The organism is Mycobacterium sp. NTMscope_MAC_269 (assembly GCF_976985695.1).
The window spans coordinates 455,151-897,329 of sequence record NZ_OZ335668.1 but is presented as its reverse complement, the minus strand read 5'-3'; the positions used below and the strand labels follow the sequence as shown (position 1 = coordinate 897,329).

The 442,179-nt window shown below is 68.4% G+C and carries 449 protein-coding genes, 6 tRNA genes, 9 pseudogenes and 1 other annotated feature (2 of these 465 running past the window's edge); of the genes and pseudogenes, 197 read left to right on the top strand and 267 right to left on the bottom strand.

The window, feature by feature from the left end; all coding sequences use genetic code 11:
- Both ACZ50Z_RS04540 and ACZ50Z_RS04535 read left to right on the top strand, forming a co-directional pair.
- Positions 1–297, top strand: the 3' portion of a protein-coding gene (locus ACZ50Z_RS04540) for a hypothetical protein (RefSeq protein ID WP_464482457.1). The gene continues 282 nt to the left of window position 1, outside the view; 297 of the gene's 579 nt are visible here — the last part of the coding sequence; its start codon lies beyond the left edge, outside the window; it ends in the stop codon at positions 295–297.
- 93 nt (positions 298–390) lie between these two features.
- Positions 391–1,938, top strand: a complete 1,548-nt coding sequence (locus tag ACZ50Z_RS04535) for a long-chain-fatty-acid--CoA ligase (protein ID WP_464482456.1) — start codon at positions 391–393, stop codon at positions 1,936–1,938.
- A 5-nt stretch (positions 1,939–1,943) separates the two neighbouring features.
- On the opposite strand, the gene ACZ50Z_RS04530 is transcribed toward ACZ50Z_RS04535, so the two are convergent.
- The 4 genes from ACZ50Z_RS04530 to ACZ50Z_RS04515 form a co-directional block, all read right to left on the bottom strand.
- The gene (locus tag ACZ50Z_RS04530; protein WP_464482455.1) at positions 1,944–2,774 is read right to left on the bottom strand and encodes an enoyl-CoA hydratase/isomerase family protein; all 831 of its coding nucleotides are present in this window, start codon (positions 2,772–2,774) and stop codon (positions 1,944–1,946) included.
- A gap of 87 nt (positions 2,775–2,861) precedes the next feature.
- The gene (locus tag ACZ50Z_RS04525) at positions 2,862–3,158 is read right to left on the bottom strand and encodes a LapA family protein (RefSeq protein WP_464482454.1); all 297 of its coding nucleotides are present in this window, start codon (positions 3,156–3,158) and stop codon (positions 2,862–2,864) included.
- 135 nt (positions 3,159–3,293) lie between these two features.
- Positions 3,294–3,740, bottom strand: a complete 447-nt coding sequence (locus tag ACZ50Z_RS04520) for a hypothetical protein (RefSeq protein WP_464482453.1) — start codon at positions 3,738–3,740, stop codon at positions 3,294–3,296.
- Positions 3,741–3,967: 227 nt separating this feature from the next.
- A tRNA-Val gene (locus ACZ50Z_RS04515) sits at positions 3,968–4,039 on the bottom strand.
- A 182-nt stretch (positions 4,040–4,221) separates the two neighbouring features.
- On the opposite strand from ACZ50Z_RS04515, the gene ACZ50Z_RS04510 reads away from it, so the two are divergent.
- The 6 genes from ACZ50Z_RS04510 (at position 4,222) to ACZ50Z_RS04485 (ending at position 5,914) form a co-directional block, all read left to right on the top strand.
- Positions 4,222–4,294: transfer RNA gene (locus ACZ50Z_RS04510), tRNA-Gly, on the top strand.
- Between the two features lie 28 nt (positions 4,295–4,322).
- Positions 4,323–4,396: transfer RNA gene (locus ACZ50Z_RS04505), tRNA-Cys, on the top strand.
- A gap of 14 nt (positions 4,397–4,410) precedes the next feature.
- Positions 4,411–4,485 (top strand) — tRNA-Val (locus ACZ50Z_RS04500).
- 198 nt (positions 4,486–4,683) lie between these two features.
- Entirely contained in the window at positions 4,684–4,980 is a 297-nt protein-coding gene (locus tag ACZ50Z_RS04495) for a hypothetical protein (protein WP_464482452.1), read from the top strand.
- 171 nt (positions 4,981–5,151) lie between these two features.
- Positions 5,152–5,445, top strand: coding sequence for a hypothetical protein (locus ACZ50Z_RS04490; protein WP_464482451.1), 294 nt, complete (start codon positions 5,152–5,154; stop codon positions 5,443–5,445).
- Positions 5,417–5,914 carry a hypothetical protein gene (locus tag ACZ50Z_RS04485; RefSeq protein ID WP_464482450.1) on the top strand — a complete coding sequence of 166 codons (498 nt, stop codon included), beginning with the start codon at positions 5,417–5,419 and terminating at the stop codon, positions 5,912–5,914. Before ACZ50Z_RS04490 ends, ACZ50Z_RS04485 begins: the two co-directional genes overlap by 29 nt.
- A 224-nt stretch (positions 5,915–6,138) precedes the next feature.
- Here the strand turns inward: ACZ50Z_RS04485 and ACZ50Z_RS04480 are convergent, their stop codons facing one another.
- Entirely contained in the window at positions 6,139–6,696 is a 558-nt protein-coding gene (locus ACZ50Z_RS04480; RefSeq protein WP_464482449.1) for a hypothetical protein, read from the bottom strand.
- A 7-nt stretch (positions 6,697–6,703) separates the two neighbouring features.
- Positions 6,704–6,895, bottom strand: coding sequence for a YegP family protein (locus ACZ50Z_RS04475; RefSeq protein WP_464482448.1), 192 nt, complete (start codon positions 6,893–6,895; stop codon positions 6,704–6,706).
- 536 nt (positions 6,896–7,431) lie between these two features.
- Between ACZ50Z_RS04475 and ACZ50Z_RS04470 the strand changes: the two genes are divergently transcribed.
- The 5 genes from ACZ50Z_RS04470 (at position 7,432) to ACZ50Z_RS04450 (ending at position 11,659) form a co-directional block, all read left to right on the top strand.
- Positions 7,432–8,577 carry a hypothetical protein gene (locus ACZ50Z_RS04470; RefSeq protein ID WP_464482447.1) on the top strand — a complete coding sequence of 382 codons (1,146 nt, stop codon included), beginning with the start codon at positions 7,432–7,434 and terminating at the stop codon, positions 8,575–8,577.
- Between the two features lie 1,095 nt (positions 8,578–9,672).
- Entirely contained in the window at positions 9,673–9,966 is a 294-nt protein-coding gene (locus ACZ50Z_RS04465; RefSeq protein ID WP_464482446.1) for a hypothetical protein, read from the top strand.
- Positions 9,967–11,046: a hypothetical protein gene (locus ACZ50Z_RS04460; RefSeq protein WP_464482445.1), complete on the top strand. Its 1,080-nt coding sequence runs from the start codon at positions 9,967–9,969 to the stop codon at positions 11,044–11,046. It begins immediately after the preceding gene.
- Positions 11,013–11,483 carry a hypothetical protein gene (locus ACZ50Z_RS04455; RefSeq protein WP_464482444.1) on the top strand — a complete coding sequence of 157 codons (471 nt, stop codon included), beginning with the start codon at positions 11,013–11,015 and terminating at the stop codon, positions 11,481–11,483. The genes ACZ50Z_RS04460 and ACZ50Z_RS04455 overlap by 34 nt, the downstream gene beginning before the upstream one ends.
- A complete protein-coding gene (locus ACZ50Z_RS04450) occupies positions 11,480–11,659 on the top strand; it encodes a hypothetical protein (RefSeq protein WP_464482443.1) in 180 nt (59 codons plus the stop codon). Before ACZ50Z_RS04455 ends, ACZ50Z_RS04450 begins: the two co-directional genes overlap by 4 nt.
- 621 nt (positions 11,660–12,280) lie before the next feature.
- On the opposite strand, the gene ACZ50Z_RS04445 is transcribed toward ACZ50Z_RS04450, so the two are convergent.
- Together ACZ50Z_RS04445 and ACZ50Z_RS04440 are read right to left on the bottom strand one after the other, a co-directional pair.
- Positions 12,281–12,826: a hypothetical protein gene (locus ACZ50Z_RS04445; protein ID WP_464482442.1), complete on the bottom strand. Its 546-nt coding sequence runs from the start codon at positions 12,824–12,826 to the stop codon at positions 12,281–12,283.
- Between the two features lie 261 nt (positions 12,827–13,087).
- Positions 13,088–13,369 (bottom strand): hypothetical protein, encoded by a 282-nt coding sequence (locus ACZ50Z_RS04440; RefSeq protein ID WP_464482441.1) that lies wholly within the window; start codon positions 13,367–13,369, stop codon positions 13,088–13,090.
- Between the two features lie 206 nt (positions 13,370–13,575).
- Between ACZ50Z_RS04440 and ACZ50Z_RS04435 the strand changes: the two genes are divergently transcribed.
- The gene (locus ACZ50Z_RS04435) at positions 13,576–13,860 is read left to right on the top strand and encodes a hypothetical protein (RefSeq protein WP_464482440.1); all 285 of its coding nucleotides are present in this window, start codon (positions 13,576–13,578) and stop codon (positions 13,858–13,860) included.
- Positions 13,861–13,867: 7 nt separating this feature from the next.
- Here the strand turns inward: ACZ50Z_RS04435 and ACZ50Z_RS04430 are convergent, their stop codons facing one another.
- From ACZ50Z_RS04430 to ACZ50Z_RS04410, 5 genes are all read right to left on the bottom strand, one after another.
- The gene (locus tag ACZ50Z_RS04430) at positions 13,868–14,059 is read right to left on the bottom strand and encodes a hypothetical protein (protein WP_464482439.1); all 192 of its coding nucleotides are present in this window, start codon (positions 14,057–14,059) and stop codon (positions 13,868–13,870) included.
- Between the two features lie 187 nt (positions 14,060–14,246).
- Complete coding sequence (locus tag ACZ50Z_RS04425; protein ID WP_464482438.1) at positions 14,247–15,515, bottom strand: amidohydrolase family protein; 1,269 nt, start codon at positions 15,513–15,515, stop codon at positions 14,247–14,249.
- A gap of 13 nt (positions 15,516–15,528) precedes the next feature.
- Positions 15,529–16,743, bottom strand: coding sequence for an amidohydrolase family protein (locus tag ACZ50Z_RS04420; RefSeq protein WP_464482437.1), 1,215 nt, complete (start codon positions 16,741–16,743; stop codon positions 15,529–15,531).
- Between the two features lie 3 nt (positions 16,744–16,746).
- Positions 16,747–17,550, bottom strand: a complete 804-nt coding sequence (locus tag ACZ50Z_RS04415; protein ID WP_464482436.1) for an acetoacetate decarboxylase family protein — start codon at positions 17,548–17,550, stop codon at positions 16,747–16,749.
- Positions 17,547–18,485, bottom strand: coding sequence for an SDR family oxidoreductase (locus ACZ50Z_RS04410; protein ID WP_464486086.1), 939 nt, complete (start codon positions 18,483–18,485; stop codon positions 17,547–17,549). Before ACZ50Z_RS04410 ends, ACZ50Z_RS04415 begins: the two co-directional genes overlap by 4 nt.
- A gap of 65 nt (positions 18,486–18,550) precedes the next feature.
- Between ACZ50Z_RS04410 and ACZ50Z_RS04405 the strand changes: the two genes are divergently transcribed.
- Positions 18,551–19,438, top strand: a complete 888-nt coding sequence (locus tag ACZ50Z_RS04405; RefSeq protein ID WP_464482435.1) for an IclR family transcriptional regulator — start codon at positions 18,551–18,553, stop codon at positions 19,436–19,438.
- Here ACZ50Z_RS04405 and ACZ50Z_RS04400 read toward each other — a convergent pair.
- The gene (locus ACZ50Z_RS04400) at positions 19,435–20,721 is read right to left on the bottom strand and encodes an amidohydrolase family protein (RefSeq protein ID WP_464482434.1); all 1,287 of its coding nucleotides are present in this window, start codon (positions 20,719–20,721) and stop codon (positions 19,435–19,437) included. The two genes, ACZ50Z_RS04405 and ACZ50Z_RS04400, sit on opposite strands and share 4 nt — an antisense overlap.
- A gap of 103 nt (positions 20,722–20,824) precedes the next feature.
- Between ACZ50Z_RS04400 and ACZ50Z_RS04395 the strand changes: the two genes are divergently transcribed.
- From ACZ50Z_RS04395 to ACZ50Z_RS04385, 3 genes are all read left to right on the top strand, one after another.
- A complete protein-coding gene (locus ACZ50Z_RS04395) occupies positions 20,825–21,043 on the top strand; it encodes a hypothetical protein (protein ID WP_464482433.1) in 219 nt (72 codons plus the stop codon).
- Positions 21,044–21,123: 80 nt separating this feature from the next.
- Complete coding sequence (locus tag ACZ50Z_RS04390; protein ID WP_464482432.1) at positions 21,124–21,495, top strand: DUF4189 domain-containing protein; 372 nt, start codon at positions 21,124–21,126, stop codon at positions 21,493–21,495.
- Between the two features lie 107 nt (positions 21,496–21,602).
- The gene (locus ACZ50Z_RS04385; RefSeq protein WP_464482431.1) at positions 21,603–21,977 is read left to right on the top strand and encodes a DUF732 domain-containing protein; all 375 of its coding nucleotides are present in this window, start codon (positions 21,603–21,605) and stop codon (positions 21,975–21,977) included.
- A 24-nt stretch (positions 21,978–22,001) separates the two neighbouring features.
- Here ACZ50Z_RS04385 and ACZ50Z_RS04380 read toward each other — a convergent pair whose 3' ends face one another.
- Positions 22,002–22,598, bottom strand: a complete 597-nt coding sequence (locus ACZ50Z_RS04380; protein WP_464486085.1) for a TetR/AcrR family transcriptional regulator — start codon at positions 22,596–22,598, stop codon at positions 22,002–22,004.
- Positions 22,599–22,714: 116 nt separating this feature from the next.
- Between ACZ50Z_RS04380 and ACZ50Z_RS04375 the strand changes: the two genes are divergently transcribed.
- The 5 genes from ACZ50Z_RS04375 to ACZ50Z_RS04355 all read left to right on the top strand — a co-directional run bounded on the left by ACZ50Z_RS04375 (position 22,715) and on the right by ACZ50Z_RS04355 (position 26,441).
- Positions 22,715–23,545 (top strand): mycofactocin-coupled SDR family oxidoreductase, encoded by an 831-nt coding sequence (locus ACZ50Z_RS04375; RefSeq protein WP_464482430.1) that lies wholly within the window; start codon positions 22,715–22,717, stop codon positions 23,543–23,545.
- Positions 23,546–23,552: 7 nt separating this feature from the next.
- Entirely contained in the window at positions 23,553–24,374 is an 822-nt protein-coding gene (locus tag ACZ50Z_RS04370) for a mycofactocin-coupled SDR family oxidoreductase (RefSeq protein WP_464482429.1), read from the top strand.
- Between the two features lie 25 nt (positions 24,375–24,399).
- Positions 24,400–25,158 (top strand): carboxymuconolactone decarboxylase family protein, encoded by a 759-nt coding sequence (locus ACZ50Z_RS04365; protein WP_464486084.1) that lies wholly within the window; start codon positions 24,400–24,402, stop codon positions 25,156–25,158.
- A gap of 89 nt (positions 25,159–25,247) precedes the next feature.
- Positions 25,248–25,460, top strand: coding sequence for a hypothetical protein (locus ACZ50Z_RS04360; protein WP_464482428.1), 213 nt, complete (start codon positions 25,248–25,250; stop codon positions 25,458–25,460).
- A gap of 60 nt (positions 25,461–25,520) precedes the next feature.
- Entirely contained in the window at positions 25,521–26,441 is a 921-nt protein-coding gene (locus tag ACZ50Z_RS04355; protein ID WP_464482427.1) for a cation diffusion facilitator family transporter, read from the top strand.
- 18 nt (positions 26,442–26,459) lie between these two features.
- Here ACZ50Z_RS04355 and ACZ50Z_RS04350 read toward each other — a convergent pair whose 3' ends face one another.
- Together ACZ50Z_RS04350 and ACZ50Z_RS04345 are read right to left on the bottom strand one after the other, a co-directional pair.
- Positions 26,460–26,804 carry a DUF732 domain-containing protein gene (locus tag ACZ50Z_RS04350; RefSeq protein ID WP_464482426.1) on the bottom strand — a complete coding sequence of 115 codons (345 nt, stop codon included), beginning with the start codon at positions 26,802–26,804 and terminating at the stop codon, positions 26,460–26,462.
- 42 nt (positions 26,805–26,846) lie between these two features.
- A complete protein-coding gene (locus tag ACZ50Z_RS04345; protein WP_464482425.1) occupies positions 26,847–27,164 on the bottom strand; it encodes a DUF732 domain-containing protein in 318 nt (105 codons plus the stop codon).
- Between the two features lie 105 nt (positions 27,165–27,269).
- On the opposite strand from ACZ50Z_RS04345, the gene ACZ50Z_RS04340 reads away from it, so the two are divergent.
- The 3 genes from ACZ50Z_RS04340 (at position 27,270) to ACZ50Z_RS04330 (ending at position 29,155) form a co-directional block, all read left to right on the top strand.
- The gene (locus ACZ50Z_RS04340) at positions 27,270–28,040 is read left to right on the top strand and encodes a Clp protease N-terminal domain-containing protein (protein ID WP_464482424.1); all 771 of its coding nucleotides are present in this window, start codon (positions 27,270–27,272) and stop codon (positions 28,038–28,040) included.
- 93 nt (positions 28,041–28,133) lie between these two features.
- Positions 28,134–28,652 (top strand): DUF1942 domain-containing protein, encoded by a 519-nt coding sequence (locus ACZ50Z_RS04335; RefSeq protein WP_464486083.1) that lies wholly within the window; start codon positions 28,134–28,136, stop codon positions 28,650–28,652.
- A complete protein-coding gene (locus tag ACZ50Z_RS04330; RefSeq protein ID WP_464482423.1) occupies positions 28,640–29,155 on the top strand; it encodes a GNAT family N-acetyltransferase in 516 nt (171 codons plus the stop codon). The genes ACZ50Z_RS04335 and ACZ50Z_RS04330 overlap by 13 nt, the downstream gene beginning before the upstream one ends.
- Here ACZ50Z_RS04330 and zapE read toward each other — a convergent pair.
- A complete protein-coding gene (zapE, locus tag ACZ50Z_RS04325) occupies positions 29,133–30,266 on the bottom strand; it encodes a cell division protein ZapE (protein WP_464482422.1) in 1,134 nt (377 codons plus the stop codon). The two genes, ACZ50Z_RS04330 and zapE, sit on opposite strands and share 23 nt — an antisense overlap.
- Here zapE and ACZ50Z_RS04320 point away from each other — a divergent pair.
- The 5 genes from ACZ50Z_RS04320 (at position 30,265) to ACZ50Z_RS04300 (ending at position 35,362) form a co-directional block, all read left to right on the top strand.
- Positions 30,265–31,020, top strand: a complete 756-nt coding sequence (locus ACZ50Z_RS04320; RefSeq protein WP_464482421.1) for a pyrimidine reductase family protein — start codon at positions 30,265–30,267, stop codon at positions 31,018–31,020. The two genes, zapE and ACZ50Z_RS04320, sit on opposite strands and share 2 nt — an antisense overlap.
- Before the next feature lie 14 nt (positions 31,021–31,034).
- Positions 31,035–32,594: an alpha/beta hydrolase gene (locus tag ACZ50Z_RS04315; RefSeq protein ID WP_464482420.1), complete on the top strand. Its 1,560-nt coding sequence runs from the start codon at positions 31,035–31,037 to the stop codon at positions 32,592–32,594.
- Positions 32,595–32,622: 28 nt separating this feature from the next.
- Complete coding sequence (gene aftC / locus ACZ50Z_RS04310) at positions 32,623–33,924, top strand: arabinofuranan 3-O-arabinosyltransferase (RefSeq protein ID WP_464482419.1); 1,302 nt, start codon at positions 32,623–32,625, stop codon at positions 33,922–33,924.
- Between the two features lie 59 nt (positions 33,925–33,983).
- Positions 33,984–34,388, top strand: a complete 405-nt coding sequence (msrB, locus tag ACZ50Z_RS04305; RefSeq protein WP_464482418.1) for a peptide-methionine (R)-S-oxide reductase MsrB — start codon at positions 33,984–33,986, stop codon at positions 34,386–34,388.
- 125 nt (positions 34,389–34,513) lie between these two features.
- Entirely contained in the window at positions 34,514–35,362 is an 849-nt protein-coding gene (locus tag ACZ50Z_RS04300) for an endonuclease domain-containing protein (protein ID WP_464482417.1), read from the top strand.
- A gap of 75 nt (positions 35,363–35,437) precedes the next feature.
- Here the strand turns inward: ACZ50Z_RS04300 and ACZ50Z_RS04295 are convergent, their stop codons facing one another.
- The 4 genes from ACZ50Z_RS04295 to hemE are packed head-to-tail and all read right to left on the bottom strand — an operon-like array spanning position 35,438 to position 39,361.
- Entirely contained in the window at positions 35,438–36,187 is a 750-nt protein-coding gene (locus ACZ50Z_RS04295; RefSeq protein WP_464482416.1) for a class I SAM-dependent methyltransferase, read from the bottom strand.
- On the bottom strand, positions 36,184–36,879 hold the full coding sequence (gene hemQ / locus ACZ50Z_RS04290; RefSeq protein WP_464482415.1) for a hydrogen peroxide-dependent heme synthase: 696 nt from the start codon (positions 36,877–36,879) through the stop codon (positions 36,184–36,186). Before hemQ ends, ACZ50Z_RS04295 begins: the two co-directional genes overlap by 4 nt.
- A gap of 5 nt (positions 36,880–36,884) precedes the next feature.
- The gene (locus tag ACZ50Z_RS04285) at positions 36,885–38,315 is read right to left on the bottom strand and encodes a protoporphyrinogen oxidase (protein ID WP_464482414.1); all 1,431 of its coding nucleotides are present in this window, start codon (positions 38,313–38,315) and stop codon (positions 36,885–36,887) included.
- Positions 38,312–39,361 carry a uroporphyrinogen decarboxylase gene (gene hemE / locus ACZ50Z_RS04280; protein WP_464482413.1) on the bottom strand — a complete coding sequence of 350 codons (1,050 nt, stop codon included), beginning with the start codon at positions 39,359–39,361 and terminating at the stop codon, positions 38,312–38,314. The genes ACZ50Z_RS04285 and hemE overlap by 4 nt, the downstream gene beginning before the upstream one ends.
- 97 nt (positions 39,362–39,458) lie before the next feature.
- Here hemE and ACZ50Z_RS04275 point away from each other — a divergent pair, with 97 nt between their 5' ends.
- The 3 genes from ACZ50Z_RS04275 to ACZ50Z_RS04265 all read left to right on the top strand — a co-directional run bounded on the left by ACZ50Z_RS04275 (position 39,459) and on the right by ACZ50Z_RS04265 (position 42,316).
- Positions 39,459–40,280 carry an enoyl-CoA hydratase/isomerase family protein gene (locus ACZ50Z_RS04275; RefSeq protein WP_464482412.1) on the top strand — a complete coding sequence of 274 codons (822 nt, stop codon included), beginning with the start codon at positions 39,459–39,461 and terminating at the stop codon, positions 40,278–40,280.
- Between the two features lie 208 nt (positions 40,281–40,488).
- Entirely contained in the window at positions 40,489–41,025 is a 537-nt protein-coding gene (locus tag ACZ50Z_RS04270; protein ID WP_464486082.1) for a DUF3000 domain-containing protein, read from the top strand.
- A gap of 1 nt (position 41,026) precedes the next feature.
- Positions 41,027–42,316 (top strand): HRDC domain-containing protein, encoded by a 1,290-nt coding sequence (locus tag ACZ50Z_RS04265; protein ID WP_464482411.1) that lies wholly within the window; start codon positions 41,027–41,029, stop codon positions 42,314–42,316.
- On the opposite strand, the gene dxs is transcribed toward ACZ50Z_RS04265, so the two are convergent.
- Entirely contained in the window at positions 42,313–44,238 is a 1,926-nt protein-coding gene (gene dxs / locus ACZ50Z_RS04260) for a 1-deoxy-D-xylulose-5-phosphate synthase (protein ID WP_464482410.1), read from the bottom strand. The genes ACZ50Z_RS04265 and dxs overlap by 4 nt on opposite strands.
- Positions 44,239–44,442: 204 nt before the next feature.
- Between dxs and ACZ50Z_RS04255 the strand changes: the two genes are divergently transcribed.
- Together ACZ50Z_RS04255 and ACZ50Z_RS04250 are read left to right on the top strand one after the other, a co-directional pair.
- Positions 44,443–44,886 (top strand): CBS domain-containing protein, encoded by a 444-nt coding sequence (locus ACZ50Z_RS04255; protein ID WP_464482409.1) that lies wholly within the window; start codon positions 44,443–44,445, stop codon positions 44,884–44,886.
- 16 nt (positions 44,887–44,902) lie between these two features.
- Positions 44,903–46,192 (top strand): ArsB/NhaD family transporter, encoded by a 1,290-nt coding sequence (locus tag ACZ50Z_RS04250; protein WP_464482408.1) that lies wholly within the window; start codon positions 44,903–44,905, stop codon positions 46,190–46,192.
- Here the strand turns inward: ACZ50Z_RS04250 and ACZ50Z_RS04245 are convergent.
- Both ACZ50Z_RS04245 and ACZ50Z_RS04240 read right to left on the bottom strand, forming a co-directional pair.
- Positions 46,189–47,427: a class I SAM-dependent RNA methyltransferase gene (locus ACZ50Z_RS04245; protein WP_464482407.1), complete on the bottom strand. Its 1,239-nt coding sequence runs from the start codon at positions 47,425–47,427 to the stop codon at positions 46,189–46,191. The two genes, ACZ50Z_RS04250 and ACZ50Z_RS04245, sit on opposite strands and share 4 nt — an antisense overlap.
- A pseudogene (locus tag ACZ50Z_RS04240) lies at positions 47,424–49,432 on the bottom strand (APC family permease). The gene ACZ50Z_RS04245 and the pseudogene ACZ50Z_RS04240 overlap by 4 nt, the downstream one beginning before the upstream one ends.
- Positions 49,433–49,558: 126 nt before the next feature.
- Here ACZ50Z_RS04240 and ACZ50Z_RS04235 point away from each other — a divergent pair.
- Entirely contained in the window at positions 49,559–50,224 is a 666-nt protein-coding gene (locus tag ACZ50Z_RS04235; RefSeq protein ID WP_008258523.1) for a potassium channel family protein, read from the top strand.
- 36 nt (positions 50,225–50,260) lie between these two features.
- A complete protein-coding gene (locus ACZ50Z_RS04230; protein ID WP_008258524.1) occupies positions 50,261–50,917 on the top strand; it encodes a potassium channel family protein in 657 nt (218 codons plus the stop codon).
- A gap of 130 nt (positions 50,918–51,047) precedes the next feature.
- Here ACZ50Z_RS04230 and ACZ50Z_RS04225 read toward each other — a convergent pair whose 3' ends face one another.
- Both ACZ50Z_RS04225 and ACZ50Z_RS04220 read right to left on the bottom strand, forming a co-directional pair.
- Positions 51,048–51,719, bottom strand: coding sequence for a DUF3159 domain-containing protein (locus tag ACZ50Z_RS04225; RefSeq protein ID WP_464486081.1), 672 nt, complete (start codon positions 51,717–51,719; stop codon positions 51,048–51,050).
- Positions 51,720–51,733: 14 nt separating this feature from the next.
- Positions 51,734–52,102, bottom strand: coding sequence for an OB-fold nucleic acid binding domain-containing protein (locus tag ACZ50Z_RS04220; protein WP_464482406.1), 369 nt, complete (start codon positions 52,100–52,102; stop codon positions 51,734–51,736).
- A 136-nt stretch (positions 52,103–52,238) separates the two neighbouring features.
- Here ACZ50Z_RS04220 and ACZ50Z_RS04215 point away from each other — a divergent pair, with 136 nt between their 5' ends.
- Positions 52,239–52,940 carry an alpha/beta hydrolase gene (locus ACZ50Z_RS04215; protein WP_464482405.1) on the top strand — a complete coding sequence of 234 codons (702 nt, stop codon included), beginning with the start codon at positions 52,239–52,241 and terminating at the stop codon, positions 52,938–52,940.
- Positions 52,941–52,951: 11 nt separating this feature from the next.
- On the opposite strand, the gene ACZ50Z_RS04210 is transcribed toward ACZ50Z_RS04215, so the two are convergent.
- Both ACZ50Z_RS04210 and dut read right to left on the bottom strand, forming a co-directional pair.
- Positions 52,952–53,713 carry a DUF3710 domain-containing protein gene (locus ACZ50Z_RS04210; RefSeq protein ID WP_464482404.1) on the bottom strand — a complete coding sequence of 254 codons (762 nt, stop codon included), beginning with the start codon at positions 53,711–53,713 and terminating at the stop codon, positions 52,952–52,954.
- 18 nt (positions 53,714–53,731) lie between these two features.
- On the bottom strand, positions 53,732–54,196 hold the full coding sequence (gene dut / locus ACZ50Z_RS04205) for a dUTP diphosphatase (RefSeq protein WP_464482403.1): 465 nt from the start codon (positions 54,194–54,196) through the stop codon (positions 53,732–53,734).
- Positions 54,197–54,221: 25 nt separating this feature from the next.
- On the opposite strand from dut, the gene ACZ50Z_RS04200 reads away from it, so the two are divergent.
- Positions 54,222–54,707, top strand: a complete 486-nt coding sequence (locus tag ACZ50Z_RS04200; RefSeq protein ID WP_464482402.1) for a DUF3093 domain-containing protein — start codon at positions 54,222–54,224, stop codon at positions 54,705–54,707.
- Between the two features lie 9 nt (positions 54,708–54,716).
- Here ACZ50Z_RS04200 and ACZ50Z_RS04195 read toward each other — a convergent pair whose 3' ends face one another.
- Entirely contained in the window at positions 54,717–55,019 is a 303-nt protein-coding gene (locus tag ACZ50Z_RS04195) for a DUF4193 domain-containing protein (protein WP_163710094.1), read from the bottom strand.
- Positions 55,020–55,222: 203 nt separating this feature from the next.
- On the opposite strand from ACZ50Z_RS04195, the gene cei reads away from it, so the two are divergent.
- Positions 55,223–55,873, top strand: coding sequence for an envelope integrity protein Cei (gene cei / locus ACZ50Z_RS04190; protein ID WP_464482401.1), 651 nt, complete (start codon positions 55,223–55,225; stop codon positions 55,871–55,873).
- A 5-nt stretch (positions 55,874–55,878) separates the two neighbouring features.
- Here the strand turns inward: cei and ACZ50Z_RS04185 are convergent, their stop codons facing one another.
- Complete coding sequence (locus ACZ50Z_RS04185; protein WP_464482400.1) at positions 55,879–56,757, bottom strand: inositol monophosphatase family protein; 879 nt, start codon at positions 56,755–56,757, stop codon at positions 55,879–55,881.
- A 102-nt stretch (positions 56,758–56,859) separates the two neighbouring features.
- Between ACZ50Z_RS04185 and ppgK the strand changes: the two genes are divergently transcribed.
- From ppgK to ACZ50Z_RS04170, 3 genes are all read left to right on the top strand, one after another.
- On the top strand, positions 56,860–57,669 hold the full coding sequence (ppgK, locus tag ACZ50Z_RS04180) for a polyphosphate--glucose phosphotransferase (RefSeq protein WP_464482399.1): 810 nt from the start codon (positions 56,860–56,862) through the stop codon (positions 57,667–57,669).
- A gap of 177 nt (positions 57,670–57,846) precedes the next feature.
- Positions 57,847–59,355 carry an RNA polymerase sigma factor gene (locus ACZ50Z_RS04175; protein ID WP_464482398.1) on the top strand — a complete coding sequence of 503 codons (1,509 nt, stop codon included), beginning with the start codon at positions 57,847–57,849 and terminating at the stop codon, positions 59,353–59,355.
- A 132-nt stretch (positions 59,356–59,487) separates the two neighbouring features.
- Positions 59,488–59,904, top strand: coding sequence for a RidA family protein (locus tag ACZ50Z_RS04170; RefSeq protein ID WP_464482397.1), 417 nt, complete (start codon positions 59,488–59,490; stop codon positions 59,902–59,904).
- Here the strand turns inward: ACZ50Z_RS04170 and ACZ50Z_RS04165 are convergent.
- Positions 59,850–60,221, bottom strand: coding sequence for a DUF952 domain-containing protein (locus ACZ50Z_RS04165; RefSeq protein WP_464482396.1), 372 nt, complete (start codon positions 60,219–60,221; stop codon positions 59,850–59,852). The genes ACZ50Z_RS04170 and ACZ50Z_RS04165 overlap by 55 nt on opposite strands.
- A gap of 123 nt (positions 60,222–60,344) precedes the next feature.
- On the opposite strand from ACZ50Z_RS04165, the gene ACZ50Z_RS04160 reads away from it, so the two are divergent.
- Positions 60,345–60,530 carry a DUF7455 domain-containing protein gene (locus ACZ50Z_RS04160; RefSeq protein WP_008258551.1) on the top strand — a complete coding sequence of 62 codons (186 nt, stop codon included), beginning with the start codon at positions 60,345–60,347 and terminating at the stop codon, positions 60,528–60,530.
- A gap of 65 nt (positions 60,531–60,595) precedes the next feature.
- Complete coding sequence (locus ACZ50Z_RS04155; RefSeq protein WP_464482395.1) at positions 60,596–61,597, top strand: YihY/virulence factor BrkB family protein; 1,002 nt, start codon at positions 60,596–60,598, stop codon at positions 61,595–61,597.
- On the opposite strand, the gene ACZ50Z_RS04150 is transcribed toward ACZ50Z_RS04155, so the two are convergent.
- A complete protein-coding gene (locus ACZ50Z_RS04150; protein ID WP_464482394.1) occupies positions 61,598–61,837 on the bottom strand; it encodes a DUF3039 domain-containing protein in 240 nt (79 codons plus the stop codon).
- A gap of 70 nt (positions 61,838–61,907) precedes the next feature.
- Between ACZ50Z_RS04150 and ACZ50Z_RS04145 the strand changes: the two genes are divergently transcribed.
- The 3 genes from ACZ50Z_RS04145 to ACZ50Z_RS04135 all read left to right on the top strand — a co-directional run bounded on the left by ACZ50Z_RS04145 (position 61,908) and on the right by ACZ50Z_RS04135 (position 64,298).
- Complete coding sequence (locus ACZ50Z_RS04145; RefSeq protein WP_464482393.1) at positions 61,908–62,354, top strand: DUF3099 domain-containing protein; 447 nt, start codon at positions 61,908–61,910, stop codon at positions 62,352–62,354.
- Between the two features lie 134 nt (positions 62,355–62,488).
- Positions 62,489–63,478, top strand: a complete 990-nt coding sequence (gene sigB / locus ACZ50Z_RS04140) for a sigma-70 family RNA polymerase sigma factor SigB (protein ID WP_082991580.1) — start codon at positions 62,489–62,491, stop codon at positions 63,476–63,478.
- A gap of 130 nt (positions 63,479–63,608) precedes the next feature.
- Positions 63,609–64,298: a metal-dependent transcriptional regulator gene (locus tag ACZ50Z_RS04135; protein WP_464482392.1), complete on the top strand. Its 690-nt coding sequence runs from the start codon at positions 63,609–63,611 to the stop codon at positions 64,296–64,298.
- Positions 64,299–64,346: 48 nt separating this feature from the next.
- Here ACZ50Z_RS04135 and ACZ50Z_RS04130 read toward each other — a convergent pair whose 3' ends face one another.
- A complete protein-coding gene (locus ACZ50Z_RS04130; RefSeq protein WP_464482391.1) occupies positions 64,347–65,408 on the bottom strand; it encodes a DUF4192 domain-containing protein in 1,062 nt (353 codons plus the stop codon).
- Between the two features lie 113 nt (positions 65,409–65,521).
- On the opposite strand from ACZ50Z_RS04130, the gene sthA reads away from it, so the two are divergent.
- Positions 65,522–66,937, top strand: a complete 1,416-nt coding sequence (gene sthA, locus ACZ50Z_RS04125) for a Si-specific NAD(P)(+) transhydrogenase (protein ID WP_464482390.1) — start codon at positions 65,522–65,524, stop codon at positions 66,935–66,937.
- Here sthA and ACZ50Z_RS04120 read toward each other — a convergent pair whose 3' ends face one another.
- The gene (locus ACZ50Z_RS04120) at positions 66,938–67,774 is read right to left on the bottom strand and encodes a trypsin-like serine peptidase (RefSeq protein ID WP_464482389.1); all 837 of its coding nucleotides are present in this window, start codon (positions 67,772–67,774) and stop codon (positions 66,938–66,940) included.
- Positions 67,775–68,001: 227 nt separating this feature from the next.
- On the opposite strand from ACZ50Z_RS04120, the gene ACZ50Z_RS04115 reads away from it, so the two are divergent.
- Genes ACZ50Z_RS04115 through ACZ50Z_RS04105 form a run of 3 tightly spaced genes read left to right on the top strand, consistent with a single transcriptional unit; the run spans position 68,002 to position 70,798 of the window.
- Complete coding sequence (locus tag ACZ50Z_RS04115; RefSeq protein WP_464482388.1) at positions 68,002–68,973, top strand: proteasome assembly chaperone family protein; 972 nt, start codon at positions 68,002–68,004, stop codon at positions 68,971–68,973.
- A 59-nt stretch (positions 68,974–69,032) separates the two neighbouring features.
- Positions 69,033–70,064 carry an alpha/beta fold hydrolase gene (locus ACZ50Z_RS04110; protein ID WP_464482387.1) on the top strand — a complete coding sequence of 344 codons (1,032 nt, stop codon included), beginning with the start codon at positions 69,033–69,035 and terminating at the stop codon, positions 70,062–70,064.
- 47 nt (positions 70,065–70,111) lie between these two features.
- On the top strand, positions 70,112–70,798 hold the full coding sequence (locus ACZ50Z_RS04105; RefSeq protein WP_464482386.1) for a PhzF family phenazine biosynthesis protein: 687 nt from the start codon (positions 70,112–70,114) through the stop codon (positions 70,796–70,798).
- A gap of 24 nt (positions 70,799–70,822) precedes the next feature.
- On the opposite strand, the gene ACZ50Z_RS04100 is transcribed toward ACZ50Z_RS04105, so the two are convergent.
- The 3 genes from ACZ50Z_RS04100 to ACZ50Z_RS04090 all read right to left on the bottom strand — a co-directional run bounded on the left by ACZ50Z_RS04100 (position 70,823) and on the right by ACZ50Z_RS04090 (position 72,465).
- Positions 70,823–71,308, bottom strand: a complete 486-nt coding sequence (locus ACZ50Z_RS04100; RefSeq protein ID WP_464482385.1) for a peroxynitrite isomerase — start codon at positions 71,306–71,308, stop codon at positions 70,823–70,825.
- Positions 71,309–71,353: 45 nt separating this feature from the next.
- Entirely contained in the window at positions 71,354–71,818 is a 465-nt protein-coding gene (nrdR, locus tag ACZ50Z_RS04095) for a transcriptional regulator NrdR (RefSeq protein ID WP_008258565.1), read from the bottom strand.
- A gap of 152 nt (positions 71,819–71,970) precedes the next feature.
- Entirely contained in the window at positions 71,971–72,465 is a 495-nt protein-coding gene (locus tag ACZ50Z_RS04090; protein ID WP_464482384.1) for a LysM peptidoglycan-binding domain-containing protein, read from the bottom strand.
- A 293-nt stretch (positions 72,466–72,758) separates the two neighbouring features.
- On the opposite strand from ACZ50Z_RS04090, the gene lexA reads away from it, so the two are divergent.
- Positions 72,759–73,457: a transcriptional repressor LexA gene (gene lexA, locus ACZ50Z_RS04085; RefSeq protein ID WP_464482383.1), complete on the top strand. Its 699-nt coding sequence runs from the start codon at positions 72,759–72,761 to the stop codon at positions 73,455–73,457.
- Between the two features lie 9 nt (positions 73,458–73,466).
- Here the strand turns inward: lexA and ACZ50Z_RS04080 are convergent, their stop codons facing one another.
- The 7 genes from ACZ50Z_RS04080 to ACZ50Z_RS04050 all read right to left on the bottom strand — a co-directional run bounded on the left by ACZ50Z_RS04080 (position 73,467) and on the right by ACZ50Z_RS04050 (position 82,550).
- Entirely contained in the window at positions 73,467–75,692 is a 2,226-nt protein-coding gene (locus tag ACZ50Z_RS04080) for an LGFP repeat-containing protein (protein WP_464482382.1), read from the bottom strand.
- Positions 75,693–76,235: 543 nt separating this feature from the next.
- A complete protein-coding gene (locus ACZ50Z_RS04075; protein ID WP_464482381.1) occupies positions 76,236–77,396 on the bottom strand; it encodes an acyl-CoA dehydrogenase family protein in 1,161 nt (386 codons plus the stop codon).
- Between the two features lie 132 nt (positions 77,397–77,528).
- Complete coding sequence (gene hflX, locus ACZ50Z_RS04070; RefSeq protein ID WP_464482380.1) at positions 77,529–78,965, bottom strand: GTPase HflX; 1,437 nt, start codon at positions 78,963–78,965, stop codon at positions 77,529–77,531.
- A gap of 52 nt (positions 78,966–79,017) precedes the next feature.
- Positions 79,018–79,884 (bottom strand): diaminopimelate epimerase, encoded by an 867-nt coding sequence (gene dapF, locus ACZ50Z_RS04065; protein ID WP_464482379.1) that lies wholly within the window; start codon positions 79,882–79,884, stop codon positions 79,018–79,020.
- Positions 79,885–79,888: 4 nt separating this feature from the next.
- Positions 79,889–80,830, bottom strand: a complete 942-nt coding sequence (gene miaA, locus ACZ50Z_RS04060) for a tRNA (adenosine(37)-N6)-dimethylallyltransferase MiaA (protein WP_464482378.1) — start codon at positions 80,828–80,830, stop codon at positions 79,889–79,891.
- Positions 80,827–81,519, bottom strand: a complete 693-nt coding sequence (locus tag ACZ50Z_RS04055; RefSeq protein WP_464482377.1) for a class III extradiol ring-cleavage dioxygenase family protein — start codon at positions 81,517–81,519, stop codon at positions 80,827–80,829. Before ACZ50Z_RS04055 ends, miaA begins: the two co-directional genes overlap by 4 nt.
- Before the next feature lie 56 nt (positions 81,520–81,575).
- Positions 81,576–82,550: a DMT family transporter gene (locus ACZ50Z_RS04050; RefSeq protein WP_464482376.1), complete on the bottom strand. Its 975-nt coding sequence runs from the start codon at positions 82,548–82,550 to the stop codon at positions 81,576–81,578.
- 406 nt (positions 82,551–82,956) lie between these two features.
- Between ACZ50Z_RS04050 and ACZ50Z_RS04045 the strand changes: the two genes are divergently transcribed.
- Complete coding sequence (locus tag ACZ50Z_RS04045; protein WP_464482375.1) at positions 82,957–84,294, top strand: DUF349 domain-containing protein; 1,338 nt, start codon at positions 82,957–82,959, stop codon at positions 84,292–84,294.
- Here the strand turns inward: ACZ50Z_RS04045 and ACZ50Z_RS04040 are convergent.
- Genes ACZ50Z_RS04040 through recA form a run of 4 tightly spaced genes read right to left on the bottom strand, consistent with a single transcriptional unit; the run spans position 84,291 to position 88,022 of the window.
- Positions 84,291–84,905, bottom strand: coding sequence for an Rv2732c family membrane protein (locus ACZ50Z_RS04040; protein ID WP_464482374.1), 615 nt, complete (start codon positions 84,903–84,905; stop codon positions 84,291–84,293). The genes ACZ50Z_RS04045 and ACZ50Z_RS04040 overlap by 4 nt on opposite strands.
- Complete coding sequence (gene miaB / locus ACZ50Z_RS04035; protein WP_464486080.1) at positions 84,893–86,422, bottom strand: tRNA (N6-isopentenyl adenosine(37)-C2)-methylthiotransferase MiaB; 1,530 nt, start codon at positions 86,420–86,422, stop codon at positions 84,893–84,895. The genes ACZ50Z_RS04040 and miaB overlap by 13 nt, the downstream gene beginning before the upstream one ends.
- A 60-nt stretch (positions 86,423–86,482) precedes the next feature.
- Positions 86,483–87,004, bottom strand: coding sequence for a recombination regulator RecX (recX, locus tag ACZ50Z_RS04030; RefSeq protein ID WP_464482373.1), 522 nt, complete (start codon positions 87,002–87,004; stop codon positions 86,483–86,485).
- Positions 86,970–88,022 carry a recombinase RecA gene (gene recA / locus ACZ50Z_RS04025; protein ID WP_464482372.1) on the bottom strand — a complete coding sequence of 351 codons (1,053 nt, stop codon included), beginning with the start codon at positions 88,020–88,022 and terminating at the stop codon, positions 86,970–86,972. Before recA ends, recX begins: the two co-directional genes overlap by 35 nt.
- A gap of 254 nt (positions 88,023–88,276) precedes the next feature.
- Here recA and ACZ50Z_RS04020 point away from each other — a divergent pair, with 254 nt between their 5' ends.
- Both ACZ50Z_RS04020 and ACZ50Z_RS04015 read left to right on the top strand, forming a co-directional pair.
- Entirely contained in the window at positions 88,277–88,936 is a 660-nt protein-coding gene (locus ACZ50Z_RS04020) for a (2Fe-2S)-binding protein (protein WP_464482371.1), read from the top strand.
- A gap of 29 nt (positions 88,937–88,965) precedes the next feature.
- The gene (locus tag ACZ50Z_RS04015; protein WP_464486079.1) at positions 88,966–89,598 is read left to right on the top strand and encodes a flavodoxin family protein; all 633 of its coding nucleotides are present in this window, start codon (positions 88,966–88,968) and stop codon (positions 89,596–89,598) included.
- 10 nt (positions 89,599–89,608) lie between these two features.
- On the opposite strand, the gene ACZ50Z_RS04010 is transcribed toward ACZ50Z_RS04015, so the two are convergent.
- From ACZ50Z_RS04010 to ACZ50Z_RS04000, 3 genes are read right to left on the bottom strand one after another with little or no spacing between them, the layout of a single operon-like run.
- The gene (locus ACZ50Z_RS04010) at positions 89,609–89,803 is read right to left on the bottom strand and encodes a DUF3046 domain-containing protein (protein ID WP_425326323.1); all 195 of its coding nucleotides are present in this window, start codon (positions 89,801–89,803) and stop codon (positions 89,609–89,611) included.
- A 53-nt stretch (positions 89,804–89,856) separates the two neighbouring features.
- A complete protein-coding gene (locus ACZ50Z_RS04005) occupies positions 89,857–90,126 on the bottom strand; it encodes a hypothetical protein (protein WP_464482370.1) in 270 nt (89 codons plus the stop codon).
- A gap of 32 nt (positions 90,127–90,158) precedes the next feature.
- Positions 90,159–91,325: a glycosyltransferase gene (locus ACZ50Z_RS04000; protein ID WP_464482369.1), complete on the bottom strand. Its 1,167-nt coding sequence runs from the start codon at positions 91,323–91,325 to the stop codon at positions 90,159–90,161.
- Positions 91,326–91,377: 52 nt separating this feature from the next.
- Here ACZ50Z_RS04000 and ACZ50Z_RS03995 point away from each other — a divergent pair, with 52 nt between their 5' ends.
- On the top strand, positions 91,378–91,809 hold the full coding sequence (locus ACZ50Z_RS03995) for a limonene-1,2-epoxide hydrolase family protein (protein ID WP_464482368.1): 432 nt from the start codon (positions 91,378–91,380) through the stop codon (positions 91,807–91,809).
- 16 nt (positions 91,810–91,825) lie between these two features.
- A complete protein-coding gene (locus tag ACZ50Z_RS03990) occupies positions 91,826–92,224 on the top strand; it encodes a DUF5313 domain-containing protein (protein WP_464482367.1) in 399 nt (132 codons plus the stop codon).
- 83 nt (positions 92,225–92,307) lie between these two features.
- Here the strand turns inward: ACZ50Z_RS03990 and pspM are convergent, their stop codons facing one another.
- The 4 genes from pspM to pgsA all read right to left on the bottom strand — a co-directional run bounded on the left by pspM (position 92,308) and on the right by pgsA (position 95,132).
- Positions 92,308–93,117 carry a phage shock envelope stress response protein PspM gene (gene pspM, locus ACZ50Z_RS03985; protein WP_464482366.1) on the bottom strand — a complete coding sequence of 270 codons (810 nt, stop codon included), beginning with the start codon at positions 93,115–93,117 and terminating at the stop codon, positions 92,308–92,310.
- Positions 93,118–93,126: 9 nt separating this feature from the next.
- Positions 93,127–93,954 carry a phage shock protein PspA gene (pspA, locus tag ACZ50Z_RS03980; protein ID WP_464482365.1) on the bottom strand — a complete coding sequence of 276 codons (828 nt, stop codon included), beginning with the start codon at positions 93,952–93,954 and terminating at the stop codon, positions 93,127–93,129.
- Positions 93,955–94,087: 133 nt separating this feature from the next.
- Positions 94,088–94,426: a transcriptional regulator ClgR gene (clgR, locus tag ACZ50Z_RS03975; protein WP_464486078.1), complete on the bottom strand. Its 339-nt coding sequence runs from the start codon at positions 94,424–94,426 to the stop codon at positions 94,088–94,090.
- 115 nt (positions 94,427–94,541) lie between these two features.
- Complete coding sequence (gene pgsA / locus ACZ50Z_RS03970; RefSeq protein WP_464482364.1) at positions 94,542–95,132, bottom strand: CDP-diacylglycerol--glycerol-3-phosphate 3-phosphatidyltransferase; 591 nt, start codon at positions 95,130–95,132, stop codon at positions 94,542–94,544.
- Positions 95,133–95,170: 38 nt separating this feature from the next.
- On the opposite strand from pgsA, the gene ACZ50Z_RS03965 reads away from it, so the two are divergent.
- Positions 95,171–95,704, top strand: coding sequence for an amino-acid N-acetyltransferase (locus ACZ50Z_RS03965; protein ID WP_464482363.1), 534 nt, complete (start codon positions 95,171–95,173; stop codon positions 95,702–95,704).
- Here ACZ50Z_RS03965 and ACZ50Z_RS03960 read toward each other — a convergent pair.
- Positions 95,701–98,214, bottom strand: a complete 2,514-nt coding sequence (locus tag ACZ50Z_RS03960; RefSeq protein ID WP_464482362.1) for a DNA translocase FtsK — start codon at positions 98,212–98,214, stop codon at positions 95,701–95,703. The two genes, ACZ50Z_RS03965 and ACZ50Z_RS03960, sit on opposite strands and share 4 nt — an antisense overlap.
- Before the next feature lie 168 nt (positions 98,215–98,382).
- Between ACZ50Z_RS03960 and ACZ50Z_RS03955 the strand changes: the two genes are divergently transcribed.
- From ACZ50Z_RS03955 to ACZ50Z_RS03945, 3 genes are read left to right on the top strand one after another with little or no spacing between them, the layout of a single operon-like run.
- Positions 98,383–98,697 carry a putative quinol monooxygenase gene (locus ACZ50Z_RS03955; RefSeq protein ID WP_008258613.1) on the top strand — a complete coding sequence of 105 codons (315 nt, stop codon included), beginning with the start codon at positions 98,383–98,385 and terminating at the stop codon, positions 98,695–98,697.
- Positions 98,697–99,527, top strand: coding sequence for a mycofactocin-coupled SDR family oxidoreductase (locus tag ACZ50Z_RS03950; protein ID WP_464482361.1), 831 nt, complete (start codon positions 98,697–98,699; stop codon positions 99,525–99,527). The genes ACZ50Z_RS03955 and ACZ50Z_RS03950 overlap by 1 nt, the downstream gene beginning before the upstream one ends.
- A gap of 5 nt (positions 99,528–99,532) precedes the next feature.
- Positions 99,533–100,405: an SAM-dependent methyltransferase gene (locus ACZ50Z_RS03945; RefSeq protein WP_464482360.1), complete on the top strand. Its 873-nt coding sequence runs from the start codon at positions 99,533–99,535 to the stop codon at positions 100,403–100,405.
- Positions 100,406–100,520: 115 nt separating this feature from the next.
- Here ACZ50Z_RS03945 and ACZ50Z_RS03940 read toward each other — a convergent pair whose 3' ends face one another.
- The 9 genes from ACZ50Z_RS03940 to ACZ50Z_RS03900 form a co-directional block, all read right to left on the bottom strand.
- A complete protein-coding gene (locus ACZ50Z_RS03940; RefSeq protein WP_464482359.1) occupies positions 100,521–102,197 on the bottom strand; it encodes a ribonuclease J in 1,677 nt (558 codons plus the stop codon).
- Between the two features lie 19 nt (positions 102,198–102,216).
- On the bottom strand, positions 102,217–103,119 hold the full coding sequence (gene dapA, locus ACZ50Z_RS03935) for a 4-hydroxy-tetrahydrodipicolinate synthase (RefSeq protein ID WP_464482358.1): 903 nt from the start codon (positions 103,117–103,119) through the stop codon (positions 102,217–102,219).
- A gap of 218 nt (positions 103,120–103,337) precedes the next feature.
- On the bottom strand, positions 103,338–104,090 hold the full coding sequence (gene thyX, locus ACZ50Z_RS03930; protein WP_464482357.1) for an FAD-dependent thymidylate synthase: 753 nt from the start codon (positions 104,088–104,090) through the stop codon (positions 103,338–103,340).
- A gap of 10 nt (positions 104,091–104,100) precedes the next feature.
- Positions 104,101–105,222, bottom strand: coding sequence for a restriction endonuclease subunit S (locus ACZ50Z_RS03925; RefSeq protein WP_464482356.1), 1,122 nt, complete (start codon positions 105,220–105,222; stop codon positions 104,101–104,103).
- On the bottom strand, positions 105,219–106,592 hold the full coding sequence (locus ACZ50Z_RS03920; protein ID WP_464482355.1) for an N-6 DNA methylase: 1,374 nt from the start codon (positions 106,590–106,592) through the stop codon (positions 105,219–105,221). Before ACZ50Z_RS03920 ends, ACZ50Z_RS03925 begins: the two co-directional genes overlap by 4 nt.
- The gene (locus ACZ50Z_RS03915; RefSeq protein ID WP_464482354.1) at positions 106,592–107,800 is read right to left on the bottom strand and encodes a winged helix-turn-helix domain-containing protein; all 1,209 of its coding nucleotides are present in this window, start codon (positions 107,798–107,800) and stop codon (positions 106,592–106,594) included. Before ACZ50Z_RS03915 ends, ACZ50Z_RS03920 begins: the two co-directional genes overlap by 1 nt.
- A 52-nt stretch (positions 107,801–107,852) precedes the next feature.
- The gene (locus ACZ50Z_RS03910; RefSeq protein WP_464482353.1) at positions 107,853–108,587 is read right to left on the bottom strand and encodes a cell division protein DivIVA; all 735 of its coding nucleotides are present in this window, start codon (positions 108,585–108,587) and stop codon (positions 107,853–107,855) included.
- Positions 108,588–108,690: 103 nt separating this feature from the next.
- The gene (locus tag ACZ50Z_RS03905) at positions 108,691–109,194 is read right to left on the bottom strand and encodes a dihydrofolate reductase (RefSeq protein ID WP_464482352.1); all 504 of its coding nucleotides are present in this window, start codon (positions 109,192–109,194) and stop codon (positions 108,691–108,693) included.
- Positions 109,191–109,991, bottom strand: coding sequence for a thymidylate synthase (locus ACZ50Z_RS03900; protein WP_464482351.1), 801 nt, complete (start codon positions 109,989–109,991; stop codon positions 109,191–109,193). Before ACZ50Z_RS03900 ends, ACZ50Z_RS03905 begins: the two co-directional genes overlap by 4 nt.
- A gap of 210 nt (positions 109,992–110,201) precedes the next feature.
- Between ACZ50Z_RS03900 and ACZ50Z_RS03895 the strand changes: the two genes are divergently transcribed.
- A complete protein-coding gene (locus tag ACZ50Z_RS03895) occupies positions 110,202–110,951 on the top strand; it encodes a dienelactone hydrolase family protein (protein ID WP_464482350.1) in 750 nt (249 codons plus the stop codon).
- 16 nt (positions 110,952–110,967) lie between these two features.
- Here the strand turns inward: ACZ50Z_RS03895 and ACZ50Z_RS03890 are convergent, their stop codons facing one another.
- The 3 genes from ACZ50Z_RS03890 to ACZ50Z_RS03880 are packed head-to-tail and all read right to left on the bottom strand — an operon-like array spanning position 110,968 to position 114,043.
- Entirely contained in the window at positions 110,968–112,065 is a 1,098-nt protein-coding gene (locus tag ACZ50Z_RS03890) for an acyl-CoA dehydrogenase family protein (RefSeq protein WP_464486077.1), read from the bottom strand.
- A gap of 8 nt (positions 112,066–112,073) precedes the next feature.
- Positions 112,074–113,264 (bottom strand): acyl-CoA dehydrogenase family protein, encoded by a 1,191-nt coding sequence (locus ACZ50Z_RS03885; RefSeq protein ID WP_464482349.1) that lies wholly within the window; start codon positions 113,262–113,264, stop codon positions 112,074–112,076.
- On the bottom strand, positions 113,261–114,043 hold the full coding sequence (locus ACZ50Z_RS03880) for an SDR family oxidoreductase (RefSeq protein ID WP_464482348.1): 783 nt from the start codon (positions 114,041–114,043) through the stop codon (positions 113,261–113,263). The genes ACZ50Z_RS03885 and ACZ50Z_RS03880 overlap by 4 nt, the downstream gene beginning before the upstream one ends.
- 100 nt (positions 114,044–114,143) lie before the next feature.
- Between ACZ50Z_RS03880 and ACZ50Z_RS03875 the strand changes: the two genes are divergently transcribed.
- Positions 114,144–114,458, top strand: a complete 315-nt coding sequence (locus ACZ50Z_RS03875; RefSeq protein WP_014380630.1) for a hypothetical protein — start codon at positions 114,144–114,146, stop codon at positions 114,456–114,458.
- A gap of 13 nt (positions 114,459–114,471) precedes the next feature.
- Here the strand turns inward: ACZ50Z_RS03875 and ACZ50Z_RS03870 are convergent, their stop codons facing one another.
- Together ACZ50Z_RS03870 and ACZ50Z_RS03865 are read right to left on the bottom strand one after the other, a co-directional pair.
- Complete coding sequence (locus ACZ50Z_RS03870) at positions 114,472–117,708, bottom strand: acetyl-CoA carboxylase family protein (protein WP_464482347.1); 3,237 nt, start codon at positions 117,706–117,708, stop codon at positions 114,472–114,474.
- Entirely contained in the window at positions 117,705–119,237 is a 1,533-nt protein-coding gene (locus tag ACZ50Z_RS03865) for a class I adenylate-forming enzyme family protein (protein WP_464482346.1), read from the bottom strand. The genes ACZ50Z_RS03870 and ACZ50Z_RS03865 overlap by 4 nt, the downstream gene beginning before the upstream one ends.
- Positions 119,238–119,275: 38 nt before the next feature.
- On the opposite strand from ACZ50Z_RS03865, the gene ACZ50Z_RS03860 reads away from it, so the two are divergent.
- Positions 119,276–120,106: a thioesterase family protein gene (locus ACZ50Z_RS03860; protein WP_464482345.1), complete on the top strand. Its 831-nt coding sequence runs from the start codon at positions 119,276–119,278 to the stop codon at positions 120,104–120,106.
- 7 nt (positions 120,107–120,113) lie between these two features.
- Here the strand turns inward: ACZ50Z_RS03860 and ACZ50Z_RS03855 are convergent, their stop codons facing one another.
- The 3 genes from ACZ50Z_RS03855 to dapB are packed head-to-tail and all read right to left on the bottom strand — an operon-like array spanning position 120,114 to position 121,771.
- Positions 120,114–120,569: a flavodoxin family protein gene (locus ACZ50Z_RS03855; protein WP_464482344.1), complete on the bottom strand. Its 456-nt coding sequence runs from the start codon at positions 120,567–120,569 to the stop codon at positions 120,114–120,116.
- A gap of 12 nt (positions 120,570–120,581) precedes the next feature.
- A complete protein-coding gene (locus ACZ50Z_RS03850; RefSeq protein ID WP_464482343.1) occupies positions 120,582–121,037 on the bottom strand; it encodes a hypothetical protein in 456 nt (151 codons plus the stop codon).
- Positions 121,034–121,771, bottom strand: a complete 738-nt coding sequence (gene dapB, locus ACZ50Z_RS03845) for a 4-hydroxy-tetrahydrodipicolinate reductase (RefSeq protein ID WP_464482342.1) — start codon at positions 121,769–121,771, stop codon at positions 121,034–121,036. Before dapB ends, ACZ50Z_RS03850 begins: the two co-directional genes overlap by 4 nt.
- A gap of 104 nt (positions 121,772–121,875) precedes the next feature.
- On the opposite strand from dapB, the gene ACZ50Z_RS03840 reads away from it, so the two are divergent.
- Entirely contained in the window at positions 121,876–123,234 is a 1,359-nt protein-coding gene (locus ACZ50Z_RS03840; protein WP_464482341.1) for an HNH endonuclease signature motif containing protein, read from the top strand.
- Positions 123,235–123,240: 6 nt separating this feature from the next.
- Here ACZ50Z_RS03840 and ACZ50Z_RS03835 read toward each other — a convergent pair whose 3' ends face one another.
- Together ACZ50Z_RS03835 and ACZ50Z_RS03830 are read right to left on the bottom strand one after the other, a co-directional pair.
- Entirely contained in the window at positions 123,241–124,320 is a 1,080-nt protein-coding gene (locus ACZ50Z_RS03835) for an NAD(P)H-dependent amine dehydrogenase family protein (RefSeq protein WP_464482340.1), read from the bottom strand.
- Between the two features lie 6 nt (positions 124,321–124,326).
- Complete coding sequence (locus ACZ50Z_RS03830) at positions 124,327–125,352, bottom strand: Rieske 2Fe-2S domain-containing protein (protein ID WP_464482339.1); 1,026 nt, start codon at positions 125,350–125,352, stop codon at positions 124,327–124,329.
- A 195-nt stretch (positions 125,353–125,547) separates the two neighbouring features.
- Between ACZ50Z_RS03830 and ACZ50Z_RS03825 the strand changes: the two genes are divergently transcribed.
- Positions 125,548–126,123, top strand: a complete 576-nt coding sequence (locus ACZ50Z_RS03825; RefSeq protein ID WP_464486076.1) for a TetR/AcrR family transcriptional regulator — start codon at positions 125,548–125,550, stop codon at positions 126,121–126,123.
- A 9-nt stretch (positions 126,124–126,132) separates the two neighbouring features.
- Here the strand turns inward: ACZ50Z_RS03825 and ACZ50Z_RS03820 are convergent, their stop codons facing one another.
- The 5 genes from ACZ50Z_RS03820 to ACZ50Z_RS03800 form a co-directional block, all read right to left on the bottom strand.
- Complete coding sequence (locus tag ACZ50Z_RS03820) at positions 126,133–127,209, bottom strand: PDR/VanB family oxidoreductase (protein ID WP_464482338.1); 1,077 nt, start codon at positions 127,207–127,209, stop codon at positions 126,133–126,135.
- Positions 127,210–127,217: 8 nt separating this feature from the next.
- Positions 127,218–128,975: an SDR family oxidoreductase gene (locus ACZ50Z_RS03815; RefSeq protein ID WP_464482337.1), complete on the bottom strand. Its 1,758-nt coding sequence runs from the start codon at positions 128,973–128,975 to the stop codon at positions 127,218–127,220.
- A gap of 2 nt (positions 128,976–128,977) precedes the next feature.
- Positions 128,978–129,886 (bottom strand): metal-dependent hydrolase, encoded by a 909-nt coding sequence (locus tag ACZ50Z_RS03810; protein WP_464482336.1) that lies wholly within the window; start codon positions 129,884–129,886, stop codon positions 128,978–128,980.
- A gap of 103 nt (positions 129,887–129,989) precedes the next feature.
- Positions 129,990–131,453, bottom strand: a complete 1,464-nt coding sequence (locus ACZ50Z_RS03805; protein WP_464482335.1) for a flavin-containing monooxygenase — start codon at positions 131,451–131,453, stop codon at positions 129,990–129,992.
- A 24-nt stretch (positions 131,454–131,477) separates the two neighbouring features.
- Positions 131,478–131,939: an SRPBCC family protein gene (locus ACZ50Z_RS03800; RefSeq protein ID WP_464482334.1), complete on the bottom strand. Its 462-nt coding sequence runs from the start codon at positions 131,937–131,939 to the stop codon at positions 131,478–131,480.
- Between the two features lie 98 nt (positions 131,940–132,037).
- Between ACZ50Z_RS03800 and ald the strand changes: the two genes are divergently transcribed.
- Positions 132,038–133,153: an alanine dehydrogenase gene (ald, locus tag ACZ50Z_RS03795; protein WP_464482333.1), complete on the top strand. Its 1,116-nt coding sequence runs from the start codon at positions 132,038–132,040 to the stop codon at positions 133,151–133,153.
- Here the strand turns inward: ald and ACZ50Z_RS03790 are convergent.
- From ACZ50Z_RS03790 to ACZ50Z_RS03770, 5 genes are all read right to left on the bottom strand, one after another.
- Positions 133,150–134,175 (bottom strand): nitronate monooxygenase, encoded by a 1,026-nt coding sequence (locus tag ACZ50Z_RS03790; RefSeq protein WP_464482332.1) that lies wholly within the window; start codon positions 134,173–134,175, stop codon positions 133,150–133,152. The genes ald and ACZ50Z_RS03790 overlap by 4 nt on opposite strands.
- A 5-nt stretch (positions 134,176–134,180) precedes the next feature.
- Positions 134,181–135,548 carry a M16 family metallopeptidase gene (locus ACZ50Z_RS03785; protein WP_464482331.1) on the bottom strand — a complete coding sequence of 456 codons (1,368 nt, stop codon included), beginning with the start codon at positions 135,546–135,548 and terminating at the stop codon, positions 134,181–134,183.
- Positions 135,535–137,793, bottom strand: a complete 2,259-nt coding sequence (locus tag ACZ50Z_RS03780) for a polyribonucleotide nucleotidyltransferase (protein ID WP_464482330.1) — start codon at positions 137,791–137,793, stop codon at positions 135,535–135,537. The genes ACZ50Z_RS03785 and ACZ50Z_RS03780 overlap by 14 nt, the downstream gene beginning before the upstream one ends.
- Before the next feature lie 378 nt (positions 137,794–138,171).
- Positions 138,172–138,441, bottom strand: a complete 270-nt coding sequence (gene rpsO / locus ACZ50Z_RS03775; RefSeq protein WP_066950523.1) for a 30S ribosomal protein S15 — start codon at positions 138,439–138,441, stop codon at positions 138,172–138,174.
- A gap of 157 nt (positions 138,442–138,598) precedes the next feature.
- On the bottom strand, positions 138,599–139,573 hold the full coding sequence (locus ACZ50Z_RS03770) for a bifunctional riboflavin kinase/FAD synthetase (RefSeq protein ID WP_464482329.1): 975 nt from the start codon (positions 139,571–139,573) through the stop codon (positions 138,599–138,601).
- 114 nt (positions 139,574–139,687) lie between these two features.
- Between ACZ50Z_RS03770 and mntR the strand changes: the two genes are divergently transcribed.
- A complete protein-coding gene (mntR, locus tag ACZ50Z_RS03765; protein ID WP_464482328.1) occupies positions 139,688–140,380 on the top strand; it encodes a manganese-binding transcriptional regulator MntR in 693 nt (230 codons plus the stop codon).
- Positions 140,381–140,451: 71 nt separating this feature from the next.
- Here mntR and ACZ50Z_RS03760 read toward each other — a convergent pair whose 3' ends face one another.
- From ACZ50Z_RS03760 to ACZ50Z_RS03740, 5 genes are all read right to left on the bottom strand, one after another.
- The gene (locus ACZ50Z_RS03760) at positions 140,452–141,702 is read right to left on the bottom strand and encodes an acyl-CoA dehydrogenase family protein (RefSeq protein WP_464482327.1); all 1,251 of its coding nucleotides are present in this window, start codon (positions 141,700–141,702) and stop codon (positions 140,452–140,454) included.
- A gap of 7 nt (positions 141,703–141,709) precedes the next feature.
- A complete protein-coding gene (locus ACZ50Z_RS03755; RefSeq protein ID WP_464482326.1) occupies positions 141,710–142,900 on the bottom strand; it encodes a lipid-transfer protein in 1,191 nt (396 codons plus the stop codon).
- 170 nt (positions 142,901–143,070) lie between these two features.
- Positions 143,071–143,967 carry a tRNA pseudouridine(55) synthase TruB gene (gene truB, locus ACZ50Z_RS03750; RefSeq protein WP_464482325.1) on the bottom strand — a complete coding sequence of 299 codons (897 nt, stop codon included), beginning with the start codon at positions 143,965–143,967 and terminating at the stop codon, positions 143,071–143,073.
- Positions 143,964–144,647 (bottom strand): 4'-phosphopantetheinyl transferase PptT, encoded by a 684-nt coding sequence (gene pptT / locus ACZ50Z_RS03745; protein ID WP_464482324.1) that lies wholly within the window; start codon positions 144,645–144,647, stop codon positions 143,964–143,966. Before pptT ends, truB begins: the two co-directional genes overlap by 4 nt.
- Entirely contained in the window at positions 144,644–145,621 is a 978-nt protein-coding gene (locus tag ACZ50Z_RS03740; protein WP_464482323.1) for a metallophosphoesterase family protein, read from the bottom strand. Before ACZ50Z_RS03740 ends, pptT begins: the two co-directional genes overlap by 4 nt.
- Positions 145,622–145,768: 147 nt before the next feature.
- Between ACZ50Z_RS03740 and ACZ50Z_RS03735 the strand changes: the two genes are divergently transcribed.
- Together ACZ50Z_RS03735 and ACZ50Z_RS03730 are read left to right on the top strand one after the other, a co-directional pair.
- Positions 145,769–146,362: a DUF3558 domain-containing protein gene (locus ACZ50Z_RS03735; protein WP_464482322.1), complete on the top strand. Its 594-nt coding sequence runs from the start codon at positions 145,769–145,771 to the stop codon at positions 146,360–146,362.
- A gap of 1 nt (position 146,363) precedes the next feature.
- Positions 146,364–148,091, top strand: coding sequence for a CocE/NonD family hydrolase (locus ACZ50Z_RS03730; RefSeq protein WP_464482321.1), 1,728 nt, complete (start codon positions 146,364–146,366; stop codon positions 148,089–148,091).
- On the opposite strand, the gene ACZ50Z_RS03725 is transcribed toward ACZ50Z_RS03730, so the two are convergent.
- The gene (locus tag ACZ50Z_RS03725) at positions 148,050–148,610 is read right to left on the bottom strand and encodes a DUF1802 family protein (protein WP_464482320.1); all 561 of its coding nucleotides are present in this window, start codon (positions 148,608–148,610) and stop codon (positions 148,050–148,052) included. The genes ACZ50Z_RS03730 and ACZ50Z_RS03725 overlap by 42 nt on opposite strands.
- Positions 148,607–148,876, bottom strand: a complete 270-nt coding sequence (locus tag ACZ50Z_RS03720; RefSeq protein WP_464482319.1) for a DUF2277 family protein — start codon at positions 148,874–148,876, stop codon at positions 148,607–148,609. The genes ACZ50Z_RS03725 and ACZ50Z_RS03720 overlap by 4 nt, the downstream gene beginning before the upstream one ends.
- Positions 148,877–148,979: 103 nt before the next feature.
- Between ACZ50Z_RS03720 and ACZ50Z_RS03715 the strand changes: the two genes are divergently transcribed.
- The 4 genes from ACZ50Z_RS03715 (at position 148,980) to ACZ50Z_RS03700 (ending at position 152,335) form a co-directional block, all read left to right on the top strand.
- A complete protein-coding gene (locus tag ACZ50Z_RS03715) occupies positions 148,980–149,729 on the top strand; it encodes an enoyl-CoA hydratase (RefSeq protein WP_464482318.1) in 750 nt (249 codons plus the stop codon).
- Between the two features lie 49 nt (positions 149,730–149,778).
- The gene (locus ACZ50Z_RS03710) at positions 149,779–150,354 is read left to right on the top strand and encodes a hypothetical protein (RefSeq protein ID WP_464482317.1); all 576 of its coding nucleotides are present in this window, start codon (positions 149,779–149,781) and stop codon (positions 150,352–150,354) included.
- A 341-nt stretch (positions 150,355–150,695) separates the two neighbouring features.
- Positions 150,696–151,937 carry a PPE family protein gene (locus ACZ50Z_RS03705; RefSeq protein WP_464482316.1) on the top strand — a complete coding sequence of 414 codons (1,242 nt, stop codon included), beginning with the start codon at positions 150,696–150,698 and terminating at the stop codon, positions 151,935–151,937.
- A complete protein-coding gene (locus ACZ50Z_RS03700) occupies positions 151,934–152,335 on the top strand; it encodes a PPE family protein, SVP subgroup (RefSeq protein ID WP_464482315.1) in 402 nt (133 codons plus the stop codon). The genes ACZ50Z_RS03705 and ACZ50Z_RS03700 overlap by 4 nt, the downstream gene beginning before the upstream one ends.
- On the opposite strand, the gene ACZ50Z_RS03695 is transcribed toward ACZ50Z_RS03700, so the two are convergent.
- The 7 genes from ACZ50Z_RS03695 to rimP all read right to left on the bottom strand — a co-directional run bounded on the left by ACZ50Z_RS03695 (position 152,222) and on the right by rimP (position 160,042).
- The gene (locus ACZ50Z_RS03695; RefSeq protein WP_464482314.1) at positions 152,222–153,544 is read right to left on the bottom strand and encodes an MATE family efflux transporter; all 1,323 of its coding nucleotides are present in this window, start codon (positions 153,542–153,544) and stop codon (positions 152,222–152,224) included. The two genes, ACZ50Z_RS03700 and ACZ50Z_RS03695, sit on opposite strands and share 114 nt — an antisense overlap.
- Positions 153,541–154,542: a DHH family phosphoesterase gene (locus ACZ50Z_RS03690; protein WP_464482313.1), complete on the bottom strand. Its 1,002-nt coding sequence runs from the start codon at positions 154,540–154,542 to the stop codon at positions 153,541–153,543. The genes ACZ50Z_RS03695 and ACZ50Z_RS03690 overlap by 4 nt, the downstream gene beginning before the upstream one ends.
- Positions 154,517–155,005, bottom strand: a complete 489-nt coding sequence (gene rbfA, locus ACZ50Z_RS03685) for a 30S ribosome-binding factor RbfA (protein WP_009957591.1) — start codon at positions 155,003–155,005, stop codon at positions 154,517–154,519. The genes ACZ50Z_RS03690 and rbfA overlap by 26 nt, the downstream gene beginning before the upstream one ends.
- Positions 155,006–155,161: 156 nt before the next feature.
- Positions 155,162–157,927, bottom strand: a complete 2,766-nt coding sequence (gene infB / locus ACZ50Z_RS03680; protein ID WP_464482312.1) for a translation initiation factor IF-2 — start codon at positions 157,925–157,927, stop codon at positions 155,162–155,164.
- Positions 157,928–158,012: 85 nt separating this feature from the next.
- A complete protein-coding gene (locus tag ACZ50Z_RS03675) occupies positions 158,013–158,288 on the bottom strand; it encodes a YlxR family protein (protein WP_464482311.1) in 276 nt (91 codons plus the stop codon).
- 144 nt (positions 158,289–158,432) lie between these two features.
- Positions 158,433–159,488, bottom strand: coding sequence for a transcription termination factor NusA (gene nusA / locus ACZ50Z_RS03670; protein WP_464482310.1), 1,056 nt, complete (start codon positions 159,486–159,488; stop codon positions 158,433–158,435).
- Positions 159,488–160,042 (bottom strand): ribosome maturation factor RimP, encoded by a 555-nt coding sequence (rimP, locus tag ACZ50Z_RS03665; RefSeq protein ID WP_464482309.1) that lies wholly within the window; start codon positions 160,040–160,042, stop codon positions 159,488–159,490. Before rimP ends, nusA begins: the two co-directional genes overlap by 1 nt.
- Positions 160,043–160,249: 207 nt before the next feature.
- On the opposite strand from rimP, the gene ACZ50Z_RS03660 reads away from it, so the two are divergent.
- Together ACZ50Z_RS03660 and ACZ50Z_RS03655 are read left to right on the top strand one after the other, a co-directional pair.
- Entirely contained in the window at positions 160,250–160,777 is a 528-nt protein-coding gene (locus ACZ50Z_RS03660; protein ID WP_464482308.1) for a hypothetical protein, read from the top strand.
- The gene (locus tag ACZ50Z_RS03655) at positions 160,774–161,220 is read left to right on the top strand and encodes a ferritin-like domain-containing protein (protein ID WP_464482307.1); all 447 of its coding nucleotides are present in this window, start codon (positions 160,774–160,776) and stop codon (positions 161,218–161,220) included. Before ACZ50Z_RS03660 ends, ACZ50Z_RS03655 begins: the two co-directional genes overlap by 4 nt.
- On the opposite strand, the gene ACZ50Z_RS03650 is transcribed toward ACZ50Z_RS03655, so the two are convergent.
- The 8 genes and pseudogenes from ACZ50Z_RS03650 to mqo form a co-directional block, all read right to left on the bottom strand.
- The gene (locus ACZ50Z_RS03650; RefSeq protein WP_464482306.1) at positions 161,217–162,965 is read right to left on the bottom strand and encodes a proline--tRNA ligase; all 1,749 of its coding nucleotides are present in this window, start codon (positions 162,963–162,965) and stop codon (positions 161,217–161,219) included. The genes ACZ50Z_RS03655 and ACZ50Z_RS03650 overlap by 4 nt on opposite strands.
- A gap of 112 nt (positions 162,966–163,077) precedes the next feature.
- On the bottom strand, positions 163,078–164,685 hold the full coding sequence (locus tag ACZ50Z_RS03645; protein ID WP_464482305.1) for an MFS transporter: 1,608 nt from the start codon (positions 164,683–164,685) through the stop codon (positions 163,078–163,080).
- Between the two features lie 22 nt (positions 164,686–164,707).
- Positions 164,708–165,924 (bottom strand): annotated as a pseudogene (gene cobA / locus ACZ50Z_RS03640) (uroporphyrinogen-III C-methyltransferase).
- Positions 165,925–166,005: 81 nt separating this feature from the next.
- On the bottom strand, positions 166,006–167,394 hold the full coding sequence (locus ACZ50Z_RS03635; RefSeq protein WP_464482304.1) for a cobyrinate a,c-diamide synthase: 1,389 nt from the start codon (positions 167,392–167,394) through the stop codon (positions 166,006–166,008).
- Complete coding sequence (gene cobO / locus ACZ50Z_RS03630; RefSeq protein WP_464482303.1) at positions 167,391–168,005, bottom strand: cob(I)yrinic acid a,c-diamide adenosyltransferase; 615 nt, start codon at positions 168,003–168,005, stop codon at positions 167,391–167,393. The genes ACZ50Z_RS03635 and cobO overlap by 4 nt, the downstream gene beginning before the upstream one ends.
- Before the next feature lie 15 nt (positions 168,006–168,020).
- On the bottom strand, positions 168,021–169,868 hold the full coding sequence (locus ACZ50Z_RS03625; protein ID WP_464482302.1) for a magnesium chelatase subunit D family protein: 1,848 nt from the start codon (positions 169,866–169,868) through the stop codon (positions 168,021–168,023).
- Positions 169,865–170,335, bottom strand: a complete 471-nt coding sequence (locus tag ACZ50Z_RS03620) for a GNAT family N-acetyltransferase (protein ID WP_043955188.1) — start codon at positions 170,333–170,335, stop codon at positions 169,865–169,867. The genes ACZ50Z_RS03625 and ACZ50Z_RS03620 overlap by 4 nt, the downstream gene beginning before the upstream one ends.
- Positions 170,332–171,834 (bottom strand): malate dehydrogenase (quinone), encoded by a 1,503-nt coding sequence (gene mqo, locus ACZ50Z_RS03615; protein WP_464482301.1) that lies wholly within the window; start codon positions 171,832–171,834, stop codon positions 170,332–170,334. The genes ACZ50Z_RS03620 and mqo overlap by 4 nt, the downstream gene beginning before the upstream one ends.
- A gap of 112 nt (positions 171,835–171,946) precedes the next feature.
- Here mqo and ACZ50Z_RS03610 point away from each other — a divergent pair, with 112 nt between their 5' ends.
- Entirely contained in the window at positions 171,947–172,978 is a 1,032-nt protein-coding gene (locus ACZ50Z_RS03610) for an alpha/beta hydrolase (protein ID WP_464482300.1), read from the top strand.
- Between the two features lie 2 nt (positions 172,979–172,980).
- Positions 172,981–174,360, top strand: a complete 1,380-nt coding sequence (mtr, locus tag ACZ50Z_RS03605) for a mycothione reductase (protein ID WP_464482299.1) — start codon at positions 172,981–172,983, stop codon at positions 174,358–174,360.
- A gap of 2 nt (positions 174,361–174,362) precedes the next feature.
- Here mtr and ACZ50Z_RS03600 read toward each other — a convergent pair whose 3' ends face one another.
- A complete protein-coding gene (locus ACZ50Z_RS03600; RefSeq protein ID WP_464482298.1) occupies positions 174,363–174,854 on the bottom strand; it encodes a Fur family transcriptional regulator in 492 nt (163 codons plus the stop codon).
- Positions 174,855–175,067: 213 nt separating this feature from the next.
- On the opposite strand from ACZ50Z_RS03600, the gene nicT reads away from it, so the two are divergent.
- The 22 genes from nicT to ACZ50Z_RS03490 all read left to right on the top strand — a co-directional run bounded on the left by nicT (position 175,068) and on the right by ACZ50Z_RS03490 (position 194,928).
- Positions 175,068–176,174, top strand: a complete 1,107-nt coding sequence (gene nicT, locus ACZ50Z_RS03595) for a Nickel transporter NicT (RefSeq protein ID WP_464486075.1) — start codon at positions 175,068–175,070, stop codon at positions 176,172–176,174.
- Between the two features lie 98 nt (positions 176,175–176,272).
- On the top strand, positions 176,273–176,608 hold the full coding sequence (locus tag ACZ50Z_RS03590; RefSeq protein WP_014942605.1) for a hydrogenase maturation nickel metallochaperone HypA: 336 nt from the start codon (positions 176,273–176,275) through the stop codon (positions 176,606–176,608).
- A 46-nt stretch (positions 176,609–176,654) separates the two neighbouring features.
- Positions 176,655–177,422 (top strand): hydrogenase nickel incorporation protein HypB, encoded by a 768-nt coding sequence (hypB, locus tag ACZ50Z_RS03585; protein ID WP_464482297.1) that lies wholly within the window; start codon positions 176,655–176,657, stop codon positions 177,420–177,422.
- A 269-nt stretch (positions 177,423–177,691) separates the two neighbouring features.
- Positions 177,692–178,747 (top strand): NADH-quinone oxidoreductase subunit B family protein, encoded by a 1,056-nt coding sequence (locus ACZ50Z_RS03580; RefSeq protein WP_014942607.1) that lies wholly within the window; start codon positions 177,692–177,694, stop codon positions 178,745–178,747.
- 115 nt (positions 178,748–178,862) lie between these two features.
- Positions 178,863–180,662, top strand: a complete 1,800-nt coding sequence (locus ACZ50Z_RS03575) for a nickel-dependent hydrogenase large subunit (RefSeq protein ID WP_014942609.1) — start codon at positions 178,863–178,865, stop codon at positions 180,660–180,662.
- Between the two features lie 3 nt (positions 180,663–180,665).
- Positions 180,666–181,589 (top strand): NifU family protein, encoded by a 924-nt coding sequence (locus ACZ50Z_RS03570; protein WP_014942610.1) that lies wholly within the window; start codon positions 180,666–180,668, stop codon positions 181,587–181,589.
- On the top strand, positions 181,586–182,227 hold the full coding sequence (locus ACZ50Z_RS03565) for a DUF5947 family protein (protein ID WP_014942611.1): 642 nt from the start codon (positions 181,586–181,588) through the stop codon (positions 182,225–182,227). Before ACZ50Z_RS03570 ends, ACZ50Z_RS03565 begins: the two co-directional genes overlap by 4 nt.
- A complete protein-coding gene (locus ACZ50Z_RS03560; protein WP_464482296.1) occupies positions 182,224–182,868 on the top strand; it encodes a DUF6084 family protein in 645 nt (214 codons plus the stop codon). Before ACZ50Z_RS03565 ends, ACZ50Z_RS03560 begins: the two co-directional genes overlap by 4 nt.
- A complete protein-coding gene (locus ACZ50Z_RS03555) occupies positions 182,865–184,220 on the top strand; it encodes a hypothetical protein (RefSeq protein ID WP_464482295.1) in 1,356 nt (451 codons plus the stop codon). The genes ACZ50Z_RS03560 and ACZ50Z_RS03555 overlap by 4 nt, the downstream gene beginning before the upstream one ends.
- Positions 184,208–184,327 (top strand): DUF6893 family small protein, encoded by a 120-nt coding sequence (locus tag ACZ50Z_RS03550; protein WP_014942614.1) that lies wholly within the window; start codon positions 184,208–184,210, stop codon positions 184,325–184,327. Before ACZ50Z_RS03555 ends, ACZ50Z_RS03550 begins: the two co-directional genes overlap by 13 nt.
- 10 nt (positions 184,328–184,337) lie before the next feature.
- The gene (locus ACZ50Z_RS03545) at positions 184,338–184,835 is read left to right on the top strand and encodes a hydrogenase maturation protease (protein ID WP_014942615.1); all 498 of its coding nucleotides are present in this window, start codon (positions 184,338–184,340) and stop codon (positions 184,833–184,835) included.
- A 3-nt stretch (positions 184,836–184,838) separates the two neighbouring features.
- Positions 184,839–185,108, top strand: a complete 270-nt coding sequence (locus ACZ50Z_RS03540; RefSeq protein WP_464482294.1) for a HypC/HybG/HupF family hydrogenase formation chaperone — start codon at positions 184,839–184,841, stop codon at positions 185,106–185,108.
- 10 nt (positions 185,109–185,118) lie between these two features.
- Positions 185,119–187,482 carry a carbamoyltransferase HypF gene (hypF, locus tag ACZ50Z_RS03535; protein WP_464482293.1) on the top strand — a complete coding sequence of 788 codons (2,364 nt, stop codon included), beginning with the start codon at positions 185,119–185,121 and terminating at the stop codon, positions 187,480–187,482.
- Positions 187,479–188,216: a HypC/HybG/HupF family hydrogenase formation chaperone gene (locus tag ACZ50Z_RS03530; protein WP_464482292.1), complete on the top strand. Its 738-nt coding sequence runs from the start codon at positions 187,479–187,481 to the stop codon at positions 188,214–188,216. Before hypF ends, ACZ50Z_RS03530 begins: the two co-directional genes overlap by 4 nt.
- Positions 188,213–188,887, top strand: coding sequence for a D-sedoheptulose-7-phosphate isomerase (locus ACZ50Z_RS03525; protein ID WP_464482291.1), 675 nt, complete (start codon positions 188,213–188,215; stop codon positions 188,885–188,887). The genes ACZ50Z_RS03530 and ACZ50Z_RS03525 overlap by 4 nt, the downstream gene beginning before the upstream one ends.
- Positions 188,884–189,996, top strand: coding sequence for a hydrogenase expression/formation protein HypE (hypE, locus tag ACZ50Z_RS03520; protein ID WP_464482290.1), 1,113 nt, complete (start codon positions 188,884–188,886; stop codon positions 189,994–189,996). Before ACZ50Z_RS03525 ends, hypE begins: the two co-directional genes overlap by 4 nt.
- 12 nt (positions 189,997–190,008) lie before the next feature.
- Positions 190,009–190,281, top strand: coding sequence for a HypC/HybG/HupF family hydrogenase formation chaperone (locus tag ACZ50Z_RS03515; protein ID WP_014942621.1), 273 nt, complete (start codon positions 190,009–190,011; stop codon positions 190,279–190,281).
- Positions 190,282–190,293: 12 nt separating this feature from the next.
- Entirely contained in the window at positions 190,294–191,424 is a 1,131-nt protein-coding gene (gene hypD / locus ACZ50Z_RS03510; RefSeq protein ID WP_464482289.1) for a hydrogenase formation protein HypD, read from the top strand.
- Entirely contained in the window at positions 191,421–192,167 is a 747-nt protein-coding gene (locus ACZ50Z_RS03505) for a DUF6390 family protein (RefSeq protein ID WP_268968583.1), read from the top strand. Before hypD ends, ACZ50Z_RS03505 begins: the two co-directional genes overlap by 4 nt.
- Positions 192,168–192,188: 21 nt before the next feature.
- Positions 192,189–193,313, top strand: coding sequence for an alkaline phosphatase family protein (locus ACZ50Z_RS03500; RefSeq protein ID WP_464482288.1), 1,125 nt, complete (start codon positions 192,189–192,191; stop codon positions 193,311–193,313).
- An 88-nt stretch (positions 193,314–193,401) separates the two neighbouring features.
- Positions 193,402–193,863, top strand: coding sequence for a hypothetical protein (locus ACZ50Z_RS03495; protein WP_464482287.1), 462 nt, complete (start codon positions 193,402–193,404; stop codon positions 193,861–193,863).
- Positions 193,864–193,980: 117 nt separating this feature from the next.
- Positions 193,981–194,928 (top strand): PPE family protein, encoded by a 948-nt coding sequence (locus ACZ50Z_RS03490; protein WP_464482286.1) that lies wholly within the window; start codon positions 193,981–193,983, stop codon positions 194,926–194,928.
- On the opposite strand, the gene ACZ50Z_RS03485 is transcribed toward ACZ50Z_RS03490, so the two are convergent.
- The 13 genes and pseudogenes from ACZ50Z_RS03485 to dxr all read right to left on the bottom strand — a co-directional run bounded on the left by ACZ50Z_RS03485 (position 194,900) and on the right by dxr (position 209,659).
- Positions 194,900–195,679 (bottom strand): 3-oxoacyl-ACP reductase, encoded by a 780-nt coding sequence (locus ACZ50Z_RS03485; protein WP_464482285.1) that lies wholly within the window; start codon positions 195,677–195,679, stop codon positions 194,900–194,902. The genes ACZ50Z_RS03490 and ACZ50Z_RS03485 overlap by 29 nt on opposite strands.
- A gap of 3 nt (positions 195,680–195,682) precedes the next feature.
- Positions 195,683–197,047, bottom strand: a complete 1,365-nt coding sequence (locus ACZ50Z_RS03480) for an aldehyde dehydrogenase family protein (protein WP_464482284.1) — start codon at positions 197,045–197,047, stop codon at positions 195,683–195,685.
- 1 nt (position 197,048) lies between these two features.
- Positions 197,049–197,810 carry a gamma-glutamyl-gamma-aminobutyrate hydrolase family protein gene (locus ACZ50Z_RS03475; RefSeq protein ID WP_464486074.1) on the bottom strand — a complete coding sequence of 254 codons (762 nt, stop codon included), beginning with the start codon at positions 197,808–197,810 and terminating at the stop codon, positions 197,049–197,051.
- A pseudogene (locus tag ACZ50Z_RS03470) lies at positions 197,776–199,211 on the bottom strand (glutamine synthetase family protein). The gene ACZ50Z_RS03475 and the pseudogene ACZ50Z_RS03470 overlap by 35 nt, the downstream one beginning before the upstream one ends.
- Positions 199,212–199,231: 20 nt before the next feature.
- Complete coding sequence (locus ACZ50Z_RS03465) at positions 199,232–199,783, bottom strand: alpha/beta hydrolase (RefSeq protein ID WP_464486073.1); 552 nt, start codon at positions 199,781–199,783, stop codon at positions 199,232–199,234.
- 141 nt (positions 199,784–199,924) lie between these two features.
- Entirely contained in the window at positions 199,925–201,445 is a 1,521-nt protein-coding gene (locus ACZ50Z_RS03460) for a cobyric acid synthase (RefSeq protein WP_464482283.1), read from the bottom strand.
- A 79-nt stretch (positions 201,446–201,524) separates the two neighbouring features.
- The gene (map, locus tag ACZ50Z_RS03455) at positions 201,525–202,382 is read right to left on the bottom strand and encodes a type I methionyl aminopeptidase (protein WP_464482282.1); all 858 of its coding nucleotides are present in this window, start codon (positions 202,380–202,382) and stop codon (positions 201,525–201,527) included.
- A 31-nt stretch (positions 202,383–202,413) separates the two neighbouring features.
- Positions 202,414–202,998: a DUF1707 SHOCT-like domain-containing protein gene (locus ACZ50Z_RS03450; protein WP_464482281.1), complete on the bottom strand. Its 585-nt coding sequence runs from the start codon at positions 202,996–202,998 to the stop codon at positions 202,414–202,416.
- Between the two features lie 151 nt (positions 202,999–203,149).
- Complete coding sequence (locus tag ACZ50Z_RS03445) at positions 203,150–204,964, bottom strand: penicillin-binding transpeptidase domain-containing protein (protein WP_464482280.1); 1,815 nt, start codon at positions 204,962–204,964, stop codon at positions 203,150–203,152.
- 170 nt (positions 204,965–205,134) lie between these two features.
- Positions 205,135–205,989: a GNAT family N-acetyltransferase gene (locus ACZ50Z_RS03440; protein WP_464482279.1), complete on the bottom strand. Its 855-nt coding sequence runs from the start codon at positions 205,987–205,989 to the stop codon at positions 205,135–205,137.
- Between the two features lie 49 nt (positions 205,990–206,038).
- Positions 206,039–207,187, bottom strand: a complete 1,149-nt coding sequence (gene ispG / locus ACZ50Z_RS03435; RefSeq protein ID WP_464486072.1) for a flavodoxin-dependent (E)-4-hydroxy-3-methylbut-2-enyl-diphosphate synthase — start codon at positions 207,185–207,187, stop codon at positions 206,039–206,041.
- Positions 207,188–207,204: 17 nt separating this feature from the next.
- Positions 207,205–208,428 (bottom strand): M50 family metallopeptidase, encoded by a 1,224-nt coding sequence (locus ACZ50Z_RS03430; RefSeq protein WP_464482278.1) that lies wholly within the window; start codon positions 208,426–208,428, stop codon positions 207,205–207,207.
- A 19-nt stretch (positions 208,429–208,447) separates the two neighbouring features.
- Entirely contained in the window at positions 208,448–209,659 is a 1,212-nt protein-coding gene (gene dxr / locus ACZ50Z_RS03425; RefSeq protein WP_464482277.1) for a 1-deoxy-D-xylulose-5-phosphate reductoisomerase, read from the bottom strand.
- A 120-nt stretch (positions 209,660–209,779) separates the two neighbouring features.
- Here dxr and ACZ50Z_RS03420 point away from each other — a divergent pair, with 120 nt between their 5' ends.
- A complete protein-coding gene (locus ACZ50Z_RS03420; RefSeq protein ID WP_464482276.1) occupies positions 209,780–210,034 on the top strand; it encodes a DUF2631 domain-containing protein in 255 nt (84 codons plus the stop codon).
- Positions 210,035–210,132: 98 nt separating this feature from the next.
- Here ACZ50Z_RS03420 and rlmN read toward each other — a convergent pair whose 3' ends face one another.
- The 4 genes from rlmN to pyrH form a co-directional block, all read right to left on the bottom strand.
- Complete coding sequence (gene rlmN, locus ACZ50Z_RS03415) at positions 210,133–211,227, bottom strand: dual-specificity RNA methyltransferase RlmN (protein WP_464486071.1); 1,095 nt, start codon at positions 211,225–211,227, stop codon at positions 210,133–210,135.
- A 33-nt stretch (positions 211,228–211,260) separates the two neighbouring features.
- On the bottom strand, positions 211,261–212,205 hold the full coding sequence (locus ACZ50Z_RS03410) for a phosphatidate cytidylyltransferase (RefSeq protein WP_464482275.1): 945 nt from the start codon (positions 212,203–212,205) through the stop codon (positions 211,261–211,263).
- A gap of 32 nt (positions 212,206–212,237) precedes the next feature.
- Positions 212,238–212,795 carry a ribosome recycling factor gene (gene frr / locus ACZ50Z_RS03405; protein ID WP_225325563.1) on the bottom strand — a complete coding sequence of 186 codons (558 nt, stop codon included), beginning with the start codon at positions 212,793–212,795 and terminating at the stop codon, positions 212,238–212,240.
- A gap of 121 nt (positions 212,796–212,916) precedes the next feature.
- Positions 212,917–213,714 carry a UMP kinase gene (gene pyrH, locus ACZ50Z_RS03400; RefSeq protein ID WP_464482274.1) on the bottom strand — a complete coding sequence of 266 codons (798 nt, stop codon included), beginning with the start codon at positions 213,712–213,714 and terminating at the stop codon, positions 212,917–212,919.
- 326 nt (positions 213,715–214,040) lie between these two features.
- On the opposite strand from pyrH, the gene mbp1 reads away from it, so the two are divergent.
- Positions 214,041–214,280 carry a microaggregate-binding protein 1 gene (mbp1, locus tag ACZ50Z_RS03395; RefSeq protein ID WP_464482273.1) on the top strand — a complete coding sequence of 80 codons (240 nt, stop codon included), beginning with the start codon at positions 214,041–214,043 and terminating at the stop codon, positions 214,278–214,280.
- A gap of 205 nt (positions 214,281–214,485) precedes the next feature.
- The gene (locus ACZ50Z_RS03390; RefSeq protein ID WP_464486070.1) at positions 214,486–215,184 is read left to right on the top strand and encodes a winged helix-turn-helix domain-containing protein; all 699 of its coding nucleotides are present in this window, start codon (positions 214,486–214,488) and stop codon (positions 215,182–215,184) included.
- Positions 215,185–215,214: 30 nt separating this feature from the next.
- Here ACZ50Z_RS03390 and ACZ50Z_RS03385 read toward each other — a convergent pair whose 3' ends face one another.
- Positions 215,215–216,153 carry a lysophospholipid acyltransferase family protein gene (locus ACZ50Z_RS03385; protein ID WP_464482272.1) on the bottom strand — a complete coding sequence of 313 codons (939 nt, stop codon included), beginning with the start codon at positions 216,151–216,153 and terminating at the stop codon, positions 215,215–215,217.
- Positions 216,154–216,253: 100 nt separating this feature from the next.
- Positions 216,254–216,832 (bottom strand): MPT63 family protein, encoded by a 579-nt coding sequence (locus tag ACZ50Z_RS03380; RefSeq protein WP_464482271.1) that lies wholly within the window; start codon positions 216,830–216,832, stop codon positions 216,254–216,256.
- Between the two features lie 306 nt (positions 216,833–217,138).
- Here ACZ50Z_RS03380 and ACZ50Z_RS03375 point away from each other — a divergent pair, with 306 nt between their 5' ends.
- The 4 genes from ACZ50Z_RS03375 to ACZ50Z_RS03360 all read left to right on the top strand — a co-directional run bounded on the left by ACZ50Z_RS03375 (position 217,139) and on the right by ACZ50Z_RS03360 (position 219,729).
- Positions 217,139–217,315 carry a hypothetical protein gene (locus tag ACZ50Z_RS03375; protein WP_464482270.1) on the top strand — a complete coding sequence of 59 codons (177 nt, stop codon included), beginning with the start codon at positions 217,139–217,141 and terminating at the stop codon, positions 217,313–217,315.
- A gap of 80 nt (positions 217,316–217,395) precedes the next feature.
- Positions 217,396–218,235, top strand: a complete 840-nt coding sequence (locus ACZ50Z_RS03370) for an SDR family oxidoreductase (protein WP_464482269.1) — start codon at positions 217,396–217,398, stop codon at positions 218,233–218,235.
- Between the two features lie 80 nt (positions 218,236–218,315).
- On the top strand, positions 218,316–219,386 hold the full coding sequence (locus ACZ50Z_RS03365; protein WP_464482268.1) for a YncE family protein: 1,071 nt from the start codon (positions 218,316–218,318) through the stop codon (positions 219,384–219,386).
- Between the two features lie 10 nt (positions 219,387–219,396).
- Positions 219,397–219,729, top strand: coding sequence for a hypothetical protein (locus ACZ50Z_RS03360; RefSeq protein ID WP_464482267.1), 333 nt, complete (start codon positions 219,397–219,399; stop codon positions 219,727–219,729).
- Here the strand turns inward: ACZ50Z_RS03360 and ACZ50Z_RS03355 are convergent.
- From ACZ50Z_RS03355 to ACZ50Z_RS03335, 5 genes are all read right to left on the bottom strand, one after another.
- Positions 219,695–220,057, bottom strand: coding sequence for a hypothetical protein (locus tag ACZ50Z_RS03355; RefSeq protein WP_464482266.1), 363 nt, complete (start codon positions 220,055–220,057; stop codon positions 219,695–219,697). The genes ACZ50Z_RS03360 and ACZ50Z_RS03355 overlap by 35 nt on opposite strands.
- Positions 220,058–220,111: 54 nt before the next feature.
- Complete coding sequence (locus ACZ50Z_RS03350) at positions 220,112–221,602, bottom strand: molybdopterin-dependent oxidoreductase (protein WP_464482265.1); 1,491 nt, start codon at positions 221,600–221,602, stop codon at positions 220,112–220,114.
- A gap of 11 nt (positions 221,603–221,613) precedes the next feature.
- Positions 221,614–222,102, bottom strand: coding sequence for an oxidoreductase (locus ACZ50Z_RS03345; RefSeq protein ID WP_464482264.1), 489 nt, complete (start codon positions 222,100–222,102; stop codon positions 221,614–221,616).
- A gap of 61 nt (positions 222,103–222,163) precedes the next feature.
- A complete protein-coding gene (gene hadA, locus ACZ50Z_RS03340) occupies positions 222,164–222,643 on the bottom strand; it encodes a (3R)-hydroxyacyl-ACP dehydratase subunit HadA (protein WP_464482263.1) in 480 nt (159 codons plus the stop codon).
- 87 nt (positions 222,644–222,730) lie between these two features.
- Positions 222,731–223,144 carry a ChaB family protein gene (locus ACZ50Z_RS03335; protein WP_464482262.1) on the bottom strand — a complete coding sequence of 138 codons (414 nt, stop codon included), beginning with the start codon at positions 223,142–223,144 and terminating at the stop codon, positions 222,731–222,733.
- 133 nt (positions 223,145–223,277) lie between these two features.
- On the opposite strand from ACZ50Z_RS03335, the gene ACZ50Z_RS03330 reads away from it, so the two are divergent.
- Positions 223,278–223,703 (top strand): MarR family winged helix-turn-helix transcriptional regulator, encoded by a 426-nt coding sequence (locus ACZ50Z_RS03330; protein WP_464482261.1) that lies wholly within the window; start codon positions 223,278–223,280, stop codon positions 223,701–223,703.
- Here the strand turns inward: ACZ50Z_RS03330 and ACZ50Z_RS03325 are convergent, their stop codons facing one another.
- The 3 genes from ACZ50Z_RS03325 to rpsB are packed head-to-tail and all read right to left on the bottom strand — an operon-like array spanning position 223,704 to position 226,806.
- Positions 223,704–225,104: an amidase gene (locus tag ACZ50Z_RS03325; RefSeq protein WP_464482260.1), complete on the bottom strand. Its 1,401-nt coding sequence runs from the start codon at positions 225,102–225,104 to the stop codon at positions 223,704–223,706.
- A gap of 31 nt (positions 225,105–225,135) precedes the next feature.
- Positions 225,136–225,951 (bottom strand): translation elongation factor Ts, encoded by an 816-nt coding sequence (tsf, locus tag ACZ50Z_RS03320; RefSeq protein WP_464482259.1) that lies wholly within the window; start codon positions 225,949–225,951, stop codon positions 225,136–225,138.
- A gap of 12 nt (positions 225,952–225,963) precedes the next feature.
- Positions 225,964–226,806 (bottom strand): 30S ribosomal protein S2, encoded by an 843-nt coding sequence (gene rpsB, locus ACZ50Z_RS03315; protein WP_163710524.1) that lies wholly within the window; start codon positions 226,804–226,806, stop codon positions 225,964–225,966.
- Between the two features lie 329 nt (positions 226,807–227,135).
- Here rpsB and ACZ50Z_RS03310 point away from each other — a divergent pair.
- A pseudogene (locus ACZ50Z_RS03310) lies at positions 227,136–227,588 on the top strand (M23 family metallopeptidase); the annotation flags it as partial.
- 64 nt (positions 227,589–227,652) lie between these two features.
- Here ACZ50Z_RS03310 and ACZ50Z_RS03305 read toward each other — a convergent pair.
- From ACZ50Z_RS03305 to dprA, 4 genes are read right to left on the bottom strand one after another with little or no spacing between them, the layout of a single operon-like run.
- Complete coding sequence (locus ACZ50Z_RS03305) at positions 227,653–228,549, bottom strand: tyrosine recombinase XerC (RefSeq protein WP_464482258.1); 897 nt, start codon at positions 228,547–228,549, stop codon at positions 227,653–227,655.
- Positions 228,550–228,581: 32 nt separating this feature from the next.
- On the bottom strand, positions 228,582–229,742 hold the full coding sequence (locus ACZ50Z_RS03300; protein ID WP_464482257.1) for a lactate 2-monooxygenase: 1,161 nt from the start codon (positions 229,740–229,742) through the stop codon (positions 228,582–228,584).
- A gap of 25 nt (positions 229,743–229,767) precedes the next feature.
- The gene (locus ACZ50Z_RS03295) at positions 229,768–230,637 is read right to left on the bottom strand and encodes a siderophore-interacting protein (RefSeq protein WP_464482256.1); all 870 of its coding nucleotides are present in this window, start codon (positions 230,635–230,637) and stop codon (positions 229,768–229,770) included.
- Between the two features lie 33 nt (positions 230,638–230,670).
- Positions 230,671–231,846, bottom strand: coding sequence for a DNA-processing protein DprA (dprA, locus tag ACZ50Z_RS03290; RefSeq protein ID WP_464482255.1), 1,176 nt, complete (start codon positions 231,844–231,846; stop codon positions 230,671–230,673).
- A gap of 113 nt (positions 231,847–231,959) precedes the next feature.
- Between dprA and ACZ50Z_RS03285 the strand changes: the two genes are divergently transcribed.
- Complete coding sequence (locus ACZ50Z_RS03285; protein WP_464482254.1) at positions 231,960–232,235, top strand: DUF4190 domain-containing protein; 276 nt, start codon at positions 231,960–231,962, stop codon at positions 232,233–232,235.
- Positions 232,236–232,261: 26 nt separating this feature from the next.
- On the opposite strand, the gene ACZ50Z_RS03280 is transcribed toward ACZ50Z_RS03285, so the two are convergent.
- The 5 genes from ACZ50Z_RS03280 to ACZ50Z_RS03260 form a co-directional block, all read right to left on the bottom strand.
- Positions 232,262–233,773 (bottom strand): YifB family Mg chelatase-like AAA ATPase, encoded by a 1,512-nt coding sequence (locus tag ACZ50Z_RS03280; RefSeq protein ID WP_464482253.1) that lies wholly within the window; start codon positions 233,771–233,773, stop codon positions 232,262–232,264.
- On the bottom strand, positions 233,773–234,147 hold the full coding sequence (locus ACZ50Z_RS03275; protein WP_464482252.1) for a YraN family protein: 375 nt from the start codon (positions 234,145–234,147) through the stop codon (positions 233,773–233,775). The genes ACZ50Z_RS03280 and ACZ50Z_RS03275 overlap by 1 nt, the downstream gene beginning before the upstream one ends.
- Before the next feature lie 180 nt (positions 234,148–234,327).
- Positions 234,328–235,149, bottom strand: a complete 822-nt coding sequence (fdhD, locus tag ACZ50Z_RS03270) for a formate dehydrogenase accessory sulfurtransferase FdhD (RefSeq protein WP_464482251.1) — start codon at positions 235,147–235,149, stop codon at positions 234,328–234,330.
- Positions 235,149–237,485 carry an FdhF/YdeP family oxidoreductase gene (locus tag ACZ50Z_RS03265; protein ID WP_464482250.1) on the bottom strand — a complete coding sequence of 779 codons (2,337 nt, stop codon included), beginning with the start codon at positions 237,483–237,485 and terminating at the stop codon, positions 235,149–235,151. The genes fdhD and ACZ50Z_RS03265 overlap by 1 nt, the downstream gene beginning before the upstream one ends.
- 47 nt (positions 237,486–237,532) lie before the next feature.
- Entirely contained in the window at positions 237,533–238,522 is a 990-nt protein-coding gene (locus tag ACZ50Z_RS03260) for an NAD-dependent epimerase/dehydratase family protein (RefSeq protein WP_464482249.1), read from the bottom strand.
- Between the two features lie 185 nt (positions 238,523–238,707).
- Here ACZ50Z_RS03260 and ACZ50Z_RS03255 point away from each other — a divergent pair, with 185 nt between their 5' ends.
- Positions 238,708–239,478, top strand: coding sequence for a GAF and ANTAR domain-containing protein (locus tag ACZ50Z_RS03255; RefSeq protein ID WP_464482248.1), 771 nt, complete (start codon positions 238,708–238,710; stop codon positions 239,476–239,478).
- A 7-nt stretch (positions 239,479–239,485) separates the two neighbouring features.
- Here the strand turns inward: ACZ50Z_RS03255 and ACZ50Z_RS03250 are convergent, their stop codons facing one another.
- The 4 genes and pseudogenes from ACZ50Z_RS03250 to rplS all read right to left on the bottom strand — a co-directional run bounded on the left by ACZ50Z_RS03250 (position 239,486) and on the right by rplS (position 241,931).
- Positions 239,486–239,791 (bottom strand): DUF2469 domain-containing protein, encoded by a 306-nt coding sequence (locus ACZ50Z_RS03250; RefSeq protein ID WP_003875077.1) that lies wholly within the window; start codon positions 239,789–239,791, stop codon positions 239,486–239,488.
- Positions 239,792–239,825: 34 nt separating this feature from the next.
- A pseudogene (locus ACZ50Z_RS03245) lies at positions 239,826–240,579 on the bottom strand (ribonuclease HII).
- Positions 240,580–240,581: 2 nt separating this feature from the next.
- Positions 240,582–241,487: a signal peptidase I gene (gene lepB / locus ACZ50Z_RS03240; protein WP_464482247.1), complete on the bottom strand. Its 906-nt coding sequence runs from the start codon at positions 241,485–241,487 to the stop codon at positions 240,582–240,584.
- A gap of 102 nt (positions 241,488–241,589) precedes the next feature.
- A complete protein-coding gene (rplS, locus tag ACZ50Z_RS03235; protein WP_007775353.1) occupies positions 241,590–241,931 on the bottom strand; it encodes a 50S ribosomal protein L19 in 342 nt (113 codons plus the stop codon).
- A 349-nt stretch (positions 241,932–242,280) separates the two neighbouring features.
- Between rplS and ACZ50Z_RS03230 the strand changes: the two genes are divergently transcribed.
- The gene (locus ACZ50Z_RS03230) at positions 242,281–243,279 is read left to right on the top strand and encodes a hypothetical protein (RefSeq protein WP_464482246.1); all 999 of its coding nucleotides are present in this window, start codon (positions 242,281–242,283) and stop codon (positions 243,277–243,279) included.
- On the opposite strand, the gene trmD is transcribed toward ACZ50Z_RS03230, so the two are convergent.
- From trmD to ACZ50Z_RS03205, 5 genes are all read right to left on the bottom strand, one after another.
- Positions 243,276–243,983: a tRNA (guanosine(37)-N1)-methyltransferase TrmD gene (gene trmD / locus ACZ50Z_RS03225; RefSeq protein WP_464482245.1), complete on the bottom strand. Its 708-nt coding sequence runs from the start codon at positions 243,981–243,983 to the stop codon at positions 243,276–243,278. The genes ACZ50Z_RS03230 and trmD overlap by 4 nt on opposite strands.
- Before the next feature lie 12 nt (positions 243,984–243,995).
- A complete protein-coding gene (rimM, locus tag ACZ50Z_RS03220) occupies positions 243,996–244,523 on the bottom strand; it encodes a ribosome maturation factor RimM (protein WP_464482244.1) in 528 nt (175 codons plus the stop codon).
- Between the two features lie 24 nt (positions 244,524–244,547).
- Entirely contained in the window at positions 244,548–244,790 is a 243-nt protein-coding gene (locus ACZ50Z_RS03215; protein ID WP_003878715.1) for an RNA-binding protein, read from the bottom strand.
- 8 nt (positions 244,791–244,798) lie between these two features.
- Positions 244,799–245,308 carry a 30S ribosomal protein S16 gene (rpsP, locus tag ACZ50Z_RS03210; RefSeq protein WP_464482243.1) on the bottom strand — a complete coding sequence of 170 codons (510 nt, stop codon included), beginning with the start codon at positions 245,306–245,308 and terminating at the stop codon, positions 244,799–244,801.
- Positions 245,309–245,491: 183 nt separating this feature from the next.
- Positions 245,492–245,911, bottom strand: a complete 420-nt coding sequence (locus ACZ50Z_RS03205) for a nuclear transport factor 2 family protein (protein ID WP_464482242.1) — start codon at positions 245,909–245,911, stop codon at positions 245,492–245,494.
- Between the two features lie 59 nt (positions 245,912–245,970).
- Between ACZ50Z_RS03205 and ACZ50Z_RS03200 the strand changes: the two genes are divergently transcribed.
- On the top strand, positions 245,971–246,858 hold the full coding sequence (locus ACZ50Z_RS03200; protein ID WP_464482241.1) for a D-alanyl-D-alanine carboxypeptidase family protein: 888 nt from the start codon (positions 245,971–245,973) through the stop codon (positions 246,856–246,858).
- 16 nt (positions 246,859–246,874) lie between these two features.
- Here ACZ50Z_RS03200 and ACZ50Z_RS03195 read toward each other — a convergent pair whose 3' ends face one another.
- The 5 genes and pseudogenes from ACZ50Z_RS03195 to ffh all read right to left on the bottom strand — a co-directional run bounded on the left by ACZ50Z_RS03195 (position 246,875) and on the right by ffh (position 252,222).
- Positions 246,875–247,468: a TetR/AcrR family transcriptional regulator gene (locus ACZ50Z_RS03195; protein ID WP_464482240.1), complete on the bottom strand. Its 594-nt coding sequence runs from the start codon at positions 247,466–247,468 to the stop codon at positions 246,875–246,877.
- A gap of 1 nt (position 247,469) precedes the next feature.
- Positions 247,470–249,266, bottom strand: a complete 1,797-nt coding sequence (locus ACZ50Z_RS03190; protein ID WP_464482239.1) for an N-acyl-D-amino-acid deacylase family protein — start codon at positions 249,264–249,266, stop codon at positions 247,470–247,472.
- 141 nt (positions 249,267–249,407) lie between these two features.
- Positions 249,408–250,490: a metal-dependent hydrolase family protein gene (locus ACZ50Z_RS03185; protein WP_464482238.1), complete on the bottom strand. Its 1,083-nt coding sequence runs from the start codon at positions 250,488–250,490 to the stop codon at positions 249,408–249,410.
- A gap of 26 nt (positions 250,491–250,516) precedes the next feature.
- Positions 250,517–250,618: pseudogene (locus ACZ50Z_RS03180) on the bottom strand (hypothetical protein); the annotation flags it as partial.
- 47 nt (positions 250,619–250,665) lie between these two features.
- Positions 250,666–252,222, bottom strand: coding sequence for a signal recognition particle protein (gene ffh / locus ACZ50Z_RS03175; protein WP_464482237.1), 1,557 nt, complete (start codon positions 252,220–252,222; stop codon positions 250,666–250,668).
- Between the two features lie 139 nt (positions 252,223–252,361).
- On the opposite strand from ffh, the gene ACZ50Z_RS03170 reads away from it, so the two are divergent.
- From ACZ50Z_RS03170 to ACZ50Z_RS03155, 4 genes are all read left to right on the top strand, one after another.
- Complete coding sequence (locus tag ACZ50Z_RS03170; RefSeq protein ID WP_464482236.1) at positions 252,362–253,156, top strand: alpha/beta hydrolase; 795 nt, start codon at positions 252,362–252,364, stop codon at positions 253,154–253,156.
- Positions 253,157–253,257: 101 nt separating this feature from the next.
- Positions 253,258–255,021 carry a DEAD/DEAH box helicase gene (locus ACZ50Z_RS03165; RefSeq protein WP_464482235.1) on the top strand — a complete coding sequence of 588 codons (1,764 nt, stop codon included), beginning with the start codon at positions 253,258–253,260 and terminating at the stop codon, positions 255,019–255,021.
- An 82-nt stretch (positions 255,022–255,103) separates the two neighbouring features.
- A complete protein-coding gene (locus tag ACZ50Z_RS03160; protein ID WP_464482234.1) occupies positions 255,104–255,532 on the top strand; it encodes a DUF6188 family protein in 429 nt (142 codons plus the stop codon).
- Positions 255,533–255,610: 78 nt separating this feature from the next.
- A complete protein-coding gene (locus ACZ50Z_RS03155) occupies positions 255,611–255,979 on the top strand; it encodes a VOC family protein (protein ID WP_464482233.1) in 369 nt (122 codons plus the stop codon).
- 26 nt (positions 255,980–256,005) lie between these two features.
- On the opposite strand, the gene ACZ50Z_RS03150 is transcribed toward ACZ50Z_RS03155, so the two are convergent.
- The 7 genes from ACZ50Z_RS03150 to ACZ50Z_RS03120 all read right to left on the bottom strand — a co-directional run bounded on the left by ACZ50Z_RS03150 (position 256,006) and on the right by ACZ50Z_RS03120 (position 266,272).
- Positions 256,006–258,468 (bottom strand): [protein-PII] uridylyltransferase, encoded by a 2,463-nt coding sequence (locus tag ACZ50Z_RS03150; protein ID WP_464482232.1) that lies wholly within the window; start codon positions 258,466–258,468, stop codon positions 256,006–256,008.
- Positions 258,469–258,513: 45 nt separating this feature from the next.
- The gene (gene glnB / locus ACZ50Z_RS03145; protein ID WP_003878721.1) at positions 258,514–258,852 is read right to left on the bottom strand and encodes a nitrogen regulatory protein P-II; all 339 of its coding nucleotides are present in this window, start codon (positions 258,850–258,852) and stop codon (positions 258,514–258,516) included.
- Positions 258,849–260,270 (bottom strand): ammonium transporter, encoded by a 1,422-nt coding sequence (locus tag ACZ50Z_RS03140; protein ID WP_464486069.1) that lies wholly within the window; start codon positions 260,268–260,270, stop codon positions 258,849–258,851. The genes glnB and ACZ50Z_RS03140 overlap by 4 nt, the downstream gene beginning before the upstream one ends.
- 158 nt (positions 260,271–260,428) lie before the next feature.
- Positions 260,429–261,757: a signal recognition particle-docking protein FtsY gene (ftsY, locus tag ACZ50Z_RS03135; RefSeq protein WP_464482231.1), complete on the bottom strand. Its 1,329-nt coding sequence runs from the start codon at positions 261,755–261,757 to the stop codon at positions 260,429–260,431.
- A gap of 70 nt (positions 261,758–261,827) precedes the next feature.
- Positions 261,828–265,418, bottom strand: a complete 3,591-nt coding sequence (gene smc / locus ACZ50Z_RS03130; protein ID WP_464482230.1) for a chromosome segregation protein SMC — start codon at positions 265,416–265,418, stop codon at positions 261,828–261,830.
- 160 nt (positions 265,419–265,578) lie between these two features.
- Positions 265,579–265,872, bottom strand: a complete 294-nt coding sequence (locus ACZ50Z_RS03125; RefSeq protein WP_464482229.1) for an acylphosphatase — start codon at positions 265,870–265,872, stop codon at positions 265,579–265,581.
- Entirely contained in the window at positions 265,859–266,272 is a 414-nt protein-coding gene (locus ACZ50Z_RS03120; RefSeq protein WP_464482228.1) for an OsmC family protein, read from the bottom strand. Before ACZ50Z_RS03120 ends, ACZ50Z_RS03125 begins: the two co-directional genes overlap by 14 nt.
- 52 nt (positions 266,273–266,324) lie before the next feature.
- Between ACZ50Z_RS03120 and ACZ50Z_RS03115 the strand changes: the two genes are divergently transcribed.
- Complete coding sequence (locus ACZ50Z_RS03115; RefSeq protein WP_464482227.1) at positions 266,325–267,098, top strand: PIG-L deacetylase family protein; 774 nt, start codon at positions 266,325–266,327, stop codon at positions 267,096–267,098.
- A gap of 82 nt (positions 267,099–267,180) precedes the next feature.
- On the opposite strand, the gene mutM is transcribed toward ACZ50Z_RS03115, so the two are convergent.
- From mutM to ACZ50Z_RS03090, 5 genes are all read right to left on the bottom strand, one after another.
- Positions 267,181–268,029, bottom strand: coding sequence for a DNA-formamidopyrimidine glycosylase (gene mutM, locus ACZ50Z_RS03110; RefSeq protein ID WP_464482226.1), 849 nt, complete (start codon positions 268,027–268,029; stop codon positions 267,181–267,183).
- A 4-nt stretch (positions 268,030–268,033) separates the two neighbouring features.
- A complete protein-coding gene (gene rnc, locus ACZ50Z_RS03105) occupies positions 268,034–268,744 on the bottom strand; it encodes a ribonuclease III (protein ID WP_464482225.1) in 711 nt (236 codons plus the stop codon).
- Entirely contained in the window at positions 268,741–269,340 is a 600-nt protein-coding gene (locus ACZ50Z_RS03100; RefSeq protein WP_464482224.1) for a YceD family protein, read from the bottom strand. Before ACZ50Z_RS03100 ends, rnc begins: the two co-directional genes overlap by 4 nt.
- A gap of 69 nt (positions 269,341–269,409) precedes the next feature.
- On the bottom strand, positions 269,410–270,147 hold the full coding sequence (sepIVA, locus tag ACZ50Z_RS03095) for a cell division protein SepIVA (RefSeq protein ID WP_009956333.1): 738 nt from the start codon (positions 270,145–270,147) through the stop codon (positions 269,410–269,412).
- A 333-nt stretch (positions 270,148–270,480) separates the two neighbouring features.
- On the bottom strand, positions 270,481–271,545 hold the full coding sequence (locus ACZ50Z_RS03090) for a hypothetical protein (RefSeq protein ID WP_464482223.1): 1,065 nt from the start codon (positions 271,543–271,545) through the stop codon (positions 270,481–270,483).
- 102 nt (positions 271,546–271,647) lie between these two features.
- Between ACZ50Z_RS03090 and ACZ50Z_RS03085 the strand changes: the two genes are divergently transcribed.
- On the top strand, positions 271,648–272,814 hold the full coding sequence (locus tag ACZ50Z_RS03085; protein WP_464482222.1) for a permease: 1,167 nt from the start codon (positions 271,648–271,650) through the stop codon (positions 272,812–272,814).
- Positions 272,815–272,820: 6 nt separating this feature from the next.
- On the opposite strand, the gene ACZ50Z_RS03080 is transcribed toward ACZ50Z_RS03085, so the two are convergent.
- A complete protein-coding gene (locus ACZ50Z_RS03080; RefSeq protein WP_464482221.1) occupies positions 272,821–274,530 on the bottom strand; it encodes a thiamine pyrophosphate-requiring protein in 1,710 nt (569 codons plus the stop codon).
- A gap of 332 nt (positions 274,531–274,862) precedes the next feature.
- Between ACZ50Z_RS03080 and ACZ50Z_RS03075 the strand changes: the two genes are divergently transcribed.
- The 3 genes and pseudogenes from ACZ50Z_RS03075 to ACZ50Z_RS03065 all read left to right on the top strand — a co-directional run.
- On the top strand, positions 274,863–276,092 hold the full coding sequence (locus tag ACZ50Z_RS03075) for an HNH endonuclease signature motif containing protein (protein WP_464482220.1): 1,230 nt from the start codon (positions 274,863–274,865) through the stop codon (positions 276,090–276,092).
- 14 nt (positions 276,093–276,106) lie between these two features.
- Positions 276,107–277,347, top strand: a protein-coding gene (locus tag ACZ50Z_RS03070) for an IS3 family transposase (protein ID WP_464482219.1) whose coding sequence is annotated in 2 segments (ribosomal slippage) — positions 276,107–276,392 and positions 276,392–277,347 — 1,242 coding nt in all. Because the reading frame shifts where the segments join, the coding sequence is not laid out codon by codon here.
- Positions 276,382–276,498 (top strand) — a sequence feature (AL1L pseudoknot). (Overlaps the previous gene by 117 nt.)
- Positions 277,296–277,448 (top strand): annotated as a pseudogene (locus ACZ50Z_RS03065) (hypothetical protein); the annotation flags it as partial. The gene ACZ50Z_RS03070 and the pseudogene ACZ50Z_RS03065, both read left to right, overlap by 52 nt.
- A gap of 138 nt (positions 277,449–277,586) precedes the next feature.
- Here the strand turns inward: ACZ50Z_RS03065 and coaD are convergent.
- The 5 genes from coaD to ACZ50Z_RS03040 form a co-directional block, all read right to left on the bottom strand.
- Positions 277,587–278,069 carry a pantetheine-phosphate adenylyltransferase gene (gene coaD, locus ACZ50Z_RS03060; RefSeq protein WP_464482218.1) on the bottom strand — a complete coding sequence of 161 codons (483 nt, stop codon included), beginning with the start codon at positions 278,067–278,069 and terminating at the stop codon, positions 277,587–277,589.
- Positions 278,070–278,145: 76 nt separating this feature from the next.
- Positions 278,146–278,700 (bottom strand): 16S rRNA (guanine(966)-N(2))-methyltransferase RsmD, encoded by a 555-nt coding sequence (gene rsmD, locus ACZ50Z_RS03055; RefSeq protein ID WP_464482217.1) that lies wholly within the window; start codon positions 278,698–278,700, stop codon positions 278,146–278,148.
- A 10-nt stretch (positions 278,701–278,710) separates the two neighbouring features.
- The gene (locus tag ACZ50Z_RS03050) at positions 278,711–279,343 is read right to left on the bottom strand and encodes a vitamin K epoxide reductase family protein (protein ID WP_464482216.1); all 633 of its coding nucleotides are present in this window, start codon (positions 279,341–279,343) and stop codon (positions 278,711–278,713) included.
- Complete coding sequence (locus ACZ50Z_RS03045) at positions 279,340–280,107, bottom strand: DsbA family protein (RefSeq protein WP_464482215.1); 768 nt, start codon at positions 280,105–280,107, stop codon at positions 279,340–279,342. The genes ACZ50Z_RS03050 and ACZ50Z_RS03045 overlap by 4 nt, the downstream gene beginning before the upstream one ends.
- Before the next feature lie 95 nt (positions 280,108–280,202).
- The gene (locus tag ACZ50Z_RS03040; RefSeq protein ID WP_464482214.1) at positions 280,203–281,321 is read right to left on the bottom strand and encodes an alpha/beta hydrolase; all 1,119 of its coding nucleotides are present in this window, start codon (positions 281,319–281,321) and stop codon (positions 280,203–280,205) included.
- 149 nt (positions 281,322–281,470) lie between these two features.
- Here ACZ50Z_RS03040 and ACZ50Z_RS03035 point away from each other — a divergent pair.
- Positions 281,471–281,718, top strand: a pseudogene (locus ACZ50Z_RS03035) (aldo/keto reductase); the annotation flags it as partial.
- A gap of 5 nt (positions 281,719–281,723) precedes the next feature.
- Entirely contained in the window at positions 281,724–282,569 is an 846-nt protein-coding gene (locus ACZ50Z_RS03030) for an aldo/keto reductase (protein ID WP_464486068.1), read from the top strand.
- A gap of 6 nt (positions 282,570–282,575) precedes the next feature.
- On the opposite strand, the gene ACZ50Z_RS03025 is transcribed toward ACZ50Z_RS03030, so the two are convergent.
- From ACZ50Z_RS03025 to ACZ50Z_RS03015, 3 genes are read right to left on the bottom strand one after another with little or no spacing between them, the layout of a single operon-like run.
- A complete protein-coding gene (locus ACZ50Z_RS03025; RefSeq protein ID WP_464482213.1) occupies positions 282,576–283,289 on the bottom strand; it encodes an HNH endonuclease family protein in 714 nt (237 codons plus the stop codon).
- Positions 283,286–285,502, bottom strand: coding sequence for an ATP-dependent DNA helicase RecG (gene recG, locus ACZ50Z_RS03020; protein ID WP_464482212.1), 2,217 nt, complete (start codon positions 285,500–285,502; stop codon positions 283,286–283,288). The genes ACZ50Z_RS03025 and recG overlap by 4 nt, the downstream gene beginning before the upstream one ends.
- 2 nt (positions 285,503–285,504) lie before the next feature.
- Positions 285,505–287,154, bottom strand: a complete 1,650-nt coding sequence (locus ACZ50Z_RS03015; protein ID WP_464482211.1) for a DAK2 domain-containing protein — start codon at positions 287,152–287,154, stop codon at positions 285,505–285,507.
- A gap of 344 nt (positions 287,155–287,498) precedes the next feature.
- Between ACZ50Z_RS03015 and rpmB the strand changes: the two genes are divergently transcribed.
- Entirely contained in the window at positions 287,499–287,693 is a 195-nt protein-coding gene (rpmB, locus tag ACZ50Z_RS03010) for a 50S ribosomal protein L28 (protein WP_067168895.1), read from the top strand.
- 31 nt (positions 287,694–287,724) lie between these two features.
- Here the strand turns inward: rpmB and ACZ50Z_RS03005 are convergent, their stop codons facing one another.
- Genes ACZ50Z_RS03005 through ACZ50Z_RS02995 form a run of 3 tightly spaced genes read right to left on the bottom strand, consistent with a single transcriptional unit; the run spans position 287,725 to position 290,113 of the window.
- Positions 287,725–288,375 (bottom strand): nitroreductase, encoded by a 651-nt coding sequence (locus ACZ50Z_RS03005; RefSeq protein ID WP_464482210.1) that lies wholly within the window; start codon positions 288,373–288,375, stop codon positions 287,725–287,727.
- Positions 288,376–288,389: 14 nt separating this feature from the next.
- Entirely contained in the window at positions 288,390–289,211 is an 822-nt protein-coding gene (locus tag ACZ50Z_RS03000; protein WP_464482209.1) for a mycofactocin-coupled SDR family oxidoreductase, read from the bottom strand.
- 2 nt (positions 289,212–289,213) lie between these two features.
- Entirely contained in the window at positions 289,214–290,113 is a 900-nt protein-coding gene (locus tag ACZ50Z_RS02995; RefSeq protein ID WP_464482208.1) for an SDR family NAD(P)-dependent oxidoreductase, read from the bottom strand.
- 98 nt (positions 290,114–290,211) lie between these two features.
- On the opposite strand from ACZ50Z_RS02995, the gene ACZ50Z_RS02990 reads away from it, so the two are divergent.
- The 4 genes from ACZ50Z_RS02990 to ACZ50Z_RS02975 are packed head-to-tail and all read left to right on the top strand — an operon-like array spanning position 290,212 to position 293,910.
- A complete protein-coding gene (locus tag ACZ50Z_RS02990; protein ID WP_464482207.1) occupies positions 290,212–290,655 on the top strand; it encodes a nuclear transport factor 2 family protein in 444 nt (147 codons plus the stop codon).
- A 3-nt stretch (positions 290,656–290,658) separates the two neighbouring features.
- Entirely contained in the window at positions 290,659–291,840 is a 1,182-nt protein-coding gene (locus ACZ50Z_RS02985) for a sulfotransferase family protein (RefSeq protein WP_464482206.1), read from the top strand.
- Positions 291,833–293,077 carry a hypothetical protein gene (locus ACZ50Z_RS02980; protein ID WP_464482205.1) on the top strand — a complete coding sequence of 415 codons (1,245 nt, stop codon included), beginning with the start codon at positions 291,833–291,835 and terminating at the stop codon, positions 293,075–293,077. Before ACZ50Z_RS02985 ends, ACZ50Z_RS02980 begins: the two co-directional genes overlap by 8 nt.
- Before the next feature lie 2 nt (positions 293,078–293,079).
- Positions 293,080–293,910, top strand: a complete 831-nt coding sequence (locus ACZ50Z_RS02975; RefSeq protein ID WP_464482204.1) for an oxidoreductase — start codon at positions 293,080–293,082, stop codon at positions 293,908–293,910.
- 110 nt (positions 293,911–294,020) lie between these two features.
- On the opposite strand, the gene ACZ50Z_RS02970 is transcribed toward ACZ50Z_RS02975, so the two are convergent.
- From ACZ50Z_RS02970 to ACZ50Z_RS02960, 3 genes are read right to left on the bottom strand one after another with little or no spacing between them, the layout of a single operon-like run.
- Positions 294,021–294,950, bottom strand: a complete 930-nt coding sequence (locus tag ACZ50Z_RS02970; RefSeq protein ID WP_464482203.1) for an NADP-dependent oxidoreductase — start codon at positions 294,948–294,950, stop codon at positions 294,021–294,023.
- A 5-nt stretch (positions 294,951–294,955) separates the two neighbouring features.
- On the bottom strand, positions 294,956–295,639 hold the full coding sequence (locus tag ACZ50Z_RS02965; protein ID WP_464482202.1) for a uracil-DNA glycosylase: 684 nt from the start codon (positions 295,637–295,639) through the stop codon (positions 294,956–294,958).
- Positions 295,640–295,680: 41 nt separating this feature from the next.
- Entirely contained in the window at positions 295,681–296,628 is a 948-nt protein-coding gene (locus ACZ50Z_RS02960) for a thiamine-phosphate kinase (protein WP_464482201.1), read from the bottom strand.
- 65 nt (positions 296,629–296,693) lie between these two features.
- Here ACZ50Z_RS02960 and ACZ50Z_RS02955 point away from each other — a divergent pair, with 65 nt between their 5' ends.
- The gene (locus tag ACZ50Z_RS02955) at positions 296,694–297,278 is read left to right on the top strand and encodes a DUF3515 domain-containing protein (RefSeq protein WP_464482200.1); all 585 of its coding nucleotides are present in this window, start codon (positions 296,694–296,696) and stop codon (positions 297,276–297,278) included.
- A gap of 83 nt (positions 297,279–297,361) precedes the next feature.
- Here the strand turns inward: ACZ50Z_RS02955 and ACZ50Z_RS02950 are convergent, their stop codons facing one another.
- A complete protein-coding gene (locus ACZ50Z_RS02950) occupies positions 297,362–298,507 on the bottom strand; it encodes a D-alanine--D-alanine ligase family protein (protein ID WP_464482199.1) in 1,146 nt (381 codons plus the stop codon).
- 31 nt (positions 298,508–298,538) lie between these two features.
- On the bottom strand, positions 298,539–299,582 hold the full coding sequence (locus tag ACZ50Z_RS02945; RefSeq protein ID WP_464482198.1) for an NAD(P)H-dependent glycerol-3-phosphate dehydrogenase: 1,044 nt from the start codon (positions 299,580–299,582) through the stop codon (positions 298,539–298,541).
- A gap of 140 nt (positions 299,583–299,722) precedes the next feature.
- Here ACZ50Z_RS02945 and cofC point away from each other — a divergent pair, with 140 nt between their 5' ends.
- The 3 genes from cofC to mutT1 all read left to right on the top strand — a co-directional run bounded on the left by cofC (position 299,723) and on the right by mutT1 (position 303,706).
- The gene (gene cofC / locus ACZ50Z_RS02940; protein WP_464482197.1) at positions 299,723–300,394 is read left to right on the top strand and encodes a 2-phospho-L-lactate guanylyltransferase; all 672 of its coding nucleotides are present in this window, start codon (positions 299,723–299,725) and stop codon (positions 300,392–300,394) included.
- 81 nt (positions 300,395–300,475) lie between these two features.
- Positions 300,476–302,674, top strand: coding sequence for an RNA degradosome polyphosphate kinase (locus tag ACZ50Z_RS02935; RefSeq protein ID WP_464482196.1), 2,199 nt, complete (start codon positions 300,476–300,478; stop codon positions 302,672–302,674).
- 84 nt (positions 302,675–302,758) lie between these two features.
- Positions 302,759–303,706 (top strand): 8-oxo-(d)GTP phosphatase MutT1, encoded by a 948-nt coding sequence (gene mutT1 / locus ACZ50Z_RS02930; protein ID WP_464482195.1) that lies wholly within the window; start codon positions 302,759–302,761, stop codon positions 303,704–303,706.
- Positions 303,707–303,816: 110 nt separating this feature from the next.
- On the opposite strand, the gene ACZ50Z_RS02925 is transcribed toward mutT1, so the two are convergent.
- The 3 genes from ACZ50Z_RS02925 to leuC form a co-directional block, all read right to left on the bottom strand.
- Complete coding sequence (locus ACZ50Z_RS02925) at positions 303,817–304,467, bottom strand: HU family DNA-binding protein (protein ID WP_464482194.1); 651 nt, start codon at positions 304,465–304,467, stop codon at positions 303,817–303,819.
- A 210-nt stretch (positions 304,468–304,677) separates the two neighbouring features.
- Positions 304,678–305,274, bottom strand: a complete 597-nt coding sequence (gene leuD / locus ACZ50Z_RS02920) for a 3-isopropylmalate dehydratase small subunit (protein ID WP_464482193.1) — start codon at positions 305,272–305,274, stop codon at positions 304,678–304,680.
- Positions 305,275–305,300: 26 nt separating this feature from the next.
- The gene (gene leuC, locus ACZ50Z_RS02915) at positions 305,301–306,743 is read right to left on the bottom strand and encodes a 3-isopropylmalate dehydratase large subunit (protein WP_464482192.1); all 1,443 of its coding nucleotides are present in this window, start codon (positions 306,741–306,743) and stop codon (positions 305,301–305,303) included.
- An 85-nt stretch (positions 306,744–306,828) separates the two neighbouring features.
- On the opposite strand from leuC, the gene ACZ50Z_RS02910 reads away from it, so the two are divergent.
- Positions 306,829–307,530, top strand: a complete 702-nt coding sequence (locus ACZ50Z_RS02910) for an IclR family transcriptional regulator (protein WP_464482191.1) — start codon at positions 306,829–306,831, stop codon at positions 307,528–307,530.
- 51 nt (positions 307,531–307,581) lie between these two features.
- Positions 307,582–308,094, top strand: a complete 513-nt coding sequence (locus ACZ50Z_RS02905) for a pyridoxamine 5'-phosphate oxidase family protein (RefSeq protein ID WP_464482190.1) — start codon at positions 307,582–307,584, stop codon at positions 308,092–308,094.
- Positions 308,095–308,110: 16 nt separating this feature from the next.
- On the opposite strand, the gene ACZ50Z_RS02900 is transcribed toward ACZ50Z_RS02905, so the two are convergent.
- The 4 genes from ACZ50Z_RS02900 to ACZ50Z_RS02885 form a co-directional block, all read right to left on the bottom strand.
- Positions 308,111–308,183, bottom strand: a tRNA-Glu gene (locus ACZ50Z_RS02900).
- A gap of 73 nt (positions 308,184–308,256) precedes the next feature.
- Positions 308,257–308,328: transfer RNA gene (locus ACZ50Z_RS02895), tRNA-Gln, on the bottom strand.
- Between the two features lie 164 nt (positions 308,329–308,492).
- The gene (gltX, locus tag ACZ50Z_RS02890; protein ID WP_464482189.1) at positions 308,493–309,968 is read right to left on the bottom strand and encodes a glutamate--tRNA ligase; all 1,476 of its coding nucleotides are present in this window, start codon (positions 309,966–309,968) and stop codon (positions 308,493–308,495) included.
- Positions 309,965–310,771 carry a fumarylacetoacetate hydrolase family protein gene (locus ACZ50Z_RS02885; protein WP_464482188.1) on the bottom strand — a complete coding sequence of 269 codons (807 nt, stop codon included), beginning with the start codon at positions 310,769–310,771 and terminating at the stop codon, positions 309,965–309,967. Before ACZ50Z_RS02885 ends, gltX begins: the two co-directional genes overlap by 4 nt.
- A gap of 173 nt (positions 310,772–310,944) precedes the next feature.
- Here ACZ50Z_RS02885 and ACZ50Z_RS02880 point away from each other — a divergent pair, with 173 nt between their 5' ends.
- Positions 310,945–312,261, top strand: coding sequence for an MFS transporter (locus ACZ50Z_RS02880; RefSeq protein WP_464482187.1), 1,317 nt, complete (start codon positions 310,945–310,947; stop codon positions 312,259–312,261).
- Positions 312,262–312,330: 69 nt separating this feature from the next.
- Here the strand turns inward: ACZ50Z_RS02880 and ACZ50Z_RS02875 are convergent, their stop codons facing one another.
- The gene (locus tag ACZ50Z_RS02875) at positions 312,331–313,341 is read right to left on the bottom strand and encodes a 3-isopropylmalate dehydrogenase (protein ID WP_464482186.1); all 1,011 of its coding nucleotides are present in this window, start codon (positions 313,339–313,341) and stop codon (positions 312,331–312,333) included.
- A 40-nt stretch (positions 313,342–313,381) separates the two neighbouring features.
- Positions 313,382–314,968 carry a phosphoglycerate dehydrogenase gene (gene serA, locus ACZ50Z_RS02870; RefSeq protein WP_464482185.1) on the bottom strand — a complete coding sequence of 529 codons (1,587 nt, stop codon included), beginning with the start codon at positions 314,966–314,968 and terminating at the stop codon, positions 313,382–313,384.
- 29 nt (positions 314,969–314,997) lie between these two features.
- Between serA and ACZ50Z_RS02865 the strand changes: the two genes are divergently transcribed.
- Together ACZ50Z_RS02865 and wrbA are read left to right on the top strand one after the other, a co-directional pair.
- Positions 314,998–316,425, top strand: coding sequence for a phytoene desaturase family protein (locus ACZ50Z_RS02865; protein WP_464482184.1), 1,428 nt, complete (start codon positions 314,998–315,000; stop codon positions 316,423–316,425).
- Positions 316,422–317,021, top strand: coding sequence for an NAD(P)H:quinone oxidoreductase (gene wrbA / locus ACZ50Z_RS02860; protein ID WP_464482183.1), 600 nt, complete (start codon positions 316,422–316,424; stop codon positions 317,019–317,021). The genes ACZ50Z_RS02865 and wrbA overlap by 4 nt, the downstream gene beginning before the upstream one ends.
- 72 nt (positions 317,022–317,093) lie before the next feature.
- On the opposite strand, the gene ilvC is transcribed toward wrbA, so the two are convergent.
- The 3 genes from ilvC to ACZ50Z_RS02845 are packed head-to-tail and all read right to left on the bottom strand — an operon-like array spanning position 317,094 to position 320,437.
- Positions 317,094–318,095 (bottom strand): ketol-acid reductoisomerase, encoded by a 1,002-nt coding sequence (gene ilvC / locus ACZ50Z_RS02855; protein ID WP_464486067.1) that lies wholly within the window; start codon positions 318,093–318,095, stop codon positions 317,094–317,096.
- Positions 318,096–318,128: 33 nt separating this feature from the next.
- Positions 318,129–318,635 (bottom strand): acetolactate synthase small subunit, encoded by a 507-nt coding sequence (gene ilvN, locus ACZ50Z_RS02850; protein ID WP_008259035.1) that lies wholly within the window; start codon positions 318,633–318,635, stop codon positions 318,129–318,131.
- Positions 318,635–320,437, bottom strand: coding sequence for an acetolactate synthase large subunit (locus tag ACZ50Z_RS02845; protein WP_464486066.1), 1,803 nt, complete (start codon positions 320,435–320,437; stop codon positions 318,635–318,637). Before ACZ50Z_RS02845 ends, ilvN begins: the two co-directional genes overlap by 1 nt.
- 406 nt (positions 320,438–320,843) lie before the next feature.
- On the opposite strand from ACZ50Z_RS02845, the gene ACZ50Z_RS02840 reads away from it, so the two are divergent.
- Positions 320,844–321,200 (top strand): PH domain-containing protein, encoded by a 357-nt coding sequence (locus ACZ50Z_RS02840; protein ID WP_464486065.1) that lies wholly within the window; start codon positions 320,844–320,846, stop codon positions 321,198–321,200.
- A gap of 13 nt (positions 321,201–321,213) precedes the next feature.
- On the opposite strand, the gene ACZ50Z_RS02835 is transcribed toward ACZ50Z_RS02840, so the two are convergent.
- The gene (locus ACZ50Z_RS02835) at positions 321,214–322,074 is read right to left on the bottom strand and encodes a DoxX family protein (RefSeq protein WP_464482182.1); all 861 of its coding nucleotides are present in this window, start codon (positions 322,072–322,074) and stop codon (positions 321,214–321,216) included.
- Positions 322,075–322,328: 254 nt separating this feature from the next.
- Between ACZ50Z_RS02835 and ACZ50Z_RS02830 the strand changes: the two genes are divergently transcribed.
- On the top strand, positions 322,329–323,459 hold the full coding sequence (locus ACZ50Z_RS02830; RefSeq protein ID WP_464482181.1) for a PQQ-dependent sugar dehydrogenase: 1,131 nt from the start codon (positions 322,329–322,331) through the stop codon (positions 323,457–323,459).
- A gap of 5 nt (positions 323,460–323,464) precedes the next feature.
- On the opposite strand, the gene gatB is transcribed toward ACZ50Z_RS02830, so the two are convergent.
- From gatB to gatC, 5 genes are all read right to left on the bottom strand, one after another.
- Positions 323,465–324,976 (bottom strand): Asp-tRNA(Asn)/Glu-tRNA(Gln) amidotransferase subunit GatB, encoded by a 1,512-nt coding sequence (gatB, locus tag ACZ50Z_RS02825; protein ID WP_464482180.1) that lies wholly within the window; start codon positions 324,974–324,976, stop codon positions 323,465–323,467.
- A 177-nt stretch (positions 324,977–325,153) separates the two neighbouring features.
- Positions 325,154–326,074 (bottom strand): MinD/ParA family ATP-binding protein, encoded by a 921-nt coding sequence (locus ACZ50Z_RS02820; RefSeq protein ID WP_464482179.1) that lies wholly within the window; start codon positions 326,072–326,074, stop codon positions 325,154–325,156.
- Between the two features lie 250 nt (positions 326,075–326,324).
- Positions 326,325–327,356 (bottom strand): ATP-dependent 6-phosphofructokinase, encoded by a 1,032-nt coding sequence (locus ACZ50Z_RS02815; RefSeq protein WP_464482178.1) that lies wholly within the window; start codon positions 327,354–327,356, stop codon positions 326,325–326,327.
- Between the two features lie 95 nt (positions 327,357–327,451).
- A complete protein-coding gene (gatA, locus tag ACZ50Z_RS02810) occupies positions 327,452–328,933 on the bottom strand; it encodes an Asp-tRNA(Asn)/Glu-tRNA(Gln) amidotransferase subunit GatA (RefSeq protein WP_464482177.1) in 1,482 nt (493 codons plus the stop codon).
- Entirely contained in the window at positions 328,930–329,229 is a 300-nt protein-coding gene (gatC, locus tag ACZ50Z_RS02805) for an Asp-tRNA(Asn)/Glu-tRNA(Gln) amidotransferase subunit GatC (RefSeq protein ID WP_009952003.1), read from the bottom strand. Before gatC ends, gatA begins: the two co-directional genes overlap by 4 nt.
- Positions 329,230–329,341: 112 nt before the next feature.
- On the opposite strand from gatC, the gene ACZ50Z_RS02800 reads away from it, so the two are divergent.
- Complete coding sequence (locus ACZ50Z_RS02800) at positions 329,342–329,998, top strand: ACT domain-containing protein (protein WP_464482176.1); 657 nt, start codon at positions 329,342–329,344, stop codon at positions 329,996–329,998.
- On the opposite strand, the gene ACZ50Z_RS02795 is transcribed toward ACZ50Z_RS02800, so the two are convergent.
- The 6 genes from ACZ50Z_RS02795 to ACZ50Z_RS02770 all read right to left on the bottom strand — a co-directional run bounded on the left by ACZ50Z_RS02795 (position 329,995) and on the right by ACZ50Z_RS02770 (position 338,427).
- The gene (locus ACZ50Z_RS02795; RefSeq protein ID WP_464482175.1) at positions 329,995–332,904 is read right to left on the bottom strand and encodes an MMPL/RND family transporter; all 2,910 of its coding nucleotides are present in this window, start codon (positions 332,902–332,904) and stop codon (positions 329,995–329,997) included. The genes ACZ50Z_RS02800 and ACZ50Z_RS02795 overlap by 4 nt on opposite strands.
- Complete coding sequence (locus ACZ50Z_RS02790; RefSeq protein ID WP_464482174.1) at positions 332,901–333,332, bottom strand: MmpS family transport accessory protein; 432 nt, start codon at positions 333,330–333,332, stop codon at positions 332,901–332,903. The genes ACZ50Z_RS02795 and ACZ50Z_RS02790 overlap by 4 nt, the downstream gene beginning before the upstream one ends.
- A 186-nt stretch (positions 333,333–333,518) precedes the next feature.
- Positions 333,519–334,127, bottom strand: coding sequence for a TetR/AcrR family transcriptional regulator (locus ACZ50Z_RS02785; RefSeq protein ID WP_464486064.1), 609 nt, complete (start codon positions 334,125–334,127; stop codon positions 333,519–333,521).
- Between the two features lie 35 nt (positions 334,128–334,162).
- The gene (locus ACZ50Z_RS02780; RefSeq protein ID WP_464482173.1) at positions 334,163–335,269 is read right to left on the bottom strand and encodes a cystathionine gamma-lyase; all 1,107 of its coding nucleotides are present in this window, start codon (positions 335,267–335,269) and stop codon (positions 334,163–334,165) included.
- Positions 335,270–335,273: 4 nt separating this feature from the next.
- Complete coding sequence (gene ligA / locus ACZ50Z_RS02775; protein ID WP_464482172.1) at positions 335,274–337,364, bottom strand: NAD-dependent DNA ligase LigA; 2,091 nt, start codon at positions 337,362–337,364, stop codon at positions 335,274–335,276.
- A gap of 46 nt (positions 337,365–337,410) precedes the next feature.
- Entirely contained in the window at positions 337,411–338,427 is a 1,017-nt protein-coding gene (locus ACZ50Z_RS02770; RefSeq protein ID WP_464482171.1) for a uroporphyrinogen decarboxylase/cobalamine-independent methonine synthase family protein, read from the bottom strand.
- Positions 338,428–338,601: 174 nt separating this feature from the next.
- On the opposite strand from ACZ50Z_RS02770, the gene ACZ50Z_RS02765 reads away from it, so the two are divergent.
- Entirely contained in the window at positions 338,602–339,171 is a 570-nt protein-coding gene (locus ACZ50Z_RS02765; protein WP_464486063.1) for a sensor domain-containing protein, read from the top strand.
- On the opposite strand, the gene mnmA is transcribed toward ACZ50Z_RS02765, so the two are convergent.
- The 6 genes from mnmA to ACZ50Z_RS02735 form a co-directional block, all read right to left on the bottom strand.
- Positions 339,168–340,244, bottom strand: a complete 1,077-nt coding sequence (mnmA, locus tag ACZ50Z_RS02760) for a tRNA 2-thiouridine(34) synthase MnmA (RefSeq protein ID WP_464482170.1) — start codon at positions 340,242–340,244, stop codon at positions 339,168–339,170. The two genes, ACZ50Z_RS02765 and mnmA, sit on opposite strands and share 4 nt — an antisense overlap.
- Complete coding sequence (locus ACZ50Z_RS02755) at positions 340,245–341,423, bottom strand: cysteine desulfurase family protein (protein ID WP_464482169.1); 1,179 nt, start codon at positions 341,421–341,423, stop codon at positions 340,245–340,247.
- 33 nt (positions 341,424–341,456) lie between these two features.
- Positions 341,457–342,290: a lysophospholipid acyltransferase family protein gene (locus ACZ50Z_RS02750; RefSeq protein ID WP_464482168.1), complete on the bottom strand. Its 834-nt coding sequence runs from the start codon at positions 342,288–342,290 to the stop codon at positions 341,457–341,459.
- A complete protein-coding gene (locus ACZ50Z_RS02745) occupies positions 342,287–343,147 on the bottom strand; it encodes a GNAT family N-acetyltransferase (protein WP_464482167.1) in 861 nt (286 codons plus the stop codon). Before ACZ50Z_RS02745 ends, ACZ50Z_RS02750 begins: the two co-directional genes overlap by 4 nt.
- A gap of 279 nt (positions 343,148–343,426) precedes the next feature.
- Positions 343,427–344,383 (bottom strand): electron transfer flavoprotein subunit alpha/FixB family protein, encoded by a 957-nt coding sequence (locus tag ACZ50Z_RS02740; RefSeq protein ID WP_464482166.1) that lies wholly within the window; start codon positions 344,381–344,383, stop codon positions 343,427–343,429.
- A gap of 38 nt (positions 344,384–344,421) precedes the next feature.
- Positions 344,422–345,222: an electron transfer flavoprotein subunit beta/FixA family protein gene (locus ACZ50Z_RS02735; protein WP_464482165.1), complete on the bottom strand. Its 801-nt coding sequence runs from the start codon at positions 345,220–345,222 to the stop codon at positions 344,422–344,424.
- 229 nt (positions 345,223–345,451) lie between these two features.
- On the opposite strand from ACZ50Z_RS02735, the gene ACZ50Z_RS02730 reads away from it, so the two are divergent.
- From ACZ50Z_RS02730 to ACZ50Z_RS02715, 4 genes are read left to right on the top strand one after another with little or no spacing between them, the layout of a single operon-like run.
- Positions 345,452–346,276 (top strand): class I SAM-dependent methyltransferase, encoded by an 825-nt coding sequence (locus ACZ50Z_RS02730; protein WP_464482164.1) that lies wholly within the window; start codon positions 345,452–345,454, stop codon positions 346,274–346,276.
- Positions 346,273–347,862, top strand: coding sequence for a 1,4-alpha-glucan branching protein domain-containing protein (locus tag ACZ50Z_RS02725; protein WP_464482163.1), 1,590 nt, complete (start codon positions 346,273–346,275; stop codon positions 347,860–347,862). The genes ACZ50Z_RS02730 and ACZ50Z_RS02725 overlap by 4 nt, the downstream gene beginning before the upstream one ends.
- Positions 347,863–347,875: 13 nt before the next feature.
- Positions 347,876–349,120: a glycosyltransferase family 4 protein gene (locus ACZ50Z_RS02720; RefSeq protein ID WP_464486062.1), complete on the top strand. Its 1,245-nt coding sequence runs from the start codon at positions 347,876–347,878 to the stop codon at positions 349,118–349,120.
- A gap of 22 nt (positions 349,121–349,142) precedes the next feature.
- Positions 349,143–350,498, top strand: coding sequence for a TIGR01777 family oxidoreductase (locus ACZ50Z_RS02715; RefSeq protein ID WP_464482162.1), 1,356 nt, complete (start codon positions 349,143–349,145; stop codon positions 350,496–350,498).
- 6 nt (positions 350,499–350,504) lie between these two features.
- On the opposite strand, the gene ACZ50Z_RS02710 is transcribed toward ACZ50Z_RS02715, so the two are convergent.
- From ACZ50Z_RS02710 to ACZ50Z_RS02700, 3 genes are all read right to left on the bottom strand, one after another.
- A complete protein-coding gene (locus tag ACZ50Z_RS02710; protein WP_464482161.1) occupies positions 350,505–351,584 on the bottom strand; it encodes an NAD-dependent epimerase/dehydratase family protein in 1,080 nt (359 codons plus the stop codon).
- 25 nt (positions 351,585–351,609) lie between these two features.
- On the bottom strand, positions 351,610–352,293 hold the full coding sequence (locus ACZ50Z_RS02705; RefSeq protein ID WP_464482160.1) for a phosphodiesterase: 684 nt from the start codon (positions 352,291–352,293) through the stop codon (positions 351,610–351,612).
- A gap of 70 nt (positions 352,294–352,363) precedes the next feature.
- Positions 352,364–353,104, bottom strand: coding sequence for an Rv1815 family serine proteinase (locus ACZ50Z_RS02700; RefSeq protein ID WP_464482159.1), 741 nt, complete (start codon positions 353,102–353,104; stop codon positions 352,364–352,366).
- Between the two features lie 761 nt (positions 353,105–353,865).
- Here ACZ50Z_RS02700 and ACZ50Z_RS02695 point away from each other — a divergent pair.
- The 9 genes from ACZ50Z_RS02695 (at position 353,866) to ACZ50Z_RS02655 (ending at position 361,813) form a co-directional block, all read left to right on the top strand.
- Positions 353,866–354,990 carry a polyprenyl synthetase family protein gene (locus tag ACZ50Z_RS02695; protein WP_464482158.1) on the top strand — a complete coding sequence of 375 codons (1,125 nt, stop codon included), beginning with the start codon at positions 353,866–353,868 and terminating at the stop codon, positions 354,988–354,990.
- A gap of 28 nt (positions 354,991–355,018) precedes the next feature.
- The gene (gene crtI, locus ACZ50Z_RS02690) at positions 355,019–356,539 is read left to right on the top strand and encodes a phytoene desaturase family protein (protein WP_464482157.1); all 1,521 of its coding nucleotides are present in this window, start codon (positions 355,019–355,021) and stop codon (positions 356,537–356,539) included.
- Positions 356,536–357,489 (top strand): phytoene/squalene synthase family protein, encoded by a 954-nt coding sequence (locus tag ACZ50Z_RS02685; protein WP_464482156.1) that lies wholly within the window; start codon positions 356,536–356,538, stop codon positions 357,487–357,489. Before crtI ends, ACZ50Z_RS02685 begins: the two co-directional genes overlap by 4 nt.
- Positions 357,486–357,809: a lycopene cyclase domain-containing protein gene (locus ACZ50Z_RS02680; protein ID WP_464482155.1), complete on the top strand. Its 324-nt coding sequence runs from the start codon at positions 357,486–357,488 to the stop codon at positions 357,807–357,809. Before ACZ50Z_RS02685 ends, ACZ50Z_RS02680 begins: the two co-directional genes overlap by 4 nt.
- Positions 357,806–358,117 carry a lycopene cyclase domain-containing protein gene (locus tag ACZ50Z_RS02675; RefSeq protein WP_464482154.1) on the top strand — a complete coding sequence of 104 codons (312 nt, stop codon included), beginning with the start codon at positions 357,806–357,808 and terminating at the stop codon, positions 358,115–358,117. The genes ACZ50Z_RS02680 and ACZ50Z_RS02675 overlap by 4 nt, the downstream gene beginning before the upstream one ends.
- Positions 358,104–358,829, top strand: coding sequence for a class I SAM-dependent methyltransferase (locus ACZ50Z_RS02670; RefSeq protein ID WP_464482153.1), 726 nt, complete (start codon positions 358,104–358,106; stop codon positions 358,827–358,829). Before ACZ50Z_RS02675 ends, ACZ50Z_RS02670 begins: the two co-directional genes overlap by 14 nt.
- The gene (locus ACZ50Z_RS02665) at positions 358,826–360,361 is read left to right on the top strand and encodes a hydroxysqualene dehydroxylase (RefSeq protein ID WP_464482152.1); all 1,536 of its coding nucleotides are present in this window, start codon (positions 358,826–358,828) and stop codon (positions 360,359–360,361) included. The genes ACZ50Z_RS02670 and ACZ50Z_RS02665 overlap by 4 nt, the downstream gene beginning before the upstream one ends.
- Positions 360,358–361,362: a DUF5914 domain-containing protein gene (locus ACZ50Z_RS02660; protein WP_464482151.1), complete on the top strand. Its 1,005-nt coding sequence runs from the start codon at positions 360,358–360,360 to the stop codon at positions 361,360–361,362. Before ACZ50Z_RS02665 ends, ACZ50Z_RS02660 begins: the two co-directional genes overlap by 4 nt.
- Before the next feature lie 127 nt (positions 361,363–361,489).
- Positions 361,490–361,813 carry a DUF2784 domain-containing protein gene (locus ACZ50Z_RS02655; RefSeq protein WP_464482150.1) on the top strand — a complete coding sequence of 108 codons (324 nt, stop codon included), beginning with the start codon at positions 361,490–361,492 and terminating at the stop codon, positions 361,811–361,813.
- On the opposite strand, the gene ACZ50Z_RS02650 is transcribed toward ACZ50Z_RS02655, so the two are convergent.
- Positions 361,748–361,969, bottom strand: a complete 222-nt coding sequence (locus ACZ50Z_RS02650) for a hypothetical protein (protein ID WP_464482149.1) — start codon at positions 361,967–361,969, stop codon at positions 361,748–361,750. The two genes, ACZ50Z_RS02655 and ACZ50Z_RS02650, sit on opposite strands and share 66 nt — an antisense overlap.
- Positions 361,970–362,122: 153 nt before the next feature.
- On the opposite strand from ACZ50Z_RS02650, the gene ACZ50Z_RS02645 reads away from it, so the two are divergent.
- The 4 genes from ACZ50Z_RS02645 to ACZ50Z_RS02630 all read left to right on the top strand — a co-directional run bounded on the left by ACZ50Z_RS02645 (position 362,123) and on the right by ACZ50Z_RS02630 (position 363,822).
- On the top strand, positions 362,123–362,554 hold the full coding sequence (locus tag ACZ50Z_RS02645) for a hypothetical protein (RefSeq protein ID WP_464482148.1): 432 nt from the start codon (positions 362,123–362,125) through the stop codon (positions 362,552–362,554).
- Complete coding sequence (locus ACZ50Z_RS02640) at positions 362,551–362,766, top strand: hypervirulence associated TUDOR domain-containing protein (RefSeq protein ID WP_464482147.1); 216 nt, start codon at positions 362,551–362,553, stop codon at positions 362,764–362,766. Before ACZ50Z_RS02645 ends, ACZ50Z_RS02640 begins: the two co-directional genes overlap by 4 nt.
- A 21-nt stretch (positions 362,767–362,787) precedes the next feature.
- A complete protein-coding gene (locus ACZ50Z_RS02635) occupies positions 362,788–363,120 on the top strand; it encodes a DUF3140 domain-containing protein (protein ID WP_464482146.1) in 333 nt (110 codons plus the stop codon).
- Positions 363,121–363,255: 135 nt separating this feature from the next.
- Complete coding sequence (locus ACZ50Z_RS02630; RefSeq protein WP_464482145.1) at positions 363,256–363,822, top strand: MarR family winged helix-turn-helix transcriptional regulator; 567 nt, start codon at positions 363,256–363,258, stop codon at positions 363,820–363,822.
- Between the two features lie 15 nt (positions 363,823–363,837).
- Here ACZ50Z_RS02630 and ACZ50Z_RS02625 read toward each other — a convergent pair whose 3' ends face one another.
- Positions 363,838–365,088: a glycosyltransferase gene (locus ACZ50Z_RS02625; protein ID WP_464482144.1), complete on the bottom strand. Its 1,251-nt coding sequence runs from the start codon at positions 365,086–365,088 to the stop codon at positions 363,838–363,840.
- Between the two features lie 11 nt (positions 365,089–365,099).
- Entirely contained in the window at positions 365,100–366,146 is a 1,047-nt protein-coding gene (fni, locus tag ACZ50Z_RS02620) for a type 2 isopentenyl-diphosphate Delta-isomerase (protein ID WP_464482143.1), read from the bottom strand.
- 122 nt (positions 366,147–366,268) lie between these two features.
- On the opposite strand from fni, the gene ACZ50Z_RS02615 reads away from it, so the two are divergent.
- From ACZ50Z_RS02615 to ACZ50Z_RS02600, 4 genes are all read left to right on the top strand, one after another.
- Positions 366,269–368,377, top strand: coding sequence for an MMPL family transporter (locus ACZ50Z_RS02615; RefSeq protein ID WP_464482142.1), 2,109 nt, complete (start codon positions 366,269–366,271; stop codon positions 368,375–368,377).
- Positions 368,374–368,853: a TspO/MBR family protein gene (locus ACZ50Z_RS02610; protein WP_464482141.1), complete on the top strand. Its 480-nt coding sequence runs from the start codon at positions 368,374–368,376 to the stop codon at positions 368,851–368,853. Before ACZ50Z_RS02615 ends, ACZ50Z_RS02610 begins: the two co-directional genes overlap by 4 nt.
- A gap of 10 nt (positions 368,854–368,863) precedes the next feature.
- The gene (locus tag ACZ50Z_RS02605; protein WP_464482140.1) at positions 368,864–370,192 is read left to right on the top strand and encodes a cryptochrome/photolyase family protein; all 1,329 of its coding nucleotides are present in this window, start codon (positions 368,864–368,866) and stop codon (positions 370,190–370,192) included.
- A 106-nt stretch (positions 370,193–370,298) separates the two neighbouring features.
- The gene (locus ACZ50Z_RS02600; RefSeq protein ID WP_464486061.1) at positions 370,299–370,835 is read left to right on the top strand and encodes an anti-apoptotic protein; all 537 of its coding nucleotides are present in this window, start codon (positions 370,299–370,301) and stop codon (positions 370,833–370,835) included.
- On the opposite strand, the gene ACZ50Z_RS02595 is transcribed toward ACZ50Z_RS02600, so the two are convergent.
- Positions 370,832–371,569: an acyltransferase gene (locus tag ACZ50Z_RS02595; RefSeq protein WP_085290095.1), complete on the bottom strand. Its 738-nt coding sequence runs from the start codon at positions 371,567–371,569 to the stop codon at positions 370,832–370,834. The genes ACZ50Z_RS02600 and ACZ50Z_RS02595 overlap by 4 nt on opposite strands.
- Before the next feature lie 155 nt (positions 371,570–371,724).
- Between ACZ50Z_RS02595 and ACZ50Z_RS02590 the strand changes: the two genes are divergently transcribed.
- Together ACZ50Z_RS02590 and ACZ50Z_RS02585 are read left to right on the top strand one after the other, a co-directional pair.
- Positions 371,725–373,002 (top strand): outer membrane protein assembly factor BamB family protein, encoded by a 1,278-nt coding sequence (locus tag ACZ50Z_RS02590; protein WP_464486060.1) that lies wholly within the window; start codon positions 371,725–371,727, stop codon positions 373,000–373,002.
- Between the two features lie 18 nt (positions 373,003–373,020).
- Complete coding sequence (locus tag ACZ50Z_RS02585; RefSeq protein ID WP_464482139.1) at positions 373,021–373,410, top strand: DUF6264 family protein; 390 nt, start codon at positions 373,021–373,023, stop codon at positions 373,408–373,410.
- Positions 373,411–373,419: 9 nt separating this feature from the next.
- Here ACZ50Z_RS02585 and ACZ50Z_RS02580 read toward each other — a convergent pair whose 3' ends face one another.
- From ACZ50Z_RS02580 to ctaD, 8 genes are all read right to left on the bottom strand, one after another.
- Entirely contained in the window at positions 373,420–374,103 is a 684-nt protein-coding gene (locus tag ACZ50Z_RS02580; RefSeq protein WP_464482138.1) for an esterase, read from the bottom strand.
- Positions 374,104–374,177: 74 nt separating this feature from the next.
- On the bottom strand, positions 374,178–375,368 hold the full coding sequence (locus ACZ50Z_RS02575) for a THUMP-like domain-containing protein (protein WP_464486059.1): 1,191 nt from the start codon (positions 375,366–375,368) through the stop codon (positions 374,178–374,180).
- A gap of 16 nt (positions 375,369–375,384) precedes the next feature.
- Positions 375,385–376,356, bottom strand: a complete 972-nt coding sequence (locus tag ACZ50Z_RS02570; protein ID WP_464482137.1) for a class I SAM-dependent methyltransferase — start codon at positions 376,354–376,356, stop codon at positions 375,385–375,387.
- Between the two features lie 10 nt (positions 376,357–376,366).
- Positions 376,367–377,131: an enoyl-CoA hydratase gene (locus ACZ50Z_RS02565; protein ID WP_464482136.1), complete on the bottom strand. Its 765-nt coding sequence runs from the start codon at positions 377,129–377,131 to the stop codon at positions 376,367–376,369.
- Positions 377,128–377,958: an NUDIX hydrolase gene (locus ACZ50Z_RS02560; RefSeq protein ID WP_464482135.1), complete on the bottom strand. Its 831-nt coding sequence runs from the start codon at positions 377,956–377,958 to the stop codon at positions 377,128–377,130. The genes ACZ50Z_RS02565 and ACZ50Z_RS02560 overlap by 4 nt, the downstream gene beginning before the upstream one ends.
- Complete coding sequence (locus tag ACZ50Z_RS02555; RefSeq protein WP_464482134.1) at positions 377,955–378,797, bottom strand: ABC transporter ATP-binding protein; 843 nt, start codon at positions 378,795–378,797, stop codon at positions 377,955–377,957. Before ACZ50Z_RS02555 ends, ACZ50Z_RS02560 begins: the two co-directional genes overlap by 4 nt.
- Positions 378,798–378,925: 128 nt before the next feature.
- On the bottom strand, positions 378,926–380,164 hold the full coding sequence (gene serB, locus ACZ50Z_RS02550) for a phosphoserine phosphatase SerB (protein WP_464482133.1): 1,239 nt from the start codon (positions 380,162–380,164) through the stop codon (positions 378,926–378,928).
- 24 nt (positions 380,165–380,188) lie between these two features.
- Positions 380,189–381,934, bottom strand: coding sequence for an aa3-type cytochrome oxidase subunit I (ctaD, locus tag ACZ50Z_RS02545; protein ID WP_464482132.1), 1,746 nt, complete (start codon positions 381,932–381,934; stop codon positions 380,189–380,191).
- Positions 381,935–382,164: 230 nt separating this feature from the next.
- On the opposite strand from ctaD, the gene ACZ50Z_RS02540 reads away from it, so the two are divergent.
- Together ACZ50Z_RS02540 and ACZ50Z_RS02535 are read left to right on the top strand one after the other, a co-directional pair.
- Complete coding sequence (locus ACZ50Z_RS02540) at positions 382,165–383,283, top strand: iron-siderophore ABC transporter substrate-binding protein (RefSeq protein WP_464482131.1); 1,119 nt, start codon at positions 382,165–382,167, stop codon at positions 383,281–383,283.
- A gap of 119 nt (positions 383,284–383,402) precedes the next feature.
- Positions 383,403–384,443: an NAD(P)-dependent alcohol dehydrogenase gene (locus tag ACZ50Z_RS02535; protein WP_464482130.1), complete on the top strand. Its 1,041-nt coding sequence runs from the start codon at positions 383,403–383,405 to the stop codon at positions 384,441–384,443.
- 4 nt (positions 384,444–384,447) lie between these two features.
- Here ACZ50Z_RS02535 and ACZ50Z_RS02530 read toward each other — a convergent pair whose 3' ends face one another.
- Both ACZ50Z_RS02530 and nrdF read right to left on the bottom strand, forming a co-directional pair.
- Positions 384,448–384,789 carry a DUF3349 domain-containing protein gene (locus ACZ50Z_RS02530; RefSeq protein ID WP_464482129.1) on the bottom strand — a complete coding sequence of 114 codons (342 nt, stop codon included), beginning with the start codon at positions 384,787–384,789 and terminating at the stop codon, positions 384,448–384,450.
- A gap of 144 nt (positions 384,790–384,933) precedes the next feature.
- Positions 384,934–385,908 carry a class 1b ribonucleoside-diphosphate reductase subunit beta gene (gene nrdF / locus ACZ50Z_RS02525; RefSeq protein ID WP_464482128.1) on the bottom strand — a complete coding sequence of 325 codons (975 nt, stop codon included), beginning with the start codon at positions 385,906–385,908 and terminating at the stop codon, positions 384,934–384,936.
- A 176-nt stretch (positions 385,909–386,084) separates the two neighbouring features.
- On the opposite strand from nrdF, the gene ACZ50Z_RS02520 reads away from it, so the two are divergent.
- The 3 genes from ACZ50Z_RS02520 to ACZ50Z_RS02510 all read left to right on the top strand — a co-directional run bounded on the left by ACZ50Z_RS02520 (position 386,085) and on the right by ACZ50Z_RS02510 (position 388,112).
- Positions 386,085–387,074 carry a tocopherol cyclase family protein gene (locus tag ACZ50Z_RS02520; RefSeq protein ID WP_464482127.1) on the top strand — a complete coding sequence of 330 codons (990 nt, stop codon included), beginning with the start codon at positions 386,085–386,087 and terminating at the stop codon, positions 387,072–387,074.
- A 68-nt stretch (positions 387,075–387,142) separates the two neighbouring features.
- The gene (locus ACZ50Z_RS02515) at positions 387,143–387,589 is read left to right on the top strand and encodes an SRPBCC family protein (protein WP_464482126.1); all 447 of its coding nucleotides are present in this window, start codon (positions 387,143–387,145) and stop codon (positions 387,587–387,589) included.
- Positions 387,573–388,112, top strand: a complete 540-nt coding sequence (locus ACZ50Z_RS02510; RefSeq protein WP_464482125.1) for a TetR/AcrR family transcriptional regulator — start codon at positions 387,573–387,575, stop codon at positions 388,110–388,112. The genes ACZ50Z_RS02515 and ACZ50Z_RS02510 overlap by 17 nt, the downstream gene beginning before the upstream one ends.
- Before the next feature lie 9 nt (positions 388,113–388,121).
- Here the strand turns inward: ACZ50Z_RS02510 and ACZ50Z_RS02505 are convergent, their stop codons facing one another.
- The 4 genes from ACZ50Z_RS02505 to ACZ50Z_RS02490 all read right to left on the bottom strand — a co-directional run bounded on the left by ACZ50Z_RS02505 (position 388,122) and on the right by ACZ50Z_RS02490 (position 391,971).
- On the bottom strand, positions 388,122–388,580 hold the full coding sequence (locus ACZ50Z_RS02505) for a universal stress protein (protein ID WP_464482124.1): 459 nt from the start codon (positions 388,578–388,580) through the stop codon (positions 388,122–388,124).
- A gap of 52 nt (positions 388,581–388,632) precedes the next feature.
- Positions 388,633–390,186, bottom strand: coding sequence for a flavin-containing monooxygenase (locus ACZ50Z_RS02500; protein ID WP_464482123.1), 1,554 nt, complete (start codon positions 390,184–390,186; stop codon positions 388,633–388,635).
- Positions 390,187–390,341: 155 nt separating this feature from the next.
- Positions 390,342–391,079 carry a TetR/AcrR family transcriptional regulator gene (locus ACZ50Z_RS02495; RefSeq protein ID WP_464482122.1) on the bottom strand — a complete coding sequence of 246 codons (738 nt, stop codon included), beginning with the start codon at positions 391,077–391,079 and terminating at the stop codon, positions 390,342–390,344.
- 61 nt (positions 391,080–391,140) lie between these two features.
- A complete protein-coding gene (locus ACZ50Z_RS02490) occupies positions 391,141–391,971 on the bottom strand; it encodes a DUF6597 domain-containing transcriptional factor (protein ID WP_464482121.1) in 831 nt (276 codons plus the stop codon).
- Positions 391,972–391,998: 27 nt separating this feature from the next.
- On the opposite strand from ACZ50Z_RS02490, the gene ACZ50Z_RS02485 reads away from it, so the two are divergent.
- Complete coding sequence (locus ACZ50Z_RS02485) at positions 391,999–392,466, top strand: VOC family protein (protein ID WP_464482120.1); 468 nt, start codon at positions 391,999–392,001, stop codon at positions 392,464–392,466.
- A 26-nt stretch (positions 392,467–392,492) separates the two neighbouring features.
- On the opposite strand, the gene nrdE is transcribed toward ACZ50Z_RS02485, so the two are convergent.
- The 4 genes from nrdE to ACZ50Z_RS02465 form a co-directional block, all read right to left on the bottom strand.
- Positions 392,493–394,610, bottom strand: coding sequence for a class 1b ribonucleoside-diphosphate reductase subunit alpha (nrdE, locus tag ACZ50Z_RS02480; RefSeq protein WP_464486058.1), 2,118 nt, complete (start codon positions 394,608–394,610; stop codon positions 392,493–392,495).
- A gap of 17 nt (positions 394,611–394,627) precedes the next feature.
- Positions 394,628–395,074, bottom strand: a complete 447-nt coding sequence (gene nrdI / locus ACZ50Z_RS02475; protein ID WP_464482119.1) for a class Ib ribonucleoside-diphosphate reductase assembly flavoprotein NrdI — start codon at positions 395,072–395,074, stop codon at positions 394,628–394,630.
- Between the two features lie 28 nt (positions 395,075–395,102).
- Positions 395,103–395,342 carry a redoxin NrdH gene (locus ACZ50Z_RS02470; protein WP_064936759.1) on the bottom strand — a complete coding sequence of 80 codons (240 nt, stop codon included), beginning with the start codon at positions 395,340–395,342 and terminating at the stop codon, positions 395,103–395,105.
- A 528-nt stretch (positions 395,343–395,870) separates the two neighbouring features.
- The gene (locus ACZ50Z_RS02465; RefSeq protein WP_464482118.1) at positions 395,871–396,458 is read right to left on the bottom strand and encodes an NAD(P)H-dependent oxidoreductase; all 588 of its coding nucleotides are present in this window, start codon (positions 396,456–396,458) and stop codon (positions 395,871–395,873) included.
- Positions 396,459–396,517: 59 nt separating this feature from the next.
- On the opposite strand from ACZ50Z_RS02465, the gene ACZ50Z_RS02460 reads away from it, so the two are divergent.
- Both ACZ50Z_RS02460 and ACZ50Z_RS02455 read left to right on the top strand, forming a co-directional pair.
- Positions 396,518–397,114 carry a TetR/AcrR family transcriptional regulator gene (locus ACZ50Z_RS02460; RefSeq protein WP_464482117.1) on the top strand — a complete coding sequence of 199 codons (597 nt, stop codon included), beginning with the start codon at positions 396,518–396,520 and terminating at the stop codon, positions 397,112–397,114.
- Positions 397,115–397,122: 8 nt separating this feature from the next.
- Complete coding sequence (locus ACZ50Z_RS02455; protein ID WP_464486057.1) at positions 397,123–398,175, top strand: DNA polymerase IV; 1,053 nt, start codon at positions 397,123–397,125, stop codon at positions 398,173–398,175.
- Here the strand turns inward: ACZ50Z_RS02455 and ACZ50Z_RS02450 are convergent.
- Both ACZ50Z_RS02450 and ACZ50Z_RS02445 read right to left on the bottom strand, forming a co-directional pair.
- Positions 398,110–399,051 (bottom strand): SDR family oxidoreductase, encoded by a 942-nt coding sequence (locus ACZ50Z_RS02450; protein WP_464482116.1) that lies wholly within the window; start codon positions 399,049–399,051, stop codon positions 398,110–398,112. The genes ACZ50Z_RS02455 and ACZ50Z_RS02450 overlap by 66 nt on opposite strands.
- Before the next feature lie 37 nt (positions 399,052–399,088).
- The gene (locus ACZ50Z_RS02445) at positions 399,089–399,724 is read right to left on the bottom strand and encodes a TetR/AcrR family transcriptional regulator (RefSeq protein WP_464482115.1); all 636 of its coding nucleotides are present in this window, start codon (positions 399,722–399,724) and stop codon (positions 399,089–399,091) included.
- 114 nt (positions 399,725–399,838) lie between these two features.
- Here ACZ50Z_RS02445 and ACZ50Z_RS02440 point away from each other — a divergent pair, with 114 nt between their 5' ends.
- Positions 399,839–401,317 carry a cytochrome P450 gene (locus tag ACZ50Z_RS02440; RefSeq protein WP_464482114.1) on the top strand — a complete coding sequence of 493 codons (1,479 nt, stop codon included), beginning with the start codon at positions 399,839–399,841 and terminating at the stop codon, positions 401,315–401,317.
- Positions 401,318–401,438: 121 nt separating this feature from the next.
- Here ACZ50Z_RS02440 and ACZ50Z_RS02435 read toward each other — a convergent pair whose 3' ends face one another.
- On the bottom strand, positions 401,439–401,933 hold the full coding sequence (locus tag ACZ50Z_RS02435; RefSeq protein WP_464482113.1) for a homocitrate synthase: 495 nt from the start codon (positions 401,931–401,933) through the stop codon (positions 401,439–401,441).
- 296 nt (positions 401,934–402,229) lie between these two features.
- On the opposite strand from ACZ50Z_RS02435, the gene ACZ50Z_RS02430 reads away from it, so the two are divergent.
- Together ACZ50Z_RS02430 and ACZ50Z_RS02425 are read left to right on the top strand one after the other, a co-directional pair.
- Entirely contained in the window at positions 402,230–402,406 is a 177-nt protein-coding gene (locus ACZ50Z_RS02430) for a hypothetical protein (RefSeq protein WP_464482112.1), read from the top strand.
- Between the two features lie 395 nt (positions 402,407–402,801).
- Complete coding sequence (locus ACZ50Z_RS02425) at positions 402,802–402,996, top strand: hypothetical protein (RefSeq protein WP_464482111.1); 195 nt, start codon at positions 402,802–402,804, stop codon at positions 402,994–402,996.
- A 52-nt stretch (positions 402,997–403,048) separates the two neighbouring features.
- Here ACZ50Z_RS02425 and ACZ50Z_RS02420 read toward each other — a convergent pair whose 3' ends face one another.
- The 3 genes from ACZ50Z_RS02420 to ACZ50Z_RS02410 form a co-directional block, all read right to left on the bottom strand.
- On the bottom strand, positions 403,049–404,041 hold the full coding sequence (locus tag ACZ50Z_RS02420; protein ID WP_464482110.1) for an anti-sigma factor RsbA family regulatory protein: 993 nt from the start codon (positions 404,039–404,041) through the stop codon (positions 403,049–403,051).
- 130 nt (positions 404,042–404,171) lie between these two features.
- Positions 404,172–405,629: a FadR/GntR family transcriptional regulator gene (locus ACZ50Z_RS02415; protein ID WP_464482109.1), complete on the bottom strand. Its 1,458-nt coding sequence runs from the start codon at positions 405,627–405,629 to the stop codon at positions 404,172–404,174.
- Between the two features lie 22 nt (positions 405,630–405,651).
- Positions 405,652–406,845 carry a thiolase family protein gene (locus tag ACZ50Z_RS02410; RefSeq protein WP_464482108.1) on the bottom strand — a complete coding sequence of 398 codons (1,194 nt, stop codon included), beginning with the start codon at positions 406,843–406,845 and terminating at the stop codon, positions 405,652–405,654.
- Between the two features lie 62 nt (positions 406,846–406,907).
- Here ACZ50Z_RS02410 and ACZ50Z_RS02405 point away from each other — a divergent pair, with 62 nt between their 5' ends.
- Complete coding sequence (locus tag ACZ50Z_RS02405; RefSeq protein ID WP_464482107.1) at positions 406,908–407,243, top strand: Zn-ribbon domain-containing OB-fold protein; 336 nt, start codon at positions 406,908–406,910, stop codon at positions 407,241–407,243.
- Positions 407,244–407,265: 22 nt separating this feature from the next.
- On the opposite strand, the gene ACZ50Z_RS02400 is transcribed toward ACZ50Z_RS02405, so the two are convergent.
- Positions 407,266–409,443, bottom strand: coding sequence for an acyl-CoA dehydrogenase (locus ACZ50Z_RS02400; RefSeq protein ID WP_464482106.1), 2,178 nt, complete (start codon positions 409,441–409,443; stop codon positions 407,266–407,268).
- A gap of 134 nt (positions 409,444–409,577) precedes the next feature.
- Positions 409,578–410,345: an SDR family NAD(P)-dependent oxidoreductase gene (locus ACZ50Z_RS02395; RefSeq protein WP_464482105.1), complete on the bottom strand. Its 768-nt coding sequence runs from the start codon at positions 410,343–410,345 to the stop codon at positions 409,578–409,580.
- Between the two features lie 113 nt (positions 410,346–410,458).
- Between ACZ50Z_RS02395 and ACZ50Z_RS02390 the strand changes: the two genes are divergently transcribed.
- The 5 genes from ACZ50Z_RS02390 (at position 410,459) to ACZ50Z_RS02370 (ending at position 416,031) form a co-directional block, all read left to right on the top strand.
- Entirely contained in the window at positions 410,459–411,988 is a 1,530-nt protein-coding gene (locus ACZ50Z_RS02390; RefSeq protein WP_464482104.1) for an ATP-dependent DNA ligase, read from the top strand.
- A gap of 71 nt (positions 411,989–412,059) precedes the next feature.
- Complete coding sequence (locus ACZ50Z_RS02385) at positions 412,060–413,589, top strand: Hsp70 family protein (protein ID WP_464482103.1); 1,530 nt, start codon at positions 412,060–412,062, stop codon at positions 413,587–413,589.
- A 17-nt stretch (positions 413,590–413,606) separates the two neighbouring features.
- Positions 413,607–414,272 (top strand): nitroreductase family protein, encoded by a 666-nt coding sequence (locus ACZ50Z_RS02380; RefSeq protein WP_464486056.1) that lies wholly within the window; start codon positions 413,607–413,609, stop codon positions 414,270–414,272.
- A 29-nt stretch (positions 414,273–414,301) separates the two neighbouring features.
- Positions 414,302–415,180 carry a polyphosphate kinase 2 gene (gene ppk2, locus ACZ50Z_RS02375; RefSeq protein ID WP_464482102.1) on the top strand — a complete coding sequence of 293 codons (879 nt, stop codon included), beginning with the start codon at positions 414,302–414,304 and terminating at the stop codon, positions 415,178–415,180.
- A gap of 23 nt (positions 415,181–415,203) precedes the next feature.
- On the top strand, positions 415,204–416,031 hold the full coding sequence (locus ACZ50Z_RS02370; RefSeq protein ID WP_464482101.1) for an oxidoreductase: 828 nt from the start codon (positions 415,204–415,206) through the stop codon (positions 416,029–416,031).
- A gap of 3 nt (positions 416,032–416,034) precedes the next feature.
- Here the strand turns inward: ACZ50Z_RS02370 and ACZ50Z_RS02365 are convergent, their stop codons facing one another.
- Positions 416,035–416,991, bottom strand: a complete 957-nt coding sequence (locus tag ACZ50Z_RS02365) for an LLM class F420-dependent oxidoreductase (RefSeq protein WP_464482100.1) — start codon at positions 416,989–416,991, stop codon at positions 416,035–416,037.
- A 247-nt stretch (positions 416,992–417,238) separates the two neighbouring features.
- Here ACZ50Z_RS02365 and ACZ50Z_RS02360 point away from each other — a divergent pair, with 247 nt between their 5' ends.
- The 4 genes from ACZ50Z_RS02360 to ACZ50Z_RS02345 are packed head-to-tail and all read left to right on the top strand — an operon-like array spanning position 417,239 to position 421,664.
- Positions 417,239–418,447: an acetyl-CoA C-acetyltransferase gene (locus ACZ50Z_RS02360; protein WP_464486055.1), complete on the top strand. Its 1,209-nt coding sequence runs from the start codon at positions 417,239–417,241 to the stop codon at positions 418,445–418,447.
- Complete coding sequence (locus ACZ50Z_RS02355) at positions 418,444–419,226, top strand: enoyl-CoA hydratase/isomerase family protein (RefSeq protein ID WP_464482099.1); 783 nt, start codon at positions 418,444–418,446, stop codon at positions 419,224–419,226. Before ACZ50Z_RS02360 ends, ACZ50Z_RS02355 begins: the two co-directional genes overlap by 4 nt.
- Complete coding sequence (locus tag ACZ50Z_RS02350; RefSeq protein WP_464482098.1) at positions 419,223–420,368, top strand: CaiB/BaiF CoA transferase family protein; 1,146 nt, start codon at positions 419,223–419,225, stop codon at positions 420,366–420,368. The genes ACZ50Z_RS02355 and ACZ50Z_RS02350 overlap by 4 nt, the downstream gene beginning before the upstream one ends.
- Entirely contained in the window at positions 420,369–421,664 is a 1,296-nt protein-coding gene (locus ACZ50Z_RS02345) for an acyl-CoA dehydrogenase family protein (RefSeq protein ID WP_464482097.1), read from the top strand.
- Here ACZ50Z_RS02345 and ACZ50Z_RS02340 read toward each other — a convergent pair.
- Entirely contained in the window at positions 421,661–422,308 is a 648-nt protein-coding gene (locus ACZ50Z_RS02340) for an MspA family porin (protein ID WP_464486054.1), read from the bottom strand. The two genes, ACZ50Z_RS02345 and ACZ50Z_RS02340, sit on opposite strands and share 4 nt — an antisense overlap.
- Before the next feature lie 207 nt (positions 422,309–422,515).
- Here ACZ50Z_RS02340 and ACZ50Z_RS02335 point away from each other — a divergent pair, with 207 nt between their 5' ends.
- Positions 422,516–422,767 carry a hypothetical protein gene (locus ACZ50Z_RS02335; RefSeq protein ID WP_464482096.1) on the top strand — a complete coding sequence of 84 codons (252 nt, stop codon included), beginning with the start codon at positions 422,516–422,518 and terminating at the stop codon, positions 422,765–422,767.
- Positions 422,768–422,779: 12 nt separating this feature from the next.
- On the opposite strand, the gene ACZ50Z_RS02330 is transcribed toward ACZ50Z_RS02335, so the two are convergent.
- From ACZ50Z_RS02330 to ACZ50Z_RS02315, 4 genes are all read right to left on the bottom strand, one after another.
- Entirely contained in the window at positions 422,780–423,748 is a 969-nt protein-coding gene (locus ACZ50Z_RS02330; protein ID WP_464482095.1) for a phosphotransferase family protein, read from the bottom strand.
- Positions 423,745–424,551, bottom strand: coding sequence for an SDR family NAD(P)-dependent oxidoreductase (locus ACZ50Z_RS02325; protein ID WP_464482094.1), 807 nt, complete (start codon positions 424,549–424,551; stop codon positions 423,745–423,747). The genes ACZ50Z_RS02330 and ACZ50Z_RS02325 overlap by 4 nt, the downstream gene beginning before the upstream one ends.
- A 67-nt stretch (positions 424,552–424,618) precedes the next feature.
- A complete protein-coding gene (locus tag ACZ50Z_RS02320; RefSeq protein WP_464482093.1) occupies positions 424,619–425,059 on the bottom strand; it encodes a DoxX family protein in 441 nt (146 codons plus the stop codon).
- Entirely contained in the window at positions 425,056–426,063 is a 1,008-nt protein-coding gene (locus tag ACZ50Z_RS02315; protein WP_464482092.1) for an alpha/beta fold hydrolase, read from the bottom strand. The genes ACZ50Z_RS02320 and ACZ50Z_RS02315 overlap by 4 nt, the downstream gene beginning before the upstream one ends.
- Before the next feature lies 1 nt (position 426,064).
- Here ACZ50Z_RS02315 and ACZ50Z_RS02310 point away from each other — a divergent pair, with 1 nt between their 5' ends.
- The 8 genes and pseudogenes from ACZ50Z_RS02310 (at position 426,065) to ACZ50Z_RS02275 (ending at position 434,949) form a co-directional block, all read left to right on the top strand.
- The gene (locus ACZ50Z_RS02310) at positions 426,065–426,388 is read left to right on the top strand and encodes a DMT family transporter (protein ID WP_464486053.1); all 324 of its coding nucleotides are present in this window, start codon (positions 426,065–426,067) and stop codon (positions 426,386–426,388) included.
- 44 nt (positions 426,389–426,432) lie between these two features.
- A pseudogene (locus tag ACZ50Z_RS02305) lies at positions 426,433–427,080 on the top strand (hypothetical protein); the annotation flags it as partial.
- 26 nt (positions 427,081–427,106) lie between these two features.
- Entirely contained in the window at positions 427,107–427,292 is a 186-nt protein-coding gene (locus tag ACZ50Z_RS02300) for a hypothetical protein (protein ID WP_464482091.1), read from the top strand.
- Between the two features lie 42 nt (positions 427,293–427,334).
- The gene (locus ACZ50Z_RS02295) at positions 427,335–427,760 is read left to right on the top strand and encodes a hypothetical protein (RefSeq protein ID WP_464482090.1); all 426 of its coding nucleotides are present in this window, start codon (positions 427,335–427,337) and stop codon (positions 427,758–427,760) included.
- A gap of 173 nt (positions 427,761–427,933) precedes the next feature.
- A complete protein-coding gene (locus tag ACZ50Z_RS02290) occupies positions 427,934–428,377 on the top strand; it encodes an MmpS family transport accessory protein (protein ID WP_464482089.1) in 444 nt (147 codons plus the stop codon).
- Entirely contained in the window at positions 428,374–431,220 is a 2,847-nt protein-coding gene (locus tag ACZ50Z_RS02285; protein WP_464482088.1) for an MMPL/RND family transporter, read from the top strand. The genes ACZ50Z_RS02290 and ACZ50Z_RS02285 overlap by 4 nt, the downstream gene beginning before the upstream one ends.
- Positions 431,217–432,044 carry a mycofactocin-coupled SDR family oxidoreductase gene (locus ACZ50Z_RS02280; protein ID WP_464482087.1) on the top strand — a complete coding sequence of 276 codons (828 nt, stop codon included), beginning with the start codon at positions 431,217–431,219 and terminating at the stop codon, positions 432,042–432,044. Before ACZ50Z_RS02285 ends, ACZ50Z_RS02280 begins: the two co-directional genes overlap by 4 nt.
- Positions 432,045–432,102: 58 nt before the next feature.
- Positions 432,103–434,949, top strand: coding sequence for an ATP-binding cassette domain-containing protein (locus ACZ50Z_RS02275; RefSeq protein ID WP_464486052.1), 2,847 nt, complete (start codon positions 432,103–432,105; stop codon positions 434,947–434,949).
- Between the two features lie 15 nt (positions 434,950–434,964).
- Here ACZ50Z_RS02275 and ACZ50Z_RS02270 read toward each other — a convergent pair whose 3' ends face one another.
- The 10 genes from ACZ50Z_RS02270 to ACZ50Z_RS02225 all read right to left on the bottom strand — a co-directional run.
- Complete coding sequence (locus ACZ50Z_RS02270; RefSeq protein WP_464482086.1) at positions 434,965–435,516, bottom strand: carboxymuconolactone decarboxylase family protein; 552 nt, start codon at positions 435,514–435,516, stop codon at positions 434,965–434,967.
- Entirely contained in the window at positions 435,513–436,358 is an 846-nt protein-coding gene (locus ACZ50Z_RS02265) for a TauD/TfdA dioxygenase family protein (protein WP_464482085.1), read from the bottom strand. The genes ACZ50Z_RS02270 and ACZ50Z_RS02265 overlap by 4 nt, the downstream gene beginning before the upstream one ends.
- A gap of 26 nt (positions 436,359–436,384) precedes the next feature.
- Positions 436,385–436,723 (bottom strand): hypothetical protein, encoded by a 339-nt coding sequence (locus tag ACZ50Z_RS02260; protein ID WP_464482084.1) that lies wholly within the window; start codon positions 436,721–436,723, stop codon positions 436,385–436,387.
- Positions 436,720–437,982: an aromatic ring-hydroxylating oxygenase subunit alpha gene (locus ACZ50Z_RS02255; RefSeq protein WP_464482083.1), complete on the bottom strand. Its 1,263-nt coding sequence runs from the start codon at positions 437,980–437,982 to the stop codon at positions 436,720–436,722. The genes ACZ50Z_RS02260 and ACZ50Z_RS02255 overlap by 4 nt, the downstream gene beginning before the upstream one ends.
- A gap of 13 nt (positions 437,983–437,995) precedes the next feature.
- The gene (locus ACZ50Z_RS02250) at positions 437,996–438,739 is read right to left on the bottom strand and encodes an SDR family NAD(P)-dependent oxidoreductase (RefSeq protein WP_464482082.1); all 744 of its coding nucleotides are present in this window, start codon (positions 438,737–438,739) and stop codon (positions 437,996–437,998) included.
- A 17-nt stretch (positions 438,740–438,756) separates the two neighbouring features.
- A complete protein-coding gene (locus tag ACZ50Z_RS02245) occupies positions 438,757–439,776 on the bottom strand; it encodes a 2Fe-2S iron-sulfur cluster-binding protein (RefSeq protein ID WP_464486051.1) in 1,020 nt (339 codons plus the stop codon).
- A gap of 128 nt (positions 439,777–439,904) precedes the next feature.
- Positions 439,905–440,357 carry a MarR family winged helix-turn-helix transcriptional regulator gene (locus tag ACZ50Z_RS02240; protein WP_464482081.1) on the bottom strand — a complete coding sequence of 151 codons (453 nt, stop codon included), beginning with the start codon at positions 440,355–440,357 and terminating at the stop codon, positions 439,905–439,907.
- Positions 440,358–440,368: 11 nt separating this feature from the next.
- A complete protein-coding gene (locus ACZ50Z_RS02235) occupies positions 440,369–441,622 on the bottom strand; it encodes a metal-dependent hydrolase family protein (RefSeq protein WP_464482080.1) in 1,254 nt (417 codons plus the stop codon).
- Positions 441,619–441,945, bottom strand: coding sequence for a hypothetical protein (locus ACZ50Z_RS02230; protein ID WP_464486050.1), 327 nt, complete (start codon positions 441,943–441,945; stop codon positions 441,619–441,621). Before ACZ50Z_RS02230 ends, ACZ50Z_RS02235 begins: the two co-directional genes overlap by 4 nt.
- A gap of 5 nt (positions 441,946–441,950) precedes the next feature.
- Positions 441,951–442,179, bottom strand: partial view of an aromatic ring-hydroxylating oxygenase subunit alpha gene (locus tag ACZ50Z_RS02225; RefSeq protein WP_464482079.1) — the 3' portion only. Its footprint extends 1,040 nt past the window's final position; only the last 229 of its 1,269 coding nucleotides appear in the window; its start codon lies off the right edge, out of view; the stop codon is at positions 441,951–441,953.

The following is a 442,179-nucleotide window of genomic DNA, read 5'->3' as shown; positions in this document are numbered from 1 at the left end:
CTGCAGACCGACATCGACCAGTACACCCGCGGCGCATCGGCCATCCTGACCGGTGTGAACCGATTGACCGCGCCCGACGTCACGCCGCTGCAGGGGCCCAACTTTCACCAGGAAGCGTCGGTCAACTACACGGCCAGCGTGGTAAACGCGCAGGGCACGATTCCAGTGATCGGCACGTTCACCGAGCTGCTGAACACGTCGAACGGCCGCTCGGCCTTCATCGACTTCCGGCAGGGCAGCGGCGCCACCTCACAGGCCGCCGGCGACGGCGGAACGATGATCGCCTCCATGGAATGAGAACCTGACCGCTTACGCTCGCAGGGGTCGACGTCGCGTGCGAAGCGCCGACTCCGTATGACCGTCTGGAATACATCGAACGCGGAGGGGTTCATGCCACTTGCCGACACGGCGGAGACGCTCGCCGGGATCGTCGAACGACACGCGCGGCAGCGGCCCGAGGCGATCGCGATTCGCTACGGCGAACGCCAGTGGTCGTGGGCCGAGTGGAGCACGCGGATCCGTCGCACGGCGGGGGCGCTGCGCGCCGCAGGGATCGAGCGGGGCCAGTGCGTGGCGATCCTGGACAAGAACCATCCCGCCTGCCTCGAGGTGCTCATCGCCGGCGCCTCCATCGGCGTGGTCACCGCCGTCGTCAACTGGCGGGTGATCGGCGACGAACTCGTCCACGTCCTCGCCGACAGCGGGGCCCGCGTGCTGCTGGTCGGCGCCGAGCTGCGGGCCGCCGCCGAAGCCGCCGCCAAGCGCGTGCCCGGCCTGGAACGCATCGTCGAGGTCGGCGACGAGTACGAATCGTTGCTCGCCGCAGCATCACCGACGGAGGCCGACGCGGGCCTCGACCCGGACGAGACCGCGTTGGTGATCTACAGCTCGGGCACCACCGGACGGCCCAAAGGCGTGCTGCTCAGCCAGCGCGCGCTGGTCAATCACGCGGCGAACCTGGCGCCGGCGTTCCCGTTCGCCGACGGGGACGCGAACCTGGTCGCCATGCCGTTGTTCCACGTGGGCGGGATCGGCTACGCGCTGTTCGGCATCCGTTCGGGGGCACCGACTTTCCTGACCCGCGAGCCCGACGCCGCGACGCTGATCGGCGCGGTGCGCGCCGGAGCCACCCACGCGTTCTTCGTCCCGCCGGTGATCGCCCGGTTCCTGCACGCGGGTGAGGCGGCCACCGCCGCCATCGCCGGCCTGCGCTACATCGTCTACGGGGCGGCGCCGATGCCGCTGCCGTTGCTGCATCGGGCGCTGTCGACGTGGCCGGACACGAGGTTCGTGCAGGTGTACGGGCAGACCGAGCTGTGCGGCGCGGTCACGGCCCTGTCCGACGCCGACCACCGCGACTCGGCGCGACCCGAATTACAACTCTCGGCCGGAAAGGCTGTGCTGGGCTGTGAGATTCGTATCGTCGATCCCGAAACGCGCGCCCCGTTGCCGCCCGGGGAGCCCGGCGAGGTGTGGGTGCGCAGCAACCAGAACATGAGCGGCTACCTCAACCGCCCGGAGGCGACGGCCGAGACGATCACCGCCGACGATTGGGTGCGCACCGGGGACGTCGGCCGCCTGGACGCCGACGGCTACGTGTATATCGAAGACCGGCTCAAGGACATGATCATCACCGGGGGCGAGAACGTGTACGGGCCCGAGGTGGAAAGCGTGCTCATCGAGCATCCGGCCGTCGCCGATGCCGCGGTGATCGGTGTGCCCGATGACTTCTGGGGGGAATCGGTCAAGGCGATCGTGGTGGCCGACGGCGAGATCGATCCCGGCGGCATCATCGAATTCTGCCGGCAGCATCTGGCCGGTTTCAAATGTCCGCGCACCGTGGACTTCGTGACGGAGCTCCCCCGCAACGCGAGTGGCAAGATCCTTAAAACTCAGCTGCGGGAACCGTTTTGGCGGGACCGGGCCCGCGGAATATGAGCGGGCTACAGCCGTCCCTCGACGCGCAGTTCCGGGTGCACCCAATCGGGTGAGCGTCTTTCCTTGAACGAGCGGAAGCCTTCGATGGCCTCGGCGTCGGACAGGCTGGAGGTCATGCCGATGCGGTCATACAGGCCCAAATAGCTGTCGATGCTGGACTTGATGACGCCGCGGGCGCGCGGCGCGGTCCGACTGCATTGCGCGAGCACGTCTTTCGCCGTGTCCAGCAGGCCCTCGTGCGGCACCACCCGGGTGACCAGACCCCAGTCGAGAGCTTCGACCGCGGTCAGCACCCGACCGGTGAACATGAGGTCGCGGGTACGCACCGGCCCGATGACGCGGGTGAGCATCTGGCTGTAGTAGGTGTCGGCGTAGCCGCGGAACAACTCGGGCACCCGGAAGGTCGCCCGATCGCTCACCACCGACAGGTCGCTGCACAGCGCGATCTGGAATCCACCGCCCTGGCACAGGCCGTTGACCGCGGAGACGATGGGCTTGCCCGAGGTCCGCACCGCGTCGAACGGCGTCACGTCCATGCCCAGCGCGGAGCCGAAGGTGATCCAGTTGTCCTCGCCTCCCCCGCCGCCCATGTCGCCGCCGGGCGCGAAGACATCGCCGGTTCCGGTGAGCACCAGCCCGGCCAGGTCTGGGTCCTCGTTGAGACGCCCTACCGCGTAACGGATTCCGAAGTACATCGCGGGGCTCAGGGCGTTGCGCGCTTCGGGACGGTCGATGGTACATACCGCGATCGGTCCCTGCCGTTCGAAGCGCAGATAGGGTGTGCCCAGCCAGTCCCCCTCGGGAGGACGGGGCGCTGTCGGGGGATTCTGAGGCACGGGGCTCCTCTCGGGTCGGCGCCGCTACTGTAGCTCTTACAGTATCCGCGGGAGCGGGCGCCACCCCGATGCGGAGCTCCGAGGGCTTCAGGGCCGGCCGCGGCTCCCGGCGGTCGGGTGCTGGCGTTCGAGCCCGCGCAGACGGCGCGCTTCCCTCATCAGCCAGACCAGCCCCGCCGCGGCTGCCAGTAACGCCACTACGGCCGCGGCGATTCCGGCGCCAACCCGCTCATCGGCGAAGCACGCGAGGCAGATAGCCAACGCCACCACTGCGGCCCCGACGAGAAGCAATCCCGGGGCTTTGGCGGGTTTTTTCAGGGCTTGGCCAACCCGTGGACGGCTGGACCGTTGATGGTCGAGCGGATCTCGAGCTGTGTCTCCCATGGTCCCTTCCTCTGTTGCTGCGTAAGCCGTGATCTACAGCTGTACCCGGTTGCAACCGTGGGTAATAGTCGCGCAGCGGTTTGGATTGCACGCGCTATTGCTTTACAGACGCGGCCTTTTCGCCAATCGCGCCCCTCATCGCAGGATCTGCGCGAGCTTTCGCCATCGTCGATGCCGGTGGCCAAACATGAGCCGGACGAAGGCACGGGTCAGCAGCCCGTGCAACCCGTCGTCGGTTTCGATCTCGTCGGTGTAGCGGCAGCTGCGCTCGTCGATGGGTTCGAACGTCAGGCGGTGGTTCCACGTGCGGACCGGTCCCCCGTGCTCGTTGGTGTAGATCTCGGTCGGTTCGAGGCGCTTGATGGTCAGGTGGTGGGTCCAGGCCGGGATCACGCCGAACCACCAGAACCGCGCCGATCCCTCGGTGCCGACCTCGATGCGCTCGGGGACATCGAGGCGGTAGATCCGCAGCACCGGGCTCAGCACGTGGCGCATCAGCTCCGGCTTGCGCGCCAAGGCGGCCGCGGTCTCGGCCGGGATCGGCAGCTCGGTAGTTAGGGTTACCTTACTCACGCGGTTCATGGTGGCCCAGCGGGCGCGCTCAGGCAAGGGCAGCGTGGCCTCAGGGCGGTGCGTGGGCGCCTGGCCGCGACTTCGTCTCGCCGAGCGGTTAACCCGACACGGCCTGCGAAAAGAGCCGCTACCCAGCCCGAGGGCGGACGTGAGAGCGCGGCCGCTGTAGCGCGAGGATACGGTGAATCAGTGAAGTGGATTAGTGGGCCAATGGTTCTTTGACCTGTATCGATGTGTGGTCCCGGCTGGGATCGAACCAGCGACCTTCCGCGTGTGAAGCGGACGCTCTCCCACTGAGCCACGGGACCGGCGCCGAGATGGCGAACGACGTCGAAGACTAGCACGTGCAGACCCCGACGATACCGGCCGCATCGGCCGGCCCGTCGCGGCGCGATAGCCTAGACACGGCTCGTACCAAGAAATTTGTATGTGCCCGCTCACGTGGACTATCGTCGTGCTTCGCACCGGGCGACGATCTCGCCCGTGGCGCGCGGATGTAGCGCAGTTGGTAGCGCATCACCTTGCCAAGGTGAGGGTCGCGGGTTCGAATCCCGTCATCCGCTCGAAGGTGCAAGTGGCGTGGACCCCAACGGTGGAGTGGCCGAGTGGTGAGGCAACGGCCTGCAAAGCCGTGCACACGGGTTCGATTCCCGTCTCCACCTCCAGATTTTGGTTCCCGGCGCGATTAGCTCAGCGGGAGAGCGCTTCCCTGACACGGAAGAGGTCACTGGTTCAATCCCAGTATCGCGCACCAGATTTTGTAAAGCTCAGACCCAGAATCTGAGACGAGTATCAACACACGTGAACTACACGTGAACTGGTCAATCAGGGCGCTAGCAACCCACCAGAGAGGTAGCTAGCCATGACCACGACATCCCCCAGCCCGCGTTCGCAGCGCGGCTTGTCGGTGCCTGGAGCGACGGTGGACTTCCCCCAACAGGAAGGTCCAGCCATGACAACCACAACCATCCCCAACGTCCCGATTCCGGCCGGTGCCGTCAGCGTTCAAAACTGGGATCGAGGCGGACGGCTGTTCTACGGCGCGGTCTCGCCAACCATCCCTGCGTCGGGGTGGATGCCCGCGGATGTGCGCATCTCCACGGGCGGTGTACAAGATGGCGACGGCACCTACGAGTGGGAGATTTGCGTGGGCCCGCTGGACCCGGACAATCCGCTGACCGCAGCCCAAGCGCGCCAGATCGGCGAAGCACTCATCGCCGCGGCCGACGAGCTCGACGCACTGGCCTAGCTCGCGCGCGTCGCGTCCTGTGGTGACAGTCAGGGCGCGGTGCGGACCAGCTACGGCTTACCGAGAGAAGGAATCATGGCTGAGCATAGTTGCCCGCGCTGCGGGCTCGAATCCCGATGCTCACACGGGAATTGGGCGGATCGGCATCCGGCCGCCGCTGCGACCGCTGGCATGTTCACGCTGGTGTGGATGTCGATGATGCTCAGCGTCTACCCGCTCGCAGCGCTCACGCTCATCGCGCTCTCTGCTGTCGGCGGGGCGGTCTATAAGACAGCCCGGGAACGTCGGCGCCGAGAGGCGCTAGTGGCCCGCGCCGACTACGAACACCATGCGCTGATGGCCGCGCCGCCAGTTCCCGTCGTGCCGCAGGCCGAGGACCCCGTACTGTTGCAGGTGAACATGCAGTTGCCGACTCAGCCCCAGCGGATTGCCGAGAATGTCGTCCGAAGAACCAGCCGTCGATAAGCGCCTTGAACTCGCGTATTCCGCCGCGCACGAAAGGCTGAAGGCGCAGAACGACACCCTTGCGAACACGCGGACGCGGGCCAACAATCTGCTCGCCACCGCCGCCCTGTTCATCTCGTTCTCGGCGGGCGTCGGAATGATCAACACCGATCCGAACAAGGGCCTGGTGTTGTGCCCGTTCCTCGCTGGTGTTCTGCTACTGGTGGTGGTGATACTCGGTTGCTGCGTCTTATTCGTGGCGTGGCCGGCGAAGAGCTGGAGCCACAGCCCGTCCGCAAGGGTCATTCTTGAGCGGATTGATGCCGGTGAGGATGAGGCGGCCATCCGAAGATTCGTTACTTGCAAGATGATTGAGGGCGCTGACCGCAATCACGTGCGATTAGAAGCGCGACAAATCGCCTTCCGGCTGGCGGTCGCGTTACTCGTTGTGGAAATAGCGTTGCTCGTCGGCGCTCTGGCCCTGCACTGAGGGGATAAATGACAGACGACTTTGACAATTGGCATGATCCCGCCGATGACCAATTCGGCAACAAGACGGCGAAGCGCGACGACCCGCGCGCCGAGGAGCGCCGCAGCAAAGACGCGTGGGATCGCCCAGAGCGGCGAGACAAAGACATGAGAAACCGTCCAGAACCGCGAGACAAAGACACGGGCGGCCGGGGGAAATCTCGCGACAAATAGGTGTGCGCCGACTCAGACGATTGACGACCGAATCGCCTCGACGAACTGATCCCACCGCTCCCGCTCGGCCGGCTGGTACAGGGCGGTGGGCTCCGGCAGTGAGATGTGCGTCCCGTCGGCGAACTTGACCTTGCCAGCGGTGGCAGCCGACCACCAAACTGGGCTCTGGACGACCATGCTCACGACATTGCCAAATCCGAGTTCGACGATTGAAGACAACGGACGAACCCACGCTGCGCCGACCTCGATTGTCACCTCGGAGTGGAAGCTGTCGGCCTCCTCGGCGGCGTCGTAAAAGGGTGCGCCGAAGGTTAATTCGGTGTGCCCGATCAGCGTTGACGTGACGATCCAGTTCGACCAGCCACTTGTGGGTGTCTCGGAAGGCATGTCAGCCGACGCCCATGACGCAACGATCTCGTCGATCGGAGCAAGGGCCGCGACCGCAAAATAGACGGCTCTGGGTGGTAGCCGCTGCCGCGTCCCTACGTGCTGGCTCAAACAGTCCCAGTCGGGTTCCGATAGATGCATGACTTCGACCGTACGGCCGTGCAGCGACAAAGTGCGCCGCACCGGCGGATCATCGATCGGTGATGTCGATGACCGGCGCTGACGGCGCGACCTTTTTCACTGCCTGGATGCCGTTTTCGGCACACTGCTTCGTCGTATAGGTCTCGCTGGTGACGAGCTTCTCGCCGTTTCTGGCTCTGAGGAAGAAGTGATACTGGCCGTCTCGGCTGCGGTCGATCACAAAGCGCGCTTCATCTGCCACGCGGATTATGCTGCCAAGGCCGCGCAGGTTAAATGATCGATTTCTCGATAATTTTCCGGGCGAACTACGCATAGACGGGTATGCCGCACCGCTACGTCAGCAGCTCGGCATGTCCCCCAGGACACCACCCCCCGCCCCCCACCCCCATCGCATTCTCAAATACGTGTGAGAACCGTGCGTCTGAATAGTTGATGCGGCTGCCTCTCCTGTCGTCCGCGTCGGCCCTAAATCCTCTCCAAGTTGGTCTTGCCAATAAGGGCCCGACTCGTCGCCGTTGGCGTCATCCTGTTCTTCGCAGCAATATTTGAGCGAGGAGGGGCAGTGATGGCAACGGGGGGCTCCAGGCGCTCAGCCCTAGAGCGGCATTTTTGCGCGATAAATCGCAGTGCAGGCCTTGAGCCGAGGGCGGAGACTCTGCAGAAAACTGAACCATGAGCCGCGCTGCACGCGCGCTTCGCGCACAACGAGCGCGCAAAAATCTGGACGCTAAGCGCGTTCGCAAAGCCCAGCGTGACGAGCGTAGAACTAACGTAAGAATGACTGTCGTCAGCGCTGTAATCAGGCGGGATGACCCTTCATCAATCAAGCAGGTGGTGCAACAGGCGCACGCAGCGTTGCTGTACGCAGATTCAGTCAGCCTTGTGTCACCTATAGCAGCGCTGTTGAAGTCAGCGAGCGACGTGAGCAAGCGCGATGGACTTGATCTGTTGTTCGAGCTTGAGAGGGTCGCTCCGAAATACTTCCCTGACGCCGAGACTGAGCTCCGAAAGTTCAGGCAGATCGTCGACGGCCTGCCTCCTCGCGGGCTGTGGACGAGTGAGCAGCGCCGTCAGTACGACGGCCTAATCGAGCAGCTGGCGGTTCAAATGAGTCCGATACGCGACAGGCTCCAGGAAAGCGCCAGAGGCCTGATGTCGGATTCGGGATTCGACCAACTCGAGCTAGCAATCGATGCCGGCATTCTGATTGTCGAGTCGCTGCCTGGTCTAGACGTATCAGAGCTCGATGACACCACCGGTCAAGCAATCGGTGGCCTCATCGAAAGAATCGATAACGCCCTTACGTCAGGCAGTCAGTACCCATTGTTCGATGGCGAGACCAACGAATTCGTGCGCGGTGGAGTCGAACTGGGCATCTTCGCGCCAACACCCATCGCTCGACGTCTGGGTCAGCACGCTGCTATGGCAAGCGGTCTCTTCGATAGGCTCCCCAGCTTCGAGCGGGCGACGACATCGGAGATTCTAGATATCCGAACTGAATTAGCCTCATCCCTAGGAGCGTTCCGGCAGGGTGTCATAACAGTGACCGAAAATATCGATGTTGCCCCTGAAGACCCCCAATTTGGCAACGAAGTCGAGTACGCATGGAACGAGACCGTGGCACCGGCGATCGACGAAATCGAAGAGACTATCCAGCAAAACAGAAGCCTCACAGATCTCACGAAGAGAATCGCGAAGGATTCTGTCGGAGGCAGTGCGATTGGTCTCGCAGCAGCAGCGCCCTTCTCCCTCGCCGTCGCCGCCGGGCCCATAGGTCAACTGATGACGGCAACTGCCATGGTATTCGGGTTCGGTTTGGGAACGGTACGCGGCCTGATCGATGAGAACGACGAAATTAAGACAGCTAAGAAGGCGCAATTCTACTTCTTGTATGGAACGAACGAGAAGCTTGGAATCGCTTAGCGCATAGACTACTTGGAGGCCGGCCACATCAATCTCGTAGCGCGGCATGCAATCTCGTCTACATTGGGCCTATGAGCGCATGCGACCCTAGCGATAGAGGGACGAAACCAGCCAGATGATTACTACGCATCGTGACCCTGCTGCCAGTGCTCAAACCGATCTGTACAGGAATCGTAGCGAACTGCGTGATCGCGTGCGCTTCGCATCACAACACTTGCAGCACTTCTGAATTAGCCACGAGGACAGCGGCAGTCCACCCTTGTGTAGGCGACCCGACTCCCAGCTCAAGTAGACGTCCAACTGAGCGTTCGTCGCGGTGCGGCCAACGTCCAAGAGCAGATCGTCTGAGATCGTTTCCCCCGGCTCAATCCACTCTTGTCCCACAGGAACTGGGAACATTCCTGGCGAGCCTGGAGCTGTTTGCTGCGCTGCCGCTAAAGAGTTTTTCCCAATGGACAGCGTGCCGAAAACCGGTTGTACGTCGTTCGGGAAGCTAACCTCCACGCCCGTGCCCGTCTCTTTCAGTGTGACTTTCGCACCGCCGATATTCGTGACGCGAAGGCGCACATGTAAAAGGGTCGCCTTCGGGGGCTGGTGTTGGAACGGAAGCCGGGATTGGCCAACGTCCGCGTCATCTTTCTGACGCCACTGGCCGAGCACTTGAATAGATACTCGCGAGTGAAAGGTTCGTCCTTTGACGAATCGGTAGTACGCCCATACGCCACCGACAAGGACTGCTAACGCAGTAAAGAGGCTTTCCGCGGCTCCCGTCCAGTCCTTGGCCACCACGCCCCAACCGGCCGCGTGCTTGGCAACTTCGCTCCACCACCCAGCCGCGACCGCGGTCGCGGAACACGGACGGGGGACATTGCCGTCAGAAGCACAGTCACCGATTATCGGTGACTAGTTCAGTACCCGGTCACGACACGGTGGCGGGGCGGCCATGAGACCGCGGCCGCCACGCTCGCCAGTTCGGCCATCCACGCCGGCGACACACTGACATCAGCCGACCAGGACGCACCCTGGCATTGCCTCCATAATGGCCGCTCTCGGCGAATAGCAATCCACCGGTGACCCGCATAAACTCATGCAGTTATGGGGCAAGGTTCATTGCAGGTTCTCCCGCCCGAGCTGGTAGCTACAGCCGGCCAGTGGGAAGCGCTGACCTCCCAGCTCGTGGGGGCGCCGCCGGCGCCGGGACAACCATTCCAGGCCACCACGGTGGCGGTGAACGCCATCAATGCGGCAATCGGCGTGACCGCAGCATCCTTTACGGCGCGGACGCAGGAAACGGTCGGTGGGGTGACCACAGCCGCCGGCGGATACACCGCCCAAGAGGCGACATCGGCAGCCGATATAGCCACCATCACAGGGGTGACGGTGGTTTAGATGCCCGCGACGCTCTCGCAGATCGAGGCTTGGAGCACCGAGCACCTCATCGACGCGGCCGCCTACTGGACGCAAACCGCCGACCGCTGGGAAGACGCGTTCCTGACCATGCGGAACCAGGCGCAATCCATCACATGGCACGGCGGCGGTGGCGACGCGTTGCGGCAACGCACCGGAGCGGACCTATCCGTCGTCAGCGGCAAAGCCGATCTGCTGCGGCAGGCAGCCGGGATAGCCCGTAACGGCGCCAGCGACATCAGTGCGGCACAACGGCGCGTCCTCTACGGCGTCGAAGACGCCCAGAACGCGGGATTTACTGTCGGAGAAGACTTATCGGTCACCGACAACCGCAGCACCAGTCCGGCAGAACGGGCCGTGCGCCAAGCTCAGGCCGAAGCGTTCGCGGCCGACCTCCGGCTGCGCGCCGAGCAACTCGAAGGGGCGGACACCAAGGTCTCCAGCCAGCTCACCGCCGCTACTGCCGGTCTCAGCGGCGGTGGTTTTGCGTCAGGACCGGGCTCCAGCCACGGCACCGCGGCCGACAACCGCACCACACCGGGCTCGAACCGCACCAACGGAGCGAAGTTAGTCGACTACTTCAAACAAGATGGTGGACCGCAGCCTCAGCCGCAGCCCGGTCCTCCGAAGCCGGCACAGCAGCCAGGGTTCCTAGACCAATACGAGCAGCAACTCACCTCTGCTGGACCGCAATCTCCGCCGCCCCCGGTCCCGATGCCGGCATTCGGCAAGCCCCCCGACCCGGGACCGCAGCCGGCACCGGGGCCGATGCCCACCTTCCCGCCTCCACCCAGCTTCGGACAGTGCGTGGGAGGACAGGTGAAGGCCAACGTCGGCAAAGAAATGATTAAAAGCGGATACGAGAACGCGATCAAAGGCGCTGTCGGCGGTGCTTTAGGTGGCGGGATGATCACCCCGGAGATCGGCGGCGCTGGTGCAATACCGGGGGCTGTCCTAGGCTTTGTCGGCGGCTTCGCGAAAGGGCTTTTGGAAGCGCCGGTTAAAGCCGCAGTCGAGGGCGCGGTGGAATGCGTCGTCGAGCCGATCCCAGGGGTGCCATGATCAACTTGAAGCGGGCGGTTCTTTTTTTGCCGCTGTATGTCGCGGCCATGATCACCGTGGACATTGTGTTCAAATCAGCCCACGTAAGCCCCACCAAACCTCTGCCGGTCTGGATAGTGGTCGGCTTCATCGCCTCCGCGATTGTCGTTGTCGCCGTTGGGGTCTGGTACTTCACGCAACGGAGCGCCGGGAAGGTCACACCGAAACGCGAACACGCCTACATCGCCATCGTGGTCGGGGTGATGGTGTCCGGCTTCGTCGGTGACGCTGTGAGCGGCATAGCTGGGATCTTCATGGGCGGAAAATCGCTGTGGGTCATGGCACCTAGCTACGCACTCGCTTACGTCGTCCTCCTGTGGACGATCGCGTTCACAGCGAAAACGCTGGACAACCGCGCCGGCAACATCGATGACCACAGCGGCTCCCCACGCGCGTGAAGACCAATTCCCAGTACAGCCCAGCGTTCTTCGCAGCGTTGGCTGCGCTATTCCTGGCCCTGTTCGTGGTAAACGTCATCCACGGCACGTGGCTGGGTTTGATCAGTACCGGAGGCCTCGCCGTGTTGATGGGCTACCGGGCCTGGTCTGGCAAACGCCCCAGGAACCAGCGATAGTGGCGATGCGCAACCCCGCCACCTAGCTGCAGCGTCACCGCCGCCCAGCTTCCAACGCCGCGACCCTTCGTTCGAAGTCGGAGATGCGCCGCGCACCGGCCGCCACCGCAACGGCCACCAGCGCGGCATCACACGTCCACGAACTCGTCGAGCGAGGTCGGGGCGCCGCCGTGCACTCCACGAACCACGCGGTCGTCCGCCTACACCATCCATGCCGAATCGGCGAGCTGCCGCCAATTCTTGTGCCGCGCCGGATACTGCTCCATCTCGGCCCGCGTTCTGCACGGCGACCGAAGTAATGGAATCGACCGCGCCCACTCCGCCAACTCGTGCAACGCGAGCGGCACCGGCTATCCGCCGCGAAGCGCAGCGAGCCGCCGTGTCCACCCAGAGGGATGGCTGCCGAAGATGAAGTTGGTCACCCAGTCGTGATGCTCGGCCTCCTCGCGGTCCGCGACGGACTGGTATAGCCCTTAGGCGGCTCGATCGTATTTGGAAGATCGTGGAGAGATGGAATTCCCCTAATTACTTGTCGCATAATATCTTTGGCAGTTTGCGAGGTCGGCGCAGCGATGACGTGTTGAACTACCGCACGTCCTAGCTAGTCATTCAACAAGATGGCTAATGACCGGCCAACTGGTCGTTGATGCTGGTCCACTGGCCTTCGCCCTTGTGGTTGCCCATATTCCGGCATTGGCCATCGAGAATAATCTGCCCGTAACTGTGGGCGGACGGCATGTAGCTGATACTGGCGGCCACGCCGTCTTTATTGAGCGATGCCCCGTGGTAGTGCTGTCCAGCTGGCGCCCCATCGTTCCAGCCGTGCGCGATCATCGCTGCCCGTACTTGCTGAAAATACGCATCGTTGTCCCCGTGGATCAGGAAGCTGAGCGTGACGGTGCCTTGGAACGGCGGGTCTCCCTGGTCGTTGCAGGAGGCGAACGAGAACGCCCCACTGACTGCGTCCAATTTTGCGGCGGCAATGATCTGCTTGGCCGGCTCGATCACCTGAGCTTTGGTCTGATCGTCACTCAGGGGATGGGCCGTATCTTCATACGGGTTCGTCGATCCGGCGGCATGTGGTTTGTCTAGCACTGGCGCGCATCCTGTTAGCAACATGGCGACGGCCACTAGTGACGTAAGCAGTACCCGGCGCCCGTGCCGCATCGACTACCTGCCTCCTAGACTGTTCCGGAGTCATTGGATCCGGTACTCCGTCGCTCAAATTCTTTATAGCGCTGCATGATTGAAGTGCGACTACCAGCGCACCTGCTGCTATGGACATAGCCACCGAGCGCCGCACGGTTGAGCGAAACTTCTCGAAGGTCATCGTCAACATTTTCAATGGGAGTGGTTGCGCGGCCGCACGGCCGGCGAGACGGACTGCACGCCGGGACGCTGATCAGGGCCGTCTCAAATCCCCAGGAGTCATCCGCCGGATTGGCTAGGCATAGGCATGGTCGGCATCGACGGCTTGCCCGGCCCCGGCGGCATTTTCATGTCCTTCATCATCGTGGCACAACAGTCCATCGATTGGGCCGCCGGCGGGTCGGCTTTCATCATCGAGGGACAGCAGCCCGGCCGCGAGAAGAGCAGATAGAGGACGGCGACGATGACGACGATGCCGACCGCGGTCCCGGTGATCGCCAAAATTGGGTAGATCCAGCGAGTCCACGTCGGTCTGGTCGGAGAGCTGGCGGTGGTGGTCATGACTGCTTACCTTTCATGCGCGTAGTCCGTATTATCCGCCCGCGGCAAGCCGGCCGCGTCGCCAACTTTCCTAAACGGGCGATGACGACGTTGTCGCGAAGTCGGTCGCCGATGCTCCGATTCCCCAGCCCGCTCGGGCGCACTCAAACGGCCACTCAGCGCCGGGGCCCGGGGTTACGATCTGCGCACGTAGCTACAGATTCGAGGTGGCCATGTATCGCACCCGACGTTTCGTCACCGCATTCACCGCGGCCGTCGCGCCGCTGATCGCCGTCGCCACATTCGCCTCCTCGCCACCCGCCGCCGCCGACCCGATATGCGGGACGGCGGGAACGCCGCCCTGCGCGGGACCTGGGCCGTTGACGCCCGAACAGCAGTGCGCGTTCATCGCCTGGCGGTCGATGATGCCGTGCAACTGGCTCGGAGTGCAGGTGCCCGCCGGCACGCCCGGAAGTTGGGATAACCCGCCGGCACCGCCCCCGGAACCGTGACCCTCGCTCACCAACCCCAGTCGTCGTCATCCAGGACGTCCACGGTGAGATCGCTGTCGGCGGGGGCCGTGGTCCCGTAAGTAAAGGTGAGCAGGGTGCGGTCGTCGCCGAGGGGCTCCGTCGCGACGATGGTGGCGTGCCCGACCTTCATGCGGACCCTGTCTCCGGGCTTCAGTTCGTCAACGCGTTTCAGGGGCACACTCAACCCATCAGCACCGGTGAAACCGGCGATCCTGCGGATACTGCGGTCATCACCGCCATTCTTTCACGGCCCGCGCGGAATCGACCGGCCTCGAAAGCGCATCCGCGGAAATTTATCGCGTGGGCGATTAGTCACTGCGCCGCAGGCGAATACGCGGAAGCCGTGCGCAGCCAACGGGTTTCGATCAGTTCTCCACGAGATCGGGAATCGGCTCCGCATCCGTCAGCCAGTGGCGTCCGACCTGACGGGCCGCCTCCCACTTGGGGATGCTGAGCGCGTCGTCCTGGCCCAGGTCCTCAGGAGTCGGGCCGATGCGCTCGGCCAGGCCGGCGAGAGACCCGAGATCGAAGTTGTAGAGCTCGGCCGCGGCCAGGCCCAGCATCTGCCGGGTCTCCTCGACGGGAATGTCCCAGAAGGAGCGGCGCAGCCACTCGCGGGTGTGCGGCCAGGTCCCCTCCGGATGGGGAAAGTCGTTGCCCCACAATATGTTCGAGACGCCGATCTCGTAGCGCCGCGCCAGCTCCCGGCGTTCGGTGGTGGTGGCGCCGATAAAGCAGTTCCGGTCGAAGTAGGCCGACGGCGGCATCGTCAGGTCGCCCTCCATCAGGTGGCTCATCTTCTTGGCGGAATGCTCACGCAGATACCGGGTGTCCATCAGCCAGAGCAGATCATTGGCCCAGAACGCCCCGCATTCGGTGACCCCCCAGCGCAGCCCGGGGAAGCGCTCGAAGACGCCCGACCACAGCGCGAACCACAGGGGCCGCGCACCCCACCAGCGCACCTCGGTCACGTAGATGCCCAGGTGCCCGCCGTACTCCTCCTGCGGGGCGGGACCGGAGTGGGTGTGGATCGGCATCTGCAGGTCCTGGCAGGCGGCCCAGACCTTGTCGTAGCGGCGGTCGTGGTAGGGCGGGTAACCGACCCAGCGCGCCGGGATCAGAATCCCGCCCCGTAGCCCGGATTCCGCCGCGCGGGTGATCTCGGCGACCGCCGCGTCGACATCGGCCAGGATCGGCACGACAGCCACCCCGGCGCGCCGCTCGGGGCTGTGGCTGCACAGTCCGGCCAGCCACCGGTTGTGGGCCCGGGCCCCGGCCATGGCGCGCCCCGGGTCCAGGTCGCCCGACTGGCCCAGTCCGGCGCCGAACGGGGCGCCGGCCACCCCGGTCACAGCGTCGGCGTCGGGGAAGATGACCTCGCCCACCACCCCGTCGCCGTCGAGTTCCTTGTCGCGCAGTCCGACGTCCCATCCCCCGGCGATGCCGTCGCCATGCTCGGAGAACCACTCCTGCGCGAACTCCTCGTCGATGAATCCGCCCGCCTGCGCCGCGGCCGTCTTCTCCGCCAGGTAGGCCTCGAAGTCCTCCCGGTATTCGGGGTCGACGTATTCGCGGTACCGCTCGGTGGGGAGTTCGGCGTGGGTGTCCGCGGAGATGATGATGTAGGGGTTCACGGGCGGTCCTTCCTTACCAAGTACGGATGGGGTCGGGTTCGAAGACGGTGCTGCGCGCGCCGGCGGGGACGGCGGCCAGCGGCTCGGCAACCTCGGCCACCGTCGGGCCGATCCGCTCGGTCAACGGCGCGAGGGCCTCGAGGTCGAAGCCGTAGACGGCCGCGGCGTTCCCGCCCAGCATCGCCGCCACCTCGTCGGTCGGGACGTCGCTGAAGGTGTGGCGCAACGCTTCCCGCGTGTAGGGGGCGGTGCCCTCGTAATGCGGGTAGTCGCTCCCCCACATGATCTTCTCGACGCCGATGCCGTACCGCTCGGCGCACTCGACGGGACGCATGAAACTCGCGCCGACGTAACACTGGCGGGCCCAGTACTCGCTGGGCCGCAGCGTCAGCGAGCCGGCGGTGGGACCGGCAAAGCGGGCGATCGCCGAGTTCGCCCGCCCGTAGCGGGCCGCCGCGACGTCGAGCGAGTCGAGGGTCGCGGGTATCCACCCGGAGCCCTGCTCGGTGAAGACCACGGTGAGGTCCGGATGGCGGTCCAGCGCGCCGCTGAAGATCAAGTGCCACAACGCCCGATGCGCCCACCAGTGGGTCTCGTACACCCACACCGCGAACGAACTGCCCCACCCGTCCGTCGGGCTCGGCCCGGCGTTGCCGCCGTGGTGGTTGACCACCAGGCCGGCCTCCGCGCACGCCGCCCACAGCGGCTCCCAGTGCTCGGCGTAGAGCGCGGGAAGGCCTGTGCCCGGGGCGATCCCGGGTAGCAGCACCCCGCCGCGCAGGCCCAGCTTGGCGATCTGCGCGACCTCGGCGATGGCCTCGTCGAGGTCTGGGAGCAGGATCTGGCCCACCCCGGCGCGCCGCTCGGGCGAGGCGGAGCAGAAGTCGGCGAGCCAGCGATTGTGCGCGCGCAGGCCGGCCCAGCGCAGCTCGAGCTCCCGGGCGGTCTCCGGCGGTGGGGCGGCCAGGCTCGCCTGCGGGAAGAACGGCGGCACGGTGTTCGGGAAAATGACCTCCCCCGCGATGCCTTCGGCATCCAAATCAGAGTTGCGCCGATCGCTGTTCCAGTTGCGCTCGGCCTCGGGCTCGGTGAGATCGCCGAACGGGTTGACGTATGTCGTTGACCAGCCGTCGAATTCGTCGCGATACTGCGGATCGAGATAGGCGCGATAGTCGAGCAGGTCGGCGCCGGCGTGGCAGTCGGCCGAGATGACGGTGTAGCGGTCCATGCGCTACGCCCGCGCGGGCTCGGGCCTGGTGGCGGCGAGCAGTGCGACGTCATCGTAACGCTGGTGCACGAAAGGCAGCAGCCACTCCTGGGGCACCCGCGCGGCGATCCGGCCCACCTGGACGGTGCGCCGCCGGCACCAGGTTATCGACCTGATCTGGCGAACGACGATGTCGGCCACCGGATCCAACGGCGATTCCCCCAATTCGAGGGTGCCGTCGATGTCTTCCAGCAGCTCGTAGTGGCGGTGGTACTCGCCGTAGACCAGGTGGGGGTCGGTGATGCCGCTGCCGTCGGGGGCGCGCAAGAACTTGAAGTAGAACTCGGTGTTCATCTGGTCGGGCGGCAACTCGGCCGGGCCGGTGATCTGTCCGGTCAGTGTGATGAGCGGATAGCCCAGCCGGTCGACGCCGGCGGTGACGCGATCGCCGTCGCGCTCGACCTCGATACGAGCCAATTTCTTTGGCTCACCGAATGTTTCGCGCCCGCCCGTGACCGACTGCTCGGTGGACTGGGGCATGAACAGCGGGTAGTCGCCCTCGGTTTCGCCGTGGCGGGCGGTCACCGAGAACACCGCCGATCCGAACGGCGCCATGCCCTCGATTCGGACCCGCTGCAGCTGGATGCGCACCAGCGGCTCGGCCGCCGGCTCCAGCGGCCTGGGCAGCACCGCCGCGACGACCTCCGGATCGGTGAGGTAGGTGACGGTCACCGCCTCGGTGGCGATGGGCGCCTTGGTGGCATCGATCTCGTGGTCGACCTGCGCCTCGGGTGCGCGAGGACCGTAACGAATCACGTTGGTGCTCAACTTTTTTCTCCTTCCGATTCGGAGTCCCTCTCGGAGCTTCGGCCGAGGACGTCGACCAGATAGTCGGGTGCGCCGCGCCCGAGGATCGAGGCCGCCTTGCGGCTCACGACGTCGTCGGCGGCGGTGGGCGGGCCCATCATCCAGAAACGGTCCGCGCGGATTCCGTCCACCACCTGCTCGGCGACCGTCTCGAGCGGGGTGAACTCGACGTGGGCGCCGGCGGACTCGAAGCGGGCCACGACCTTTTCCAGGGTCTGGTCGGGCGTGCGGCGTTGTTGGGTCGCGGCGTAGCGCTGCGGGCGGTGCCGCCACGATTCCCAGATGCCGGTGTTCAAAAAGCCGCCGGGGAACAGGACGTGCGCCCGCACCCCGGTGCCGGTCATCTCCAGGTGGGTGTAGAGGCTCTCGGTGAGGCAGAGCACCGCCGCCTTGGTCATCGGGTAAACCGCCTGGCCCGGTCCGCCCATGGCCCCGCGTGCGATCGGCGCGAACCCGCCGTTGCCCGAACACGTGTTGACCACGTGTCCCTCGCCCTGCTCGAGCAGGATCGGCACGAAAGCCTTGATGCCGTGGATGACGCCGAGCACGTTGACGTCGATCCCCCAGCGCCAGTCGGCCAGGTCGTGCTCCCACATGTATCCCTCGGAGACCCCGCCGGTGCCCGCGTTGTTGCACACCACGTGCACCGCGCCGAAGCGGGAGAGCGCCTCCTTGGCGAGCGCCTCGACCGACGAATAGTCGGTGACGTCGGTGAGGACCCCGGCGGCCTCGATGCCCTCGTCCGCGAGCGCCCGGGTCGCCTCGTCCAGCGGTTCGGCGAGGACGTCGGCCAGCACCACCTTCATGCCCTCGTCGCCGAAACGGCGGCCCATGGCCCGGCCGATGCCCCCGGCCCCGCCGGTTACGACCGCCACCTTGCCCCGAAGGTCCGTCATCGTGAGCATCGTCACATGGTCGCTTATACCACCGCAAGGAGTCGCATTATGCGACCATTACGGCCATGCCGCCGCGTCCCTCGCCGCAGACCGAACGGGTCGTGAACCTGTTCGAACATCTGGCGGGCGACGGGAGAGGGGGCATGACGTTGGCCGAGGTGTCGCGCCACCTGAGCGTGCATAAGGCCAGCTGCCACTCGATGCTGTCCGAATTGCTCCGCGCCGGTTGGCTACTGCGCGATCCGGTCCGCAAGACCTACCACCTCGGTCCCGCCCTGGTCCGGCTCGGACGCGAGGCGGCCGGCCGCTACCCGGCTCTGGTGCTGGCCCGCTCCGCGATGGTCGAGCTGTCGGCCGCGACGGGCGCGCACTGCGTGGCCTTCTCGGTGAGCGAGGACTACTCCACCGTCGTCGATCAGGTCCGCAGCCGCCACGGCGGCGGCCACCCGATGCCCATCGGCACCCAGTTCCCCCGCCGCCCGCCGTATGGGGCGTCGACCGTTGCCTGGGCCGGGGCGGAGGCCCGCGAGCACTGGCTGGCGGCCCTCCCGGAAGACGTGCGTGATCGCTACCGCGCGGCCATCACCGCCGCCCGGCAGCGCGGCTACGCCGTCGGCCTGCACCTGCTGCCCGATCTGCGCCTGCAGGAACTGGCCCTGATCGTGCGCAGCGCCGAGGTGCGTTCCACGCGGCTGAGCCAGCTGGCGCAGGAGCTGACCGACGAATTGATCCACCAGGAGGAGTGGTTCCCCATCACCCTGGACCCCGACCGCAGCTACGAGGTGAGCCACATCGACTCCCCGATACTGGGACCCGGGTCGCGCATCGCCCTGATGCTCAGCCTGGTCCCCAGCGCCGAGCCGATGAGCGGCGCGGCGGTCACCCGGCTGGGGGCGCAGCTCGCCGCGGCCACCCGCCGGCTGAGCGCCGCCTTGAGCGACGAATCCGGTTAACGCCGTTGCGGAGCCAGCCGCTTGAGGGCCAGACCACCCTCGAACGGCCGGTAGCCGAAGGCGGCCGGTGCGCGATACCCCGTGTCCTCCAAGGGGGTACGCACCTCGGCGACCGTCGGCCCGATCTTCGCCGCGACCGGCACCAAAGCATCGAGGTCGAAGCGATAGAGGCGAGCGGCGTTGCCGCCCAAAATCTTTCGGCAGGCATCCTCCGGCCGGTCGTGCAGAGCCCAGCGGATGGCCAACGTGGAGTGCGGCGCAAAGCCTTCCTCGTGGGGATAGTCGCTGCCCCACATGATGTGGTCGGGGCCCATGAAGTCGATCATTCCCGAGTCGAACGGCATCAGCTCGCTGGCCAGATAGCAGTTCCGCTGGGTGTATTCGCTCGGCGTCATGCTCAGCTCGTCGACCGACGATCCGCCGAACATGCCGTAGGTTCTATTGCCCGCATCAGACTTCATCGTCGGCACCATGGCGTCGAGGACGGCGAGTTGCCCGGGCACCCACATCGTGCCCTGCTCGGTCGGCACGAAGCGCAGCGTCGGATACCGCTCGAACACCCCGGCCAGGATCAGATGGCCGAGGGTCCGCTGCGCCCACAGCGCCATCTCAGTGATCAGCACCGCGTTGGAGGCCGGCTGGTCCATCGGCATCTCGGGGCTGCCGGCGCCCGCGTGCTGCACCACCGTGAGGTCCAGCTCCGCGCACAGCGCCCAGAGCGGTTCATAGCGGGTGTGAAAAAGCGGAGCCACCTGCGAGTCGCCGGGCGAGACCGGCGGAATGAGCACGCCGCCAAAGCAATCCTGCTCCACACCCCAGCGGATCTCTTCCATCGCCAGCTCGACGTCATTGGGGAAGATCTGGATCAGTCCGCGCCGGCGGGCCGGCGCCAGCGAACAGAAATCGATCTGCCACCGGTTGTGGGCCTGCACACCGGCCCAACGCTGCTCGAACTCCGCACGCGTGCGCGGCAGGCTGATGGTGATGTTCGGGGTCGTCGGGAAGAACGGCGGAACGGTGTTGGGCAGCAGCACCTCGGCGGCCACCCCGTCGGCGTCCATCTCGCTGATCCGGAGCTCGTGGTCCCAGTTCCGGTTGGCGGTGGCGACGATCAGGTCGTCGAACGGGCTGGCGTAGGCCTTGGCCCACGCATCGAACTCCTCATGCAGGCGTTCCGGCAGATACGGTTTGTAGTCGTGGAGATCGGCCCCGGCGTGGGTATCGGTCGAAATGACGACATAGCGATCCAGCGTGTCCCAAGTTTTAGCCATCGCGCCTCCCATGAGTAGGTCGAGTATAGGAGAAACGGGTCGGCTCGCGAAGGTGAATGTTCGCCAGGGTGCCCGCGGTTCCGCGCGCCGTGACGGCCGTAGCAAGATGTGATCCGTGAGTTGGACGAGGTACGACGGCAGGGCGCTCGCGGATGTCACCCTGGATGGCGAGGCGCTGCACGCCGAGCTCGAAGACTATATCCGCGTTGACAATCCGCATCTGACCGACGTTCGGCTGGAGCGGGCCACGGCGAGCGAAACCGACGACGCCGAACCCCACAAACGGTGGTATGAGGTCACGTATCTCGCCGAGGACCCAGAGGGCAATTCGTAGCCCCGGGCGCCCCATTTCCCCGCGCGCACGCCGGCCGCGGCGCTACATTCCGTTCCTGAGCGTTGCAAAGGAGCGGGCCGGTGCGGTCAATCATTGCCGTCGTCGTCGCGGTCGGTTGCGCGGTCACGGCGCTGCCCGCGCCGACGGCCTCGGCCGACGACGACTTCGTTGCCCTGGCCGTGTCGGCGGGAAGCGGACGCGCGGCCGGCTGGGGCACCGGCGGCAGCCAGGACCAGGCAAACCAAATCGCGCTCGCCCACTGCACCGCCGAGGCCGGCGATGTCTGCGAAGTCGTGGCAGGCACGCGCAACGGCTGCGCGTCGGTGGCGTTCGACCGCTCCGGCCGGTTCCAGGGCGGCTCCGGCCCGGACACGACGGCATCCAATGCGGACGCGCTGGCCAAGCTGGGGGCGCCCAACGGGCGCATCAAGGCCTCGCACTGCTCGTCCTGAGAAACCCGGGGCGCCGATGGCCCGATGGACACCGCGATTTCGGCTATCGTTCACACATAAGTCGTCCTTGACTCGCCGCCGATTGACCCGCGCATAGAGGGGAGGCCATGGCTGTTCCGAAGGCCGGTTTTGCGAAGCGGTCGGCCGCCTGCGCGATTGTCCTGTCCACGGTCGCGCTGGCCTGCGCGACACCGGCGGCGGCGGACGATGACGCCGACGATGCGTTCCTGGCCGGCCTCGACAGGGGCGGGATCACGATGTTCGACGACGACGATGCGATCGCGACCGCCCATGCGGTGTGCGCCAGCATCGAAACGAACCCGAACGTATCGATGCTGGCGATCAAACTGACCAAGCAAACGCCCATGTCGGCCAAGCAATCTGGATACTTCATCGGCCTTTCGGTGGCCAGCTACTGCCCGGAATTCAGAGGCGACGTCGACCCGTCGATGGGCTGGTTGATACCGCCCCCGATCCTGTGAGGGCGCGGCAGCGGCGCTTCGGGCTCACGGGGCCGGCGCGGCGCCGGCAGAATAGTTCTCGTAGGCCGTGGTCAACCAAAACACCGTGCGCTCGATGCCGGGCACGATCTCGGTGACGTCGATCTCTCCCTGAGCGAACCGCGTGAGAAGCCCGAAGACGACGCCGGTGAGGATGAGCTCGAAGTCTTTGACGAACTCCGGCTCCGCTTGGGCCAGAACGGCTTTGGCGAGGGGGACGACAGCGTCGACACCGCGCTGGATGAGGCGTTTCCCGCCGGGCCCCGATCGCGCCTGGAAGTAGGAACGCAGCATCAACGGGTGTCGTTCCCACGGCTCGAAGATGGTCCGCATCACGTGCATCAGGTCCACATAGATCGAATCGCGGGGCAGATCCTCGATCAGCGACGGCAGGCGCGCATAGCGGTTGGCGTTCATCCACGCGTCGAGCGCGGCGACGATGAGTTCGTCCCGCGTCGGGTAGCGCTTGTAGATGGTCGCCAGGGAAACGTGGGCCCGTCGTGCCACTTCGCGCAGCTGCACGGCCTCGTAGCCGTCGGTGTCGAGCATCTCGATCACGATGTCCAGGATCGGATCGTCCGTCCGCCCGGACGCGTCGTCCACGGTCTGGGCGCCGGCCCCTTTTGCTCGCACAGTAACCATGTTACTGTGCGCGGGTGAGTAACGGCGTTACTATGCCCTGATCTGGGCGGATCATGAAGAAACGAGGAAAACTCGACGTGGGTTCATTGGATGGCAAAGTCGCCTTCATCAGCGGCGTGGCGCGCGGCCAGGGCCGCAGCCACGCGGTACGGCTCGCCCGCGAGGGCGCCAACATCATCGGGATCGACATCTGTGCCGACATCCCCGCCAACGGATATCCGATGGCCTCCCACGAGGAACTCGACGAGACGGTTGCGCTGGTCGAAGAGTCCGGCGGCAAGATGCTGGGCACGGTCGCCGATGTGCGCGACTTCGAGCAAGTCAAGGCGGCGATGGACAGCGGCGTCGAGCACTTCGGCCGCCTCGACATCGTGTTGGCCAACGCCGGCATCGCGCCATTGGCGTTCCGCGAGTTGACCATTGAGGAGGAGTTGGCGCAGTGGCGTGCGGTCACCGGCGTCAACCTCGACGGGGCCTATCACACGGCGTGGGCGGCCGTTCCGCACCTGCTGTCCGGTAACCGCGGCGGCGTGATCATCTTCACCAGCTCGACGGCGGGCATCAAGGGCTTCGGCGGCCTGCAAGGCGGCGGCCTGGGCTACGCGGCGTCCAAACACGGCATCGTCGGGCTGATGCGGACCCTGGCCAATGCGCTTGCGCCCCTGAACATTCGGGTGAACACTGTGCACCCGACCGCGGTCAACACGATGATGGCGACCAACGACGACATGACCGAATTCCTGGAGAAGAATCCCGGCGCCGGTCCCCATCTGCAAAATCCGATGCCGGTCGGCATGCTGGAACCCGAAGACGTCAGCGCCGCCATCGCCTACCTGGTCTCCGACGAGGCGAAATACGTCACGGGCGTGGCGTTCCCCGTCGACGCGGGCTTCTGCAACAAGGTTTGATGTCCGGATGACCACGAACAACGCAACGGGCCGGGTCGCCGGCAAACGGGTCTTGATCACCGGAGCCGCGCGCGGCATGGGACGCTCGCACGCCGTGCGGCTGGCCGAAGAGGGAGCCGACTGCATCCTGGTCGATATCTGTTCCACCCCGGAGGGTTTGGAATACCCGCTGGCCACCGAGGACGACCTGAACGAGACCGCGAACCTGGTCGAGAAACACGGGCGGCGGGCGATCACCGCGGTGGTCGACGTGCGTGACGAGGCCGCCATGAGGGCGGCGGTCGACGCGGCCGCCGACGAGCTCGGCGGCCTCGACGGCGCGGTCGCCAACGCCGGCGTGCTCACCGTCGGCACCTGGGACACCACCACCGCCGAGCAGTGGCGGCTGGTCCTCGATGTCAACCTCATCGGGGCCTGGAACACCTGCGCGGCCGCCCTTCCCCACCTCGTCAGCGGGGGCGGCGGAAGCCTGGTCAACATCAGCTCGTCGGCCGGCATCAAGGGCACTCCGCTGCATGTCCCCTACACCGCGTCCAAACACGGCATCGTGGGGATGACGCTCGCGCTGGCCAACGAGCTTGCCGCACAGAACATTCGCGTCAATACCGTGCACCCCACCGGGGTGGCCACGGGCATGGCGCCGCCGACGATGCACACGTTGATCGCCGAGCAGCGGCCCGACCTGGTGCCCATCTTCCTCAACGCGCTGCCCGCGCCACTGATCGAAGCGGCCGACGTGAGCAATGCGGTGCTCTACCTTCTTTCCGACGAATCCCGTTATGTCACAGGGCTTGAGCTGAAGGTCGACGCGGGTGTCACCATCCGATAGCGCCAACGACCGGCACGCCCGCGGAATGCGGACCTTCGCCGAGGTGATGACGTTCGACCCGCCCGGCAATGACGGCCCCTTCGCCGGCGGGTTGATCGACTTCGTCTTCGGCGAGGTGTGGTCGCGGCCCGGGCTCAGCCGCCGCGACCGACGGTTCGTGACGCTGGCCTGCGTTGCCGCCGCCGACGCGCAGGCCCCCCTCGAACAGCACGTCCACGCGGCGTTGAAGAGCGGTGACCTCACGATCACCGAAATGCGGGAAGCCGTCCTGCATTTCGCGGTGTACGCCGGCTGGCCCAAGGCCTCGCGGTTCAACATCGCGGTGGATCAGGAATGGGCCAAGATCACCGAGGCCCGCGGAGAGGCGCCCCCGCCCCCCGAGCCGTTGCTGCCGCTGGTCACCGCGAGCGACCCCGAGCAGCGGCTGCAGGGCGGCGAAAACTCGTTCAAGGAGATCAACTGCCTGCCGTTCGCGCCGATGCGCGACAACCCCTATTCGGGCGCGGGCATCCTGAACTTCGTCTTCGGTGAGATGTGGCTGCGGCCCGGCTTGGGCATGAAGGAACGCCGCCTCATCACGGTCGCCTGCGTCGCCTTCCAGGACGCCGAAATCCCGATCATGTCCCACGTCTATGCGGCGCTGAAAAGCGGCGACGTGTCGTTCGAGGAGATGGACGAAGTGGCGCTGCAGTTCGCGGCGTACTACGGCTGCGCCAAGGCCGATTACCTCAACCAGGTGATCGTGGAGCAGAAGCAGCGGGTGGCGGCCGAAAGCTGCAGGTGATAAACATCCGCGTCGGCATGAGCTGACGAACGGTGCTCCGAAACACCGTGTCCATCAGGTATTTCCGCCAGAGGCGTACAGTCGCGTTCATGGATTTGGTCGAGTGGCTGCGGACTCCCCGCTATTTGCGGACTCGCTTCATGATGGAAACGCGGCCAATGAACCGGCTGGAGATGGAGATCGTCTTCCTGGAGGTCGCCGCCCGCGACGCGTTGGTGCGCCTCCCCGTCGCGTTCATGATTCTGCCCAAAACCGCCCGCCCGTGGCGTGATCAACCGTCCAACCCGGAACAGGACAAGTAGGGCGCTTTAAGGTTCCTGTAAAGGCTTGGGAGCCGCCGCCGCATCGGGCATGCTGACGGTATGCATGCGATCAACGGGGTCCGTGACCCGTCGGCTGGCTTTCCCCTCGACACCGCGGCGGACGACGCCGGCGAACGGCGGCAAGCCAACCGGGCGATCGCCGTCAGCGCCGTCGGACTGGCGCTGACCGGGATAGTGGAATTGGTCATCGCGCTGTTGTCCGGGTCGGTGGCGCTGCTCGGCGATGCGCTGCACAACCTGTCCGACGTCTCCACCAGCGCCCTGGTGTTCGTCGGCTTCCGCGCGTCGCGCAAGGTTCCCACCGAGCGGTACCCCTACGGGTACGAACGCGCCGAAGACCTCGCCGGGGTCGGGGTGGCCCTGGTGATTTGGGGCAGCGCCGTGGTCGCCGGTGTCGAGAGCGTGACCAAGTTGCTTCGTCACGGCGGCACCGGCTACGTGGGCTGGGGTATCGCCGCGGCCGTCGTGGGCGTCGCGGGCAATCAGCTGGTGGCCCGCTACAAACTGGTGGTAGGCAAGCGAATTCGGTCGGCCACCATGGTCGCCGACGCCAAGCACTCGTGGCTGGACGCGTTGTCATCGGCCGGGGCGGTGCTGGGGCTGATCGGCGTGGCGCTCGGCTGGGGCTGGGCCGACGCGGTCGCCGGAATCGTCGTCACCGGGTTCATCTGCCACGTCGGCTGGGAGGTCACCGCCGATATCGCGCATCGCCTGCTCGACGGCGTCGACCCCGACATCATCACCACCGCCGAGGCCGTCGCCGCCTCGGTGCCCGGAGTGACGCACGCGCACGCGCGGGCCAGGTGGACCGGGCGGACGCTGCGCGTGGAAGTGGAAGGGTTCCTGAGCGCCGACACCTCGCTGGCCGCATCGGATCGGATCGGTCGCAGCGTCGCCGCGGCCCTGGCGCCACGGATCCCGGAGATGCAGAGCTTCACGTGGACGGCGCGGGCCGCCTGACCGCTCGGCTCAGTCGGCTCAGTTGCCGGTGGCGCCTTCGGGCTTCGGGCCGCGGCCCTCGCCGGTGATGTATTTCGGGCAGTAGTGGGCGGCCGAGAGGAAGGTGAACTTGGCCGCGCTGGCGCCCTGGAAGGCCGGGTTCTGGTTGCGCAGGTCCGTCACGATCTTCGCGTCCGACTGGCCGTCGTCGAGCAGCTCACACACCGACTTGCCGATGGTGATCGCGTTGCCGGCGTCCTGGTAGGTGATGCCGGCGTCGCGCAGGTCCTTGAGGAAATCCTGATCGTTGTCGATGTCCGCGTGGGCGGGGGCGGCCAGGCCGATCACGGCGGCGGCGCTGCAAAGGCCGAGGAAAAATCGCATAACGCAGCCAATTGTCGCAAACCTGGAGGCGATCGGCATCCGCTACGGCGCCGTCGTGACCGCCGTGATCGCGTTCGGACAGTACGAGTGGGCGGCGATGGCCGCGAACTGGTTGGCCTTGTCCTCGTTCAGCGCGGAGTTCTTGGACAGCAACGTCTTGACCACGTCGGGCATCTGCGTGCCCTGGCCGACGGTGTCGCACACCCATTTACCCGCCCCGACGGCCTTGTCCGGGTCGGCAAAGGTGATGCCGGCCGCGTGTAGCGACGCGATGAACGCGTCGTCGGTGCCGTCGGCGTGCGCCGGCACGGCCAGGTTGATCGTGACGGCGAGGCCGGACAGGGCGAGCAGGAACTTCATGGCTCACGAATTCTCCCAGAGGCGTCGCCGCCGCGCATCCCTAACTTTGCTCGGACCGTCAACGCCCGGTTGACAGACCGCCTGCGTCAACCTAGCGTTGACGACATGTCCGAGCCGATCCGCATCGCCTACCCCATCCGCCTCGACGAGCTGATCAGCGCGATCAAGTCGACCCGCCCCGACGTCCTGGATCAGCTGACCGACGCCGTGCTGGCGGCCGAACACCTGGGCGAGATCGCCGACCACCTGATCGGCCATTTCGTGGACCAGGCCCGCCGCTCCGGTGCGTCGTGGACCGACATCGGCAAGAGCATGGGCGTTACCAAACAAGCCGCCCAGAAACGATTCGTTCCGCGCGCCGAGGCCGCCACCCTGGATCCCGAGCAAGGCTTCGCGCGGTTCACCCCGCGGGCGCGCGGCGCGGTCGTGGCCGCCCAGAACGCCGCGCACGAGGCCGGCAACGGTGAGATCACCCCGGACCACCTGCTGATCGGGGTGCTCGCGGATGCGGCCGCGCTGGCGACGGTGTTGCTACGCCTGCAAAACGTCGACACCGAGGCGCTGCGCGACGCCGCGGCCGCGTCGATCACCGCGCTGCGCGTGGAAGACCAACCGCCCGAACTCATCCCGTTCAGCGGGCCGGCGCGCAAGGCGCTCGAATTGACCGTGCGCGAGGCGCTTCGGCTGGGCCACAACTACGTCGGCACCGAGCACCAGCTGCTGGCGCTGCTCGAACTGGAGGCCGGCGCTTCCACGCAGGGACCGCTGCACCGCTGCGGCGTCGACAAGGACCGGGTCGAGGCGGATCTGATCGCGGCACTGGAATCACTCGGCGGCGGGAAAACCGTTGCCCCCGACGACGACGGTGACGGCTGAAGGCCGCGACCGACCCCTCCCTCGGGCGCGGCCGCGTGTGCGATCATGCGAGGGTCCCTCGCAACGGTGCCAAGGAGGCAAGACATGGCGAAGATGCGCCGCTGGCTGGTATCGGTGTCCGCCGTGTTGGTTGCCGCCGCGAGCATCACGGCCGTCGTTCCGGTCCCCCGCGCGTCGGCCGGTGACGCACCGATCGGACACATCGGGGACACGCTGCGCGTCGACAACGGCACATTCGTCGCGGACGTCACGGTGAGCAGCGTGGCGCCCTGCGACCCGCCACCGGGATTCGGCTACACGCGCGAGGGCACCTACAAGGGCTTCCCCGGCAGCACCGTCGAGCGCGCCGACGTGACCATTCGCGCGATCCGCGTGCCCAATCCGTACATCATGGCGACGATCTTCAGTTTCAACGGGGTGACCCCGAACGCCGACGCGTACAAGCCGCGGGCCTCCGATGCGCCCGACGCGCTGGACAACGTGATCGTCAACGCGCCGAACGGAGCGATCGTGCGCGGTGAGGTGTATTGGGACGCCTACCGCGACCCCGTCTCCACCGTCGTCCTGCTGGACAAGAAGACGGGCTATCACCTCGCCCAGTGGAATCTTTGATCCGAACCGTCCGCGTCGCCGCGGCGGATCCCGCCGACGCCGACGAGCTGGCCAGCGTTGCGGCGCAAACCTTTCCGCTGGCGTGCCCGTCGACCGCGGCTTCGGAGGACATCGCGGCCTTCGTGGACACCAACCTGTCGGCCGAGCGCTTCGCGGACTACCTCGCCGATGCGCACCGCACGATCCTCACCGCGTCCTGCGACGGCCGAATCATCGGCTACGCCATGCTGATTCGCGATCCCGGCGGCGATGCCGCCGAGCTGTCCAAGATCTATGTGCTGCCTGACTATCACGGCGGCGGGGTGTCGACGGCGCTGATGGACCGCGCGCTGGCCACCGCCGGGGAGTGGGGTGCGCGGCGGGTGTGGCTGGGGGTCAATCGGGCAAACGAACGCGCGCAACGCTTTTACGCCAAGAGCGGCTTCGAGATCAGCGGCACCAGGACGTTTCAGCTCGGCGCCGGCCTCGAGCATGACTATGTCATGGTTCGCGCGCTCGGCTAGCCGCCGCGGTCAGCGCCAAGAGCCGGGAAGTGGCCCGCAGGTACTTTTTTCGGTATCCGCCGGCCAGCATTTCCTCGCCGAAGATCGCGTCCAGTTTCGCCCCCGACGCCACCACGGGAATGCCGGCGTCATAGAGCCGGTCGGTCAGCGACACCAGCCGCAGCGCGACGTTCTGGTCGTCGATCCCGTGCACGCCGGTCAGAAACACCGCGCTCACCCCTTCGATCAACGTCAGGTACCGCGACGGGTGCATGGTAGCCAGGTGCGCGCACAGCGCGTCGAAGTCGTCGAGCGTCGCCCCGTCGACCCGCGCTGCGCGCTCGGCCACCTGGTCGTCGGACAGCGGCTGGGGCGCCGGCGGCAGGCCGCGGTGCCGGTAGTCGGGCCCCTCGATGCGCACGGTGGTGAAAATGCTTGCCAGCGTGTTGATCTCGCGCAGGAAATCCTGCGCCGCGAAGCGGCCCTCGCCGAGCTGTTCGGGCAGCGTGTTGGAGGTGGCGGCCACCGACACCCCGCGCTCGACCAGTGACGAGAGCAGCCGCGCGATCAGCGTGGTGTTGCCCGGATCGTCGAGCTCGAATTCGTCGATGCAGACCGCGGTGTAGGTGGCGAGCAGGTCGATGCATTCGGCGAAGCCGAACACCCCGGCGAGCTGGGTGAGCTCGCCGAAGGTCGCGAAGGCCTTGGGGGCCGGGCCATCCGGTGCCCCGCCCGGCGCCCCATCCGGTCCCTGGCCGGGCAACTCGTAGTAGGCCGATGCCAACAGGTGCGTCTTGCCCACCCCGAACCCACCGTCCAGGTACAGCCCGACGCCGGGCAGAACCTCCCGTCGTCCCAACAGTTTTCGTCGTCCCGCGCGGCGCTGGGTGGCCTGCCGGCAGAAGTCCTGGCACGCCAGGACTGCCGCGGCCTGCGTCGGCTCGGCCGGATCAGGCTGGTACGTCGCGAAGCTCACGTCGGCGAACGTCGGGGGCGGCCGCAACTGGGCGATCAGCCGCTCCGGTGAGACGGTCGGATGCCGATCCACCAAACGTGCGACGGCGCCCGAAGCGCCCGCGGAGGTGGACCCGTGCATGCAGGAACTGTAGCGGCGTGCTGCAATCAGACACATGCCCGAGACGCCGCTGTCGCTGCTGCACTCGGTGCGCGAACTCGACGACGGCGAACTCCCCCGCATGTACGGCTATCCCGAGGGCGACGCGACCTGGGTGCGGGCGAACTTCATCGCCAGCGTCGACGGCGGAGCCACCTCGGGTGGCAGCAGCGGGGCCATGGGCGGACCGGGCGACCGGTTCGTCTTCAACCTGCTGCGTGAACTCGCCGACGTCATCGTGGTGGGCGCAGGCACCGTGCGGATCGAGGGTTACTCCGGGGCGCAACTGAGCGCCGCCCAGCGTCAGCACCGGCAGGCGCGTGGCCAAAGCGAAGTCCCGCCCCTGGCGATCGTGACCAGATCGGGCCACCTCAACCGGGACATGGCCGTGTTCACCCGCACCGAGGTGCCGCCCCTGGTGCTCACGTGCACCGCGGCGGTCACCCAGACGCGGCGGCTGCTCAGCGGCCTGTGCGAGGTCCTCGACTGCTCCGGCGGCGATCCCGAGAAGGTCGACGAGGCCACCCTGCTGGCGACACTCGGCGCGCGCGGGCTGCGCCGCATCCTCACCGAGGGCGGGCCGATGCTGCTGGGCTCGCTGATCGAACGCGACATGCTCGACGAGCTGTGCCTGACGATCGCGCCCTACATCGTCGGCGGCCAGGCGCGACGCATCGCGTCCGGTCCGGGCCAGCTGCTCACCGGGATGCGTTGTGCCCACGTCCTGACCGACGACGCCGGCTACCTTTACACCCGCTACATCAGGGCCTAGCTACTGTGGTCGGCATGAGTCGGCCGTACACGTGCGCCACGATCCTGGTTGCGGTGACCGCCTTGCTGGCCGGCTGCGTCCCGGGCCTGGCCGCCAACCCGCGCTTCGCGACCAATTCCGGTGCGCGGCCGCAGGGAGCGGCCACTTCGAAGCCGGCGCCCAGCGGGCCGCCCCCGATCGCCGCACCCAAAAACGACCTGGCATGGCACGACTGCACCTCGCGGGTGTTCGCCGACGCGGCGGTCCCGGCGGCCGCGGGCGTGCAGTTGGACTGCGCGAACTACGACTCCGACCTGGACCCGGTCAACGGCGGGGGCGGCAGCCTGAGCGTCGGCGTGGTACGCGCCCGCTCCAGCAAGACGCCCCACGATGCCGGGCCGCTGGTCTTCACCACCGGCTCGGATCTGCCGTCGTCGGCGCAACTGCCGATCTGGCTGTCCCGGGCCGGCGCCGACGTGCTCGCCGCGCACCCGATCGTCGCCGTCGACCGTCGCGGCATCGGCATGTCGAGCCCCATCGACTGCCGCGACAAGTTCGACCGCCAGGAGATGCGCGACCAGTCGCAGTTCCAGAACGGCGACGACCCGGTCGCCAACCTGTCCGAGGTCGCCAACACCGCGACCACCAACTGCACCGACGCCATCGCACCGGGCGCGTCCGCGTACGACGACGCGCACGCCGCCTCCGACATCGAGCGGTTGCGCAGCACATGGGACGTGCCCGCCCTGGCGCTGATCGGCATCGGCAACGGTGCCCAGGTGGCGCTGGCCTACGCCGGATCGCGGCCCGACAAGGTCGCCCGCCTGATCCTCGATTCACCGGTCGCGTTGGGCACCAACGCCGAAGCCGCCGCCGAGCAACAGGTCAAAGGACAGCAGGCGGCGCTCGACGCCTTCGCCGCCCAGTGCATCGCCGTGAACTGCGCGCTCGGCCCGGACCCCAAGGGCGCAGTCAGTGCCCTGCTGGCCGACACTCGCGCCGGCAAGGGTCCCGGCGGCGCGTCGGTGGCACAGGTCGCCAACGCCATCACCGTCGCGCTGGGCTTTCCCACCGGCGGGCGCGTCAACGCCACCACCAACCTGGCCAATGCGCTGGCGGCCGCCCGCTCCGGTGACACCAACGGCCTGAACAACCTGATCAACCACGCCAACACCCTGCAGGACTCCGACGGCCAGTTCGTCAACGTCTGCAGCGACGCCGTCAACCGCCCGACCCCGGACCGGGTGCGCGAACTGTTCGTCGCCTGGGGCAAGCTCTACCCCCAATTCGGCACCGTCGCCGCGCTCAACATGGTCAAGTGCGTGCACTGGCCCACCGGTTCCCCGCCGCCCTCACCGAAGACCCTGAAGGTCGACGTGTTGCTGCTCGGCGTGCAGAACGACCCGATCGTGGGGACCGACGGGGTCGCCGCGACCGCGGCCAGCATCATCAACGCCAACGCGGCCAGCAAGCGGGTGATGTGGCAGGGCATCGGGCATGGCGCCAGCATCTATTCGGGCTGCGCGGTTCCGCCGCTGATGGGCTACCTCAGCAGCGGCAAATTGCCCAACACCGACACCTACTGCCCGGCCTGATGCTGCCTTCAGCGGCGCCGGTGCGCCGGTGTACGGTGCGCTGGTGACGGCAGCTGAATCGACCCGAACCGGCTCGCGTGAGCGGCTCTCGGCCGCCTTTCGTCCCCGCACCGGCGCGCCGAGCGTGGCGACCATCTTGCGGTCCGCGCTGTGGCCGATCGCCATCCTCTCGGTGCTGCACCGCAGCATCGTGCTCACACTCAACGGCAATATCACCGACGACTTCAAACCCGTGTACCGCGCGGTGCTGAATTTCCGGCACGGCTGGGACATCTACAACGAGCACTTCGACTACGTCGATCCGCATTACCTGTATCCGCCCGGCGGCACGCTGCTGATGGCGCCGTTCGGGTATCTGCCCTTCACGCCGTCACGGTTTCTCTTCATCCTGATCAACACCGTCGCCATCCTGATCGCGTGGTACCTGCTGCTTCGGATGTTCAAATTCACGCTGGGTTCGGTGGCCGCGCCCGCGTTGATGCTGGCCATGTTCTGCACCGAGAGTGTGACCAGCACGCTGGTGTTCACCAACATCAACGGCTGTGTCCTGCTGGCCGAGATGTTGTTCCTGCGCTGGCTTTTGGACGGGAGGGTCAGCCGACAATGGTGGGCCGGGCTCGCGATCGGGCTCACGCTCACACTCAAACCCGTGCTCGGCCCGCTGTTGTTGCTGCCATTGCTGAACCGCCAGTGGCGAGCGTTGGTGCCCGCGTTCGCGGTGCCCGTCGTCGTCAACCTGGCCGCTTGGCCGTTGGTCAGTGATCCGATGGACTTCGTCACCAAAACGGTGCCCTACTTCCTGGGCACCCGCGACTACTTCAACAGCTCGATCGAGGGCAACGGCGTGTACTTCGGCCTGCCCACCTGGCTGATCGTCTTCCTGCGAATCCTGTTCACGCTGATCGCCATCGGCGCACTGTGGCTGCTGTACCGCCACTACCGCACCCGTGACCCGCTGTTCTGGTTCACCAACTCGGCGGGGGTGCTGCTGCTGTGGTCGTTCCTCGTGTCGTCGTTGGCCCAGGGCTACTACTCGATGATGCTGTTCCCGTTCCTGATGACGGTCGTGCTGCAGAACTCGCTGATCCGCAACTGGCCGGCCTGGCTTGGGATCTACGGCTTCATGGCACTGGACGACTGGTTGATCTACCGGTGGATGCGGTACGGCCGCGCACTGCAGTACCTCAAGATCACCTACGGGTGGTCGCTGCTGTTGATCGTGACGTTCACGGTGCTGTACTTCCGGTACCTGGACGCCAAAGCCGAGAACCGGCTGGATGACGGCATCGATCCGGCGTGGCTGACGGCCGGGCGGTCTCGCGCGCGGTGATCGCAAGCGCGGCGGAGCCGGGCGCAGCGGGTCACCGCAATTGGCGCTAGCGTGGATACATGACCCATCCCAAAGTGGAGCTGACCGACGACGAGTGGCGCCAGAAGCTCACCCCGGAAGAGTTCCACGTGCTGCGCCAGGCCGGCACCGAGCGGCCCTTCACCGGTGAATACACCGACACCAAAACCGAAGGCGTGTACCAGTGCCGCGCCTGCGGTGCCGAATTGTTCCGCAGCACAGAGAAATTCGAGTCGCACTGCGGCTGGCCGTCGTTCTTCGACCCGACGAATTCCGACGCGGTGATCCTGCGGCCCGACCATTCCCTGGGGGCGACGCGCACCGAGGTGCTGTGCGCGAACTGCCACAGCCACCTGGGCCACGTGTTCACCGGCGAGGGTTATCCGACGCCGACGGATCAGCGGTACTGCATCAACTCGGTCTGCCTGCGGCTGGTGCCGGCTTAACCAGTCGCGACTCCCTTCTCGCCAAGTGCCGCGACACTTAAACGGTTGCGACGACGCGCCGCACAGCCTCGCAACCCTTTAAGTTTCGTGGGATCCCACCGACGCGTCGTTACGTCGTTGCGGTTATGGACGATGTATTCGTGGGCAGCGAGGCAGTGCGGCTCGGGCTGGTGAGCGCCTATCAGCTGCGGACAGGCTTCCGCGCGATCTATCCAGACATCTATCTGTCGAACGCCGCGACACTGTCGCTGAGGACGCGTTCGACTGGGACGTTTCTGTGGTCGCGGCGGCAGGGCGTGCTGGCCGGACTCGCCGCGGCGGCGCTGCACGGGTCGCGATGGATCGACGACGACGAGCCCATCGAGTTGATCTGGCGCAACCCGCATCCGCCCCGCGGTGTGATCACCCGAAATCAGCGCATCCAGCCCGACGAAGTCACCCGGGTCAGCGGTTTACCGGTGACCACTCTTGCCAGGACCGCGTTCGACCTTGCCCGGCAAGGTCCAATCGGCGAGGCGGTGGCGCGGATCGACGCGCTGATGCGCGCCACGCCGTTCTCGCTCGAGGATGTGCTGCTGCTGGCCAAGCGATACCGCGGTGCGCGTGGCCTGCGTCGGCTGAGGTTAGCCCTGCCGCTGGTCGACCCGGGCGCGGCGTCTCCCAAGGAGACGTGGTTGCGCTTACTGCTGATCGACGCCGGCCTGCCCGGCCCGACCACGCAGATACCGGTGCAGGACAACTGGCGACTGATCGCGTTGCTCGACATGGGCTGGGAGGAGTACAAGGTGGCCGCCGAGTACGACGGCGATCACCATCGCACGAACCGCAAGCAGTACGCGCGTGATCAGAGTCGGCTACGAAAGCTAGAAGAATTTGGGTGGACCGTCATCCGGGTGATCGCCGACGACAAGCCGGGCGAGGTTGTGGACCGCGTGCGCCGCGCACTCATCCGCCGCGGATACCGCGACACTTAACCAGTTGCGACGACATGCCGAAAAACATCGCAGCGGTTTAAGTTTCGCGGCGGGGGCGAGGGCGGCGAGGGGGCGTCAGACCCGCGTGGCGTGCACTTCCCAGAACGGCGCGTACACCCGGCTGCCATCGAGCCAGGGCTCCATGGCGCGGAAGCGTTCCAGCAACTTCTCCGCCTCGTCGGCCATGTCGGGATTGCGCGCGGCCATCATTTCGATGGACTCGGCGCTGATGTTGACCTGATAGGTGGTCGTGCCCAGATACGTGATGTCCCACCCGGCGTCGGGCAGCACGTCGCGAAAGTCGCCCTCCGACAACGATCGCAGCATTTTGAAACCGTTGATGTTGTGCTCGCCGAACTCGAACATGTACAACCGGGCGCCCGGCTTGGTGGCGCGCCACAGCGCCTCGGCGTAGGACCGCCGCAGCTCGGGCTCGGTGCTGAACGTGTGATAGAAGGCGCAGTCGACCACCGTGTCGAAGTGGCCGTCGAAGCCGTCCAGCTTCGTGGCGTCGGCCAGCTCGAAATTGACCGACACCCCGGCTTTTTGGGCGTTCTCCCGGGCGCGCTCGATGGCGCCGGCCGAGCCGTCGATGCCGGTCGCCGAATAGCCCTTGGAGGCGTAGTAGATGGCGTGGTGGCCGGGGCCGGTGCCCGGGTCGAGCACCTCGCCCTTGATCGCACCCACCGCCACCAGCTGCTGGACCACCGGTTGCGGGCCGCCGATGTCCCACGGGGTGGCGGTGGGCAGGCCGTGCGACGTCCGGTCGTCGCGGTACATCTGCTCGAAACGGGTGGGGTCCGTCGGGTCGAAGGGGGCCGTCATGGCAGGGCTTTCACCAACTGCTCGACGGGCACCCGGGGACCGGTGAAGAACGGCGTCTCCTCCCGGGTGTGCCGGCGGGCGTCGGTGGCGCGCAGCTCACGCATCAAATCGACGATGCGGTGCAGCTCGGGAGCCTCGAAGGCCAGGAGCCACTCGTAGTCGCCGAGCGCGAACGCCGGGACCGTGTTGGCGCGGACGTCCTTGTATTCGCGGGCGGCCATGCCGTGCTCGGCCAGCATGCGGCGGCGTTCCTCGTCGGGCAGCAGGTACCACTCATAGGACCGCACAAAGGGATACACGCAGATGTAGGCGCCGGGCTCCTCGCCGGCCAGGAACGCCGGGATGTGGCTCTTGTTGAACTCGGCCGGCCGATGCAGGGCGACGCTGCTCCACACGGGCGAGCTGGCCCGTCCCAGCGCGGTGGTGCGACGGAAATCGGCGTAGGTGGCCTGCAGGGCCTCGACGCGTTCGGCGTGCGTCCAGATCATGAAGTCCGCGTCGGCCCGCATGCCCGCCACGTCGTAGAGGCCGCGCACCACGACGCCGCGCTCCTCCTGTTGCTTGAGGAACGTCGACACCTCGTCGATCACGTCGTCGCGCTCCTCGCCCAGCTCACCCGGTTCGACGGAGAACACCGAGAACATCAGGTAGCGGATCTGGGAGTTGAGGGAGTCGTAGTCCAGCTTGGCCATGAAACCTATCGTGCCACTTGTCCATCTCGGCCTTCGATGGCCTTGATCACACGCTCGGCCGCGCGCCCGGCCGCGCCGACGCAGGCCGGCACGCCGATGCCGTCGAGATAGCTGCCGGCGACCGCCAGGGAGGACGGCAACCCCGCGCGGACCTCGGCGACCAGGTCGGCATGGCCGGGGCCGTACTGCGGCATGGCGTCGATCCAGCGCTGCACCCGGACATCGACGGCATCGACGGCCAACCCGAACACGGTGGCCAGGTCACCCAGCGCCCAGGTCAGCAGCTCGTCATCGGAGATGCTGGCCGCCACGTGATCGCCGAACCGCCCGAACGACAACCTCAGTAGCTGCGTGTCGGCGCGCCTGCCCCACTTGCGGGACGACAGCGTGATGGCCTTGGCCCGCAACCGCTCACCGGTGGCCACCAGCACGCCGGAACACTCGGGGAACGCGGTGTCGGCCGGCACCGCCAGCGCCAGCACCACCGACGATGCGCTCGCGACGCGCCCGGCGGCCGCGGCACTGCGCGGCGCGATGTCGGCGAGCAGGCGGGACGACTCATGCACGGGGACCGCCAGGATCACCGCGTCGACGGACCAGCGGGCGCCGGTGTCGTCGAACACGACCCAGCCCGCGGCGGTGCGCTCGAGCCGGGGCACCGCGGCGCGCACCCAGCGCGGCCGGGCGCGCGCGGCGAGCTCCTCGACCAGCACCCGGTACCCGCCTTCGAGCGCCCCGAACACCGGCGCACCGGTGGCGGGCGGCAGGCCCTGCCGGACGGCGTCGGTGAGGCTGGCGGCGCCGTTATCCAGGGCCGCGGCCACGGTCGGGGCGGCCGTGCGCAGGCCGATGGTGGCCGCCGAGCCCGCGTAGACCCCGCTCAGCAGCGGGTCCACCGACCTCGACACCACCTGGTCGCCGAACCGGTCGCCCACCACGTCGGCCACCGCGGGGTCGTCGCCGGCGTGCCAGTCCAGCGGCCGGGAGGGTTCGGCGTCGATGCGGGCGACGGTCGCCTCGTCGACCAGTCCCGCCACCGACGCCGCCGACGACGGGATGCCCACGACTGTGCCCGTGGGCAACGCGCGCAGCTGCTGGCCGCTGTAGATCAACGGGCGGGCTCCGGTCGAAACAAGTTGGCGCCCAGTCAAATTCAGTTCGTCCAGCAGGGTCGGCAGCTCGGGCCGGCGCAGCACGAACGCCTCGGCGCCCAGGTCCATCGGCGCCCCGCCGACCAGCTCGGTGCGCAGGATCCCGCCGAGACGCTCCCCCGGGTCGAACAGCGTGATGTCCGCGTCACCGCCGAGGGCCTGGCGTAGCCGGTAGGCGGCCGTCAGCCCCGAGATGCCTCCCCCGACAACGCAATACGAACTCCGGCCGGTTGTCCGGCTCCTCCTCTGACCGTTCCGGCCCGCATCGTCGTCGGACGACGTCATAGCGAATGGACCAGCGACACCAGATCGGTCAGCAGCGCGGGGTCGGTTTCGGGCAGCACACCGTGGCCGAGGTTGAAGACGTGACCGGCGGCGCCGGCGTCGACGGCGCGCCGGCCGTCGTCGACGACGGCGCGCGCCGCGCGTTCGGTCACCGGCCAGCCCGCCAGCAGGACCACCGGATCGAGGTTGCCCTGCAACGCCGTGCCGGGTTGCACCCGCGTCGCGGCGTCGGCGAGCGAGGTACGCCAATCGACGCCCACCACCGATGCGCCGACCGCCGACATCGCGCCCAGCAGTTCGGCCGTGCCGACGCCGAAGTGCGTCATCGGCACGCCGTAATCGGCCAGGGCGGCGAAGATCCGGGCGCTGTGCGGCTGCACGTAATCGCGGTAATTCGCCAGTGACAGCGTCCCGGCCCACGAGTCGAACACCTGAATCGCGTCCACCCCGGCGTCCAGCTGCACCCGCAGGAAACCGACGGTGATGTCGGTGAGCTTCTCCATCAGCGCGTGCCAGCTGTCGGGCTCGGCCAGCATCATCGCCTTCGTGCGCGCGTGGTGACGGCTGGGTCCCCCCTCGATCAGGTAGGACGCCAGGGTGAACGGCGCGCCCGCGAACCCGATCAGCGGAACATCGCCGAGCGCGGACACCAGCAACGACACCGCGTCGGAAATAGGCTGAACCCGTTGCCGCTCAAGCGGTTTGATCGCGACAACGTCGCCCGCGGTGCGCACCGGCGACTCGATCACCGGGCCGACCCCGGCGACGATGTCCAGGTCGATGCCGGCGCCGAGCAGCGGCACCACGATGTCGGAGAACAAGATCGCCGCGTCGACGTCATGGCGGCGCACCGGCTGCAGGGTGATCTCACAGACCAGCTCGGCGTCGAAACACGCGGACAGCATGTCGTGCTGGGCCCGCAGCGCCCGGTATTCGGGCAGCGAGCGGCCGGCCTGCCGCATGAACCACACCGGAACCCGGCGGGGCTTGCGGCCGCCCGCGGCGGCCAGATACGGCGACCCGGGGAGGTCGCGACGAGTGTTCATTGGCCTGTCCATCGGCCTCAATGCTGCCATGACCGGAGAACGCCGAACGCCGCTGCGTACTATCGCGACCGCAACCGTTTGAACGTCAGGAGTCCGGATGCCAGTCAGCCAGCCCGCAGTGAATTACGACGACTTCCCCAGCCTGCGCTGCGAGCTCGGGGGGAACGGTGTGCTGACGCTGGTTCTCGACTCCCCGGGCCTGAATTCGGTGGGGCCGCAGATGCACCGCGACCTCGCCGACATCTGGCCGGTGATCGATCGCGACCCGGCCGTGCGCGTCGTCCTGGTCCGCGGCGAGGGCAAGGCCTTCTCCTCCGGCGGCAGCTTCGACCTGATCGCCGAGACCATCGGCGAGTACGAGGGCCGGATCCGCATCATGCGCGAAGCCCGCGACCTGGTGCACAACATGATCAACTGCGACACCCCCGTGGTCTCGGCGATCCGGGGGCCCGCGGTGGGCGCGGGCCTGGTGGTGGCGCTGCTGGCCGACATCTCGGTGGCCGGCCGGACCGCGAAGCTCATCGACGGCCACACCAAGCTCGGCGTGGCCGCCGGCGACCACGCCGCGATCTGCTGGCCGCTGCTGGTCGGCATGGCCAAGGCCAAGTACTACCTGTTGACCTGCGAGACCCTGCTCGGCGAGGAAGCCGAGCGGATCGGCCTGGTCTCCACCTGCGTCGACGACGACGACGTCCTGTCCACCGCCACCCGCATCGCCGAAAACCTGGCGCAGGGCGCGCAGAACGCCATCCAGTGGACCAAGCGCAGCCTCAACCACTGGTACCGCATGATGGGCCCCACCTTCGAAACGTCGGTGGGCCTGGAATTCCTGAGCTTCAGCGGCCCCGACGTGCAGGAAGGCCTGGCCGCACACCGCGAGAAGCGCCCCGCCCGGTTCACCGGCGGATCTGCCACCTGAGCAGGACATATACGTTTGGTGGAGGGCTGGTAACGGGTTGGTCGCGGCGGGTTTGAAATGCGGCGCGCCTGGCACAGCGTGTCAGTCGATAGGTCTACCGTCGTTCCCTGTGACCCGTGCCGTGACGATACAGAACGGTCGGGATGAACAGGAGCGGCGCCAAGTGACCTCATCCGAACCGGCCCCCTTCCGCGAGGCGGTAGCGGCGATGAACGCCGTGGCCGTGCGGCCGGAGATCGAGCTGGGTCCGATCCGGCCGCCGCAACGCCTGGCACCCCACAGCTACGCGCTGGGCGCCGAGGTCAAACATCCCGACCGCGAGATCATCCCCGAACGGTCCGACGGCGACGCCTTCGGACGGCTGATCCTGCTCTATGACCCCGAAGGGGCCGACGCGTGGGACGGCACCATCCGCATGGTCGCCTACATCCAGGCCGACCTCGACCCCAGCGAGGCCGTCGACCCCCTGCTGCCCGAAGTAGCGTGGAGCTGGCTGGTCGAGGCACTGGAGTCACGCATGGAACACGTCGTCGCGCTGGGCGGCACCGTCACCGCCACCACGTCGGTGCGCTACGGCGACATCTCGGGGCCGCCGCGCGCCCACCAGCTCGAGCTGCGGGCGTCCTGGACCGCAACATCGCCCGCGGTCGGTCCGCATGTCGAGGCGTTCTGCGAGGTATTGGAGCACGCCGCGGGCCTGCCGCCCGCCGGAGTCACCGACCTGAGCTCGCGGTCACGCGCCTAGCATGGGCGAACCTTCGCCCGACGGGCCGGGCAGCAGCGCGCCCGGCAGCACCGAACCCGAGCCCACCCCGCTCCCGAATCCGGCCGAAGGCGTCCCACCCATCTCGGTGAGCGTCTACGAAATCGAGGCCGCGGCGCAGCGACTGGACCGCGGGCGCGGACCGTTCGCGGTGGACGCCGAGCGGGCATCGGGTTTCCGCTACTCCAACCGGGCCTACCTGATCCAGATCCGCCGGGCCGGCGCCGGCACCGTGCTGATCGACCCGGTGAGCCACGGCCGCGACCCGCTCGAGGCCCTGCGGCCGGTGGCCGAGGTGCTGGGCACCGACGAGTGGATCCTGCACTCCGCCGATCAGGACCTGCCGTGCTTGGCGGAAGTGGGCATGCGGCCCCCGGCGCTGTATGACACCGAGCTCGCCGGACGGCTGGCCGGGTTCGAACGCGTGAACCTGGCCACCATGGTGGAACGGCTGCTGGGTTTCGGGCTGGCCAAGGGCCACGGCGCGGCCGACTGGTCCAAGCGGCCCCTGCCCGCCGAGTGGCTCAACTACGCGGCCCTGGACGTGGAACTGCTCATCGAGCTGCGCGCGGCGATCGCGGAGGTCCTCGCCGAGCAAGGCAAAACCGATTGGGCCGCACAGGAATTCGACTACCTGCGGGATGCGGGCTCGAAAGAGCCGGGCGCCGGCGCACGACGGGACCGGTGGCGACGAACGTCGGGGATCCATCGTGTGCGAGATCAGCGCGGCTTGGCCGCGGTGCGTGAATTGTGGTTGACGCGCGACCGGATCGCGCAGCGCCGCGACATCGCGCCGCGCCGCATCCTTCCCGACTCGGCCATCATCGACGCCGCGCTGGCCAACCCGACGACCGTCGAGGAACTGGTCGCCCTGCCCGTGTTCGGCGGGCGCAATCAACGCCGCAGCGCCGCGACGTGGCTGGGGGCGCTGGACGAGGCCCGGCGCAACAAGAATCCGCCCCTGGACGCCGAACCACCCAACGGCCCGCCGCCCCCGGCGCGATGGAGCCGGCGCAAACCGGAAGCCGCCGCGCGGCTCGAGGCTGCCCGGGCGGCGCTGTCGGAGGTGTCGGAGCGCGTGCACGTCCCCACCGAGAATCTGGTCTCTCCGGACCTGGTGCGACGGCTGTGCTGGGACTGGGAGGCCGCGCCGGACCCCTTCGAGGCGGTCGAGGCGTTCCTGCGGGCCGGGCAGGCCCGACCCTGGCAGCGGGAGTTGGTGGATCCCGCTCTGGCCCGCGCGCTGCAGGCACCCGAGGAACGCGCCGATTAATCCAGGTGCTCGCGGATCTCCGCTTCGGCTTCGCTGCTGCCCAGCGCGGCGACCCACCCGGTGATGCGGCGCGCCACGTCCTGATCCGTCAGCGCCAGTTCCGCCAATAACTCGCCGCGGGAGGCGTGCTCGTAGAACCGCTGCGGCAGACCGACATCGCGGCACGGAACGTCGATGTCGGCCCGGCGCAGGGCAGCCGACACCGCCGAACCCACCCCGCCGTTGACCCCGTTGTCCTCGCAGGTGACGACCAACTTGTGCCGCGCCGCCAGGTCGAGCAGGCGCTCCGAGACCGGCAGCACCCAACGCGGGTCGATGACCGTGACACCGATCCCCTGGTCCTGCAGCCGCTTGGCCACCGCGAGCGTCATCCGCGCGAACGCGCCGACCCCCACCAGCAGCACGTCGTGGTTGCATCCGCCGGCCGGGACCGCGAGCACATCGACACCGCAGACACCCGACCCGAGGCGCTCGATCGCCGGGATGTCCTCGCCCACATCACCTTTGGGGAAGCGCAGCGCCGTCGGCCCGTCGTCGACCTCGAGCGCCTCGCCGAGTTCCTCGCGCAGCCGGGTGGCGTCGCGAGGGGCGGCCACCCGCATGCCGGGCACGATGCCCAGCATCGACAGGTCCCACATCCCGTTGTGGCTGGCGCCGTCCGAACCGGTGATCCCGGCCCGGTCGAGTACCAGGGTGACGGGCAGCCGGTGCAGCGCCACGTCCATCATGATCTGGTCGAAGGCGCGGTTGAGGAACGTCGAATAGATGGCCACCACGGGGTGCATCCCGCCCATGGCCAGGCCGGCCGCCGACGTCATCGCGTGCTGCTCGGCGATGCCGACGTCGAACAAGCGGTCCGGAAACTGCTGTCCGAACGGCGTCAGCCCGGTGGGGCCGGGCATGGCCGCGGTGATGGCCACGATGTCGCGGCGCCTGCGGGCGTAGCCGATGAGCGCATCGGAGAAGGTCGCCGTCCAGCCCGGGCCGGCGACGCTGGTCGCCTGGCCGGTCAGGGGGTCGATCACCCCACAGGAATGCATCTGCTCGGCTTCGTCGTCCTCGGCGGGCGCGTAGCCCATCCCCTTGCGGGTGACCACGTGCACGATCACCGGGCGCCCGAAACCGCGGGCGTGGCGCAGCGCGGCCTCCACCGCGCGTTCGTCGTGACCGTCGACGGGGCCCACGTACTTCAGCCCCAGGTCGGTGAACAGCAGCTGCGGTGACAGCGAGTCCTTGATGCCGGCCTTGACGCTGTGCATGACGCGGTAGGCGAGCCTGCCGACCAGCGGCAGCGCCCGCAGCGCGTCGCGGCCCCGTTCCAGGGCCTGTTCGTACACCGGTTGCAGCCGCAGCGTCGCCAGGTGGTCGGCCACACCGCCGATCGTCGGGGCGTAACTGCGGCCGTTGTCGTTGACCACGATGATCACCGGGCGGCCGGACGCGGCGATGTTGTTCAGCGCCTCCCAGCACATGCCGCCGGTCAGCGCCCCGTCGCCGACCACCGCCACCACGTGTCGATTGCGGTGCCCGCTCAGCTCGAAGGCCTTGGCCAGGCCGTCGGCGTAGGACAGTGCGGCGCTGGCGTGGCTGGACTCCACCCAGTCGTGTTCGCTCTCGGCGCGCGACGGATATCCCGACAGCCCACCCTTTTTGCGCAGCGTTTCGAACTCGTGGGCGCGTCCCGTCAGCATCTTGTGGACGTAGGCCTGATGGCCGGTGTCGAAGATGATCGGATCGTGGGGCGAGTCGAACACCCGGTGCAGCGCGAGGGTCAGTTCGACCACGCCGAGATTGGGCCCGAGGTGTCCCCCGGTGGCAGCGACCTTGTGAATCAGGAACTCGCGAATCTCGCCGGCCAATTCGCGGAGCTGATGTGCAGAAAGGTGCTGCAGATCAGCGGGCCCGCGGATCTGTTCCAGCATCCCGTCAGTCTACGCAGGCGGCGCGGCGGCGCACGGAGGGCAAGTCGCGGGTTCCGTCGTTGGATCGCCGCGGCCGCGCCTTTGGTAGCGTCAATGCGCGGTGAGCCGGGAAGCCTGGTCGGCACGTCTTCTTCCGACCCAGGAGTACGCCATGAGCCTCGAGACCGCCGGACCATCCACTCCTCGCGGACGTATCGTCACAGTGTGCGCGCCGAGCAGATCGCCGAGGACTTCCCCGTCGTCAGCATTGACGCCGAAGCGCTGGAGGCCGCCCGAATGCTGGCCGAGCACCGGCTGCCCGGGCTGCTGGTCACCGACGGCTCCGGGAACCCCTACGCGGTGCTGCCCGCCTCCCAGGTCGTGCGCTTCATCGTTCCTCGCTATGTGCAGGACGATCCGTCGCTGGCCGGCGTGCTCAACGAATCGACCGCCGACCGCTGCGCGGAAAAATTGAGCGGCAAGAAGGTGCGCGACGTGCTGCCCGACCATCTGGTCGACGTGCCCCCGGCCGACGCCGACGACACCATCATCGAGGTGGCCGCGCTCATGGCGCGACTGCGCAGCCCGCTCGTCGCGGTGGTCAAGGAGGGCGCGCTGGTCGGGGTGATCACGGCGTCGCGGGTGCTCGCCGCCGCGCTGAAACCCTGATGCCACAGGCACATCGATGAGCTTCGTCGCGATCCTGGTCTTCGTGGTCGCCTATGCCCTGATCGCCAGCGATCGCGTCAACAAGACGTTCGTGGCCCTGGCCGGCGCCGCGATCGTGGTCACCCTGCCGATCATTCACTCCGATGACATCTTCTACTCGCGCGGCACCGGAATCGACTGGGACGTCATCTTTTTGCTGCTGGGCATGATGATCATCGTCAGCGTGCTGCGGCAGACCGGCGTGTTCGAGTACGTGGCGATCTGGTCGGCCAAGCGCGCCCGCGGCTCCCCGTTGCGCGTCATGATTCTGCTGGCCCTGGTCACCGCGATCGCGTCGGCCCTGCTCGACAACGTCACCACGGTGTTGCTCGTCGCCCCGGTAACGCTGTTGGTGTGCGAACGCCTGGCGCTGGGCGCCGCACCCTTTCTGATGGCAGAAGTATTCGCCTCGAACATCGGTGGCGCGGCGACCCTGGTGGGCGACCCGCCCAACATCATCATCGCCAGCAAGGCCGGACTGACATTCAACGACTTCCTCGTTCACATGGCGCCGATCGTGGCCATCGTCATCGTCGTCCTGATGGTGTTGTTACCGCGCCTTTTTCCCGGGGAATTCAGCGTCGATCCCGAGCGGGTCGCCGACGTGATGTCGCTGGAGGAAAAGGAGGCCATCCGCGACCCGCGGTTGCTCGTCACGTGTGGGGTGGTCCTGCTGGCGGTGTTCACCGCGTTCATCGCCCACGCGCCGCTGCAGATGGAGCCTTCGGTGGTGGCGTTGCTGGGCGCGGGGGTCCTGATCGTGGCGTCGCGGCTCAAGCCCTCCGACTACCTGTCCAGCGTGGAGTGGGACACGCTGCTGTTCTTCGCCGGCCTGTTCATCATGGTCGGTGCCCTGGTGAAGACGGGAGTCGTCAAACAGCTTGCCGGCGCGGCGATCACGGCCACCGGCGGGAACACCTTGACCGCGACGATGATCATCCTCGTCGCGTCGGTCGTCATCAGCGGGATCGTCGACAACGTCCCCTACGCCGCGACGATGGCGCCGGTGGTGGCCGACCTGGTCCCCGCCCTGGCCGACGACGCCAATCCCGGCGTCCTGTGGTGGTCGCTGGCGCTGGGCACGGACTTCGGTGGCAACCTGACCGCGATCGGCGCCAGCGCCAACATCGTCCTGCTCGGAATCGCGCGCCGCGCCGACAATCCCATCTCCTTCTGGGAATTCACCCGCAAGGGCGCGGTCGTCACCGCCGTCTCGGTCGCGCTGTCCGCGCTGTATCTGTGGGTGCGGTATTTCGTGATGGCCTAGGCGCCGGATGTAGTGCCGCGGGTCAGCAGCGCGACGCATTCGATGTGATGGGTCAACGGGAAGGCGTCGAACACCTTGATCTTTTCCGCGGCATATCCGTGGCGGAGGTAGATCCCGATATCGCGCGCGAAAGATGCTGCCTCACAACCGATGTGCACCACCCGCGGGACGCCGGCCGCGGCCAGCAGATCGATGATCTCGCGCCCGGCGCCCGCCCGCGGCGGATCCAGCACCGCCACGTCGACTCGGCCCCGCCGCGCCGCCAGTGCGCGCCGCACCGAATCGGTGACGACCTGCACCTGGGTGAGATCGGCCAGCGCGCCCCGGGCGGACCGCGTTGAGGCGCGTGAGGTGTCCACGCTCAGCACCGTCCCGCTGGGCCCCACGGCCTCGCCGAGCGCGGCAGCGAAAACGCCTGCGCCACCGTAGAGATCCCAGGCGCTCATGCCGGCGCCGGCGGCCGCCCAGTCGGCGACCAGGCCTCTGTAGGTCGCCGCGGCGTCGCGGTGCGCCTGCCAGAAGGCGGTCACCGGCACCTGCCAGGTGCGCCCCGCGACCCGCTGCACCGCCTCGTAGCGTCCCTCGATCACCTTCGTCGCGGTGCGTCCGCCGTGGCGCAGCGTGCGCACCACGTGGCGCGCGCCGTCATCGTCGATCGCCACGTGCAGCTGCGCGCCCGTCGGCCAGTCGGTGTCGGCGATCCCGTCGAGCATGCCGTCCGGCAGCTGCGCACAGCGCAGGTCGGTCACCAAATCGTCGCTGTGGTAACGGTGAAAGCCCGGCCGGCCGTCGGCCCCGACGTCGAGGCGAACGCGGGTGCGCCAGCCCGTGGGGCGCGGCGACAGCGGCTCGGCCTCGCCGCTCCAACGGTGCCCACCGAGGCGCTCCAGCTGATTGGCCACGACCTCGGCCTTGAGCGAGCGCGCCACCTCCGGGGTGGCGAACGCCAAGTCGCAGCAGCCGGCGCCGTCGACCCCGGCGATCGGACACAGCGACGCCGTACGCCCGTCCGCCGGCTCGAGAACCTCGACAACCTCCGCGTGCCAATACGATCCGCGATCCGCGGTCACCCGGACCCGCACCCGCTCACCGGGCAGCGCGTACCGGACGAACACCACCCGGCCCTCGTGATGCGCGACGCAGCTGCCGCCGTTGGCCGGGGCGCCGGTGGTCAACGTCAGCTCGCCCGCCGGGGGCGGTGCCCCACGCGGTGCGCGGGTCGATTCGCGGGTCAATCGAAAATTCCCCGGCGCGCGTCGCCCGGCGCCACATGCGGTTGCAATGTCTTGCGGCGCTCCGACGAACTCAGTTGCCACGGAACCGAAGTCACCATGACGCCGGGCATGAACAGCAGCCGGCCCTTGAGCCGCAGCGCACTCTGGTTGTGCAGCACCTGCTCCCACCAGTGCCCCACCACATACTCCGGAATGAACACCGTGACCACGGTACGCGGCGACTCCTCCCTGGCCCGCTTGACGTATTCCAGTACGGGACGGGTGATTTCGCGATACGGCGAAGCGATGACCTTGAGGGGAACGCTGATATCGCTTTCCTCCCACTTGTGCACCAGCTCGCGGGTTTCGGCGTCGTCGACGCTGACCGTCACGGCCTCGAGGACGTCGGGGCGGGTGGCCCTGGCATAGGCCAGCGCGCGCAGCGTCGGCAGGTGCAACTTCGACACCAGGACCACGGCGTGATTGCGGCTGGGCAACACCACGTCCTCCTCGTCGGCCGCCTGCTTCGCCAGTTCGCGGTTCACGGTGTTGTAGTGCCGGTGAATCATCTTCATGACGCCGAACAGCAAGCTCATCGCGAACAGGGCGATCCAGGCTCCGGCGACGAACTTGGTGACGAGCACCACCAGCAAAACCGTGCCGGTGGAAAGCAATCCGACCGTGTTGACCACCCGCGAGCGCATCATCTTGCGCCGCGCCCCCGGATCGGTCTCGGTGCGCAGCAACCGGGTCCAGTGCCGCACCATGCCGATCTGGCTCAACGTGAACGAAATGAACACGCCGACGATGTAGAGCTGGATCAGCGCGGTGACCTCGCCGCGGAACGCCACGATCGCCAGCACCGCCACGCCGGACAAGAACAGGATTCCGTTGGAGAAAGCCAACCGGTCTCCGCGGGTGTGCAATTGACGCGGTAGGTAACTGTGCTGGGCCAGGATCGAACCGAGCACCGGGAACCCGTTGAACGCGGTGTTGGCCGCCAGCACCAGGATGAGCGCGGTCACCGTGGCGATCAGCAGAAACCCGACGTGAAAGCTGCCGAACACCGCTTGCGCCAGCTGGGCGACCAGGGTCTTTTGGTAGTAACCCTTCGGTGTCCCGCTCAACTGCGTCGCGGGATCCTCGACCAGTTGAACCCCGACCTTCTCGGCCAGCACGATGATGCCCATCAACAGGGTGACCGCGATCGCGCCCAGCATCAGCAGGGTCGTCGCCGCGTTGCGCGACTTGGGTTTCTGAAACGCCGGCACCCCGTTGCTGATCGCCTCGACACCGGTAAGCGCCGCGCACCCCGAGGAAAACGACCGCGCCAAAACGACCGCGCCACGAGGAACGCCAGTGCGAAGCCGACGACCTGTCCGTGTTCGGCGTGCATCTGGAAACCGGCGGACTCCGCGCGCAGCGGATCACCCAGCACGAAGATCCGGAACAGGCCCCAGCCGATCATGACGAGGACCCCGATGATGAACGCATAGGTCGGGATGGCGAACGCCACCCCGGATTCGCGCACGCCGCGCAGGTTCAGCGCCATCACCAGCAGAATCGAGGCGACGCAGAAGAACACCTTGTGGTCGGCCACGATCGGGATGGCCGAGCCGATGTTCGCCATCGCTGACGCGGTCGAAACCGCCACGGTCAGAACGTAATCCACCATCAGCGCGCTCGCCACGACAAGGCCGGCCGTCTCGCCGAGGTTGGTGGTGACCACCTCGTAGTCGCCGCCGCCGGAAGGATAGGCGTGGACGTTCTGGCGGTAGCTGGCCACCACCACCAACATGACCGCCGCCACGGCCAGACCGATCCAGGGCGTCAGCGCATACGCCGAGACCCCCGCCACCGAGAGCATGAGGAAGACCTCCTCGGGCGCATACGCCACCGAGGACAACGCATCGGAGGCGAACACCGGCAAGGCGATCCGCTTGGGTAGCAGCGTGTGACTGAGCCGGTCGCTGCGAAACGGCCGGCCGATAAGCAACCGACGAGTGGCGGTTGAAAGTTTGGACACGAGAGCCAAGAGTAAGCCCAGACGGGTTTGACGGTAGCGTTCGTGGACGAGAATGTTCGCCGACCCAAACGGCTTGCCCACGTGCGTTGCCGACGAAGGGCGCAGGATGCGGCCGAGAGGACACAAGTGCGAGTAGTAGTGATGGGCTGCGGCCGTGTCGGCTCCTCGGTCGCCGACGGGCTGTCCCGCATCGGTCACGACGTGGCGGTCATCGACCGCGACAGCACGGCCTTCAACCGGCTCAGCCCCGAATACGCCGGCGAGCGGGTCCTGGGGCAGGGGTTCGACCGAGATGTACTGCTGAGGGCCGGTATCGAAGAGGCGGACGCGTTCGCCGCGGTGTCCTCCGGCGACAACTCCAACATCATCTCGGCGCGCCTGGCGCGGGAGACGTTCGGCGTCAAGCGAGTCGTGGCCCGCATCTACGACGCCAAGCGCGCCGAGGTCTACGAGCGCCTGGGCATCCCGACCATCGCGACCGTGCCCTGGACCACCGACCGCCTGCTCAATGCGCTGCTGCGGGAGACCGAGACGGCCAAGTGGCGCGATCCGACCGGCACGGTCGCCGTCTCCGAGGTCGTCCTGCACGAGGACTGGATCGGCCACCGGGTCACCGATCTCGAGCAGGCCACCGGCGCGCGGGTGGCCTTCCTGATCCGATTCGGGGCCGGGGTGTTGCCCGAGCCGAAGTCGGTGATCCAAGCCGGCGATCAGGTCTACGTCGCGGCGATCTCCGGCCGCGCCGCCGAGGCGGTGGCCATCGCCGCGCTACCGCCGAGCGAAGACCTGTGACGAATTCCAGCGACGGGCTTTGAGGAGACTGCGCATATGAAGGTAGCGGTTGCCGGCGCCGGCGCGGTCGGTCGCTCGGTCACGCGGGAACTCATCGGCAACGGCCACGATGTGACGTTGATCGAGCGCAACCCGGACCACGTCGACGTCGACGCCATCCCGGCCGCGCACTGGCGCCTGGGCGACGCGTGCGAGCTGACGCTGCTGGAATCGGTGCACATGCAGGAGTTCGACGTGGTGGTGGCCGCCACCGGCGATGACAAGGCCAACGTCGTGCTAAGCCTCTTGGCCAAAACCGAATTCGCGGTCCCCCGGGTGGTGGCCCGGGTCAACGACCCGCGCAACGAGTGGCTGTTCACCGACGCCTGGGGCGTCGACGTCGCGGTGTCGACACCGCGCATGCTGGCCTCGCTCATCGAAGAGGCCGTCGCCGTCGGCGATCTGGTGCGCTTGATGGAATTCCGCAAGGGGCAGGCCAACCTCGTCGAGATCACCCTGCCCGACGACACGCCCTGGGGCGGCAAGCCGGTGCGCAAACTGCAGCTGCCGCGCGACACCTCGCTGGTGACGATCCTGCGTGGCCCGCGGGTCATCGTTCCCGAGGAGGACGAGCCGCTGGAAGGCGGCGACGAGCTGCTGTTCGTCGCCGTCGCCGAGGCGGAAGAGGACCTGCAGAAGCTGCTGTTGGGCTAGTGGCGATCGCAAGCGCGGCCGTGGCGATCGCAAGCGCGGCCGTGGCGATCGCAAGCGCGGCGTAGCCGGGCGCAGCGGGTCGCCACTACAGGCCGTAGCCGGGCGCAGCGGGTCGCCACCAGCGGGCTAGTCAGGCCTCGGCCTCGGCCACGGCCATGGCCCGCTGCGCCGACTTGATCGCCGCATAGGTCGCCAGCGCGGCAAGCAGGGTCAGCGGCCAGCCCATCCCGATCCGCGCCGCCGCCAGCCACCCCGTCCGATCGGCGTCGTAGAGCAGCCCTTGGACCACAAAGCGGGCGGCGAACACCAGCACCCAGCCCAGCGAGGCGATGTCGAACGCGAGGACGGCGCGGGGAACGCTGCGCCAGCCGTCGCCGCGTCCGGTGGCCCAGCTCCACGCGTAGCCCACCAGCGGCCGGCGGATCGCCACCGACGCCGCGACCACCACCGCCCACACCAGCGACATCCAGATGCCCAGCAGGAAATAGCCCTTGGACTCCCCCAGCACGTAGGCGATCAGCGCGCACAGGGCCACGCCGAAGAACCCGGAGAACGCCGGTTGTGGGGAATCCCGCCGAATCAGCCGCCAGATCAAGACCAGCGCGGCGATACCCAGCGCGGCCGCGATGGCCGGGACCAGACCCGACACACTCGAAACGATGACGAAGACGACCACCGGAAGCGACGAGTAGATGACGCCGCTGACACCGCCCGCCTGCGCCAGCAGGCGCTCGGGACTGATGCGACTAGTGGTTTGTTCCGATGAACCCGGCTCCCGGGGGGACGGGGTTGCGCCACCCAAACCTTCCGGGACGGTCACCGCTGAATTTCGTAGTGCGGGTTGTAAATCGCCTTGGTTCCGTTCTCGAGCTTGCCGAGGCGACCCCGCACCCGCAGGGTGCGGCCCGAGTCGATGCCGGGGATGCGGCGCTGTCCCAGCCACACGAGCGTGACGGTGTCGCTGCCGTCGAACAGTTCGGCGCGCACTCCGCCGGCGCAGGCCCTGCCGTTACATTCCACGCTGCGCAGCGTGCCGACCATCGTGACTTCCTGGCCGCGCTCGCAGTCGATAGCCCGTTGCGCTCCGGTGCTCACGACTTCGTCGGACAGTTCCTCAGAGTCGCGTTGCTCCGGATCCTCCGTCAACCGGCGGGTCAGCCGGCGCAGATACCCTTGGGCCCCCATGGCCACTCCTGACAATGCTGATAAGCCTCGACGCTTCCATTTATGCCAACGGACACCGTAGACCTCTTGGTTCCCCAGCGCCAACCGACTCAAACGTGATGTTGGACCGCAGGTCAACGCCGTGCACTATCGAGGGGTGGTGGTCGATCTGCGCGGTGTCACGACGGTGTTGTTGGCTGGAACCGGCTCCGACGACGACTACATCCGCCGGGCGTTTTCCGGCCCGTTAGCCCAGGTCGGCGCGGTGCTGGTGACCCCGCCGCCGCGACCCGACCGGCTGGTTCACGGGTACGTGGCCGCGCTGGACGCCGCGGCGCGCGAAGGCCCGATCGCCGTCGGCGGCGTGTCGATCGGCGCGGCCGTGGCGGCGGCCTGGGCGCTGGCCCATCCCGACCGCGCAGTCGCGGTGCTGGCCGCGCTGCCGGCGTGGGCGGGTGCGCCCGGGGAGGCGCCGGCCGCCCTCGCGGCGCGGTATTCGGCCTCCCGATTGCGAGCCGACGGCCTGGCCGCGACCACGACCCAGATGCGGGCGTCCAGCCCACCGTGGCTGGCCGACGAGCTGACCCGCTCGTGGGGAGCCCAGTGGCCGCACCTGCCCGACGCCATGGACGAGGCGGCGGCCTACGTCGCGCCGAGCTGCGACGAGCTGGCCGCGCTCGTCGCGCCGCTGGCGGTGGCGGCCGCGGTCGACGATCCGATTCATCCGTTGCAGGCCGGTGTCGACTGGGTCGCCGCAGCGCCGCGCGCAGCGCTGCGCACCGTGACGCTGGATCAGATCGGGGCGGATCCGGCCGCCCTGGGCGCGGCCTGCCTGGACGCGCTGGCCGAGCTGAGCTAGCCGTCCCGCTGTCAGCCGCCGGTGGTGGTGCGCAGCTGTTGCATCGCCGACCCATCGGCGCTGCGGCGCGCGGCGGGCTCGTCGGCCGGGGCCCGTTGCTCCTCGGCTTGCTGCGCATCGCCTTGTTGTGAGGCCTGTTGCGCCGCGGCGGCTTCGCGCAGCTGCTGGGCCATGGGCTCGGGCAGCTGCACGGCCAGCGGTGTCCGTACTGGCAGGGGTGTGTCGCCGCGCCGAACCACGGTGTCCGCCAACGCCGCTCGCGCCTCCTGCTCGAGCGCCTCCATCGTCTCGTGGGCGCCGTTGATGACGCAGCGAATCATCCAGCGGTAGCCGTCGACGCCGATGAAGCGCACCACGCCCGTGGCGGTGCCAACCACTTCCCGCCCCCACGGGCCGTCCTTGATGCTGACCTGGGCCGAGTCATTGCGCAGCGATTCGGCGAGCTCGCCGGCGACTTCGCGCCACAACCCGCCCGTCTTGGGCGCGGCGTAGGCGGCGATAGTGAAACGGCCGTTGGCCGTGACGACCCAGACCGCGCTCGGGACACCGGTTTCGGTCAGCTCGACCTGTAGCTGGCCGGCCTCGGGCATGGGGATCAGCACCGAACCCAGGTCGAGGCGGGCCAGCTCGGCGACGGCGGGGTCGTCGAAGTCCTCGATGTCGAACGGGCCCTCGAGCTCCTCGTCGGCGCCTGACGTCACGACCTCGTCCCCCTGCACGTCCGCGGCGAGGGCACTGTCGTCCTTGCGTGCGCGCTTACCGAATGCAGCCATCAGCGCCGCTCCTTCTCATCACAAACTCGCATGTCCGCCGGAGGAACCGTGACCACCGTCGCCACGTGTCGTTTCGGCCAGCCCCGCCTCGTCGAACGACGACACCTCGACCAGCTCCACCAACTCGACCCGCTGCACCAACAGCTGGGCGATGCGGTCGCCGCGATGCACCACGATCGGCTCGGCGGGATCGAGGTTGATCAGCGCGACCTTGATCTCGCCGCGGTAGCCGGCGTCGATGGTACCGGGACTGTTGACGATCGAAAGCCCAACGCGCGCAGCCAATCCCGACCGAGGGTGAACGAGGCCTACCATTCCGAACGGGATGGCGACCGCCACGCCCGTGCGCACCAGCGCGCGTCGCCCGGGCTCGAGTTTGACGTCCTCGGCGCTGTAGAGATCGATCCCCGCGTCGCCTTCGTGGGCGCGAGCGGGCAGCGGAAGTTCGGGGTCAAGGCGGACGATGGCCAGACTGGTCGACACGGGGCCACAGACTACCCTTGACTGCGTGTCCGATACGCGCGTCGCGCCGCACAACGTGCGGTATCGCGAACGATTGTGGGTTCCGTGGTGGTGGTGGCCACCCGCCTTCGCGCTGGCCGGCGTCCTCGCATTCGAGTTCAACATGGGCGTCACCCGGCAGTCCTCCTGGTGGCCGTACGCCGTGCTGTTCGCGGTGGCGGCCGCGGCGCTGTTGTGGTTGGGCCGCATCGAGATCCGGGTCACCGCCAACCCATCCGTGCCGGGGGAAGTGGAACTGTGGGCGGGCCATGCGCACCTGCCGGTCACCGCGATCGCCCGGTCCGCACAGGTAGTGCCCTCGGCCAAGTCCGCCGCGCTGGGCCGCCAGCTCGACCCCGCGGCCTACGTGCTGCACCGGGCATGGGTGGCGCCGATGATCCTGGTCGTCCTCGACGACCCGGACGACCCGACGCCGTACTGGCTGGTGAGCTGCCGTCACCCGGAGCGGGTGCTGTCGGCCCTGACAAGGTAAGAGCAGCTATCAGGCCGCGCAGTCGGTACAGATCATCACGCCGTTCTTCTCGCTGGCCAACCGACTGCGGTGTTGCACCAGAAAGCAACTCGAGCAGGTGAACTCGTCAGCCTGCTTCGGAACGACACGGACCGAGAGTTCTTCACCGGACAGGTCGGCGCCGGGCAGCTCGAAATTTTCGGCGGTTTCAGATTCGTCGACATCGACGACGGCCGAAGCCGCCTCGTTCCGTCGCGCTTTGAGCTCCTCCAGCGAGTCCTCCGAAACGTCGTCCGTCTCGGTACGCCGTGGAGCGTCATAGTCGGTAGGCATATCTATTCCCCTGCCCTATTGCCTCATTGCCTCTGCATGCCCTCGTAAATCTCAAGCATCGCTTTGTACCAGCGTCGAACGCATCCACCAAATGATTCGTGCCCGTATCGCGGCCCATTAAGGTGTGATTTACGTCACACCCCCATTTTTACCCTTGCGCTCGCTTCTGAACAGTGGGTTTGCCGTGCGACTAGAGTGCAGCTGTGGTCACACAAATCACCGAGGGTACCGCCTTTGACAAGCATGGTCGGCCCTTCCGGCGGCGCAACCCCAAGCCTGCGATCGTCGTGGTGATTTTCCTCGCAGTGGCGACCGGCGTGATCTGGACCGTGGCGCTGACGCGGCCCGCCAAGGTGCACGAGGCGGTGGTGTGCAACCTCCCGCCGCAGTCGACCGGTTCGGCGCCGGCCCAGCTCGGTGAGCAGGTGTCGCGCAGCGCCATGATGGACGTCGCACCCGCCAAACTCGCCGACACCAAGGTCCGCGTGCTCAACGCCAGCGGCCGGGGCGGGCAGGCCGGCGACGTCGCCGGGGCGATGAAGGACCTCGGCTTCGCGCAGCCGACCGCCGCCAACGACCCGCTGTATGCGGGCACCCGGCTCGCCTGCCAAGGCCAAATCCGTTTCGGCACCGCGGGACAGGCCACCGCCGCGGCGGTATGGCTGGTGGCTCCGTGCACCGAACTGTTCAACGACAGTCGCGCCGACGACTCCGTCGACCTCGCCCTGGGAACCGACTTCAGCGCGCTGGCCCACAACGACGACATCGACGCCGTGCTCGCCACCCTGCGCCCCGGCGCCAGCGAGCCGTCAGATCCCACGCTGCTGGCCAAGATTCACGCCAGCAGCTGCTGAGGCGCTCAGTCCAGGATCGGATCCAGGCCGTTGAAGCGCTCCAGGACGGCGAGCAGCTCGTCGGCGATCCCGGGCGCGGCCGCCAGCACCAACCCCGCCCCGGTGGCGTCGTGCGCCGGCAGCACCACCCGGGCCCCTGCCTCGGCGGCGATCAGCGCGCCCGCGGCGCGGTCCCACACCTTCAAGCCGTGCTCGTAATAGGCGTCCAGCCGGCCCGAGGCGACCATGCACAGATCCAACGCCGCCGAGCCGATGCGACGAACATCGCGGACCACCGGCAGCATGCGCGCCAACAGCGCCGCCTGCGCCGCGCGGCGCTGCCGCGAATAGCCGAAACCGGTGCCCAACAACGCCATCGACACGTCCTCGACCGCCGCGCACTGCAGCGGCTGGGTGCCGTGGCCGTCGGTGACGTGCGCCCCGAGGCCGCTGGCCGCCGAGTACGTGCGGTCGCCGACGACGTCGGCGACCGCCCCGGCCACCGACTCGCCGTCGACCTGCGCGCCGACCGACACCGCGTAGGCGGGGACGCCGTACATGAAATTCACCGTGCCGTCGATGGGATCGAGCACCCAGGTCACCGTTCCGGCCGGCGCGTCCGCCGGGTCGGTCGGCCCGCCGCCCTCCTCGCCGAGAATGGGGTCCCCAGGCCGCAATTCGGCCAGCCGGTCCCGCAACAGGCGCTCGGTCTCGGTGTCGACCACCGTCACCGGATCGGTCGGGGTGCTCTTGGTCCGCACCGCGCCGCTGTCCGGGCCTGCCACACCCGCCGGCTCGGCGCCGAACACCTCCGCGCGCCGGCGCCGCACGAACGCGGCGGCCTCGGTGGCCAGGGTCTCGGCCACGGAGCGCAGCCGTACGAGCTCGTCATCGGATCGGGTCACCGGTCTATCGCATCACAGTCGCCCCGGCCGCGCAGACACCGCGGGCCGCACGCGTCGCGGCGTTAAGGTGAGCGGACAGCCCAGTCACGCCGAGGAGATTCGATGACCAGCACCGACTCGACCACGGACACGCCCGGCGCCGCACCGGCCGACGGCACACACGAGCGCCGCGGCTTCGGCATCGACGTCGGTGGCAGCGGCATCAAAGGCGGCATCGTCGACATGGACACCGGGTTGCTGATCGGCGAGCGGGTCAAACTGCTGACCCCGCAACCCGCGACGCCGTCGGCGGTCGCCAAAACCATCGCCGCGGTCGTCAACGAATTCGGGTGGACCGGGCCGCTGGGAGTGACCTATCCCGGGGTCGTCACGCACGGCGTCGTGCAGACCGCGGCCAACGTGGACAAGTCCTGGATCGGCACCAACGCCCGCGACATCATCAGCGCCGAGCTGGACGGCCAGGACGTCACGGTCCTCAACGACGCCGACGCGGCCGGGCTGGCCGAGGAGCATTACGGCGCGGGCAGAAACCAGACGGGCCTGGTAATTCTGCTGACCTTCGGCACCGGGATCGGCTCGGCGGTCATCCACAACGGCACGCTGATACCCAACACCGAATTCGGGCACTTGGAGGTCGGGGGCAAGGAGGCCGAGAAACAAGCGGCGTCCTCGGTGAAGGAAAAGAAGGGTTGGTCCTACGAAAAGTGGACCAAACACGTGACCGAGGTGCTGGTGAGCATCGAGAACGCGATGTGGCCGGACCTGTTCATCGCCGGGGGCGGCATCAGCCGCAAGGCCGACAAGTGGCTGCCCCTGCTCGAGAACCGCACCCCGGTGGTGCCCGCGGCCCTGCTCAACACCGCCGGGATCGTCGGCGCGGCGATGGCCGCCACCTCGGACGTGACCCACTGATTTTCGCCCGGCAGAGCTGTAGTACCGCGCACTGTCGTTACAATGGTCTTCGGCGAACGCCCAACCGATAGCGTGCGACTACTCACGCTGATACCAACGCCGACATCGACATAGCAGACACTTTCGGTTAACCATGCCCAATACCCACCGAAAGTGAGCCCAAACGAAGGGGTGTAAGTGGCAGCGACCAAGGCAAGCCCGGCAACCGATGGGCCGGTGAAACGCACCGCCACGAAGTCTCCGTCGTCCCCCGCCAAGCGTCCGGCCGCCAAGGCCGCCAACGGCGCCGCGCCCGCCAAGCGGGCCGCCAAGAGCGCCGCGCGGCCCACCAAGCCCGAAGCCGCCGAACCCGCCAAGAAGACCCGCTCCAAGGGAGCCGAGGCCAAGGGGCGCGGCACCAAAGCAGCCAAGGGCGGCCCCGCGGATCCCGACGCACTCGATTCCGACGGCGCCGTCGAGGATCTCGACAACGAACCCGACCTCGAGGGTGAGCCCGGCGAAGACCTCGACATCGACAGCGACCTGTCCCTCGACGACCTCGAGGACGACGTGGCGGCCGACGGCGAAGATTCCGACGCCGAATCGAACGATTCCGAAGAGGGTGACGACGAGACGCCCGCCCCCAAGGCGGCGGTCGAAGCCGCCGCCGACGAGGACGACGAGATCGCCGAGCCCACCGAAAAGGACAAGGCCTCCGGCGATTTCGTCTGGGACGAGGACGAATCCGAGGCGCTGCGCCAGGCGCGCAAGGACGCCGAGCTCACCGCGTCGGCCGACTCGGTGCGCGCGTACCTCAAGCAGATCGGTAAGGTCGCGCTGCTCAACGCCGAAGAAGAGGTCGAGCTGGCCAAGCGCATCGAGGCCGGCCTGTATGCCACGCAGCTGATGACCGAGCTGACCGAGCGCGGCGACAAACTGCCCGCCGCCCAGCGCCGAGACATGCAGTGGATCTGTCGCGACGGCGACCGCGCCAAAAACCATCTGCTCGAGGCCAACCTGCGGCTGGTGGTGTCGCTGGCCAAGCGCTACACGGGTCGCGGGATGGCGTTCCTCGACCTCATCCAGGAAGGTAACCTGGGTCTGATCCGCGCGGTCGAGAAGTTCGACTACACCAAGGGCTACAAGTTCTCCACGTACGCCACGTGGTGGATCCGTCAGGCCATCACCCGGGCCATGGCCGACCAGGCTCGCACCATCCGCATCCCGGTGCACATGGTCGAGGTGATCAACAAGCTGGGCCGCATCCAGCGCGAGCTGCTGCAGGATCTGGGCCGCGAGCCCACGCCCGAAGAGCTGGCCAAGGAAATGGACATCACGCCCGAAAAGGTGCTCGAGATCCAGCAATACGCGCGTGAGCCGATCTCGCTGGACCAGACCATCGGTGACGAGGGCGACAGCCAGCTGGGCGATTTCATCGAGGACAGCGAGGCCGTAGTGGCCGTGGACGCCGTGTCGTTCACGCTGCTGCAAGACCAGCTGCAGTCGGTCCTCGAGACGCTGTCGGAGCGCGAGGCCGGCGTCGTACGCCTGCGCTTCGGCCTCACCGACGGCCAGCCCCGCACCCTGGACGAGATCGGGCAGGTGTACGGGGTCACCCGCGAGCGCATCCGCCAGATCGAGTCCAAGACGATGTCGAAGCTGCGCCACCCCAGCCGCTCGCAGGTGCTGCGCGACTACCTCGACTAGCCCGATCGGCCGTTCGCGAGAACGGTTGGCGCACAAGCTGTTCGCCGCACGCTGAATGCGGAACGGCCAAACGACCGCCGCCGCGCGGAAATTCGGCTGCGCCGACGGCGCCGCCGTCGTACGGTGAGGCGCATGTCAGCCAACCGCAGAGTGGTCTCGTCCGGTTCGGAATTCGAATCGGTGGTCGGTTACTCGCGCGCCGTGCGGGTCGGGCCGCATGTGTCGGTGGCCGGGACAACCGGCACCGGGCCCGCCGATGACATCGCCGCCCAGGCGCGAGATGCGTTGCGCCGCATCGACATTGCGCTACAACAGGCGGGCGCGTCCCTCGCCGACGTGGTACGCACGCGCATCTACGTCACCGACATCTCGCGCTGGCGCGAGGTCGGAGCCGTGCACGAGGAGGTGTTCGGCGCGATACGTCCCGCGGCGACCATGGTCGAGGTCTCGGCGCTGATCGCGCCCGAGTTGCTGGTGGAGATCGAGGCCGACGCCTACCTCGACTCGCCGGCGAGCGGAGGGAAGACGCCGTCGGCGCCCGGCGGGTAGGCGGTGACCCGGGTCACCGCGGCCACCGGCAGGGTGCCGTACAGGTGCGGGAACAACATCGACTCCGGATCGGTTGCCACTCCCGGCTCCCAGCGCACCGGTGCGTCGAGGCGGGCCGGGTCGATGTGCAGCAGTACCAGGTCGGCGCGACCCCGGTAGAGCCGGTTGGCGGGCAGGTGGACCTGATCGGGCGTCGACAGGTGGATGAAGCCGGCGCCGCCGACGGGGCTGATGGCGCCGTCGCGGCGGCCCCGCGCCCACTGCTCGGTCCCGCACAGGTGCACCAGAACGTCGGCGGCGAAGGTCACGACCGACACCCTAGAGAACCGTCCAAACCAAACCTGACCAGGCCGTGAGAAACGACACACCCGATAACGATCGGGGAACAAGGCGAAAACGCCATACGTCTGAGAAAGTGAATGTACGAGAACGGAGAAGCCATGAATGCAACTCTGACGAGTCCAGAACTGACACGGGCCGACCGCTGCGACCGCTGCGGTGCCGCTGCTCGTGTACGCGCCAAGCTGCCTTCCGGCCTCGAGCTTCTCTTCTGCCAGCACCACGCCAACGAGCATGAGGCCAAGCTGACCGAGTTGGACGCCGTGCTGGAGGTCAGCGGAAGCTAGCCCGCCCGAACTCGCCCGTCGCCAATGTGGGCAGCGCGCGCGATCTTCGGTAATGCTGGACTGGTATGAGCGATCAGGTCGCAAAACCGTCGCGCCACCACATCTGGCGAATCACCCGTAGGGCTCTGTCCAAGAGCTGGGACGACTCGATCTTTTCCGAGTCGGCTCAGGCGGGTTTCTGGTCGGCATTGTCGCTGCCGCCGTTGCTGCTCGGGATGCTGGGCACCATGGCCTACGTGGCGCCGCTGTTCGGTCCGGACATGCTGCCCAACATCCTGCGGCAGCTGATTTCGACCGCGCACAGCGTGTTCTCCCCCAGCGTGGTCAACGAGATCATCGAGCCGACGGTCCGCGACATCGCCAACAACGCTCGCGGCGAGGTGGTGTCGTTGGGTTTCATCATCTCGCTGTGGGCGGGGTCGTCGGCCATCTCGGCGTTCGTCGACTCCGTCGTCGAGGCGCACGACCAGACGCCGTTGCGCCATCCGGTGCGGCAGCGCTTCTTCGCGCTGTTCCTCTATGTCGTGATGCTGGTGGTCGTGGTGGCGACGGCGCCGCTGGTGGTCGTCGGCCCCCGCAAGGTGGAAGAACACATCCCACTCGGCCTGTCCAACGCGCTGCGCTATGGCTACTACCCGGCGCTGATCATCGGGCTGACGCTCGGGGTGATGATCCTGTACCGGGTCGCGCTGCCGGAACCGCTGCCGTCGCACCGACTCATCCTCGGCGCGATGCTGGCGACCACGGTATTCGTCACCGCCACGCTGGGCCTGCGGTTCTACCTGAGGTGGATCACCAGCACCGGTTACACCTACGGCGCGCTTTCCACACCGATCGCATTCCTGCTGTTCGCGTTCTTCGGCGGCTTCGCGATCATGCTCGGCGCCGAACTCAACGCCGCCGTCCAGGAGGAATTCCCCGCGCCCAGGACCCACGCCCACCGGGTGCGCACCTGGTTGTTCTCGCGCTCACCCGCCCTGAAGCGGACTGTGGAGACGCTGGCCAGCCCGATCGCGAATCCCGCAACACAACAACGCGATACCGCGCCGGCTAAGCCGCCCGGGTGATCAGCCCTTCTTGAGCCGGTCGTAGATCTGCTTGCAATCCGGGCAGACAGGCGAGCCCGGCTTGGCCGCCTTGGTGACGGGGAACACCTCGCCGCACAACGCCACGACGTGGTTGCCCATCACCGCGCTCTCGGCGATCTTGTCCTTCTTGACGTAGTGGAAATACTTGGGTGTGTCGCTGTCGGTCCCGTCGTCGACGCGTTCGTCGGTCTCGGTGCGCTCGATCGTCTGGGTCTGCATACCTCACATTCTTGCACTGCCCGGCGCGCTGCCCAGCTGCACCGAAACCGGCCAAGCCGGAATGGTCCAGGTGTGGGACAGTGGAGAAATGAAGCACGGCTCCGACGCCGGGTTCGACGGCAGCTTCGATGACTTCGCCGGCAACAAAGGCCGCCCGGTGCTCATCACCGCCGCCGAGCCCTCCTACGAGGAGCAGCATCGCGCGCGAGTCCGTAAGTACCTGACCCTGATGGCATTCCGGATTCCGGCGCTCATCCTCGCCGCGCTCGCCTACGGCGCGTGGCACAACGGCCTGATCTCCCTGGCGATCGTGGCGCTGTCAATTCCCCTGCCCTGGATGGCCGTGCTGATCGCCAACGACCGGCCGCCGCGCCGCCCCGACGAGCCCCGCCGGTTCGATGACGCGCGCCCGCGCACCCCCCTGTTCCCGCGGCCCGAACGCCCGGCGCTCGAAGCTCCGCGACACCCCGAGCCGGGGTGGCCACCCGACGCGCGGGGCGGAATCGACGACGCCTAGCTGTCGTTCCCATTAGGTGTCGTCGCGGCGCACTTCTCAGGACATTCTCAGGTCTGCGGCACATTTGTGCACGTCAAGACGTGTGAGATGGGGAACCGCTGGGAACTCTGAAACCTGATCGGTCGTTGAACTCGATGACAGTACAAGCCGAACGGGAGGTCGCTATGGCGAACGCCAGCACGAGCAGATTTGACGGCGATCTGGATGCTCAAAGCCCCGCGGCGGATCTAGTGCGCGTATATCTGAACGGAATAGGCAAGACGGCGTTGCTCAACGCGGCGGGGGAAGTTGAACTCGCGAAGCGCATCGAAGCCGGTCTCTACGCCGAGCACCTGCTGGAGACGCGTAAGCGCCTCGGGGAGAACCGTAAACGCGATCTAGAGGCCGTGGTGCGCGACGGTAAGGCCGCGCGCCGTCACCTGCTGGAAGCGAACCTGCGCCTGGTGGTGTCGCTGGCCAAGCGGTACACGGGCCGGGGCATGCCGCTGCTGGACCTGATCCAGGAGGGCAACCTCGGACTGATCCGCGCAATGGAAAAGTTCGACTACACAAAGGGATTCAAGTTCTCGACCTACGCCACGTGGTGGATCCGTCAGGCCATCACCCGCGGCATGGCCGACCAGAGCCGCACCATCCGGCTGCCCGTCCACCTGGTGGAGCAGGTCAACAAGCTGGCGCGGATCAAGCGCGAGATGCACCAGAACCTCGGCCGCGAGGCCACCGATGAGGAACTGGCCGCCGAATCCGGCATCCCGGTCGAGAAGATCAACGACCTGCTCGAGCACAGCCGCGACCCGGTCAGCCTGGACATGCCGGTGGGCTCCGAGGAAGAGGCCCCGCTGGGCGACTTCATCGAGGACGCCGAGGCGATGTCGGCCGAGAACGCGGTGATCGCCGAGTTGCTGCACACCGACATCCGCAGCGTGCTGGCGACGCTCGACGAGCGTGAGCACCAGGTGATCCGGTTGCGGTTCGGACTCGACGACGGCCAGCCCCGCACCCTGGACCAGATCGGCAAGCTGTTCGGGCTGTCCCGCGAGCGGGTCCGCCAAATCGAGCGGGACGTAATGTCCAAACTCCGCAACGGGGAGCGCGCCGACAGGCTACGGTCGTACGCGAGCTAACAACTCCACTCAAGCTAGGTAGCAGACAGTATGCCCGCCGCGTCAGCGGCGGGCATACTGCTTGCCTGGGAGGCGTTACACCCATTCATGCAGCTGGCCAAGTAGACTCAGCGTCGATGGAAGGTGCTGAATGAACGACCTGGTTGACACCACCGAGATGTACCTGCGGACCATCTACGACCTCGAAGAAGAGGGCGTAACGCCGCTACGTGCCCGAATCGCCGAACGCCTCGATCAGAGCGGGCCGACTGTCAGCCAAACCGTGTCCCGGATGGAGCGCGACGGGTTACTTCATGTGGCCGGTGACCGCCACCTCGAGCTCACCGACAAGGGCCGCGCGCTGGCAGTGGCCGTCATGCGCAAGCACCGCCTCGCCGAGCGATTGCTGGTCGACGTCATCGGGGTGCCCTGGGAAGAAGTGCACGCCGAGGCGTGCCGCTGGGAGCACGTGATGAGCGAGGAGGTCGAGCGGCGGTTGGTGAAGGTGCTCAACCACCCCACCACGTCGCCCTTCGGCAACCCGATTCCCGGGCTCCTGGACCTGGGCGTGGGCCCGGAGTCCGGCGCCGAGGATGCCAACCTCGTCCGGCTGACCGAGTTGCCGCCCGGCTCGCCGGTGGCCGTCGTCGTCCGGCAGCTGACCGAACACGTCCAGGGCGACACCGACCTGATCACCCGCCTCAAGGACGCCGGTGTGGTCCCCAACGCGCGGGTGACCGTCGAGACCGGGCCCGCCGGCGTGACCATCGTCATCCCGGGCCACGAAAACGTCACCCTGCCCCACGAGATGGCCCACGCGGTCAAGGTCGAAAAGGTCTGACGCACCACCCCGTCGCCTCCCGGCGCCGCCGACTGCGGCGACCCGTCACTAACCCGCCCTGCGGCCGAACGGCCGTCGCGGCGGTAGCCGCACCCCGAACTGTTTGGCGAGCCGGTACCCGCTGAGCGCGAGATCCCGGATGTCCTCGGGCCGCAGGCCCGACTGCAACGCGGTGTCCAGCATGCCCGCCATCCGGTGCTCGGGCTCACAACGCAGCGCCTCCTGCAGCGACACCCCGGCCAGCGGGCCGTCGCCGCGCGCGTAGGCACTGAACGCGAGGAGGGCCAGCGCCTCGACCCGCCACGGCGGCGGCAGGGTGCGCGCCAGTACGGCCCACAGCGACTCGACGTCGTCGGCGCCTTCGCCGACGGCAAGGGCGTACAGGATGTCGCGCACCTGCGGGTCGCTCAACGCGCAGCCCAGCGCGGCCAGCTCGGCGTCGGACAGCGATTCGCCCGAGGCCACCCGGGCGGCGGCCGCCAGCGCGCCCTCCACGTCGCCGCGGGTGCAGCGGACCGGCTGAGCGCGGTGCGCGACCCGGCGCCGGGCGGCCTGGCGCCCGAGAGCGCCGGCCAACGCGGCACTGCGCTCCGGGTCGTCGGGCGCGATGACCGCCTGCAGATCGGCGCGCCGCGGGTAAAGGCGCCTGCCCTCCAGCACCGCCGCGGCCGCCAGCGGCGACGCCGAGGGATCCTCGACGAGGCCACTCGACCCGCAGCCCTCGACGCAATGCCAGCGCCCGCCGAGGGCGACCCGGTCGACCACGTGGGTGGCCCATAGCTCAATGTCGTGCTGCGACAAGGACTCTGCGAGCGCCTCACACAGCTGCCGGTACTCCTCGTTGCAGCTCGGGCAGTGGGCGCCGTCGGCGTCGACAATCACCGCGATGACGGCCTCCGGTCGGGCCGCCGCGGCAACCTCCGCCAAATGACCGACCCGGCCGGCCAACTCCTCGGAGAGATCCACGCGCATCACCGACCCGAGCTGCCGATCGTCCAAAGACACTAGTACCAATGAATTTTCGGGAATGAAGCCGAGAACGGCGGGCAGCGCGGCGATGAGCGCGCCGGGGCGGGAAAGCTCGAAGTCGGGTTGTGGATGCGTGGTCATGAGCACCAACGCTGACGGCCGCCACCGTCAGCCGGTGCTCGCGCGCGCCGGCGCGGCAGCGGAGCTGTGGATGAACCCGGCACTGTGAGTTGTGCTGCTCTACTGTTTAGCCCATGGGCTCGGCGCAAGAGTACGACATGGTGGTCATCGGTTCGGGACCCGGCGGGCAGAAGGCGGCCATCGCGTCGGCCAAGCTGGGCAAGTCGGTCGCCATCGTCGAACGCGGCCAGATGATCGGCGGCGTGTGCGTCCAGACCGGCACCATCCCGTCAAAGACGTTGCGCGAGGCGGTGCTTTACCTCACCGGGATGAGCCAGCGCGAACTCTACGGCGCGAGCTATCGGGTGAAAGAGAAGATCACCCCGGCCGATCTGCTGGCCCGCACCCAGCACGTGATCGGCAAGGAAGTGGACGTGGTGCGTAACCAGCTGATGCGCAACCGCATCGATCTGCTGATCGGCCACGGGCGTTTCGTCGACCCACACACCATCGAGGTCGAAGACCCGTCGCGGCGCGAAAAGGTAACCATCAGCGGCAAATACATCGTCATCGCCACCGGCACCAGGCCGGCGCGGCCATCCGGCGTCGAGTTCGACGAGGAGCGCGTGCTCGACTCCGACGGGATCCTCGACCTCAAGACGCTGCCCACCTCGATGGTGGTCGTCGGCGCCGGCGTCATCGGCATCGAGTACGCCTCGATGTTCGCCGCACTGGGCACCAAGGTAACCGTGGTGGAAAAGCGCGGCGACATGCTGGATTTCTGTGACCCCGAGGTGGTCGAGGCCCTCAAGTTCCACCTGCGCGACCTGGCGGTGACGTTCCGGTTCGGTGAGGAGGTGACCGCGGTCGACGTCGGCTCAGCGGGCACCGTCACCACGCTGGCCAGCGGCAAACAGATTCCCGCCGAGACGGTGATGTATTCGGCCGGGCGGCAGGGGCAGACCGACCATCTCGACCTGCACAACGCCGAGCTGGAGGCCGACAACCGCGGGCGGATCTTCGTTGACGACAACTTTCAGACGAAGGTGCCGCACATCTATGCCGTCGGGGACGTGATCGGTTTCCCGGCGCTGGCCGCGACCTCGATGGAGCAGGGTCGGCTGGCCGCCTACCACGCGTTCGGGGAAGCGTGCGACGGCATCACCGAGCTGCAGCCGATCGGCATCTATTCGATCCCCGAGGTCTCCTACGTCGGCGCCACCGAGGTGGAGCTGACCAAGGACTCCATCCCCTACGAGGTCGGGGTGGCGCGCTACCGGGAGCTGGCGCGCGGCCAGATCGCCGGGGACTCCTACGGGATGCTCAAGCTGCTGGTGTCCACCGAGGACCTCAAGCTGCTCGGCGTGCACATCTTCGGCACCAGCGCTACCGAGATGGTGCACATCGGACAGGCGGTGATGGGGTGCGGGGGCACGGTGGACTACCTGGTGGATGCCGTCTTCAACTACCCCACGTTCTCCGAGGCCTACAAGGTGGCCGCGCTCGACGTGATGAACAAAGTGCGCGCGCTCAACCAGTTCCGCCGCTAGCTAGCAGGCGTCCTGCAGGTCGCTCGGGACGGGATCGCCCGGGCCACCGACTTCGGCGCGGGCCAGCAGCTCCGCGGTCTGGGCGTCGAACGGCGCCGAATACGACATGTCCGCCGCGCACCCGCCGCGCTCGAGACCCCCGATCAGCCCCGTGAGCGTGGTGCCGCTGACCCACGGAGCGCCACTGGTGCCGTCCACCAGACCTTCGCACGCCAGCGCGGGGAACCCGGTGTCGCTGACCGAAGTGCTGCCCTGACACCCGATGGGGTCCCCGCCCACGCCGACCGGATACCCCAGCACGGTCACCCGGCTTCCCGGCGGGGGCGTCACGCCCAGCGTCAGCGCCAAACCGGCGCGGGACTCGACGCCGGCACCGGTGTCGTTACTGACCCGCGCGATCGCGTAGTCGGCGTGCGGATCCTTGCTGGCGACCCAGCGGGGATCGAGATAGACCGCGTCCGCCTTCCACACGTCGCCGGGTGCCGGCGCGGCGTCGCCGGCGAAACCGGGAACAAAGGTGATCAGCGAAGCCCCGGCCAAACAGTGCGCCGCGGTCATGATGAGGTCCCCGCCCTTGGAATGCACCACCGAACCGGTGCAAACGTGAAGCGGCCCACCGTCGATGAAGATCGCCCCGATGCGCCGATCCGGCTCCACCGGACCCGCGACCGCCTTCTGCTCGGGCTGGCTGAGCCGCTGCACCGGGCCGCTCGCGCGCGGCGCCGAGACCGGGGCACCCGACACCTGCTCGACGGGCCGGTGACACGACGTCAGCGACGTCGCCACCCCCACCACCGAGCAGAGCACCAGGATCGGTATGCGCATCGCCTTCATCATGCCCGACGGGGTGGCGGCGAGCCGACTTCCGCGCGACGCGATGTGCCAGGGGGTTTGCTGACGTACCGGAGGCCCCCCGATATGTTCTCACCGGATTACGTCTGAGAATTATCGCGTTTCACGGTGCGAACGCGGAACCGAGTTCGCTGTTCGATATAGGTGCCGCCTGATTCGGGGGACACTGGGTAGGGCACCCTAAAGAGACCCCCGAAAGGAGGCGATCGAAGATGGATCACCCTCAAGACGCAGGTGATCGGTACCAGCCAGGGCAGCCCGGCATGTACGAGCTGGAGCTGCCGGCGCCGCAGTTGTCGACGTCCGACGGCCGCGGTCCCGTACTGGTGCACGCCCTGGAGGGCTTTTCCGACGCCGGTCACGCCATCCGGCTGGCGGCCTCGCATCTCAAGGCGGTGCTGGACACCGAGCTGGTCGCGTCCTTCGCGATCGACGAATTGCTGGACTACCGCTCACGGCGGCCGCTGATGACGTTCAAGACCGATCACTTCACCAACTACGACGATCCGGAGCTGAGCCTCTACGCGCTGCGCGACACCGTCGGCACGCCGTTTCTGTTGCTGGCCGGCATGGAGCCGGATCTCAAGTGGGAGCGCTTCATCACCGCGGTCCGCCTGCTGGCCGAGCGCCTCGGCGTGCGCCAGACCATCGGCCTGGGCACCGTCCCGATGGCGGTTCCGCACACGCGGCCGACCACCATGACGGCGCACTCCAACCACCCGGAGTTGATCGCCAACTTCCAGCCGTGGATCGCGGAGATCCAGGTCCCCGGCAGCGCGTCCAACCTGTTGGAATACCGGATGGGCCAGCACGGCCACGAGGTGGTCGGCTTCACCGTGCACGTCCCGCACTACCTCACGCAGACCGATTACCCGGCCGCCGCGCAGGCGCTGCTCGAGCAGGTCGCCAAGACCGCGTCCCTGGAGCTGCCGCTTACGGCGTTGACCGAAGCGGCGGAGGTGATTCGGGCCAAGATTGACGAGCAGGTCGAAGCGAGCGCAGAGGTCGCTCAGGTGGTGGCCGCGCTGGAGCGCCAGTACGATGCCTTCATCGACGCTCAGGAGAACAGATCGTTACTGTCGCGCGACGAGGATCTGCCGAGCGGCGACGAGCTGGGCGCGGAGTTCGAGCGATTTCTGGCCCAGCAGGCGGAGAAGAAGTTCGACGACGACGATCAGGCCTGACCGCCAGTCAAGCCCCAACCACACCGCCCTTAGCCCGGCCCGACGACAAGGTTGGCCCCATGACCGAGCGGAAGCGCAAGAACAGACTCCGCCCGGTGCGTGAAGTGACCGCACCCAAACTCGAGTTCCGCACCATCCACGGTTACCGGCGCGCGTACCGCATCGCCGGCTCCGGGCCGGCCATCCTGCTGATCCACGGCATCGGCGACAACTCGACGACGTGGAATGCCGTGCAGGCCAAGCTCGCCCAGCGCTTCACGGTCATCGCCCCGGACCTGCTGGGCCATGGCCAGTCCGACAAGCCGCGCGCCGACTACTCGATCGCGGCGTACGCCAACGGGATGCGGGACCTGCTCAGTGTGCTCGACATCGAGCGGGCCACGATCGTCGGTCATTCGCTGGGCGGCGGTGTGGCCATGCAATTCGCTTACCAGTTCCCGCATTTGGTCGAGCGGCTGATCCTGGTCGGCGCCGGCGGCGTGACCAAGGATGTCAACTTCGTCCTGCGGTGGGCCTCGCTGCCGATGGGCAGCGAGGCCATCGCCTTGCTGCGGTTGCCCCTGGTGCTACCGGCGGTTCAGGTCGTGGGCCGCGTCCTGGGCGCCGCGCTGGGCAGCACCGGCCTGGGCCGCGACCTGCCCAACGTGCTGCGGATCCTCGATGACCTGCCGGAACCGACGGCGTCAGCGGCGTTCAGCCGAACCCTGCGAGCGGTGGTGGACTGGCGCGGGCAGATCGTCACCATGCTCGACCGATGTTATTTGACCGAGGCCATCCCGGTGCAGATCGTCTGGGGCACCAAGGATGTGGTGGTGCCGGTTCGGCACGCCTGGATGGCCCACGCCGCGATGCCCGGTTCACGGCTCGAGATCTTCGAAGGCTCCGGCCACTTTCCCTTTCACGACGACCCGGCCCGCTTCATCGAGGTCGTCGAGCGCTTCATGGACTCCACCGCGCCCGCCGAATACGATCAGGCCGCCCTGCGCGGGCTGCTGCGCGCCGGTGGCGGCGAGCGGGCGGTCACCGGCCCGGCCTCCACCCGCGTCGCCGTGCTCGACGCCATGGGGTCCGACGAACGCAGCGCCACCTGATCCCACCTTGATCGAAGCGGGCGGGATCCGCGTCGTACAGTCGGGCCATGGGTATCGACGTCACGGTGTTGCGGGTGTTCACCGATGCGGACGGCAATTTCGGCAATCCGCTCGGCGTGGTGGACGCCGGCCAGGTCCGGGCCGCCGACCGGCAGCGGGTGGCCACCCAATTGGGTTACAGCGAAACGGTTTTCGTTGACCTTCCCGCCGCGGGCTCGGCGACCGCGCATGCCACCATTTACACGCCCCGCACGCAGCTCCCGTTCGCCGGCCACCCGACGGTCGGCGCCTCGTGGTGGCTGCGGGAGAACGGTTCACCGATCAACACGCTGCAGATACCGGCGGGAATCGTGCAGGTGGGCTACGACGAACACCGCACCCGCATCAGCGCACGCGCGGAATGGGCGCCCGAGTTCGCGCTGCACGAATTCGGTTCTGCCGACGACGTTCTCGCCGCCGATCCCACGGACTTCCCCGACGACACGGCGCACTACCTGTGGGCCTGGACCGACCGGGCGACCGGGTCGCTGCGGGTGCGCATGTTCGCCGCCAACCTCGGTGTGCCAGAAGACGAGGCGACCGGTTCGGCCGCGATGCGGATCACCGACTACCTGAGCCAAAACCTGCGGATCACCCAGGGCAACGGATCCGTCATCGAAACCACCTGGAGCGCGCAGGGCTGGGTCGCGGTGGCCGGGCGGGTGGTCAACGACGGTGTGCGACAGCTGGACTGACCGCGCCCGCCGGCGCCTAGACGCTCAGCGCTGCCGGTGCAACACCGCGGCGAGGTGGTCCTGCAGCGGCTGGCCGACCGCACCCATCTGCACCGTGTAGGACAGCTCGTCGCCATCGATGCGGAACGAACGCCCAAGTCCCGTCACCTCTTTGGCGGTGGGAGTCAGGCCGACCGCGGTGGTGGACATCTGCATTTCGATGAGCTCGCCGGTGACCGAATAGGTGCCGACCTCGATCTCGGTGATGCCACTCGGATGGGCCAACACCAGTTCGACGTGGCCCGGCTGCGGCACGCGGAGATATCCCGACTCGGCGTGCAACGGCTTGCCGTCGGCGACCGCCTTGGTTTTCTGGGCGTAGGCCAAAAACGGTTTGCCCACATGGGCGAACGTGACTTCTTCGAGGTAGTCGAAGGGCGGGATCGTCGGGTACTTGCCCGCGCCCTGACCGGTCCAGGTGCCGAGGAGTGGGGCCAGGGCCGCGAGGTCGGGATGCAACTCGGTGGGCATGCAACTGAGCCTAGCGGGGGGACGTGAACCAACCCGGCGAGGTCATCAGCCCGGGGTGGCCACCCCGCGGTGCTCACGAAGCGCCTGGATCTCACGCTCGAAGTCGTCCGCGGACTCGAAGGAGCGGTACACGGACGCGAACCGCAAGTACGCCACCTCGTCGAGATCGCGCAACGGCCCCAGGATGGCCAGGCCCACCTCGTGGCTGGGGACCTCCGGGGAGGCGACGGCGCGCACGGTGTCTTCGACCTGCTGGGCCAGCAAGTTCAGTGCGTCGTCATCGACCTGACGGCCCTGACAGGCCCGGCGGACCCCGCTGATGACCTTCTCCCTGCTGAAGGGCTCGGTGACGCCGCTGCGCTTGACCACCGCCAGGACCGCGGTTTCCACCGTGGTGAAACGTTTTCCGCACTCCGGGCACGATCGGCGGCGCCGGATGGCCTGCCCTTCGTCGGTTTCGCGCGAGTCGATCACCCGGGAATCCGGGTGACGGCAGAAGGGACAGTGCATGACCGCTCCTTCACCGTGCCGACAACCAGGTACCGCAGAACTTTGAGCGTACCTGTGCGCTGACCTGCACGGCTAACGGAGCCGCCGTCCGCGTGGCCGCGCCAAGGGCGGCGGGCACCCGTCGGGCCGGAGCCGTTGCCGCACAACGACCGTCAGCCGATCGGGGCGATCAGCGTTTGGCCGGCAACCAGCGTCGCCGAGTTCAGGTCGTTGAGCTCACGGATGCGGTCGGCTACCTGGGCGGCCGGAGCGTCGGGCGCCACCCGGTGAGCGACATCCTGCAGCGACTCCCCCGCGTCGACCCGCACGACGGCGAGCCGGTCCGGAACCGGGGCGGCCGAATTCGTGGAGTCGCCGTTGAGGACCTGCCCTACGTTCGCGACGAGGCCCAACCACAACGTGATCGCCCCGGCGGCCAGCGCCAGGCCGACCGTCGTTGCCCAGGTGACGGAGCGCCTGCGGTGCGGAGCGACAGACATCGCGACCCCGGTGCCGTAGTAGCGCGTCGACGCGCCCGCCGGCCGCGACGGCGCGGGCCTGCGGGACCGGGCCAGGCCGTCCCTGCCGTACCGAACGCCCTGAACCGGTCCGTTGATCGGGCGCCGAAGACTGCTGCTACGCGGCGCAACCGTGTGGATGACTGTCATCTTCGTTCCTCCGGTCAACTAGCTCTCGCTCGTGTGTTCGACTCTAATCGCTTGTGTGTTCGAAACCCGAACATTTGAGCGAAGCGTGTCGCACGAGCAGAACGCTAGATCACACCACCGACAAGTCCGTCGGCCCTTATCACTGTCACGAGGCACAAATACCCGATCTCCGCAAGAGTTACACATTTGTGATTCGGCCGATGGCGGTGCTTTTCCGGGCTGCGGGACACCGCGCGACACGCTAGTCGAACACATGTTTGATTCTTGTCGGCGGTGCGGCTACATTCAGTGGCATGGGCGACAGCAACGACATCTCCCCGGCCGGAGCCGGCGGCCGGCTGCACTCCGTGGATTCCGCGCTGACCGAACGGCAGCGCACCATTTTGAATGTCATCCGCGCCTCGGTGACCAGCCGCGGCTATCCCCCGAGTATCCGCGAGATCGGCGACGCCGTCGGCCTGACGTCGACGTCCTCGGTGGCACACCAGCTGCGCACACTGGAGCGCAAGGGATATTTGCGCCGCGACCCCAACCGCCCGCGGGCGGTCGATGTCCGCGGCGCCGACGACGACGTGGCGGCCCCCGCCACCGAGGTGGCCGGATCGGACGCGCTGCCGGAACCCACGTTCGTCCCGGTGCTCGGGCGCATCGCGGCCGGCGGGCCGATCCTTGCCGAAGAAGCGGTCGAAGACGTGTTTCCGCTGCCGCGCGAGCTGGTCGGCGAGGGCACGCTCTTCCTGCTCAAAGTGGTGGGTGACTCGATGGTGGAGGCCGCGATCTGCGACGGCGACTGGGTGGTGGTGCGCCAGCAGAACGTCGCCGACAACGGCGACATCGTCGCGGCGATGCTGGACGGCGAGGCCACCGTCAAGACGTTCAAACGCGCGGGCGGTCAGGTGTGGCTGATGCCGCACAACCCGGCGTTCGACCCCATCCCGGGCAACGACGCGACCGTGCTGGGCAAGGTCGTCACGGTGATCCGCAAGGTCTAGCGACCGGGGCTAGTCGGCCCTGGTGAAGCCGTTGGCCACCGCGACCTCTTCGCTGGACAGCCAGATCTCGGGAAGCGTGTCCTGGTAGAGGTCGCTGCCCGGCGTGTAATACAGGCCGTAGCGAGCGCTCGCCTTGATCGGGTAGCCGTCGGGCGGCTGGTACGGGTCGTCGAGCGGCAGGTGGATGGTCGGGCGCCCATCCGGGCCCGCCAGCCCATTTTCCGAGCTGTCTTCGGCGTCCGCGGCGGCGTGCCGTCCGCTGGATCGCTGCGCCGCCCCGGCGAAGGCGCCGGCCCCGGCCGCGGCGGCCGCGGCCTCGCCTGGCTCGGCGACGAAATCCCGCTCGGCGGCGAAATCGTCTGCGGGTTCGACATCCGCATCCGGCACGGCGACGTCGGGATAGTCATCCTCGGGGGCGGCGGTTTCCAGGGCGCCGGTCACGGCGTCGGCATCGGGCGGGGTGCGGGGGACGGCGACGTCGGGATACTCGTCGTCGACGTACTCCTCCTCCGCATAGCCGGCATCAACGTAATCGGCGTCGACGTAGGCGGCGTCATCGGCGGTCTCGGACTCGGCGACCTCGGGAACGGCGTCGGTGTAGTCGGTGTAGTCGGCTTCGGCATCGGGATAGTCAGCCTCCGACAGCATCTCCTCCGAGACGACGGGGATGGAATCGGTGTCGATCGCGTCGGGGTCTTCCTCCTCGATCCCGTAGTCGCTCTCCGACGGCGCCTGACGCTGCCAACTGACCCGCGCGGTGCCCGCGCCATCGGTCGCCTGCTCGGGTTCGTGCGACCCCCCGAGCGCGAAATGCTCGGTCGCGAGGTCGGGGTCCTCCGGGCCCCAGGGCGCCTCGGCCGCGTCATAGCCGCGGTCGGGCACATAGCCGGCAGCCTCATCCGCCTCAGAGCGACGCCGGCGCCACCCGAACAGCACCCACGCCAACACCACCAGCAGCACCAGCACCGGAATGACGGCCAGCCACCACCACGAATGCCAGCCGAACGTGGTGGCGTGCGACGATGTGGCCGAGTTGCTCGGCTGGTTCTGACCCGACACCTGCAGGCCGCTCAACAACGGCGCGAGGTTGGACGGATCCGTCGTGAACGTGTTCTTCGCCCGGTTCCACGAAACCTTGCCGCCGGTGAACTGCTGCGAGATCACGTCGCCGTCCACGGCCTGGTCGCCGACCGGAGCGCCGAGTTTGCCCGCCGGCCCGCGCAGTTTGTCCCAGGCCGCCTTCATCGCCCCGCGCACGACGAACGCGCCGTGCTCGGCGGTCCGGAAGATCACCGGCTTGTCGGCGGCCGAGAAGGTGCAGATCCGGCTGGACGGGCCGATTCCGCCGTCGGTTTCGTTGGTGACGGGAAATCCGAGGCCGCTGCCGACGGGGCCGCCGAGGGACTCGTATTTGGCCAAGATGTCGGTCTCGAGGGCGTTCGCGCCGGTGGCCGGGGTGAAGAACACCTTGCCACCGGCGAAGTTCTGGACGATGCCGTCACCGCCGATGGGCGTCTGCCCGCCCTGCTTGGCGCCGAGCGGTCCATTGGGTCCCCCGGCCGCCCGCCAGGCCATGTTGATGGCCGCGGTGGGATCGATCGCCACCTGCAGGCCCTTCAATTGGTCGGCCAGCCCGGGCGGTTCGGTGGTGAACTCCTTGGTCTGCCGGTTCCACGAAACCTGGCCGCCGCTGAACTTCTGCGAGGACACCTCGCCGTTGTAGGTTTCGTCGCCGACCGGCACACCGAGGACCCCGCCCGAACTGCCCAGCTTGTCCCAGGCGGAGTTGATGGCCCCCCGCACGACGTACGGGCCGTGCTCCGGCGTCCAGAAAATGACCGGCTTGTCGGTTGCCGAGAAGGTGATCACCCTGCTGTCGGGGCCCGCCAGGCCGGGCACTTCGTTGATGGCCGGGAACCCCAGATCGCTGCCGACCGGGCCGCCCAACATCTCGTACTTCTCCAGGATGGGGCCGTAGGCGAATTTAGCCCCGGTGGCCGGGGTGAAGAACATTTTGCCGCCGTCGAAGTCGAGGGCGAACCCGTCGCCGGCGGGGTAGACGTCACCCTTGCGGGGGCCGAGCGGGGACGTGTCGCCGCCGGCCTTCTCCCACGCGGCCATCATCGCCGCTTCGGCGTCGCCTATCGGGCTCGCTGTCGCGACGGGCGCCAGCAATACGGCGGCTAGTGCTGTGGTCGTCAGGCTGACCAGCGCGCTTCCGATCAGCTTGCGCATGTGACCTCTATGCACCTTCACCAAGCCTTCCAGCCTCCGGATAGGGCTCCATCTGCGGCTATGCCCTTACCTGCATAACCGGCGAGCGGGCCGTTCTTCCGCGGGGAATGGACCCGCTTACGATCCGCCTTATCGCCGGGCTCGCATAACTTTGCTCCAGCCAACAAGAAATGCGAAGTCAAATCACGAATTTTACAAAAAGGGATACCACACCGATGTCGAAATGATGCCGGGCCACTGCCGAATCGCGACCATCCCTGTGCCGGGAGATCGCGCGCCCAAAGCGCATCGCGACTCGATCATCGAGCACGCTTGCTGACCACCGACTCGCCAGCGGAATTGCGCCCGCCACCGTTGCCGGCGGCGCACGAGACGGCCTACGCCGTGCGGATCGCGGGTCGGCCTTTGCGTGCCGGGCGCGGTCGGCGCACCGGCGCCGACGGTGTTCGCCGGATCGTGAAAGCGGCCCGTATTTGGGCGAAAAATCAATGCAGTCATCCGGCAGGCGTTCGCCGCCCGGACGACGATCCAGCAAACGAAAGGCTAAACCCCGAGACTGCGGCCGATGATTTCCTTCATGATTTCGGTCGTGCCGCCGTAGATGGTTTGCACCCGGGCGTCCAGATAGGCCCGGGCGACGGGGTATTCGCGCATGTAACCGTAGCCGCCGTGCAGTTGCAGGCAGCGGTCGATGAGGTGCACCTGCTTTTCGGTGCAGTACCACTTGGCCATCGCGGCCTGCTCGGCCGTCAGCTTGTGGTCCAGGTGCAGGCGAACGAATTCGTCGACCATCATGCGCACCACGGTCGCCTCGGTCGCCAGCTCGGCCAGCACGAAGCGGCTGTTCTGGAAGCTGCCGATCGGCTTGCCAAAAGCCTTGCGCTCCTTGGTGTATTGCAGCGTCTGCTCGAGCACCTGCTCCATCGCCGCGGCCGCCATGATGGCGATCGAGATCCGCTCCTGGGGCAGGTTCTGCATGAGGTAGATGAACCCCATGCCCTCTTGGCCCAGCAGGTTTTCCGCCGGCACGTGCACGTCGGTGAACGACAGCTCGGCCGTGTCCTGCGCGTCCAGCCCGATCTTGTCCAGGTGCCGTCCGCGCTCGAAGCCTTCCATCCCCCGCTCGACGGCGAGCAGCGAGAAGCCCTGGGCGCCCTTCTCCGGATCGGTCTGCGCGACGACGATCACCAGGTCGGCGTTAATTCCGTTGGTGATGAACGTCTTTGAACCGTTGAGCACGTAGTGGTCGCCCTGCTTGACCGCGCGGGTCTTGATGCCCTGCAGGTCGCTGCCGGTGCCAGGCTCGGTCATCGCGATCGCCGTAATCAGTTCTCCGGTGCAGAATTTCGGCAACCAGCGCTGCTTTTGCTCCTCGGTGGCCAGGGCCAGCAGGTACGGCGCCACGATGTCGTTGTGCAGGCCGAAGCCGATGCCGCTGTAGCGGCCGGCGGTGGTCTCCTCGGTGATGATCGTGTTGTAGCGGAAGTCCGGGTTGCCGCCGCCGCCGTACTCCTCGGGCACCGCCATGCCGAGGAAGCCCTGCTTGCCCGCCTCGAGCCACACGCCCCGGTCGACGATCTTCGCCTTCTCCCACTCGTCGTGGTAGGGCTCGACGTGGCGCTCGAGGAAGGCCCGATAGGACTCACGGAACAGGTCGTGCTCTGACTCGAAAAGAGTGCGCTGGTATTTGATGGCGCTGCTCATGGGAAGACCTCCGGCGACTGGGATTTCTGCAGCCCAACATATACCAACCGGACGGTTGGTCGGCAGCTGGCGGGGCGCCGGCGTCGCTGAGACGGTGGTGGGCTGCGGGAACCCGCGGCTACGCCGGGCCGTTCAGCGGGCCGCGAATTCGCGCAGCCGGCCGGCCAAGGCGACCGGGACCCGGGCCTTGATCCGGGTGCCCTCGGCGTTGTGCTCCTCGTGCTGGACGCGCCCATCGGCGTGCAGGCGAGCCACGAGGTCCCCGCGGTGATACGGGATCACCACATCCACTGCCGTGTCGGCGGGGACGGCGAGCTCGGCGATGCGGCGGCGCACGGCGTCGATACCCTCGCCCGTGCGGGCGGAGACGAACACCGCGCCGGGCAGTGCGTGGCGGAGCTTGGCCAAAGCCAAATCGCTTGCGGCGTCGACCTTGTTGACCACCAGCAGCTCGGGCGGCGGCGCGCCGTCATGGTCGACGATGTCCGAGAAGACCTCCGAGACCACCTGCCGGACCGCGTTGATCTGCGCGAGCGGGTTGGCGTCGGAGCCGTCGACGACGTGCACCAACAGGTCGGCGTCGACGACCTCCTCCAGCGTGGAGCGGAAGGCCTCGACGAGCTGGGTGGGCAGGTGCCGGACGAACCCGACGGTGTCGGTGAGCACGAACGACCGCCCCTCATCGAACTCGGCGCGGCGCGTGGTGGGCTCCAGGGTGGCGAACAACGCGTCCTGCACCAGCACTCCCGCCCCGGTCAGCGCGTTGAGCAGGCTGGACTTGCCGGCGTTGGTGTAGCCGACGATGGCGATCGACGGCACGTCGCTGTGCAGCCGGCGGCTGCGCTGGGTGTCGCGGACCTGCTTCATGTCTTTGATCTCGCGGCGCAGCTTGGCCATCCGCTCGCGGATGCGCCGCCGATCGGTCTCGATCTTGGTCTCACCCGGTCCGCGCAGGCCCACGCCTCCCCCGCTGCCGCCGGCGCGGCCACCGGCCTGCCGCGACATCGACTCACCCCAACCGCGCAGCCGCGGCAGCATGTATTCCATCTGGGCGAGCGACACCTGCGCCTTGCCCTCGCGGCTGGTGGCGTGCTGGGCGAAGATGTCCAGGATCAGCGCGGTGCGGTCGATGACCTTGACCTTCACGGCCTTCTCCAGCGCGGTCAGCTGCGCCGGGGACAGTTCACCGTCGCAGATGACGGTGTCGGCGCCGGTCGCCAGCACCACCTCGCGCAGTTCGGCGGCCTTGCCCGACCCGATGTAGGTCGACGGGTCGGGCTTGTCGCGGCGCTGGATGAGCCCTTCGAGCACCTGGGAGCCGGCGGTTTCGGCCAGGGCCGCCAGTTCGGCCATGCTGGCCCGGCTGTCGGCGGCGGTGCCGTCAGTCCACACGCCCACCAACACGACCCGTTCCAGGCGGAGCTGGCGGTACTCGACCTCGGTGACGTCGGCGAGTTCGGTCGACAGGCCGGCGACGCGGCGCAGAGCCGACCGATCCTCGAGGGCGAGTTCGCCCGCACTGGGCTCCGTGACCCTCGGAGCGTGATCGCGAAATTCGGGATGTGTCATAGGCAATAAGAGATGATGCACGCAAAATCGGTGGCGCGCATCTGAATTAACGCTACTGTGCGCGCCACCATTCCTCACTGATTTCTCCCTGGGCCACCAGCACCGACGGCCCCCGCAGGTAGCTGGTGGCGTCGGTGATGGTGACGACGACCTCGCCGCCCGGCACCCGGACGGTCAGCGTGCCGGTGCCGCCCAGCGCGGCGACCGCGGCCGCCACCGTTCCGGTGCCGCACGAGCGTGTTTCGCCGACCCCCCGCTCGTGGACGCGCATGTGCACCGCCCCCTCGGCCGGTGCGGTGAGGATCTCGACGTTGACCCCCTCCGGGAATTGGGCGGGATCGAAACTGACCGGCGCGGCCACGTCCAGCGCCGCCAGCGTGTCGGCGGTCAGGTCGGGGTCGACGCAGGCCAGGTGGGGATTGCCCACATCGATCGCCACGCCGGAAAACCGCCGGCCCCCCACCGTCGCCTCGAAAGCGGCTCCCCCGCTGCCCAGCGTGTTGGCCTTGCCCATGTCGACGCTGATGTCGGCGGTGGTCGCGGCGGCGCGATGCACGGTGACCGGCCGGGGACCGGCCAGCGACCCGACCACGAAATCGTCGCGGTCCTCCAGTCCGCTGGCGCGCAGGTAATGGGCGAAGACCCGCACGCCGTTGCCGCACATCTGGGCGATGGACCCGTCGGCGTTGCGGTAGTCCATGTACCAGTCGTCGGAGGCCACGCCGTCGGGCAGCCGGTCGAGCACGCCGGCCGCCGCGGCGGCGCCGGCGGTGGTGACCCGCAGTACCCCGTCGGCGCCCAGCCCGCGTCGCCGGTCGCACAGGGCGGCCACCCGCGGCGGAGTCAGGCTCAGCGCGGCGGCCGGGTCGGGCAGCACCACGAAGTCGTTCTGGGTGCCGTGGCCCTTCGCGAATTTCACCTGTTCAGGATACGTGCCGCCACGCCCGCATCGCGTCGTCGACGAGCCGGGCGCGATCGGCCCCCCCTTCTTTAGAGTCCAGCCAGTGCACGCGGTGGTCGCGGCGAAACCACGACCGCTGCCGCCGCACGTAGCGTCGGGTGCCGATGAACGTCTGCTCCCGGGCCTCGCGGAGTCGATCCGGACCACCGCCGGCGTCGAGCGCCGCGATCACCTGCGCGTAGCCCAGGGCGCGCGAGGCGGTGACCCCGTCGCGCAGGCCGTGCTCGAGCAGCGCGGCCACCTCGCCGGCCAGCCCCTGGTCGAACATCGCGTCGGTCCGCCGGGCCAGCCGGTCGTCGAGAATCGTTGTGTCACAATCCAACCCGATGATGACGGTGTCCCATCGCGGCGCGCCGATCCGCGGCGCGGAGGCGGCGAACGGCTGTCCGGTCAGCTCCACCACCTCCAGGGCCCGCACCGTGCGCCGGGCGTCGGTGGGCAGGATCGATGCGGCCGCGGCGGGGTCGCGACGCGCCAACTCGGCGTGCAACTCCCCCACGCCGACCTCGGCCAGCCGCCGCTCCCAGCGTGCGCGCACCGCGGGATCGGTGGCGGGAAACGACCAGTCGTCGAGCAACGACTGGATGTAGAGCATCGAGCCGCCCACGATGATGGGCACCGCGCCGGCGGCCGCGATCGCTTCGATGTCCGCCGCGGCGGCGCGCTGATAACGGGCGACGGTCGCGGTCTCGGTGACGTCGAGGACGTCGAGCTGATGGTGCGGGATGCCGCGGCGCGCCTCGACGGGCAGCTTGGCCGTGCCGATGTCCATGCCGCGATAGAGCTGCATCGCGTCGGCGTTCACGACGTGTGCGCCCAGCCGCTCGGCGACATCGAGGGCCAGCTGCGACTTGCCGGTTCCGGTGGGACCGATGATGGCCAGGGGGCGTACGGCCACCGTCACAGCTGCCAGGCGCCGGCGAAGTAGCCCACCCCGTAGGGCGCCCCCCGGTAGAGCTCCTTGGCCGATCGGGGCCCCGGCTCGGACAGCCCGGCCAGCACCTGAAAGGCGACCCGCCCCAGGATCTGGTCCGGCAGCCCGATCAGCGCCGCGACGTCGCCGGCGGCCAGCGCGTCGTCCAGGGCCTGTTGCGCGGGGGCGTTGTCCGGGTCGTATCCGCCAGGGGCGGCCGGGGTCAGGGTGTTGGCGCCGTCGGCCACGACCAGCACCCCGATCGGCTCGGGCAGCCGGTCGATCTCGGCCCGCAGTTCCCGGCCACGCCCGAGCGCGGTATCGACGTCGTGGTCGCCGCGGTACACGCGGACCTGGGCGCTGGCCTGCGGCTGCACCTGGCCGCGCACCCAGGCGCCCAGCAACGCGCACACCGGGAGTGCCCGCGGCTCGGACTCGGCGCCGTGCTGCGGTGAGAATCGGACGGGCACGTCCACACCGAAACCCGCGAACGTGCCCGCGGCATCGGGACCGAATTCCTCGTCGGCGGGGCCCGTGCCGATGATCACCCAGCGGTCGGGCAGCAAGGCGGCCGCCGCGAGCGTCGCCGCGACCAGGTCGGCCCCCTCGACGGCGGCCGCTCCGGCGAGTTCGGGGACAAGGACGGGCGCCGACGGAACGAGGGCAATGGCGCTCAGCACGCCACCAAACTAACGTGACCGGGCCGGCGGGAGCGGGCCGCCACCATCCGGGGCAGTCAGCAGCGTGAGCCGTCGGCGACCACCAGACAGTCGCCGTAGGGACCGAGGCCGTCTTCGGCGGAGGCGTCGCGGGACCGCACCCTGCGCGGCGCGCCCCTACCGGAATCGGTCCGATCGACGGCGGCGGCCTCGCCGCGCGCCAGCGCGATGGTCGCGACGATCACCACCGACACGGCGGCGACCAGCACGAAGGCCTCGGGCCCGCTGGCGTTGAGCGTCTCGCCCAACACCAATACTCCGAGCAGCCCAGCGACCACCGGCTTCGCCACCGTCATCGTCGGCAGCGAGGCGGTCAGCGTCCCGGCGCGGAAAGCCGACTGCTGGAAGATCATCCCGGCCAGCGCCACCAACAGCCAGGGCACGAACTCCGGGGAGGTCAGCACGCGCGCGACGCCGTGCTCGGACATCTCGACGATGCCCTTGGTCAACACCGCGAACAGCGCCAACGAGGAACCCGCCACCACCGCGAGCAGCACCGCCGCGAACGGGCTGCCTGACCAGATTCGTGCGGCCACCACGCAGCCCACCAGCAGCGGCGCCATGACCAGGGCCACGATGATCCAGGTCTGCATCGGCGCGCGCTGGTGACCGGATTCGGGGTCGCCGACGATGATGACCACCGCCAGCGCGGCGGCCAGGATCATCGCCCACATCCACTCCCGGGGCTTGACGCGATGACGGGCCAGCCGTGCGTAGATCGGCAGCGCGAACAGCAGCGCGGTCACCTGCAGCGCCGTCACCATGACCACCGAGCCCCACGCCAGGGCCGCGGCCTGCAGGCTGTAATTGGTGACCGCGGCCATGCCGCCGAGCCACCATCGCGTGTCGCGCAGCGACATCCGGAACAGCTCGAGGTGCCCGACCTGTCTATCGGTGATTTCGTGTGCGGAGCGTTGACGGATCACATCGCCGATCGCCGATGCCAGCGCCGCGCACAACGCGATCAACGCGGCGACATCAACTTTCGACATATTCCCCGACCCCCCAAGCTCACGACCGTCCGACCCAGCTTTCCCCGGGGCGCAAGCAAATACACGCACATTTTGCGTTCAGTTCAGCTACAAAACTATGACGTTTCACACGTCCCGGCCCGCGCCGCGGGCGATCTTTCGATTATTACTTCAGCAATCTATGTGACCCCTTGGATAACTCTAAGAGAACGTCACAGGTAGCGCTCAGCGTGGCGGGCCCGCAGGTCCGCGGCCCCGAACACCAAGGTGGCGGCGTGTGACGGCGCAAGCTGCTTGAATACTGTTAGGCACCTGCTGGAAAAACCCGGATGGGTCGTCCGCAGATGCAGGAGACGGTGCCGCTACGCGCGGCAGGCGCGCGGAACACCAACCGCGCGAAAGGTTGCGAAAGGGTAGTGACGAGCGCATGACGGCTGACCAGCCTCGCGACGATTCGGCCCGGCCGGTGCCGCGTCCGGGACCGCGTCCCGGTCCGCGGCCTGCGAGCTCGGGGTCGCGGCCGGCCGCTCACCCCGTGGTGGTGCCGCCGCCGCCCAGCAATCCGCACGAGTTCGGGCGCGTGGACGACGACGGCACGGTGTGGTTGATCAGCGCTGCCGGCGAGCGCGTCATCGGCTCCTGGCAGGCCGGTGACCGCGAAGCGGCGTTCGCCCACTTCGGGCGGCGGTTCGACGATCTCGCCACCGAAGTCACGCTGATGGAGGAGCGGCTGGCGTCGGGGACCGGTGACGCGCGCAAGATCAAGGCGCACGCGTCCGAGCTCGCCGAGACTCTGCCGACGGCCGCCGTGCTGGGCGATATCGATGCGCTCGCCACCCGGCTGACCGGCATCGCCGAACACGCGGAGGCGACCGTCGCCGCGGACCGCTCCCGGCGCGAGGAGCATCGGGCCACCCAGACCGCCCGCAAGGAGGCGCTGGCCGCCGAGGCCGAGGAGCTGGCCGCCACCTCGACGCAGTGGAAGGCCACCGGCGACCGGTTGCGCGCGATCCTCGACGAGTGGAAGACCATCAGCGGCCTGGACCGCAAGGTGGACGACGCGTTGTGGAAGCGCTATTCCGCGGCCCGGGAGGCCTTCAACCGGCGGCGGGGATCCCATTTCGCCGAGTTGGACCGCGAACGCTCGGGAATCCGTCAGGCCAAGGAGCGGCTGTGCGAGCAGGCCGAGGAGCTGTCCGATTCGACGGACTGGACGGCCACCAGCGCGGAGTTCCGCAAGTTGCTCACCGAATGGAAAGCGGCCGGACGGGCCACCCGGGAGGTCGACGACGCCCTGTGGCGCCGCTTCAAGGCCGCCCAGGATGTGTTCTTCACCGCCCGCAACGCGGCGACCGCGGAAAAAGACGCGGAGTTCCGCGCCAACGCGACGGCCAAAGAGGCGCTGCTGGCGGAGGCCGAAAAGCTGGACACGGGCAACCACGACGCCGCCCGGGCGGCGCTGCGCTCGATCGTCGAGAAGTGGGACGCGATCGGCAAGGTTCCGCGGGAGCGCACCGCCGAGCTGGAGCGTCGACTGCGCGCGGTCGAGAAGAAGGTGCGCGAGGCCGGCGAGGCGGATTGGTCGGATCCCCAGGCGCAGGCCCGGGCCGAGCAGTTCGCGGCCCGCGCCGAGCAATACGAACAGCAGGCTCAGAAGGCCGCGGCGGCGGGGCGGACCAAAGAGGCCGAAGAGGCCAAGGCCAACGCCGAACAGTGGCGGCAGTGGGCGCAGGCGGCCGTGGAGGCCCTGACCCGTAAGTCCTAGCGGGCGCCGTCGGATCCCGTCGCGCTTCCGGGATCGTCGCGCGGGTGGTCCAGGTCGTCCAGCAGCGAGGTCGACCGCTGCTGCGCGGCGCGGCGGCGCTGCTCCTCGGCGGCGAGTTGCACGATGGTCCGCGACCACACCACGCGCGCCCAGTGGTAGATGAGCAGCAGCACGGTGATCCAGGCGACGATCAGGCCCCATCCCGGCCCCGGGTGCCCCGCGGCCACGGTCTGACGCGACCAGATCGCCAGCATGCCCGCCGCGCCCGCGATGGCCGAGCCCGCCAGCGCAACCCAGGCCAGCGCCCAGCGCCGGGTCACCAACGCCAGCATCGAAAAGCCCACGCCGAAGACCAATGCCAGCCAGGCGAACACCCGCGACGGCAGCGCGACCGCGGCCGCGCCGGCGCCGTGGCTGCCGAACAGCACGTCCCAGCCGCGCACATCGCCGGTGTGCGGCAGGATGAACGACCCCAGCAGCACGAACACCAGGATCGACACGAAAAAACCCCGGGGGCCGGGATCGAACCCGCGCGCCACCCGGCGTTCGGCGGCCTCGATCTCGGTCCGCAGGGCGCCCAGCTGTGTGTCTTCTTTTTTCATCGTGCACATCCCAGGGGTTCGGCCGGGCCGGCGGGCGGCCCGACGGCGGGCATGCCAAGTCCGATGCCGCGCGGGCGCCGCCCGGCGGCGTGCGCGTCACCCGCCCGGGTGCGGCGATGCGTCAGGATGCCGGCGTCGGCAATGAGGTGGTGGGGTGCGGCCCCGGTGATCACGGTGGTGATGATGTCGCCCGGGCGCGGCGGGGTGCCGGCGGGTTCGTGGGCGGCTTCCCCGACCGCAAAGTGAACCAGGCGGCCGTCGCGGGCCCGCCCGCTCATCCGCGCGGTGGCGGTGTCCTTGCGCCCTTCGCCGGTGGCGACCAGCAATTCGACGGTGTTCCCGACCAAAGCCCGGTTGCCCTGCAGCGAGATCTGCTCCTGCAGTTCGACCAGGCGCTCGTAGCGTTCCTGCACAACGGCTTTCGGTATCTGCCCGTCGAGATCGGCGGCGGGGGTGCCGGGCCGCTTGGAGTACTGGAAGGTGAACGCGGCCGAGAACCTGGCCGCTCGCACGACGTCGAGCGTGGCCGCGAAGTCCTCCTCGGTCTCGCCGGGGAACCCGACGATCAGGTCGGTGGTGATGGCGGCGTGCGGCATGGCGGACCGGACGCGGTCGATGATGCCGAGGTAGCGCTCGGCGCGGTAGGACCGTCGCATCGCACGCAGCACCCGGTCGGATCCGGACTGCAGCGGCATGTGCAGGGCGGGACACACATTCGGCGTCTGCGCCATGGCCTCGATGACGTCGTCGGTGAATTCGGCCGGGTGCGGCGAGGTGAATCGCACCCGCTCCAGGCCGTCGATGTCGCCGCAGGCGCGCAGCAGGCGCGCGAAGGCGCCGCGATCGCGGGGCAGCGCGGGATCGGCGAACGACACCCCGTAGGCGTTGACGTTCTGGCCCAGCAGCGTGACCTCGAGCACGCCGTCGTCGACCAGCGAGGCGACCTCGGCCAGGATGTCGTCGGGGTTGCGGTCGACCTCCTTGCCCCGCAGCGACGGCACGATGCAGAACGTGCAGCTGTTGTTACACCCGACCGAGATGGAAACCCAAGCGGCGTAAGCGGATTCGCGCGCGCTGGGCAGCGACGACGGAAACTCCTGCAGCGCCTCGGCGATCTCCACCTGGGCGACCTTGTTGTGCCGGGCCCGCTCGAGCAGCGTGGGCAGCGACCCGATGTTGTGGGTGCCGAAGATGACGTCGACCCACGGCGCCTTGCGCAGCAACGCGTCCCGGTCCTTTTGCGCCAGGCAGCCCCCGACCGCAATCTGCATCTCGGGGTCTTCGCGCTTGCGCGGAGCCAGGTGGCTGAGGTTGCCGTACAGCTTGTTGTCGGCGTTCTCGCGGACCGCGCAGGTGTTGAACACCACCACGTCGGCGTCGGCGTCCTCGGCCGCCCGCTGATATCCGGCCGCTTCCAGCAGGCCCGCCAGCCGCTCCGAATCGTGGACGTTCATCTGGCAGCCGTAAGTGCGGACCTGGTAGGTGCGTGCCGGTGCGGCGTCCGTCGCCACGGCCTCTCGCACCATCGAAGTCACGGGGCCATGGTACGGCGAGCGGTTGCTACGGGAGAAACCGCACGTCACCGGCTAGACGCGGCGGCGCTCCCGCTCGGCGGCCAGCTCGGCGAACACCACCTCGCACGCCAGGTTCTGGCTGTAGCCACGCCGGGCCAGCATCCCGACCAGCCTGCGTGTCAGTCGCGCGTCGTCGTCGCCCAGCGTCTCGCGGCGCAGCTTGGATTGGACCAGCTGCTGCGCCCGGTCCCGCTCGGCGCCGGCGTCGATGCCGGCCAGCGCGGTGGTGATCACGTCGTTGGCGACGCCCTTGGTGTGCAACTCGGCGGCCAAGGCGCGCTTGCTCTTTCCGGCGTGTGCGCGGCGAGACCGCACCCACTGTTGGGCGAAGTCGGTGTCGTCGATCAGGCCCACGGAGGCCAACCGGTCGAGCACCCGCTCGCTGACGTCGTCGGGATATCCGCGTTTAGCCAGCCGGCCGTGCAGCTCCGCCCGGGTGCGCGCTCTCGCGGTGAGCAGGCGCAGGCACAGCGCCCGCGCCTGCTCTTCGCGGGAGGGCTCAGAAATCGACGGGGGCGGGCAGGACGCCGTCATCGGCCAAGTCATCGGTCACTACCGCGCCAATGCCGAGCTTTTCCTTGATCTTCTTCTCGATCTCGTTGGCGACTTCGTCGTTTTCCTTCAGGAAGGTGCGGGCGTTCTCCTTGCCCTGGCCGAGCTGCTCGCCCTCATAGGTGAACCAGGAGCCGGACTTGCGGATGAAGCCCTGATCCACACCCATGTCGATCAGCGAGCCTTCCCGGCTGACCCCCTGGCCGTAGAGGATGTCGAACTCGGCCTGCTTGAAGGGCGGCGCCACCTTGTTCTTGACGATCTTGACCCGGGTGCGGTTGCCGACCGCGTTGGTGCCGTCCTTGAGCGTCTCGATCCGGCGCACGTCCATGCGCACCGAGGCGTAGAACTTCAACGCCTTTCCACCCGTGGTGGTTTCGGGGCTGCCGAACATCACCCCGATCTTCTCGCGCAGCTGGTTGATGAAGATCGCGGTGGTGCCCGAATTGTTCAGCGCGCCAGTCATTTTCCGCAGGGCCTGGCTCATCAACCGGGCCTGCAAACCGACGTGGCTGTCGCCCATCTCGCCTTCGAGCTCCGCGCGCGGCACCAGCGCGGCCACCGAGTCGATGACCAGGATGTCCAGGGCGCCGGAGCGGATCAGCATGTCGGCGATCTCGAGGGCCTGCTCCCCCGTGTCGGGTTGGCTGACCAGCAGGGAGTCGGTGTCCACGCCGAGCTTCTTGGCGTACTCCGGGTCCAGGGCGTGCTCGGCGTCGATGAAGGCCGCGACGCCGCCGGCGGCCTGGGCGTTGGCCACCGCATGCAGGGCGACGGTGGTCTTACCCGAGGATTCCGGGCCGTAGATCTCCACGACCCGGCCGCGGGGCAGCCCGCCGATGCCCAGGGCCACGTCCAGTGCGATGGATCCGGTCGGGATGATCGAGATCGGCTGACGTGTCTCGTCGCCGAGACGCATCACCGAGCCTTTGCCGTAGCTCTTTTCGATCTGGGCCATCGCCAGCTCGAGAGCCTTTTCGCGATCGGGGGCTTGCGCCATGGTGTCTCTCCTATAGTCGGTGTTCGTCTGACCGGTATCGGTCGGTTGGCGGTGACACTAGAGAAGGCCACCGACAAGTTGACTGGCCGAACGCTCACCACAGTAGCCGAACAGGTGTTCGATTCAAGTCCGACACGCCGTTCGCCGCCATCGCGTGTGGCAACATCGCCCCGCGAAGGCCCCCGAGAGCCCCCGAGAGCCCCCGAAAGGCGACAGGCGTTCGGGCGAATTTCCCCACGAGGCGGGCGCGACGCATGGACATCTCCACCGAGCTGGCCGAAACAGCTTCCTACGGAGGCTTTTTCGCCCTGACCGTCGGTGGCGACGCGGCGGGATGGCATCCGGTCGCGCAGTCCTACGCCGACGGCTGCGCCGACCTGATCGAGGCCACCCTCCGGCGCTACGGCACGACCGACCTGCGGATCGGTGCCTCACTGGTGCACCTCGGCCACGCCACCCGGCTGTGGTCGCCGGTGCTCGCGTGCGCGATCGGCCACGGCGTCCTCCCCGATCTCGACGGGCTGCAACGCGCCGCCGACGGCGCGGCGCTACGACTGCCCGAACCGCTCGGGTTCCCAGCCGATTCACCGGACGCGCTGTACCGCGCGGTGGTCAGTGAGCACATGCTCCCGCTCGCCGTCGGCCTGCCGGTCAAGCTCGCCCCCGCGTTGCTGGCGGGCAACATCGCCTCCGCGCTGGTGGGAGCCGCGCGGGCGCTGCTGTCGGCGCGTCCCGACCTGCGCCGACCGATCGTCGAGACGACCCATTCGCTGCTGGACACCGGGGTGCTGGCGGGATCCGGCGTGATCACCGGCGACGGGCTGGGCTTCCGGCGCGGCAGCTGCTGCCTTTTCTATCGCCTGCCCGGGGGTTCTTTGTGCGGCGACTGCGTGCTGCACCGGACGCCGCGGTAGGGTGTCGTTTGGCGTCGGCGTCCCGGGGTATCAGGCCCACCATGTCCTCATCGCAATCCCTGCGCGCCATCGCACTGGTCTGCTCGTTGAAGAAGAGCCCCGCGCCGTCCAGCAGCGACCTGATCGCCAACCAATTACTCGATCAACTGCGCAGCGCGGGCGTCGAGGGCGAGGCCGTGCGGTGCGTGGACCTGGCGCTGTTGCCCGGTGTCGAGGCCGACATGGGATCGGGCGACGAGTGGCCGGGGTTGCTGACAAAGATCAAGGCGGCCGACATCGTCATCGTGTCGACGCCCACGTGGGTCGGGCACATGTCGAGCGTCGCGCAACGCGTCCTGGAGCGCCTCGATGCCGAGCTGTCCGACACCGACGATGCGGGACGGCCGGCGATGGTGGGCAAGGTGGCGCTGGCGGCGGTCGTGGGCAACGAGGACGGCGCGCACAAGATCGTGGCCGACCTCTTTCAGGCGCTCAACGACATCGGGTTCTCGATCGCCGCGCAGGGCTGCACCTACTGGAACGGCGAGGCCATGCAGGGCACGGACTACACCGACCTCGACGACGTCCCGGACGAGGTCGCGTCCGCCACCGCCAACGCAGTCCGCAACGCCGTGCACCTGGCCACCGTGCTGCGCCAAAACCCTTATCCGGCATACGAATAACGCGCGCGAATCACCACTGCTCGTGGGGCACGTCGAAGTCGACGCACAACGCCCGCCACACGTCGCGGGGTTCGATCCCCTCCTCGATGGCCTGGGCTGCCGTGCGCCCGTCGAAACCGGTCAGCACGTGGTCGACCAAGACCGATGACCCGTAGGTGGTACCGAAACGCAGGACCACCCGCTCGTGAAACTCCGTTAGCCGCACGCCAGTGAACATACCCAGCGGGCATGGATCGGACACCCGGGCGCGAACGCCGCCTACCGCCAGCTGGCGGGCAGATCGATGATGTGATTCGGGCAGACCCGCTGGGCCGCGATGGACATGAGGTCGCGGGCGTGTTGCGCCGACATCGTGGCGCGCAGCTGCATGAAGGCGTATTCGGCCGGCGCGAGCCCCTGTTGCGCGGCGGCCGGATCATCCATCAACTGGCAGGCCTGCTCCTCGGGGCTGTCCGCGTGCGCGGCGCCGGCCCCGAACACCGAGCCCACCAGCACGACGCCGGCCGTGACCACCGTGACCATCCTCATCGCGGGCCTCCCGCCGGAGCATAAGGCGGTGGTCATCCGGCCACCGCCAGCGCCTCGTGGCACACCCGGACCGGATCGGCGACGTCGGCGATGCCGGCGGCGGCGCGCTGCGCCGCGGCCCGGTAGCCCGGCGAGGCCAGCACCTCGTTGACCGCGGCCACCAGCGCCTCGGCGCTCAGCGGCCGAATCAACCGCGCGCTGCCCTGGCGGACCACCCGGTTGGCGATCTCCCACTGGTCGCCGCCGCCGGGCACCGCGACCAGCGGGACCCCGGCCAGCAGCGTCTTGGCCACCATCCCGTGCCCGCCGCCGCAGATCACCACGTCGGCATGCGTCAACAACTCGGCCTGGCTGCCCAGCCCGACCACCGCCCACGGCGGCACCGTCAGCTCCGTCCCGCCCAGCCGCGAGACCACCACCCGCGCCCCCGCCGGCAGCGTGTCCCCCGGTATCAGGCAGGCCAGGGCCACCTCGGCCAGGCCTTCGGTGCCGGTCAGCGCGGTCGACGGCGCGACCACCACCACGGGCCCGGACCCCGCGGGGATGTCCAGCGTCCGGTCGGTCGGCTCGAAGTGCAGCGGGCCCACCACGACCGCCTCCGGCGGCCAGTCCGGCCGGGGCACCTCACACGCGGGCAGCGTCGCGATCAGCCGTCGCAGCGGCCCGGGATCCTCGGCCGGCAAGCCGATCTCGACCCGCACCGCCGCACGCTGCCGCAGACCGGCCCGCCAGGAACGCGCGGTCAGCGCGCGCATGGTGGCGTCCCGCAGCCGGCCGCGGATGCCGGTGCCCGGCGCCAGCCCGCTGCCGATCGGCGGCAGGCCTTTCGACGGCAGGTACAGCGGGTGCGGATTGAGTTCGATCCACGGGATCCCCAACAGCTCGGCGGCCATACCGCCGCCTGCGGTGATGACGTCGGAGACCACCAGGTCGGGCGCCAGGCCGCGCAGCGCGGGCACGTTGAGCACGGCCATCCGCGCGGCGCGTCGGTGGATCCTGGCCCCGGCGTCGACGTCGTCGTCGGTGGCGACCAGCCCGTCCAGCGCGACGGCGTCGATGCCGGCGCCGCGGGCGGTGTCGATCCACTCGGCGCCGGTGAACAGCGTGGGTTCGTCGCCCGCCGCGGCAAAGCGCCGGCACAGCGCGATCGCCGGAAACGAATGCCCGGGATCCGGCCCGGCGACCACGGCGACACGCATCGGGTTCACCCTGCCACAGCGCCGAGCCGCCACGCTCGCCTACGCTGGCAAGATGACCGAGCTGACTGGGACAACCGCTACGAACACCCGTACGGTCGAAGGATTCCTCAACGCGCTGCGGGACGCGGACTACGAGGCCGCCGACGCCGCGCTGGCCGACGACCTCGTCTACGAAAACGTCGGCCTGCCCACCATCCATGGCCGCGCCCGGGCCATGAAGCTGTTTCGCCAGATGGAGGGCCGGGCTGCCTTCGAGGTGAAGATCCACCGCATCGCGGCCGACGGCGCCGCGGTGCTCACCGAACGCACGGACGCGCTGATCTTCGGCCCGCTGCGGCTGCAGTTCTGGGTGTGCGGCGTGTTCGAGGTCCGAGGCGGGCGAATCACGTTGTGGCGCGACTACTTCGACTTCTTCGACATGCTCAAGGCCACCGCTCGCGGCCTGGCGGCGCTGGTGTTGCCGTCGCTGAAAGCGACGTTCTGAGCGCGGGGACATGACGATGAGCCGGGACGCCGGCCGCACGCGGCCGAATTTCTTGCAGTTCGTCCGCTATTGCTGCGGTGGCCGACTGCCGGACTCGATGCGCGACTGGGTACGCAACGACCTGGCCGGCAAGGGCGCGGGCGCACGGATGATGCGCCGCGTAGCGGTGCCGGCGGTGGTGGTGCTGGCCCCGTTCTGGTTGATCCCGACGACGCTCGACGTGCATCTGAGCATGACGCTGCCGATTCTCATTCCGTTCGTGTACTTTTCGCACGCGCTCAACAAGGTGTGGCGCCGCCACATGCTGGCCGTGCACGGCCTGGATCCCGAGTTGGTCGACGAGCTGGCCCGCAAACGCGACGCCCGCATGCATCAGTCCTACATCGAGCGCTACGGCCCGCGCCCGGAAGACTAACGCCGACGGTGGCGACCCGCTTCGCCCGTCTTGGACTAGGCGGCGACCCGCCGCGCTCGGCTACGCCGCGCTCGCGATCGCCACTAGCCGGCGCCGCGCAACCCGCCGAGTTCGTCGAACGCCTGCGCCCAACCCACCAGACGGTCCGTCGCCCCCGCCAGCTCCGCGCGGTAGCGCTGCGACTCGGCCAGCCCGTCACCGTTGGCCGAGGACACCAATTGCGCTGCGGCGGTTACCATTTCGTTGTACTGGCGAACGCCCGCGCTCAGTTGCGCGGTGAACGCGTTGATGGTGGGCACCAGATACGACCGCGATTCCTGATTGGCCTGCGCCGCCCGCTCCATCGACACCACCTGCGCGGCGGTGGACGCCATGGCCGCCGACGTTTTGGCGGCGGCCGCGGTCAGGTCGCGGATCTCGGCCGTCGGCAACATCGCGCCCCGCTCCAGCACGGCGACCAGTGAGAAGAAGCCGCGTTCGGAGGCGCCCAGCGCGTACATGGCGGGGCGCGCCGCCGAACCCGGCGGCGGCAGCCGGCGCGCGGTCGTGGTCCGGGGCACCGGCAGCGGCTCGGCGCGCAGCCAGCGGTAGCGCAGCAGCAACAGGGTGGCCGGGATGGCCATGACGACAGCGACGCCGCCGGTGATCTGCAGCAGCAACGCGAACCATCCCCAGGCCGCGAGCAGGATCGTCACCATCGCCCAGAAGACGCACCCGGCGGCGAATATCAGGCCCCACCGCAGCGCGCGGCGGCGCCGGCGCAGCTGCCGTGCGCGCGGGTCGGCGGCCGCGCTGATCTTGCGTGCCACCAGGTCGGACAGGTCCGCGGCGGTGGCCAATCCGCGGTGCAGCAACGCGCGCCACAGGGCGGGCCGCGGCGCGTTCACCGCCATGACACCGGGCTACTGACCAAGTGGCTTCTCGCTGACCGCGTCGCCGGCACTCTCCGCGGGCGCGGGAGTGGCGGGCGTGGAGCCCGCCGCGGGCGTCCCCCCGGTCGGCAGCGCCTCGCCGCGCATGGACGCGCGGATCTGCTCGAGCCGGGAATGGCCGGCCATCTGCACGCCGGCCTGCTCGACCTCGAGCATCCGGCCCTGCACCGAGCCCTGCGCCAGCTCGGCGGCCCCGATCGCGTTGGCGTAGCGGCGCTCGATCTTGTCGCGTACCTCGTCGAGGCTGGGCACGTTGCCCGGGGCGGCCAGTTCGCTCATCGACTGCAACGAGGCGCTGACCTGCTCCTGCATCTTGGCCTGCTCGAGCTGGCTGAGCAGCTTGGTGCGCTCGGCGATCTTCTGCTGCAGCACCATGGCGTTCTGTTCGACCGCCTTCTTGGCTTGTCCGGCCGCGCTCAGCGCCTGATCGTGCAGCGTTTTGAGGTCTTCGACGCTCTGCTCGGCGGTGACCAGCTGGGCCGCGAACGCCTCGGCGGCGTTGTTGTATTCGGTGGCCTTGGCGGTGTCCCCGGCGGCGGTGGCCTGGTCGGCCAGCGTGAGGGCCTGGCGCACGTTGACCTGAAGCTTTTCCACGTCGGCCAGCTGACGGTTGAGCCGCATCTCGAGTTGGCGCTGGTTGCCGATGACCTGCGCGGCCTGCTGGGTCAACGCCTGGTGGGCGCGTTGCGCTTCCTCGATGGCCTGCTGGATCTGCACTTTGGGGTCTGCGTGCTCGTCGATTTTCGCGTTGAACAGCGCCGTGAGGTACTTCCACGCCTTGACGAACGGATTGGCCATGAGTGAGCTCCACCTTCGCTTCTCGAGGGGCCGGATGGTCCGGATCGACCCTGACGGGCCCTGCGCCTGACGCTCAATTTAATGGGTTGGCGCCGATCGCCCCACCCCTTGCGCGGGATCGGTGCCCCGGCGCTCAGGCCAGCGCCAGCGACCCCACCGGCGGGATGACGACCTTGGTGCTGACGTCGATGCTGGTGCCGGCGGACGCGCCGACGGCGGCCCGCTCGCGGGCCCTTTCGTGGTCGGCCATCCGCTCACCGGCATGGGTGAGGACCGACGACAACGGGACGTCCAGCGCGTCGCAGATCGCGTTGAGCAGCTCGCTGGACGGCTCCTTGCGGCCGCGCTCGACCTCGGACAGATAGCCGAGGCTCACTCGCGCTGAATCAGACACCTCACGCAGCGTGCGGCCCTGTGTCGTGCGGGCCTCGCGCAGCACGTCGCCGATGACCTCGCGCACCAATGGCGGCATCCCGCCCTCCTTCGTCCAGTCGGCCCTGCGCGGCACGAACTCAGCTTTCCTCCGGCAGGTGCTCATTAGGTGAACGCCGTCGGCTGCGGTCTGGTTCCCGCTCGGCGGCGCGGGATCAGCCGTTCGTGCGGCGCACTTCCCGAACGGTCGACACGACGTAGTCGATCCCGGTGATCACCGTCAGCACGATTGCCGCGCCCATCACCACGTCCGCGGCCACCCGGAACCCTCCCCCCAGCGGCAGGACGAACAGCCCGATGGCCAACACCTGCACGACGGTCTTGAGCTTGCCGCCCCAACTGGCCGGGATGACGCCGCGGCGGATCACGGCCAACCGCAGCACGGTCACCCCGAATTCGCGGGCCAGGATCACCACGGTGACCCACCACGGCAGCTCGCCGAGCATCGACAGGCCGATCAGCGCCGATCCCACCAGCGTCTTGTCCGCGATCGGGTCGACGAACGCGCCGAATTCGGTTGCCATGCCATAGTTGCGGGCCAGCAGGCCGTCCAGCCGATCGGTGATGCAGGCGACCGCGAAGATGAGGAACGCCACCACCCGGAAGCCGGCCTCGCGGCCGTCGCCGGCGAACAGGGCCAGCAGGAAGACCGGGACCAGCACCAGCCGCAGCAGCGTCAGCGTGTTGGCGAGGTTGGCGATGTTCGCGCGGCCTACCACCGGACCCGTCTGCGGCTGCCCCGACACGGCAACAGAATAACGGTTGACCAGCGCTGCCGTCCCCGATGCCGATACTGTTAGCCGTGAGCAGAAGTCCACAGGGCTACCGGCCGCTGGTGCGGCGGGCGCGAACGTCCGACGTTCCCGCCATCAAGCAACTGGTCGACACCTACGCGGGCAAGATCCTGCTCGAAAAGAATCTCGTCACGCTCTACGAGGCCGTTCAGGAGTTCTGGGTGGCCGAGCACGAGGGCCGCGTGGTCGGCTGCGGGGCGCTGCACGTGCTGTGGGCCGACCTCGGCGAGGTGCGCACGGTCGCGGTCAACCCGGCGATGACCGGCCACGGCATCGGCCACGCGATCGTCGACCGGCTGCTCGAAGTCGCCCGCGAATTGGCCCTGAAGCGGCTGTTCGTGCTGACGTTCGAGACCGACTTCTTCGCGCGGCACGGGTTCACCGAGATCGAGGGCACACCGGTCACCGCCGAGGTGTTCGAGGAGATGTGCCGCTCCTACGACATCGGTGTGGCCGAGTTTTTGGACCTGAGCTACGTCAAGCCCAACATCCTCGGCAACTCCCGGATGCTGCTGGTGCTCTAGCCGTCGTCGGCGTCGGATCCGTTGGCGTCGGCACCGCCCCGGATCAGCGCCAGCGTCCCGGCCAGCTCGTCGGGCTTGATCAGCACCTCGCGCGCCTTGGAACCCTCGGACGGCCCGACGATGCCGCGGGTCTCCATCAGGTCCATCAGGCGGCCGGCCTTGGCGAAGCCGACACGCAGCTTGCGCTGCAGCATCGAGGTGGAGCCGAACTGGCTGGACACCACGAGCTCGACCGCCTGCAGGAAGACATCCATGTCGTCGCCGATGTCCGGGTCGACGTCGGTGCGCTCCCCGGTGGGCTTGGCGGTGGTGACGCCCTCGGTGTACTCGGGTTCGGCCTGGTCCTTGCAGGCGGTGACGACGGCCTGGATCTCCTCGTCGGTGATGAAGGCGCCCTGCAGCCGGATCGGCTTGCCCGCGCCCATCGGCAGGAACAGGCCATCACCCATGCCGATCAGCTTTTCCGCGCCGGCCTGGTCCAGGATGACCCGGCTGTCGGTGAGCGACGACGTGGCGAACGCCAGCCGCGACGGCACGTTGGTCTTGATCAAACCGGTGACCACGTCCACCGACGGGCGCTGGGTGGCCAGCACCAGGTGAATGCCTGCGGCGCGGGCCTTCTGGGTGATCCGCACGATCGCGTCCTCGACGTCGCGGGGAGCGGTCATCATCAGGTCGGCCAGCTCGTCGACGATCGCCACCACGTACGGGTAGGGCCGGTACTCGCGCTGGCTGCCCAGCGGCGCGGTGATGGCCCCGGAGCGCACCTTCTCGTTGAAGTCGTCGATGTGCCGTACCCGCGACGCCTGCATGTCCTGGTAGCGCTGCTCCATCTCCTCGACCAGCCACGCCAGCGCGGCCGCCGCCTTTTTGGGCTGGGTGATGATCGGGGTGATCAGGTGCGGAATGCCTTCGTACGGCGTGAGTTCCACCATCTTGGGGTCGATCAGGATCATCCTGACCTCTTCCGGGGTGGCCCGGGCCAGCAGCGAGACCAGCATCGAGTTGACGAAGCTGGACTTACCCGAGCCGGTGGAGCCGGCGACCAGCAGGTGCGGCATCTTGGCCAGGTTGGCCGAGATGAAGTCGCCCTCGATGTCCTTGCCCAGCCCGATGACCAGCGGGTGGTGATCACGCCGCGTCGACGGCGCGGTGAGCACGTCGGCAAGTCGCACCATCTCCCGGTCGGTGTTGGGCACCTCGATGCCCACGGCCGACTTTCCGGGGATGGGCGCGAGCATGCGCACGCTTTCGGTGGCCACCGCATAGGCGATGTTCTTCTGCAGCGCGGTGATCTTCTCGACCTTCACCCCCGGCCCCAGTTCGACCTCGTAGCGGGTGACAGTGGGTCCGCGGGTGCAGCCGGTCACCGCCGCGTCCACCTTGAACTGGGTCAGCACTTCGGTGATGGCATCGGCCATGACGTTGTTGGCGGCGCTGCGCTTCTTGGGTGGGTCCCCCGCCACCAGCAGGCTCAGCGACGGCAGCACGTAGGGACCCTCGACGACGCGGTCCAGCTCGAGCGTGTCGTGCTTGTCCGCCGACCGTCCGCGCTTGCGGCCCCGCGTCGGGCCGGGTTGTAACGCCGGTTCGGGAACCGTGGGGATGTCGTCCTGCAGCGCGGCCTGGGCGTCGTCGTCGGGTGACCACGCCGCCGGCGCGTCGGCGGGTTCGGGCGGCGCGTCGTCGTAATCGTCGTGCGCGGGTCCGGCCTCGTCATCGTCGAACTCGTCGGCGTAGTCGTAGGGCTCGTCGTCGTAGTCCTCGTCGACGAACCGGGTGTGGAACAGGTTGCGCATCACCACGGGCACCTCACGGATCGTGGTGCCCGTCAGCAGCAACAGCCCGAACATGAAGCCGATGAACAGCAGCGGCGCGGCAATCCAGGGTGTCAGCCCGTCCGAGAGCGGCCCGCCGATGGCGAAGCCGATGAATCCCGCCGCGTGTCGACGCGCTTCCGGGTCACCCGGCGAGCCGGACCACAGATGGCGCAATCCGAGCACCGACAGAGTGATCAGGCTGGCGCCCAGGATCAGCCTGGGGCGCACGTCGGGATCGGGCTCGGTCCGCATCAGGGTCACCCCCACCGCGGCGGTGACGACCGGCAGCGCCAGCACACCGGCGCCGACGAAGGTCCGCACCAGGGTGTCGACCCACGCGCCGACCGGCCCGGCGGCGTGGAACCAGGAGCTGGCGGCCACCACCACCGAAAAGCCCAGCAAAAGCAGCGCGATGCCGTCGCGGCGGTGGCCGGGATCGATGTCGCGGGCCCGCCCGATCGACCGGGCCGCGCCGCCGGTCCCCCGCGCGGCCATCAGCCAGGTGGCGCGCAGGGCGCGACCGCAGGTCAGCCCTATTCCGACCAGCGGCGAGTGATTCCGGCGCCGGGCCGGCTTGCGGGGCTTCCTGCGCGGCGCCGCGGGCCGCGCGCCGCGGGACGCGCCGGCGCGCGAAGGGGCCCTTGACCTGCTCGTTCGGCTTCCGGAGCGGGCGGCGGTCTTACTGGGCATGACGGCAAGGGTAGTCGCAACGGCATCATCTACACCACCCGCCACACTGGTAACCGTCTGCCTTGTGAGCATGGGGGCGGGTCGGGGCCCGGGGCGCGTGAGTAGGGTGACATTTCGGTGAGCGAAGTCGTGCTCGTCACCCGTCCCGGAGCGCCCAGGAGGCCAGCAATGCCCGTTGTCGTCGTCGCCACCATGACTGTCAAACCGGAATCGGTCGACACCGTCCGCGACATCCTCACCCGCGCTGTCGAAGAGGTGCACGACGAACCCGGCTGTCAGCTGTACTCGCTGCATCATTCGGGCGAGACCTTCGTCTTCATCGAGCAGTGGGCCGACGAGGAGGCGCTCAAGGCGCACAGCACCGCCCCGGCGATCGGCAAGATGTTCAGCGCGGCCGGCGAGCACCTCGACGGCGCCCCCGACATCAAGATGTTGCAGACGATCTCGGCGGGCGACCCGGCCAAAGGACAGTTGCGCCCCTGATGGCCGCGTCGTCGGAAGGCCCGCTGAAGGGCAAGGTCGCCTTCATCACCGGCGCCGCGCGCGGTCAGGGACGCGCGCACGCGGTGCGGCTGGCCGCCGACGGCGCCGACATCATCGCCGTCGACCTGTGCGACCAGATCGCCAGCGTCCCCTACTCGCTGGCCACGCCGGAGGACCTGGCGGCCACGGTGAAGCTCGTGGAGGACACCGGCGCGCGCATCGTGGCCGCCCGTGGCGACGTCCGCGACCGCCAATCCCTGTCCGCGGCACTGCAAGCCGGCCTCGACGAGTTCGGTCGCCTCGACATCGTGGTGGCCAACGCCGGGATCGCTCCGATGCAATCCGGTGACGACGGCTGGCGCGACGTCATCGACGTCAACCTCACCGGGGTCTACCACACGATCAAGGCCGCGATACCGACGATGGTCGCCCAAGGCACCGGCGGCTCGATCGTGTTGATCAGCTCCAGCGCCGGGCTGGCCGGCGTCGGCAGCCCGGACGCCGGGTCGGTGGGCTACGCCGCCGCCAAGCACGGCGTCGTCGGGTTGATGCGGGTTTACGCCAATCTGCTTGCCGGGCAGATGATTCGGGTCAATTCCATTCATCCGTCCGGTGTCGAGACGCCAATGATCAACAACGAGTTCACCCGGGAGTGGCTGGCCAAGATGGCCGCCGCGACCGACACGCCCGGCGCCATGGGCAACGCCATGCCGGTGGAGGTGCTGGACGTCGAAGACATCGCCAACGCGGTGGCCTGGCTGGTTTCAGACCAGGCCCGCTACATCACGGGCGTCACCTTGCCGGTCGACGCGGGCTTTTTGAACAAGTAGCGGTCATGGCGCGAAATCCGGTAGCGCAGACGGCCTTCGGCCCCATGGTGTTGGCGGCCGTCGAGCAGAACGAGCCGCCCGGGCGCCGCCTGGTGGACGACGACTTCGCGGAGCTGTTTTTGCCGACGCCACTGCGGTGGCTGGTCGGCGCGACGCGGTTCGCGCCGGTTCGTCGCCTGATGATCCGCGGCTCGGAGTTCGCCGGCCCCGGGCTGTGGGCGAATCTGGCCTGCCGCAAGCGTTTTATCGCCGACAAGCTGGCCGAGTCGCTCGACGGCATCGACGCCGTCGTCATCCTCGGGGCGGGGCTGGACACCCGCGCCTATCTGCTGACGCGGCGGGTCCGCATCCCGGTGTTCGAGGTCGACCTGCCGGTCAACGTCGCCCGGAAGTTCAAGACGGTGCGCCGGGTGCTGGGTGAGCCGCCGCTGTCGGTGCGGTTGGTGGCGTTGAACCTCGAGCACGACGACCTGCTCACCGCGCTCGCCGAGCACGGCTATCGCACCGACTACCGGGTCTTCTTCATCTGCGAGGGCGTCACCCAATACCTGACCGAGGCCACGGTTCGCCGCACGCTCGAGGGGCTGCGCGCCGCGGCGCCCGGCAGCCGTTTGGTCTTCACTTACGTCCGTAAGGATTTCATCGACGGCACGAATCGGTATGGCACCCGCACGCTGTACCGCAACGTCCGCCAGCGCCGGCAGCTGTGGCATTTCGGCTTGCAGCCCGACGAGGTCGCCGCGTTTGTCGGCGAGTACGGCTGGCGGCTGGTGGAGCAGGCCGGACCCGATGAACTCGTCGAGCGTTATGTCGAGCCGACCGGCCGCAAACTCAAGGCGTCGCAACTGGAGTGGTCGGCCTACGCAGAGAAAATCTAAGTGCAGCGCCCTGCGCGACGCGTCCTGCGCGACACTTAACCGTCTGCGGCGACACGCCGATCATTACCGCAATGGTTTAAGTTTCGCGGCCCAGGCGCCGCGGGCGCGATCGCCGCTAGACCTCGATGACGGTCGGCACGATCATCGGCTGGCGGCGGTAGGTTTCGCCCACCCACTTGCCGACGGTGCGCCGCACCCCCTGGGCGATGCGGCCCGGGTCGGTGATGTTCTCGGCCGCCAGCGCTTCCAGCTCCGCCTCGACCCTGCGCACGGCGGGTTCGAGCGCCTTGGGATCTTCGGAGAAGCCGCGCGAATGCAGGTGCGGCGGGGCCACCGGACGCCCGGTGCCGCGCGCAACCAAGACCGTCACCGCGACGAAACCCGATGACAGGATGAGCCTTTCACCCAGCGTGATGTCGCCGACGTCGCCGTTGATCAGGCCGTCGACGAACATCTTGCCGACCGGCACCGCGCCGGCTATCGCGGCTTTGCCCGCGACCAGGTCGACGCTGACCCCGTTCTCGGCCAGCAGGATGGACTCCTCCGGCACGCCGGTGCGGGCCGCCAGCTTGGAGTTGGCGCGGAGCATCCGCCACGTCCCGTGCACCGGCATCACGTGGCGAGGCCGAATCCCGTTGTAGAGGAACAACAGCTCACCGGCGTAGGCGTGCCCCGAAACGTGAACGCGCGCTTGGGCGTTGGTGACCACACGGGCGCCGATCTTGGCGAGTTCGTCGATGACGCCGTAGACGGCTTCCTCGTTCCCGGGGATCAGCGACGAGGCCAGCACCACGAGGTCACCGGCGGTCAGCGTGATGCTGCGGTGCTCGCCGCGCGACATCCGCGACAACGCCGACATCGGCTCGCCCTGGGTGCCGGTGGTGATCAGCACCACCCGCTCGGGCGGCATCATCTCGGCGGCGCCGATGTCGATCACGTCGGAATCCGCCACCCGCAGGAAGCCGAGCTCGCGGGCGATGCCCATGTTGCGCACCATGGAGCGGCCGACGAACGACACCCGCCGGCCCAAAGCCACTGCGGCATCAATGATTTGCTGGACGCGGTCGACGTTGGAGGCGAAGCACGCCACGATGACGCGGCCTTCGGCGCCGCGGATCAGGCGGTGCAGCGTCGGGCCCACTTCGCTTTCCGACGGCCCGACGCCGGGGTGCTCGGCATTCGTTGAATCGCACAGGAACAGGTCCACTCCCGCGTCACCGAGGCGCGACATCCCGGGCAGGTCGGTCGGCCGGCCGTCCAGCGGAAGCTGGTCGAGCTTGATGTCGCCGGTGTGCAAAATCGTTCCCGCGCCGGTGTGCACGGCGATCGCCAGCGCGTCGGGGATGGAGTGGTTGACGGCGAAGTATTGGCATTCGAACACGCCGTGGGTGCTCTTCTGGCCCTCGGCCACCTCGACGAACACCGGCTTGAGGCGGTGCTCGCGGCACTTCGCGGCGACCAGCGCGAGCGTGAATCTCGAACCGACGACCGGGATGTCGGGGCGCAGCTTGAGCAGGAACGGGATGCCGCCGATGTGGTCCTCGTGGGCGTGGGTGAGCACCAGCGCCTCGATGTCGTCGAGCCGATCTTCGATATGCCGCAGATCCGGCAGGATCAGGTCGACCCCGGGCTCGTCGTGGGTGGGAAACATCACCCCGCAGTCGATGATCAACAGCCGGCCCAGGTGTTCGAAAACCGTCATGTTGCGGCCGATTTCGCTGATGCCGCCAAGCGCGGTGACCCGCAACCCTCCAGTGGCCAACGGTCCTGGCGGGGCGAGGTCTACATCCACTTCTCGGACGCTCCTTGGGTCACCTGAGCACCGACGCCGCGCGCATATCGGCGGCCAAGGCCTCGATTTGCTCTGGCGTGGCGGGCATTTGCGGCAGCCGGGGATCGCCGACGTCGATGCCCTGCAGTCGCAGACCCGCCTTGGACAGCGTTACACCGCCCAGGCGTGCCATCGCGTCGCACAGCGGGGCGACGGTGGAGTTGATCTTGCGGGCCGTGGCGATATCCCCGGAGTTGAAGGCGGACAACATTTCCCGAAGCTGATTGGCCGCCACGTGGGAAATCACACTGATGAATCCGGTGGCGCCCATGGCCAGCCACGGCAGGTTCAGCGCATCGTCGCCGGAGTAGTACGCCAGGCCGGTCTCGGCGATGATCTGGCCGCCGCTGTGCAGGTCGGCCTTGGCGTCTTTGATGCCGACGATGTTCGGGTGCGCCGAGAGTGCGCGGATGGTCTCGGACTGGATCGGGATCACCGAACGGGGCGGGATGTCGTAGAGCAGCACCGGCAGCTCGGTCGCGTCGGCGACGGTGGTGAAATGCGCGATCAGCCCGCTCTGGGGAGGCTTCGAGTAGTACGGCGTGACGACGAGGAGCCCGTGGGCGCCTTCGGCGGCGCAGGCCTTGGCCAGCCGGACGCTGTGCGCGGTGTCGTAGGTGCCCGCCCCGGCGATGACGCGGGCGCGATCGCCCACCGCCTCGAGCACGACGCGCAGCAGCTCCCGCTTCTCGTCGTCGGTGGTGGTCGGCGACTCGCCGGTGGTGCCGGAGACCACCAGTCCGTCGCAGCCCGCGTCGATCAGGTGGTTGGCCAGGTGGGCGGCGGTAGCGGTGTCGACGGAGCCGTCGGGGTGAAACGGTGTGACCATCGCGGTCAACACGGTTCCCAACCGCGCTGGGGCGTCGAATCCGGCCGTGCTCACGGTGTTCAGGTTACCTGGCGCCAGCAAGGTATTTCGCACCCGCACGAGCGCGCGTTGCCGCGAGCGAGGTCAGCTCAGCAGTCGCAGGAGTCACACCCCGGCGCAGGACTGACAAGTGCCCGCCTAGCAGCGACAACGGCGCCGTCGACCGGGCGTCACCGGTGGTTGTCGCTGCGAGGCGGGCACAACGCGGGAGGGGCGGGGGGACGGCGCCGCGGTCAGGCCTCGGTGGCCAACGGGCTGGTCGCGACCTCGGTCCCGTCGGCCAGGGCCGAGATCTCGAAGTCGGCGAACACCGCGGGCGCCGCGCCCGCCAGTTGGCGCAGGCACTCGATGGCCAGCCGCCGAATTTCCACGTCGGCGTGCTCGCTGGCGCGCATGGCGATGAAGTGGCGCCAGGCGCGGTAGTTGCCGGTGACGACGATGCGGGTCTCGGTGGCGTTGGGCAGCACGGCGCGGGCGGCCTGGCGCGCCTGCTTGCGCCGCAGGATGGCGTTCGGCTGGTCGGCGAATTTCGCCTCCAGCCTGGCCAGCAACTCGGTATAGGTGGTGCGGCTGGCGTCGGCGGCCGCGGCCAGGATCTGCTGCAGTTCGGGATCGTCTTCCATGCCGGGGGGCACGACGACGTGCGAGTCCGTCTCGGGGACGTAGCGCTGCGACAGCTGCGAGTAGGAGAAGTGCCGGTGCCGGATCAGCTCGTGCGTGCACGAGCGCGAGAGGCCGGTGATGTAGAACGACACGCTCGCGTGCTCGAGCACCGAAAAGTGTCCGACGTCGATGATGTGCTTGATGTAGCCCGCGTTGGTCGCGGTCTTGGGATTGGGTTTCGACCAGCTTTGATAGCAGGCCCGGCCGGCGAACTCGACCAGCGCGTCGCCACCGTCGGCGTCGGTGCTCCACGGCACGTCCGGGGGCGCCAAGAACTCGGTCTTGGCGATGAGTTGCACGCGCAGCGGCGCGATCTCGGCCACGGCGCTCACCTTAGCCCGGCGACGATGCGCGCCGCGTAGCGGCGCGAGGAGGAGCCGGGCCATCAATCTCCGGCGTACCGGGCGGGATGCGAACCTCGCCGCCGACGAGCAACGGCAGCAGCGCGTCCCGCAGGCCGGACAACCGGGTGCTTTCGGCGCGGCGGGCATGGCACAGCGCGCCGAGGCCGGTGATCGCCTGCCGCGCCGCCGGGCTCAGCCGGCGGACGTCGGGGACCCACACGTCGAGGAGGTCACGCAGTTGAATCCGTTGATGGCTTCCCGATGTCCCCGCGGCCCGCCGCTGCACCCGCAGCGCGACGTCCGGTTGCCGCAGCGCCGACCACAGCGCCGAGGAGTCGATGCCGAGCGGCCTGAGCACGACGAACTCCGTGCTGGCCAGCGCCATTTCCCGCGGTAGGCTCACCACGTTCCAGATCCGCGGAATCCGCGGGTTCAGCCTGGCGAACAGGACGCACGGCTCCGACAGAAGCACCTTGCCGCTTTTCACCGACTGTCCGTCGATCACGCGGGGCTTGGCCCCGTCGTCGAACGCCGGAAGGCTGAAGTGGGCCACGCGTGCGGCGAACTGCTGCACGTTGCGGAACGCGGTCGACGGGACCGCCAGGCTCGTCAGCCGCACGCGGTCCACCACCGATTCGGCGTGGGCGACCATCAGGCGTTCGGCGGCCGCGATCACGCGGTCGTTGGCGGCGATCTTGTCATCGAGCGCTCCGAGCAGTTCCGCGATCCGGTGGCGCTCGGCGGCCGCGACGGTCGACACCGAAACGCCGTGCAGGATCCGCTGATTGAGCAGGGGTTGCCCCGATCCGGATCGGTGATTTCCCAGCCTGCAGGTGTGCAGGGCGTAATACCAATAGCGGGTCTCGCCCGGGTCTTTGGCCCGGCACACCAGTGCGTTCTCGGTCACCCAGACCCTGGAGTCGCAGTACCGCAAACTGCCGCAATAGGTTCCGACGCGGCCCACCACGATCAGCGGCCCGTCGGCGTTGTAATCCGCGGCAGAACCGATCGCACCGTTGGCGCCGTAGATGGGAAAGCGCCCGTTACGGGCGCGCACCGGCACGCCGCCCCCGCTGCTGAAATCGAGATGCTCACCCAGGGTGGACCTCACCGCAGCCGGCCGACCTGCTGGCGCACCAGCCGTTCTGAGCGCGCGGAATCGTCGAGCGCCGCGAACAGCTCGTCGGTCAATCGTGCGATCTTGTCGCCGACCGGCTCCCCGTCGTCCGGGGCTGTCGGCGCGTCCACGTAGCGTCCCGGCGTCAGCGCGTGGCCCGCAGCCCTGATCTCCTCCAGCGACACGGACCGGCAAAATCCCGGAACATCATGATACGTAAGGCCTTTGGCGTCGGCAGACTGCGCGCCGCACCACGCGTGGTAGGTGTCGCCGATCCGGACGATGTCCTCGTGGGTCAGCGCGCGCTCCGCGCGATCCACCAGGTAGCCGAGATCTCGCGCGTCGATGAACAGGACCTCGCGCGACCGGTGCGCTTTGTCCATGGCGAAGAACCACAGGCACACCGGTATCCCGGTGCTGCGGAATAGCTGTGCGGGCAGGGCGACCATGCACGACACCAGATCCGCCTCGATGATCCGCGCCCGGATGTCGCCCTCGCCCAGGGCCTTCGAGGACATGGAGCCGTTGGCCATCACCACGCCGGCGCTGCCGCCCGGCGCCAGTTTGGACAGGATGTGCTGAATCCAGGCGTAGTTCGCGTTGGTCGCAGGCGGAACGCCGTAACGCCAGCGTGGATCGTCGACGTAGCGCGCCCAATCTTTGATGTTGAAGGGCGGATTGGCCATCACATAGTCCATCTGTACGCCGGCGTGCAGGTCGGTGACGAGCGTGTCGGCGCACCCCGCGCCCAGACCGGAGTTGTCGATGCCGTGCACGTCGAGGTTCATTCTCGCCATGCGCCAAGTCTGTTCGACGCTTTCCTGGCCGTAGACGGCGAGGGTCGCGGGATCGCCGTCGTGCTCGGCGATGAAGTGCTCGGTCTGCACAAACATCCCACCCGAGCCGCAGCACGGGTCATACACCCGCCCGCCGGCCGGTTCGAGCACCTCGACCAGCAACCGGACGACACTGGGCGGGGTGAAGAACTCGCCGCCCCGCTTTCCCTCCGCGCGAGCGAACTTTCCGAGGAAGTACTCGTACACCTCGCCCATCAGGTCCCGATGACCGTCCCGCCCGCCGGACCGCGCGGTGTCCAGCAGCTCCATCAGCTCACCGAGGCGGCGCTGGTCGAGGTCTTCGTACAGCCGCGGCAACCCCGCGGCCTGCATCGCGTCGTCGACGAGCCGGCCGAGATCGTCGGCATTGGTGTTGTCCACCAATGCTTTCCATCTCGACTCGGCAATGTGTTTGAGGGAGACCAGCCCGAGGATGACGTCCTTGTACTGGCCGGCCGACAGGGCGCCGCGCAACTTGTTGGCCGCCTTCCACAGCGTGTCCTTGAGCTCCTTGTCCGTCGCGCGCATCAGCTGACCGCCCGCAGGTCGACCGCCAGGTCTCCCCGGCCGGAGACGCTGAACCCGCCCAGGCCCAGCCAGGACGCCATGGAATCCAGTTCGCCGGCCAGGGCCGCGGCGACGCGGGCTTTGGGGGTGTCGGGTTCGGCGAAGGCGCCGACGACGCGCAGCGCGTCGGCGGCGCGGTCGGCCTTGAGGTCGACCCGCGCAACCAACCGCCCGTCCATCAGCAGCGGCCACACGTAATAGCCGTACTGACGCTTGGCGGCGGGTGTGTAAATCTCTATGCGGTAATGGAATTCGAAGAGTCGCTCGACCCGGGGCCGGAAGAAGATCAGCGGGTCGAACGGGCACAGTAGCGCGGTGCCGCGGTCGACGCGGGGAACCGTCTGGCCCGCACGCAGGTAGGCGGGCGCGGACCAGCCGTCGATGTCGACCCGCTCGATGTCACCGGCGGCCAGCAACTGGGCGATCGCCGGCTTGGCCTGGGCGGCCGCGAGCCGAAAGTAGTCGCGGATGTCGGCCTCGGTGCCCACGCCCAGCGCGGTGGCCGCCCGCAGCGTCAGCTCGCGGATCGCCTCGTCGTCGTCGACCTCCCGGGCCAGCACGCGGGCCGGCAACACCCGCTCCACCAGGTCGTAGTGCCGGGCGAAGCCCACCCGGGTGGCCGTGGTGAGCACGCCCGAAGAAAACAGCGCCTCGGCCACCCATTTGGTGTCGCTGCGCGTCCACCAGGTGCCCTTTTTGCGTCGCGGCGCGGCCGCCAGATGCGCCTCGATCTGGCCGGCCGTGCTGGGGCCGAGTTCGGCGACCGCGGCCACCACCTCCTCGACCAGCCTTGGGTTGGCCTTGACGATGTGGGTTCCCCACCTGCCATGGCTGTACTGGCGCATCCTCCAGCGCAACAACGGCCAGTCCTCGACAGCCATCAGCGCGGCCTCGTGCGCCCAGTACTCGGCCAGCAACCGCGACGAGCGTGGGCCCCAGGCCGCGCGGTCGAGCACGTCACGATCGTAGGGACCGAGCCGGCTGAACACCGGCGCGTAGTGTGCCCGTACCGCCACGGACACCGAATCCAGTTGCAGCACTTGGATTCTGGATATCAACCGTTTCAGATGCGCCCGGGTGATCCCGCCGATCGGACGGGGCTCGCTAAAACCTTGGGCCGCAACGGCTATCCGCCGGGCTTGAGCGGCGGAGAGCCTGCGGGTCGACACGGCGCCGAGAATACCGCCCCTTCGGCGCCCGCCGGCGGAGGCTAGCGGAAGCTCAGCTCGCGCGGACCTTGCCGTCGAGTGCCGCCAAGGCGCCCTCCTCGGCCGGATTCTTCTGTTCTTCGTAGGCCGACTCGAGCGCGCCGGGAACGCCTTCGAGGTCGCGGTAGACACCCATCAGCTGCTCGAGGATTTCGATGCGCTGCGCGGTCGCGTCGTCGACCGCGCGCCGGGCCGTGTCACGGTAGTGATCGGCGCCCTGCTTCGCGTCACCGAGAAGCTGCTCGCACTCGCGCTCGGCTTTTTGGCGCGCCTCGTCGATCGCCGCTTGGGTTTCGGCGCGCATGCCGGCTAGTTCGGCGTCGAGCTTTCCCTTGGTCTCCTCGTACTCGGTTTCCAGCGCTTTTTGCTGCGCGGCCATGTCCGCGAGCACCTCGTCGCGCTTGCGCTCGGCGGCTTCGGCCTCGGCCTCGGCCGCCGCGATCAGCGCGTCCGCCTCGGCGCGCGCCTCGGCCTGCATCTCGGCGACCTCGTCGACCGCGCGCCGCAGCATTTTCGCCATCCGCTGCTGCATGGCGTGCGGCGACGGTGACGTGTCCGTCAGGACGGCGACTTCCTTGCGCAGCGCGGCGGTTTGCTCGCCGGATTCCTGCAGCCGGGCCCGCAGGCTCTCGACATCGTCGAGCAGCAACTGCTGCTTGGTGGTCAGCATCTCAATGTGGGCGTCGACCGCGGCCGCGTCGTAGCCCATGAACTTTCGCGAGAACGTCTTCACGGGTTCGGTTATCACTGCCAATTCCCCCTTCTTCACCAAACGCCTGGTAGACCTGTGCGACCGACCCCCCGGGTCCGAGTATGTCAGGTCAGGGCCGAGCGCGAGCAGGTGCGCAGGCTCAGCGACGGTAGCTGTGGAAGCGGTACCGCAGGCCGGAGCGGCTGGCCTGCCACTCCCCCGTCTCGCCCACCCAGGCGTCGTCCAGGGCGGGTGCCAGCGCGTCGTCGTCATCGCGGCGCAGGTCGATTTCGATCTCGGTGACCTCACACCGGGTGGCGTACGGCAACGCATGCAGGTACACCTGCCCGCCGCCGATCACCCACACCGCGGGCTCCCCCTCGGCCTGGGTGAAGGCCTGCTCCAGCGTGGCGACCACCTGCGCCCCGTCGGCGGCGAAGCCGTCCTCGCGGGACAGCACGATGTTGCGCCGGCCGGGTAGCGGCCGCACCTTGGCCGGCAGCGAGTCCCATGTCCGTCGGCCCATCACCACGGTGTGCCCCATCGTCACCTCTTTGAACCGTGCGAGGTCTTCCGGCACGTTCCACGGGATGCCGCCACCGCGCCCGATGACGCCGGAGGTCGACTGGGCCCACACCAGGCCCACCTCGGTGGGACGCGTCATACCGCGACGGGGGCTTTGATGGCCGGGTGCGGATCGTAGTTGCGCACGACGACGTCGTCGTAGGTGTAATCGAAAATCGAATCCCGTTCGCCCAGAACGAGTTCCGGGTAGGGCCGCGGCTCGCGGCTCAGTTGCAGCCGCACCTGTTCGACGTGGTTGTCATAGATGTGGCAGTCCCCGCCCGTCCACACGAATTCGCCGACCGACAGGCCGGACTGCGCGGCCATCATGTGCGTCAGCAGCGCGTAGCTGGCGATGTTGAACGGCACGCCCAAAAACAGGTCGGCGCTGCGCTGGTAGAGCTGGCAGCTCAGCCGCCCGTCGGCCACGTAGAACTGGAAGAAGGCGTGACACGGCGGCAGCGCCATCTGCGGGATTTCGCCGACGTTCCAGGCGGACACGATGATGCGCCGCGAGTCGGGGTCGCTGCGCAGCAACTCCAGGGCCGCGCTGATCTGGTCGACGTGCTCGCCCGACGGTGTCGGCCACGACCGCCACTGGACGCCGTAGATCGGACCGAGATCGCCTGTCTCACTTGCCCATTCATCCCAGATGGTGACCCCGTGCTCGCGCAGCCAGGCGACGTTGGAATCGCCGCGCAGGAACCACAGCAACTCATACACCACCGATTTGAGGTGCACTTTTTTGGTGGTGAGCAGCGGGAAGCCCGCCGACAGGTCATAGCGCAGCTGGTGGCCGAACAGGCTTCGGGTTCCGGTGCCGGTGCGGTCGGATTTGGCCGTTCCCGCATCGAGCACCAGGCGGAGCAGGTCCTCGTAGGGCGTCGGGATTGGCACGCGGTCAGCTTAGCGGCGATCGCAAGCGCGGCGAAGCCGGGCGCGGCGGGTCGACGCCGGTTTATCCAGCGGCGATCGCAAGCGCGGCGAAGCCGGGCGCGGCGGGTCGACGCCGGTTTATCCAGCGGCGATCGCAAGCGCGGCGCAGCCGGGCGCGGCGGGTCGACGCCGATGTTTGTGGGTGTCGGAGCGGGGAGTAGAACGGGTGCCATGCCGAATATCACCGACGTCGTCACCACCCCCGATGGCACCTGCACGGTGCATTTGTTCACGCCCGACGGGCCGGAATCTCAAGTCCCGTGGCCCGGTGTGGTCATGTACCCCGACGCCGGCGGCGTGCGGGACACGTTTGCGCAGATGGCGGCCAAGCTGGCCGGATTCGGCTATGCCGTGCTGCTCCCGGACGTCTACTACCGCACCGCGGAGTGGGCGCCCTTCGACATGGCGACCGTCTTCAGCGATCCAAAGGAACGGGGGCGCCTGTTTTCCATGATCGGCAGCGTCACCCCGGACCGGATGGCCGCCGACGCCACTGCGTTCTTCGACTACCTGGCCGCGCGCCCGGAGGTGGCCGGCGAGCGCTTCGGGGTGTGCGGCTACTGCATGGGCGGGCGGACGTCGCTCATGGTCGCCGGCCGGGTGCCCGATCGGGTGGCCGCGGCGGCGTCCTTCCACGGTGGCGGCCTGGTGACCGACACCGACGACAGCCCGCACCTGCTGGCCGACCGGATGAGCGCCACGGTGTACGTCGGCGGCGCCCAGAACGACGCGTCGTTCACCGCCGATCACGCCGAACAGCTCGATAAGGCGCTGACGGCGGCCGGGGTCGAGCACACCATCGAGTGGTATGCGGCGGGCCACGGATTCGCGGTCCCGGACAACGCGCCGTATGACCCGGCGGCCGCCGAGCGGCATTGGAACGCGATGACCGAGGTGTTCGCCGCGGCGTTTCCGCGCTGAGGGTTGCCCGGCGCTGTCAGGACGGCGGCAGGTTCACCAACTCGGCCAGCCGGGCGCGGTGCCGGTAGCCGGTGCCGAACGCCAGCTGGTCGCTCTTGGCCCGCTTGAGGTAGAGGTGGGCGGGATACTCCCAGGTCATCCCGATGCCCCCGTGCAGCTGAATGCATTCCTCGGCGGCGTGCACGGCGATGTCGCTGCAGTAGGCCTGGGCGATGGCGGCCGCCGCGGCGGCGTCGTCGTCGCCCCGGGCGCAGGTGTCGGCGGCATAGCGGGCCGCGGCCGCCGCCGCCCCGACGTCGAACCACAGGTCGGCCAGCCGGTGCTTGATCGCCTGGTAGGAGCCGATCGTACGGCCGAACTGTCGGCGTTGCCGGGCGTAGTCCAGGGTGGTGTCGAAACACCATTGGGCGACGCCGAGTTGCTCGGAGGCGAGCAGGGCGGCACCGGTGAGGACGGCATCGGCGACCGGCCGTTCGCCCGCCCCGATCTTCGCGGAAGGTGCGCCCGAAAACGTCACGGCGGCAAGGGGTCTCGTCATATCCAGCGCGAGCCGCGGCGATACCTGCACGCCCTGCCCGGCACGCTCGACGGTGTGGAGCTCGAGCCCGTCCGGCCCGGCGACGGGTACCACCAGCACGTCGGCCTCGCCGGCGCCGGCCACCGCGGTGACCGATCCGCTGAGCCCGTCGGGTCCGCCGCCCACGCCGGTGGCCGGGTCGCCGGGCGTGGTCGTCAGCGGCACCACCAACGCCGCCGTCAGCTCGCCCCGGGCCAGCGCCGAGACGGTCTGGGTGTCCCCGGCACGCAGCAGCGCGACCGTGGCGAGGACCGCGCTGGACAAGAACGGCACCGGTGCGACGGCCCGGCCGATCTCCTCCATGACCACGGCGGCCTCTCGGGTGCTGGCGCCGGCCCCGCCGAGCGACTCGGGAATCAGCAGGCCGGCCACGCCCAGTTCGGTGGCCAGCGTCCGCCACACGCCCGAGAAGTCCTGGGGCTGCGCGTCATACACGCCGGCCACCGCTTCGGGCGGGCAGCGCTCGGCGAACAGCTGACGGACACCGGCGCGCAGCGCCTCTTCGGTGTCCGAGTAGAGCAGGTCCCCGGTCGGCACGCGCGGGCTCATCGGGGCAGGTCCTTCCACGCGGCGTCCTTGTCGACGCGATGTTCGCCCGGCAGTCCGAGGATGCGTTCGGAGATGGTGTTGCGCAGGATTTCTGACGTGCCGCCCTCGATCGAGTTGCCGCGCGCCCGCAGGTAGCGGTATCCGGCGTCGCGGCCGACGAGGTCGACGGTCTCGGGCCGGCGCATGGTCCAATCGTCGTAATACAGGCCGGATTCGCCGTGCAGCTCGATCTCGAAGCCCGAAATCGCTTGCGCCAGCTTGGCGAACGCTACTTTCATTCCCGCACCCTCCGGCCCCGGCTGACCGGTGGCGGCCTGCTGTCGCAACCGTTCACCGGCGAGCCGAAACACCTCCGCCTCCACCCATAACCGCATCAGCTGATCGTGCATCGCGGGGTTGCGCAGCGCCGGCTCGTCGCGCCAGGCATCGGCGACCTTGCCGATGTGGCCGCCTTCCCGCGGCACCCCGGCGCGCGAACCGATGGCGACCCGTTCGTTGTTCAGGGTGGTGGTCGCGACCCGCCAGCCTCCACCCTCCGGGCCCAGCCGATTCGCGTCGGGCACCCGGACGTCGGTGAGGAAGACCTCGTTGAACTCGGCCTCCCCGGTGATCTGGCGCAGCGGCCGGATCTCGACTCCCGGTTGGGTCATGTCGCACAGAAAGTATGTCAGGCCGGCGTGTTTGGGCACGGCCGGATCGGTGCGGGCAACCAGAATGGCCATCTGCGCGTGTTGGGCTTGCGACGTCCACACCTTCTGCCCGTTCACAATCCACTGATCGCCGTCACGGACCGCACGGGTGGAGACCCCGGCGAGGTCGGATCCCGCCCCCGGCTCGCTGAACAGCTGGCAATAGATCTGCTCACCGGTGAACAAGGGGCGCAAGAACTTTCGCTTCTGTTCGTCGGTGCCGAACGCCGCGATGGTCGGCGCGGCCATGCCCATGCCGATGTAGTTCTTGGGGGTGCCGCCCGCCGGCGCCCCGGCGTCGGCCAGCCGGGCGTCGACGCGCTCCTGGGCGGTGCGCGGCAGGTCCAGCCCGCCGAAACCTTGCGGCAGGTGGACCCAGGCCAGGCCCGCATCGTATTGCGCGCCAAGGAATTCCCGCGGGTCGCCGGCCGCCGGATCGTGTTGGTCGAGCAGTGCCCGCACCCGCGCGTCCAGCTCGGCCGTATCGAAAGCGTTCACTGCCCGCCGCCGGGTGCGGACTGGAATCCCTGTGCGGCGCCCAGCAGTAGACCACCGTCGATGACCATGGTTTCGCCGGTGATCCAGCTCGCCGCGTCGGAAACGAGGAAGGCGACCGCCGCGGCCACGTCGATCGGTTCGCCGATGCGCCCGAGCGCGATCGAGGACGCCAGCGGATCCTCGTGGTCCTTCCACAGCGCCTCGGCCAGCCTGGTGCGCACGACGCCGGGGCAGATCGCGTTGACCCGCACGCGAGGCGAAAGTTCCAGCGCCAGTTGCTTGGTGACGTGGATCAGCGCGGCCTTGGTGGCGTTGTACATGCCCATCGCCGGCGACTGGTGCATGCCGCCGATGGAGGCGGTGTTGACGATCGCTCCGCCGTGCTCGCCCATCCACGACTTGACGACCAGTGAGGTCCACAGCAGCGGAGCCCACAGGTTGACGTCGAAGATCTTGGTGAAACGGGCGTGGTCCTGGTCGATCAGCGGACCGTAGGCGGGGTTGGTCCCGGCGTTGTTGACCAGGATGTCGACGCTGCCGAAGCGCTCGAGCGTCATGTCCACGCAGCGCCGGGCCGCCTCCTCGTCGACCGCGTGCGCGCCGACACCGACGGCCCGCTCACCGACCTGGGCGGCGGCCTCGTCGGCCGCCTCCTGCTTGCGGGCGGTCAGCACCACGTCGGCGCCCGCGGCCGCCAGCTGTTGAGCGATCGAAAGACCAATTCCGCGTGACGCGCCGGTGATGATTGCGGTACGGCCGGTCAGATCTTGTGAGGTCATGTCGTTTGGCCTTCCGTCGGTTGCCACCGAATTTTATTCGCGATGTTTTGGACATGTGTTGAGGTGGTATGCCAGGCGCATGCTATCGAAATTGACACTCATGAAACCGCTGGTCGTTGCCGGGGCTGTCGCAGCGGCTATCGCCGCAGCGCCCGCGGCCGTTGCTGACGTTTCCGTCGCCGGACCCGCACCGACCCACATCACGTTCAAGCAGGACCCGGGCGGCGGTGGCTGCGACGCCAACGGAAACTGCGGCTCGGGAGGCCAGTTCAACGGTCCCGGCGGCGGGCCCGGTGGCCAGGGCTGCGTCCCGGGTGTGGGCTGCGGCTCCGGCGGCCAGTTCGCCGGCCCTGGCGGCGTGCCCGGCGGCACCGGCTGCCTGCCCGGCGTCGGCTGCGGCTCCGGCCACGGATAATCGCTCAACCCGGTCAGCCTCCCGAGAGCCTGGTAATCCAGGCCCGGGAGGCTGACGGGTCTATCACGTCGTCCAGCTCAAACGTGGTGGCCGCCCGCAACGCCTTGCCGTGTTCGTACGCGGCGGCCACGAGCCGATCGAATAGCCGCTGCCGCTCGGCGGGATCGCCTGACTTGTCCGCCGCGGCCAACTCCTTGCTGTAGCCAAGGCGCACAGCGCCTTCCAAGCCCATACCGCCGATCTCCCCGGTCGGCCAGGCGATGGTGAACTGGGGCGCGCGAAACGACCCGCCGGCCATCGCCATCGCGCCGAGCCCATATCCCTTGCGCAGGATGATCATTCCCAGCGGCACCGTCAGCCGCGCACCGAGCACGAACATCCGGCCGAAGCGGCGAACCGCCGCCTGGGTCTCCGCGTCGGGTCCCACCATGAAGCCGGGCGTGTCGCACAGCGAAATCACCGGCAGCCCAAATGATTCACATAGGGCCAGGAAGTCACCGGTCTTGTCGGCCGCCTCGGCGTCGATCGCGCCACCCAGGTGGTGGGTGCTGTTGGCGATCAGCCCGTAGGGCACCCCTTCGACGCGCACCAGCGCGGTGACCATGCCCACCCCATGATCGGGCCGCAGCTCGAGCACGGATCCGACGTCGACGATCGCCTCGATCGCCCGGCGTACGTCGTAGGCGCGTAACCGATTCTGCGGCACCACATGCCGGGCCAGGCGAGGGTCGGGTGCTTCCCACTCAGCCAGGCTGCCCTGAAAGTAGGACAGGTAGCGCTTGGCCAGCGACACCGCGTGCGCCTCGTCCCGGGCGACCAGGCTGACCACGCCGTTGCGGCGCTGGACGCCGATCGGCCCGATCGCCTCCGGCGGGTAGACGCCCAGGCCGCCGCCTTCGATCATCGCCGGCCCGCCCATCCCGATGTTGGCGTCCGGTGTTGCGATGATCACGTCGCAGACCCCGGCCAGTGCGGCGTTGCCGGCGAAGCATCGGCCGGACACGATCGACACCAGCGGCACCTCGCCGCTCAACCCGGCCAGCATGCGGAAGGTCGGCACGTCCAGTCCGGCGACGCCGCCGACGTCGGTGTCGCCCGGCCGCCCGCCTCCGCCTTCGGCGAACAGCACCACGGGCAGCCGCTTTCGCGCGGCCAAATCGAAGGCGCGGTCGGTTTTGGCGTGATTGCGCATGCCCTGCGTGCCGGCCAGCACGGTGTAGTCGTAGGACACCACGACGGCCTCGGCCGCGGCCCGCCCGAATCGGTCCGCGCCGATCGTGGCCAGGCCGGCGACCAGGCCGTCGGCCGGGGTGTTGACGATCAAGTCGGATTCCGAGCGCCGGCTGCGCTGCGCCGCGATGGCCAGCGCGCCGTATTCGACGAAGCTGCCGGGATCGACCATGTCGGCGATGTTCTCCCGCGCGGTGCGACGGCCCTGCTTGTGCCGCTTGGCGACGGCGGCCGCACGGCCCTCGTCGAGCGTGAGCGTGTGGCGCTGCCTCACCTCGTCGAGGTCGGCGCGCGGTCGATCGAGATCCATTGCCGCCGTGGCGGACTCGCTGTCGTGGTCCGCCTCGGTGCGGGTGAAGACCAGCAGCGGGTCTCCGGTGCCGACGACCTGGCCGGGTGTCACCAGAATCCGGACGGTCCGCAGCGCGTCCGGTGCGACGAGGACGTGCTGCATTTTCATCGCCTCCAGGACGACCAGTTGGCTTCCCGCGGCGTACTCCTGCCCTTCGGGCGCCACCTCCACCACGGTGCCGGCCAGCTGCGCGCGCAGTGCGTCCTCGCCGGGATAGAGCTCGACCGCCGCCGGCGGCGGACCGTGCTGGTGCGACTGCGCGGCCCGGGCCAGCTCGGGAAGCTTCTCGTCGAGGAAACCGGTGCTCACCCAACCGGATTCGAGTCGGTCCGCAGCCAGGAGCTCGTGGAGAAATCCGATGTTGGTGTGCACGCCCTCGATGCCGAACTCGGACAGTGCGGTGCCGGCTTTGCTCAGCGCCGCGCGCCACGACGTCACGCGCACATGGACGATGACCTTGGCCAGCAGCGAGTCGTACTGAGGGCTCACGGTCAGCCCGGGCCGGCCATAGGTGTCGACGCGCACACCCGGACCGCTGGGCGGGGTGAACGACGTGAGTGTGCCCGCCGACGGCACCACGGAAAACTCGGGCCCGAAAGTCTCCATGTTGACCCTGAGCTGAATCGCGATGCCGCGCTGGGCGGCCGGCTCGCCGATGACTTCGAGGCCGTCGGACGCGATCCCGGCCGGCAACCCCAGCCCGTAGAACGAGGCGCCGCCGGCGATGGCCAGCTGGACGGCCACCAGGTCGAGGCCGGTGGTTTCCTCGGTGACCGTGTGCTCCACCTGGATTCGCGGGTTGACTTCGAGGAAGACGAAATCCTCGCCGGTGACCAGGAACTCCACGGTGGCCAGCCCCCGCAGGCCCACACGCGCGCACAGCCGCACCGCCGCCTGGTGCAACGCCCGGCGCAGCACGTCCGAAAGCCCTTGGGCGGGGGCTATTTCGACTAGCTTCTGGTAGCGGCGCTGGATGCTGCAGTCGCGATCGCCGACCGCCAGCGCATGCGTTTGGTGTCCGGCCGGCGCGGCGACAACCTGCACCTCGATGTGGCGGGCGTCGTCGAGCAACGCCTCGGCGAACAGCGAGGGATCACCGAAACCCAGCTGCGCCTCGGCCGCACAGCGCTGGTAGGCATCGTCGATGTGATCGGCGCTGTGCACCTTGCGCATTCCACGCCCGCCGCCGCCGGCGAGGGCCTTGAGCATGATGCCGCCGCCCTGCGCGGCGAAGAATGCGCGGATGTCCTCGACGCTGCTCGCCCCCTCGGTCGCGGGCAATACCGGCACCCCGGCGGCCAGCGCGGCGCCGCGGGCCGCGGTCTTGTTGCCGAGCAACCCGAGCACCCCGGCGTCGGGGCCCACGAACGTGTGGCCGCTGACGGCGCACGCGTGGGCGAACTCGGCGTTCTCGCTGAGGAATCCGTAACCCGGGTGAATAAGGTCAGCGCCGGAATTCTTCGCCACCTCCAGTATGGCGGACTGGTCCAGGTAAGCCTGCGGGCCGCCGGCTGGTAGTCCGATCGCCTCGTCGGCCGCGTGTACGTGTGGGCTCTGCGCGTCATCGTCGGCATAGACCGCGATCGTCCGCATGCCCAGTTCCGTTGCGGTGCGGATGATTCGAAGTGCGATCTCGCCGCGATTGGCGACCAACAGGCTCGCGCTCATCGCAGCGGCTCCCCCCACCGCACCTGTTCGCGGAGCCTGGCCTTAAGCAGCTTGCCGCCGGCATTGCGCGGCAGCGCCTGAGCGACCACCGTGACGTATTGCGGCACTTTGAAGTCGGCCAGCTGGCTGCGGCAGTGCTCGAGCACGGCCGAAATGTCGATCTCGTCGTCGCCGCCGAACAACACCGCCCCCACCTTCTCTCCCATGACGTCGTCGGCAACCCCGAGCACGCAGGCGTCCGCGACATGGGGCGCCGCCAGCAGCACGGCCTCGACCTCGACGCTCGAGACGTTCTCGCCCCCGCGGTTGATGATGTCCTTGAGCCGGTCGATGAGGTGCACCCGGCCCGCGTCGTCGACCCGCACCACGTCGCCGGTGTGCAACCAGCCGTCCGCAAAGGTCGCTGCGGTGGCCTCGGGCCGGTTCCAGTAGCCGGCGGTGACGTTGGCGCCCCGGGTGACCAGCTCGCCCACGCCGGGCTCGTCCCCGAACGGGATCACCCCGAGGTCCACCGATGGGACCGCGTAGCCGACGGAGTCGGCGTGCGCGATGGCGTCGCCGTCGGGCAACACCGTCATCAGCGATGACGTCTCCGTCATGCCGTAACCGTTGAACACGGTGGCGTGGGGGAACGCGTTCTTCACCGACCGCACCAGCGCCGGCGCGATCGGGGCCCCGCCGTAGCCCACCCACCGAATCCCCGAGACGTCGATCCCGGAAAAACCGCTGTGCCGCAACAATAGTGAATAGACCGCCGGTACCGTCACCATGACCGAGATGCGCTCGGCGCCCAGCGCGGCGATCAATGCGTCGAGGTTCAGCGTGGGCATGATCACCGACGCTCCCCCGAGCCGTGTAGCGGCCAAAAGCTGTGAATTGCAACCCGTCACGTGGAACAGCGGGACCGAGACGAGCGTTCGCATTCCCTCGCCCAGGTCCCTCGGCTGGTGCAGACATCGGATCGCGTTCTCGGTGTTGGTCAGAAACGCCTCGTGCGTGGTGGGCACTCCTTTGGGGTGGCCGGTGGTGCCCGAGGTGTAGAACAGGGCGGCCGTGTCGGTGCGGCCGAGTTGCTCGCTGACGTACGGGGGCCCGTCGGGCAGCGCGGCATCGGGCGCCAGATCCAGCTGCGCTCCGGAGTCGGCCAGGACGAAGTCGACCTCCGGTTGCGCCGACCGCGTATTGACCGCCACCGCAACGCCGCCGGCCATCACGGTGCCCCAGAACGCCAGCACCCAATCGATCCCCGCGGGGTGGCGCACCGCGACGCGGTCGCCCCGTTTCACGCCGGCCGCGCGCAGCCCACCGGCCACCCGCGCCGCGCGGTCCCAGAGCTGCCGGTAGGTGAGCCGGCCGCCGCCCAGCTCGACCAGGGCCTCGCTGTCCGGACGGGCGTCGACGTGTTCAGCGAGCATCTCCAGCAGGGTGGCGGGCAGCTCGTCGTAGCGCGGGATGCCGTCGCGGCCGCGGGACACGCCGGTTACCGGGAACGGGTTGTGGTCGCGCGCGATTTCGATCACTGGAGGCATGCCCGGTCCTTACTATCCGGTGTCCTATCGTGATAGCGGTGACGATCGATTCCGCCATCATGCCCGAGGCATTTTTCACTGTAGACGGCGACTCCTATGTTCCGGGCACGATGACGCAAGGGCCGTGGGGCGCGGCCATGGGCGGCCAGATCGTCGGCGGCCTGTTGGGTTGGGGCATAGAGCAATCCGGCGTCGACCCGGACCTGCAGCCCGCCCGGTTCACCGTCGACCTGTTACGCCCGGCGCTGATGTTGCCGGTGCAGATCCGGACGTCGGTCCTACGGGAGGGTCGGCGCATCAAGCTGGTCGACGGCGAGCTGGTCCAAAACGGCACGGTGGTGGCGCGCGCCAGCGCGCTGTTCCTGCGGCGCGGCGATCACCCCGACGGCCAGGTGTGGTCCGCCCAGGTTCAGATGCCGCCGCTCCCGACGTCCTCGGACGGCTTCCCGGTCGAGATGCCGTTTCTCATCTGGGGCTACGGGGCCACCCGCGACGGCAGCCCGGGCATCGCCGCCGGCGAGTGGGAGCAGGCCGAATCCCAGAAGTTCGCATGGGCCAGGCTCTTTCGGCCGATGGTGCAGGGCCATCCGCTCACCCCGTTTACCCGCCTGGCGTTCGTCGGTGACATCACGAGTTCGCTCACCCATTGGGGCACCGGCGGATTGCGCTACATCAACGCCGACTACACCGTCACCGCGAGCCGGCTGCCCGACGGCGAATTCCTCGGCCTGGCCGCCCAGAGTCACTACGGCGCGGACGGCGTCGCCACCGGGGCGGCCACCCTGTTCGACCGGCAGGGCCCGATCGGCAGCAGCTCGGCGCTGGCCCTGGCCCAGCCGGCCGACGCGTTCAAGCCGACCTACGCGTAGGCGACCGTCACTCCATCAACTGGGCCGCGACCGTCGCCCCGAGCTCCCAGCATGCCTGCAGTTGCTCCTTGTCAGGCTTGCCCGAAACCACCACCGTCTCAGCGTGTTTCGACCACCCCAGCCCGGTCGTAATGGTGTCGACCGCGCGCTCGGCACCCTCGGTGCCCTCGTTGCCGTGCAGGTACAGCCCGAACGGCCTCCCGCGGGTGGAGTCGAGCAGCTGGTAGTAGGAGCAGTCGAACGCGTGCTTGAGGGCGCCCGAGATGTACCCGAGGTTCGCCGGGCTGCCCAGCAGGTAACCGTCGGCGCCCAGCATCTCGGCCGGCGAGACCGTCAGCGCCGGGCGGCGCAGCACCTCCACGCCCTCGATCTCGGGGTCGGTCGCGCCGGAGACGACCGCCTCAAACATCTCGTGCGTGTGCGGCGACGGCGTGTGGTGCACGATCAGCAGCGTCTTACTCATGGGTGACCTTGCTCATGGGTGACCTTGCAAATCGACGGCGGTCTTCATGGCTTCGCGGGCGCGGCGGCGATCCCCTGCGTAGTCGTAGGCGCGGGCCAGCCGGTACCAGCGCCGCCAGTCGTCGGGGTGGTCTTCCACCTCGGTGCGCACCGTGGCGAACAGCGCGTCGGCGGCGTCGCGCTGGATGCGGCCCGACGGCCGGCGCGGCAGCGCGCTGGTGTCCAGTTCCATTCCGTCGGCGGCGATCAGGCGCGCGAGCCGCTGGTGCGCGAACCCGGCGCGCAGGGTCGCGACCATCGCCCACAGCCCGATGACGGGCATGATCAGCACCGCCAGTCCGAGGCCGACGGCGGCGGCCCGGCCGGAGGCGATCATCGCCACGGCCACGCGGCCCAGCAGCGCGAAGTACACCAACAGCGCGACGCACATGAAGGCGACGAGCAATTGGGTGCGCAGCGCTTTGGTCATTGCAGGTTGAGCAGGGGCTCCAGGCCCACCGTGAGGCCGGGGTGTTCCTTGATGCGCCGCACCGCCAGCAGCACCCCGGGGACGAACGAGGTCCGGTCGATGCTGTCGTGGCGGATGCTCAGCGTCTCCCCCTCGGTGCCGAACAGGATCTCCTGATGTGCGACCAGACCGGCCAGGCGCACCGAGTGCACCGGGATGCCGTCGACGTCGGCTCCCCGTGCGCCCGGCAGGCTGGTGCTGGTGGCATCGGGGTTGGGCGGCAAGCCTTTTCGTGACTCGGCGATCAGTTTGGCGGTGCGGGTCGCGGTGCCGGACGGGGCGTCGGCCTTGTGCGGGTGGTGCAGCTCGATCACCTCGGCCGAGTCGAAGAAGGGCGCCGCCTGCTTGGCGAAGTGCATCGAGAGCACCGCCCCGATGGCGAAGTTGGGCGCGATCAGGACCGATGTTTTTGGGTTGTCGGCCAGCCAGGCCTGCACCTGCTGCAGCCGCTCGGCGGTGAAGCCCGTGGTGCCGACGACGGCGTGAATTCCGTTGCCGATGAGGAACTCCAGGTTGCCCATCACCACGTCGGGGTGGGTGAAGTCGATGACCGCCTCGGTGGTGCCGTCGGTCAGCAGGCTCAGCGGGTCACCGGCGTCCACCTCGGCGGACAGCGTCAAATCCTCGGCGGCCTGCACGGCGGCCACCATCGTTGATCCGACTTTTCCCTTGGCTCCCAGCACTCCCACTCGCATGGGCTTCACCCTAGACCGGGGCAAGTTGTCCACAGTCCGGGGTTTATCCACAGTTGTCGCCGTTGCCCATTTCCTGCGGCGGCACTGCGCCATAAAATTCGAACATGCATTCGATCGAGGTTCCGGAGGAGGTCGCCTCCGCCCTGGGCGCGCTCGACGCCGCCGACGCGGCGATCCGCGGGCTGAACTTCGATCTGTGGGACCCCGCCGTCCGGCTGCGCGTGCTTGAACGCTTGGAGGCCTCACGCCGGCGACAGATCGCGGTCAGCCACGACGTGATCGCGGGCCTGGCAAAAGAGGACCCCGCCGCCATCGGCGGCCCGGTGCACAAGGTGGTCGCCGACTGGCTGCGGATCAGCTGCGCCGAGGCGTCCCGTCGGGTGCGCGACGCCAACCAGCTGTCGGCGCGACTGACCCTCACCGGCCAGGAGTTGCCGCCCGAGCTGCCCGCGACCGCCGTGGCGTGGCGCGACGGCCTGCTCGACGGCCAGCACCTGCGGGTGATCCAAGGGTTTGTGCGCGACCTTCCGAAGTCCACACCCGTGGACAAGGTGGACACCGCCGAGCGATTCCTGGCCGAACAGGCGCAGAAGTTACGTCCCGATCAGTTGCAGCGGGCCGCAAACCGCTACGCGCTGTCGATCAACCCGGACGGAAAATTCTCCGACTCCGACCGCGCCGCCCAGCGCGGCTTCATCTGGTGCGGCCAGCGCGCCGACGGGATGAGCATCGGAAAAGTGATCGCCTCCCCGGAGCTGCGCGCCAACTTCGACGCGTGGCTGTCCCACTTCGCGGCGCCCGGGATGTGCAATCCGGACGATGAAACGCCTTGTGTCGAGGGCGAACCCGATGACGAGTGCGCACGCCGAGATACGCGCAGTCTGTCCCAACGCCAGCACGACGCGCTCAACGCGCTGGTGCGCGGCCAACTGGGCGATCCGAAACTCGGCCGGCACAACGGCCTGCCGGTGGCTGTGATCGCGTCGACCACGCTGAGGGAACTGACGGCGGGCACCGGGTGGGCGGTGACCGGTGGCGGAACGCTGCTACCGATGCGCGACGTGATCCGGATGGGCCGCCACGCCTATCACTATCTCGCCGTGTTCGACGAGCACTCAAGCCGCCCACTGTATCTCGGCCGGTCGCGGCGTATCGCCTCACCGGATCAGCGCGTCGTTCTTTACGCGCACGACCGCGGCTGCACCCATCCCGGCTGCGATGCGCCCGGCTATTGGTGCGAGGTGCATCATCTGAACGAATGGGCGGCCGGCGGCGCGACCGATGCCGACAACCTCACCTTCGCCTGCGCGCCGCACCACAAGCTGGTCGAAAAGGGCTGGCGGACAAGGAAGAATCCCAGCGGCGACACCGAGTGGATACCGCCGCCGCGGTTGGACCGCGGGATCCGCACCAACGACTATCACCACCCCGAACGCGGCATCGGCGACCGCGCCGGGCCCTGACCCGGCCTACTTCTTGAACCGCCCGGCGAAGCCGCGCAGCGGCAGGTCGGCGCTGGTGATGAGCCCCGGCGGCGCCGCGATCACCGACTTGATCGCGGCGAGGGCGGGCATGCCGGTGACGGTCATGCCGATCGAGGCGAAGCTGTCCGGGTTGGACAGGTCCACGCCGGGCTTGGGAAAGATCATGTGCTTGTTGTAAATGCACGGATCGCCCTTGATCTGGGTGATGTAGCAGCCCTTGATGTTCCAGCTGGGATCGGTGTGCGGGGTCATCTGCCATTCCAGGTGCGTCTCGACGCGCGGCACGCCGTCGACCATGCCCTGGTACTTGATGTAGTTGCCGCCCAGCGAGCCCTTGGGCAGCGTGTACCAGCCCAGGTCGACGTCCTTGGTGCACGCCCCCAGCTCGTAGCTGAACTTGACCTCGTCGAGCGTGAGGTCGAAGCAGTCGGCCATCATGTACACGCTGTCGGCGAAGACGCGGGTGTACTTCTCGAGCTTCGACGGGATCTCCGGATCGTCGACCGGCTGGCCGTATCCCACCTCGATCCAGGTGTCCTTGGAGTGGTGGCACGACACGTCGACCGACTCGATGGTGGTGATGTTCTCGATGTCGGCCACGTCGGCCGAGCACACCACGCCCAGGATCTGGTTGAGCCCCGGGTTCATCCCGGTGCCGTAGAAGGTCGCCCCGCCTTTCTCAGCGGCCTCCGCCAGCAGCTGGCTCACCGGTTTGCCCGACGGGTGCGGGTGGTTGGTGTCGCGATGCCAGCCGGTGATCCAGTCCGCGGTGGTGACGATGTCGATTCCCGCCTCGAGCACCTCGACGTAAAGATCCTCGTCGGGAAACACGCCGTGGAAGGTCAGCACGTCCGGCTTGGCGGCGATGATCTCCTCGATGGTCCCGGTGAATTTCACCCCGTTGGCACCCACGCCGGCGAACTCTCCGGTGTCCTTGCCGACCTTCTCGGTCGAATAGGCGTGCACGCCAATGAGTTCCAGGTCCGGCTGGGTCGCGATCCGCCTGATCATCTCCGAGCCGACGTTACCGCTTCCGACCTGAAAGACGCGGATCGGTGCATTCATGTCGATTCAGCCTTTCTGCGACGCTGCGTAGACTTCGGCGGCGCTGCCGCCGATACCATCGGGATAGAACTGCTTGGCCCACTGGCGAATTGCCGTGAAACCCTCGTACTCGTCGGTGGCCAGTGCGGGTGGATCCGAATACCGTTGGTGCTGCCAGATGTCGATGTCCTGGGTGAACTGGCGGATCACTTCGTGGGCGAATTCGGTCGCCTTGAGTTCGGCGCGGGCCGCGTCGGGGGCGGGCGTTCGTCCGATGTAGACCATGAACCGGACGTCGGAGGTGCGCTCGTCCACCGGGGTGATCGCCGAGATGGTGCGGTTGTCGATCATCCCCCAGCTCTTGGTCACCGCGATCCCCAAACCGCCGTTGATGGCCTGCACACCGCTGTTGACGTCCTCGATCTTCTGCCCGTCGTCGCCTTCGAAGGTGATGGTGAAGTCGACATAGGACACCGGCTCGGCGAAGTCGTGGCGGGTGAACACCGGCACAATCGGGGTGTTGTGCACGTATTTGAAGTGCGCGAAGTCCACCCCGTTTTCCAGCACGTACTGCGGATGCATTTCCAGGGTCTCGCGGTACAGCCGCTGCTGCGGGTAGTAGTCGTCGGCACTGCTGCCGTCGTCGAAGGCGGCGAACACATCCGGCGGGTCGAAGTACGGTTCGCGGCGCTGTACGTCGTGCCAGATGTAGACCGACGCGTTGCGTTCCACCACCGGGTAGGTGCGCATGCGCCGGCCGCGATTCGGTCGGTCCTGGTACGGGATGCAGACGTTGCGGCCCTCGGCGCTCCACTGCCAGCCGTGGAACGGGCACTGCAGCACCTCGCCGACCACCTTGCCGCCGTACCCCAGGTGCGCCCCGAGGTGCTCGCAGTAGGCGTTCATCACCGTGAGCTGACCCGATTCCGCGCGCCAGGCGACCATCTCGGAGTCGAAGTACTTCATCTTGTGCACGTCGCCGACGCCGATCTCGTCGGACCAGGCGACCTGGAACCAACCGGTCGGCTTCATCGACAACGGCGGCTTAGCCATCGAGCCCTGCCATATCAGCTGTCCTCCCTCGGGTACGAATATAAGCCGCGACGACAAGAAATCAAAGTACCCTCTATGAAACTCCTCCTCGCGCCCGGTCCGAGTGGATAAGATCACCCAATGACGAGTCAGAGCAGCGGAGCTGGGATCGCGGGCCGGCGCCCGAACCGGCGTGGACACGCGACTCGCGAAAGCATGCTCGAGGCCGCGCTGCGCTCCCTGGCCTCCGGCGAACCGGGCTCGGTGTCGGCCAACCGCATCGCCAAGGACATCGGCGCGACCTGGGGCGCGGTGCAGTACCAGTTCGGCGACACCGACGGGTTCTGGGCCGCGGTGCTGCACCGCACCGCCGAGCGCCGCGCCGCGACGTTCTCGACGCTGTCGACACCCATCTCGCCGGACGCCCCGCTGCGCGAACGCGTCGGCGCCATCATCGAAACCCTCTACAGCGGCCTGGCATCGGCGGATTCGCGCGCGATCGAAAACCTGCGGGCCGCGCTACCGCGCGATCCCGACGAGCTCGAACGGCACTACCCGCGCACGGCCGCCGAGCTGTTCTCCTGGGGCAAGAGCTGGCTGGAGACCTGCCAGCACGCGTTCGCCGGTTTGGCCGTCGACCCGGACCGGGTCCGCGAGGTGGCCGCCCTGATTCCCGGCGCGATGCGCGGCCTGGTGTCCGAACGTCAACTGGGCTCCTACGCCGACCTCGACATGGCACGCAGGGGCCTGACCAACGCGCTGGCCTCCTACCTGGAGCAGTCGCGGATGTAGGCCGCCGGGTCAGGCGTCGACGACGATTCGCTCGCCGTCCGCCCGCGACACGCACACCAGCATGCCGTCGTCACCCGCCGCGGCCTGGCCGCGGTGATCCACCTGCCCGGCAAGCACTTTGACCCGGCAGGTGCCGCAGAACCCCTGTCGGCACGAGTAGGGAGTGGTCGGGTCGCGGTCGAGCATGACATCCAGCGCCGTGCGGTTGGCCGGCACCGCGAGCACCTGCCCCGATCGCGCGAGCTCGAGTTCAAACGGAACCCCGTCGACGATCGGCGCCGGGCTGAACCGCTCGTAATGCAGTGGCGCGCCGGCATGTTGGTCGCGGGCGACCCGGACGGCCTCGAGCATGGCGCTGGGCCCGCACACGTAGACGGCGGTGGCCGGCCCGGCGCCGGCCAGCAACTCCGCCACGGCCGGGAAGCGGCCGTGCTCGTCGTCGGCCCACACCGTCACCCGGTCCGGGGCTACCGATACCACCTCGTCGAGCAGCGGCATGTATTCGCGGCTGCGTCCGGTATAGATTGCGCGCCAATCGATCCCGCGCTGCGCGGCGGCGCGGATCATCGGCAGGATGGGGGTCACCCCGATGCCGCCGATGACGAACAACACGTCGCGCTCGGCCGTACCGAGGTAGAACGCATTGCGCGGGCCCTCGAACTCACACGTGTCGCCCACGCCGAAAGCCTCGTGCATCTCGATGGATCCGCCGCCCCCGTCGGCGATCCGGCGCACCGCGATGCGGTACTCGGTGCGCCGGCCGGGCGGACCGCACAACGAGTACTGCCGCCGCCGGCCCGAGGGTAACAGGACGTCGATGTGCCCGCCGGGCGTCCAGGAGGGAAGCAGCCCGCCGTCGGGGTCGGCCAACATCAGGGCGACCACGTCGGGCGCGACGAGCTCGCGCTCGGTCACGACCGCGGTCAGCTTGCGCCGCACCGGTTTCACCCGCGAGGGCTCCCAGCGCGACACCGTGGCGAATCCCTCGAACACCGCCCGGACGCCCCACAGCAATGACCCGAAGCGGTCGTGGGTACGCCGGCCGTACAGGTCGGCGGGCCTGCTGGCCCAGATGCTTTCCGGCACCGGTCCCCCTACGCCTGCCGAATGTCCAAGCGCGCGAACAGTCGAACCGCCCCCGGGCTGATGCGTCGCATCGCGTAGCCGATCCTGGATTCGGGCGCGATCGGCAGCACGGCCGGTCCGGTCTTGACGGCCTTCACGATCGCTTTGGCGGTGGCCTCGGGGGTGAAGTTGCGGCGACGGTAGGCGGCATCTGCATTGCCCCGCGCCCGCTCCTGCTGGTCCGCGCTCATCCCGGCGTAGATCGTGCTCTTGGCGATGTTGGTGTTGACGAAGCCGGGGCACACCGCGGTGACGCTGATGCCCTCGTCGGCGAAGTCGGCGCGCAGTGATTCGCTGAGCGCCAGCACGGCCGCCTTGGTGGTGCTGTAGGCGACCATCGATTTCGACGGCAGGTAGGCCGCCGCCGAGGCCACGTTGATGATCGTTCCGCCCTCGCCGCGCTCGACCATCTGCGCACCGAACGTCCGGCTGCCGGAGATCACGCCACCGACGTTGACCCCCATGATGTCTTCCCAATTCGCCGAGCTGGTCTCCAGAAACCGGCCCGCCATCCCGATGCCGGCGTTGTTCACCAGGATGTCGACCACCCCGTGCTCGTTAAGCACCTGAGCCGCAAGGTCATTCATCGCGGCCTCGTCGCTGACGTCGACCTGGTAGACCGCGGCCTCGGCGCACGCGGCGCGGACCGCGTCGGCGGTCTCATCGGCGGCGGCCCGATCGCGGTCGGCCAGCACGACCTTGCGGGCGCCGCGCCGGGCCAGTTCCACCGCGGTCGCCCGGCCGATCCCGGCGCCGGCGCCGGTGACCAGGGCGAGCTTGCCGCGCACCTCCCGCCGTTCGCCGCGCACTTCGGCCGCCCCGGTCGCGGACGGGCCGGCGACGGTCCGATCGACCCACTCGGCGGTAAGCCGGGCGACGACGTCGGGACGCGACGTCACCACCCAGTGCCCGCCCTCGATCGCAAGCACCCTGGCGCCGTTGGGAATTGCGCCGGCGAAGCGCTGCAGCGCGGGCGTCACGAAGACGTCCCGTCGCGGAACGAGGGTCTGCACGGCGACGGTGGTCGTCGGGAGCTGCGGCCCCGGGGCCAGCATGGGCGCGGGCATGTTCTGCCGGTACAAGTTGAGCCCGTTGACGTAGTCGCCGACCGACCGGTGCGTTTCGTGGCGCTGGCTGCGGGTGCTCGAGCGGCCGATGCGCTCAAAGGCCTCCACGACTCTCACACCGACGCGCGAACGAAACGACAGCTCCGGCACCCCCGGGCACAAGAAGAAACCGATGTAGCCCGACGAGACCAGCTGCCTGGCGACCTGGGCCACGGCCCGCGGCGTGCGCGCGGATCGGAGAAACGCCCCCGCGTACTGCAGGTGCGGGCCCGAGATCGAGGTGAACGACGCCACCTTGGGCATCACCGAGGCGTCGGTGACCGCCGCCCACGCCTGGATCGAGCCCCAGTCGTGGCCCAGCAGGTGCGCCCGCTCGACGCCCAGACTGTCGATCACCGTATCGATGTCGGAGACCAGCTGTGCAAACGAGTACCCGGAACGCTCTGCGGGAGAAGACGATTCACCCGCACCGCGCACGTCGTAGGCGACGAAATTATAGGGTCGGCCGGCCAGCTCCCCGGCCACACCGTCCCAGACATGGTGGTTGTCCGGGAAGCCGTGAATCGCCAGGAGGGTCGGGCGCGCCGGGTCGATGTCGGTGTAGCGGTGCACGGCCAGCGTGACGCCGTCGCTGGCGGTGAGGCTCGTAGTGGTGACCATGGTTAGTGCGAGGCCCGCGCTGCGGGTGAGACGGCCAGGTAGTCCACGGCCAGCCCGAGGCCGCCGAGCTGCGACGGGTGAAAGCCCGGCCGGTAGTAGTTCCCGATCGCCCGTACGAAGCGCAGCGGCCCGGGCACCAGACCGCGGCGCGCCGCGGCGAAGTAGTCCCGCCAGCGCGGCTTGCTGCGCGGCGGCAGACAGGGATCCAGCGAGTACATGAACCGCACGCCGCGAATCCACAACAGCAGCATGGCCGGCGACACGACCAGCTGCGCACGGACCTGCCGCCAGTAGCCGGCTTGCAGGTGCTTCATGGTGTCGAAGGCCACCGCCTTGTGTTCGACTTCCTCGGCGCCGTGCCAGCGCAGCATGTCCAGCATCACCGGATCGGTGCCGATCGCGTCGTGCGCCGGCGAATTCAGAATCCACTCGCCCAAGATGGCGGTGTAGTGCTCGATGGCGGAGACCACAGACACCTGCTCGAGCAGCCAGCTCTGCTGGCGGCGCTCGCTCCACTGGGGCCGGGGCCCGAGCAGCTTGTCGAACAGCCACTTGATCTGGCCGGTGTAGGGGGTCAGATCGATGTCCCGCGCGGCGAAGTGGGCGAGCACGCCGGCGTGCGCCTGGGAATGCACCGCCTCCTGCCCGATGAACCCCTGGACGTCCAGCCGCAGCTGATCGTCTTTGATCAGCGGCAGGGTCTTCTTGAACACGTCGACGAAGAACTCCTCGCCGGCGGGCAGCAGCAGGTGCAGCACGTTGAGGACGTGGGTGGAAAACGGCTCGCCGGGCACGTAGTGGAACGGCAACGCCGCCCAGTCGAAGTGCACGTCGCGCGCCTCGAGGACCAGTCGTTCGTGGTCGAGCGACGCGTCGTGCGGACCCGCTGCCTGGTCGTCGACGGTCAGCATTATTGCCCCCTACCTCGGCGTTTCGGACGCCGCGCGCTGCCAGTATAGTGGCGCAACCCAAGTATGCGAAACCGGCGGTACCGGGTTTTGTGTGAGCGCGCGCTCAGGGCGTGGGCGCGCGCTGGCGCAAGTCGTAGGATCCCGGATCGGTGTTGGCCAGCATGGCGCGATGTGCGGCCGGTGTGAACGGCCAAACCTCGGGCACACCGTCTTTGTCGAGATACCAGCTGTCACAACCGGTGGTCCACACCGTGTTCGGCATCGCGGCCCGCAGCCCCGCGTTGTAGCTGTCGGTGGCCGTAGGCGTCGGCTCGACGGTGTCGAATTCACCTCGGCGCCAGCGCTGGATCCACCGCAGGATGTGATCGGCCTGCGATTCGGCGACGGTCGTCAGCGCCAGGTTTCCCACCGGGCTGTGCGGCCCCAGCATCATGAAGAAGTTGGGGAAGCCCGGCATCGCGACGGTCTGGTATGCCCGCGGCCCATCGCGCCACACGTCGTCGGCGGCGACGCCGTCCCGGCCGATCAGCCGCATCGGCCGGAAGAACGCGTGGGTGTCGAATCCGGTGGCGAGCACGATGACGTCCACGTCGTGCAGGACACCGTCGTCGGTCACGATGCCGCGCCGCTCCACGTGGTCGATGCCGGCGGTGACCAGGTCGACGTCGTCGCGCTGCATCGCGCGGTAGAAGCCACCCGACATGACCAGCCGCTTGCACATCGGCGTGTAGTCGGGCGTCAGCGCCCGGCGCAGCGCGGGGTCGCGGACCTCGCGGAGACTGGCGCGGCACAAAGCTCCCATCATCTTTCGGCGCACGCCGGGCTTGGTCAGGCCCACCGCGAAGAGGTCGAAGACGACGCTGTAGCCCCGATACGCCATCCGATCGAGCCAGGGAAATCTGTTGCGGGTGATGCCGGTGAACCGGGTGTAGCGGGGATTGGGCAGCTTGAGCACCCATTGCGCCGTGCGCTGGAACAGCATGACCCTGCCCGCCACGCCGGCCAGCCCGCAGACGAGCTGTACGCCCGTCGATCCGTTGCCGACGATCGCGATCCGGCGGCCGCGCAGCTCGACGGAATGGTCAAAGCGGGCCGAGTGAAAGACGTGTCCGCCGAAGTCGTCCAGGCCGGCGATCGACGGCATCCGGGGATGGTGCAACACGCCGGTGGCCGTGATCAGGAAGTCCGCCGCGTGCTCGGCCCCGGCGGCGGTGCGCAGCGACCAGCGGCCGTTCTCGAAACGGGCGTCGGTGATTTCGGTGCCGAACCGGATGCGGTCCCGCAGGGCGAATCGGTCCGCGATTTCCCGGAAGTAGTCCTGGATTTCGCCGCCGGGCGAGAACAGGCGCGTCCAGTGCGGGTTGGTGGCGAACGTGTATTGATAAACCCGTGACGGTATGTCGCACGTCAGGCCCGGATAGGTGTTGTCCCGCCAGGTGCCGCCCACCTCGTCGGCCTTCTCGAAGATGGTCACATCGGTAATACCGCTGCGCAGCAACGCGATTGCGACGCACAGCCCGGACATGCCGGCCCCGACGACGGCTACGGCGGGATCGCGTGGCGTCATGGCAGAACTCCCGCGGCCCTTGTGCTACTCGGTTTCGGCGCGCTGTTTGAGGCGCTGCAGGGTGAGGTGGATGTGCTCGGTGTTGGCGGCCATCCGATCGCTGACCCCGGTGGCCTTGCCGGCGAGCTTGCGGAACCACCCGGGCCTGCGGTCCCAGGTGCTTTCGGTGACCTCGCATCCGCGGTCGGCCGCGACGATGTCGTACTGCCAGCGGGCAATCGGCAGGATGGTGTGGGTGACGTCGAAGGCGAAGCGGCGGCCCGGTTCCGCGTCGGTGACCGTGCATTTGGTGCTCCAGCGCCGGCCGCCGTTTTCGTTGTGGCCGGTGAACACCGCGCCGGGGCTGACCGCGTCACCCTTGCGCCACTCCATCGCCACCGCCTCCTCGGCCAGCGACGCCAGCGTGGGCAGGTCGGTGATGAGCCGGTACACCACGTCGGGGCGGGCATCGATCTGCACGGTAGCCGAAACGCACGGGTCGGTCATCCGCCGATCATAGCCAGCACGCGGCGCGATTCACATCGATTGCGGCCCCTGCAAAGTTTCTTCACACTTGAAGGTGAATGGGCAAACGAGGGGCGATCATGCGAGTCGGCGTACCGACCGAGACCAAGACCAACGAGTTTCGCGTGGCCATCACCCCCGCCGGCGTCGCCGAGTTGGTCCGCCGCGGACACGACGTGCTCGTCCAGTCCGGTGCCGGCGAGGGCTCGTCGATCACCGACCCCGAGTTCAAGGCGGCGGGCGCCCAACTCGCCGATACGGCGGAACAGGTTTGGGCCGACGCCGACCTGCTGCTCAAGGTCAAAGAACCGGTGCCGGCCGAGTATGAGCTGTTGCGGCGCAACCAGATTCTGTTCACCTACCTACATCTGGCCGCGTCGCGTGCGTGCACCGACGCGCTGTTGGTGTCCGGGACGACGTCGATCGCCTACGAGACGGTCCAAACCGCCGACGGCACACTGCCGTTGCTGGCACCGATGAGCGAGGTGGCCGGCAGGCTGTCCGCTCAGGTGGGGGCGTATCACCTGATGCGCACCCACGGCGGGCGCGGCGTGCTGATGGGCGGCGTACCGGGCGTCAAACCGGCCGACGTCGTGGTGATCGGGGCGGGCACGGCCGGCTACAACGCCGCTCGCGTCGCCGGCGGGATGGGGGCGATGGTCTCAGTTCTCGACGTCAACATCAACAAGCTTCGGCTGCTCGACGCCGAGTTCAGCGGGCAGGTCCGCACCCGGTACTCGTCGGCCTACGACTTGGAGGGCACCGTCAAGCGCGCCGACCTGGTCATCGGCGCCGTGCTGCGCCCCGGCGGGAAGGCCCCCAGTCTGGTCTCTAATTCCCTTGTCGCGCAGATGAAGCCGGGTGCGGTGCTGGTGGACATCTCGATCGACCAGGGGGGCTGCTTCGAGGACTCGCGGCCGACCACGCACGACGACCCGACCTTCGCCGTGCACGACACGGTGTTCTACTGCGTGGCCAACATGCCCAGCGCGGTGCCCAAGACGTCGACGGTGGCGCTGACGAACGCGACCATGCCTTATGTGCTCGCGCTCGCCGACCGCGGCTGGCGGGCAGCGTGCGGCTCGGATCCCGCTCTGGGCAAAGGGCTTTCGACGCACGATGGCGCGCTGCTGTCCGAACAGGTGGCCGCCGATCTCGGCCTGCCGTTCACCGACCCCGCCGGCGTGCTCGGCTAAGGGGTGGCGGCGAGGCCCGCGATGATGTCGGCCGCGGGCCCGGCGCTGGCGTGCTTGAACGCCGCCCCCGCCCACAGCGGTATCCCGTTCGGGTCCTCGATCGCGGCGGCGGCCTCCCGGATGGGCGAGGTCATCTGGTTGACCTCGGGATAGCCCAGCGGCGCCACGTGGTCGAGCATGCGGGTGAAGTCGTTTTCCAGCCCACGCGCATACCGGCCCGAAAATGCCCGCGTCACAACGGTGGTCGCGAACAGTGGATTCTTCAAGGCGGTGCGGTGCGCGGGGTTGGTGCCGGCCTCGTCGGCGAGCAGCAGCGCGGTGCCGACCTGCGCGGCCACCGCTCCCCTGCGCAAGGCGGCCCCGATTTCGTCGGGGGTGCCCAGCCCGCCCGCGGCGATGATCGGGACGTCATGGGCGTTGCGGATGCGGTCGATGAGCTGGTGCAGCGACTCGTTGGCGGGTTCCATGTCGGGCGCGAACGTGCCTCGATGCCCGCCCGCGGCGGGACCCTGGACCACCAGGCTGTCCGCCCCGGCCGCGACGGCCACCCCCGCCTCATACGCCGACGTCACCGTGACCATCACCAGCAGGCCCAGCGCGCCGAGCCGCCGAATCACGTCGGGCGGCGGGACACCGAACGTGAACGACACCAACTCGGGCCGGACGTCGGCCACCACCTCAAGCTTCTGCTCCCACCCGTCGTCGTCGCCGTAATGCGGGTGACCGACCTCCACTTGGTAGTGCTCGGCGATCTCCTCGAGTTCGGCCGCGTAGTAGTCCAGGGCCACCCAGTCGGCCACACTGGGCTGGGGCACAAACAGATTCACCCCCAGCGGGCCGGTGGTGGCCTTGCGCGCCGCGGCGATGTCGTCGGCGAACTGCTCGGCGCTGAGGTACCCGCCGGGGACGAAGCCGAGCCCGCCGGCGTTGGATACCGCTGCGGCCAACGCTGGCGTCCCGGGCCCGCCGGCCATCGGGGCGCCCACGATGGGCACCACGATGTCCCAAAAGCCCAGTACCATCGAAGTTAACTTACCATCGCCCGAAGTTGTTGGGGCAGTGATCGTTTGGTCGCATAGGGACCGAGAACCGCGGCGCCGTAGCGCTGCCCGAGCAGCCGGCGGGCGACCGCGTTGACCTCCTCGACGGTGACCTGGTCGATCTGCCGCAGAGTGTGCTCGATGCTGCGGTGCTTGCCGTAGTTGAGCTCGCTGCGGCCCAGGCGACTCATCCGCGAGCCCGAATCTTCCAGGCCGAGGACCAGACCGCCACGCAGCGATCCCTTGGCGATCCGGCATTCCGACTCGGTGATGCCGTCGCGGGCCACGGACTCGAGGACCTTGTCGGTCACACCCATGACCTCGGCGAAACGTTCGGGCTGGCAGGCGGCGTACACGGACAGCGCGCCGCTGTCGGCGAAGATGTCCACCGTGGAGTACACCGAGTAGGCCAGCCCACGCAGCTCGCGCACCTCCTGGAACAGCCGAGAGCTCAGGCCGCCGCCCAGCGCGGTGTTCAGCACCGACAGCGCCCAGCGGTGCTGCCAGCCGCGGCCGGGCGTGCGCACACCCAGCGACACGTGCGTCTGCTCGGCGTCCCGGTTGCCCAGCGTCAACGCGGGATGCCCGCCGACGCGCCCGGCCCCCTTGCGCGGCGCGGTGGGCTCGCGTCCGCGGACCAGGTGCGGGCCGAAGTGCTCGCGCACCAGCGCGACCACCTCGTCATGGTCGACGTTGCCGGCCACCGCCACCACCATGCGTTCGGGCGTGTAGCGCCGGATGTGAAACGAGTGCAGCTGGCTTCGCGTCATCGACGTCACCGACTGCGCGGTGCCGATGACCGGCCGGCCCACCGGGTGGTCTCCGAACAACGCGCCCAGGAACATGTCGCCCAATGCGTCCTCGGGGTCGTCGTCGCGCATCGCGATCTCTTCGAGGACGACGTCGCGCTCCAGTTCAACGTCCTCGGCGGCGCAGCGGCCGTTGAGCACCACATCGGCGACCAGGTCGACCGCCAGCGCCAGGTCGGTGTCGAGCACGTGCGCGTAGTAACAGGTGTGCTCCTTGGCGGTGAACGCGTTCAGCTCCCCCCCGACGGCGTCCATCGCCTGGGCGATGTCCACCGCGGTACGGCTGGGGGTCGACTTGAACAGCAGGTGCTCGAGGAAGTGAGCCGCCCCGGCCACGGTGGCACCCTCGTCGCGCGAGCCGACACCGACCCATACCCCGACCGAGGCGGAACGCACCGCGGGCAGGTATTCGGTGACCACCCGCAAGCCGCCGGGCAGCGTGGTGCGGCGCAGTGCGGCTTGCGGTTCGGGGTCCGCCGCGGCGGTGTGGTTGCCCTGCCGCAGCGCGGGGTCAGCTGCTCGCTTTCGGGAATCAGCTCGCGGCATCGGCAGGGGCGGCCGCCGGGGCGTCGGCGGGAGCCGAGTTGTCGTCCTCCACCAGTACCAGCGAGATCTTGCCGCGCTTGTCGATGTCGGCGATCTCGACGCGCAGTTTGTCGCCGACGTTCACCACGTCCTCGACCTTCGCGATGCGCTTGCCCTTGCCGAGCTTGGAGATGTGCACCAGGCCGTCGCGGCCCGGCAGCAGCGACACGAACGCACCGAAATCCGTTGTCTTGACAACGGTTCCGAGGAAGCGTTCGCCGACCGTCGGCAGCTGCGGGTTCGCGATGGCGTTGATCCGGTCGATCGCGGCCTGTGCCGAGGGCCCGTCGGTGGCGCCGACGAACACGGTGCCGTCGTCCTCGATGGAGATCTGCGCGCCGGTCTCCTCGGTGATGCCGTTGATGACCTTGCCCTTGGGGCCGATGACCTCACCGATCTTGTCCACCGGAACCTTGATGGTGGTGACCCGCGGGGCGTACGGGCTCATCTCGTCGGGCGCGTCGATCGCCTCGGCCATGACCTCGAGGATCGTCAGGCGCGCATCCTTGGCCTGGCCCAAAGCACCCGCCAGCACCTGCGACGGGATGCCGTCGAGCTTGGTGTCCAGCTGCAGCGCGGTGACGAAGTCCTTGGTGCCGGCGCACTTGAAGTCCATGTCGCCGAACGCGTCCTCGGCGCCCAGGATGTCGGTCAGGGTGACGAAGCGGCGCTCGGTTTTACCGTCGATCTCCACGTCGTCGGAGACCAGGCCCATCGCGATGCCGGCCACCGGAGCCTTCAGCGGCACACCGGCATTCAGCAGCGACAGGGTGGACGCGCAGACCGACCCCATCGACGTGGAGCCGTTGGAGCCCAGCGCCTCGGAGACCTGGCGGATGGCGTAGGGGAAGTCCTCGACGCCGGGCAGCACCGGGATCAGGGCGCGCTCGGCGAGCGCACCGTGCCCGATCTCGCGCCGCTTGGGCGAGCCCACGCGGCCGGTCTCGCCGGTGGAGTACGGCGGGAAGTTGTAGTGGTGCATGTAGCGTTTCGAGGTTTCCGGTCCCAGCGAGTCGATCTGCTGGGCCATCTTGACCATGTCGAGCGTGGTCACACCCAGGATCTGGGTCTCACCGCGCTGGAACAGTGCGCTGCCGTGCGCCCGCGGCACCACGGCGACCTCGGCCGAGAGCGCGCGGATGTCGGTGATGCCGCGGCCGTCGATGCGGAAGTGGTCGGTCAGGATGCGCTGGCGCACCAGCTTCTTGGTCAGTGACCGGTATGCGGCGCTGACCTCCTTCTCGCGGCCCTCGTAGGTGTCGGCCAACCGCTCCAGCACCTCGGCCTTGAGCTCATCGGTGCGCGCGTCGCGCTCGGCCTTGCCGCCGATCGTCAGCGCCTTGGCCAGCTCGTCGGTGGCCACCGAGGCGACCGAGTAGTAGACGTCTTCCTGGTAATCCGGGAACGTCGGGTACTCGCCGACGGGCTTGGCGGCGGCCCCGGCCAGCTCCTCCTGCGCGGTGCACAGCGCCGCGATGAACGGCTTGGCGGCCTCAAGTCCTTCGGCCACAACGGTTTCCGTCGGCGCCTGGGCGCCGCCCTCGACGAGCTCGATGACCTTGTCGGTGGCCTCGGCCTCGACCATCATGATCGCGACATCGGGACCACTGGAGCCGTCGACCTTGCGGCCGGCCACCACCATGTCGAACACGGCCCGCTCGAGCTGCTCGACGGTCGGGAACGCGACCCAGGTGCCGTCGATGAGCGCGACCCGCACACCGCCGATCGGACCCGAGAACGGCAGGCCGCTCAGCTGGGTGGACGCCGAGGCGGCGTTGATCGCCAGCACGTCGTAGAGGTCGTTGGGATCCAGGCTCATGACCGTGACCACGACCTGGATCTCGTTGCGCAGCCCGGAGACGAACGACGGGCGCAGCGGGCGGTCGATGAGCCGGCAGGTCAGGATCGCGTCGGTGGAGGGACGCCCCTCGCGACGGAAGAAGGAGCCGGGGATGCGGCCGGCGGCGTACATCCGCTCCTCGACGTCGACGGTCAGCGGGAAGAAGTCGAAGTGCTCCTTGGGGCTCTTGCTGGCGGTGGTCGCCGACAACAGCATGTTTTCGTCATCCAGGTACGCGACCACGGCCCCGGCGGCCTGTTGGGCCAACCGGCCGGTCTCGAAACGGATGGTGCGGGTGCCGAAGCTCCCGTTGTCGATGGTGGCGGTCGCCTCGAACACGCCCTCTTCAATTTCAGCGACAGACATAGACGTCCGTACGGCCTCTCTTATTCGGCTGTTTCGCGTCGTCACGCGCAACCTGGAGAGGGTCCGCAGGGCCCGTCCGGGCCTGCGAGTCACCCTGGGAGCTATCCCGAAGAGCCAGTCTGAATACGGCTACGGCCATCGATCGAAGCGGCCGAGAAGCCCCAGATCCGGAGAGCCCGGCAGCCACTACCGAAGACCGCCCGATGCAGACTGGGCTGCTCCCTCGAAGGTGCGTAGTGACACGCTGGAACGGCACACGCGGATCTGCGTGACCGCACCGTTTGTTCGGGCCGAACCGGCCCAGAACGTCCTCACTCTACACGGGCGACCGCAGGTCGCCAGTATCGCTCGGGATGACGGGGGGCTGACGCCCCGGCGTCAGCGGCGCAGGCCGAGGCGCTCGACCAGCGAGCGGTAGCGCGCCACGTCGATCTGGGCGACGTATTTGAGCAGCCGACGCCGGCGTCCGACCAGCAGCAGCAGCCCGCGCCGCGAGTGGTGGTCGTGCTTGTGCACCTTGAGGTGCTCGGTCAGGTCGGCGATCCGCTTGGTCAGCAGCGCGACCTGGGCCTCCGGGGAGCCGGTGTCGGTGTCATGCAGGCCGTAGGTGCCCAGGATTTCTTTTTTCTGCTCGGCTGTCAGCGCCACGAAACTATCTCCATCAATCGGTCCGCGAAAAATAAATGTTGAAGGCGCGGCCACCGCGAACCGCAGCACGCGCCGATGTCGTCCGGCAGTTTAGCAGCGGTGCGACCGCGGGGCGCAAACGCCGAGGCTTCCGCTCGCCGCGGTCACTCGCCGCGCGTTACCCCGCGGACAGCAGGGCCCGGGCCCGGTCGGTGTCCTTGCCCATCGCCACGACGAGTTCCTCGATGGAGTCGAACTTGTGCTGCCCGCGGATGCGGCCGACGAAATCCAGGGCCACGTGCTGGCCGTACAGGTCGGCGTCGGTGTCCAGGACGAACGCCTCGACGGTGCGGGTCCGTCCCGAGAAGGTCGGGTTCGTGCCGACGGAGACCGCCGCCTGATAGCGCTCGCCGGGGATGACGGTGCCGGTCACCGGGCCGTGGCCGAGGACGGTGAACCACGCGGCGTACACGCCGTCGGCCGGGATGGCCGAGTACATCGGCGGCGCCACGTTCGCGGTCGGGAAACCCAGTTCGGCGCCGCGCCCGTGACCCCGCACCACCACGCCCTCGACCCGGTGCGGGCGGCCCAGCGCTTCGGTCGCCGCGACCACGTCGCCGGCGTCCACGCAGGACCGGATATAGGTCGACGAGAAGGTCACGGTCTCGTTGCTGTGGTGCTCGGAGAGCAGTGACATCGACTCCACGGCGAACCCGAATCGATCGCCGGCGCGCCGCAGGGTCTCGACGTTGCCGGTCGCCTTCTTGCCGAAGGTGAAGTTCTCCCCCACGACGACCTCGACGACATGCAGGTTCTCCACCAGCAGCTCGTGCACGTAGCGATCCGGCGTGAGTTTCATGAAATCGGTGGTGAAGGGCATCACCAGGAAGACGTCGATGCCCAGCTCCTCGACCAGCTCGGCACGCCGCGTCAGCGTCGTCAACTGCGCCGGATGGCTGCCGGGATAGACCACTTCCATGGGGTGCGGGTCAAACGTCATCAACACCGTCGGCACGCTGCGCGCCCGCCCCGCCTTGACCGCGTGCGCGATCAGCTCCGCGTGGCCGCGATGCACACCATCGAACACACCGATGGTGAGCACACACCTGCCCCAGTCCGTGGGAATCTCGTCTTGGCCGCGCCACCGCTGCACGACCGCAAGCCTACGGCGCCGGGTGCCCGGCCGGGAGATCGGAGAGGGCGCGACACCCGCCGGGGTGGCGGGGAACACGCCGGATCCGGAGTGGGTTGCCTAAACTTTGTCGTTGTGAGGGCTGACGAAGAGCGTGGCGGTCTCACTGCGGTCGGCCAGGACTACCTCAAGGCGATCTGGAACGCGCAGGAGTGGTCCCCGGATAAGGTCAGCACGAAGATGCTGGCCGAGAAGATCGGGGTGTCGGCCAGCACGGCGTCGGAGTCGATCCGCAAACTGGCCGAGCAGGGCCTCGTCGACCACGAGAAGTACGGCGCGGTGACGTTGACCGAGGCCGGTCGGCGGGCGGCGCTCGAGATGGTGCGCCGGCACCGGCTGCTGGAGACCTTCCTGGTCAACGAGCTCGGTTACGCCTGGGACGAGGTGCACGACGAGGCCGAGGTGCTCGAGCACGCGGTGTCGGATCGCCTGGTGGCCCGCATCGACGCCAAGCTGGGATTCCCGCAGCGCGACCCGCACGGGGACCCGATCCCGGCCTCCGACGGGCAGGTGCCCACCCCGCCCGCGCGCCAGCTGTGGGCGTGTGGCGACGGGGACGCCGGGACGGTGGCCCGCATCTCTGACGCCGACCCCGAGATGTTGCGCTACTTCACCGACGTCGGCATCAATCTCGACTCCCGGCTGCGGGTCCTGACCCGCCGCGAATTCGCCGGCATGATCTCGGTGGCGATCGAATCCGGCGACGGCGCCGAGACGACCGTCGACCTGGGCAGCCCTGCCGCGCGGGCGATCTGGGTGACGGCCTAGCGCCGTCCGCGAGCGTAACGTGGCTGCGATTCTCGGCGCCGATTTTCGCAGTGCGGTTACGCTCGCGACGCTCAGTCGGCCAGTAATCCCTTGGCGATGTGGGTGACCTGCAGCTCGTTGCTGCCGGCGTAGATCATCAGTGACTTGGCGTCGCGCGCCAGCTGCTCCACCCGGTACTCGGCCATGTATCCGTTGCCGCCGAACAGTTGCACGGCCTCCATCGCCACCTCGGTGGCCGCCTCCGACGAGTACAGCTTGATCGCCGACGCCTCGGCCAGCGTCAGCGGTTTTCCGGACTGTTGGCGCTCGATGGTGTGAAAGACCATGTTCTGCACGTTCATTCGCGCGATCTCCATCTTGGCCAGCTTCAGCTGGATCAGCTGGAACTGCCCGATGTTCTTGCCCCACAGCGTGCGGCTCTTCGCGTAGTCGACGCACAGCCGATGGCATTCGTCGATGATGCCCAGCGCCATCATCGCGATGCCGATCCGCTCGGCGGCGAAGTTGGCGCGGGCGCTGTCGCGGCCGTCGCCGTCGGTGTGCTGCTCGCTCTCGCCGAGCAGCCGGTCCGGGCTCAGCCGCACGTTGTCGAAGAACAGCTCACCGGTCGGCGAGGACATCATGCCCATCTTCTTGAACGGCTTGCCCTGCGTCAGGCCCGGCATGCCGGCATCGAGCACGAACACCAGCACCGGGCGGTTGCGCTTGTCTTCGGTCGAGCCGTCGTCGAGTTTGGCGTATACGACCAGGACGTCGGCGCAGGGCCCATTGGTGATGAACGTCTTCTGCCCGTTGAGGAGGTAATCCTCGCCGTCGCGCTTGACGTAGGTCTTCATGCCACCGAACGCATCCGAGCCCGAGTCGGGCTCGGTGATCGCCCACGCCGCAATCTTTTCCAGCGTCATCAGCTCGGGCAGCCAGCGCTCCTTCTGGGCCAGGGTGCCGCGGCTGGCGATGGTCGCCGCCCCCAGACCGAGGCTCACCGATGCGGTGCTCAGTAACCCGATGCTGACCCGGGCGATCTCGGACACCAGCACCGCGACCATCGATTGCTGCCCGCCGAAACCGCCGGAATCTCCTGCGCTGTCCGGCTTTTCGGGCTCGGCTTGACCATCTTGTTTGGCCCGTTCCCGGTCGAGCATCTTCTTGACCGACTCGGCTGCCATCGCGTCGAGGCCGAACTGGCTGAACAGCTTGCGCGCGATCGGATACGGCGACATTGCGCCGGTCTCCAATTCGTCGAGGTGCGGCCGGATCTCTTTGTCGACGAACTGCCGGACGGCGTCGCGGACCATCAGGTCGGTGTCGGACCACTCGATCATGGCGCCCTTAGCGTTCGGCGCGCTGGTAGGCGGTGACGACGGCGGCGCCGCCCAACCCGATGTTGTGTTGCAGTGCGGCGCTGACGTTGTCGACCTGACGCGCCTCGGCGGTCCCGCGCAGCTGCCAGGTCAGCTCCGCGCACTGCGCCAGCCCGGTCGCGCCCAGCGGGTGCCCCTTGGAGATCAGGCCGCCCGACGGGTTGACCACCCAGCGGCCGCCGTAGGTGGTGTCGTTGTTGTCGATCAGCTTGGGCGCCTCACCCGGCCCGCACAGGCCCAGGGCTTCGTAGAGCAGCAGCTCGTTGGCCGAGAAGCAGTCGTGCAGCTCGATCACCTGGAAATCTTGCGGCCCCAGCCCGGACTGGTCGTAGACCTGTTGCGCGGCTTGCACATTCATGTCGTAGCCGATGAGGTTCTTGGCGCTGCCGTCGAACGTCGATGCGAAGTCGGTGGTCATGGCCTGGCCGACGATCTCCACGGCCTGGCCGGCCAGCCCGTGGCTGTCGACGAAGCTTTCCGAGGCCAGGATCGCCGCGCCGGACCCGTCGGAGGTCGGCGAACACTGCAGCTTGGTCAGCGGGTCGGAGATCATCCGCGCCGCCAGGATGTCTTCGAGGGTGTAGGGCTCCTGGAACTGGGCGAACGGGTTGTTCACGGAGTGCTTGTGATTCTTGTAGCCGATCTTGGCGAAATGCTCTGCGGTGGAGCCGTATTGCTTCATGTGCTCGCGGCCGGCGGCGCCGAACATCCACGGAGCGACGGGCATCGCGAACTCGTCGATCTCGGCCATCGCCTTGACATGTTTGGCCATCGGGGACTCGCGGTCCTGCGCTCCGCCGCCCAGCGAACCGGGCTGCATCTTCTCGAAGCCCAGCGCGATCGCGCAGTCGACGATGCCGCCGCGGATGGCCTGCGCGGCCAGGAAGAGCGCCGTGGAGCCCGTGGAGCAGTTGTTGTTGACGTTGACGACCGGGATCCCGGTCATGCCGAGCTCGTAGAGCGCGCGCTGCCCGGACGTCGAATCACCGGCGACGTAGCCGACGTAGCCCTGCTGCACCTCGTGGTAGGCGATGCCCGCGTCCGCCAGCGCATTGGTTCCCGATTCGCGCGCCATGTCCGGGTAATCCCAGCCCTCACGGCGACCCGGCTTCTCGAATTTCGTCATGCCGACGCCGACGACATACACCTTGTTAGACATCGTTGTCCTTTCCCCTACCCCCGTAGATGTTCCAGTGTGCAACGTAGCCCAACCAACCGCTCGGCCGGGACCCGCTAGAGCGCCGCCGGGCGTCTTCGATGGCCCGACTCCTCCTCAGTCCGTTCCGGACTGCATCGTCGCCGGGCGGAAGTTGATGGCCCGACTCCTCCTCAGTCCGTTCCGGACTGCATCGTCGCCGGGCGGATCACAACAACCGATTTGGTCCGCGCGCCCTCGTCGCGCAGCAGCGCGATCACCCGGCCGTCGGGGTCGGTCGCGGCGTAGACGCCGTCGATGCCGGCCGGCGGCAGGGACCGGCCGTTGCCGGCGGCGTCGGCCTCCTCGGCGGACAGGTCGCGGCGCGGAAAGATCAGCAGGCAGGCCTCGTCGAGGCTGTAGCTCAGCCGCGGCCGCTCCGCCAGCTCGTCGAGCGAGTACGCCAGATCCAGCCCGAAGCGGCCGACCCGGGTGCGTCGCAACGCCGTCAGGTGCCCGCCCACCCCGAGCGCGGCGCCCAGATCGCGGGCCAGCGCACGAATATAGGTTCCCGACGAACAGTCGACCTCGACGTCGACGTCGACGACGTCGATGCCAGCCCGGACCTCGCGCACATCGAACCGGTCGATGCGCACCGGGCGGGCCTCGAGCTCGACGGAGTGGCCCTCGCGGGCCAACCGGTAGGCGCGCTTGCCGCCCACCTTGATGGCGCTGACCGTCGACGGCACCTGCTGGATGTCGCCGCGCAGCGCGCCCACGGCGGTCTCGATCGCCTCGGCGGCCAGGTGCCCCGCCGGGACGCTGCGCACCGGTTCGCCCTCGGCGTCGTCGGTCGACGTGCTCTGCCCCAGGCGGATGGTGGCCGTGTACGACTTGGTGGCGGCGCTGAGCAGGCCGAGGATCTTGGTGGCGCGCTCGATGCCAATCACCAGCACCCCGGTGGCCATCGGGTCCAGCGTCCCCGCGTGCCCCACCCGGCGCGTGGCAAAGATCCGGCGGCAGCGGCCGACCACGTCATGGCTGGTCATCGCGGGCGGCTTGTCGACGACGACGATGCCCGGGCCGCTCATAGCACGATGGCGGTGAGCACCAGCCCGCGCTCGACCGACCACCGGCCCGCCAGCTCGGTCAGCGGCGGACCGGACAGCGCCGCGGGATCGATCAGGATCCGCGAGACGAACCGGCCCGTCGCCGCACCGGGCCCGTCGGACTCGAACGTGATGTGGGCGTCCTCGAAGCCCAGCCACCGTTTGGTCAGCGGGAACCACGCCTTGTACGTTGCCTCCTTGGCGCAGAACAGGATTCGGTCCCAATGCAGATCCCCCGACACGTTGGCGGGGATCTCGGTGCGTTCGGCGGGCAAGCTGATCGCGTTGAGCACGCCGTCGGGCAGCACGTCGTGCGGTTCGGCGTCGATGCCCACGGAGCGCAGCGCGCCGGTGCGGCCCACCACCGCGCCGCGGTAACCCGTGCAATGGGTGAGGCTGCCGACCACGCCGTCGGGCCAGCAGGGTTCTCCCTTCTCCCCCTTGAGGATCGGCACCGGCGGCAGGCCGAGTTCGCCCAGCGCGATCCGGGCGCAGTGCCGGACGGTGATGAACTCGTTGCGCCGCTTGGCCACCGACCTCGCGATCAACGGCTCCTCTTCGGGCAGCGGGGCGAGGTCGGGCGGATCGGAATACACCTCCGAGTAGGCCAGCCCGTCGGAGGCCGGCAGCACGGAGGACACCAGCGTGTGCTCCCCCGTCATCGTGATTGCCGCTGCCGCAACCGTTCCCGGAACTGCGTGGCCTGCTGCCGCATCTCGGGGGTGATCTCGAAGTGGCCCCCGAAGTCGTTGAGGTCGCCCGGCGCGTACTGCGGATCCGGCAGCACCTGGCGCAGCCAGCTGGGCGGCTTGCGGCGCCGCCATTCCCGCGGATAGCCCACCGACACCTCTTCGAAGCGCACGTCGTCATACCAGGTCGTGCGCGGGATGTGCAGGTGACCGTAGACCGAACAGACGGCGTTGTAGCGGGTGTGCCAGTCGGCGGTCTTGGTGGTTCCGCACCACAGCGAGAACTCCGGGTAGAACAGCGCGTCGCAGGGATCGCGGACCAACGGAAAATGGTTGACCAGAACGGTCGGGGTCATCCAGTCCAGCGCTTCGAGGCGGGCGCGGGTGATCTCCAGGCGCTCGCGGCACCACGCCTCGCGGGTGGGGTACGGCTCCGAGGAGAGCAGGAACTCGTCGGTGGCCACCACGTTGCGGTCCCGCGCGATGGTCAGGCCCTCGGCTTTGCTCGTGGCCCCCTCGGGCAAGAAGCTGTAGTCGTAGAGCAAAAACATCGGCACGATCGTGGCCGGACCGCCGCGCTCGGTCCAGACCGGGAACGGATGCTCGGGCGTGATCACACCCATCTCGTCGCACATGTTGACCAGGTAGTCGTAGCGCGCCTTACCGAAGATCTGCACGGGGTCGCGAGTGGTGGTCCACAGCTCGTGATTGCCCGGCACCCAGATCACCTTGGCGAACCGGCGCCGCAGCAGGTCAAGGGCCCAACGGATCTCGTCGGTGCGCTCGGCGACGTCGCCGGCGACAATCAGCCAGTCGTCCGGCGACGACGGATGCAGCGATTCGGTGACGGGCTTGTTGCCGAGGTGACCGGTGTGCAGGTCGGACACCGCCCACAGCGTCGGTTGCCCACCGTTGGTCGAGTCCTGCCCCGATCTCTGCCCAGCCACGAATAACCACCCTAACGACCCGAGCCGGGCACGCCGCTTTCACGCCCGGTGAGCGCGTGAATTAGAACAAGTTCAGGTTTGCCTGTGACGTCGTGCGCGCGACTTGTACACTCCCCCGAAAGGACCGCTGCGGCGTCAGGGGGTGTCGTGTTCGCCAATGTTCGTCTGATGGGGGCGCTTGGTGCGCTGCTCACAGCGGCCATCGGGGGCACGGTGGGATTGCTGACCGGCACGCAAGACCCTTGGACGCCGGGCGGCGATCGCTCCGTCGAGCTGCGGTCGACCGCCCAGCCGATGGAAACCACGATGAAAAGTCCGATCGTGGCGACCACCGATCCGCGTCCGTTCGACGCGTGCGAGGACATCCCGTTCGACGTCGTCCAGCGACTCGGGCTGGGATTCACGCCGCCCGAACACGAGGACGGCCTGCGCTGCCACTTCGACGCCGGGAACTATCAGGTGGCCGTCGAGCCGATCATCTGGCGCACCTATGAGGCCTCGCTGCCCGCCGACGCCGTCGAGACGACGATCGCGGGCCACCGCGCCGCGCAGTACTGGGTGCTCAAGCCGACCTATCACAACAGCTACTGGTTCTACTCCTGCATGGTCGTGTTCAAGACCAGCTACGGGGTGCTGCAGCAGGCGCTGTACTACTCGACCGTCTACTCCGATCCCGAGGTCGATTGCATGCAGACCAACCTGCAGCGCGCCAACGACCTCGCTCCGTATTACAAGTTCTAGGGTGAGCGTCACCTCGATCCGACCCGCGCAGCCGGCTTTGCACACCCTGAAACACTTGGGCGGCAAGGCCCTCGGCCGGTTGCTGGGTCTGCCACCGGCGATTACCGACTACACCGTCGAGCGCGTGCGCGCGCCGATGCGCGACGGGGTCCAGCTGGTGGCCGACCACTACGCGCCCGCCACCACCGCGGCCGCCGGCACCTTGCTGGTCCGCGGCCCCTACGGGCGCGGATTCCCGTTCACCCTGATATTCGGTGCGCTCTACGCCGCGCGCGGCTACCACGTGGTGCTGCAGAGCGTGCGCGGAACTTTCGGATCGGACGGGGTTTTCGAGCCGATGGCCAGCGAGGTCGACGACGGCGCCGACACCGTCGCGTGGCTGCGGGAGCAACCGTGGTTCACCGGCCGCTTCGCCACCATCGGCATGTCGTACCTGGGGTTCACCCAGTGGGCCCTACTGCAGGATCCCCCGCCGGAACTGACCACCGCGGTGATCGCGGTGGGTCCGCACGACTTCAACGAATCTACTTGGGGCACAGGGGCGTTCGCGGTTAACGACTTCCTGGGCTGGAGCGACATGGTGGCGCACCAGGAGGACCCGGTGCGCGTCCGGTCCGGGCTGCGCCAGTTGCAGAGCCGCCGCAAAGTGGCCCAGGCCGCGGCCGCGGCGCCGCTGGGCGAGGCCGCGCGGGCCCTGCTCGGCGCGGGCGCGCCGTGGTTCGAATCCTGGGTCGAGCACAGCGATCCCGACGATCCGTTCTGGAATGCGTTGCGGTGCAACGAGGCGCTGGACCGCGTGCAGGTGCCCGTCCTGCTCATCGGCGGCTGGCAGGACCTCTTCATCCGGCAGACGCTGCAGCAGTACGCGCATCTGCGCGGCCGGGGAGTCGACGTCGCGCTCACCGTCGGTCCGTGGACGCACACCCAGCTGCTGACCACCGGCCTGGCCACCTGCGCCCAGGAGTCACTGGACTGGCTGGGCACCCACCTGGGCGACGCCCCCGCCTCCCGGCCCAGCCCGGTCCGGATCTATGTGACCGGGGTGGACCGGGGCCAGGCCTGGCGCAGCCTGCCCGCGTGGCCTCCCGCCACCACCGACCGCGCGTTTTATTTGCGGCCGGGCGGTTATCTGGGCGAGACCGCCCCGACGCTGAAAGGGCTGTCCCCGGCCACATTTCGCTACGATCCGGCCGATCCGACACCCACCACCGGCGGCCCGCTGCTGTCCGCCTACGGCGGTTACCGCGACGACAGTCGGCTCGCGTCGCGTGACGACGTGCTGGCATTCACCAGCGCCGCCCTCACCGAGGACCTGTACGCCTACGGCCCCCCGGTCGTCGAGCTCGCGCACGGCGCCGACAATCCCCACGTCGACCTGTTCGTGCGCGTGAGCGAGGTCGATCCCAAGGGCCGGTCGCGCAACGTCAGCGAGGCTTACCGCCGGTTGGACGGCGCGGCGAAGACGAAGGCGGAGAAGATCGTTCGCCTCGAGCTCGACGGCATCGCCCACCGCTTCCGGGCCGGCTCGCGCATCCGGGTGCTGATCGCCGGCAGTTGGTCCCCGCGCTATGCGCACAATCTCGGCAGCGACGAGCCGGTGCTGACCGCCCGGCACGCCACGCCGGTCACCCACAGCGTGCGCTACGGGCGCTCCCGGCTGGTGCTGCCCGCCGGCCCGGCCGAGTTGTCAGCCAACGGCGTCGCGGACGCGGGTGGCGACCGCGCCTAGCACGCGGTCGTCGTGGACCGGCGGCGCCAACGGCGCGCGCACCGGCAGCTCCACCCAGCTTTTGCAGCCGGCGTATTCGGGGGTCCGCGCGATGCGCACCGGATCGGCCAGCGGGATCACCGACACAACCAGCACGGCAAGCTTGTGTTTGGGGCGAAAATCGAGGCGGTCGGTGCGCACCGACTCGGGCGTCCAGATGTGCAGGTCCTCGATGCCCGAAAGGCCTTCCGGCCGGTTAACCGGCACCGCCGCAACCACTTTCGCGGCGGCGCGGATCACCAGCTCGTGGTCGGTGCTGTCGGCGGAGGCGGGCTCGAGCAAGTCTTGATGCTCGGGACGCACCCGCTCGGCGTGGCTGTGTGCGACCGTCGGGAAGAACAGGAATTCGTGGGCGGCCAGGTCGAATCGCTTCTCACCGATGCCGCCCTTGCGCAGCAGCACCCGCTGGCGGCCGTCGAGCAGGGCGTGGACCGCGGCGCTCCACTCTTTGAGGGCGGGCATCGTGGCGGTGACCGTCATGTCGCACCGGCCAGTCGGGCCGCCACCTCGGGCCGGCGCAACGGCGGCACCGTCTTGGGCGGCTGACGCCGCGGGGCCAGCCCCGCGAGCAGGCGCGTCGTCGTCTCGGTCACTTCGGCGACCGCTTCCTCGAACGCCTCGGCGTTGACGGCCGAGGGGTGGGTGATGCCGCTGACCTTGCGCACATACTGGCGGGCCGCCGCCGCGATTTCCTCGGCGGTGGCCGCCGGCTGTAGACCGCGCAGTTCGGTGATGTTCCGGCACATGATGCCAACGATAAGCGCTGCCCTGCGGCGCCGCCCGTTGTCGCGTCGGCCCGGGGACAGCCGGGCCACCGGCGGCCCGGGGCGACTGGCTACGGTTGCACTCATGACCGACGAGATCCTGCTGATCGACACCGAGGACCGGGTGCGCACCCTGACCCTCAACCGTCCCCAATCGCGCAACGCGCTGTCCTCGGCGTTGCGGGACCGCTTCTTCGGCGCGCTGGCCGATGCCGAAACCGATGACGACGTCGACGTCGTCATCGTCACCGGCGCCGACCCGGTGTTCTGCGCGGGACTCGATCTCAAGGAGCTCGGGGATTCCTCGGCGCTTCCGGACATTTCGCCGCGGTGGCCGGCGATGAGCAAGCCGGTGATCGGCGCGATCAACGGTGCCGCGGTGACCGGCGGCCTGGAGCTGGCCCTGTACTGCGACATTCTGATCGCCTCGGAGAACGCCCGCTTCGCCGACACGCACGCCCGGGTGGGCCTGCTGCCCACCTGGGGACTGAGCGTGCGGTTACCGCAGAAGGTGGGCATCGGCCTGGCCCGACGGATGAGCATGACCGGTGACTACCTATCCGCCGCCGACGCGCTGCGCGCCGGACTGGTGACCGAGGTGGTACCGCACGAGCAGCTGCTGGGCACCGCGCGTCAGGTCGCGGCATCGATCGTCGGGAACAACCAGGACGCGGTGCGGGCGCTGCTGGCGTCCTATCACCGCATCGACGACGCGCAGACCAGCGCGGGGCTGTGGCAGGAGGCGACAGCGGCCCGGCAATTCCGGACCAGCGGCGACGACATCGCCGCCAACCGTGAGGCCGTGCTGCAACGCGGGCGCGCTCAGGTCCGCTGACGGGACCTGCCCATTCCGGCCGGTTGCGGCCACCCAATACGATCAGGTGATGAACGCCGTTGTCGGAATCAGCAGGGCGCTCGCCGGCCTGGCGCTTACTGCATCGGCGGCCGCGGCCGGCGCGCCGCACGCGGCCGCGCAGCCACCACCGGGATTTCCCAATCTCGACGGCTTCACCGCCGTCGCGGCCGACGGCTACCTGAGCACCGGCAACGCGGGCGCCTCCCCCCGGATCAATTTTTCCGCCCCGTACGCCCTGGTCTGTGACTTCTACGGCGGGCCGGCTCCCGCGCCGAAACCCTCGCAGGACATCAAGTGCAAGGGCGACATGTCCGGCATGGACGACGTCCCCATCCCCGGCGGCCGCCCACGGCCGGGTGACTGCGTCGTGGGCTCGGTCGACTTCAAGGGCCCCGGCTACCAATTGAGCCGCATGTCCTACAGCGGATGCGACGGAAACCCGCCCGCGCTGCCCACGGGCGCCAAACTGTTGGCCGCGGGCCAGAAGTTGACCTACCTCAACGTCACCTGCGCGGTGGGCGCCGACAATCTGGTCGCCTGCCTGGACACCACCAGCGGCGACCACGGATTCGTCGTGCAGCGCTCGGGCAGCTGGGCGTTTTAGCAACCGATGGTCGAATAGCCGGCGGCAGGCCGATGGCGCCACGTTGAAGGCCGTAAGCCGTCGAAATTGTGATGGCATCGATAGCGTCGCCCCTAAACGGAAATACCTATACCACTTCCCGGTGCCTTTTTATTGTTTCCTGGCATGGCCCTCAGCAAACGCATCCGGGATCGCCGCAGGTGGGGCTAGTAACGGCGACTTTTCTCTGGCAGTTCTTTACCCGGCGTCGCGGCTGACAATTAAGTCCAGATAATTCGTCGCGTCCAAGCGTGACCGGAATAGTCCTGTTGTACTTTTGCCAAGTATTTTCCGTCTTTTGACTGCGAAAGCTCGGTGGACTCGTGGATTTTGCAGCACTACCGCCGGAAGTCAACTCCGGGCTCATGTATGCCGGTCCCGGTGCCGGCCCGCTGCTGGCGGCCGCGTCAGCCTGGGACGCGCTGGCCGCCGCGCTCGAATCCGCCGCGGCGGGCTACACGTCGGAGATCTCGGCGCTGAACGGTCAGGCGTGGTCGGGTCCGTCGTCGGTGTTGATGGCGGCGGCGGCGACGCCTTATGTGGCGTGGCTGCAGGCCAGCGCCGCTGCGGCGGCCCAGACCGCCGCCCAGGCCTACGCCGCCGCGGCGGCCTACGAGGCGGCATTCGCCATGACGGTTCCTCCGCCGGTGATCGCGGCCAACCGGGCGCAACTGCTGGCACTGATCGCGACCAATTTCTTCGGGCAGAACACCGCGGCGATCGCGGCCACCGAAGCCCAGTACACGGAGTTTTGGCTGCAGGACGTCGCCGCGATGTATGGCTACGCCGCCGCGTCCTGGGTCGCGAGCACACTCCAACCCGTGGACGAACCGCCGCGCACGACGAATCCGACAGGCCAGGTCGACCAGGCCCGCGCGATGACTCAGATCGTCGGCAACACCACCAGCACGCGCACCCAGTCCCTCGCCCAGCTCAGCACGCAAACCACCACGAGCGTCGGCGTCGACCCGCCCCTGCCGGCGGGCAGCAGCGTCAACGTCGCACCCGGCGGCGCCATCGTTCACGTAGGCGTGACCGTCACCGTCAACAACGGCTACCCCGTCGACTTTGTCTCCAACGCCGGCAACCAACTCCTTGTCTACGTTGCCAACGGAAACCTCACCTACCAATTAGCCGACGGCACCGCGGGGTCCCTCGGGGCGGGCTTGGACAATCTGCCCGCGGGCTCGGGCATGATCTTGAGCGGTACTTTTGAACACTGGGCCGGCGGCTCCGGGGTGATCACCGTCCCAGGCGGCTCCGTCACCGGAACCCCCGGCACCGCCGGCGGTTGGGTCACCGAAACCGCCGGGCTCGCCACCGACCTCAATCTCATTCAGAGCACCAGCCCCGCCAGCGCCTCATTCTTCACAACCGGCCCCGCCGTCGTCACCCCCGTCACGCCTAACGCGTCTGGTGCATTGGTGGCCGCACCCATGGCGGGCTCACCGGGCCTGGCGGGAACCGCTGGAATTCAGCCCCAGCTCAACGTTGAAGGGCTCGCCGAGTGGGCCCGCAGCGTTTCCGGTGGCGACCTCGCGGCTGAGCTCGCGAGGGCCGGGTGAGCGGTGGGAGAACGGGCCCTGTGAACCGTCCGTCTGCGTGGTCGCCGGACTTCTCCGGTGTTCGCGTGGCGACCACGGGCCCGGGTAACGCGGTCTGGGTGGGATCGTTGTCGGTGCCGCCCAATTGGTCTGCGCCCACCCCGGATACCGAGCCGACCGCGGTTTCGTTGCCAACCACCGACGACGACGCACCGCCGGCTGCCGCGGATGGGTCACCGGGACTGACATTCCGGCACGGTCTCATGGCAATGATGCTCGGTCTGACCCCGCGTGATGAGTTGCCGTCAGCTTGCCCAGCGGCCCGAGATCGCCCGCCGGCCAACGAAGATCAGCCGCAGCACCACGAACATGGTCAGTCCCGACCAGATGCCGGCCAGACCCCAGTCGAACACCAGTGACAGCCAGATCAATGGCAAAAAGCCGACCAGCGCGCTGATCACGGTGGCGGTGCGCATGAAGGCCGCATCCCCCGCGCCCAGTAGCACGCCGTCCAGCGCGAAAACTATTCCGGCAAAGGGTAATTGAGCAACCAGGAACCACCACGGCACCGTGATCGCGGCCAGCACCGAACGGTCGTCGGTGAATAGTTCGGGCAGCGCGGAAGACCCGACCGCGAACACCGCGGCCAGCAGTGCGGCGGCCGCCGTCGAGAACAGCGTCACCCGCCGCGCCACCGATTTGGCGTGCGCGGCGTCACCGGCGCCCAGTGCGGCGCCCACAAGCGCTTGCGCCGCTATCGCCAACGAATCCAGCACCAGCGCAAGGAATTCCCACAGCTGCAGCACCACCTGATGCGCGGCCAGCGCCGACGCGCCGAAACGGGCGGCGACCGCGCCCGCCGAGACGAAGCAGGCCTGAAAAGCCAACGTGCGCACCACCAGATCGCGGCCCATCACGAGTTGAGCTCGCAGCACGGCGCGGTCCAGCCTCAACTGCGCCCGCTCGGCCAGCAACGCGCCTCCGAACAGCACCGCGGCCAGCCACTGGCCCGCCAGATTCGCCACCGCCGACCCGGCCAGCCCCCAGCGCGGCAATCCCAGCCAGCCGTAGACCAACAGCGGGCACAGCAGCGCCGAAAGCCCAAATCCGGCAACCACATAACGCAGCGGGCGCACGGTGTCCTGCACCCCGCGCATCCACCCGTTACCCGCCAGCGACACCAAAATGGCCGGGGCGCCGAAGATCGCGATCCGCAGCCATGGCAGTGCCGCTGCGGCGATCGCCTCTCCCCCCGCTTTGCCGCCGGCGATGGCCGATACCAGCGGCACCGCCGCCGCCTGCACCACGATCACGACGAGCGCGCCCAGCCCCAGCGCCAACCAGGTCGCCTGCACGCCCTCGGCCACCGCCTGCGCCCGGTTCCCGGCGCCGAAGTGGCGGGCCGAGCGCGCCGTCGTGCCGTAGGAAAGAAAGGTGAGGTCCGACCCCACCAGGCTGAGCAGCAGCCCGCCGATGGCCAGCCCGGCCAGGCTCAGGGCGCCGAGCCGGCCGACGACCGCGGTATCGAAGAGCAGATAGAGCGGTTCGGCCGCCAGCACGCCCAGCGCGGGCAGCGCCAGGCCGGCGATCTGGCGGCCCCCGGCGTTAGGTCGATCCCCTGCGGTCACCCGAGGGCAGTGCGCAGCGCCGCCACGGCGTCGTCGATCGAGCCGGTGGTCGAGTAGCCGGCCGCCAGCCGGTGCCCGCCCCCGCCGAACGCGGATGCGACCGTCGCGAGGTCCACCTCGGCCTTGGCCCGCATCGACACCGACCACTGTCCCGGCGCGATCTCCTTGAAGACCGCGGCCACCTCGGCCTGCTGCGTGGTCCGCACGATGTCGACTATGCTTTCGACTTCCTCCGGGCGGGAACCGCTCCAATCCTGGTGGCCGACAACGGCATACACCAGTCCGCGACCGCCGGCCGCGCCGGGCAGCAACTGGGCCGAGGCCAGCACGCGCGACAGCAGCGGCAGCCAGCCGAACGGATGGGTGTCCATCAGGGTCCGGCTGATCGCGGCGTTGTCCACGCCGGCGTCGACCAGCCGGGCGGCCAGGCGAAGGGCGCGCGCGCTGGCCCAGCGGAACGATCCGGTATCGGTCGTCAGGCCGGCATAGATGCAGTGCGCGACGTCGGGTTCGATGGGCTTGCCCCAGGCGTCGAGAATGTCGGCGATCATCATCGTGGTCGAATCGGCCGACACGTCAACGAAATTGGCGGTGCCGAACACGTCGTTGGAGGCGTGGTGGTCGATCACCAGCACCTCGGCGCCCGACATCGCGAGGTCGCTCAACGCGCCGAGGCGCTTGACGCTCGGAACGTCCACGGTGACAACGAGGTCGACGTCGCGACGCATCGCGTCCGGGCTGACCAGCAGCCGGCGGCCCGGCAGCGAGGCCAGCGATTCCGGCAGACCGGCGGGCTCGGCGAAACTGACCTCGACCCGCTTGCCGCACTTGTCGAGCACCAAACCCAGCGCCAACCCGGCGCCGATGGTGTCGGCGTCGGGATGCACGTGGGCGATCACCGCGACGGTGGCGGCGTCCGATAGCAGCTCGACGGCGGCCGGCGCGTCGACGCGTGCACCCACACCGGCCAGTTCAGTATTCGCGTTGGTCGTCGTCACCGATGCTCCCGTCGAGGCCGGGCTCAACGCCCGATCCGCTATCCCGGTATGGATCGGCCTCCCCAGCCGGCTTGGCGCCCGAACGAACCCGCGCCAGATCAGCGTCCGCGGCGCGAGCCCGCGCCAGCAACTCGTCCATCCGCTGCACGTTGTCCGACGTGGTGTCGCGAGTGAACGTGAGGGTGGGGGTGAAACGCACGCCGGTGCCCGCACCGACCATGGTGCGCAGCGCACCCTTGGCCCGCTCCAGTGCGGCCGCGGCGGCGCCGTAGTCCGGCTCGTCGTCCAGCGTCCGTCCCATCACCGTGTAGAACACTGTGGCGTCGTGCAGGTCGGCGGTCACCTTCGCATCCACGATGGTGACCCCGTCCAGCCCCGGGTCCTTGATTTCGAACTCGATCGCCGAGGCGACGATGGTGTTGATCCGCTTGGCCAGTCGGCGGGCCCGCGCCGGGTCAGCCATATCGATTCACCGCCTCCTCCTCATCACTTCGTTCTGCATCGTCGGCGGTGGGTCGATTCACCGCCTCCTCCTCATCACTTCGTTCTGCATCGTCGGCGGTGGGTCGATTCACCGCCTCCTCCTCATCACTTCGTTCTGCATCGTCGGCGGTGGTGGTCAGACGCGTTCCTTTTGGACCAGCTCGTAGGACTCGATGATGTCGCCTTCCTTGATATCGGAATAGCCCAGCGTCATACCGCATTCGAAGCCCTCGCGGACCTCGGTCACATCATCCTTTTCGCGTCGCAGCGAGTTGATCGTCAGGTTCTCGGTGACCACCACGTTGTCGCGTAGCAACCGGGCCTTGGCGTTGCGGCGCACGATGCCGCTGCTGATCATGCAACCCGCGATGATGCCGACCTTGGAGGACCGGAAGATCGCCCGGATCTCGGCGCGACCCAGCGTGTTCTCTTCGTAGATCGGCTTGAGCATGCCGCGCAGGGCCTTCTCGATTTCGTCGATCGCCTGGTAGATCACCGAGTAGTACCGGATCTCCACGCCCTCGCGGTTGGCCAGCTCGGTGGCCTTGCCCTCGGCCCGCACGTTGAAGCCGATGATCACCGCGTCCGACGCCGACGCCAGGTTGACGTTGGTTTCGGTGATGCCACCGACACCGCGGTCGATGACGCGCAGCGCCACCTCGTCGTCGATCTGGATGCCCATCAGGGCCTCTTCGAGCGCCTCGACGGTACCGGCGTTGTCGCCCTTGAGGATCAGGTTCAGCTGGCTGGTTTCCTTCAGCGCCGAGTCCAGGTCCTCCAGGCTGATCCGCTTGCGCGAGCGTGCCGCCAGCGCGTTGCGCTTACGGGCGCTGCGCTTGTCGGCGATCTGGCGGGCGATGCGGTCCTCGTCGACGACGAGCAGGTTGTCACCGGCGCCCGGCACCGACGTGAAGCCGATGACCTGCACGGGACGCGACGGCAGCGCCTCTTCGACGTCGTCGCCGTGCTCGTCGACCATGCGGCGGACGCGACCGTAGGCGTCGCCGGCGACGATCGAGTCGCCGACGCGCAGCGTGCCGCGCTGGATCAGCACGGTCGCGACCGGTCCCCGGCCGCGGTCCAGGTGCGCCTCGATCGCCACACCCTGGGCTTCCATGTCGGGGTTGGCCCGCAGATCCAGGGCGGCATCGGCGGTCAGCAGCACCGCCTCGAGCAGCTGCTCGATGTTGGTGCCCTGCTTGGCCGAGATGTCGACGAACATCGTCTCGCCGCCGAAGTCCTCTGCCACCAAACCGTATTCGGTGAGCTGGCCGCGGATCTTGGCCGGATCGGCGCCCTCCACGTCGATCTTGTTGACCGCCACCACAATTGGCACGTCGGCGGCCTGCGCGTGGTTGATGGCCTCCACCGTCTGCGGCATGACACCGTCGTCGGCGGCGACCACCAGGATCGCGATGTCGGTGGCCTTCGCGCCGCGGGCACGCATGGCGGTGAATGCCTCGTGACCCGGGGTGTCGATGAAGGTGATCGGCCGCTCGTCGCCGTCGTGCTCGACGGACACCTGGTAGGCGCCGATGTGCTGGGTGATGCCGCCCGCCTCGGCCTCGCGCACGTTGGCCTTACGGATGGTGTCCAGCAGCCGGGTTTTACCGTGGTCGACGTGACCCATCACGGTCACCACCGGCGGGCGGGTCTGCAGGTCTTCCTCGGTGCCTTCGTCCTCGCCGTAGGTGAGGTCGAACGACTCGAGCAGCTCGCGGTCCTCGTCCTCCGGGCTGACGACCTGGACGACGTAGTTCATCTCGCTGCCCAGCAGCTCGAGCGTTTCGTCGCCCACCGATTGGGTGGCCGTGACCATCTCGCCGAGGTTGAACAGCGCCTGCACCAGCGAGGCCGGGTTGGCGTTGATCTTGTCCGCGAAGTCGCTCAGCGATGCGCCACGCGCCAGTCGGATCGTCTCGCCGTTGCCGTGCGGCAACCGCACGCCGCCGACGACCGGGGCCTGCATGTTCTCGTACTCGGCGCGCTTTGCCCGCTTCGACTTGCGGCCACGCCGGGGCGCGCCGCCGGGGCGGCCGAACGCGCCGGCCGCACCGCCGCGCTGGCCGGGACGGCCGCCGCCGCCACCGGGGCGGCCGCGGAAACCGCCGCCTCCGGGCGGGGCGCCGACTCCGCCGCCACCGCCGCGGTAGTTGCCGCCTCCCCCGTCGCGACCGCCGGGACCACCGGGCCGGCCGCCGCCGGGGCGCGGGGCGCCGGGCCGCGGCGGGCGGCCCTGACCGGCGGCTCCGGCGGGACGGGGTGGCATGTTGCCCGGGGACGCGCCGGGTCGCGGTGCGCCCGGGCGAGGCGCTCCGGGACGGGGCGCCGCCGGGCGCGGGATGGGCCGGTCGACGGGTTGCGCCGACGAGAACGGGTTGTTGCCGACGCGCGGGGCGCGGGGCTTGGGGATGGGGCCGGGGCGCGGGCCCGGCGTCATGCCGGGGTGCGGCGCCTGGCCGGGCGCGGGCGGCTTGGGCTGCCCGGGCGAAGGCGCCGACGGGCGCGTGGGGGCCGGCCCGGGCCGCGCCGGGGCGTCGGTGGGCGCCTGGGCGGCGGGAGACGTCGCCGCGCCATCGGGCTGGGCGGGCTGGGTGGGCGATGCCGTCGCTTCGCCGTTGCCGCCGGCCTTGTTGATCGCGTTGTCGAGGGCCGCGTCGAGCGACTTGTCGGGAGCCTTGGCGGGGGCTTTGGCCTCACCCTTCGCGGCCTTCGCGGGGGCCTTCTCGGCCGCGGGCTTGCCGCCGCCGAAGGACTCGCGCAGCCGGCGAGCCACCGGGGCTTCTACCGTCGACGATGCGGATTTGACGAATTCGCCCTGATCATTCAGTCGGGCGAGGACTTCCTTGCTGGTGACACCGAGTTCCTTAGCCAACTCGTGTACGCGGGCCTTACCTGCCACTACATCTCCTGTCTATGAGGCGACAGTCGTGGGGCCGCGCCTCGGGAATTAGCTGTAACGCATAGGAATGCGAGTCATCGGGACTTCACGGTGTGCTCATGTTCTTTGCTACCTGTTCTGTTGCCGGGCGATCGGGCGCACTCAAAGACTCTATGCGCTCGACCACCGCGGAGGTGTCCGGTGAACCGGTGATGCGCAGCGCTTTGGTGAAAGCCCGCCGCCGGATCGCCTGTTGTGCGCACTGCGGCACGGGATGCAGCCATGCACCCCGCCCCGGCAGGCTGCTGCCTGTGTCAACGATCACGGCGAATTCGCCGTTCCCGATCGGCACAGCCACCACGCGAAGCAGTTCGACGGCCAACTCTCGCTTTCGGCACCCGACGCACGTCCGTACGGGTCCATCCGCATGACGATGCGCTAAGGCCGGAGGCTCGCGCTGGATCACGAGCTAGTCTAGCGTCACCGGATCGATGGTCGGCACCGCCCGAGGATGTGTGGGCGCGCCCTAGCGGTCGTGCGCCATTCCGTGCGTGGCGCCGCGTTCGGGCTCGCTCTCCGGATGCCCGCCGGCACCGCCGGGCGAGTCGCCGCGGATGTCGATGCGCCAGCCCGTGAGCCGGGCGGCCAGCCGCGCGTTCTGCCCTTCCTTGCCGATGGCCAGGGACAACTGGAAGTCCGGGACCACCACCCGGGCGGCCCGGGCAGACTGGTCGATGATCGACACCGAGACCACCTTGGCCGGCGACAACGCATTGGCGACGAAGCGGGCCGGGTCCTCGTCGTAATCGATGATGTCGATCTTCTCGCCGGAGAGCTCGCTCATCACGTTGCGGACCCGCTGCCCCATCGGGCCGATGCAGGCGCCCTTGGCGTTCAGGCCGGGAAGGTTCGACTTCACCGCGATCTTGGAGCGATGGCCGGCCTCGCGCGCCACGGCCACGATCTCGACCGACTCGTCGGCGATCTCGGGCACCTCCAGGGAGAACAGCTTGCGGACCAGGTTGGGATGGGTGCGCGACAGCGTGATCAGCGGCTCGCGGGCCCCGCGGGTCACCCCGATCACGTAGCACCGCACGCGGTTGCCGTGCTCGTAGCTTTCCCCGGGGACCTGTTCGGCCGCCGGGATCACGCCCTCGGACGCCTTCGTCTCGGTGCCCATCCGGACCACCACCAGGCCCCGCGCGTTGGCCCGGCTGTCGCGCTGGATCACGCCCGCGACGATCTCGCCCTCACGCGTGGAGAACTCGCCGTAGGTGCGCTCGTTCTCGGCGTCGCGGAATCGCTGCAGCATCACCTGGCGTGCGGTAGTGGCGGCGATGCGCCCGAAGCCCTCGGGGGTGTCGTCCCATTCGCTGATGACGTTGTCGTCTTCGTCGGTTTCCCGGGCCATCACCCGGACGACGCCGGTCTTGCGGTCGATCTCGATCCGCGCGTCGTTCTGATGGCCCTCGGTGTGCCGGTAGGCGGTGAGCAGCGCGGACTTGATGGTCTCGAGCAGCTCGTTGACCGAGATGCCCCGATCCACCTCGATCGCATGCAGTGCGGCCATGTCGATGTTCATCAGCCCCGGCCCTCCTCATCGCTACGCTCTGCGTCGGCGGCGCGGCCTTGGCCCATACCCGCCAGTTCCAGTTCCGCTTGGGCAGGAGGCGAAAACTCCACCTGGACAACAGCTTTGACGACATCACCGAGCGGGACTTCGCGTCTCGCCCAGTCCCGGCCCGCGCGAACCACCAGCGCGACGGCGTCCTCGTTCGTCTCGCCGATGCGGCCGGTCAGCGTGGATCCATCGGAGAGCACGACGTCGACCTTGCGGCCGCGGGCGCGACGGAAGTGCTTCGCGCTGGTCAGCGGGCGGTCGACGCCGGGCGAGGAGACCTCGAGCACGTAGTGGTCGCCGATGGTGTCCAGACCGTCGAGCAGCGCCGACGCCGAGCGTGACAGCGTGGCCGCCGTGTCCAGGTCGAGGCCGTCGTCGCCGTCGGCGATCACCGTGATGCGTGGGGGGCGGGTGCGGGCATCGATGACCACGTCCTCGATCTCGTATCCCGCGCGCGCAAACTCTCCATCGAGTAGCTCGATCACCTGCGTCTGCGACGGTAGCCCGGTGGTCACGGCGAGCTCCTCATCTTGAGTTGTCCGGTCATCTGGCGGATGTCGCCGCCGCGATGGCTTCGCGTCCGGCTTCCGGTGTCCCGGCGGAGAACATGCTGGCTGCCCTCTGCGAGAACCAGCTATCCACGATACGCCAGGAATTGCGGATGGCGGCGCGATCGCGTGCTGGCTTCGTGCCCGCTGCCGAACCGGTGGCAGGATGTGCTTGTGCCTAGCGCAGTTCCGATCGTCAACCGGCGAGACGTCCTTTCCGGCGGCGTCGCTTTGGCCGCGCTGGGGGTGGTGTCCGCGTGCAGCAAGTCCGCGCCCAAACCCCCGCCCGTCGAACAACTGCTGGGGCCGTTGGACCAGGCGCGCCACGACAGCGCGCTGGCGAGCGCCGCCGCGTCGGCCGTCGGGAACCCTCCGCAGGTCGCCGCCGCGCTCACGGTGGTCGCGAGCCAACGCGCCGCGCACGCCCGCGCGCTGTCCGCCGAGATCGCGCGGGCCGCCGGCAAGCTCGCCGCGCCGTCATCGAGCGAAACGACCAGCCCGAGTCAGGCCGAACCGGCCGGGCCCCCGCCGCCCCCGCCGCCGGTGGCCGATGTGATCAACGCGCTGCACGCCTCGGCCGACAGCGCGGCCCGCCTGGTGGGCACCGAGTCCGGCTACCGGTCGGGGCTGCTCGCGTCGATCGCCGCGTCCTGCACGGCGTCCTACACCGTGGCGCTGGTGCCCGGGGGGCCGTCGATATGAGCTCGGGGAAGGACGCCGACAACGCGGCGCTGTCGGACGCGCTGGCCATCGAACACTCGACGATCTACGGCTATGGCATCGTCTCGGCGCTGTCGCCTCCCAGCGTGAACGGCATGGTGGTGGAGGCCCTCGAGCAGCACCGCCGGCGCCGCGACGACGTCATCGCGATGCTGACCGCCCGCAAGGTCACCGCTCCGGTCGCCGCGGCCGGCTACCAGCTGCCCCTGGTGGTCGGCAGCCCGGCGGACGCGGCGCGGCTGGCCGCACGGATGGAGAACGACGGCGCCGGCGCGTGGCGCCTGGTCGCCGAGCACGCCGAGACCGCCGAGGACCGGGCTTTCGCCTCGACGGCGCTGATTCAGAGTGCGGTCATGGCCGCCCGGTGGAACCGCGTGTTGGGCGCCTGGCCGATCACGACGAGCTTCCCGGGCGGCAACGACTAGCCGTTCAGGGCCGCCGCGATGTCGGTGGCCAGCGACGGCCCGGTCGCCAGTTCGCGGGTCTGCCCGCCGAAGCGGTCGCGTAGCTCCACCACGCCGTCCGCCCAGCCGCGTCCCACCACCACGATCCAGGGCACGCCCAGCAGCTCGGCATCCTTGAACTTCACGCCGGGTGAGGCCTGGCGGTCGTCCAGCAGGACGTCGACGCCCAACCGGTCGAGCTCGCCGGCGAGCTCGGTGGCCCCGGCGCGGGCCTGGTCGTCTTTGTTGGCGATCACCAGATGGACGTCGAACGGGGCGACGGCCGACGGCCACCGCAGGCCCAGCTCGTCGTGGTGCTGCTCGGCGATCACGGCCACCATCCGCGAGACGCCCAGGCCGTAGGAGCCCATGGTCAGGCGCACCGGCTTGCCGTCCTCGCCGAGCACGTCGGCGGTGAAGGCGTCGGTGTATTTGCGGCCGAGCTGGAAGATGTGCGCGACCTCGATACCGCGCGCCGACACCAGCGGGCCCGCGCCGTCCGGCGAGGGGTCACCGTCGCGCACCTCGGCGGCCTCGATGGTGCCGTCGGCGGTGAAATCCCGGCCGGCGACCAGCCCGACGACGTGCCGGCCCGGCTCGTCGGCACCGGTGATCCAGCTGGTGCCGTCGACCACGCGCGGATCGACAAGGTAGCGGACATCGTTGTCCTGCAACGCTTTCGGGCCGATATATCCCTTCACCAGATACGGGTGCTTCGCGAAGTCGGCGTCGTCGAGCATCGCGTATTCGGCCGGTTCGAGCGCCGCGCCCAGCCGCTTGTCGTCGACCTCGCGGTCGCCGGGCAGCCCGATGGCCAGCAGCTCCCACTCCCCGCCCGGCTCGCGCACTTTGAGCAGGACGTTCTTCAGTGTGTCGGCCGCGGTGACGGCGCGGCCCAGGTCGGCGGTGTTGGCCCAGTCCACCAGGGTGGCGATGGTCGGGGTGTCGCCGGTGTCGTGCACCACGGCGTCGGGCAACCCATCGATCGGCCGCGCCTCGGGCCGCGCGGTGACGACGGCCTCGACGTTGGCCGCATAGCCGGACTCCAGGCAGCGCACGAAGGTGTCCTCGCCGACCGGGCTTTCGGCCAGGAACTCCTCGGAGGCGCTGCCACCCATCGCCCCCGACACCGCCGACACGATGACGTAGCGCACCTGGAGCTTGTCGAAGATGCGCTGATAGGCCTCGCGGTGCGCGTGGTAAGCGGCCTTGAGCCCGGCGTCGTCGATGTCGAACGAGTAGGAGTCCTTCATCAGGAACTCCCGCACGCGCAGGATGCCGGCTCGCGGCCGCGCCTCGTCGCGGTATTTGTTCTGGATCTGGTAGAGCAGGACCGGAAAGTCTTTGTAGGAGCTGTATTCGCCCTTGACGGTCAGGGTGAACAACTCTTCGTGCGTCGGGCCCAGCAGGTAGTCGTTGCCGCGGCGGTCTTTGAGCCGGAACACCGAGTCGCCGTATTCTGTCCACCTGTTGGTCGTCTCGTAGGGCGCGCGGGGCAGCAGGGCCGGGAACAGGATCTCTTGCCCGCCAATGGCATTCATCTCCTCGCGGACGATGCGCTCGATGCGGCGCAGCACCCGCAATCCCAGCGGCAGCCAGCTGTACAGCCCGGGCGCGACGGGCCGGATGTAGCCGGCCCGGATCAGCAGCTTATGGCTGGCGACTTCGGCGTCGGCGGGATCATCGCGCAACGTGCGCAAAAACAGCTGGGACATCCGGGTGATCACAGCGGGCCAGCCTAGCGTGCGGGTAGCTGCGTCGAACGTCACGTCAGCACAACGCTCGCATCCCAGCGCCACTCTGGCGTGACACTCGGCGACGCAGCGCGTCTGCGGTGAGCTACAGCTCCCCGGCGTCCATCGCTTCCTTGACCTCTTGCGCGTGCGCAACCTGGTCGGGGGTGTAGCCGATGAGCAGCGCCGCCCCGCCGACGATGACGGCCACGCCGGCCACCCACAGCAGGCCGTAGGTATAGCCGTGGTCGAGCGCCTGCAACTGCGCGTCGTTCATGGTTTTCACCGGGCCGGTCGTGCCGCCCAAATACAGTGTCCGCGAGGTGATCACGGCCTGGATGACGGCCAAGACGAGCGGGCCACCCAGGCTTTGCAGCATCAGCGTGACCGCCGAGACCGGACCGATCTGATCGAAGCCCACACCGGCGATGGCCGACAGCGTCAGGGGTACGACGGCCATCCCGATGCCGATCCCGCCGACCACGATCGGCAAGACCAGGTTGGGGAAGTAGGCGACGCCGCGGTGCATGAACGCCCAGCCGTACAGCATCGCCCAGAAGAGCAGGATGCCGCCGCCGATGGTCAAGACCCGCGGCGAGAACCGCGACACCAGCTGCGAGGAGACGCCGAGGCCGATCCCCATCGCGATGACGAACGGGATGAAGCCGACGCCGGCGTGCAGCGCGCTGTAGCCGAGGATGTCCTGCACGTACAGGCCGATGCACACGGTCAGGCTGAACATCAGCCCGCCGGCCAAAAAGATTGCGATGAAGGTGACCAACCGGTTGCGGTCACGGAACAGATCGAACGGCACGACGGGGTTCTCGGCCGTGCGCTCCACGACGATGAAGCCCAGCGCCGCAAGCATCGCCACCACGCCCGAACCGATGGTGGTGATCGACACCCAACCCTTTTCCGGCCCCATCGAGAAGGCGAACACCGCGGCAGTGCACGTCAGGGTCGCCAGCATGGCGCCGGTGGCGTCGAGCTTCATCCGCTCGCGGTTGGTCTCCCGCAGCGCGGTGCGGGCCAGGTACATCATCACCAGGCCGATCGGCACGTTCACCAGGAACGCCAGCCGCCACGACACCTCGGTGAGCGCTCCCCCGACCACGAGGCCCATCACCGAGCCGACGGCGGTCATGGCGGCGAACACCGCGGTCGCGAAGTTGCGCGCCGGTCCCTTGGGGAACGTCGTCGCCACCAACGCCAGGCCTGTCGGCGAGGCGATGGCCGATCCGACGCCCTGCGACAGCCGCGCGATGACCATGGTCGCCTCGTCCCAGGCGACCGCGCACAGCACCGACGAGATGGTGAACAGCGCGACACCGACGATGAAGGTGCGCTTGCGCCCGATGGTGTCGCCGAGCCGGCCGCCGAGCAGCATCAGCCCGCCGAATGTCAGCACATAGGCGGTGATCACCCAGCTGCGGCCGGCGTCGGACAGGCTGAGCTCGTTTTGGATCTTGGGGAGCGCGACGATCGCGACGGTGCTGTCCATCGTCGCAAGCAGCTGCATACCCCCGATGGCGACGACGGCCGCGATGAAGCGCCGAGAGGGCAGCCACGCCGGGTAGTACTTGCTGATGCGATTGGAGGCGGTCTCCGCCGGGGGCTTTGAGGCGGTCTCCGCCGTGCGCACCGGGGCCGGACGATCGGGGCGTGCAGACGTCCAGTTTTGGACAGCGCGCTCTGAGTCGTTGAGAGCCGTCATAAAGGGTTACCTTACAGTAATCTTAAGAACCGTTTAAACCCCGAACGCCGCCACAGCGCCGATCACGATGATCGCGGGAGGTCGGATACCGTCGGCGCGAATCTTTTCCGGCGTGTCGGCCAGGGTAGCCCGCAAAGTGTGTTGAGCGGCCGTCGTTCCATGCTGGACGACTAGCACGGGCGTATCCGCAGGTCGACCGCCCTTGAGTAGCGCTTCGGCGAAAAGTTCGATGCGTTCGACTGCCATCAGCAAAACAATCGTGCCCGACAGTGCGGCCAGCGCATCCCAATTCACTAACGATTCGGGGTGCCCGGGCGGCAGATGGCCGCTGACCACCACGAACTCGTGATTGATCGCCCGGTGCGTGACGGGAACGCCCGCCAATGCGGGCACTCCTATGGCGCTTGTCACACCCGGCACCACCGTGACCGGGATCCCGGCCTCAGCGCACGCGATCACCTCCTCGTAGCCGCGGGCGAAGACGAACGGGTCCCCTCCTTTAAGGCGCACCACGAAGCTTCCGGCCCGGGCGCGCTCGATCATCACGTCGTTGATGGCGTCCTGGGCCATCGCCCGCCCGTAGGGGATCTTGGCGGCGTCGATGACCTCCACGTGCGGGGGCAGCTCGGCGAGCAGTTCCGGCGGCGCGAGGCGGTCGGCGACGACCACGTCGGCCTGCGCGAGCAGCCGGCGCCCGCGCACAGTGATCAGTTCGGGGTCGCCGGGACCGCCCCCGATCAGCGCCACCGTGCCCGCGACGGCGTCGGAGCTCACCGGGCCGTCGGGGGTGATGACCCCGGTCTGCAGCGCTTCGCGGATGGCCGAGCGGATCGCCGCCGAGCGTCGGTGCTCGCCGCCGGCCAGGACGCCGACGGAGAGCCCGGCATAGCTGAAAGACGCTGGCGTTACTGCTGTTCCCTCCACGGCGACGTCCGCGCGCACGCAGAAGATCTGGCGGCTTTCGGCCTCGGCGACGACGGCCTCGTTCACGTGGGGGTCGTCGGTGGCGGCGATCGCGTACCAGGCTCCCTCGAGGTCGCCATCGCGGTATTCGCGCAATGCCAGGGTGATTCCGGTCATCGCCTCGACCGAGCGGGTGGCGCTGCGGGAGATGACGTGGACGTCGGCGCCGCTGGCGATGAGCAACGGCAGCCGGCGCTGGGCGACGGTGCCGCCGCCGACGACGACAACCTTCTTGCCGGTCAGCCGCAGCCCCACGAGGTAGGCGCTCTCAGTCACCCGGCAAGCCTAGTGGTTGTTGATGTTCGCGCCGCGCGCGTAACGACACTGCGAAGAATCCGGCCAAACGCTGCCGTGACGTTACCTTCGCGAACCGGCGGTCCGCGCTGCGTGTGCGACGAAGCGCGCCGCCGCCTGCGGCGCGGCCGCCGGGTGGGTGTGCAGATACGACGCGTGCACGCCGGCGTGTACGACGCCATCGCGCACCGCCCCGCCCGCCCGGTCGGCATCCGGCGCCCGATACATCCACGCCGGCTGATAGCTGTCGCTGAATGTGATTGCGGTGCGGTGAAATTCGTGCCCGACCGCGCGCTGGCCCGCGGTGTACAGCGGGGAATCGGCCACGGCGACGGCGTCGCGGTAGGACAGTGTCAGGTGCGGAGTGAAGCGGGCCTGTCCGGCCAGCACACCGCACATCGGGTGGCCGTCGAGTTCGGCGGCCAAGTAGATCAGCCCGGCGCACTCGGCATGGACGGGCGCCCCGGCGGCGGCCAGCTCCTTGATCTGCCCGCGCACCACCTCGTTGGCGGACAGCTCGGCGGTGAACTGTTCGGGAAAGCCGCCGGGCAGCAACAGCGCAGCGCTGCCGTCGGGCAGCGCGTCCCCGAGCGGATCGAATTCGACGACGTCCGCACCGGCGGCCGCCAGCAGCTCGGCGTGCTCGGCGTAGCCGAAGGTGAAGGCCTTGCCGGCCGCCACCGCGACGGTGGGCCGCCCGTGCGCCGGCTCGCCCACCGCCGTCGCCGGATCCCAGGGCTCCTGCGCCGCCGGGGCCCGCGCGACTGCCCGCACGGCCGCCAGGTCGACGTGGCGGGCGACCAAGGCGGTCATCGCGTCGACCGCCTGCCGTGCCCGGCGCCCGTATTCGACGGCGGTGACGAGTCCCAAATACCTTGTGGGCAACTCTAATTCGGCGGTGCGCGGGATGGCGCCCAGCACCGGGACACCGGCCTGCTCGCAGGCCTGCCGCAGCACCAGCTCATGCCGGGCCGAGCCGACCCGGTTGAGGATCACGCCGGTGACCCGGGTTGCGGTGTCGAACGTCGAAAAGCCATGCAGCAGCGCGGCGATGCTCTGGCTTTGACCGCGCGCGTCGATGACCAGGATGACGGGCACGCCCAGCAGGCCGGCGACGTGCGCGGTCGATCCCATGGCGGGGGCGGCGACAGAGGGGCCGATCTTCCCGTCGAACAGCCCCATCACGCCTTCGATCACGGCGATGTCCGCGCCGTGGGCGCCATGGGCGTACAGCGGGCCGACGAGACCCTCCCCGACCAGTACCGGGTCGAGGTTGCGGCCCGGCCGGCCGGAGGCGAGACCGTGATAGCCGGGATCGATGAAGTCCGGGCCCACCTTGAACGGCGCGACGGTGTGACCTGCCTGCCGCAGGGCGCCGATCAAACCCGTTGCCACGGTGGTCTTTCCGCTTCCGGATGCGGGCGCGGCGATGACCACGGCGGGAACTCTCACCACTCGATACCCTTCTGCCCCTTGCGCCCGGCGTCCATCGGATGCTTGACCTTGGTCATCTCGGTGACCAGGTCGGCCGCCTCGACCAGCCGCTGCGGGGCATCGCGCCCGGTGATGACGACGTGCTGATGACCGGGGCGGGCCGACAACACCTCGACCACCTCGTCGACGTCCACCCAGCCCCATTTCAGCGGATAGGTGAACTCGTCCAGGACATAGAAGTCGTGACGCTGGGCCGCCAGGCGGCGCGCGACCTCGGCCCAGCCGTCGGCCGCGGCCGCCGCGTGATCGGTATCGCTGCCCGCTTTACGCGTCCAGGACCAGCCGGCGCCCATCTTGTGCCACTCCACCGATGCACCGATCCGGTGCTGCTCGTACACGTCGCCGAGCGCGGCGAAAGCCGCCTCTTCGCCCACCTTCCACTTGGCGCTCTTGACGAATTGGAAAACCGCGACGGAGAGCCCGGCGTTCCAGGCCCGCAACGCCATTCCGAACGCCGCCGTCGACTTGCCCTTGCCGGCGCCGGTATGCACGGCCAGCACGGGCGTGTGACGGCGCGCCCGGGTGGTCAGGCCGTCATTGGGGATCTGGAGCGGAACTCCTTGCGGCATAACAAGTTACCTTTCTCACGCCACGTCGCGTACCGCACGGGTCAACGAATCGGCGTGCAACTGCTCCAGCCGAACGGCAGGTGCACCGAGTTGGCGGGCCAGCTGCTCGGCCAAGCCCAGCCGCACGTACGACGTTTCGCAGTCCACGACCACCGCGGCGGCGCCTTCGGCGACCAACCGGGCCGCTGCGGATCGGGTGCGGCCCAACGGATCCGGGCCGGCCGTGGCCCGGCCGTCGGTGAGCACCACCACCAGGGCGCGGCGGGCCCGGTCACGCGCCTTCTCCCGGACGATCAGCTCGCGCGCGGCCAGCAAACCTTCGGCCAGCGGGGTCTTGCCGCCGGTGTCGAATCGGGCCAGTCGCCGGCCGGCGATGTGGGCCGAGGAGGTCGGCGGCAACAACAACCGCGCCTCCTGGTGCCGGAAGGTGATCACGGCGACCTTGTCGCGGCGCTGATAGGCGTCGCGCAGCAGCGACAGTGTGGCACCGCTGACCGCCGCCATGCGGTCCCGGGCGGCCATCGAACCCGACGCGTCGACGACGAAGATCACCAGGTTGCCTTCGCGTCCCTCGCGCACGGCGCGGCGCACATCGTCGGGTTGAGGGCGCAACGGCCCGGCCCCGGCGCGCTCGGCGGCCGAGAGCAGCGTGGCGAACAGGTGCAGTCCGTGCCCGCCGCAGCTGGTGTCGTCCCCGGCGGTGGCGGCGATGACGCTGCCGCTGGCGTTGCGCGCCCGTGACCGTCGGCCGGGCGCTCCCTCCCCGACGCCGGGAACCCGCAGCGTGCGGGTGCGGAAGGTTTTCGACGGCGGGGCGCTGGGCTTGGTCTTCGGCGGCTGTACCGGGGCGCTCTCCCCCGAATCCCGTTGCAGCCCATCCGGTTCGGTGCCGCTCGATTGACCACCGCCGGGCGGGTCGGGGTCCGGGTCCGGGTCCGGGTCGGAGCCGGCCTGCGCCAAAGCCTCGTCCAACTGGTCGCGGTCGATACCCGGATCGTCGAAGGGGTCGCGGCGGCGCCGATGCGGCAGCGCCAGCTCGGCGGCCACCCGGATGTCCTGTTCTGAGACGGTGTCCGCCCCGCGCCAGGCGGCGTGTGCGACGGCGGTGCGTGCCACCACCAGGTCCGCACGCATGCCGTCGACATCGAACGCCGCGCACAGCGCGGCGATGCGCCGTAACTCGGTGTCGGGCAACTCCACCTCGTCGACGAGCGCTCGGGCCGCGGCGATGCGCCGGGCCAACTCGGCGTCGGCATCGGCGTAGCGTTCGGCGAACCCGTCCGGATCGGCCTCATAGGCCATTCGCTGGCGGATGACCTCCACCCGCACGTCGACGTCGCGTGAGGCGTGCACATCGACGGTCAGCCCGAACCGATCCAACAGCTGCGGACGCAGTTCGCCCTCTTCGGGATTCATGGTGCCGATCAACACGAACCGCGCCTCGTGCGAATGCGAGATGCCGTCGCGTTCGATGTGCACGCGCCCCATCGCCGCGGCATCGAGCAGCACATCGACAAGGTGATCGTGCAGCAGGTTGACCTCGTCGACGTAGAGCACGCCGCCGTGTGCGCGCGCCAGCAGGCCGGGCGAAAACGCGTGCTCGCCGTCGCGCAACACGCGCTGCAGGTCCAGCGAGCCGATCACCCTGTCTTCTGTTGCCCCGAGCGGCATTTCGACCAGGCCGGAGTCGCTGCCGGTCGCCGCGGACAGCAACGCCGCCAGGCCCCGCACAGCCGTCGACTTGGCGGTGCCCTTTTCGCCGCGGATGAGCGCGCCGCCGATCTCGGGGCGCACGGCGCACAACAGCAGGGCAAGCCGCAGCTGGTCGTGCCCGACGATGGCACTGAACGGGTAGGGCCTCACGGCTTGGCCGCCGGACCGGAGCCGGGCCGCAGCATGGGCACGTGCGGGACGCCGTCGTCGAGGAAATCGTCGCCGTCGCGCACGAATCCGTGCTGCGCGTACATGTCGGCCAAATAGGTTTGCGCGTTGATCCGGCACGGGTAGTCACCCACCTCGGCCAGGGCCGCGCGCAGCAGCCGGGTGGTGTGGCCTTGCCCGCGGGCGTTGCGCTTGGTGCACAGACGCCCGATGCGGAACGCCTTCTCGCCTCCCGCGTGCTCCTCCATCAGGCGTAGGGTGCAGATCACCTCACCGTCCGCGGTCTCCAGCCAGAAGTGCCGCGTTTCGGCGAGGAGGTCGCGGCCGTCCAGTTCCGGATACGGGATCGCCTGTTCGACGACGAACACCTCCACCCTCAACTTGAGCAGCTCGTAAAGTGTCTGGGCATCAAGGTCTTTGGCCCATATCCGCCGCAGTGCCTCACTCAATTGCGCCGCTCCCCTAGATCGTCCAACCCAAGCGCCTTCGTTCCCCACGAAAAAACCTCGTCGTACAGAGCCGGCTCATCCGACAGTGACGTCCCGAAGGATGGAACCATCTCCTTGAGCGCGGGCAGCCATGACTGAAAGCGGTTGGCAAAGCACCGTTGCAACACGTCGAGCATGATCGGCACCGCGGTCGACGCCCCCGGCGAACCGCCGAGCAGACCGGCGATGCTGCCGTCGGCGGCACCCACCACCACGGTGTCGAAGTCGAGCACCCCGCCCTTGCGCCTGTCACGCCGGATCACCTGCACGCGCTGACCGGCCACCGTCAGCTCCCAGTCGGAATCGACTGCGGTGGGCGCGAATTCGCGCAAGATGCGCAGCCGGTCGGGCTGGGAGAGCCGCAGTTGTCCGAGCAGGTAGCGGACCAGCGTCAGCTGGGTGGCGCCGACACCGAGCAATGCGGCCAGGTTGTGCGGTTTCACCGAGCGGGGCAGGTCGGTGACGTGGCCGTGCTTCAAGAATTTCGGCGACCAGCCGGCGTACGGGCCGAACACCAGCCACGGCTTGCCGTTGACGTAGCGCAGGTCCAGATGCAGCGCCCCCAGGGGCGGGGCGCCGGGTGCGGGCGCCCCGTACACCTTGGCCCGGTGTGCGGCGGTGAGCGCCGGGTTGTCGGCGCGCAGGAACCGGCCGCCGATCGGGAATCCCGCGAAGCCCTTGACCTCGCTGATGCCGGACTTCTGCAGCAGCGGCAGCGCGTCACCACCTGCCCCGACAAAGACGAATTTGGCGTGAGCGCGGCGCTTTTCGCCGGTGCGGCGATTGCGGATCGACAGCGCCCAGCCGCCGTCGGACCGCCGGGTCAGGTTGCGGACCTCATGGCCGAACAAGGCCGTCGCGCCGCCGCGCACGCAGAACCCCACCAATTGTCGCGACAGCGCGCCGAAGTCGACGTCGGTGCCGTGGGCAGCCCAGTTCAGCGCGGTCGGCGTGGAGAAGTCGCGTTGGGCGGCCATCAACGGCAGCCGGCGCGCGAATTCCTGGGTGTCCTCGATCAATTCGATGCCGGCGAACAGCGGGTTGGCGGCCAGGGCCTGCCGGCGTCGCCGCAGATAGTCGACGCGCTGCGCCCCGCGCACGAAGCTCGCGTGCGGGATCCGGGTCAGGAAGCGGCGATCGGTCAGGATGCCGTTCTCGACCGCGTACGCCCAGAACTGGCGGGTCACCTGAAACTGCTCGTTGATGCGCACCGCTTTGCTGATGTCGATCGAGCCGTCGGGGCGTTGCGGGGTGTAGTTCAGCTCGCACAGCGCCGAATGCCCGGTGCCGGCGTTGTTCCAGGGGCTGCTGCTTTCGGCGGCGACGGCGTCGAGCCGCTCGACGAAGGTCAGGGTCCACTCCGGCTGCAGCCGGCGCAGCAACGCGCCCAGCGTCGCGCTCATGATGCCCGCGCCCACCAGCACGACGTCCGTGCGCGTGGTTGTGGCTAGCGACGACACCTGCTTGCTGGTCCTTCCCTCGGCTTGGGCCGGTCCCCAGGTTATCCCGAGGCAAAGTGGGCGCCAACGCCGTGCGGCTCCCCGTGGCCAGCAAAAGCTCTAAGCTTGCCTCGTGACTGGCTGGGTGCCCGATGTCCTCCCCGGATATTGGCAGCGCACCATCGCGCTGGGCCGCGATCCCGCCGGTGAGGGCGACATCGTCGCGACCCTGATCCGGCGCGGGCCCGCAACGGCACAAGACCTCGGCCAGACCGGACCGGCCGGGCGCGCGGTGCTGGCGGTACACGGCTACACCGATTACTTCTTCCATACGGAGCTCGCCGATCATTTCGCCGCCCGCGGCTTCGCCTTCTACGCGCTGGACCTTCACAAGTGCGGGCGGTCGCACCGCGACGGCCAGACCCCACACTTCATCACCGACCTCGCCAACTACGACACCGAACTTTCACACGCCCTGGACGCCGTGCGTGCGCAGGCCCGCACGGTGTTGGTGTACGGGCATTCCGCGGGCGGACTCATCGTGTCGTTGTGGCTGGACCGGTTGCGGCGGCGCGACCCGTCCGCGCATGCCGACATCGGCGGCCTGGTGCTCAACAGCCCGTTTTTGGACCTTCCCGGGCCGGCCATTCTGCGGCATTCGGCCACCGTGGCGCTGCTCGCGGGTCTGTCGCGGGTGCGGTCCAAGGGCGTGGCCCGGTCACCGGGTGAGGGCGGCTACGGCACCACGTTGCACCGCGACTACGGCGGGCAGTTCGACTACAACCTGCAGTGGAAACCCGTGGGCGGCTTCCCGATCACGTTCGGTTGGCTGCACGCCATCCGCCGCGGCCACGCCCGCCTGCACCGCGGCCTCGACGTCGGCGTGCCGAACCTGATCCTGCGCTCGGACCACAGCGTGCACGAAACCGCGGACCCGGCGTCCATGCGATGCGGCGACGCCGTTCTCGACGTCACCCAGATCGCCAGGTGGGCGGGCTGTATCGGGAACCGCAGCACCATCGTCCCGGTGATCGACGCCAAACACGACGTGTTCTTGTCGTTGGCCCCTCCGCGCGAGGTCGCGTATCGGGAACTGGATCTCTGGCTCGACGAGTACCTGCCCACCAACAACAACGACGCCCCGGCGTCGTTCGGAAAGGGGTGACGGTGGAGACCTACGACGTCGCAATCATCGGAACCGGTTCGGGCAACAGCATTCTCGATGACCGCTTCGCCGACAAACGGGTGGCCATCTGCGAGCAGGGCACCTTCGGGGGCACGTGCCTGAACGTCGGGTGCATCCCGACCAAGATGTTCGTCTACGCCGCCGAGGTCGCCCGGACCATCCGGGAGGCGGCGCGTTACGGCATCGACGCGCGCATCGAGCGGGTGCGCTGGGACGACATCGTCTCGCGCGTGTTCGGGCGCATCGATCCGATCGGGGTCGGCGGCGAGGATTATCGGAATGCCGCGCCCAATATCGATGTGTACAAACAGCACACGCGGTTCGGTCCGGTCCAGGCCGACGGCCGTTACCTGTTGCGCACCGACGCCGGCGACGAGTTCGCGGCCGACCAGGTGGTGATCGCGGCGGGCGCGCGTGCCGTGGTCCCCCCGGCGATCCTCGAGTGCGGCGCGACGTACCACACCAGCGACACGATCATGCGAATCCCCGAACTGCCGGAACATTTGGTGATCGTCGGCGGCGGTTTCGTGGCGGCCGAATTCGCGCACATCTTTTCCTCGCTGGGCTCGCGCGTCACCCTGGTGGTCCGGGGCTCCACATTGCTGCGGCATCTCGACGACGTCGTCAGCGAGCGCTTCACTCGCATCGCGGCGAACAAATGGGAGCTGCACACCCACCGCAACGTCGTGGGCGCCGAAAACCAAGGTTCGTGCGTAGCGGTGGAACTCGACGACGGCCGCACCGTGAACGCCGACGCGCTGCTGGTGGCGACCGGCCGCCTGCCCAACGGCGATCTGCTCGACGCCGAGCAGGCGGGTGTCACCGTCGAGGATGGCCTGGTGGTCGTCGACGAGTACCAGCGGACCACGGCGCGTGGCGTTTTCGCGCTCGGCGACGTCTCCTCGTCGTATCAGCTCAAGCACGTCGCCAACCACGAGGCGCGCGTCGTGCAGCACAATCTGCTGTGCGATTGGGACAACACCGAAGCGATGGCCGTCACCGACCATCGCTACGTGCCCGCGGCGGTGTTCACCGATCCGCAGATCGCCTCCGTGGGGCTGACCGAAAACGAGGCCATCGCACAGGGTTTCAAGATTTCGGTAAAGATTCAGGACTACGGCGACGTCGCCTACGGGTGGGCGTCGGAGGACACCACCGGGATCGTCAAGCTCGTCGCCGAGCGCGGCACCGGCCGCCTGCTGGGCGCCCACATCATGGGCGACCAGGCCTCGTCGATCATCCAGCCGTTGATCCAGGCGATGAGCTTCGGGCTGAGCGCCCCGCAGATGGCCCGCGGGCAGTACTGGATCCATCCGGCGCTGGCCGAGGTGGTGGAGAACGCGCTACTGGGTCTGCACTGACCTCAGCGGCGGCGAGGCCGGCTCGGCGATTGGTAGTCCTGGCACTGGGGACACACGCCGCGCAGCGTCAGCCCGGCCGCCTCCGACAGCGCGAAGGAGCTGGCCGCGATCGCATGCTCGAGCGCCAGGCTCAGCCGGCGGGCGGGCACCTCGATGATCGTGCCGCACTCGGTGCATACGGCATGGTGATGCGGAGCGGTGGCCAGCCCGTAGGTCGTGACACCCCCGTCGAGGGTCAGCGCGTGCAGCACCCCCTGATCGACGAGAGTGGTCACCGTGCGGTAGACCGTGGCCACGTCGGGCGCCTGGGCTCCCGGGGGCAGACACTCGCGCATGCGCTTGTCGATCTCGGCCACCGACAGGTGTCCGTTGACCGGCTCGAGCACCGCCAACACCTGGATCCGCGATGCCATCCGCCGCAGCCCGCGGGCGCGCAGCAGATCGCCGATCCTCTCGGTGACCGACGCGTCCGGCAGAGGCGGCTTGGGCGTCACCGGTTCAGTGTCACGCCGCGGCGCCGGGATCGCCAGCCCTCGACGTGATCGAAGGCCACGATTCTGCGATTCACTTGCATCTGGCGCGACGCGGAACTTACAGTCGTGCCGGTTGATTTCTGCCCGATACCGCAAGGACGCGCCGGAAGGACCCCAGTGGCCAGCACCGAGATCGACTGGCGGCCGTCACGGACGACCCGGCTTCTCGGCGCCTTGACAACAGCCTTGACAACAGCCTTGACGGCAGCGGAGTGGTGGCGCCTGGCCTCGATGCTGGCGGCCATCGTCGCGATGCACCTGATCGGCTGGTTCACCCTGGTGTTCTTGGTCGCGCCCGCCCAATACAGCTTGGGCGGCAAGGCTTTTGGTGTCGGCATCGGATTGACGGCCTACACCCTGGGCATGCGGCACGCCTTCGACGCCGACCACATCGCCGCCATCGACAACACCACCCGCAAGCTGATGAACGACGGGCAGCGGCCGCTGGCCGTCGGCTTCTTCTTTTCGCTGGGCCACTCCACGGTGGTGTTCGGATTGGCGCTGTTGCTGGCGTGCGGGGTGAAGAAGGTCGTCGGACCGGTCCAGGACGACTCCTCGACACTGCATCACTACACGGGGTTGATCGGCACCAGCGTCTCCGGCGTCTTCCTCTATGCGATCGCCCTCCTCAACGTCATCGTCCTGGTCGGCATCCTGCGCGTGTTCGCGCGACTGCGCCGCGGCGAATACGACCCCGACACCGACGGTGCCGAACTAGAGCGGCAATTGCAGAGCCGCGGACTGATGAACCGGCTGCTCGGCCGGCTCACCAAGTCGATCACCAAGTCCTGGCACTGCTATCCGGTCGGGTTGTTGTTCGGGCTCGGTTTCGACACCGCCACCGAGATCGCGCTCCTGGTGCTGGCCGGCACCAGCGCCGCCGCCGGGCTGCCGTGGTACGCCATCATGTGCCTGCCGGTGCTGTTCACCGCGGGCATGTGCCTGCTGGACACCATCGACGGGTCGTTCATGAACTTCGCCTACGGCTGGGCCTTTTCCAATCCGGTGCGCAAGATCTACTACAACATCACCATCACCGCGCTGTCGGTGGCGGTCGCCCTGCTGATCGGGAGCGTCGAACTGCTCATCTTGTTCGCCGACCAGTTCGGTTGGCGGGGCGGGTTCTGGAACTGGATCGGCGGGCTGGACCTCAACGCGGTGGGCTACGTCGTCGTCGGCATGTTCGTCGTCACCTGGGCGGTGGCCCTGCTCGTCTGGCGCTACGGCCGCATCGAAGAGAAGTGGGGCCCCGGCGATCTAGGAACCGAAGCCGCGTCCTAGCGGCTCACCGATCACGTCCGTTCGGGTGTAGAACAGGCTCATGGGCTCCTGCACATGCGCCCAGCCGTCGGACGGACCCCGCAGAGCGGTGGTCCGCGGTGCATGAGCTGTCGCTGTGCGAGGCGATCGCCGGGGTGGTCAGAGATCACGCCGACGGTCGGCACGTCGACGTGGTCCGCGTGCGGGTCGGCGCGCTTCGCCAGGTGGTGCCGGAGTCGTTGTCCTTCTGCTGGACCCTCGTGCGCGACGCCGAGGACATGCCCGACGCCGAACTGGAACTCGAATGCGTCAGCGCCGAAGTCAGCTGCCGGGCGTGCGGTCGGCACTCCGAGATCACCTCGCCGTGGTCGATCTGGTGTCCGCGCTGCGACAGCTCCGACGTCGAGGTGCTGCGTGGCAACGAATTCTTGGTCACGTCGATGGATGTCTCGTGAGCAGGGGCCGTGGCGTCGTCAGATGCCGCATCGAAAGGTGTTGAGCATGGGAAGATTTCATCGGCACGACGACGGGACCGTGCACACCCACGAGCACAGTGAACTGCCCCACGACCACGGCGACCACAGCAGCTACCGGACCGGCGGACAGCGCATCGAGGTGCTGGAGGCGATCTTCGCCGAGAACGACCTGCTCGCCGCGGCCAACCGGGAGGCGTTCGAGAGCCACGGTGTCCGCGTCCTGAACCTGATGAGCTCTCCCGGGTCGGGCAAGACCACCGTCCTGCAGGCGACCCTCGACGAACTCGCCGGTGACCTCGCGATCGGGGTGATCGAGGGCGATATCGCCACCGATCTGGACGCGGCAAAGCTTCGCGGCCGTGGCGCCCAGGTGTCACTGCTGAATACCAGCAACGGATTTGGCGGCGAATGCCATCTCGACGCGCCGATGATCGACCGCGCGCTGCCGGGCCTCGACCTGGCCGTGCTGGACCTGGTGGTCATCGAGAACGTCGGCAACCTGGTCTGCCCGGCCGAGTTCGATGTCGGCGAACACGCCAAGGCCATGGTCTATTCGGTGACCGAGGGCGAGGACAAGCCGCTGAAGTATCCGGTGATGTTCCGGTCGGTGGACGTGGTGCTGCTCAACAAGATCGACCTGGTGCCCCACATCGACGTAGACGTCGACACGTACATCACCCACGTCCGCAAAGTCAATGCGGCGGCGACGATCCTGCCGGTCAGCGCGCGCACCGGCGACGGCATGGGCGCCTGGTTCGGCTGGCTGCGGCGCTTCGCCGCCGAAGGAACCTGAACCAAGCCGTGCCGGAAGCGATTTTAGGTCCGCGCTCCTGCGAAGCGTTCGCAGGACAACCGGGCCCCGGATGAACGTCGAGATTCACCGACTTCACCAGGTGCCCAAAGGTTTTCGACGTTATATAACACGTGGCTACCAATCGGTAATGGTGAAACGTTGACAACGCCCGATAACGGGAGTAGACCCAAAAAATAGCGCTGCGCAAGTGGGCCGACGGTCGACTCCGGCGGCGCAGGAGCCCCAGCCCGGCTCCGGAAAGCTGCAGCATGCCAACGGAAGCAGCAGTCAAGGCAGAACAAACACTGATCCATGTTCTCTGGATCAACGCGGGCCTCAGTTGTGACGGTGATTCGGTGGCATTGACTGCTGCCACCCAGCCCAGCGTCGAGGAAATCGCATTGGGGGCACTGCCCGGACTCCCCCAGATCGCCGTGCACTGGCCCCTGATCGACTTCGAATGCGGACCCAACGGAGGCGCGGACGACTTCCTCGAGTGGTTCTTCAAAGCCGACCGCGGCGAGTTGGAACCTTTCGTGCTCGTCGTCGAAGGATCCATCCCGAACGAGAAGATCAAGGACGAGGGGTACTGGTGCGGGTTCGGCAACGACCCGGCCACCGGCCAGCCGATGACCACCAGCGAGTGGCTCGACCGGTTGGCGCCTAAGGCCACCGCGATCGTGGCGGTGGGGACCTGCGCCACCTACGGCGGCATCCATGCGATGGCCGGCAATCCGACCGGGGCGATGGGCGTGCCCGACTACCTGGGCTGGGACTGGAAGAGCAAGGCCGGCATACCGATCGTGTGTGTGCCAGGCTGCCCGATCCAGCCGGACAACCTCTCGGAGACCCTGACCTATCTGCTCTACATGGCGACCGATCAGGCGCCGATGATCCCGCTCGACGACGCGCTGCGCCCGCAGTGGTTGTTCGGCAAGACCGTGCATGAAGGTTGCGACCGGGCCGGCTACTACGAGCAGGGCGACTTCGCCACCGAGTACGGTTCGCCGAAATGCATTGTCAAGCTTGGCTGTTGGGGGCCAGTGGTCAAGTGCAACGTGCCCAAGCGCGGGTGGATCAACGGTGTCGGCGGCTGCCCCAACGTTGGCGGCATCTGCATCGGCTGCACGATGCCGGGGTTCCCCGACAAGTTCATGCCGTTCATGGATGAGCCACCGGGAGGCAAGATCTCGAGCACCGCGTCGGGTTTGTACGGAACCGTGATTCGCAGTCTGAGGGGTATCACGGAACGCACCGTCGACAAAGAGCCGAGGTGGCGCCACAACGGCGACAAACTCACCACCGGAGCGCGCCGCACCTGGTAGGTCACCTACCAGGTGGGCACGCTCCCTCCTCTAGTTCCGGACGAAGAGCCGTCGCCGCATCCGCCAACACGGACAGCAGCCATAGCGGGAAGACAAAGCGGGAAGAAGTAGCGCGATGACAACCATCATTCCTGAACCCACCCACGCCGCACGGGAACCCGGCCAATTGGTCGAAATGGCCTGGGATCCCATCACCAGGATCGTAGGCAGCCTGGGCATCTACACCAAGATCGACTTCGAGAACAAGGAAGTCGTCGAGTGCCACAGCACCTCGTCGATCTTCCGGGGCTACTCGATTTTCATGAAGGGCAAGGATCCTCGCGACGCACACTTCATCACCAGCCGCATCTGCGGTATCTGCGGCGACAACCACGCGACCTGCTCGTGCTACACGCAGAACATGGCCTACGGGGTCAAGCCACCGCATCTGGGCGAGTGGATCGTCAATCTCGGTGAGGCCGCGGAATACATGTTCGACCACAACATCTTTCAGGAGAACCTCGTCGGGGTGGACTTCTGCGAGAAGATGGTCTCCGAGACCAACCCCAGCGTGCTCTCGCTGGCCGAGAAGACACCGGCACCGCACGCGGACGCCCACGGCTACAAGACGATCGCGGACATCATGCGATCGCTCAACCCGTTCAGCGGTGAGTTCTACCGCGAAGCGCTGGTGGTCAGCCGCTACACGCGCGAGATGTTCTGTCTGATGGAAGGGCGTCACGTGCACCCCTCCACGCTGTACCCCGGCGGCGTCGGCACCGTCGCAACCATCCAGTTGATGACCGACTACATGACCCGGCTGATGCGCTACGTCGAGTTCATGAAAAAGGTTGTGCCCATGCACGACGACCTGTTCGACTTCTTTTACACCGCCCTGCCCGGTTACGAGAAGGTCGGGCTGCGCCGCACCCTGCTGGGCTGCTGGGGCTCCTTCCAGGACCCCGAAGTGTGCAACTTCGAATACAAGGACATGGAAAGCTGGGGCAACGCGATGTTCGTCACCCCGGGTGTGGTGGTCGACGGCAAACTGGTCACCCACTCGTTGGTGGACATCAACCTGGGAATCCGAATCCTCTTGGGTAGTTCGTATTACGACGACTGGACCGACCAGGAGATGTTCGTCAAAACCGATCCGCTGGGTAACGCGGTGGACCGGCGTCACCCATGGAACCAGCACACCAACCCGCACCCGCAGAAGCGGGACCTGGAGGGCGGCAAGTACAGCTGGGTGATGTCTCCGCGCTGGTTCGACGGCAAGGACCATCTGGCGCTGGACACCGGCGGCGGCCCGCTGGCGCGGCTGTGGTCGACCGCTCTTGCCGGCCTGGTCGACATCGGCTACGTCAAGGCGACCGGCAACAGCGTCAAGATCAACCTGCCCAAGACGGCCCTGAAGGGGCCAGTCGAGTTGGAGTGGAAGATCCCCCAATACGGCAGCAACACGATCGAACGCGATCGGGCGCGCACCTACTTCCAGGCTTACGCGGCCGCGAGTGCGCTGCACTTCTGCGAGAAGGCGCTCGAGGAGATCCGTGCCGGGCGCACCAAGACGTGGGAGAAGTTCGACGTGCCCGACGAGGCCATTGGCTGCGGGTTCACCGAGGCGGTCCGCGGCGTGCTCAGCCACCACATGGTGATCCGGGACGGCAAGATCGCCAACTATCACCCGTATCCGCCGACGCCGTGGAACGCCAACCCGCGCGACAGCTATGGCACCCCCGGGCCGTATGAGGATGCGGTGCAGGGCCAGCCGATCTTCGAGGAGAACGGCCGGGACAACTTCAAGGGGATCGACGTCATGCGCACGGTGCGCAGCTTCGATCCGTGCTTGCCCTGTGGTGTGCACATGTACCTGGGTAAGGGCAGGTCCCTGGACAGACTGCACACGCCGACCCAGTCACCCGTCGGGGAGTAACACATGGCGGATCGCCCGAACAAGTCCGCGAACGACGCGCAGTGGCGTGAAGCGGGCGATCGGATCCAGACACTGCTCGATTCCTGCGCGGCGAGTGGAACCGCCGCCCACGACCGCGCGCAGCAACTGGTTCGCGAAGTGGTCGGGCTGTACGGTGCCGGGCTGCAGCGGATCATGCGAATGGCCGATGATCCTGGCCCCGGCGGCGGCCTGGCCGAGCGGCTGGCCACCGACGACCTGGTGGCCAGCCTGCTCCTAGTGCACGGACTGCATCCGCACGACACGCATCGCCGGGTCGCCGATGCGCTGGACCGGGTGCGGCCCTATCTGGGTTCGCACGGCGGGGACGTCGACCTCCTCGAGATCGACGGTGACACCCTGCGTTTGGCGTTCACCGGCAGCTGCAAGAGCTGCCCCTCGTCCGCGGTGACGCTGGAGCTGGCCGTGCAGGACGCGGTCCGCGCGGCGGCCCCGGAGATCTCCTCGATCGAGGTGGTGACCGCGCAGGCCGCCGCGCCCACGGCCGTGATTCCCGCCGAATCGCTTCTGACGAACCTACATTCGAACGGGCAGGCGCCGGCCGACTGGCACCCGATTCCCGAGCTGGCCGAGCTGGCACCCGGCGAGGCCGGAGGATTCGTGATCGCCGGCGCCGCCATCGTGGCGTGCCGGGTCGACGACCGCACGTTCGCCTACCGAGATCACTGCCCGGCGTGTGACGGCTCCCTGGCCGGTTCGCAACTGCACGGCGCGCTGCTGCGCTGCGCGGGCTGCTTGACGGACTTCGACATCGTTCACGCGGGACTGCGCGCCGGGGCCGACGCCGCCGCGGGATCGCCGATCCATCTCGATCCGATTCCGCTGTTGACCCGCGACGGCCTGCCGTCGGTGGCGCTGCGGGCCGAGGCCATGGGAGCCCCGGCATGACAACCCCCTACGACGTCCTGGCACGCATCAGCAGCGACCGGGCCCCCGAACCGGCCGGCGAGCGCTGCGAAATGTGCTCGGAGCGCATCGCCGACGAACACCAGCACGTCGTCAATGTGGCCGACCGGCAACTGATGTGCGTCTGTCGCGCCTGTTATCTGCTGTTCACCGACTCCCACGCCGAGTTGCGCTACCGCGCGGTGCCCGACCGGTATTTGTCCTTTCCCGACTTCGCGCTGGACCGCCTGGTGTGGGAGGCGCTGCAGATCCCGGTCGGGGTCGCCTTCTTCTTCACCAACTCGGAGCTGGGCCACACCGTCGCGTTCTATCCGGGCCCGGCGGGGGCCACCGAGTCCGAGCTGGACATGGACGTGTGGGACACCATTCGCGGCGCCGACCGGCGGGTGGACCTGCTGGCCGACGACGTGGAGGCGCTGCTCGTGCGCGTCCCCGACGGTCCCGAAGACGGCGAATTACCGCAGCCGGAAAGCTATTTGGTCCCGATCGACGCGTGCTACGAATTCGTCGGGCGGATGCGACTGCTGTGGCGCGGCTTTGACGGTGGCCAGCAGGCGCGCGAATTCATCGACGGCTTCTTCGACGGGCTCGCCGCCCGGGCAGTGCAGACGCGGCGATGAACGTGAGCTTCACGGTTCTGGACGTGACGGCCGAACCGTACACCGTCAGCCCCGCCCTCACCGCCCGCGTCGGCGTCACCACCAGCGGGGGGGACTCGGTGCACGCCCTCGCCCTGCGGTGCCAGGTGAGGATCGAGCCGCTGCGCCGTCCCTACTCCGACGACGAAGCGGCCGGCCTGACGGACTTGTTCGGCGCCCGAGAACGCTGGGCGAGCACCCAACGCACCTTCCTGTGGCAGCACTGCAGCGCCATGGTGCCGGGGTTCACCGGCAGCACGACCGCGGCGCTGCCCCTGGCCTGCACCTACGACTTCGAGGTAGCTGGCGCCAAATATCTGCACGCGCTGCGCGGCGGGACGGTACCGCTGCAATTCCTCTTCAGCGGAACACTTTTCGTCAACTCCGAACGCGGCTTCTCAGTTCATCAGGTGCCGTGGGACTGCGAGGACCGCTACGAGATGCCGGTCACGGTCTGGCGGGAGCTGATCGAGCAACACTATCCCAACAGCGGCTGGATCCGGCTGAACCACGAAACCATCACGGAGCTGGCCGGTTACAAATCCGCCCGGGGAATGCTCGACCTCGACGAGGCCATCACCTCCTTGCTGGACGCCACCGCCGATCGCGAGGTGGCGCAATGACGGCGACCTGGGAGCGCGCCCGCGCCGTCGCCGACGCGGTGCTCTACGAGGGCTACCTGCTCTACCCGTACCGGGGCACGTCGAGCAAGAATCAATCACGTTGGCAGTTCGGCGTTTTGGGTCCGTGCGGTGCGTGCGACGCCGGCCTCGGTGAGGATCCCACCCTGGCCGCGGAGTTTCTGGTCGAGGGCGCGCGGGCGCTGACCTTGGTGCTGCGTTTCCTGCAGCTGCAACACCGCCGAGCCGAGCGGGAAACGAGTGACGGCTTCGAGCCCGTCGACGAGCTCATTACCCCGGCCGGGTCGTGGCTGACCTGGGACGAAGCCGTGGAGTGCGAAATCGCGTTCGGCCCCCTGGAATTTGACGATCAACCGTGGTCGCTGCCGGTGACGGCCGATGCGGCCACCGATGTCGAACTCCTCGACGGCGGGCGGTTGGTTCGCGAACGACGTCAGGTGCGTGGCGTGCTGAGCGTCACCAGCGAGCCCGACGGCGCCCTGCGGCGCGTCTCGGTCCGGGTGGACAACACCGGCGCGGCCCCGCGCGACAAGGGGGACGCCGCCGCGCGCTCGATGATCGGTACGCACCTCATCGCCGAAGTAGTTGGTGGCCAGTTCGTCTCGCTGCTCGAGCCACCGCAGACCGCGACCGATGCCGTGTCCCGGTGCCGCCGGCATCGCTGCTTCCCGGTGCTGGCCGGTCCGCCGGGCACCCGCGACACGCTGCTGATCTCACCGATCATTCTCTACGACCACCCCGAGGTCGCCGAACAGAGCGACACGGCCTTATACGACTGCACCGAGATCGACGAGATACTCACCCTGCGCGTGATGACCATGACGGACGAGGAGAAGGCGCAGGCCCGGGCGACCGACCCGCGGGCGGCACGAATCATCGACGAGTGTGACGCCATGTCACCCGAGGCGATGGTCCGGCTGCACGGTGTGCTGCGCGATCCGCACTCGGCGCGCGTGCCCACCGGTTTGGTACCCGAGATTCCCGAAGGTATCGATTGGTGGGATCCGCTGGCGGACAACGCCGTCCGGCCCGAGATCGACGCGGTTTTGGTGAACGGGGTCCGAATCGCCAGGGGCAGCATGGTCCGGTTGCGGCCCCGGCGCAACGCCGACGCCCAGGACATCTTCGTCGCCGGCAAAACCGCCCGTGTCACGTCGGTGCATGAGGACGTCGAGGGCCATAAGCACGTCGCCGTGGTCGTCGACGACGACCCGGCCGCGGACCTGCACGACTGGTACGGCCGGTACTTGTACTTCTCCCCCGACGAAGTCGAACCGCTGCATTTGCAGCAGAACACAACAGTCCCCGAAAGGAGTCCGACATGGAAGTCCTAGGTTGGATCTTCATCGCCATCATCGCGCTGGTGGCGGCGATCGCGTTGGCGCTCGGCGTGGTATCGCTGCCCGATGCCCGCCGCTATCTCAAGTTGAGGCGGATGTAGCCGAGCCACCATGACAGCGCGCATCCTGGTAGCCGGGATCGGCAACATCTTCCTGGGCGACGACGGATTCGGATCGCAAGTGGTCCGCAACGCCGAACTGCCCCAGGATGATCCGACGGTCCAGGTGATCGACTATGGAATCCGAGGCATGCACCTGGCCTATGACCTGCTCGAGGACTGGGACACGCTGGTGCTCGTCGACGCCGTACCCAGCCGGGGGCATCCGGGCACGTTGCACGTCTTTCAGGCCGATCACGAATCACCTTCGCAAACAACCGGTCTGGACGGACACAGCATGGACCCGGCCGCGGTATTCGCCAGCCTGCGGGCCCTGGGCGGCCGTCCGCCCTACACCGTGGTCGTCGGGTGCGAGGCTGGCAGCGTGCAGGAGGGAATCGGCCTGACCGAACCGGTCGCCCAGGCCGTCCCGCGGGCGGCGCGGGCGGTGGAAGAGATTGTCGCGGCGTTGCACGGCGCGCCATTACCCGCGGCCGAAGGCGGGTGCTGAATCATGTGTCTGGGCATACCGGGGCAGGTCGTCGCCATGCTGGACGGTTTTGCCGGGCAGCTGGCGCTGGTCGACGTGGTCGGCAAACAGCGCAAGGTGAACGTCGGCATGTTGCCGGAAGAGACGTTCGCGCCGGGCGATTGGGTGATCATCCACATGGGCTTCGTCGTGGAGAAGACCGACCGGGCCGGGGCGGAGCAGGCCATGGCCGGCCTGGAGTTGATGGGCCGGGGCCGGGCCGGGCCTATGGACGGTCCAGCGGAGGCCGGTTGAGATGACGGACATGGCCGAAGCCCCCGTGCTCTTGCGGTCGCAGGAGGTGCGGCAGGGCGTCACGGTGACCGGCGTGGTGCAGGGGGTGGGCTTCCGCCCGTTCGTGCATCGGATCGCGACCGAACTGGGCCTGTCCGGATTCGTCGGCAACGACTCGGGGGCGGTGTTCGTCGAGGTGCAGGGCCGGCGTGCCCGCCTGGCGGAATTCTGCCGGCGGCTGCGCGCCGACGCTCCGCCGCTGGCGCGGATCGCCGAGGTGCGGGTGATCGACCTCGAGGTCGATCCCGAATGCGCACCCGAATTCCGCATCGTGACAAGCCAACCGGCCCCCGGTGTGACCACACCGATTCCGCCCGACGTCGCGGTGTGCGACGACTGCGTCGCCGAGCTGTTCGACCCCCTGGATCGCCGCTATCGGCACCCGTTCGTGACGTGTACCAACTGCGGCCCCCGGTTCACCATCATCGAAGGGTTGCCCTACGACCGCCCCGCCACCACGATGTCGGCCTTCGCCATGTGCGCACGCTGCGCCGCCGAATACCACGATCCGGCGAATCGCCGCTTCCATGCGCAGCCGATCGCCTGCCCGGACTGCGGACCGACCCTGCGTTTCCGCTCGGCGACCGGTGACGTACGCGGAGCGGATGCGGCCTTGGCCGCCACGCAGAGTGCGCTGGCCGCCGGCGCCGTGGTGGCCATCAAGGGCATCGGCGGCTACCACCTGGCCTGTCAGGTCGACGACCCGGCGGCGGTCGCCGTGCTGCGGGGGCGTAAGGCCCGCGGCGCCAAGCCCTTTGCCGTCCTGGTCCGCGATCTCGACGCCGCGCGCCGCTACGCCCACGTCGACGACACCGAGTCCGCCGTGCTGTCCGGTCCGGCCCGCCCGATCGTGTTGCTGCGGCGGCTGCCCACCGCGCCGGTCGCCGAGGCCGTGGCGCCCGGCAGCCCGCTGCTCGGGTTGATGCTCCCGTACTCCCCCCTTCATCACCTGCTGCTGGCACCCGTACCGGGCATCGCCGGGCCGGTGCCCGATGCGCTGGTGCTGACCAGTGCCAACCGCTCCGACGAGCCGATCTGCTTCACCGATGACGATGCCGCGCAGAGGCTTCCGGCGCTCTGCGACGCGGTTCTCGACCATGACCGGCCGATCCACGTGCCGTGCGACGACTCGGTGGTGCGCGTCGTCCGAGACCGGGACGGGGCACACGAGCTTCCGATCCGCCGTTCCCGCGGGTACGCGCCGCTGCCGGTCGAGCTACGTCTCGAGGGGCCGGCCGTGCTGGCCGTGGGCGGGGAATTGAAGAACACCTGCTGCCTCACCGACGGCTCGCGGGCCTACCTGTCCGGCCACATCGGTGACATGGCCACCTGGGAGACGCTGCGCGCCTTCGAGCGTGCGGTGGGTCAGCTCAGCGAGATACGCGGCGCGCCCGAGCGTATGGCCGCCGATCTGCATCCCGGATACCACACCCGAAGCTGGGCGGAGCGCCACGCGGGGAACCGGCCGCTGGACCTGGTTCAGCACCACCACGCCCACGTGGTGTCGCTGCTGGCCGAACACGGGCGCATCGGCGAACCCATCGTCGGGGTCGCCTTCGACGGCACGGGTTATGGCTGCGACGAAACGATCTGGGGCGGCGAGATTCTGGCGCTCGGCACCGGCAGCCACCATTTCGTCCGGGCCGGCCACCTGTTGCCGGTGCCGCTACCCGGCGGCGACGCGGCGGTGCGCAATCCGTGGCGGATGGCGCTGTCCCAGCTATGGATGGCCGACATCGACTGGACCCCGGATCTGGCGCCGGTCGCCGCCGCGACCGGCGACGAACTGCGGCTCACCCGTTCGCAACTCGAGACCGGGACGGGCTGTGTGCCGTGTTCGAGCATGGGCCGGCTGTTCGACGCCGTCGCTTCCCTGCTCGGGGTGCGGCACCGCATCGACTACGAAGGGCAGGCCGCCGTCGAACTCGAGGCGCTGGCGGAGTCGGCCGACCACGATCCCGATCGGCCTGCGCCGTCGTTGCCGCTGGCGGTGCGTCCCGACGGGGTGATCGATCCGACGCCGATGGTGCAAACGATGGTCGCGGCGCTGTACGCCGGGACACCGCGTGCGGTACTGGCCTTGGCCTTTCACCACGCGATCGCGGACGCGGTCGCCGGTGCGGTCGCGCGGGTGGCCGGCGCCACCCGGCTGGTGGGGCTTACGGGCGGGGTGTTCCAGAACGTTCTGCTGCTGCAATCCTGCCGTGACCTATTGCGGTGCAGGGGGTTTGAGGTTCTCACCCATCACATTGTGCCGCCGAACGACGGTGGCTTGGCGCTGGGCCAAGCCGTGGTCTCGGCGCTGATCGCGCAGGAGGAGGTGTTGACGCGATGACTGTGACCGCCGTCGATCACGGCCTGAGCTCCGAGCTGGCCGAAGATCTTGCCGCGACGGCGTTGACGCTCGCCAAACGATTCGCCGCCGGTGCCACCATGTGGTCCATCGCGCCCTCGTGGGAACCGCACGCCATGCACATCGCCGTCGAATTCGTGCATCCGGTGATCATGGGCAAACGGGCCTTGCCCGCGGTGGCGCTCACCGGACCCGACCTGGTCGACCTGGTGCGGGTATCGGTGCGGCCCGGCGACATCGTGGTCGCGGTCTCCGGTGCGACGGACGCGCAGGTGCGCTCGGTGATGCGCCGCGGCCCGGCCTGGGGCACCACCACGATTTGGATCGGCAGCGGCGATCCGCCCGACGCCGCCATGGCCGATCACGTGCTCTGGCTCGACGATCCCGATCCGCGGGTGCCCGCCACCGGCGGCTTCGTGCTGTTCTATCACCTGCTGTGGGAGCTGACCCACGTGTGCTTCGAGCACGCGGGCTTGCTCAAACCCGGCCGCTGCGACGACGACGAGGCGGCCTGCGTGACCTGTAGCGACGAGGGTCGGCTGGGCGAAGTGATGAGCGCGTCGGTCGACGGTCAGGCGACGGTGCGCACCGCGCGCGGCGTCGAGAACGTGATCACCGCATTGGTCGACCCGGTGGCCGCCGGCGAGCTGGTGCTGGTGCACGCCGGCACGGCGATCAGCCGCGTCTGCGACGAAGAGCCAGAAGGTGTTTCATGAGCCCCGCCGACGAACCCACCAACTTCTTGTACCCGTTCATCGACGCGCAAGAAGATGACCCCTCGTCGCTGCTCGCCGACCTGGCCGCATCGGCGCACGCCAAGGCATCCGAAAGCCGGGCGCTGCGGCACTCCACCCTGGAGGCCAACGCCGAGCTGCTGGCGGCGGCGGCCGCCGAGCTGGCGCGCCGGTTCGCCGCCGGCGGACGGCTGTTCACCTTCGGAAACGGCGGCAGCTGCACCGATTCCACCACGCTGGCGGCCTTGTTCGCGCGGCCACCGCTCGGCAAGCCGCTACCGGCCTGGTCGCTGACCGCCGATCAGGCGATCCTTACCGCCTTGGGTAACGACGTCGGCTTCGAGCTCGTCTTCGCCCGCCAGCTGATCGCGCGCGCGGCGGCCGGTGACATCGCGATCGCGATGTCGACCAGCGGCAACTCCCCCAACCTGCTGACCGCGCTGGCCGAGGCCCGCCGCCGCGGCCTGTACACCATCGGTTTCGCCGGCTACGACGGGGGCGCCTTCGCCGACAACCCGAATGTGGACGCCTGCTTCGTCGTTCGTTCGCAAAGCGTGCACCGGATCCAGGAATCCCAGGCGCTGTTGGGCTACCAGTTGTGGTTGGCGGTCCACGAACGGCTCGCGGGCGATCACGGTGTGGGGGCGGCATGAATCCTTCAGCAGGTGACTACCTTTCGTCGGGTCCGCGGTTCGCCGAAGGCGACGTGATCGAGCGGATCGAGTCGTTTCGCCGGCGCCGTCCCCGGCTGCTCGACGAGCAGGTGACCCTGGCGCATGGCGCGGGCGGCAAGGCGTCGGCGGCGCTGATGGACGCGGTGTTCATGGAGGCGTTTCGCAACCCGCTGCTCGAGACGCTGGGCGACGGCGCGGTCCTCACGTTGCCCAGCGGCGAACGCGTGGCGATGTCGACGGACTCGTTTGTGGTGGCTCCCAGGCGTTTTCCCGGCGGCTCGATCGGCGAGCTCGCCGTGCACGGCACCTGCAACGACCTGGCGGTGGCCGGCGCCGTGCCATCGTGGATCTGCGCGGCCTTCGTGCTCGAAGAAGGGTTCGGAATCGCCGAGCTCAAAGAGATCGTCGCCGACATGGCGGCCGCGGCCGCGGCCGCCGGCGTGCAGATCGTCACCGGCGACACCAAGGTGGTGCCCAAGGGGGCGGCCGACGGCCTGTTCATCACCACCACCGGGGCCGGAGTCATCCCCGCCGGCCGCGCGCTGTCGGCGCAGTCGGTGCGCACCGGGGACAAGGTGCTGCTGTCGGGGTCGATGGGCGATCACGGCATGGCCGTCATGCTCGCCCGCGGCGATCTGGCCATCGAGGCCGACATCGCCTCCGACACCGCCTCGGTGAGCCCGTTGGTGGAGTTGCTGATGGCGGCCGCCCCGTCCACCCGGTGGCTGCGCGACGCGACGCGGGGCGGGGTGGGCACCGTGTGCAACGAGCTGGCCCAGGCCTGCGGCCTGGGGGTACTGCTCGACGAGGAGCGACTTCCGGTGGCGCCCATGGTCAATGGCGCCTGCGAGCTGCTCGGCATCGATCCGCTCTACGTCGCCAACGAGGGCAAGTTCGTCGCCGTCGTCGCACCTGAGGAGGCGCGGGCGGGGTTGGACGCGTTGCGGTCCCATCCGCTGGGCGCCGATGCGGCCGAGGTCGGCGAGATCGTCACCGAACCCGCCGAAAGCGTGGTGCTGCGTACGGGATTCGGCGGCACCCGCATCGTGGACATGCTGGTAGGGGACCCGCTGCCGAGGATCTGCTGAAAGGAGCTGCACATGTGCCTTGGGATTCCGGGCCGGATCGTGGAAATCACCGATCCCGCCACCTGTTTGGCGAAGGTCGACGTGAGCGGCGTGCAACGGACCATCAGCGTCCGGTTGCTGGAGAACGACCTGCCCGCGCCCGACGACTGGGTGCTGGTCCACGTCGGTTTCGCGATGGCCAAGATCGACGAGACCGAGGCGTTGCTCACGCTGGCCGCCATCAAGAAACTCGGCGACACCTACACGACCGAAATGCAGGCCTTCGACTCGTCGGCCATCGTTTGACTAGGAGCGGCAATGAAATTCGTCGACGAATTCCGCGACCCCGCCGCGGCCCGCAAGCTGCTGGTGGCTATCGAGCGCCTGGCCGGGACCGGCGGCGAGGACTTCAAGTTCATGGAGGTGTGCGGCGGGCACACGCACACCATCTACCGGCACGGCATCGAGCACCTGCTGCCCGCCAACGTCGAGCTCGTGCACGGGCCGGGCTGCCCGGTGTGCGTGATCCCGATGGGACGCATCGACGACGCGATGTGGCTGGCCGGCCAGCCCGACGTGATCTTCACCTGTTTCGGCGACATGATGCGGGTGCCCGGCTCGCACGGCAGCCTGCTGCATGCCAAGGCCCGCGGCGCCGACGTGCGGTTCGTCTACTCGCCGCTGGACGCGTTGAAGATCGCGATCGACAACCCGGCCAAACAGGTGGTGTTCTTCGCCATCGGTTTCGAGACCACCGCGCCGTCGACCGCAGTGACGCTCGTGCGGGCGCGTGAGTTGGGCCTGGCCAATTTCAGCGTCTTCTGCAACCACGTCACGATCGTGCCGCCGATCAGGGCCATCCTGGAATCCCCGGACCTGCGGCTGTCGGGTTTCATCGGCCCGGGGCACGTGTCCACGGTGGTGGGCAACCGGCCCTACCGGTTCGTCCCGGACGTCTATCGAAAGCCGTTGGTGGTGGCAGGTTTCGAACCGCTGGACATCCTGGCCTCCGTCGCGATGTTACTGACCCAGATCCGCGACGGGCGCTGCGAAGTGGAGAACCAGTACAAGCGCGTGGTGCCCGAGCACGGCAACCCTGCCGCGTTGGCGTTGATGGGCAAGGTGTTCGCGCTGCGCCCGCACTTCGAATGGCGCGGTCTGGGCTTCATCTCGCAAAGCGCCCTGCGGCTCCACGACGACTTCGCCGGGTTCGACGCCGAGCTGCGATTCGCGATGCCCGGCGTGCGGGTCGCCGACCCGAAGGCCTGCCAGTGCGGTGAGGTCCTCAAGGGCGTCCTCAAGCCGTGGGAATGCAAGGTTTTCGGTACCGCGTGCACCCCCGAGACCCCGATCGGGACCTGCATGGTGTCACCCGAAGGGGCCTGCGCGGCCTACTACAACTTCGGACGGATGCATCGCGACGCCGTGAAGCTGGTGAGCCGCGCTTGACCGACGACCGAGGCCTCGAAAAGGGCGCTGCAATGTTCGCCCGCTACGCGTATGCGCCCAACGCGTTGGGCTATTGCGGCCCGCCGTTAGGAGCCACCCTGCGCGACGGGTCGGTCGACGACGTGCGCGCCGCGGCGAGGAAGTTCTCCGGCGCGTGGCCGTACCTGCGGGTCCTCTCGGAGCTGACCGGCATCGCCGACCCGCTGGATTACCGGTTGGTGGAGTCGTATTGGCTCGGCGGCGGCGTCGCCGCCGAGCTGGATCCGCAGCAGTTCCTCGCCGCGTTGCTGGCGATCCTCGGCCCGCAAGCAGGCCAATACTGGTCGCATCTCACGCCGGACCTGGCGTGCGAGGCCGCCGCAAACCACTGCTTTCACGTCTTCGGGATCTACCCGTGGACGCGGTTCCTGGGCCGGAATTGCGACGAGCAGCCGTTGAGCGTGCTGGATAACTGCCGAATCAGTTCCGGCACAGTGCTTTCCCGCGACGGGGACCGCGTCGAGGTGCTGTGCCGGAACCTGGCCTGGAACGGTCAGGCGCTCACGCTGTCGAAACCGTCGGCGCGGGTGCTCGAGGTGTGGGCAGACGGATACAGCGCGGTGCCCGATGCGGCCGCCGGAGATGTGGTCGCGATGCACTGGGGCCGGCTGTGCGGTCGACTCTCGCCGGCGCAGCTTTGCGCGCTCACCGACAGCACGCACCGCCAACTGCTGGTGACCGACCAGCGACTGGCGCGCGTCTAGCTTCGACGTCAGACTGGCCCGGTGCCCGGTTCCCTGCGCGACGTGCTGCCCGCCGCGGCCGCCCTGCTCGGAGTTCCCGGCGCGGTCGACAAGCTCGCGGTGACGGACCGGGTCGGCTCCGATCGGATCGACCGGGTGCTCGTCGTGCTGGTGGACGGGCTGGGCTGGCACCTGCTTCCGCAGCTGGCCGGCGACGCCCCGCTGCTGGCCTCCGTGCGCAGCGGCGCCACCGGCCGGCTGACCCAGCTGGAGTGCACCTTCCCGTCGACCACGCCGACCAGCCTGGTGTCCCTGGGCACCGGCGCGGCGCCCGGCGAGCACGGCATCCTGGGCTTCACTCTCCGGGTACCGGGCACCGAGACGGTGCTCAACCATGTCCGCTGGCGCGACGACCCATCGCCCGCAATCTGGCAGCCGGTGCCGACGTGGTTCCAGCGGATCAAAGAGGCCGGCGTCAGCGCCCGCGCGGTGCTGCCGGCGCTGTTCCTCGGCAGTGGGCTGACCGAGGCCGCGTACCGCGGCGCGGAATTCCGCCCGGCCGGCCCCGACGACGACTACGCGCGACTGGTGGTCGACGACCTGCGCTCGGCGCCCGGGCTGGTCTACGCCTACACCGCCGAGCTCGACACCGCGGCCCATGTCTTCGGTGTCGGCTCCGAACAATGGCATGCGGCGGCGGCCAGCGTCGACGCACTGCTCTCGCGCCTGCTCGAGGCGCTGCCGCCGCACGCGGCGCTGCTGGTGACCGCCGACCACGGTGGCCTCAACGTCCCGCCCGGGGCCCGTATCGACCTCGACGCCGACCCCCGGCTGGCCCAGGGAATACGGGTGGTCGCCGGCGAGCCCCGGGTCCGCTACCTGCACACCGAGCCGGGCGCCGGGCCCGACGTGCGGGCCGCATGGGCCGAGGTGCTGGGTAACCGGGCCACCGTGTACAGCCGCGAACAGGCGGTGGCCACCGGAATGTTCGGGCCGGTCGCCCCGCGGCACCGGGAGCGGCTCGGCGACGTGGTGGTCGTCTGCTCGGGCGACGCGGCGGTGCTGGCCAGCGCGCACGAGCCCCCGGAAGCGGCCCGCCTGGTCGGTTTCCACGGCGGAGCCAGCCCGGCCGAGATGGCGATTCCACTGATGGTTTTTCGGCCGTAGTCGCAGGCAAACACGCACCGGACTCGGATCGAGTTCACAGCTCGTTCGGACCGTTCACCAGGGTTTCACGCGGTACATTCGGCGCACTGTGTTGTTCGGGGTTGGCGATGAAACTCGGCGGTGGCAGCGGGCCATCGCCGTCGCCGCAGCGCTCGGTGTGTTCGCCGCCCTGGTCGCCGGTTCGTCACTGCGGCCCCAGTTCGCCGCGTCCGTCCTGCCGGAGCCGGCGGCCTGGTCCGGCGCAGCGCCGTCGGCCGGCGCGCACGTGCTCCCGCAGGTCCCCTACTCGGCCGTCAGCCGGCCGGCGCTGAGCGCACCGCGGTCGTCGGCTCCGGCGAACAAGACCAACACAAAGCCGTTCCACAGCATGTGGATGACGAAGGAACGGCCCCTGACCTGGAATCGTTTGTCACCCCAATCGACTCTGTCACCGAAGCCGATGGCGTTCAGCCCGGTGCGGGTAGTGCCCTACGACGCCCAACCCCGGGCTCCCGCAACCGTTCCCGCCGACCGAGATACCTTGACCCGGCTCTGCATCGCCCGCGTCTGATCGCCGCACGCAGCGCATCCGCGCGAAAAGGGCTTGTAACCGCCGTGTCTATCTCGTGAAGGACGCCCCCATGTCTTCGGGTACCACCCACACCGCCCTCCCCAGGAGGAGGCTGTAATGGATTTCGCGACGCTCCCCCCGGAGATCAACTCCGGGCTGATGTATTCGGGTCCCGGCGCGGCATCGATGGTCCAGGCCGCCGCGGCGTGGGACAAGCTCGCCGCATGGCTGTGCACCGCGGCCGCCGACTACCGGGCGGTGACCACCAAGCTGGCGGCGCAATGGGAGGGCCCGGCGCCCTCGGCGCTGGGCGAAGCCGCCGCACACTACATCGACTGGCTGGACGCCAACGCCGCACGAAGCCAGCACGCGGCCGCCCAACTCAGTGCGGCGGCCGGGGCGCACGAGGCGGCGTTCGCGGCGACGGTGCCCCCACCGGCGATCGCCCGCAACCGCACGCGACGGATGTCGCTGGTATCGGCGAACTGGCTGGGACAGCACAGCGCGGCGATCGCCGACGTCGACACCGAATACGACGCCATGTGGGCACAGAACACCGGCGCCATGTACGCCTACGCCACGGCCGCCGCCGGCGCGGTGACGATGACCCCGTTCACCCCTCCGCCCGCCAACCCCGGTGCACCTGTGGACACCTGGCCGCTGAAGGCGGCGCCCGAGGTCATGTCGACTGCCCGCCACGTGATGTCGGCCATTCCCGGCGCCCTCAAGCACCTGTCGTCGGCGTCGCAGACCACGTTCGAGGCGTCCCTTTCCTCGGTGACACCGTCGCTGTCGAAACTGAATTCGCTGACCGCGCCGTCGGATTTCGCGATCGGCCACCTGAATTCGATGAACAAGGCGGCGGCACTGCGAACACTGTTTCCCAAGCCGGCCGTCGTCACCGGCGTCACCGCGCGCCGCGGCCGCGGGGCGCCACTGGGCGTGCTGTCGGTGCCGCGCACCTGGGCGACGGCCGCGTCCGGCGCCCAGGTGCCGGGCACGGACCGCGCCGGCATCCGCGCGCTGAGCAGGGCGGCTAGAGCGGAGTCACGTAGGCCGAGCTGATGCCGCCGTCGACCATGAACGTCGACGCCGTGATGAACGACGCGTCATCGCTCGCCAAAAATGCGACCGCAGCGGCGATTTCACCGGGGTCGGCGAAGCGACCCACCGGCACGTGCACCAGCCGGCGCGCGGCCCGTTCGGGATCCTTGGCGAAAAGCTCTTGCAGCAGTGGGGTGTTGACCGGCCCCGGGCACAGAGCGTTCACCCGGACGCCCTGCCGGGCGAACTGCACCCCCAGCTCCCGCGACATGGCCAGCACCCCGCCCTTGGAGGCGGTGTAGGAGATTTGCGATGTCGCCGATCCCAGGACGGCGACGAACGACGCCGTGTTGATGATCGAGCCCCGCCCCGCGGGGACCATGTGCCGCAACGCCGCCCGGCAGCACAGGTACACCGACTTCAGGTTGACATCCTGGACGCGTTGCCACGCGGGCAGTTCGGTGTTCTCGATGAGGTCGTCGTCGGGGGGTGAGATTCCGGCGTTGTTGAACGCGATGTCGATGCGGCCGTAAACGTCGGCCGCGGTATCGAACAGCGCATTGACCGCGTCCTCGTCGGCGACGTCGGTGGTCACGAACAGACCGGACAGCTCGTCGGCCGCGGCGGCGCCCGCGTCGCCGTCGATGTCGGCGACCACGATGGTGGCACCCTCGGCGCGCATGCGCCGCGCCGAGGCCAACCCGATGCCGCCGCCGGCGCCCGTGACGACGGCGACGCGGCCCGCCAACCGTTGGGTGAGATCGACCGCCACCACCTAATCCTCTCCGATCGCGATGAAGACGTTCTTGGTCTCGGTGAAGTGCAACGGCGCATCCGGGCCCAGCTCGCGGCCCAGGCCCGACTGCTTGAAGCCGCCGAACGGGGTGTTGTAGCGCACCGACGAGTGCGAGTTGACCGACAGGTTCCCGGCGTCGACCCCGCGGGACACACGCAGGGCTCGGGACAGATCGTTCGTCCAGATAGATCCGGACAGACCGTAGGCGGTGTCGTTGGCCAGCGCGACGGCGTCGTTCTCGTCGTCGAAAGCCAGCACCGTGACCACCGGGCCGAAGATCTCCTCGGTGACGCTGCGGTCGGTGCGCTGCGGGGTGAGAACCGTTGGCGGGAACCAGAATCCGCGGCCGTCCGGCGCGGTGCCGCGAAACGCAACCGGGGCGTCGTCGGGCACGTACGACGCCACCTTGGCGCGGTGCGCGGCCGACACCAGCGGACCCATCTCGGTGCCACGGGACGCGGGATCTCCGACGACGACGCTTTTGACGGCGGGTTCGAGCAACTCCATGAAGCGGTCATAGACGCTGCGCTGCACCAAAATCCGGCTGCGAGCGCAGCAGTCCTGCCCGGCGTTGTCGAACACCCCGGCCGGTGCGGTCGCGGCGGCCCGCTCCAGATCGCAGTCGGCGAACACGATGTTGGCGCTCTTGCCGCCCAGCTCCAGGGTCACCCGCTTGACCCGGGCGGCCGCGCCGGTGAGCACCTTTTTGCCGACTTCGGTGGAGCCGGTGAATACGATCTTGGCGATGTCGGGGTGCGTGACGAACCGCTCCCCGACCACCGGGCCCGGCCCGGGCAGCACCTGGAGCAGGCCGTCGTCCAGCCCGGCCTGCGCCGCCAGCTCGCCGAGGCGGATGGTGGTCAGCGGCGTCGCCTCGGCCGGCTTGATCAGCACGGCGTTGCCCGCGGCCAGCGCCGGCGCGAAGCCCCAGGAGGCGATGGGCATCGGGAAGTTCCACGGGGCGATCACACCGACCACGCCCAGCGGTTCGTTGAAGGTGATATCCAGGCCGCCTGCCACCGGAATTTGCTTGCCGGACAATCGTTCCGGGCTGGCGGCGTAGTAGTTCAGGACGTCGCGGACATGGCCGGCCTCCCACTCGGCCGACGCGACGGGATGCCCCGAGTTGGCGACCTCGAGGGCCGCCAGCTCGTTCAGATGGGCGTCGACCACGGCGGCGAAAGCCCGCAGCCCTTCGGCGCGTTCGGCCGGGGAACGCCGCGCCCACCGCCGTTGCGCCGCCCGCGCCCGGCCGACCGCGTCGTCGACGCCCGCGGCATCGACGTGCTCGACCGAGCCCAGCACGTCCTCGGTCGCGGGATTGATCAGTTGCGTGGTGCTCACGTCACCGCCCCGCATACGACCGGGCCGCGTCCACGATCGCGGCGAACAAACGCAAATCCTCCAGCGATTGTTCCGGATGCCATTGCACGGCAAGCACAAACCGGTCCCCGGGGAGTTCCAGCGCCTCGACCACCCCGTCGGGATCGGTCGCGCTGACCACCAGTCCGTCCCCGACCCGGTCGATGGCCTGGTGGTGATAGCACGGCGCGTCAACGGTGTCCCCCGCCAACGCGGCCAGCCGCGTCCCCGCCACAATGCGCACCGGCAACCGGGTGAACACCCCGTTGCCGGCGCGGTGCCCGCAGTGCCCGAGCACGTCGGGCAGGTGCTGGTGCAGCGTGCCGCCGAGCGCGACGTTGAGCACTTGTGCGCCGCGGCAGATCCCGAGCACCGGCAGGCCCCGGTCCAGCGCGCCGCGCAACAGCGCGAATTCCCAGGCGTCGCGGTCGGTGCGGGGTTCGTCGGTCGCCGGATGCGGTTGCTGGCCGTAGCTGGCGGGATCGAGGTCATAGCCGCCGGTGATCACCAGCGCGTGCAGGCCGTCGAGCACCGAGCTGACGACCTCGGCGTCCGCCGGTTGCGGGGGCAACAGCACGGCGATCCCGCCGGCCTGAATGATGCCCTCGAAGTAGTCGGTGGGCAGATATCCGGCGGGGATGTTCCAGATCCCGGTCTGCACGTGCTCGAGGTACGTCGTCAGGCCCACGACCGGGCGGCTTGGAACCGGACTACAGGCGTTCAAATCCACGCATCCTCTCCCAATCGGTGACCGCCGCGTTGAACGCCGCCAGCTCCACGCGCGCGTTGTTCAGGTAGTGGGCGACCACGTCGTCGCCGAACACCTCCCGCGCGAGCGTCGAGCGCTCGAAGGCCGAAGCGGCCTCGGCCAGGGTGGCGGGCAGCCGCTCGACGCCGGGGGCTTGATAGGCATTGCCCGGGTAGGGCTCCGGTGGCTCGAGACCCCGTTCGATACCGTACAGCCCGCCGGCGACGATCGCCGCGACCGCCAGATAGGGGTTGACGTCGCCGCCGGGCACTCGGCACTCGACGCGGGTGTTGCGCCCGTGGCCGACCACCCGCAGCGCACAGGTGCGGTTGTCCAGCCCCCAGGCCAGCGCGGTGGGCGCGAAGCTTCCGTCGGCGAATCGCTTGTAGGAGTTGATGTTCGGCGCATAGAACACCGTGAAATCGCGCAGGGTGGCCAGCACGCCGGCCAGGAAGCTGCCGAATGTCGTCGACATGCCGTGCGGGCGACCGGCATCGGCGAACACCGCGGCGCCTTGCGGGTCGCGTAGCGAGAGGTGTATGTGGCAGCTGTTGCCTTCTCGCTCATCGTATTTCGCCATGAACGTCAGGCTCTTGCCGTGCTGATCGGCGATCTCCTTGGCACCGTTCTTGTAGATGACGTGGTTGTCGCAGGTGACCAGCGCCTCGTCGTAACGGAAGCCGATTTCCTGTTGTCCCCTGTTGCATTCGCCTTTGATGGCCTCGAATTGCATTCCCGCGCCGGCCATCCCGCGCCGGATGTCGCGCAGCAGCGGCTCCATGCGCGTCGAGGCCGCGATCGCATAGTCGATGTTGTAGTCACTGGCCGGGGTCAGCCCGCGGTATCCGCTGGCCCACGCCTGGCGGTACGGGTCCGCTGGCTCGGTCACGCGGCGATCAGCCCGCGGTACGGGTCGTCGAACACCATGAATTCCAGCTCGGTCGCGACGTCGGCGATCAGCCCGCGCCGGGCCAGCCGGTCGAGCTGGCGGCCCAGGATGGCCCGCGGCGACACGGCGACCGGGCTGCCGTCGGCCCAGCCCACGTCGGCGATCACCAGCGCCGTACCGGGCAGCCAGGGAATGCGCCGCAGGGTGGACAGGTCGGGCGTCAGCACCATGTCGCCGTATCCGGTGTCCCAACTCGACAGCGCGTAGCCACTGACGGTGTTCATGTCGACGTCGACCGCCAGCAGATAGCCGCAGCATTCGGCGCCGCGCGCCGCCACCTCGTCGACGAACAGTTGCGCGGCCACCCGCTTGCCGACCAGGCGTCCCTGCATATCGGCGAACGCCACGATGACCGTGTCCACCGCGCCGCCGGCCACCAGCTGCTGCAGGGCGGTCAGCGAGAGCATCGCGGCGTTCGGGTCGGTCACGGCGCCATCTTCGCAGGCCATGACCGCTAGTCAACCAGGCGCTACCAGGTGCTGGTGCGCAAAATGATCTCGGCGGCCAATTGCGCCGTGGACTCCTGCACGGTGCGCCGGCCCAGGTGCACCACCCGGTAGTCGGCGTAGACGTACTGCTGGCTGGCCTGGGCCACCGAGCGGGCGGCCGGCGAGCTGACCAACACGGTGGTGCCGATCTCCACCGGCGGGCAATGCCCGTCGCGGATGGCGCCGTCACGATCGCCGGCGCGTGGGTGCCCACGGTCGATCACCACGAGTCCGACGAACCGACCCAGCCGGGTCGCCGTCAATTCCCACGCGAGGTCGCCGCCGGCGCGGTCGCCCATGACCACGGCCCAACCGATTCCCAGCGCGTCGAGAATGCCGATCACCGACTTGGGGGTCAGCCGTGGGTCGAAGCCGACCACGACCGTCCGCAGCGATGCGGTGTGCAGGCGCTCGCAGACCGCGTCATACGCGGCGGGGGTGCGCTCCTCGTCGCCCAGTATGACGACGACGACGCCCGTCTCCGGACCGGCCACCACGACCGGAACCGGGAACCCCTCCAGGGTGGTCATCATCGAGGACACCCAAGCACGCTACAGCCAAACGGCATGCGTGCGCGACGATTCTGCGGCATGTGATACAGGGACACAGTTTCCACCGTCATCCTATGACGGCACGTCAACAGCGACGTTCACATCGCGAGGTCGGCGAATGCCCTACGGGCGCAACCGACTTGCGAGATACGGCCGCGTCGGGGGCGGACCGTGCAGCAAACCCAGGACGGCGTCGACGTCGAGATGGGCGGCCAGCAGGTCGGCCGCGAGGTCGAGTTGGGCGTCGCGGCGCGCGGCAACATTGGTGGCGTCGTCGACCACGAAGCCGCCTCGGCCCGCCGCGTCGGCGACGCCGGTGAGCCAGGCGCGCCGGAAGTCGTCGTTGTCGAGCAAGCCGTGCCAGTGCGTCCCAAAAACCGCGCCGCGCACCACACCTTGCGGTTGCGAATCGGCGCCGGCGTCGAACCAGGTTTGCTCGGCGCAGCGGCTGACCCGACCGTGATGGATCTCGTATCCGCTCAGGGGACCGTCGATCCCACGTTGCCAGCGGCGCAAGGTCTTGGCCGGATCGAAGGCGACGTCGGCGTCCAGCAATCCCAGCCCCGGCACGTCGCCGGCGCCGGACTCCACCGTGTCATCGATACGCCGGCACAGCATCTGAAATCCCCCGCAGATGCCCAGTACCGGCTTGCCGGCGCGCGCATGCGCCGTGATCGCCTCGGCCAGGCCCTGCTCGCGCAACCAGGACAGGTCGGCGACGGTGGCCTTGCTGCCGGGAATGACGATCAGGTCGGCGTCGGCCGCGTCGGCGGGATCGGCGACCCAGCGCACCAACACACCCGGTTCGCAGGCCAGCGCCTCGATGTCGGTGGAGTTGGAGATCCGCGGCAGCCGGACCGCGGCCACCCGCAACCACTCGCCGCCGCGCGGCGGCGCGGGCGTGCCGATGACCCGCTGCGCGATTACCGACAGCGAATCCTCGGCGTCGAGCCACAACTCCTCGGCATACGGCAGCACCCCGTAGGTGGGCCGGCCCGTCATGGCCTGCAGCTGGCGCAATCCCGGCTCGAGCAGGACGGGATCGCCCCGGAATTTGTTGACGATGAAACCCGAGATCAGCGCCTGGTCGTCGGGCTCGAGCACCGCGACCGTGCCGAACAGGTGCGCGAGCAGGCCGCCGCGGTCGATGTCACCGACCAGGACCACCGGCAGGTTGGCCGCCCTGGCCAAACCCATGTTGGCCAGATCGGTGGCGCGCAGGTTGATTTCGGCGGGAGATCCGGCACCCTCGCAGATCACCGCATCGAAATCGCTGCGCAAGCAGGTCAATTCGTCAAGAACGATGGACGCGAGTCGATCACGGTGTCGCACATAGCTTTTCGCGCTGACCGACTCGGCGACCCGGCCCTTGATCACGAGTTGCGAGGTGCGGTCACTGCCGGGTTTGAGCAGGATCGGGTTGAACCGCACGCTGGGTTCCAGGCCGGCCGCGCGGGCCTGAATCGCTTGGGCCCGGCCGATTTCGCCGCCTTCGACGGTGACCACGGAGTTGTTGGACATGTTCTGCGCCTTGAACGGGGCGACCCGGGTCCCGCGGCGCGCGAGCAGCCGGCACAGCGCGGCGACCACCACCGATTTGCCGGCGTCGGAGCTGGTGCCGGCGACCAGCAGGGCCCCGCTCACCCCCTTGTGGCGAGCAGACGCAGAATCGCATGGTTTTCCTCCGCGAAATGCGATTCTCTGTCTGCTCGCGGCGGGAACGTCATGGCAGCGTGAGGATTTCGACGCCGGTATCGGTGACCAGCAGGGTGTGCTCGAACTGCGCGGTCCACTTGCGGTCCTTGGTGACCACCGTCCAGCCGTCGTCCCAGATCTCGTAGTCCAGGCCGCCGAGGTTGATCATCGGTTCGATGGTGAACGTCATGCCCGGCTGCATGATGGTCGACACGGAAGGCTGGTCGTAGTGCAAGACGACCAGGCCGTTGTGAAACGTGGTGCCGATGCCGTGACCGGTGAAATCGCGAACGACGTTGTAGCCGAACCGATTCGCATACGACTCGATGACGCGGCCGACGACCGACAGGGCGCGCCCGGGCTTGACGGCGTTGATGGCGCGCATCGTCGCCTCCCGGGTTCGCTCCACGAGCAGCCGGTGTTCTTGCGCGACGTCGCCCGCCAGGAAGGTGGCGTTGGTGTCGCCGTGCACCCCGTCGATGTAGGCGGTGACGTCGATGTTGACGATGTCACCGTCGGCGATCACCGTCGAGTCGGGGATGCCGTGGCAGATGACCTCATTGAGCGACGTGCAGCACGACTTCGGGAAGCCCCGGTAGCCCAGCGTCGACGGGTAGGCACCGTGGTCGACCATGTATTCGTGGGCGATCCGGTCGAGTTCGTCGGTGGTGACCCCGGGCGCGACGGCCTTGCCCGCCTCCACCAGCGCGCGCGCCGCAATCTGGCCGGCGACCCGCATCTTCTCGATCACCTCGGGGGTCTGCACCCACGGCTCGCTGCCCTCCTGGGCCGTGGCCTTGCCGACGTATTCGGGGCGCGGGACGCTGCCGGGCACCGGCAGAGTCGGGGACAACTCGCCGGGGGAAAGCGCGGTGCGGGCGGGCATGCGACCAGCTTAACCGCGGGCCCCCGACCGATCAGAGCCGCTGGCGGCGCAACAGCGAGCGGCGCGGTCCCCGGATGATCACCGAGCCGCACACCACCCGCCCGGTAAGCATGACGTGCGGCCTGCCCTCACCGGGCGGGTCTTTGCGGCGGTCGCTGGCGCTGCCCACGTAGACCTCGACGTCGTCGATCGACGCGCTGGCGCCGTCGGGCAATCGAATCTCGACCGAGCCGAAGCGCATGTCCAGTTCGACGACCACCACCGGCCCGGCGAACCGGGCCTTGGTCAGATCGAGTTCCACCGAGCCCAGCCGGCGCACCAGCGCCAGGCGGGTGGGCACCGTCCATTCGCCGTGCCGCCTCAGCGAACCCGCCCAGCCGCGCAACTCCACCCGGTCGGCCGCCGAGGTGACGATGGCGCCCGGGCCCGGCAGATCGCCGACCAGGCCGTCAAGCTCCCCGCGCGTACGCGCGTAAGACACTTGCGAGGAGCGCTGCTCGAACTCATCGATGTCGATCAGGCCGAGCGCGACGGCGTTGTGCAGTCGCCGCATCGTGCCGTTGCGGTCGGCGTCGGAGACGCGCAACGCCACCATGTCGCCGCCGGTATCGGTCATGCTCGCAATTTACCGCCGATGCGGCCCGGCGCTAGGCCAGATGGCGCCGGCCCGCCGCACCCGGCGCCACGCGCCGCGCTTGCGACCGGCGCTAGGCCAGATGGCGCCGGCCCGCCGCACCCGGCGCCACGCGCCGCGCTTGCGACCGGCGCTAGGCCAGAAAGTCCCGCGGCAGCGATTCGAGCATCACCTTGGTCATCCGGACCGCGTACTCCGAGCTGCCGCCCCCGACGATCAGCGCCGCGAACGCCAGATCGCCCCGGTAGCCGGCGAACCAGGAATGCGACCCGCCGGGGAACTCGGCCTCGCCGGTCTTCCCGTACACCTCGCCGCAGCCGGCGATCTCCTTGGCGGTTCCGTTGGTGACCACCAGCCGCATCATCGGCCGCAGCGCGTCGACCATCTTCGGGCTGATCGGCGTGGCGTCGCCCTGCACGGCCGTCTGCCGGCCCGCGATCAGTAGCGGCACCGGCGTCTTGCCGGCGGCGACCGTCGCCGCCACCATTGCCATCCCGAACGGGCTGGCCAGCACCTTGCCCTGGCCGAAGCCGTCCTCGGTGCGCTCGGCGAGGTCCACCGTCGGCGGCACCGACCCGGTCACTGTGGTGATGCCGTCGATTTGATAGTCCAGCCCGATCCCGTAGCGGGCGGCCGCCTGGGTCAGGCCGCGCGGGGGCATCCTGCTGCTGAGCTCGGCGAAGGTGGTGTTGCACGAACTCGCGAACGCCCGCGACATCGGCACCACCCCGAGATCGAAGCCGCCGTAGTTGGGGACGGTGCGGTGCCCGATGTCGAGGCGGCCCGGGCAGCCCAGCATGGTGTTGGGGGTGGCCATGTCGCGTTCGACCGCCGCGCCGGCGGTGACCATCTTGAACGTCGACCCCGGCGGGAACAGGCCGGTGGTGGCCGGCAGGCCGTCGGCGTCGGCGCCCGCGTTCTGGGCGATCGCGAGGATCTCGCCGGTCGAGGGCTTGATCACCACGATCATCGCCTTGCCGCCGCGGGTGTCCACCGCATGCTGAGCGGCGTTTTGCACCGCCCGGTCCATGGTGAGCGACACCGACGGGGCCGGTGACCCCTCGACCTCATGCAGCACTTCGACTTCGACGCCGTTCTGGTTGACGCTCACCACCCGCCAGCCGGCTTCGCCGTCGAGCTGGTCCACCACTGCCTTCTTGACCGCGGAGACGACCGCGGGCGCGAAATGCGGGTCGGTGGGCAGCATTTCGGGCTGGGGCGTGACCACGATGCCGGGCAGCCGGCCGATCGCCGGGAACACCTTGTCGTTGTCGTCGGGGTGCAGCGTGACCCCGAGGTCCACCGGGCGGGGCGTCGAGCTGGCTTGCTCGGCGAGCAGCTGCGGGTCGTTGAGCGCATCGTTGAAGGGGTGCAACACGTCGACCACCGCGTGCGCCGTGCCGATCAGCGCCGGTCCGGCCTGAGTGGCATCCAGGGTGTAGTGGTACAGGTAGCCGGGCACCAGCACGTCGCTGCCGCCGAGTTCGTTGACCGAGGCGCGACGAGGGCGATCCGCGCGCAGCGCGAACGTTTGGTGCTCACCCAATTTGGCGTGCAGCGCGGTGGTGGTCCAGCGCACCCGCCAGCGGCCCTCGTCGCGCGCCATCTTCAGCTGGCCGTCGTAGCTCCAGATGCGGTTTTTGGGCAGGTGCCAGGCGAAGCGATACCCGACCGTGCCGGTGTCCTCGGCGTACTTGGCGTTGAGGACCTGCGCGTCGAGGTGGGTCGCCTGCAGGCCCGACCAGGCGGCGTTGAGCGCTTCGCGCGCCTCGTTCGGGCTGTCGCTGAGCTGGGCGGCCGTGGCGGTGTCCCCGACCGCAAGAGCGCGGAAGAACTTCTCCGCGGCCGGGCCCGGGCCATCGGGCCGCGGCGTGCAGCCGGACAGGGCGATGACCGCGACGAGCAGCAGGCCTGAAACGGATGAGGCCGCTGTTGTTCTAGTTACCATCGGTGCTGATGTTATGAGCTGCGCCCTGAACAGCGGCGCCGCCACACCGAGACCGAACCGTTATGCGTGGTCACCGGGGCGCTTCCGCGCCGTTTCGCTGCCGAATGTGCGGCCAGCCGCCTGTTCGCCCGAGTGTGCGGCGGCCCGCACCCTCGCGCCGGACAGGGCAGCTAGTCGAGCAGCACCGTCGCGAAGGTGCCGATCTCGGCGAAGCCCACGCGGGCGTAGGCGGCGCGCGCCACCGCATTGAAGTCGTTGACGTAGAGGCTCGCGGTCCGCCCGCTGCCGACGATCACGGCGGCGACCGTTGCGGTGCCGGCGGTTCCCAGGCCCAGGCCGCGCCACTCCGGGTGCACCCACACCCCCTGGATTTGGCCCACCCCCGGCGACTGCGAACCGACCTCGGCCTTGAAGACGACCTGACCGTGCTCGAACCGCGCCCACGCACGACCGGCGGTGATCAGGCTGGCCACGCGGCGCCGGTAGCCGCGACCGCCGTCCCCGATCCGCGGGTCCACGCCCACCTCGCCGATGAACATGTCGACGGCCGCCACCAGGTAGGCGTCCAGCTCCTCGGGCCGGACCTGGCGCACGGCGGTGTCGATGTCACAGCTCGGGTAGGTGGACAACGCCAGCAGCGGCTGGCGGTCGCGCACATCGCGGGCCGGCCCCCACGCCGCCTCGAGCCGCTCCCACATCGGCATCACCAGGTCGGCTCTGCCGACCAGCGAGGAGCAGCGCCGCGTCCCGCGCATGGCCTCGTCGGCGAACGCGCTCAGATCGCCCGGCGCGCCGCGCAGGGGGATCAGGTTGGCGCCGGCGAAGCACAGCGATTCCTCGGCTCCCCGCAGCGTCCACAGTTCGCCGCCGATGGAATTGGGGTCGATGCCATGGTCGGCCACGCGGGCGGCGACCATGCACGAGGCGACGGGATCGTCCTCGAGCACCCGCCAGACCGCGGCCGCATCACGCACCACGGACACCCGACGCTCGCCGACTAGGCGGAAAAGGGGCGGAGCCGACATGTGGCGAACTCTCTGTGGTGCGAACTCAGGGCCAGGGCGCTGGCCTTTATCAGCTTACGGTCACAACCGGCGAACCGCTCGATGTTGTGTCCGGTCCGTGATCGCCACCCATCTCGGCGGCGATGCGCATGGCCTCCTCGATCAGCGTCTCGACGATCTGCGCTTCGGGCACGGTCTTGATCACCTCACCGCGAACGAAGATCTGCCCCTTGCCATTTCCGGACGCGACGCCGAGGTCGGCCTCGCGGGCCTCCCCCGGACCGTTGACGACGCAGCCCATCACGGCGACCCGCAGCGGAACGTCGAGACCGTCCAGGCCCGCGGAGACGGCGTTGGCCAGGGTGTAGACGTCGACCTGCGCGCGACCGCACGACGGACAGGACACGATCTCGAGCCCGCGCGGGCGCAGGTTCAGCGACTCGAGGATCTGGATGCCGACCTTGACCTCTTCGACCGGCGGCGCCGACAGCGACACCCGGATGGTGTCGCCGATGCCGCGCGACAGCAGCGCGCCGAAAGCGACGGCGGACTTGATGGTGCCCTGGAAGGCGGGGCCCGCCTCGGTGACGCCGAGGTGCAGCGGATAGTCGCACCGTGCGGCCAGTTGCTCGTAGGCGGCGACCATCACCACCGGGTCGTTGTGCTTGACGCTGATCTTGATGTCGCCGAAGCCGTGCTCCTCGAAGAGCGAGGCCTCCCACAGCGCGGACTCGACCAGCGCCTCGGGCGTGGCCTTGCCGTACTTCTCCAGGAACCGCTTGTCCAGCGAGCCCGCGTTGACGCCGATGCGGATCGGGATGCCGGCGGCCCCGGCGGCCTTGGCGACCTCGCCGACGCGGCCGTCGAATTCCTTGATGTTGCCCGGGTTCACCCGCACCGCGGCGCATCCGGCGTCGATGGCGGCGAAGATGTACTTCGGCTGGAAGTGGATGTCGGCGATCACCGGGATCTGGCTGTGCCGGGCGATCTCGGCCAACGCGTCGGCGTCCTCTTGACGCGGGCAGGCCACGCGCACGATGTCACACCCGGCCGCGGTCAGCTCGGCGATCTGCTGCAGCGTGGTGTTGACGTCATGGGTCTTGGTGGTGCACATCGACTGCACCGAAATCGGGTGGTCGCTGCCGACCCCGACGTCGCGGACCATCAATTGGCGCGTTTTTCGCCGGGGTGCGAGCGTGGGCGCCGGGGCGTCGGGCATGCCCAGGCCGACGGCGCTCACTGGAACAACCTGATCGGGTTGACCAGATCGGCGGTCACGGTCAGCAGCATGTAGCCGACCACGAACACCAGCACGACGTACGTCGCGGGCATGAGCTTGAGGTAGTTCACCGGCGCGGCCGCGACCATGCCCCGGGCCGACCGGACCAGGTTGCGGACCTTTTCGAACATCGCGATCGCGATGTGCCCGCCGTCGAATGGCAGCAGCGGCACCAGGTTGATCGCCCCCAGGATGAGGTTCAGCTGGGCCAGGAAGAACCAGAACGCCACCCACAGGCCGTGGTCGACGGTGTCGCCGCCGATGATGCTGGCTCCGACCACGCTCATCGGCGTCTGCGGGTCGCGCTGGCCGCCGCCGATGGCGTGCATTAGCGCCCCCACCTTGGTGGGAATCGTGACAAGCGCCTTGCCGACCTCGACCGTCAAATCCCCGGCGAAGGTCAGGCTGCCCGGGATGGCCGAGAGCACCCCGTAATGCGTCGGGCCGGTCCGCACGGCGCCGATGCCGATGGCGCCGACCGTCGCGGCTTGCGGTTGACCGCCCTGCCCGTCGGCCCCGTTGGTGAGGTAGCGCTGCGTGGGCGTGACGTTGACATAGGTGGTGATGGCGGTGCCGTCCCGCTCGGCGACGATCGGGACGTTGCCGTGCACCTTGCGGATGGCCGCGGCCATCTCCTCAAAGGTCGACACCGGGGTGTCCCCCACCTTGACGATGACGTCGCCGGGGCGGATTCCGGCCAGCGCAGCGGGCCCGGGCCCGCTGCAGTCCGCGATCTTGCCGGGAGCCACTTCCGGTGCTACACAAGCGGTTTCGCCGACGACCGCCTTGGTGGGCGGGTGCAGGTCAGGCAGGCCCCAGATCAGCGCGATGCCGTAGAGCAGCACCAGGCAGATGATGAAGTTCGCGCCGGGACCGGCGAACAACACCGCGATCCGCTTCCACGCCGCCTGCTTGAACATGGCGCGGTCGGTCTCGTCGGGCGCCAACTCCTCCACCGAGGTCATGCCGGCGATGTCGCAGAATCCCCCGAGGGGCACGGCTTTGAGACCGTACTCGGTTTCACCGCGGCGGGTCGACCACAGCGTGGGGCCGAAACCGACGAAATAGCGGCGCACCTTCATGCCGGTGGCGCGCGCAACCCACATATGGCCGCACTCGTGCAGGGCCACCGAGATCAGGATGGCCAGTGCGAACAGCACAATGCCGATGACGAACATCATTAGGCTGCGAGGACCTTTCTCACACCGCTCCGGAGGCTTTGACCGACAAGTTGGCGGGCTGCACTTGTGCGACGACACGCTGCGCCCGTTCCCGTGCCCAGCGCTGCGCGTCGAGTACCTCATCCACGGTAGCGGGTGGAACGGCCCATCGGTCGGCGGCGTGCAGCACGTCGGCGATGGTTTTGACGATGGCGGGAAATCCGATGCGGCCCGCGAGGAACGCCTGCGCCGCCTCCTCGTTGGCGGCGTTGTAGACCGCGGTCATGCAGCCCCCGGCCTGCCCGGCGTGGCGAGCCAACTCGACGGCGGGGAAAACGTCGTTGTCCAGAGGCTCGAATTCCCAGCTAGATGCGGTGCTGAAGTCGCAGCAGGCGGCCGCCCCGGGTACCCGGTGCGGCCAGCCCAGGGCCAGCGCAATCGGCAGCTTCATGTCCGGCGGGCTGGCCTGCGCGATGGTCGAGCCGTCGACGAAGGTGACCATCGAATGAACAATCGACTGGGGATGCACGACCACGTCGATGCGGTCATACGGCAGGCCGAACAGCAGGTGGGTTTCGATGAGCTCCAGCCCTTTGTTGACCAGCGAGGCCGAGTTCAGCGTGTTCATCGGGCCCATCGACCACGTCGGGTGGGCACCCGCCTGCTCGGGGGTGACGCCCTCGAGCTGGGCGGCCGTCCAGCCGCGGAACGGGCCGCCCGACGCGGTCAGCACCAGCTTGGCGACTTCATCGGGGGCCCCACCGCGCAGGCACTGGGCCAGCGCGGAATGTTCGGAGTCGACCGGCACGATCTGGCCGGGCCTGGCGGCCCTGAGCACCAGCGGACCGCCGGCGATCAGCGACTCCTTGTTGGCCAGCGCCAGCCGGGCGCCCGACTCCAGCGCGGCCAGCGTGGGCCGCAGGCCCAGCGCACCCACCAGCGCGTTGAGGACGACGTCCGCCTCGGTCTCCTGCACCAGGCGGGTCACCGCGTCGGGCCCGGAAAACGGGATGCCGCCGGCCCGCTGCGCCGCGCGTTCGTCCGCGACGGCGATGTTGGTCACACCGGTGACGGCGCGCTGCTGCAACAGCGTGTCCAGGTTCGCCCCGCCGGCGGCCAGGCCGACCACTTCGAAGCGGTCCGGATTGGCTGCGATGACGTCCAGCGCCTGCGTGCCGATCGAGCCGGTGCTGCCCAGCACCAGCACGCGCACGCGGCCCAGGGTTTGCCCGTCGGGCGTCGGGTTGGTCACCCATTCATTGTGCCGCCCGGCACCGACGCGGGCCACGATGCGGCCGCGCCCGCCGGCCCGGCGCGGGGTTATGCCAGAATTTGGGTTCAGCAAGCCGATCCGATCCGAAAGGGATTCGCCGTGGCCAGTACCGAGGTCGAACACTTCACCGGCGTCGACTCCGTCGAGGTGCCGTCGGCTCGATGGGGCTGGAGCCGGATCAATCACCGGACCTGGCACATCGTCGGCCTCTGCATCTTCGGGTTCTTGCTGGCGATGCTGCGCGGCAACCACGTCGGCCACATCGAAGACTGGTTCCTGATCGGCTTCGCGGCGCTGGTTCTCGTCGTCCTGATCCGCGACCTGTGGGGCCGCCGGCGCGGCTGGATCCGCTAGCTGCGGGCGGCCCGCGCATCCGGCCGAACGTCGACTTGTGGAACGAAATCGCCGGTTTCGCCACAAACTAGTCGACGTTGGATGCTGACAGCAGGCAGCTACCCGTTCTCGAAGGCGAGCTGACCACACGCGGCGCTGATCTCCCGGCCTCGGGTGTCGCGCACCGTGCACGACACCCCCTTGGCGCGGACCCGCCGCACGAATTCCCGCTCGACCGCCTTCGGGCTCGCGTCCCACTCGCTGCCCGGCGTCGGGTTGAGCGGAATCAGGTTCACGTGCACCAACGGCCCGAGCGCGCGGTGCAGTCGCTGTCCCAGCAGATCCGCCCGCCACGGCTGGTCATTGACGTCACGGATCAGCGCATACTCCACCGACACCCGCCGCCCGGTGGTGTCGGCGTAATACCGTGCGGCATCGAGCGCCTCGGCGATCTTCCATCGGTTGTTGACCGGCACCAGCGTGTCGCGCAGTTCGTCGTCGGGCGCATGCAGTGACAGCGCCAGCGTCACCGCGAGTCCTTCGTCGGCGAGTTTGCGGATCGCGGGCGCCAGGCCCACCGTCGACACCGTCACCGACCGGGCCGAAATGCCGAAACCGTGGGGCGGCGCGGCGATGATGCGCCGCACCGCGGCCACCACCCGGGCGTAGTTGGCCAACGGCTCCCCCATGCCCATGAACACCACGTTGGACAGCCGGTCGCCGAAGTCGTCGCGCAGCGCCGCGGCGCCAGCACGCACCTGCTCGAGGATCTCGGCCGTCGACAGGTTGCGGCTCAAGCCGCCCTGACCCGTCGCGCAGAACGGACACGCCATGCCACAGCCGGCCTGCGACGAGATGCACACCGTATTGCGCTGCGGGTAGCGCATCAACACCGACTCCACGGTGACCCCATCGAGGGCCCGCCACAACGTCTTTCGCGTCTGGCCGGCATCACAGGCCACCTCGGAGGCCGCGGTGAGCAGGATCGGGAACATCGTGTCGGCGATCGCGTCGCGCAGCCCGGCCGGCAGATCGGTCATCTGCCGCGGGTCGGCGATCAGCCGGCCGTAGTACTGATGCGCCAACTGCTTGGCGCGAAAAGCGGGCAGGCCGAGCTCGGCGACGGCGGCCGCGCGGCCGTCCGCGTCGAGGTCGGCCAGGTGCCGCGGCGGCTTGCCGGGGCGCGGCTCGGAGAACACCAGTTGTTGGACCATGACCCGTCCAGTATCGGTCATGCCGCGACCGGCCTACGGAACGAGCGTCAACACCGTCCAGGCCGCGACCGCAGAGGGCAGGACGCCGTCGAGCCGGTCCATCAGTCCGCCGTGGCCGGGCAGCAGTCGGCCCATGTCCTTGATGCCGAGGTCACGCTTGACCTGTGACTCCACCAGATCGCCGAGCGTGCAGGTGAGCACCAGCACCACCCCCAGCAGTGCGCCCACCCACGGCGGTTTTCCGGCCAGGAACGTCGCGGTCAGGGTCGCCGCGGTGATGCCCAGGACCAGCGAGCCGGCCAGGCCCTCCCAGGATTTCTTCGGGCTGATCGCCGGGACCATCGGATGCTTGCCGAACAACACGCCGACGGCGTAGCCGCCGACGTCGGACGCGACGACCGTGATCATCAGGCAGAACACCCGACCCGCCCCGTCCGCGGGATACACCAGCAACGCGGCAAAGGACGCGAACAACGGCACCCACGCGGCGAGAAAAATGGTGGCCGACGCGTCGCGCAGGTAATTGGCCGACGCCGACCCGGGCGCGGGTTCGGGCGGTGTCCGGTTGTCCTGCATGAACAATCGCCAGAACAGGCACGCCACGACGGTGACGCCGAAGCCGGCCAGCGCGCCGGCGGCATGGAACGGCCAGGTCAGCCAGACGGTGAGCTGGCCTCCGGCCAGCAACGGGATGACCGGGATGACGAATCCGGCTTCACGCAACCGTCGAACCACCTCATGGGTGGCGACCAGGATGGCCATCGCGACGATCGGGACCCAGAAGCGGGGGGCGAACACCAGCGTGACGACCAGGGCGCCGCCGATGCCGGCGCCCACCGCGATCGCGGCGCGCAGGTCGCGTCCGGCCCGCGAGGTCTTCTTGGCCGGCTGCGGCGTCGCCGTGAAGGCCGGCTCCGGCTGGGCTGCGGACGCCGGCTCGTCGGGCGGGTTGCCTGCGCCGGAATCTGGGTTAGCCACGGGCCTGAGTCAACTTAGCTGCCGAGCGGTCGCTAGACCTCCAGCAGCTCGCCTTCTTTGTGCTTGACCAACTCTTCGATCTGGGTGGTGTACTGGTGCGTGGTTTTGTCCAGGTCTTTTTCGGCCCGGCCGACCTCGTCCTCGCCGGCCTCGCCGTCCTTGCGGATGCGGTGCAGCTCCTCCATCGCCTTGCGACGGATATTGCGCACCGAGACCTTGGCGTCCTCCCCCTTGCTCTTGGCCTGTTTGACCAGCTCCCGGCGGCGTTCCTCGGTGAGCTGCGGGACCGCCACCCGGATCAGGGTGCCGTCGTTGGTGGGGTTCACACCCAGATCGGAGTTGCGGATCGCAGTCTCGATCGCTCCCACCTGGCTGGCCTCGTACGGCTTGATCACCACGAGGCGCGCCTCGGGGACGTTGATGCTGGCCAGCTGCGTGATGGGGGTGGCCGAGCCGTAGTAGTCGATCACAATCCGGGAGAACATGCCCGGGTTGGCGCGCCCGGTCCGGATGGTCGACAGGTCGTCGCGGGCAACCGCTACGGCCTTCTCCATTTTCTCTTCCGCGTCGAAGAGAGCCTCGTCAATCATGTGCGCCGCTCCTCCTCATCACTACGTTCTGCATCGTCGCCGGCGCGAATCATGTGCGCCGCTCCTCCTCATCACTACGTTCTGCATCGTCGCCGGCGCGAATCATGTGCGCCGCTCCTCCTCAGGTGGTGACCAGAGTCCCGATCTTCTCACCCGCGACCGCCCGGGCGATATTGCCATTTGTCAGCAGGTTGAACACCAGGATCGGCATGCCATTGTCCATGCACAGGCTGAATGCGGTGGCATCGGCCACTCGTAGCCCGCGGTCGATGACCTCGCGATGACTGATCGCGGTGATCAATTCGGCCTCGGGGTACTGCCGCGGATCCGCGGAGAAGACGCCGTCGACGGCCTTGGCCATCAGCACCACCTCGGCGCCGATCTCCAAAGCCCGCTGCGCGGCGGTGGTGTCGGTGGAGAAGTACGGCAATCCCATGCCGGCGCCGAAGATCACCACCCGCCCCTTCTCCAGGTGACGCACGGCACGCAAGGGCAGGTAGGGCTCGGCGACCTGGCCCATCGTGATCGCGGTCTGGACGCGGGTGGCGATGCCCTCCTTCTCCAAGAAGTCTTGCAGCGCGAGGCTGTTCATGACGGTGCCCAGCATGCCCATGTAGTCCGAGCGGGTGCGTTCCATGCCGCGCTGCTGCAGCTGTGCGCCCCGGAAGAAGTTGCCGCCACCGATTACGACGGCGACTTGCACGCCGCCGCGGACCACCTCGGCGATCTGCTGTGCCACCAGTGCCACGACGTCGGGATCCAAGCCGACCTGGCCGCCGCCGAACATTTCGCCGCCAAGCTTGAGTAGCACTCGCGAATACCTGGCCCGGCTCACAGGCTGGCCGAAAGCCAGTCCATTCGTCGGCTCCTGCCTCGGAGCCGCCGGGCCGGCGACGTGGGGCTCCCTGGACTCCGTCATCAGACTCCTCGCATGAGAGTGCCATCCCGGGCGATCTCATCCGGAACGGCATTTCACATCCTGCCTCATCGCAGCACAATGCGGCGCCGGTGGGGTGCATTATGCGCACAGTTGGCGCGCGGGAGCGATTTTCGAGTCTGCCGGTACCGGATTACCTCGGCGGCGAACGCGGCGTTTGAGCCGCCGACGGCAGGGGAACCCGCTACAACGCGGTGACATATGCGGTCTTGAGCAACGAGGGCCGGATTCGCCGTATGACCGGATCGATCGCTCGCGATCGTTGAGCGTGGATCGCTCACAGTACGCCAACGAGGAGGAACGGATCCATGGCGGAAGAAAACAAGTCGGGACCCGCTGAAGCGGTGAAGGGCGTCGTCGAGGACGTCAAGGGTAAGGCCAAGGAGGCCGTAGGCGCGGTGGCCGGTCGCGATGACCTCACCCGTGAGGGTCAGGCGCAGCAAGACAAGGCCGAAGCGCAGCGCGACGCGGCGAAGAAGGAAGCCGAGGCTGAAGCCGCACGCGGCGGCGCCGAGGCGGCCGAGAAGCGCCAGAAGTCCAACCAGTAAGCCTGCTGGGAAAGATGGGTCCGGTCCATGAAAATGGGCCGGGCCCATCGACTTTCTGCAGGCTCAGCGGCCTGAGTTTGCATAGCTTTGCATAGTTTTCTGCCGAGCGGGTACACAGGCCTATCGCTGCCAGACATCTCGCGCGAGGTGCCTACGGTCCGGGGGGAACGCAGGGACCTCACGAAAGTTGGAGATGTCGTTGAACATGTCGATGGACATCGTGGTGCTCACCGACGAGGCTGATTTCGAGTCGGCCTTACCGGATTTGGCCACGTTCGCGCTCCCGGTGCGGGCGGCGCTGACCGCGCACCCCGACGGTCATTGCGCCACTGCCGACGTGGCGATCATCGACGCGCGCAGCAACATGGCTGCGGCTCAGGCGGTTAGCCACCGACTCGCGGCTGCCAATCCCGCGACGGCGGTGGTGGCCTTGGTCGCGCCGGAAGATTGCGCCGCGGTCGACGTCGATTGCAACTTCGACGACGTGATGCTGCCCGGCACCGGCGCCGACGAACTGCGGGCCCGGTTGCGGCTGGCGGTCGGCCGCCGCCGCGGAACGGTCGACGGCACACTGAAATTCGGCGACCTTCTCCTTCACCCGGCCAGCTTCACCGCGTCGCTGGACGGCCACGACCTGGCTCTGACACTGACCGAGTTCAAATTGTTGAATTTTCTTGTGCTGCATGCCGGTCAGGCATTCACGCGCACCCGGCTGATGCAGGAATCGTGCGGTTATGACACCAGCACCCGGGCCCGTACCGTCGACGTTCACATTCGGCGATTGCGCGCCAAGCTCGGAACCCGCCACGAATTCATGGTCGGCACCGTCCGCGGCGTCGGTTACCGGGCGGCGACACCCCCGCAACCGGAGTGGGTCGTCTCAAATCCTGCACTAACCACCTAATGCACGCGGCCGCAACCGATTTGACAGTCCTTATCCGAAGAACGGGAACGCGCGTTTGCGGGCAAGGGCATCCATACCTTCCTGGATGGAATCCTGCACCTCGTGGTATTTGCGGTCGATGTATTCCTGGTCGTCTACACGCGCGGGATCGTGGTCGAGTTCCACGGCGGGCATGAAGCGCGTCCTGATCTTGGCCGGCAGCGGCAGTTGGGGCAGCGCCGCCGGCGCGATACCCCACGGCAGCGAGATCGCGAGCGGGAACACCTTGAGCCGCAGCAAACGGTCTAGTTGCAACGCCTTCGACAGCCGATCGCCGCGGATCAGCACGGGCATGGCATCGGCCCCGCCGACGGTGGCGATGGGCACGATCGGCACCCCGGCCCGGATCGCCATCTTGACGAAGCCCGTCCGCCCCGCGAGGTTGGCGCGATCGCGCTCGGTCCACGGGCGCAGCGAGTCCACTTCCCCACCGGGCCACAGCGCGACGTCACGCCCCTCGGCCAAGGCGGTGGCGATCGCGTCCGGGGCGGCCGGGAGCACCCCCATCGACCGGAAATAGCGCCCGAACAACGGGATTGCCATCAACGCGTCATGGGCGGTGCCGTGCAGCGTGCGGTCCTGCCCGAACCGTCGCCACCATTGCAGACCGACCGTCCAGGCATCCCAGACGAACGGCGCTCCGGAGTGGATCCCGACCAGCAGCGCCGGCGGCGATTCCGGAATGTTCTCCCAGCCGTCGATCTCCATCCGAAACCAGTAGTCCACCAGCACATTCCACAGATACTTCTGTCGCTGCAGGGTGGCCTCGTCCTGGCCGGAGAGATCCCAACGGCCGGCGCGCTCGGCGACCCAGCCGCTCAGCCCGCCGCCCTGTCCGCTGCGCCGCTCTTCCATCGCCGCGCGCGTTTGTTCGGCGTTGCGCCGCGCTTGTTTGCGCACGCCCGCCGGCCTGTGGTCCGGGTTACTCATGAACGTTCGGGTACCCGGTTCGGGCACCCGCGATTCGCCAGATGAGAAAAACTCCCCGCACCGTGTGGGGTGCGGGGAGTTTTTACGGCCGATCAGGTGATCAGGCGCTGGGCGCGGGCGCCGGCGGGGCGCCGGGTGCCGGGCTGTTCGGCGCGCCGGGTGCCGGGCTGTTCATCGTCCCGGGCGCGGAGCCGCCCTCCATGTTCGACGTCCAGATCAGAATGTCTTGCATCCCGTCGTTGTAGACGACGCCGTTGGGGGGTGCGCCGGTCACGTCAAAGTACAGCGTGCCGGTCGACTCACTGCCCTGCGGGATCGGGGCGGGACTCAGCCCGTTCGGCGTCCCGACCTTGTCGATCACCCGGTAGTTCTGACCGTTGGGCCCGCGGGCGATGAAGTCGTTGACCATCGGGGTGACGAGGCCGGCCTCCGACCGAGCGCTGATGTCCGCCTGGTACAGCGTGCCCTTGGGTGTGTAGCCCGGGATGCTGACATTGCTCGGCTGCAGGTTGCTCACGGTGTAATTGGTGATCAGGGCGCCGTCGACGAGCTGTTCACTGGTGCCGAATCCCTGAATATTGGGTGGCGGCGAAGCCAAAGCCGGTGCCGCGGCGAAAACGCTCGCGGCCGCAATTCCGGCGGCGGCAACTGTCTTAACGGCCGTCTTGGTGACCTTCATTGTCCATTCCTTTCGTGACGCACAATCGCCCCCCGTCAAGGGCATGCAGATATAGGCAGCGAAATAGCCATCCGGGTAGGGCTTTAAACATCTACCCTTCCCAGGACGCCAATAGTCGGCCCGTTAGCTGGTGAAATGCGGCGGAATTCGCGGACAACAACTTTGGTAACAGTGGATAACATCTGCATCACCACTAACAGGTGCGTTCCCGATTAAGCCGTGCGCCGCCGGGTAATCGGTGCGCGACGGTGTTCCCGGCCCAAAGCGGGAACCGCGGCCGAGATATTCGCGAAGGGGGCGATCCGGGTGCAACGTGGCAACGCCAAGCACAGCTCACGGGAAGACGATGAGCTCAAGCACGAATTGGAAGGCACGGTTCGCGGCAATCGATCCAGCCGTAGCGAGGAGTGGCGCGACCCGGAGCCGCCGGCCGACGATGACCCGGATGTCCCGACCGCCGGGCCGTCCCGTCGCGAATCGTAAACGCGGGAAGCGGGACGGGCGTTTGCCCATACAGCTTGAGAATGGCACCGCGAAGTTTCGAGCAAGGCAAAGGAAATCACATGGGTTTTACCGCGCAACAACAATCCGTCCCGGGCGTGCAGGCCGAGATGGATCCAATTCCCGATTGTGGTGAAAACTCTTACCAGGGTTCGGGAAAACTCCTCGGCAAAAAGGCGATCATCACCGGCGGCGACAGCGGCATCGGCCGCGCCGTGGCGATCGCCTTCGCGCGCGAGGGCGCCGACGTGCTGATCGCCTATCTCAACGAGGACGACGACGCACGCGAGGTGGCCCGCTACGTCACCAATGCCGGGCGCAGATGCGTGCTGATGCCCGGCGATCTCTCCGATGCCGCCCACTGCCGCGCCGTCGTGGACCGGGCGGTGCAGGAATTGGGTGGCGTGGACATCCTGGTCAACAACGCCGCGTATCAGATGATGCACAAGAGCCTCGACGAGATCAGCGACGAGGAGTGGGACTACACCTTCCGGCTCAACGTGGGCGCGTACTTCTACCTCGCCAAGGCGGCCCTGCCGTTCATGAACGCCGGCTCGTCGATCATCGGCAGCTCATCGGTCAACTCCGATAGCCCCAATCCGACCCTGGCGCCCTACGCCGCGACCAAGGCGGCGATCGCCAACTTCTCCGCCAGTCTCGCCCAGTTGTTGGGCGAGAAGGGAATTCGGGTCAACAGCGTCGCCCCCGGCCCGATATGGACACCGCTGATCCCGTCGACGATGCCGCCGGACAGCGTGGAGTCCTTCGGCGACAACGTGCCGCTGGGGCGCGCCGGCCAGCCCGCCGAACTCGCCGCGATCTACGTGCTGCTGGCCTCCGACGACGCGAGCTACATCTCCGGGGCGCGGGTGGCCGTCACGGGCGGTCGGCCGATTTTGTAGGCGGCGGAAGCTTTCGCATCATCGCGCAGGTGTAACGAGGCGCCCGCCGGGGTACAGCCCGGACGGGCAGACGGGAAAGGTTGGCACCGATCGTGGCCATCGGGAGCGGTCAGGGGCGAAGGTTGGGGCGGTGCTGTGCCGCTGCGGCCGCCGGAATCATGGCGGTGGCAGGATGTTCGGCGCCCGGATCCTCCCTGGAAAGCGCCCCGGCGGTCACTGTGGCGGCCGTCGACGCCACCTTGCATGACCCGGTGTGGTCGTATCACGACAACGAGCTGCTGGCGCTCACCGACGATCACCGGCTGGCCGCGATCGCCTACTCCAAACCGGGCACCGCCCACAGCCGGACGTCGGCGCCGCTGGGGTCCGGGCGCAACCTGCAGATCAGCCAGAAGGACGACCGGCACGTCTTCGTGCCGCAGCCGCAGCGCGGCAAAGTCGCCATCGTCGACATCGCGACCCTGCGGCCCGTCGCCGACTTCGACGCCGGCCCAGCACCCTCCTATCTCGCCGAAGATGCAGGCATGCGGGTGCTACTGGCGCTGGCCGCGGACGGTTCGTCGGTGACGCCGGTGGACCAGTACGGGTTCCGCAAGCTGCCGACGGCCAGGGTCACCGGAGAGCCCGCGGATCGCATCATCGGCGCCAACCGCGGCCGCGAGATCGACTACCACCTCTATGGACGATCGGGAATCCGTTACTACGAAGGACCTTCGTCGCCGCCCGAGGAGCAAGGCTCGTTGAGCATGGCGGTCGGTGCGGCGGCGGGAGACGGCGTTTCGGCGGAGCGCAGCTACGTCGCCGCTTACGACGACAGCACGCTCGAGGCCATCGACTCGCGCCGCGGCGAGGAAGGGTTGGAAGTATTGGCCCGGACGCGACTCTCGTCGCCGATCCGCTATCTGGGCACCGATGACACGCGCATCTACGCGGCGACAGACCGCGACGTGACGGTGCTGGAAACCGCGAGCTTCACCGGATTCCCGAACGGGACCATCCGGGTGATCCGCACGATCGACTACCGGACGGGATTGCCGTCGGGTCACGTCGCTTCGGCGCCGCTGTCCGGCTTGGCGATCGGCCCCAAAAGGGTGTATCTGACCCTGCGCGGCCAGCCCTACGTGATCAGCGTGGCGAAGCCGCACCTGTGAGGGGACGCAGATGAGCACCACAGCGCAGAAACCCGAGCCGATCGGCGTCGACGACGACCTCGAACTGCTCGCCGAACTGGTCGCGGCGCTCAAAGAGCTTGCGCGCCACGGTGACGTTCCGGCAGGGCGGGCCTATGACTTCGGAATCCGTTGGGGGGCAGCGCTCGCCGGGAGGCTCCGCCGTTTGGTGCACTACAGCTGCCTGGGCGCGCTCGACGAGCCGCACGAGCGCCGATTCCAATCCCTGTGCGACGACCTGCGATCCGTGTCCGATTTGATCGAGAGGTTCGACCTCGCCCGGCCACGGTTCACGGATACCCCGAGCCACCCCACGTTGCGCTAGCCTGGCGCGCCCTAGCCCGGCTCGCGATGTCCTCGACATCGGAGATCTCCCGGTAGTCGGACAGGAACTCGTTGGCCGACAACACGATTCCGGTGCGCGGCGCGGGACAGTCGTCATTGCGGCACGTCAACGCCACCATGAAGGCGTCGTCATCCTCGTCGAGGAACAAAAACCCGAGATACAGCGCGTGCCCGACGGCGAGTTCCTTGGCCCCGCAGCCGGCACAGTGCCCGCCTTTGACGGCCACCAGCTCTGAAACCCGTTCGCGCTCAACGCTTTGCAGGTCGATCAGCTCGGGCCGCACGCCGTTTTGTTTCACGTCGGTCATCTGAGCCACTCCTCCTCATCGCTGCGCTCTGCATCGTCGCGGGCGCGAGTCATGTCAGATCTCCACGTCCTTGTCGTAGTGGACGTTGTCCTCGCGCCACCCGCCCAGGCCGTGGCCGATGCCGGAGTAGTCGTCGATGAACTCGATCTGGTTGATCCACTTCGCCATCTTGAAGCCGACCTGAGTCTCCACCCGGAGCCGCAAGGGCGCCCCGTGCTTGATGGGCAGCGGCTTTCCGTTCATCTCGTAGGCGAGCAACGTCTGTGGCTTGTAGGCGAGTTCGAGATCGATCACCTCGTAGAACTGGCCCTCACCTTCGGCGCTGGGCTCGTCGCGGCCGGTGTCCTGCATGGTCAGAAAGCAGATGTATTTGGCCTGCGGGAGCGGACGCACATGTTCGGCGAGTTGGGCCAGCGGAACACCGCTCCACTGGCCGATGCTGGTCCAGCCCTGCACGCAGTTGTGCATCACGCGTTGCGATTCCTGGTCGGCCAGGCAGCGCAGCGCGTCGAGGTCCAGCGTCACCGGGTTTTCCACCAGGCCACCCACCCGTACGCGCCAATCGACGAAGTTGTGCACCGCCATCACCTTGTACTCGGCGCTCGTCGGCGGCTTGCCGTTGACCCGGTGCTCCTTGGAGGTCTTCTTCTCGGGGTAGTCCTGCTTCGAATTCAGCGGCCGCAGCAGGATTTTGCGGACGCCGGTGATCACGGCCCCGAGAACGCGGCGCACCTGAACGGGCCGGCGCAGACTCCACACCGTTGCCGCGACGTGCACGGCGACGATCGCCGCGATGATCACCAGCGACAGCGCTGTGGCCCAACCGGTGTTGCGCACGGAACCGAAGATCATCGACGCGGTGAGCTGGCCCCAACTCCAGAAGAAGATCATCGACAGGTGGATGACGATGAACACCACAAACGCGATCAGGCCGACGAAGTGCAGGCTGCGCGCCCATTGCCGGCCGCCCCACATGCGCACATACCAGGGAAAGGCGGCCTCGATGGCCGGTGACTGGGCGGCGCCCGTCAAGATCTGGAACGGCGCCAGCACGAAGACCACCCCGGCGTAGGTCAGCTTCTGGATGGCGTCCAGCGGTTCGCCCGGCAGCAGCGGCGGCAGGTTGAAAGTCATATAGGCGACGATGTCGTTCCACGCCTCACCGAAGATCGACCACGACGCCGGCCAGTACCGGTGCCACTGCCCCGTGGCGAACAGCAGGATGTAATACGAGAGCCCGACGAGGATCCAGCCGATCACCGAGAAGAAGTGCCAGTGCCGGCCCATGCCCAGTTTCTTGTGGCCGGGCAACGAGAACAGCGAGTTGTAGTCCTCCTCCTCGTCGAGGGTGTCGTAGAGCTTGTTGACCGGCATTTGCTTGACCGTGAAGCGCGCCCACTCGCTGCCCGGCTTGCTGTCGTCGTGCCAGTACAACTTCGGGTGCGTGGACAAGATCTCGATGCCGCTGCGGAGCACCAGCGTCAAGAAGAGGACATTGAGCCAGTGGTCGATGCGCAGCCACGCCGGATAGTCGAGCACTGTCATGTCGTCACCGTTCAGTCGCGCCAGTTCTGTCGTTGCGGATAGGCCACGTTGATGCCGGAAAGGACCGTGGTGTGCACGGCGATGAAGCCCCCGGCGAACGCCATGGCAAACGTTCCCGGCGCCAGGTCCCACCGACCGGTCACCGCCACCAGGCCCGGCAGGCTGACGAACCGGCTCCCCAGGTAGACCACCAGGAACGCCGCGCACACCAGGCTTCCCGCGTACCAGCCCGCTTGCGGCACACGGGGTTTGACGGCAAACGCCATTGCGGCGGCCACACCCAGGCAGGCGGCGATCAGCACGGCCACATACACCCAGAAATACAGTGGCAAATCGGGCCGGGTTGCCACCAGGTAGACATGCGCCGCCACCAGGCCCATGAGCAGAGAAGTGCCCAACCCGGTTACGGCGCGCGGCAGATCGAAGGCGACGTAGCCGTTGAGCGTGAGGACGGGCGAGGACAGCACCCTGTGCCACAGTCGCCCCGGCAGACCGGCCATTGCGGCTGACTACCCCGCCGAATCGGCGCACAAACGGTCGACGAAGGCGACCGCGGCCCCCTCAATCCGCGCCGCCCGAGAAGCCCTCTTGCCCTTCCTCACCGGTGCGGCCGGCGAGCGTGGTGTAGGTCTTCTGCACCAGGTCGCCGCTGCCGTCGGTGACGACGCTCTTGGTGACGATGATGTCGGCGCCGTGCGCTTGGCGCACCGACTCCACGTAGATGTCGCAGTAGAGCCGGTCGCCGGCCTTGATCGGCTTCAGGAACTGAAGTACCTGATCCACCTGGACGATCTGCGCATCGTGAATCGCGATGTCGGCGGCCTCGAAGAACGCCAATTGGGCTTTGTAGCCGAACACCGAGGTGAAGGTCAGGGGCGCCGGCAGGCTGCCGTAGTCGAGTTCGGCGGCGGCCTTCTCCTCGAAGAACACCGAATCTTCGTTTTTGACGGCCACCGCGTACTCGCGGATCTTCTCGCGTTCCACTTCATAGTGGTCGGGATATCGATAGTGCATCCCGACCATTCCCGAGGACAATGACACACGCAACGCCGTACCCAATCGGCTGCGCAATAATCGCCCTCACTGCGGGTTTCGCGGCGCACGGCAGCGCGTCGACCTCACGTCCGGTCAGCGGCCGCGAACCCGGCGATTGTGCTTCTTGATCGCGTCGACCAACTCCGCCTTGTTCATCGTCGATCGGCCGGCAACGTCGAGCCGGCGGGCCACGTCGAGCAGATGCTTCTTGCTCGCGTTGGCGTCGACGCCCTCGGCGGACTCGCCGGTCGGTTGTAGCCCGCCGCGCTCGGCGCGCTCATCGGACGGCCCCTTCTGCTCCTTGGGTTCCCAGTGGTCGCCTACCTTTTCGAAACTGTGCTTGACGGCGGCGTAAGCCACCCGGTGGGCCCGTTCCTCGCTGCCGTACTCCTGTGCGGCCGCGTCGTGAGATTTCGCGAACGTGCGTTGGGCTTTGGCGTTGGAGCGCCGCAAAGTGCTGGGCAGTTCGCTCTTTTTGGGCGCTCCACCCTTCGTCGTCTTCGGCATCGAACCTCCTCGTGCGCCGCAGGCGGTGTGAAAAACGTGCCACCAGCCGTCCGGTTACCCCGTTGCGGGCCGGGCAATCGCGGGTCGGGGCATGTGCGCGTCGGGTCGGCGAAAGTATGTCAACATGGTTGACATGATTTCGGACGATGCCCCGCTTGGATACCTGCTCTACCGGGTGGCGACGGTGCTGCGGCCGGAGGTGTCCGCTGTGTTGAGTCCGTTGGACCTGGCCCTGCCCGAATTCGTTTGCCTGCGCATCCTTTCGATGTACCCGGGCATGTCGAGCGCCGAGCTGTCCCGCCACGCGGGCGTCACACCGCAGGCGATGAACACCGTGCTGCGCAAGCTGGAAAACGTCGGGGCGGTGGCGCGACCCTCGTCAGTGTCGTCCGGACGTGCGCTTCCGGCGAACCTGACCGGCCAGGGCCGTGCCCTGCTCAAGCGCGCCGAAGCGGCGGTGCGCGGCGCCGACGCCCGGATCCTGAGCAAGCTCACCGACACGCAGCAGCGCGAATTCAAAAGGATGCTCGAAAAACTCGGATCCGACGAGCGGCCCTGATCACCCGGCGGCCTGGATGCGCGGCCACGGCCGCGCCTCTTCGAGCTCGTAGGCCAGCTCGAGCAGCAGCGACTCCTGGCCCACGGCGGCCGACAGCATCATGCCCACCGGCATGCCGTGGGCGGACTGCGCCAAGGGGAGCGAGATCGCCGGGTCACCGGTGACGTTGTGCAACGGGGTGAACGACACCCATTCGATCAGCCTGGTGATGACCTGCTGATAATCGGTCGGCGCCAGCACTCCGATGCGGGGCGTCTCGTCGGCCAGGGTCGGCGTGAGTACCGCGTCATAGGTGCCGAAGAAGCGCGCGGTGCGCCGCCGCGCCCCCCGCAGGCGCATGATCGCCAGCGGGAGCCGGTGCAGGTGGCGGCTGGTGTGGCGCTCCAGGCCCAGTGTCAGGCAGTCCAGCTTGGCGCGGTCGAACGTCTCGCCGAACATGTGTCGTCCGCTGCGCACCTGGGCCAGCGCCAAAAATCCCCAATACAGCACGAAATCGTCGACGAAACTGGCCGCGACCGGCGGTTGGTCGACGTGTTCGACGCGGTGGCCGAGTTCCTCGAGCAGGCCCGCGGATTTCAGCGTCAGCTCTCGCAGCGCGGGGCTGCACTCGCGCTGTATCGAGCGGGTCAGCACGGCGATTCGCAACCGCTGCCGGCCGGGCCCGGTGACATCCCCGACCGGGGCCAGCTTGGGGTTGCGCCAGATCCGCTCGGCCTCCCGGTAGAACGCCGCGGTGTCGCGCACCGAACGGGTCAGGACACCGTTGACGACGACGCCGACCGGCATCCGGCGCAGCGTCGCGTCCAGGGGCAACCGGTTGCGCGACGGTTTGAGGCCGACGAGCCCGTTGCAGGAGGCCGGGATGCGGATCGAGCCGCCACCATCGTTGGCGTGCGCGATCGGCACCACACCGGCGGCGACGAACGCACCCGACCCCGATGACGAAGCGCCGGCGCTGTATTCGGTGTCCCACGGGTTGCGGACCGGACCCAGCCGCGGGTGTTCGGCCGAGGCGCTGAAACCGAATTCCGACAACTGCGTCTTGCCCAACGAGGTCAACCCGGTGGCCAGGTACAGCTGGGTGAACACGCTGTCGGCGACGGCGTCCCGGCGCGTCCACGCGTCGGTGCCGTGCATCGTGGGCTGGCCCGCCACGTCGACGTTGTCCTTGATGAACGTCGGGACGCCGGCGAAGTAGCCGTCACGCTCGGTGGCCGCCCGCGCTTGCCGAAAACCCGCGTACGCCAACCCGTTCAGGGGCGGGTCGACGGCTTCGGTGCGGGCGATCGCCGCCTCCACCGCCTCGGCCCTGCCGACCCATCCGGATCGGATGGCCTCGGCGAGGCCGACCGCGTCGAGATCGCCGAGGGCGTCGTCGCCGAACGCGTGCACGTGTCGCATGCCCAGACGCTAGCGCGCCCGGGGCGGTGGGTCAGGCCTGACCCACCTCGAAGCGCACGAACCGCGTCACCGTCACGCCGGCGTCGTCGAGCAGCGCCTTGACCGTCTTCTTGCTGTCGGACACCGACGGCTGCTCGAGCAGCACCGCGTCCTTGAAGAAGCCGTTCAGCCGACCCTCGACGATCTTGGGCAGGGCCTGCTCCGGCTTGCCCTCCGCCTTGGCGGTTTCCTCGGCGATGCGGCGCTCGCTGGCCACCACGTCCTCGGGCACGTCGTCACGGGACAGGTAGCGGGCCTTGAGCGCGGCGATCTGCAGCGCGACGGAGTGCGCCGCCTCTTTGTCCGAGCCCTGGTACTCGACCAGCACGCCCACCGCCGGCGGCAGGTCGGCCGCCCGCCGGTGCAGGTACGCCTCGACGGTGCCGTCGAAGTTCGCGACCCGGCGCAGCTCGAGCTTCTCGCCGATCTTGGCCGACAGCTCGGCGACCGCCTCCTCGACGGTCTTGTCACCGACACTGGCGGCCTTGAGGGCGTCGACGTCCGCGGCCTTCGACGACACGGCCGCCGCCACGATCTGGTCGGCCAGCGCCTGGAACTCCGCGTTCTTGGCGACGAAGTCGGTCTCGCTGTTCAGCTCGATGAGCGCGCCGCCCTGGGTTGCGACCAGGCCCTCGGCCGTCGCCCGCTCGGCACGCTTGCCGACGTCCTTGGCGCCCTTGATGCGGAGCGCCTCGACGGCCTTGTCGAAGTCGCCGTCGCTTTCGGCCAGCGCGTTCTTGCAGTCGAGCATGCCGGCACCGGTGAGTTCCCGAAGCCGCTTGACGTCGGCAGCGGTGAAGTTCGCCAATGGTCAGCCTTCCTATGAGGATTCAGTGGTTGGTTCGGGGGCGCCTAATGCGGCGTCTTGAACAGGGGGGGTGGCGCTGGCAGCAGCGGAGGCCAGCAGTTCCTGCTCCCATTCGGGCAGCGGCTCGGCGGCCTCCGCCTCGGGCTTGCCGTCGCCGCGGCCGACGCCGGCCCGCGCCTGCAGGCCCTCGGCGACCGCCGAGGCGATGACCTTGGTCAGCAACGCGGCCGAACGGATCGCGTCGTCGTTGCCCGGGATCGGGTAGTCGACCTCGTCGGGGTCGCAGTTGGTGTCCAGGATCGCGATGACCGGGATACCGAGCTTGCGGGCCTCGCCGACGGCGATGTGCTCCTTGTTGGTGTCGACGACCCAGATGGCCGAGGGCACCTTGGCCATGTCGCGGATACCGCCGAGGCTGCGGTCCAGCTTGTTCTTCTCGCGGGTCAGCATCAAGATTTCCTTCTTGGTGCGGCCCTCGAAACCACCGGTCTGCTCCATCGCCTCGAGCTCCTTGAGGCGCTGCAGCCGCTTGTGCACGGTGGAGAAGTTGGTGAGCATGCCGCCGAGCCAGCGCTGGTTCACATAGGGCATGCCGACGCGGGTCGCCTCGGCGGCGACGGATTCCTGCGCCTGCTTCTTGGTGCCGACGAACAGCACGCTGCCACCGTGGGCAACGGTTTCCTTGACGAATTCATACGCCTGGTCGATGAAGGTCAGCGTCTGCTGCAGGTCGATGATGTAGATGCCGTTGCGGTCGGTGAAGATGAACCGCTTCATCTTGGGATTCCAGCGACGGGTCTGGTGCCCGAAGTGGGTGCCGCTGTCGAGCAGCTGCTTCATGGTTACGACGGCCATGGTTGTGCCTTACGTGTGTCGGTTGTCGCCCGGCGTCGGGTGAGGCCGGGCCCTGGCGCCTGCTGCGATGCCGGACCCGGCCGGGAAACCCGGTCGGGACCGCCCGGCATGCGATGCGTTCTCCTCGTGGAACCGGAGACGCGATGCGGACGCGCGAAGTCAGCCCGCGGACGAGCTGCGACCAGCAGTTTACACCGGTTCGGGGGGTGCTTTTGCCACGCTTCCCCAGGCGGCGTCGTCGTCCACAATGCCGGGCGAGGCGGGTGGCCCTGCCGGGCACGCCGCGGTGAACTGCCTGGATGCGGTGGGTAGCCCTGACGGTGAGTGCGGCCCTGGTCAGCGCGGCGCCGGCGGTGGCCGACGGCGATCGCCTGGACTGGCCGTTGCGGCCGCCGCCGGCCGTCACCCGGGCGTTCGACGCCCCGTTGCAGGATTGGCATCCCGGCCACCGCGGTGTGGACCTGGCCGGCGCCCCCGGTCAGCCGGTGTTCGCCGCGGGCGCGGCCACCGTGGTGTTCGCCGGGGTGCAGGCCGGGCGGCCGGTGGTGTCACTGGCCCATGCCGGCGGGTTGCGCACCAGCTACGAGCCGGTCCGCGCGGCCGTGCGGGCCGGGCAGTCGGTGTCGGCCGGGACCGTGATCGGCGCGTTGATGGCCGGCCATCCCGGGTGCCGGGCCGCGGCGTGCTTGCACTGGGGTGCGATGTGGGGTCCGGCGTCGGGGGCCCGCTATGTCGATCCGCTCGGCTTGCTGAGGTCGGTCCCGATCCGGCTCAAACCGCTGCGGCCACCGGACGTTGCGCGCCACGGCTAACAGGCGCCTCAGGAGTCGCTATGCCCGGCGGCGCTCAGGCCCGGGGATGGGCTTGATCGTGCACCGCGCGCAGCCGGGACACCGCGACGTGGGTGTAGAGCTGCGTGGTCGCCAGGCTGGAATGGCCGAGCAGCTCCTGGACGACGCGCAGGTCAGCCCCGCCTTCGAGGAGATGCGTGGCCGCGCTGTGCCGCAGGCCGTGCGGCCCCATGTCCGGCGCGCCGTCCACCGCGGCCACCGTCTGGTGCACCACCGTGCGGGCCTGGCGCACGTCGATCCGGCGGCCCCGCGCGCCCAGCAGCAGCGCCGGGCCCGACTCGGCGGTGACCAGCGCGGGGCGCCCGTCGGCCAGCCAGGCGTCCAGCGCCTCAGCGGCCGGCGTCCCGAACGGCACGCTGCGCTGCTTGTTGCCCTTGCCGAGCACGCGCAGCAGCCGATGCCGGGTGTCCACGTCGTCGATGTCCAGGCCGCACAGCTCGCTGACGCGGATTCCGGTCGCATACAGCATCTCGACGATGAGTCGGTCCCGCAGCGCCATCGGATCACCTTGCTGCGCACCGGATTTGGCGGCGGCCATGGCGTCGAGCGCCTGATCCTGCCGCAGCACCGCGGGCAGGGTGCGGTGCGCCTTGGGTACCTGGAGCCGCGCGGCGGGATCCCCGTCCAGCAGGCCGCGGCGGGCCGCCCAAGCGGTGAATGCCTTGACCGCCGAGGTGCGCCGGGCCAGCGTCGTGCGGGCGGCGCCGGCCGCGGCCGCGGCGGACAACCACGAGCGCAGTAGCGGCAGGCTCAACCCATCCAGGCCGGCGCCGCGCTCGGCCGCGAACGCGAACAGTGAGCGCAGGTCGCCCAGGTAGGCGCGGCGCGTGTGCGCCGAACGCAGGCACTGCAAATCGAGGTATTCGTCGAACTCCTCGAGGACCGCCTGCACTCCCCCACGGTCGCAGGGCCGCCCGGGGCGCTCTAGCCGACGCGCCGAAGCGTGTCCGGGGTGAGATCTTTGAGCGTCGGATAGCCGTCGACGGCCATGATGAGGTCCGCCTCGGCGAGAATCGAGCGCAGCACGTGCACGATGCCGTCGTCGCCGCCGAGCGCCAGGCCGTAGGCGTACGGCCGGCCGATGCCCACGGCCGTCGCGCCCAGCGCCAGCGCCTTGACGACGTCGGCGCCGCTGCGCACGCCCGAGTCGAACAGCACGGGCAGCCCGTCGGCCGCCTCGACCACGCCCGGCAGGCACTCCAGCGCGGGCAGGCCACCGTTGGCCTGACGCCCACCATGGGTGGAGCAGTAGATGCCGTCGACGCCGCCGTCCTTGGCGCGCCGGGCGTCGTCGGGATGGCAGATGCCCTTGATGATCAGCGGCAGGTCGGTCAGCGACCGCAGCCATTCGAGGTCGCCCCAGGTCAACGGATTTCCGAAGGTCTGTATCCACTGCAGCACGGTGCCCTGCGGGTCCTCCTCGGGCGGCCGCGGCAGGCCGGCGCGGAAGACCGGGTCGCTGGTGTAGTTGCTCAGGCAAAGCCCCCGCAGCTGGGGGAAGTTGGCCGTGGACAGGTCGCGCGGGCGCCACCCGGGGATCCAGGTGTCGAGGGTGACGACGATGCCCTTGAAGCCGGCGGCTTCGGCCCGCCGCACCAGGCTGGCGGCCAGCTCGCGATTTTTCGGCGTGTAGAGCTGGAAGAAGCCGGGGGTGTCACCGAACTGCGCGGCGACGTCTTCCATCGGGTCGGCGGTCAGGGTGGACACGACCATGGGGACACCGGTTCGCGCGGCCGCGCGCGCGGTGGCCAGGTCGCCGTGGCCGTCTTGGGCGCAGATGCCGATGACCCCGATCGGCGCCATGAACAGCGGAGACGGCAGGGTCAGGCCGAACATCTGCACCGACAGGTCGCGGTCGGCGGCGCCGACGAACATGCGCGGGATCAGGCCCCAGCGATCGAAGGCCTCCCGGTTGGCCCGCTGCGTGCGTTCGTCACCGGCGCCGCCGGCGACGTACGACCACACCGACGGCGACATGGCCCGCTCGGCGCGGGCCTCCAACTCCGCGAAGCCCATCGGCAGCGCGGGGGCGACCCCGCCCAGGCCCTTGAAGTAGATCTCGTTCTGGTAGTCCGCGAATGCCATGGAAAGAAGAATGCCAGTCGAGCCGTCAGGCCGACGAGTTCGCCGCCTCTGCCTCGGATTCTGACTGGGCCAGTTCTTTCTTCCACTGGCGGAACGTCTCTTCGGTGCGGCCGCGGCGCCAGTAACCCGAGATCGACGACGCCCATTTGGCGTCCACGCCCCGCTCCTTGCGGATGTAGGGCCGCAGGTTGTGCATGACGGCCTGCGCCTCGCCGTGGATGAAGACGTGCACCTGCCCCGGCAGCCACGGGGCGCTGGTGACGGCCTCGATCAGCGGCGCGTGGTCGCCGGCGCGGTCTTCGGGCACCAGGTCGGCGCGCCCGCCGCGATATACCCAGCGCACCTCGACGCCGTCCGGCGCGGTCAGCGGGATCTCGTCCTCTTGTCCCGCCACCTCGATGAAGGCCTGACCGACCGCGCTGGGCGGCAACGCCTCCAGGGCCGCGGCGATGGCCGGCAGCGCCGATTCGTCACCGGCCAGCAGGTGCCAGTCGGCGGCGGGGTCGGGCGTGTACGCGCCGCCGGGGCCCATCAAATAGATCGGCTGGCCGGGTTGGGCCGTGGACGCCCATTGGCCCGCCGTCCCGTGCTCGCCGTGCACGACGATGTCCAGCGCGATCTGGCGGGCATCGACGTCGACGTGCCGGACGGTCAGGGTGCGCACTGTCGGCCTTTTCTCCGGGGGCAGACCGGCGAAGCTGTCGAGGGTCAGCGGCTCGGGCAAACCGGCCACGTCCACGTCGTCGGCGACGAACGCCAGTTTGACGTAGGAGTCGGTGAACTTGCTGGGCACGAAGGCATCAAAATTCTTGCCCCGCAGCATCACCCGCACCATGTGCGGGGTGAGTTGCTCGGTACCGACAACTTCGAAGCATTGCAGCGGTCGACCTGCCACGTGTCCTCCTGTCCGATGCCCGACTCGCCTCGACTATACGAGTCGCGGCGTTGACGCAGCCTGGCCCGCGGCGGCCCGGACGATTCGCCAGCGCCCATCCTGGCGCTGGGCCAACCCGGCCAGCTCCAGCATCGCCAGCGGCCCGAGCACCTGCTCGGGCACCAGCCCGGAGCCGACCGCGATCTCGTCGACCGTGGCGGCGCCGCGGCCCGGCAACGCCTCGTAGACCCGGCGCTCGGCGTCGCTCAAGCCGTCCAGCGGTGTGACGGGACGCGCCTCGTCGGGCGCCAGTTCGCCGATGTGCCCGATGAGCTCGACGATGTGCTCGGCGCGGGTGACCAGCTCGGCACCGTCGCGCAGCAGCGCATGGCAGCCCGCCGACGCCGACGACGTCACGGGTCCGGGCACCGCGGCCACCACCCGCCCCAGCGCCCGCGCCCAGGCCGCGGTGTTCGCGGCCCCGCTGCGCAGGCCCGCTTCCACCACCACCGCCGCGCCGGCGACGGCGGCCACCAGGCGGTTGCGGGTCAAGAAGCGGTGCCGGGCCGGGCGGACACCGGGCGCGTATTCGGTGAACAACAGCCCGTGCTGTCCGACACGGTGCAGCAGCGCCGTGTGACCGCTCGGGTAGGGGACGTCGAGCCCGCCCGCAAGCGCCGCCACGGTGATCCCGTCGGAGTCCAGCACCGCCCGGTGGGCGGCGCCGTCGATGCCGTAGGCCCCGCCCGAGACGACGGCGACGCCGCGCTGCGCCAGGTCGGCCGCCAGTTCGCCGGCCATCTGCTCGCCATACGCCGTCGCAGCGCGCGTTCCCACCACGGCCGCCGCCCGCTGCGCGACCTCATCGAGCCGCGCGGGCCCCTGCGCCCACAACACCATCGGCGCGACCATCGGCGGGCCGCCGCGGCGCCGGGGCTCGACGCCGCGGAACGCGGCGAACGCCAGCAGCGGCCACTCGTCGTCGTCGGGGGTGATCAACCGCCCGCCCCGCCGGGCGACGGCATCGAGATCGGCCGCCGACGTGTCGATGTCACGCCTGGCCTCGGTGTGGCGGGCCAGGACGTCGTCGACCGCCCCCCGCCGGATCCGCTCGGCCGCCTCGACCGGGCCGACACGTCGCGCCAGGGCGGCGAGCCCGGCGCAGGGCGGTTCGGCCACCCGGGACAGATAGGCCCACGCGCGCAGCGCGGCACCGTCGGCCGCGGTCATCGGGGCGCTCCCGGCGCCAAGCATTCGCCAAGGATCCGACCAGCCGCGCGCGCGAACGTGGTGTGGTCAGCCGCCGGGCGCCGCACACCGGCCCGCACCGAACGGAGCGCACCATGATCCTCGACCTGCCGATGGCGTACACGATGTCCGGGCGCCCCAAGAACCCGTGGGCGGTCGCGGCGTTCGTGCTGAGCCTGGTCAGCTGGATCGGCTTTCCCGTCCCCGTCATCAGCATCGGTCTCGCCTGCCTCGCGTTGCGGGAGATGGAACAGCGCGGCGAAAGCGGGCGCGCCATGGCGCAATTCGCCCGCGCGTTCGCGATCCTGGTGAGCGTGGCGATCGCGGTGCGCGGCGGCCACACCGATTGGCTGACGATGGTCCGCGGGTGATCCGGGTGCCCGGTCGCTGGCGGCGCTCACCGCTGCGCCCCTGGCTGACGAAAGCTCAGTGCGGCGGCGACCTCGTCGAGGCCGGGCGATGTGCGGCCCGCCAGATCGGCCAGGCTCCACGCGACCCGCAGCGTGCGGTCAAGGCCACGGATGCTGAGCAGGCCGCGATCCAGCGCCCTTTGCAGGGGTTCCATCGTCGCGTTGCTGGGCCGGAATTTTCGGCGCAGCAGCGTCCCGCTGACTTCGGCATTGGTGCGAAAGCCATGCGCCAGCCAGCGCTGCGCGGCCGCCGCACGCGCGGCCGCCACCCGCTGACGAACCTGTGCCGTGGATTCGCCGTCGCGGCCCGAAAACGCCGTCGCCCGCACGGGTTCCATCTGCACCCGCAGGTCCACGCGGTCGAGCAACGGACCGGACAACTTACCCAGGTAGCGACGTTTGGTCGCCGCCGGACACATGCAGTCCTGCGGATCGGCCGGCGCACACGGGCACAAATTGGCGGCCAGCACCAGCTGGAACCGTGCCGGATAACACGCCACCCCGTCGCGGCGGGCGAGACGAATTTCGCCGTCCTCCAACGGTGTTCGCAACGCCTCCAGGGCGCTGACCCGGATCTCGGCACACTCGTCGAGGAACAACACCCCACGATGGGCCCGGCTGACGGCACCCGGGCGCGCCATCCCGGAGCCCCCGCCGACCAGGGCCGCCACGCTGGAACTGTGGTGGGGCGCCACGAACGGCGCTCGGGTGATCAACGGCGTGTCCCCCGAGAGCAACCCGGCCACCGAGTGGATCGCGGTGACCTCCAGCGACTCGCTCTCCGACAGCGGCGGCAGCAGGCCCGGAAGGCGTTGCGCGAGCATCGTTTTGCCCACCCCCGGTGGGCCGGTGAGCATGAGGTGATGCGCCCCGGCGGCGGCCACCTCGACCGCGAACCGCGCCTGCGTCTGCCCGACCACGTCGACCAGGTCCACCACCGGCTCCTCGGGCGTGCGGTCCGGATGGATCCGGTTTTCCAGCGTGACGGAGCCGCCGAGCCATTTCTTCAGCTGCCCCAGGGTCCGCACCCCCCACACGTCGATGCCGTCCACCAGACTTGCCTCGGCAAGGTTGTCCGCCGGGACCACCACGGCCGGCCATCCGTCGCGTTTGGCGGCGAGCACGGCGGGCAACACCCCGCGCACCGGCCGGACCCGCCCGTCCAGTGACAACTCGCCGAGCAGCACCGTTTTCTCCAGCCGGTCCCACGGGTTCTTGCGCTGCGCCGACAACACCGCCGCGGCCAGGGCGATGTCGTACACGCTGCCCATCTTCGGCAGCGTCGCCGGCGACAACGCCAGCGTGAGCCGCGCTATCGGCCACTCGTTGCCGCAATTGGTGACCGCGGCCCGGACCCGGTCGCGCGACTCCTGCAGCGCGGCGTCGGGCAGGCCCACCAGGTGCACGCCCGGCAGTCCGGACGTGATGTCGGCCTCGATCTCCACGATCTGTCCGTCCACGCCGCGCACCGCCACGGAGAACGCGCGCCCCAGCGCCATCAGCCGACCCCTTGCAGTTGGATGATCTCGGGGGTGCGGCGCCGGCCGACCCGCACGCCGATCACGTCGATGCGGATCGCCGCCCAGTGCCGGTCCTGGCCGGCCAGCCACAGCCCGGCCAGCCTGCGCAGCCGCCGGACCTTGCGCGGGGTGACGGCGTACGCCAGTCCGCCGTACCCGTCGCCGGTGCGGGTCTTGACCTCGACGAACACCACCGTGCCGGCGCGGTCGCAGGCGATGATGTCGAGTTCGCCGTAGCGGCAGCGCCAGTTGCGGTGCAGGATCCGCAATCCCGTGCGCGTCAGATGGTCCACGGCGAGCGCCTCGCCCATCGCCCCCAGCTGGATCCGGGTCATCGTCGTTTCGGTTGTCATGCGGGTCACCGTGCCCGTGGGCCCCGACGCGTCGGGACGCCGTCGCGGGCTACCGCCCCCCGCACCGCCCGGTTATCCCCAGTGCGGCGTCCATCCACAGCCCGCGGTGCGGCACCCGAAAGCGGCCGGCCGCGATCGCAGGCGCGGCGCAGCCGGGCGCAGCGGGTCGCCGCCATCGAGCTACGTGATGCGGTCGGCCCTGGTGTAGATGTTCATCGAGTCCTCACGCAAGAACGCCACCAGCGTGATGCCGGACTCCTCGGCCAGCGAGACCGCCAGCGACGACGGCGCGGAGACCGCCGCCAGCACCGGGATCCCGGCCATCACGGCCTTCTGGGTCAACTCGAACGATGCCCGCCCGCTGACCAGCAACACCGAGGCGCGCAGCGGTATGCGCCCATGCTCCAACGCCCAGCCGATCACCTTGTCGACCGCGTTGTGCCTGCCGACATCCTCACGCACCACCAGCATCGTGCCGTCGACCCCGAACAGTGCAGCTGCATGCAGCCCCCCGGTGCTGTCGAAAACCTTTTGCGCGGACCGAAGTTGGTCGGGCATCGCCTTCAGCGTGCGCGCGGCGACGGTGGCGGGATCGGCTCCCGGGGTGAACCGGCTGATCAACCGCACCGCGTCCAGGGACGCCTTGCCGCAGACCCCGCACGACGAGGTGGTGTAGAAGTTGCGGGTGACATCGAGGGCGGGTTGGGGCACCCCCGGGGCCAGCGTCACGTCCAGCACGTTGTACGTGTTGGCGCCGTCGTCGTCACGCCCGGCGCAGTAACGGATGCTGTGGATGTCGTCGCGGCCGCCGATGACCCCTTCGGTGAGCAGAAAGCCTTGCGCGAGTTCGATATCCGAGCCCGGCGTGCGCATCGTCACGGTGACGGCCGTGCGGTCGACCCGGATCTCCAAAGGTTCCTCGACGACCAGGGTTTCGCCTCGGGTGATCGCTTTGTCGGCGGTCAGATGCGTGACCCGCCGGCGCGACGTTACATGCCCCACTACGCGATTTCACCGCCGGAGGCGGGCTCCACCCGGATGACAATGGCCTTCGACACCGGGGTGTTCGATTTCGCCGCGGTGTGATCCAGCGGCACAAGCGAATTGGTCTCCGGATAGTAGGCGGCGGCGTTGCCCACCGGAGTCGAATAGGCAACCACCAGAAAGTCTTTCGCGCGCCGCTCCTGAAGCCGGCCCTGCGCGTCCGTCCACTCCGACACCAGGTCGACGCGCCCGCCCGCGGCCAGGCCCAGTGCCTCGATGTCGGCGGGGTTGATGAACACGACGCGGCGCCCGCCCTTCACTCCGCGATAACGGTCGTCGAGGCCGTAGATCGTGGTGTTGTACTGGTCGTGGCTGCGCATTGTCTGCAGCACCAGCCGGCCCGGGGGCACCGGCACCCATTGCAGCGGGTTGACGGCGAAGTTGGCCCGCCCTGTGCTGGTGTGAAATTCGCGCGTGTCCCGCGGCGGGTGCGGGAGCTGGAATCCGTCGGGCTGACGCACCTTGCGGTTGTAGTCGGCGCACCCCGGTACCACCGCGGCGATCGCGTCGCGGATGGTGTCGTAGTCGGCGGCGAAGCCCTCCCACGGCACCGGGTGCGCGGCACCGAGAAGCGTGCGGGCCAACTGGCAAACGATCTCCACCTCGCTGCGCACCTCGTCGCTGGGCGGGTGCAGGCGACCCCGGGACAGGTGCACCATCGACATCGAATCCTCTACCGAGACAACTTGTTTGCGCCCACTGCGAATGTCGCGGTCGGTGCGGCCGAGGGTGGGCAGGATCAGCGCGCTGCTCCCGTGCACGAGATGGCTGCGGTTGAGTTTGGTCGAGATCTGCACGGTCAGCGCGCAATTGCGCAGGGCGGCCTCGGTGACGACGGTGTCGGGGGTGGCCGACGCGAAGTTGCCGCCCATGCCGACGAACACTTTCGCCCGCCCGTCGCGCATCGCCCGGATCGCGGCGACGGTGTCATACCCGTGCTCACGGGGACTGGCGATGCCGAACCGGCTATCCAGGGCGGCCAGAAACTCCTCGGGCATCTGTTCCCAGATGCCCATCGTGCGGTCGCCCTGCACGTTCGAATGTCCGCGCACCGGGCAGACTCCCGCGCCCGGCTTGCCGATCATGCCCCGCAGCAGCAGCAGATTGGTGATCTCGCCGATGGTGGCCACCGCGTGGGCGTGCTGGGTCAAGCCCATCGCCCAGCACACCACCGTGCGCCGCGACGCCATCAGCATGCCGGCGACGCGGTCGAGCTGCCGGCGTTCGATGCCGGTGGCGGCGAACACGTCGTCGAGATCGACATTGAGGGTGCGACGCCGGTATTCGTCGAACCCCGCGCAATGCGCGTCGACGAACGCGGTGTCGATGACGGTCCCCGGGGCGCGGTCTTCGGCCTCCAGCAGCAGCCGGCCCAGCCCGGCGAAGAGCGCCATGTCGCCGCCGAGGCGGATCTGCACGAATTCGTCGGCGATCGGGATGCCCTGTCCGACAACGCCATGCGCCTTCTGCGGGTCCTTGAACCGGATCAACCCGGCCTCCGGAAGCGGGTTCACCGCAATGATCTTGGCGCCGTTGGCTTTTGCCTTCTCCAACACCGACAGCATCCGCGGGTGGTTGGTGCCCGGGTTTTGTCCGGCGATGACGATCAGGTCGGCAAGCTCGACGTCCTCGACGGTGACCGAACCCTTGCCGATACCGATCGATTCGGTGAGCGCCGAGCCCGAAGACTCGTGGCACATGTTGGAGCAGTCCGGCAGGTTGTTGGTGCCGAAAGACCGGACCAGCAGCTGGTAGCAGAACGCGGCCTCGTTGCTGGTGCGGCCCGACGTGTAGAACACCGCCTCATCGGGGCTGTCGAGGCCGCCGAGCTCCTCGGCGATCAGCCGGTAGGCGGCGTCCCAGCCGATCGGCCGGTAGTGGTCGTCACCGGGACGCAACACCATGGGATGGGTGAGCCTGCCCTGCTGGGACAGCCAATACTCGGGCTTGGCCGACAGCTCGGCGATGGAGTGCCGAGCGAAGAATTCCGGTGTGACGGTGCGCTTCGTGGCCTCCTCGGCGACCGCCTTGGCGCCGTTCTCGCAGAACTCGGCCAGCTTGCGCCCGCCGTGCTCCTCGGGCCACGCGCAGCCGGGGCAGTCGAACCCGTTGCGCTGGTTGAGCCGGGCCAACGCCGCCGCGGTGCGCACCGCGCCCATCTGCTCGAACCCGCGCTGCAGCGAGACCATCACCGCCCGAACACCCGCCGCCTCGTGCTTGCGGGGCGTGACGGTGACCGCGTGTTCGTCGTACTCGGCGGCGGGTCCGGACACGGCCGGACGGTGAGACCTCACAGCATCAAATTACCGCTTTGCGGGGGGCTCTCGCGCACTCCGTAGTTTCACACCGCGGAAGCCAGCGCCGCCAGGGCCTGCGCCGAGGAGTGGACGGGGCGCCAGCCCAGTTGGGTTTTGGCCTTGGTGGTGTCCATGACCATCGACGTGCGCGCGGTGTGCAGCCATTCCAGCACGGACGGCAGCAGCGGAACCCGCGAAATCGCCGCCGAGGCCGCCGACGCCGCGGCGGCCGGAACCCGCACCGACCCCGCCCCCAGCGCCTTGGCCACGTCGGCCACCGACACCACACCCTCCCCGGCGATGTTGTAGGCCCCCGGCGGCGCCGGGGCGGTGGCAGCCAGTGCGATCGCGGACGCGACGTCGTCGTGGTGAACCAGCTGCAGAGGAATGCCCGGATCCGGCAGCATCGGCTTCAGCAATGGAATGGCCCGCAGCGCCCTGACGATGGCGCGTACCGGAGCGGGCAGCTGATTCCACGGCATGGCATCGGCCAGTGCGGTGGCGTTGGGGCCCGCGACCACACACGGCCGCAGGACGAAGACCTCTAGCGGCGAATCGGTGGTGATGTCGGCGAGCATCGCTTCGCAGGCGGCCTTCTGCGCCGAGTAGTAATGCTCGGCGGAGCCGCGCACCGGCACGTCCTCGGTCAGCGGGACCGGGTTGTCGGCGTGGTAGCCGTAGGCCGCCACCGACGAGGTGTAGACCAGGCGCCGCGGCCGCTCGGCGGCCGCCGTCGCTTCGAACACGTTGCGGGTGCCTTGCAGATTGACGCGGGCGCTCTCGTCGCGCGAGCCCATGATGACGAAGGCCAGATGGATCACCACGTCGGCCTGCGCGACCACGGCGTCGACGGCCTCGCGGTCCAAGATGTCGCCGCGCTGATAGGTGGTCTTGAGCCAGCCGCGCGACGACGGGTCGAACGGGCGACGAGCCATCCCGATGATGGCGTCGACCGCGGGTTCGCGCTCCAGCGCCGTCACCGCGGAGATACCGATCTCCCCGGTGGGTCCGGTCACCGCGACGGTCACACCCATGTAGACCTCCTTCCCTCCCGCGCATTGCCGAAACCTTGCGCGCAAACGTCACCGCGGTCAAAGGGCGGGCGCCCATCGATTCGCTGCAAGCAGACCAAACCGCGTGTAAGGGTGGGCGCGGCGACCGATAATCTACGGCGACCAACGGGTCACACCGCCACCACAGCAGGAATCGAGGCAACACCATGGCGGACGAAGCGAGAGCCGGCGCCCAGCTGCCCCCCACCGGTGGGGAGAAGGCCGACCCCGCGACGGTTTTCGCAGCTCTGGCCGAAATCATCTACCGCGGCTCGGATGCCGGTGAGATGTACGCGGCCATCTGCGTCGCCGCCACGCTGGCCATCCGCGGCTGCGACCACGCCAGCCTGATGGTGCGCGAGAACGACCGATACATCACCGTCGGTGCCAGTGACCGACTGGCGCAGCACGTCGACGAGCTGGAACGGCGCGCCGGTGACGGCCCCTGCATCGACGCGATCGAGGAGGAGACGCCTCAGATCGACCCGGACCTGACCACGCCGTCGCTGTGGCCCAAGCTGGCGGAGATCCTGGTCGCGGAGACACCGGTGCGGGGGGCGATGGGATTCCGCCTCCAGGTCGACAAACGCAAGGGGGCCGCGCTCAACCTGTTCAGCGACACCCCGAACATGTTCGACGCCGAATCCGCCGGGCGGGCGGCGGTGCTGGCCGCCTTCGCCAGCGTCGCCATCAACGCGGTCGCCAAGGGGGAAGACGCCGCCAGTCTGCGCCGGGGACTGCTGAGCAACCGCGAGATCGGCAAGGCGGTCGGCATGCTGATGCTGCTGCACGACATGAGCGAGGACGACGCCTTCGACCTGCTGCGCCGCCACTCCCAGGCGCTGAACATCAAGCTGGCAGAGGTTGCGCGCGCGGTGATCGACCAACGCGGTCAGCTGCCCGCCCTCGCCGACAATCAGCTCCCGCCGAACGGCTGAACGGCGGTTATTCGGGCAGCCGCAGCTCGGGCTTCTCGACCTCTTCGATGTTGACGTCCTTGAAGGTGACGACCCGCACCTGCTTGACGAACCGCGCCGGCCGGTACATGTCCCACACCCAGGCGTCGGACAGCCGTAGCTCGAAGTAGACCTCGCCGTCGGCGTTGCGCGGCGTCATCTCCACGCTGTTGGCCAGGTAGAAGCGCCGTTCGGTTTCCACGACGTAGCTGAACTGGCCGACGATGTCCTTGTATTCGCGGTACAGCGAGAGCTCCATCTCGGTTTCATACTTTTCGAGATCTTCTGCGCTCATCTGCCACTCATCCGCTCAGACGTCCTTCTCCCACTTACTGTCCCCGGGACCCTGGGTCCCATCTTCCCTCACCGATATCCGTCGCGCTGCAGCGGTGGGTCCGGGTCGCATTCCGCCACCAGCCTCGCACCCGAGGAGTTCGCGACGCGCCGCACGTTGATGAACGAATAGCGATGTTCCGGGCAGGGGCCCAGCTGCGCCAGGGCAGCGCTGTGCGCCGGCGTGCCGTAGCCCTTGTGCAGGGCGAAGCCGTAACCGGGGTGGTCGGCCTCCATGGCCACCATCAGCCGGTCGCGGCTGACCTTCGCCAGCACGCTGGCCGCCGCGATGCACGCCGCGACCGCATCGCCACCGATGACAGGCAGCGACGGGACCGCCAAACCGGGCACCCGGAAACCATCGCTCAGCACATATCCCGGCCGCACGGACAGGCCCGCGACGGCGCGGCGCATCCCCTCGATGTTGGCGACATGCACACCGCGCCGGTCCACCTCGGCCGACGGGATGAACACCACGTGGTAGGCCAACGCGTAACGGCAAATCAGGGGGAACAAATTCTCCCGCACGGCCTCGGTGAGCTTCTTGGAATCATCAAGTGCGGCAAGGCTTTCCATTCGCCCTGGGCCGAGGACACAGGCCGCCACCACCAGCGGGCCGGCGCAGGCGCCGCGGCCGACCTCGTCGACGCCGGCCACTGGGCCCAGCCCGCTGCGGTACAGCGCCGACTCCAGGGTGCGCAACCCTGACGACTTCCGGATCACCGTCCGCGGCGGCCACGTCGTGGCCATGATTACCGAGTCTGCTGCGGGTTCACCGACTCCACGCCGCCCCATCGGGACGGCGGCCACACGATGAACCTGGCCTTGCCGATGACGTTGGACACCGGCACGGTCCCCGAGGTGGGGTCGCCCGTGCACAGCACCCCCTTGAGCGCTTCGGCCGGCACGCTGGTGCAGTGGGCGCGCGAATCCGCCGAGTGCGTCCGGTTGTCGCCCATCACCCACAGCCGTCCGGCCGGAACAGCGACCGGCCCGAATTCACTGCCCAGGCACGGGTACACCGAAGGGTCGGCGGCCATGGTGTTGCGATCCAGGTACGGCTCCTTCAGCGGCTTGCCGTTGACCGTGAGCCCGGTCTCGGCGCGGCACTGGACCGTCTGTCCGCCGACCGCGATCACCCGCTTGACCAGGTCGTTTTCGTCCGGGGGCACAAAACCGATGAAGGACAGCGCGTTTTGCACCCAGCGCAGCACGGTGTTGTTCGAGCGGATCGACTTGTAGCCGAGATTCCACGGCGGCGGGCCCTTGAAGACGATGACGTCGCCGGGGCTCGGTGTGCTGAACCGGTAACTGATCTTGTCCACCATGATGCGGTCACCGACGCAGCCCGTGCAGCCGTGCAACGTGGGCTCCATGGATTCCGACGGGATCAGGTAGGGCCGCGCCACGAAGGTCAACATGACGTAGTAGAGCACGATGGCGATCACCGCCAGCAGGGCGAATTCGCGCAGCGTCGAGTGTTTGGTGCCGTCGGGCTCGCCCGGCTCGGGCGCCGCACCCACGGGGCCTGGTTCGGGAACCGGCCCGTCGGACGTGTCGGCGTCGTCGGGGCGCGTCTCCGGATTGCGCGTAGAGACCTTCGGATCTGAATCGCCCGCGTGGGACTGGGGGTTAGATGAATCCGCGGTGTCGGTCACGAGATCAGCGTAGCCAGCGCGCGTTGTGGCCCGGCAAGCCGGCAAGCGATCCGCTTCGCGAACCGGTACGGCGAATCACCAGCGCCGCCAAGGCGTCCCGGCTCAGCGCTTCTCCTTGATCTTGGCCTTCTTGCCGCGAAGCTCCCGCAGGTAGTAGAGCTTCGCGCGGCGCACATCGCCACGGGTCACCACCTCGATGTGGTCGATGTTGGGCGAGTGCACCGGGAAGGTCCGCTCGACGCCGACGCCGTAGCTTTCCTTGCGGACGGTGAAGGTCTCGCGGATGCCACCGCCCTGGCGGCGGATCACCACGCCCTTGAACACCTGGATGCGCTCCTTGGCGCCCTCGATGACCTTGACGTGCACGTTGATGGTGTCGCCCGGGCCGAAAACCGGGATGTCGTCGCGCAGCGACGCCTGATCGACGAAGTCCAGCCGGTTCATCTGAGAGACACTTCCTTGAGGTCGCGGCTGACGGCAGCTACCCACACGCGGGTGTGAGTCGGTCGCCGAGCCGATGGGCTTTCTGGCGTATCTCGCAGCAGGGGGGAAAGGCCCAACCGGCCTGCAACCGCTGGAGACAACTGGTCAATTGTGCCAGACACTGCGCGTGCCGCGGAAATCACACGAAGTCGGCGGTTTGCGGCGAGCCGAACGCGCTGGTGAATGGTACATATGACTGGGGTCTGGACGCGCTACCCGCGCAGAAGCGTGATAGCCGGTGCAGGTGGCGCGAGGGGTCCCGCCCTTGCACTGTGCCGAAATCACGTCGAAGTCATGCCGGAGGGGTCGGATGCGGGTACGGCCGCTGACGCTGCTCACCGCCACCGCGGCGGTGACGTTGCTGGTCGCCGCCGGTTCCGAGGCGCTGGTTCAGGCCAAGGTGTACAGCCTGCCGGTCAACGCGCCCGTTCGGATCATCCCCCAGCGGCCGGCGCCTGCACCGCCGCAGTCGGCGGCGCTGATGCTCGAGGCCGCCACCCCGCCGCAGGAGCCGCAGCCGCCGCAGGCGCCCCAGGCGCTGCCGGGCGCGGGGTTGGCCGGGCTGCAGGCCCGCGTCCAGCAGGCGGCCGACGAGGCCGCCGCCGCCGGCGCCGCCCTGTCAGTGGCCATCCTCGATCGCCGCACCCACCAGCTGGTTTCCAACGGCAACGGCCAGGTCGTGGGCACCGCATCGGTGGCGAAGCTGTTCATCGCCGACGACCTGCTGCTGCACGAGGCCGAGGGCAGGGCCGCCGCCCTGAGCGCCGAGGACCGCCAGGCGCTCGACATCATGCTGCAGTCCTCCGACGACGGCGCCGCCGAACGGTTCTGGGGGCAGGGCGGCGGGTCCGCCATCATCGCCGAGGTCGCCGCTCGCTACGGCCTGGCGTCGACCACCCCGCCCAGCGACGGGCGCTGGTGGAACACCATGAGCTCGGTGACCGACCTGATCCGCTACTACGAGATGCTGCTGGACGGCTCGGGGGGCCTGCCCGCCGAGGCGGCCAAGATCATCGTGAACGACCTGGCCCGCTCCACCCCCAACGGCGTCGACGGCTACCCGCAGCGGTTCGGCATCCCGGACGGCCTGTACGCCGAACCGGTCGCGGTCAAGCAGGGCTGGATGTGCTGCATCGGCAGCGACTGGATGCATCTGTCGACGGGCGTGATCGGGGCCGACCACCGCTACATCATGGTGGTGCAGTCCCTGCAGCCCTCCGACGACGCGACCGCGCGCGACACCATCACCCGGGCGGTCAAGGCGATCTTTCCCGACGGCCGCATCGACGCACAGGCGCCTGGCCTCTAGCGGACCGCATCGTCGCCGGGCTCAAGCAGCTCCGGGCGGCGTTCCCGGGTGCGCTGCAGCGAGATCTCACGTCGCCAGGCGGCGATTCGCGCATGGTCACCGGAGAGCAGCACCTCGGGGACTTCTAGCCCCCGCCAGCTCGGCGGCCGGGTATAGCTAGGGCCCTCCAGGCGGCGGTCCAGGGCCGGCGAGTGCGAATCGTCAAGGCGGGACGCGGGATTGCCGAGGACGCCGTCGAGCAGGCGCAGCACCGCCTCGATCATCACCACGGCCGCCGACTCCCCGCCCGGCAACACGTAGTCGCCGATGGAGACCTCTTCCACTCGCATGCGCCGCCCGGCGTCCTCGATCACCCGCTGGTCGATGCCCTCGTAGCGGCCGCACGCGAAAGCCAGGTGATTCTCGGCGCTCCAACGCGCGGCGGTGGCCTGGGTGAACAGGGCACCGGCCGGCGTCGGGACAACCAAAAGCGTTTCACCGGTGCAGATCTCATCGAGGGCGTCGCCCCACACCGGCGCCTTCATCACCATTCCGGGGCCACCGCCGTAGGGTGCATCGTCGACCGAGCGGTGCACGTCGTGCGTCCACCGTCGCAGGTCGTGGACGGCCAGATCGACCAGCCCGGACTGAATCGCCTTGCCCGGCAACGACTGCCGCAGCGGGTCGAGGTAGGCCGGAAAGATCGTGACGACGTCGATTCTCATCTGTCAGGGCCCCTACAGATCCAGCAGGCCTTCGGGCGGGTCGATCTCGATCGTGCCGTCGTCCAGCGACACCGAGGAGACAATCGCGGCAACGAACGGCACCAGCACTTCCCGCTTTTCGTCGCCGGATTCGCGCCGCACCGCCAGCAACTCCCCCGCGGCGGTATGCAGGACCTCGGCGACGACACCGACGTCCTGGCCCGCGATCGTCCGCACGCGCAGGCCTTCGAGTTCGTGGTCGTAGTAGGTGTCGGCCTCGTCGATCGGCGGCAGGTCGCCGGAATCGACGACGAACAACATGCCGCGCAGCGCGTCGGCGGCGTCGCGGTCGGTGACGCCGACCAGGCGCACCAGCAGCCGCCCGCCGTGCTCGCGGGCGCTCTCGATGACGCAGCTGCGCTCCGCGCCCCCGCGAGAGGGCTTGGCCCGCAAGGTATTACCCGGCGCGAACCGGGCGGCGGGATCGTCGGTGCGAATTTCGACCACCAGCTCGCCGCTGATGCCGTGCGCTTTCACCACGCGCCCGACGGTCAACTCCAAGGGAGTTCCATGAGCAGCGCCGGCCTACTGGTCGGTGTCCACCACGTCGACGCGGATGCCGCGACCGCCGATACCGGCGACCAGCGTGCGCAACGCGGTCGCCGTACGACCGCCGCGGCCGATCACCTTGCCCAAATCGTCGGGATGGACGTGGACCTCGACGGTCCGCCCCCGGCGGCTGGTCACCATGTCCACCCGGACGTCGTCGGGATTGTCGACAATCCCGCGAACCAGGTGCTCAACAGCGTCAACGACAACCGTACTCATCGCCGCGGTCAGCTCTCGGTGGTCGACTCGGCCTGCTCGCCGCCCTCGGCGGGCGCCTCGGCCGGCTTGGTCTCGGCGGTCTCAGCGGCGGCCTCGGACTCGCCCTCGGCGGCCTTCGCGGTCTTCTTGGGTGGCGACTTCTTCTTCGGCTTCGCGGCCTCGGTGGTCGGTCCGCCCTCGGCCTCGGCCAGCGCGGCGTTGAACAGTTCCAGCTTGCTGGGCTTGGCGGGCTTGACCTTCAGGCGGCCCTCGGCGCCGGGCAGGCCCTTGAACTTCTGCCAGTCGCCGGTGATCTTCAGCAGCTTGAGGACGGGCTCGGTGGGCTGGGCGCCCACGGACAGCCAGTACTGGGCGCGCTCGGAGTCGATCTCGATGAGGCTCGGGTCTTCCTTCGGGTGATACCGGCCGATGACCTCGATGGAGCGACCGTCACGCCGGGTCCGTGCGTCGGCGACGGCGATGCGGTACTGGGGATTGCGGATCTTGCCAAGCCGGGTGAGCTTGATCTTGACAGCCATGGTTAAGCGACTTCTCCTGTGTGTGTCACGCTGCAATTCAGCGATCGGGGCCCGATGCCCGGATCCGGTTTTGCCTCGCGTTTCTGACCGGCCGGCGATTCGTGATCGCTCGGCGGACAGCCGCCTATTGTGCCAGACCAGGGGCGGTGATCAGAAATCGTGGCGCCACCGGACAGCCCCGACTCACATCACCTTCTGAAAGACCTTGGTCTCCACCCGCCGCGTCATCCGCCAGCCCTCGGGGGTGCGCGCGAACTCGTCGTCGTACCACAGGCCGCAGAACAGCACCTGGTCCTTGTCGCCGCCGAGCACCATGGGGTTGAAGCAGATCACCCGTGACGAGGCCGTGTCGCCGTCGATGCGCACCGAGAAGTTGCCGAGCATGTGCGCATACACCGGGAAGTTGGGCAGCACCTCGGAAAGCCACTTCTTGACCTCGGGATAGCGGCCCTCGATGCCTCCTAATGCCGTGTAATCGATATAGGCGTCGGGCGTGAACACCCGGTCCAGGTCGTCGAAGCGTCGGTTGTCGATGGCGGTGGAGTAATCCACCAGAAGCTGCTGGATCTCAAGGCGGTCGGATATCTCGGCCAGGCTCAACATGCATCGGACAGTAGACGAAAATGCGCGCCGAAAAGGGCCGGAAGTTAGACTTTCCGCCCATGCGGAAGCTGGTGGGCATGGTGTTCAGGATGGCCGCGGCGTTGCTCGCTGTCGTCGCGTTCGGCGCCACCGTCCCCATTGCGCGCGCCGACAGCAGCCAACCGATCGGCTCGATCCCCATCCCCGACGGCCCGGCGCAGACGTGGATCATCGCCGATCTGGACAGCGGTCAGGTGCTGGCCGGCCGCGACCAGAACGTGGCCCACCCGCCGGCGAGCACCATCAAGACGCTGTTGGCCCAGGTGGTCCTGGATTCGGTGAGCCTGGATTCCACCGTGGTCGCCGACGTCGCCGACACCCAGGTCGAATGCAACTGCGTCGGCATCAAACCGGGCCGCACCTACACCGCGCGCCAACTCCTCGACGGCCTGCTGCTGGTCTCGGGCAACGACGCCGCCAACACGCTGGCCCACATGCTGGGCGGCCCCGACGTCACGGTCGCCAAGATGAACGCCAAGGCCGCCTCCCTGGGAGCCACCAGCACGCATGCGGCGACGCCGTCCGGCCTGGACGGTCCCGGCGGGTCGGGTTCGTCGACCGCGCACGACCTGGCCGTCATCTTCCGCGCCGCGATGGCCAACCCGGTGTTCGCGCAGATCACCGCCGAACCGTCGGCCATGTTCCCCGGCGATAACGGCGATCGCCTCATCACCAACCAGGACGAACTGCTGCAGCGCTACCCCGGCGCGATCGGCGGCAAGACCGGATTCACCAACGCCGCCCGCAAGACGTTCGTCGGCGCCGCCGCCCGCGGTGGCCGGCGGCTGGTGATCGCCATGATGTACGGGCTGATCAAAGAAGGCGGGCCGTCGTACTGGGATCAGGCGGCGACGTTGTTCGACTGGGGCTTCGCCCAAAGCCCGCAGGCCGGCATCGGGTCGCTGTAAGCAGCGCTCCCCCAATTTAATCCGGCAGCGCCGCGGTCAGCAGCGCCATCAACACCGGGATCCGCTGGGCCGCGATCTCCGGTTGCGGCAGCACCCCTTCCACCACGGCGGCCCCGTCGAACACGTTGGTCATCAACGCCACGAACACCGGGAAGGTGTCGGCCGGAAACCGGTCCGCGCCCGGTAGCGCCCGCGCGGCATCGTGGATCTTCGCCGCATACTGCCCGAGCTCGTGTTGCAAAGTCTCTCTGAGCTTTTCGTCGGTGCGCGCCGCGACCAAAAGCTCGTAGAGCACCGCGTTGGACGGCCCGCTGGTGATGTCGCGCAGGATCGCCAGCGCCACTTCCAGTGGCGGCCGGTCGGCCGGTACTTCCGCGACTCGCTTGGTGAACGATTCCAGCTGGCGGCGCAACACCTCGGACGCCGTGGCGGCCATGAAGTCGCCCATGGTGTCGAAGTGCCGGAACAGCGCCCCCACCGACACCCCGGCCCGTTTGGTGATCACCGCGGCCGACGCCCGGGCATAGCCGACCTCGATGATGGTGGCAATGCACGCGTCGAGCAGTCGCCCGACGGTTTCCTCGCGGCGCTGTTGCTGAGTTCTGGCCATCTCAGCCGCCGTGGCTCACGGCGGCCCGCGGCCGGCGGGCGCGTTCGCCGGCACGCAGGTAGCGACCCGACTTCACGGTTTGTCCGTAGCCGTCGCGGAATTGGCCCCTGCCGAACACCACGACACCGCCCACGCCGGTGGCGACGACGGCGGCGTCGTTGCGGTTGACCATGCGACGCAGGCCGCCGTAGAACGGCACCGCCTCTTCGTGGTAGCCGTCGACCGACGCGTCGAGACCCGCCGGATCGATCACGACAAAGTCCGCGCGGTCGCCGTGGCGCAGCGTGCCGGCGTCGATGCCGAACCACTCGGCCAGTTCGCCGGTGAGCCGGTGCACCGCCTGCTGGATCGACAGGAACGGCGCGCCGGCCGCCTGCGCGTCCTGCGTGCGCTTGAGCATGCGCAGTCCGAAGTTGTAGAAGGCCATGTTGCGCAGGTGCGCGCCGGCGTCGGAGAAGCCCATGTGGATGCTGGGGTCGGCGGCGAGCTTGTTGAGCTGCTTGGGGCGGTGGTTGGCCACGATCGTAGTCCACCGCACGTTGCGCTCACCGTTTTCGACGAGCACGTCGAGGAACGCGTCAAGCGGGTGCAGGCCACGCTCGTCGGCGATCGCGCCAAAGCTCTTGCCGATCAACGACGTATCGGGGCATTCGACGATAACCGCGTCATGGAAGTCGCGGTGCCACAGCGACGGCCCGAGATTTTTGCGGTCGAACTCACGGCGAAATCGGCGGCGATAGGTCTCGTCGGCAAGAAGTTCGTTGCGCTGCAACTGATCACGCAGATGCAGCGCGGCGGTGCCCGCACCGAACTCCTCGAAGACCGGCAGATCGATTCCGTCGGAATACAGTTCGAACGGCACCGGCAGGTGCTGGAACCGCACGGCCGAGCGCAGCAGGGAGTTGAGCACCCTGGTGCCGAGCCCGAACGTGTGCACGGCGAGTGGCATCGACTTGGCGTCCGCGGAGACCAGCATGCTCATCCGGACTCCCTTGCCGCGCCCGAAGATTCGGCTGCTGGTCAGAAAGAACATCAGCGACAGGAGGGGGTTTTCCAGATTCGGTGCGCTCTGCAGGATCCTGCCGCGCTTGCGCAGGACTTTGATCAGCCTGCGTCGTTCCCGCCAGGTGGCGAAGGTGGATGGCAGGGCGCGGGAGCGGAACCGTTCGCCGTCGAGTTTGTCGATGGCCGCGTCCATCCCGGACATGCCGAGCAGCCCGGCGTCGAGGGCCTCGTCGAGCAGCGCCGCCATTCTCGTCAGCTCGTCGTCGCTGGGCCGCACTGTGGGGTCAGTGGCCCGTTGCAGTCCGAGCACCTTCGTGCGCAGGTCCGAATGACCAAGCAGTGAACCGATATTGGGGCCGAGCGGCAGCGCGTCGATCGCCTTGACGTATTCCGCGGCCGTCGACCAGGTTCTACCCGAACTCAGCGCGCCGCAGACGTATTCGCGCGGGACCGCCTCCACCCGGCTGAACAGGTCGGCGGCGTCCTCGGAGTCGGCGTAGACCGTCGACAACGAGCAGTTGCCCAGCAGTACGGTGGTGACGCCGTGGCGCACCGACTCGCGCAGGCCGGGGTCCAGCAGCACCTCGGCGTCGTAATGGGTGTGCACGTCGAGGAAGCCGGGCACAACCCACATGCCGGCCGCGTTGATGACCTCGGGGCAGCCGGTCTCGTCCAGCGCCTCGGCCGACACGGCGACCACGACGCCGTCGCGGATGCCGAGCGTGCGTGTGAGCGGCGCGGCGCCGGTGCCGTCGAACCACAATCCGTCGCGAATGATCACGTCGTAGGCCATGGCTTCCTCCAGGTCATCGGTTGCCGAACGCTAACATAGATAGCAATCACTCGCAATCTTTTCTTGGCCGCGGCGCCGCGCTGCCCAAATCTGCTGGTTAGTGTGCGCCACCGAACGACGGTGACGAGCGTGGCGCGCCGGCTACGCCGGTGAACGGAAGATGTTGCCGCGCAGCATGATCAGATCGGGATTGTTCAGCACGGCGGGCCCCGACCTTGGATCGCGGCTGAAACACAGCAGGTCGGCGGACGCACCGTGGTCGAGCCCGGGCCGCCCGAGCCAGCCGCGCGCGTCCCAGCAGGCCGCGCCCAATGCCTGCGTCGGGCTCATCCCGATGCCCTTGAGCGCTTCGATCTCGTCGGCGATGCGACCGTGCGCGACCATGGTGCCGGCGTCACTTCCGGCGTAAATGGGCACGCCCGCTTCCCGCGCCGCGGCGATGCGTGACAGGCCGCGCGCATGCAGATCGCGCATGTGGGCGGCGTAGGTCGGATACTTCGCGGCGGCCTCGGCGATGCCGGGGAAATTCTCGATGATGTTGACCAGAGTGGGGACCAGCACGGTGCCGCGGGAGGCCATCAGCTCGATGGTGGCGTCGTCCAGGCCGGTGCCGTGCTCGATGCAGTCGATGCCGGCGTTGATCAGGCCGGGCAGCGCGTCCTCGCTGAAAACATGGGCGGTGACCCGGGCGCCGTGGGCGTGAGCGGTCTCGATCGCGGCCTTGAGGACGTCGTCGGACCACAGCGGCGCGAGGTCGCCGACGCTGCGATCGATCCAGTCGCCGACGAGCTTGATCCAGCCGTCGCCGCGGCGCGCCTCCTCGGCCACGGCTTCAGGCAGTTGCCATTCGTCTTCCAGCTCGCGCGAGAACCCCGCCGCGTAGCGCTTGGGCCTGGCCAGATGCCTGCCGGCGCGGATGATGCGGGGCATGTCGTCGCGGTCGTCGAGACTGCGGGTGTCGGTGGGCGAACCGCAATCCCGCAGCAACAGCGCCCCGACGTCGCGTTCGGTCTCGGCCTGGGCGATCGCCTCGTCGAGCGGAATCTCGCCGTCATGGCCCAGGCCGACGTGGCAGTGGGCGTCGACCAGCCCGGGCACGATCCACCCGCCCTCGAAGACGGTGTCGGCGCCGGCGACCGGTTCGGTGCTGATGCGTCCGTCGACGATCCAGAGTTGGATTTCGGTCTCGTCGGGCAGGCTCACACCCCGCACGTGCAGGCGCACGGCGGCTAGTTTCCTCCGGTCCGATGGTGACGACCCGCCTCGCCCGGCTCCGCCGCGCTCGCGATCGTCACGGTCCGATGGTGACGACCCGCTTCGCCCGGCTCCGCCGCGCTCGCGATCGTCACGGTCCGATGGTGACGACCCGCTTCGCCCGGCTCCGCCGCGCTCGCGATCGTCACGACTTGCCCGGGAACTTCAGCTTGGACAGATCGAAGTCGGCCAACCCGGGCGGCAGCTCGTTGAGGCCCTCGGGCATCTGCGACAGGTCGGGGAACCCGGCCGGCATGCCCGGCATCCCGGCGGCGAGTGGGTTCCTCGCCTTCGGCGGTGTCGGGCCCCGTCCACCCTTTTTGCCTTTCTTGCCTTTTCCGCCCTTGGCTTTGCGGGTCGCCGACTTGCGGCCCATTCCGGGGATGCCCATGCCCCCGAGCATGGACGACATCATCTTGCGGGCCTCGAAGAAGCGGTCGACCAGCTGATTGACCTCCGACACCGTGACGCCCGAACCGTTGGCGATGCGCAACCGCCGCGAGGCGTTGATGATCTTCGGGTCGGCGCGCTCGGCGGGGGTCATGCCGCGGATGATGGCCTGCAGGCGGTCGAGCTGGCGGTCGTCGACCTGGGCCAGCGCGTCCTTCATCTGCCCGGCCCCGGGCAACATGCCCAGCAGGTTGCCGATCGGGCCCATCTTGCGGATGGCCAGCATCTGTTCCAGGAAGTCCTCGAGGGTGAGCTCGCCGGTGCCGATCTTGAGCGCGGCGGCCTCGGCCTGTTCGGCGTCGAAGACCTGCTCGGCCTGCTCGATCAGGCTCAGCACATCGCCCATCCCCAGGATGCGGCTTGACATCCGGTCCGGGTGGAAGACGTCGAAGTCCTCCAGTTTCTCGCCGGTGGACGCGAAAAGGATTGGGACGCCGGTCACCTCGCGGACCGAGAGCGCCGCGCCACCGCGGGCGTCGCCGTCGAGCTTGGTGAGCACCACACCGGTGAAGCCGACGCCCTCGCGGAACGCCTCGGCGGTGGTGACGGCGTCCTGACCGATCATCGCGTCCAGGACGAACAGCACTTCGTCGGGATTGACGGCGTCGCGGATGGCCGCGGCCTGCGCCATCAGCTCGTCGTCGATGCCGAGCCGGCCGGCCGTGTCGACGATGACGACATCGTGGTGCTTGGCATTGGCTTCGGCGATCCCCGCCGCGGCGACCGCGACCGGGTCGCCGGGCCCGGATCCGGGCGACTCGCCGGGGTGCGGCGCGAACACCGGCACGCCGGCGCGCTCACCGACGACCTGCAGCTGGTTCACCGCGGCCGGGCGCTGCAGGTCGCACGCCACCAGCAGCGGGGTATGCCCCTGGCCGCGCAGCCAGGAGGCCAGCTTGCCGGCCAGCGACGTCTTACCCGAACCCTGCAGACCGGCGAGCATCACCACGGTCGGCGGCGTCTTGGCGAACGCCAGCTGCCGGGTCTGTCCGCCCAGGATGCCGATGAGTTCTTCGTTGACGATCTTGACGACCTGCTGCGCCGGGTTGAGGGCACCGGAGACCTCGGCGCCCTTGGCGCGGTCCTTGATCCGGGTGACGAAGGCGCGCACCACGGGCAGCGACACGTCGGCTTCCAGCAGCGCCAGCCGGATTTCGCGGGTGGTGGCCTCGATATCGGCGTCGGTCAGTCGACCCTTGCCGCGTAGCCCGGCAAGGGCGCCGGTCAATCGGTCGGACAGCGATTCAAACACCCCGCCAGCCTAGTGGAGCCCGGTGGGGCGGACTCGTCGTCGTCCCTCGACGCGACACTGCAACCACGCACACGACACGCCGAGAATGATGTTCGTAGTTTCAGTCTCGCGGGGACGGCGAGCGGGTTTGAATGAGCTGATGCTCGAGCTGATCGACAAAGGGTCCTGCACTGCCGAGCACCCGGTGCCCCTGCTCTTCGTGCACGGCGGGTGGCACGGCGCGTGGTGCTGGGAACACTTCCAGGACTTCTTCGCCGACGCCGGCTACCGCACGGTCGCGGTGAGCCTGCGCGGGCATGGCACCAGCCCCACGGCGAAGCCGTTGCGGAAGGTGTCCATCGCCGATTACATCGAGGATGTCCGCTCGGTGGCCGACGACCTCGGTGGCGGACCGATCCTGATCGGGCACTCCCTGGGCGGTTTCGTGATCCAGCGCTACCTCGAAGAGCGCAGCGCGCCGGCTGCAGTGCTGGTGGGCTCGGTGCCGCCCCAGGGCGTGCTCCGATTGGCGCTGCGCGTCTGGCGCCGCCGGCCGTCGATGACCATGGAAGCCTGGAACGATCCCACGCTGCTGAAATTCCTGGCGACCCCTGCGCTGGCCCGCGAGTACCTCTTTTGCGCCGACACACCCGAGGACATCGTCGAATCCTGCCGGCAACAGGCCGGGGCGGAGAGCGTCCGCGCCGCCATGACCGATCCGATGGTCCGCCGCGTGCGGACCCGGCGGGTGACCACGCCGATCCTGGTCCTGGGCGCCCAGCACGACGGCTTCGTCAGCCCCGGCGATGTGCGCGCCACCGCCCGCGCCTACCGCACCGAGCCGGAGTTTTTCTCGATGGGCCACAACATGATGCTCGAACCGGGTTGGGGCGACGTCGCCGAACGCATCCGCGACTGGCTGCAAACCCACGAAGCGGTGGCCCACGCGCAATAGCGAGTCGAGTCGTTACAACACCGAAAAGCGTTGGCGTGCTAGATTTCACAGCCGCCACTCAACCGAGCTGGCCGTGTCGAACAGCAACGATTGGGGGGCCTGTGTCGATGCCGGCCAGCAGCATCCAAGCGCGGACCGACACCGACCACAGCGACTACAACGGCAACGCGGTGCTGCGCGGCTGGCAGCGCAGGGCGCTGGTGCGCTACCTCGCCGGCCAGCCGCGCGATTTCCTGGCGGTGGCCACCCCCGGATCCGGCAAGACGACGTTCGCGCTGCGGGTGGCGGCCGAACTGCTCGGCCAGCGCGCCGTCGAGCAGGTCACCGTCGTGGTGCCCACCGAGCACCTCAAGGTGCAGTGGGCGCAGGCCGCGGCGCGGCACGGCATCGCCCTGGACCCGAGATTCTCCAACAGCAACCCGCGGATCGCGCCGGAGTTTCACGGCGTCATGGTCACCTACGCTCAGGTCGCCGCGCATCCGACGCTGCACCGGGTCCGCACCGAGCAGCGCAGGACGCTGGTCATCTTCGACGAGATCCATCACGGCGGGGACGCCAAGACCTGGGGCGACGCCATCCGCGAGGCCTTCGGCGACGCCACCCGCCGGCTTGCGCTGACGGGCACGCCCTTTCGCAGCGACGACAGCCCCATCCCGTTCGTGACCTACGAGGCCGGCCCCGACGGGATACGGCGTTCGCAGGCCGATCACACCTACGGCTACACCGACGCCCTGGCCGACGGCGTGGTCCGGCCCGTGGTCTTTCTCGCCTACTCCGGGGAGGCGCGGTGGCGCGACAGTGCCGGCGAAGAGCACGCGGCCCGACTGGGCGAGCCGCTGTCCGCCGAGCAGACCGCGCGGGCGTGGCGCACCGCGCTGGACCCCGCCGGCGAATGGATGCCCGCGGTGATCACCGCCGCGGACCTGCGGCTGCGCCAGCTGCGCACGCACGTGCCCGACGCCGGCGGCATGATCATCGCCTCGGACCAGACGGCGGCCCGCTCCTACGCCACCCTGCTGACGAAGCTGACGGGCGAGGCGCCCACCCTGGTGCTCTCCGACGATCCCCGCTCGTCGGCGCGCATCAGTGAATTCGCCGCGAGCACCAGCCGCTGGCTCGTCGCGGTGCGCATGGTCTCCGAAGGCGTCGACGTGCCGCGGCTGTCGGTCGGGATCTATGCCACCAGCGCCTCGACCCCGCTGTTCTTCGCTCAGGCCATCGGCCGGTTCGTGCGGTCGCGGCGCCAGGGCGAAATCGCCAGCATCTTCGTGCCGTCGGTGCCCAACCTGCTGCAGCTGGCCAGCGAGCTGGAGGCCCAGCGCAACCACGTGCTCGGCGAGCCGCACCGCCCATCCGAGGGCGATCCCCTCGACGGCGATCCCGCCACCAAGGCGCAGGACGAGAAGAGCGACCTCGACAAGGGATTCACCTCGCTGGGCGCCGACGCGGAACTCGATCAGCTCATCTTCGACGGATCATCGTTCGGCACCGCCGCCCCGGCCGGCAGCGACGAGGAGGCGGACTACCTCGGCATCCCCGGCCTGCTCGACGCCGAGCAAATGCGTGCGCTGCTGCACCAGCGTCAGGACGAACAACTGCAGAAGCGGGCCCGGTTGCACAAGGACGCCGGTTCGCCCGCGGCCGTCGACGTTCCGTCGGCCACGGTGCACGGCCAGCTGCGGGAGCTGCGCCGCGAGCTCAACGCCCTCGTCTCGATCGCGCATCACCGGACGGGCAAGCCGCACGGCTGGATTCACAACGAACTGCGGCGCCGTTGCGGCGGTCCGCCGATCGCCGCGGCAAGCCGCGAACAGCTGCGGGCGCGCATCGACGCCGTGCGCCGGCTCAATGCCGAGCAGTCATGAGCTAAGGCGCGGAATCGCGGCACCCGCGCGCCCACCACGTACCCGCTTGTGCATGTGACAAATTGGGGCCAGAGTGGAATTCATGACCGAACAGAATGTGATCGAGCAATGGCTCGAGGGCTGTGCGGTGCAGCGGATCATGTTCCACGACGGGCTGGTGCTGAATTTCGAGGACTACAACGAGCTGGTGATTACGGCACCACTGCGTCTGACTCTGCCCGCCATCGAAACTTCGCCCGCCGAAGTAATCGCTATCGACCCGAACGACCCGGCGGACCAACTGCGTCCGCTCTTCGATTTCGCCGGGTCAACCTGCACAGGCGCTGTCTGGGACGACACCGGAGATCTGCATCTCGCATTCTCCGACGATCACCAGATCGAGGTGCCGGCGAACGACAATGTCACCGCCTGGGAGCTGTATAGCAAATACCACGGATATGCCGCCTGCCTCACGCACGGCAAAATGCGGGTCGTCCGCCTTGATACGGCCGAAGCCGACGGCGACAGGTGAGCTAGCGCGCGCCGAGACCGCTACTCCCCCATCCATTGTCGTCACCAGCGGGTGGGGTTCGTCGATACCATGTCTTTCATGCGCCGCGTGGATTACGTCATCCAATACGTCGAGTCGCTTGAGAACTCGGTGGCGTTCTACCGCGACGTGATCGGGCTCAAAGTACGGATCGAAGGCGACGGCTATGTCGAATTCGAAATGGCGAACACCAAGTTCTCGCTTTTCGAGCGGTCCAAGCTTCCGGAGCTCATCGGAGGTGAAGGCGGGCGCGCACCGTGCGGCGAGATCGGCTTCTTGGTCGATGACGTCGACAAGGAAGCGGAACGGTTGAGCGACCTAGGTGTCGAGATCCTCAAGGGACCGACAAACCGGCCATGGCGGGAAAGGACGCTCCACATCGCCGACCCGGACGGCAACATCATCGAATTCGCCCAGAAACTGCGATGATGACCCGGCTGCCGTCGTAATCGGGGCTAGTCACCGACGGGTTCCTCGAGCACGTCGACCGCTGGGCCGCCCAGGGCGGCCAGCAAGCTCTGCTCGACCGCGTCGCGCGCGGCTTGTCCGCCTGCGCCGGCCGTCACGCAGAAGACGTCGGCCGCCGTCGATCCGAACGTGTTGACCTTCGCCCAGACGATGTCGGTCCCCGCGCGCTCCAGCGCCCGGGTCAAAAGGGCGAGCAACCCCAGGCGGTCCATGGCGCGGACCTCGACGATCAGCTGACCGACGGTGGCCGTATCGACCCACAGGATGCGGGGCGGGGCGGTCGAGCGCGTGACGGGCACCCCGACCTGAACCTCGCCGGCGCGCGTGGCCGCCGCGCCGGCGGCGTCGCTGTCGCGCTTCTCCAGCGTGCCCAGCACATCGACATCACCGGCCAGCGCGCCCGTGAACTGCTGGCGCAGCAGGCCCGCCTCCGGTGGGGAACCGAACAGCGGCGACACCACGAACTCGACGACCGCGAAACCCGCGTCGGTGCTGGCCGACGCCGAATGGATGCGCAGCGAGTTCAGCGCCAGCACCGCGGCGGCCTTGGAGACCAGCCCCCGCTGATCCGGCGCGGCCATCACCACGTCCAGCCGCTCGCCGGCGCTGGGCTTGATCTGCACGTGGACCGCACGTTGGGCGGCCAACGAAAGATATTGGGGCGCAGTAGGTTCTGCTCCCGGAAGCGGCTCGCCCGCCATCACCAGCCGGCAACGGCGGACCAGCTCGTCGATCAGGGACGCCTTCCACTCGCTCCACACCCCAGGCCCGGTGGCCTTGGAGTCGGCTTCGGTCAGCGCGTGCAGCACTTCGAGCAGCAGCGGATCGCCACCGAGCGATTTCGACACGCGCTCAATGGTTTTGGGATCGTTGAGGTCGCTGCGGGTCGCCACCACCGGCAGCAGCAGATGGTGGCGGACCAACTGCGCGAGCGTCTCGGCGTCGGCGGGCGAAATCCCCAGCCGCGGCCCGATATCCAGGGCCAGGCCCGCGCCGAGCACGCTGTGGTCGACGCCACGGCCCTTGCCGATGTCGTGCAGCAGCGCGCCGAGCGCGAGCAGGTCGGGCCGCGCCACGCGGGTCGCCAGCGGCGCGGCGTTGACGGCGGTCTCGATGACGTGGCGGTCCACCGTCCACTTGTGCGCCACGTCGCGCGGCGGCAGGTCGCGGATCGCGTCCCATTCGGGCAGCAGCCGGCCCCACAGGCCGGTGCGGTCGAGCGCCTCGATGGTGGCCACCGTCGTCGGCCCGGCCGACAGCACAACGAGCAAGTCGTCCAACGCTTCCCGCGGCCAGGGCACCGGCATCTCGGGGGCGCTGGCGGCCAGACGGCTCAGCGTGGCGGCGCCGATCGGAAGCCCGGTGTCGGCCGACGCGGCGGCCACCCGCAGCACCAGGCCCACGTCGGTGTCAGGGCGCGCGTCGCGGGCGAGCACGATTTCTCCGGCGTATTCGACGACGCCCTCGTCCAGGGGACGGCGCTTGGGCCGGCGCACCAACGCCGAGACTCCGCGGCGCGGCAGCGCGTTCTCGGCGGTGCGCAGCCCCGTCTCCGCGTGATAAGCGATGGTGCGTCCGGCGTCGGATAGCTTGCGGGCCAAGTCGAATCGGTCACCGATGTGCAGCGCCGCGCTGAGTTCGTCGCCGTACTGGGCCAGCAGCTGATCGCGTCCGCGCCCGGACACCCGGTGCAGCTCGGTGCGCACGTCGAGCAGCGTCAGGTGCGCGTCGTCCAGCGAGCCGCCCGGCGACTCCGGGCGGGCCATACCGTGGCGGTCGATGAGCTGGGCCACCCCGAGCGCGTCGAGCAACTGCACGTCGCGCAGGGCGCCGCGGCCCGATTTCAGGTCCGGTTCGGCGCGCTGCGCGATCCGCCCGCAGCGCTCCCAGCGGGCCTGCGTCATCTCGACGAGCTCGTCCATCCGGGAGCGAATTGCGCTGCGCCACTGGCGTCTTGCCCCGGCGACCAGTTCCTCGGACAGCCGTGCGTCGCCGGCGATGTGGCGCGCGTCCAGCATGCCCAAGGCCGCGATCATGTCGGCGTTGGCCACACCCAGGGCGCCGGAGACGGTCCGCACACTGTGGTCGAGCCGAACGTTGGCGTCCCACAGCGGATACCACAGCCCGTCGGCGACCTTGCCCAACACATCGTCGGACTTGCTGTCGTGCAACAACATCAGATCAAGATCCGAATACGGTAACAGCTCGTGGCGGCCCAGCCCACCGATGCCGACGATCGCGAAGCCGCTGTCGTCGTCGATCCCGATCTCGGCCGCCTTGGCCATCAGCCACGATTCATGCAGATCCAGCCAGGCGTGCCGCAGTTCGGCGGCGTGCAGCTTGGCGCCATCGGACAGCAGTTGGCGCCGCGCGGCAGCCAAATCGACTGCCCCGCCGGCGTTTCCTGTCCCCGCTAGCTGCCCGGGCGAATCGGAGCCGTTCGGTGTCATGCCCGCGCGGCCCGCCCGGGGCGAATCAGCAATTGACGAAAAATGTCATAGCGCATCGGTTCCGCGCTCGCCGGTGCGCACGCGCACAATGGTTTCCACGGGACTCACCCATACTTTGCCGTCACCGATCTTGCCGGTGCGCGCCGCCCGGACGATGCTGTCCACAACCTTGTCGACGATCGAGTCGTCGACGACGACCTCGATCCGCACCTTGGGCACGAAGTCGACGGAGTATTCGGCACCGCGGTAGACCTCGGTGTGACCCTTCTGCCGCCCGTAGCCCTGGATTTCGCTGACCGTCATCCCCAGGACGCCCGCGTCCTCGAGACTGGTCTTCACGTCATCGAGCGTGAACGGCTTTACGATCGCGGTGATCAGCTTCATGACTGCTCTGCCTCCACTTTGTCGCCCACTCGGTCCTCCTTCACGCCGTTGCGGGTGTCCGCGACAGCGACCCGGGGCGGGAGCACCGAGCCGGTAGCCACCGCGAAATCGTAACCACTCTCGGCGTGCTCGGCCTCGTCGATACCCGTTGCCTCCGCCTCGGGGTTGAGGCGAAGCCCGATGGTGTACTTCAGGATCAAAGCCAGGATCAGCGTAACCAGCCCGGAATAGAGGAGAACGCTGAACGCCCCGATCGCCTGCCGCTCGAGCTGGGCCCAGCCGCCGCCGTAGAACAATCCCTTCGACACCCCGACCACGCCGTTGATCGCCGGGCTTTCCGGCGCGGCGAGCAGCCCCACCAGCAGCGTCCCGGCCAGCCCGCCGACCAGGTGCACGCCGACCACGTCGAGCGAGTCGTCGAAGCCGAACTTGAATTTCAGGCCGACGGCGAGCGCGCACAGCACCCCGGCGACCAGGCCCACGACCAGGGCGCCCAGGACGTTGACCGACGAGCACGAGGGCGTGATCGCGACCAGGCCCGCGACGATGCCCGACGCCGCCCCCAGCGTCGTCGCCTTGCCGTCGCGGATGCGTTCGGTGAGCATCCAGCCGAGCATCGCGGTGGCCGTCGCGACCGTGGTGGTCATGAAAGTCGTCCCGGCGACGCCGTTAGAGCTGGTGGCCGATCCGGCGTTGAACCCGTACCAGCCGAACCACAGCAATCCGGCGCCGAGCATCACGAACGGCAGGTTGTGCGGGCGGAACAAGGTCGTGGGCCAGCCACGCCGCTTGCCCAGCACGATGGCCAGCATCAGGCCCGCCACACCGGAGTTGATGTGGACCGCGGTCCCGCCGGCGAAGTCGATCGCGTGCAGTTTGTTGGCGATCCAGCCGCCGTGCTCGGAGGCGAAGCCGTCGAACGCGAAAACCCAATGGGCGACCGGGAAGTAGACCACCGTCGCCCACAGTCCGGCGAACACCAGCCAGGCGCCGAAGCGCAGCCGGTCGGAGACCGCACCAGAGATCAGCGCGACCGTGATGATCGCGAACATCAGCTGGAACGCCACGAACACGGTGGCGGGCAGCGTGCCGGCGAGCGGAATGTCCGTTGCCGCAGTGCCTTTGCTCGGATCTGCGGCCACCGCGTTGACGCCGATAAGTCCCTTCAGGCCCCAATAGGACGTCGGCTTTCCCATGAAGTTGCCGACGTCGTCGCCGAAGGCGACCGAATAGCCGTAGAGCACCCACAGCACGGTGACCACGCCCATCGCGCTGATGCTCATCATGAGCATGTTCAGCACGCTTCTGGCGCGCACCATGCCGCCGTAGAAGAACGCCAGACCGGGCGTCATCAACAGCACCAGCGCGGAACTGGCCAGCATCCAGGCGGTATCGCCGGTGTTCGGCTGGCCCAGCATCGGGTACGTCACTCGCAATCTCCTCCGGTCGGGCCGCAATGGGACGTCAGACATGCGTCTGGTGACCTGATCTGTGAAGATTGCGCAATAGTTGTTTCGGCGATGGTGCCGTCGTGTTTCGGCGGGATTAACGTCCCGCCTGTGATGTCGGCGGCGTGTCAGCCGAGCAGCGCGTCGACGAAGGCGGCCGGCTCGAACGGCGCGAGGTCGTCGGGGCCCTCGCCGAGCCCGACCAGCTTGACCGGCACGCCGAGCTCCTGCTGGACCCTAAAGACGATGCCGCCCTTGGCCGTTCCGTCCAGCTTGGTCAGCACGGCGCCGGTGATCTCGACGACCTCGGCGAACACCCGGGCCTGGGCCAGGCCGTTTTGCCCGATGGTCGCGTCGAGCACCAGCAGCACCTCGTCGACCGCGGCGCGCCGTGTCACCACGCGCTTGACCTTGTCGAGTTCGTCCATGAGGCCGACCTTGGTGTGCAACCGGCCCGCGGTGTCGATGAGCACCACGTCGACGCCGGCGTCGATGCCCTTGTCGACGGCGTCGAAGGCCACCGACGCCGGGTCGGCCCCTTCGGCCCCGCGCACCACCTCCGCGCCGACCCGCGACGCCCAGGTTTGCAGCTGATCGGCGGCCGCGGCCCGGAAGGTGTCCGCGGCGCCCAGGACGACGCGTCGCCCGTCGGCTACCAGGACCCGGGCCAGCTTGCCGACGGTGGTGGTCTTCCCGGTGCCGTTCACGCCGACCACCAGCAGCACCGAGGGGTGGTCGGCGTGCGGCAATGCCCGGATCGACCGGTCCATGCCGGGCTGCAGTTCCTTGATCAGCACGTCGCGCAGCACGGCCTTGGCGTCGGCCTCGGTGCGCACGTCGCTGCCGGCCAGCCGGGCGCGCAGCTCGGCGATGACCGATTCGGCGACGACGGGGCCCAGGTCGGCGACGAGCAGGGTGTCTTCGACGTCCTGCCAGGCGTCTTCGTCGAGGTCGCCGCCGCCGATCAAGCCCAGCATGCTGCGGCCGAACGCGCTCTGCGAGCGGGCCAGCCGCCCGCGCAGCCGTTCCAGGCGGCCTTCGGGCGGCGCGATCTCCTCGATCTCGGGCACGGCCGGGGCTGCGGGGACGGCCGGGGCTGCGGGGACGGGCTCCGGGGTCGGCGTCGGCGGCGTGACGGCCTCGGGTTCGGGTTCGGGTTCGGGGAGGTCGACGTCGGAGATGGTGCGCCGCGGCGCGTCGCGCGGAACGGCGGCGTCATCACCCACCCCGGGCAGACCGGTGGTGTCGAGCCGCTCGGCCGGCTGGGCGGTCGGTGTCTGGCTGAAGGTGATACCCGAGGAGGCGGTGTATCCGCCGGAACGGTCGATCGCCCCGGGTTCGGCCCGCGTCGAAAAGCTGATCCGGCGCCGGCGGTACCGCAGCAGGCCGAGGACCAGCGCGACCAGGACGACTAGAACTATCAGGACCGCGAGCGCGATCCAAAGACCTTGGGACACGCTGACATTGTTTCAAGCGGTCGGGTGCCGATTGGTCACCGGGGCTCGCCGCGCTCGTGATCGCCGCGGATCAGGTCGTGACCAGCTGCTCCACCTGCTGGCCGCGCATCCGCTGGGAGATCACCGCGGTGATGCCGTCGCCCTGCATGGTCACGCCGTAGAGTGCGTCGGCGACCTCCATGGTCGGCTTCTGGTGGGTGATGATGATGAGCTGCGAGCGCGCCCGCAGCAGCTCGAACAGCGAGATCAGCCGCCGCAGGTTGGTGTCGTCGAGGGCGGCCTCCACCTCGTCCATGATGTAGAACGGCGACGGGCGGGCCCGGAAGATCGCCACCAGCATCGCCACGGCCGTCAGCGCCTTCTCCCCACCGGAAAGCAGCGAGAGCCGGGTGACCTTCTTGCCCGGCGGGCGGGCCTCCACCTCGATGCCGGTGGTGAGCATGTCGCCGGGATTGGTCAGCCGCAGGCGGCCCTCGCCGCCGGGGAACAACACGGTGAAGACCTCGGTGAATTCGCGCTCCACGTCGGCGTAGGCCTCGCTGAACACCTGCAGGATCCGGGCGTCGACCTCGTCGACCACGCCGAGCAGGTCCTTGCGAGCGGCCTTGACATCCTCGAGCTGGGTGGACAGGAAGTTGTAGCGCTCCTCGAGCGCGGCGAACTCCTCGAGCGCCAGCGGGTTGACCCTGCCCAGTTCGGCCAGCTCGCGCTCGGCGCGCTTGGCCCGCCGCTCCTGGGTGGCGCGGTCATACGGGATGGGGGCCGGCGCGAATACCTGCTCGCCGCGCTCCTTGGCCTGCTCGTATTCGGCCATCTCCAGGTCGGTCGGCGGCAGCTCGTTCTGCGGGCCGTACTCGGCGATCAGATCCGCGGGCGCCATGCCGAACTGTTCGAGCACCATCTGCTCGAGCTGCTCGATCCGCAGTGCCGCCTGGGCGTTGGCCACCTCGTCGCGGTGCAGCGAGTCGGTCAGGGCGGCCACCCGGGCGCTGAGCGCGTTCACCTCGTCGCGCACCGCCGCCATCGCCGTCGCGCGCTGCTGGCGTTCGGCGGCCAGGGCGTCTCGGATCTTGGACGCCGCGTCGACGACCCCGTGCAACCGCTGCGCCAGCAGCCGGCCGGAGTCGGCGACCGCCGCCGCGACCGCGGCGGCCCGCAGTCGCGCCTCCCGTGCCTGTTGGGCACGCACCCGCGCTTCGCGTTCGGCGGCGGCCGCGCGGCGCAACGAATCCGCCCGCCCGCGCACCGCGTTCGCGCGCTCTTCGGCGGTGCGCACCGCCAGCCGGGCCTCGACTTCGACGCTGCGCGCGTTTTCGGTGGCCGCGGCGATCTGCTGACGGTTCACGGGTTCTTCCGCCGGCGCCTGCTGGGTCTCCTGGGCGTTGCGCAACCGGGTTTCCAGTTCGGTGACTTCGGCGACGGTCTGGGTCCGGCCCGCTTCGAGCTCCTCGCGTTGCCGCAGCAACCTGCTCCATTCGTCCTCGGACATGCGGGCTTCCTGACCGAGCCGGCCGAGCTGCTCGTACATCCCCGAGATGGCGCTGTCGGATTCGTTGAGGGCGGCCAGCGCCTGCTCGGCGGAATCCTGACGGGAGGCCTGCTCGGTCAGCGCGCCGGACAGCGCCGCGCTCAGCTGGGCCACCCGGGCCTCCGCGGCGGTCAGCTCGTCGCCGGCCTTGTCGATTTCGGAGGTCACCTCGAGCGTGGACAGCTTGCGATCGGAGCCACCGCTCACCCAGCCGGCGCCCACCAGGTCGCCGTCGAGCGTGACCGCCCGCAACCGGGGATGCTGCGCCACCAGGTTCAGCGCCCGGTCCAGGTCGTCGACCACCGCGACGCCCGAGAGCATCGCTGTGATCGCCCCGCGCAGGCGCGCGGGTGTGTCGATCAAGTCGAGGGCCCACAGGGCCCCCGCCGGGGCGGTCTGCGGCGCGGGGTGATCGGCGGGCCAGTCTCCGAGCACCAGCGCGGCCCGCCCGCCGTCGGCCTGTTTGAGCGCGGCAACCGCGGACCGGGCCGCGCCGAAGCTCTCGGCGGCCAATGCGTCGGCCGCCGATCCCAGCACCGCGGCCAGCGCCGCTTCGTAGCCGGAGCGGACCTTGACCAGCTTGGCCATCGGACCCAGAAGCCCGGTGCCGGAATGGTTTTGGGTTAGCCAGGCGGCGCCGTCCTTGCGTTCGAGGCCCACGGCGAGCGCGTCGATGCGGGCACGCAGCGACGCGACCTGGCGTTCGGCCTCCCGCTCGGCGGACTGCAGCTCGGCGACCCGTGCGTCGGCCAGCCGCAACGCGTCCACCGTGCGCTCATGGTGCTCGTCGAGGCCCATCTCGCCTTGATCGAGCTCACCCACGCGGCCCTGCACGGTTTCGAATTCGGCCTTGGCCTGCTGGGCGCGGGCGGCGGCCTGCTCGATGCGTTCGGACAACCGCGCGACGCTGTCGTCGATCGACTCGACGCGCGCCCGCATCGTCTCCACCTGACCGGCCAGCCGCGCCAGGCCTTCCCGCCGATCCGCCTCGGCGCGCACCGCAGCCATGTGCGCCCGATCGGCCTCGGCGGCCTCGCGCTCGCGCTCGGCCAACTCGGCGCGGGCGCCCTCGAGCCGGGTGCGCGCCGTCGTCAGTTCCGCCAGCAGCCGCTGCTCGGCGACCGCGACCTGCTCGGCCTCGGCTTCCAACGCATCGGGGTCGGTGTCGCTGGGCGCCACCGGTTCCACGTCGAGGTGCTGGGCGCGCTCGCTGGCGATACGCACCGTGGCGGCCACCCGTTCGGCCAGCGCGGATAGCGCGAACCAGGTGTGCTGCACCGATTCGGTGCGCCCCGAGAGCTCGCCGACCGCCGTTTCGTGGGCGGTGAGCTCCTCAGAGGCCACGGCCAGCCGCGAGGAGGCCTCGTCGTGGTCGCGCCGCATGGCGGCCTCGGCCTCGAAGATGGCCTCACGCTCGCCCTTGCGGCCGACGAGGTCGTCGGCGGCCAGCCGCAGCCGCGCGTCACGCAGGTCGGCCTGGATCGTCTGGGCGCGCCGGGCCACCTCGGCCTGCCGGCCCAACGGTTTGAGCTGGCGGCGCAGCTCGGTGGTCAGATCGGTGAGCCGGGCCAGGTTCGCCGACATCGCGTCGAGCTTGCGCAGGGCCTTTTCCTTGCGCTTGCGGTGCTTGAGCACGCCGGCGGCTTCTTCGATGAACGCGCGGCGGTCTTCGGGCCGCGATTGCAGAATCTCGTCGAGCTTGCCCTGCCCGACGATGACGTGCATCTCCCGGCCGATCCCGGAGTCGCTCAGCAGTTCCTGAACATCCATCAAACGGCAACTGCTGCCGTTGATTTCGTATTCGCTGGCGCCATCACGGAACATCCGCCGGGTGATCGAGACCTCGGAGTACTCGATGGGCAGCGCGTTGTCGGAGTTGTCGATGGTAACGGTGACTTCGGCGCGGCCCAGCGGGGCGCGCGACGAGGTCCCGGCGAAGATGACGTCCTCCATCTTGCCGCCGCGCAGGGTCTTGGCGCCCTGCTCCCCCATGACCCACGCCAGCGCGTCGACGACGTTGGACTTGCCCGAGCCGTTGGGCCCGACGACCGCGGTGATGCCCGGCTCGAAACGCAGAGTCGTCGGCGAGGCAAAGGACTTGAAGCCCTTCAGCGTCAGACTCTTGAGGTACACGGCGAGCCAGACTACCGCTCAAAGCACCCGGGGCAGGCTCACCGAGGGGTGTCGTCCGGCCCGAAATGTGCCGGCGGCACCGCGGGGCGACGCACTGGTCACAGTGGTCACATCAGCCACGAGAAGTGCGCCTTCGGGAAACGTGCGGCGCACCCGCCCGTCACCGCTCGACGAATCCCTCGAAACGCTCCCGGGGCTGCGACCAGTCGGCGACGACCTTGTCGACTTTCCCGGGCTGTGTGGGCCACGACGCGCCGCCCCGTAGCAGCTCCAGCAGCTTTTCGCCGGCCTGCCGCGGACCCTGGGCGACCACCAGCACGCGGCCGTCGGCCTGGTTGGCCGCGTACCCCGTCAAGCCCAGCTCCAGCGCCCGACACCGCGTCCACCAGCGGAAACCGACGCCCTGCACGTTCCCGTGCACCCACGCTGTGAGGCGGGCGTCAGGATCCGACATCGGTGACCTCGAAGTTGACGGTGGTGCCGGACTTCAGGGTGCGCCCGACCGTGCACACCTGGTCGATGGCCCGGTTGACCACGACCCGCAGGCGCTCCTTCTCGTCCTCGTCCAACGCCGACAGGTCCAGCTCCAGCGACTCCTCGAGCAGCGGATAGCGTTCCTGCTCACGGTCGGCGGCGCCGGACACCGCGATGACCGCCTTGTAGTCGTCGCCCAGCCGGCGGGCCAGCGGCAGATCGCTGGACATCCCGCTGCAGGCCGCGAGCGCGATCTTGAGCAGCTCGCCGGGCGTGAACACGCCGTCTACGTCCTCGGAGCCGACGAGTACCTGCGCTCCCCGCGAGCTGTATCCCGTGTAGCGGCGAGTTGCGGTGCGTTCCACCCATAGTTCGGCCATGGCTCATTTCTACCGGGCGGCCACGTCGCGACGCGCGGGCATACTGTTTGGCATGGCCACCGTCGTCGCCTTCCACGCACACCCGGACGACGAGGTGGTCCTCACCGGCGGCACCCTCGCGCGGGCGGCCGCGGCCGGACACCGCGTCGTCGTGGTCACCGCGACCGACGGGCGGGTCCACAACGAAGACGACAACCGGATTGGCGAATTGCGGTCGAGCGCAAGCATTCTCGGGGCTCAGCGGGTGGAGTGTCTCGGCTACGCCGATAGCGGCTACGGCCCGCTGTTCTACCCGGATCCACCCGGTCGCACGCGGTTCGGGCGGGCGGATCTCGACGAGGCGGCGGACCGGCTGGCCACCATCCTTCGCGATGAGGACGCCGATCTGCTGCTCAGCTACCAGCCCAACGGCGGCTACGGCCACCGCGATCATGTGCAGGTGCACCACGTCGGCAAGCGCGCGGCCCAACTCGCTGCCGTTCCGCGGGTGCTCGAGGTGACGATGCCGCGCGAGATGCTGCTTCGGGTCAGCGATCTCACGCACCTGCTGCGGCTTCCCGGACCGTACGAACGTGACATCGTCCGGGGCGCGTACGCCCCGCGCGCGACGATCACGCACCGGGTCAACGTGTTTCGCTTTGCGCGCCAGAAGCGGGATGCTTTTGCCGCGCACCGCTCCCAGATCGGCAGTTCCGGCCTCGCCGCGCGTATGTTCGGGCTACTGATGCGGTTGCCGCCCCAGGTGTTCGGAGCGCTGTTCAGCCACGAGTGGTTCGTCGACCCGGCGCTGCCCACCGGGACGCTGCGCCGCGACATCTTCGAGTGAATCTGTTTCGCCGCGAGAGTGCAGTTAGCGACGAGTTTCGCGAGAAGAGGCGCCGCTCGTTGCACTCTCGCGGAGGAAGCGGTCAAACACGCGGGCGCGGTTGACATTTCGGGCAATAGAACGACGAGCGATTCATGAACTTCTCCCTGCGCATCACCGCGCCACAGCGGCGGCAGCTCTCACCTTCGCGGCCGTAGGCGTCCAGTGAGCGGTCGAAGTATCCGGATTCGCCGTTGACGTTGACGTACAGCGAGTCAAACGAGGTCCCCCCCTTGGCCAGCGCATCACGCATCACGTCGGCGGCCGCGTCCAGCACGGCGGTCAACTGCTTGCGGGTCAGCGTGTCGGCGATGCGCGCCCCGTGCACCTTGGCGCGCCACAGCGCCTCGTCGGCGTAGATGTTGCCGATGCCCGACACCACCTGCTGGTCGAGCAGCTGGCGCTTGATTTCGGAGTGCTTGCGCCGCAACACTTTCACGACCGCCTCGGCGTCGAAACGGGCATCCAGCGGATCGCGCGCCAGGTGCGCGACGGGTTCGGGCACCACGCTGCCGTCCACCTCGACCAGGTCGGCGAGCATCCACCCGCCGAAGGTGCGCTGGTCGGCGAAGCTCAGCACAGTCCCGTCGTCCAGCAGTGCGGAAATCCGCACGTGGTCGGCACGCGGCACCGTGCCGAGCAGCATCTGCCCGCTCATGCCGAGGTGGACGACGAGCGCCGCGTCGCTGTCGAGCAGCAGCCACAGGTACTTACCGCGCCGGTCGGTGCCGGTGATCCGGTCATTCAACAACCGGGCGGTGAGGTCCGCGGGCCCCGCCTCGTGGCGGCGCACCGCGCGCGGGTGGTGCACCCGCACCGCGGTGATGGCCTTGCCCACGACATGGGCCTGCAGGCCGCGGCGCACCACCTCGACCTCGGGCAGTTCGGGCATCTAATCAGTTGCCGGGCACGGCGGTGTCGAGCGCTTCCAGCGCTTTCCAGGTCGCCGCCGCGGCCTTCTGCTCGGCTTCCTTCTTGGAACGGCCCACACCCGAACCGTATTCGGTGTCGGCCACCACGACCACGGCGGTGAACTCCTTGTCGTGGTCGGGGCCGGTCGAGGTGACGACGTAAGACGGCGCGCCCATGCTGCGGGCCGCGGTCAGCTCCTGCAGGCTGGTCTTCCAGTCCAGCCCGGCCCCCAACGTCGGCGCGGCGTCCAGCAGCGGGCCGAACAACCTCAAAATCACCTCGCGCGCCACGTCGATCCCGTGCTCGAGGTAGATCGCGCCCAGCAGCGATTCCATGCCGTCGGCCAGGATGCTCGACTTGTCCGCGCCGCCGGTGTTCGCCTCCCCGCGCCCCAGCAGCAGGTGCACCCCGAGGCCCCCCTCGCAGAGCTTGCGGCCGACATCGGCCAGCGCCTGGGTGTTGACCACGCTGGCCCGCAGTTTGGCCAGGTCTCCCTCGCTGCGGTCGGGGTGGCGGTGGTAGAGCTCGTCGGTGACGGTCAGGCCCAGCACGGCGTCGCCGAGAAATTCCAGCCGCTCGTTGGTCGGCAACCCGCCGTGTTCGTAGGCGTAGCTGCGATGCGTCAGCGCCAAAGACAGCAGTTCGTCGGGCAATTCGACCCCGAGGGCGTCGAGCAAAGCCTGCCGTGAGCTCACCGCCCACCCCGCGGTTCGTCCGCCTCCGGGGTGAACATGCCGGCCAGCTTGGCCCACCGCGGGTCGATGCGCTCGTGCTGATGGCCGGGCTCGGCGGCCAGGGAAACCCCGCATTCGGGGCAGAGCCCCGGGCAATCGGGCGCGCACACCGGCGAGAACGGAAGTTCCAACCCGACGGCGTCGACGATGGACTGCTCGAGGTCGATGGTGTCGTCGACGATGTGGCCGACCTCGTCCTCCTCGGTGGTCGCCTCGGTGGTGCTGTCCGGGTAGGCGAACAGTTCGGTCAGCCGGACCTGCACCCGGCCGTCGAGCGGGGTCAGGCAACGCGCGCATTCGCCTGCCGTCGGCGCGGTCACCGTCCCGGTCACCAGGACGCCCTCGGACACCGACTGAACCTGCAGGTCCAGCTCCAGGGGGGCGCCGGCTTCGATCGCGATCATGTCCAGGCCGATGCGCGCCGGGCTGGGCACGGTGTTCCGGATGGTGACCATCGCGCCGGGCCGCCGCCCGAGCCGGGTGATATCGAAGGTCATCGGCCCAGATAGCCGGGGCGCCCCGCCGCGAGTCGATGAAGTGCTGTGCTGGCGCGTCATATCAGAAATCCTACGGCGCCGGTCGCACAATTCCAGGCGTGCCCGCCGGAGTGAACGGGCCGCGAAACGCTAGCGCACGGCGTAGTCGTGCGTGCCTGCCGCCGTCCGCAGTTGGTGGCGGCCGCGCCCCACCGACCGAAGCGTGCCGTTGAGGAATTCCTCGAACTCGGCGAGCTTGTTGTCGACGTAGATGTCGCATTCCCCCCGCAGCCGGTCGGCCTCGGCGTGCGCCGAGTCGATGAGCCGGGTGGCCTCGGCGTTGGCCGCCTCGACCACGCTGTTCTGCGACACCAGGCGCTGCTGTTCCTTGATGCCCTCTTGCACGGCCTTCTCGTAGGAGATGTTGCCGTTTTCGAGCAGCCGGTCGGCTTCGGCCTGGGCGCGGCCGACGCTGGCCTCGTAGTCGCGTTTGGCCGCGGTGGCGATGCGCATCGACTCCTCGCGGGCCTCGCCGACCATGCGTTCGCTGTGCTGGCGGGCTTCGCTCACCATCCGGTCGGCCTGCGCTTTGGCGTCGGACAGCAGCCGATCGGCCTCGGCGCGGGCGTGGTTGAGCATGGACTCCGACTCGGTGGTCGCCGATTCGACCATGGACTCGGAGTGCGTCTTGGCGTCCTGCAGCATGGAATCGCGCGCGTCCAGCACGTCCTGGGCGTCGTCCAGCTCGCCCGGAATGGCGTCCTTGATGTCGTCGATCAGCTCCAGCACGTCGCCGCGGGGCACCACGCAGCCGGCCGTCATCGGGACGCCGCGGGCTTCTTCGACGATGGCGCTCAATTCGTCCAGCGCTTCAAACACTCGATACACGGCCGTACCCTCCTGGCGTCTGCAAAACTGTTGTTACCAGTGTGCCTGGTGTTGTCTCTGTGACAGCGGTGGCGACACCGGTGTGTCGGGTATTTGCCCGTTCCGGGCGCCCTAAACGCCCCGGCGGCCCGGTCCCGGCGTGGTCTTGATGGATGAGTGTCATGCGAAAGCGCCGTTCACGCTGTTTTCGCGACGGCACGCGCCGCGCGAGATGGTTCGTTCCTATTCGTCGCCGGGCCCCGCCGCCAACGCGTTTGCCCAGGGGTGGGTTTTGCGCCGACGCGCTCCGGCGCGGCTATTTGCCAGCGATTCTAGGGTGCGGGGTCGCAGTGGTCATCTTCGCGGCGGGCAGGAGCCCTCGAGCGCCCTCAATTCAGTCATCATCTCGCCGATGATGCCGCCGTACTCGTGTCTGCGCCGTTCCTGCGACGGATCGTGCCAACCGGCCGGGTCAGCGCGGGCCGCGCGGGCCACCGCTACGGCGCGAGCGGACAGAACGGCGACGCTGTGGATGTGCGATGCCACGCTGGGGACGGAGACGCTCGACGCGTACCGCTCGAGTTGCTCGCTCCAGCTCTGGTAGTCGGCCAGTTCTGGCCCGCCGGTGTCCGGCGAGATGAACGTGGGTTCGAGCATGTCGCGATGCTCGACGATGAACCGCTCCACGTTGGCGGCGGCGCGGCAATCGGGCGAGGGGCGCCGAGCCAGGTAGACCGTCGCCAGCGTCCCGGTCGTCACCAGTACTACGGCGGTCACCGAGGCCACGGTTGGCCACCAGTACCGGCCAGCGGGCTCACCGCTCCGCGCCGCACGGAATTCATCGGCGGCGCCGGGGATGAGCTCTAATGCATTCTGCAACAAGGTGATTCGCTCCTCGGCACGCCTGGCAACGAACCAAGCGCGTAGACCCGCGATGGCTACCACGGCGGTCAACACACCCCGGAACGCCGTCTGGCGCACACCCTCGGTCGAGGCGTTGCCAGCCGTCAGCGCAATCCAGCCGAGGATCAGCGCGCCATAGCTGATGGCGACTCGCTTCGGAGTCGACCGGCCGTGCCCGAGCCGGATGGTGCCAATACGGATCGCCGACACCAGAACGGGCGTCGCAGTGGGAATGTCGCCGCGCAAACTTGCCGTAACCGCCTGCGCTCGCTCGGAACGGTTCAGGCCGCGCATCGCAGTCACGTACTCGCGCGACGCCCGCCGCCCCGCGACCACGGCCAGCCCGGCGAACAGCGCAGCTGCGAAGACAAGGAAGGTTAGCCGCCACGGCCAGCGCAGCCCCACCGTCAGGTGCGGCGTGGCGAGCGGAACGATCAGGCCGAAGGCGATGGCCGCGACGCACCAGTGCGCCAGGAATCGCTGCCACCACGGCGCGCCGAGCAGGCGAATCCACACGAGATGGAGTCTTGCAAACGCTGAGCCAATCCACTCGGGAATAATACCCCCCCAGGGTATAGTTACGCACACGTCCGGGCTCCCCCGAGAGAGGATTCAGTGATGACGGTGCTATCGGCGGTCGGGCACGCCCTGACGCTCGCGGGTTCGATGACGTGGGAAATCCTGTGGGCGCTGATCGTGGGCTTCGCCCTGTCGGCGGTGGTGCAGGCCGTCGTGCGGCGTTCGACGATCGTCGCTCTGATGGGTGATGATCGCCCGCGCACCCTGGCGGTGTCCGCGGGTTTGGGGGCGGCGTCGTCGTCGTGCTCGTACGCCGCGGTGGCCCTGGCGCGATCGCTGTTTCGCAAGGGCGCCGACTTCACCGCCGCGATGGCCTTCGAGATCGGTTCCACCAACATGGTGGTGGAGTTGGGCATCATCCTGGCGCTGCTGATGGGTTGGCAGTTCACCGCCGCCGAGTTCGTCGGCGGTCCGTTGATGATCGTGGCGCTCGCCGTCTTGTTCCGGCTGTTCGTGCGTTCGCGACTCGTCGACGCCGCCCGCGAGCAGGCCGAGCGGGGAATCGCCGGCTCGATGGAAGGCCATGCCGCCATGGACATGTCGATCAAAGGGGAAGGCTCGTTCTGGCAACGGCTCTTTTCCCCGGCGGGCTTCACCTCGGTCTCGCACGTGTTCGTGATGGAGTGGCTGGCGATACTGCGCGACCTTGTTCTGGGCCTGCTGATCGCGGGCGCCGTCGCGGCCTGGGTCCCCGAAAAGTTCTGGCAGAGCTTCTTTTTGGTGGATCATCCGGTCTGGTCGGCGCTGTGGGGCCCGCTCGTGGGCCCGGTCGTGGCGATCGTTTCGTTTGTGTGCTCGATCGGCAACGTCCCGCTGGCCGCGGTGCTGTGGAACGGGGGCATCAGCTTCGGGGGCGTCATCGCGTTCATTTACGCCGACCTGTTGATCCTGCCGATCCTGAACATCTACCGCAAGTACTACGGCACCAAGATGATGCTGACGTTGCTGGGCACCTTCTACGCCGCGATGGTCGCCGCCGGATATCTGGTCGAATTGATTTTCGGCACAACCGGTCTCATTCCGGCGCAGCGCAACGCGACCGTGCTGGAGGCGTCGATCTCATGGAACTACACGACGTTCCTCAACATCGCGTTCCTGGCGCTCGCGGTCATCCTCGTGGTCCGGTTCATCACCTCCGGGGGCTTGCCGATGCTGCGCATGATGGGCGGCTCCCCCGGTGCCGACGGATCGGGGCATCGGCACTGACGCGTTTCAGGGTTGCGGCAGCTGCACGTCCAGCACCGCGCACCGGCCCTGGTCGGCCTCGGCGAGCGCCCATCCGATGGCCTCACGCATCTCCGTCGGCGTGGCCACACTGCGTCCGCTGCCCCCGCACGCCCGCGCCAGGGCGGCGTAGTCGGTGTCCGGCGTGAGCCGGGTTTCGGGAAAGTCGTTTTCCCGCACCGATATTCCCTGCTGGTACAGCTCCGCGACGGGCAGCCTGGAGGCCAGGTACGAGTGGTTGTTCAAGACCACCGTCACGAACGGCGCGCCATGGCGATGCGCCGACCACAACGCGGCGGTGGGCACACCGAAGTTGAACGAACCGTCGCCGCAGATCGCGACGACGGGCGCCTGCGGCCTGGCCAGTTTGACCCCGAAAGCGCCGCCGAGCGCCCAGCCCAATGCCGGTGCGCCCGTGTCGAAGAACTGCCCCGGCGGTCGCTGGACCTGCCGGGCCACGGCGGGCCGGTTGGTCACCGCCTCCTGGACGACGACGGCGTTTTCCGGCAGCGCGCCGCCCAGCGCGGCCAACATCGCGTCGGGTACGTCCGCCGGACGATCGGACGCGGCCCGGCGAATCGCCTCCCTGCGGCGTTGCGCGACATCGGATTCGGCCGCTTGCCGCCGCGCGCCCCATTTCTCGCGTAGCTCGTCGGTGGCCAGCCGCAGCAGGGTCTGCTCGAGCAGCAGCAGCGTCACCCGGGTGTCGGCGGTCAGCGCGATCTCGACCGGATAGGACCACAACGGCATGCTGGCCTTGACGGGGTCCGCGTCGATCTGCACCACGCGGGCATCCGCGGGCGGGGCGAGCTGCGCGGGCACCCAGGGCACTTCGGAGTCCAGCAGCAGCACGGTGTCGGCGGTTTCGAGCGGGCCCGCGTCGCCGACCACGTGCAGGGGGTGCCCGAGCGGTAGGTTGGCACGGTCGCCCTGATCGATCACCGGCGCCCCGAGCAACTCGGCGATGCGAGCCAGCACGATCGCGGCCCCGGGCTCCGCCGCGGTCCTGGACGTGACAATGACGACCCGCTGCCCGGCGACCAGGATCCCGGCCAACCGGCCCAGGGCACCGGGGTCCGGGCCGGGCGGAACGGCCGGCGGCAGCCGCCGCGGCAACGCACGGCTGCCAGGCTCCATCAGGGCTTCCCGCGGCAGCATGACGTAGGCGGGGCCGGAAGGACTGGATCGGGCGACCTGGAACGCCCGCCGGACGATCGGCGCCAGCTCACGGCCGCGCGGAACCTCCATGTGCCATTTGGCGTAGTTGCGCACGACGGCCGGCTGGTCGAGTTGCTCCTGCTGCCAATGGATGTAGGTGTCGCGATGGCCGCGGACCTCCGGCGCCGAACTGTAGGGCGTGCGGCCGGCGAACACCACCACCGGCGTCGCGTTGCGCTGGGCGTTGTGCAGCTGACAGCCCAGGTTCAGCGTCCCGGCATCGACGTGCACCATGACCGCCTGCGGACGGCCGCTGGCCATGTGGTGACCGATGGCCGCCGCCAAGGCGATGCTCTCGTGGACACACAGCACCGCCTGCGGGCTCGGTGTGCCGGCCGCGCGGGCCGCCGCCAGCGCTTCCTGGATCGGGGCGGAATCCGTCCCGGGATTGATGAAGAAGTGTGCGACGCCCTCGTCGGCGAGCAGGGCGACCAGGTCGGTCGCGGCCTCGGGAACGTCGAACAGGTTCTCTACCGTCATGGCCGTTCTCCTATCGACGTCGGCGACCGCGCGGATACCCCCCTCTTCTTCCGGTCAGATCTTCAAGGTACGTTCCGCGGTGGCGTATTTGGCCTTTTCCGGTCGACTGGGCTCGGCGTTGCGCGCCCGGAGCCATCGGATACCCGCGCAGCTGCTGGCTACGCCACACCGTGGTCGTCTCGTCAATGGCGTTGCCGCCCAAAGTCTTTCGATGTCAGGCTGCGGGCCTCAGCGCCGGCGGAAGAGCTTTTCGCAGGGTGGATGGCGAGCGGTCGAGCATCGGCGCGGATCGACGGCCGAAACTTGTCGTACCCCGCTGCCATGATGTCGTTATGTCTTCGATCGCATCTGCTGACGCCGTGGGGTTGAGTCCTGCCGAGCGTGTGGGGGTGTTGTTTGAGGAGTTGGCGGAGTTGGCCGGTCAGCGCAACGCGATCGATGCGCGCATCGTGGCGATCATCGCCGAGATCGACCACGACGGGCTGGGCGGGATCACCGGGGCGCGCTCGGTGCCGGCGTTGGTGGCCTGGAAGCTGGGCTGCTCGCCGGGCACCGCCCACACCATCGCCACCATCGCCCACCGACTCGAGGAATTCCCGCGCTGCGCGGCGGGTATGGGTGAGGGCCGGCTGTCGCTGGATCAGGTCGGGGTCATCGCCGCCCACGCGGGCAAAGGATCTGATGCGCACTACGCCCAACTCGCCGCGGTCGCCACGGTCAACCAGCTGCGCACCGCGATCAGACTCGAACCCCGACCCCAACCCGAACCCCGCCCTGAGTCTGGGCCCGAGCGTTCGATCACCACGACCACCACCGAGGCGGGCAGCTGCTATCGGATCACCCTTGCCCACCACGAGGCGGCGAAATTCGACGCCGCGTTGGCATCTCACCGGGATGCGCTGATCGCCGAATGGAAACACGACCACGACAATGGCCAGGGCACCGGCGACCGGGGCGCTTCAGCACAGCGGCCGCCGTTGTCGAGCACCGCCGACGCGTTCATGCGCCTGATCGAGACGGGATGGGACGCCGAGGCCACCCGCCGCCCGCACGGGCAGCACACCACCGTGGTCGCCCACCTCGACGTCGCCCAGCGTGCTGCGGCACTGCATCTGGGTCCACTGCTACCTGATGCCGAACGCCAATACCTGACCTGTGATGCCACCTGCGAAGTCTGGTTCGAACGCCACGGCGAACCCATCGGCGCCGGGCGCACCACCCGGATCATCAGCCGGCGGCTTCGCCGTGCCCTCGAGCACCGCGACCCCATGTGCGCAATACCCGGGTGTGGGGCCACCCGCGGGCTGCACGCCCACCACATCTGGCACTGGGAAGACGGCGGCCCCACCGAGTTGGCCAACCTGGTGCTGGTCTGCCCCTACCACCACCGGCTGCACCACCGCGGCGAGATCACCATCACCGGACCCGCCGACGCCCTCCTCGTCACCGACAGCACCGGCCAACAGCTACGCGCAGCACCGCTGGCACACCCACCAACCCAACCCCCACCCGCTGTCCCACCCTGCCCTGAAGTACCCCAGGTTTTGTTCCGATCCTTATAGGAGGATTGGAAGCTATGCCCCGTCAGTATCCGCCGGAGTTTCGCTCTCGTGCGTTGCGGTTGTTGGACACCATGTTGGAAACCTCGGATATATCGGAGTTTGAGGCCATCAGGTCGGTGGCCAGCAAACTCGGTATTGCGCAGGAGTCGGTGCGTCGATGGCGGCGCAAAGCGCAGGTCGATACCGGGGAGCGTCCCGGCACGACCAGTTCTGAGCACGCCGAGATACGCCGCCTTAGGCGAGAGAATCTCGAATTGCGTAGGGCCAATGAGATTTTGAAGTCTGCATCCGCGTTTTTCGCAGCGGAGCTCGACCGCCCCGCACCGAAATGATCGCCTTCATCGACGCGCATCGCGATCAGTTCGGGGTCGAGCTCATCTGCCGTGTCTTGCGGGCGCCAATCCCGGGATTTTTCACCTCACGGGGGTATCGCGCAGCGTTGACCCGGCCGCCCTCAGATCGTGAGATTCGCGATGAGCAACTGATCGCCGACCTGCAGGCGGTGCACCAGCAGAATTACTCGGTCTATGGCGTCAAGAAGATGCATCAGGCCATGACCCGGCGTGGCTGGACACTAGGTAGAGAACAAACTCGCAGGTTGATGCGCAAAGCTGGGCTGCGCGGGGTGCAGCGCGGCAAGCCGGTATTCACCACCGTCACCGATCCCGCCTCAGCGCGACCCGCCGACTTGGTCAACCGGCAGTTCCGGGCGCCGGCACCAAACCGGTTGTGGGTCGCCGATATCACCTTCGTGCGGACTTGGCAGGGATTCTGCTACACCGCGTTCGTCACCGATGCCGCCACGAAAAAGATCGTCGGTTGGGCGGTCTCGGCAACCATGCGCACCGAGGACCTTCCGCTACAGGCATTCAATCATGCTGTGTGGCAGTCTAACTCGACTCTATCTGAGTTGGTGCATCATTCCGACCGCGGATCGCAGTACCTATCGGTGACCTATACCGACCGCCTGATCGAGCTCGGGATCGCCCCCTCGGTGGGCTCGCGTGGCGATAGTTATGACAATGCCCTCGCCGAGGCGGTCAATGCCGCTTACAAGACCGAGCTGATCAACCGCGCTAAACCCTGGCGCTGCATCGACGACGTCGAACTGGCAACAGCCGAATGGGTGGCCTGGTACAACCAGGAACGCCTGCACGAAGCCCTCGGCTATCAAACCCCAGCCGAGTACGAGGCCGCCCTGACCGGCACCTCACACCCCGCGAGCCAGCCGACCCCGGCCCTCGCAACCGACTAGGAACAAAACCTGGGGTACTTCACCCCGGACCCACCGGCGAGCGCGCCCACTGGTGGTGGTACGACCCCTTCCAACCCCAACCACCACCGACAACCAACTAGGCTGGGCGCCGCCGGCCGGCCATTCGACCAAAGCCGTCGCTCTTGGTATCCGTAACCGCGGCGCTGCCGCGTGCGTATGCCCCGACCGGTGGACCAAATCCATTGCGGACGAGCGCTTTACGCATCGACCTGCCCGATTCAGGACCGAGCGGAACGCTTTTCGCGCAGGCGGCGGTTGACCGGCTCGGGCAGCAGCTCCGACACGTCGCCACCGAGCATGGCGACCTCTTTGGCCAACGACGACGACACGAACGAGTACCGCGGCGCGGTAGCGACGAAAAAGGTGTCGACACCGGCGACGTGCTTGTTCATCTGCGCCATCTGCAGCTCGTATTCGAAGTCGGTGCCGGTGCGCAGTCCCTTGACGATGGCGGTCATCCCCCGCGACCGGACGAAATCGACGACCAGACCCTGCCCGGCCTCCACCCGCAGATTGGGCAGGTGCGTCGTCGATTCGTTGATCATCGCGATCCGCTCGTCGAGGTCGAACATGCCCTTCTTGGCGGGGTTGGTCAGGATCGCCACCACCACCTCGTCGAACTGAGCCGACGCGCGCTCGAAGACGTCGATGTGGCCCAACGTCACCGGATCAAAGGAGCCCGGGCATACGGCACCGCTCATGTCGCGCGCCGACGACGATGCAGAGCGAAGCGAAGGGCAGGAGCGGCGCTCATGGGGCATGACGGTACACGCCCACTCACAGCCGCTCGGCGAGCTCCAAACGGGTGTCGCCGTAAACGCGGTGCGGCCACACCGACCAGCCGGCCGGCCAGGTGAGCGGGGCGCCGGCGGCCGCGCGCTCGACGACCGCGACGGCGCCCTCGCGCACCCACCCATGGCCGGCCAGGGCCGCCAGCACGGCCTCGACCTCGGCGGCACGGACGTCGTAGGGCGGGTCGGCCAGGACAAGGTCGACGGGTGATGCGGTCCCGGCCGCCAGCACGGCGGCCACCGCGCCCCGGCGCAGCGTCGCGCCGGGCAGCCCCAGGGCGTCGATGTTGCGCGCGATGACGGAGGCGGTGCGGGCGTCGGACTCCACGAAGAGCGCGCTGGCGGCCCCGCGGGACAACGCCTCCAAGCCCAGGGCACCCGAGCCCGCGTAGAGGTCCAGCACGGCGAGGCCGCTCAGCTCGCTGCGGGCGGTCAGGATGTTGAACAGCGACTCGCGGACCCGGTCGGTGGTGGGCCGGGTGCCTCGCGGCGGGACCGCGATGCGCCGGCCCCCCGCCACGCCGCCGATGATGCGGGTCACGTCGCGATACCTACAGCAGGGTTGACCAATAGTCCCAGAACCGGACCATGCACAGCAGGAACACCGCGGTGAACCACAGCGCGGCGATCGACCATCGCCATTGGTACACCACCCACCCCGGACCTGATTGCCGGGCCTGCAGCGCCGGGCGATACGCGATCGAGGCCACCACCACCAGCAGCGACATGGTGACCGCCCACACCACCATGCAGTACGGGCACAACGCGCCGATGCGATACAGGCTCTGGAAGATCAGCCAGTGCACGAACACCGCACCGACCAGCACCCCGACCGTCAGACCCAGCCAATACCATTGGGGCAGAGCGACTTTCGCCAGCGCCAGCAGCCCGGTGACGATCACCACGGTGAAGGCGATCAGGCCGAGCAACGGGTTGGGGAACCCCAGCAGGGAGGCCTGCGGCGTGATCATCACCGACCCGCACGACAGGATCGGGTTGATGTTGCACGACGGCACATACGACGGGTCGAGCAGGATGTCGATCTTCTCGACCGTCAGCGTCACCGAGGCGACCAGACCGATCACCCCGGCGATCAGCAACCACCAGGCGCTGGGCGCCGGCACCCGGCCCGGGGTCGGATCCCCGTTGGGATCGTCCGATTCTGTCGACACCGCGCTGGTCACATGGCGGCCGGCGCGACCGCGCCGTCGATGCCCGGGATGTTGCCCACGATCTCTTTGATCTTGCTGACCAGCGCGTCGGGCGTCGACGGGTCGTAGTCCTCGCCGTTGATCTTGATCGTCGGCGTGGCTTTGATCTGTGCGGCCGCCGCTTCGCCGGTGACCTTGTCGAGGTACTTGCCGCTGTTGATGCAGTCCGGCACCTTGCCCACGACGCCGGCCTCACGGGCGAGTTCGATCAACCGGGCGTTGTCCGGAAAGCTCTTGCCGGTTTCGCTGGGCTGAATGTCGGTGGTGAACAGCGCGGTGTGGAAACGGCGGAACGCGTCGAGGGATTCGTCGGCGACGCAGCGGGCCGCGTTGGCCGCCCGCGACGAATAGTTGTGGTTCCGCGAGCTGTCCAGGATCGACACCATGGAGTAATCGGCCGCGATGGCCCCGACGTCGATGAGCCGAGACACCGTCGGCCCGAAGGTCCGTTCGAAGTTGCCGCAGGCCGGGCACAGGAAGTCCTCGTAGAACGTCACCACGGCCTTGGGGTTGTTGCTGCCGGGCTGGGTGACCAGCTTGCTCGAGGTCACCCGCACCGTGTCGCCCGCGCCGGTGGCGGCGGGCTTCTTGTGGTTCGACGTCACGATGTAGAACACGAGGACGACCGCGAAGATCACGACGAACGCGGTACCGCCGATCTGGACGAGCCGGCCGGACTTAGCGCCGGAGGCCGACTTCATGTCGAATCGTGGGGGGCGTTTGGGTTTGTCGGCCACTGGTTCCCTGATCTTTCGGTACTCGAGTTGTCGGTGTGCCGACAAAGCGATCGGACAAGGCGCCTCTAGATTACCGGCGCCGGTCGCTCACGGACTCAGACCCGGCTCAGGTGTGCGCGCAGGGCCGAGATCAACTCGGTCGTCGCGACCATGCTGTCGCCGCCCAGCTGGAACAGGTTGGCGAAGCCGTGGGTCAGCGATCCCAGGTAACGCAGGTCGACCGCCGTCCCGGCGGCGCGCAGCGCCTCGGCGTAGCTCTCGCCTTCGTCGCGCAGCGGGTCGAATCCCGCAACCGCGATCAGGGCGGGCGCCAGTCCGGCCAGCGATTCGGCCAGCGCCGGCGACACGCGGGGGTCGGTCCGGTCCAGCTCCGAGCGCCGCAGGTACTGGGATTCGAACCAGTCGATGTCGCGTTTGGTCAGCAGGAAGCCGCGCGAGAAGAGGCTCAGGGACCGGGTTTTCGCGGTGAAGTCGGTCCGCGGATAAATCAGCCACTGCAACACCGGCGTGGGGCCGCCCTCGTCGCGCGCCAGTTGGCTGACGACGGCGGCGAGGTTGCCCCCGGCGCTGTCCCCGCCGACGGCGACGCGGCCGGGGGTGGCGCCCAACTCGCCGGCGTGCTCATATGCCCAGGTGAACGCCGCATATGCATCCTCGATCGCGGCCGGCGCCGGGTGCTCGGGAGCCAGCCGGTAGTCGACCGACAACACGTGGACGCCGGCATCACGGCAGGTCAGCCGGCACAGGGTGTCGTGGGTGTCCAGGTCGCCGATCGACCAGCCGCCGCCGTGGTAGAAGACCAGCAGGGGCGCGGCCGCGCCGTCGGCCGGACGGTAGTGCCGGGCCCCGATTTCGCCGGCCGGGCCGGGCAGCGACAACTCGGTGACGTCGACGTGGATCTGCGGACCGGGGAAGCCCACGGTCGACTCGTGCATCTGGGCCCGGGACACCTCCGGGTCGTCGTCGACGACGAGTCCATCGATGCCGACGGCGCGCAGGCCCGACAGCATCAGCTGCAGGGTCGGATCCAGGGTGTTCCCGTCGATGATGACCGAGCGGCCGCGAACCAGCCCGCGTCGCATCGCGGTCGGGATCCACGGAATGACCTTGACCCCGACGCTGGTGACAGCGCCCTGGATGCGACTGGCCAGGGGCACCGATGCGCGTTGCGCCGCGGCGTGAACGTCTGGCGCGGGAGACAGAGGCGTGGTCATGGGCAACCCCCTTTTCGAACAACGTGGCACCGCTCGACAGCGAAAGTTATTCCACCCTGTTATTCCACCCCCGGCCACCCGCCGCATCGCAGGCGAGGGCCGGCCGGGCGGCCGCCAATTCCGGTGTGCCGCGCGACCAACTGTACGTGGTGGCGCACTCGGTACCGAGGGGCCGCGGATGGACACCTGCCCAGGTGTTGATTAGGTTGCATTTGCTCCCTCGGTAATATCGTGATCCCCAAGCCGGTGAAGCCTTCACGGATTGCGAGCAATTTCGACGTGTTCGATTTCGAACGCAGCGCCTCGAACGCGGCGCCGAACACCGTTGATCTCCTCGCCCGATGACGGAACCCGGCTCGGTGCACAATCTCGAACCTTTAATTTCACAGGCAGGTGAATGAATTGACTGGCGAGTCGGGCTCCGCCGCACCCTCAATTGCTCTCAACGACGAAAACACGATGCCGGCCCTGGGCCTGGGCGTCGCGGAATTGTCGGACGACGAGACCGAACGCGCGGTGTCCGCGGCGCTGGAACTCGGCTGCCGGCTCATCGACACCGCCGCGGTCTACGGCAATGAAGCCGCCGTCGGGCGCGCCCTCGCCGCTTCCGGGATTCCGCGCGCGGAGCTGTTCGTGACCACCAAGCTGGCCACCCCCGATCAGGGATTCAAGGGCGCGATGGACGCCTGCAACGCCAGCCTGGAACGGCTGGGGCTGGATTACGTCGACCTGTACCTGATTCACTGGCCGGCCCCGTCGCTGGGCAATTACGTGAACTCTTTCGGCGGCCTGATCCAGACCCGCGGAAACGGGCAGGCGCGTTCGATCGGCGTCTCCAACTTCACCGAGGAACACCTGACGACGGTCATCGACCTGACCTTCGTCACCCCGGCGGTCAACCAGATCGAGCTGCACCCACTGCTCAACCAGGAGGCGCTGCGCAAGACCAACGCCGAACACAACGTGACCACCCAGTCCTACACGCCGCTGGCGCTGGGCAAGTTGATCGACAACCCGACGGTCAATTCGGTCGCCGGCGAATACGGCAAGACCGCCTCGCAGGTGCTGCTGCGGTGGAATTTGCAGCTGGGCAACGCGGTCGTCTTCCGCTCGGCCAAAGCCGAGCACATCGCCACCAATTTGGACGTGTTCGATTTCGAGTTGGCCGCCGAGCACATGGATGCGATCAACGGGCTCAACGACGGAACCCGGCTGCGGCCCGACCCGGAGACCTACGAGGGCTCGTAGCCGGCGCTACCCCGCCGGGCAGGTCGCGGCGGCCTGCCGAAGGACACCGGTCGACGCCGCATCCACCGGCAGCGAATAGCCGCGCAGCACGGCGATGAATTGCATGGCGTACTGGCAGGCGAACGCCGCGTTCGGCGGCATCCACTGCCCTGGTGGCGAGTCGCCCTTGTCCTGATTGGCCGGTCCGTCGACGGCCAGCAGGTTGGCCGGATCGTTGGCGAAGCGCCGCCGCTCGGGCGCCGGCCAGCCGTAGGCGCCCATGTCCCAGGCGTACGCGAGCGGGACGATGTGGTCGATCTGCACCGACTCGCCGACCTTGGGGCCGCGCCGAAAGGCGATGGTCTTGTTGGTGTAGGGGTCGTGCAGCGTGCCGGTGGCCACGGCGTCCGGGCACCGCTTGATCGACACGTACGTCTTGTCGACGAGATCGCGGTTGAGGATGTCGTCGCGGGTGTCGCACCCGTTGTGCCCCAAGGGAGCGTCGTTGTCGTCGTCCCAGGCGTCGCCGAACGCCGCGCGCAGGTAGTCGTAGCGGTGCAGCCGCACCGGCACGACCGCGATGCCCCCGAGCACGTCGACGCCGGGCAGCACCGTCGGAACGTCAGCGCGCGCAGCGTATTCGGCGGAATGCCTGGTCGCCGAAGACCCCACCGTCTGGTAGGCCACCACCACCGCGAGCGCGGCGGCCGCGGCCAACCACAACAGCACTTTGCGGTTCAACTCTTGTCCAGGTATTCGATGCGGTCGGTGTCGGTGAATCGTGCGGCCAGCAGGGCCAGTCCGGGATCTGGGCGGTCCTCGGAATAGGTCCGGATGCAGTACTCCCGCGCCGCCTCGATGTACTCCAAGTGGTCCGCCAGGGACAGCAGCCGCAGCGTGATCGCCCTGCCGGACTGGTTGCGGCCCAACACATCTCCCTCGCGACGCTCCTTGAGGTCCAAGTCAGCGAGGGCGAAGCCGTCCAGCGTCCCGGCCACTGCGCGCAGCCGCCGGCCGGCCGACGAGTCCGGCGCGGACCAGCTGGCGAACAGGCACAGGCTCGGATGCTGGCCACGGCCGATGCGGCCACGCAGCTGATGCAACTGGCTGATCCCGAACCGGTCGGCGTCCATCACCAGCATCAGGGTGGCGTTGGGGACGTCGACGCCGACCTCGATGACGGTGGTGCACACCAGCACGTCGACCTCGCCGGCACGGAAGGCCGCCATCGCCGCGTCCTTCTCGTCGGCCGACAGCCGCCCATGCATCAGGCCCAGCCGCAGGTTCGCCAGCTCGCCGGAACGCAGTCGGGCGTAGAGGCCTTCGGCGGTCTCGGGGGCCTTGCCGTTCTGCTCCTGTGTGCCCGGATCGTCGTCCTCGTCGATGCGGGGCGCCACCACGTAGGCTTGCCGGCCGGCGGCGACCTCTTCGCGGATGCGCTGCCAGGCACGGTCGAGCCACGTGGGCTTGTCTTTGACGAAGACGACGTTGCTTGCGATCGGCTGGCGTCCGCGCGGAAGTTCGCGCAGCGTCGAGGTTTCCAGGTCCCCGTAGACGGTGAGCGCGACCGTGCGCGGGATCGGCGTCGCCGTCATCACCAGAAGGTGCGGGGTCACACCGGGACGGGCCTTGGCCCGCAACTGATCTCGCTGCTCGACACCGAAGCGGTGTTGCTCGTCGACCACCACCATGCCCAGGTTGTCGAATTCCACTGCGTCCTGCAGTAGCGCGTGGGTCCCGACGACGATGCCGACCTCGCCGCCGGCGATCTCGGCCCGGATCTGCTTCTTCTGCGCGGCGGACATGGAACCGCTGAGCAGCGCGAGCCGGGTGGCCCGGTCGTCGCCGCCCAGCTGGCCGGCCATCGCCAGCGGGCCGAGCACGTCGCGAATCGATCGAAGATGTTGTGCGGCAAGCACTTCCGTCGGCGCCAGCAGCGCACACTGATACCCGGCGTCCACCATCTGCAACATCGCCAGCACCGACACGATCGTCTTACCCGAGCCGACCTCCCCCTGCAGCAGGCGGTTCAACGGACGGTTGGACGCGAGCCCTTCGGACAGCACGCCGAGCACGTCACGCTGCCCCGCGGTCAGCTCGAAAGGCAAGCGCCCCAACAGTTCCGTGGCCAGACCGTCCGTGCGGGGCGGCGCCGGGGGCCCCGATGCCGACAGCTCGCCGCGGCGGCGGGCCACCAGCGCCCACTGCAGCCCGACGGCCTCGTCGAAGGTCAGCCGCTCGCGCGCCCGCTGCCGTCGGGGCTCGCTTTCGGCGAGGTGAATGTCGCGCAACGCCTGATCTTCGGAGACCAGGCCGAATTTCGCGCGCAGGTCCTCGGGCAGTGGATCGGGCACCGGGTCGAGGACGTCCAGGACTTGGCGCACGGAGGCGAAGATGTTCCAGCTCTGCAGCTTGGCGCTGGCGGCATAGATCGGGAAGAAGTGGCGCTGGTACGCGTCCGCGATGTCTTCGCCGGTGGCCTGCGAGGCGTTGGCGATGCTCTTGAGAGACACGGTGCCGCGGTTCTTCCCGTCCGGGGTGTCGAGGAGGAGAAACGCGGGATGGGTGAGCTGCATGACGTTCCTGAAGAACCCGACCTCGCCGGAGAGCATCACCTTGGTGCCCTTGGTCAGATCTTTTTTGATGTAGTTCGCGTTGAAGAAGGTGGCGGTCACCTTGCTGCGCCCGGAGCCGAGGGTGATGCGGTGGCACACCTTCTTCGGCGTCTTTTTCATCGGAAACGTCTCGGTGTCGGCGATCGTGTCGACGATGGTGATGTGCTCACCGGCCGGCGGCCGCTCGTCGTCGGCGTCCCAACGGCTGGCGCCCTCGGTGTAGCTGCGCGGGTAGTGGCGCAACAGGTCGTTGACGGTCCGGATGCCGAACACCTCGTCCAACAGTTCCGCGACCTTCCCACCAACGATGAAGTCCAGCCGGTCGCTCAGCGACACCATCGCTATTCGACCCCGACCAGCAGCGCGTCACCGTGATGGCCGGTGCGGTAGGTCACCAGTTCGGTCCCGGGGTGGTGGTCGTGCATGTGCTCTTCCAGAATGTCGACGACGGCGCCGGCGTCCTCGTCGGTCTCGAGACCGGCGCCCAGCAGCACGGTCACCAGGTCGCCACCGGAGGCCAGCAACAGATCGAGCAGGCCGATCGCCGCGCCGACCGCGTCGGCGGCCACGATCAGCACCTCGTCGCCCGCGATGCCCAGGCCGTCGCCCGGGTGGCAGCGGCCCGCCCACGTCAACGCGCTCTCGGTCGCGATACGCACCGATCCGTGCCGCGCCGCACCGGCCGCGCGGGCCATGGTGTAGCCGTCGTCGACGGCCTGCCTGTCGGTTTCGTGCACGGCCAGCGCGGCCAGCCCCTGCACCATCGACCCGGTCGGGATCGGCACCACGTCGATCCCCCAGCCGATGGCCGCCGTGCATCCGGCGACCAACTCCTCGGCCGCCACGTAGCCGTTGGGCAGCACCATCACCTGCGCGGCGCCGGTATCGACGACCGCCCGCATCAGCTGGTGCGCGCTGATGTTGGTCACGGCCTCGTGCGCCGCGGGGTCGCGTTGCAGCACGCAGGCGCCTTCCCCGGCGAACAGCTCGGTGGCGCCGTCACCGTCGACGACGGCCAGCACCGCCCGCTCCCGCGTCCACCCGCCCGCGGGCAACCCGGGGGCTCCGGAGCTCAGGGCCGAGATGACGATGCGGCTGAGTTGCCCCGCCGCCAATCCCGCCTCGACGGCCGCACCGGCGTCGTCGGTGTGCACGTGCACCGAGTACGTGCGCCGCGCCGACGACGGCGCGGAGGCGATACCCACCGAATCGCCCAACTCCGCCAACCGGTCCCGCAACGCGTCCGCCGCCGCGGACTCGCAGCCATCCACCCGGTACATCACCTCGAAGTGGGGCGCCGGGCGGGGCGCGGAGGCTTCGGTGCGCTGCATCCGCGGCGAGAGCTCGTAGACCGTCCGGGCGGGCGCCTGCCCGGTGATGGTGCTCCGCAGCGCATCCAGCAGGACCAGCAGTCCCCGCCCGCCGGCGTCCACGGCCCCGGCGTCGGCGAGCACGTCGAGTTGCTCGGGAGTCTTTTCCAGGGCGACCACCGCCGCGTCCCCGGCGGCGATCACCGCCGCCGCGAGCCCGTCTCCGGCCCGGGCGCACTGCTCGACGGCTGCCGCGGCGGCCCGCAGCACCGAGACGATGGTCCCCGGGACTTCCTCGCCGCCCATCGAGGTGATGACCAGCTCCACGCCGCGTTGTAGCCCCGCGCCCAACACGACGGTGTCGACGTGGGACAGGTCGCCGCCGACGTCGGTCGCGGCGGTCGCGGTGACGTCGGCGAGGCCCCGCAGGATCTGCGACAAGATCACCCCGGAGTTGCCGCGGGCGCCGTTCAACGCGCCGGCCGACAGCGCCGCCGCGGCCCGGCCCGCGCAGGCCGCGCCGCCCTGCGCGTTCAGCTCCGCCAGGGCCGAACGCATGGTGAAGAGCATGTTCGCGCCGGTATCGGAGTCGGCGACGGGGAAGACGTTGAGCCGATTGATCTCGTCGATGTGGGTGATCAGGTCGCTGACGGCGGTGTGCGCCCAGTCCCGCAGGGTCATCGCGTCCAGCGGACGATCCTGCGATGTCCACGACGTGGCCAGGGTTACCCACCTCCTCTGCGCCCTCGGTGCCTTTGGTCTGTCCTTTGGCGCCTCCCGCCGCGCGGCACCCGGTGGGCGCCAGCGTAGCCCGGCGACACGCGCGACGGCTGCCGGTGACCACCACCCGCCGGCGGGCCGAACCGGCCCATTGAGCCTAGCCAGAGGGGGCGACAGCGCGGGTGACCGTTTTGGTGGTTGCGACGACAATCGGTATCCTCAGTGGGGCCCGGGTGAACCCGGGCGATCCCGGCCGCGTTGTCAGACCGCCGAGCCGGGCCCCCGAGATCTGAGGAGCTTGAACCATGGCCGCTGTGTGCGACATCTGCGGGAAAGGCCCCGGCTTCGGCAAGTCGGTGTCGCACTCCCACCGCCGCACCAGCCGCCGGTGGGACCCCAACGTCCAGACCGTGCACGCCGTCACCCGTCCGGGCGGCAACAAGCAGCGGCTCAACGTCTGCACGTCCTGCATCAAGGCCGGCAAGGTCGTTCGCGGCTGACCGCGCCGGCCCACTGGGCCATTCGGTGTTCTCACTCGTCCAGGAACACCACGTGCTTGTGTACGCTCTCGCGGCCGATGCGCAGCGAGTTGCCGGGAAAATCGGGGTCGGGGTAACCGACGGCTAGACCACACAGCAGGGTCATCTCCGGTGGGATGCCGAGTTGCTCCCGCACGATGTCGGGATAGCCGGCGATCGACACCTGCACGCAGGTGCTCAGGCCGCGGGCCGTCAACGCCAGTAGCAGCGTCTGCAGGAACATCCCGACGCCCATGCTGTCGACCAGGCCGAAGTCCTGATGCATCGAGACCACGCCGCCCAGCGGTGCCCGGAAGAATTCCCAGTTGCGCAGCACCGCGACGCGCCGTGCCTCTTTATCGCTGCGGACGATGCCCATCGAGCCGTACACCTGCGCGCCCAGTTCGCGGCGCAGGTGCGCGAAGGCCTCGGGAAGCTGCGGCACGTTCGGCGATTCGGACCCCGCCTTCGCGAGCATGGCGGCCACCAGCCGCTCCCGCGCCGCGCCGGAGACAAACGCGATCCGCCAGGGCTGGACGTTGGAGTTCGACGGCGCCCGCATGGCCAGCTCGAGCGACTCGTCGACCAGGTGCCGCGGCACCGGGGTGGGCAGGAACATGCGCGTCGAGCGGCGCTGCCGGATTGTCTCGTCGAGGTCGTACATTTTTCGGCCCGCCCCTACATGACGACATGGCCGGCGTCGACCGGCATCGACACCCCGGTTACGTAGCGCGACCGCGGCCCGGCCAGCCACAGCACCGCCTCGGTGACGTCTTGCGCCTCGACCAGTGGCACCCCGGGCAGCAGCATCTGCGAGACGGCCGGGTTCGGATTCTCCGTCATCCGGGTCACCACGAAGTCGTTGAGAATCATGGGCGTGGCGACCCCGCTGGGATGCACCGAGTTGACCCGAATCTTGTGCGGGGCATACGCATTCGCTGCCGAGCGCATCAGGCCCACGACACCGTGCTTGGACGCGGCGTAGGCGAACATCGCGGCGCTGCCGTCGCCGCCGCGGCCGGTCAGGCCCTGCGACGAACTGACCAGCACGACCGAGCCGCCCCGGCCCTTGCGCACGATCGAGGGCACCGTTGCCAGCATCGTGTGCCACACCCCTTTGAGGTTGGTGTCGACGATCGTGTTGAACACCGGTTCGGAGTCGGGCTCGGTGACGCCGATCGCCACCACCCCGGCGTTGGCGATGACGACGTCGAGCTCGCCGAGTTCGTCGATGCCCCCTTGCACCCCCGCTTGTAGGGCCGCGAGGTCGCGGACGTCGGCGATCACCGGAACCGCTTTGCGCCCCGCGGACTCGACCAGCTGCAGGGTTTCGGCCAGCTCGTCCTCGGTGGCCAGGGCGTAGGGGATCGCCTCGAGGTCGGCGCAGATGTCGACGGCGATGATGTCGGCGCCGTGGGCGGCCAGCGCGACGGCGTGGCTGCGGCCCTGGCCCCGCGCGGCGCCGGTCACGACGGCGACGGCGTTGTCGAATTCACCCACGGTCAGACCTCCAGTCTCGTGCCGGTCTCGCGCTCGGCGAAGGCCACCAGCCGCGCGGCCGTGTCGTAGTCGCATGCCAGCGGCGTCCGGCCGATGAGCACCGGGCCGCCGCGCAGCCCGAACCTGCCGCTGACCCCGACGTAGCTGCCCGGCGGGATGGGCTCGCTGATGCAGTACAGGGTGGGCGCCGCGCCCTCGTCGATGTCGTTGGCCAATCGGTCGGCCACGACTTTGACCGCCTTGTGCGCCAGCGACATCAGCGGCGCGTCGCCCACGTTGGACAGGTTCGAGGCCACCCAGCCGGGATGGGTGAGGTGAGTGACGAGTGGCGACCCGGCGGCGCGCAGCCTGCGGTCGAGCTCGAGCCCCCACAGCATGACCGCGAGCTTGGACTGCGCGTAGGCGCCCAGCCTCGTCCACTTGTGCCGCCGCAGGTGCAGGTCGTCGAGGTGCAGCGTCGCCGAGCGGTGGGCGTCGGAGCCGACGTTGATGATCTGCGAACGCACCGCGGGCAGCAGCAGGTTGGTCAGGGCGAACGGCCCGAGCAGATTGGTGCCCAGCGTCATCTCGAAGCCGTCGACGGTGTCGGTGCGGCGGTCGGTCAGGGCCCCGGCGTTGTTGATCAGGATGTCGACCGGCCCGTCGATCAGGTCCGGGAACGCCCGCACCGACGACAGGTCGGCGAGGTCGAGCTTGACCACGGATGTCGAGCCACCGATTGCAGAAATCTCCGACGCTCGTTGCGCGCCGAGTTCGGTGTTGCGCACCGCGAGGATCACGTGCGCGCCGGCCTGGGCGAGCGCGCGTGAGGTGCCCAGGCCCACCCCATTGGTCGCCCCCGTCACGATCACGCGTTTGCCGGTCAGGTTGCCGAGCCTGCTCGGCGTCCACGGTAGGGTCACGGCGACTAAGAGTAATCGTCGGTTCTATGTAAGTTGGACCGGTTCTGCCAACATTGGTCGCGGAAGCACAGCGGAGTACTTTCCCGAGGCGGTTCGACATGAGTGACAGCGCCACCGAGATCACCAATCTCATCTACACCTATGCCCAGCTGCTCGATGGCGGCGACCTGGACGGGGTGGCCGGGCTCTTCGAGCACGGCCGCATCTGCGGCGTCGAGGACGGCCCGCCGGAGACGGTGTTCGCCGGGGCGGCCCGGGTTCGCGAGATGTATGAGATGGCCACGCGCATCTACGAAGACGGCACCCCGAAGACCAAGCACAACACCACCAACGTGCAGCTGACCATCGACGAATCGCAGGGCACCGCGACGAGCACGTCCTACTACTGCGTCACGCAAGCCACCCCCGACCTGCCGCTGCAGGTCATCGTGACCGGGCACTACAAGGACACCTTTCACCGGGTGGACGGCGCCTGGTGTTTCGACAGCCGCACCATGTTCGTCGACCAGGTCGGCGACGTCAGCCAGCACCTGAAGTTCTGACGCGTGGATCCCTTTGACCCCGCGGGCGTCCTGGCCGACGCCCAACGCAAGGAAGGACTCACCGACTGGGGCCCGGGCGAGTTCGACGAGCCGCTGGCCGTGCTGCTGAGCGATTATGCGCGCGCCGATCTCAACCCGATCGGCGCCCACATCCTGCGGTCGGGCATCGTGCACAGCCTGCGGATGCGGCTGCGCACCCAGGAATGGATCCGCCGTCATCCGGAGATTCTCGACGAGAGGGTGGCCGCGCCGATCGTCGTCGTCGGCATGATGCGCAGCGGGACAACCCTTTTGCAGCGGCTGCTGGCCGCCGACCCGCGGTTGCTTTGCGCGTACGGGTGGGAGGTCGTCGAGGTCGCGCCGCGGTTGAACCACGCATTCGCCGGGGTGGATCCTCGCGTCGCCATCAGCCAAACGCGAGAAGCGAAATCGCGCGAATTGGCGCCCGAGCTGTTCTCCATCCACCCGATGTACGCCACCGAGGCCGAGGAGGAGATCGTCTTTTTGGCGGACGCCTTCTTGTCGCACGTCCCCGAGTCCGGCGCCCACCTGCCCCACTACCGGTCCTGGCTCGACGACCGCGACTTCTCACCGGCCTATGCCTACCTGCACCGCATGCTGCAGTTCCTGCAATGGCAAAAACGCCAACGGGGGCTAGCCGGCCAGCGTTGGGTGCTCAAATCCCCCGCGCACCTGGGGTATTTGGGCCTGCTGCGCGCGCAGTTCCCCGACCTGCACGTCGTGCACATGCACCGCGATCCGCGCACCACGATCGCGTCGGGGGCCAGCCTGAACGCCACCCTGCACGCGATGCACGCCGACGTCGTCGATGCGCACCGGGTCGGCGCGCAATGGCTGGCGCGGATGGGCTGGACCAACGACCGGGCGATGACGACCCGCGACGGCTGGTCCGACGACGGCGACCGCGTCACCGACATCGGATTCGACGACGCGGTGGCCGACCCGATCGGGCAGGTGGCCCGCGTCTACGACGCGATCGGGCTGCCCCTGATCGCGCCGGCCGAGGACGCGATGCGGCGCTGGCTGCGCGAGCGCCCTCGCGAGGTGGCACGCCCGCCGTACGGCCTGCAGAACTACGGCCTGCTTGCCGAGCAGGTCGACGAGCGGTTCACGTTGTACAACAAGCGTTTTGCGCAATTCATCGGAGGAACAGCACATGCCTGACGACCCGGTCGCGACGGTAGCCCAGCACGAGCAGGAACTGGCCGCGCTCGACCTGATCGAGCATCCCACCGTCAAGGCCGCCTACCGCAAGGTCGCCGAGACCTGGCTGGGCCGGGCCAAGGCGTCCGACGCGATGCGCGAACGCTTCGACGACGCCTTCGCCGAGGTGATGTTTTCGGCGGCGGTGTGGTCGTCCAATCAGGACAAGCTGCGGCCGAAGGTCAGTTGCATCACCCGGCTGGCGCACCCCGTGGACGGCCGCCGAATCCCCGGATCGCGTTGGGGCATCGACAATCCCGACAGCGTGTACCGAGTGATACCCATCTCAGGTGATGAGCGCTACGAGATCCGCGGCCGGGTCGGCGAGCACCGGATGACCGAGAACTACTTCACCCTCTGGGATGCGAACATGGGCACCGTCGACGTGCTCAACGGCCGCACCATGCGGGTCGACTCCGACGGCAGCTTCACCATCACCGTCGACTCCGAGCCCGCCAACGGCCGCCCCAATCACGTGCGGACCTCCCCGGCGGCACACGAGTTCTACATTCGCGACGTGCTGTTGGACTGGGGCCGCGACGACCCCAATCACCTTGAGGTGCAACGGCTTGGCGGGCCGGTGGCAACGCCGGCACGCACCCTCGACGAGCAGGCCGAGGCCACCGCGGCAATGATGGATTACTTCGCGAACTTCACCGGCAAGCTCGGCCACGGTGTGTACAAGATGCCGGCCAATCACTTCAACCTGGCCTGGTCGGCCGACAAGGTCGGCGCCATGCGCAACCAGGTGTACGTGATGGGCCGCTTCGATCTCGCACCCGACGAGGCGTTCGTCGTGGACCTGAACGACGGTGGCGCCGAATACTTCACCGTCCCGCTCAGCAATATCTGGGGAACCACGCTCGAACTCGTCGACCGCACCGGCAGCCTCAACAAGGCGCAGTCGGTCGCCAACGAGGACGGCACCTACACCTACGTGATTTCGCCCGTCGACCCTGGCGTGGCCAATTGGATCGACTCCGACGGCCTGCGCGAGGCCATCTTGACCCTGCGCATGGCGGAGTTCGGTGAGAATGGTCCCCGCGAGGACCTCGGTGCGCGCGGCCGCGTCATCAAGCTGGACCAGCTCGACACCGAGGTGCCGCACCTGGCGCGGGTGACTTCGCAGCAGCGGGCCACGCAACTCGCCGAGCGCCGTCAGGGATATCTGCGCCGCCTACCGGAAGGGACGATCTAGCAATGGCTCGCTGGCTGATCACGGGATGCTCCACCGGCTTCGGACGCGAAATCGCCCGCGCGGCGCTGGAAGCCGGCCACAGCGTGGTGGTGACGGCGCGACGGGCGGAGGCCGTGCAGGATTTCGCCGACGAGTTCGGCGACCGGGCGCTGGCCGTCGCGCTCGACGTCACCGACACCGCCCAGGTGGCGGCTGCGGTGGCGGCGGCCGACAAGACTTTCGGCGGAATCGACGTGCTGGTCAACAACGCCGGACATGGCTACTTGTCCGCGGTGGAAGAGGGTGAGGACGCCGAGGTCCGAAAGCTGTTCGATGTCAACTACTTCGGCGCCGTCGACATGATCAAGGCGGTGCTGCCGGCCATGCGTGCCCGCGGATCGGGCCACATCATCAACATCTCCTCGATGACCGGCCTGGTGGCCAACCCGCCCAACGCCTACTATTCGTCGACCAAGTTCGCTCTGGAGGCGCTCACCGAGGCGCTCGCCGCCGAGGTCCGCCCCCTGGGCATCAAGGTGACCGCCGTCGAGCCGGGCGCGTTCCGCACCGATTGGGCGACACGGTCGATGAAGGAATCGGATGCTCCGATCAGCGATTACGCCGACGTGGCGGCGCGCAAGGACCTGATCAAGCAGTTCGCCGATCACCTGCCCGGCGATCCGCGCAAGGTCGCCGAGGCGGTGCTGATGGTGGTCAAGCTCGACGAACCACCGCTGCGGTTGCTGCTGGGACGCGACGTGCTCAAGGCCATGCGGGACAAGATCGCCGCGTTGTCGGCGTCGATCGACGAATGGGAAGCCGTCACCAAGGACGTCAACTTCCCGGGCTCGTAGGTTTTGTAAAGCTCTGCCGCCGAGCGTGGGGCTTAGTACAAATTTCGGCTTTCGGCGATTTTCGTGCATAGGCCCCACGGTCGGCGCTCTGACGGGATGCGTAGCGACCGTCAGTCGCGCACGATGAGGACTGTCTTGCCGGCGCGGCCGCCGCGCTCGCGGCTTTCGAACGCCTCCCGACCCTCGTCGAGCGGGAACGTCTGGGCGATCGCGACGTGTAATCGATCGCTGTCGACGAGCGCGGCGAGCTCAGCGAGCTGATCGCGGTTCGGTGTGACGATGAAGAACGTTGCGCTGATGCCGAATTCGTCGGCCTTGCCGTCCGGCGGCGGTGCCGACAGCGTCACCAGCCGACCGCCGCGGCGCAGCACGCCGTACGACCTTTCCAGCGTCTGCCCGCCGACGGTGTCGACGACGACGTCGTAGGCGGCGCCGGTTTCCTCGAATGCCTCGGTGCGCGTGTCGATCACCCGCTGCGCGCCGCAGCCGCGGAGAAGATGCGCGGTGTCGCTGCGCACGGTCGCGGTGACCTGCGCGCCGAGGAGGGCGGCCAGCTGAACGGTCAACAGTCCGACTCCCCCGGCGCCCCCGTGCACGAGCACGGTCTCGCCCGGTTGCACGGCGGCGTGGTCGACCAGAGCCTGCAGCGCGGTCAGACCGGCCAGCGGGAGCGCGGCGGCGACGACGTGGGAGACCGTCGAGGGTTTGGCGGCCAGATCGGCCGCGGCTACGGCGACGAAATCGGCGGCCGCGCCGTCGCGGTCGAACTCGATCAGCCCATAGACCTCGTCACCGGGCACGAAATCCGTGACGCCGTCGGCGACCGCGGAAACCACCCCGGAGACCTCGTGGGACGGGATGACGGGCGTCCGGCTGACGCCGTCGCGGGTCCACGTCTCCTCCCACGTCAGCTCGTCGAAGGTGATGGCGGCCGCGTGCACGGCCACCAGCGCTTCGCCGGCGGCCGGGGCCGGCACGGGCGCCCGCTCGATCGCCAGTTGTTCGGGTCCACCGCGCCGGTTCGCCCGTAGCGCGGTCATCTCGTTCAGGGCAGTCGCCAATCGATCGCGTCCGCGCCCATCCCGGCCAGCAGTTCGTTGGCACGGCTGAACGGGCGGGAGCCGAAGAAGCCCCGCGATGCCGACAGCGGCGAGGGATGCGGCGACTCAATAGCCACGCAATTGCCCTGGGCGAGAATCGGTTTGAGAGTTGAGGCGTCGCGGCCCCACAAAATGGCCACCAGGGGCAGCGAGCGTGCGATCAGCGCCCGGATGGCGCATTCGGTCACCGCTTCCCAACCCCTGCCCCGATGCGACGCCGGATTGCTGGGCCGCACGGTCAGCACCCTGTTCAGCAGCAGCACGCCGCGCTGCGCCCAGGGCGTCAGGTCGCCGCACGAGGGCGGGGGGTGGCCCAGGTCCGCGGCGTACTCCTGAAAGATGTTGGCCAGGCTGCGGGGCAGCGGCCGCACGTCTGGCGCCACCGAAAAGCTCAGCCCCACAGCATGTCCGGGCGTCGGGTAGGGATCCTGCCCCACGATCAACACTCTGACCTGGTCGAAGGGATAGGTGAAGGCACGCAACACGTTCGACCCGGCGGGCAGATATCTGTGCCCGGCCGCGATCTCCTCCCGCAGGAATTGCCCCATCTGGGCGATATGTCCGGCCACGGGTTGCAGCGCGCTCGCCCAGCCCGGCTCGACCAATTCACTCAACGGGCGCGCCGTCATCGTCGGCCCTTCGCGATCGGGTAAACGGTCACCGCGTCACCCTAGTACGACTGCCAGCCGGCGTGGCCGCTCCACTCCTGATCGTCGACGAGCACCCTCGCCGGTCCGTCGAGAACCCGCCCGATGATGCGCCAGCCGGCGGGAGCGGGTCCCGCGAAACATGCCACCAGGGCGTGGTCTTCGCCGCCGCCCAGCACCCACGACCAGGGATCGGCCCCCGCGGCGGCCCCCGCGGCGGCCAGCGCGTCGCGGTCGGTGGCCAGCGCCGCCGTGGACAGATCGATGCCCACCCCCGACGCGTCGGCGACATGGCGTAGGTCGGCGATCAGGCCGTCGGAGACGTCGATCATCGCCTGCGCTCCTCCGGCCGCCGCGACCGCGCCCTGACCGTAGGGCGGCTCGGGTACCACGTGCCGGCGCCGCAGCTCGTCGAAGCCACCAATGCCGTTGTGCCACAGGGCAAACCCCGCTGCTGAGCGACCCAGGTCCCCGGCGACGGCGACCAGCGAACCGGGCTTTGCGCCTGATCGCCGCACCGGCTCGCGACCGCCGAGGTCGCCCAGCACCGTCACCGAGATCACCCACTGCGGGCAGCTGACCAGATCGCCGCCGGCGATGCCGGCACCCACGCGCTGGGCCTCGTCCCACATCCCGTCGACGAGCGCGTCCACGGCCGCCGCCGACGTCTCACCGGGCGCACCGAAGGCGACGACGAACGCCGTGGGCCGCCCGCCCATCGCCTCGATGTCCGCGGCGTTCTGGGCGATCGCCTTGCGGCCGATGTCGTGCGGCGTCGACCAGTCCAGCCGGAAATGCCGGTCCTGCACCAGCATGTCGGTCGACACCACGGCGCGGCCGTCGCCGGCCGCCACCAGCGCCGCGTCGTCACCCGGCCCGAGCACGACAGCGTCGGGCTGGCGGCGCCCGCCTACTAGGCGGTCGATGACGGCGAACTCGCCGAGCTGCTGCAGCGTCGATTCGTCCCGCACGCCACCCACGATAGGGCCCGCGGCGTGAGAATAATTGGCCAACCGGGTGGGGCGAAGGGATAGTGATGAGCAGACAGGAGGTGCGGGCGGTGGCAGCCGAATCGGACGCCGACGGTGGGCCGCCGCGCGCGGTGATCATCGTCGCGGTCGCGCTGGCCGTCGCGACGATCGGCGTGATCCTGGCCATTGCGGCCACCCGCGAGGCGCCACCCCAACCCGTCGCCGTTCCCGCCGTCCCCGCGCCGCAGGCCGAAAGCGCCGCCTGCCGGGCGCTGATGGACGCGCTGCCTCAGCGCCTGGGCGACTACCAGCGGGCGGCGCTCGAGCAACCCGAACCCGTGGGCGCGGCGGCCTGGCGCGCCGGGCGGGGCAACGACCCGGTGGTGCTGCGCTGCGGGCTGGACCGTCCGGGCGAGTTCGTCGTCGGCTCCCCCATCCAGGTGGTCGATCGAGTGCAGTGGTTTCAGGTGCGTTCCGATCAGCAATCCGCGGGTGACGCCGGCAGATCCACCTGGTACGCGGTGGATCGCGGAGTCTATGTGGCGCTCACCCTTCCGACCGGTTCGGGCCCGGCGCCGATCCAGCGGCTGTCGGAGGTGATCGCGCAGCGCATCGCGGCCGCGCCCATCAACCCCGGGCCGGCGCGCTAGCCCAACGGTGGCGACCCGCTGCGCCCGGCTTGGGGCTATGCGGCGACCCGCTGCGCCCGGCTACGCCGCGCTTGCGATCGCCACTAGCGCAGGCCGACCCCGCGGGCCAACGCCGTCTCGACCATCGTCGCCAGCAGGGTCGCGTAGTCCACGCCGCTGGCAGCCCACATCCGTGGGTACATCGAGATCGTGGTGAACCCCGGCATCGTGTTGATCTCGTTGAGCACCGGCCCGTCCTCGGTGAGGAAGAAATCCACCCGGGCCAGCCCCTGGCAATCGATGGCCTTGAACGCGCGGACCGCCAATTGACGCACGGCATCGGCGATTTCGTCGTCGACCTTTGCCGGCACATCCAATTCGGCTGCGTCGTCAAGGTATTTGGTGGTGAAGTCGTAGAACGAATCCTCACGGCCGCGCACGCCGGCCACCCGGATCTCGCCCAGCGCGCTGGCTTCGACTGTGCCGTCGGGCATTTCGAGCACGCCGCACTCCAGCTCGCGACCAACGATGGCGGCCTCGACGATGACTTTGGGGTCGTGGCTACGCGCGGCGGCGACGGCGGCATCCAGCTGGTCCCAGCTCGCTACCCGGCTCACGCCGATCGAGGAACCACCCCGGGCGGGTTTGACGAACACCGGCAACCCCAGCCGCTGGCATTCCTCGGGCCGGGGCCTCGCGCGCGACGGCCGCAGCACCACGTAGTTGCCGACCGGCAATCCCTCGGCGGCGAAAAGCTTCTTGGTGAACTCTTTGTCCATGCCCGCCGCGCTGGCCAATACCCCCGCCCCCACATACGGCACACCGGCGAGTTCGAGCAGACCCTGGATGGTGCCGTCCTCGCCGTAGGGGCCGTGCAGCACGGGAAACACCACGTCGACCGACGCCAACACCTCACCGGCGCCGGGTGGCAGGGAAACCAACTGGCCGCCGCGCCGCGGATCGGCCGGCATCGCCAGTTCGGTTCCCGATTCGGCGGTGACTTCGGGCAGTCGCCGGTCGGTGATCGCCAACGCGGCCGGGTCGCCGTCGGTGAGCACCCACGAACCCTCCGGGGTGATGCCGATCGCAACCACCTCGAAACGCTCAGGGTCGAGGTTGCGCAGGATGCTGCCCGCAGAGACGCACGAGATGGCGTGCTCGTTGCTGCGCCCGCCGAAGACGACGGCCACGCGCGCCCGGCCACCGCCCCCTGAGCTGGGGTGCGGCGTCGACCGATCGCTGGCATTCACAATCTCAAGAGGCTACCGGGTAGGTCGCGGCTCATTCGGGCTTGGTGCTGCGGCCCAACAGCAGCGCCATCGCCTCGTCGACCGACAGACCCTTGTGGCAGACCCGGTGCACGGCGTCGGTCAGCGGCATTTCGACGTCGTAACTGGCCGCCAGCGCCAGCACCGACTCGCAGGACGTCACGCCCTCGACGACATGCCCGTCACCGCCGTCGGGCGTGCCGGAAAGAACCGACTCGATGGTTGCTCCGCGGCCGAGCCGCTCGCCGAAAGACCGGTTGCGCGAACGCGGGGAGCTGCACGTGGCCACCAGGTCGCCCACCCCGGCCAGCCCGGCCAGCGTCGCGCCCTTGGCGCCCAACGCGATCCCCAGCCGCATGATCTCGGCCAGGCCGCGGGTGATGATCGCCGCTCTGGTGTTTTCGCCGAGCCCCACGCCGGCCGCCATCCCGCAGGCGAGCGCGATGACGTTCTTGCACGCCCCGCCGACCTCGGTGCCGACCACATCGCTGTTGGTGTAGGGGCGGAAATATCCGCTGTTCAGCATGCGCTGCAGGGCGACGGCCCGGCCCGAGTCGCTGCAGGCGACGACCGTCGCGGCCGGCTGGCATGCGGCGATCTCACTGGCCAGGTTCGGCCCCGAGATCACCGCGACCTGTGCGGGGTCGACGCCGGTCACCGCGACGATCACCTGACTCATCCGCATCAGGGTGCCCAGCTCGATGCCTTTGGCCAGGCTGACCAGGGTGGCGCCCTCGCGCAGCAGCGGCGCCCAGCGCTCGAGATTGCTGCGCATCGTCTGCGCCGGCACGCCGAGCAGCACCGTGGACGCGTCCCGCAGCGCCTCGCCGGCGTCGGCGGTGGCGCGGACGCCCGGCGGCAGCGACGTACCGGGCAGATAGTCCGGGTTTGACCGGGTGGCGTTGATCCGCTCGGCGAGCTCGGGCCTGCGGGCCCACAGCGTGACCTCTGTTTCCGGACCGCCCGCCTCGACGAGCACCTTGGCCAGCGCCGTGCCCCACGCCCCGGCGCCCATGACCGTGACGGCGCCCGCTGAACTCGCATGCGTGCTGGTCATGTGTCACCCCCTGTCGTGGTCGGTGTCGCTCACGCGGCGCGTGCAGCCGCTACACCCTAGATCAGCGACGGACCCGGCGTCACGCGCGCGCCGGGGCCATGACGTCACCGCGCGCGGCGCCGCTGGCAGGATGACATCTCATGAGCGGCATACGAGCCGACGGCGCAAACAACGGCGCGGGCACTGTGGGTGATGTCGCGTTGATCATCGCCGTCAAGAGGTTGGCCGCGGCCAAGACCAGACTGGCGCCGGTTTTCTCGGCGCGCACCCGCGAGAGCGTGGTGCTGGCGATGTTGATGGACACCCTGAGGGCCGCGGGGCGCGTGGAATCGCTGGGCTCGATCACCGTGATCACGCCCGACGACGCGGCGGCCGCCGCTGCCGCCGAGCTGGGTGCCGATGTGCTGACCGACCCGACGCCGGAGGGCCACCCCGATCCGCTGAATAACGCGATCGCCGCCGCGGAGCGCGCTGTGGGGAGTACGTTCTCCAATGTCGTTGCGCTGCAAGGTGATTTGCCGGCGCTGCAAACCCAGGAGCTGACCGAGGCCGTCGCCGCGGCGCGCCAGCACCGGCGCAGCTTCGTCGCCGACCGGCTGGCGACCGGGACCGCGGCGCTCTTCGCGTTCGGGGGCCCGCTCGATCCCCGGTTCGGTTCCGATTCGTCGGCGCGGCACCGCAGTTCGGGTGCGATCGAGCTGACCGGCGCGTGGCCCGGCCTGCGCTGTGATGTCGACACTCCGACCGACCTTGCCGCCGCCCGCCGGCTCGGGGTGGGCGCCGCGACGGCCCGCGCCATCGCCGCGCACTGATTTCGGTCACGACGGACCCGAGCTGTCCGGAAGGTGAACGTCGGCCGCACTCGCGATCACCACTGGCAGCATCCGCGCGTAATGAGCGATGATCGCAGGGTGACTGAAATCGAAGCTGAGGCGCGACCCGACGAGAATTTGTGGCATTCAGGCGACTCGGCCGTCGCGGCGCCCCCGGCTGCGACCCCCACCGCGATGACCGATCTGCCGGAGGACCGGTACCTCAACCGGGAACTGAGCTGGCTGGACTTCAACGCCCGCGTGCTGGCGCTGGCCGACGACAATTCGTTGCCGCTGTTGGAACGGGCCAAGTTCCTGGCGATCTTCGCCTCCAACCTCGACGAGTTCTACATGGTGCGGGTCGCCGGGCTCAAGCGCCGCGACGAGATGGGCCTCTCGGTGCGTTCGGCCGACGGTTTGACGCCGCGCAAGCAGCTGGCCTTCATCGGGGAACAGACCCAGCGGATCGCCACCCGGCACGCGCGGGTGTTCCTCGATTCGGTGCGCCCGGCGCTCGCCGAGGAAGGTATCCACATCGTCACGTGGGCCGATCTCGATCAGGCCGAGCGCGACGAACTCTCGACCTATTTCACCGAGCAGGTCTTTCCCGTCCTGACGCCGCTGGCCGTCGACCCCGCGCACCCGTTCCCGTTCGTCAGCGGGCTGAGCCTGAACCTGGCAGTCATGGTGCGCCAGCCCGAGGACGGCGGCCAGCACTTCGCCCGAGTCAAGGTGCCCAACAACGTCGATCGCTTCGTCGAACTCGCCGCGCCCAAGTCGGGCCGGGACAGCGCCGCGGGCGAAGCCCGGGCCATCGTGCGTTATCTGCCACTGGAAGAACTGATCGCCGCCTTCCTTCCTCTTCTGTTTCCCGGCATGGAAATCGTGGAACACCACGCCTTCCGTATCACCCGCAACGCCGACATGGAGGTTGAAGAAGACCGCGACGAAGATCTGCTGCAGGCCCTCGAACGGGAATTGGCGCGCCGGCGGTTCGGTCCGCCGGTGCGACTCGAGATCGCCGACGACATGACCGAGGGCATGCTGGAATTGCTGTTGCGCGAACTCGACGTGCATCCCGGTGACGTCATTGAAGTCCCCGGCCTGCTCGATCTTTCGTCGCTGTGGCAGATCTACGATCTCGATCGCCCGGCGCTCAAGGACCCGGCGTTCGTTCCCGACACGCATCCCGCCTTCGCCGACCGCGAATCTCCCAAGAGCATCTTCGCGACGCTGCGCGAGGGCGACGTACTGGTGCACCACCCGTATGACTCCTTCTCCACCAGCGTGCAGCGATTCATCCAGCAGGCCGCCGCCGACCCCAACGTGCTGGCGATCAAACAGACGCTGTATCGCACCTCCGGTGATTCGCCGATCGTTCGCGCGCTGATCGAAGCCGCCGAGGCCGGAAAGCAGGCCGTGGCGCTCGTCGAGATCAAGGCGCGCTTCGACGAGCAGGCCAACATCCGCTGGGCGCGCGCACTCGAACAAGCGGGCGTGCATGTGGTTTACGGGCTCGTCGGGCTCAAGACACACTGCAAGACCTGCTTGGTGGTGCGCCGCGAAGGTTCGGCGATCCGGCGGTACTGCCACATCGGAACCGGCAACTACAACAGCAAGACAGCCCGTCTCTATGAGGATGTCGGACTGCTGACCGCGGCCCCCGACATCGGTGCCGACCTCACCGATCTGTTCAATTCGCTTACCGGATACTCGCGCAAGGTCTCCTACCGCAATCTGCTGGTGGCGCCGCACGGAATCCGCGCCGGCATCATCGAACGGGTCGAACGCGAGATCGCGGCGCACCGCGAACGCGGGAGCGGCCGCATCCGTCTGAAGATGAACGCGCTGGTCGACGAGCAGGTCATCGACGCGCTGTACCGGGCGTCGCAGGCGGGCGTGCGCGTCGAGGTGGTGGTGCGCGGCATCTGCGCGTTGCGCCCGGGCGCCGACGGCTACTCCGAAAACATCTTCGTGCGCTCCATTCTCGGCCGCTTCCTGGAACACTCGCGGATCATCCACTTCCGCAACATCAATGAATTCTGGATCGGCAGCGCCGACATGATGCACCGCAACCTCGATCGGCGCGTGGAAGTGATGACTCAGGTCAAGGATCCCAAGCTCACCGCCCAACTGGATGAGTTGTTCGAGTCCGCGCTGGATCCCTCCACGCGCTGCTGGGAACTCGGGCCCGACGGGCAGTGGACCGCGTCGCCGCAAGAGGGCCATACGGTGCGCGACCACCAAGTATCGTTGATGGAGCGGCATCGCAGTCCCTAGACCTGTGCGGTGATTTCCGGTTGTTTCCGGGCCGCAGCGTGATTGAACGTGCGACTCTGACCGAATTGACCTGCAGGAGTTGAGGTGCCGCCCCCGAACTCGTCTCACGCTCGGCGCTCTGGAAGCCGAATCGTCCATGCCGCCGGAGCGGTCCTGTGGCGGCCGGGCGATGCCGACACCGCCGACGACGATATCGAGATCGCTGTCATCCACCGGCCCCGCTATGACGACTGGTCACTGCCCAAAGGCAAGGTGGACCCCGGCGAGTCCGCGCCCGTGGCGGCGGTGCGCGAGGTGTACGAGGAGACCGGCCAACGCGCCGTGCTCGGCAGGCGGCTCAACGCGGTGAGCTATCCCATCGAGGCGGGCGTCAAAAAAGTCTTCTACTGGTCGGCGCGTGCCGTCGGCGGCGAATTCGTTCCCGGCGATGAGGTCGACCGGTTGCTCTGGTTACCGGCGGCCGAGGCCATGCAGAAACTCGACTACGCCCAAGACCGAAAAGTGTTGCGCCACTTCAACAAAAAGCCCGCAGACACCCACACCGTGCTGGTGGTCCGGCACGCCACCGCGGGGCGCAAATCGCGTTTCTCCGGCGATGACACCAAGCGGCCGCTGGACAAACGTGGACGTGCGCAAGCCAAGGCACTGGTTCCGCAGCTGCTGGCGTTCGGCGCCTCACGCGTCTATGCGGCCGACCGGGCCCGCTGCCATCAGACCGTGGACCCACTCGCCGAGCATCTCGGCTCGGCAGTGCACAACGAGCCGACGCTCACCGAAGAGGCTTACGCCAAGAACGCCAAACGCGGGCGGCACCGGATGCTGGACATCGCCGACGAGCACGGCACGCCGGTTGTCTGCACGCAGGGCAAGGTGATTCCCGACCTGATCGCGTGGTGGTGTGCCCGCGATGGCGTGCGTCCGGACAAATCGCGCAATCACAAAGGCAGCACCTGGGTGCTGTCGATGTCGGGCGGACGACTCGTGGCCGCCGACCACATCGGCGGTGCGCTGGCCGCCAACGTGCGCGCCTAGTTTGGCGACGCCCCACCGCTCGTTCGATGGCGGCGGCCGCCGCCAGCACACGAATACCCTCCGGGGCACCGCTGCCGCCGAAGGGTATTCGTGTCTAGAACGTGCTCTGCCTACCGGCGGCCGCGACGCGCGGTCGCCTTCTTGGCCGGAGCCTTGCGGGCAGTGGACTTGCTCGCGGCCTTGCGGGCCGGAGCCTTCTTCGCCGCGGCCTTCTTGGCCGGAGCTTTCTTGGCCGCAGCCTTCTTGGCGGGAGCCTTGGTCGCGGCCTTGCGGGCCGGAGCCTTCTTCACTGCCGCCTTCTTGGCCGGAGCCTTCTTCACTGCGGCCTTCTTGGCCGGAGCTTTCTTGGCCGCAGCCTTCTTGGCCGGAGCCTTCTTGGCCGCAGCCTTCTTGGCGGGGGCCTTCTTGGCGGCGGTCTTCTTGGCCGCGCCCGTGCCACCTACCACGCCGCGCTTGACGGCCGGGCCGTCCGACGGGAGACGCTGTGCGCCAGACACAACCGCTTTGAATTGGGCACCGGGACGGAACGCGGGGACGGAAGTCGGCTTCACCTTCACCGTCTCACCGGTACGCGGGTTGCGAGCCACGCGCGCTGCGCGGCGCCGCTGTTCGAACACACCGAACCCGGTAATCGTGACGCTGTCGCCCTTGTGTACCGCACGCACAATGGTGTCGACAACGTTCTCGACCGCTGCGGTCGCCTGCCGACGGTCCGTGTTCAATTTCTGTGTGAGCACATCAATGAGCTCTGCCTTATTCATCAATCCCTCCGACACTAGTGGTCCTCGATTTGAACCGACTAGTGGACACGGTAAACCCTCACCCAGCAAATTTCCAAGAGCCACGCGCAATTTCACGGCAAGGCCTACGGCGTTTTCGCAATCCGGTTGCCGCCCTTGACCGGTGGAGGTCCTTAAAATCGGCCCGGTTTAGTTAGCCGATCGAGCAGAAATTCGGCTCCGGCCGACGGTTCAAGAGGTGGGCACAGTGCGCGGTTTCCAGTCCGGATAGGTCGCCTCGAAAGACTCGATTTCTTTGAGTTTCCGCAGCGTAAGGGCTATATCGTCAAGACCTTCGAGTAGCCGCCAGGCGGTGTGGTCGTCAATCTTGAACGGCAGCACCGTCGTTCCCGCGGTGATATTTCGATCTTGAAGATTGGCAGTGATTTCCAAGCCGGGGCTCTGCTCGATCAGCTTCCAGAGCAGCTCCACCCCGTCCTGAGAAACTTCGGCCGCCAGCAGCCCCGCCTTGCCGGCATTGCCCCGGAAAATGTCACCGAATCGAGACGAGATGACCACTCGGAACCCGTAGTCCATCAGCGCCCACACCGCGTGCTCGCGCGACGAACCCGTCCCGAAATCGGGTCCTGCGACCAAGACTGACCCCCGGTCAAAGGGGCTGAGGTTAAGCACGAATGACGGATCCGACCGCCAGCTCGCGAACAAGCCGTCCTCGAAACCGGTTCGGGTTACACGCTTCAAATACACCGCCGGAATGATCTGGTCGGTGTCGACGTTGGAGCGCCGCAGCGGCACACCGATACCGGTGTGGGTGTGAAAAGCTTCCATGCTCATCCCTTCAGACGTCGAATACGTCAGCTCAAATCGGCCGGAGCGGACAATGTGCCGCGAACCGCTGTCGCCGCGGCAACGGCCGGCGACACCAAATGCGTGCGGCCGCCTTTACCCTGGCGCCCTTCGAAGTTGCGGTTGGAGGTGGCCGCGCACCGCTCGCCCGGCGCCAACTGGTCGGGATTCATCCCCAGGCACATTGAGCACCCCGCCTGCCGCCATTCGGCACCGGCGGCGGTGAAAACCTCGCCCAGCCCTTCGGCTTCGGCCTGCGCGCGCACCCGCATCGATCCCGGCACGACGAGCATCCGCACCCCCGGCGCGACGGCGCGCCCGCGCAGAATGTCGGCCACGACCCGCAGATCTTCGATACGACCGTTGGTACAAGAGCCCACGAAGACCGCGTCGACGGCGACGTCACGCATCGGCGTACCCGGTCGAAGGTCCATGTATGCCAACGCTTTCTCAGCGGCCTGGCGCTCGCCGTCGTCGGTCATCAGTTCGGGATCGGGCACGGCGGCGGACAGCGGCACCCCCTGGCCGGGATTTGTGCCCCACGTCACGAACGGGCTCAGCGACTCCGCATCGAGATAGACCTCGGTGTCGAATTCGGCGCCCGGGTCGGTGTGCAGCTGCTGCCAATAGTGCATGGCCGCATCCCATTGCGGCCCCTTCGGGGCGTGCGGGCGGTCACGCAGGAACTCGTAGGTGGTGTCGTCGGGAGCCACCATCCCCGCCCGGGCGCCGGCTTCGATGCTCATGTTGCAGACGGTCATCCGGCCTTCCATCGACAGCGATTCGATGGCGCTGCCGCGGTATTCGATGACATGGCCCTGCCCGCCGCCGGTGCCGATCTTGGCGATCAGCGCGAGGATGATGTCCTTGGATGTCACGCCCGGCGGGAGTTTTCCGTCGACATTGACCGCCATCGTCTTGAACGGCCGCAGCGGCAACGTCTGAGTCGCCAGCACGTGCTCGACCTCCGAGGTGCCAATTCCCATGGCCAGCGCGCCGAATGCGCCGTGCGTCGAGGTGTGACTGTCCCCACAGACAATCGTCATTCCCGGCTGGGTGAGGCCCAGCTGCGGCCCGACGACATGGACGATGCCCTGCTCGAGGTTGCCCATCGGATATAGCCGCACACCGAATTCGGCACAATTTCGCCGCAATGTCTCGACCTGTGTGCGTGACACCGGGTCGGCGATCGGCTTGTCGATTTCGATGGTCGGAACGTTGTGATCCTCGGTGGCCAGCGTCAAATCGGGGCGCCGCACCGGCCGGCCGGCCAGGCGCAGGCCGTCGAAAGCCTGCGGGCTGGTGACCTCGTGCACCAGGTGTAGGTCGATGTAGATCAAGTCGGGTGCGGTCGCCTGTCCCGAGGCGCTCCCGGAGACCACAACGTGGTCGTCCCAGACTTTTTCGGCCAGAGTGCGCGGCCTGGTGGCCGTCCCCGTGTCGATCCCCATATCGAACTCGCCTCAATTCGCTTCATCCGCGGCTCGCTGATCATTCGGGCTGTGATCTCAGAATGCGAGACGCTAGTATCTTCTTGTGAGACAGCATAGCGGTATCGGCGTCCTGGACAAAGCCGTGGGTGTCCTGCACACCGTCGCCCAATCCCCCTGCGGACTAGCCGAACTGTGTGAGCGGACCGCACTGCCCCGGGCCACGGCTTATCGGCTCGCGGCGGCCCTGGAAGTCCATCGCCTGCTGGGACGCGACGACGAAGGGCGCTGGCGGCTCGGCCCGGCCGTCACCGAACTCGCCGCTCACGTCAACGATCCGCTGCTGGCCGCCAGCAGCGCGGTGCTGCCCCTGTTGCGCGAGACCACCGGCGAAAGCGTGCAGCTGTACCGGCGTGAGGGCACCGACCGGGTCTGCGTGGCCGCCCTGGAACCCGCTGCGGGCCTTCGCGATACGGTTCCGGTGGGGGCGCGGCTGCCCATGACGGCGGGGTCGGGCGCCAAAGTGCTACTGGCCCATAGCGACGCGGCCACCCAGAAGGCGGTGCTGGCGACCGCGAAATTCACCGAACGAACGCTGGCCGAAGTGCGCCGGCGTGGCTGGGCGCAAAGTGTGGCCGAGCGTGAGCCGGGGGTGGCCAGCGTGTCCGCGCCGGTGCGCGACGGCCGCGGCGCCGTCGTCGCGGCCATTTCGGTGTCGGGCCCCATCGATCGGATCGGCCGGCGCCCGGGCGCGCGTTGGGCCGCCGATCTGCTGTCCGCCGCCGATGCGCTGGCCCGCCGGCTTTAGTTCTCGAGTCCTCCCGCGAGCAGACGCAGCGGGCCTGTCAGACTGACCGGCATGGGAACCAATCAGCGCGCGAGCATCGTCATGTCGGAAGACGAGATCGCCGATTTCGTGGTCAAGTGCCGCACCGGGACGCTGGCCACCATCGGCATCGACGGCCAGCCTCATCTGACCGCCATGTGGTACGCCGTGGTCGACGGCGAGATCTGGCTGGAGACCAAGGCCAAGTCGCAGAAGGCCATCAACCTCAAGCGGGACCCGCGGGTGAGCTTCCTCATCGAGGACGGCCACACCTACGACACGCTGCGCGGGGTGTCCTTCGAAGGGGTCGCGGAGATCGTGGACGACCCGAACGTCTCACACCGGGTGGGAGTCAGTGTGTGGGAGCGCTACACCGGTCCCTACACCGACGACATGAAGCCGTTCGTCGAGCAGATGATGAACAAGCGGGTCTGTGTTCGCATTGTGGCCCGCCGGGCCCGTTCGTGGGACCACCGCAAACTGGGCCTGGCACACATGCCGGTGGGTGGATCGACCGCGCCGGCCGTCCTGGGGACGGACCAGTAATTGCGGTCTTAGTTTGTAGCCCCGATGGGATTCGAACCCACGCTACCGCCGTGAGAGGGCGGCGTCCTAGGCCGCTAGACGACGGGGCCAGAAACGATCCGAGCAGTCAGCATAGCTCACCGCGCGAAGCCCACCTAATCGCTTGAGCGGGCGAAAATTTTGCTGGGGTACCAGGACTCGAACCTAGAATGGCTGAACCAGAATCAGCTGTGTTGCCAATTACACCATACCCCATTGGCTGCCTAAAACTGCTGGTCAGCGTCGATTATGAGCCCGTACAAGCTCTTTGGGGACCCGCCGCTGCCAGTCGTTGTCGGCCTTGGTAAACCGCACCGTGAACCGCAGTGCAGACTACCAAAGTCTCGCGGGGCAGTCCGCACGCGTGGTCTGGGTCTCTCCTAACCGATCGTCGCACGCGCGGCGCGCAGCCGCTGCAGGCTGCGGTCGCGGCCGAGCAGCTCCAGCGACTCGAACAACGGCGGGCTGACCGTCGTCCCGGTGGCGCCCACCCGGATCGGACCAAACGCCTTGCGGGGTTTGAGGCCCAGCTCGTCGATGAGCGCCGCCTTGAGGGCCTCCTCGAGCCGGGACGTCGTCCATTCCGCGACGCACTCCAGCGCGGCCAGCGCGGCGTCGAGCACCGCGGCCGCCTCCGGTCCCAGCTCTTTAGCGGCGGCCTTGGGCTCGATCGCGTACTCGTCGTCGTTGAGGAACTTCAACAGGTCCCAGGCGTCACCGAGCACCACGATCCGGGTCTGCACCAGGTCGGCGGCCGTGGCGAAGCTTGCGTCGTCGAGCTCGAGGCGATGACCGTGGACGCCGAAATATTCGCGCAGCCTTGTGGTGAAGTCCCCGACGGTCAGCATCCGAATGTGCTCGGCATTGAGCGCGTCGGCCTTCTTCTGGTCGAAGCGGGCCGGATTGGAGTTGACGTCGACGACGTCGAACGCGGCCACCATCTCGTCAAGACTGAACACGTCGTGGTCGTCGGCGATGGCCCAGCCCAGCAGCGCCAGGTAATTGAGCAGTCCTTCGGGAATGAAGCCGCGGTCACGGTGGGCGAACAGGTTCGACTGCGGGTCGCGCTTGGACAGCTTTTTGGTGCCCTCCCCCAATACCGTTGGCAGGTGGGCGAACTGCGGGGTGCGCTCGGCGACGCCGATCCGGATCAGCGCCTGATACAGCGCGAGCTGGCGCGGTGTGGAGGGCAGCAGGTCCTCGCCGCGCAGCACGTGCGTGATCTTCATCAGCGCGTCGTCACACGGGTTGACCAAGGTGTACAACGGATCTCCGTTCGCGCGGGTCAGCGCGAAGTCGGGCACGGAGCCGGCCGCGAAGGTGGTGGTTCCGCGCACCAGGTCGTCCCAGCCGAGATCGTCGTCGGGCATCCGCAGCCGCACCACCGGCTGACGGCCCTCGGCGAGGAAGGCGGCGCGCTGCGAGTCGGTCAGCTGCCGGTCGAAATTGTCGTAGCCGAGCTTGGGATTACGGCCCGCGGCGATATGACGCGCCTCGACCTCCTCGGGCGTCGAGAAGGCGTAGTAGGCCTCGCCCGCTTCGACCAGCTTGGCCACTACGTCGCGGTAGATCTCGCTGCGCAACGATTGGCGGTAGGGGCCGTACGGGCCGCCCACTTCGGGGCCCTCGTCCCAGTCCAGGCCGAGCCAGCGCAGCGCGTCCAGCAGCGCCAGATAGCTTTCCTCACTGTCGCGTTGGGCGTCGGTGTCCTCGATGCGAAAGACGAAAGTGCCCCCGGTGTGTCGGGCGTAGGCCCAGTTGAACAGCGCCGTGCGGACCATTCCGACGTGCGGGGTGCCGGTGGGCGACGGGCAGAATCGGACCCGGACTGGGTGCGCATTCGCGGGTGCGGTCACGATTTTCCTTTGCGGAGCACGGGATTGGTGAGGGTGCCGATGCCCTCGACGGTGATGGAGACGGTGTCGCCATCCTCGATGGGGCCGACGCCGGCGGGAGTCCCGGTGAGGATGATGTCACCGGGCAGCAAGGTCATCACCGCCGAAATCCACTCGACGATGGAGCCGATGTCGTGGATCAGCAGCGACGTGCGGCTGTGTTGCTTGACCTCGCCGTTGACCTCGGTGCGCAATTCGAGATCGCCGGGGTCCAGCGGCTTGAGGTCGGTGACGATCCACGGCCCGACCGGGCAAAAGGTGTCGTGGCCTTTGGCTCTCGTCCATTGGCCGTCGGCTTTTTGTTGATCGCGCGCCGACACGTCGTTGCCGATGGTGTAGCCGAGGATGTTCTCCGCTGCCTGGGCGGCCGAGACGTCCTTGCAGGGCCGGCCGATGACCACGGCCAGCTCGCCCTCGAAGTGCACCGGTGATGCGTTGGCCGGCAGGCGAATCGGCACGTTGGGCCCGACGATGGCGGTGTTCGGCTTGAGGAATATCACCGGCTCGGCCGGCGCGGGTCCGGTCATGTCTGTCATCTCGGCGATGTGATCGGTGTAGTTCTTGCCGACGCAGACCACCTTGCTCGCGAGTATCGGGGCCAGCAGCCGGACGTCGGCCAGCGGCCATGACCTGCCGGTGAAGTTCGGCGTGCCGAATGGATGCTCGGCGATCTCGCGGGCGATCATTTCGGAGGGATCGTCGAGTTCGCCTTCGATACTGACGAAGGCGACACCGTCGGGGCTGGCGATTCGACCAAGGCGCATTCGGTTGAGCCTAGTGACGGTCGCGAGCGCGGCGAAGCCCGGCGTGGCGGGCCGTCACAATCCGACCCAGTGACGGTCGCGAGCGCGGCGAAGCCGGGCGTGGCGGGCCGTCAATGACCAGGTACGGCACAAGTCCTGACGCGAAATATCCCGACGGTATGCAAGCATGGGGAATGCAGACCGACTCGACCGCTACGCCCGAAATCGGCGCGGGCGCGCGCTGGTCGATCATGATCGTTTCGCTGCTGGCGACGGCAAGTTCGTTCCTCTTCATCAACGGCGTCGCATTTTTGATCCCGTCGCTGCGAGCGCGCGGAGTCCGGTTGGACGAGGCCGCCCTGCTGGCTTCGATGCCCAGCTGGGGCATGGTGGTGACGCTGGTGCTGTGGGGTTATGTGCTGGACCGGGTGGGCGAACGGGTGGTGATGGCCACGGGTTCGGCGCTGACCGCGGCGGCCGCCTACGCGGCGGCGTCGGCGCATTCGATGGTGCTGATCTCCGTGTATCTGTTTCTCGGCGGCATGGCCGCCGCCAGTTGCAACACAGCGGGCGGGCGACTGGTGTCCGCCTGGTTTCCGCCGCACCAGCGCGGCCTGGCCATGGGCATCCGCCAGACCGCGCAACCCTTGGGAATCGCCTTGGGCGCGATGATAATTCCCGAACTCGCCGAACACGGACCGCAGCACGGCCTGCGCTTCACCGCGCTGGCGTGCACGGTCGGGGCGATCGCGAGCATGATCGGGATCGTCGACCCCCCGCGGAAACCGCGCGCCAGCGCAAGCCATCAAGAACTCGCGAGCCCGTACCGAAGGTCGTTGACGCTGTGGCGGATTCACGCGGTGGCGGGCCTGATGATGATGCCCCAAACGGTGACGGTGACGTTCATGCTGGTGTGGCTGATCAGGAATCTGCACTGGTCGGTGGCGGCCGCCGGCGCGTTGGTCACGCTTTCGCAGCTGCTGGGCGCGCTCGGCCGGGTCGCCGTGGGCCGCCTGTCCGATCGGGTCGGCTCCCGGATGCGGCCCGTGCGCTACATCGCGGCGGTCGCGGTGTTGACGCTTCTTCTGCTGGCGTGGACCGACTACATGAATTCGCGGTGGCAGGCCGGGCTCATGGTCGCCGTCGCGGTGATCTCGGTGCTCGACAACGGGCTGGAGGCCACGGCCATCACCGAATTCGCCGGGCCGTACTGGAGCGGCCGCGCCCTGGGCATCCAGAACACCACCCAGCGCATGATGGCCGCCGCCGGGCCCCCGCTGTTCGGCGCGTTGATCTCGGCCGCGAAATATCCACCGGCATGGATGTTGTGCGCGTTGTTCCCGTTGGCGGCGATGCCCCTGGTGCCGACGCGGTTGTTGCCACCCGGCCTGGAAGGCAGAGCCCGTCGGCAAACCGTCCGCCGCGTTCGGTGGTGGCGGGCCGTTCGTTCCCACACGTTGCCCAACAACCCGGAGCGACGTTTGCCGCAACGATCCGGCGAGAACTATTAATACGTGCCGACGGGGCTACGTACTACCGGTGGTGCCCTCGGAGGCGCGCTCGCGCGCGGCCGCCCGAGGTTAGAGCCCCGCGGCGATCCGTTCGCCCACTTCGCGCGTGGCGAGCCGTTCGCTCCCCCGCGCTGCCAGATATTGCTCGACGGCCCGGTCCACCCGCTGGGCGGCGGCGTCCTCACCGAGATGGGCGAGCAGCAACGCCACCGACATGATCGCGGCCGTGGGATCGGCGATGCCCTGCCCGGCGATATCCGGCGCGCTGCCGTGCACAGGCTCGAACATCGAGGGGTTGGTCCGGGTGCCGTCGATATTTCCGCTGGCGGCCAAGCCAATTCCGCCGCACACCGCCGCCGACAGGTCGGTGATGATGTCGCCGAACAAGTTGTCGGTGACGATCACGTCGAAGCGACCGGGATCGGTCACCATGAAGATGGTGGCGGCGTCGATGTGCTGATACGCCACCTCGACGTCGGGATAGTCCTTGCCGACCTCGGCCACGATGCGCGACCACAACCTGCCGGCGAAGGTCAGCACGTTGGTTTTGTGCACCAGTGTCAAGTGCTTTCGGCGCCGCTGAGCCCGCTCGAATGCGTCGGCCACCACGCGTCGAACACCGAAAGCGGTGTTCTGGCTCACCTCGGTGGCGACCTCGTTGGGCGTTCCGACGCGGATGGCGCCGCCGGTGCCGGTGTAGGGGCCTTCTGTCCCCTCGCGCACCACCACGAAGTCGATCTCGGGATTGCCGGCCAAGGGGCTGTTGACTCCCGGATACAGCCGACCGGGCCGCAAGTTGATGTGATGATCCAGCTCGAAACGCAAGCGCAGCAACAAACCTCGCTCCAGCACGCCGCTGGGCACCGACGGGTCACCGATGGCGCCGAGCAGGATGGCGTCGTGCGCGCGCAGCTCGTCGACCGCCGAGTCCGGCAATAGCTCTCCGGTGGCGTGGTAACGGCGCGCACCGAGGTCGTAGCTGGTCTTCTCCACCCCGGGCAGCACCGCATCGAGGACTTTGATGGCCTCGGACACGACCTCGGGCCCGATACCGTCGCCCTCAATTACCGCGAGCTTCATCGGCGCCACTCCTCACCGTTGCGTTCGATATCGGCGCAGTTCACGAAAGATCAACCACCTCAAGCTTGTTGGCGCCGACGGCCGTGCCGATTTCCGACCGCACGTCGCCGGGCACGTCCCGGTCCAGGCGCAGCAGGATCGTCGCGCCCGGGCCCTCGGCGTCCTCGGAGAGTTGCGCGGCTTGGATGTTCACGCCGGCCGAGCCCAGCAGGGTGCCGATCTTGCCCAGCGCGCCGGGCTGGTCGGCGTAGTTGATCACCAGGTTGATACCGCGGGCGCGCAGGTCGAAGTTGCGGCCGTTGATCTGCACGATCTTCTCCACCAGCTGCGGCCCGGACAGGGTGCCGGCCACGTTGACCGCGGAGCCGTCGTGCGCGACCGCGCGCACGTCGACCACGCTGCGGTGGTTCGGGCTTTCCGACGCCGTGCCGATTTCGGCGGTGATACCGCGCTCGTCGGCCAGCGCGGGTGCGTTGACGAACGTCACCGGCCCCTCGACGACGGCCGAGAACAACCCCCGCAGGGCCGAAAGTTTCAGCACCTCAACGTCTTCGGAGGCGAGCTCGCCGCGCACCTGCACCGACAGCGACACCGGCGGTCCGTCGGACAGCGTGGCGGCCAGCACGCCGAGCTTGCGCACCAGGTCCAGCCACGGCGCCACCTCTTCGTTGACGACCCCGCCGCCGACGTTGACGGCGTCGGGAACGAATTCCCCGGCCAGCGCGAGCTTCACACTCGCCGCGACGTCGGTGCCGGCCCGGTCCTGGGCCTCCTCGGTCGAGGCCCCCAGATGGGGTGTGACCACCACCTGCGCCAGCTCGAACAGCGGGCTGTCGGTGCACGGCTCCTTGGAGAAAACGTCGAGGGCCGCCGCGCGCACGTGGCCGCTGCGCACCGCGTCGGCCAGCGCCGCCTCGTCGACCAGGCCACCGCGCGCGGCGTTGACGATGATGACGCCCGGCTTGGTCTTCGCCAGCGCATCCTTGCCGATCAGCCCCGCGGTTTCGGGCGTCTTGGGCAGGTGCACCGAAATGAAGTCGGCGCGGCCCAGCAGTTCATCCAGCGTCAACAACTCGATGCCCAGCTGCGCGGCGCGGGCCGGCGACACGTAGGGGTCGTAGGCGATCAGGTGGGTGCCGAAGGCGCTGAGTCGCTGGGCAACCAGCTGTCCGATCCTGCCCAGCCCGACAACGCCGACTGTCTTGCCGAAAATCTCGGTCCCCGAGAACGACGACCGCTTCCAGGTGTGCTCGTGCAGCGACGCGTCGGCCGCCGGGATCTGGCGGGCCGCGGACAGCAGCAGCGCCAGCGCGTGCTCGGCGGCGCTGTGAATGTTCGACGTCGGGGCGTTGACCACCAGGACCCCGCGCTCGGTGGCGGCGTTCACGTCGACGTTGTCCAGGCCGACGCCGGCGCGGGCGACGATCTTCAGCTTGGGCGCCGCCGCCAGCACCTCGGCGTCGACGGTGGTGGCCGAGCGCACCAGCAGCGCGTCGGCCTCCGGCACGGCCGCCAGCAGCTTCTCCCGGTCGGGGCCGTCTACCCAGCGCACCTCGACCTGGTCGCCCAGGGCCGCGACGGTTGATTCAGCGAGCTTGTCGGCAATGAGTACAACAGGCAGATTCACCCGGCCAGCCTATCGGCTGTAATTGACGGGTGGACGTCACCATCGTCGGCAGCGGACCCAACGGGTTGACCGCCGCCGTAATCTGTGCCCGGGCCGGCCTGAAAGTGCAGGTCGTCGAAGCTCAACCGACGTTTGGCGGGGGTGCGCGCACCGCGGTCGACCCGGATTCCGCGGGAGTCCTGCACGACATCTGCTCGGCGGTGCACCCGTTGGCGCTGGCCTCGCCGTTCTTCAAGGAGTTCGACCTGCCCGCGCGCGGGGTGCAATTGGTCGTGCCCGAGATTTCCTACGCCAACCCGCTGCCGGGCCGCCCGGCCGTCATCGCCTACCGCGACCTGGATCGCACCTGCGCCGAATTGGAGAAAGGCGCCTCCTTCCGACGCCTGCTCGGTCCGTTGGTCGAGCGCTCCGACGACGTGGTGGCCCTGCTGCTGGGCGACAAACGGTCGGTGCCGAACTCTGTGCCGTCGGCGCTGCGGCTCGGGCTGCGGATGCTCGCCCAGGGCACCCCCGCGTGGGGCTCGCTGGCCGGCGAAGACGCCCGCGCGCTGTTCACCGGCGTTGCCGCCCATATCATTTCGCGGATGCCGTCGTTGACGGCGGCCGGCGCCGGGATGATGCTGGCCACGCTCGCGCATTCGGTGGGCTGGCCGATTCCGGTGGGCGGCAGCCAGGCGATCACCGACGCGCTGATCGCCGACCTGCGCGCGCACGGCGGCGAGCTGACGGCGGGCACGGAAGTCACGTCGCCACCGAGCGGAGTCGTCGCCTTCGACACCGCCCCGACCGCGCTGCTGCGGATCTACGGCGACTCGCTGCCGACGCGTTACGCCAAAGCGTTGCGGCGCTACACGTTTGGGCCCGGGGTGGCCAAGGTCGACTTCGTGTTGAGCGACGAGATCCCGTGGGCGGACCCGCGGCTACGGCGTGCCCCCACCCTGCACCTCGGCGGCACCCGGGCGCAGATGGCCCGCGCCGAGGCCGACATCGCCGCGGGCCGGCACACCCCGTGGCCGATGGTGTTGGCCGCCTCCCCGCACATCGCCGACCCAGGCCGCATCGACTCGCAAGGATGCCGCCCGTTCTGGAGCTACGCGCACGTGCCCTCGGGGTCGACCGTCGACCCGACGGAAGCGGTGACCGCGGTGGTCGAGCGGTTCGCGCCCGGATTCCGCGACGTCGTGGTGGCGGCACGGGCGGTGCCCGCCGCGCGGTTGTGCGACCACAACGCCAACTATGTGGGCGGCGACATCGGGATGGGCGGCAATTCGGCGTGGCGGGCGATCGCGGGTCCGACCCCGCGGCTAAACCCCTGGCGCACACCGCTTCCCAAGGTGTACCTGTGTTCGGCGGCCACGCCACCGGGCGGCGGCGTGCACGGCATGGCCGGCTACTACGCCGCACGCACGCTGTTACGCCGCGAATTCGGGATCGGCATGCCTAAGCTGGCCCCGTGACCAAACTCGCGATCATCTACTACTCGGCCACCGGCCACGGCACCACGATGGCGCAGCGCGTCGCCGCAACGGCCGAGTCGGCCGGGGCCGACGTGCGCCTGCGCCACGTCGCCGAAACCCAGGACCCCGCCTCCTTCGCCCACAACCCGGCCTGGACGGCGAACTACGAGGCCACCAAGGACCTTCCGTCGGCAACCGGTGACGACATCGTCTGGGCCGACGCAGTGATCTTCGGTTCACCGACGCGGTTCGGCTCGGTGGCAGCGCAATTGCGCGCGTTCCTCGACTCGCTGGGCGGGCTGTGGGCCCAAGGCAAGCTGTCCGACAAGGTGTACGCGGGCTTCACGTCGTCGAACACCGTGCACGGCGGGCAGGAATCCACCCTGCTCTCGCTGTACATCACGCTGATGCATTTCGGCGGCATCATCGTGCCCCCGGGCTACACGGATCCGTGCAAGTTCGTCGACGGCAATCCGTACGGGGCCAGCCTGGTCACCACCCACGACAACATCCACGAGTTCGACGAGCCCACCGAGAAGGCCCTCGAACACCTCGCCCGCCGGGTGGTCGAGACGGCAGGCCGCCTGGGTTCCTAGCGCGAGCAGACGCAGAATCGCACGCCGAGGCACCGATTGGTGCGATTCTGCGTCTGCTCGGGGTGGATCGTGCTAGGCCGTCTCGGTGATCGGCCGGTCGACCCAGCTCATCAGGTCACGCAGCTTCTTGCCGGTGACCTCGATGGGGTGCTCGGCGTTCTCCTTGCGCAGCTGCTCGAGTTGCTTGTTGCCGCCCTCGACGTTGGCGACCAGCTTCTTGACGAAGTCGCCGTTCTGGATGTCGCGCAGGATCTCCCGCATGCGGTCCTTGGTGCCGGCGTCGATGACGCGCGGCCCCGACAGGTAGCCGCCGAACTCCGCGGTGTCCGACACCGAGTAGTTCATCCGGGCGATGCCGCCCTCATACATCAGGTCGACGATCAGCTTGAGCTCGTGCAGCACCTCGAAGTACGCCATCTCCGGCGGGTAGCCCGCCTCGACCATCACGTCGAAACCGGTCTTCACCAATTCCTCTGTGCCACCGCACAAGACGGCCTGCTCACCGAAGAGGTCGGTTTCGGTCTCGTCCTTGAAGGTGGTCTTGATGACGCCGGCGCGGGTGCCGCCGATGGCCTTCGCGTAGGACAGGGCGAGAGCCTCACCCTTGCCCGACGGGTCCTGGTCGACCGCGATCAGGCAGGGCACACCCTTGCCGTCGACGAACTGCCGGCGCACCAGGTGCCCGGGGCCCTTGGGCGCGACCATCGCGATGGTGACGTCGGCCGGCGGCTTGATCAGGTCGAAGTGGATGTTGAGGCCGTGACCGAAAAACAAAGCGTCACCGGGCTTCAGGTTGGGCTCGATGTCGTTTTTGAAGATGTCGGCCTGCGCGGTGTCGGGCGCCAGCAGCATGATCACGTCGGCCCACTTGGCGACCTCGGCTGGGGTGTCGACGTCCAGGCCCTGCTCGGCGACCTTGGCGCGCGACTTCGAACCCTCCTTCAGGCCCACCTTCACCTGCACGCCGGAGTCGCGCAGGCTCAGCGAGTGCGCGTGCCCTTGGCTGCCGTATCCGATCACCCCGACCTTGCGGCCCTGGATGATGGTCAGGTCCGCATCGTCGTCGTAGAACATTTCTAGTGCCACTGTTGAATATCTCCTTGTGTGTTACTTGGCCGTGCCGATTCCGCGCGGACCGCGGGACAACGACACCACTCCCGATTGGACGATTTCGCGAATACCGAATGGTTCCAGGATCCGCAGCAACGCCTCGATCTTGCCGCGGTCGCCCGTCGCCTCGATCGTCAGTGCCTCGGTGGAAACGTCAATCACCTTGGCGCGGAACAGGTTCACCGCCTCGATCACCTGACTGCGGGTGCCGGCGTCGGCGCGCACCTTGATCATCGCCAACTCCCGCGACACCGAGTTGTCGTCGTCCAGTTCGACAATCTTGATGACATTGATCAGCTTGTTGAGCTGCTTGGTGATCTGTTCGAGCGGGGTCTCCTCGGCGGAGACCACGATGGTCATCCGGGACATGTCCTTCTGCTCGGTCGCGCCGACCGCCAGTGATTCGATGTTGAAGCCGCGCCGCGAGAACAGCGCGGCAACGCGGGCGAGCACACCGGGTTTGTCCTCGACCAGCACCGAGAGAGTGTGTGTTTGCGGACTCATCAGGCGTGCCCTTCGCTCTCGTCGTCGAACAGCGGGCGGATCCCGCGGGCCGCTTGAATCTCGTCGTTGCTGGTGCCGGCGGCCACCATCGGCCACACCTGCGCGTCCGCGCCGACGATGAAGTCGATCACCACCGGGCGGTCGTTGATCGCCCGGGCCTGGGCGATGACGTCGGCGACGTCTTCCTCACGCTCGCAACGCAACCCGACACAGCCCAACGCCTCAGCCAGCTTCACGAAGTCCGGGATGCGGTGCGAATGCGTGGCCAGATCCGTTTGCGAGTAACGCTCTTGGTAGAACAGCGTCTGCCACTGGCGGACCATGCCCAGGTTGCCGTTGTTGATCAGCGCCACCTTGATCGGGACGCCTTCGATGGCGCAGGTGGCCAATTCCTGGTTGGTCATCTGGAAACAGCCGTCGCCGTCGATCGCCCACACCTCCGCGTCCGGGCGGGCCATCTTGGCGCCCATGGCGGCGGGAATGGCGAACCCCATGGTGCCCAGGCCGCCGGAGTTGAGCCAGGTGCGCGGGTTCTCATAGGAGATGAACTGGGCCGCCCACATCTGGTGCTGCCCGACCCCGGCGACGTACACGGCATCCGGGCCGGCGATCTGGCCCAGCTTCTCGATGACGTATTCCGGGCCCAGGCTGCCGTCGCTCTGCGGCCCGTAGCTCAGCGGATAGGTGGACCGAACCCCGTCCAGGTAGGTCCACCACTCGGTCATGTCGATCTTGCCGGGCACCCCGTCGTGGCGGAGCTGCTCGACCAGTTCGGCGATGACGGCTTTGGCGTCGCCGACGATCGGCACGTCGGCATGGCGGTTCTTGCCGATCTCGGCCGGGTCGATATCGGCGTGGATGACCTTGGCTTCGGGCGCGAACGTGTCCAGCTTCCCGGTCACCCGGTCGTCGAAGCGGGTGCCCAGCGCGATCAGCAGGTCGCTGCGTTGCAGGGCCGCCACCGCGGCGACGGTGCCGTGCATGCCGGGCATGCCCATGTGCTGACGGTGGCTGTCCGGGAACGCGCCGCGTGCCATCAGCGTGGTCACCACCGGGATGCCCGTCAGCTCGGCGAGCTCGCGCAGCTGCTCGGTCGCATCGCCCCGGATGACGCCGCCGCCCACGTACAGCACCGGTTTGCGGGCCGCCGCGATCAGCTTCGCGGCCTCCCGGATCTGGCGGTTGTGCGGCTTGACGGTCGGTTTGTATCCCGGCAGATCGATGCGCGGCGGCCAGCTGAAGGTGCACTGGCCCTGCAGCACGTCCTTGGGGATATCGACGAGCACCGCGCCGGGGCGCCCCGAGGAGGCGATGTGGAAGGCCTCGGCGAGCACCTGCGGGATCTCGTTACCGGAGCGGACCAGGAAGTTGTGCTTGGTGATCGGCATCGTGATGCCCGAGATGTCGGCTTCCTGGAAGGCGTCGGTGCCGATCAGCGTGCGCCCGACCTGGCCGGTGACGGCGACCACGGGAATCGAGTCCATCTGGGCGTCGGCCAGCGCGGTGACCAGGTTGGTGGCCCCGGGGCCCGACGTCGCCATGCAGACACCGACCTTGCCGGTGGCGTGCGCGTAGCCGCTGGCGGCGTGACCGGCGCCCTGCTCGTGGCGGACCAGCACGTGGCGCAGCTTCTTCGAGTCGAACAGTGGGTCATAGACCGGCAGCACCGCGCCGCCGGGGATGCCGAAGATGACTTCGACGTCGAGTTCCTCCAGCGAACGGATCACCGACTGCGCACCGGTAAGTTGCTCGGGCCCAATGCGTTTCGGCTTGCCGTTGGCAGACTTCGCGGCCGGCTTCACCGCGTCGGTGGCGATATCGGCGGCGCCCGGGGTGTCGGGGGCGGGTCGCCTGGTGGGAGCGCTCACTGTCGTTCAGTCCTTATTCACTCTGGGAATCTCGCGGGGGCAACAAAAAACCCCCGACAGCTCATCTGCTGCACGAGGGTTGCGCGTTGGTGCTGGATTGCTTCAAATGCTGAAGGGCAAGTCAGGCACCAACGCGCCTAATTACTACGAGCATCCCGGGCTTTCCGGCGGTATCCATAGCGCTCGACGGTAGTCTTCGCACAGCTCAGCAGTCAAATCCGTCACCGTCACCAGCCGGGTTTGGCGCGACGCCGCCGCGTGAGCGCTCGCGGAATCCTCCGGGCGCCCCGGGTGAAATGATGGTCGGGTGGCTACCGGTTCGTCTTCCCGCACACCGCTCGTGATCAAGGTGTCCCCCATCGCCCACCTGGCCGTCGGATTTCTGGCCTTGGGATTGCTGATCCCGGTGATGCTGTGGCCGCCGTCGGCGCCGCTGCTGATCATTCCGGTAGTGCTGTCGGCGATGATCATCCGGCTACGCACCGTTGCCGACGACGGCGGCGTCACCACCCGGACGCTGCTGGGCACCCAGACGGTGCGCTGGGACGACATCGACGGGCTGCGTTTCCACCGCGGCTCCTGGGCCCGCGCGCGCCTCAAGAGCGGCGGCGAGCTGCGCTTGCCAGCGGTCACCTTTGCGACGCTGCCGGACCTGACCGCGGCCAGCTCGGGACGGGTCCCCAACCCGTATCAGTGAAAGCGGGCCGGGTTCAGCCGATCGGGTTCACACCGTTGAGCGCCACCCACACCCCGATGCCGGCGGCGATGCCGACCAATAGTGCGACGAAGGACCCGATGAAGGGCCGATGGGCCCAGCCCCGGCGCGCATCGAGACCGTAGCGGCCGGGTCCGCACAGGATGACGGCGACGGCCATGGCGATCAGCGTGATCTGGTATTCGTGCCCCTCGGGCAGGAAGTACGAAAAGGTGTGCGTGTGCGGCCGCGCCGAGACGGTGGCCAACAGGCCGTTGATCAGGAAAGCGAGCGCGCCGGCGGCCGCCACTGGCGTGAACAGGCCCAGCACCAGCAGCACCCCGGCCACAATCTCGCCGCCGGCGCTCACGTAGGCGAGGATGTCGGCGTGCTGGTAGCCGACGTCGGACAGTGAGTTCCTGAACCCGGTCACTCCCGAGCCGCCCCACCAGCCGAAGAGCTTCTGCAGCCCGTGGGCGCCGAGCACCACGCCCAGCCCGACCCGCAACACCAGCAAACCCAGATGCTGGGTTCCGCGCCGGCCGACGTCATGCAACCGGTCGTCGTGCTCGTCGTCGTCGATGTCGGCGGAGTCCGGCGCCGCGTGCCGGGCGGCCGAATGCGGCTGCACATACGGCAGCGGCTCCTGCTGTTCGAGCAGGTTGTAACCCGCGGCCCCGGAGCCGGCCATCGCCGCGGCGGCGCCGTAGGGGATGACGGTGGTGGTTCCCGTGGACGGGTTGAAGTCGCCGGGGTAGCCGACTGGCGTCAGATCATCTTCGGGGTCGACCAGGCGCGCCGAGGCCGGGCGCCCCGGGGTCGACTCCGGGGATTCGCCGGGCCGCTGCCAATCTGCGTCATTCGGTTGACTGGTCACGGGTGTCAGGGTAAGGGCAGTTGGCCCCGAATTGGGGATTTGAGCGGCGCTTTCGCCAGGCAATCGGCGGTTTGGCCGCCAAAAACGCCCGGATGGATGAGAAATTGGCCCCCGGGGCCGTCCGGCGGGCCCGACAGGGACGATTGGGACGCCCGTCGGCGCAAGGCGGAAAGGGGAACCCGATCGAGGGTTCGACGACGGGCGAGCGGGACGTGTGTGGCGGCGACGCTGGCGGTGTCCGTAGCCTGACGGTCATGCGACTAGGGCGATCGGGGCGGTCGGTTCGGCGCGGGTTCGCCGCGCTGTGTGCCCTCGTGCTGGTGACGAGCGGATGCGCGCGCTTCAACGACGCGCAATCACAACCGTTCACCACCGCCCCGGAATTGAAGCCGCAGCCCAGCTCGACGCCTCCCCCGCCACCACCGCTGCCGCCCACCCCGTTCCCCAAGGCCTGCCCGGCTCCAGGGGTCATGCAGGGCTGCCTGGAGAGCACCAGCGGCCTGATCATGGGGCCCGACAGCAAAACCGCGCTGGTCGCCGAGCGCACCACCGGCGCGGTCAAGGAGATCTCGGTCAGCGCCGAGCCGAAGGTGAAGATGGTGATCCCCGTCGACCCTTCCGGGGACGGCGGCTTGATGGACATCGTGCTGTCGCCCACCTACACCCAAGACCGCCTGATGTACGCCTACGTCAGCACGCCGACCGACAACCGGGTCATCCGGATTGCCGACGGCGACATCCCGAAGGACATCCTGACCGGAATCCCCAAGGGCGCCACCGGCAACACCGGGGCGTTGATCTTCACCAGCCCCACCACACTGGTGGTGCTGACCGGGGACGCGGGTAACCCGGCGATGGCCGCCGACCCCAATTCGCTGGCCGGCAAGGTGTTGCGCATCGAGCAGCCGACCACCGTCGGTCAGGCGCCACCCACCACGGCGCTGTCCGGTGTGGGTTCGGGTGGCGGCTTGTGCATCGATCCGGTCGACGGCTCGTTGTATGTCGCCGACCGCACCCCGACCGCAGATCGGTTGCAGCGCATCACCAAAACGTCGGACGTCTCCACGGTGTGGACCTGGCCGGACAAACCCGGTGCGGCCGGCTGCGCGGCAATGGACGGGACCGTGTTGGTCAACCTGATCAACACCAAGCTGACGGTGGCAGTCCGGCTCGCCCCGGCCACGGGCGCGGTCACCGGTGAACCCGACGTCGTCCGCAAAGACACCCACGCGCACGCGTGGGCGCTGCGCATGTCACCCGATGGAAACGTCTGGGGCGCAACAGTAAACAAGACGGCGGGCGACGCCGAGAAGCTGGACGACGTGGTGTTCCCGCTCTTCCCGCAGGGCGGCGGCTTCCCGCGCAACAACGACGACAAGACCTAGCGCGGCTAGCCCTGTCCGCAGGCCGCCAGGACCAGTTCGCGTACCCGGGCGGCGTCGGCCTGGCCGCGGGTGGCCTTCATCACCGCCCCGACGATCGCGCCCGCCGCGGCCACCTTGCCGCCCCGAATCTTTTCCGCCACATCGGGATTGGCGGCCAGCGCTTCGTCGACGGCGGCCTGGGTGACCGAGTCGTCACGCACCAGAGCCAGGCCGCGGGCGGTCATGACCGCCTCGGGCTCGCCCTCCCCGGCCAGCACACCCTCGACGACCTGGCGGGCCAGCTTGGTGGACAGCTTGCCCTCATCGACCAAGGCCACCACCGCAGCGACCTGGGCGGGCGTGATGGCCAGCTCATCGAGTGCGACGTTGGCTTCGTTGGCCTTTTGCATCAAGAAGTTTCCCCACCAGGCGCGCGCCTGGTCGCTGGACGCGCCGTGGTCGATGGTGGCAGTGACCAATTCGATCGCGCCGGCGTTGACCAAATCGCGCATCACCTCGTCGGAGATTCCCCACTCTTGCTGAATGCGCTTGCGGCTCAACCACGGTAGCTCGGGGATGGTCTGCCGCAGCTGGTCGACCAGCTCGCGGCTGGGGGCCACGGGTTCCAGGTCGGGTTCAGGGAAGTAGCGGTAGTCTTCGGCGGTTTCCTTGGTGCGGCCGGGGCTGGTGTAGCCCGCCTCGTGAAAGTGCCGGGTTTCCTGGGTGATCTGGCCGCCGGAGGCCAAAATAGCGGCCTGGCGCTGCATTTCGTAACGCACGGCCACCTCGACGCTTTTCAGGGAGTTGACGTTCTTGGTTTCGGTGCGGGTACCGAACTCGGCCTGACCGGTCGGCTTGAGCGACACGTTGGCATCACAGCGCATGGAACCCTGGTCCATGCGGACATCGGATACGCCCAAGGCGCGCAACAGGTCTCGAAGTGCGGTGACATAGGCCCGGGCGATCTGGGGGGCCCGGTCCCCGACCCCGACGATGGGCTTGGTGACTATCTCGATCAGTGGCACCCCGGCGCGGTTGTAGTCGATCAGCGACGTCGTCGCGCCGTGAATGCGGCCGGTGGCGCTGCCGATGTGGGTGAGCTTGCCGGTGTCTTCCTCCATGTGTGCGCGCTCGATCTCCACCCGCCAGGTGGTGCCGTCTTCCAGCGGAGCGTCGAGGTAGCCGTTGATGGCAATGGGCTCGTCGTACTGCGAAATCTGGTAGTTCTTCGGCTGGTCCGGGTAGAAGTAGTTCTTCCGGGCGAAGCGGCACCACGGCACGATCTCGCAATTGAGCGCCAGCCCGATCCGGACGGCCGACTCCACCGCGGTCTGATTGAGGACCGGCAGCGAGCCGGGCAGCCCCAGGCACACCGGGCACACCTGGGTGTTGGGCTCGGCGCCGAATGCGGTGGTGCAGCCGCAGAACATCTTGGTGACGGTGGACAGCTCGACGTGCACCTCGAGGCCGAGTACCGGATCGAAACGCGCGATGACGTCGTCGTACTCCATCAGGTCGGCGCTGGCGGCAACACTCATGCGCTCGATCCTAGTGGTGATCGCGAGCGCGGCGGAGCCGGGCGAAGCGGGTCACCACCACCCGACACCGTGGTGATCGCGAGCGCGGCGGAGCCGGGCGAAGCGGGTCACCACCATCCGACACAGTGGTGATCGCGAGCGCGGCGGAGCCGGGCGAAGCGGGTCACCACCGACGAACTAGTGGTGGGCGCTGTCTCCTCCCCTGCCCGGGAACATCCCGGCCAGCACGGCGGCCATCTCGAGGTAGCTGCGCCGGCTCTCCTTGCTCATGCGGTCCAGCGCGATCTTCCTGCCCTCGTGCACGTGCCGGTCGAACGGCAGCACCACCGTGGCGGCCACGCGCGCGGACAGTCGGTCGAGTTCCGTGACGGCCACACTGTCCACCTTGGCCGGCTCGACATGGTTGACCGCGAGCACGGTCGACGCCATCAATCGTTGATACCCGTTGTGGCACAGCCACTCCAGCGTCGTCTGGGTCTTGCGTATCGCATCGATGGACGTGCTCGTGACCACCACGAGGGCCCGCGACTCCGGCAGAACAGCCTCCATCACAGTGGAATTGAGCGCTTTGACGCAATCGACCAGTACCACCGAATACTGATTTCTCAGCATCGAGAAGGCCCGCAGCACGTCGCGGCGCTCCAGGCGCCAGTCGGTGTGCGCGTAGTCCGGCAATCCGAGCACTTCCAGCCCGAAACCGTTCATGTAGGTCAGCGCACGGATGTCCTCGTAGTGTGTCGCCGGGCCGCCGTGGAGGAGGTCGGCGATGCTGTGCGGATTGCGACGCCCATGGCGTTCCGCCAGATCCCCCGCGTCGATGTCAAGGGCGAGCACCCGGTCGTTGCGCACCGCGGCGAAGGTCGACCCGAGGGACTCCACCACTGCGGTCTTACCGACCCCACCTTTGAGGTTGAGGACGGCGATCGGGAAGGCACCGCCCACGATCGCGCGGATGCGATCCCGCAGTTCGTTTTCATAGGCGGCGTTTTTGCCAGGACCGAGATCGATCCCGGTGACGCGGTGGACCAGCCCGCGCCAGTTGAGCCTGGCGTCGGTCTCGGGCTGGTCGAAACGGTCCAGCGCCGTCTCACCCAGCACCGATCCGGGCCGAGGGGCTGGCGGCCGACGGGCGGGACGGTGGGGCTGGGGCACCGTGGTGTCTGACCCGCCGCCACGCCATTGGGGCGGGTGCGGGCTGTGGTGTGGCGGGCCCGGCGGCCCCGCCGATCCCCCGGGTTGCTGAACGGCTCCGCGAATCGCGCCACGGTTGTCCATACCCCGGTATAGCCGCTATGGACGGGTCCGGAAACCACCAAGATGCGACGAACGGGTTGTTTGCCCGGCGGGCCTAACCGAAGAACGCCGCGGCGTCGTCGTAGCGGCTGTCGGGCACCAGCTTGAGCTGGCGCACCGCATCGGCCAGCGGCACCCGGCCGATGTCCTGGCCGCGCAGCGACACCATCTGGCCGTACTCGCCGGCATGCGCCGCATCCGCGGCGTTCACGCCGAAGCGGGTGGCCAGCACCCGGTCGTAGGCCGTGGGCGTGCCGCCGCGCTGAACGTGGCCGAGCACGGTCACCCGGACGTCCTTGTTGATGCGCTTTTCCACCTCGGCGCCCAGCTGCGCGGCCACACCCGTGAATTTCTCATGGCCGAATTCATCAATCCCGCCTTCCCGCAACGAAATCGAGCCGGGAATGGGTTTGGCGCCCTCGGCGACCACGCAGATGAAGTGCGAATCTCCGCGCTGGAAGCGACGTTTGACCAGGCGGCAGACTTCTTCGACATCGAAGGGCTGCTCGGGGATCAGCGTCATGTGGGCGCCGGAGGCCAGGCCCGCGTTCAGCGCGATCCAGCCCGCATGCCGGCCCATCACCTCCACCAGCATGACGCGCTGGTGGGACTCGGCGGTGCTGTGCAATCGGTCGATAGCCTCGGTCGCGACGGTCAAGGCGGTGTCATGGCCGAAAGTCACGTCGGTGCAATCGATGTCGTTGTCGATGGTCTTCGGCACGCCGACCACGGGGACGTTTTCCTCCGAGAGCCAGTGCGCGGCCGTCAGGGTGCCTTCCCCGCCGATCGGGATGAGGACATCGATCCCGTTGTCGTCGAGGGTCTGCTTGACCTGGTTGAGCCCGGCCCGCAGCTTGTCGGGGTTCACGCGGGCGGTGCCCAGCATCGTCCCGCCCTTGGCCAGCAGGCGGTCGTTGCGGTCGTCGTTCTGTAGTTGGACGCGCCGGTTCTCCAGCAACCCGCGCCACCCGTCCTGGAATCCGACGACCGACGAGCCGTACCGGGAGTCGCACGTACGCACCACCGCCCGGATGACGGCGTTGAGCCCGGGGCAGTCGCCGCCTCCGGTGAGCACTCCGATCCGCATACGTCCTATCTTGCCGGGCGGCGGGCTACTGGCGCGAGCAGACGCAGAATCGCATCAAACGGATGTCAACGATGCGACTCTGTGTCTGCTCGCCGTCAGATCGCGCTCGGCAGCGGTCCGCGGGCCGCTTCGTAGGCCGCCCCTACCCGGTAGATGCGGTCGTCGGCCAGCGCGGGCGCCATGATCTGCAACCCGACCGGCAGGTCGTCGTCGGGCGACAGGCCCGAAGGCACCGACATGCCGCAATGACCGGCCAGGTTCAGCGGCAGGGTGCACAGGTCGAACAGGTACATCGCCAGCGGATCGTCGACCTTCTCACCGAGCGCGAACGCGGTGGTCGGCGTCGCCGGCGACACCACCACATCCACCGACCGGTAGGCCTCGTCCAGGTCACGGGCGATCAGGGTGCGCACCTTCTGAGCCTGGTTGTAGTAGGCGTCGTAGTAGCCGGCCGAGAGCGCGTAGGTGCCGATCATGATGCGCCGCTTGACCTCCGGACCGAAGCCCGCGGCCCGGGTCAGCGCCATCACCTCCTCGGCGCTGTGGCTGCCGTCGTCGCCGATCCGCAGCCCGTAGCGCATCGCGTCGAAACGTGCCAGGTTGCTCGACACCTCCGACGGCAGGATCAAGTAGTAGGCGGCCAACGCGTACTCGAAGTGCGGGCAGTCGACTTCGCTCACCTCGGCGCCCAACGCTGTCAGCTGTTCGACCGCGGCCTCGAAGGAGGTCAGCACGCCGGGCTGATATCCCTCGCCGCGCAGCTGTTTGACGACGCCGACGCGCACGCCCTTGAGGTCACCGGCCGCCCCGGCTTTGGCCGCGCCGACGACGTCGGGCACCGCCGCGTCGATGGACGTCGAGTCCCGGGTGTCATGCCCGGCGATCACCTGGTGCAGCAGCGCGGTGTCCAGCACGGTGCGCGCGCACGGCCCGCCCTGATCCAGCGACGACGCGCACGCCACCAGGCCGTAGCGCGACACGGTGCCGTAGGTCGGTTTGACGCCGACGGTCGCGGTCAGCGCGGCCGGCTGCCGGATGGAGCCGCCGGTGTCGGTCCCGATCGCCAGCGGCGCCTGGAACGCGGCCAGCGCCGCCGCGCTGCCACCGCCGGATCCGCCGGGGACCCGGTCGACGTTCCACGGGTTGCGGGTGGGGCCGTAGGCGGAGTTCTCGGTCGAGGAGCCCATCGCGAACTCGTCCATGTTGGTCTTGCCCAGGATCGGGATGCCTGCGGCACGCAATCGCGAGGTCACGGTGGCGTCGTACGGGGAACGCCAGCCCTCGAGGATCTTGGACCCGCAGGTGGTCGGCATATCGACCGTGGTGAAGACGTCCTTGAGCGCCAGCGGCACCCCGGCCAGCGGCGACGGCAGCCGCTCCCCCGCGGCCACCGCCTCGTCGACGACGGCGGCCGCACCGAGCGCCTCGTCGGCCGCCACGTGCAGGAAGGCGTGGTACCGATCGTCGGTGGCCTCGATCTGGTCCAGGCACGCCTGGGTGACCTCCACCGACGACAGCTCCTTGGCTGCGATGCGGGCGGCCAGCGTCGCGGCGTCGGACCGGATGACCTCGTTCACTCGCTGTCCCCCAGGATCTGCGGGACCGCGAAGCGACCGTCGACGGCCGACGGCGCCTCGGCCAGCGCTTCGGCCTGCGTCAGGCAGGGCGCCGGCTCGTCCGGGCGGGTGACGTTGACATCCTTGAGCGGGTTGTCGGTCGCTTCGACACCGGTGACGTCCACCGCCTGAACCTGGCTGACGTGGGTCAGAATGGCGTCGAGCTGGCCGGCGAAGCTGTCGAGCTCGCTATCGGTCAACGCGAGTCGGGACAGCCGGGCCAGGTGCGCTACCTCGTCGCGGGAGATCTGGGACACGATCCGAAAGCCTAACCCGCCGTGTCCGTCACGCTCGCGTGACGTTCGCCGACCCGCGTCACGCTGGCGCGACGCTCGGCGGGCAGAACATCGCTGTGCAACAGTGTTGGCCGTGCCCTCCTATCTGTTGCGCATCGAGCTGGTCGACCGTCCAGGAAGCCTGGGGTCGCTGGCGGTGGCGCTCGGTTCGGTGGGAGCCGACATCTTGTCGCTCGACGTCGTGGAGCGAAGCTCCGGATACGCGATCGACGACCTGGTCATCGAGCTGCCGCCGGGAGCGATGCCGGACTCGCTGATCACCGCCGCCGAATCACTGTCCGGGGTGCGGGTGGACAGCGTGCGTCCGCACACCGGTCTGCTGGAGGCGCACCGGGAGCTGGAGCTGCTCGACCATGTCGCCGCGGCCGGCAACACGGCGTCCAGGCTGCAGGTGCTGGCCAACGAGGCGCCCAGGGTCCTGCGCGTCAGCTGGTGCACGGTATTGCGCAGTTCGGGTGGAGAGTTGCAGCGCCTTGCCGGCAGCCGCGGCGCCCCGGAGACCAAGGCGGACACGGCCCCGTGGCTGCCGCTGGAACGGGCAGTGCCGCTGGACAGCAACGCCGAGTGGGTGCCGCAGGCGTGGCGCGACATGGACATGACGATGGTCGCCGCTCCGCTGGGAGACCCGCACACCGCGGTGGTGCTCGGCCGCCCGGGCCCCGAATTCCGTCCTTCGGAGGTCGCCCGGCTGGGCTACCTCGCCGGGATCGTCGCCACGATGCTGCGTTAGCGCGACGGCGCTTTGGATCCGGACATCGCCACCGGGTTGTCGTCGTCCCACAGCAGCAGCTGACGCACCGCACCGCGTGGGCCGTAGGGTCGCAGCATGGTGCTGGCCGGACGCGGACGCACCCGCTGCGGCCACCAGAACCAGCGCCCCAGAAGCCTTGCGACAGAGGGCGTCATGAACGACCGCACGATCAGCGTGTCGAACAACAGGCCGAGGCCGATGGTCGTGCCGATCTGGCCGAGTACCTGGAAACCGCTGAATACGAATGCACACATGGTGACCGCGAACACGATGCCGGCCGAGGTGACCACGGAGCCGGAGCCGGCCATCGCCCGGATGATGCCCGTGTTGAGGCCCGCATGAATCTCTTCCTTGAAACGCGAGATCAGCAGCAGGTTGTAGTCGGATCCGACTGCGAGCAGCAAGATCACGGCCAGCGCCAGCACCACCCAGTAGAGCTGGATGCCGAAGATGTACTGCCAGACCAGAACCGACAGCCCGAACGAGGCGCCCAGCGACAGGGCCACCGTACCGACGATGACGAGCGCGGCGATCAGGCTGCGGGTGATGATCATCATGATCAGCAGGATGAGGCTCAGCGCCGCGAACGCCACGATCATCAGGTCGTACTTGGCTCCGTCCTGAATGTCCTTGTACGTCGCGGCGGTGCCGCCGAGATAGATCTGCGCGCCGGCCATCGGCGTGCCCTTCAAGGCCTCGTGCGCGGCCTTGGCCATCGGGTCGATGTGCGAAATGCCTTGTGGCGTCGCGGGATCACCCTCATGTGTGACGATCATGCGGGCGGCCTTGCCGTCTGGTGACAGGAACAGCTTCAGCCCGCGCTTGAAGTCGGGATTGTTGAACACCTCAGGCGGCAGGTAGAAGGTGTCGTCATTCTTGGCCGCGTCAAAGGCTCGCCCCAGCGCCGTCGCGTTGTCGATCGCCGCCGCGGTCTGCGCGTAGATGCCCGAAAGCGTCGCGTAATTGGCCAACGTCAGATCGCGGTTTGTCTGCTGGCTCTCGATCTGCGGCGGTATCAGCGCCGTCAGTTTTGGTTGCAGCGCATCAAGTTTGTCGAGGGACGCCGTGAGGTTTTCGAACTTTTCGGTGAGCTGGTCGACACCGTCGAGCGCATCGAACAGGGATCTGAACGCGAAGCAGACAGGAATGTCGTAACAGTGTTTCTCCCAATAGAAATAGCTGCGCACCGGCCGGAAGAAGTCGTCGAAGTTCGCGATCTTGTCACGCAGGTCCCGGATCGTGACGAGCGTGTCGCGGAAGCTCTCCGTCTCCTCGTGCGTGGTGCCGGCGAGTTGTTGCTGTAGGACGTACTGCTGCTTGAGGATGTTGATGGTCTTGCTCAGCTCGTTGGCCTGCTTGAGGGCATCGTTGGCCCGATCTTGTTGGTAGGTCAGGTTTTGCTGCTGCGCGGCGCTGGAATTGCTGACCACGAAGGCGAGCGAGCTGTGCACCAGCGGGGTTCCCAACGGCCGGGTGATGGCCTGCACCTGGGCGACGCCGGGCACGTGGAACACCGCCTTGGCCACCTTGTCCAGGATGAGCATGCTCTCCGGATTGCGCATGTCGTGGTCCGTCTCGACCATCAGCAGTTCGGGCTCCAGCCGGGCCCGCGAGAAGTGCTTCTCGGCGGCGGTGTAGCCGACGTTGGCCGGCGCGCTCGCGGGCATGTACGGCCGGGTGTCATAACTCGTCTTGTACCCGGGCAGGGCGATCAGACCGACCAGGGCCAGCGCGCATGCCGACGCCAGAACCGCGCCGGGCCAACGAACGATGGCGGTGCCGATACGCCGCCATCCTCGCGTGCGTATCGCCCGCCTGGGGTCGAAGATGCCCACCTTGGCGCCCAGCGTGAGGATGGCCGGCCCCAGGGTGAGCGCGGCGAACAGCGCAACGAGGATGCCCAATGCGGCGGGAACACCGAGGCTTTGGAAGTAGGGCAGCCGGGTGAAGCTCAGGCAGGCCACCGCACCGGCAACGGTGAGCCCCGAACCCAACACGATGTGTGTCGTGCCGTGATACATCGTGTAGAAAGCTTTTTCGCGATCCTCACCCGATCCACGGGCTTCTTGGTAGCGGCCCACGAAAAAAATGGCGTAGTCGGTTCCGGCGGCGATCACCAAAAGCGTCAGTAGATTCGTCGCGTAGGTCGACAACCCGATGACCCCGGCGTTTCCGAGGAACGCGACAAGCCCTCGGGCGGCCGACATTTCGATCAGGACCGTGGCAAGCACCAGCAGCGTCGTGAGCACCGAGCGGTAGACGAAGAACAACATCACCGCGATCACGCCGACGGTGATCCCGGTGACCTTGGCGGTCCCCTTGCTCCCGACGTCGAACTGATCGGAGATCAGCGGCGCCGCGCCCGTCACATAGGTTTTGACGCCGGGCGGCGGCTTCATGTGCTCGACGATGTCGCGGATGGCGCCGACCCCCTCGTTGGCCAACGCCGAGCCCTGATTGCCCGCGAGGTTCACCTGCACGTACGCGGCCTTGCCGTCGCTGCTCTGCGATCCGGCCGCGGTGAGCGTGTCACCCCAGTAATCCTGGACATGCTGGACGTGCTTTTTGTCCCGCTCGATCTTGCGGATCATCTCGTCGTAAAAGCGGTGGGCGTCCGCGCCGAGCGGTTTGTCACCTTCCAGCACGATCATGGCCGAGCTGTCGGTGTCGAACTCTCCGAACTTCTCCCCGATACGCTTGATCGCCTTGAGCGACGGGGCGTCGGGCGAGTTCAGCGCCACATTGTGGGTCTTGCCAACGTCTTCCAGTTGCGGCACCGCGATGTTGGTCAGGGCGGCCAGGGCCAGCCAGAACAGCAGGATCGGCAGCGCCAGCCGACGAATGGTGCGCGGCACAGAAGTCCGCGGCTGTTGATCGTTGCTCATCCAGATTTATCCAGACAGAAGGTGTAGGCGTCGACTTTGTTAACCGTGCGTTGGTCTTTCACTTCACCGTTGACGGTGATGCGGCAGCCCAGTGTGTTTCCGTTGCCCTGTGCGACGACGTTGCCGATGACCGCGGGCTCTGTGGTGGTGATGGTGAACGACCACGGCAAGGTGGCGTCTTTGACCTGTTGCGGTTGGGCGTTGACGTCCAGGTAGTTGATGGTCGCGGTCGCCCCCGGGGCCCCGAACACTTCGAGGACCACCTGCTTGGGGTTGAACGGGACGATCTCGTTGGCCAGCCCGCTATTGGCCGACGTGGTGTCGTGCGAGCCGAAGATTCCGTGCAGCCGATAGATCCCGAACCCCGCGAGCGCGACGACGAGCACGGCGACGATCACCATCCACCCTCGCCTGACCAGGGATGCCATCGAAAAGCCTTTCACCCGTTAGCCTTTCGAATATCGGGCGACAGGGCGCCCGATATTCGGGCGCGGCTGCCAACGCCATAAGCGTGATCGACAGCTATGACAGTACGGTACGGGACCGTACTCTACAAGGGCGCGCGCTCACATATTTCCCCGACCGGGGCGGGCGCGGGCATGCATGCGGCGCCGCTACCCGGCGGGCTTGGTCAGGCCCGGGATGAGGAACCCGTCCACAAACGCCCGCACGGTATGGCGGGTCGGCGGGCGCCCGGGAATGATCGATCGGAAGATGAGATAGCCGGGCAACAAGTCCCACAATTCGTCGCTGATGACGGCTTCGGCGATCTCGCCCCGGGCGACGGCCTGGCGCAGCACGTGCTGGATCAAGGCTTTGCGTTGGTCGAGGAATTGATGTTGCAGGGCGTCGTTGAGCGCCGCGTGGCGCGACACCTCGACCATCACCGCGCGGATGGTGCTGGCGTGCTGCCCGCACTCCTGGGTGATGGTCTCCCCCAGGCTCAGCAGGTCGCCGCGCAACGTGCCGGTGTTCGGCGGGACGGCCACCTGGCGGACGCCTTCGATGAACGCGGCCAACACCAGCTCGGCCTTGGAGGGCCAGCGCCGGTACACCGTGGCCTTACTGGCGCGGGCGGCATTGGCCACCGCGTCCACGGCCAGCTGGTCATAGCCGTGCTCCTGCAACAGCCGCAAGGTCACCGCCAGTATCTCGGCCTCGCGCGGCGACCACGGCGATGCGGGCCCGCACTCCTCGGCCGTCTGGGTCATACGACCCACGATAGAGCCGCCCGATACGTGCGGCATCGATATGCCCCTTATCGGAAGGTCATGAGCGCGCGTTCGATGTCGGCGACAAGGTCATCGGTGTCTTCGATGCCCAGCGAGATGCGCACGAACCCGTCGGCGACGGCATCGCCCCAGCGGGCCCGCCGGTCCACCGACGTGTGCAGGCCACCGAAGCTGGTGGCGACGATCAGCAGCTCGCTGGCGTCGACGAGCGCCTGCACCGCGGCGGCATCGGCCAGTTCGACCGAGAGTAGGCCCCCGAATCGGCGCATCTGCGCCATGGCCACCGGATGCGCGGGATCGTGCGCCAACCCCGGATAGCGCACCGCGCGCACCGCCGGGTGGCGCGCCAGCATCGTCGCCACCGCACGGGCGTTCTGGCATTGGCGCTCGAATCGCAGTCCGGCAGTTTGCAGGCTGCGCAACAGAAGCCATGCGTCGAACCCGCCCAGGACCGCGCCGGCGACCAGACGTTGGCGCTCGGCGGCGGCGAGTAACTCCGGCTGGCTGGTGGCGATGTAGCCGGCCAGCAGGTCGCTGTGACCGGACAGGGCCTTGGTGGCGCTGGCGACCACCGCGTCGGCGCCCAACGACAGCGGCTGCTGACCCAACGGGGTGGCGGCGGTGTTGTCGACGACCAGGCGCGCGCCGCGACCGTGGCAGATGGTGGCCAGCCGGTGCAGGTCGATCACGTCCAGCGCCGGGTTGGTGGGGGTCTCGGCCAGCACGACATCGGCTCCCGCTGCGGCGTCATAGATCTGCGAGCTCGACGCCTCGATCACCGTCACCCCCGCGGGCACCAGATCCTCGGTGGCGTGGCGGCGCACCTGGTAATAGCCGTCGGCCGGCACCACCACCGTGGATCCCGGCGGAGCCCACGCCCGCAGCGCTGCGCTGACGGCCGCCATCCCCGAGCCGTACACCAGGGCTCCCTCGGCCCCCTCCAACTCGGCCAGCGCCGACTCCAGTTGCCGCCAAACCGGATTGGAGCTGCGGCCGTAGCTGTCCAGCGTTTCGTTTGACGACAGATGATACGTGGCGGCGAGCACCGGCTGCGGCGCGACCGGCTGACCCGAAACCGGTTGAGAATTCACGGCTTTGAGGCTGCGGGTGGAATCACCGTAGCGACCGCTCATCGGCTTATTCCGCCGGTGCTTCCGGCGGGCCGGCGGGCCCCTCTGCCAGCAGCTGCCGGAAGCCGTCCTCGTCGAGGACGGGCACCCCCAGCTCGACGGCCTTGTCGTACTTCGACCCCGGCGAATCGCCGGCCACGACGTAGTCGGTCTTCTTCGACACCGACCCGGCGGCCTTGCCGCCGCGCGCCAGGATCGCCTCCTTGGCGTCGTCGCGCGAAAAGCCGGCCAGCGACCCGGTGACGACCACCGTCAGTCCCTCCAGCGTGCGCGGCACGCTGGTGTCGCGCTCGTCGGCCATCCGCACGCCGGCGGCCCGCCACTTGTCGACGATCGCGCGATGCCAGTCGACGGTGAACCATTCGGTGAGCGCGGCGGCGATCGTCGGGCCGACCCCCTCGACGGCCGCAAGCCGCTCGGTCGATGCCGACATGATGGCTTCCAGATCGCCGAACTCGGTCGCCAGGGCGCGCGCCGCCGTCGGCCCGACGTGCCGGATGGACAACGCCACCAAAACCCGCCACAGCGCAACCTGTTTGGCCTTGTCGAGGTTGTCAAGCAGCCGCTTGCCGTTGGCGGACAGGGCCCCTGCCTTCGTCCGGAAAAGCTCGGTGCGCAACAGGTCGGCCTCGGTCAGCGTGAACAAGTCGCCCTCGTCGGCGATCACTTCTGCCTTGAGCAGCGCGACGGCGGCCTCGTAGCCGAGCCCCTCGATGTCGAACGCCCCGCGACCGGCGACGTGGAACACCCGCTCCCGCAGCTGCGCCGGACAAGAGCGGGCGTTGGGACAGCGGATGTCGGCGTCACCCTCCTTGGCCGGGGCCAGCGGGGTGCCGCACTCGGGACACGTTGTGGGCATGACGAATTCGCGTTCGGAGCCGTCGCGCAGGTCGACGACGGGCCCCAGCACCTCCGGGATCACGTCGCCGGCCTTGCGGATCATTACGGTGTCGCCGATCAGCACGCCCTTGCGCTTGACCTCGGCGGCGTTGTGCAGGGTGGCCAGCCCGACCGTCGACCCCGCCACCTTCACCGGCGTCATGAACGCGAACGGGGTGACGCGCCCGGTGCGCCCGACGTTGACGCGGATGTCGAGCAGCTTGGTCTGCGCCTCCTGGGGCGGGTACTTGTAGGCGACGGCCCAGCGCGGCGCGCGCGACGTCGTCCCGAGCCTGCGCTGCAACGCGACGTCGTCGACTTTGACCACCACGCCGTCGATCTCGTGCTCGAGGTCGTAGCGATGCTCGCCCCAATAGCCGATGCGTTCCTGGACCGCGGCGAGGCCGCGCACACGTGCCGTTTGTTGCGCCACCGGCAGCCCCCAGGCCTTCAGCGCGGCGTAAGCCTCGTGCTGGGTCTTCGGGGCGAAACCCTCGGTGCGACCGATGCCGTGGCAGATCATCCGCAACTTGCGCCGAGCCGTGACCGCCGGGTTCTTCTGGCGCAGCGACCCGGCGGCGCTGTTGCGGGGATTGGCGAACGGCGCCTTGCCGTCCTCGACCAGGCTGGCGTTGAGCGCCTCGAAATCGGCGAGCAGGAAGAACACCTCGCCGCGCACCTCCAGCAGGTCCGGCGTCGGGAAGTCCTTGGCGGCGGACAGCCGCTCGGGCACGTCGTCGATGGTGCGCGCGTTGAGCGTCACGTCCTCGCCGACGCGGCCGTCGCCGCGGGTCGCGGCGCGTTCCAACCGGCCGTCGCGGTACACCAGCGACAGCGCCACCCCGTCGATCTTGAGTTCACACAGGTAATACGGCTCCTTGCCGACCTCGTTCTCGACGCGATTGCTCCAGGCGACCAGCTCGTCGCGGTCGAAGACGTCATCGAGGCTCAGCATCCGCTCCAGGTGCTGTGCCTCGGCGAAGTCGGTGGCGAAGCCCGCCCCGCCGACCAGCTGCGTCGGCGAATCGGCGACCCGCAGCTCCGGGTGGCGCTCCTCCAGCGCGAGGAGCTCGTTGAACATCGTGTCGAATTCGGCGTCCGAAATGATCGGCGCGTCCTTGATGTAGTAGCGAAACTGGTGTTCACGGACCGATTCAGCCAGGTCCTGCCACTGCCGCCGAACCTCGGGCGCCACCGAATCAGCTTCTGCTGAGCTCACCTTGGCAGGCTATCCGAGAACACCGACGCAAAACCCGATCGGCCGCCTATTCGATGGCGTCGGGATCCTCGGCGAACATCTGGGCGGCCTTGCGGGCGAGCTCGATCGCGGTGCGGGCCCACTCGGGCGTGGCGCCGGCCAGGCCACAGGCTGGGGTGACGCCGATGCGTTCGCGTAGCGCCGAGCGGGCGAACCCGAGGCGATCGGTCACCGCGACCACCGCCGCGGCCACCTGCTCCGCCGACAGCCGCCGCGACGGGGCGCTCGTCGCGACGACGCCCAGCGCGACGGCGCGGTCCGACTCGACGAATGCGGCGATACCATCGAGATCCGCCGCGCGCAACGTGCCCGCGTCCACCGACACCGCACCGAACACGCTGCGCTGCAACAGCTCCCAGGGAATGCCGGGCGCACAGCAGTGCAGCAGCACCTCACCGCCCACCGTCTGCGCGCACACGTCGAGCAGGCTGCCGGCCACCGCCTCGTCGAGCGGCGCGACCGGGCTGAGCGCGGTCACCCCGGGAAGGCCTCCGCCCAACGCTTTTGGCAGCGACGGCTCGTCGAACTGGACCACCACCGGGGTTTCGAGGCGCCGGGACAGCTGCGCGCGGTGCGCGGCGACGCCTTCGGCCAGCGACGCTGTCAGGTCACGCAGCGCGCCGGGGTCGGTGATCGCCCGGTGCCCGTTGGCCAGCTCGACCTCGGCGGCCAGCGTGATGGGCCCCGGCGCCTGCACCTTGACCACCCGGCCGTCATTGCGCAGGCCGGCGGCCTCCCAGACCTCTTCCAGCGCGTCCATGTCCTCGTCGAGCAGGCTGATGGCACGGCGCGTGACCGCCCCCGGGCGGGTGGCGAGGCGGTAGCCGCGCGGCACCGTGTCGATGGCGACGTCGACCAGCAGCGCCCCGGCCCGCCCCAGCAGGTCGGCGCCCACCCCACGGGCGGGCAGCTCGACGATGTGGGGCAGCGCGCCCGCCAATTCGCCGACGATCACCGAGGCGGCCTCCCGCGCGGCGATGCCCGGCCAGGAACCGACGCCGCTGGGCCCCGCGAAAACACTCACCGGCCAACCGTATTCGACGTCCCCCGGGCCGCCGGTCGGCAGGGGCTGTGTGCCGACGGGCAGCGCGGGTAGGTTCAACTCCAAAGGGGTGCAAAAACGGTGTCGCAGAGGACGAAGTGGGCGAGGCTACCGCTGTGCTGCGGGGCGGCGCTGCTGGCGGTGTCGTGCACCCGGATGGTGGACGGCGCGGCGCTGGCGGGGCCCGACGCCAACCGCAGGGTGGTGCAGGGCGTCAACGTCGACACGATCCTGCTGGACCAGTCGCGGATGCGGGCGATCACCGGCGCCGGTGAACACCTGACCATCATCCCCTCGATGGACGGCACCAGCCCGGTGAACATCGACGCGCTGGCCGAGACCGCGCCGCGGGAGTGCCGGTTCATCTACGACGAGACGGCCACCTTCGGGACCGAGCTGGAGGCGTTTCACAAGACGACCTTTCAGGACCCACCCGACGGTGCGTTGATCTCGGAGGGCGCCGCGGCCTACCGCGATGCCGACACCGCGCGCACCGCCTTCAACGCCTTGGTGGGCACCGTCGGGGACTGCGCGAACGGCTCGGGCGGGCGGCTCTACGTCGGCGACTGGAACACCGACGGCACCTCGCTGCACCTGCGGCCCGGTGGCTGCGGCCGCGACTACCGGCTCCTGTCGGTGGCCATGCTGGAAGTCACCTTCTGCGGCTTCGCGCAGTCGGTGTCCGACATCGTGATGACGAACATCGCCGCGAACATGCCACGTTAGCCCGACGTGGTGGCGATGACGGCGCTGCCGAGCACCTCGTCCCCGTCGGGATCGCGGCGGTACAGCACCAGCGTCTGGCCCGGCGCGACACCGCGCAACGGGACGCGCAACCGCACGACGAGTTCGCCATCGACGAGTTCGGCCACCGCGTCGGCCGTTTCACCGTGAGCGCGCACCTGAACCGCGCACTCCACGGGACCCGACGGCGTCATACCCGAGGTGAATACCGGTGCCCGCCCGACCAATTCGCGCACCTCGAGGTCGGCCGCGGCCCCCACCCGCACGGTCGCGGTCTCGGCGTCGATCGCGGTCACGTAGCGGGGCCGACCGTCGGGGCCGGGCCCGGCGATGCCGAGCCCTTTGCGCTGGCCGATGGTGAAACCGTGCACCCCGTCGTGCTCGGCGAGCACCGCCCCCTCGGCATTGACCACGGCGCCGCGGCGAATCCCGATGCGCGCGCCCAAAAAAGCGCGGGTGTCGCCGGAGGGAACGAAGCAGATGTCGTGACTGTCGGGCTTGTCGGCGACCGCCAGGCCGCGCCGGGCGGCTTCGGCGCGGATCTGGGACTTGGGGGTGTCGCCGATCGGGAACGCCGCGTGGCGCAACTGCTCTGCGCTGAGCACGGCCAGCACGTAGGACTGGTCCTTGTCGTGGTCGACGGCGCGGCGCAGCCGGCCCCCGGAAAGCCGGGCGTAGTGGCCGGTGACCACCGTGTCGAACCCGAGCGCCACGGCTCTCGCCGACAGCGCCGAGAACTTGATTTTCTGATTGCACACCACGCACGGGTTCGGGGTTTCGCCGCGGGCGTAGGACGAGACGAATTCGTCGATGACGTCCGCCTGGAACTTCTCCGCGAAATCCCAGACGTAGAACGGTATTCCGAGCACGTCGGCGACCCGTCGCGCATCCGAGGCGTCTTCCTTCGAGCAGCATCCCCGCGAGCCGGTGCGCAGCGTGCCGGGCGCGGTCGACAGCGCCAGGTGCACGCCCACCACGTCGTGTCCGGCGTCGACCATCCGGGCCGCGGCGACCGACGAGTCGACGCCACCGCTCATGGCAGCAAGCACTTTCATTCAGGACGCTCCCGCGGCGGCCAGCGCCGCCCGACGCGCACGATCCACCGCCCCGGGTAGCACCCGCAGCACCGCATCGACGTCGGCGTCAACACTGGTGTGCCCCAACGAGAGTCGCAACGATCCGCGCGCACTGGTCGGGTCGGCCCCCATGGCGGTCAGCACATGCGAGGGTTGGGCGACACCGGCGGTGCACGCCGAACCGGTCGAGCACTCGATGCCGTTGGCGTCCAGAAGCATCAACAGCGCATCGCCCTCGCAGCCACGGAACGTGAAGTGCGCGTTGCCGGGAAGGCGCAGCGGGTCGCGGGCGCCGTTGAGGCTGACGTCCTCGATGCCGCCGAGCACGCCATCGACGAGCCGGTCCCGCAGCGCCCGCAGCCGGGCGCTGTTGACCTCGAGCCCGTCGACCGAGATCCGGGCCGCCGCGGCCATTCCGACCGCGCCGGCCACATCGGCGGTGCCCGAACGGATGTCACGCTCCTGCCCGCCGCCGTGCGCGAGCGACACGCACGCGACGTCGCGGCGCAGCAGCAGCGCGCCCACGGCGGCCGGGCCGCCGAACTTGTGCGCGGTCACACTCATCGCCGACAGCCCGCTGGCGGCGAAGTCGACGGGCAGCTGCCCCACCGCCTGAATGGCGTCGCTGTGCATCGGCACGCCGAATTCTGCTGCGACGGCGGCGAGTTCGGCCGCCGGCATCACGGTGCCGACCTCGTTGTTGGCCCACATGACCGAGACGAGCGCGACGTCGTCGTGGCGGGTGAGCACCTCGCGCAGCGCCGCCGCCGACACCGAACCGTCGGCCGCGGTCGGCAGCCACGTCACCTCGGCGCCTTCGTGCTCGACGAGCCAATTGACCGAGTCCAGCACGGCGTGGTGTTCGACCTCGCTGGTGACGATGCGCCGGTGCCGGGGCTCGGCGTCGCGGCGGGCCCAGTAGATGCCCTTGACGGCCAGGTTGTCGCTCTCGGTGCCGCCCGCGGTGAAGATCACCTCCGAGGGACGCGCCCCCAGCTTGTCGGCGATCAGTTCACGGGATTCCTCGATGCGGCGCCGCGCCGCCCGGCCGCTGGTGTGCAGCGAGGAGGCGTTGCCCACCGTGCCCAGCACGGCCGTCATCGCCTCGACGGCGGCGGGGTGCATCGGGGTGGTGGCGGCGTGATCCAGGTAGACCATGACGCGACCCACGATACCGGCCCACCGGTGGGCTCAGGCCACCAGCACGCGCCCGTGACCAGCGCACCGGGGCGTCCCGGCACCCACCGCCGACTGGCAACGGCCGGCCAGGGCGCGCCGATCGGTCCCCGGGAGCTGCAGAGACTCGACGTGCACCCGCGCCAGCGTGCGCCGCACGGTGAGCAGCCGGCGGATCGAGCCCAGCAGGGTCTCGTCGCCGACGAAGGCCGGCACCGTCGAGGGGCTGCCGTCGACGTGGTGGTAGGTCAGGCGCAGGGGCTGCACCGGCCGGCCGGCGTCGATCGCGGCCTGGAACATGGCCGGATAGAACGCCCCATTCTCGCGGCCACACCACGTGGTGCCCTCCGGAAACGCCACGACCGTCTGGCCCTCGCGCAGCCGGCGGGCGACGGCGTCGACCACGCCGGGCAGCCGCCGCAAACTGGACCGCTCGATCGGGATCACCTTGCACATGCGCGCCACGATCCCGGTCGCCGGCCCGGTGAACATGTCGGCACGGGCGACGAACGACCCGGGCAACACCGAACCGATGGCGAAGACGTCGAGCCACGACATGTGGGGGCTGACCACCAGCACACCGCGCAGGTTACGGATCGGGTTGCCCGACACCGCAATCCGCACACCGAAACAGCGCAGCACCAGGCGGCAATAGATGCGCTGCACGCGGGTGCGGCCCGGCAGCGGCACGGCCAGCAGCGCCAACCCCGGCGCCAGCAGCAGCGCCAGCAGGAGGCGAAGCGCCACCCGCAGCGCCACCAGCGGCGGGCGGGAGGCGGCCCCGACGCAGCCGGCGTCGCACGATGCGCGCGGCAGCCACGAATGCCCGGCGCCGGCCGGGGCGCTCATCGCTGGGCGCCCGCCATTTCCGAGGCGGCCGACACCGATCGGAGTCGCTTGAGGTAGCGGGTGTCGGCATGCTGTTTGCCCAACAGCACGCAGAAGTCGCCGACACCGAAATCCGGGTCATGCGCGGGTTCCCCGCACACCCGAGCGCCCAGCCGCAGGTAACCGCGCATCAGCGCCGGGACCGACGGCCGCGCGGGCGCTGGGATGTCGTCGAGGGCGGTCCCGTCGACGACGACGGGCCGGAGGGGCCGCACCCGGTACTGCGGTGGCGCCCCGTGTCGGGCCAGGACCACGTCGCGGACGCCGCGCAGCCGGCTGCCCACGGGCCGGTCGCCGGGCTCGCCGCCGATGGGCACCGAGACGCAGCCGGTCACGTGGTCGTAGCCGTAGCGATCCAGATACGCCAGGATGCCCGCCCACATCAGCAGCACCACGCCGCCGTTGCGGTGCCCGTCGCGCACCACCGCGCGGCCCATCTCCACCAGGGACGGCCGCAGTGGGTCGAAGGTGCGGATGTCGAATTCGGTGGCGGTGTACAGGCCACCGGCCGCGATGGCGCCCGCCGGCGCCAGCATGCGATAGCAACCCACCAGCTCGCCGGTGTTGTCGTCGCGGACCAGCAGGTGGTCGCAGAACTCGTCGAAGCGGTCCTCGTCGCGCCGGTCCGCTCCGGGCCCGCCGTCGGTCGGGAGGGCGAAGCCCGGGGTGCTGGTGAAGACGTCGTAGCGGAGTCGCTGCGCCGCCTCGATCATGCCGGGGTCGGTGGACAGCAATAGGGAGTAGCGCGGCGCGGCCGACGGGCCGATCGCCGCGCCGCTGGTCGAATCGGCAGGGATGAGGACGGAAGCGATGCTCATGGCACCCAACGTGGCGTAGCCGATGAGCTGGTCGGCATCGGCGCTGTGACGTGTCGGTGCACGTCAGATGACGAAATGAGACTGATTCGTCCGGCGGCCGCTGGTCCATGTCGTCCCATCGGTCACTCGAGTCACTGGAAGTGGGGATGAGCTTTATGCCCCCGGGCTGGATGCCCCCCGGCTGGCGACGCGTGGGGAACTGTGACACACGGGACGTGCGAAGCGCAGAAGAAAGCCCCCTCAGCGCACACGCGCCGAGGGGGCTTTCGTTGCAGGCTGTCAGCCCTTGCGCGCCTTGATCGCGTCGGTCAGCTGCGGGGCGACCTTGAACAGGTCGCCCACCACGCCGTAGTCGGCGATCTCGAAGATGGGTGCCTCTTCGTCCTTGTTGACCGCGACGATGGTCTTGGAGGTCTGCATCCCCGCGCGGTGCTGGATGGCACCGGAGATGCCCAGCGCGATGTAGAGCTGCGGCGAGACCGTCTTACCCGTCTGGCCCACCTGGAACTGGCCCGGGTAGTAGCCGGAGTCGACGGCGGCGCGCGACGCGCCGACGGCCGCACCCAGCGAGTCGGCCAGGGCCTCGACCACGCTGAAGTTCTCCGCGCTGCCCACACCGCGGCCGCCGGACACCACGATGGTGGCCTCCGACAACTCCGGGCGGTCACCGGCGACCGCGGGCTCGCGGGCGGTGATCTTGGTGGCGTTCTCGGCGGGCGCCGGGACCTCGACGGTGACCTCCTCGCCCGCACCGGCGGACGGCTCGGCGTCGACGGCGCCGGCGCGCAGGGTGATCACCGGGGTGTCGCCGTTGGCCTGGGCCTCGACGGTGAACGCGCCACCGAAGATGGAGTGGATGGCCTTGGGGCCCTCCTTGACCTCGACCACGTCGACCAGCAGGCCGGAACCGATCCGGGCCGCGAGCCGGCCGGCGATTTCCTTGCCATCGGCGTTGGCGGCCAGCAGCACCGCCGCGGGCGCGTTCGATTCGGCCAGCGCGGCGAGCACGTCGACCACCGGGGTGATGAGGTACTTGTCTACGTCGTCGGACTCGGCGACGTAGATCTTGGCGGCGCCGGCCTCCTTGAGCCCGTCGGTCAGCGGGGCGGCCGTGCCCGGCGCCCCGACAACGACGGCGGAGGGCTCGCCCAGCGCGCGGGCGGCGGTGATCAATTCGGAGGTGACCTTCTTCAGCGCACCTTCGGCGTGCTCCACGAGCACCAAAACTTCAGCCATGGGTTATCTCGCTCTTCTCGTCTTCAGGGAACTCGGGGTCAGATGATCTTCTGGGCGACCAGGTACTTGGCGACGTCGTTACCGCCCTCGCCCTCGTCGGTGACCTTCTCACCCGCGGTCTTCGGCGGCTTCGGCGTCGACGACAGCACCGACGACCCGGCATTGGCCAGGCCGACCTCGTCGCTCTCGACGCCGATCTCGGCCAGGGTCAGCACCGTGACCTCTTTCTTCTTGGCGGCCATGATGCCCTTGAACGACGGGAAGCGCGGCTCGTTGATCTTCTCGGTCACACTGACCACCGCGGGCAGGCTCGCCTCCAGGTTGAAGACACCGTCGTCGGTCTCGCGCTCGCCGGTGACCTTGCCGCCCTCGAGGGACAGCTTGCGCAGGTGGGTGAGCTGCGGCAGGCCCAGGTACTCGGCGATGATGGCCGGCACCGCGCCGCCGGTGCCGTCGGTGGCCTCGTTGCCGGCGATGACCAGCTCGGTGCCCTCGATGGTGCCCAGCGCGCGTGCCAGCGCCCAGCCGGTCTGGACCACGTCGGAGCCGTGCAGGCCGTCGTCCTTGAGGTGGACAGCCTTGTCGGCGCCCATCGACAGCGCCTTGCGGATGGCCTCGGTGGCGCGCTCGGGGCCCGCGGTCAGCACCGTCACGGTGCCCTCAGCGCCGCTCTCCGCCTCTTTCTCGCGGATCTGCAAGGCCTCTTCGACGGCGCGCTCGTTGATCTCGTCCAGCACGGCGTCGGCAGCCTCGCGGTCGAGCGTCCAGTCGCCGTCCGTCAGCTTGCGCTCCGACCAGGTGTCAGGGACCTGCTTAATCAGGACCACGATGTTCGTCATGAGTGTGGTTCGTCCTCCTCGAAGGGGTCCGCAGCGCTCGACTGCGGGACCTCGGTACGCGTTTTTCGCAACGCACAGCCGTGTTACTACCCGGTAACTTTGTGCGGTATGCCTTCACACCATAGCTGGTAGTGCTGCAGGTTCTTGCGGCCCGCCTCCCGCTGCGCGAGCGGGGTTACCCACTTTCGTGGTTCGCGAATCCGATACTTCGCGTTAGCCTGCCTATGCAATGAGCGCACCGGTCCCTGACGTTCCCCCGCACTCCCCCGGCGTTACCGCGTCGGCGGGCGATGCGGTGTTGATGCTGACGGGCGAGCGCACCATCCCGGGTTTGGCCATCGAGAACTACTGGTTTCGCCGCCACGAGGTGGTCTACCAGCGCCTTGCCGAGCACTGCGTGGGCCGCGAGGTGCTCGAGGCCGGCTGCGGAGAGGGATACGGCGCCGATCTGATCGCCGGCGTCGCCCGCCGCGTCATCGCCGTGGACTACGACGAGTCCGCGGTCGCTCACGTCCGCGCCCGCTACCCGCGGGTGGACGTCATGCAGGCCAACCTCGCGCAGCTGCCCCTGCCCGATTCGTCGGTGGACATTGTGGTCAACTTCCAAGTGATCGAGCATCTGTGGGACCAAACACAATTCGTCGCCGAGTGCGCCCGGGTGCTGCGCCCGTCGGGGCTGCTGATGATGTCCACGCCCAACCGGATCACGTTCTCCCCGGGGCGCGACACCCCGATCAACCCGTTCCACACCCGCGAGCTCAACGCCGTCGAGCTGGGTGAACTGCTCGTCGCCGGGGGGTTTTCCGACGTGTCGATCAGCGGCCTGTTCCACGGTCCGCGGCTTCAGGAGATGGACGCCCGCCACGGCGGCTCGATCATCGACGCGCAGATCGCGCGCGCGGTGGTCGATGCACCGTGGCCGCCCGAGCTGGCGGCCGACGTCGCGGCGGTCACCACGGATGACTTCGAACTCGTCGAGAGCGGATCCGGCGCTGCCATCGGCCGCCACATCGACGACAGCCTCGATCTGATCGCGATCGCGGTAGCGCCGTGAACTCAACGCAAGACCGGGTCCCCGGCCTGTTCACCCTGGTTTTGCACACCCATCTCCCGTGGCTCGCCCACCACGGCCGCTGGCCGGTCGGCGAGGAATGGCTCTATCAATCCTGGGCGGCCGCCTACCTGCCGCTGATGCGGGTGCTGAACACGTTGGCCGGCGAGGACCGGCGGGGACTGATCACGCTCGGCATCACACCGGTGGTGAACGCGCAACTCGACGACCCGTATTGCCTTGGCGGCATGCATCATTGGCTGGCGAACTGGCGGCTGCGGGCGACGGAAGCCTCTGCGGCGGCGAGTGTGCGCTCGATCGCCCGATCGAAGTCGGCCGGCTATCAGTCCTGCACCCCGGAGGCGTTGCGCGCCTTAGGCGTTCGCGAATCGGCTGAGGCGGAGCGCGCCCTCGAGGACTTCGCCACCCTGTGGCGGCACGGCGGCAGCCCGCTGCTGCGCGGCCTGCTCGACGCCGGCACGGTGGAGCTGCTCGGCGGGCCGCTGGCCCATCCGTTCCAACCGCTGCTCGCACCGCGGCTGCGTGAGTTCGCCCTGCGCGAGGGTCTCGCGGACGCCCAGCAGCGGCTGGCACACACCCCCAGCGGCATCTGGGCGCCCGAATGCGCGTACGCGCCCGGGCTGGAACACGACTATGCCGCCGCCGGAGTCACGCACTTCATGGTCGACGGCCCGTCGCTGCACGGCGACACCGCGCTGGGCCGGCCCGTCGGCGACACCGACGTGGTGGCGTTCGGGCGCGACCTGCAGGTCAGCTACCGGGTGTGGTCACCGAAGTCCGGCTACCCCGGGCACGCCGCCTACCGCGATTTCCACACCTATGACCACCTCACCGGGCTCAAGCCGGCCAGGGTCACGGGCCGCAACGTGCCCTCGGAAGGCAAGGCGCCCTACGACCCCGAACGCGCCGACCATGCCGTCGACGTTCACGTCGCCGACTTCGTCGAGACGGTGCGCAACCGCCTGACGAGCGAGTCCGCGCGCCTCGGTCGGCCCGCGCATGTGGTCGCCGCCTTCGACACCGAACTGTTCGGCCACTGGTGGTACGAGGGCCCGACGTGGTTGGAGCGGGTGCTGCGCGCCCTGCCCGAGGCCGGCGTGCGGGTCGGCACCCTCAACGACGCGATCGCCGACGGGTTCGTCGGCCACCCGGTGGCCCTGCCGCCCAGCTCGTGGGGTTCGGGCAAGGATTGGCAGGTGTGGGCCGGCGACCAGGTCGCCGACCTGGTGCAGCTCAACAACGAGGTCGTCGACACCGCGCTGAGCACCGTCGACAAGGCGCTGTCGCAAACCGCGACGCTGGACGGGCCGATCCCCCGCGACCACGTCGCCGACCAGATCCTGCGCGAAACGCTGCTCACCGTCTCCAGCGACTGGCCGTTCATGGTGAGCAAGGACTCGGCCGCCGACTACGCCCGCTACCGTGCCCACCTGCACGCGCACGCCACCCGTGAGATCGCGGGGGCGCTGGCGTCCGGGCGGCGCGACACCGCGCAGCGCCTGGCGGAGGGGTGGAACCGCGCCGACGGACTCTTCGGCGCCCTGGACGCCCGCAGGTTGCCCCGATGAGGTGGACCACGAAGTGAAAATCCTGATGGTGTCGTGGGAATACCCGCCGGTGGTCGTCGGCGGACTCGGCCGGCACGTGCATCACCTGTCCACCGCGCTGGCGGCCGCCGGCCACGACGTCGTGGTGCTGTCGCGCCGCCCTACCGGAACCGATCCACGCAGCCATCCGTCGTCCGACCAGATCAGCGAGGGCGTCCGGGTGATCGCGGCCGCGCAGGATCCGCACGAGTTCGCCTTCGGCACCGACATGATGGCCTGGACGCTCGCGATGGGGCATTCCATGGTCCGCGCCGGGCTGACGCTGAAGAAGCCGGGCACCAACCACGCGTGGCGGCCCGACGTCGTGCACGCCCACGACTGGCTGGTGGCCCATCCGGCGATCGCGCTGGCCCAATTCTACGACGTGCCAATGGTTTCCACGATCCACGCGACCGAGGCCGGCCGGCATTCCGGCTGGGTCAGCGGTGCGCTGAGCCGTCAGGTGCACGCGGTCGAGTCCTGGCTGGTGCGCGAATCCGACTCGCTGATCACCTGTTCGGGATCGATGGCCGACGAGATCACCGAACTGTTCGGCCCCGGGCTGGCCGAGATCACCGTGATCTGCAACGGCATTGAGACGGCGCGGTGGCCGTTCGCGGCGCGCCGGCCGCGGACCGGGCCGGCCGAACTGCTCTACCTGGGGCGGCTCGAATACGAGAAGGGGGTGCACGACGTCATCGCCGCGCTTCCGCGGATCAGGCGCACCCACCCCGGAACCACGCTGACCATCGCCGGCGAGGGCACCCAGCAGGGCTGGCTCGTCGAACAAGCGCGTAAACACCGGGTGCTCAAAGCGATTCGGTTCGTCGGGCACCTCGAACACGCGGAGCTGCTGGCCGTCCTGCATCGCGCCGACGCCGCGGTGCTGCCCAGCCACTACGAGCCGTTCGGCATCGTGGCGCTCGAGGCGGCCGCGGCCGGCACTCCCCTGGTGACGTCGAACATCGGCGGGCTGGGCGAGGCGGTGATCGACGGTCGGACCGGCGTATCGTGCCCGCCCCGCGACGTGACCCGGCTGGCCGCGGCGATTCGCACCGTGCTCGACGATCCGGACGCCGCACAACACCGCGCCCAGGCCGCCCGCGAACGCCTCACGTCCGACTTCGATTGGCACACGGTGGCCGACAAGACCGCGCAGGTGTATCTGTCGGCCAAGCGCGGCGAGCGCCAGCCGCGCGCACGGCTCCCCATCGTCGAACACGCCTTGCCGGACCGGTAGCAAGCTTTCTAACGTTTCAGGCATGGGCCTGGACTATTCGAGCGTGGTGCACGCGCCGATCACCGACGTCTTCGACTGGCATGCCAGGCCGGGTGCCTTCCACCGCCTCTCGCCGCCGTGGCAGCCGATGCGCCTCGTCGCCGAGGCGTCCTCGCTCGAGGACGGGCGGGCGACGCTGGCGCTGCCCGGCGGTCTGCGCTGGGTCGCCGTGCACCAGCCGGACGGCTACGACCCGCCACGCCGGTTCGTGGACGCGATCGGTGGTGACGGCCTGGCCACGCTCCCGGCACGAACGGCGGTGCGCTGGCGCCACACCCACGAGTTCGAAGACCTCGGCGATGACCGCACCCGGGTGATCGACCGGGTCGACACCGGAGTGCCCGGATCGCTGTTGCGGCCTATGTTCGACTACCGGCACCGCCAGCTGGCCGATGACTTGGCCGCCCACCGACTCGCCGCTGAGAACGGCCTGAAGCCCTCCACGATCGCCGTCACCGGATCGTCGGGACTGGTCGGTTCGGCACTGACGGCGTTTCTGCGCACCGGCGGGCACCGGGTCATCCAGCTGGTCCGGCGCAGCCCACGCGACACCGGGGAACGCCGCTGGGATCCCGACGATCCCGACCCGCGGCTGTTGGCGGGCGTGGACGCGGTCATCCATTTGGCGGGAGCCTCGATCGCCGGGCGGTTCACCGAAAAACACCGGAAAGCCATCCGGGACAGCAGGATCGGCCCCACCCGCCGGCTCGCGGAACTGCTGGCCCGCACCGACCCCCGGCCCGCCGTCCTGATCTCGGCTTCGGCGATCGGCTATTACGGATACGACCGCGGCGATGACACGCTCGCCGAGGACGGCGATCGCGGTGACGGATTTTTGGCCGACGTGGTGGCCGACTGGGAGGAGGCGACCACACCCGCGCAGCGGGCGGGGCTGCGGGTGGTGCGGGTGCGCACCGGCATCGTCCAATCGCCGCGCGGCGGCACCCTGAAGTTGATGCGCCCGCTGTTCAGCGCCGGACTCGGGGGCCGGCTGGGCGACGGCAGGCAATGGCTGTCCTGGATCGGGATCGACGACCTGGTCGATGTGTATCACCGCGCGCTGTGGGACACCACGCTCTCGGGGCCCATCAATACCGTTGCGCCGCAACCGGTCCGCAACAACGAGTACACGTCCACCTTGGCGACGGTGCTGCACCGGCCGGCGGTGTTGCCGGTGCCGCCGTTGGGGCCACGCCTCCTGCTCGGCGGGCAGGGCGCGCGCGAACTGGCCTGCGCGAGTCAGCGAGTGGCTCCTCGCAAGCTCGTCGGGGCCGGGCACCGGTTCCGCCAACCCGATCTGGACCAGGCGTTGCGTCACCTGTTGGGACGCACCGGTTGACCGGGACTAGGGCACCCGCCGGACGGTGAGCGGGCCTTCATAGAGGTCACGGCTGATGGCCTCGACGCACGACCGCGCGCGAAGGACCGGGCTCTGGGTTCCCCAGGTATGCAAGAAGCCGTCGACAAGGTCGGCCAGCGCGGCCGCCGAACTCCACCGCGGCGTCCACCCCAGAACGCCACGCGCGCGCTCGGTGGCCAACAACGGCAGCGAGAACGCCATGTCCAGCCAGCCGCGGTCGAGGGGCTGCAACCTCGCCCGCCACGACGCCTCCACCAGCAGTCCCAGCACCGACGAGGGCACGTGAATCGGGCGCGCCCGTAACGCCTTTGCGATGTCGTCGCGGCCGACCGGCGGCTCGGCGGCCAGGTTGAACGGGCCCAACGCGCAACCCTCGATCGCCTTGACGCACGCGTCGGCGACGTCGTCCGCGTGCACCACCGACACGCGCAGCGAGCGGTCCAGCGGGAGCAGCGGCAACCAGCGCACCCATTGCGGGTCCACGTAGGCGGGCAGCGTGTAGCGCCGCAGGCCCAGCGCGGCATCGCGCTGCAGGATGAAACCGGGCCTCATCCGGGTGATCCCGACGCCGTCGGGGTTGTGCCGCTCATAGCCGTCGAGCATGTGTTCCACCGCGGACTTCGCCCTGCTGTAGGCGGAGGAGGGTATGCCCGCGGTCGAGAAAGTCTCGTCGACCTTCTCCCCATATCGCCCGGCGGCGTAGGTCCCCACCGATGACATGTGCAGCAGGTGAGGCACTTTGGCGTTGTGCGCCGCACTCAAGACCGCTGCGCTGCCGTTGATCGCGACGGCGTCCAGGTACCGCCTGTTGCGGGTGGGCTGGAATCCCCACGCCAGGTGGACCACGCACGCGGCTCCGCGAAAGACGTCGAGCAACTGGATCTCAACGCCGGGGTCGGCCAGGTCCACCTCGTGCCAGCGGACGGACCGATAGACGTCGTCCGGAGGCGGTCGCCGCCGGGTGATTCCGACGATGTCATAGTCGGGGCCGTCTTCGGCGAGCCGGCGCAGCAAGGCGGTGCCGACGTTGCCGCTGGCACCGGTGATCACGATGCGCTTGGACACCGGCTACCTCCTTTCCTGCGCTCGGCTACTCCTCGGCGTCCCTGCCGTCACGGCTCTCCCGGTATGCGCGGGCGCGCAGATCGGCGAGCCACCGCGGGTGCAGGCTCACGCCGGGCGCGGTGTTGACGACGGGATCAAAGGACACGTCCCGGTGTTGTTCGTCGTCGAGGACGGCGGTCAACGTCAAGTGGCCTAGTGGGGTGAAATGCCCTCTGCCGCAGGCTTGGTCGAGTGTGATTTCGATATTGCCGCGTTCGAGACGGTTGCGGACGTTGTCCAGCGACAAGCCGAGGCCGTCGATGTCGCCCGGGGTTCGGGCCCGAAGCCACCAGTTGTTGTTCTGATAGTGCAGCGGCATCAGGGTGGCCAGGGTCTGGCCGTTCCACGACGCGGTCGGCCGCAGCGCCACCGCCCGGGACAGCACCCCCGAACCCGCGGACACGAGCAAGATGTCCCACGGCTTTCCCGCCGGCTCCGGCGGCGTCAACCGGAAGGCCAGGCCGGCGAAGTCGGGCAGCGGGCCGGGTGTGCCGCTGGCCTTGGATATCCGGGCAACGATCTCCGACGACGGGATCGGCAAGCCCTGACCCGCCGGGGCGATGCGTTCGATGTGGCCTCGTGCCAGCACTCCGGTCGGATGAAAGAGCCGTTTGCGCCGGATCGCCGAGCCCCACTGGAAGGGCACCGCCACAAGATCTAAAACGTTCACCGGCGGCGGATTCCCGTTCTGTGGCGGCGGAAACGCGCCGCGCGGGGTGTGTTGCGTGTCGGCGGGGCGGCTACGGCTCCGCAATGGCGCGAGGAATGCTGTGCCAGTTGATCATGCGGAGCGCGGGGAGCTGTTGTTGCCCGGTGGAGGAGTGGCTGTCGATGTAGATCTGCGCCATCACCGCCTGCCACGACTCGAACTGCGGCGCGGACCTCCACATACCCTCGTAGAGGCCGACGATCACGGCGCTGTTGTCGTCGGTCAGCGCGTAGACCGGGCCGCCGAAGTCACGGCCGTCCACGAGCATGTCCGCCATGGCGAAACGGCCGTTGGTGACCGCGCCGACGGAGCCGCAGCGTTGGCCGGTCGAGCGGCGCAGCTGACACACGGGCAGGCCTGGCTGCGCGCGCAGGCCGGGCGTCGAGCGCAACTGGCGGCCCGTGGGCAACAGATCCGAGGCCGTGACATTGCTTGCAAGGGCGATGACTTCGTACTCCACCGGAAGCATCGTGGTGTCCGCGGCCGAATCCGTGTCGACCTGCCGTCGGCCGAGGACCACGTCGCCGATCGGCTTGCGGTCGCGGTCGGTCACCATCGACTGGCCGCCGTCGCATTGCCCGCTGGTCAGGGCGATCCGCAGCCGCGGCTCGACCATTCCGACCATGCACACCGTGTTGCCCTGACGAATCTCCATCCCCGGAAACACCGTGACTCCGGGGTCGGCGCCGGCCCATCCCGGCGCGCCGATCAGCACCATCGTGGCAGCAGGAGCAACCGCAAACCGGCTCCAGCGGCGGCCGAGCTTTTCCATTGGGCCGCACCACCCCTCGCGTCCGTCAAGGGATTCGACACGCTTGTTTCGTGGCCCGCGTATACCCGGCGCCTGCGCGACCAAACACACTTTCATCAGCCGATTCACCAGCGGCCCGGTCCCGGTGCTCACCGGCCAGAAGACAAAACTCTGCCGCTGAGGCGATGACGGCGGCACTAGGCTGCTGTCAGGTCGAGTTCACAGCTGCGTCGTTAGCGGGAGCGGTGTGTAAAACACTGGTCACTCCCGTCTCACCACCATCGATAGGCGCTTGGAATGGCTGCTCTTCATTCCGCGAATTCCGCCGACCGACAAGATCCCGCACCCTGCCGTCCCATGGCCCGGTTCGCCAGGGCCCAGGTGTTCGTCTATGCGCGCTGCGTGGACACCGTGGTACGCGCGTCGACGGCGAGATCGATGCCGCGAATGCGAAAGACCTCACCGCGGCCTTGCGCAGCGTCGCGTCGTGATCCGCCGGCGTTAAAGCACTGCACACGTTGGCGTTTCGGCGTCTCAACCCGATCCTCCCGAACGTCGCACGCCGAGGCCGGCGGCGCCGCGCCGGCCGGCGCGCGCCCGCCTAACTTCAAAAAATTAATGTTTAAGTTATTGAACGAGGTGGTATGTCCTACCGGGCGGCGCGGGGCGGGCCTACCGGCTCGCGCTGTGGTTTGCGCGCCTCGTCGGCGGGTATGACCGCGTGTGCCGGGGCGCGCAGGCCCGGGCATTCCAAGGCGTCCGGGAGGGAGCGCTTGGGCAACATGGGAGCTTTGTCGTATTCGCCTGCTGCGGCCTCACCGCCGGTGGGGACGGCCTGGCCAGGCAGTGGCGACTTCGGCGAGTGGCGGTCGAACGTCCGGCGGATGGTTTTGGTCGAGGTCTCCGACTTCGTCGCCCAGCGACGCGCCGCCGAACTCGACAGGACCGGTATCGAAGCGGTAGGCGAGGTCCTGGCCGACTTCGTCTCGGGCGGTAAGTGCCTGCGCTCGACGTTCATGTACCTGGGGTGGCTGTGCGGTGCGCCGCCCGACGCGGCGGCGCTGCGGGCCGCGGCGAGTTTCGAGCTGGTGCACGCCTTCGCGCTGCTGCAAGACGATGTCATGGACTGCTCGGACGTGCGGCGCGGGCGTCCGTCGGCGCATCGGCAATTCGAGCAGTGGCACGCAGAGCGCGGATTACCCGGCCCCTCGGGGCGATTCGGCGAGTCGGCCGCCATCCTGCTCGGAGACCTGTGCCTGATCTGGGCCGAACAGATGCTGCGCGACAGCGGGGTCGACCCCCGGCGGCTGCAATGGGCGTGGCCACGCTATGACGCGATGCGCACCGAGCTCGCCGTGGGACAGTTCGCCGATTTGACCAACGACGCGCGGCAGGCGCCCGGGCTGGAATTCGTGCTCGAGGTGGCACGGCGTAAATCGGGCAACTACACGGTGCGCCGGCCCCTCGAGATCGGCGCGGCGATGGCCGGCGGCGATGCGTGCATGCTGTCCGGCCTGGGCCGCTACGGCCGCGCCGTCGGCGAGGCGTTTCAGCTCCGCGATGACGTGCTCGGCGTCTTCGGGTCCCCGGCGGTGACCGGTAAGCCTGGCGCGGGAGATCTGCGCGAGCGCAAGGCAACCAGCGTCGTGGTGGCCGCCCACCAGCTGGCAGATCCGTCGGCGCGGCGTGAACTCACCGACCTGGCGAATCGCGAAACGCTCGAGGACGACGCGATCGACAGGTGGAAAGCCCTGATCATCGAGACCGGGGCCGTGGGGCTGATCGAACAGATGATCAGCGACCGCGTCGCCTCTGCGCGCGCCCACCTCGGCGACTTGTCGATCGAGGAACCCGTCCGCGTCGCGCTGGCCGAAATGGCCGCGGTCTGTACGGATCGCGCCGTATGAGTACTGCCGACTCGGGAGCCCGCTGACCATGCGCGCCATCGAAGGACGCACCGACCACGTCGTGGTGATAGGCGCCGGCCTGGCCGGACTGTCCGCGGCGCTGCACCTGGCCGGTCGGGGGCGCGCGGTCACGGTGGTGGAACGTGAGCCATGGCCGGGCGGGCGGGCCGGCCGCCTCGACGTCGACGGGTACCGGATCGACACCGGGCCAACGGTGCTCACGATGCCGGACATCATCGACGAGACATTCGCGGCCGTCGGCGAGACCCGGTCCGACCGGCTCGAGCTGTTGACGGTCGATCCCGCCTACCGCGCCGTCTTCGCCGACGGCAGCGCGCTGGACGTGCACAGCGACGCGGACCGGATGGCCGAGGCGATCGCCGAATTCGCCGGCTCCGGGCAGGCGGCGGGCTACCGGCGGCTGCGAAAGTGGCTGACGAGGTTGTACCGCACCGAATTCGACGGTTTCATCAGCGCCAATTTCGATTCCCCGCTCTCGCTTCTCACGCCGCAGCTGGCACAGCTGACGGCGATCGGCGGCTTCCGCAAGTGGGACCGCATGGTCAAGCGGTACATCAGCGATTCGCGGCTGCAGCGGATCTTCACCTTCCAGTCGCTGTATGCCGGGGTGGCGCCGCGCGACGCCCTGGCGGTCTACGCGGTCATCGCCTACATGGACACCATCTCGGGCGTGGTGTTTCCGCGCGGCGGCGTGCGCGCGCTGCCGGATGCGCTGGCCGCGGCGGCCGCCGATGCCGGTGTCCGATTCTGTTACGGCGCAACCGTTACCGCGCTCGAACAAGCCGCCGGGCGGGTCAGGGCCGTCGTCACCGAACGGACCGGGCGCATCCCCTGCGACGCGGTGGTGCTGACCACCGAACTGCCCCAGACCTACGCGCTGCTGGGCCGCACACCGCGCCGCGCCGTGCGGCTACGAGCCTCGCCATCGGCGGTGGTGGCTCATCTGGGCTGCCCCGCGATCGCCCCCGAAACGGCCCACCACACGATCCTGTTCGGCGAGGCATGGGATCGGACCTTCACCGACATCATCCGCGACGGCCGGCTCATGGCCGATCCGTCGTTGCTGGTGACCCGTCCGACCGCCGGCGACCCGGCCCTGGCTCCCGAGGGACGCGACCTGCTCTACGTCCTGGCCCCGGCACCGAACCTGGAGCGGGGCACCATCGATTGGTCGCGGGCCGGCGCCGCCTACGCCGCCGACCTCATCGCGCACGTCGCGGACCGGTTGCTGCCCGGATTACGGCAAGACGCAACGGTTCTCGACGTCGTCACACCCGCCGACTGGGCCCAGCAGGGCATGGCGGCCGGCAGCCCGTTTGCGCTGGCCCACACTTTCGGCCAGACCGGCCCGTTCCGCCCGGCCAACATGGTCCGCGGCATCGACAACGCGGTGCTCGCCGGGTCCTCCACGGTGCCCGGCGTCGGCGTGCCGACCACCCTGATCTCCGGGCGACTCGCCGCCGACCGCATCACCGGGGCCGCGACACGGTCGACCGCCAGCCTCGACATGAAAGCCGGTTTGCCATGATGCGCAGCGAATTGGCCGCGGCCGGCATCGACGATCCGCGGCTGCGCGACGGATATCGCCGGTGCCGCGAACTCAATGCCGCCCACGGCCGCACCTTCTTCCTGGCCACCCGGCTGCTCGCGCCCGACCAACGGCCGCCCGTGCACGCGCTGTACGGCTTCGCCCGCTACGCCGACGACATCCTCGACGACCTCGATCCGCAGGTGGACGTTTCCAGTCGCGGCAGGAGGCTGGAGCAACTGTCCGAGCGATTCTTCTCCAATGGCGCCCACCTGGAAGATCCGCTGGTGGCGGCGGTTACCCACACAGCACGGCGCTACCGGATCGACTCCGGGCTGTTCGAGGACTTCCTGACGTCGATGCGCATGGATCTCACGGTCACCGACTATCCCGACCGCAAAGCGCTCAACCGCTACATGCGAGGATCCGCGGAAGCGATTGGGCTGCAAGTACTCCCGATCCTGGGAACCGTGACGCCGGTCAAGGAGGCCGCGCCCTACGCCGCGGCGCTGGGCCGGGCCTTCCAGCTCACCAACTTCCTGCGCGACGTCGACGAAGATCTGGTGCGCGGCCGCGTGTACCTGCCGGCCGACGAACTCGCCGCCGACGGAGTCGATCGGGAGCTGTTGGCGTGGTGTCACACGCACCGCCGTACCGACCCGCGGGTGCGCCGCGCCCTGGTCGCGCAACACGAAATCGCCCGCCAGACCTACCGATTCGCGACGGCGGGAATCGCCACGCTCGCGCGTCGCTCGCGGCCGTGCGTGGCCACGGCGGCCGCCCTGTACGGAGAAATCCTGGACTGCATCGAAAGGAGCGAATTCGCGGTGTTCGACCACCGGGCCACCGTGGGCAGGGCTCGACGGCTTCGGGTCGCCGGTGCCGGACTGCTACGGTCGTGGCGGGCGCGAAATGGCGAGCGGGACGATCTCAACTCGGGGGCCGCATGAGCGATCGGTGGCAATACCTCATGGTCCTGGCCGCATGCCTGCTGATCACCGTGCCGCTGGAGACGTTGGGCCCCGGCGTCTACCGACAGTGGCGTCGCCTCATCAGGGCGGTGCTGCCGGTCGCGGCGATGTTCCTGATCTGGGATGAAATCGCCGTCGCCGCGCGTGTGTGGACCTATGACGGCGCATACCTCAGCGGCCTGAGCATCCCGTTCCGGGTGCCGATCGAAGAGGTGCTGTTCTTTCTCGTCATTCCGGTGTGCGCGCTGCTGACCTACAACGCCGTAAGCGCCATCCTGGCGCGGGTGCAGCGTCGATGACCGGTCTCGGCTACACCCTGCCCGCCGCGCTGGCGGTATTCGCCGTCTGCGCACTGGAATTGGCGGTGCTGCGAACCGGACTTTTTCGCCGGCCCGCCTACTGGCTGTCGATGCTGATCGTCCTCGGATTCCAGATCCCGGTCGACGGATGGCTGACGAAACTGAGCTCGCCGATCGTCATCTACGACGACCGGCAGCTGAGCGGGGTCCGTTTCCCGTTCGACATCCCGGTCGAAGACTTCCTGTTCGGCTTCGCGTTGGTCACCGCGGTGCTGCTGCTGTGGGAACGGCAACGTGCGCGCCGGTGACGCGGGGCACGCCCCCGGCGACCTGGCGGCCGCGTTCGACGCCGGCGCCGCGGCCTACGACCGGCTGGTCGGCGCCAGCCCGGGCTACCACGCGCAGCTGCTGTTGTCGGCCCGCCGGATGCGAATTCCGCACCATGGCAAGGGCTTACGGTTACTCGACGCCGGCTGCGGAACGGGCGCTTCGACGGCCGCCCTGCTCGCCGTCGCGCCTGAAGCCGACATCGTCGCCGTGGACGCATCGCGCGGAATGCTCGACGAGGCGCGCACCAAGGACTGGCCCGCCACGGTGCGTTTCGTCCACAGCCCGGTCGAACAGCTGGCAGAACGGGGGATCACCGGGCCGTTCGACGGCATCCTGGCCGCCTACCTGATCCGCAACGTCGCCCACCGCGACGACCAACTGCGCAGGTTCCGCATGCTATTGCGCCCGGGCGGCACCCTGGCGGTGCACGAGTATTCGGTGCGCGACTCCCCCGCCGCCACCGGCATCTGGCACGCCGTCTGCTGGGGCATCATCATCCCGTCCGGGTGGTGGCGCACCCGGGACACCTCGCTGTATCGCTACCTGTGGCGTAGCGTGCTGGCCTTCGACGGCGCCGCGCGCTTCCGGACCCGCCTCGCCGAGGCCGGCTTCACCGGCGTGCACAGCGAGACGATGCCCGGCTGGGAAGCCAACATCGTGCACACCTTCCTCGCGGACGCGCCGTCATGACCGCGCTGCCCACCGATCGGCGCCGCCGAACAGTGCCCGCACCAACGGGTTTGCCCGACGCCGGCGCGCTGCCGGCACGCCCGCGGGTCGCCGTCGTCGGCGGCGGCATCGCCGGACTGACCGCCGCCACCGGACTCGCTGAGCGCGGCGTCGCCGTCGACGTCATCGAACGCGAGCATTACCTCGGCGGGCGGGTCGGCGGCTGGACCGAGCACGACGGCGGCGCCGAGCTCGCAATGAACCGCGGCTTCCACGCGTTCTTCCGGCAGTATTACAACTTGCGCGCCCTGCTGACCCGGATCGATCCACGATTGCGGATGCTCAATCCCGTCGAGGACTACCCGCTCATCGACGGCATGGGACGGCGCGACAGCTTCCGCGGGCTACCGCGCACGCCGCCCTGGAACGCCGTCGTGTTCGCGGCGCGCAGCCCGACGTTTCGGCTTCGCGACTTCACCCGCATCGACGCCCGCGCCGCCGCGCCACTGGCCGCGGTGTCGGTGCCCGGCACCTACGATCTCCTCGACCACATCGACGCCGCGGCGTTCCTCGAGGACATCCGATTCCCCGAGGCCGCACGGCATCTGGCGTTCGAAGTGTTCTCCCGCAGCTTCTTCGCCGACCCCGCCAAGCTGTCCGCGGCCGAGTTGGCGACCATGTTCCACATCTACTTCCTGGGATCGGCCGAGGGGCTGATCTTCGACGTTCCGTGCGCCAATTACGACCGCGCGTTGTGGCAGCCCTTGTGCGGCTACCTCGAAGGGCGCGGGGCACGGTTCCGGCTCGGCACCAGCGTTTTGAGCATCGACACCGACTCGGCAAGACGCTTTCGCGTGCACACCGATTCCGGCGAGCAACTCGATGTGGATGCGGTGGTGCTGGCCACCGATATCGCGGGTCTACAGCGGCTCGTCGCGGCCTCGGGCGGCCTGGGCACCGATGACTGGCGGGCCCAGATCTCGCGGCTGCGTACCGCGCCGCCGTTCGCCGTGCATCGGTTCTGGCTCGACCGTCCCGTCTCGGCGCGGCGGCCGGCGTTTCTGGGAACGTCCGGGCACAAGCCGCTGGACAATGTCAGCGTGTTGGAACGCTACGAACGCGAGGCCCGCACGTGGGCGCGCGCACAGCGCGGCTCGGTGGTCGAATTGCATTCCTACGCACTGGATTCGGCGCCGTCACGCGCGGCAGCGCTACATCAGCTGCACACCGTGTACCCGGAAACGGCCGCGGCGCAGATCGTTCACGAGCGGCTGCTGCATCGCGGCGACTGTCCGCTGTTCGCGCCGGGCTCCTATGCGGACCGCCCCGCGGTGATCACTCCCGCGCCGGGCCTGGTGCTGGCCGGCGACGCCATCCGGATCGACCTGCCGGTGGCGCTCATGGAGCGCGCCGCCACCACCGGCTGGTGCGCGGCGAACCAACTCCTGAAGCGCTGGGGACTGGCCGGGCACCCGTTGGCCACGGTGCCCACCCAGGGCCGGTCGCCCCTGCTGCGATGGCTTGCCTCCCGTGAAAAGACAGTCCGGCGATGACTATTCGCGGCCAGCTGCACAACCTACGGGTCCGGTCCAAAGATTGGCCCCTGCAGGTGATCCCGTGGGTGTCGTGGGCCGATCAGCGCCCGACCTACCGCGATGCACAACCCGCCATCATCGAGGCCGCGCTGCGACGCTCCCAGCACAGACCGACCGGGAATTGGTACGTATTCGCCGCCAGCCGGCAGGTTGCCCGCGACCGGCCGTTCGGCGCGCGTGTCGCCGGCGTCGAGGTCGTCGCCTGGCGCGACGAGCAGCGCCGGCTTTGCGTGGGCCCGCGCAGTTGCCCACACCTGGGGGCCGACCTCGCCACCGGAACCGTGCGCCGGGGCACGCTGGTGTGCCGGTGGCACGGGCTGACCCTGGACGGGCACGCGCGTGAATTCGGTTGGAGCCCACTGCCCAGCCACGACGACGGCACCCTGGCCTGGGTGCGGCTCGACGCGGTCGGGCGGGAGGCACCACTGGAGCGGCCGGTGATTGCGGAACGGCCGACCGGCATCACCTTGGCCGCCGTCGCCCGCATGGAGGGCGTCTGCGAGCCCACCGACATCATCGCCAACCGGCTCGATCCGTGGCACGGCGCTTGGTTTCACCCGTACTCGTTCACCCGGCTCGAGGTGCTCACCACGCCGACCGAGCACGCCGACCGCTTCCTGGTCGCCGTGACCTTCCGGATGGGACGCCTGGGCGTGCCGGTTGTCGCGGAATTCAGCTGCCCGGAGGCACGCACGATCGTGATGCGCATCGTGGATGGGGAGGGGGCGGGCAGCGTGGTCGAAACCCATGCCACCCCAGTCGGTTTAGGCACCGACGGTCAACCCCGCACCGCCGTCCTGGAAGCCACCATCGCGCATTCGGGGCGGCCCGGGTTCAAGCGGGCTACCCGGGTGGCGCCGCTGATCACGCCGCTCATGCGCATCGCGTCCAGCAGGCTCTGGCGCGACGACCTCGAATACGCCGAGCGCCGCTATCAGGTCCGCGCGGCTCGCGGGTGATTCAGCGCGGTGCCCGTGCAAGAATCGTCGGATCAGCTCCGCACCTGGGCCCGCCTCGGCCGGCACGAGGCGCTACGCCGCCGCGGTCGCAGCGACCGTCGGCGCGCACCTTGCGTACCTGCTCTACGTGCCCAGCGGCGGCTTTCTCGCATTGCGCTGGCCGCGCACCATGGCGCTGCACGTGCCGGCGGTCGGTTGGGGCATTGCCGTCGTTGCGCTCAGCCTCCCGTGCCCGTTGACGACGCTGGAAGCCTGGGCCCGCCGTCGCGCGGAGATGGATCCGCTGCCGACCTCGGGCTTCATCGAACATTATGTCGCAGGTTATTTCGTGCCGACTGGGCGCATCGGTGCCGCGCAGGCCTTGGCGTTCAGCGCGGCCGGCGCGTCATGGTGCGTGCTCGCGCGGCGCACCCTGCGATCCCGGGCGCGGGGCGTCGGCGCGGACGGCTGAGCGCCGCCACAATAGCCACCCGGTGGCCAGCACCACCGCCGCCAACACGATCGCGGCGGGCCACAGGGCCAGTTCGGCAAGCCACAAACGCCGTTGCAGGCGCAGCACTTTGCGCTGCGCGCCCCGCAGGCGCTGCGACGTCTCGATCACGGTCATCGCCCATCACATACCCGGGGCCCACCCGTTCAAACCACGGGCCGCCGCGGTGATTGGGCACAACTACTTGACTATTAAATAAATGAACCGTATCTGCGATTCGGCGCCCAGCTCAGCGGGAATGCCATAGCGGAATGCGGGGGGAGGAAGGCCATGAGCTTGCACAGCAGCGGCGACGGCGTCATTGAGGCGGTGGGAAAAGTCACCGAGGCGCTGGAAACCATCGAGCGCGCCCGGGGACACCTGTACTCCTTTCACCAACTCACCGGCCACGCCGACCTGCAGCTCGACGCGGCGGTGTCGCGCTTGCACGAACTCGGGCACTCCGGTCTGGCCCAACACATCAGCAGCGAGCTGATCGGGCGCAACGTCCTCCCGGGACGCTGGAGCTTTCAGGTGATCGAAGACTACGACGACGGCTATTACCGCTGCTTCACGGAGATCGAACAGCTGGTGCGGACCCGACTCGCCGGCGGCCAGCGCCACCGCTACGAGATGGCGATGAAAGAGGACCGGCGCACCGCGGGCCACCCCGCTCACACCGCGTCCCCCAACGACGGATCGACGAAAGGTGAAATCCTATGAGCAACAGAAACTTCGACAAGGGCGACAAGGTCGAGTGGCGGAGCCATGGCACGATGGTCCGCGGCACCGTCGAGGGCGAGATCACCTCGGATACCGAGGCCGCCGGGCGCACGGTGCGCGCCTCCCAAGACCAGCCGCAGTACAAGGTGCGCAGCGACAAGACGGGCGCGGATGCCGTGCACAAGCCGGACGCGCTGCGTCGCGCGGACTGATTCGTATCGAGGGGTCATTCGATGACAGAGGACGAGGACACCACCTGGGACCGCTTTCACGAGACGGTGAACATGACCGCACGTGAGCTGGAAAAGTGGCTCGCCACAGAACAGTCGAACGCCGTGGGGCAAAAGCGGGGCGAGAGCGAGTCGACCGGTCATGCCAGCGGGCGGCGCATCATCGAGATACTCAGGGCGAAGCGAACCGACCTCACCGAGGCCGACTACGCGCACATGCGCAAAGTCGTGGGCTACGCCAGGCGTCACCTGGCGCAACGTCCAGAGGGCAACATCGACGAGAGTCCCTGGCGCTACTCGTTGATGAACTGGGGTCACGACCCCGCGAAGTCGTGACACCGCCGCCGACCACCGGCTAAGCCACGGTGATCCGGTAGGGGTGCCGTAGGCTGATGGCCACCGACTGGACCAGGCCGCGCGCAGCGGTCCCGAAACGCAGGTCGGCGTGTCTTGCAAGAAGGATGCGGGTAAGTGACCAAGCGCGGCGCCGCTGAGCGGCGAACGGACCGAGCCGAACTCGAGAAGTTGATGTCGGCCGACATGCGCGCGATCACGGCGCAGTCCGACCGCATCGGCCGGCACTTCGCGCGGCAAAACGAGGTCAGCGGCACCGACTTCCACGCACTGCTGCACATCATGGTCGCCGAAACCGCCGGAACACCTTTGACGGCGGCGCAATTGCGGAGGCGCATGGATGTGTCGCCCGCCGCGATCACCTATCTGGTGGACCGCATGATCGGCGCCGGGCACGTCCGGCGCGAACCGGACCCACAGGACCGCCGCAAGACGCTGCTGCGCTACGAGAAACCGGGCATGGCGCTGGCACGCTCATTCTTCACGCCGCTGGGCGCCGAGTTGCATACCGCTCTCGCCGACCTGCCCGACCGTGACTTGGTCGCCGCGCACCGGGTTTTCGCGGCGATGATCGAGGCGATGTCCACCTTCGAATCCACGCTCACCGCACCGGCTCCCAACCGGCCGGCCGCCCCCGAGGGGAAGCGCGCCCCGGCGAAAGGTCGCGGCAGCACCGTGCGTTGAGACGTTCCGGTCCGGCTAGTGCACCGGGCGCTCGACGGTGCGGCCCAGCAGCCGCCGCTCGATCAGATCCGCGCCGCGGGCCACACCTCCGGTGGCGGCGAAGCCGGCGGCGACGCGGCGCGCCCCGTCCGCCATTGTCATTGCTTGACGCACCTTCGCTTTCAGCCGCGCCGGTGTGAGCTTTTTCGCCCTCAGCCGGGTGCCGCACCGGGCGATCTCCACGCGCCGGGCGACTTCGGCCTGATCGCGGGCGAAGGGGACGACACAGACCGGCACGCCCCGGTCGAGGGCCTTTAGTGTGCTCCCCATTCCGCCGTGCGTGATTGCGCAGGCGGCCTTCTTCAGGATGGCGGCGTGAGGCACGAACCGGCATATCGTCGCGTTGTCGGGTCGCGGCAGATCGGCGGGTATGCCCGCCGGAAACGTCGCGACGACGTGTACGTCCTCGTCGGCCAGCGCGCGCAAGGCGATTCGCCCCAGCGGTTCGTCGGCCTGCCGCAGCGACGAGGTGTTCACCAGCACGACGGGCCGGTCGAGGTCATCGATCCAATCGGGTGCCACGGTCTCGGTGGGCTCGAATACGCATGCGCCGATGTGGTGCACCACATCGCGCCATCCGGGATGCCGATACTCGAAAGGCTCCCCTCCGACCGCCAGCATGAGCGGCGCGCGGCGCATGAAGCCGTCCACCGAAGTCACCGGTGGCAAGCCCAGCTGTGCGCGAATTGCGTTGACGCGCGGCAGCATTGGCCGGTCGAACAGGTACCTGACGATCGGGCGCACGGTCGCGTCCCGCAAGTCGCCGACGACGCCCGGCAGGGGCCGCAGCCCGGGACCGAACGGCGGCACGCCCCGGGAGCGCAGGTACGGGGTGAACGGCGAAAACAGCGACCACGGGATTTCCCCGGCGTCAGCGGCCGACAGGGCGCCCCAGCAGTTCGCGTCCACGATGACCGCATCCGGCCGAACCTCGGCCACGGCACGACGTAGCTCGTCGACCTCGAACACCGCTCGACGGCACAGCACATCGACCGATGAGGTCAAGACCTCCAACGCGTTTCGCGCCTGCCAGTCCTTCCCGGCAATCGCCTCGATTCGCGGATCGACGGGTGCGGCGTGCACGCCAACCGAGCGCATCATCGAGACGCCGCCCGCCATGGTGCGCACATGAACGTCGTGACCCCGCCGGGCGAGTTCGGCCAGCAGGGCGCCGACCGGCAGCAGATGCCCGAGTGCCGGCGAGCCGTACGCGAGGATGACAGCCACGCCGCGCGAATCTACGTTTCGCGGACGAGGTCGACATCGCGCAGCGCCGCAAGGTCGGCCGCACCGCAGCCATGCAGGCAAACCCGAAGCTCATCGATGAACGGCTGCAGCCAATCCACCACGGCGGCGGCGGATTCGATCGCGGCCGGCAGCAGCGGCCGGGCCACCGCGATGACGTCGGCACCCAAGGCGATCGCCTTGGCCGCGTCCATCCCGCTACGAATTCCACCGGAAGCCACCAGCGGGATCGCCGGTAGCACCTCGCGCACCTCCACGACCGCCCGCGCGGTAGGGATACCCCAATCGGCCAACTCCGGATAGCGCAGTTCGCCGTAACGCACGAACTGTTCGACCCGAGACCACGATGTGCCGCCGGCGCCCGCCACGTCGATCCCGGCAACCGGGAACTTGCCTTCGGGCCTGAGAAGTTCCGCCACCGCGGCGCCGCCGATGCCGTGGCCGACCTCCTTGAGCAGCATCGGATGGTCGAGGGCGTCGGCCGCCTCTCGCAGCCGGGTTAGCGATCCGGAGAAGTCGGTGTCGCCGTTGTGCTGCATCGCTTCCTGCAACGGATTGGTGTGCACGGCCAGGGCATCCGCGCCTACGCGATCGAGCGCCTTTGCCAGGTCCGGCACCGCCGCGGGGGCCAGTTGGGACAGACCGATGTTGCCGAACAGCAAGACATCTGGGGCCACATCACGAACGGTGAAGCTGTCCGCGGCGCGCTCGCCCAGCGCGCTGTCCAACATGATCCGCTGCGAGCCGAGCATCATGCCGACACCCAGCTGTTGCGCGGCGGCGGCCAGATTCCGGTTGATCGTCCCCGACAGCTCGGCGCCCCCGGTCATCGCGCCGATGAGGATCGGACACCGCAGGTCGACGCCGAAAAACGTGGTGGACAGGTCGATGTCGCCCAGGTTGGTCTGCGTGAGGGCGTTATACGGCAGGTGATATCGGTCCAGCCCGGTGGTGACCCCGTCATAGCCGACCGGCTCGCTCAGGCACACGTCGATGTGCCGCCGCTTGCGATCCTTCATCGCCCCGCGGTCAGCAGTCATCGCCGGCCACCCGTCGCGTCCATAATGTCCATAGTGCCCCCTTATGCGCACCGCCATCGAGACCGTGTGGCGAGGCGTCATTTCAGTTGATTAATGTTTAACAAACTGAAAGGCTTGCATTCGTGGTGTGGGAACCCTTGGCCGGCGCTGTCACGGGTCGACGCTCGTGGCTGCTCGCGCTGGTCGCGGCCCTACTGGGCGTGGGCTTCATGGTTTTCATCGGCGAGAACGCGGCGGCGGGCCAATCACCCCGTTCGCTTCCCGACGACTCAGCGTCCGCCGAAGTCGACGCGCTGTCGCGGCAGTTCCCCGGGGGCGAGAGCGCGCCGCTGATCGTGGTCGTCAGCCGCGGAGACGGCGCGGTGCTGAGCCGCTCCGACGTCGCCGCCGCCAGGCATGCCCGCGATCACGCCCGGGCCGCCGCGCAAGCCGGCGCGGGCGGCGGCGTGCCGCCGGCGCTGCCGTCGCACGACGGCAAGGCCGTCCTGGGCATCGTGCCGATCAGCGCAAGCCTGTCGGGGCTCGCCCTCGACCACACGGTCACCGCGCTGCGCACCGCCGCGGCGACCGGCCTGCCCGCCGATCTGCGGGTTCACGTCACGGGCGGCCCGGCGTTCGGCGCCGACATCGCCAGCGCCTTCACCAACGCCAACGTCACGTTGCTCGCCGTGACGACGGCGGTGGTGGCGCTGCTGCTGGTCGCCACCTACCGGTCCCCGGTGTTGTGGCTGGTCCCTTTGCTCGTCGTCGGATTCGCCGATCGGGTGGCCGCCGCGGTCGGTACGGCGGTGGCGTCGCTGACCGGGTTGAGCTTCGACGGCGCGACGTCCGGCATCACCAGCGTGCTGGTGTTCGGGGCGGGCACCAATTACGCCCTCTTGTTGATCTCTCGGTATCGCCAAGAGCTCCGCCGCCACACCGGGCACCGTGACGCCTTGCGTCACGCCGTGCGCCGGGCGGGCCCGACCATCGTCGCCAGCAATGCCACCGTGGTGCTGGCCCTGCTCACCCTGCTGTTCGCCGCCACCCCGAGCACGCGCAGTCTGGGCGCGCTGGCGGCGTGCGGCCTCGCGGTCGCCGCGGTGTCGGTGCTGGTGATCCTGCCTCCGCTGCTCGCCGTGTGCGGCCGCCGATTGTTCTGGCCGTTCATCCCGCACGCCGGCGACGACGCGTCCCGGGATTTCGGTGCCTGGCACCGCGTTGCGGAATGGGTGGCCCGTCGCCCCGCACTGGTCGCGGCGGTCGCGATCGCGGTTCTGGCCGCGCTGGGCACGGGCTTGTGGGGAACCCGGATCGGGCTGTCGCAGACCGAGCAGTTCCGCGTGCACGCGGACTCGGTGTCCGGTTACATGGTTGTGGCGCAACACTTCCCGGCCGGCCTGGCCAACCCGACGCTGGTTGTCGCCCCCACCGCCCACGCGCCGGCCGTCGTGCAGGCGATCGGGGCCACACCCGGTGTCGTCTCGGTGACGGAGTCCGGCCGTTCGGATACGGGGCTGACGAAATGGTCGGTGGTGATCGACGCGCCGCCGTCCTCCAGCCAGGCGTTCGGCATCGTTGCCGCACTGCGGGATTCGACCCGGGCCGCCGACCCCGGCGCGCTGGTGGGCGGGGCCGACGCGCAGGCCCTCGACATCCGGGATGCGGCCACGCATGACCGCACGCTGCTGATTCCGGCGATCCTGGCCGTCATCCTGGTCGTCCTCTACGTGTTGCTGCGATCCGCCCTCGCCCCGCCGACCCTGCTGGCGGCGACGATCCTGGGCGCCCTGGCCGCGTTGGGCATGGGCGGCTGGGCGAGTATCCACGTTTTCGGCTTTCCGGCACTGGACAACACCACCCCGTTGTTCGCCTTCCTGTTCCTGGCCGCCCTCGGCGTGGACTACACCATCTTTTTGGTCACCCGCGCCCGCGAGGAGGCCGCGGGCCACGGCGCCCGCGACGGGATGGTGCGTGCCGTCTCGGCGACGGGCGGCGTAATCACCAGCGCGGGAATCGTTTTGGCCGCCGTGTTCTGCGTGCTCGCAGTGTTGCCGTTGATCGTCCTGACGCAGTTGGGAATCATCGTCGGCCTGGGCATCCTGCTCGACACGTTCGTGGTGCGCACGCTGGTCATCCCGGCATTGTTCGCCCTCATCGGCGACCGGATCTGGTGGCCCACCGGACCCGCACACACCGAACCCGTTGAACAGCAAGCGGATCGGCCCCGACACGAACGGAGCACACCGTGAACAAATCCATCTTGGGTGCGACAACCGTGGGCGTCGCCGCAACCGCGGCCGCCGGCAGCATCGCCAGCGCCGACGCCACCTCGCGGTGGTATGCGCGGATTCGCAAGCCCGCTTATCAGCCGCCCCGCGCCGCCTTCCCCACCGTGTGGACCACGCTCTACGTGGACATCGCGGCCACGTCGGCGGTGGCCCTCGACCGGTTTCGCGCAACCGGGCGCCACGACAAGGCGCGCGGCTACGCCGCCGCGCTGGTGTTAAATCTGCTCCTGAACGCCGGGTGGAGTTGGCTTTTCTTTCGGTACCGCAAGCTCGGCGCGGCCGCGATAGGTGCCGCGGCGCTGACGGCCAGCAGCGCCGACCTGGTCAGGCGCACGGCCGAAGCCACCCCTCGAGGCGCGCTGGCGCTCCTGCCCTATCCGGTGTGGTGCGGCTTCGCGACCGTGCTGTCCACCCACATCTGGCGGCTCAACCGCTAGGGGTCGAACAATGCCCGCGCTCTTGTGGTTTCGTCGCGATCTGCGGTTGCACGATCATCCGGCGCTGGTCGCCGCGGCCGAGGGCGGTGAGGTGCTCGCCTGCTTCGTGCTCGATCCTCGCCTGGAAAGCTCGTCGGGGCGGCGCCGGATGCAGTTCCTGGGCGACGCACTGCGGCGGCTGCGCGACGACCTGGATGGTCGACTGCTCGTCACCCGCGGGCGCCCCGACACCCAGATTCCCCGCATCGCCAAGGAGATCGACGCGTCGTCGGTGCACGTCTCGGAAGACTTCGCGCCGTTCGGAAAGCGCCGCGACGAACGGGTGCGCGCGGCATTGGGGGCGGTCCCGCTCGTGGCCACGGGCTCGCCATATCTCGTCTCGCCCGGACGCGTCACCAAGCCGGACGGATCGCCCTACCGGGTGTTCACACCATTTTTGCGGCAGTGGCACAAAGCCGGCCGGCGCGCACCGGCGAAATCGAGCGCCACCTCCGCGCACTGGCTGGATCCGGCGCGCCTGCGGGTCGAGGACTGCGAAATCCCCGATCCCGGCGTCGCACTCGACATCACGGCCGGCGAGGCGGCGGCGCGCGCACAGTGGAAGTCGTTCGTAGACAACGGATTGAGAAGCTACGGCGAGGATCGTAACAGGCCAGACCTGCAAGCCACCAGCCGGATGTCGGCGCACCTGAAGTTCGGCACCATCCACCCCCGCACGCTGGTCGCCGACCTCGACCTGCGCGGGGGCGGGGCGCAAGCGTACGTGCGGGAGTTGGCTTTTCGCGACTTCTATGCCGATGTGCTGCACCACTGGCCCGCGAGCGCGTGGCGCAACTGGAACGGCGATTTCGACGGTATCCGGACCGACTCCGGCGCCGAGGCCAGGCGACGCTTCGAGCTGTGGAAGGCCGGCGAAACCGGTTTTCCCTTCGTCGACGCCGGGATGAGGCAGTTGCGGGAGACCGGGTTCATGCATAACCGGGTGCGGATGATCGTCGCGTCGTTTCTGGTCAAGGACCTTCATCTGCCCTGGCAGTGGGGCGCCGAATGGTTTCTGGACCAGCTCGTGGACGGGGACATGGCGAACAACCAGCACGGGTGGCAGTGGTGCGCGGGCTGCGGCACCGATGCCGCGCCCTACTTCCGGGTGTTCAACCCGACCACGCAGGGCGAAAAGTTCGACCCCACAGGCGATTACATCCGCCGTTGGGTGCCCGAGCTGCGCTCGGCCGACGACGCGCACCTGCGCAAGGGCACGCGGCCGGACGGTTACCCGCAGCCAATCGTCGACCACGCCGCCGAGCGCGCCGAAGCGCTGCGACGTTATCAGAGCATCTGAGCGATCTCGGCGTTCCTTCGCGCATTCGCACACCCGAAGCCGGTCGGCGTGCCATGATCGCCCGATTGGTCAAGCCATTCGGGAGGCGACAATGACCCTCTCCGTCATGCGCGCGGTGCCGATTTCGTGCGCCATCGCCGGCCTCGCCGCGGTCATCGCGGGCTGTTCATGCTCGATCGGTTCGTCGCACATGGTGAGCAAGAACGATGTCGCCGGCCAGATCACCGCCAAGATGACCGACGCCGCGGGCAACAAGCCCGAGTCGGTGAGCTGCCGAAACGACCTACCCGCCAAGGTCGGAGCGCAGGTGACCTGCGAAATGAAGGTCAAGAACCGGCCTTTCGGCGTCACCGTCACCGTCACCGGCGTCGACGGCAGCGACGTCAAGTTCAACATGGTGGAGGTGGTCGACAAGGACCAGGTCGCCAACGCGATCAGCACCCAGCTCGGCCAGCGGGTGGGCAGAAAACCGGACGCGGTGACCTGCCCCGACAACTTGAAAGGCCTTGCGGGCGCGACGCTTCGGTGTCAGCTCACCGACCGCGGCGAAAAATTTGGGGTGGTGGTGACCGTCACGAACGTCGACGCGGGCGACGTCAACTTTCATTTCAAGGTCGACGACCGGCCCCAACCGACTGGCTAGCGGGCGGCCTTTTTCCGTTCGATGTCGGCCAGCGCGGCCGCCAGTTCGGCGCGCTGCGCGGCCGAGCTCTCCCACGCGAGCTGACGGTTCTTGACCACCTTCGCCGGCGCGCCGACCGCAATCGAGAAGTCCGGAATCACACCGCGCACCACCGCGTGCGATCCCAGCACGCACCCGCGCCCGACGGACGTGCCGCGCAGTACCGACACCTTGACCCCCACCCAGGTGTCCGGTCCGATCCGCACCGGGGACTTGACGATGCCCTGGTCCTTGATCGGCATGTCGATGTTGTCCATGCGGTGGTCGAAATCGCAGACGTAGCACCAGTCGGCCATCAAAACCGAATCGCCGAGCTCGATGTCGAGGTAGGCGTTGATGACGTTGTCGCGGCCCAGCACCACCTTGTCGCCGAACCGCAGCGAGCCCTCGTGCGCCCGGATGGTGTTCTTGTCACCGATGTGCACCCAGCGGCCGATCTCGAGCTGCGCCAGCTCGGGCGTGGCATGGATTTCCACGTCCTTGCCGAGAAACACCATGCCGCGGGTAATGATGTGCGGGTTGGCCAGCTTGAACTTCAGCAACCGCCAGTAGCGCACCAGGTACCACGGGGTGTATGCGCGGTTGCGCAGCACCCACTTCAGCGAGGCCAGCGTGAGGAACTTGGCCTGGCGCGGGTCGCGCAGGTTCGATCCACGCCAGCGGCGGTGGACCGGGGCGCCCCACATGCTCGTCACAGCCGGACAGCCTAACGCGGTCAATGACGAGCCCGCGAACCGCCACGGGTTACCCTCACCTGTACTCAATCGCCGCGCGCGCACCGCCCTGGGAAGGACTTGGAACCGACGTGCTTGCCCGACAACTCGTCAATGGGCTTCGGCGTTGCTCATCGGTGCTGCTGGCGGCGGCGCTCGTGGCCGGGGTCGGCGGCTGCGGAAACACCGACTCGTGGGTGGACGCATCGGCCGCACAGGGGTGGCCGGCGCAGTACGCCGACGCCGCCAACAGCGGCTACACGCCCACCGGCGGCGCCACCAAGCTGTCGCTGCAGTGGAGCCGGTCGGTCAAGGGGAGCCTGGCGGCGGGGCCGGCGCTCAGCGCGCGGGGCTATCTGGCTCTGAACGCCCAGACCTCGGCGGGTTGTTCGCTGATGGAATGGGAGAACAACGACAACGGGCGGCAGCGCTGGTGTGTGCGGTTGTTCCAGGGCGGCGGCTTCGGCGGCCCGCTGCTCGACGGCTTCGACAATCTCTACGTCGGCCAGCCCGGGGCCTTCCTGTCCTTCCCGGTCACCCAGTGGACGCGGTGGCGTCAGCCGGTGATCGGCATGCCCACGACGCCGCGGTTTTTGGGCAACGGCGAGTTGCTCGTCGCCACGCACCTGGGGCAGGTGCTGGTGTTCGACGCCCATCGCGGCCAGGTGGTGAGCAGCCCGCTCGATCTGGTGGACGGTATCGATCCCACCGATGCCACGCGCGGGCTAACCGATTGCGCGCCGGCCCGCCAGGGCTGCCCGGTGGCGGCGGCGCCCGCGTTCGCGGCGGCCAACGGGATGGCGGTGCTCGGCGTCTGGCAGCCGGGGACCCCGGCCGCGGTGCTGGTGGGCCTGAAGTACCACCCCGGGCAGACGCCCCTGCTGACCAAGGAATGGACCAGCGACGCCGTGGGCGCCGGGGCGATCGCCAGCCCGGTGCTCTCGGCCGACGGGTCGACCGTCTACGTCAACGGCCGCGACCAGCGCCTGTGGGCATTGCGCACCGCGGACGCGAAGGTGAAGTGGTCGGCGCCGCTGGGATTTCTGGCACAGACTCCTCCGGCGGTCACGCCGCAGGGGCTGATCGTGTCCGGCGGTGGCCCCGACACGCAACTGGTCGCGTTCAAGGACGCCGGTGATCACGCCGACCAGGCGTGGCGCCGCGACGACGCCGTCCCCCTGTCGTCGTCGAGCCTGGCCGGCGGCGGGGTCGGCTACGCGGTGGTCAGCGGGCCACCCGCCAACGGCGCGCCCGGGATGTCGGTGCTGGTCTTCGACCCGGCTGATGGCCACACGCTGAACAGCTATCCGCTGCCGGCGGCCACCGGATATCCGCTGGGGGTTGCGGTCGGCACCGACCGGCGGGTGGTCGCCGCCACCAGCGACGGTCAGGTCTACGGTTTCGCCCCGGCCTGACGGGGACATACTCCTACAGTGCCGATCGACGACCCCACAGCGCAGGACGCCGCGACCACCACCCCAGCACAGGGCCGGCGCGCCAGCACGGCCGACATCGTGGCGACACTCGTCTTGCTGGTCATCCATGGCGGTCTCTACGGGGCGACCTTGCTGATCCTGGGCCTGCTCGTGATGACCACCGACCCGTGCAGCTACCAGAAGTGCGGCGATCCCGCCTGGATCGATCGGGCCATGAATTTGGGCACCTGGGGCGGGGCCGTGCTCCTGGTCGTCGACGTCGTGGTCGCCGTGTATCTGTTGGTGCGCAAAAGAAGAGCCTTTTTCGTCCCGATCATCGGTTGCCTCGCGCAGGTGGCCTTGGCGGCCCTGGCCGTGGCGATGGAATTGCGGGCCGGGCCGGTCTGAGCCGCAGGGTCAGATGGCCAGCGGCGGGATGGCGTTGCGTGGCACCTGGGCCTGGGCGGGCCCCCCGAACGCCGGCAGCATCTCGCCCGGGGCGAAGTAGAAGATCAGCTGATCGTCGGTGATCGCGAAGTTCTGGTAGTGCGACGGGTCGTGGCCGGTCGACGGCAAAATCGCCGCGCCCAAAGGGGTTTGGCGTTCCAAGTCGCGCTGGACGATCGGGAAGATGGCGTCCAGCGGCGTCGCGCCCGGGGGGAACAGGGTGTCGAAGGTGATGGGCTGCTTGGTCTCGAGGTTGTAGTTGAACGCCTTGTACCAGATCGACGACCGTGTTCCCCCGACGTCCTGGAAGAACTTGAGCACCACGCTGCGGGTGTGGTGTGGCGGCTGGCCGGCGCTGCGCTGGTCGGTGGTGGCCTCCAGCTGGTAGGGCTGGTCACGGCTCCCGGAACTCTGCGCGACGTTGACGAAGCCGTCCCGGTTCTGCGTGATGTAGTCGGTCAGCGCCTGCTGGTCCGGGTAGTCGGTGGGAAACGTCATCGTGAGCATGTAGTTGGCGCCGGTGGCGTGCAGGCGGCACATCTGGCCGGCCTCGACCGTGCCGCCCAGGCTCGCGCACGACGGCGGCTCGGCGGCGGCCGGCCAGCCCAACAACACCGCCGGTGCGAGCAGCGCAGCGGCTATCAGATAACGCATCGTGGAATTGTCCTCGCAAACTAGCCAGGGCGGGGCGTGACCGGAAAAAGTAACCGCCGCCAGCGTACCCGGCGCTAGCGGGACGCCCGGCAAACGAATGCCATCGCGTGACCCGAGGCCCGCGCGCCGATGCGGGTGATGACCACCGACAGCGCTCGGCTGCCCCGCAGCCGCATCCGTTTGCGCAGCGCGCCGGGGTCGACCCCCACCCCGCGGACCAAGACCTCGAGCGATCCACAGTCCAGCGCCGCCAGCGCCTGCCGGAGCCGTCGTTCATCGAAGACCAACTGCTCGATCACCTCGAAACCCCGCACCGCGGCCGGCAGCCGATCACCCGAGAGGTAGGCGATGTCGGGGTCGAGCTGCCAGAGCCCGTGCCGCGCCCCGTAGTGGCGCACCAGCCCGGCCCGGACCACGGCGCCGTCCGGGTCGACGATCCACCGCCCGGCCGGCCGCACGCCGCAGTCATCGGGGTCGGCGTCGGTGAGCTGTTCGCCGCGATCGAGGACGCTCGCCCGCCGGGTGACGCCGGGCCGCGCCAATCCCGCCGACCACAGGCAGGCTTCCCGGACCGACCCGCGATAGGACGTCACTTCGATCTCCCCGTCGAAGCCGAGGCGGCCTACCTCGTCGAAATCGATTCCCGGAGCGCACTTTACGGCGAAATCTCGGTCGCGATACGCCTCCAGCAGCGCAGCCAGGGCGGGCTGGTAGTCGTCGATGCGCAGGCGCCGCCGGCCCTCGGCGCGGCGTGCCGGATCGACGATGAGCACGGCGTCGCGGGTGATTGGGTGCAACGCGTCGGCGCGGCAGAGCGCCGCCGTCGGCCCCAGGTTGTGGCGCGCCATCGCCAGCCGCACGGGATCGAGGTCGCTGCCCACCGCCGTGATCCCGCGGCCCCGCAGCGCGGCCAGCTCGGTGCCGATCGAGCAGGTCGCGTCGTGCACGACGACGTCGGCGCCTCGCTCGGCCAGCCGCCCGGCCCGATGCAACGCCACCGGCGCGGCGGTGGCTTGCTGCAGCGCCTCGTCGGTGAACAGCCAGTCCGACGCCGCAACCCCCAGCCCGCTGAGCTTCTCCACCGCGCGGCGGCGCAACAGGACGGTCTCGACCAGCAGCGCCGCCCGGTCACCGAAGCGGCCGCGGGCCGCGGCGACGTCGGCGACCCGGGTGGCGTCCGTCAGCTCGAGTTCGGCGACGGCCTCCAGCGCCACGGCGCCGGCGTGCGACCGCAGGTAACCGACGTCGTCGGCGCTGAACCTGATGGCCCGGCTCCGGCGCTCAGGAGGGTTTGACCCCGGTCACCATCACGTTGTAGAACCAGCCCTTCGGAACCACGCGCCGCCACACATTGGCGTCCGCCCAGCTCAGGGCCTTCCAGCCGGTGAAGGCGAACTTCGCCCAGCCCCAGCCCAGCCGTCCCGCCGGCACCGACGCCTCGAAGGTGCGCACCGGCCAACCGAACATCGCGGCGGTGAACTCTTCGCTGACGGTCCGCACCTCGGTGGCGCCGGCGTTGGCGGCCATCCGCTCGAGGTCACCGGGGGTGAAGGTGTGCAGGTCCACGATGGCCTCCAAGGCCGCGGCCCGGGAGGATTCGTCGAGCTCGGCCTGCGGGCGCCGCCAGCTGCCCAGCCCGGGCAGCTTGGTGACGTTGGTCGCGATCCGCCAGGTCAGCGTGGACAGCTCGCGGGCGTAGACGTCGCCGGCGCTGGTCGGTTCGCCGGCGAAGACGAACCGCCCGCCCGGGCGCAGCACCCGGATCACCTCCCGCAGCGAGAGCTCGACATCGGGAATGTGGTGCAGCACGGCGTGCCCGACGACCAGGTCGAAGGTGTTGTCCTCATACGGGATGCCCTCGGCGTCGGCGACCCGGCCGTCGATGTCCAGCCCCAGGGACTGCCCGTTGCGGGTGGCGACCTTGACCATGCCCGGCGACAGGTCGGTCACCGAGCCGCGGCGTGCGACCCCGGACTGGATCAGATTCAGCAGGAAAAACCCTGTGCCACAGCCCAATTCGAGGGCACGATCATAGGGCAACTCCCGCAGCACCTCGTCCGGCACGATGGCGTCGAAACGGCCGCGCGCGTAGTCGATGCAGCGCTGGTCATAGGAGATCGACCACTTCTCGTCGTAGGTCTCGGCTTCCCAGTCGTGGTAAAGCACCTGGGCCAGCTTGCTGTCGTGCCGGGCGGCCTCCACCTGCTCGGCGGTGGCGTGGGGCGTCGGAACGGCGTCGGTCGAACTCGTCATGCAGGGCAGCCTAACGGCCGACGGGATTCGCCGGATCGCCACCGCCCTGACCAGCGGAGAAGACTTCCGCGTAGCGGCGGCGTTCGGCGGCGAGGCGCTCGGGGCGCTCGAGGTCGAACACGTCATTGATCCCGGCCTTGGCGGCCGCGAACGCGTGCCGCGGCCCGTCGAGGAAGCGGCGCGCCCATCCCGCGGCGGCGTCGTAGACGTCGTCGGGGGCCACCATTTCGTCGATGAGGTTCAGCGCCAAGGCTTCCTCGGCATCGAAGAACCGCCCGCTGAACACCAGTTCCTTGGCCTTGCTCGCCCCGGCGGCCCGGGTCAGGCGGGCCATCGCGTCACCGCCGGGCACCAACCCCGCCAGGATCTCGGTGGCGCCGAACTTCACGTTGTCACCGCTGATGCGCCAGTCGGCGGCCAGCGCCAGCGTGAGCCCGGCGCCCAACGCGTATCCGGTGATCGCGGCCACCGTCGGCTTGGGGATGGCCGCGACCGCGTCGATGGCCTCCTGCCGGACCCGCGCCGCGGTCTCGGCTTCGGCGCCCCGCAGGGTTCGCAGCTCGGGCATGTCGTCGCCGGCGGAGAAAATCTCGTGGCCGCCGAACAGGATCACGACGGCGACGTCGTCGCGCCGCCCCAATTCCTCTGCCGCCGCGACGATCTCGCGGTAGACCTGGCGGGTCATCGCGTTGGTCGGGGGGCGCGACAGCAGCAGCATGGCCAGCCCGGCGTCCTGCGAGCCGTCGCTGACCACGACGCTGACGAACTCGCTCAATGCCGCCACCCCAGCCCGCCCGCTTCGCGCGCCTGGTGGTAGCGGTCGGAATCGAAGAACTCGAAAACCCAGTTGTCGCCTTGGATCTCGAGATGCGGCTGCACCGGCACGATCTGGCGCTCCACGGCCAGGACCTCGGCGACCGTCCGCCCGGCCAGCGAGTCCAGCTGCGTCCAGGTCGGCGGCAGCAAAAAGCTGCGGCCGGCCGAGAAGTCGTCGATGGCCGCCTCCGGCGTCGTCCAGCCCGCGCTGTCGGATTCGGTGTTCTCGCCGTCGGCGCGCTGCCCCTGGGGCAGGGCGCCGACGAAGAAATAGGTGTCGTAGCGGCGGGTGCGCTCGGCCTCAGGGGTGACCCAGTTGGCCCACGGCCGCAACAGATCCGAGCGAAGCTCGAGGTTCTCGCGGCGCAGGAAGTCCGCGAACGACAAGGTCCCGTCGGCCAGCGCCCGGCGGGCATCGCCGTACACCGACGCGTCGCCGACGATCCCATCCGGGTCACCCACCGGCCCGGCGAACAGCACCCCGGATTCCTCGAACGTTTCGCGGGCCGCGGCGCAGACCAGCGCCTCGGCCAGGTCGGGTTCGATGCCGAAGCGCTGCGCCCACCACTCCGGCGCCGGTCCGGCCCATGCCCCCCGCCCGCTCAAGTCGGCGTTGCGGTCGCGCTCGTCGACGCCCCCGCCGGGGAACACCATCGTCCCGGCCGCGAACTCCATCTTGGCGTGCCGTCGCATCAGGAAGACGCCCAGGCCGGGACCGCTGTCGCGGACCAGCATCACGGTCGCCGCGGGCCTGGGCACCAGCGGGGTTTGCTCGGGTGACGTCATAGCTGCCTCCGGTGGGCTGCGCGGGTGCGGACTCGCCGCGCGAAGTAACGCCCGTCGACGACGTCGAGGGCGATCGCTTGGCCGAATGCGGTGGACAGATTTTCCGCGGTCAGCACGTCGGTGAGCAATCCCGCGGCCACCACCTCGCCTTCGGCGAGCAGCATGCAGTGGCTGAATCCGGGCGGGATCTCCTCGACGTGGTGGGTGACCAGCACCAGGGCGGGCGCATCGGGGTCGGCGGCCAGGTCGGCCAGCCGCGCCACCAACTCCTCGCGGCCGCCCAGGTCCAGGCCGGCGGCGGGTTCGTCGAGCAGCAGCAGTTCGGGATCGGTCATCAGCGCGCGGGCGATCAGCACCCGTTTGCGTTCGCCTTCGGACAGCGTGCCGTAGGTACGGTCGGCCAGATGTTCGGCGCCGAGGCTCTCCAGCATGTCGATCGCCCGGCGGTAGTCGACGTCTTCGTAGCGCTCACGCCACCGGCCCAGCACCGCGTAGCCGGCCGAGACGACGAGATCGCGCACCACCTCATCGCCCGGGACGCGCTGCGCCAACGCCGAGGAACTGAGCCCGATGCGGGAACGCAATTCCGTCACGTCGACGCGGCCCAGCCGCTCACCGAGCACGAAAGCCACGCCGGACGAGGGGTGTTCGGCCGCCGCGGCGATCCGCAGCAGCGACGTCTTGCCCGCCCCGTTAGGTCCGACGATCACCCAGCGCTCGTCGAGTTCGACCGCCCAATCCAGCGGCCCGACCAGAACGTTGCCGCCGCGCTGCAGCGACACCTCGCGCAACTCGATCAGCAGATCGGGGTCGGCTGCCTCGCCGTTCTTCTCGGGCACCCGACCATCGTGCCGTACCGCGACGCTCGAATACCTGCGGGGTCAGCGCCTCCGCCGAGCAGACGCAGAATCGCATGAAAATGGCCGAGATCGTGCGATTCTCTGTCTGCTCGCGGCGAGGAAGCCCGCTACGGATCGGGCGGAATTTCCACCCGGCGGACCTCGCCGTCGACCGCGTCGGCCGCCTCGATTTCGCCGCGGGTGATGCCCAGCAGGAACAGGACCGTGTCCAGATACGGGTGGCTCAACGACGCGTCGGCGACTTCGCGCAGCGCCGGCTTGGCGTTGAACGCGATCCCCAGCCCGGCGGCAGCCAGCATGTCGATGTCGTTGGCGCCGTCGCCCACGGCGACGGTCTGCGCCATCGGGACCCCGGCGTGCTGCGCGAATTCCCTTAGCGCCGTAGCCTTTCCGGCCCGGTCGACGATGGGACCGATCACCCGTCCGGTCAGGGTTCCGTCGACGATCTCTAGCTCGTTGGCGGCGACGTAGTCCAGCATCAGCTCCTCGGCCAATGGCTCGATGATTCGGCGGAAACCCCCGGACACCACGCCGCACGCGTAGCCCAGCCGCCGCAGGGTCCGCAGCGTGGTCCGCGCGCCCGGCATCAACTCCAGCTGATCGGCGACCTCGTCGATCACCGTGGCGGGCAGCCCCGCCAGGGTCGCCACCCGTTGCTCGAGTGACTGGGCGAAGTCCAGCTCGCCGCGCATCGCGGCGTCGGTGATCGCGGCGACCTTGCCCTCGGCGCCCGCCTTGGCCGCCAGCATCTCGATGACCTCGCCCTGCACCAACGTGGAGTCGACGTCGAACACGATCAGCCGCTTGGCCCGGCGTTCCAGCGTGTAGTCCTCGACGGCGACGTCGACGTGCTCCTCGCTGGACACGCGGTTCAGGACGGTCCGCAGCCGGCCGCCGGCCCCGGGCGGCACCGAGACCCGCAGCTCCAGCCCGGTCACCGGATAATCGGAGACGCCGCGGATCAGGTCGATGTTGACGCCCAGCGCGGCCACCTCGCGGGCCACCGCGCCGAACGCGCCGGCGGTGATGGGCCGGCCCAGCACGAAAATGGTGTGCGTCGAGGGTTCCCGGATGATCGGCACGTCGTCACTGCGCTCGATGCTGACGTCCAGGCCCACCCTGCGGATGGCCGATTCGACGTCATGGCGCAGCTCGGAACCGTCGGCGACGGACGCCGGGCAACGCACCAGCACGCCGAGCGTCAGGCGGTGGCGGATCACCACCTGTTCGACGTTGAGCAGCTCGACCCCATGTCGCGACAAGGCCTCGAACAGGGTCGCGGTCACGCCCGGTTGGTCCACGCCGGTGACGGTGATCAGCACCGACACCTTGGGTGGTGAGTTCACTCCCGACAGCCGCCCGTCAGGCCATCAGCTGCGAACCTGGACGTCGTCCAGCCTGGTGACGTCCTTGTCCGCGGGGCCGTGCGCCCGGCCCACATGCGCCTCGGCGCGCAGCCGCTCCACCATGTGCGGGTAGTGCAACTCGAATGCCGGCCGCTCCGAACGGATTCGGGGCAGTTCGGTGAAGTTGTGCCGCGGCGGCGGGCAGCTGGTCGCCCACTCCAGCGAGTTGCCGTAGCCCCACGGGTCGTCGACCGTGACGACCTCGCCATAGCGCCAGCTCTTGAAGACGTTCCACACGAACGGGAACATCGACGCGCCCAGGATGAAGGCGCCCACCGTCGAGGCGATGTTGTAGGGCTGGAAACCGTCGCTGGGCAGGTAGTCGGCGTAGCGGCGCGGCATGCCCAAATCGCCGAGCCAGTGCTGCACCAGGAAGGTGGTGTGGAACCCGATGAAGGTCAACCAGAAGTGCAGCTTGCCCAGCCGCTCGTCGAGCAGGCGGCCGGTCATCTTCGGGAACCAGAAATAGATGCCCGCATACGTCGCGAACACGATGGTGCCGAACAGCACGTAATGGAAGTGCGCGACGACGAAGTAGCTGTCGGTGACGTGGAAGTCCAGCGGCGGGCTGGCCAGCATCACGCCGGTCAGACCACCCAGCAGGAAGGTGAGCAGGAAGCCAACCGAAAACAGCATCGGCGTCTCAAAGGTCAACTGCCCCTTCCACATCGTGCCGATCCAGTTGAAGAACTTGATCCCGGTGGGCACCGCGATCAGGTACGTCATGAACGAAAAGAACGGCAGCAGAACGGCTCCGGTGGCGAACATGTGGTGCGCCCACACCGCCACCGACAGGGCCGCGATCGACAGGGTGGCATACACCAGCGTGGTGTAGCCGAAGACCGGCTTGCGCGAGAACACCGGGATGATCTCGGTGACGATCCCGAAGAACGGCAGCGCGATGATGTAGACCTCGGGATGGCCGAAGAACCAGAACAGGTGCTGCCACAACAAGACTCCGCCGTTGGACGCGTCATAGATATGGGCGCCCAGATGGCGGTCGGCGGCCAAGCCGAACAGCGCCGCGGTCAGGATCGGGAACGCGATCAGGATCAGGATCGAGGTCACCAGGATGTTCCAGGTGAAGATCGGCATCCGGAACATCGTCATGCCGGGCGCGCGCATGCACACCACGGTGGTGATCATGTTGACCGCACCCAGGATGGTGCCCAGACCGGCGAGGATCAGGCCGGTGATCCACAGGTCTCCCCCGGCGCCGGGTGAGTGGACGGCGTCAGACAGCGGCGTGTAGGCGGTCCAGCCGAAGTCGGCGGCCCCGCCCGGGACGATGAAGCCGGACGCGGCGATCAGCCCGCCGAACAGGAACAGCCAGTACGAGAAGGCGTTCAGCCGTGGGAACGCCACGTCGGGCGCCCCGATCTGCAGCGGCAGCACCAGGTTGGCGAACCCGAACACCACCGGGGTGGCGTACAGCAGCAGCATGATCGTGCCGTGCATGGTGAACAGCTGGTTGAACTGCTCGTTGGACAGGAACTGTAGGCCGGGAGCGGCCAGCTCGGTGCGCATCAGCAACGCCATCAGCCCGCCTATGAAGAAGAAGGCGAAGCAGGTGACGGTGTACATCACGCCGATCAGCTTGTGATCGGTGGTCGTGATCAGTTTGTAGACGAGGTTCCCTTTGGGGCCCGTGCGGTCCGGGTACGGACGAACGGCCTCGAGTTCTCCCAAGGGGGGCGCTTCGGCTGTCAACAGCTTCTCCAAACATCCGGATCGGACACTGGCCCAACATCACTATTGAGACGAATCTTAGCCGTCGATGACGACGACGTCAGGGCTGGTCCTACAAACTGTCGTAAATGCGTCGGCGGGGCGGCGCCTCCGTCGGCGCGGCGCCGGGCGGGTCCGATCGTGGCGACCCGCTTCGCCCGGCTCCGCCGCGCTCGCGATCGCCACGCTGGCCGGGTGTTAGCGTCTGACGCGTGTTGTCCGGCGTGATCAGACCCGCCCGGCTGGCCTTCGGGGTAGCTGTCGTCGGCGCGGTGACGGCGCTGGTCGTCGTGGCGTGCGGCGGCTGCGGATCCGACCGGCCCGCCGCCAGGCCGCCGGCTCGTTCGCTGGTGACCCCCACCACACAGATCGCGGGCGCCGGCGTGCTGGGAAACGACCGCCGACCCGACGCTTCGTGCGCGCGCGACGCCGCCGAGGCCGATTCGGGGGCAGCGAAGCGGCGCGTCCACAACGCCGCCGGGGTCGAGCCGGACGCCGTGCAGGTGCCCGCCGATCCGCGGCGCATCGTGGTGCTCTCCGGCGACCAGCTCGACGCGTTGTGCGCGCTGGGCCTGCAGTCGCGGGTGGTCGCCGCCGCGTTGCCGGACGGCTCGCCGAGCCAGCCCGCCTATCTGGGCGGCACGGTGCACGGGGTGCCGGGCGCGGGTACGCGCTCCCACCCCGACGTGCAGGCGATCGCGGCGGCCCACCCCGATCTCATCCTGGGCTCCCAAGCGTTGACGCCCACGTTGTATCCGCAGCTGGCGGCGATCGCCTCGACGGTGTTCACCGGCGCGCCGGGCGCCGCCTGGGAGGACAACCTGCGTGCCGTCGGCGCCGCCACCGCGCGCGGCACCGCGATGGACGCGTTGCTCAGCGGGTTTGCGCAGCGCGCGACCGACGTGGGCGCGCGCCATGACGCCTCCCACTTTCAGGCGTCGATCGTGCGGCTGACCACCGAATCGATCCGGGTGTACGGCGCCAACAACTTCCCGGCCAGCGTGCTCGGGTCGGTCGGCGTGGACCGGCCGGCCGCGCAGCGGTTCACCGACAAGCCCTACGTCGAGATCGGCGCCACCGACGCGGACCTCGCGAAGAACCCGGATTTGTCCATCGCCGACGCCGACCTGGTGTACCTGTCGTGCGCGACCCCGGCCGCCGCCGATCGGGCCGCCCAGGTCCTCGACAGCGGCCCGTGGCGCAAGCTGTCGGCCAACCGCGACAACCGGGTCTATGTCGTCAACGACGAGATCTGGCAAACCGGCGAGGGGCTGATCGCCGCCCGCGGGATCGTCGACGACCTGCGCCTGGTGAACGCCCCGATCAACTGAGGCCGGGCCGCAGGTACGCGGCGATCGCCGGAACGTGATGTTCGCCCCGATAATTGGCGGAAGAACGTTACCCTAGCTAAAATTTTGCTGAAGCCATCAAAGACTGAAGAGGGATATTCATGCGCACTGTTTCGGCATACGCCGCCACGTCGGCGACCGAACCGCTGACCAAGACGACCATCGAGCGGCGCGACCCGGGCCCGCGCGACGTGGCGATCGACATCAAGTTCGCCGGCATCTGCCACTCCGACATCCACACCGCCAAGGGCGAATGGGGCACGCCGCATTACCCGGTGGTCGTGGGCCACGAAATCGCCGGCGTCGTGAGCGAGGTCGGCGCCGAGGTCACCAAGTTCAAGGTGGGCGAACACGTCGGCGTGGGGTGCATGGTGAATTCGTGCGGGCGGTGCAGCAGCTGCGACGCCGGGCTCGAGCAGTACTGCAAGAACGGCGCGACGTTTACCTACAACGCGATCGACAAGGACGGCACGTCGACGCAGGGCGGCTACAGCCAGGCGGTCGTCGTCGACGAGAACTTCGTCTTGCGCATCCCCGACTCGCTGCCCCTGGACAAGGCGGCGCCGCTGCTGTGCGCCGGCATCACGCTGTTCTCACCGCTGCGCCACTGGAAGGCCGGGCCGGGCACGCGGCTGGCGATCATCGGCCTGGGCGGCCTGGGGCACATGGGCGTCAAGCTGGGCGCGGCGATGGGCGCCGAAGTCACCGTGCTGTCACAGTCGCTGAAAAAGATGGAAGACGGACTCCGGCTGGGCGCCAAGCACTACTACGCCACCTCCGACCGCGAAACCTTCAAGAAGTTGCGCAGCAGCTTCGACCTGATGCTCAACACCGTCTCGGCGAACCTGAAGCTCAACGACTACCTGAGCCTGCTCGACGTCGACGGCACCCTCGTCGAATTGGGCATCCCCGAGCACCCCATGGAGGTGGGCGCGTTCCCGCTGGCGCTGGCACGCCGCAGCCTGTCCGGGTCGAACATCGGCGGGATCGCCGAGACCCAGGAGATGCTCGACTTCTGTGCCGAACACGACGTGACGCCCGAGATCGAGGTCATCGACCCCGACTACATCAACGAGGCCTACGAGCGCGTCCTGGCCAGCGACGTCCGCTACCGCTTCGTCATCGACATCTCGAAGCTGTAGCGGCTCAGGAAACCGCGTTGGGGGCCGGCTCGGGCTGGCCGTTGGCCGCGCCGTGTTCGTCGGTCGCCAGCGTGATCCCCGCGAGCGGCCAGCCCGCGGCGGCCAGGCGGGCGGCCACCCGCGCGACGTTCTCCGGACCGGCGTCGTAGTGGGTCATGTCGGAGATGAAATCGGCGATCACGTCGCGGTTGATCTCGTCGCCCGGCTTGGTTTCCTCGTCGATCGCGTCGACGACTTCCTTGATCTGGTCCTCGGTCAGCGGTGTGCTGCGCAGCAATTCCAACAGCGGGACACGATCGGGCCCGGGAACGCCGTCGGGGTAGCCGCATTGCAGCCACTGGATCACTGAACGGAAGAAAGCGGCCGTCGAAGATGGGGTTATCGCCACACCCACCAGTGTCCCGGCTACCCGGTCGGCGGCGCTACCGGGCCGCCGCGCCCCGGCCACAATTCACGTGGCGTTCACAAACCGCTCAGCTCACCTGAGCTGCTAGAAGTCCCAGTCCTCGTCCTCGGTGACGACGGCCTTGCCGATCACGTAGGACGAGCCCGAGCCGGAGAAGAAGTCGTGGTTCTCGTCGGCGTTGGGCGAGAGCGCCGACAGGATCGCCGGGTTCACGTCCGTCTCGTCGCGCGGGAACAGCGCCTCATAGCCGAGGTTCATCAGCGCCTTATTGGCGTTGTAGCGCAGGAACTTCTTGACGTCCTCGGTCAGCCCCACCTCGTCGTAGAGGTCCTGGGTGTACTCCACCTCGTTGTCGTAGAGCTCGAAGAGCAACTCGTAGGTGTAGTCCTTGAGTTCCTGTTTGCGCGCGTCGTCGACCAGGGCCAGGCCGCGCTGGAACTTGTAGCCGATGTAGTAGCCGTGCACGGCCTCGTCGCGGATGATCAGCCGGATCATGTCGGCGGTGTTGGTCAGCTTGGCCCGGCTCGACCAGTACATCGGCAGGTAGAAGCCGGAGTAGAAGAGGAAGCTTTCCAACAGCGTGGAGGCGACCTTGCGCTTGAGCGGCTCGTCGCCCTTGTAGTACTGCATGACGATCTCAGCCTTGCGCTGCAGGTTGGGGTTCTCCTCCGACCAGCGGAACGCGTCGTCGATCTCGGCGGTCGAGCACAGCGTCGAGAAGATGTTGCTGTAGCTGCGCGCGTGCACCGACTCCATGAAAGCGATGTTGGTGTAGACCGCCTCCTCGTGCGGGGTCAGCGCGTCGGGGATGAGGCTGACCGCCCCGACCGTGCCCTGAATGGTGTCCAGCAGCGTCAGGCCGGTGAACACCCGCATGGTCATCTGCTTTTCGTGGGCGGTCAGGGTGCCCCACGACGGCAGGTCGTTGGACACCGGCACCTTCTCGGGCAACCAGAAATTGCCGGTCAGCCGGTCCCACACCTCGGCGTCTTTGTCGTCTTGCAGCCGGTTCCAGTTGATCGCCGAAACGCGGTCAATCAGCTTCATGTTTTCGGTCACCAGAACCCCACTTCACCGGAAGGCTTTTGTCTGCGAACTCAGACTTCAAACACTACCTCTGGGGTACGACATGGAGGGGCAACACAAGAGGTTGTGTTTGCCGTGTCGCCCGAGCGGGCGGTAGCGCCCGTCGGAGCCAGGTTGGGCGCCCCCGCGCGGTGGGTATCAGAAGTGCCGTGAACATCCCCGGTTCGGTGGCGCATGCGGCGCAGCGACTTGTCTCTATCTATCGCCGAACGGGAGCCGATGTGCCGTTCGGCAATCCGCTGCCCTCACACGGCACCGAGATGGAGGGTTGGTTCTGGCGACTCTCCGACCCCACCGACGGCCGCGTGGTGGTCGCGTTGTGCAGCGCCAATCGACACCCCGACGGCGACTGGTCGACCGCCGCGATTGCGCTGCATCCGGGCGGTGTCGTGCGTTCTGCCGCGATCGACGCGGCCAGTGCTGATCACTCGCGGTTTTCGATCGTGGCCCGCGCGGGCAACGACTTTGTCGAGGCGAACAGTAAGCGGCTGGCGATGGCGATCGGCGACAGCGCGGTCGACCTCACTTTCAGCCGAGAATTTCGATGGCCGAAGGCATTTGCCGGGGGCGGAGTCGCCTCGTCGGTGCCTTGGTTGAATCAGTACTGGCATCCGTACCGGCTGGGTGCCACGGCCTCGGGAACGGTGACATGTGGTGATCAATGCTGGCGGTTTGCTGACGCCACCTTGTATTGCGAACGCAATTGGGGATCGGGTTTTCCACGTCGCTGGTGGTGGGGCCAAGCCCACGATTTCGACGCGGCCGACGTGTCTGTCGTGTTCTCGGGGGGCTTATTGGAGTTCGGGCCGCTGAAGCGTGAGGTGACCGGAGTTGTTGTGCGACTACAGGATCGGGTCCTGCGCATCACTCCCCCGGCGTGGGTGTCGTCCAGTTGCGACGGACGACGATGGCGGATTGACGCGCGCAGCGCCCGCTACCGCGTCGAACTCGACGGGAGCGGCGACGGCGCGCAGCCCCACGTGCTTCCGGTACCGCTGCCCGCCGAACGCCGCAACATCGACACCGACTACGAATATCTGGCGGGCACGCTGCGCTGCACGGTGCGCGAATGGGGCCGCGTCATTTTCGACGGCACAACACAGTTAGCGGGTTTGGAGGTCGGCAGCCGACCGGGCTGACCGATGGGATGCGCGTCAGTCCAGCGCGGCCTTCCGCGCATCCGCTCTGCGCATGTACCATTTGGTACATGATTACCGAGGACAGTGTCGTGATCAACGCGCCGGCGCGGTTGGTATGGGAAGTCTTCAGCGACGTCGAGCGCTGGCCGGAGTGGACCGCGTCGGTGACGTCGCTGGCCGCGATGGACGGTCCCGGGCTCGCGATCGGCAAGCGGTTCGCAATCAAGCAGCCTCGCATGTCGAAGCTGGTGTGGAAGGTCACCCAACTCGACCCGGGGACGTCCTGGACGTGGGTGCAACGCGCCCCCGGCGCGGCGGCGAGCGCCCGCCATGAGGTGATCGCCCAACCGGGCGGCGGGACCCTGGTGCGCCAGCGCATCGACCAGAAGGGCCCACTCGGCACTCTTGTCGGGCGGCTCATGCGGTCGATGACCAAGCGGTACCTCAAGCTCGAGGCCGAAGGCCTCAAGGCCCGCTCCGAGCAGCTCAGCCGCGCCGATGGCGCGCACCCCTGACGCCGAGCGGCGCCGGCAGCTCCTCGATGCGCTCGTCGCCGAGTTCGCCGCCGGCGGCATCGGCGACCGGTCGCTGCGCGCGGTGGCCGACGCGGTCGGCACAAGTCACCGAATGCTGTTGCACCACTTCGGCTCCCGCGAAGACATGCTCGTAGCGATCGTCGAGGAGGTCGAGCGCCGCCAGATGGGGCTGCTGACCGAACTGCCCACCAACCCGGCCGCGAGCTTCGCCGCCATGTGGGCCGATCTCCGCCGCCCCGAGCTACGCCACTCCGAACGGCTGTTCTTCGAGTGTTATGCCCGCGGCGCCCAAGGCGAAAAGCCTTTCACCCGAATGGTTCCCGGCGCGGTCGACGGCTGGCTGACCGAGGTGAAGGAAGCCTCCGACAGCCCTGTCGACCCCGCCGTGGCGAGGCTCGGGCTGGCCGTAATCCGCGGTCTGCTACTGGATCTCGTGGCCACCGACGACGACGCCGGCGTCGACGCGGCCGCGCGCGCCTTCACGGAACTGCTCAGCCACTGAGGTAATGCTTCAGCTTGCGGTGTGGACGATCAGGACATCGGTCTTGACCCTGCGGGAGACCTCGGACGGGACCGATCCCAACAGCCGCCCGGCCATGCTGTTGAGCCCGACGTTGCCGACGACCATCAGGTCGGCATGGACCTCCTCGGCGAGCTGCACCAGCACGTTGATGGGGGCGCCGACGATCGACCGCTCCTCCACGTTCTTGGCCCCCGCTTGGTGCGCCCGTTCCTTGGCGTTCTGCAGGATCGCGTAGTAGGGCGCTTCGCCCACCGTCCGATAGTCCTGGCCGTGGTCACTCCCCGGCGGAATGGCGTAGCGGCCACGTTCCTGGGGGACGGGGAGATGCGCCGTCACGACGATCAGTTTCGCGCCGTGATCCGCGGCGATCGCGGCTGCGCGATCCACCGCGCACAGCGACGAGTCCGAGCCATCGGTGCCGACCACGACGATCTGATAGGCGCTCATTTCCCTGCAACTGTAACGCCGGTCGGCGGCCAAATCCCCAAAACGAATTGGGTCAACTTTGCACGGCGGCCGCGTGCCTGCCCGTGCTGACGCCGTAGAACTGGTATTCGGAGGGTTTGACCGAGCGGGTCGCCCGCCAGTACTCCCAGGTGTAGCCGCCCCACAGCACGGTGTTCTTGCCGTGTTCGTCCAGGTACCAGCTGCTGCAGCCGCCGCTGTTCCATACCGACGGACCCAGCCTGCGTTGCAGTTCGTCGTTGAATGCGTCCTGGGCGGCGCGGGTCGGGGCGAGCGCCTGCGCGCCCAGCTTGTCGCAGGTGGCGATCGCGTCGGCGACGTAACGGATTTGGGACTCGATCATGAACACCACCGAGTTGTGTCCCAGCCCGGTGTTGGGGCCCAGCAGGAAGAACAGGTTGGGCACATCGGCGACGGTGATCCCGCGGTGGGCGCCGATGCCCTCGCGGTTCCAGCGATCCACCAAATCCTCGCCGCGCAGCCCCTTGATCTGGACGTAGGTGTAGGAGTCGGTGACGTGAAAGCCGGTGGCGTACACGATCACATCGGCTTGCCGGTGGGTCCCGTCGACGGTGTCGATGCCGTCGGCGGTGATCCGAGCGATGTGGTCGGTGACCAGTTCGGTCTTCGGGTCGGCGACCGCGGGGTAATAGGTCGTGGAGTTCAGGATTCGCTTGCACCCGATGCGGTAGTTCGGGGTCAGCTTGCGGCGCAGCTCCCGGTCCTTGACCGATCGGCGAATGTTGTACTTGCTGTAAGCCTCGATGAACTTCAGTAGGTTGGGCCGCTTGGTCATACCGATGGCCAGCGCCTCCTGGCCCCAGTAGATGACCAGACGCACCAGCGCGCGCAGGCCGGGCACGTTCTCCATGGCCCGGCGCACCATTGGTGGGATCTCGGGGTTGGAGCGCGGCACCACCCACGGCGGGGTGCGTTGGTAGAGCTGAAGTTCGGCGACCTGCTCGACGATCTCCGGCACGATCTGGATCGCGCTCGCGCCGGTCCCGATCACGGCCACCCGCTTGCCGTTCAGGTCCACGCTGTGGTCCCACTCCGCGGAATGGAAAGCGGCGCCGGTGAATTCGTCGCGGCCCGCGATGTCGGGCATGGACGGGATGTGCAGCGCGCCGGCGCCCGAGATCAGGAACTGCGCGACGTATTCGCGCCCGTCGGCGGTGAACACGTGCCAGCGGTGCTCGTCGTCGTCCCAGTGGGCCCGATCCACCAACGAGTTGAACTCGATGTAGCGGCGCAGCCCGTACTTCTCGGTGACACCCTTGAGGTAGTCCCAGATCTCGGGCTGATAGGAGAAGGGGTTCTTCCAGTCCGGCTTGGGCTCGTACGAGAACGAATACAGGTGCGACGGGATGTCGCAGGCGCACCCGGGATAGCTGTTGTCGCGCCAGGTGCCGCCGATGTCGTCGGCCTTTTCCAGGATGACAAAGCCCACGCCCTGCTTCTGCAGCGCGATGGCCATCCCCAGGCCGGAGAACCCGGTCCCGATGATGACGGCGCGGGTATGGACGGGCTTGGCGGCCTTGGCCGCCGGGACGGGGGCGGTCTCGGTGTGTGTCACGACGTCGGTCACGGTCGATCGGTCTTTCTAGTCGGGCCAGTCTCGGGTCGGCGCTTGCCGGCATCCTCGGCCGTAGCCACCCCGCTGGCGCAGATACCCAGTACCCAGGGTATCGGTTTGCACGAGTGTTATCGATGGCCGCGGCGATTGTCAACGCCGCGGTTTGCTCAGCTCGCGGCCGGGTTACCGGTCACCATGTCGTGAATCGGCAGGTCGGGATTCATCCCGATGCCCAGCGCCTCCGCGGTTCCGACGATGACCCCCATCATGATGGTCGTCAGGTGTGCGACGAACTGCTCACTTGTCATCAGCCGTGGGCTCTCGGGCTCAGGCCCCAGCCACCACTCGGTGGCCGATGCGGCACAGCCGAACGCCGCGTGCCCGGCCAGTTCGATCGCCGCGTGGTCCAGCTCCATCTCGCGGAGCTCGCTGTCGAACAGGTCGGCCACGGCCAAGGTGATGCCGCGGCCTTCGTCGAGGATCTGGGGGCTGGCCGGCGAGCGGCCCTGGATGAACACCCGCAGCACGTTGGGGTGCTTGTCGACCAGGATCACGTACTCCTCGACGCTGCGCCGGATCACCTCGCGGGCCGAGTCGGTTTTGAGGTCGATGGACGGAAAGATCGCCGCCCAGAGCATGTCGCGCAGCCGCTCCCCGATCGCCCGGAACAGGTCGGACTTGTCGTGAAAATGCCGGTAGATCTTCGGTTTCGCGGTGCCGGCCTCTTCGGCGATTTCCCGCACACTCAGCTCGGGCCCCAGGCGGTCGATGGCGCGGAACGCCGCGTCGACGATTTCGCTGCGCACCTTCTTGCGGTGCTCGCGCCAGCGTTCGCTGCGCGCGTCGACCTTGGCCCCCGGCTTGGCAGCCGGGTGGGGCCTGGAAGGTCGAGGCACTCTCACCACGTCACGCACTTTACCCCGTCGCCGCTTCTGACCTGGGCAGACTGGCGCTACGACACCGCGGTTATCGGTGCCGCTGGGCGTACTCCCCCGGGCTGCAGCCCAGCATCGACCGAAACTCGTTGCTGAAGTGCGCCTGGTCGTACCAGCCGAGCCGCGCGGCCAAGTCTGCGAAGTCGACGCGTCGATCGCTTTCGATCGCCAACGCGGCTTGCTGCAGACGATAACGGCACAGCACCCATTTGACCGGCACACCGACGTAGCGCCGGAACACACGCTGAGTGGTTCGCGCGCTCCAGGGCGAGCACGCCATCACTTGTTCCACCCGGTGCAACGCCTCGTCGTCGTGCATCCGCCGTAGCAGCGCCGTGAGGGCCCTGTACGTCGGGTCGTCGGCGGTCGCCGCGCCAATCGCGGTGTCCAGTTGTGCGGCGGCGAGCTCGACATCGTCGTCGAAAAGCATTGGACGGCCGAACAAGTCATCGTCGACGCGAACGATCCGGCCGGTCAGCGCAGCTGCGTCGCGTCCGAATCGGGCGGTGAACCCGCCGGCGCGGAAACGCGCACCGACCACCACACCACGTCCCGACAGCTGGATGGTGAAGACCCGCTCGACGACCCCGTGTACCAGTGTGGCGGGCAAAGCGAATCCATGGCGCGGCGAGTCGGTGCCCCACTCATGGCAGAGGTTGATCGAGGGGAAAGTGATCACCTGGCTTTCCCGCGGCGCCTGCCCCGTCAGATCCCATCGCACCGACCAAAAATGCTCGACGAAGTCGGCGGCAGCCTCCGACGGTGCCTGGCGGCGGAGGTCGAACACCGAGGCGCTACCCGCGCGTCCGACCACCCCCGGTTCTGGACCAATCGCCTGTGGCGCGTTTTTCCAAGCCTCCACGCGACGAATCTAGCCACGCTGGATGCCATGATTGTGCAACCGATTCCCGAGGGCTACACGAGCTTGACCCCGTTTTTGGTCGTCGATGGCGCCGAAGCCGCCATCACGTTTTACGTCGACGTCTTCGGCGCGACACTCGTTGAGAAGATGGCCGGGCCGAATGACACGATCGCGCACGCGGAGCTGGATTTCGGGCACGGCAGGTTGCAGCTGTCCGATCCCAACCCCGGCTATCAGCTCGAAGCCCCGGGTCGCACCGAGGGGGTGACCCACTCGATCGCGTTCTACTGCGCGCACGTCGACGACGTGCTGGAGCGGGCCCAGAACGCGGGTGCCACGCTCCGAGAGGCGGCCCAGACGTTCGTCACCGGCGACCGGTTCGGATCCATCACCGACCCATTCGGGCAACGCTGGTCGATCATGACAAGAGTCGAAGACGTCGATGCCGCAGAGCGCGAACGCCGGCTTGCCAGCTGGGGCGCCGAGAACCTGTAAAACACCCGTCGAGACGGGCGCAAGGCCTACAGCATGCAGGACACGCAGCCCTCGACCTCGGTGCCCTCCAAAGCCAGCTGGCGCAACCGGATGTAGTACAGCGTCTTGATCCCCTTGCGCCACGCGTAGATCTGCGCCTTGTTCACCTCGCGGGTGGTGGCGGTGTCTTTAAAGAAGAGCGTCAGCGACAGTCCCTGGTCCACGTGCTGGGTCGCCGCGGCGTAGGTGTCGATGATCTTCTCGTAGCCGATCTCGTAGGCGTCCTGGTAGTACTCCAGGTTGTCGTTGGTCAGATACGGCGCCGGGTAGTAGACGCGGCCGATCTTGCCTTCCTTGCGGATCTCGATCTTGCTCGCCACCGGGTGGATCGAGCTGGTCGAGTGGTTGATGTAGCTGATCGACCCCGTCGGCGGGACGGCCTGCAGGTTCTGGTTGTAGATGCCGTGCTCGGCCACCGACTCCTTCAGCCGCTGCCAATCCTCTTGCGTCGGAATGCGAATGCCCGCCTCGGCGAAGATCTCCCGGACCCGCGGGGTGGCCGGCTCCCACGCCTGCTCGGTGTACTTGTCGAAGAACTCGCCCGAGGCGTACTTCGACTTCTCGAAGCCACCGAACTTGCTTCCCCGTTCGATCGCAATGCGATTCGACGCGCGCAGCGCGTGGTAGAGCACGGTGTAGAAGTAGATGTTGGTGAAGTCGACGCCTTCTTCGGAGCCGTAGTGGATGCGCTCGCGGGCCAGGTAGCCGTGCAAGTTCATCTGGCCGAGCCCGATCGCGTGGGACTCGTTGTTGCCCTGCTCGATTGAGGGCACCGAGGTGATGTGCGTCTGGTCGCTCACCGCCGTCAGCGCACGGATCGCCACCTCGATGGTCTGCGCGAAGTCGGGCGAGTCCATCGTCTTGGCGATGTTCAGCGACCCCAGGTTGCACGAAATATCCTTGCCCACTTTGGCATACGACAAGTCGTCGTTGAACACCGACGGCGTGGAGACCTGCAGGATCTCCGAGCACAGGTTCGAGTGGGTGATCTTGCCGTCGATCGGGTTGGCCCGGTTCACCGTGTCCTCGTACATGATGTAGGGGTAACCGGATTCGAACTGCAGCTCCGCCAGCGTCTGGAAGAACTCGCGCGCCTTGATCTTGGTCTTGCGGATGCGGGCGTCGTCGACCATCTCGTAGTACTTCTCGGTCACCGAGATGTCGGCGAACGGCAGACCATAGACCCGCTCGACGTCGTACGGCGAGAACAGGTACATGTCCTCGTTCTTCTTGGCCAGCTCGAAGGTGATGTCGGGAATCACCACGCCCAGGCTCAGCGTCTTGATGCGGATCTTCTCGTCGGCGTTCTCGCGCTTGGTGTCCAGGAACCGGTAGATGTCCGGGTGATGCGCGTGCAGGTACACCGCGCCCGCGCCCTGGCGGGCCCCGAGCTGGTTGGCGTAGGAGAACGAGTCCTCGAGCAGCTTCATGATCGGGATGACGCCCGAGGATTGGTTCTCGATGTTCTTGATCGGAGCGCCGTGCTCTCGAATGTTGCTCAGCAGCAACGCAACTCCCCCGCCGCGCTTGGACAGCTGCAGCGCGGAGTTGATCGATCGCCCGATGGACTCCATGTTGTCCTCGATGCGCAGCAGAAAGCAGCTCACCGGTTCGCCACGCTGCTTTTTGCCCGAGTTCAGAAACGTCGGCGTGGCCGGCTGGAACCGGCCGTCGATGATCTCGTCGACGAGCTTTTCGGCCAGGATGGTGTCACCGGAGGCCAGCGTCAGCGCCACCATGACCACGCGGTCCTCGAAGCGCTCCAGGTAGCGCTTCCCGTCGAACGTCTTGAGCGTGTAGGAGGTGTAGTACTTGAACGCGCCCAGGAACGTGGGGAACCGGAACTTCTTGGCGTAGGCCCGGTCCAGCAGCGTCTTGACGAAGTTGCGGCTGTACTGGTCGAGAACCTCGCGCTCGTAATAGTTCTCCTTGATCAGGTAGTCGAGCTTCTCGTCCTGATTGTGGAAGAACACCGTGTTCTGGTTGACGTGCTGCAGGAAGTACTGGTGTGCGGCCTCGCGGTCCTTGTCGAACTGAATCTTGCCGTCCGCGTCGTACAGATTCAGCATCGCGTTGAGCGCGTGGTAATCCGTCTCCCCCGGCAGTGCGTGGGCTCCGGTGGTTACAGGCTCTGCAGCGACGGTTGTTGACACGTCTGTTCCTTCCAGAAATTGGCTAAGCCCGCACGGACGGCATCCACGTCGTCCTGGGTTCCCATGAGTTCGAAGCGGTAGAGGTAGGGGACGCCGCATTTGCGCGAGATCACGTCGCCCGCGTAGGCGAATTCGGCGCCGAAGTTGTTGTTGCCCGCGGCGATGACGCCGCGGATCAACGAACGGTTGTGCTCATTGTTCAAAAAGGCGATGACCTGTTTGGGGACATAGCCGCCGGCGTTGAGGTCAGGGGTGGCCCGGCCGCCGCCGTAGGTCGGCAGCACCAGCACGTAGGGCTGGTCCACCTCGATACGGCCGTGCAGCGGTATCCGCGTGGCCGGAATCCCCAGCTTCTCCACGAAGCGGTGGGTGTTCTCCGACACGGAGGAGAAATAGACCAGGCTGCGCGACTGCACCGCAACCCTCCTTACCTAACGTCTTGCCTTACGCGCTGAGTTCCACGGCGGCGAGCGCCTTGATGCGGTCGGGCCGAAAACCCGACCAGTGGTCGTTGCCCGCCACCACGACGGGAGCCTGCAGGTAGCCCAGCGCCATCACGTAGTCACGCGCCTCGGAGTCCAACGTGATGTCGACCTTGTCGTAGACGATGCCCTGCTTATCCAGCGCCTTGTAGGTGGCGCTGCACTGCACGCATGCCGGCTTGGTGTACACGGTGATGCTCATAGAATGCCGCTCCTTTGCGGAAGAGGGGGACCCAATGGACTGGCAACTACTTTGTGACTGCGTCTTTGCTAGGTTCAGCGACCCGGCAGGCTCCCTGATTCCCGTCCTGCGGCAACCTGCGCCGAAGAGCTGTCTTCGATCACTTTGCGCCGATTTCGGGGGGTTCACCGAGCCTGGCTGGCTTGGCGATCCCGGGATCCGCCGGTGCATCGAAACACTACACCTAGTGGCTGACAAGATGTCGAGATACAAGATGTTCTGAATAACATTTCTGAAATTCCCTGGTCGTAAGGCCTGTGTTGAACAAATTCAGCAACCCGCCCCGGCGTGTCGCAGATCACACGCCGAGACGAAGGCGCCTCTGCGTATCGGTATAGCAGCGGGCACCGACAAGTCCGGTTTTGAACCGCCGCCCGAGACGGACGCACCGACAGCTAGCAAAGCCGCCAGACGACGCTGGCGGCTTTGGCTATGCGCTGGCGACAACCCCGCTGGTCGCCTCCCGGCCGGCTTGTCGACTTCCGCCAATCAGCCGGCTTCGGCGGCGAGCTTGCCCACAACGTCGCGCACGTTCGCCGACAGCTCGGCATGCTCGGCGGGCGCCCTGCCCTCCAGCGTCGTGAACGGCACGGACAGTTTGATCGACTCGACCACCCGCGCGCCGGCGATGCCGAAGGACTTGCGGGTCTCGTCGTGCGCCCACACCCCGCCGTACCGGCCGAAGGATCCGCCGATGACCGCCAGCGGCTTGTCTTTCAGCGCGCCGTCGCCGAAGGGGCGCGACAGCCAGTCGATCGCGTTCTTGACGACCGCCGGGATGCTGCCGTTGTACTCGGGGGTGACCACCAATGCGGCGTCGGCGTCGGCCGCCGCGGCGCGCAGCGCGGCCACCGGAGCCAACGGTGGTGCGCCCTCGTTCATCGCGTCGTCGATTTCCTCGTTGTAGAACGGCAACTCGCCGAGCCCTTCGAAGACCGTGACGGTGACGCCGTCGGCGGCGACCGCCCCCGCCAGCTCGGCGATCTGGCGGTTGATCGACGCCGCCCGCAGGCTTCCCACTAACGCCAAGATTTTGATTGCCACTTTCGCGGTTTCCCTTCGGTCGTTGGTACACATCCTCGCACGACCTAAACGGACTGTGGTCCGATTTATTCCCTCGGCGTTAAAGTGCAGGAGTGAGCGAGTTGCCCCTGTGCGTCCCGCAGCTGCCCGCGCAGGAGCGGGGCGACGCCATCCGCAACCGCGCACTGTTGCTGGATGCGGCGCGCCGCCTGGTCGCCGAGCGCGGGGTCGACGCCGTCACCATGGACGACGTCGCCGCGGCGGCCGGCGTCGGCAAGGGCACCCTGTTCCGCCGGTTCGGCAGCCGGGCCGGCCTGATGATGGTGCTGCTCGACGAGGACGAACAAGCTGTTCAGCAGGCATTTCTGTTCGGGCCGCCGCCCCTGGGACCCGATGCCCCGCCTTTGGATCGGCTGGTGGCCTTCGGCCGGGAGCGGATCCGCTTCGCCCATACCCACCACGCTCTGCTGTCGGCGGCCAACCGCGATCCCCAGCTCCGCTACGGTCCACCGGCGACCGTGCTGCGGACGCATGTGCGGCTGCTGCTGGCCTCCGCGGGCACGACGGGCAACCTGGGCACCCAGACCGACGCGCTGCTGGCCCTGCTGGACGCGGACTATGTGGAGCACCGGCTGAACAACGGCGGTCACTCCCTGCAGACGCTGGGCGACGCGTGGGAAAGCCTGGCGCGCAAGCTCTGCGGGCGGTGAACACCGGCATGTCCGCGGGGGCACGGGATTGGGTCCTGCATGTGGACCTCGACCAGTTCCTGGCCTCGGTCGAGTTGCGCCGCCGCCCCGAACTGGCCGGTCTGCCCGTCATCGTCGGCGGCAACGGTGATCCGAACGAACCGCGCAAGGTCGTCACGTGCGCCTCCTATGAGGCACGGGAATTCGGTGTGCGGGCGGGCATGCCGCTACGCGCCGCGGCTCGCCGCTGCCCGCCGAACTCGGGGGTGACCTTCCTCCCCGCGGACCCGGCCGCCTACGACGCTGCCTCCGCGCAGGTGATGGGCCTGCTGCGGGATCTGGGGCATCCGCTGGAGGTATGGGGCTGGGACGAGGCCTACGTCGCCGTCCACGCGCAGGATCCCAGCGAGGCGGCACAACGGATCCGCAGCGTCATCTCCTCGGAAACCGGGCTGTCCTGCTCGGTCGGCATCAGCGACAACAAGCAGCGCGCCAAGGTCGCCACCGGCTTCGCCAAGCCGGACGGCATATTCGTGCTCACCGATGCGAATTGGATGGCGCTGATGGCCGACCGCCCGGTCGACGCACTATGGGGCGTGGGGCCCAAGACGGCGAAAAAGCTTGCGGATCTTGACATCACGACGGTATGGCAACTGGCCCACAGCGACGCGGAGTTGTTGACGGCCACGTTCGGGGCGCGCACCGGACTGTGGCTGCTCCTGCTGGCCAAGGGCGGCGGCGACAGCCACGTCAGCGCCGAGCCGTGGGTGCCGCGCTCGCGCAGCCACGTCGTCACCTTTCCCCGCGACCTCACCGACCGCGCCGAGATGGACGCGGCCGTAACGAATTTGGCCGCGCAGGCGCTGGACGACGTCCTGGTCGAAGCGCGGGTGGTGACGCGGGTGGCGGTCACCGTGCGCACCGCAACCTTCTACACCCGCACCAAGATTCGCAAACTCGACGCGCCCACCACCGATCGCGACACGATCGTCGCCGCGGCCTTGCGCGTCCTGGACCTATTTTCCCTGGACCGGCCCGTCCGCTTGCTCGGGGTGCGGCTCGAGTTGCTGATGCCCGACTGACGGCGCCGGAGTAGGTGGCCCGGGGCGTAGCGCGCGGGTGAAGATCACGTTCACCTGGCGCATCGCGACGCTATAAGGCCACCACGCAAGCCTTTTGAACGCGTAGAGCGCGCGGATGTCGGCGGAGGTGTAGATCAGGTACCGGTTCTTGGCCACCCCGGCCAGGATCTTCTCGGCGGCCTTCTCCGGCGACACGGCGTGGCCGGCGAATCGCCGTATCCACCGGGCGACGTTGGGATCCTCGCGGTCCACACCGGCGATCTCCACCGTCCCTACCAGCGGTGTGTTCACCGCCCCCGGCACCACCACCGACACCCCGATACGGTGGCGGGCCAGATCGAAGCGCAGCACCTCCGAGACACCGCGTAATCCGTACTTGCTGGCGCTGTACGCGGCGTGCCAGGGCAGGGCGACCAGCCCGGCCGCCGACGAGACGTTGACCAGATGGCCGCCCCGCTTGGCCGCCACCATCGGCGGCACGAAGGTCTCGATGACGTGGATCGGGCCCATCAGGTTGATGGCGACCATCTTGCTCCACTGCTCGTGGGACAGCCGGTCGACGGTCCCCCAGGCCGACACGCCGGCGATGTTCAACACCAGGTCCATGGCCGGATGAGCGGCGTGGATGTCCGCGGCGAACGCGGCCACCTGGCCGTAGTCGGCGATATCCAGCGACCGATGCTCGGGTACCTGCGCGCCCAGGGCGCGGGCGTCGGCCACCGTCAGCTCCAGACCGTCGGAGTCGCGGTCGGTCAGATAGAGCTCGGCGCCCAGGGCGGCGAGCCGCAACGCCGTGGCGCGGCCGATGCCGCTGGCCGCGCCGGTGACAAAGCACCGCTTCCCCGCGAAATACCGCCCGGATGCCTTCGTCGCCATGGCGGTGACGATACCGCCGGTACCGCCCAGACCGGCTCTAGGGACGCCCGGCCCACAGCGCGTGCAGCCACAACTGCTCGAGCACCCGCACCCGTCGGTCACGATCGCTGTCGGATCCGGTCAGAACCGGGTCGCCGGTCAACACCAGCGCGGTGGTACCGGTCAGGGTGCGGATCAGCGTCGGGAGATCGTCGCTGATCGGCCTGGCGGTCCCGGCCTTCATCTCGGCCTCGACGATGGCGACGATCTGCCCCAGCACCACCTCGAACTGCTGGTCGAGCAGTTCGCGGATCTCGACGTCGGTGTGGCGGGCCTCGTTGCAGGCGGTCACCACCGGATCGTTGTGCTCGTAGACGGCGGCGGCGCTGCCGACCATCCGCTTGGCGAACTCCTCGGGTGACTCGCCCGCCTGGCGTGGCGCGAAGTACTGCGTGAGTTCTTCGAGCTCTTCGGTGGCCTCGGCCATCAGCTGTGCCAGCACCGCGTACTTGGAGTCGAAATAGAAGTAGAAGCCGGAACGGGCCACCCCGGCCCGCAGGCTGATGGTGCTGACCGACAGCTCCGCGAACGGCTTTTCCTGCAGCAGTTCGCGCACGGCCTCCACGATCGCCTGGCGTTGCTTGTCGCCACGCCGACGCGCGCCCGGCTCCGGATTGGCGGGGTGGCTGGTCACTCCCTGACCTTGCACCACGCCGCGCAAAAAGCAAACTTGACAGCCGTCAAGTTTTTCAGCGAAGGTTAGGAATCAGTGACCGCTGTCACCCCGAGGGCACGCAAAGGAGCGTCTATGACCGCGACCATCAGCACTCCGCACTATCTGCTGGATCAGGCGCGGCGCCGATTCACCCCGACGCTGAACACCATCCCGGGGATGGGGGCGATCGAAAAGCGTCTGCTCGCCCACGAATGGGACATGAAAGTCCTGGCAGAGCCCCCCGCCGGCAGCGACCTGAAGCCCGTGCTGGGCGATGCCGGGCTCCCGATCCTCGGCCACATCATCGAGCTGTTCCGCGGCGGTCCGGACTACGCGTTGTACCTCTACCGGAACAAGGGTCCGCTGATCTACCTGGATTCGCCGATCATGCCGGCGGTCACGGCGCTGGGGCCCGACGCCACCCAGGCCGTGTTCTCCAACCGCAACAAGGACTTCTCGCAGAAGGGCTGGCACCCGGTGATCGGGCCGTTCTTCAATCGCGGACTGATGATGCTGGACTTCGATGAGCACATGTACCACCGGCGGATCATGCAGGAGGCGTTCACCCGTAGCCGCCTGACCGGTTACGTCGAGCACATCGACCGCGTGGCGACCGACATCGTCGCCGGTTGGCCGACCAACGATGCGCGCTTCCTGTTCCACCCGGCGATGAAGGAACTCACCCTCGACATCGCGTCCCTGGTGTTCATGGGGCACGAGCCGGGGTCCGACCACGACCTCGTCACCAAGGTCAATCAGGCATTCACCACCACGACCCGCGCCGGCGGCGCGATCATCCGCCAGCCGATTCCGCCGTTCAAATGGTGGCGCGGGCTGCGCGCGCGCCAGCTGCTCGAGGACTACTTCAACGAGCGGGTCAAGGAGCGCCGCCACGCCACCGGCAACGACATGCTCACGGTGCTTTGCCACACCGAGGATGACGACGGCAACAGCTTCACCGACGAGGACATCGTCAACCACATGATCTTCTTGATGATGGCCGCCCACGACACCTCCACGTCGACGACCACCACGATGGTCTACAACATGGCCGCCAACCCCGAGTGGCAGGAGCGGGCGCGCGAGGAGTCGGCTCGGCTCGGCGACGGACCGCTCGACATCGAGTCGCTCGAGAAGCTGGAAACGCTCGAACTGATCATGAACGAATCGCTGCGCATGGTGACGCCGTTGCCATTCAACATGCGCATGGCGGTGCGCGACACCGAGCTGCTGGGCCACTACATTCCGGCCGGAACCAACATCACCATCTGGCCCGGCATGAACCACCGGCTGCCCGAATTGTGGACGGAGCCAGACAAATTCGACCCCGAGCGGTTCGCCGAACCACGCTCGGAGCACAAGAATCATCGCTACGCCTTCGCGCCGTTCGGCGGCGGCGCGCACAAGTGCATCGGCATGGTGTTCGGTCAGCTGGAGGTCAAGACCGTGGTGCACCGGCTGCTGCGCCGCTACCGCATCGAGCTGGCCCGGCCGGGCTACCAGCCGCGCTGGGACTACGGCGGCATGCCGATTCCGATGGACGGCATGCCGATCGTGCTGCGCCCGCTCTGAGCTTCCGCGACGGCGTGTCGCCTTCACCGCCGTCGCGGTAGAGACCGAGTTTCATTTGCGCTACCAGCGGCGCTAGCGCAAATGAAACTCACCCCTTAGTCGGTGAGCCGCAAGCGCGGTATCACTGCGCCACGAGCAGCCGGTTGGCACAGGTGATCACCGCGCGCAGCGCCGATTGCGTCGGATCGTCCGACCAGCCCATCGCCCACTCGGCGCGGGCACCGTCGCTGCCGCGGATGAAAGTGGCTGTGCCGATCGGCGATTGCATCTGATGGAACTTCACGATTTCGACGGTGACGCCGCGCTGGTGCAGCATCGCGGTCAGGGCCGCGATCGGGCCGGTGGCGGCCGCCGTCGCGGTGCCGATGCGGTCGCCCAGGGCGATCACCGCCTGGAAGTTGCGGGCCTGCGGGCCCGGTCGCGAGGCGTCGGTGCACTCCCATTGGCCTAGCCGCAGCGGTCCGCAACTGCGTCCGTACGTCGCGACGAAGTCCTGCCAGGACATGGCGCCGGCCTGCTCACGCAGGCCGCGGGGCAACGAGACGCCGAAGCGGTCGCCGAACCACACGCTGGCGGGGCCGAGAAGTTGGAACCGATTGCGCTCGGGAAAAGTCATGATGCCGGTCTTCTCTGGTCAGTTGGAGCGACCGACGGCAGTAGCTTCCGACCCACAGCGGGGGGTCGGTCAGGATCAGACCCCGCTGCGGGTGCTGGCTACTACGAAACGCGCGAGAAGACGCATGGGCGTTGACATTAGACCCCTGCGCGCCGCGCCTGCAACTCCCCGCGCAACCGTACAAAAAAATATAGAAAATAAATCGAAGAACTTGGTTTACGTGCGTCTAACAACGGTTATTGGACACGTGTGGTGCAGAAATCGGGCCATGCGCCCCTCACACGAAAGGCACGATCATGAAGGCGAAAGGGACCAAGAAGACCCTCAAAGCTGCCGTCGCGGCCCTCGGGTTGGCCGCGGTGCTCGCGGTACCCGGATGCGCGACTGCTATGGGCGGTGGCGGCGGCGGCGGTTTGACCGGCGGTACCGGCGGCGGGGGCCTCTTGGGCGGGGTCCTGGGCGGCATTCTCTAACCGCTCACCACAAGCGGCCCGCCGGACCGCTGCGCTGTTGGCGGTATCCAGCGGTCGCTTGCCTTCATCCGTAAACGCTCCGGATTGCGGGACAAACTTCGCAATTGCAAACCATTGCAATTGCGGTGCTTGAATTGCGCCTAATTGCGTCGCGTTAATGGCGCTTATGCGATGTCGCTTTGGGCACGATATGCCTCGGCATCGGGCGTTGCCCCGTACAAGGACAAGGGCACGAAAGTTGCTGTTGCAGTGTGTGTTTGGCATGCACCGCACAACCCGGCGAGACTCGATAAAAGTAATGAATGGCTCTTTACGTACGTCTAATAATCGGTATAGCATCCGATTTGCAGCGCAGTGTACGCGCCGTCACCCCTCCCGGAAGAAAGGATTCCATTGTGCATTCAACGAAGGCGAAGAAGGCCATTAAAACTGTCGCGGCCACCGCGGGATTCGTCATGGTGTTGTTCGCCCCGACCGGGTGCTTGGTGACGGGAACCACCGCCGGAACCGGCGGCGGCACCACCGGTGGCACGCTCGGTGGCACGGTGGGCGGCATCGTGGGCGGCATCACCGGAAGTCTCGGCCTGTAACAGATCACGACAGCGACCCGCCGGATCCCCTTGCCGGCGGGTCGCTTGTTGTCTACCCGGCCGGACCGACCGCCGGCTCAAACCTTAGATACGCCTGAATCGTGGTGCCGGTCCTGGTCGTGTGCGTGCGCACCAGGTCCGAAATCGCGTTGACCAAGTACAGCCCGCGGCTCGCGGGGCCGCACGGGCCCGGGTCGAGGCGGCCCACCAGCGGGTCGTCGAACTGTCCGGTGTCGCGAGCCTCGCACACCAGATGCCCGTCGTCTTTCCAGAAGGCCAACCGGCAGGCGCCCCCGGTGTACATCAGGCTGTTGGTGGCCAGCTCGGTGGCCACCAGCTGGAGATCCTCAATGCTTTCCTGGGACAGCCCCATCCATCCCGCGTAGTCGACGGCGAAAGAGCGCGCGGGCCGAAGATCCGCCGACTTCCGCACCATGTAGGTGACGGCGCCAGGGCTTGCGGCCAACGGTTGGTTGCAGCGCTGCAAGACTTCGTTCGGCGCGTAGTGCGGGCTGCGGTGTAGCGCACCGTTTTTCCACAGCAGCGGGTGCGTCGCTCGCGCATCCATCAGGACGCCGTTGTCGATCACGCTCGCGTCGTAGAGGCACAGGCTTGTGGCCGGGTATCCGTCCATCGCCGTGTTGACCAGCGCTTCGTGCTCGATGCAGGCGAGGAACTCCTCCTCGGTGCGGCCGGGCCACGCGAGCTGGCTGACGATCCGCACCCGCCGATCCGGGTGCTCGTCGATGAACGCGCCCTCCGTCGCCATGAACCGGCTCGGGTTGCGGGCTGCCTCGGTGATGTCCGTCGTGTGCACGTCGGCAGGCAGAGCCTCGCCGGCGTACAACGCGCCTTGCAGCACGGCCAGCGTCTCGGGCGGCACGGCAAGCAGCACCGCCTCGCCTGACGCCAAACCGTCGCCGACGAAGCGGCCCACCAAGTCCAAAAACTCCTGCTGAGAGTGATAAATCAATGCGGAGTGGACGAAACCGTATTGTCTGGTTTCGGTATCCGCCGTCACTTCAGCGCTCTCGCTTTCGATCACTTACGCCAACCCCCTGCTGGATCGGCTGTCGCCTTTCCCCCCTTCCAGTACCCCAGACGGGCCCTGGCTATGCGGCGCAACAGATCACATTTGGGCACATGCGCGCGGGAGGCAACATCGGCTGGTGCGGCTACAGCCACCAGGAGGCGGCGGCGTCGAGGTGACGGCGCAGGCGATAGCAGGCGACGCTCTCGTCGGCGGCCTCGACCGCCTCGACAATGCGCAGGTGGGCGTGGTGCACGGCCAGCACGTCCGACCAGGTCGGCATCGCCTGGCCCGTGCTCGACCAGTGCCGGCGGAACAACTCGACGATGATCCGCAGGAACAGATCCAGCAGCGCGTTGCCGGCAAGCTGCGCCAGCCCGATGTGGAAGTTGAACTCCTCAGCGATGGCCTGCCGCACGTCGTCGGGCGTCTGCTGCGCGGTGTCCGGCAGCCCGGCCCGGTGCGCGGCGAGGAATGCCGCCACCTCGGGCTCGCCGAGCCGCTTGACGACCTTGGCGACGTTGTCGATCTCGATCGCGTCGCGGACGCACCGCAGGTCTTCGCGGCTCGGGTCGCGGTATTGCAGATACAACGCGATCGTGTCGATGCTGGCCTGGGCCGCGGGCCGGGTGATGACGAGCCCGCCGCCGGGTCCGCGGCGCATGTGGGCGATCGAGTGGTATTCGAGCAGGCGTACCGCCTCGCGCAACACCGCGCGGCTCACCCGGTAGCGCTCCAGCAGGGCCGTCTCGGTCCCGAAGACCGACCCGACGTGCCAGCCGCTGGCGGCGATGTCGTCACCGATGGTGACCGCCAGCATTTCGGCCAGCTTGCCCCGGTGCGCCTCGGAATCCAGGCGGCGCCGCCGCGTGCGTCCGCGGACCCTGTCGCCGGGATGATGCTGTTTCAGCCAGCCCGTCACGGCCTCGACGTGTCGCTCCGACAGCGTTTTGGCGCGCGCGGAATCACCGGCCGTGACGGCCGCGACGATCTTGGAGTGGTGGGCGTGCAGGTGGTCGACCGCCTCGATCGCCTCGGTCGCCGAGTCCGTTCGCGACGCCAGCGCGTAGCGCGTGGTGAGCCTCATCAGGACGTCGATAAACAATTGCAGCACCGGGTTTTTCGATTGCTCGGCCAGCGCGATGTGGAACTCGTCGCGCGGCGCCGGTAAGCCCGGCTTCCACTGCTCCTCGGCGTGTAACACCTCCCGCAGCCGCGCGATGCCGGCTTCGTCGATGCGCTCGGCGGCGAGCGAGGCCGCCAACGGCTCGAGCACCAGACGGGCGTTGAGCAGATCGCCCAGCGTCGTGCCCAGGTATTCGAGATAGATGACGACGGCGCGGGTGGCGGGTCCGGCGTCGGGCTCGCAGATGTACAAGCCGCCGCCGCGGCCGCGGCGCATCCGGGCGACCTGGTGATGCTCGACCAGGCGAACGGCCTCGCGCAGCACCGATCGGCTCACACCGAAGCGCTGCTGCAGGGCGAATTCGGATCCCAGCGATTCGCCGACGGCCCAGCCGCGGCGGACGATGTCCGCCTCGATGTCGCGGGCGAGGATCGACGCCAGTTTGTCCGCGTGGCCGGCTTTGGAGTCCTCACTCATCTGAGCTCAATCACGCTGTGACTCAACAGGTGAGCAGCATGCACCCCGCGACGGGCCCACCGCCGACGGAAACCACGCCGACCTCCGGGCGGCGGGCGACCTGCCGCTCCCCCGCATCGCCGCGCAACTGCAGGCACCCTTCGTGCAACGCCCAGTAGCCGTGCATGCGCCCCGCCGAGAGTTGACCGCCGTAGGTGTTCAGCGGCAGCGCGCCGTCGCGGGCGATCCGCACCCCGCCCTCGACGAACGGTCCCGCCTCTCCGTCCCCACAGACCCCGAGGGCTTCCAGCCATGCCAGCGTGAGAAACGTGAATCCGTCGTACAACTGGGCGACGTCGAGATCGCCCGGCCGCAAATCCGTCCGCGACCACATCTGCGCCGTGGCGTCCGACATCGCCATCCGCGGGTAGTCGTCGCGGTGAAACCAGCCTCCGGCGCCGTCGGATCCACCGATCGCCTCCACCTTCACCGCGCGGTGCGGACAGTCGGCGGCGTAGTCGGCGTGCGACACCACCACCGCGATCGAGCCGTCGATCGGGACGTCGCAGTCCAGCAGCCCAAACGGGGTGGACACCAGCCGCGCACCCAAATAATCGGCCATCGTCATCGGGTCGCGGTACACCGCACGGGGATTCAGTGCGGCGTTGCGCCTGCCGTTCAGCGCCACCCACCCGAGCTGCTCTTTGGTGGTCCCGTACAGCTCCATGTGTCGACGGCAGTTGAGCGCCAGCCAGTTCGCCGCCGAATAGGCCTGTGCCGCAACGAGATCATTGACGTCGTCCATCGCGCCGACCGCGGGCTTCGGCTCGCCTTCCGGCGTCTCGAACATCCGCGCCAACGGAGGGGCTTCAGCGTTTTTTTCCTGCTTGACCGGAACGGTGCCACCGAGCATCTGGATCGTCCGGTACACCACCACGTGCCGGGCGCGGCGCTCGGAGACCGCGCGGCAGGCCGACATCACCGGCGACAGCAGACCGCCGGTGCCGAATCCGGACCCGCAGTCCGCGGCGTCGATACGCAGTCGGGCGTTGACGTCTTCGGCGGGTGTGTCGCCCAGCGTGGCGATGCCGTCGATGTCGGTCGGGGTCAATCCGGCGTCCTCGATGGCGGAGCGCACCGCCTCCATGGTCAGCTCCACGCCCGGGATGCCGGTGCGACGGCCGATCCGTGAGATCCCGATGCCGGACAAGATCGCGTCTTTTTCGAAATGCGTCATGTACACCGCCCGTCAGACCACACCGTCGCCGCGTCGAATCAATTGAGTGTACTGTATTCGTCGTGTCAGACGGGGCGCTGCTCATCGAGTACTGCGACGACTGTGCGCGGTGGGTGCATCCGGCGAGCGGCGAATGCCGCGGTTGCGGGGGCCCACTGGTCGCGCGCGAGGTGTCCGGGCGCGGCACGGTGTTCACCTACACGGTCAACCACCACCCGTACAACCCGGAGATCCCCACCCCCTACGTCATCGCCATCGTCGAGCTCGCCGAGCAGAGCGGCCTGCGGGTTGCAGCCAATATCGTTGACTGCGAACCCGATTCGGTGGCCTGCGGGATGCCGGTCGCGCTGCTGCCGGAACGCGGCGGCGGCGGCGCGGCGCAGTTCGCACCCATTTGATCTGCGCGGCGTGCGTCGTGAGCTAGTTGATCAGCGGGTCACGCGGCATGCCGAGGATCCGCTCGGCGATCTGATTGCGCGTCACCTCCGAGGTGCCGCCGGCGATCGCCATGCCGCGGGCTCCCATCATCAAGCGGCCGGCCAGGGCGCCGGGGCCGTCGAGGAGTGCGACCTGCGGACCCAGGAGTGCCGCCATGATCGCGGCGCCCTCCACCATGTGCTCGGCCAGCTTCAGCTTGGTGACGTTGCCCTCGGGGCCCGGGCCCGCGCCTTCGACGCTGCGCGCGGCGCGTCGTAGGTTCAGCAGGCGCAGTGCGGTCTCCCCGGCCAGGTACGTCCCGACCCGAACGTTCCCGCCCGCCAACCGATCCGGTCGTTCCTGGGTCAGCTGCACCAGCTGCGCGGCCAGCCCCTCGTAGAACGACCCGCTGCCGCCGATGCTGACCCGCTCGTTGCCCAGCGTGGCGCGGGCGACCGTCCAGCCGGAGTTGGGCGTTCCGACGACGTCTTCGTCGGGCACGAACAGGTCGTTGAAGAAGACCTCGTTGAAGTCCGAGCCACCGGTGATCTGCCGCAGCGGCCGCACCTCGACCTCGGGCGCGTTCATGTCGACGATCACCGTGGTGATGCCGGCGTGCTTGGGCGCGTCGGGGTCGGTGCGCACCGTGGCCAGGCCGCGCGCGCAGTAGTGCGCACCGCTGGTCCACACCTTCTGGCCGTTGATCTTCCAGCCCCCGTCGACCCGGGTGGCCCGCGTCTTGATCGACGCCGCGTCCGAGCCGGCGTCGGGCTCGGAGAACAGCTGGCACCAGATCTCGTCTTTGCGCAGCGCCTTCTCCACGAATCGTTCGATCTGCCAAGGCGTTCCGTGCTGGATGAGGGTCAGGATCACCCACCCGGTGATTCCGTAGTCGGGCCGCTTGATGCTTGCCGCGCGGAACTCCTCCTCGATGACCAGCTGCTCGACGGCGTCGGCCGCGCGTCCCCACGGTTTGGGCCAGTGCGGCATCACGTAGCCGGTCTCGATCAGCTTGTCCCGCTGGGCGTCCTTGTCCAGGGCGGCGATCTGCGTGGCGTCGGCGCGCACGCGGGTGCGCAGTTCTTCGGCCTCGGGTGGCAGGTCGAGGCTGTTTTCGCGGACGGCGCCGGCGGCGGTCCGCTCGAAGACGTCGGCGGCCGGGGCGTCACCCCCGAACAGTGCGGTGCTCACCACCGCACGCCGCAGGTGCAGGTGCGCGTCGTGTTCCCAGGTGAAGCCGATGCCGCCGTGCACCTGGATGTTGAGCTCGGCGTTGCGGACGTAGGCCGGGAACGCCAGTGCCGCGGCCACCGCGGCGATCAGGCGGAATTGGTCTTCGTCCGCCGAGGTGTCCTCGCCCTCCGCGCGGGCGGCGTCCCAGACGGCGGCGATACCGGACTCCGCGCCCACCAGCATGTTGGCGCAGTGATGCTTGACCGCCTGGAACGTCGCGATGGTGCGCCCGAACTGCTGGCGCACCTTGGCGTAGTCGACGGCCGCATCCACGCAGTCCGACGCACCGCCCACCGCCTCGGCGGCCAGCAGGGTCCGGGCGCGGGCCAGCGCCGACTGCCGCGCCCCCGACAGGATGTCACCGTCGGACACCCGGACGTCCTTCAGGCGGACCCGTCCGGATCGCCTTGTCGGATCAAAGTTTTCCGGCACCTCGACCGAAACGCCGTCGCGGTCGCGCTCGAGCACGAGCACGTCGTCGCCGGCGGCGATCAGCAGCAGCTCGGCGAGCCCGGCGCCCAACACGATTCCGGCCTCACCGTTCGCGACACCGTTGTCGATCTGCACCTGGCTGTCCAGACCGATGCCCGCGGTGACCGTTCCATCGACCAGGCCCGGCAATAGCCGCGACTTCTGTTCCGCCGCACCGTCTTTGGCGATCACTGCGGAGGCGATCACCGTGGGGACGAACGGCCCCGGCGCTACCGCTCGGCCGAGTTCCTCAATCACCACCACCAGTTCGGGCAGCCCGAAGCCGGAGCCGCCGTACTCTTCGTCGACGTGCAGGCCGAGCCAGCCCAACTCGACCAGGTTGTGCCAGAACCCGGGCCGGGGCTCGTCGGAGGCATCGAGCAGCGATCGCGCCGCCCAGCGCGCCTTCTGCGCGGTCAAAAACCCCCGAGCCACCTCGGCGAGTTCACGATGGTCGTCGGTTATTGCGATACCCATGAGGGCCCTCCTCGCGCCACATGCCAGCCGGGTGTGATTGCCCCAGAAGCTGGGTGCCTGCCCCGCTTCGAGGGGAAGCGGGGCGGCTGGCTAAAGAGTGTACTTAATGCGGGGAGGGCCCCAACGGGGGGCGTCTACTTGGGTGCGAACCGCTGCCCGGCGTCCAGGCGCAGGCATTGGCCGTTGAGCATCGGGTTGTCCACGATGGCCGCCGCCAGCTTGGCGTACTCCTCGGGACGGCCCAGGCGCTTGGGGAAGGCGGCGTCCTTGGTCAGCGCCGCCGCGAATTCGTCCGGAATGCCCTGGGTCAGGCCCGTCGCGAACAGGCTCGGGGCGATTCCCAGCACCCGGATACCCACCGAGCCCAGGTCACGGGCCATGGTCAGGCACATGCCGGCGATGCCCGCCTTGGCGGCGGTGTAGGCGACCTGCCCGATCTGGCCCTCGAAGGCCGCGATCGACGCGGTGTTGATGATGACGCCGCGCTCCCCGGTGTCGGGGTCTTCGGGCTCGTTCTTCGCCATATGCGCGGCGGCCAGCCGGCTGATGTTGAAGGTGGCGATGAGGTTGAGGTCGATCACTGACTGGAAGGATTCGAGGTCGTGCGGGCCGGACTTGGTCAGCGTCCGCTTGGCGATGCCGCCACCGGCGGTGGTGATGATGACGTGCAGCCCACCGAGCTTGTCGACCGCGGACTGCAGGGTCTCCTCGGTGCCGGTGAAGTCGGTGACGTCGACGGGGTAGAAGGTACCGCCGATGCCTTCGGCCACCGTCTTACCGTCGGAGCCCTCGCGGTCGAGCACCGCGACGTCCGCGCCGCGTTCGTGCAGCAGCTCGGCGCTGGCCCGACCCATTCCCGACGCGCCGCCGATGACGACGACCTTCTTCCCGTTGATCTCCATCCGGACCTCCCATTTGTAGGCTTGTCAGAATCCATGCAATCTGTAACGTTACGTAGGCACGCTAGCGTGTCCGCTCCGGACGCTTGTCACCGAGCCATGCCAAGCTGGCAACCGTGCTCCTCCTCGACGTGGCAGCGGCGTCGACCGACGTCGCAAGCACGTCGTCGCGGCTGAGAAAAGTCGCCCATATCGCCGACCTGCTGGCGCGGGCCGCGCCCAACGGGGCCCTGGTCACGATCGTCGTGTCCTGGCTGTCCGGCGAGTTGCGGCAACGCCAGATCGGGGTCGGTTGGGCGGCGCTGCGTTCGCGGCCGCCACCGGCCGCCGACGCGACGCTGACCGTCGGCGCCGTCGACGCCACCTTCTCCGAGATCGGGGCCGTCTCCGGCAAAGGCGCGCAATCCCGCCGCGCCGCACTTTTGGCCGCGTTGTTCGCCGCCGCCACCGAAACCGAGCAGACGTTCCTGCTGCGATTGCTCAGCGGCGAACTGCGTCAGGGCGCGTTGGCCGGAATCATGGCCGACGCCGTGGCCAAGGCGGCGACGGTTCCCGCCCCGGCGGTGCAGCGCGCCGCGATGCTGGCCGGCGACCTGCCCGCCGTCGCGGCCGCGGCCCTGTCCGGTGAGGCCTCGGCGCTGGACGCCTTCACCCTGCGGGTCGGCCGCCCGGTGGGCCCGATGCTGGCGCAGACCGCGACCGGCGTGGCCGATGCGATCGAACGCCACGGTGGCGCAACGATTTTCGAAGCCAAGCTGGACGGCGCGCGGGTCCAGATCCACCGCGCCGGCGACGAGGTCACCGTCTACACCCGAAGCCTCGACGACGTCACCGCCCGGGTGCCCGAAGTGGTGCAGGCGACGCTGGCGCTGCCCGTGGCCGACCTCATCGCCGACGGCGAGGCGATCGCGCTGCGGCCCGACAACCGGCCGCAGCGCTTCCAGGTCACCGCGTCGCGGTTCGGCCGCTCGGTCGACATCGCCGCAGCCGTTGCCGCACAACCACTTTCGGTGTTCTTCTTCGACATCCTGCATTGCGACGGCGTCGACCTGCTCGACGCGCCGACCAGCGACCGGCTGGCCGCGCTGGACGCGCTGGTGCCGGCCGCGCAGCGGGTCGATCGGCTACTCACCTCCGACCCGGTCGCGGCGGGCGCGTTCCTGGACGCGACGCTGGCCGCCGGTCACGAGGGCGTGCTGGCCAAGGCGCCCGGCGCGCCGTATCAGGCCGGCCGCCGCGGGGCGGGCTGGCTGAAGGTCAAGCCCGTGCACACCCTGGACCTGGTGGTGCTCGCCGTGGAGTGGGGATCGGGGCGTCGCCGCGGCAAACTCTCCAATATCCACCTCGGCGCCCGCGACCCGGACAGCGGCGAATTCGTCATGGTCGGAAAGACTTTCAAGGGCATGACCGACGCGATGCTGCAGTGGCAGACCGTCCGGTTCAGCGAGCTGGCGATAGGCGGCACCAACAATTACGTCGTGCACGTGCGCCCCGAGCAGGTGGTCGAGGTGGCCCTGGACGGCGTGCAGAAGTCGTCGCGCTACCCGGGCGGGGTGGCGCTGCGGTTCGCCCGCGTGGTGCGGTATCGCGACGACAAGGGCCCCGCCGAGGCCGACACCATCGACGCCGTGCGCGCGCTGTACTAGATGCACAGGCGCTCGACGCGCCAAACGAAAAGATTCTGCCCATGCCCCCGGCGCGGTTCTAAACTTGCGCGATGAGAGTCGGCATCGACTTTGGCACCACCCACACCGTCGTCGCGGCCGTCGATCGCGGCAACTATCCCGTCGTCTCCTTCGACGGCGCGGACGCGTGGCCGTCGATCATCGCGGCCAATGCCGCCGGGGAGTTGCGCTTCGGCACCGACGCCGCCGCCGTCCGGCACGAGCCGGGGTGGTCGGTGCTGCGCTCGTTCAAACGTCTGCTCAACGACGCCGGCCCGCAGACCGCGGTCACCCTGGCCGGACGTGACTACCGCCTCACCGATCTGCTCGCCGGATTTCTGGCCCAGCTGAGAACCGACCTGCAGCGCCACTCCAACGCCACCCTGTCCCCCGGCGAACCGATCGAAGCCGCGATCAGCGTGCCGGCCAACGCCTCGAGCGCCCAGCGCCTCCTGACGCTGGATGCCTACGTGGCCGCGGGTTTCCGCGTCGTCGCCCTGCTCAACGAGCCGTCGGCGGCCAGCCTCGAATACGCCCACCGGTACCGCTCCACGATCACCGCCAAACGCGAACACGTCCTCATCTACGACCTGGGCGGCGGCACGTTCGACGCCTCGCTGCTGAAGATGACCGGGCACGCGAACGAGGTCGTCATCAGCGAGGGCATCCAGCGCCTCGGCGGTGACGACTTCGACGAGGCGATCGTCGAGCTGGTGCTGGCCGGCGCCGGCCTGCCCGCCCTCGACGCCGCCACCCGCGACCTGCTGGCCGAGGAATGCGCCGCCCGCAAGGAGGCCGTCGGCCCGCAGACGCGCCGTTTCCTGGTAGACCTGTCCCCGCTCGATCGGCCTCCGTTCTCCTGCCCCATCGACGACGTCTACGCCGTGTGTGCGCCGCTGGTCGTTCAGACGATGGAGCTGCTCGACCGGGTCCTGCGTGACCCGGCGCACGACCGCAGGGACGTGGATCTCTCGGAGGTGGCGGGCATTTACGTCGTCGGGGGCACCGGCGGTTTCCCGCTGGTGTCGCGGATGCTGCGCAACACCTTCGGCGAGAAGCGAGTCAAGCGCTCGCCGCACCCCTTCGCCGCCACGGCCATCGGCCTGGCGGTCTTCCTAGACAAGGAATCGGGTTTCGCGCTCTCCGAAAGCTTTTCGCGGAACTTCGGCGTCTTCCGTGAGGCCGAAGCCGGCGCCGGGGTCGTCTTCGATCCGATCGTGTGCAAGGACGTCTCGCTCCCCGACGACGGCCGATCCCCGCTGGTGGTCAAGCGCAGATACCGCGCGGCGCACAACATCGGGCATTTCCGATTCCTCGAGTGCAGCCGCCTGGTCGACGGGCGCCCCGACGGCGACGTCACGCCGTATGACCCGGTGCTGTTTCCGTTCGACCCGGCGCTCTACGGCCGGGACGACCTCGGGCGTCAGCCGGTCGGCCGCTGGGCGGAGGGGCGCGACGGCCCGGATGTCGAGGAGCGCTACGTCATCGCCCCCAGCGGGGCGGTGGAAGTGACCCTGACGACGCAGCCGGCCGGGTTCGAGCGCACCTTCCGCCTTCAGCGGTGCGCGTCGGCGAGTCGATGAGCATGAGCCACCCCGGCATGCAGCTGTACGACGTGATGCGAACGACGTTCGCCGCAAGGGAATTCACCGACGATCCGCTGCCCGACGAGGTGCTGGAGCTTATCTTCGACAACGCCCGATTCGCGCCAAGCGGGGGCAACCGGCAGGGCGCCCACGTCACCGTGGTGCGCGACGCGGCGGTTCGGCGCAGGCTGGCCGAACTCGGGATACCCGCCGCGCGCCGCTACTTCGCGCAACTGCAGGCGGGTGAAAAGCCCTGGAATTCAATCCATCCCAGCGAGCTGCCGCGAGAGGTCATCGACGATACGGAGATCCCCGACACGTTCGTCGCACCGATCGCGAAAGCGCCCGTGGTTCTTGTCGTCTCGGTGGATCTGACCGTCGTCGCCGCCGTTGACCAGAATCTGGACCGCGTGGGCATCGCCGGCGGGGCGTCGGTCTATCCCTTGATCTGGAACATCTTGCTCGCCGCGCGAAGCGAGGGCTACGGCGGCACCATCACGACAATGGCCATCGCGGCCGAGGACGAGGTCCGCGCACTGCTGGGGATCCCCGCGTTGCATGCGGTGGCCGCGGTGATACCGCTCGGCAAACCGGTGCGGCAGCTCAGCACGTTGCGGCGACGGCCGGTCGCGGAGTTCATCACCCGTGATCGATTCGACGGCCCGGCCTTCGGCACGTAAGCGGCCGCCAAAGCCGATAGCGTCAGGCTATGACCGATTTCGATCTGGAGGATTTGTCGACCCCCGAACACGGTTACACCGTCGACGATCGGGATGACGATGACCCGGTCCTGCTCGACCGCGAGGGCAAGCACATCGAAACGTGGCGCGAGGGGTATCCCTACGAACACCGGATGGAACGCGACGAGTACGAGCGGCTGAAACGACGGTTGCAGATCGAGTTGCTGAAACTGCAGCAGCACGGCAAGCGCGTCGGCGCCAGGCACGTGATCGTGTTCGAGGGCCGCGACGCCGCCGGAAAGGGCCGGACCATACAGCGATTCATGGAGCACCTCAATCCGCGGAGCGCGCGGGTGGTGGCGTTGGAGAAGCCAACCGAACGCGAACAGACGCAGTGGTACTTCCAGCGCTACATCAGCCATCTGCCGTCCGGCGGCGAGATCGTGTTGTTCGACCGCTCGTGGTACAACCGCGCCGGGGTGGAAAAGGTGATGGGATTCTGCACCCCGGACCAATACGCCGAATTCATGGAGCAGGCACCGGTCTTCGAACAGATGCTGGTCGACAACGGGATAAATCTGACCAAGTTCTGGTTTTCGGTCTCACCGGCCGAACAGCGCACCCGGTTCGCCATACGGCTGGTCGACCCGGTGCGGCAGTGGAAGTTTTCGCCGATGGACATCGCGTCGGTGAAAAGATGGGATGACTACACCGCGGCGAAAGAAGCGATGTTCGACGCGACCGACACCGACATCGCCCCCTGGACCGTGGTCCGAAGCAACGACAAGAAACGCGCCCGGATCAACGCCATGCGCTACGTGCTCGCCAATGTCGACTACGACGACAAAGACCACGGGGTCGTCGGTGAGCCCGACCCGCTGATCGTCGGCCGGGCGCTGACCGACTGACCGAGGCGAATGGAGACAATCTGATGTCCACATGGCTCATCACCGGGTGTTCGACCGGGCTCGGTCGCGCGCTCGCCGAGGCTGTCATCGGGGCCGGCCACAACGCCGTCGTCACCGCACGTGACGCGGCCGCGGTCGCCGACCTGACCGAGGCGGCGCCCGACCGGGTACTCGCCGTCGCCCTGGACGTCACCCAACCCGCTCAGGTCGCGGCGGCGGTGCAGCGGGCGCGGGAACGGTTCGCCCATATCGACGTGCTGGTCAACAACGCCGGTTACGGCTATCGCGCCGCGGTCGAGGAAGGCGACGACGCCGACGTCCGCACGTTGTTCGAGACGCATTTCTTCGGCAGCGTCGCCATGATCAAGGCCGTGCTGCCGGACATGCGGGCGCGCCGTAGCGGCGCGATCGTGAACATCTCCTCGATCGGTGCGCAGCTGACCCCGGTGGGGTCCGGCTACTACGCGGCGGCCAAGGCCGCGATCGAAGGCATGAGCGGGGCGCTTCGGGGAGAGCTTGCGCCGCTGGGCATTTCGGTGACGATCGTCGAGCCCGGCGCCTTCCGCACCGACTTCGCCGGGCGCTCGCTGGTCCAGTCGGCGACCGTCATCGACGACTACGCCGCGACCGCCGGGCGGCGTCGCAAGGAGAACGACACCATGCACGGCAATCAGCCCGGGGATCCCGCCAAGGGCGGCGACGCGATCATCGCGGCCGTCGAATCGCCGGAGCCCCCGGCATTTCTGCTGCTTGGTCCCGACGCCCTGGCGGCCTATCACTACGCCGCCGACGCGCGGTCCGACGAGATCGAGAAGTGGGAAAGACTCACCAGCAGCACCGATTTCGACTGAGGCCTAGCCGCGCAACTCGGGCAACACGCCCTGCTCCCATGCCGCGAAGAACCCGTCCATGTCGGGGCCGATCTGCTGCACGTAGATCTCGTCGATGTCGGCGTCGATGTACTGGCGCACCTGCGCGATGTGCTTCTCGGCGTCCGGACCGCAGGCGACGCTCTCGGCGACCGTCTCCGGCGGCACCAGCGACATGAGGGCGGCGAAATCCTTGGGGCGGGGCAGGATCTGGGAGGTCTGGCCCCCCAGCCCCTCGTTGCCCCACAACCGGTGCGCCGTCTTCAGCGCCGCATCGGCGTCTTGATCCCAGCAGACCTTCGTTCCCGCCTGTACCGGCTTGTCGTCGCCGCCGGCCGCGCGGAATTGCTTGACCAGCTCGGCCTCCGGCATCGCCAGGACATACCCGTCGCCGATGCGCCCGGCCAGCTCGGCGCCCTGCGGACCAAAACCGGAGACGTAGATCGGCACCGGCTGCTCCGGGCGGGTGTAGATCCGCGCCTCCTGCACCGTGTAGTGCTTGCCGTGGTGGCTTACCTCCTCACCCCGGTGCAGCAGCCGAATGACCTCGACCGCCTCCTCCAGCATTTCCTGGCGTACACCGACGGACGGCCACGGATCGCCGAGAATGTGTTCATTGAGCGCCTCGCCGCTGCCCACCCCGAGCACAAAGCGACCATCCAGTTGCACCGCGGCGGTCGCCGAGGCGTGCGCGATGATCGCCGGGTGGGTGCGCACGGTCGGGCATGTGACGGCGGTGCTGACGGGCAGCGACGTCGCCTCCGACACCGCACCGATCACTCCCCAGACGAACGGGCTCTGGCCCTGCTCGTCGTTCCAGGGATGGAAATGGTCGGAGATCCACAGTGCGTCGAAGCCGGCGTTCTCGGCCCGCTTGGCCTGGTCGACCAGCTCTTTTGGGCCGAATTGCTCGCAGGAAAGGAAATATCCGATCGTGGTCATGGCGCCCGGCTACCCGCTCAGCCCCCGCTTATGCACGCCGACGCGTGGCGGCGTGCATAGCGCTGGTGGCCTTCGCCCTTGGGGTTGGCGTGCCGCATGTGGCCGCGGTGTCGGGCCGCCCAGCCGGGCGCCGCGAGAACAGCTTCGCCAATTTGGAGAAGGTGGTTCTCCACACCCGAGAGACGAATTACGATCGCTGGTGACCTGAGGCCGCCCACGACGATCGGAGTCCGCCATCGACGCCTGGATTCTCGACGCGGTACGCACGCCCCGCGGGCGCGGCCGTCCCGACGGCGGACTGCACGCCGTTCACCCGCAGGCCCTGCTCGCCCGCTGCCTCACCGCGCTGGCCGATCGGACCGGCTTCGACCCGGTCGACGTCGATGACGTGATCGCCGGCAACGGCATCCTCGGCGGGGACCACGGCGACGACATCGCCCGCCTGTCCGTCCTGTTGGCGGGCTGGCCGGAGACCGTGCCGGGGATGACGTTGAACCGGTTCTGCGGCTCGGGCCAGCAGGCTGTCACCGTTGCGGCGTCGAGCATCGCCGCCGGTAGCGAGGATTTGGTGATCGCCGGCGGCGTCGAGTCGATGTCGCGGTGGGGGGTGACGGCCGGAGTCCCGACCATCGACGGCAACAATCCCGGTCTTCGCGCGGTGTACCCGACCGTCCCGCAAGGCATTTCGGCCGATCTAATCGCCACGCTGGAGGGATTCACACGCGATATCGTCGACGCCTACGCCGCGCAGAGCCAGAGCCGCGCCGCCGTGGCCATCGAGGAGCACCGCTTCGATCGTTCCCTGGTCGACGTGGCCATACCCGGCGGCCGCGTGGAACGCGACGAGCATCCCCGCCCGGGCACCACCGTCGAGACGCTGTCGCGGCTCAAGCCGGCCTTCGAGGCGATGGGGGCCGCGTGCACCGACGGCGAGCAACGCACGTTCGACGAGATCTGCCTCGAGCGTTACCCCACCATCGACCACATCGATCACGTGCACCACGCGGGCAATTCCTCCGGCGTGGTCGACGGCGCCGCCGCCGTGCTTCTCGCCTCCGCCAATTGGATGCACACCCATCGGGTGACACCGCGGGCGCAGATCCGGGCGACCGCGGCCATCGGCGGCGAACCGATCATCATGCTCACCGCGCCCGGCCCCGCGGCGCAGCGGTGCCTGGACCGCGCCGGCATGACCGTGGCCGACATCGATCTCTGGGAGATCAACGAAGCCTTCGCCGCGGTGCCGCTCAAGACGATCCGCGATCTCGGCATCGAGCCCGACGTCGTCAACGTCAACGGCGGCGCGATCGCGCTCGGTCACCCGATCGGCGCCACCGGCGCCATGCTGATCGGCACAGTTCTCGACGAGCTTGAACGTCGTGATCTGACAACGGGACTGGTGACCATGTGCACGGGTGGCGGGATGGGCACGGCAACGATCATCGAGCGGGTGTGACCGTGCCGACCACGCTGGAGCTCGACCGGCCCGGTGACGGTGTCGCCGTTCTGCGTCTGAACCGCCCGCAGCGGCTCAACGCCATCAACGAGACTATGCAGACCGAATTGCGCTCTGTTCTCGGCAAATTGGCTGTCGACGCCGCGGTGCGCGCCGTGGTGCTGACCGGCGCCGGACGCGGATTTTGCGCGGGAATCGACGTGCGCGACTTCGGGCCATCGATGCTCGAGGCGAGCGCGCCGGCACTGGAGCGGATGCGCTTCCAGGAAAGGATGGCCGCGCTCGCCGAGGCGGTGCGCGCCTTGCCGCAGCCCGTCATCGCCGCGGTCAACGGGCCCTGTGTCGGTGCGGGCCTCGCGCTATGCCTGGCCGCGGACATCCGAATCTGCTCGGCCACCGCATCTTTCGGCAACGCCGCCATCCTGCTGGGGCTTTCGGGCGCCGAGATGGGCATGAGCTATCACCTGCCGCGCATCGTCGGCACCAGCGTGGCCGCCGATTGGATGCTCACCGGCCGCACGGTGACGGCCGCCGAAGCCGACCGGCGGGGGCTGGTCAGCGAGGTCGTCGAACCGGATGGCCTGGCGGGCCGCGCGGTGGAGTTGGCCTCGTTGATCGCGGGCCACGCGCCGCTCGGAGCCCAACTGACCAAGCGCGCCCTGCAGGTCAACACCGACGCCGCGAGCTTCGAGTCGGCGCTGGAACTGGAGAACCGCAACCAGGTGATCACCCACGCGACCGACGAGGCGGCCGAACGCCGCAAGAAGTGGTCTTCATGAGCGGACCCCTGCGCGGCGTCCGCATCGTCATGATGGGCGGGCTAGGCCCCGCACCGTTTTGCGGAATGCTGTTGGGCGACTTGGGCGCCGAGGTCATCCGCATCGACGCGCTGAGCGGTGTCGACGGACCGCTCCCGATCGACTACGCGGTCCGCCGCGGCCAGCGGTCAGTGGCCGTCGACGTGAAGGATCCCCGCGGCCAGAACTTGGTTCACCGCCTGGCCGACGACGCCGACGCGTTCGTCGACGTGTACCGCCCGGGAGTGGCCGAGCGCCTGGGCATCGGGCCGGACACGCTGACCCAGCGCAACCCGCGCCTGGTCTATGCTCGCATGACCGGGTACGGGCAAGACGGCCCGCTCGCCTCTCACGCCGGCCATGACATCAACTACCTGGCCCTCACCGGCGCGTTGCACGCCATCGGCCCCGCCGGATCGCCGGTGCCGCCGCTGAATCTGATCGGCGACTACGGCGGCGGCGGAATGCTTTTGGCGGTCGGGCTGCTCAGCGCGATCCTCGAGGCCCGTGCGTCCGGTACGGGTCAGGTACTCGATGTCGCAATGGTCGACGGCGTGGCGGCGCTGCTGGCTCCCTACTTCGGGATGCTGCCGGCCGGCACCTGGCGTGACCAACGCGAAGCCAACCTGCTCGACGGCGGCGCGCACTTCTACGGGGTCTACGCCACGGCCGACGGCGGTCACTTCGCCGTCGGCGCCATGGAGCCGAAGTTCTACGCTGAACTCTGCGACCGCCTCGGCGTCACCGTGCCCCATGACGACGACGCGCCGGCCGCCTGGGCCGCGCATCGCGCCACGCTGGCCGCCCGTTTCGCCGAGAAACCCCGCGACGAGTGGGAGCGCATCCTCGACGCGCCAGGATGCTGTGCAACACCGGTGCTTTCGCTGACCGAGGTGCCACGGCATCCGCACCACGTCGCCCGGCAGGCCTTCGTCGAACTCGACGGCGTCACCCAGCACTCGCCGGTGCCACGCTTTTCGCGGACCCGTCCGGCTGCGCCGGCAGCCCCGTCGTTGCCGGGTGACCACACGCACGCGCTGCTGCGCGAAGCGGGGTTGGACGCGCACACCATCGCCGAACTCGTCGACTCCGGCGTGGTGGCACAGAGCAACAGGAGGCGCTAAATGTCGTGGGACTTCTCCACCGACCCGCAGTGGGCGCGGCAACTGGAATGGGTCGAAGAGTTCGTCCGAAAGGAATGTGAGCCGATCGACCTGATCGTCAAGGAGTCTCACGACCTGGGCGATCCGGTGCGCCAGGCGCTGATCCCGCCGCTACAGAAGATCGTCAAGGAACGCGGGCTGTGGGCCACCCACCTCGGTCCGCACCTCGGCGGCCCGGGCTACGGGCAGGTGAAGCTGGCGCTGCTCAACGAGATTCTCGGGCGCTCGGAATGCGCGCCGATCGTCTTCGGCTCGCAGGCGCCCGACTCCGGCAACAGCGAGATCCTCGCGCACTACGGCACACCCGAGCTCAAGGAGCGCTACCTCGAGCCGCTGCTGGACAACCGCATCATCTCGTGCTTCTCGATGACCGAGCCGCAGGGCGGCGCGGACCCGAAGGTGTTTCGCACCACCGCGGTGCAAGACGGTGATCACTGGGTCATCAACGGGGAGAAGTGGTTCTCGTCGTTCGCCTCCATGGCGTCGTTCCTCATCGTGATGGCGATGACCGACCCCGAGGCCCCGCCCTACGAGCGCTATTCGATGTTCGTCGTTCCCGGCGACACCCCCGGCATCAACGTGCTGCGCGACGTGGGACTGGGCTACCAGCCCACCGGCGGCGGGCGCGAGGGTTATGTCCGTTACGAAAACGTGCGCGTGCCAGCCGATCACATGCTGGGCCCGCGCGGTGGGGCCTTCGTCGTCGCGCAGACCAGGCTGGGCGGCGGGCGGATTCACCATGCGATGCGCACGGTGGGCCTGGTCCGCCGCATCTTCGACATGATCTGCGAGCGGGCGGCGTCGCGCTACACCCAGGGTGAGGTCCTGGCCAACAAGCAACTCGTGCAGGAGATGGTCGCCGACTCGTGGATGGAGATCGAGGCATTTCGGCTGCTGACCCTGCAAACCGCTTGGAAGATCGACCAATTCAACGACTACAAGGCCGTCCGGGCCGACATCTCGGCGGTCAAGGCGATGATGCAGAAGGTGCTGCACGACGTGTCCTCACGGGCGCTGCAGCTGCACGGGTCGCTGGGCACCACCCACGAGATGCCCTTCGTCCAGTACCTGGTGGAGTCGTTCGTGCTCGGGCTGGCCGACGGCCCGACCGAAGTGCACAAGGTGACACTGGCGCGGCTGTTGCTCAAGGACCGCGAGCCCGCCCCCGACCTTTTTCCTTCCGAGCATTTGCTGCGCCTGCGCGCGGCCGCGGAGGCGAAGTTCGCCGACAAGCTCGCCGGCATCCCCCGCGGCTAAACCGATTTCGTGACGCCGACGTAGGACAGCACCACGTCGGAGAGGTCGGTCACCCGGGTCAGCACCGCATACGAGCGGATGAACGACTGGCCCACACAGCCGTCGATCTTCACGTGGAAATTGCTGATCATCACCCAGGGATTGGCGCCCTTGAACTGCTTCTTGATCACCGGCACCACGATCACCAGGCCGGGCTTGAGTCCCACGCTCATCACGCCGTTGATGGGCGTCGAAACGAACGGCAGCAGGGGCGGCAGCGTGCCCGTGGCGTCGAAGGTGGGGCTGACGCCGGGGATGATGCCGGCGCCGCCCTCCATGATCACCCCGTTGGAGGTGCTCATGTCGATCCCACAGCCGATCTGATAGCCCACCTCCAAAACGCCATGGGCCTCTTCGGGTCCCCGGAGCGAGCCGACGAAGATGCCACTGGACATGTATTCGCGCGACGAGATGGCGGTGGTCAGCGGGGCCACCGGAACCTGCATCTCGTCCTTTGCGCCCAACCCCAGGGTCCAGCCGTCCGGGGTGTTCAGGATCGCGGGAGGGTTCGAGGGGACCGCCGCTCCGGCCGGCGGCGCCGCATCGGGAGGGGCGGGGCCCAGTTGGGGTTCGGAATCCGCCGAGGGCGCCGCGATCACCGACATTGCGAGGCAAACGGCGATGGCCACCGCACGACGAACGACGCTGGCTACCGGCCTCACGGGCGAAACCGTACTCAGGGTCCAGTTCGGCGAGTGAAATTTGCTGGCCGGCAATCCACATTCGTTGTTCGTTCGTGACTGTTATGCAATGTAGAATCGGCAATAGCGTTTCGATAATCTCCCTATCCCTCGGATTACGGAGAGGTGGCGATGATTTCTCGCAGGTGTGCTCGCCTACTGGTCGCGGGTTCGATGGCCGTTGCGGCGTTGACCGGCGGCGCCGGGACGGCGCTCGCAAATCCGGACGCCGGCCAGCAGCCCGACATTCCGGCGATCGACGAATGGCCGATACAGTTCCCCACCACGTTGACCAACCCCGTCGACGATGACGAAAACGGCCTGTCGACCAGCGGCAGCGGTGTCGGAATGGTGTGTGAGAACCTTTCGGCCCACTGCGGCTGATCGGCTGTCGCGTCAGTCCACCATCGTCCGGGCGCGCGCCAGCAACCTCGGCAAAGTTGCCGCCATGGCTTCCAATTCGGCCCGCGGCGATCGCCTTCGGCGGTTGTGCTTGACGATCAGCGACCACGTCGCCACCGATTTGTAGCACGCCAACGCAGTGAACCAGCCCAAATCCGCGACCTCGCGCCCTAATTCGCACCGGTAGAGCTCGGCGAGTTCGGCGGCCGGCGGCGGCGCCGTCCCCTCCGGGACCGTGACCCTGCGGTAGGTGTCCGGGTCGCAGTTGATCAAAAACCAGCCCAAGTCGATGCGCGGATCGCCGATCGACCAGATCTCCCAATCGATGACGGCGTTGACGCGCGTCCCCGAGGCGAGCAGATTGCCCAGCCGGAAGTCACCATGTACGACGCCCGGCGCCATCGCTCTTGGCGCGCAAGACAATAGGGCGTCGCGGACGTTCGGCCAGCCGGGGGCCAGGGCCGCATCGACGGTGCGCAGCGTGTCCGACCAGCGGTGAACCTCGGCGACCGGGTCGACGACCGGTTCAGAGCCCAGCCCGAGCTCCGTCGGCGAAAGGCGGTGTAGCGCAGCCATAATCCGGCACGCATTTCGGTACCGGTCAGTCACGCCACCGACGGGCGAGCACCCGTCGAAGAGCGGTTCGACACACTCGCCGTCGACGAGGGACATGACATACAGCGGGGGCGTGTCCGGCGGATCTCCCGGGTCCTCCCACAGCACGTCGGGAACCGGGACACGGGTCGCGGCAAGGGCTTTGAGGATGATCGCCTGGCGCAGCACGTCGCGGTGCGCGACCGGTTCGACGCCCGGCGGAGCGACCTTGATCACCACCCGCCGGCCACCCAGGCCGCCTTCGAACGTCAGGCTGGAGGCGCCCCCGGACAGCGGGACGACGTCGGTGACGCCCGCACCGGCGAGGCGGCCGCGCAGTTCGTCCAGATCGAGCTCGGCTCTGCTCATTCAGCCGACGTGCCGGTTCTCGTCCAGCCGACTTCGGCGAGGAAGGGCTGCGTGTGGGCGATGCGCCCGGTCAGGGTCTTGGGGTCGCCGGTGCACAACCGGAACGCGGTTTCGGTGATCAGGGCGATGTCTTCGGTGTCGGTCTTGGCCAGGTCGAGGCTGCCGGCGCCGGGCGTGGCGACCGGGTTGGACGGGGCGGCGGCGTTGACGGCGATCCCGTCCTCGTACAGTTCCGCCGCAAGGCTTTTCGTCAACCGATTGAGCGCGGCCTTGGCCGTCCCGTAGATGCCGAAGCCCGCGGTCCGATCGAACTCGGCGAACGGCGGCCCGGGCGGTAGGTCGCCGCCCACCGAGGTGAGGTTCAGGATCCAGCCGCGGCCGCGCTCGCGCATCGCGGGAATCGCCAGCTGGCACAGATGCAGGGGGCCGAGGACGTGCATCTCCATCATCAGCCGGGCGCGCCGCTCCGGGAAGCCGTCGAGGGGACGCAAAAAGGTCACGGCGGCGTTGTTCACCAGGATGTCCGGCGCGCCAACGGCGCCGGACACCTCGGCGAAGAGCCGTTCCCGGTCCTCGGCCTGGGACAGATCCGCTTGGACCGCAATGGCTTTCCCGCCTGCGCCGACGATCTCGTCGCGCGTTTGGCTCAGCGAGCCCTGGTATTTGGGATCCGGATCCATCGTGCGCGCGGTCAGCGCCACGGTGGCCCCGCGTTCGGCGAGCCGCGCGGCAATCGCCTTGCCCAGGCCCCGGCTGCTTCCGGTGACCAGAGCCACCATCCCGTCGCAGCGCTGCACGCTCATCGTCGACCTCCTCCGGAGCCCGAGCCGCCCATCGTCGGAAACGGCTTCTCCGTATCAGAGAATGCCATTATCGCCCGTTGAGGGGAAGCCTCCGCCCGCGCAGCGCGTCGATCGAGTGCGCGCCCGCGCCGGTGAAGACCAGCAGCAAGAACGCGAAGCAGAAGAGGATCGACAGCGCTCCGCCGTTGCCCCCCGGCGGATCGGCGACGGGCCACAGGCCCATGGGTTGATGGATCCAGAAGTAGGCGACCGCCATTTCCCCCGAGGCGATGAACGCGGCGGCGCGCGTGCACAGTCCGGCGGCGATGAGCAGGCCCGCGACGATCTCGATGAGCCCGGCCCACCAACCGGGCCACGACCCGAACTCGACGACAACCGGCGAGCGGACGGGCCAATCGAACAGACTCCTCGACCCGTAGGCGGCAAAGAGCAGACCGTAGACGAGGCGAAACACGCTGAGTACGGCCGGAGCGTGACGGGTCAGCCGGCGGTCGAGACCGTTCTTCACGGTCCACACGCTACGGTCGCGGTCCAGTCCAGCAGTCGCCGCCACAGCCGGCGCCTGCTGGACGCCATGTTGTGGCAGTGCGCGCTGTCGGCCAGCACCACGGTGGTGATGTCGGGGCAACTCCGGTACAGGGCCGCCTCCGCGCGGGGGTCCGGTGACACGTCGACGGCGCCGAAACCCACGAGCACCGGGACATCGATGCGCGCCGCGTGCTCGGCCACGACGCCGGGGATCATCGCCGTGCCGAACACCCGCGGCACGACCGACTTGGCGGTCACGGCGTCGGCCGCGACGACGGCGGCGGGAACGTCGGCGAGGTGAAACCAGCTCTGCAGGTGTTCCCGAGGGCCCTCGAAATACGGCTGGGGCAGGGCGGAAAGGATGTCTCGGGCGAGTTCGGCGCGGCCTTGCGGGGACCCGGCGCGGGCGATGAATGCCGCGTCCAGGTTCAGCGGCGCGACGTGCTGATTGGTGCACCCGAGAATCGCCATGCCGGAGTAGCTACCGAACAGCGCTTGCTGGGTGAGGGCGAGGTACCCGCCCAGCGAATGCGCCACGGCCACCGGCGGCGCCTGGGTGCCGATGGCATCCGGCAGGGCGGCCACGGCACAGGCCAGCGCGGCGGCGATGTCGGTAAAACCGAAATCGCGAACCGGTTGTGAGCTTTCGCCGGTGCCCAAGGGATCGATCGTCACGACCGCGTAGCCGCCCTCGGAGGCGAATTCGGCGAAGCTGTAGCCGTCATGGCCGGGGATGTCGAGGTCCCAGTACTCGCGGCTGTAGGTGCCCCCCGGCAAGCAGACGAGCAGCGCGGTCGCCGCGCTTGCGCGCGCGGGGTAATAGGTCGCCGCGAGCGCTGCTCGTTCGCCGATCGCGTCACTGACGTCGAGGCTCAACACGTGAGCGGGAAACGCCATCGCACGCAACCCCTTTCCGAACCCACGCCGCGCCAGGGTGATCAGTCTGTCAGGTTCGCCGTCGCCGCGGCTAGCGTTGTCGGGCATGTTGACCTACGCGTACCTGCTCGGCGCGATCTTCGCGGAAGTGGTGGCGACCAGCCTGCTCAAGAGCACCGAAGGTTTCTCCCGACTCTGGCCGACCGTGGTCTGCCTGGTCGGTTACGCCATCTCCTTCGCGCTGTTGGCGGCGTCGATTTCGCGCGGCATGCAAACCGACGTCGCCTACGCGTTGTGGTCGGCCATCGGCACGGCCCTCATCGTGTTGATCGCCGTGCTGTTCTTGGGTTCGCCGATATCGATGACCAAGGTCGTCGGCGTCGGTCTGATCATCGCCGGTGTGGTCACGCTCAATTTGAGTGGCGCCCACTGAACCCAGCAGCCAGGATCGACCCAACGACTCGTGGCAGGAGAAATGTGACCCTTCGATTCCGCGGCCTGGTCCTGGTCCCGTTGACCATGGCGCTGGCAATGCTGCTAGCGCCGTGCGCCTGGGCCGACGCCTACACCGACGAGCTGGTGGCCAGGTTCAACGCCGAGACGCACGTGGTGACCGACCCCGGCGCGAGGCCGCCGCTGGCAAACGTCGACGAGCTGAACCGGCAAATCCTCGCCGGCCCGTGGACGTGGACCGCGCAACCGCCGGTTTGGGTGGCTGCGGTGGCACCCGGCAACAGCGGTGTGACCACGGCGGATGCCGTCCATGGCGCCATGTCGGCGCGGGAACCGAAATTCAGCGGGGTCATCGTCGTCATCGACTCACACGGCTACCACGTCCGCGCCTACCAGGTGCCCAAGGTCATCGCGGACAGCGTCGATGAATTGATGAGCCAGTCGGCCACCGAGCACGGGCCCGACCCGTACGCGACGACCAGTGCGTTCGTCGGCAAGCTGGTCGGACTCAACGTCCCCGCCGACGCGTCGCCGGTGGCCACCTCCCCCGTCGCCCACGAGAGGCACGACGACTGGGCCTGGCTGAAGGTGACGCTGGTCATTTCCGGCCTCGCCCTGGCGATGGCCGGGCTGCTCTGGTTCGTCGTGCGCCGAAATCGCAAGCACCGCAAGGCCCATCGATAAGTGAGGTTTTCCGAATGAGTACGGACAAGATCAATCGCGGCATCCTTGTCGTCATGGTGCTGATCGGGGCGATCGCCTACGGCCTGCTGTACAGCCACGCCTCGACCATCTTCAAGCTGCTCGTGCCGCTGGCCCTGCTCTTCCTGCTGGGATTGGTCGTCCGCGACGTGATCAAGGACCGCGACTCCGGAAAGCATTGACGCAGCCCCGCACCCGCACTGGCTGAGGTAGCGTTCTCGAAAATGAGTTCAGCTTTATACGGCCTACTGACCGCAGTTTCCCTCGCGCTGGCATTGATCGTGGCGGCCGTCGCCGCCGTGCACGTAAATCGCTTGGAGCGCCGAACGACCACTCCGATCAGCGAGGAAATCGGGAGCGCCAAAGCGGTTCTGCACAAAGTGCGTAAAGGCGAACCGATGTCGCAGGACGAGGTGGACTACGCGAAGCAAGTGGTTGCCGATCGCGGTTCGTTGATGACCCTGTGCATCCCCGGCGCGCTGTTCCTGTTGAGCTGCTTTTTCGTCTTCGGCAGCCTCTATCACCTGCACGGAGCGACGCCTTCCGAGCGGACATTCCTGGGCGTGATCCCCATGCTGACCTCGACGAACCTGGCCATTCAGATTCGCCGCAGCGCGCGCGTGCGGCGGCGGCTCAAGAAAGTGGCCTGACCCAGGCGGCACCGGGCATGCGGCGCCGTGACGGGCGGCCGGGTTGCGGTGTTCGGAGCCTTTGCACCATGATGTGTCAATTGAGCACATGACCGTCTACTATTTGACGGGCACGAGGGTGAGGGCGGAGGGCACGAACTCGATGTCCGGACCGGGTCGCGAGAGGTGATCGAATGAGCCCTCGTTCAGTCGGCAGGACTGCCCTGGCGCGGATCTGGATGCCGTTGGTCGCCGTCGTCGCGATCGGCGTGGGTCTGCTGTGCATGTACAAGGTGCATCAATTCTCCGAACCGGAGCCGGTCATCACCGTCAATGGCCCCCAGGCGCCCGAGGAGTTCAATCTCAAACGGATCACCTATGAGGTGTTCGGCTCCGCCGGGCAAGGCGGAAAACTCGTCTACGTCGACATCGACGGCCATCCGCACGAGGTTGATATCACGACGCTGCCCTGGTCCCACACGGAGACCACCACGCTCACCGTGGCGTCCGGCAGCATCTCGGTGCACGTCCATGGCGGTCACGTGGGGTGCCGCATGTTGGTGGACGGCGTTATCCGCGACGAACAATCGGGCGAACATCAGGACGCCGACGTCCAGTGCAGGGTGAAGTCGGCATGACCGAGCATCGCCTCGACGGCCCCCGAGTCAAACGGCCCTTCATCCCCAGAATGGTCCGCGCCCTTGCGATTCCGATCATCTTCTTCTGGGGCCTTCTCGCGGTCACCACGAATACCTTTATGCCCCAAGTGGAACGAGTCGCAGAAGAGCTCGCCGGGCCGATGGTCCCGCACTACGCGCCCTCGCAGCGGGCGCTGCTGCACATCGGCGAGAAGTTCCACGAGTCCAACTCGACGAACTTGACCATGGTCGTGTTCGAGGCGAACCGGCGACTGGGCGACCAGGATCACCGGTACTACGACGATTTGATGCGCCGCCTGCAGAACGACACCAAGCACGTGCAATACGTAATGGATTTGTGGGGCAAGCCGTTCACCGCGGCCGGGGCGCAAAGCGTCGACGGCGAGTGCACCTATGTGCTCCTTCGTCTCGCCGGCGACATCGGCCAGATTCAGGCCAACCAGTCCGTGGACGCCGTCCGCGACATCATCAAGAAGGACACGCCGCCGCCCGGTCTCAAGGTGTACGTCAGCGGCGCGGCCCCCTTGGCCTCCGACACCCTCGCGATCGCCAATGCCAGCCTGAACAACGTCACGATCGTCACGATCATCCTGATCGTCGTGATGCTGCTGTTGGTGTACCGCACTCCGTCGACCCTGCTGGTGCCCTTGCTTGGCGTGCTCATCGAAATGCTTGTCGCCAAGGGCGTTGTCTCGACGCTGGGGCATTACGGTTACATCGAGCTGTCGTCGTTCGCGGTGAACATCGTGATCGCGCTGACCCTGGGTGCGGGGACGGACTACGGCATCTTCTTGATGGGCCGATATCACGAGGCGCGCCAGGCCGGCGAAAGCCGGGAGGACAGTTTTTACATCGCCTATAAGGGCGTGGCGCCCATCATCATCGGGTCCGGGCTGACGATCGCCGGCGCCTGCTACTGCCTGACCTTCGCGCGGCTCAACTACTTCCACACCATGGGCCCGGCCGTCGCGATCACCATGCTGTTCACCATCGCCGCGGCGATGACGCTGGGTCCGGCGGTGTTGACCGTCGGCAGCCTGTTCGGGATGTTCGACCCGAGAACCAACGTCCACGGGCGTCTGTACCGGCGCATCGGTGCGAGCGTGGTGCGCTGGCCGGTGCCGATCCTGGTGGCCAGTTCCGCCGTCGTCATGCTCGGCGCGATCTTCGTGCCGAGCTACCGGCAGAACTACGACGACCGCCAGTACCAACCCGCCGGTGCGCCCGCGAATCTCGGCTTCCAGGCCGCGGATCGGCACTTTCACAAGAGCAAGCTGTTCTCCGAGATGCTGATGGTCGAGACCGATCACGACATGCGCAACTCGGCGGACTTCATCTCGCTGGACCGGGTCGCCAGGGCGCTGATCCGGCTGCACGGGGTCGCGATGGTGCAAGGCATGACGCGGCCCTTGGGCCGCGCACTCGAGCACGCCAGCATTCCCTACCTGTTCACCACGCAGGGCAGCGGCAACGGCCAACAGCTCCCGTTCAACAGGGAGCAGAACTCCAACACCGATGCGCAGGCGGAGATCCAGGCGCACTCCGTCGCGGTCTTGCGCAAGGAGATCGGCTTCTTCCAGAAAGTCTCCGACGAATTACACCAGACGGTACTCACCGTCGAGGACCTGAAACGCGTCAGCAACGAGATGAACGAGGAAGTCTCGAACCTCGACGATTTCTTCCGCCCGATCAAGAGCTACTTCTATTGGGAGAAGCACTGTTTCGACATCCCCATCTGTTGGGCGTTCCGGTCGTTGTGGGACACCATCGACCACATCGACCACCTGGCCGAAGATATCGACAGGGCAGAAGTTTCCCTCGCCGAAGTGGACAAGGCCTTCCCGCAGATCATCTCCCAACTGAAGGCCACCGCCGACGACACCGAGGCACTGCAGTTGAAGTTGGTCAACAGTTACGGCTCGGCGGATCTGCAGTCCATCCAAACCGACCAGACGTTCGACGACCTGATCAACGTCGGCAACGACTTCGACAAGTCCCGCAGCGATGACTTTTTCTATATCCCGCACGAGGCTTTCGACAACGAGGACCTCAAAGCCGGTATGAAGCTGATGATGTCGCCGGACGGCAAGGCTGCCCGCTTCATCGTGACCCACGAGGGCGACGCGATGGGCCCCGAAGGGGTGGAGCATGTCGAACAATTCCCGGACGCGATAAAGACGCTCCTCAAAGAGACGTCGCTGGCCGGCGCCCGGGTCTACATCGGCGGCTCGGGTTCCAACGACAAGGACATCAAGCAGTACGCGATGTCGGACCTGCTGATCGCGGCGATCGCGGCGTTCGTGCTGATCTTCTTGATCATGATGTTCATCACGCGAAGTCTGGTGGCGGCGTTGGTGATTCCCGGCACCGTTGCGTTCTCGTACGCCGGCGCGTTCGGCCTGTCCATACTCTTCTGGCAGCACCTTGTCGGCCTGCACCTGCACTGGCTGGTCCTACCGCTGACGTTCATCATCCTGGTGGCCGTCGGGTCGGACTACAACCTGCTGCTGATCAACAGGGTCAAAGAGGAACTGCACGGCGGCATTCACACCGGTCTCATCCGGGCGCTCGGCAGCACGGGTGGCGTGGTGACGTCCGCGGGTTTGGTGTTCGCGTTCACCATGCTGGCCATGCTCACCAGCGATCTGCGAACCATCGGTCAGGTGGGTTCCACCGTGTGCATCGGCCTGCTGCTCGACACGCTGATCGTGCGTTCGTTCGTCGTGCCCTGCATCCTGCGCATCCTCGGACCGTGGTTCTGGTGGCCGACACTGGTGCGTACCCGCCCGTCGCCCCCGACACGAGAGGCCCAAATCGCATGAGCGACAACGACACACCTCTTTCCGGCCGAGTCGCCTTCGTCACCGGCGCCGCACGCGGTCAGGGCCGCTCGCATTGCGTGCGGTTGGCCCGGGCCGGCGCCGACATCGTCGCCATCGACGCCTGCGGTCCGGTGGCGGCGCACAACGGCTACCCTGCCTCGACGCCGGAGGACCTGGCCGAAACGACGCGATTGGTGGAGAGCGAAGGCCGCAAGATGTTGGCCGAGCAGGTCGACGTCCGCGACGCCGCGGGGCAACAGCGCGTCGTCGACGACGCGATCACCCAATTCGGCCGGCTGGACATCGTCGTCGCCAACGCCGGCGTGCTGAACTGGGGCCGGCTCTGGGAGATCTCGGCGCAGCAATGGCAGGACGTCCTCGACGTCAACCTGACCGGCGTGTGGAACACCATCAAAGCCACTGTGCCCGCGATGATTCAGGCGGGCAACGGCGGCTCGATCATCACCATCAGCTCGGCCGCGGGCGTGAAGGCCGTGCCGGGGTGCGGTCATTACTGCGCCAGCAAGTTCGGCGTGGTCGGAATGACCAACTCGCTGGCGGTCGAGCTCGGCGGATACGGCATCCGGGTGAACTCGGTGCACCCGTACGGCACCGACACCCCGATGGGAAACGACCCCTCCATGTGGCAACTCTTCGCCGACCACCAGACCTACATTCACAGCTTCTCCCCCGGCGCGCTGCCCACCGACTCACTTGCCGACCCGGACCTCGTCTCCGACATCGTCTTGTGGCTCGCCGGCGACGCGTCCTCGCTCGTGACCGCCGCGCAGATCCCCGCCGACAAGGGCTACCTGAAAATCTGATAAGAGGCACCTCGGCGGGGACGGGCATAATCGTGTCGTGAGGGGGCCGGGCACGGTAATGCCGAACAAGCGGACCGGATCGCTACGACCCGGCGAGCTGGCGCAGGCATCGGTGATGGGCGCCCTGTGCGCGGCGATCGCCATCATCGCGGTGGTCCTTCCGCACGGCGGCGGGCTGGGGCTGCTCGGCAGCGTGCCGATGGGATTGTTGGCCTACCGCTACCGGATTCGCGTTCTGTTCGCCGCCACGGTGGCGGCCGGTGTCATCGGCTTTTTGGTGGTCGGCATGAGCGGATTGGGAGCGATCGCGCTCTGCGCCTACGTCGGGGGGCTGGCCGGGACCGTCAAACGGCACCGTCGCGGCACACCCACCGTCATCGCAGTGTCCTTCGGGGCGGCGGTCGTCGTCGGTGTCGCAATGGTCGTCGCGCTCACGATCCTGACCAGGTTCCGGCAGTTGGTCTTTCACGCCGCCAGTGCCACCGTCGACGGCGCCACGACGATCGTGGCGCGGGTACCGCAGCTGCGCGCGCCCGCGCGGCAGTTCCAAGCGTTCTTCGCCGACGCGTTGAACTACTGGCAGTGGCTCGTCCTCGGCTACGCGGTCGTCGTGATCGTGGGCGCCTCGGTGGTCGGTTGGTGGGCGCTGTCGCGGGTGCTGGAGCGGCTGCGCGGGGTTCCCGACGTGCACAAGCTGGACGCGCCGCTGCGCGCCGGACCCATCGGCCCCGTTCCCGTGCGGCTCGATGAGGTCCGCCTGCGCTACCCGCACACCGACCACGACGCCCTGCGTGCGGTCAGCCTGGCCGTCGGGGCGGGCGAACACATGGCGGTCACCGGCGCCAACGGTTCGGGAAAAACCACGCTGATGTTGATCCTGGCCGGCCGCGAGCCGACCTCGGGCACCGTCGAACGCCCAGGGTCGGTCGGTCTCGGCGAGCTCGGCGGCACCGCGGTCATCATGCAGCACCCGGAGAGCCAAGTGCTCGGGACGCGGGTCGCCGACGACGTGGTCTGGGGGCTGCCCCCCGGGCAGTCCACCGACGTCGACCGGTTACTCGACGAGGTCGGGCTGGCGGCGCTGGCAGAACGCGACACCGGCAGCCTGTCCGGCGGCGAACTGCAGCGCCTGGCCGTGGCCGCGGCGCTGGCGCGGGAGCCGGCCTTGCTCATCGCCGATGAGGTCACCAGCATGGTCGACCGGCAGGGCCGGGAGAAATTGCTCAGCGTGCTGTCCGGCCTGACCGAGCGCCACCACACCGCGCTGGTGCACATCACGCACTACAACGACGAGGCCGAGTACGCCGACCGCACCATCAATCTCGGCGCTTCGGCCGGCGACACCGCCCTGGTCCAAACCGCCGCCGCGCCCGCGGCGACGGTCTCGATCGGCCCGCCGTCCAGGGCGCCGGTGCTCGAACTCGTTTGTGTGGGGCACGAATACGCCAGCGGCACGCCGTGGTCTCACACAGCACTGCGCGACATCAGCTTCGCGGTCCATGAGGGCGACGGGCTGTTGATCCACGGCGGCAACGGCTCGGGCAAGTCGACGCTGGCGTGGATCATGGCCGGGTTGACCGCGCCGACGGCGGGCGCCTGTCTGCTCGACGGGCGGCCGGTCGCCGAGCAGGTCGGTGCGGTCGCGATCCAGTTTCAGGCCGCCCGGCTCCAGATGATGCGCAGCCGTGTCGATCTGGAAGTGGCGTCGGCGGGCGGCTTTTCGCCCGACGAGCATGCCCGGGTGACGGCGGCCCTGGCCGCCGTCGGCCTCGATGCCGGACTGGCGAGGCGGCGCATCGACCAGCTCAGCGGTGGGCAGATGCGCCGGGTGGTCCTGGCCGGGCTGCTGGCGCGATCACCCCGGGTGTTGATCCTCGACGAACCGTTGGCCGGGCTGGACGCGGCGAGTCAGCGCGGCCTGGTTCGGCTGCTCGCGGACCGGCGCCGGGACACCGGCCTGACCGTCGTGGTCATTTCGCATGACTTCGCCGGGCTGCAGGAGCTGTGCCCGCGCACCCTGCACCTGCGCGACGGTTCGCTGGAACCGGCCGCGGCCCCGCCCGAGGGGCCGCCCACCGGCCTGCCTCAAAAGTCGGCGAAGCCCCGCCGTCCCGTCGTGCTGTTGCGACCCGTTCCCGGACGCTCGCCGGTGCACCAGCTGTGGGCCGGAACCAAATTGCTTGTGGTGTTTGGCATCTCGTTGTTGTTGACGTTCTTCCCGGGATGGGTGGCCATCGGGCTGACGGCCGCGCTGGCCGTGACGGGGATCCGGCTCGCGCGCATTCCGCGCGGAGTGCTGCCGTCCGCGCCGCGCTGGCTGTGGATCCTGCTGGGCATCGTCGCGGTCAATGCGGCCGTGGCCGGCGGGAGCCCGTGGATTCGGCTGGGCACGGTATCGGTCGGCCTGGGCGGCCTACTCGACTTCCTGCGCGTCGTCGTGCTGTCGGTCGTACTGCTTGGCCTCGGCGCGCTGGTGTCATGGACGACCAACGTCGCCCACATCGCCCCGGCCGTGGCCACTTTGGGCCGCCCACTGCGATTTCTGCGGATCCCGGTCGACGACTGGTCGGTCGCCCTGGCGCTGGCGTTGCGGACCTTCCCGATGCTGATCGACGAGTTTCGGGTGCTCTTCGCCGCCCGGCGGTTGCGACCGAAGCGGCCGCCGCGGACGTGGTCGGCGCGCCTGCGGCGCCCGGCGGCCGACGTGATCGACGTTGTCGTGGCGGTCATCACGGTGACGCTGCGGCGCGCCGACGAAATGGGCGACGCGATCACCGCCCGCGGCGGCACCGGCCAGATCTCGGCGGCCCCGTCGCGCCCGAAACTCAACGATTGGATCGCACTTTCGGTCGCGTCGGCGGTGTGCGGGGCCGCCGTGGCGATAGAGCTGGTTGTCGCCCGCTGACCCCCGGAGAAGGACCTAGTGTTTCTCGTCCTGGACGCCGAAAGTGTTGACGGCCAGAGCCAGCAGCAGGTAGCCGCCGATCGTGAAGATCAGATCCATGCATTGCTGCTGGGTGAACAGCCGGCACAATTCATCCCAGGTCGCTTGGCCGATCGTGCTGTCGGCCGTGAGATCGTCGACGGCCTTGATCACGGCCTGGTCGGCCGCCTCGGCGCAGCGGCCGGTCCGAATGTCGTCGATGTCGGATTCGGACAGTCCCGCTCGCGCGGCGATGGGTTGGTGGTGTGCCCACAGGTATGCGCACTTGCTGTGATGCACCACGCGAAGCAGCGCGACCTCGCGCGCCCGCGGCGACAGCGTCGAGCGGGTCAGCAGGTACGCATTGAACGGCAGGTACGCCGCGGTCAGATCGGGATGGCGGACCAGTGTCGACAAAACATTGCCCGCGCCAACGGGATTCGCCCGCTCGGTCGGGATCAGCGACGCCAGCGCGGCGCGGGTGCGCTCATCCCACTCGTCGGCGGGCAGCGGTGTCAGGCGCAGCGGGTGTCGGTCTGCCGTGGTCATTCGATCGGCTCGTCGCCGAGCACCGTGGTGCGCAGCATCTCCCGCTGGGAGTCCGGGTCGTAGGGGGCGGCGCGGTGCAGCACCCCGCGGTTGTCCCAGATGACCGTGTCCCCTACCGACCAGCTGTGGCTGTAGACCTTCTCGGGCACCGTCGCGCGCTCGAGGAGTTCCTCCAAAAGTGCCCGGCCCTCGTCGAGTTCCATGCCGACGACGTAGTCCGCGGAGGCGCCCAGCACGAGTGATTTGCGTCCGCTACGGTGGGTCCACACCAGCGGATGCTCATGGGTGCGCCGAGACCGCCAGCGCTGCACCTGTTCCGGCGAGGGATCGGGATACACGCGGCGCTGGGACGCCTCCAGCGAGTGCACCACACGCAGTGTCGCGAACCGTTCCTTCTCCTCATCGGTCAGCGCGTCGTACGCGGCGTAGGTGTTGGCGAACTCGGTTTCCCCACCCCATTCGGCAACCTGCACCGCCGAGAGCACCGTGGCCTTCTGGGGGCATTCGTCGCCCAGCGGTGTGCAGCCGTCGATGTGCCAGTCGAAGGTGGCCTTCAGGTAGGCCGCCGAGGCGTTCTTGGACTTGTCCAGCGTGATCGGGTAGATGCCGGGCACCGGATGGTGGCCGTCGGAGGAGTGGTCGACCCCGCCGAGGCGTCGGCAGAATCCGACCTGGGCGGCCGGGTCGAGACGCAACCCACGGAAGACCAGAACCCCGTTGTCTTCCAACGCATCCAACACCGCCGCCCCCACCGAGTCGTCGTCGGCCAGCGCGGTCGGCTCGAGGCCCGCGACTTCGGCGCCGACGGACTCGGTGAGCTTCGTGATGGTGAGCAGACCCATGGTCGCTCCTTTCGGGAAGGGATGAATCAGGGCACCGGCCAGCCGGTCCGGGTCATGACCGCGTCGGCGGCGTCGACCGGAGCCGGCTGGTGCATGATCTCCACCGCCATGGCGACCATGATCAGCGAATAGATCATGTGCAACAGGTTGAGGGCGTCGTCCGGCAGGTTGTCGAGCGGAAACTTGTCGCAGTAATCGATCGCCTCTTCGAGGCGCGGGAAAAACGCGTCGTAGAACTCGAGCAGCTGCGGCATCGAGGCGTTGACCCGGGCGTTCCAGCGCTCGGTTTCGGTTGCCAAACACCAGGTTTGGGCGTAGTCCTCCAGCTCGGCGAATGCGCTGGGCAATAGGCTCGGCATCGTCACACGCTCACCGGGTCCTGCTCGCGGCGATAGCCTTCGACCCAATCGACGACGACCTTGTGCAGATGGCGGACCAAAAGCTCTTGGTCGTTGAGGGGAAAGTCGTCGACGATGCCGTATTCCAGTGCCGCCTGGGTCCCGCCGAGCATCCCGGCGTCTTGTAGCGCAAACTCTTTGAGCACCACCGCGGCGACCTCATGCTCGATGCGCTCCCGCACGGTGCTTGCCGGGTGGAAGTAGGTGTACGCCTCGAATCGGTGCGTGTTGTGCGAGGTGGGCCAGTACCGGTACAGCAGATACCACCCGCCGTAGATGAGAATCTCGATGTTCGGGAAGATCTGGAAATTGCTGATCCCCCACGGCTCGATCCCACCCGGGTTGAGCCCGGCCGGCAGCTCGCCGATGTCCGGCGTTCGCCACGGCCCCACCAGCCCGCTGCGGGTGGCGCGCTCGATCGGATACATGTATTCCGGCGGCAACAGCCAGCGCCGCCGCCCCGCCGTGGAGACCAACCGGTGCGGGCCGTCGAGTTGGAAGTGGCCGCAAGTGAATCCGGCGTTGGCGTCGCGCACCTCCGCGGGCACCTGTTGCGAGTGCAGCGAGGGCACGTGATAGTACTCCTGGAAGGCGTCGGCGAAGATCTTCCAGTTGCTGTTGTTGTGGGCCACCCAGTCGTAGCGCTCGGTCAGCTTCGCGAACGGATAGTCGTCCAGCCCGGTGATCATCGGACCGAGGAACTCGCGCAGGCTCTGGCGCGGCTCGGTGTCGAAGTTGATGAAGATGAAGCCGTTCCACACGTCGCAGTGCACCGGACGCAATCCGTATTTTGCGGGATCGAGGTCGAAGAACTCCGATTCCTGCTGCACGAACTTCAGCTCGCCCTGCAGGTCGTAGCGCCAGCCGTGGTACTTGCAGGTGAACTGCCGGCACGTCCCGCGGGTCTCGTCGCCGGGAAAGTCGTTCCACACCAGTTTGTTTCCGCGGTGCCGGCACACGTTGTAGAAGGCGCGGATTCGCTGGTCCTTGCCTTTGACCACGATCACCGACGCCCCGACGACTTCGATCTCTTTGGTCAGGTAGCTACCGACGCGGGGCAACTCCTCCACCCGCGCGACGTTGAGCCACGCCCGCTTGAAGATCGCCTCCCGCTCGAGTTCGTAGAACTCGCGGGATGTCGAGTCCCTGAAAGAGATGGGCCCGGTTCCCAATTCGGGGTAATGCTCGGTCCAGGAGCCTTCCGGCGGCCGGCCTGATCTCGTCATCGAATCCTCACTATCACATCACCGATCCGCCATTGACGCCCAAGACCTGACCGGTGATGTACCTTGCTTCTTCCGAACATAGAAAACCCACCGCCGCCGCGATGTCGGCCCCGGTTCCCAAGTAGCCCAACGGGATATTGCTGGCGATCTGCTCGTTGGACGGCAGGTACCCGGCGGCCTGGCCCTGGTGCTGCATCGGGGTTTCGATGCCCGAGGGCGGGATGTTGTTGACCGTGATCCCGTGCGTCGCATATTCGCGGGCCAGCGACTTGGTCAACGTGATCACCGCGCCTTTGGACGCCGCGTAGTGGGCGGCGAACGGGGAGCCGCGCTGGGCGCTCGATGACGAGATCATCACGATTCTCCCCCAGTTCGCCTCCACCATGTCCGGGAGCGCGACCTGGCAGCAGTGAAACGTGCCGGTCAGATTGACATCGATGATGCGCGACCAGGATTCGGCGGTGATGTCCAAGAAGGGCGAGAACCCGAACATCCCGGCGCTGGTCACCAGGACCGTCACCGGCCCCAGTTCGCTGCGGACCTTCGCGAACGCCTGCTCCACGGCGGACCGATCGGTGACGTCGGCGCCCACCGCGAGCGCGGTCGCGCCTTCGGCGCGCAGGCCGTCGGTGACGCGTTGCGCCGCATGCTCATTGACGTCGAGGACGGCGACCTTGAGGCCGCGTCGGCCCAATTCGTGACACGTCGCCTCGCCCATGCCTGAGGCGCCGCCGGTCACCACCGCCACCCTGGTCATCGTTAACCGCCCATCGCTCATTCGTAGACCACCCGCACCGTGGGACTGGTGGGCACCGCCTGACACGTCAGCACCCAGCCGTCGTCGACCTCATCCTGGTCGAGCGCGTCGTTGTTGATCATGCGGGCACTGCCCTGCGTCAGGCGCCCCATACACGTTCCACACGAACCGATTTCACATGAGGACGGCGCCCGCAGCCCCGCCATACGGGCCGTCTGCAGCAACGTATTGCCCGCGTAGTACGGCGCGGTGGTCGTCGCGCCGTCCAGCACGATGGTGACCTCGTCGGTGATCACGTCGCCGTCGGACGGCGCCGCCGCCAGGTCGGTCACGTCGAAATGCTCAATGTGCAGGCGGTTGTCGGGCACGCCGGCCGCGCCCAGGGCGGTTCGCACCGTGTCCATGAACTCGTTCGGCCCGCAGATGTAAAAGTCTGCATCGTCGGTGTTTTCGACGAACGCGGCGATGTCCGTCTGGGTGGCGAAGCCGCTCTGTTCGTCGAGGTGGTGGTGCAGGACGAAGCGGTCGGCGTGCTGCCCTTCCAGCGCCTGCAACGCCTCGTCGAAGATCACCGCGTCCCGGTTTCGGTTGGCGTAGAACAGCCGCGCGCTGCGCGTACCGAAGGCCAGCGCGGTGCACAACAGCGAAAACACCGGCGTGATGCCGCTTCCGCCGGCGAACGCGACCAGATTGCGGCCGGTGTCGTTCAAGACGAAGCGACCCTGCGGCGGCAGGGCGTAGAGCCGGTCACCCGGTGCGGCGCTGTCGTTGAGCCAATTCGACACCGCGCCATCGCGGTCGCGTTTGATCGTGACGCGCAGATCCTCGCCGACGGCGGGAGACGACGACATCGAGTAGCAGCGTCGGTACTCGCGTCCATCGACACGGACCAGCAGCGTCAGGAACTGACCGGCTTGGTAGCCGAAGTGTGCCGCGCTGGCCTGGGGAACATCGAGGACGATCGACACGGCGTCGCGGGTCTCGCGTATCACGTGCTTGATCCGAAGCGGCACAAAGTCATCCGGCGCATCAGCCATGCCGACAGCGCCCGTTCCGCCGCCGGTCACGGTCACCGGACCGGCGTTCGTTGTGGCGCGGTCTTCGCTCATCTCGGTCAGAGTATCAACTACTTGCGATTAGTCTCAAGTACTAGATACAGGTCGCGTCATCCGTCGACGTGATCGTTGAACAGCTCATGGCCGGTGCCCTTTTCAACCACGCGGCCCAGCAATTCGCGCAGGGTCCGCTGCTCTTGCTCGGTCAGCACGCCGAACACCTCCTGGTGTGCGGTGATCGCATCGTTGACCACCGTCTCGGCGACTTTGCGGCCTTCGCCGGTCAGGTAGGCCCGCAGGATGCGCGCGTGCTGGGGGTCCTGTTTCCTTTCCACCAGGGCGCGGCGTTCCAAGGCCGTGAGCGCGAGCTGCACGCCTTGCGGGCTGATCAGCAGCCGGCGAGCCAGTTCGGCGCCGGACAATCCGGGTTCGTTGGCCAACTGGCGCAGCACACCGATCTGGGCGGTGCTCACGCCGTGTTCGCGCATCGCCTCGTTGATGGTGGTCAGGGAGTAATAGAAGGCCTGTTTGAGCAGCCACAGGATGTTGTCGGTGAGTTCCATACCTGCCTCCGTCACGCCGCGGGGCTTTTGTAGATCTGTCCGTTCTTCATGACGAAGCGGACGTCGAGGGTCCGGGCGATGTCGTCGAAAGGGTCCCCCGGCACGGCGATGATGTCCGCGAGATAGCCGGGCGCAAGTCTGCCCAACTCGTCGTCGGCGTCGATCAGCTCAGCGGCCACCACCGTGGCCGCCCGGACCGCCTGCGCCGGAGTCATGCCGCGTTGGACCAGCGCGCCCAGTTCTTTGGCGTTTTGCCCGTGCGGGATGGCCGGCGCGTCGGTGCCGCACGCGATCCGCACGCCCGCGTCAATCGCTTTGGGCAGCATGGCCTTTGCCTGCGGGAACACTTCGAGTGCCTTCTTGCGAAGCTCCGGTGCGATGCGGTCGATGGCCATGGCCTCGGTCAGATACGTCGTCGAGACCAGGAAGGTGCCGTGGTCGACCATCATCTGGATCGTTTCGTCACTGGCCAAGAAGCCGTGTTCGATGCAGTCGATCCCGGCGCGGATGCAGGCCTGTATCGCGGTGTCCCCCACGGCGTGGGCGGCCACGCGGACTCCGGCCCGGTGGGCTTCGTCGGCGATCGCGGCGAACTCGGCATCGGAGTATTGCTGCGCGCCCGGCGCGGTGCTGTGCGACATCACCCCGCCGGAGGCGGAGACCTTGATCAGCTTGGCCCCGTGCCGGATTTGGTAACGCACGCAGGCGATCACGTCGGGCACACCGTTGGCGATGCCCTCGGCCACCGACAGCGGCATGACGCCGGGCGCCAGCCGCTGGAAGACCGTCGGGTCCAGGTGTCCGCCGTACGGCGTGACGGCGTGGCCGGCGGGATAGATGCGCGGCCCGACGTGCCAACCCTGGTCGATGGCGCGCTGCAATGCCACGTCGAGCAGATACCCGCCGGTCTTGACCATCAGGCCGAGGTTGCGCACCGTGGTGAACCCGGCTTGAAGGGTGGTGCGCGCGTTGACCGCGCCGCGCAACGTGCGATAGGCGGGGTCGTCCTGCACGCCGTGCATGGGCGACGGTAGGCCCTCCGGTCCGCCGGGCCCCCCGATGAGCAGGTTGAGTTCCATGTCCATCAGACCCGGCAACAGCGTCACGTCGCCGAGGTCGACGACGGTGGCCGAATCCGCGAGCGGCCCTTCGGGATTGATCGCGGAGATGCGATCGCCGTCGACCACGATCACCGCCGGCGCCTGGATCCGGCCGGTCACGACGTCCGCCCACCGCGCCGCCCGCAGGACGGTCACCGCGGTCACGGGACCGGCTCGGACACGCAGTTCAGCGTCGAAGCACCCGAGTCGGGGACGCGGGGTTGCTTCCAGCACTCCACCGGGAACGACACCATGATCATGGAATAGAGCAGGTGCATCAGGTTCGCGACGTCGTCCGGCAGGTCGTCGAGAGAGAACTTGTCGCAGAACGACAATGCCTCTTCGGCCCGCGGGGTGATCGCGTCGTAGAAGGCCTTCATCTCGACCATGGAACTGGCCAGCCTCTTGGCGTAACGTTCGGGTTCGCTGGCCAGGCACCAGTCGGCGAACGGTTCGAGGTCGGCGAACTCGGCGGGCAGCGTCGGCATCGCGCTCACACCCCCGCCTGAGACGTCCGGCGATAGTCGTCGATCCAGGCCGCGGTCTCCTTGTGCAGGTGACGGATCAGAACCTCCTGGTCGCACAGCAAGAACTCGTCGATCACCTGGGATTCCAGCATCGTCTGGGTCGCCTCCAGTGTGTTGGCGTCCTGCAGCCCGTATTCCTTGAATGACACCGCCGCCAGTTCCTGGGCCACTCGCTCGCGCGGGGTGCGCGGCGCC

What these genes read in the sequence shown, in the direction of transcription:
- ACZ50Z_RS03250 (WP_003875077.1), bottom strand. Translation starts at nt 239,791, where the DNA reads ATGAGCGCAGAAGATCTCGAAAAGTATGAAACCGAGATGGAGCTCTCG.
- ACZ50Z_RS02945 (WP_464482198.1), bottom strand. Translation starts at nt 299,582, where the DNA reads ATGACCAGCACGCATGCGAGTTCAGCGGGCGCCGTCACGGTCATGGGC.
- ACZ50Z_RS04535 (WP_464482456.1), top strand. Translation starts at nt 391, where the DNA reads ATGCCACTTGCCGACACGGCGGAGACGCTCGCCGGGATCGTCGAACGA.
- ACZ50Z_RS04420 (WP_464482437.1), bottom strand. Translation starts at nt 16,743, where the DNA reads ATGGACCGCTACACCGTCATCTCGGCCGACTGCCACGCCGGCGCCGAC.
- ACZ50Z_RS02330 (WP_464482095.1), bottom strand. Translation starts at nt 423,748, where the DNA reads ATGAGCAGAGCCGAGCTCGATCTGGACGAACTGCGCGGCCGCCTCGCC.
- ACZ50Z_RS04495 (WP_464482452.1), top strand. Translation starts at nt 4,684, where the DNA reads ATGACAACCACAACCATCCCCAACGTCCCGATTCCGGCCGGTGCCGTC.
- recA (WP_464482372.1), bottom strand. Translation starts at nt 88,022, where the DNA reads ATGGCGCAAGCCCCCGATCGCGAAAAGGCTCTCGAGCTGGCGATGGCC.
- ACZ50Z_RS04520 (WP_464482453.1), bottom strand. Translation starts at nt 3,740, where the DNA reads ATGAACCGCGTGAGTAAGGTAACCCTAACTACCGAGCTGCCGATCCCG.
- ACZ50Z_RS02560 (WP_464482135.1), bottom strand. Translation starts at nt 377,958, where the DNA reads ATGACGTCACCCGAGCAAACCCCGCTGGTGCCCAGGCCCGCGGCGACC.
- ACZ50Z_RS04160 (WP_008258551.1), top strand. Translation starts at nt 60,345, where the DNA reads ATGAATGCAACTCTGACGAGTCCAGAACTGACACGGGCCGACCGCTGC.
- ACZ50Z_RS02880 (WP_464482187.1), top strand. Translation starts at nt 310,945, where the DNA reads ATGCAGACCGACTCGACCGCTACGCCCGAAATCGGCGCGGGCGCGCGC.
- ACZ50Z_RS02955 (WP_464482200.1), top strand. Translation starts at nt 296,694, where the DNA reads ATGAGCAGACAGGAGGTGCGGGCGGTGGCAGCCGAATCGGACGCCGAC.
- ACZ50Z_RS03875 (WP_014380630.1), top strand. Translation starts at nt 114,144, where the DNA reads ATGAAACCGCTGGTCGTTGCCGGGGCTGTCGCAGCGGCTATCGCCGCA.
- ACZ50Z_RS03085 (WP_464482222.1), top strand. Translation starts at nt 271,648, where the DNA reads ATGACGGTGCTATCGGCGGTCGGGCACGCCCTGACGCTCGCGGGTTCG.
- pspA (WP_464482365.1), bottom strand. Translation starts at nt 93,954, where the DNA reads ATGGCCAATCCGTTCGTCAAGGCGTGGAAGTACCTCACGGCGCTGTTC.
- ACZ50Z_RS02515 (WP_464482126.1), top strand. Translation starts at nt 387,143, where the DNA reads ATGATTACCGAGGACAGTGTCGTGATCAACGCGCCGGCGCGGTTGGTA.
- ACZ50Z_RS03490 (WP_464482286.1), top strand. Translation starts at nt 193,981, where the DNA reads ATGGATTTCGCGACGCTCCCCCCGGAGATCAACTCCGGGCTGATGTAT.
- ACZ50Z_RS03345 (WP_464482264.1), bottom strand. Translation starts at nt 222,102, where the DNA reads ATGGCCGGTCTGCCGGGGCGACTGTGGCACAGGGTGCTGTCCTCGCCC.
- ACZ50Z_RS04285 (WP_464482414.1), bottom strand. Translation starts at nt 38,315, where the DNA reads ATGACGTCGTCCGACGACGATGCGGGCCGGAACGGTCAGAGGAGGAGC.
- ACZ50Z_RS02380 (WP_464486056.1), top strand. Translation starts at nt 413,607, where the DNA reads ATGCAGCTGTACGACGTGATGCGAACGACGTTCGCCGCAAGGGAATTC.
- ACZ50Z_RS02450 (WP_464482116.1), bottom strand. Translation starts at nt 399,051, where the DNA reads ATGGCGACGAAGGCATCCGGGCGGTATTTCGCGGGGAAGCGGTGCTTT.
- ACZ50Z_RS03390 (WP_464486070.1), top strand. Translation starts at nt 214,486, where the DNA reads ATGTCGATGGACATCGTGGTGCTCACCGACGAGGCTGATTTCGAGTCG.
- ACZ50Z_RS03870 (WP_464482347.1), bottom strand. Translation starts at nt 117,708, where the DNA reads ATGAGCGCGAGCCTGTTGGTCGCCAATCGCGGCGAGATCGCACTTCGA.
- ACZ50Z_RS03580 (WP_014942607.1), top strand. Translation starts at nt 177,692, where the DNA reads ATGCCAACGGAAGCAGCAGTCAAGGCAGAACAAACACTGATCCATGTT.
- rbfA (WP_009957591.1), bottom strand. Translation starts at nt 155,005, where the DNA reads ATGGCTGACCCGGCGCGGGCCCGCCGACTGGCCAAGCGGATCAACACC.
- ald (WP_464482333.1), top strand. Translation starts at nt 132,038, where the DNA reads ATGCGAGTCGGCGTACCGACCGAGACCAAGACCAACGAGTTTCGCGTG.
- ACZ50Z_RS02730 (WP_464482164.1), top strand. Translation starts at nt 345,452, where the DNA reads ATGAGCGCACCGGTCCCTGACGTTCCCCCGCACTCCCCCGGCGTTACC.
- ACZ50Z_RS04350 (WP_464482426.1), bottom strand. Translation starts at nt 26,804, where the DNA reads ATGCGATTTTTCCTCGGCCTTTGCAGCGCCGCCGCCGTGATCGGCCTG.
- msrB (WP_464482418.1), top strand. Translation starts at nt 33,984, where the DNA reads ATGACCCATCCCAAAGTGGAGCTGACCGACGACGAGTGGCGCCAGAAG.
- ACZ50Z_RS04040 (WP_464482374.1), bottom strand. Translation starts at nt 84,905, where the DNA reads ATGTGCACGATGAAAAAAGAAGACACACAGCTGGGCGCCCTGCGGACC.
- ACZ50Z_RS03285 (WP_464482254.1), top strand. Translation starts at nt 231,960, where the DNA reads ATGATCCTCGACCTGCCGATGGCGTACACGATGTCCGGGCGCCCCAAG.
- ACZ50Z_RS02535 (WP_464482130.1), top strand. Translation starts at nt 383,403, where the DNA reads ATGCGCACTGTTTCGGCATACGCCGCCACGTCGGCGACCGAACCGCTG.
- ACZ50Z_RS02675 (WP_464482154.1), top strand. Translation starts at nt 357,806, where the DNA reads ATGACCGGTCTCGGCTACACCCTGCCCGCCGCGCTGGCGGTATTCGCC.
- recX (WP_464482373.1), bottom strand. Translation starts at nt 87,004, where the DNA reads ATGACGGCGTCCTGCCCGCCCCCGTCGATTTCTGAGCCCTCCCGCGAA.
- ACZ50Z_RS03300 (WP_464482257.1), bottom strand. Translation starts at nt 229,742, where the DNA reads ATGGCATTCGCGGACTACCAGAACGAGATCTACTTCAAGGGCCTGGGC.
- ACZ50Z_RS02345 (WP_464482097.1), top strand. Translation starts at nt 420,369, where the DNA reads ATGTCGTGGGACTTCTCCACCGACCCGCAGTGGGCGCGGCAACTGGAA.
- trmD (WP_464482245.1), bottom strand. Translation starts at nt 243,983, where the DNA reads ATGAGAATCGACGTCGTCACGATCTTTCCGGCCTACCTCGACCCGCTG.
- ACZ50Z_RS02665 (WP_464482152.1), top strand. Translation starts at nt 358,826, where the DNA reads ATGACCGCGCTGCCCACCGATCGGCGCCGCCGAACAGTGCCCGCACCA.
- ACZ50Z_RS02790 (WP_464482174.1), bottom strand. Translation starts at nt 333,332, where the DNA reads ATGGCATCCCTGGTCAGGCGAGGGTGGATGGTGATCGTCGCCGTGCTC.
- ACZ50Z_RS04525 (WP_464482454.1), bottom strand. Translation starts at nt 3,158, where the DNA reads ATGGGAGACACAGCTCGAGATCCGCTCGACCATCAACGGTCCAGCCGT.
- clgR (WP_464486078.1), bottom strand. Translation starts at nt 94,426, where the DNA reads ATGCCGCCATTGGTGCGCGAGGTCATCGGCGACGTGCTGCGCGAGGCC.
- ACZ50Z_RS03335 (WP_464482262.1), bottom strand. Translation starts at nt 223,144, where the DNA reads ATGCCGAAGACGACGAAGGGTGGAGCGCCCAAAAAGAGCGAACTGCCC.
- ACZ50Z_RS04270 (WP_464486082.1), top strand. Translation starts at nt 40,489, where the DNA reads ATGAACGCCGTGGCCGTGCGGCCGGAGATCGAGCTGGGTCCGATCCGG.
- ACZ50Z_RS02990 (WP_464482207.1), top strand. Translation starts at nt 290,212, where the DNA reads ATGAGTGACAGCGCCACCGAGATCACCAATCTCATCTACACCTATGCC.
- ACZ50Z_RS02740 (WP_464482166.1), bottom strand. Translation starts at nt 344,383, where the DNA reads ATGGCTGAAGTTTTGGTGCTCGTGGAGCACGCCGAAGGTGCGCTGAAG.
- ACZ50Z_RS02700 (WP_464482159.1), bottom strand. Translation starts at nt 353,104, where the DNA reads ATGGAAAAGCTCGGCCGCCGCTGGAGCCGGTTTGCGGTTGCTCCTGCT.
- hypE (WP_464482290.1), top strand. Translation starts at nt 188,884, where the DNA reads ATGAATCCTTCAGCAGGTGACTACCTTTCGTCGGGTCCGCGGTTCGCC.
- ACZ50Z_RS03565 (WP_014942611.1), top strand. Translation starts at nt 181,586, where the DNA reads ATGACAACCCCCTACGACGTCCTGGCACGCATCAGCAGCGACCGGGCC.
- ACZ50Z_RS02970 (WP_464482203.1), bottom strand. Translation starts at nt 294,950, where the DNA reads ATGACCGCGCTACGGGCGAACCGGCGCGGTGGACCCGAACAACTGGCG.
- ACZ50Z_RS04115 (WP_464482388.1), top strand. Translation starts at nt 68,002, where the DNA reads ATGGATCACCCTCAAGACGCAGGTGATCGGTACCAGCCAGGGCAGCCC.
- dxs (WP_464482410.1), bottom strand. Translation starts at nt 44,238, where the DNA reads ATGCTGGAACAGATCCGCGGGCCCGCTGATCTGCAGCACCTTTCTGCA.
- ACZ50Z_RS03790 (WP_464482332.1), bottom strand. Translation starts at nt 134,175, where the DNA reads ATGGTACTGGGCTTTTGGGACATCGTGGTGCCCATCGTGGGCGCCCCG.
- ACZ50Z_RS04075 (WP_464482381.1), bottom strand. Translation starts at nt 77,396, where the DNA reads ATGAGCAGCGCCATCAAATACCAGCGCACTCTTTTCGAGTCAGAGCAC.
- ACZ50Z_RS04385 (WP_464482431.1), top strand. Translation starts at nt 21,603, where the DNA reads ATGGCTGTTCCGAAGGCCGGTTTTGCGAAGCGGTCGGCCGCCTGCGCG.
- ACZ50Z_RS02315 (WP_464482092.1), bottom strand. Translation starts at nt 426,063, where the DNA reads ATGCCCGACAACGCTAGCCGCGGCGACGGCGAACCTGACAGACTGATC.
- ACZ50Z_RS03445 (WP_464482280.1), bottom strand. Translation starts at nt 204,964, where the DNA reads ATGGTAACTAGAACAACAGCGGCCTCATCCGTTTCAGGCCTGCTGCTC.
- ACZ50Z_RS03150 (WP_464482232.1), bottom strand. Translation starts at nt 258,468, where the DNA reads ATGACACCGAACGGCTCCGATTCGCCCGGGCAGCTAGCGGGGACAGGA.
- ACZ50Z_RS04360 (WP_464482428.1), top strand. Translation starts at nt 25,248, where the DNA reads ATGGATTTGGTCGAGTGGCTGCGGACTCCCCGCTATTTGCGGACTCGC.
- ACZ50Z_RS03170 (WP_464482236.1), top strand. Translation starts at nt 252,362, where the DNA reads ATGCTCGAGCTGATCGACAAAGGGTCCTGCACTGCCGAGCACCCGGTG.
- ACZ50Z_RS03005 (WP_464482210.1), bottom strand. Translation starts at nt 288,375, where the DNA reads ATGTACGACCTCGACGAGACAATCCGGCAGCGCCGCTCGACGCGCATG.
- ACZ50Z_RS02340 (WP_464486054.1), bottom strand. Translation starts at nt 422,308, where the DNA reads ATGTCGGTGATCGCGGCGCCCTCGGCGGATTCCGAACCCCAACTGGGC.
- ACZ50Z_RS02295 (WP_464482090.1), top strand. Translation starts at nt 427,335, where the DNA reads ATGAGTTCAGCTTTATACGGCCTACTGACCGCAGTTTCCCTCGCGCTG.
- ACZ50Z_RS03850 (WP_464482343.1), bottom strand. Translation starts at nt 121,037, where the DNA reads ATGACCAAAGCGCTGCGCACCCAATTGCTCGTCGCCTTCATGTGCGTC.
- ACZ50Z_RS03120 (WP_464482228.1), bottom strand. Translation starts at nt 266,272, where the DNA reads ATGGCCGAACTATGGGTGGAACGCACCGCAACTCGCCGCTACACGGGA.
- ACZ50Z_RS03440 (WP_464482279.1), bottom strand. Translation starts at nt 205,989, where the DNA reads ATGTCGGCTCCGCCCCTTTTCCGCCTAGTCGGCGAGCGTCGGGTGTCC.
- ACZ50Z_RS02410 (WP_464482108.1), bottom strand. Translation starts at nt 406,845, where the DNA reads ATGACGCATTTCGAAAAAGACGCGATCTTGTCCGGCATCGGGATCTCA.
- dapB (WP_464482342.1), bottom strand. Translation starts at nt 121,771, where the DNA reads ATGCGAGTGGGAGTGCTGGGAGCCAAGGGAAAAGTCGGATCAACGATG.
- ACZ50Z_RS03810 (WP_464482336.1), bottom strand. Translation starts at nt 129,886, where the DNA reads ATGCTGACCGTCGACGACCAGGCAGCGGGTCCGCACGACGCGTCGCTC.
- gatB (WP_464482180.1), bottom strand. Translation starts at nt 324,976, where the DNA reads ATGAGTGTTGCCGCCAGCGCCGACCTGATGGAGTACGACGACGTCATC.
- ACZ50Z_RS02265 (WP_464482085.1), bottom strand. Translation starts at nt 436,358, where the DNA reads ATGGGTCTGCTCACCATCACGAAGCTCACCGAGTCCGTCGGCGCCGAA.
- ACZ50Z_RS04340 (WP_464482424.1), top strand. Translation starts at nt 27,270, where the DNA reads ATGTCCGAGCCGATCCGCATCGCCTACCCCATCCGCCTCGACGAGCTG.
- crtI (WP_464482157.1), top strand. Translation starts at nt 355,019, where the DNA reads ATGCGCGCCATCGAAGGACGCACCGACCACGTCGTGGTGATAGGCGCC.
- ACZ50Z_RS03965 (WP_464482363.1), top strand. Translation starts at nt 95,171, where the DNA reads ATGCCGATACTGTTAGCCGTGAGCAGAAGTCCACAGGGCTACCGGCCG.
- ACZ50Z_RS02350 (WP_464482098.1), top strand. Translation starts at nt 419,223, where the DNA reads ATGAGCGGACCCCTGCGCGGCGTCCGCATCGTCATGATGGGCGGGCTA.
- leuC (WP_464482192.1), bottom strand. Translation starts at nt 306,743, where the DNA reads ATGGGGATCGACACGGGGACGGCCACCAGGCCGCGCACTCTGGCCGAA.
- ACZ50Z_RS03855 (WP_464482344.1), bottom strand. Translation starts at nt 120,569, where the DNA reads ATGAGTAAGACGCTGCTGATCGTGCACCACACGCCGTCGCCGCACACG.
- ACZ50Z_RS04220 (WP_464482406.1), bottom strand. Translation starts at nt 52,102, where the DNA reads ATGGGGGCCCAAGGGTATCTGCGCCGGCTGACCCGCCGGTTGACGGAG.
- ACZ50Z_RS02250 (WP_464482082.1), bottom strand. Translation starts at nt 438,739, where the DNA reads ATGACCAGGGTGGCGGTGGTGACCGGCGGCGCCTCAGGCATGGGCGAG.
- ACZ50Z_RS02485 (WP_464482120.1), top strand. Translation starts at nt 391,999, where the DNA reads ATGATTGTGCAACCGATTCCCGAGGGCTACACGAGCTTGACCCCGTTT.
- leuD (WP_464482193.1), bottom strand. Translation starts at nt 305,274, where the DNA reads ATGGAAGCTTTTCACACCCACACCGGTATCGGTGTGCCGCTGCGGCGC.
- ACZ50Z_RS02680 (WP_464482155.1), top strand. Translation starts at nt 357,486, where the DNA reads ATGAGCGATCGGTGGCAATACCTCATGGTCCTGGCCGCATGCCTGCTG.
- sigB (WP_082991580.1), top strand. Translation starts at nt 62,489, where the DNA reads ATGACAGTACAAGCCGAACGGGAGGTCGCTATGGCGAACGCCAGCACG.
- ACZ50Z_RS02240 (WP_464482081.1), bottom strand. Translation starts at nt 440,357, where the DNA reads ATGGAACTCACCGACAACATCCTGTGGCTGCTCAAACAGGCCTTCTAT.
- ACZ50Z_RS02285 (WP_464482088.1), top strand. Translation starts at nt 428,374, where the DNA reads ATGACCGAGCATCGCCTCGACGGCCCCCGAGTCAAACGGCCCTTCATC.
- ACZ50Z_RS03255 (WP_464482248.1), top strand. Translation starts at nt 238,708, where the DNA reads ATGGCGGACGAAGCGAGAGCCGGCGCCCAGCTGCCCCCCACCGGTGGG.
- ACZ50Z_RS03725 (WP_464482320.1), bottom strand. Translation starts at nt 148,610, where the DNA reads ATGACGGTCACCGCCACGATGCCCGCCCTCAAAGAGTGGAGCGCCGCG.
- ACZ50Z_RS03515 (WP_014942621.1), top strand. Translation starts at nt 190,009, where the DNA reads ATGTGCCTTGGGATTCCGGGCCGGATCGTGGAAATCACCGATCCCGCC.
- ACZ50Z_RS04230 (WP_008258524.1), top strand. Translation starts at nt 50,261, where the DNA reads ATGAAGGTAGCGGTTGCCGGCGCCGGCGCGGTCGGTCGCTCGGTCACG.
- ACZ50Z_RS03785 (WP_464482331.1), bottom strand. Translation starts at nt 135,548, where the DNA reads ATGCCGCGAGCTGATTCCCGAAAGCGAGCAGCTGACCCCGCGCTGCGG.
- ACZ50Z_RS03815 (WP_464482337.1), bottom strand. Translation starts at nt 128,975, where the DNA reads ATGGTCACCACTACGAGCCTCACCGCCAGCGACGGCGTCACGCTGGCC.
- nrdR (WP_008258565.1), bottom strand. Translation starts at nt 71,818, where the DNA reads ATGCACTGTCCCTTCTGCCGTCACCCGGATTCCCGGGTGATCGACTCG.
- ACZ50Z_RS04470 (WP_464482447.1), top strand. Translation starts at nt 7,432, where the DNA reads ATGACTGTCGTCAGCGCTGTAATCAGGCGGGATGACCCTTCATCAATC.
- ACZ50Z_RS03830 (WP_464482339.1), bottom strand. Translation starts at nt 125,352, where the DNA reads ATGGCTAAGCCGCCGTTGTCGATGAAGCCGACCGGTTGGTTCCAGGTC.
- ACZ50Z_RS03205 (WP_464482242.1), bottom strand. Translation starts at nt 245,911, where the DNA reads ATGTTGAGCCTGGCCGAGATATCCGACCGCCTTGAGATCCAGCAGCTT.
- ACZ50Z_RS02300 (WP_464482091.1), top strand. Translation starts at nt 427,107, where the DNA reads ATGAGTACGGACAAGATCAATCGCGGCATCCTTGTCGTCATGGTGCTG.
- ACZ50Z_RS04250 (WP_464482408.1), top strand. Translation starts at nt 44,903, where the DNA reads ATGAGCTTCGTCGCGATCCTGGTCTTCGTGGTCGCCTATGCCCTGATC.
- ACZ50Z_RS02685 (WP_464482156.1), top strand. Translation starts at nt 356,536, where the DNA reads ATGATGCGCAGCGAATTGGCCGCGGCCGGCATCGACGATCCGCGGCTG.
- ACZ50Z_RS02935 (WP_464482196.1), top strand. Translation starts at nt 300,476, where the DNA reads ATGAGCGATGATCGCAGGGTGACTGAAATCGAAGCTGAGGCGCGACCC.
- ACZ50Z_RS03645 (WP_464482305.1), bottom strand. Translation starts at nt 164,685, where the DNA reads ATGACGGCTCTCAACGACTCAGAGCGCGCTGTCCAAAACTGGACGTCT.
- ACZ50Z_RS02275 (WP_464486052.1), top strand. Translation starts at nt 432,103, where the DNA reads ATGCCGAACAAGCGGACCGGATCGCTACGACCCGGCGAGCTGGCGCAG.
- ACZ50Z_RS04050 (WP_464482376.1), bottom strand. Translation starts at nt 82,550, where the DNA reads ATGTCGAAAGTTGATGTCGCCGCGTTGATCGCGTTGTGCGCGGCGCTG.
- ACZ50Z_RS03525 (WP_464482291.1), top strand. Translation starts at nt 188,213, where the DNA reads ATGAGCCCCGCCGACGAACCCACCAACTTCTTGTACCCGTTCATCGAC.
- ACZ50Z_RS02815 (WP_464482178.1), bottom strand. Translation starts at nt 327,356, where the DNA reads ATGCGGATCGGAGTGCTCACCGGAGGCGGCGACTGCCCCGGGCTCAAC.
- ACZ50Z_RS02255 (WP_464482083.1), bottom strand. Translation starts at nt 437,982, where the DNA reads ATGACGAGATCAGGCCGGCCGCCGGAAGGCTCCTGGACCGAGCATTAC.
- ACZ50Z_RS02780 (WP_464482173.1), bottom strand. Translation starts at nt 335,269, where the DNA reads ATGAGCGGTCGCTACGGTGATTCCACCCGCAGCCTCAAAGCCGTGAAT.
- hemQ (WP_464482415.1), bottom strand. Translation starts at nt 36,879, where the DNA reads ATGGCCAAGCTGGACTACGACTCCCTCAACTCCCAGATCCGCTACCTG.
- ACZ50Z_RS03575 (WP_014942609.1), top strand. Translation starts at nt 178,863, where the DNA reads ATGACAACCATCATTCCTGAACCCACCCACGCCGCACGGGAACCCGGC.
- ACZ50Z_RS02735 (WP_464482165.1), bottom strand. Translation starts at nt 345,222, where the DNA reads ATGACGAACATCGTGGTCCTGATTAAGCAGGTCCCTGACACCTGGTCG.
- ACZ50Z_RS02795 (WP_464482175.1), bottom strand. Translation starts at nt 332,904, where the DNA reads ATGAGCAACGATCAACAGCCGCGGACTTCTGTGCCGCGCACCATTCGT.
- mbp1 (WP_464482273.1), top strand. Translation starts at nt 214,041, where the DNA reads ATGGCGGAAGAAAACAAGTCGGGACCCGCTGAAGCGGTGAAGGGCGTC.
- ACZ50Z_RS03840 (WP_464482341.1), top strand. Translation starts at nt 121,876, where the DNA reads ATGCATTCGATCGAGGTTCCGGAGGAGGTCGCCTCCGCCCTGGGCGCG.
- ACZ50Z_RS03540 (WP_464482294.1), top strand. Translation starts at nt 184,839, where the DNA reads ATGTGTCTGGGCATACCGGGGCAGGTCGTCGCCATGCTGGACGGTTTT.
- ACZ50Z_RS02440 (WP_464482114.1), top strand. Translation starts at nt 399,839, where the DNA reads ATGACCGCGACCATCAGCACTCCGCACTATCTGCTGGATCAGGCGCGG.
- dprA (WP_464482255.1), bottom strand. Translation starts at nt 231,846, where the DNA reads ATGACCGCGGCCGACGGTGCCGCGCTGCGCGCGTGGGCCTATCTGTCC.
- ACZ50Z_RS03350 (WP_464482265.1), bottom strand. Translation starts at nt 221,602, where the DNA reads ATGACAGTGCTCGACTATCCGGCGTGGCTGCGCATCGACCACTGGCTC.
- ACZ50Z_RS04100 (WP_464482385.1), bottom strand. Translation starts at nt 71,308, where the DNA reads ATGCCCACCGAGTTGCATCCCGACCTCGCGGCCCTGGCCCCACTCCTC.
- ACZ50Z_RS03075 (WP_464482220.1), top strand. Translation starts at nt 274,863, where the DNA reads ATGTCTTCGATCGCATCTGCTGACGCCGTGGGGTTGAGTCCTGCCGAG.
- truB (WP_464482325.1), bottom strand. Translation starts at nt 143,967, where the DNA reads ATGAGCGGCCCGGGCATCGTCGTCGTCGACAAGCCGCCCGCGATGACC.
- fni (WP_464482143.1), bottom strand. Translation starts at nt 366,146, where the DNA reads ATGACTGCTGACCGCGGGGCGATGAAGGATCGCAAGCGGCGGCACATC.
- ACZ50Z_RS03865 (WP_464482346.1), bottom strand. Translation starts at nt 119,237, where the DNA reads ATGCCTCCAGTGATCGAAATCGCGCGCGACCACAACCCGTTCCCGGTA.
- ACZ50Z_RS03330 (WP_464482261.1), top strand. Translation starts at nt 223,278, where the DNA reads ATGATTTCGGACGATGCCCCGCTTGGATACCTGCTCTACCGGGTGGCG.
- ACZ50Z_RS02645 (WP_464482148.1), top strand. Translation starts at nt 362,123, where the DNA reads ATGAGCTTGCACAGCAGCGGCGACGGCGTCATTGAGGCGGTGGGAAAA.
- ACZ50Z_RS04020 (WP_464482371.1), top strand. Translation starts at nt 88,277, where the DNA reads ATGGACATCTCCACCGAGCTGGCCGAAACAGCTTCCTACGGAGGCTTT.
- ACZ50Z_RS03755 (WP_464482326.1), bottom strand. Translation starts at nt 142,900, where the DNA reads ATGTCTAACAAGGTGTATGTCGTCGGCGTCGGCATGACGAAATTCGAG.
- ACZ50Z_RS02245 (WP_464486051.1), bottom strand. Translation starts at nt 439,776, where the DNA reads ATGGCTGATGCGCCGGATGACTTTGTGCCGCTTCGGATCAAGCACGTG.
- ACZ50Z_RS02975 (WP_464482204.1), top strand. Translation starts at nt 293,080, where the DNA reads ATGGCTCGCTGGCTGATCACGGGATGCTCCACCGGCTTCGGACGCGAA.
- ilvN (WP_008259035.1), bottom strand. Translation starts at nt 318,635, where the DNA reads ATGAGTCCGCAAACACACACTCTCTCGGTGCTGGTCGAGGACAAACCC.
- hflX (WP_464482380.1), bottom strand. Translation starts at nt 78,965, where the DNA reads ATGACACATCCCGAATTTCGCGATCACGCTCCGAGGGTCACGGAGCCC.
- ispG (WP_464486072.1), bottom strand. Translation starts at nt 207,187, where the DNA reads ATGCCCGACGCCCCGGCGCCCACGCTCGCACCCCGGCGAAAAACGCGC.
- ACZ50Z_RS03370 (WP_464482269.1), top strand. Translation starts at nt 217,396, where the DNA reads ATGGGTTTTACCGCGCAACAACAATCCGTCCCGGGCGTGCAGGCCGAG.
- ACZ50Z_RS03355 (WP_464482266.1), bottom strand. Translation starts at nt 220,057, where the DNA reads ATGACCGACGTGAAACAAAACGGCGTGCGGCCCGAGCTGATCGACCTG.
- sthA (WP_464482390.1), top strand. Translation starts at nt 65,522, where the DNA reads ATGGGCTCGGCGCAAGAGTACGACATGGTGGTCATCGGTTCGGGACCC.
- ACZ50Z_RS02400 (WP_464482106.1), bottom strand. Translation starts at nt 409,443, where the DNA reads ATGGGTATCGCAATAACCGACGACCATCGTGAACTCGCCGAGGTGGCT.
- ACZ50Z_RS04300 (WP_464482417.1), top strand. Translation starts at nt 34,514, where the DNA reads ATGGACGATGTATTCGTGGGCAGCGAGGCAGTGCGGCTCGGGCTGGTG.
- rlmN (WP_464486071.1), bottom strand. Translation starts at nt 211,227, where the DNA reads ATGGTCCAACAACTGGTGTTCTCCGAGCCGCGCCCCGGCAAGCCGCCG.
- hypB (WP_464482297.1), top strand. Translation starts at nt 176,655, where the DNA reads ATGGGAAGATTTCATCGGCACGACGACGGGACCGTGCACACCCACGAG.
- mnmA (WP_464482170.1), bottom strand. Translation starts at nt 340,244, where the DNA reads ATGAAAGTGCTTGCTGCCATGAGCGGTGGCGTCGACTCGTCGGTCGCC.
- ACZ50Z_RS03805 (WP_464482335.1), bottom strand. Translation starts at nt 131,453, where the DNA reads ATGACGCCACGCGATCCCGCCGTAGCCGTCGTCGGGGCCGGCATGTCC.
- ACZ50Z_RS03715 (WP_464482318.1), top strand. Translation starts at nt 148,980, where the DNA reads ATGACCGACGAGATCCTGCTGATCGACACCGAGGACCGGGTGCGCACC.
- ACZ50Z_RS02650 (WP_464482149.1), bottom strand. Translation starts at nt 361,969, where the DNA reads ATGACCGTGATCGAGACGTCGCAGCGCCTGCGGGGCGCGCAGCGCAAA.
- ACZ50Z_RS02270 (WP_464482086.1), bottom strand. Translation starts at nt 435,516, where the DNA reads ATGACCACGGCAGACCGACACCCGCTGCGCCTGACACCGCTGCCCGCC.
- ACZ50Z_RS04440 (WP_464482441.1), bottom strand. Translation starts at nt 13,369, where the DNA reads ATGACCACCACCGCCAGCTCTCCGACCAGACCGACGTGGACTCGCTGG.
- ACZ50Z_RS04090 (WP_464482384.1), bottom strand. Translation starts at nt 72,465, where the DNA reads ATGACAGTCATCCACACGGTTGCGCCGCGTAGCAGCAGTCTTCGGCGC.
- ACZ50Z_RS03280 (WP_464482253.1), bottom strand. Translation starts at nt 233,773, where the DNA reads ATGGCGCTGGGGCGCGCGTTCTCCGTGGCGGTGCGCGGCGTGGACGGA.
- pspM (WP_464482366.1), bottom strand. Translation starts at nt 93,117, where the DNA reads ATGGCGGTGAACGCGCCGCGGCCCGCCCTGTGGCGCGCGTTGCTGCAC.
- rpsP (WP_464482243.1), bottom strand. Translation starts at nt 245,308, where the DNA reads ATGGCTGTCAAGATCAAGCTCACCCGGCTTGGCAAGATCCGCAATCCC.
- ACZ50Z_RS02745 (WP_464482167.1), bottom strand. Translation starts at nt 343,147, where the DNA reads ATGAGCATCGCTTCCGTCCTCATCCCTGCCGATTCGACCAGCGGCGCG.
- ACZ50Z_RS03760 (WP_464482327.1), bottom strand. Translation starts at nt 141,702, where the DNA reads ATGATCGAGTGGTCCGACACCGACCTGATGGTCCGCGACGCCGTCCGG.
- ACZ50Z_RS02370 (WP_464482101.1), top strand. Translation starts at nt 415,204, where the DNA reads ATGTCCACATGGCTCATCACCGGGTGTTCGACCGGGCTCGGTCGCGCG.
- ppk2 (WP_464482102.1), top strand. Translation starts at nt 414,302, where the DNA reads ATGACCGATTTCGATCTGGAGGATTTGTCGACCCCCGAACACGGTTAC.
- ACZ50Z_RS04080 (WP_464482382.1), bottom strand. Translation starts at nt 75,692, where the DNA reads ATGCGCAAGCTGATCGGAAGCGCGCTGGTCAGCCTGACGACCACAGCA.
- ACZ50Z_RS04370 (WP_464482429.1), top strand. Translation starts at nt 23,553, where the DNA reads ATGACCACGAACAACGCAACGGGCCGGGTCGCCGGCAAACGGGTCTTG.
- ACZ50Z_RS03955 (WP_008258613.1), top strand. Translation starts at nt 98,383, where the DNA reads ATGCCCGTTGTCGTCGTCGCCACCATGACTGTCAAACCGGAATCGGTC.
- ACZ50Z_RS03275 (WP_464482252.1), bottom strand. Translation starts at nt 234,147, where the DNA reads ATGACAACCGAAACGACGATGACCCGGATCCAGCTGGGGGCGATGGGC.
- zapE (WP_464482422.1), bottom strand. Translation starts at nt 30,266, where the DNA reads ATGTGTCTGATTGCAGCACGCCGCTACAGTTCCTGCATGCACGGGTCC.
- hemE (WP_464482413.1), bottom strand. Translation starts at nt 39,361, where the DNA reads ATGAACACTCGTCGCGACCTCCCCGGGTCGCCGTATCTGGCCGCCGCG.
- ACZ50Z_RS04275 (WP_464482412.1), top strand. Translation starts at nt 39,459, where the DNA reads ATGCCAGTCAGCCAGCCCGCAGTGAATTACGACGACTTCCCCAGCCTG.
- ACZ50Z_RS02980 (WP_464482205.1), top strand. Translation starts at nt 291,833, where the DNA reads ATGCCTGACGACCCGGTCGCGACGGTAGCCCAGCACGAGCAGGAACTG.
- ACZ50Z_RS03430 (WP_464482278.1), bottom strand. Translation starts at nt 208,428, where the DNA reads ATGATGTTCGTCATCGGCATTGTGCTGTTCGCACTGGCCATCCTGATC.
- pyrH (WP_464482274.1), bottom strand. Translation starts at nt 213,714, where the DNA reads ATGACGGAGTCCAGGGAGCCCCACGTCGCCGGCCCGGCGGCTCCGAGG.
- ACZ50Z_RS04150 (WP_464482394.1), bottom strand. Translation starts at nt 61,837, where the DNA reads ATGCAGACCCAGACGATCGAGCGCACCGAGACCGACGAACGCGTCGAC.
- ACZ50Z_RS03895 (WP_464482350.1), top strand. Translation starts at nt 110,202, where the DNA reads ATGCCGAATATCACCGACGTCGTCACCACCCCCGATGGCACCTGCACG.
- ACZ50Z_RS03835 (WP_464482340.1), bottom strand. Translation starts at nt 124,320, where the DNA reads ATGAATGCACCGATCCGCGTCTTTCAGGTCGGAAGCGGTAACGTCGGC.
- ACZ50Z_RS04345 (WP_464482425.1), bottom strand. Translation starts at nt 27,164, where the DNA reads ATGAAGTTCCTGCTCGCCCTGTCCGGCCTCGCCGTCACGATCAACCTG.
- ACZ50Z_RS03560 (WP_464482296.1), top strand. Translation starts at nt 182,224, where the DNA reads ATGAACGTGAGCTTCACGGTTCTGGACGTGACGGCCGAACCGTACACC.
- ACZ50Z_RS03195 (WP_464482240.1), bottom strand. Translation starts at nt 247,468, where the DNA reads ATGGCCAGAACTCAGCAACAGCGCCGCGAGGAAACCGTCGGGCGACTG.
- ACZ50Z_RS03825 (WP_464486076.1), top strand. Translation starts at nt 125,548, where the DNA reads ATGCTCGAGGCCGCGCTGCGCTCCCTGGCCTCCGGCGAACCGGGCTCG.
- ACZ50Z_RS02280 (WP_464482087.1), top strand. Translation starts at nt 431,217, where the DNA reads ATGAGCGACAACGACACACCTCTTTCCGGCCGAGTCGCCTTCGTCACC.
- ACZ50Z_RS04005 (WP_464482370.1), bottom strand. Translation starts at nt 90,126, where the DNA reads ATGAGGATGGTCACGGTGGTCACGGCCGGCGTCGTGCTGGTGGGCTCG.
- ACZ50Z_RS04110 (WP_464482387.1), top strand. Translation starts at nt 69,033, where the DNA reads ATGACCGAGCGGAAGCGCAAGAACAGACTCCGCCCGGTGCGTGAAGTG.
- coaD (WP_464482218.1), bottom strand. Translation starts at nt 278,069, where the DNA reads ATGAGCGGTGCCGTATGCCCGGGCTCCTTTGATCCGGTGACGTTGGGC.
- ACZ50Z_RS02695 (WP_464482158.1), top strand. Translation starts at nt 353,866, where the DNA reads ATGGGAGCTTTGTCGTATTCGCCTGCTGCGGCCTCACCGCCGGTGGGG.
- rpmB (WP_067168895.1), top strand. Translation starts at nt 287,499, where the DNA reads ATGGCCGCTGTGTGCGACATCTGCGGGAAAGGCCCCGGCTTCGGCAAG.
- ACZ50Z_RS02470 (WP_064936759.1), bottom strand. Translation starts at nt 395,342, where the DNA reads ATGAGCATCACCGTGTACACCAAGCCGGCATGCGTGCAGTGCAGCGCC.
- ACZ50Z_RS03990 (WP_464482367.1), top strand. Translation starts at nt 91,826, where the DNA reads ATGAGCCGGGACGCCGGCCGCACGCGGCCGAATTTCTTGCAGTTCGTC.
- ilvC (WP_464486067.1), bottom strand. Translation starts at nt 318,095, where the DNA reads ATGTTCTACGACGACGATGCGGACCTGACCATCATCCAGGGCCGCAAG.
- ACZ50Z_RS04210 (WP_464482404.1), bottom strand. Translation starts at nt 53,713, where the DNA reads ATGGCTGCATTCGGTAAGCGCGCACGCAAGGACGACAGTGCCCTCGCC.
- ACZ50Z_RS02230 (WP_464486050.1), bottom strand. Translation starts at nt 441,945, where the DNA reads ATGCCGACGCTGCCCGCCGAGTTCGCCGACCTCGAACCGTTCGCCGAC.
- ACZ50Z_RS02755 (WP_464482169.1), bottom strand. Translation starts at nt 341,423, where the DNA reads ATGGTCTACCTGGATCACGCCGCCACCACCCCGATGCACCCCGCCGCC.
- ACZ50Z_RS03140 (WP_464486069.1), bottom strand. Translation starts at nt 260,270, where the DNA reads ATGCTGGGCCAGCCGAACACCGGCGATACCGCCTGGATGCTGGCCAGT.
- recG (WP_464482212.1), bottom strand. Translation starts at nt 285,502, where the DNA reads ATGGTGTCGCTGAGCGACCGGCTGGACTTCATCGTTGGTGGGAAGGTC.
- ACZ50Z_RS03200 (WP_464482241.1), top strand. Translation starts at nt 245,971, where the DNA reads ATGCGGAAGCTGGTGGGCATGGTGTTCAGGATGGCCGCGGCGTTGCTC.
- ACZ50Z_RS03360 (WP_464482267.1), top strand. Translation starts at nt 219,397, where the DNA reads ATGAGCACCACAGCGCAGAAACCCGAGCCGATCGGCGTCGACGACGAC.
- ACZ50Z_RS04120 (WP_464482389.1), bottom strand. Translation starts at nt 67,774, where the DNA reads ATGATGAAGGCGATGCGCATACCGATCCTGGTGCTCTGCTCGGTGGTG.
- ACZ50Z_RS03545 (WP_014942615.1), top strand. Translation starts at nt 184,338, where the DNA reads ATGACAGCGCGCATCCTGGTAGCCGGGATCGGCAACATCTTCCTGGGC.
- ACZ50Z_RS02415 (WP_464482109.1), bottom strand. Translation starts at nt 405,629, where the DNA reads ATGAGTGAGGACTCCAAAGCCGGCCACGCGGACAAACTGGCGTCGATC.
- ACZ50Z_RS04465 (WP_464482446.1), top strand. Translation starts at nt 9,673, where the DNA reads ATGGGGCAAGGTTCATTGCAGGTTCTCCCGCCCGAGCTGGTAGCTACA.
- ACZ50Z_RS04315 (WP_464482420.1), top strand. Translation starts at nt 31,035, where the DNA reads ATGAGTCGGCCGTACACGTGCGCCACGATCCTGGTTGCGGTGACCGCC.
- ACZ50Z_RS04455 (WP_464482444.1), top strand. Translation starts at nt 11,013, where the DNA reads ATGCGTCGTCGAGCCGATCCCAGGGGTGCCATGATCAACTTGAAGCGG.
- ACZ50Z_RS03040 (WP_464482214.1), bottom strand. Translation starts at nt 281,321, where the DNA reads ATGACCACGCCTCTGTCTCCCGCGCCAGACGTTCACGCCGCGGCGCAA.
- ACZ50Z_RS03380 (WP_464482271.1), bottom strand. Translation starts at nt 216,832, where the DNA reads ATGAAGGTCACCAAGACGGCCGTTAAGACAGTTGCCGCCGCCGGAATT.
- ACZ50Z_RS03945 (WP_464482360.1), top strand. Translation starts at nt 99,533, where the DNA reads ATGGCGCGAAATCCGGTAGCGCAGACGGCCTTCGGCCCCATGGTGTTG.
- ACZ50Z_RS02605 (WP_464482140.1), top strand. Translation starts at nt 368,864, where the DNA reads ATGCCCGCGCTCTTGTGGTTTCGTCGCGATCTGCGGTTGCACGATCAT.
- ACZ50Z_RS02465 (WP_464482118.1), bottom strand. Translation starts at nt 396,458, where the DNA reads ATGTGTACCAACGACCGAAGGGAAACCGCGAAAGTGGCAATCAAAATC.
- ACZ50Z_RS04155 (WP_464482395.1), top strand. Translation starts at nt 60,596, where the DNA reads ATGAGCGATCAGGTCGCAAAACCGTCGCGCCACCACATCTGGCGAATC.
- ACZ50Z_RS03260 (WP_464482249.1), bottom strand. Translation starts at nt 238,522, where the DNA reads ATGGGTGTGACCGTCGCGGTGACCGGACCCACCGGGGAGATCGGTATC.
- ACZ50Z_RS02430 (WP_464482112.1), top strand. Translation starts at nt 402,230, where the DNA reads ATGAAGGCGAAAGGGACCAAGAAGACCCTCAAAGCTGCCGTCGCGGCC.
- ACZ50Z_RS04410 (WP_464486086.1), bottom strand. Translation starts at nt 18,485, where the DNA reads ATGACGGACCTTCGGGGCAAGGTGGCGGTCGTAACCGGCGGGGCCGGG.
- ACZ50Z_RS03465 (WP_464486073.1), bottom strand. Translation starts at nt 199,783, where the DNA reads ATGATGACCACCCTGGAGGGGTTCCCGGTTCCGGTCGTGGTGGCCGGT.
- ACZ50Z_RS03995 (WP_464482368.1), top strand. Translation starts at nt 91,378, where the DNA reads ATGACCGAGCTGACTGGGACAACCGCTACGAACACCCGTACGGTCGAA.
- cofC (WP_464482197.1), top strand. Translation starts at nt 299,723, where the DNA reads ATGAGCGGCATACGAGCCGACGGCGCAAACAACGGCGCGGGCACTGTG.
- map (WP_464482282.1), bottom strand. Translation starts at nt 202,382, where the DNA reads ATGCCCGCCCGCACCGCGCTTTCCCCCGGCGAGTTGTCCCCGACTCTG.
- ACZ50Z_RS03655 (WP_464482307.1), top strand. Translation starts at nt 160,774, where the DNA reads ATGAGCTCGGGGAAGGACGCCGACAACGCGGCGCTGTCGGACGCGCTG.
- ACZ50Z_RS03385 (WP_464482272.1), bottom strand. Translation starts at nt 216,153, where the DNA reads ATGAGTAACCCGGACCACAGGCCGGCGGGCGTGCGCAAACAAGCGCGG.
- ACZ50Z_RS03880 (WP_464482348.1), bottom strand. Translation starts at nt 114,043, where the DNA reads ATGACCTCACAAGATCTGACCGGCCGTACCGCAATCATCACCGGCGCG.
- rplS (WP_007775353.1), bottom strand. Translation starts at nt 241,931, where the DNA reads ATGAACCGGCTGGACTTCGTCGATCAGGCGTCGCTGCGCGACGACATC.
- ACZ50Z_RS02395 (WP_464482105.1), bottom strand. Translation starts at nt 410,345, where the DNA reads ATGGAGATCAACGGGAAGAAGGTCGTCGTCATCGGCGGCGCGTCGGGA.
- cobO (WP_464482303.1), bottom strand. Translation starts at nt 168,005, where the DNA reads ATGCCGCAAGGAGTTCCGCTCCAGATCCCCAATGACGGCCTGACCACC.
- ACZ50Z_RS02905 (WP_464482190.1), top strand. Translation starts at nt 307,582, where the DNA reads ATGGGAACCAATCAGCGCGCGAGCATCGTCATGTCGGAAGACGAGATC.
- nusA (WP_464482310.1), bottom strand. Translation starts at nt 159,488, where the DNA reads ATGAACATCGACATGGCCGCACTGCATGCGATCGAGGTGGATCGGGGC.
- ACZ50Z_RS03155 (WP_464482233.1), top strand. Translation starts at nt 255,611, where the DNA reads ATGCGCCGCGTGGATTACGTCATCCAATACGTCGAGTCGCTTGAGAAC.
- ACZ50Z_RS04490 (WP_464482451.1), top strand. Translation starts at nt 5,152, where the DNA reads ATGTTCACGCTGGTGTGGATGTCGATGATGCTCAGCGTCTACCCGCTC.
- glnB (WP_003878721.1), bottom strand. Translation starts at nt 258,852, where the DNA reads ATGAAGCTGATCACCGCGATCGTAAAGCCGTTCACGCTCGATGACGTG.
- ACZ50Z_RS02660 (WP_464482151.1), top strand. Translation starts at nt 360,358, where the DNA reads ATGACTATTCGCGGCCAGCTGCACAACCTACGGGTCCGGTCCAAAGAT.
- ACZ50Z_RS02385 (WP_464482103.1), top strand. Translation starts at nt 412,060, where the DNA reads ATGAGAGTCGGCATCGACTTTGGCACCACCCACACCGTCGTCGCGGCC.
- ACZ50Z_RS02765 (WP_464486063.1), top strand. Translation starts at nt 338,602, where the DNA reads ATGGTGGACGGCGCGGCGCTGGCGGGGCCCGACGCCAACCGCAGGGTG.
- ACZ50Z_RS04335 (WP_464486083.1), top strand. Translation starts at nt 28,134, where the DNA reads ATGCGCCGCTGGCTGGTATCGGTGTCCGCCGTGTTGGTTGCCGCCGCG.
- ACZ50Z_RS03125 (WP_464482229.1), bottom strand. Translation starts at nt 265,872, where the DNA reads ATGTCGGATCCTGACGCCCGCCTCACAGCGTGGGTGCACGGGAACGTG.
- ACZ50Z_RS03100 (WP_464482224.1), bottom strand. Translation starts at nt 269,340, where the DNA reads ATGACGCGCCAGCACAGCACTTCATCGACTCGCGGCGGGGCGCCCCGG.
- ACZ50Z_RS02570 (WP_464482137.1), bottom strand. Translation starts at nt 376,356, where the DNA reads ATGACGAGTTCGACCGACGCCGTTCCGACGCCCCACGCCACCGCCGAG.
- ACZ50Z_RS02885 (WP_464482188.1), bottom strand. Translation starts at nt 310,771, where the DNA reads ATGCGCCTTGGTCGAATCGCCAGCCCCGACGGTGTCGCCTTCGTCAGT.
- ACZ50Z_RS04405 (WP_464482435.1), top strand. Translation starts at nt 18,551, where the DNA reads ATGCCGCCGCGTCCCTCGCCGCAGACCGAACGGGTCGTGAACCTGTTC.
- ACZ50Z_RS03450 (WP_464482281.1), bottom strand. Translation starts at nt 202,998, where the DNA reads ATGACCGATACCGGCGGCGACATGGTGGCGTTGCGCGTCTCCGACGCC.
- ACZ50Z_RS03920 (WP_464482355.1), bottom strand. Translation starts at nt 106,592, where the DNA reads ATGCGCGCGACGGACAAGGAGCTCAAGGACACGCTGTGGAAGGCGGCC.
- ACZ50Z_RS03710 (WP_464482317.1), top strand. Translation starts at nt 149,779, where the DNA reads ATGAACGCCGTTGTCGGAATCAGCAGGGCGCTCGCCGGCCTGGCGCTT.
- ACZ50Z_RS04135 (WP_464482392.1), top strand. Translation starts at nt 63,609, where the DNA reads ATGAACGACCTGGTTGACACCACCGAGATGTACCTGCGGACCATCTAC.
- ACZ50Z_RS04320 (WP_464482421.1), top strand. Translation starts at nt 30,265, where the DNA reads ATGCCCGAGACGCCGCTGTCGCTGCTGCACTCGGTGCGCGAACTCGAC.
- ACZ50Z_RS04170 (WP_464482397.1), top strand. Translation starts at nt 59,488, where the DNA reads ATGTCAGCCAACCGCAGAGTGGTCTCGTCCGGTTCGGAATTCGAATCG.
- ACZ50Z_RS02640 (WP_464482147.1), top strand. Translation starts at nt 362,551, where the DNA reads ATGAGCAACAGAAACTTCGACAAGGGCGACAAGGTCGAGTGGCGGAGC.
- ACZ50Z_RS02510 (WP_464482125.1), top strand. Translation starts at nt 387,573, where the DNA reads ATGGCGCGCACCCCTGACGCCGAGCGGCGCCGGCAGCTCCTCGATGCG.
- ACZ50Z_RS04000 (WP_464482369.1), bottom strand. Translation starts at nt 91,325, where the DNA reads ATGCGTGTCGCCGTGGTCGCCGGGCCGGATCCCGGGCATTCGTTTCCG.
- ACZ50Z_RS03780 (WP_464482330.1), bottom strand. Translation starts at nt 137,793, where the DNA reads ATGTCTGTCGCTGAAATTGAAGAGGGCGTGTTCGAGGCGACCGCCACC.
- ACZ50Z_RS02600 (WP_464486061.1), top strand. Translation starts at nt 370,299, where the DNA reads ATGCGCGCGGTGCCGATTTCGTGCGCCATCGCCGGCCTCGCCGCGGTC.
- lexA (WP_464482383.1), top strand. Translation starts at nt 72,759, where the DNA reads ATGGGCGACAGCAACGACATCTCCCCGGCCGGAGCCGGCGGCCGGCTG.
- ACZ50Z_RS02830 (WP_464482181.1), top strand. Translation starts at nt 322,329, where the DNA reads ATGCGACTAGGGCGATCGGGGCGGTCGGTTCGGCGCGGGTTCGCCGCG.
- ACZ50Z_RS02635 (WP_464482146.1), top strand. Translation starts at nt 362,788, where the DNA reads ATGACAGAGGACGAGGACACCACCTGGGACCGCTTTCACGAGACGGTG.
- ACZ50Z_RS03325 (WP_464482260.1), bottom strand. Translation starts at nt 225,104, where the DNA reads ATGCGACACGTGCACGCGTTCGGCGACGACGCCCTCGGCGATCTCGAC.
- mutM (WP_464482226.1), bottom strand. Translation starts at nt 268,029, where the DNA reads ATGCCCGAACTGCCCGAGGTCGAGGTGGTGCGCCGCGGCCTGCAGGCC.
- ACZ50Z_RS04400 (WP_464482434.1), bottom strand. Translation starts at nt 20,721, where the DNA reads ATGGGAGGCGCGATGGCTAAAACTTGGGACACGCTGGATCGCTATGTC.
- ACZ50Z_RS03115 (WP_464482227.1), top strand. Translation starts at nt 266,325, where the DNA reads ATGGCCACCGTCGTCGCCTTCCACGCACACCCGGACGACGAGGTGGTC.
- ACZ50Z_RS03530 (WP_464482292.1), top strand. Translation starts at nt 187,479, where the DNA reads ATGACTGTGACCGCCGTCGATCACGGCCTGAGCTCCGAGCTGGCCGAA.
- ACZ50Z_RS04460 (WP_464482445.1), top strand. Translation starts at nt 9,967, where the DNA reads ATGCCCGCGACGCTCTCGCAGATCGAGGCTTGGAGCACCGAGCACCTC.
- ACZ50Z_RS03015 (WP_464482211.1), bottom strand. Translation starts at nt 287,154, where the DNA reads ATGACCCTGCGGGACTGGGCGCACACCGCCGTCAGCGACCTGATCACC.
- pptT (WP_464482324.1), bottom strand. Translation starts at nt 144,647, where the DNA reads ATGACGGGGGAGCACACGCTGGTGTCCTCCGTGCTGCCGGCCTCCGAC.
- rpsB (WP_163710524.1), bottom strand. Translation starts at nt 226,806, where the DNA reads ATGGCCGTCGTAACCATGAAGCAGCTGCTCGACAGCGGCACCCACTTC.
- ACZ50Z_RS02435 (WP_464482113.1), bottom strand. Translation starts at nt 401,933, where the DNA reads ATGACTTTTCCCGAGCGCAATCGGTTCCAACTTCTCGGCCCCGCCAGC.
- ACZ50Z_RS02925 (WP_464482194.1), bottom strand. Translation starts at nt 304,467, where the DNA reads ATGAATAAGGCAGAGCTCATTGATGTGCTCACACAGAAATTGAACACG.
- ACZ50Z_RS04295 (WP_464482416.1), bottom strand. Translation starts at nt 36,187, where the DNA reads ATGACGGCCCCCTTCGACCCGACGGACCCCACCCGTTTCGAGCAGATG.
- ACZ50Z_RS03230 (WP_464482246.1), top strand. Translation starts at nt 242,281, where the DNA reads ATGCGGGTACGGCCGCTGACGCTGCTCACCGCCACCGCGGCGGTGACG.
- ACZ50Z_RS03950 (WP_464482361.1), top strand. Translation starts at nt 98,697, where the DNA reads ATGGCCGCGTCGTCGGAAGGCCCGCTGAAGGGCAAGGTCGCCTTCATC.
- ACZ50Z_RS03080 (WP_464482221.1), bottom strand. Translation starts at nt 274,530, where the DNA reads ATGACGGTAGAGAACCTGTTCGACGTTCCCGAGGCCGCGACCGACCTG.
- ACZ50Z_RS04265 (WP_464482411.1), top strand. Translation starts at nt 41,027, where the DNA reads ATGGGCGAACCTTCGCCCGACGGGCCGGGCAGCAGCGCGCCCGGCAGC.
- ACZ50Z_RS03550 (WP_014942614.1), top strand. Translation starts at nt 184,208, where the DNA reads ATGGAAGTCCTAGGTTGGATCTTCATCGCCATCATCGCGCTGGTGGCG.
- ACZ50Z_RS03800 (WP_464482334.1), bottom strand. Translation starts at nt 131,939, where the DNA reads ATGACCGACCCGTGCGTTTCGGCTACCGTGCAGATCGATGCCCGCCCC.
- ACZ50Z_RS03960 (WP_464482362.1), bottom strand. Translation starts at nt 98,214, where the DNA reads ATGCCCAGTAAGACCGCCGCCCGCTCCGGAAGCCGAACGAGCAGGTCA.
- ACZ50Z_RS02715 (WP_464482162.1), top strand. Translation starts at nt 349,143, where the DNA reads ATGGGCCTGGACTATTCGAGCGTGGTGCACGCGCCGATCACCGACGTC.
- ACZ50Z_RS02335 (WP_464482096.1), top strand. Translation starts at nt 422,516, where the DNA reads ATGATTTCTCGCAGGTGTGCTCGCCTACTGGTCGCGGGTTCGATGGCC.
- ACZ50Z_RS04355 (WP_464482427.1), top strand. Translation starts at nt 25,521, where the DNA reads ATGCATGCGATCAACGGGGTCCGTGACCCGTCGGCTGGCTTTCCCCTC.
- ACZ50Z_RS04130 (WP_464482391.1), bottom strand. Translation starts at nt 65,408, where the DNA reads ATGACCACGCATCCACAACCCGACTTCGAGCTTTCCCGCCCCGGCGCG.
- ACZ50Z_RS02325 (WP_464482094.1), bottom strand. Translation starts at nt 424,551, where the DNA reads ATGAGCGTGCAGCGCTGCGACGGGATGGTGGCTCTGGTCACCGGAAGC.
- ppgK (WP_464482399.1), top strand. Translation starts at nt 56,860, where the DNA reads ATGACCAGCACCGACTCGACCACGGACACGCCCGGCGCCGCACCGGCC.
- ACZ50Z_RS04365 (WP_464486084.1), top strand. Translation starts at nt 24,400, where the DNA reads ATGCGGACCTTCGCCGAGGTGATGACGTTCGACCCGCCCGGCAATGAC.
- ACZ50Z_RS04485 (WP_464482450.1), top strand. Translation starts at nt 5,417, where the DNA reads ATGTCGTCCGAAGAACCAGCCGTCGATAAGCGCCTTGAACTCGCGTAT.
- hypF (WP_464482293.1), top strand. Translation starts at nt 185,119, where the DNA reads ATGGCCGAAGCCCCCGTGCTCTTGCGGTCGCAGGAGGTGCGGCAGGGC.
- ACZ50Z_RS03190 (WP_464482239.1), bottom strand. Translation starts at nt 249,266, where the DNA reads ATGGCCTACGACGTGATCATTCGCGACGGATTGTGGTTCGACGGCACC.
- ACZ50Z_RS04445 (WP_464482442.1), bottom strand. Translation starts at nt 12,826, where the DNA reads ATGCGGCACGGGCGCCGGGTACTGCTTACGTCACTAGTGGCCGTCGCC.
- hypD (WP_464482289.1), top strand. Translation starts at nt 190,294, where the DNA reads ATGAAATTCGTCGACGAATTCCGCGACCCCGCCGCGGCCCGCAAGCTG.
- ACZ50Z_RS04195 (WP_163710094.1), bottom strand. Translation starts at nt 55,019, where the DNA reads ATGCCTACCGACTATGACGCTCCACGGCGTACCGAGACGGACGACGTT.
- ACZ50Z_RS02455 (WP_464486057.1), top strand. Translation starts at nt 397,123, where the DNA reads ATGTCCGCGGGGGCACGGGATTGGGTCCTGCATGTGGACCTCGACCAG.
- frr (WP_225325563.1), bottom strand. Translation starts at nt 212,795, where the DNA reads ATGATTGACGAGGCTCTCTTCGACGCGGAAGAGAAAATGGAGAAGGCC.
- ACZ50Z_RS03215 (WP_003878715.1), bottom strand. Translation starts at nt 244,790, where the DNA reads ATGAGTACGGTTGTCGTTGACGCTGTTGAGCACCTGGTTCGCGGGATT.
- ACZ50Z_RS03555 (WP_464482295.1), top strand. Translation starts at nt 182,865, where the DNA reads ATGACGGCGACCTGGGAGCGCGCCCGCGCCGTCGCCGACGCGGTGCTC.
- ACZ50Z_RS02750 (WP_464482168.1), bottom strand. Translation starts at nt 342,290, where the DNA reads ATGAGCGCCCCGGCCGGCGCCGGGCATTCGTGGCTGCCGCGCGCATCG.
- ACZ50Z_RS02505 (WP_464482124.1), bottom strand. Translation starts at nt 388,580, where the DNA reads ATGAGCGCCTATCAGATCGTCGTGGTCGGCACCGATGGCTCGGACTCG.
- ACZ50Z_RS02290 (WP_464482089.1), top strand. Translation starts at nt 427,934, where the DNA reads ATGAGCCCTCGTTCAGTCGGCAGGACTGCCCTGGCGCGGATCTGGATG.
- ACZ50Z_RS02580 (WP_464482138.1), bottom strand. Translation starts at nt 374,103, where the DNA reads ATGCGTTATCTGATAGCCGCTGCGCTGCTCGCACCGGCGGTGTTGTTG.
- ACZ50Z_RS02365 (WP_464482100.1), bottom strand. Translation starts at nt 416,991, where the DNA reads ATGACCACGATCGGATATTTCCTTTCCTGCGAGCAATTCGGCCCAAAA.
- ACZ50Z_RS02965 (WP_464482202.1), bottom strand. Translation starts at nt 295,639, where the DNA reads ATGACGGCGCGCCCGTTGAGTGAATTGGTCGAGCCGGGCTGGGCGAGC.
- ACZ50Z_RS02875 (WP_464482186.1), bottom strand. Translation starts at nt 313,341, where the DNA reads ATGAAGCTCGCGGTAATTGAGGGCGACGGTATCGGGCCCGAGGTCGTG.
- ACZ50Z_RS03720 (WP_464482319.1), bottom strand. Translation starts at nt 148,876, where the DNA reads ATGTGCCGGAACATCACCGAACTGCGCGGTCTACAGCCGGCGGCCACC.
- ACZ50Z_RS04045 (WP_464482375.1), top strand. Translation starts at nt 82,957, where the DNA reads ATGACGGCTGACCAGCCTCGCGACGATTCGGCCCGGCCGGTGCCGCGT.
- miaB (WP_464486080.1), bottom strand. Translation starts at nt 86,422, where the DNA reads ATGGTGCGAGAGGCCGTGGCGACGGACGCCGCACCGGCACGCACCTAC.
- ACZ50Z_RS03160 (WP_464482234.1), top strand. Translation starts at nt 255,104, where the DNA reads ATGACCGAACAGAATGTGATCGAGCAATGGCTCGAGGGCTGTGCGGTG.
- ACZ50Z_RS03905 (WP_464482352.1), bottom strand. Translation starts at nt 109,194, where the DNA reads ATGACGCGTCCCACCGAGGTGGGCCTGGTGTGGGCCCAGTCGACCTCC.
- ACZ50Z_RS04105 (WP_464482386.1), top strand. Translation starts at nt 70,112, where the DNA reads ATGGGTATCGACGTCACGGTGTTGCGGGTGTTCACCGATGCGGACGGC.
- ACZ50Z_RS03570 (WP_014942610.1), top strand. Translation starts at nt 180,666, where the DNA reads ATGGCGGATCGCCCGAACAAGTCCGCGAACGACGCGCAGTGGCGTGAA.